Origin of the sequence: Chitinophaga ginsengisegetis (assembly GCF_900168065.1) — a bacterium.
GTDB classification, from domain to species: domain Bacteria; phylum Bacteroidota; class Bacteroidia; order Chitinophagales; family Chitinophagaceae; genus Chitinophaga; species Chitinophaga ginsengisegetis.
This window is the reverse complement of the sequence record NZ_FUZZ01000003.1, coordinates 346,030-807,402: the sequence shown is the minus strand read 5'-3', so window position 1 is coordinate 807,402 and position 461,373 is coordinate 346,030. Positions and strand designations below refer to the sequence as shown.

397 protein-coding genes, 2 tRNA genes and 1 riboswitch (2 of these 400 cut by a window edge) are annotated in these 461,373 nt (G+C 45.8%); of the genes, 220 read left to right on the top strand and 179 right to left on the bottom strand.

Annotated features, from left to right (window positions below; translation table 11 throughout):
* Window positions 1–352, bottom strand: the 5' portion of a protein-coding gene (hflX, locus tag B5Z18_RS22030; protein ID WP_079471651.1) for a GTPase HflX. The gene continues 839 nt to the left of window position 1, outside the view; the window shows 352 of its 1,191 coding nt (coding positions 1–352); the start codon lies at window positions 350–352; its stop codon lies off the left edge, out of view.
* Window positions 353–487: 135 nt separating this feature from the next.
* On the opposite strand from hflX, the gene B5Z18_RS22025 reads away from it, so the two are divergent.
* Both B5Z18_RS22025 and B5Z18_RS22020 read left to right on the top strand, forming a co-directional pair.
* The gene (locus tag B5Z18_RS22025) at window positions 488–2,473 is read left to right on the top strand and encodes a S9 family peptidase (protein ID WP_235015979.1); all 1,986 of its coding nucleotides are present in this window, start codon (window positions 488–490) and stop codon (window positions 2,471–2,473) included.
* 11 nt (window positions 2,474–2,484) lie between these two features.
* Window positions 2,485–3,261, top strand: a complete 777-nt coding sequence (locus B5Z18_RS22020) for an enoyl-CoA hydratase-related protein (RefSeq protein WP_079471649.1) — start codon at window positions 2,485–2,487, stop codon at window positions 3,259–3,261.
* Window positions 3,262–3,360: 99 nt separating this feature from the next.
* Here the strand turns inward: B5Z18_RS22020 and B5Z18_RS22015 are convergent, their stop codons facing one another.
* Window positions 3,361–4,065 (bottom strand): porin family protein, encoded by a 705-nt coding sequence (locus B5Z18_RS22015; protein WP_079471648.1) that lies wholly within the window; start codon window positions 4,063–4,065, stop codon window positions 3,361–3,363.
* 284 nt (window positions 4,066–4,349) lie between these two features.
* Here B5Z18_RS22015 and B5Z18_RS22010 point away from each other — a divergent pair, with 284 nt between their 5' ends.
* Window positions 4,350–7,298, top strand: a complete 2,949-nt coding sequence (locus B5Z18_RS22010; protein ID WP_079471647.1) for a hybrid sensor histidine kinase/response regulator — start codon at window positions 4,350–4,352, stop codon at window positions 7,296–7,298.
* A gap of 5 nt (window positions 7,299–7,303) precedes the next feature.
* Here B5Z18_RS22010 and B5Z18_RS22005 read toward each other — a convergent pair whose 3' ends face one another.
* The 12 genes from B5Z18_RS22005 to gcvT form a co-directional block, all read right to left on the bottom strand.
* Window positions 7,304–8,998 (bottom strand): sensor histidine kinase, encoded by a 1,695-nt coding sequence (locus tag B5Z18_RS22005; protein WP_079471646.1) that lies wholly within the window; start codon window positions 8,996–8,998, stop codon window positions 7,304–7,306.
* A complete protein-coding gene (locus B5Z18_RS22000) occupies window positions 8,995–10,119 on the bottom strand; it encodes a histidine kinase (RefSeq protein WP_079471645.1) in 1,125 nt (374 codons plus the stop codon). The genes B5Z18_RS22005 and B5Z18_RS22000 overlap by 4 nt, the downstream gene beginning before the upstream one ends.
* Before the next feature lie 10 nt (window positions 10,120–10,129).
* Window positions 10,130–11,212 carry a porin gene (locus B5Z18_RS21995; protein ID WP_079471644.1) on the bottom strand — a complete coding sequence of 361 codons (1,083 nt, stop codon included), beginning with the start codon at window positions 11,210–11,212 and terminating at the stop codon, window positions 10,130–10,132.
* 114 nt (window positions 11,213–11,326) lie between these two features.
* Window positions 11,327–11,890, bottom strand: a complete 564-nt coding sequence (kdpC, locus tag B5Z18_RS21990) for a potassium-transporting ATPase subunit KdpC (RefSeq protein WP_079471643.1) — start codon at window positions 11,888–11,890, stop codon at window positions 11,327–11,329.
* 25 nt (window positions 11,891–11,915) lie between these two features.
* Window positions 11,916–13,961, bottom strand: a complete 2,046-nt coding sequence (gene kdpB, locus B5Z18_RS21985) for a potassium-transporting ATPase subunit KdpB (RefSeq protein ID WP_079471642.1) — start codon at window positions 13,959–13,961, stop codon at window positions 11,916–11,918.
* A 20-nt stretch (window positions 13,962–13,981) separates the two neighbouring features.
* Window positions 13,982–15,694, bottom strand: coding sequence for a potassium-transporting ATPase subunit KdpA (gene kdpA, locus B5Z18_RS21980; RefSeq protein WP_079471641.1), 1,713 nt, complete (start codon window positions 15,692–15,694; stop codon window positions 13,982–13,984).
* Between the two features lie 246 nt (window positions 15,695–15,940).
* Window positions 15,941–16,285, bottom strand: a complete 345-nt coding sequence (locus B5Z18_RS21970; protein WP_133256127.1) for a DUF7674 family protein — start codon at window positions 16,283–16,285, stop codon at window positions 15,941–15,943.
* Window positions 16,286–16,561: 276 nt separating this feature from the next.
* Window positions 16,562–20,302: a DEAD/DEAH box helicase gene (locus tag B5Z18_RS21965; RefSeq protein ID WP_079471639.1), complete on the bottom strand. Its 3,741-nt coding sequence runs from the start codon at window positions 20,300–20,302 to the stop codon at window positions 16,562–16,564.
* Between the two features lie 227 nt (window positions 20,303–20,529).
* A complete protein-coding gene (locus tag B5Z18_RS21960) occupies window positions 20,530–21,324 on the bottom strand; it encodes an MBL fold metallo-hydrolase (protein ID WP_079471638.1) in 795 nt (264 codons plus the stop codon).
* A 672-nt stretch (window positions 21,325–21,996) separates the two neighbouring features.
* Window positions 21,997–22,719, bottom strand: coding sequence for a 2-phosphosulfolactate phosphatase (locus B5Z18_RS21955; protein WP_079471637.1), 723 nt, complete (start codon window positions 22,717–22,719; stop codon window positions 21,997–21,999).
* Between the two features lie 16 nt (window positions 22,720–22,735).
* Window positions 22,736–23,209 (bottom strand): SRPBCC family protein, encoded by a 474-nt coding sequence (locus B5Z18_RS21950; protein WP_079471636.1) that lies wholly within the window; start codon window positions 23,207–23,209, stop codon window positions 22,736–22,738.
* Window positions 23,210–23,300: 91 nt separating this feature from the next.
* On the bottom strand, window positions 23,301–24,389 hold the full coding sequence (gene gcvT, locus B5Z18_RS21945) for a glycine cleavage system aminomethyltransferase GcvT (RefSeq protein ID WP_079471635.1): 1,089 nt from the start codon (window positions 24,387–24,389) through the stop codon (window positions 23,301–23,303).
* A gap of 202 nt (window positions 24,390–24,591) precedes the next feature.
* On the opposite strand from gcvT, the gene B5Z18_RS21940 reads away from it, so the two are divergent.
* From B5Z18_RS21940 to B5Z18_RS21905, 8 genes are all read left to right on the top strand, one after another.
* Window positions 24,592–25,875 carry a M28 family peptidase gene (locus tag B5Z18_RS21940; RefSeq protein WP_079471634.1) on the top strand — a complete coding sequence of 428 codons (1,284 nt, stop codon included), beginning with the start codon at window positions 24,592–24,594 and terminating at the stop codon, window positions 25,873–25,875.
* Between the two features lie 105 nt (window positions 25,876–25,980).
* The gene (locus B5Z18_RS21935; protein WP_079471633.1) at window positions 25,981–26,376 is read left to right on the top strand and encodes a nuclear transport factor 2 family protein; all 396 of its coding nucleotides are present in this window, start codon (window positions 25,981–25,983) and stop codon (window positions 26,374–26,376) included.
* A gap of 12 nt (window positions 26,377–26,388) precedes the next feature.
* A complete protein-coding gene (locus B5Z18_RS21930) occupies window positions 26,389–26,799 on the top strand; it encodes a hypothetical protein (protein ID WP_079471632.1) in 411 nt (136 codons plus the stop codon).
* A gap of 12 nt (window positions 26,800–26,811) precedes the next feature.
* A complete protein-coding gene (locus B5Z18_RS21925) occupies window positions 26,812–27,498 on the top strand; it encodes an NUDIX hydrolase (RefSeq protein ID WP_111577140.1) in 687 nt (228 codons plus the stop codon).
* 207 nt (window positions 27,499–27,705) lie between these two features.
* A complete protein-coding gene (locus B5Z18_RS21920) occupies window positions 27,706–28,611 on the top strand; it encodes an NUDIX domain-containing protein (RefSeq protein ID WP_079471631.1) in 906 nt (301 codons plus the stop codon).
* 18 nt (window positions 28,612–28,629) lie between these two features.
* Window positions 28,630–30,045 carry a nicotinate phosphoribosyltransferase gene (locus B5Z18_RS21915; protein WP_079471630.1) on the top strand — a complete coding sequence of 472 codons (1,416 nt, stop codon included), beginning with the start codon at window positions 28,630–28,632 and terminating at the stop codon, window positions 30,043–30,045.
* Window positions 30,046–30,068: 23 nt separating this feature from the next.
* Window positions 30,069–30,401, top strand: a complete 333-nt coding sequence (locus tag B5Z18_RS21910; RefSeq protein WP_079471629.1) for a hypothetical protein — start codon at window positions 30,069–30,071, stop codon at window positions 30,399–30,401.
* 138 nt (window positions 30,402–30,539) lie between these two features.
* The gene (locus tag B5Z18_RS21905) at window positions 30,540–32,126 is read left to right on the top strand and encodes a class I SAM-dependent methyltransferase (RefSeq protein WP_079471628.1); all 1,587 of its coding nucleotides are present in this window, start codon (window positions 30,540–30,542) and stop codon (window positions 32,124–32,126) included.
* A 312-nt stretch (window positions 32,127–32,438) separates the two neighbouring features.
* On the opposite strand, the gene B5Z18_RS21900 is transcribed toward B5Z18_RS21905, so the two are convergent.
* The 6 genes from B5Z18_RS21900 to B5Z18_RS21875 form a co-directional block, all read right to left on the bottom strand.
* Window positions 32,439–35,621, bottom strand: a complete 3,183-nt coding sequence (locus B5Z18_RS21900) for an efflux RND transporter permease subunit (RefSeq protein WP_079471627.1) — start codon at window positions 35,619–35,621, stop codon at window positions 32,439–32,441.
* A 41-nt stretch (window positions 35,622–35,662) separates the two neighbouring features.
* Complete coding sequence (locus tag B5Z18_RS21895) at window positions 35,663–36,733, bottom strand: efflux RND transporter periplasmic adaptor subunit (RefSeq protein ID WP_079471626.1); 1,071 nt, start codon at window positions 36,731–36,733, stop codon at window positions 35,663–35,665.
* Between the two features lie 45 nt (window positions 36,734–36,778).
* Window positions 36,779–38,134, bottom strand: coding sequence for a TolC family protein (locus tag B5Z18_RS21890; RefSeq protein WP_079471625.1), 1,356 nt, complete (start codon window positions 38,132–38,134; stop codon window positions 36,779–36,781).
* Window positions 38,135–38,158: 24 nt separating this feature from the next.
* Window positions 38,159–38,773 carry a TetR/AcrR family transcriptional regulator gene (locus tag B5Z18_RS21885; protein WP_079471624.1) on the bottom strand — a complete coding sequence of 205 codons (615 nt, stop codon included), beginning with the start codon at window positions 38,771–38,773 and terminating at the stop codon, window positions 38,159–38,161.
* Window positions 38,774–38,782: 9 nt separating this feature from the next.
* Complete coding sequence (locus B5Z18_RS21880; protein ID WP_159454387.1) at window positions 38,783–39,388, bottom strand: TetR/AcrR family transcriptional regulator; 606 nt, start codon at window positions 39,386–39,388, stop codon at window positions 38,783–38,785.
* A 365-nt stretch (window positions 39,389–39,753) separates the two neighbouring features.
* Window positions 39,754–41,013, bottom strand: coding sequence for a pyridoxal phosphate-dependent aminotransferase (locus B5Z18_RS21875; RefSeq protein WP_079471793.1), 1,260 nt, complete (start codon window positions 41,011–41,013; stop codon window positions 39,754–39,756).
* 386 nt (window positions 41,014–41,399) lie between these two features.
* Between B5Z18_RS21875 and dnaN the strand changes: the two genes are divergently transcribed.
* The 3 genes from dnaN to B5Z18_RS21860 all read left to right on the top strand — a co-directional run bounded on the left by dnaN (window position 41,400) and on the right by B5Z18_RS21860 (window position 44,003).
* Window positions 41,400–42,518: a DNA polymerase III subunit beta gene (gene dnaN, locus B5Z18_RS21870; protein ID WP_079471622.1), complete on the top strand. Its 1,119-nt coding sequence runs from the start codon at window positions 41,400–41,402 to the stop codon at window positions 42,516–42,518.
* Window positions 42,519–42,864: 346 nt separating this feature from the next.
* A complete protein-coding gene (locus B5Z18_RS21865) occupies window positions 42,865–43,698 on the top strand; it encodes a sterol desaturase family protein (RefSeq protein ID WP_079471621.1) in 834 nt (277 codons plus the stop codon).
* Between the two features lie 53 nt (window positions 43,699–43,751).
* Complete coding sequence (locus tag B5Z18_RS21860) at window positions 43,752–44,003, top strand: hypothetical protein (RefSeq protein ID WP_079471620.1); 252 nt, start codon at window positions 43,752–43,754, stop codon at window positions 44,001–44,003.
* Here B5Z18_RS21860 and B5Z18_RS21855 read toward each other — a convergent pair.
* Window positions 44,000–44,476 (bottom strand): lipocalin-like domain-containing protein, encoded by a 477-nt coding sequence (locus B5Z18_RS21855; protein WP_079471619.1) that lies wholly within the window; start codon window positions 44,474–44,476, stop codon window positions 44,000–44,002. The genes B5Z18_RS21860 and B5Z18_RS21855 overlap by 4 nt on opposite strands.
* Window positions 44,477–44,539: 63 nt before the next feature.
* A riboswitch (TPP riboswitch) is annotated at window positions 44,540–44,648 on the top strand.
* Between the two features lie 52 nt (window positions 44,649–44,700).
* Between B5Z18_RS21855 and thiS the strand changes: the two genes are divergently transcribed.
* The 7 genes from thiS (at window position 44,701) to thiH (ending at window position 50,796) form a co-directional block, all read left to right on the top strand.
* On the top strand, window positions 44,701–44,904 hold the full coding sequence (gene thiS, locus B5Z18_RS21850; protein ID WP_079471618.1) for a sulfur carrier protein ThiS: 204 nt from the start codon (window positions 44,701–44,703) through the stop codon (window positions 44,902–44,904).
* 84 nt (window positions 44,905–44,988) lie between these two features.
* Window positions 44,989–46,848 (top strand): phosphomethylpyrimidine synthase ThiC, encoded by a 1,860-nt coding sequence (gene thiC, locus B5Z18_RS21845; protein ID WP_079471617.1) that lies wholly within the window; start codon window positions 44,989–44,991, stop codon window positions 46,846–46,848.
* Between the two features lie 34 nt (window positions 46,849–46,882).
* Window positions 46,883–47,518 (top strand): thiamine phosphate synthase, encoded by a 636-nt coding sequence (locus B5Z18_RS21840; protein WP_079471616.1) that lies wholly within the window; start codon window positions 46,883–46,885, stop codon window positions 47,516–47,518.
* Window positions 47,494–48,246 (top strand): hydroxymethylpyrimidine/phosphomethylpyrimidine kinase, encoded by a 753-nt coding sequence (locus tag B5Z18_RS21835; protein ID WP_079471615.1) that lies wholly within the window; start codon window positions 47,494–47,496, stop codon window positions 48,244–48,246. The genes B5Z18_RS21840 and B5Z18_RS21835 overlap by 25 nt, the downstream gene beginning before the upstream one ends.
* Entirely contained in the window at window positions 48,243–48,875 is a 633-nt protein-coding gene (locus B5Z18_RS21830) for a thiamine phosphate synthase (RefSeq protein WP_079471614.1), read from the top strand. Before B5Z18_RS21835 ends, B5Z18_RS21830 begins: the two co-directional genes overlap by 4 nt.
* A complete protein-coding gene (locus B5Z18_RS21825; RefSeq protein WP_079471613.1) occupies window positions 48,863–49,636 on the top strand; it encodes a thiazole synthase in 774 nt (257 codons plus the stop codon). Before B5Z18_RS21830 ends, B5Z18_RS21825 begins: the two co-directional genes overlap by 13 nt.
* A 29-nt stretch (window positions 49,637–49,665) precedes the next feature.
* Entirely contained in the window at window positions 49,666–50,796 is a 1,131-nt protein-coding gene (thiH, locus tag B5Z18_RS21820; RefSeq protein ID WP_079471612.1) for a 2-iminoacetate synthase ThiH, read from the top strand.
* Window positions 50,797–51,198: 402 nt separating this feature from the next.
* On the opposite strand, the gene B5Z18_RS21815 is transcribed toward thiH, so the two are convergent.
* A complete protein-coding gene (locus B5Z18_RS21815; RefSeq protein WP_079471611.1) occupies window positions 51,199–51,654 on the bottom strand; it encodes a ferritin-like domain-containing protein in 456 nt (151 codons plus the stop codon).
* A 256-nt stretch (window positions 51,655–51,910) separates the two neighbouring features.
* Between B5Z18_RS21815 and B5Z18_RS32345 the strand changes: the two genes are divergently transcribed.
* From B5Z18_RS32345 to B5Z18_RS21775, 9 genes are all read left to right on the top strand, one after another.
* A complete protein-coding gene (locus tag B5Z18_RS32345) occupies window positions 51,911–52,063 on the top strand; it encodes a lmo0937 family membrane protein (RefSeq protein ID WP_111577153.1) in 153 nt (50 codons plus the stop codon).
* Window positions 52,064–52,262: 199 nt separating this feature from the next.
* Window positions 52,263–53,408, top strand: coding sequence for an esterase-like activity of phytase family protein (locus tag B5Z18_RS21810; RefSeq protein ID WP_079471610.1), 1,146 nt, complete (start codon window positions 52,263–52,265; stop codon window positions 53,406–53,408).
* A 45-nt stretch (window positions 53,409–53,453) separates the two neighbouring features.
* The gene (locus B5Z18_RS21805; protein ID WP_159454386.1) at window positions 53,454–53,897 is read left to right on the top strand and encodes a copper resistance protein NlpE; all 444 of its coding nucleotides are present in this window, start codon (window positions 53,454–53,456) and stop codon (window positions 53,895–53,897) included.
* Window positions 53,898–54,019: 122 nt separating this feature from the next.
* Window positions 54,020–55,621, top strand: coding sequence for a DUF6377 domain-containing protein (locus tag B5Z18_RS21800; RefSeq protein ID WP_079471608.1), 1,602 nt, complete (start codon window positions 54,020–54,022; stop codon window positions 55,619–55,621).
* 390 nt (window positions 55,622–56,011) lie between these two features.
* Window positions 56,012–58,963: a SusC/RagA family TonB-linked outer membrane protein gene (locus tag B5Z18_RS21795; protein ID WP_079471607.1), complete on the top strand. Its 2,952-nt coding sequence runs from the start codon at window positions 56,012–56,014 to the stop codon at window positions 58,961–58,963.
* A gap of 23 nt (window positions 58,964–58,986) precedes the next feature.
* Entirely contained in the window at window positions 58,987–60,525 is a 1,539-nt protein-coding gene (locus B5Z18_RS21790; RefSeq protein WP_079471606.1) for a RagB/SusD family nutrient uptake outer membrane protein, read from the top strand.
* Between the two features lie 141 nt (window positions 60,526–60,666).
* Entirely contained in the window at window positions 60,667–63,126 is a 2,460-nt protein-coding gene (locus B5Z18_RS21785; protein ID WP_079471605.1) for a glycoside hydrolase family 31 protein, read from the top strand.
* 51 nt (window positions 63,127–63,177) lie between these two features.
* Window positions 63,178–63,843, top strand: a complete 666-nt coding sequence (locus tag B5Z18_RS21780) for a hypothetical protein (RefSeq protein WP_079471604.1) — start codon at window positions 63,178–63,180, stop codon at window positions 63,841–63,843.
* Between the two features lie 80 nt (window positions 63,844–63,923).
* Complete coding sequence (locus B5Z18_RS21775) at window positions 63,924–65,402, top strand: FAD-binding oxidoreductase (RefSeq protein WP_079471603.1); 1,479 nt, start codon at window positions 63,924–63,926, stop codon at window positions 65,400–65,402.
* Between the two features lie 45 nt (window positions 65,403–65,447).
* Here the strand turns inward: B5Z18_RS21775 and B5Z18_RS21770 are convergent, their stop codons facing one another.
* From B5Z18_RS21770 to B5Z18_RS21760, 3 genes are read right to left on the bottom strand one after another with little or no spacing between them, the layout of a single operon-like run.
* Window positions 65,448–68,624, bottom strand: coding sequence for an error-prone DNA polymerase (locus B5Z18_RS21770; protein WP_079471602.1), 3,177 nt, complete (start codon window positions 68,622–68,624; stop codon window positions 65,448–65,450).
* Between the two features lie 15 nt (window positions 68,625–68,639).
* Window positions 68,640–70,142 (bottom strand): Y-family DNA polymerase, encoded by a 1,503-nt coding sequence (locus B5Z18_RS21765; protein WP_079471601.1) that lies wholly within the window; start codon window positions 70,140–70,142, stop codon window positions 68,640–68,642.
* 1 nt (window position 70,143) lies between these two features.
* Window positions 70,144–70,875, bottom strand: coding sequence for an ImuA family protein (locus B5Z18_RS21760; protein ID WP_079471600.1), 732 nt, complete (start codon window positions 70,873–70,875; stop codon window positions 70,144–70,146).
* A gap of 169 nt (window positions 70,876–71,044) precedes the next feature.
* Here B5Z18_RS21760 and B5Z18_RS21755 point away from each other — a divergent pair, with 169 nt between their 5' ends.
* The 3 genes from B5Z18_RS21755 to B5Z18_RS21745 all read left to right on the top strand — a co-directional run bounded on the left by B5Z18_RS21755 (window position 71,045) and on the right by B5Z18_RS21745 (window position 72,953).
* Window positions 71,045–71,656, top strand: coding sequence for a hypothetical protein (locus B5Z18_RS21755; protein WP_079471599.1), 612 nt, complete (start codon window positions 71,045–71,047; stop codon window positions 71,654–71,656).
* Between the two features lie 76 nt (window positions 71,657–71,732).
* Window positions 71,733–72,230, top strand: a complete 498-nt coding sequence (locus B5Z18_RS21750; protein WP_079471598.1) for a methylated-DNA--[protein]-cysteine S-methyltransferase — start codon at window positions 71,733–71,735, stop codon at window positions 72,228–72,230.
* Between the two features lie 156 nt (window positions 72,231–72,386).
* The gene (locus B5Z18_RS21745) at window positions 72,387–72,953 is read left to right on the top strand and encodes a DNA-3-methyladenine glycosylase family protein (RefSeq protein ID WP_079471597.1); all 567 of its coding nucleotides are present in this window, start codon (window positions 72,387–72,389) and stop codon (window positions 72,951–72,953) included.
* A gap of 209 nt (window positions 72,954–73,162) precedes the next feature.
* Here the strand turns inward: B5Z18_RS21745 and B5Z18_RS21740 are convergent, their stop codons facing one another.
* From B5Z18_RS21740 to B5Z18_RS21700, 7 genes are all read right to left on the bottom strand, one after another.
* Window positions 73,163–73,912, bottom strand: coding sequence for a LytR/AlgR family response regulator transcription factor (locus B5Z18_RS21740; RefSeq protein ID WP_079471596.1), 750 nt, complete (start codon window positions 73,910–73,912; stop codon window positions 73,163–73,165).
* Window positions 73,909–76,626 carry a sensor histidine kinase gene (locus B5Z18_RS21735; RefSeq protein ID WP_079471595.1) on the bottom strand — a complete coding sequence of 906 codons (2,718 nt, stop codon included), beginning with the start codon at window positions 76,624–76,626 and terminating at the stop codon, window positions 73,909–73,911. Before B5Z18_RS21735 ends, B5Z18_RS21740 begins: the two co-directional genes overlap by 4 nt.
* Window positions 76,627–77,212: 586 nt before the next feature.
* Entirely contained in the window at window positions 77,213–77,449 is a 237-nt protein-coding gene (locus tag B5Z18_RS21730; protein ID WP_079471594.1) for a hypothetical protein, read from the bottom strand.
* Window positions 77,450–79,805: 2,356 nt separating this feature from the next.
* The gene (locus B5Z18_RS21725; RefSeq protein WP_079471593.1) at window positions 79,806–80,252 is read right to left on the bottom strand and encodes a hypothetical protein; all 447 of its coding nucleotides are present in this window, start codon (window positions 80,250–80,252) and stop codon (window positions 79,806–79,808) included.
* Between the two features lie 702 nt (window positions 80,253–80,954).
* The gene (locus B5Z18_RS21715; protein ID WP_079471591.1) at window positions 80,955–82,823 is read right to left on the bottom strand and encodes an SIR2 family protein; all 1,869 of its coding nucleotides are present in this window, start codon (window positions 82,821–82,823) and stop codon (window positions 80,955–80,957) included.
* Between the two features lie 96 nt (window positions 82,824–82,919).
* A complete protein-coding gene (locus tag B5Z18_RS21710) occupies window positions 82,920–83,864 on the bottom strand; it encodes a hypothetical protein (protein WP_079471590.1) in 945 nt (314 codons plus the stop codon).
* A gap of 636 nt (window positions 83,865–84,500) precedes the next feature.
* Window positions 84,501–84,758, bottom strand: coding sequence for a helix-turn-helix domain-containing protein (locus B5Z18_RS21700; protein ID WP_079471588.1), 258 nt, complete (start codon window positions 84,756–84,758; stop codon window positions 84,501–84,503).
* A 472-nt stretch (window positions 84,759–85,230) separates the two neighbouring features.
* Here B5Z18_RS21700 and B5Z18_RS21695 point away from each other — a divergent pair, with 472 nt between their 5' ends.
* Both B5Z18_RS21695 and B5Z18_RS21690 read left to right on the top strand, forming a co-directional pair.
* Complete coding sequence (locus B5Z18_RS21695) at window positions 85,231–85,497, top strand: hypothetical protein (RefSeq protein WP_079471587.1); 267 nt, start codon at window positions 85,231–85,233, stop codon at window positions 85,495–85,497.
* Between the two features lie 60 nt (window positions 85,498–85,557).
* Entirely contained in the window at window positions 85,558–85,815 is a 258-nt protein-coding gene (locus B5Z18_RS21690; RefSeq protein WP_143313655.1) for a P-loop NTPase family protein, read from the top strand.
* Between the two features lie 126 nt (window positions 85,816–85,941).
* Here B5Z18_RS21690 and B5Z18_RS21685 read toward each other — a convergent pair whose 3' ends face one another.
* A complete protein-coding gene (locus B5Z18_RS21685; RefSeq protein ID WP_079471585.1) occupies window positions 85,942–86,274 on the bottom strand; it encodes a DUF2185 domain-containing protein in 333 nt (110 codons plus the stop codon).
* A gap of 98 nt (window positions 86,275–86,372) precedes the next feature.
* Window positions 86,373–87,392 carry a relaxase/mobilization nuclease domain-containing protein gene (locus tag B5Z18_RS21680; RefSeq protein WP_079471584.1) on the bottom strand — a complete coding sequence of 340 codons (1,020 nt, stop codon included), beginning with the start codon at window positions 87,390–87,392 and terminating at the stop codon, window positions 86,373–86,375.
* A gap of 87 nt (window positions 87,393–87,479) precedes the next feature.
* On the opposite strand from B5Z18_RS21680, the gene B5Z18_RS21675 reads away from it, so the two are divergent.
* Window positions 87,480–88,148, top strand: a complete 669-nt coding sequence (locus B5Z18_RS21675) for a hypothetical protein (RefSeq protein ID WP_079471583.1) — start codon at window positions 87,480–87,482, stop codon at window positions 88,146–88,148.
* A 321-nt stretch (window positions 88,149–88,469) separates the two neighbouring features.
* Here the strand turns inward: B5Z18_RS21675 and B5Z18_RS21670 are convergent, their stop codons facing one another.
* Together B5Z18_RS21670 and B5Z18_RS21665 are read right to left on the bottom strand one after the other, a co-directional pair.
* Entirely contained in the window at window positions 88,470–89,666 is a 1,197-nt protein-coding gene (locus B5Z18_RS21670) for an FtsK/SpoIIIE domain-containing protein (protein WP_079471582.1), read from the bottom strand.
* A 149-nt stretch (window positions 89,667–89,815) separates the two neighbouring features.
* Complete coding sequence (locus B5Z18_RS21665; protein ID WP_200817311.1) at window positions 89,816–90,052, bottom strand: helix-turn-helix domain-containing protein; 237 nt, start codon at window positions 90,050–90,052, stop codon at window positions 89,816–89,818.
* Window positions 90,053–90,204: 152 nt separating this feature from the next.
* On the opposite strand from B5Z18_RS21665, the gene B5Z18_RS21660 reads away from it, so the two are divergent.
* The gene (locus B5Z18_RS21660) at window positions 90,205–90,597 is read left to right on the top strand and encodes a TolB-like translocation protein (protein WP_079471581.1); all 393 of its coding nucleotides are present in this window, start codon (window positions 90,205–90,207) and stop codon (window positions 90,595–90,597) included.
* Between the two features lie 81 nt (window positions 90,598–90,678).
* Complete coding sequence (locus B5Z18_RS21655) at window positions 90,679–91,194, top strand: hypothetical protein (protein ID WP_079471580.1); 516 nt, start codon at window positions 90,679–90,681, stop codon at window positions 91,192–91,194.
* 26 nt (window positions 91,195–91,220) lie between these two features.
* Here the strand turns inward: B5Z18_RS21655 and B5Z18_RS21650 are convergent, their stop codons facing one another.
* A complete protein-coding gene (locus B5Z18_RS21650; protein WP_079471579.1) occupies window positions 91,221–92,285 on the bottom strand; it encodes a S1 family peptidase in 1,065 nt (354 codons plus the stop codon).
* A 48-nt stretch (window positions 92,286–92,333) separates the two neighbouring features.
* Window positions 92,334–92,780: a hypothetical protein gene (locus B5Z18_RS21645; RefSeq protein WP_079471578.1), complete on the bottom strand. Its 447-nt coding sequence runs from the start codon at window positions 92,778–92,780 to the stop codon at window positions 92,334–92,336.
* A gap of 208 nt (window positions 92,781–92,988) precedes the next feature.
* On the opposite strand from B5Z18_RS21645, the gene B5Z18_RS21640 reads away from it, so the two are divergent.
* Window positions 92,989–93,978, top strand: a complete 990-nt coding sequence (locus B5Z18_RS21640) for an agmatine deiminase family protein (RefSeq protein ID WP_079471577.1) — start codon at window positions 92,989–92,991, stop codon at window positions 93,976–93,978.
* A gap of 197 nt (window positions 93,979–94,175) precedes the next feature.
* Here the strand turns inward: B5Z18_RS21640 and B5Z18_RS21635 are convergent.
* Window positions 94,176–94,249, bottom strand: a tRNA-Ile gene (locus B5Z18_RS21635).
* Window positions 94,250–94,364: 115 nt separating this feature from the next.
* On the opposite strand from B5Z18_RS21635, the gene B5Z18_RS21630 reads away from it, so the two are divergent.
* A complete protein-coding gene (locus B5Z18_RS21630; RefSeq protein WP_079471576.1) occupies window positions 94,365–94,994 on the top strand; it encodes an HAD family hydrolase in 630 nt (209 codons plus the stop codon).
* A gap of 28 nt (window positions 94,995–95,022) precedes the next feature.
* On the opposite strand, the gene B5Z18_RS21625 is transcribed toward B5Z18_RS21630, so the two are convergent.
* From B5Z18_RS21625 to B5Z18_RS21615, 3 genes are read right to left on the bottom strand one after another with little or no spacing between them, the layout of a single operon-like run.
* Window positions 95,023–95,313, bottom strand: a complete 291-nt coding sequence (locus B5Z18_RS21625) for a DUF4834 family protein (protein WP_111577169.1) — start codon at window positions 95,311–95,313, stop codon at window positions 95,023–95,025.
* A 35-nt stretch (window positions 95,314–95,348) separates the two neighbouring features.
* Window positions 95,349–95,699, bottom strand: a complete 351-nt coding sequence (locus B5Z18_RS21620; protein ID WP_079471574.1) for a TM2 domain-containing protein — start codon at window positions 95,697–95,699, stop codon at window positions 95,349–95,351.
* Window positions 95,700–95,709: 10 nt separating this feature from the next.
* Window positions 95,710–96,006: a DUF2752 domain-containing protein gene (locus tag B5Z18_RS21615; protein WP_079471573.1), complete on the bottom strand. Its 297-nt coding sequence runs from the start codon at window positions 96,004–96,006 to the stop codon at window positions 95,710–95,712.
* Window positions 96,007–96,172: 166 nt separating this feature from the next.
* On the opposite strand from B5Z18_RS21615, the gene B5Z18_RS21610 reads away from it, so the two are divergent.
* The 6 genes from B5Z18_RS21610 to B5Z18_RS21585 all read left to right on the top strand — a co-directional run bounded on the left by B5Z18_RS21610 (window position 96,173) and on the right by B5Z18_RS21585 (window position 106,013).
* Window positions 96,173–96,637: a ribosome maturation factor RimP gene (locus B5Z18_RS21610; RefSeq protein WP_227024441.1), complete on the top strand. Its 465-nt coding sequence runs from the start codon at window positions 96,173–96,175 to the stop codon at window positions 96,635–96,637.
* 16 nt (window positions 96,638–96,653) lie between these two features.
* Window positions 96,654–97,901: a transcription termination factor NusA gene (nusA, locus tag B5Z18_RS21605; RefSeq protein WP_079471571.1), complete on the top strand. Its 1,248-nt coding sequence runs from the start codon at window positions 96,654–96,656 to the stop codon at window positions 97,899–97,901.
* 130 nt (window positions 97,902–98,031) lie between these two features.
* Entirely contained in the window at window positions 98,032–101,703 is a 3,672-nt protein-coding gene (infB, locus tag B5Z18_RS21600; protein WP_079471791.1) for a translation initiation factor IF-2, read from the top strand.
* 219 nt (window positions 101,704–101,922) lie between these two features.
* Window positions 101,923–103,305 carry a peptidylprolyl isomerase gene (locus B5Z18_RS21595; protein WP_159454384.1) on the top strand — a complete coding sequence of 461 codons (1,383 nt, stop codon included), beginning with the start codon at window positions 101,923–101,925 and terminating at the stop codon, window positions 103,303–103,305.
* Window positions 103,306–103,579: 274 nt separating this feature from the next.
* Window positions 103,580–105,307 (top strand): amidophosphoribosyltransferase, encoded by a 1,728-nt coding sequence (locus B5Z18_RS21590; RefSeq protein ID WP_227024442.1) that lies wholly within the window; start codon window positions 103,580–103,582, stop codon window positions 105,305–105,307.
* 211 nt (window positions 105,308–105,518) lie between these two features.
* Window positions 105,519–106,013: a SixA phosphatase family protein gene (locus tag B5Z18_RS21585; RefSeq protein WP_079471568.1), complete on the top strand. Its 495-nt coding sequence runs from the start codon at window positions 105,519–105,521 to the stop codon at window positions 106,011–106,013.
* Here the strand turns inward: B5Z18_RS21585 and proC are convergent.
* Window positions 106,010–106,807 (bottom strand): pyrroline-5-carboxylate reductase, encoded by a 798-nt coding sequence (gene proC, locus B5Z18_RS21580; RefSeq protein WP_079471567.1) that lies wholly within the window; start codon window positions 106,805–106,807, stop codon window positions 106,010–106,012. The genes B5Z18_RS21585 and proC overlap by 4 nt on opposite strands.
* An 88-nt stretch (window positions 106,808–106,895) precedes the next feature.
* Here proC and B5Z18_RS21575 point away from each other — a divergent pair, with 88 nt between their 5' ends.
* Window positions 106,896–110,186: an AAA domain-containing protein gene (locus B5Z18_RS21575; RefSeq protein WP_079471566.1), complete on the top strand. Its 3,291-nt coding sequence runs from the start codon at window positions 106,896–106,898 to the stop codon at window positions 110,184–110,186.
* 104 nt (window positions 110,187–110,290) lie between these two features.
* Here B5Z18_RS21575 and B5Z18_RS21570 read toward each other — a convergent pair whose 3' ends face one another.
* On the bottom strand, window positions 110,291–110,860 hold the full coding sequence (locus B5Z18_RS21570) for an NUMOD4 domain-containing protein (protein WP_079471790.1): 570 nt from the start codon (window positions 110,858–110,860) through the stop codon (window positions 110,291–110,293).
* A 43-nt stretch (window positions 110,861–110,903) separates the two neighbouring features.
* Window positions 110,904–111,971: a tRNA dihydrouridine synthase DusB gene (dusB, locus tag B5Z18_RS21565; RefSeq protein ID WP_079471565.1), complete on the bottom strand. Its 1,068-nt coding sequence runs from the start codon at window positions 111,969–111,971 to the stop codon at window positions 110,904–110,906.
* A gap of 184 nt (window positions 111,972–112,155) precedes the next feature.
* Here dusB and B5Z18_RS21560 point away from each other — a divergent pair, with 184 nt between their 5' ends.
* From B5Z18_RS21560 to B5Z18_RS21540, 5 genes are all read left to right on the top strand, one after another.
* Complete coding sequence (locus tag B5Z18_RS21560) at window positions 112,156–113,100, top strand: type II CAAX endopeptidase family protein (RefSeq protein WP_079471564.1); 945 nt, start codon at window positions 112,156–112,158, stop codon at window positions 113,098–113,100.
* 29 nt (window positions 113,101–113,129) lie between these two features.
* Complete coding sequence (locus B5Z18_RS21555) at window positions 113,130–113,381, top strand: putative signal transducing protein (protein WP_079471563.1); 252 nt, start codon at window positions 113,130–113,132, stop codon at window positions 113,379–113,381.
* A gap of 112 nt (window positions 113,382–113,493) precedes the next feature.
* Window positions 113,494–114,378: a phosphatidate cytidylyltransferase gene (locus B5Z18_RS21550; RefSeq protein WP_079471562.1), complete on the top strand. Its 885-nt coding sequence runs from the start codon at window positions 113,494–113,496 to the stop codon at window positions 114,376–114,378.
* Window positions 114,379–114,465: 87 nt separating this feature from the next.
* Window positions 114,466–115,119: a phosphatidylserine decarboxylase family protein gene (locus B5Z18_RS21545; RefSeq protein ID WP_079471561.1), complete on the top strand. Its 654-nt coding sequence runs from the start codon at window positions 114,466–114,468 to the stop codon at window positions 115,117–115,119.
* A gap of 27 nt (window positions 115,120–115,146) precedes the next feature.
* Entirely contained in the window at window positions 115,147–115,365 is a 219-nt protein-coding gene (locus tag B5Z18_RS21540) for a hypothetical protein (protein ID WP_079471560.1), read from the top strand.
* A 39-nt stretch (window positions 115,366–115,404) separates the two neighbouring features.
* Here B5Z18_RS21540 and B5Z18_RS21535 read toward each other — a convergent pair whose 3' ends face one another.
* On the bottom strand, window positions 115,405–116,100 hold the full coding sequence (locus B5Z18_RS21535) for a YjjG family noncanonical pyrimidine nucleotidase (protein ID WP_079471559.1): 696 nt from the start codon (window positions 116,098–116,100) through the stop codon (window positions 115,405–115,407).
* 95 nt (window positions 116,101–116,195) lie between these two features.
* Here B5Z18_RS21535 and B5Z18_RS21530 point away from each other — a divergent pair, with 95 nt between their 5' ends.
* The 3 genes from B5Z18_RS21530 (at window position 116,196) to B5Z18_RS21520 (ending at window position 119,790) form a co-directional block, all read left to right on the top strand.
* Window positions 116,196–116,897, top strand: coding sequence for an SDR family oxidoreductase (locus tag B5Z18_RS21530; RefSeq protein WP_079471789.1), 702 nt, complete (start codon window positions 116,196–116,198; stop codon window positions 116,895–116,897).
* Between the two features lie 147 nt (window positions 116,898–117,044).
* A complete protein-coding gene (locus B5Z18_RS21525) occupies window positions 117,045–118,988 on the top strand; it encodes a BatD family protein (RefSeq protein WP_079471558.1) in 1,944 nt (647 codons plus the stop codon).
* Window positions 118,989–119,007: 19 nt separating this feature from the next.
* A complete protein-coding gene (locus B5Z18_RS21520; protein WP_079471557.1) occupies window positions 119,008–119,790 on the top strand; it encodes a tetratricopeptide repeat protein in 783 nt (260 codons plus the stop codon).
* On the opposite strand, the gene B5Z18_RS21515 is transcribed toward B5Z18_RS21520, so the two are convergent.
* From B5Z18_RS21515 to B5Z18_RS21485, 7 genes are all read right to left on the bottom strand, one after another.
* Complete coding sequence (locus tag B5Z18_RS21515; RefSeq protein WP_079471556.1) at window positions 119,785–120,531, bottom strand: LytR/AlgR family response regulator transcription factor; 747 nt, start codon at window positions 120,529–120,531, stop codon at window positions 119,785–119,787. The two genes, B5Z18_RS21520 and B5Z18_RS21515, sit on opposite strands and share 6 nt — an antisense overlap.
* A gap of 118 nt (window positions 120,532–120,649) precedes the next feature.
* Complete coding sequence (locus tag B5Z18_RS21510) at window positions 120,650–121,456, bottom strand: sensor histidine kinase (RefSeq protein WP_079471555.1); 807 nt, start codon at window positions 121,454–121,456, stop codon at window positions 120,650–120,652.
* A gap of 226 nt (window positions 121,457–121,682) precedes the next feature.
* The gene (locus B5Z18_RS21505; RefSeq protein WP_079471554.1) at window positions 121,683–122,393 is read right to left on the bottom strand and encodes a response regulator transcription factor; all 711 of its coding nucleotides are present in this window, start codon (window positions 122,391–122,393) and stop codon (window positions 121,683–121,685) included.
* 62 nt (window positions 122,394–122,455) lie between these two features.
* Window positions 122,456–123,475 (bottom strand): sensor histidine kinase, encoded by a 1,020-nt coding sequence (locus B5Z18_RS21500; protein ID WP_079471553.1) that lies wholly within the window; start codon window positions 123,473–123,475, stop codon window positions 122,456–122,458.
* On the bottom strand, window positions 123,472–123,960 hold the full coding sequence (locus B5Z18_RS21495; protein WP_079471552.1) for a gliding motility lipoprotein GldH: 489 nt from the start codon (window positions 123,958–123,960) through the stop codon (window positions 123,472–123,474). The genes B5Z18_RS21500 and B5Z18_RS21495 overlap by 4 nt, the downstream gene beginning before the upstream one ends.
* 15 nt (window positions 123,961–123,975) lie before the next feature.
* Complete coding sequence (locus B5Z18_RS21490) at window positions 123,976–124,851, bottom strand: YicC/YloC family endoribonuclease (RefSeq protein ID WP_079471551.1); 876 nt, start codon at window positions 124,849–124,851, stop codon at window positions 123,976–123,978.
* Window positions 124,852–124,983: 132 nt separating this feature from the next.
* Window positions 124,984–125,580: a pseudouridine synthase gene (locus tag B5Z18_RS21485; RefSeq protein WP_079471550.1), complete on the bottom strand. Its 597-nt coding sequence runs from the start codon at window positions 125,578–125,580 to the stop codon at window positions 124,984–124,986.
* 54 nt (window positions 125,581–125,634) lie between these two features.
* Between B5Z18_RS21485 and B5Z18_RS21480 the strand changes: the two genes are divergently transcribed.
* From B5Z18_RS21480 to B5Z18_RS21415, 14 genes are all read left to right on the top strand, one after another.
* The gene (locus B5Z18_RS21480) at window positions 125,635–126,345 is read left to right on the top strand and encodes a Crp/Fnr family transcriptional regulator (RefSeq protein WP_079471549.1); all 711 of its coding nucleotides are present in this window, start codon (window positions 125,635–125,637) and stop codon (window positions 126,343–126,345) included.
* 97 nt (window positions 126,346–126,442) lie between these two features.
* Entirely contained in the window at window positions 126,443–126,994 is a 552-nt protein-coding gene (locus B5Z18_RS21475) for a hypothetical protein (protein WP_079471548.1), read from the top strand.
* On the top strand, window positions 126,994–129,432 hold the full coding sequence (locus B5Z18_RS21470; RefSeq protein ID WP_079471547.1) for a heavy metal translocating P-type ATPase: 2,439 nt from the start codon (window positions 126,994–126,996) through the stop codon (window positions 129,430–129,432). Before B5Z18_RS21475 ends, B5Z18_RS21470 begins: the two co-directional genes overlap by 1 nt.
* Before the next feature lie 151 nt (window positions 129,433–129,583).
* The gene (locus tag B5Z18_RS21465) at window positions 129,584–129,916 is read left to right on the top strand and encodes a cupin domain-containing protein (RefSeq protein WP_079471546.1); all 333 of its coding nucleotides are present in this window, start codon (window positions 129,584–129,586) and stop codon (window positions 129,914–129,916) included.
* Window positions 129,917–129,922: 6 nt separating this feature from the next.
* Window positions 129,923–130,081 (top strand): cbb3-type cytochrome oxidase assembly protein CcoS, encoded by a 159-nt coding sequence (gene ccoS, locus B5Z18_RS21460; protein ID WP_079471545.1) that lies wholly within the window; start codon window positions 129,923–129,925, stop codon window positions 130,079–130,081.
* A gap of 30 nt (window positions 130,082–130,111) precedes the next feature.
* Window positions 130,112–132,256, top strand: coding sequence for a cytochrome-c oxidase, cbb3-type subunit I (gene ccoN, locus B5Z18_RS21455; protein ID WP_079471544.1), 2,145 nt, complete (start codon window positions 130,112–130,114; stop codon window positions 132,254–132,256).
* An 11-nt stretch (window positions 132,257–132,267) separates the two neighbouring features.
* A complete protein-coding gene (locus B5Z18_RS21450) occupies window positions 132,268–132,447 on the top strand; it encodes a CcoQ/FixQ family Cbb3-type cytochrome c oxidase assembly chaperone (protein WP_079471543.1) in 180 nt (59 codons plus the stop codon).
* A gap of 10 nt (window positions 132,448–132,457) precedes the next feature.
* Entirely contained in the window at window positions 132,458–133,525 is a 1,068-nt protein-coding gene (locus B5Z18_RS21445; RefSeq protein WP_159454383.1) for a cbb3-type cytochrome c oxidase N-terminal domain-containing protein, read from the top strand.
* Window positions 133,494–134,921: a cytochrome c oxidase accessory protein CcoG gene (gene ccoG, locus B5Z18_RS21440; protein ID WP_235015978.1), complete on the top strand. Its 1,428-nt coding sequence runs from the start codon at window positions 133,494–133,496 to the stop codon at window positions 134,919–134,921. Before B5Z18_RS21445 ends, ccoG begins: the two co-directional genes overlap by 32 nt.
* 37 nt (window positions 134,922–134,958) lie before the next feature.
* Complete coding sequence (locus tag B5Z18_RS21435) at window positions 134,959–135,396, top strand: FixH family protein (protein WP_079471541.1); 438 nt, start codon at window positions 134,959–134,961, stop codon at window positions 135,394–135,396.
* A 38-nt stretch (window positions 135,397–135,434) separates the two neighbouring features.
* Window positions 135,435–136,163, top strand: a complete 729-nt coding sequence (locus B5Z18_RS21430; protein ID WP_200817310.1) for a sulfite exporter TauE/SafE family protein — start codon at window positions 135,435–135,437, stop codon at window positions 136,161–136,163.
* Complete coding sequence (hemN, locus tag B5Z18_RS21425) at window positions 136,147–137,505, top strand: oxygen-independent coproporphyrinogen III oxidase (RefSeq protein WP_079471539.1); 1,359 nt, start codon at window positions 136,147–136,149, stop codon at window positions 137,503–137,505. The genes B5Z18_RS21430 and hemN overlap by 17 nt, the downstream gene beginning before the upstream one ends.
* 594 nt (window positions 137,506–138,099) lie before the next feature.
* The gene (locus B5Z18_RS21420; protein WP_079471538.1) at window positions 138,100–139,047 is read left to right on the top strand and encodes a UDP-3-O-(3-hydroxymyristoyl)glucosamine N-acyltransferase; all 948 of its coding nucleotides are present in this window, start codon (window positions 138,100–138,102) and stop codon (window positions 139,045–139,047) included.
* A gap of 67 nt (window positions 139,048–139,114) precedes the next feature.
* The gene (locus B5Z18_RS21415) at window positions 139,115–139,786 is read left to right on the top strand and encodes a hypothetical protein (RefSeq protein ID WP_079471537.1); all 672 of its coding nucleotides are present in this window, start codon (window positions 139,115–139,117) and stop codon (window positions 139,784–139,786) included.
* Window positions 139,787–139,959: 173 nt separating this feature from the next.
* Here B5Z18_RS21415 and B5Z18_RS21410 read toward each other — a convergent pair whose 3' ends face one another.
* The 3 genes from B5Z18_RS21410 to pheS all read right to left on the bottom strand — a co-directional run bounded on the left by B5Z18_RS21410 (window position 139,960) and on the right by pheS (window position 142,977).
* Complete coding sequence (locus B5Z18_RS21410; RefSeq protein ID WP_079471536.1) at window positions 139,960–140,955, bottom strand: NAD-dependent epimerase/dehydratase family protein; 996 nt, start codon at window positions 140,953–140,955, stop codon at window positions 139,960–139,962.
* A 51-nt stretch (window positions 140,956–141,006) separates the two neighbouring features.
* The gene (locus B5Z18_RS21405; RefSeq protein ID WP_235015977.1) at window positions 141,007–141,858 is read right to left on the bottom strand and encodes a 3-hydroxyacyl-CoA dehydrogenase NAD-binding domain-containing protein; all 852 of its coding nucleotides are present in this window, start codon (window positions 141,856–141,858) and stop codon (window positions 141,007–141,009) included.
* A 90-nt stretch (window positions 141,859–141,948) separates the two neighbouring features.
* Window positions 141,949–142,977 (bottom strand): phenylalanine--tRNA ligase subunit alpha, encoded by a 1,029-nt coding sequence (gene pheS, locus B5Z18_RS21400; protein WP_079471535.1) that lies wholly within the window; start codon window positions 142,975–142,977, stop codon window positions 141,949–141,951.
* A gap of 102 nt (window positions 142,978–143,079) precedes the next feature.
* On the opposite strand from pheS, the gene B5Z18_RS21395 reads away from it, so the two are divergent.
* Window positions 143,080–143,916 (top strand): sensor histidine kinase, encoded by an 837-nt coding sequence (locus B5Z18_RS21395; protein WP_079471534.1) that lies wholly within the window; start codon window positions 143,080–143,082, stop codon window positions 143,914–143,916.
* Here B5Z18_RS21395 and B5Z18_RS21390 read toward each other — a convergent pair.
* Window positions 143,913–144,599 carry a response regulator transcription factor gene (locus tag B5Z18_RS21390; RefSeq protein WP_079471533.1) on the bottom strand — a complete coding sequence of 229 codons (687 nt, stop codon included), beginning with the start codon at window positions 144,597–144,599 and terminating at the stop codon, window positions 143,913–143,915. The genes B5Z18_RS21395 and B5Z18_RS21390 overlap by 4 nt on opposite strands.
* Before the next feature lie 17 nt (window positions 144,600–144,616).
* The gene (locus B5Z18_RS21385; RefSeq protein ID WP_159454382.1) at window positions 144,617–146,056 is read right to left on the bottom strand and encodes a sensor histidine kinase; all 1,440 of its coding nucleotides are present in this window, start codon (window positions 146,054–146,056) and stop codon (window positions 144,617–144,619) included.
* A gap of 191 nt (window positions 146,057–146,247) precedes the next feature.
* Here B5Z18_RS21385 and B5Z18_RS21380 point away from each other — a divergent pair, with 191 nt between their 5' ends.
* Together B5Z18_RS21380 and B5Z18_RS21375 are read left to right on the top strand one after the other, a co-directional pair.
* Window positions 146,248–147,039: a GLPGLI family protein gene (locus B5Z18_RS21380; RefSeq protein ID WP_079471531.1), complete on the top strand. Its 792-nt coding sequence runs from the start codon at window positions 146,248–146,250 to the stop codon at window positions 147,037–147,039.
* A 43-nt stretch (window positions 147,040–147,082) separates the two neighbouring features.
* A complete protein-coding gene (locus tag B5Z18_RS21375; RefSeq protein ID WP_079471530.1) occupies window positions 147,083–149,950 on the top strand; it encodes a TonB-dependent receptor domain-containing protein in 2,868 nt (955 codons plus the stop codon).
* Between the two features lie 72 nt (window positions 149,951–150,022).
* Here B5Z18_RS21375 and B5Z18_RS21370 read toward each other — a convergent pair whose 3' ends face one another.
* The gene (locus tag B5Z18_RS21370) at window positions 150,023–150,304 is read right to left on the bottom strand and encodes a hypothetical protein (RefSeq protein WP_079471529.1); all 282 of its coding nucleotides are present in this window, start codon (window positions 150,302–150,304) and stop codon (window positions 150,023–150,025) included.
* A 240-nt stretch (window positions 150,305–150,544) separates the two neighbouring features.
* On the opposite strand from B5Z18_RS21370, the gene B5Z18_RS21365 reads away from it, so the two are divergent.
* A complete protein-coding gene (locus B5Z18_RS21365; RefSeq protein WP_235015976.1) occupies window positions 150,545–151,411 on the top strand; it encodes a hydroxypyruvate isomerase family protein in 867 nt (288 codons plus the stop codon).
* A gap of 58 nt (window positions 151,412–151,469) precedes the next feature.
* A complete protein-coding gene (locus tag B5Z18_RS21360; protein WP_079471527.1) occupies window positions 151,470–152,924 on the top strand; it encodes an amino acid permease in 1,455 nt (484 codons plus the stop codon).
* On the opposite strand, the gene B5Z18_RS21355 is transcribed toward B5Z18_RS21360, so the two are convergent.
* From B5Z18_RS21355 to mqnC, 3 genes are all read right to left on the bottom strand, one after another.
* Window positions 152,921–153,463 carry a GNAT family N-acetyltransferase gene (locus tag B5Z18_RS21355; RefSeq protein ID WP_079471526.1) on the bottom strand — a complete coding sequence of 181 codons (543 nt, stop codon included), beginning with the start codon at window positions 153,461–153,463 and terminating at the stop codon, window positions 152,921–152,923. The two genes, B5Z18_RS21360 and B5Z18_RS21355, sit on opposite strands and share 4 nt — an antisense overlap.
* Before the next feature lie 138 nt (window positions 153,464–153,601).
* Window positions 153,602–154,225 (bottom strand): hypothetical protein, encoded by a 624-nt coding sequence (locus B5Z18_RS21350; protein ID WP_079471525.1) that lies wholly within the window; start codon window positions 154,223–154,225, stop codon window positions 153,602–153,604.
* 857 nt (window positions 154,226–155,082) lie between these two features.
* Window positions 155,083–156,207: a cyclic dehypoxanthinyl futalosine synthase gene (gene mqnC / locus B5Z18_RS21345; RefSeq protein WP_079471524.1), complete on the bottom strand. Its 1,125-nt coding sequence runs from the start codon at window positions 156,205–156,207 to the stop codon at window positions 155,083–155,085.
* Window positions 156,208–156,370: 163 nt separating this feature from the next.
* Here mqnC and B5Z18_RS21340 point away from each other — a divergent pair, with 163 nt between their 5' ends.
* The 7 genes from B5Z18_RS21340 to B5Z18_RS21310 all read left to right on the top strand — a co-directional run bounded on the left by B5Z18_RS21340 (window position 156,371) and on the right by B5Z18_RS21310 (window position 162,931).
* A complete protein-coding gene (locus B5Z18_RS21340) occupies window positions 156,371–157,573 on the top strand; it encodes an aspartyl protease family protein (protein WP_079471523.1) in 1,203 nt (400 codons plus the stop codon).
* A gap of 13 nt (window positions 157,574–157,586) precedes the next feature.
* Window positions 157,587–158,504, top strand: coding sequence for a retropepsin-like aspartic protease (locus tag B5Z18_RS21335; protein WP_079471522.1), 918 nt, complete (start codon window positions 157,587–157,589; stop codon window positions 158,502–158,504).
* A gap of 69 nt (window positions 158,505–158,573) precedes the next feature.
* A complete protein-coding gene (locus tag B5Z18_RS21330) occupies window positions 158,574–159,812 on the top strand; it encodes a M16 family metallopeptidase (RefSeq protein ID WP_079471521.1) in 1,239 nt (412 codons plus the stop codon).
* Window positions 159,813–159,855: 43 nt separating this feature from the next.
* Window positions 159,856–161,136, top strand: coding sequence for a M16 family metallopeptidase (locus B5Z18_RS21325; protein WP_079471520.1), 1,281 nt, complete (start codon window positions 159,856–159,858; stop codon window positions 161,134–161,136).
* A 115-nt stretch (window positions 161,137–161,251) separates the two neighbouring features.
* Window positions 161,252–162,058, top strand: a complete 807-nt coding sequence (locus B5Z18_RS21320; protein WP_079471519.1) for a class I SAM-dependent methyltransferase — start codon at window positions 161,252–161,254, stop codon at window positions 162,056–162,058.
* A gap of 1 nt (window position 162,059) precedes the next feature.
* Window positions 162,060–162,464, top strand: a complete 405-nt coding sequence (locus B5Z18_RS21315; protein ID WP_111577195.1) for a lysozyme inhibitor LprI family protein — start codon at window positions 162,060–162,062, stop codon at window positions 162,462–162,464.
* 65 nt (window positions 162,465–162,529) lie between these two features.
* On the top strand, window positions 162,530–162,931 hold the full coding sequence (locus B5Z18_RS21310) for a lysozyme inhibitor LprI family protein (protein WP_079471517.1): 402 nt from the start codon (window positions 162,530–162,532) through the stop codon (window positions 162,929–162,931).
* Between the two features lie 45 nt (window positions 162,932–162,976).
* Here B5Z18_RS21310 and B5Z18_RS21305 read toward each other — a convergent pair whose 3' ends face one another.
* Window positions 162,977–164,116: a formimidoylglutamase gene (locus B5Z18_RS21305; protein ID WP_079471516.1), complete on the bottom strand. Its 1,140-nt coding sequence runs from the start codon at window positions 164,114–164,116 to the stop codon at window positions 162,977–162,979.
* A gap of 119 nt (window positions 164,117–164,235) precedes the next feature.
* A complete protein-coding gene (locus tag B5Z18_RS21300; RefSeq protein ID WP_079471515.1) occupies window positions 164,236–164,484 on the bottom strand; it encodes a hypothetical protein in 249 nt (82 codons plus the stop codon).
* 371 nt (window positions 164,485–164,855) lie between these two features.
* On the opposite strand from B5Z18_RS21300, the gene B5Z18_RS21295 reads away from it, so the two are divergent.
* Window positions 164,856–165,950 carry a glycosyltransferase gene (locus tag B5Z18_RS21295; protein ID WP_079471514.1) on the top strand — a complete coding sequence of 365 codons (1,095 nt, stop codon included), beginning with the start codon at window positions 164,856–164,858 and terminating at the stop codon, window positions 165,948–165,950.
* A gap of 72 nt (window positions 165,951–166,022) precedes the next feature.
* On the opposite strand, the gene B5Z18_RS21290 is transcribed toward B5Z18_RS21295, so the two are convergent.
* Window positions 166,023–166,352: an arsenate reductase family protein gene (locus B5Z18_RS21290; protein ID WP_079471513.1), complete on the bottom strand. Its 330-nt coding sequence runs from the start codon at window positions 166,350–166,352 to the stop codon at window positions 166,023–166,025.
* A gap of 99 nt (window positions 166,353–166,451) precedes the next feature.
* Here B5Z18_RS21290 and polA point away from each other — a divergent pair, with 99 nt between their 5' ends.
* The 3 genes from polA (at window position 166,452) to B5Z18_RS21275 (ending at window position 171,212) form a co-directional block, all read left to right on the top strand.
* The gene (polA, locus tag B5Z18_RS21285) at window positions 166,452–169,265 is read left to right on the top strand and encodes a DNA polymerase I (RefSeq protein ID WP_079471512.1); all 2,814 of its coding nucleotides are present in this window, start codon (window positions 166,452–166,454) and stop codon (window positions 169,263–169,265) included.
* A 149-nt stretch (window positions 169,266–169,414) separates the two neighbouring features.
* Entirely contained in the window at window positions 169,415–169,939 is a 525-nt protein-coding gene (locus B5Z18_RS21280) for a GNAT family N-acetyltransferase (protein WP_079471511.1), read from the top strand.
* A gap of 127 nt (window positions 169,940–170,066) precedes the next feature.
* Window positions 170,067–171,212 carry a C1 family peptidase gene (locus B5Z18_RS21275; RefSeq protein WP_079471510.1) on the top strand — a complete coding sequence of 382 codons (1,146 nt, stop codon included), beginning with the start codon at window positions 170,067–170,069 and terminating at the stop codon, window positions 171,210–171,212.
* Window positions 171,213–171,417: 205 nt separating this feature from the next.
* Here the strand turns inward: B5Z18_RS21275 and B5Z18_RS21270 are convergent, their stop codons facing one another.
* Entirely contained in the window at window positions 171,418–171,786 is a 369-nt protein-coding gene (locus B5Z18_RS21270; RefSeq protein ID WP_079471509.1) for a hypothetical protein, read from the bottom strand.
* Between the two features lie 4 nt (window positions 171,787–171,790).
* Window positions 171,791–172,408: an L-threonylcarbamoyladenylate synthase gene (locus tag B5Z18_RS21265; RefSeq protein WP_079471508.1), complete on the bottom strand. Its 618-nt coding sequence runs from the start codon at window positions 172,406–172,408 to the stop codon at window positions 171,791–171,793.
* A 75-nt stretch (window positions 172,409–172,483) separates the two neighbouring features.
* On the opposite strand from B5Z18_RS21265, the gene mtgA reads away from it, so the two are divergent.
* A complete protein-coding gene (gene mtgA, locus B5Z18_RS21260) occupies window positions 172,484–173,200 on the top strand; it encodes a monofunctional biosynthetic peptidoglycan transglycosylase (RefSeq protein ID WP_079471507.1) in 717 nt (238 codons plus the stop codon).
* On the opposite strand, the gene B5Z18_RS21255 is transcribed toward mtgA, so the two are convergent.
* The 4 genes from B5Z18_RS21255 to B5Z18_RS21240 all read right to left on the bottom strand — a co-directional run bounded on the left by B5Z18_RS21255 (window position 173,201) and on the right by B5Z18_RS21240 (window position 176,823).
* On the bottom strand, window positions 173,201–173,725 hold the full coding sequence (locus B5Z18_RS21255) for an AAA family ATPase (protein WP_079471506.1): 525 nt from the start codon (window positions 173,723–173,725) through the stop codon (window positions 173,201–173,203).
* Entirely contained in the window at window positions 173,722–174,345 is a 624-nt protein-coding gene (gene pnuC, locus B5Z18_RS21250) for a nicotinamide riboside transporter PnuC (protein ID WP_079471786.1), read from the bottom strand. Before pnuC ends, B5Z18_RS21255 begins: the two co-directional genes overlap by 4 nt.
* A 70-nt stretch (window positions 174,346–174,415) precedes the next feature.
* Window positions 174,416–176,113 (bottom strand): PNGase F N-terminal domain-containing protein, encoded by a 1,698-nt coding sequence (locus B5Z18_RS21245; RefSeq protein WP_079471505.1) that lies wholly within the window; start codon window positions 176,111–176,113, stop codon window positions 174,416–174,418.
* Window positions 176,114–176,226: 113 nt separating this feature from the next.
* Window positions 176,227–176,823, bottom strand: coding sequence for a NifU family protein (locus tag B5Z18_RS21240; RefSeq protein WP_079471504.1), 597 nt, complete (start codon window positions 176,821–176,823; stop codon window positions 176,227–176,229).
* 154 nt (window positions 176,824–176,977) lie between these two features.
* Here B5Z18_RS21240 and B5Z18_RS21235 point away from each other — a divergent pair, with 154 nt between their 5' ends.
* From B5Z18_RS21235 to B5Z18_RS21220, 4 genes are all read left to right on the top strand, one after another.
* The gene (locus B5Z18_RS21235) at window positions 176,978–177,493 is read left to right on the top strand and encodes a ferritin (RefSeq protein WP_079471503.1); all 516 of its coding nucleotides are present in this window, start codon (window positions 176,978–176,980) and stop codon (window positions 177,491–177,493) included.
* A 48-nt stretch (window positions 177,494–177,541) separates the two neighbouring features.
* On the top strand, window positions 177,542–177,994 hold the full coding sequence (locus tag B5Z18_RS21230; RefSeq protein ID WP_079471502.1) for a methylglyoxal synthase: 453 nt from the start codon (window positions 177,542–177,544) through the stop codon (window positions 177,992–177,994).
* A 49-nt stretch (window positions 177,995–178,043) separates the two neighbouring features.
* Window positions 178,044–179,912 (top strand): mechanosensitive ion channel family protein, encoded by a 1,869-nt coding sequence (locus B5Z18_RS21225; protein ID WP_079471501.1) that lies wholly within the window; start codon window positions 178,044–178,046, stop codon window positions 179,910–179,912.
* Window positions 179,913–180,002: 90 nt separating this feature from the next.
* Window positions 180,003–181,544, top strand: a complete 1,542-nt coding sequence (locus tag B5Z18_RS21220) for a glycoside hydrolase family 10-like protein (protein ID WP_079471500.1) — start codon at window positions 180,003–180,005, stop codon at window positions 181,542–181,544.
* 18 nt (window positions 181,545–181,562) lie between these two features.
* Here B5Z18_RS21220 and B5Z18_RS21215 read toward each other — a convergent pair whose 3' ends face one another.
* Entirely contained in the window at window positions 181,563–182,642 is a 1,080-nt protein-coding gene (locus B5Z18_RS21215) for a hypothetical protein (RefSeq protein WP_143313654.1), read from the bottom strand.
* 353 nt (window positions 182,643–182,995) lie between these two features.
* Between B5Z18_RS21215 and gltB the strand changes: the two genes are divergently transcribed.
* The 6 genes from gltB to tamL all read left to right on the top strand — a co-directional run bounded on the left by gltB (window position 182,996) and on the right by tamL (window position 198,692).
* The gene (gene gltB / locus B5Z18_RS21210; RefSeq protein ID WP_079471498.1) at window positions 182,996–187,525 is read left to right on the top strand and encodes a glutamate synthase large subunit; all 4,530 of its coding nucleotides are present in this window, start codon (window positions 182,996–182,998) and stop codon (window positions 187,523–187,525) included.
* A gap of 63 nt (window positions 187,526–187,588) precedes the next feature.
* Entirely contained in the window at window positions 187,589–189,064 is a 1,476-nt protein-coding gene (locus B5Z18_RS21205) for a glutamate synthase subunit beta (protein WP_079471497.1), read from the top strand.
* 253 nt (window positions 189,065–189,317) lie between these two features.
* On the top strand, window positions 189,318–189,929 hold the full coding sequence (locus B5Z18_RS21200; protein ID WP_079471496.1) for a hypothetical protein: 612 nt from the start codon (window positions 189,318–189,320) through the stop codon (window positions 189,927–189,929).
* Between the two features lie 90 nt (window positions 189,930–190,019).
* Window positions 190,020–190,868: a DNA damage-inducible protein D gene (dinD, locus tag B5Z18_RS21195; RefSeq protein WP_235015975.1), complete on the top strand. Its 849-nt coding sequence runs from the start codon at window positions 190,020–190,022 to the stop codon at window positions 190,866–190,868.
* 269 nt (window positions 190,869–191,137) lie between these two features.
* Window positions 191,138–196,222, top strand: coding sequence for a translocation/assembly module TamB domain-containing protein (locus B5Z18_RS21190; RefSeq protein ID WP_079471495.1), 5,085 nt, complete (start codon window positions 191,138–191,140; stop codon window positions 196,220–196,222).
* Window positions 196,206–198,692 carry a translocation and assembly module lipoprotein TamL gene (gene tamL, locus B5Z18_RS21185; protein ID WP_159454381.1) on the top strand — a complete coding sequence of 829 codons (2,487 nt, stop codon included), beginning with the start codon at window positions 196,206–196,208 and terminating at the stop codon, window positions 198,690–198,692. The genes B5Z18_RS21190 and tamL overlap by 17 nt, the downstream gene beginning before the upstream one ends.
* 46 nt (window positions 198,693–198,738) lie before the next feature.
* On the opposite strand, the gene B5Z18_RS21180 is transcribed toward tamL, so the two are convergent.
* Window positions 198,739–200,475 (bottom strand): thiamine pyrophosphate-dependent enzyme, encoded by a 1,737-nt coding sequence (locus tag B5Z18_RS21180; RefSeq protein WP_079471784.1) that lies wholly within the window; start codon window positions 200,473–200,475, stop codon window positions 198,739–198,741.
* A gap of 150 nt (window positions 200,476–200,625) precedes the next feature.
* Here B5Z18_RS21180 and B5Z18_RS21175 point away from each other — a divergent pair, with 150 nt between their 5' ends.
* Entirely contained in the window at window positions 200,626–201,015 is a 390-nt protein-coding gene (locus B5Z18_RS21175; protein ID WP_227024447.1) for a septal ring lytic transglycosylase RlpA family protein, read from the top strand.
* Between the two features lie 37 nt (window positions 201,016–201,052).
* Here the strand turns inward: B5Z18_RS21175 and B5Z18_RS21170 are convergent, their stop codons facing one another.
* Window positions 201,053–201,649: a type 1 glutamine amidotransferase domain-containing protein gene (locus B5Z18_RS21170; RefSeq protein WP_079471782.1), complete on the bottom strand. Its 597-nt coding sequence runs from the start codon at window positions 201,647–201,649 to the stop codon at window positions 201,053–201,055.
* A gap of 266 nt (window positions 201,650–201,915) precedes the next feature.
* Between B5Z18_RS21170 and B5Z18_RS21165 the strand changes: the two genes are divergently transcribed.
* Window positions 201,916–203,175, top strand: coding sequence for a DUF3472 domain-containing protein (locus B5Z18_RS21165; protein ID WP_159454380.1), 1,260 nt, complete (start codon window positions 201,916–201,918; stop codon window positions 203,173–203,175).
* A gap of 290 nt (window positions 203,176–203,465) precedes the next feature.
* Window positions 203,466–204,572 carry a magnesium/cobalt transporter CorA gene (corA, locus tag B5Z18_RS21160; RefSeq protein ID WP_079471492.1) on the top strand — a complete coding sequence of 369 codons (1,107 nt, stop codon included), beginning with the start codon at window positions 203,466–203,468 and terminating at the stop codon, window positions 204,570–204,572.
* Here corA and B5Z18_RS21155 read toward each other — a convergent pair.
* Both B5Z18_RS21155 and B5Z18_RS21150 read right to left on the bottom strand, forming a co-directional pair.
* Window positions 204,569–205,075 carry a DUF2480 family protein gene (locus B5Z18_RS21155; protein WP_079471491.1) on the bottom strand — a complete coding sequence of 169 codons (507 nt, stop codon included), beginning with the start codon at window positions 205,073–205,075 and terminating at the stop codon, window positions 204,569–204,571. The two genes, corA and B5Z18_RS21155, sit on opposite strands and share 4 nt — an antisense overlap.
* A 140-nt stretch (window positions 205,076–205,215) precedes the next feature.
* Entirely contained in the window at window positions 205,216–207,306 is a 2,091-nt protein-coding gene (locus B5Z18_RS21150) for a peptidylprolyl isomerase (protein WP_079471490.1), read from the bottom strand.
* A gap of 816 nt (window positions 207,307–208,122) precedes the next feature.
* On the opposite strand from B5Z18_RS21150, the gene nadA reads away from it, so the two are divergent.
* Entirely contained in the window at window positions 208,123–209,079 is a 957-nt protein-coding gene (gene nadA / locus B5Z18_RS21140) for a quinolinate synthase NadA (RefSeq protein WP_235015974.1), read from the top strand.
* A gap of 1,599 nt (window positions 209,080–210,678) precedes the next feature.
* On the opposite strand, the gene B5Z18_RS21130 is transcribed toward nadA, so the two are convergent.
* Complete coding sequence (locus B5Z18_RS21130; RefSeq protein ID WP_079471780.1) at window positions 210,679–210,915, bottom strand: FeoA family protein; 237 nt, start codon at window positions 210,913–210,915, stop codon at window positions 210,679–210,681.
* Between the two features lie 163 nt (window positions 210,916–211,078).
* Between B5Z18_RS21130 and ybeY the strand changes: the two genes are divergently transcribed.
* The 5 genes from ybeY (at window position 211,079) to B5Z18_RS21105 (ending at window position 218,061) form a co-directional block, all read left to right on the top strand.
* Complete coding sequence (gene ybeY, locus B5Z18_RS21125) at window positions 211,079–211,513, top strand: rRNA maturation RNase YbeY (protein WP_079471487.1); 435 nt, start codon at window positions 211,079–211,081, stop codon at window positions 211,511–211,513.
* A 1,875-nt stretch (window positions 211,514–213,388) separates the two neighbouring features.
* On the top strand, window positions 213,389–215,257 hold the full coding sequence (mnmG, locus tag B5Z18_RS21120) for a tRNA uridine-5-carboxymethylaminomethyl(34) synthesis enzyme MnmG (RefSeq protein WP_079471486.1): 1,869 nt from the start codon (window positions 213,389–213,391) through the stop codon (window positions 215,255–215,257).
* A 357-nt stretch (window positions 215,258–215,614) separates the two neighbouring features.
* Entirely contained in the window at window positions 215,615–216,202 is a 588-nt protein-coding gene (locus B5Z18_RS21115; protein WP_079471485.1) for an RNA polymerase sigma factor, read from the top strand.
* Window positions 216,195–217,538 carry an outer membrane beta-barrel protein gene (locus B5Z18_RS21110; protein WP_079471484.1) on the top strand — a complete coding sequence of 448 codons (1,344 nt, stop codon included), beginning with the start codon at window positions 216,195–216,197 and terminating at the stop codon, window positions 217,536–217,538. The genes B5Z18_RS21115 and B5Z18_RS21110 overlap by 8 nt, the downstream gene beginning before the upstream one ends.
* A 109-nt stretch (window positions 217,539–217,647) precedes the next feature.
* Window positions 217,648–218,061: a hypothetical protein gene (locus tag B5Z18_RS21105; protein WP_079471483.1), complete on the top strand. Its 414-nt coding sequence runs from the start codon at window positions 217,648–217,650 to the stop codon at window positions 218,059–218,061.
* 3 nt (window positions 218,062–218,064) lie between these two features.
* On the opposite strand, the gene cls is transcribed toward B5Z18_RS21105, so the two are convergent.
* The 3 genes from cls to B5Z18_RS21090 form a co-directional block, all read right to left on the bottom strand.
* Window positions 218,065–219,543 (bottom strand): cardiolipin synthase, encoded by a 1,479-nt coding sequence (cls, locus tag B5Z18_RS21100; RefSeq protein WP_159454379.1) that lies wholly within the window; start codon window positions 219,541–219,543, stop codon window positions 218,065–218,067.
* Between the two features lie 39 nt (window positions 219,544–219,582).
* Window positions 219,583–220,536, bottom strand: a complete 954-nt coding sequence (locus B5Z18_RS21095; RefSeq protein ID WP_079471481.1) for a carotenoid biosynthesis protein — start codon at window positions 220,534–220,536, stop codon at window positions 219,583–219,585.
* A 113-nt stretch (window positions 220,537–220,649) separates the two neighbouring features.
* Complete coding sequence (locus B5Z18_RS21090) at window positions 220,650–222,797, bottom strand: alpha-galactosidase (protein WP_079471480.1); 2,148 nt, start codon at window positions 222,795–222,797, stop codon at window positions 220,650–220,652.
* 229 nt (window positions 222,798–223,026) lie between these two features.
* Here B5Z18_RS21090 and B5Z18_RS21080 point away from each other — a divergent pair, with 229 nt between their 5' ends.
* The 7 genes from B5Z18_RS21080 (at window position 223,027) to B5Z18_RS21050 (ending at window position 230,178) form a co-directional block, all read left to right on the top strand.
* Window positions 223,027–225,432: an ABC transporter permease gene (locus B5Z18_RS21080; protein ID WP_079471478.1), complete on the top strand. Its 2,406-nt coding sequence runs from the start codon at window positions 223,027–223,029 to the stop codon at window positions 225,430–225,432.
* A 35-nt stretch (window positions 225,433–225,467) separates the two neighbouring features.
* Window positions 225,468–226,268 carry a lipid II flippase Amj family protein gene (locus tag B5Z18_RS21075; protein WP_079471477.1) on the top strand — a complete coding sequence of 267 codons (801 nt, stop codon included), beginning with the start codon at window positions 225,468–225,470 and terminating at the stop codon, window positions 226,266–226,268.
* A 181-nt stretch (window positions 226,269–226,449) separates the two neighbouring features.
* Entirely contained in the window at window positions 226,450–226,866 is a 417-nt protein-coding gene (locus tag B5Z18_RS21070) for a hypothetical protein (RefSeq protein WP_133256128.1), read from the top strand.
* A gap of 127 nt (window positions 226,867–226,993) precedes the next feature.
* On the top strand, window positions 226,994–227,803 hold the full coding sequence (locus tag B5Z18_RS21065; RefSeq protein ID WP_079471475.1) for a helix-turn-helix domain-containing protein: 810 nt from the start codon (window positions 226,994–226,996) through the stop codon (window positions 227,801–227,803).
* Window positions 227,804–228,068: 265 nt separating this feature from the next.
* Window positions 228,069–228,770 carry a hypothetical protein gene (locus tag B5Z18_RS21060; RefSeq protein WP_079471474.1) on the top strand — a complete coding sequence of 234 codons (702 nt, stop codon included), beginning with the start codon at window positions 228,069–228,071 and terminating at the stop codon, window positions 228,768–228,770.
* Window positions 228,767–229,741 carry a c-type cytochrome gene (locus B5Z18_RS21055; RefSeq protein WP_079471473.1) on the top strand — a complete coding sequence of 325 codons (975 nt, stop codon included), beginning with the start codon at window positions 228,767–228,769 and terminating at the stop codon, window positions 229,739–229,741. The genes B5Z18_RS21060 and B5Z18_RS21055 overlap by 4 nt, the downstream gene beginning before the upstream one ends.
* Before the next feature lie 26 nt (window positions 229,742–229,767).
* Complete coding sequence (locus B5Z18_RS21050) at window positions 229,768–230,178, top strand: DsrE family protein (RefSeq protein WP_227024449.1); 411 nt, start codon at window positions 229,768–229,770, stop codon at window positions 230,176–230,178.
* Window positions 230,179–230,850: 672 nt separating this feature from the next.
* Here B5Z18_RS21050 and B5Z18_RS21045 read toward each other — a convergent pair.
* From B5Z18_RS21045 to recQ, 4 genes are all read right to left on the bottom strand, one after another.
* Window positions 230,851–231,825, bottom strand: a complete 975-nt coding sequence (locus B5Z18_RS21045) for a FimB/Mfa2 family fimbrial subunit (RefSeq protein ID WP_079471471.1) — start codon at window positions 231,823–231,825, stop codon at window positions 230,851–230,853.
* Window positions 231,826–232,080: 255 nt separating this feature from the next.
* Window positions 232,081–232,153 (bottom strand) — tRNA-Phe (locus B5Z18_RS21040).
* Between the two features lie 83 nt (window positions 232,154–232,236).
* The gene (locus B5Z18_RS21035; protein WP_079471470.1) at window positions 232,237–233,004 is read right to left on the bottom strand and encodes a DUF3050 domain-containing protein; all 768 of its coding nucleotides are present in this window, start codon (window positions 233,002–233,004) and stop codon (window positions 232,237–232,239) included.
* A 30-nt stretch (window positions 233,005–233,034) separates the two neighbouring features.
* The gene (recQ, locus tag B5Z18_RS21030; RefSeq protein WP_079471469.1) at window positions 233,035–235,236 is read right to left on the bottom strand and encodes a DNA helicase RecQ; all 2,202 of its coding nucleotides are present in this window, start codon (window positions 235,234–235,236) and stop codon (window positions 233,035–233,037) included.
* 156 nt (window positions 235,237–235,392) lie between these two features.
* Between recQ and B5Z18_RS21025 the strand changes: the two genes are divergently transcribed.
* The 3 genes from B5Z18_RS21025 to B5Z18_RS21015 all read left to right on the top strand — a co-directional run bounded on the left by B5Z18_RS21025 (window position 235,393) and on the right by B5Z18_RS21015 (window position 238,697).
* A complete protein-coding gene (locus B5Z18_RS21025; protein WP_079471468.1) occupies window positions 235,393–236,367 on the top strand; it encodes a KpsF/GutQ family sugar-phosphate isomerase in 975 nt (324 codons plus the stop codon).
* A 2-nt stretch (window positions 236,368–236,369) separates the two neighbouring features.
* Window positions 236,370–237,461, top strand: a complete 1,092-nt coding sequence (locus tag B5Z18_RS21020) for a mannose-1-phosphate guanylyltransferase (RefSeq protein WP_079471467.1) — start codon at window positions 236,370–236,372, stop codon at window positions 237,459–237,461.
* Between the two features lie 99 nt (window positions 237,462–237,560).
* Window positions 237,561–238,697, top strand: a complete 1,137-nt coding sequence (locus B5Z18_RS21015) for a methionine aminotransferase (protein ID WP_079471466.1) — start codon at window positions 237,561–237,563, stop codon at window positions 238,695–238,697.
* A 124-nt stretch (window positions 238,698–238,821) separates the two neighbouring features.
* Here the strand turns inward: B5Z18_RS21015 and B5Z18_RS21010 are convergent, their stop codons facing one another.
* The 3 genes from B5Z18_RS21010 to B5Z18_RS21000 all read right to left on the bottom strand — a co-directional run bounded on the left by B5Z18_RS21010 (window position 238,822) and on the right by B5Z18_RS21000 (window position 241,735).
* Window positions 238,822–239,499, bottom strand: a complete 678-nt coding sequence (locus tag B5Z18_RS21010) for a carbonic anhydrase family protein (RefSeq protein WP_079471465.1) — start codon at window positions 239,497–239,499, stop codon at window positions 238,822–238,824.
* Window positions 239,500–239,583: 84 nt separating this feature from the next.
* Window positions 239,584–241,233 (bottom strand): SulP family inorganic anion transporter, encoded by a 1,650-nt coding sequence (locus tag B5Z18_RS21005; RefSeq protein ID WP_079471464.1) that lies wholly within the window; start codon window positions 241,231–241,233, stop codon window positions 239,584–239,586.
* 208 nt (window positions 241,234–241,441) lie between these two features.
* Complete coding sequence (locus B5Z18_RS21000) at window positions 241,442–241,735, bottom strand: hypothetical protein (RefSeq protein WP_133256129.1); 294 nt, start codon at window positions 241,733–241,735, stop codon at window positions 241,442–241,444.
* Window positions 241,736–242,116: 381 nt separating this feature from the next.
* Between B5Z18_RS21000 and B5Z18_RS20995 the strand changes: the two genes are divergently transcribed.
* From B5Z18_RS20995 to B5Z18_RS20980, 4 genes are all read left to right on the top strand, one after another.
* Window positions 242,117–242,455: a PadR family transcriptional regulator gene (locus B5Z18_RS20995; protein WP_079471462.1), complete on the top strand. Its 339-nt coding sequence runs from the start codon at window positions 242,117–242,119 to the stop codon at window positions 242,453–242,455.
* Between the two features lie 35 nt (window positions 242,456–242,490).
* Complete coding sequence (locus B5Z18_RS20990) at window positions 242,491–244,248, top strand: PspC domain-containing protein (RefSeq protein ID WP_079471461.1); 1,758 nt, start codon at window positions 242,491–242,493, stop codon at window positions 244,246–244,248.
* 177 nt (window positions 244,249–244,425) lie between these two features.
* Window positions 244,426–246,558 (top strand): ferrous iron transport protein B, encoded by a 2,133-nt coding sequence (gene feoB / locus B5Z18_RS20985; protein WP_079471460.1) that lies wholly within the window; start codon window positions 244,426–244,428, stop codon window positions 246,556–246,558.
* A 44-nt stretch (window positions 246,559–246,602) separates the two neighbouring features.
* Window positions 246,603–247,535, top strand: coding sequence for a M28 family peptidase (locus tag B5Z18_RS20980; RefSeq protein ID WP_079471779.1), 933 nt, complete (start codon window positions 246,603–246,605; stop codon window positions 247,533–247,535).
* A 43-nt stretch (window positions 247,536–247,578) separates the two neighbouring features.
* Here B5Z18_RS20980 and B5Z18_RS20975 read toward each other — a convergent pair whose 3' ends face one another.
* Window positions 247,579–249,021 (bottom strand): S41 family peptidase, encoded by a 1,443-nt coding sequence (locus B5Z18_RS20975; RefSeq protein ID WP_159454378.1) that lies wholly within the window; start codon window positions 249,019–249,021, stop codon window positions 247,579–247,581.
* Window positions 249,022–249,073: 52 nt separating this feature from the next.
* A complete protein-coding gene (locus B5Z18_RS20970; protein WP_079471458.1) occupies window positions 249,074–249,727 on the bottom strand; it encodes a hypothetical protein in 654 nt (217 codons plus the stop codon).
* Between the two features lie 162 nt (window positions 249,728–249,889).
* Here B5Z18_RS20970 and paaA point away from each other — a divergent pair, with 162 nt between their 5' ends.
* The 5 genes from paaA (at window position 249,890) to nadD (ending at window position 253,234) form a co-directional block, all read left to right on the top strand.
* Window positions 249,890–250,888, top strand: coding sequence for a 1,2-phenylacetyl-CoA epoxidase subunit PaaA (gene paaA, locus B5Z18_RS20965; protein ID WP_079471457.1), 999 nt, complete (start codon window positions 249,890–249,892; stop codon window positions 250,886–250,888).
* 66 nt (window positions 250,889–250,954) lie between these two features.
* Window positions 250,955–251,323 carry a 1,2-phenylacetyl-CoA epoxidase subunit B gene (locus B5Z18_RS20960; RefSeq protein WP_079471456.1) on the top strand — a complete coding sequence of 123 codons (369 nt, stop codon included), beginning with the start codon at window positions 250,955–250,957 and terminating at the stop codon, window positions 251,321–251,323.
* The gene (gene paaC / locus B5Z18_RS20955; protein WP_200817309.1) at window positions 251,320–252,084 is read left to right on the top strand and encodes a 1,2-phenylacetyl-CoA epoxidase subunit PaaC; all 765 of its coding nucleotides are present in this window, start codon (window positions 251,320–251,322) and stop codon (window positions 252,082–252,084) included. The genes B5Z18_RS20960 and paaC overlap by 4 nt, the downstream gene beginning before the upstream one ends.
* A 3-nt stretch (window positions 252,085–252,087) precedes the next feature.
* Window positions 252,088–252,582, top strand: coding sequence for a 1,2-phenylacetyl-CoA epoxidase subunit PaaD (paaD, locus tag B5Z18_RS20950; protein WP_159454377.1), 495 nt, complete (start codon window positions 252,088–252,090; stop codon window positions 252,580–252,582).
* Entirely contained in the window at window positions 252,557–253,234 is a 678-nt protein-coding gene (gene nadD, locus B5Z18_RS20945) for a nicotinate (nicotinamide) nucleotide adenylyltransferase (protein ID WP_227024452.1), read from the top strand. The genes paaD and nadD overlap by 26 nt, the downstream gene beginning before the upstream one ends.
* On the opposite strand, the gene B5Z18_RS20940 is transcribed toward nadD, so the two are convergent.
* Window positions 253,235–254,311 (bottom strand): AI-2E family transporter, encoded by a 1,077-nt coding sequence (locus B5Z18_RS20940; protein WP_079471453.1) that lies wholly within the window; start codon window positions 254,309–254,311, stop codon window positions 253,235–253,237. It lies immediately after the preceding gene.
* 217 nt (window positions 254,312–254,528) lie between these two features.
* Between B5Z18_RS20940 and B5Z18_RS20935 the strand changes: the two genes are divergently transcribed.
* The 3 genes from B5Z18_RS20935 to B5Z18_RS20925 are packed head-to-tail and all read left to right on the top strand — an operon-like array spanning window position 254,529 to window position 255,586.
* Window positions 254,529–254,723, top strand: coding sequence for a YtxH domain-containing protein (locus B5Z18_RS20935; protein ID WP_079471452.1), 195 nt, complete (start codon window positions 254,529–254,531; stop codon window positions 254,721–254,723).
* A 24-nt stretch (window positions 254,724–254,747) separates the two neighbouring features.
* A complete protein-coding gene (locus tag B5Z18_RS20930; protein ID WP_079471451.1) occupies window positions 254,748–255,218 on the top strand; it encodes a hypothetical protein in 471 nt (156 codons plus the stop codon).
* A gap of 20 nt (window positions 255,219–255,238) precedes the next feature.
* Window positions 255,239–255,586 (top strand): hypothetical protein, encoded by a 348-nt coding sequence (locus B5Z18_RS20925; protein ID WP_079471450.1) that lies wholly within the window; start codon window positions 255,239–255,241, stop codon window positions 255,584–255,586.
* Here the strand turns inward: B5Z18_RS20925 and B5Z18_RS20920 are convergent.
* From B5Z18_RS20920 to B5Z18_RS20910, 3 genes are all read right to left on the bottom strand, one after another.
* Window positions 255,534–257,234 carry a M56 family metallopeptidase gene (locus tag B5Z18_RS20920; protein WP_079471449.1) on the bottom strand — a complete coding sequence of 567 codons (1,701 nt, stop codon included), beginning with the start codon at window positions 257,232–257,234 and terminating at the stop codon, window positions 255,534–255,536. The genes B5Z18_RS20925 and B5Z18_RS20920 overlap by 53 nt on opposite strands.
* A 3-nt stretch (window positions 257,235–257,237) precedes the next feature.
* Window positions 257,238–257,600 carry a BlaI/MecI/CopY family transcriptional regulator gene (locus B5Z18_RS20915; RefSeq protein ID WP_079471448.1) on the bottom strand — a complete coding sequence of 121 codons (363 nt, stop codon included), beginning with the start codon at window positions 257,598–257,600 and terminating at the stop codon, window positions 257,238–257,240.
* 110 nt (window positions 257,601–257,710) lie between these two features.
* Window positions 257,711–258,736: an SPASM domain-containing protein gene (locus B5Z18_RS20910; protein ID WP_079471447.1), complete on the bottom strand. Its 1,026-nt coding sequence runs from the start codon at window positions 258,734–258,736 to the stop codon at window positions 257,711–257,713.
* Between the two features lie 131 nt (window positions 258,737–258,867).
* Here B5Z18_RS20910 and B5Z18_RS20905 point away from each other — a divergent pair, with 131 nt between their 5' ends.
* Together B5Z18_RS20905 and B5Z18_RS20900 are read left to right on the top strand one after the other, a co-directional pair.
* Window positions 258,868–259,617, top strand: coding sequence for a glycoside hydrolase family 25 protein (locus tag B5Z18_RS20905; RefSeq protein ID WP_235015973.1), 750 nt, complete (start codon window positions 258,868–258,870; stop codon window positions 259,615–259,617).
* A 20-nt stretch (window positions 259,618–259,637) separates the two neighbouring features.
* Window positions 259,638–259,907: a hypothetical protein gene (locus B5Z18_RS20900; protein WP_079471445.1), complete on the top strand. Its 270-nt coding sequence runs from the start codon at window positions 259,638–259,640 to the stop codon at window positions 259,905–259,907.
* On the opposite strand, the gene B5Z18_RS20895 is transcribed toward B5Z18_RS20900, so the two are convergent.
* Window positions 259,908–260,453, bottom strand: coding sequence for a CAP domain-containing protein (locus B5Z18_RS20895; RefSeq protein ID WP_079471444.1), 546 nt, complete (start codon window positions 260,451–260,453; stop codon window positions 259,908–259,910). It lies immediately after the preceding gene.
* 368 nt (window positions 260,454–260,821) lie between these two features.
* Here B5Z18_RS20895 and B5Z18_RS20890 point away from each other — a divergent pair, with 368 nt between their 5' ends.
* Window positions 260,822–261,007 carry a hypothetical protein gene (locus B5Z18_RS20890; protein ID WP_079471443.1) on the top strand — a complete coding sequence of 62 codons (186 nt, stop codon included), beginning with the start codon at window positions 260,822–260,824 and terminating at the stop codon, window positions 261,005–261,007.
* Between the two features lie 115 nt (window positions 261,008–261,122).
* Here B5Z18_RS20890 and B5Z18_RS20885 read toward each other — a convergent pair whose 3' ends face one another.
* Window positions 261,123–261,560 (bottom strand): YybH family protein, encoded by a 438-nt coding sequence (locus B5Z18_RS20885; RefSeq protein WP_079471442.1) that lies wholly within the window; start codon window positions 261,558–261,560, stop codon window positions 261,123–261,125.
* A 118-nt stretch (window positions 261,561–261,678) separates the two neighbouring features.
* Here B5Z18_RS20885 and B5Z18_RS20880 point away from each other — a divergent pair, with 118 nt between their 5' ends.
* The 4 genes from B5Z18_RS20880 (at window position 261,679) to rmuC (ending at window position 266,354) form a co-directional block, all read left to right on the top strand.
* Window positions 261,679–262,869, top strand: a complete 1,191-nt coding sequence (locus tag B5Z18_RS20880) for a DegT/DnrJ/EryC1/StrS family aminotransferase (RefSeq protein WP_079471441.1) — start codon at window positions 261,679–261,681, stop codon at window positions 262,867–262,869.
* Between the two features lie 71 nt (window positions 262,870–262,940).
* Window positions 262,941–263,666, top strand: coding sequence for a 3-deoxy-manno-octulosonate cytidylyltransferase (kdsB, locus tag B5Z18_RS20875; protein WP_079471440.1), 726 nt, complete (start codon window positions 262,941–262,943; stop codon window positions 263,664–263,666).
* A gap of 20 nt (window positions 263,667–263,686) precedes the next feature.
* Window positions 263,687–264,763, top strand: coding sequence for an iron-containing alcohol dehydrogenase family protein (locus B5Z18_RS20870; protein ID WP_079471439.1), 1,077 nt, complete (start codon window positions 263,687–263,689; stop codon window positions 264,761–264,763).
* A gap of 148 nt (window positions 264,764–264,911) precedes the next feature.
* Entirely contained in the window at window positions 264,912–266,354 is a 1,443-nt protein-coding gene (gene rmuC, locus B5Z18_RS20865; RefSeq protein ID WP_079471438.1) for a DNA recombination protein RmuC, read from the top strand.
* Between the two features lie 106 nt (window positions 266,355–266,460).
* Here rmuC and B5Z18_RS20860 read toward each other — a convergent pair whose 3' ends face one another.
* Entirely contained in the window at window positions 266,461–267,654 is a 1,194-nt protein-coding gene (locus B5Z18_RS20860; protein WP_079471437.1) for an MFS transporter, read from the bottom strand.
* A gap of 178 nt (window positions 267,655–267,832) precedes the next feature.
* Between B5Z18_RS20860 and B5Z18_RS20855 the strand changes: the two genes are divergently transcribed.
* From B5Z18_RS20855 to B5Z18_RS20845, 3 genes are all read left to right on the top strand, one after another.
* Entirely contained in the window at window positions 267,833–268,303 is a 471-nt protein-coding gene (locus B5Z18_RS20855; RefSeq protein ID WP_079471436.1) for a Dps family protein, read from the top strand.
* 119 nt (window positions 268,304–268,422) lie between these two features.
* Window positions 268,423–269,175 (top strand): NYN domain-containing protein, encoded by a 753-nt coding sequence (locus B5Z18_RS20850; protein ID WP_079471435.1) that lies wholly within the window; start codon window positions 268,423–268,425, stop codon window positions 269,173–269,175.
* Between the two features lie 4 nt (window positions 269,176–269,179).
* Window positions 269,180–269,722 (top strand): O-acetyl-ADP-ribose deacetylase, encoded by a 543-nt coding sequence (locus tag B5Z18_RS20845; RefSeq protein ID WP_079471434.1) that lies wholly within the window; start codon window positions 269,180–269,182, stop codon window positions 269,720–269,722.
* A 131-nt stretch (window positions 269,723–269,853) separates the two neighbouring features.
* Here B5Z18_RS20845 and B5Z18_RS32555 read toward each other — a convergent pair whose 3' ends face one another.
* The 4 genes from B5Z18_RS32555 to B5Z18_RS20830 all read right to left on the bottom strand — a co-directional run bounded on the left by B5Z18_RS32555 (window position 269,854) and on the right by B5Z18_RS20830 (window position 273,466).
* Window positions 269,854–269,997 (bottom strand): hypothetical protein, encoded by a 144-nt coding sequence (locus tag B5Z18_RS32555; RefSeq protein ID WP_159454376.1) that lies wholly within the window; start codon window positions 269,995–269,997, stop codon window positions 269,854–269,856.
* A 71-nt stretch (window positions 269,998–270,068) separates the two neighbouring features.
* On the bottom strand, window positions 270,069–272,042 hold the full coding sequence (locus B5Z18_RS20840; RefSeq protein ID WP_079471433.1) for an alpha-ketoacid dehydrogenase subunit alpha/beta: 1,974 nt from the start codon (window positions 272,040–272,042) through the stop codon (window positions 270,069–270,071).
* A 34-nt stretch (window positions 272,043–272,076) separates the two neighbouring features.
* On the bottom strand, window positions 272,077–272,427 hold the full coding sequence (locus B5Z18_RS20835; RefSeq protein ID WP_079471432.1) for a phage holin family protein: 351 nt from the start codon (window positions 272,425–272,427) through the stop codon (window positions 272,077–272,079).
* Between the two features lie 106 nt (window positions 272,428–272,533).
* On the bottom strand, window positions 272,534–273,466 hold the full coding sequence (locus tag B5Z18_RS20830) for a hydroxypyruvate isomerase family protein (RefSeq protein WP_079471431.1): 933 nt from the start codon (window positions 273,464–273,466) through the stop codon (window positions 272,534–272,536).
* 178 nt (window positions 273,467–273,644) lie between these two features.
* Here B5Z18_RS20830 and B5Z18_RS20825 point away from each other — a divergent pair, with 178 nt between their 5' ends.
* From B5Z18_RS20825 to B5Z18_RS20815, 3 genes are all read left to right on the top strand, one after another.
* Window positions 273,645–274,613, top strand: coding sequence for a formylglycine-generating enzyme family protein (locus B5Z18_RS20825; RefSeq protein WP_079471430.1), 969 nt, complete (start codon window positions 273,645–273,647; stop codon window positions 274,611–274,613).
* Window positions 274,614–274,653: 40 nt separating this feature from the next.
* Window positions 274,654–275,985, top strand: a complete 1,332-nt coding sequence (locus B5Z18_RS20820) for a Gfo/Idh/MocA family protein (protein ID WP_079471429.1) — start codon at window positions 274,654–274,656, stop codon at window positions 275,983–275,985.
* A 106-nt stretch (window positions 275,986–276,091) separates the two neighbouring features.
* Complete coding sequence (locus B5Z18_RS20815; protein ID WP_079471428.1) at window positions 276,092–277,384, top strand: D-alanyl-D-alanine carboxypeptidase/D-alanyl-D-alanine-endopeptidase; 1,293 nt, start codon at window positions 276,092–276,094, stop codon at window positions 277,382–277,384.
* On the opposite strand, the gene B5Z18_RS20810 is transcribed toward B5Z18_RS20815, so the two are convergent.
* Complete coding sequence (locus tag B5Z18_RS20810; protein ID WP_133256130.1) at window positions 277,381–278,037, bottom strand: hypothetical protein; 657 nt, start codon at window positions 278,035–278,037, stop codon at window positions 277,381–277,383. The two genes, B5Z18_RS20815 and B5Z18_RS20810, sit on opposite strands and share 4 nt — an antisense overlap.
* Before the next feature lie 496 nt (window positions 278,038–278,533).
* On the opposite strand from B5Z18_RS20810, the gene B5Z18_RS20800 reads away from it, so the two are divergent.
* Together B5Z18_RS20800 and B5Z18_RS20795 are read left to right on the top strand one after the other, a co-directional pair.
* The gene (locus tag B5Z18_RS20800; RefSeq protein ID WP_159454375.1) at window positions 278,534–281,602 is read left to right on the top strand and encodes a SusC/RagA family TonB-linked outer membrane protein; all 3,069 of its coding nucleotides are present in this window, start codon (window positions 278,534–278,536) and stop codon (window positions 281,600–281,602) included.
* Between the two features lie 10 nt (window positions 281,603–281,612).
* Complete coding sequence (locus B5Z18_RS20795) at window positions 281,613–283,367, top strand: RagB/SusD family nutrient uptake outer membrane protein (protein ID WP_079471424.1); 1,755 nt, start codon at window positions 281,613–281,615, stop codon at window positions 283,365–283,367.
* A gap of 82 nt (window positions 283,368–283,449) precedes the next feature.
* Here B5Z18_RS20795 and B5Z18_RS20790 read toward each other — a convergent pair whose 3' ends face one another.
* Genes B5Z18_RS20790 through B5Z18_RS20780 form a run of 3 tightly spaced genes read right to left on the bottom strand, consistent with a single transcriptional unit; the run spans window position 283,450 to window position 287,406 of the window.
* Entirely contained in the window at window positions 283,450–284,904 is a 1,455-nt protein-coding gene (locus B5Z18_RS20790; RefSeq protein ID WP_079471423.1) for a Gfo/Idh/MocA family protein, read from the bottom strand.
* A 48-nt stretch (window positions 284,905–284,952) separates the two neighbouring features.
* Window positions 284,953–285,648, bottom strand: coding sequence for a gluconate 2-dehydrogenase subunit 3 family protein (locus B5Z18_RS20785; protein WP_079471422.1), 696 nt, complete (start codon window positions 285,646–285,648; stop codon window positions 284,953–284,955).
* 18 nt (window positions 285,649–285,666) lie between these two features.
* Window positions 285,667–287,406, bottom strand: a complete 1,740-nt coding sequence (locus tag B5Z18_RS20780; protein WP_079471421.1) for a GMC family oxidoreductase — start codon at window positions 287,404–287,406, stop codon at window positions 285,667–285,669.
* An 81-nt stretch (window positions 287,407–287,487) separates the two neighbouring features.
* On the opposite strand from B5Z18_RS20780, the gene B5Z18_RS20775 reads away from it, so the two are divergent.
* On the top strand, window positions 287,488–288,954 hold the full coding sequence (locus tag B5Z18_RS20775; protein WP_079471420.1) for a gluconokinase: 1,467 nt from the start codon (window positions 287,488–287,490) through the stop codon (window positions 288,952–288,954).
* Between the two features lie 237 nt (window positions 288,955–289,191).
* On the opposite strand, the gene mutL is transcribed toward B5Z18_RS20775, so the two are convergent.
* On the bottom strand, window positions 289,192–291,081 hold the full coding sequence (gene mutL, locus B5Z18_RS20770) for a DNA mismatch repair endonuclease MutL (protein WP_079471419.1): 1,890 nt from the start codon (window positions 291,079–291,081) through the stop codon (window positions 289,192–289,194).
* A gap of 317 nt (window positions 291,082–291,398) precedes the next feature.
* Here mutL and msrB point away from each other — a divergent pair, with 317 nt between their 5' ends.
* Window positions 291,399–291,902 carry a peptide-methionine (R)-S-oxide reductase MsrB gene (gene msrB / locus B5Z18_RS20765; RefSeq protein WP_317044695.1) on the top strand — a complete coding sequence of 168 codons (504 nt, stop codon included), beginning with the start codon at window positions 291,399–291,401 and terminating at the stop codon, window positions 291,900–291,902.
* An 87-nt stretch (window positions 291,903–291,989) separates the two neighbouring features.
* Window positions 291,990–293,006 carry an SRPBCC family protein gene (locus B5Z18_RS20760; RefSeq protein ID WP_159454374.1) on the top strand — a complete coding sequence of 339 codons (1,017 nt, stop codon included), beginning with the start codon at window positions 291,990–291,992 and terminating at the stop codon, window positions 293,004–293,006.
* 55 nt (window positions 293,007–293,061) lie between these two features.
* Here the strand turns inward: B5Z18_RS20760 and B5Z18_RS20755 are convergent, their stop codons facing one another.
* Entirely contained in the window at window positions 293,062–293,328 is a 267-nt protein-coding gene (locus B5Z18_RS20755) for a YciI family protein (protein WP_235015972.1), read from the bottom strand.
* Window positions 293,329–293,555: 227 nt separating this feature from the next.
* Here B5Z18_RS20755 and B5Z18_RS20750 point away from each other — a divergent pair, with 227 nt between their 5' ends.
* The 3 genes from B5Z18_RS20750 (at window position 293,556) to B5Z18_RS20740 (ending at window position 297,318) form a co-directional block, all read left to right on the top strand.
* Window positions 293,556–295,358 carry a DUF4836 family protein gene (locus B5Z18_RS20750; RefSeq protein WP_079471416.1) on the top strand — a complete coding sequence of 601 codons (1,803 nt, stop codon included), beginning with the start codon at window positions 293,556–293,558 and terminating at the stop codon, window positions 295,356–295,358.
* Between the two features lie 106 nt (window positions 295,359–295,464).
* The gene (locus B5Z18_RS20745; RefSeq protein ID WP_079471415.1) at window positions 295,465–296,115 is read left to right on the top strand and encodes an ATP-binding cassette domain-containing protein; all 651 of its coding nucleotides are present in this window, start codon (window positions 295,465–295,467) and stop codon (window positions 296,113–296,115) included.
* A gap of 9 nt (window positions 296,116–296,124) precedes the next feature.
* Window positions 296,125–297,318 (top strand): FtsX-like permease family protein, encoded by a 1,194-nt coding sequence (locus B5Z18_RS20740; RefSeq protein ID WP_079471414.1) that lies wholly within the window; start codon window positions 296,125–296,127, stop codon window positions 297,316–297,318.
* Here the strand turns inward: B5Z18_RS20740 and B5Z18_RS20735 are convergent.
* The 3 genes from B5Z18_RS20735 to B5Z18_RS20725 all read right to left on the bottom strand — a co-directional run bounded on the left by B5Z18_RS20735 (window position 297,315) and on the right by B5Z18_RS20725 (window position 302,292).
* Window positions 297,315–299,843, bottom strand: a complete 2,529-nt coding sequence (locus B5Z18_RS20735; protein ID WP_159454373.1) for a DUF3857 domain-containing protein — start codon at window positions 299,841–299,843, stop codon at window positions 297,315–297,317. The two genes, B5Z18_RS20740 and B5Z18_RS20735, sit on opposite strands and share 4 nt — an antisense overlap.
* A gap of 100 nt (window positions 299,844–299,943) precedes the next feature.
* Window positions 299,944–300,993 carry a DUF2891 domain-containing protein gene (locus tag B5Z18_RS20730; RefSeq protein ID WP_079471412.1) on the bottom strand — a complete coding sequence of 350 codons (1,050 nt, stop codon included), beginning with the start codon at window positions 300,991–300,993 and terminating at the stop codon, window positions 299,944–299,946.
* 63 nt (window positions 300,994–301,056) lie between these two features.
* Window positions 301,057–302,292: an NAD(P)/FAD-dependent oxidoreductase gene (locus tag B5Z18_RS20725; protein WP_227024454.1), complete on the bottom strand. Its 1,236-nt coding sequence runs from the start codon at window positions 302,290–302,292 to the stop codon at window positions 301,057–301,059.
* A 112-nt stretch (window positions 302,293–302,404) separates the two neighbouring features.
* On the opposite strand from B5Z18_RS20725, the gene B5Z18_RS20720 reads away from it, so the two are divergent.
* The 4 genes from B5Z18_RS20720 to B5Z18_RS20705 all read left to right on the top strand — a co-directional run bounded on the left by B5Z18_RS20720 (window position 302,405) and on the right by B5Z18_RS20705 (window position 305,186).
* Window positions 302,405–302,707: a YbaB/EbfC family nucleoid-associated protein gene (locus B5Z18_RS20720; protein WP_079471409.1), complete on the top strand. Its 303-nt coding sequence runs from the start codon at window positions 302,405–302,407 to the stop codon at window positions 302,705–302,707.
* 163 nt (window positions 302,708–302,870) lie between these two features.
* The gene (locus B5Z18_RS20715; protein WP_079471408.1) at window positions 302,871–304,103 is read left to right on the top strand and encodes a PepSY-associated TM helix domain-containing protein; all 1,233 of its coding nucleotides are present in this window, start codon (window positions 302,871–302,873) and stop codon (window positions 304,101–304,103) included.
* 185 nt (window positions 304,104–304,288) lie between these two features.
* A complete protein-coding gene (locus tag B5Z18_RS20710) occupies window positions 304,289–304,654 on the top strand; it encodes a DUF7674 family protein (RefSeq protein WP_079471407.1) in 366 nt (121 codons plus the stop codon).
* On the top strand, window positions 304,641–305,186 hold the full coding sequence (locus B5Z18_RS20705; protein WP_079471405.1) for a GNAT family N-acetyltransferase: 546 nt from the start codon (window positions 304,641–304,643) through the stop codon (window positions 305,184–305,186). The genes B5Z18_RS20710 and B5Z18_RS20705 overlap by 14 nt, the downstream gene beginning before the upstream one ends.
* Before the next feature lie 87 nt (window positions 305,187–305,273).
* Here B5Z18_RS20705 and B5Z18_RS20700 read toward each other — a convergent pair whose 3' ends face one another.
* The 3 genes from B5Z18_RS20700 to B5Z18_RS20690 form a co-directional block, all read right to left on the bottom strand.
* The gene (locus tag B5Z18_RS20700) at window positions 305,274–305,981 is read right to left on the bottom strand and encodes a hypothetical protein (protein WP_143313653.1); all 708 of its coding nucleotides are present in this window, start codon (window positions 305,979–305,981) and stop codon (window positions 305,274–305,276) included.
* Between the two features lie 64 nt (window positions 305,982–306,045).
* Window positions 306,046–307,071, bottom strand: a complete 1,026-nt coding sequence (gene obgE / locus B5Z18_RS20695) for a GTPase ObgE (RefSeq protein ID WP_079471403.1) — start codon at window positions 307,069–307,071, stop codon at window positions 306,046–306,048.
* A 166-nt stretch (window positions 307,072–307,237) separates the two neighbouring features.
* Window positions 307,238–307,828 carry an adenylate kinase gene (locus B5Z18_RS20690; RefSeq protein WP_079471402.1) on the bottom strand — a complete coding sequence of 197 codons (591 nt, stop codon included), beginning with the start codon at window positions 307,826–307,828 and terminating at the stop codon, window positions 307,238–307,240.
* A 281-nt stretch (window positions 307,829–308,109) separates the two neighbouring features.
* Here B5Z18_RS20690 and B5Z18_RS20685 point away from each other — a divergent pair, with 281 nt between their 5' ends.
* A complete protein-coding gene (locus B5Z18_RS20685; RefSeq protein ID WP_079471401.1) occupies window positions 308,110–311,094 on the top strand; it encodes a serine hydrolase domain-containing protein in 2,985 nt (994 codons plus the stop codon).
* Between the two features lie 81 nt (window positions 311,095–311,175).
* Here B5Z18_RS20685 and B5Z18_RS20680 read toward each other — a convergent pair whose 3' ends face one another.
* Window positions 311,176–311,631 (bottom strand): hypothetical protein, encoded by a 456-nt coding sequence (locus B5Z18_RS20680; RefSeq protein WP_079471400.1) that lies wholly within the window; start codon window positions 311,629–311,631, stop codon window positions 311,176–311,178.
* Window positions 311,632–311,817: 186 nt separating this feature from the next.
* Here B5Z18_RS20680 and B5Z18_RS20675 point away from each other — a divergent pair, with 186 nt between their 5' ends.
* Both B5Z18_RS20675 and B5Z18_RS20670 read left to right on the top strand, forming a co-directional pair.
* Window positions 311,818–312,870, top strand: a complete 1,053-nt coding sequence (locus B5Z18_RS20675) for a COX15/CtaA family protein (protein WP_079471399.1) — start codon at window positions 311,818–311,820, stop codon at window positions 312,868–312,870.
* Window positions 312,871–312,944: 74 nt separating this feature from the next.
* Window positions 312,945–315,176 carry a patatin-like phospholipase family protein gene (locus B5Z18_RS20670; protein ID WP_079471398.1) on the top strand — a complete coding sequence of 744 codons (2,232 nt, stop codon included), beginning with the start codon at window positions 312,945–312,947 and terminating at the stop codon, window positions 315,174–315,176.
* A 36-nt stretch (window positions 315,177–315,212) separates the two neighbouring features.
* Here B5Z18_RS20670 and B5Z18_RS20665 read toward each other — a convergent pair whose 3' ends face one another.
* Window positions 315,213–316,211, bottom strand: coding sequence for an alpha/beta fold hydrolase (locus B5Z18_RS20665; RefSeq protein ID WP_079471397.1), 999 nt, complete (start codon window positions 316,209–316,211; stop codon window positions 315,213–315,215).
* Between the two features lie 264 nt (window positions 316,212–316,475).
* Between B5Z18_RS20665 and typA the strand changes: the two genes are divergently transcribed.
* Entirely contained in the window at window positions 316,476–318,284 is a 1,809-nt protein-coding gene (gene typA / locus B5Z18_RS20660) for a translational GTPase TypA (RefSeq protein ID WP_079471395.1), read from the top strand.
* Window positions 318,285–318,519: 235 nt separating this feature from the next.
* On the opposite strand, the gene recA is transcribed toward typA, so the two are convergent.
* The 5 genes from recA to B5Z18_RS20635 all read right to left on the bottom strand — a co-directional run bounded on the left by recA (window position 318,520) and on the right by B5Z18_RS20635 (window position 323,534).
* A complete protein-coding gene (gene recA / locus B5Z18_RS20655; protein ID WP_079471393.1) occupies window positions 318,520–319,530 on the bottom strand; it encodes a recombinase RecA in 1,011 nt (336 codons plus the stop codon).
* 597 nt (window positions 319,531–320,127) lie between these two features.
* Window positions 320,128–320,823, bottom strand: a complete 696-nt coding sequence (locus B5Z18_RS20650) for a hypothetical protein (protein ID WP_079471392.1) — start codon at window positions 320,821–320,823, stop codon at window positions 320,128–320,130.
* A gap of 10 nt (window positions 320,824–320,833) precedes the next feature.
* Window positions 320,834–322,321, bottom strand: a complete 1,488-nt coding sequence (gene rpoN, locus B5Z18_RS20645) for an RNA polymerase factor sigma-54 (protein ID WP_079471391.1) — start codon at window positions 322,319–322,321, stop codon at window positions 320,834–320,836.
* An 86-nt stretch (window positions 322,322–322,407) separates the two neighbouring features.
* A complete protein-coding gene (locus B5Z18_RS20640) occupies window positions 322,408–323,007 on the bottom strand; it encodes a ribonuclease HII (protein WP_079471776.1) in 600 nt (199 codons plus the stop codon).
* 86 nt (window positions 323,008–323,093) lie between these two features.
* Window positions 323,094–323,534: a hypothetical protein gene (locus B5Z18_RS20635; RefSeq protein WP_079471390.1), complete on the bottom strand. Its 441-nt coding sequence runs from the start codon at window positions 323,532–323,534 to the stop codon at window positions 323,094–323,096.
* Window positions 323,535–323,739: 205 nt separating this feature from the next.
* Between B5Z18_RS20635 and B5Z18_RS20630 the strand changes: the two genes are divergently transcribed.
* The 5 genes from B5Z18_RS20630 to B5Z18_RS20610 all read left to right on the top strand — a co-directional run bounded on the left by B5Z18_RS20630 (window position 323,740) and on the right by B5Z18_RS20610 (window position 330,150).
* Window positions 323,740–325,902, top strand: a complete 2,163-nt coding sequence (locus B5Z18_RS20630) for a S46 family peptidase (RefSeq protein WP_079471389.1) — start codon at window positions 323,740–323,742, stop codon at window positions 325,900–325,902.
* A gap of 151 nt (window positions 325,903–326,053) precedes the next feature.
* Window positions 326,054–327,220: a porin gene (locus B5Z18_RS20625; RefSeq protein WP_079471388.1), complete on the top strand. Its 1,167-nt coding sequence runs from the start codon at window positions 326,054–326,056 to the stop codon at window positions 327,218–327,220.
* Between the two features lie 15 nt (window positions 327,221–327,235).
* Window positions 327,236–328,666 carry an anion permease gene (locus tag B5Z18_RS20620; protein WP_079471387.1) on the top strand — a complete coding sequence of 477 codons (1,431 nt, stop codon included), beginning with the start codon at window positions 327,236–327,238 and terminating at the stop codon, window positions 328,664–328,666.
* A 249-nt stretch (window positions 328,667–328,915) separates the two neighbouring features.
* Window positions 328,916–329,260, top strand: coding sequence for an IPT/TIG domain-containing protein (locus B5Z18_RS20615; protein WP_079471386.1), 345 nt, complete (start codon window positions 328,916–328,918; stop codon window positions 329,258–329,260).
* A gap of 122 nt (window positions 329,261–329,382) precedes the next feature.
* Window positions 329,383–330,150, top strand: coding sequence for an AraC family transcriptional regulator (locus B5Z18_RS20610; RefSeq protein ID WP_079471385.1), 768 nt, complete (start codon window positions 329,383–329,385; stop codon window positions 330,148–330,150).
* Window positions 330,151–330,263: 113 nt separating this feature from the next.
* On the opposite strand, the gene B5Z18_RS20605 is transcribed toward B5Z18_RS20610, so the two are convergent.
* The 11 genes from B5Z18_RS20605 to rlmD all read right to left on the bottom strand — a co-directional run bounded on the left by B5Z18_RS20605 (window position 330,264) and on the right by rlmD (window position 342,410).
* The gene (locus B5Z18_RS20605) at window positions 330,264–331,694 is read right to left on the bottom strand and encodes an META domain-containing protein (RefSeq protein ID WP_079471384.1); all 1,431 of its coding nucleotides are present in this window, start codon (window positions 331,692–331,694) and stop codon (window positions 330,264–330,266) included.
* Between the two features lie 111 nt (window positions 331,695–331,805).
* On the bottom strand, window positions 331,806–332,708 hold the full coding sequence (locus B5Z18_RS20600; RefSeq protein ID WP_079471383.1) for an SIR2 family protein: 903 nt from the start codon (window positions 332,706–332,708) through the stop codon (window positions 331,806–331,808).
* A 15-nt stretch (window positions 332,709–332,723) separates the two neighbouring features.
* The gene (locus B5Z18_RS20595) at window positions 332,724–333,341 is read right to left on the bottom strand and encodes an alpha-ketoglutarate-dependent dioxygenase AlkB family protein (RefSeq protein WP_079471382.1); all 618 of its coding nucleotides are present in this window, start codon (window positions 333,339–333,341) and stop codon (window positions 332,724–332,726) included.
* A gap of 41 nt (window positions 333,342–333,382) precedes the next feature.
* Window positions 333,383–334,024 carry a DNA-3-methyladenine glycosylase family protein gene (locus tag B5Z18_RS20590; protein WP_079471381.1) on the bottom strand — a complete coding sequence of 214 codons (642 nt, stop codon included), beginning with the start codon at window positions 334,022–334,024 and terminating at the stop codon, window positions 333,383–333,385.
* 61 nt (window positions 334,025–334,085) lie between these two features.
* A complete protein-coding gene (locus B5Z18_RS20585) occupies window positions 334,086–335,078 on the bottom strand; it encodes a M28 family peptidase (protein WP_079471380.1) in 993 nt (330 codons plus the stop codon).
* Window positions 335,079–335,098: 20 nt separating this feature from the next.
* Window positions 335,099–336,598, bottom strand: coding sequence for a cysteine--tRNA ligase (gene cysS / locus B5Z18_RS20580; RefSeq protein ID WP_079471775.1), 1,500 nt, complete (start codon window positions 336,596–336,598; stop codon window positions 335,099–335,101).
* A gap of 143 nt (window positions 336,599–336,741) precedes the next feature.
* On the bottom strand, window positions 336,742–337,803 hold the full coding sequence (locus B5Z18_RS20575) for an endonuclease/exonuclease/phosphatase family protein (protein WP_143313652.1): 1,062 nt from the start codon (window positions 337,801–337,803) through the stop codon (window positions 336,742–336,744).
* A 109-nt stretch (window positions 337,804–337,912) separates the two neighbouring features.
* Window positions 337,913–339,010: an endonuclease/exonuclease/phosphatase family protein gene (locus B5Z18_RS20570; RefSeq protein ID WP_079471378.1), complete on the bottom strand. Its 1,098-nt coding sequence runs from the start codon at window positions 339,008–339,010 to the stop codon at window positions 337,913–337,915.
* Window positions 339,011–339,133: 123 nt separating this feature from the next.
* Window positions 339,134–340,069, bottom strand: coding sequence for a rhomboid family intramembrane serine protease (locus B5Z18_RS20565; RefSeq protein ID WP_079471377.1), 936 nt, complete (start codon window positions 340,067–340,069; stop codon window positions 339,134–339,136).
* 47 nt (window positions 340,070–340,116) lie between these two features.
* On the bottom strand, window positions 340,117–340,944 hold the full coding sequence (locus tag B5Z18_RS20560; RefSeq protein ID WP_079471376.1) for a rhomboid family intramembrane serine protease: 828 nt from the start codon (window positions 340,942–340,944) through the stop codon (window positions 340,117–340,119).
* A 5-nt stretch (window positions 340,945–340,949) separates the two neighbouring features.
* On the bottom strand, window positions 340,950–342,410 hold the full coding sequence (gene rlmD / locus B5Z18_RS20555; RefSeq protein ID WP_079471375.1) for a 23S rRNA (uracil(1939)-C(5))-methyltransferase RlmD: 1,461 nt from the start codon (window positions 342,408–342,410) through the stop codon (window positions 340,950–340,952).
* Window positions 342,411–342,485: 75 nt separating this feature from the next.
* On the opposite strand from rlmD, the gene B5Z18_RS20550 reads away from it, so the two are divergent.
* The 5 genes from B5Z18_RS20550 (at window position 342,486) to B5Z18_RS20530 (ending at window position 347,070) form a co-directional block, all read left to right on the top strand.
* On the top strand, window positions 342,486–343,892 hold the full coding sequence (locus B5Z18_RS20550) for a TlpA family protein disulfide reductase (protein ID WP_079471374.1): 1,407 nt from the start codon (window positions 342,486–342,488) through the stop codon (window positions 343,890–343,892).
* A 125-nt stretch (window positions 343,893–344,017) separates the two neighbouring features.
* Window positions 344,018–344,719, top strand: a complete 702-nt coding sequence (locus tag B5Z18_RS20545) for a porin family protein (protein ID WP_079471373.1) — start codon at window positions 344,018–344,020, stop codon at window positions 344,717–344,719.
* A gap of 148 nt (window positions 344,720–344,867) precedes the next feature.
* Window positions 344,868–345,488 carry a porin family protein gene (locus tag B5Z18_RS20540; protein WP_079471372.1) on the top strand — a complete coding sequence of 207 codons (621 nt, stop codon included), beginning with the start codon at window positions 344,868–344,870 and terminating at the stop codon, window positions 345,486–345,488.
* Between the two features lie 169 nt (window positions 345,489–345,657).
* Window positions 345,658–346,344: an outer membrane beta-barrel protein gene (locus B5Z18_RS20535; protein ID WP_079471371.1), complete on the top strand. Its 687-nt coding sequence runs from the start codon at window positions 345,658–345,660 to the stop codon at window positions 346,342–346,344.
* Window positions 346,345–346,401: 57 nt separating this feature from the next.
* On the top strand, window positions 346,402–347,070 hold the full coding sequence (locus tag B5Z18_RS20530) for a porin family protein (protein WP_079471370.1): 669 nt from the start codon (window positions 346,402–346,404) through the stop codon (window positions 347,068–347,070).
* A 282-nt stretch (window positions 347,071–347,352) separates the two neighbouring features.
* Here the strand turns inward: B5Z18_RS20530 and metF are convergent, their stop codons facing one another.
* Complete coding sequence (metF, locus tag B5Z18_RS20525) at window positions 347,353–348,306, bottom strand: methylenetetrahydrofolate reductase [NAD(P)H] (RefSeq protein ID WP_079471369.1); 954 nt, start codon at window positions 348,304–348,306, stop codon at window positions 347,353–347,355.
* A gap of 168 nt (window positions 348,307–348,474) precedes the next feature.
* On the opposite strand from metF, the gene lptB reads away from it, so the two are divergent.
* From lptB to B5Z18_RS20485, 8 genes are all read left to right on the top strand, one after another.
* A complete protein-coding gene (lptB, locus tag B5Z18_RS20520; RefSeq protein ID WP_079471368.1) occupies window positions 348,475–349,236 on the top strand; it encodes an LPS export ABC transporter ATP-binding protein in 762 nt (253 codons plus the stop codon).
* 22 nt (window positions 349,237–349,258) lie between these two features.
* On the top strand, window positions 349,259–350,791 hold the full coding sequence (locus tag B5Z18_RS20515; protein WP_079471367.1) for a GH3 auxin-responsive promoter family protein: 1,533 nt from the start codon (window positions 349,259–349,261) through the stop codon (window positions 350,789–350,791).
* A 17-nt stretch (window positions 350,792–350,808) separates the two neighbouring features.
* Window positions 350,809–351,558: a 3-oxoacyl-[acyl-carrier-protein] reductase gene (gene fabG / locus B5Z18_RS20510; protein ID WP_079471366.1), complete on the top strand. Its 750-nt coding sequence runs from the start codon at window positions 350,809–350,811 to the stop codon at window positions 351,556–351,558.
* Window positions 351,559–351,669: 111 nt separating this feature from the next.
* Window positions 351,670–352,233 carry an RNA polymerase sigma-70 factor gene (locus B5Z18_RS20505; protein WP_200817308.1) on the top strand — a complete coding sequence of 188 codons (564 nt, stop codon included), beginning with the start codon at window positions 351,670–351,672 and terminating at the stop codon, window positions 352,231–352,233.
* A gap of 70 nt (window positions 352,234–352,303) precedes the next feature.
* A complete protein-coding gene (locus B5Z18_RS20500) occupies window positions 352,304–353,416 on the top strand; it encodes a FecR family protein (protein ID WP_079471364.1) in 1,113 nt (370 codons plus the stop codon).
* A gap of 242 nt (window positions 353,417–353,658) precedes the next feature.
* A complete protein-coding gene (locus B5Z18_RS20495; protein WP_159454372.1) occupies window positions 353,659–356,829 on the top strand; it encodes a TonB-dependent receptor in 3,171 nt (1,056 codons plus the stop codon).
* A gap of 22 nt (window positions 356,830–356,851) precedes the next feature.
* Window positions 356,852–358,333, top strand: coding sequence for a RagB/SusD family nutrient uptake outer membrane protein (locus B5Z18_RS20490; protein WP_079471362.1), 1,482 nt, complete (start codon window positions 356,852–356,854; stop codon window positions 358,331–358,333).
* 118 nt (window positions 358,334–358,451) lie between these two features.
* On the top strand, window positions 358,452–361,472 hold the full coding sequence (locus B5Z18_RS20485) for a glycoside hydrolase domain-containing protein (RefSeq protein WP_079471361.1): 3,021 nt from the start codon (window positions 358,452–358,454) through the stop codon (window positions 361,470–361,472).
* Window positions 361,473–361,531: 59 nt separating this feature from the next.
* Here the strand turns inward: B5Z18_RS20485 and B5Z18_RS20480 are convergent, their stop codons facing one another.
* Window positions 361,532–362,434, bottom strand: coding sequence for an SMP-30/gluconolactonase/LRE family protein (locus tag B5Z18_RS20480; RefSeq protein WP_079471360.1), 903 nt, complete (start codon window positions 362,432–362,434; stop codon window positions 361,532–361,534).
* A gap of 153 nt (window positions 362,435–362,587) precedes the next feature.
* On the opposite strand from B5Z18_RS20480, the gene B5Z18_RS20475 reads away from it, so the two are divergent.
* Window positions 362,588–363,640: a nucleoid-associated protein gene (locus B5Z18_RS20475; protein WP_079471359.1), complete on the top strand. Its 1,053-nt coding sequence runs from the start codon at window positions 362,588–362,590 to the stop codon at window positions 363,638–363,640.
* Between the two features lie 422 nt (window positions 363,641–364,062).
* On the opposite strand, the gene B5Z18_RS20470 is transcribed toward B5Z18_RS20475, so the two are convergent.
* The 6 genes from B5Z18_RS20470 to radA form a co-directional block, all read right to left on the bottom strand.
* Window positions 364,063–365,601 (bottom strand): PSP1 domain-containing protein, encoded by a 1,539-nt coding sequence (locus tag B5Z18_RS20470; RefSeq protein ID WP_079471774.1) that lies wholly within the window; start codon window positions 365,599–365,601, stop codon window positions 364,063–364,065.
* Between the two features lie 147 nt (window positions 365,602–365,748).
* The gene (locus tag B5Z18_RS20465) at window positions 365,749–366,888 is read right to left on the bottom strand and encodes a DNA polymerase III subunit (RefSeq protein ID WP_079471358.1); all 1,140 of its coding nucleotides are present in this window, start codon (window positions 366,886–366,888) and stop codon (window positions 365,749–365,751) included.
* A 24-nt stretch (window positions 366,889–366,912) separates the two neighbouring features.
* Window positions 366,913–367,464 (bottom strand): hypothetical protein, encoded by a 552-nt coding sequence (locus tag B5Z18_RS20460; protein ID WP_143313651.1) that lies wholly within the window; start codon window positions 367,462–367,464, stop codon window positions 366,913–366,915.
* 118 nt (window positions 367,465–367,582) lie between these two features.
* Entirely contained in the window at window positions 367,583–368,104 is a 522-nt protein-coding gene (locus B5Z18_RS20455; RefSeq protein WP_079471356.1) for a glutathione peroxidase, read from the bottom strand.
* A gap of 95 nt (window positions 368,105–368,199) precedes the next feature.
* Complete coding sequence (locus B5Z18_RS20450) at window positions 368,200–368,889, bottom strand: ComF family protein (protein ID WP_079471355.1); 690 nt, start codon at window positions 368,887–368,889, stop codon at window positions 368,200–368,202.
* A 27-nt stretch (window positions 368,890–368,916) separates the two neighbouring features.
* A complete protein-coding gene (gene radA, locus B5Z18_RS20445; protein WP_079471773.1) occupies window positions 368,917–370,293 on the bottom strand; it encodes a DNA repair protein RadA in 1,377 nt (458 codons plus the stop codon).
* Window positions 370,294–370,853: 560 nt separating this feature from the next.
* On the opposite strand from radA, the gene B5Z18_RS20440 reads away from it, so the two are divergent.
* The 8 genes from B5Z18_RS20440 to pyrH all read left to right on the top strand — a co-directional run bounded on the left by B5Z18_RS20440 (window position 370,854) and on the right by pyrH (window position 380,409).
* A complete protein-coding gene (locus B5Z18_RS20440; protein WP_079471354.1) occupies window positions 370,854–371,546 on the top strand; it encodes a zinc metallopeptidase in 693 nt (230 codons plus the stop codon).
* Between the two features lie 288 nt (window positions 371,547–371,834).
* Window positions 371,835–374,900, top strand: a complete 3,066-nt coding sequence (locus B5Z18_RS20435; protein WP_079471353.1) for a SusC/RagA family TonB-linked outer membrane protein — start codon at window positions 371,835–371,837, stop codon at window positions 374,898–374,900.
* 53 nt (window positions 374,901–374,953) lie between these two features.
* Complete coding sequence (locus B5Z18_RS20430) at window positions 374,954–376,330, top strand: RagB/SusD family nutrient uptake outer membrane protein (protein WP_079471352.1); 1,377 nt, start codon at window positions 374,954–374,956, stop codon at window positions 376,328–376,330.
* Window positions 376,331–376,601: 271 nt separating this feature from the next.
* The gene (gene rplM / locus B5Z18_RS20425) at window positions 376,602–377,045 is read left to right on the top strand and encodes a 50S ribosomal protein L13 (protein WP_079471351.1); all 444 of its coding nucleotides are present in this window, start codon (window positions 376,602–376,604) and stop codon (window positions 377,043–377,045) included.
* 14 nt (window positions 377,046–377,059) lie between these two features.
* Window positions 377,060–377,449, top strand: a complete 390-nt coding sequence (rpsI, locus tag B5Z18_RS20420) for a 30S ribosomal protein S9 (protein ID WP_079471350.1) — start codon at window positions 377,060–377,062, stop codon at window positions 377,447–377,449.
* Between the two features lie 92 nt (window positions 377,450–377,541).
* Window positions 377,542–378,537, top strand: a complete 996-nt coding sequence (gene rpsB / locus B5Z18_RS20415; protein WP_079471349.1) for a 30S ribosomal protein S2 — start codon at window positions 377,542–377,544, stop codon at window positions 378,535–378,537.
* 132 nt (window positions 378,538–378,669) lie between these two features.
* A complete protein-coding gene (tsf, locus tag B5Z18_RS20410) occupies window positions 378,670–379,494 on the top strand; it encodes a translation elongation factor Ts (protein ID WP_079471348.1) in 825 nt (274 codons plus the stop codon).
* 201 nt (window positions 379,495–379,695) lie between these two features.
* The gene (pyrH, locus tag B5Z18_RS20405) at window positions 379,696–380,409 is read left to right on the top strand and encodes a UMP kinase (RefSeq protein WP_079471347.1); all 714 of its coding nucleotides are present in this window, start codon (window positions 379,696–379,698) and stop codon (window positions 380,407–380,409) included.
* Window positions 380,410–380,477: 68 nt separating this feature from the next.
* On the opposite strand, the gene B5Z18_RS20400 is transcribed toward pyrH, so the two are convergent.
* Window positions 380,478–381,596 (bottom strand): DUF3298 and DUF4163 domain-containing protein, encoded by a 1,119-nt coding sequence (locus B5Z18_RS20400; RefSeq protein ID WP_159454371.1) that lies wholly within the window; start codon window positions 381,594–381,596, stop codon window positions 380,478–380,480.
* A gap of 85 nt (window positions 381,597–381,681) precedes the next feature.
* Between B5Z18_RS20400 and pdxH the strand changes: the two genes are divergently transcribed.
* Window positions 381,682–382,329, top strand: coding sequence for a pyridoxamine 5'-phosphate oxidase (gene pdxH, locus B5Z18_RS20395; RefSeq protein ID WP_200817307.1), 648 nt, complete (start codon window positions 381,682–381,684; stop codon window positions 382,327–382,329).
* 76 nt (window positions 382,330–382,405) lie between these two features.
* Here the strand turns inward: pdxH and B5Z18_RS20390 are convergent, their stop codons facing one another.
* The 6 genes from B5Z18_RS20390 to B5Z18_RS20365 all read right to left on the bottom strand — a co-directional run bounded on the left by B5Z18_RS20390 (window position 382,406) and on the right by B5Z18_RS20365 (window position 388,297).
* Complete coding sequence (locus B5Z18_RS20390; RefSeq protein ID WP_079471345.1) at window positions 382,406–382,525, bottom strand: 30S ribosomal protein THX; 120 nt, start codon at window positions 382,523–382,525, stop codon at window positions 382,406–382,408.
* Window positions 382,526–382,677: 152 nt separating this feature from the next.
* Window positions 382,678–382,947 (bottom strand): HU family DNA-binding protein, encoded by a 270-nt coding sequence (locus B5Z18_RS20385; RefSeq protein ID WP_029465307.1) that lies wholly within the window; start codon window positions 382,945–382,947, stop codon window positions 382,678–382,680.
* Between the two features lie 316 nt (window positions 382,948–383,263).
* Window positions 383,264–383,566, bottom strand: coding sequence for a DUF4286 family protein (locus B5Z18_RS20380; RefSeq protein ID WP_079471344.1), 303 nt, complete (start codon window positions 383,564–383,566; stop codon window positions 383,264–383,266).
* A gap of 12 nt (window positions 383,567–383,578) precedes the next feature.
* Complete coding sequence (locus B5Z18_RS20375; protein ID WP_079471343.1) at window positions 383,579–384,343, bottom strand: exodeoxyribonuclease III; 765 nt, start codon at window positions 384,341–384,343, stop codon at window positions 383,579–383,581.
* Between the two features lie 126 nt (window positions 384,344–384,469).
* Window positions 384,470–387,235: a methionine synthase gene (metH, locus tag B5Z18_RS20370; protein ID WP_079471342.1), complete on the bottom strand. Its 2,766-nt coding sequence runs from the start codon at window positions 387,233–387,235 to the stop codon at window positions 384,470–384,472.
* Window positions 387,236–387,280: 45 nt separating this feature from the next.
* Entirely contained in the window at window positions 387,281–388,297 is a 1,017-nt protein-coding gene (locus B5Z18_RS20365; RefSeq protein WP_079471341.1) for a homocysteine S-methyltransferase family protein, read from the bottom strand.
* A 423-nt stretch (window positions 388,298–388,720) separates the two neighbouring features.
* On the opposite strand from B5Z18_RS20365, the gene B5Z18_RS20360 reads away from it, so the two are divergent.
* Window positions 388,721–388,939 (top strand): hypothetical protein, encoded by a 219-nt coding sequence (locus B5Z18_RS20360; protein ID WP_079471340.1) that lies wholly within the window; start codon window positions 388,721–388,723, stop codon window positions 388,937–388,939.
* 87 nt (window positions 388,940–389,026) lie between these two features.
* On the opposite strand, the gene recR is transcribed toward B5Z18_RS20360, so the two are convergent.
* Window positions 389,027–389,647, bottom strand: a complete 621-nt coding sequence (gene recR / locus B5Z18_RS20355; RefSeq protein WP_079471339.1) for a recombination mediator RecR — start codon at window positions 389,645–389,647, stop codon at window positions 389,027–389,029.
* Between the two features lie 60 nt (window positions 389,648–389,707).
* Window positions 389,708–391,165 carry an Ig-like domain-containing protein gene (locus B5Z18_RS20350; protein ID WP_079471338.1) on the bottom strand — a complete coding sequence of 486 codons (1,458 nt, stop codon included), beginning with the start codon at window positions 391,163–391,165 and terminating at the stop codon, window positions 389,708–389,710.
* Window positions 391,166–391,271: 106 nt separating this feature from the next.
* Here B5Z18_RS20350 and B5Z18_RS20345 point away from each other — a divergent pair, with 106 nt between their 5' ends.
* Complete coding sequence (locus B5Z18_RS20345) at window positions 391,272–391,748, top strand: SRPBCC family protein (RefSeq protein ID WP_079471771.1); 477 nt, start codon at window positions 391,272–391,274, stop codon at window positions 391,746–391,748.
* Here the strand turns inward: B5Z18_RS20345 and B5Z18_RS20340 are convergent.
* The 3 genes from B5Z18_RS20340 to B5Z18_RS20330 are packed head-to-tail and all read right to left on the bottom strand — an operon-like array spanning window position 391,735 to window position 394,598.
* Window positions 391,735–392,277 (bottom strand): hypothetical protein, encoded by a 543-nt coding sequence (locus tag B5Z18_RS20340; RefSeq protein WP_079471337.1) that lies wholly within the window; start codon window positions 392,275–392,277, stop codon window positions 391,735–391,737. The genes B5Z18_RS20345 and B5Z18_RS20340 overlap by 14 nt on opposite strands.
* A gap of 25 nt (window positions 392,278–392,302) precedes the next feature.
* A complete protein-coding gene (locus tag B5Z18_RS20335; protein ID WP_143313650.1) occupies window positions 392,303–393,310 on the bottom strand; it encodes a lipid A deacylase LpxR family protein in 1,008 nt (335 codons plus the stop codon).
* 16 nt (window positions 393,311–393,326) lie between these two features.
* Window positions 393,327–394,598 carry an acetyl-CoA hydrolase/transferase family protein gene (locus tag B5Z18_RS20330; RefSeq protein ID WP_079471335.1) on the bottom strand — a complete coding sequence of 424 codons (1,272 nt, stop codon included), beginning with the start codon at window positions 394,596–394,598 and terminating at the stop codon, window positions 393,327–393,329.
* Window positions 394,599–394,913: 315 nt separating this feature from the next.
* On the opposite strand from B5Z18_RS20330, the gene B5Z18_RS20325 reads away from it, so the two are divergent.
* The 6 genes from B5Z18_RS20325 to B5Z18_RS20300 all read left to right on the top strand — a co-directional run bounded on the left by B5Z18_RS20325 (window position 394,914) and on the right by B5Z18_RS20300 (window position 398,517).
* Window positions 394,914–395,414 (top strand): RNA polymerase sigma factor, encoded by a 501-nt coding sequence (locus B5Z18_RS20325; RefSeq protein ID WP_079471334.1) that lies wholly within the window; start codon window positions 394,914–394,916, stop codon window positions 395,412–395,414.
* Window positions 395,405–395,878, top strand: coding sequence for a hypothetical protein (locus B5Z18_RS20320; protein WP_079471333.1), 474 nt, complete (start codon window positions 395,405–395,407; stop codon window positions 395,876–395,878). Before B5Z18_RS20325 ends, B5Z18_RS20320 begins: the two co-directional genes overlap by 10 nt.
* Before the next feature lie 131 nt (window positions 395,879–396,009).
* A complete protein-coding gene (locus B5Z18_RS20315) occupies window positions 396,010–396,501 on the top strand; it encodes a hypothetical protein (protein WP_079471332.1) in 492 nt (163 codons plus the stop codon).
* A gap of 129 nt (window positions 396,502–396,630) precedes the next feature.
* Window positions 396,631–397,122: a lipocalin family protein gene (locus B5Z18_RS20310; protein WP_079471331.1), complete on the top strand. Its 492-nt coding sequence runs from the start codon at window positions 396,631–396,633 to the stop codon at window positions 397,120–397,122.
* 110 nt (window positions 397,123–397,232) lie between these two features.
* Complete coding sequence (locus B5Z18_RS20305) at window positions 397,233–397,982, top strand: metal-dependent hydrolase (protein ID WP_159454370.1); 750 nt, start codon at window positions 397,233–397,235, stop codon at window positions 397,980–397,982.
* A gap of 28 nt (window positions 397,983–398,010) precedes the next feature.
* Window positions 398,011–398,517, top strand: a complete 507-nt coding sequence (locus B5Z18_RS20300; RefSeq protein WP_079471329.1) for a GNAT family N-acetyltransferase — start codon at window positions 398,011–398,013, stop codon at window positions 398,515–398,517.
* 16 nt (window positions 398,518–398,533) lie between these two features.
* Here B5Z18_RS20300 and B5Z18_RS20295 read toward each other — a convergent pair whose 3' ends face one another.
* The 6 genes from B5Z18_RS20295 to ispG all read right to left on the bottom strand — a co-directional run bounded on the left by B5Z18_RS20295 (window position 398,534) and on the right by ispG (window position 404,381).
* Window positions 398,534–399,427: a LysR substrate-binding domain-containing protein gene (locus B5Z18_RS20295; RefSeq protein ID WP_079471328.1), complete on the bottom strand. Its 894-nt coding sequence runs from the start codon at window positions 399,425–399,427 to the stop codon at window positions 398,534–398,536.
* A gap of 22 nt (window positions 399,428–399,449) precedes the next feature.
* A complete protein-coding gene (locus tag B5Z18_RS20290; protein WP_079471327.1) occupies window positions 399,450–400,367 on the bottom strand; it encodes a molybdate ABC transporter substrate-binding protein in 918 nt (305 codons plus the stop codon).
* A 10-nt stretch (window positions 400,368–400,377) separates the two neighbouring features.
* Entirely contained in the window at window positions 400,378–400,797 is a 420-nt protein-coding gene (locus tag B5Z18_RS20285; protein ID WP_079471326.1) for a DsrE family protein, read from the bottom strand.
* 21 nt (window positions 400,798–400,818) lie between these two features.
* A complete protein-coding gene (locus B5Z18_RS20280) occupies window positions 400,819–401,817 on the bottom strand; it encodes a c-type cytochrome (protein WP_235015970.1) in 999 nt (332 codons plus the stop codon).
* 218 nt (window positions 401,818–402,035) lie between these two features.
* On the bottom strand, window positions 402,036–402,338 hold the full coding sequence (locus B5Z18_RS20275; protein WP_079471325.1) for a hypothetical protein: 303 nt from the start codon (window positions 402,336–402,338) through the stop codon (window positions 402,036–402,038).
* A gap of 81 nt (window positions 402,339–402,419) precedes the next feature.
* Window positions 402,420–404,381: a (E)-4-hydroxy-3-methylbut-2-enyl-diphosphate synthase gene (gene ispG / locus B5Z18_RS20270; RefSeq protein ID WP_079471324.1), complete on the bottom strand. Its 1,962-nt coding sequence runs from the start codon at window positions 404,379–404,381 to the stop codon at window positions 402,420–402,422.
* Between the two features lie 143 nt (window positions 404,382–404,524).
* On the opposite strand from ispG, the gene B5Z18_RS20265 reads away from it, so the two are divergent.
* From B5Z18_RS20265 to B5Z18_RS20250, 4 genes are all read left to right on the top strand, one after another.
* Window positions 404,525–405,388 carry a helix-turn-helix domain-containing protein gene (locus B5Z18_RS20265; protein ID WP_079471323.1) on the top strand — a complete coding sequence of 288 codons (864 nt, stop codon included), beginning with the start codon at window positions 404,525–404,527 and terminating at the stop codon, window positions 405,386–405,388.
* 102 nt (window positions 405,389–405,490) lie between these two features.
* Entirely contained in the window at window positions 405,491–406,906 is a 1,416-nt protein-coding gene (locus B5Z18_RS20260) for a TolC family protein (protein WP_079471322.1), read from the top strand.
* A gap of 36 nt (window positions 406,907–406,942) precedes the next feature.
* A complete protein-coding gene (locus B5Z18_RS20255) occupies window positions 406,943–410,185 on the top strand; it encodes an efflux RND transporter permease subunit (protein ID WP_079471321.1) in 3,243 nt (1,080 codons plus the stop codon).
* A gap of 16 nt (window positions 410,186–410,201) precedes the next feature.
* Complete coding sequence (locus B5Z18_RS20250) at window positions 410,202–411,350, top strand: efflux RND transporter periplasmic adaptor subunit (RefSeq protein WP_159454369.1); 1,149 nt, start codon at window positions 410,202–410,204, stop codon at window positions 411,348–411,350.
* A gap of 542 nt (window positions 411,351–411,892) precedes the next feature.
* On the opposite strand, the gene B5Z18_RS20245 is transcribed toward B5Z18_RS20250, so the two are convergent.
* The 4 genes from B5Z18_RS20245 to kbl all read right to left on the bottom strand — a co-directional run bounded on the left by B5Z18_RS20245 (window position 411,893) and on the right by kbl (window position 416,032).
* Window positions 411,893–412,687, bottom strand: coding sequence for a tetratricopeptide repeat protein (locus tag B5Z18_RS20245; protein ID WP_143313649.1), 795 nt, complete (start codon window positions 412,685–412,687; stop codon window positions 411,893–411,895).
* Between the two features lie 10 nt (window positions 412,688–412,697).
* Entirely contained in the window at window positions 412,698–413,717 is a 1,020-nt protein-coding gene (locus B5Z18_RS20240; RefSeq protein WP_079471319.1) for a VWA domain-containing protein, read from the bottom strand.
* 148 nt (window positions 413,718–413,865) lie between these two features.
* Window positions 413,866–414,675, bottom strand: a complete 810-nt coding sequence (gene blaOXA, locus B5Z18_RS20235) for a class D beta-lactamase (RefSeq protein ID WP_235015969.1) — start codon at window positions 414,673–414,675, stop codon at window positions 413,866–413,868.
* Window positions 414,676–414,844: 169 nt separating this feature from the next.
* Window positions 414,845–416,032, bottom strand: a complete 1,188-nt coding sequence (gene kbl / locus B5Z18_RS20230; protein WP_079471318.1) for a glycine C-acetyltransferase — start codon at window positions 416,030–416,032, stop codon at window positions 414,845–414,847.
* 382 nt (window positions 416,033–416,414) lie between these two features.
* On the opposite strand from kbl, the gene B5Z18_RS20225 reads away from it, so the two are divergent.
* The 6 genes from B5Z18_RS20225 to B5Z18_RS20200 all read left to right on the top strand — a co-directional run bounded on the left by B5Z18_RS20225 (window position 416,415) and on the right by B5Z18_RS20200 (window position 423,111).
* The gene (locus tag B5Z18_RS20225) at window positions 416,415–416,900 is read left to right on the top strand and encodes an RNA polymerase sigma factor (protein ID WP_079471317.1); all 486 of its coding nucleotides are present in this window, start codon (window positions 416,415–416,417) and stop codon (window positions 416,898–416,900) included.
* 23 nt (window positions 416,901–416,923) lie between these two features.
* Window positions 416,924–417,991 carry an anti-sigma factor gene (locus tag B5Z18_RS20220; protein ID WP_079471316.1) on the top strand — a complete coding sequence of 356 codons (1,068 nt, stop codon included), beginning with the start codon at window positions 416,924–416,926 and terminating at the stop codon, window positions 417,989–417,991.
* 19 nt (window positions 417,992–418,010) lie between these two features.
* Complete coding sequence (locus tag B5Z18_RS20215) at window positions 418,011–418,949, top strand: outer membrane beta-barrel protein (RefSeq protein ID WP_079471315.1); 939 nt, start codon at window positions 418,011–418,013, stop codon at window positions 418,947–418,949.
* A 29-nt stretch (window positions 418,950–418,978) separates the two neighbouring features.
* Window positions 418,979–419,320 carry a hypothetical protein gene (locus tag B5Z18_RS32340; RefSeq protein WP_133256135.1) on the top strand — a complete coding sequence of 114 codons (342 nt, stop codon included), beginning with the start codon at window positions 418,979–418,981 and terminating at the stop codon, window positions 419,318–419,320.
* A 155-nt stretch (window positions 419,321–419,475) separates the two neighbouring features.
* Entirely contained in the window at window positions 419,476–422,415 is a 2,940-nt protein-coding gene (locus B5Z18_RS20205) for a M16 family metallopeptidase (RefSeq protein WP_079471313.1), read from the top strand.
* 129 nt (window positions 422,416–422,544) lie between these two features.
* Window positions 422,545–423,111: a L,D-transpeptidase family protein gene (locus B5Z18_RS20200; protein ID WP_079471312.1), complete on the top strand. Its 567-nt coding sequence runs from the start codon at window positions 422,545–422,547 to the stop codon at window positions 423,109–423,111.
* A 175-nt stretch (window positions 423,112–423,286) separates the two neighbouring features.
* Here B5Z18_RS20200 and B5Z18_RS20195 read toward each other — a convergent pair whose 3' ends face one another.
* The 4 genes from B5Z18_RS20195 to B5Z18_RS20180 all read right to left on the bottom strand — a co-directional run bounded on the left by B5Z18_RS20195 (window position 423,287) and on the right by B5Z18_RS20180 (window position 428,006).
* Complete coding sequence (locus B5Z18_RS20195) at window positions 423,287–424,231, bottom strand: alpha/beta hydrolase (protein ID WP_079471311.1); 945 nt, start codon at window positions 424,229–424,231, stop codon at window positions 423,287–423,289.
* A 73-nt stretch (window positions 424,232–424,304) separates the two neighbouring features.
* A complete protein-coding gene (gene acs, locus B5Z18_RS20190) occupies window positions 424,305–426,218 on the bottom strand; it encodes an acetate--CoA ligase (RefSeq protein WP_079471310.1) in 1,914 nt (637 codons plus the stop codon).
* A 112-nt stretch (window positions 426,219–426,330) separates the two neighbouring features.
* Window positions 426,331–427,476 carry a tetratricopeptide repeat protein gene (locus B5Z18_RS20185; protein ID WP_079471309.1) on the bottom strand — a complete coding sequence of 382 codons (1,146 nt, stop codon included), beginning with the start codon at window positions 427,474–427,476 and terminating at the stop codon, window positions 426,331–426,333.
* A 254-nt stretch (window positions 427,477–427,730) separates the two neighbouring features.
* Complete coding sequence (locus B5Z18_RS20180; RefSeq protein WP_079471308.1) at window positions 427,731–428,006, bottom strand: hypothetical protein; 276 nt, start codon at window positions 428,004–428,006, stop codon at window positions 427,731–427,733.
* 490 nt (window positions 428,007–428,496) lie between these two features.
* On the opposite strand from B5Z18_RS20180, the gene B5Z18_RS20175 reads away from it, so the two are divergent.
* Both B5Z18_RS20175 and B5Z18_RS20170 read left to right on the top strand, forming a co-directional pair.
* On the top strand, window positions 428,497–429,096 hold the full coding sequence (locus B5Z18_RS20175) for a helix-turn-helix domain-containing protein (RefSeq protein WP_079471307.1): 600 nt from the start codon (window positions 428,497–428,499) through the stop codon (window positions 429,094–429,096).
* A 146-nt stretch (window positions 429,097–429,242) separates the two neighbouring features.
* Window positions 429,243–429,782 (top strand): hypothetical protein, encoded by a 540-nt coding sequence (locus B5Z18_RS20170; RefSeq protein ID WP_079471306.1) that lies wholly within the window; start codon window positions 429,243–429,245, stop codon window positions 429,780–429,782.
* A 19-nt stretch (window positions 429,783–429,801) separates the two neighbouring features.
* Here the strand turns inward: B5Z18_RS20170 and B5Z18_RS20165 are convergent, their stop codons facing one another.
* Window positions 429,802–430,359 carry a 5' nucleotidase, NT5C type gene (locus tag B5Z18_RS20165; protein WP_079471305.1) on the bottom strand — a complete coding sequence of 186 codons (558 nt, stop codon included), beginning with the start codon at window positions 430,357–430,359 and terminating at the stop codon, window positions 429,802–429,804.
* Between the two features lie 83 nt (window positions 430,360–430,442).
* On the opposite strand from B5Z18_RS20165, the gene B5Z18_RS20160 reads away from it, so the two are divergent.
* Both B5Z18_RS20160 and B5Z18_RS20155 read left to right on the top strand, forming a co-directional pair.
* A complete protein-coding gene (locus tag B5Z18_RS20160; protein WP_079471304.1) occupies window positions 430,443–431,189 on the top strand; it encodes a DeoR/GlpR family DNA-binding transcription regulator in 747 nt (248 codons plus the stop codon).
* Between the two features lie 27 nt (window positions 431,190–431,216).
* The gene (locus B5Z18_RS20155) at window positions 431,217–432,371 is read left to right on the top strand and encodes an MFS transporter (protein WP_079471303.1); all 1,155 of its coding nucleotides are present in this window, start codon (window positions 431,217–431,219) and stop codon (window positions 432,369–432,371) included.
* On the opposite strand, the gene B5Z18_RS20150 is transcribed toward B5Z18_RS20155, so the two are convergent.
* From B5Z18_RS20150 to B5Z18_RS20135, 4 genes are all read right to left on the bottom strand, one after another.
* Complete coding sequence (locus B5Z18_RS20150; RefSeq protein WP_079471302.1) at window positions 432,366–433,028, bottom strand: hypothetical protein; 663 nt, start codon at window positions 433,026–433,028, stop codon at window positions 432,366–432,368. The two genes, B5Z18_RS20155 and B5Z18_RS20150, sit on opposite strands and share 6 nt — an antisense overlap.
* 4 nt (window positions 433,029–433,032) lie before the next feature.
* Window positions 433,033–433,959, bottom strand: coding sequence for an MbnB/TglH/ChrH family RiPP precursor modification enzyme (locus tag B5Z18_RS20145; RefSeq protein ID WP_159454368.1), 927 nt, complete (start codon window positions 433,957–433,959; stop codon window positions 433,033–433,035).
* A gap of 50 nt (window positions 433,960–434,009) precedes the next feature.
* On the bottom strand, window positions 434,010–434,252 hold the full coding sequence (locus B5Z18_RS20140; protein WP_079471300.1) for a hypothetical protein: 243 nt from the start codon (window positions 434,250–434,252) through the stop codon (window positions 434,010–434,012).
* 209 nt (window positions 434,253–434,461) lie between these two features.
* Window positions 434,462–435,076, bottom strand: a complete 615-nt coding sequence (locus B5Z18_RS20135) for a hypothetical protein (RefSeq protein ID WP_079471299.1) — start codon at window positions 435,074–435,076, stop codon at window positions 434,462–434,464.
* Window positions 435,077–435,277: 201 nt separating this feature from the next.
* On the opposite strand from B5Z18_RS20135, the gene carB reads away from it, so the two are divergent.
* From carB to B5Z18_RS20110, 5 genes are all read left to right on the top strand, one after another.
* Complete coding sequence (gene carB, locus B5Z18_RS20130; RefSeq protein WP_079471298.1) at window positions 435,278–438,094, top strand: carbamoyl-phosphate synthase large subunit; 2,817 nt, start codon at window positions 435,278–435,280, stop codon at window positions 438,092–438,094.
* A 459-nt stretch (window positions 438,095–438,553) separates the two neighbouring features.
* Window positions 438,554–440,650: a ComEC/Rec2 family competence protein gene (locus B5Z18_RS20125; protein ID WP_079471297.1), complete on the top strand. Its 2,097-nt coding sequence runs from the start codon at window positions 438,554–438,556 to the stop codon at window positions 440,648–440,650.
* Window positions 440,651–440,662: 12 nt separating this feature from the next.
* Window positions 440,663–442,177 (top strand): bifunctional phosphoribosylaminoimidazolecarboxamide formyltransferase/IMP cyclohydrolase, encoded by a 1,515-nt coding sequence (gene purH / locus B5Z18_RS20120; protein WP_079471296.1) that lies wholly within the window; start codon window positions 440,663–440,665, stop codon window positions 442,175–442,177.
* A gap of 153 nt (window positions 442,178–442,330) precedes the next feature.
* Window positions 442,331–442,909, top strand: a complete 579-nt coding sequence (locus B5Z18_RS20115; protein ID WP_079471295.1) for an RNA polymerase sigma factor — start codon at window positions 442,331–442,333, stop codon at window positions 442,907–442,909.
* Window positions 442,902–444,107: an energy transducer TonB gene (locus B5Z18_RS20110; protein WP_079471294.1), complete on the top strand. Its 1,206-nt coding sequence runs from the start codon at window positions 442,902–442,904 to the stop codon at window positions 444,105–444,107. Before B5Z18_RS20115 ends, B5Z18_RS20110 begins: the two co-directional genes overlap by 8 nt.
* Here B5Z18_RS20110 and B5Z18_RS20105 read toward each other — a convergent pair whose 3' ends face one another.
* The 6 genes from B5Z18_RS20105 to mutY form a co-directional block, all read right to left on the bottom strand.
* Window positions 444,108–445,481 carry a LutB/LldF family L-lactate oxidation iron-sulfur protein gene (locus tag B5Z18_RS20105; protein WP_079471293.1) on the bottom strand — a complete coding sequence of 458 codons (1,374 nt, stop codon included), beginning with the start codon at window positions 445,479–445,481 and terminating at the stop codon, window positions 444,108–444,110. It lies immediately after the preceding gene.
* A 46-nt stretch (window positions 445,482–445,527) separates the two neighbouring features.
* Window positions 445,528–446,097: a DUF3109 family protein gene (locus B5Z18_RS20100; RefSeq protein ID WP_079471292.1), complete on the bottom strand. Its 570-nt coding sequence runs from the start codon at window positions 446,095–446,097 to the stop codon at window positions 445,528–445,530.
* A 72-nt stretch (window positions 446,098–446,169) separates the two neighbouring features.
* Entirely contained in the window at window positions 446,170–446,772 is a 603-nt protein-coding gene (gene gldD, locus B5Z18_RS20095) for a gliding motility lipoprotein GldD (protein WP_079471290.1), read from the bottom strand.
* 22 nt (window positions 446,773–446,794) lie between these two features.
* Window positions 446,795–448,147: a gliding motility-associated protein GldE gene (gene gldE, locus B5Z18_RS20090; RefSeq protein WP_227024458.1), complete on the bottom strand. Its 1,353-nt coding sequence runs from the start codon at window positions 448,145–448,147 to the stop codon at window positions 446,795–446,797.
* Window positions 448,148–448,270: 123 nt separating this feature from the next.
* Window positions 448,271–448,729, bottom strand: a complete 459-nt coding sequence (locus B5Z18_RS20085; RefSeq protein WP_079471287.1) for a single-stranded DNA-binding protein — start codon at window positions 448,727–448,729, stop codon at window positions 448,271–448,273.
* A gap of 197 nt (window positions 448,730–448,926) precedes the next feature.
* Window positions 448,927–450,000, bottom strand: coding sequence for an A/G-specific adenine glycosylase (mutY, locus tag B5Z18_RS20080; protein WP_079471286.1), 1,074 nt, complete (start codon window positions 449,998–450,000; stop codon window positions 448,927–448,929).
* Between the two features lie 220 nt (window positions 450,001–450,220).
* Between mutY and B5Z18_RS20075 the strand changes: the two genes are divergently transcribed.
* The 3 genes from B5Z18_RS20075 to B5Z18_RS20065 all read left to right on the top strand — a co-directional run bounded on the left by B5Z18_RS20075 (window position 450,221) and on the right by B5Z18_RS20065 (window position 453,382).
* Complete coding sequence (locus B5Z18_RS20075; protein ID WP_073084475.1) at window positions 450,221–450,508, top strand: HU family DNA-binding protein; 288 nt, start codon at window positions 450,221–450,223, stop codon at window positions 450,506–450,508.
* Between the two features lie 24 nt (window positions 450,509–450,532).
* Window positions 450,533–451,375 carry a tetratricopeptide repeat protein gene (locus tag B5Z18_RS20070; RefSeq protein WP_079471284.1) on the top strand — a complete coding sequence of 281 codons (843 nt, stop codon included), beginning with the start codon at window positions 450,533–450,535 and terminating at the stop codon, window positions 451,373–451,375.
* A 456-nt stretch (window positions 451,376–451,831) separates the two neighbouring features.
* Window positions 451,832–453,382: an Rne/Rng family ribonuclease gene (locus B5Z18_RS20065; protein ID WP_079471283.1), complete on the top strand. Its 1,551-nt coding sequence runs from the start codon at window positions 451,832–451,834 to the stop codon at window positions 453,380–453,382.
* A 36-nt stretch (window positions 453,383–453,418) separates the two neighbouring features.
* Here the strand turns inward: B5Z18_RS20065 and B5Z18_RS20060 are convergent, their stop codons facing one another.
* Window positions 453,419–453,745: a cupin domain-containing protein gene (locus tag B5Z18_RS20060; protein ID WP_079471282.1), complete on the bottom strand. Its 327-nt coding sequence runs from the start codon at window positions 453,743–453,745 to the stop codon at window positions 453,419–453,421.
* A gap of 166 nt (window positions 453,746–453,911) precedes the next feature.
* Between B5Z18_RS20060 and B5Z18_RS20055 the strand changes: the two genes are divergently transcribed.
* Window positions 453,912–455,582, top strand: coding sequence for a L,D-transpeptidase family protein (locus B5Z18_RS20055; RefSeq protein WP_079471280.1), 1,671 nt, complete (start codon window positions 453,912–453,914; stop codon window positions 455,580–455,582).
* 58 nt (window positions 455,583–455,640) lie between these two features.
* On the opposite strand, the gene B5Z18_RS20050 is transcribed toward B5Z18_RS20055, so the two are convergent.
* On the bottom strand, window positions 455,641–456,024 hold the full coding sequence (locus B5Z18_RS20050) for a RidA family protein (RefSeq protein WP_079471279.1): 384 nt from the start codon (window positions 456,022–456,024) through the stop codon (window positions 455,641–455,643).
* A gap of 98 nt (window positions 456,025–456,122) precedes the next feature.
* Here B5Z18_RS20050 and B5Z18_RS20045 point away from each other — a divergent pair, with 98 nt between their 5' ends.
* From B5Z18_RS20045 to B5Z18_RS20025, 5 genes are all read left to right on the top strand, one after another.
* Complete coding sequence (locus B5Z18_RS20045; RefSeq protein WP_079471278.1) at window positions 456,123–456,788, top strand: 3-hydroxyacyl-CoA dehydrogenase family protein; 666 nt, start codon at window positions 456,123–456,125, stop codon at window positions 456,786–456,788.
* 8 nt (window positions 456,789–456,796) lie between these two features.
* Window positions 456,797–457,474, top strand: a complete 678-nt coding sequence (gene tsaB / locus B5Z18_RS20040; protein WP_079471276.1) for a tRNA (adenosine(37)-N6)-threonylcarbamoyltransferase complex dimerization subunit type 1 TsaB — start codon at window positions 456,797–456,799, stop codon at window positions 457,472–457,474.
* 213 nt (window positions 457,475–457,687) lie between these two features.
* Window positions 457,688–458,047, top strand: a complete 360-nt coding sequence (locus B5Z18_RS20035; RefSeq protein WP_012788619.1) for an ArsR/SmtB family transcription factor — start codon at window positions 457,688–457,690, stop codon at window positions 458,045–458,047.
* A gap of 134 nt (window positions 458,048–458,181) precedes the next feature.
* Window positions 458,182–459,585, top strand: coding sequence for an MBL fold metallo-hydrolase (locus B5Z18_RS20030; RefSeq protein WP_079471275.1), 1,404 nt, complete (start codon window positions 458,182–458,184; stop codon window positions 459,583–459,585).
* A gap of 121 nt (window positions 459,586–459,706) precedes the next feature.
* A complete protein-coding gene (locus tag B5Z18_RS20025) occupies window positions 459,707–460,213 on the top strand; it encodes a BON domain-containing protein (RefSeq protein ID WP_079471274.1) in 507 nt (168 codons plus the stop codon).
* 72 nt (window positions 460,214–460,285) lie between these two features.
* Here B5Z18_RS20025 and B5Z18_RS20020 read toward each other — a convergent pair whose 3' ends face one another.
* Together B5Z18_RS20020 and nadB are read right to left on the bottom strand one after the other, a co-directional pair.
* Entirely contained in the window at window positions 460,286–461,146 is an 861-nt protein-coding gene (locus tag B5Z18_RS20020) for a lysophospholipid acyltransferase family protein (RefSeq protein WP_079471272.1), read from the bottom strand.
* Between the two features lie 53 nt (window positions 461,147–461,199).
* On the bottom strand, window positions 461,200–461,373 hold the end of the coding sequence (gene nadB, locus B5Z18_RS20015; protein WP_079471271.1) for an L-aspartate oxidase. It continues 1,425 nt past the right edge of the window; 174 of the gene's 1,599 nt are visible here — the last part of the coding sequence; its start codon lies off the right edge, out of view — the gene reads right to left on this strand; the stop codon is at window positions 461,200–461,202.

Sequence of the window (461,373 nt, the reverse complement as noted above, 5' to 3'; positions counted from 1 at the left end):
CGAAGATATCCAGGATCAGGTCACTACGGTCGATCACTTTTACTTTCAGCACCTTTTCAATATTGGCGATCTGTGAGCCGGTAAGCTCATCATCAAATATAACCAGTGATATATCCCTGCCTGCAATAAACTGCTGGATTTCTTCCAGCTTACCTTTACCAACAAAGGTAGCCCTGTCGGGGTGTGCCAGCCGCTGGGTAAAGCGCTTAACAGCCGTAGCCCCCGCTGTTTCCGCCAGGAACATCAGCTCATCCAGGAACTCATTCACCTGGCGCTCTGTCTGGTCTTTGGTGATAACACCAACTATAACGGCTCTCTCCTCTTTTTGTACTACTTGTTTTTTGTCAATCAAGTTATTTCAGAATTTGGAGCAAATTTACAGAGAATTTAATCGCTACGTCATTTCTTCCTACATTTACCCGATCCAAAACAACCTTTCGATATCATGTTTAAACCTTTTTTACTGACAGGACTATTAATATCAACTATGGCAGTAGCCCAGGATAAGATGACACCCGAATTGCTATGGCAACTTGGACGGGTGAGTGGAGAGGCGTTGAGCGCTGACGGCAAAACCGTTATCTATGGCGTTTCTCAGATCAATATGACCGAGAACAAAAGCGAAAAAAATCTCTATGCTATCCCGCTGGCAGGCGGCGCTGTAAAGCAGCTCACTCAAACACCCGGCGCAGAAGGAGATGTAGCCGTATTACCCGGCAATAAAATTGGTTTCTCCCTGAAAGGACAGTGGTATGAAATGAATGCCGATGGCTCCGATCCGGTGCAGAAAACCAACGTGGACGGCGGGATGCAAAACATCCGCATTTCTCCCGACGGGAAACATATTTTGTTTTCGAAAGAAGTAAAAGTAAAGAAGATATCCGGCAGCGATCATTACACGGATCTTCCGAAATCCAATGTACAGATCTACGATAACCTGAACTACCGTCACTGGGATACCTGGGAAGATGGCAACTTCTCCCACGTTTTTTATGCCACTTACAATAATGGCGAAGTAGGTACTCCGGTAGATATTATGGCGGAAGAACCATACGATTGCCCGCAAATGCCCTCCGGTGGCCCTGAAGATATGATCTGGAGCCACGATGGGAAAAGTGTGATCTATGTTTGTAAGAAGAAATTCGGGAAAGATTACGCCATCAGCACCAATACAGATATCTACGAATATAATCTGGATACCAAAACTACCCGCAACCTTTCCGAAGGAATGATGGGCTACGATGTGGCGCCCAACTTCAGCCAGGATGGCAAATACCTCACCTGGTTAAGTATGGCCCGCGATGGTTATGAAGCAGATAAAAATGACGTGATCATCATGGACCGCGCCACCGGCGTTATCACCAACCTTACCAAAGGCTGGGATGGCACCGCCGCTTCTTCCCGCTTCAGCAACGACGGCAAAAAAATATACTTCCTCGCCGTCATAAAAGGCACTGAGCAACTGCTGGAAATTTCTCTGCAGAAAAATATCGCCCAAACAACGGAGAAGCATATACGCCAGGTAACTACCGGCGACTTCGATATTAACGACATGCTGGCACAATCCGGCAACACCCTGGTAGTGTCCCGTACTGATATGAACCATGCGGCGGAACTGTTTACCGTAGACCTGCAAAAGGGCGCCGTTACCCCGCTTACCACCGTAAACAAAGCGGCCTACGATAAAATAGGCATGTGCAAAATTGAAAAGCGCTGGGTGAAAACCACCGATGGTAAGGACATGCTTACCTGGGTGATTTTCCCGCCGGATTTTGACCCCGCTAAAAAATATCCAACCCTGCTGTATTGCCAGGGTGGCCCACAGTCGGCCGTATCGCAGTTTTACTCTTACCGCTGGAATTTCCAGCTGATGGCATCCCAGGGTTACATCGTGGTGGCCCCCAACAGAAGAGGCATGCCGGGTCATGGTGTAGAGTGGAATGCTTCTATCAGCAAGGACTGGGGCGGACAACCAATCCGCGATTACCTGAGCGCTATTGATGATGTGAGCAAGGAAAGCTATGTAGACAAAGCCCGCTTAGGCGCTGTAGGCGCCAGTTACGGCGGCTATTCCGTATACATGCTGGCAGGCGTTCACGAAAACCGTTTCAAAAGCTTTATTGCGCACGACGGTTTATTTGACCTGAAAAGCTGGTACGGTACTACCGAAGAGCTGTGGTTTGCCAACTGGGATATCGGCGCTTATTGGGATGCTGCCAACGCCAACGGCTACAAACATTTCAACCCAAGTGAATACGCCAATAAATGGAATACACCCATTCTTATTATCCAGGGTGGTATCGACTTCCGCGTTCCTATTGAACAGGGCCTGCAAGCCTTCCAGCTGGCACAGCTGAAAGGAATAAAAAGCAAGCTGCTGTATTTCCCGGAAGAAAATCACTGGGTACTGAAACCGCAGAACGCCATTGTATGGCAGCGCGAATTCTTTAACTGGCTGAAAGAAACCCTGTAAATCATATTATCATGGCTGCTTTATTACTGGATATTCAGGATGGTATTGCTACCATCACCTTAAACAGACCTGAAGTATACAATGCGTTCAACGATCCGCTCAGCTATGAGTTGCAGGATGCATTAAAGAAAGCAGAAAAAGATCCGGCAGTGAGAGTGGTCGTGTTAACAGGCGCCGGCAAAGCTTTCAGCAGTGGTCAGGACCTCAAGGCTTCTATGGAGGCCGGAAAGCGCGACCTGAGCGAATCACTGCACAAACGCTATAACCCGATCATTCGCGCCATCCGCAATATGCCCAAGCCGGTTATCTGCCGGCTCAATGGCGTGGCCGCCGGCGCAGGATGCTCCCTTGCACTGGCCTGCGACCTGATCATTGCCAGCGAGGAAGCCACCATGATAGAAATTTTTGTGAACATCGCGCTGGTGCTGGATTCCGGCTCTTCGTACTTCCTTCCCCGTACCGTGGGCTACCACCGGGCCTTTGAACTGGCTACCAAAGCCAGTAAAGTAAGCGCGGCGGAAGCGCTGAAACTGGGATTGGTAAATAAAGTGGTGCCGGCTGCGGAACTGGATGCCGCCGTACAGGCGGAAGCCGCTTACTACGCTGCCGCACCTACGAAAGCCATTGCACTCATGAAAAAAATGCTCACCAAAGGCATGACGGATAACCTGGATGAAGTACTCGAGTACGAAGCCTATTGCCAGGAAATTGCCGGTAACTCCGCCGATAACGCAGAAGGGATCCAGGCTTTCCTCGAAAAAAGAAAGCCTGTATTCAAAGGAGAGTAACCGGTAAAAGATAAGCGATCGCGCTGATCATCTCACCATAAAAAAACGGCCCAGGTGTTAAACCCGGGCCGTTTTCTCTATATAAAAGCCCGGAGGCTGTTACAATCCGCTTAAACAAATACCAATCTGGTAAGGTCTGATATCCAGGTTATTGCTGGCATTGTCTTTCAGCAATGGATTCAGGGAATAGGAGCCAAATAAGGCAAAGTTACCGTAACCTACGCGGGCAGTAGCCGCAAAGCGCCACGGGTTAAAGAATCCCCTGTTGGCATCTTTATCAATATCCTTGCTGCCATTGGCGCCGGTATATTTTATTTTGGTATGAGCATCTACCAGGGCGCCTACTTTCACACCTACTGCGGCTTTGAAGCCTTTGTTGGCGTTATCCGGCACACTGCGGTATCTTAATTCAATAGGAATTTCCAGGTAAGTGGTAGCCACTTTATTCTTTTTAGCCGTAGAAGTAGGGAAAGACACCTGGTTACGATTCAGCTTTCCCTGGATATCCATCGTATGATCTTTCAGGTAAACACCGCTGGTACTGATACCTAAACCCGCTGCCATACTCAGTTTGGATTTCTTGAACGGGAAGTCGTACATCAGGGCAATATTAAAACCCCTGTTAAGGCCGCTCTTAATACTGTCAGGCGCACCCGCCCAGCCATCGTATGACAACTGTACCATTAAAAAGTCGTTAGAATGGGTAACTTTATTAACCGCTTTATTCATCGGTGAACCGCCATCCTGTGCAAAAACTCCAATAGAAACAGCTATCAGACCCAGGGTAAAAATTATTTTCTTCATATAATATACATACTTAGGAAAAAGAATATTAGGCAAATATAATGGAATGATTGTAAAGACAATCCGTTAAAGTATTGCTAAAACATTCACCCGGTAATACATTCGCACGCCGAAAGTAACAGAAAAAGAAATACTGACCGCCATAATCTTTTCCTGGTCCATACGTTGGATTGAACAAGATGAACAGCAATATTGCCCCAAAATATCCTAATTTGAATAAATAATCCGTCACTGAGCTCATAACCCCTGCCAACGCTATTAAAGAGCCGTTGAAAAGCCTACGCATGAAAAAAATTGTAAATACCGTTCTGGTACTTATCCTGGTAGTATTTATGGCGCTCATGGGTTTTGTATATTATGCCTGGGTGGTTAAAAAAAGAAGCAGGAGCGCGGCGGAAAGCATGATACAAACCAACCTGCTGATAGATAAGGTAAGAACCGTAGCCGTACTGGATAATAACTATACCAACAGCATCCGCGACATGCTGCTCATGGGGCAGTCCCGTATCCCTGCCGCCAATTATGCCCTGCCAGACAGCGTGCTACGCCTCCTCCAATCTGTTTCAGCCAGCATGCCTGGTGATACCATCTCTCAAAAAATACTGGATAATTTCAGTATCCTTCTCCGGAAAAAAATCAGCTATCATCAACGGATACTTGCACTGGCAGCTACCCAACCTGCCCTGGCCAAACAACTGATCACTGCCCCCGAAAACGCCCTGTTCCGCGACAGCGTAAGAATAGCAGTGAATAATTTCATGCAGGCAAACCGGCGTAAACTGATTGAACGGGTCGACAAAGACAATCGCTATACCCTGTACTCTTTCTGGACCACCATTATCATCAGCCTTTTCACACTGGTACTGTTACTGGGCGAATCGCGGTATTTATACCGGATGTTCAAAAAGCTGAAGCTGAGAACCAACCAGCTGCACAAAAGAGAACAGTCCTTTCTCCGGCTGGCAGAAGAAACAGAACTGATCCTCTATAAATCGCAGGTAGATGGCACCTTTACCTACGTGAGCAAAGGCGCCGCCGAAATGACCGGCTACCCCAATACAGAACTGGTAGGCAAACATTACTCCATGTTCCTGGAAGAAGATACCTGGAAACGACTCGAAGCCTTTTACATTAACCAGGTGAAAACAGGCGACGATTATACCTCCCAGGAATTTGAAATCATTACCAGGTCGGGCGCCAAAAAATGGGTGGAACAAATGGCCGCACTGGTGTACGGAGAAGACGGCCGGGTAAAAGAATTTCAATGCGTAGTAAGGGATATTGATAAGAAAAAAAGAAACGAAGACCAGGTGATGTATCTCCAGCAACGCCTGGATGCCATCCTCGACTTTATGCCGTCTATGATGTTCATAAAAGATATGCCCGGCAAATACCTGCTGGTGAATAACCGCTTTACCGAAATACACGGCGTAGATAAAAAAGATATCATTGGCAAAACAGATGAAGAACTACCATACGATTGGGTACAACGCTATGCCAAACTGGATCTTGAAGTAAGGACAACAGGCGCCAGGGTAAAATCAGAACAGAGCATTACCGTGAACGATAAGATCTATCACTTTCTTATTACCAAATTCCCGCTCCGGAATTCAGACGGTGAAATGATCGGCATCTGCGGTATAGGACAGGATTTCACCGAAAAAAACAACTATATCACCGCCATTGAAAACGCCAATAACCTGGCGCAGGAAGCCATCAGTGCCCAGGAAATGTTCCTCGCCAATATGAGCCACGAAATTCGTACACCCATGAACGGTATCATCGGCATGACCAACCTCCTGATGCAGCAAAGCCAGCTATCTCCCACACAACTGGAGTACACCGGCGCCATCAAAACGTCCGCCAACCGCCTGCTGGTGATCATCAACGAAATCCTCGACTTTTCAAAAATAAAAGCAGGTAAGCTGCTGCTCCTCCACGAACCATTTGATATTTACGAGGTAATAGACAATGCCCTCTTCCCCCTGAAACTACAGGCGCAACAAAAGGAACTGTCGTTTTTTGATGAGATAGATACCGCCATCCCAGCTTATCTTTTGGGAGATGAAATACGTCTCAACCAGATCCTGACCAACCTTGTGGAAAATGCTATTAAATTTACCCATAGTGGAAAAATAACCGTGAAAGTATCGCTGGTAAAGGAAGATAAGGAACAATCCACTGTTCAGCTGGGCTTTGAAATAAAGGATACCGGCATAGGCATCGACCCGGACCAACATGAGATGATTTTTAAAAGCTTCTCCCAAACACATGCAGGCAATACCCGCAAATTTGGCGGCACCGGCCTGGGATTAGCCATCACCAAAGAACTCATCACCCTTCAACATGGCTTTATCCGGGTAAACAGCCGCCTGAACGAAGGCGCTACTTTTTACTTTGAGCTTCCGTTTGCCCGCAACAACGAAGAAGTTACCGGTAAAGATGACAAGGGGCATCTTCACCATGCAGAAAAACCACTGCAAGGGAAAACCATACTGGTAGTGGAAGACGACGACATCAATCAACAGGTGGTGTTTCATACGCTCCGCAATGCCGGCGCCAGAACAGACGTGGTTAACAGCGGAAAATTGGCCCTTGAAATGCTGGACTACAAATCTTACGATTGCATCATTATGGATATCCAGATGCCGGGAATGGACGGATACCAGACTACGCAGGCCATACGCGGGAAAGGCATCCGGACCTACATGATTGCCATGACCGCCTCCGCATTAAAAGGAGAAAAAGACCGCTGCCTGGCCGCCGGAATGAACGACTACGTTTCCAAACCATTCGACCGAACCGACCTGTTTCATAAAATCCTGAAAGGACTGGGAGAACAAACACCGGAAGCAATCACTGAAAAAAAAGAAGCCTCTGAAATACCTTTCAGTGAACTGGATTTCTCCGCTGTATACAGCATGATGTCCGGTGAAAAAGAACATGTGAAAATAATGCTGGAAGAACTGCTGGACAGCATTCCGCAAAAACTTTCAGAGATGAACCAGCTGCTGGCAGCGAAAGACTGGCAACCGCTCTATATGCTGGCGCACCAGATGAAATTTAACCTGCATATGATTGGCATGCAATACGCATCGGATGTAGCTTTATCTGTTGAAAGAGATGCCCGGCTGGAAGAAAATCTCGACAGCATCCCTGACCGGTTGCAGGAAATTAGTGCTATCTATTATCAACATGTACATCTCGTAAAAGCGCACATTGAACAACCCTGACAACACTATGCCTCCGGCAAGGTGAAATAAAACTGGCTGCCTTTTCCTTCTTCGCTATTTACGCCAATGATGCCACCCTGGGCTTCGATAAATTCCTTTGAAATGGCCAGTCCGAGCCCGTTCCCCTGGCCCTTCATACCGGGAACCTGGAAAAACCTTTCAAATATTTTACCACGGAAGGCTTCCGGAATACCTTTTCCATAATCCTGTACCACAAACGATACCATCTCTGTTCCGGTAGGCGTTACCGTTAGTTCTATGGCGGCGCCGTGAGCAGAATAACGGATGGCATTCGTTAAGAGGTTCACCAGTACCCAGGCGGTTTTTTCCACGTCTGCCAATACTTTCGGTAAAGTATCCGGCACCTGTGTGCGGATGGTGATTTCGCGTTGTGCGGCTTGTTTCTGTACCGTGTCCATCGCGTATTGCACAATGTTCATCGCAGTCACCGGCTGCGGCTGCAATTGTATATTGCCACTTTCTACCTGCGACAGGTCCAGCAGCTCACTCACAATTTTTATCATGCGCCGGTTGTCCTGTTTCAGGCTGTCCAACAGCTCTTTCTGTTCAGTACTCAATACCCCCGTCCTTTCATCTTCCAGCAGCTTAATACTGAAATCAGACGCTGCCAGCGGCGTTTTCAACTCATGGGAAATGGTGGCAATGAAATGCGTTTTGGCAATATCCTGTTCTTTAAAAGTGGTAATATTCCGGAGAATAACTACATAGCCTATACGTTTTTCTTCATGCCTGATGTCGGTTGTTTCGCGGGTGAAGAAACATTCTTTTCCGTCCACCACTATTTTAAGCGGGGCATTTTCCTTCGTATTCACGAGGAAGCGTAGCAGGTCGTTGCGTTTGGCTATTTCTTCCGCCGGCTGTCCGATGAGATCCTTTTCAGGTATGTTCAGCAGTTGCAGGGCAGGGGTGTTGGCAAACAGGATCACATTATTTACATCAAATCCGATGGTAGCATCTTTCAGGCTGCTGATCACTGCTTCTGCGCGTTGCTTTTCAAATACAATGCGCGCCAGGTTGCTGTGTTCGTATTCATCCAGCCGCTGGGCCATTGTATTGAAAGCGGTGGCCAGATCGCCGAATTCGTCGCCGGATTTAAAGTAGAGCCTTTTGCCGTATTGTTTGTTGGCGATATCTTTAATCCCCTGCGTAAGCGCATCAATAGGGTTGGCGATGTACCCGGGGAAGTTATAAACAAAAGTGAATCCCAGTACAAAGCAAAGTCCGCTGATAATGGCAATATAAAGCAGCGCATTATCTGCTGTTTTCTTTACCCTTTCATTTTTACCTACAATGGCGGCCATATTGAGGTCCATGATGGTGTAGATATTTTTCTTTATAGCGCCTATTTCTATGGTAGAATCTTTTTTAAGCAATTCAAAAATGCGGGCAACTGCTTCCGTTGCATCTTTCTCACCTCTTTCTGTTACGTTGGCCTGCTGCTTCCTGAGATTAACGGAAAAAGTTTGCATAGCAGCGGCACGATGAGCCGGCAGATCTTCCAAAGCTACCAGCATATTTTTCGAATACTCCAGCGATTCATAGTTATCCTTGAGGATGAACTTCGCCTTTTCGTTCAGGCGGTTCAGATAGTAATAACCCAGTATGCTCACCACCAGCAGCATGATGTACAGGAACAGTACACCAAGCGTAATCTTTGTTTTTAATCTGAACGTACTCATGATAATATGATAATGTCGATATCGTTGGAAGAAAGCGTTTTCAACAACTGGTTAAACAGGTTAGTGCGCAAAATGATACGGAAAAGACTGATATGCGGTTTTCCCATACAAATGGTAGTAACATGTTTTTCCAATGCAATGTTAATGATAGCTTCCGATACTTTGGCGTTATGTTCCTGTATAACTTCCGCACCGAGTTCTGTAGCAAGTTTCAGGTTATTAATAAGATGACGTTGGGCAGCAAGCGCAATCTTATCGGCGCTTTCGCCCGGGGTTTGTACATACAATACAAACCAGTCGGCGTGATAATAAGCCGCCAGCCGGGCTGTTTTGCGGATTACCTTCCGGGCCACTTCATCATTGGTAGAAATACATGCCAGGAAACTCTCATGGCGCATCTGCAGGTTACGGGGAATCTGGATCTCCACTTTCCGTTCCACCTGTGTGGTTACTTCCTTCAGTGCCAGCTCACGTAATTGCAGGATTTTATCTGCCTGAAAAAAATTACTCAGGGCGCTCTCTACTTTGGATCGGTCATAAATCTTACCTTCTTTCAAACGGGTGATCAGCTCATCGGCGGTAAGGTCGATGTTCACCACTTCATCGGCCATTTGCAGTATCAGGTCGGGAACGCGCTCCTGCACTTCCACGCCGGTAATGGATTTCACCTCCTGGTTAATACTTTCGATGTGCTGAATGTTCACGGCAGAAATAACATTGATCCCCGCATTGAGCAGGTCCACAACATCCTGCCAGCGCTTCTCATTTTTGGAGCCGGGGATATTACTGTGCGCCAGTTCATCTACCACTACCCAGTCGGGCGCCAGCAGCAGGATGGTGGAAAGATCCATTTCTTCCAGCATTTTCCCTTTGTAAAATACCTGCCGGCGGGGTATCTGGGGCAGTCCATCCAGCAGGGCATGCGTTTCCGCACGCCCATGTGTTTCGATATAACCGATCTGGATATTCACCCCATTTCTTAACATGGCATGCGCTTCCTGCAGCATGCGGTATGTTTTACCTACACCGGCGCTCATGCCGATATAAATTTTAAACTTCCCTCTGCCGGCGCGGTTAGCCAGGTCAAGAAATTGCTGTACGGAGTGTTCTTTATCTGTCATTATTATTTAGTTAGAACCATACGGCCAGTGATGCAGTGATCGCAGTATTGGTGTTTTTCAGTTCTGTTCCTTTCATAAATGTTTTGTCTTTTCCGTTAAATGATCTGCCTTCCAGCCGGAACATCACGTTATTCACCGGGGTAAAATCCAGGTTAAGAGAGTAGCCGGTGGTTTGAAAACCATCCGGTGTACCGGTGCTGATGATAACGCCATGTTGATCATTGTAATGCTCCACGCGTCCTGCCATCGCAAATTTATCGGTAAATGCGTACCGGGCAATTACAACAGGGCTGTACCAGCTGTTGAAGTCGGATGATCCTTTGGCCTTTTGCTGTAATCCATAGTCGAATCCTGCAATGACACTGAATTTATCCGTTATACTAAAGGTACCATAAACATTATTAAAGTAGCGCATCTGGCGTACACTATCCGGGAGATCATTACCGATATAAGTGCTCCAGTTGAGCAATATTTTTGTTGTTGGCTTAAAGGTGATCTGTGTACCAAAAGCAGGGGTTTGGTTACCATCCACTTTTTTGATTCTTTGCCATCCGTTCAGGTACATGGCGGCAAACGACCATTTGTCGTTGGGCGTCCAGGTTACTTTGGCGCCGGTTTCATAATAAGGAGAATTCTCTGCAAGGATGCTCCGGGTAAGGGTAGGGCAATCTTTTCCGATGGCGCTTTCAAAACCGATGTGCGCCGGCATTACACCTGCATCAATCCAAACGTTTTTGCCTACACGGATACCCACGTTAGCTTCGTATACATACTGCATCAGGGTAGGTTCTGATGCCAGGTTGTATTGCGGATAGGTACCCGCCATGAGCCCTACGTTGGCCCGGATACGGTCTGATGTATACGTGGCCTTTACCATCGCCAGGTTGAGGTTTAATTCATTATGACGATTGTAGTTATACAGGAATCCGGGCTTAGTATGATTAGCCGGGTTGTTCAGATCATAACTGTAATACGCTTCGGCATAGCCGGAAAAGGTTACTTTTCCTTTCTCTTTCTCTTGTGGCGGTGCGTCCTGGGCAAACATAGTAATAGCAGCTGCCAGTGCGCCGGCCAGTAATAAAATTTTCTTCATCTTAAATATATAGGTTCGTGTTGGTAGAATCACTGGTAATCTGCTGCGACAGACTACCAGGTAAAAGGTTCTTCATAAGACATTCACAGGCTAAAGGAATAAAAGGACTGCGCCCTATTTCATATCATCGAGCGCTATGTTTAATTTTAACACATTAACAGTAGATAAACCAAACAGTCCCATTAAAGGACCCTGGGTATTGGCATCGATCAGTTGTTTCAGCTTATCCGCAGGAATGCCTCTCAGCTTCGCTACACGCGGCACCTGTACATAGGCGGCAGCAGGAGTGAGGTGCGGGTCTAAACCACTGGCAGAAGCAGTGACCAGTTCTGCCGGGATGTTTTCTTTTTTCACATCCGGGTTGTGTACCATGAAGGAATCAATTCTTTCCTGTACGGTTTTCAGGTAATCGGGGTTACCTGCCGCTTTATTGGAACCACCGGAACCGGCGGCGTTATAATCCACCGTAGAAGGACGGGGCTGGAAATATTTATCATCACTGAATTTCTGTGCAATGTTTTCATAACCCACTACTCTTCCGTTATGCGTTACTTTGATACCATCGCCTTTACCGGGAGCCATTTTAGCCACACCAGCAATAAACAGCGGATATAATCCTCCCAGTAATACCACCAGTAACAGTGTGAGTTTTACAGAAGGCCAAAGATATTTTTTCATCTCTTTAAAATTTATCAGTTTAGAATTACATGAAAAGCGCTATCAGCATATCAATCAGCTTGATACCGATGAAAGGCGCTATGATACCACCTACGCCATAGATCAGCAGGTTGCGGCGAAGCAACGCACTGGCGCCGATAGGCTTATAAGCCACGCCACGAAGGGCCAGCGGTATCAGCATCGGGATAATGATGGCGTTGAAAATAACGGCACTCAGGATCGCTGTTTCAGGGCTATGCAGTTTCATGATGTTGATACCCTGCAATGCTGGTATGGAGGCCACAAACAACGCAGGCACAATAGCGAAATATTTTGCCACGTCGTTGGCAATGGAGAAGGTGGTAAGGGTACCGCGTGTCATTAACAGCTGCTTACCAATTTCCACGATTTCAATCAGCTTGGTAGGGTCGTTGTCGAGATCCACCATGTTACCGGCTTCTTTCGCGGCCTGGGTACCACTGTTCATGGCCACGCCTACATCGGCCTGGGCCAGGGCGGGCGCATCGTTTGTACCGTCGCCCATCATGGCTACCAGCCGGCCTTCATTTTGTTCCTTACGGATATAGCTCATTTTATCTTCCGGCTTGGCTTCAGCGATGAAGTCGTCCACACCGGCTTTGTTGGCAATATATTTAGCGGTAAGCGGGTTATCACCGGTCACCATCACCGTTTTTACACCCATTTTACGCAGGCGGTCGAAACGCTCGCTGATACCCGGCTTAATAATATCCTGCAATTCAATAACGCCCTGCACTTTGCTGTTGAGCGCTACTACCAGTGGCGTACCGCCATCGTTGGAAATAGATTCTACTTTAGCCAGTGTTTCCGCCGGGAAAGAGAATCCTTCTTTTTCCGCGAGTCGCCTGATGGCATCATAAGCGCCCTTGCGGATACGGCTGCCATCGGGCAGATCGATACCGCTGCTGCGGGTTTCGGCGGTGAACTTCACCAGGCTGGAGCCACTCACTGATAATTTACTTACCACGTCTTTACCTGCCAGCTCCACGATGGATTTACCTTCCGGTGTTTCATCGGATAAAGAGCTGAGTGCGCAGAGGCGGATAAATTCTGCGGTGGAAATGCCATTGGTGGCGTAGAAGTTAGTTGCCTTACGGTTACCGATGGTGATGGTACCGGTTTTATCCAGCAACAACACATCAATATCACCAGCGGTTTCCACGGCTTTACCTGATTTGGTGATCACGTTGGCACGCAATGCACGGTCCATTCCCGCAATACCGATGGCCGATAATAAACCGCCGATGGTAGTAGGGATGAGGCATACAAACAGGGAGATGAAGGCCGCAATGGTGATCGGTGTTTGTGCGTAGTCTGCAAATGGTTTCAGCGTTACGCATACAATGATAAACACCAGGGTGAAGCTGGCCAGCAGGATGGTGAGCGCAATTTCATTAGGCGTTTTCTGCCTGCTGGCGCCTTCTACGAGGGCAATCATTTTATCCAGGAAAGATTCGCCCGGTTCAGTGCTTACCCGTACTTTAATATGGTCAGACAAAACTTTGGTACCACCTACCACACTGGATTTATCGCCGCCGGCTTCCCGGATCACCGGCGCGCTTTCGCCGGTAATGGCAGATTCGTCGATGCTGGCGAGGCCCTGTACAATTTCACCATCGGCGGGGATAATATCGCCCGGTTCACATACAAAGATGTCGCCTTTACGCAGGGAAGAAGAGGATACAATTTTGATTTCGTTGGTAAAGATTTCACCTACAAGTTCTACTTTCTTTGCCGGTGTTTCTTCCCTTGTTTTACGCAAACTTTCTGCCTGTGCTTTACCACGCGCTTCTGCAATGGCTTCGGCGAAGTTGGCAAACAACACAGTAAGGAAGAGTACTACAAAGATGGCAACATTATACGCCGCACTGCCTTGTTCCTTGTTGCCGGTAAAGAGCGCATACAGCGCTACTATCAGCATTACGGCAGTACCTATTTCCACGGTGAACATCACCGGGTTTTTGATCATTAATTTCGGATTCAGTTTTACGAAAGACTGCTTCAGGCTCTCCATCACCAATTCTTTCGGAAACAATTTATTATCATGCTTCATGGTAGTCAGTCATTAAAAAATTACAGGGAAAAATACTCTGCGATCGGGCCTAGTGCCAGTGCCGGGAAATAAGACAAGGCAGTGAGGATAACGATCACCGCGAAGGTCATGGCGCCAAAAGTGAGTGAATCTGTTTTCAGCGTACCGGCGGATTCAGGTATATATTTTTTGGAAGCCATCAAACCCGCAATGGCAACCGGTCCTATGATAGGCAGGAACCTGCCGAGGATCAGTATAAAGCCGGTAGATACATTCCAGAAAACGTTTCCATCTCCCAAACCTTCAAAACCGGAACCGTTGTTGGCATTGGCAGAAGTATACTCATACAGCATTTCAGAGAAGCCGTGATAGCCGGGGTTATTTAGCCAGGCCGATGGCTTCACCGCCCAGTTGGCATCCGGGTGGTGCGACAATACCCACGATGATAAAGCGGTACCGGCCAGTATCAGGAACGGCGACAACAACGTAATAATAGCAGCGATCTTTACTTCCCGCGCTTCCAGCTTATGCCCCATGAATTCTGGCGTACGGCCTACCATGAGCCCGGATATAAACACCGCGATAATAATAAAGATGTAATAGTTGAGGATCCCTACACCACAACCGCCATAGAAGCAGTTGAGCATCATACCCAGCAGCTGCATCATGCCGGTCATAGGCATGGTGCTATCGTGCCAGCCACATACAGAACCGGTAGAAATAATAGTGGTTACGGTACTCCAGTATCCCGTGGCAGCGGCTCCAAACCGCACTTCCTTACCTTCCATAGCCCCGGTAGCCTGTTGGATACCCATGTGGGCAATGGCAGGATTACCGGCCATTTCCTGCTGCATGGAAGGGATCAGCAGGCATATCATACCAATGGTCATAATCCCGAAGATGACCATCGCAAATTTCTTTCGTTGTATAAACATCCCCAGTGCAAATACCATTGCAATAGGAATGAGCACCTGCGCTACCATTTCCGTCATCCAGGTAACGTAGTTAGGGTTTTCCAGCGGATGAGCGGAGTTAGCGCCAAACCATCCGCCACCGTTGGTACCGAGGTGTTTGATCGCCACAAAGCCCGCCACAGGACCGTGAGAAACGTTCACGGTATCACCCTGCATAGTAACAATGGCTTCCTTGCCGGCGTAGCTGGCAGGCATACCATTGAAAACAAAGATCAGCGCAATCACAATACTTATTGGTAACAGTATACGGGTGATTGTTTTCAGGAAAATATCCCAGAAGTTCCCCAGCTTAGTGGTTGTTTTTTCTTTCATGGCTTTGAACACCACAATCAGCGCAGCAATACCGGTAGCGGCACTCACAAACTGCAGGAAGGCCAGTACAAATAACTGGGTGAAATAAGTAACGCCTGTTTCACCAGAATAGTGCTGCAGGTTACAGTTCACCACGAAGCTGATGGCGGTATTAAACGCCAGGTCGGCCGACTGCCCGGGGTTTCCATCCGGGTTCAGCGGCAACTTGTCCTGGAAAAACAGTGCAAAAAAGGCATATACAAACCATACAAGGTTGATGGTAAGTAATGCCTTCAGATGCTCTTTCCAGTTCATTTCCTCCTTAGGATTGATACCGGAAATTTTAAAGAAGAGGCGTTCCAGCGGCGCCATAAAATCGGACCAGGTCCGTTCACCCCTGAATACCTTTACAATGTACCTCGACAGTGGCCAGGCCAGTAAAAGCGTAATGCCGTAGGTGGCTATTACGCCTAAGATTTCTGTTGTCATTTCTATAGTCAGTTAAATAAGCTTTGCGTATAGGCGTGGGAGTAAAATCTCCAATCAGAATTTTTCAGGTTTCAACAGTACATAGATCATGTAGCCGAAAACGAAAAGTGATAAAACAAATAATGCATTCATGATAACAAGCGTTTTAGTTAGATCTTTTCGAAATAGTCGACCGATTTGAAGAATACGGCGAAGCAGGCCAATCCTGCCAGCACCAGGAGAATAGTCATCATCATAAAAAGTGTTTTAAATAGCTATAGTTTGTAAATGTTGAATCCGTACGTTCTTCAGTGATACAGGAAGTAGTTCCTTATGCTTTCCGCAGAGCAGGGGAGAGAGGGTATACATAAACGCGCTTTCGATGGCGTTACGCAGGGCACTGCTCCCATTATGATACAATACAGCGGCCACGTTAAAACAACGTTTCACCTCATGAAGTTGTTCACTCCGGATCATCCGGCCGGTATAATCAGCAAACGTGTGGATCACTTTACTGACAGAACCCTTTACAGGCTGTTGCTGTTCTGCGGGAAATGTTAACCCCGGAATCTGTAAACCTATCAATTGAGAGATTTTTGAGTCTGGTAGCATATGGATCAATTGTTTTGATACAAATAGGGTAATGCCAGCGGAGTGCCAGCATTGGAAAAGAGGCTTTCAAACGAACACAAACGGTTATTAATCAGTATATTAAATAATATTTGAGGAAGATAGAGAGATGCTGTTCATTGGCCAAACCATGCAGAAATGGTAGGGTGTATGCAAAAATGAAAGAGTTTCCAGGGGGTTCCTGTTGGGGATGGAACAAAAAAAAAGAGCGGTTTTACTTTCGTAAAACCGCTCCTGTGAATAGTTTATTTCGCCGTTCTAACTGAACAGGTACAATACATCTTCTTTCGTCAGCTTCTTCACAAAACCACTGTCGTCAGAAATAATTTCCTTCACCAGTGATTTCTTACGCTCCTGCAACTGTAAGATCTTTTCTTCCACGGTATCCTTACAGATCATGCGGTAAGCAAAGATATTCTTCGTTTGCCCGATACGGTGGGTACGGTCAATAGCCTGTTGCTCTACAGCCGGGTTCCACCACGGATCTACAATATACACATAGTCGGCTGCAGTGAGGTTCAACCCTACACCACCGGCTTTCAGTGAAATGAGGAACACGCGGCATTCGTCGTTGTTCTGGAAGTTCTGAATAGCCTTTTCACGATCAACTGTAGATGTGCTGCCATCAAAATACTCGTATGGTATTTTGAGGTGCTGCATGCGGTCGCGGATCAATCCGAGCATTCCCAGGAACTGGGAGAAGATCAGCACTTTGTGGTTGCCGATGTTTTCAGAGATTTCACGGGTGAGTTCATGCAGCTTCACGGAATGGTTCGGATACTGTTCCGTATCATTCAGGATAGCCGGTGAATCACAGATCTGCCGCAGCTTCATCAAACCTTGCAGGATGGTGAGCTGGGAACGTTCCATACCCTGATCTTCAATAACACCGAGAATCTTGGAGCGATAGGTATTCCGGTAGGCATCGTAAATATGCCGTTGTTCCGCATCCATTTCGCAGAAGATCACGGTTTCTATTTTTTCCGGCAGGTCTTTCGCCACCTGTTCTTTGGTGCGGCGAAGGATAAACGGATAGATCAGTTTACGCAGATGTTCTTTTCTTTCTTCATCCTGGAATTTATCGATCGGCGTAGCAAATTCGTTACGGAAAAAGTCTACGCTGCCGAGCATGCCTGGGTTCAGGAAGTTCATCTGGGCGTAAATATCGAAGGTATTATTCTGCATCGGGGTACCACTCAGCGCCAGCCTGTTCTTTGTTTGAAGCAGCTGTGCAGCTTTGGTTACCTTCGACTGCGGATTTTTGATTGCCTGCGATTCATCAAGGATAACATAATCAAACTCCAGTTTCATCAGCAGTTGGATATCGCTGCGGAGGGTACCGTAAGTAGTTATGATGGCATCAAATTTACCCAGTTCTTCAGACGATTTTAATCGCGCAGGACCGTGGTGGATATGATGCCTGATATCAGGCGTAAATTTCCTGATTTCATTTTCCCAGTTATAAATCAGCGTAGTAGGACAAACGATCAGCGCCATTGTTTTACCACCATGCTTATTCTTGTAATACTGCAGGAAGGTAAGCGCCTGGATGGTTTTACCCAACCCCATGTCATCTGCGAGGATACCGCCCCATTTGATATCATCGAGGTAGTTGAGCCACTGGAAGCCGCTTTCCTGGTAAGGGCGCAGGGTTGCCTGCAGGTTTTCCGGCAGGGCAATGTTGCGGATTTCATCGAACTGCAGCAGCTTGCGGCGCTTTTGTTCGAGCTCCAGCACTACGGCTTCATCATCAATAAACTCATAGAGTTCATCGATTACGCTGAAGTTGTATTTGCTGAGTTTGAGTCCTTTATCTTTTTCTTCCCCAACTTTAAAGAGCAGGGAATATTTGCGCAGCCATTCTTCCGGCAACAGGCCCAGGGACCCATCTGCCAGCTGAACATAGTTCTGTTTGTTGGCCAGCGCATTTTTAATATCCTTGATACTTACTTTCTGATCACCGTACAATACTTCGATCTGTGCATCAAACCAGTCGATGCCGGAGCTGATCTGTAAATTGGTAACCGGCTTATGCGAGCTGAATTTAAAGTTGCGCAGGTTATCGAATCCGAACACGCGCACATTCATCTCTTTCAGTGCATCGAAGAACAGGAAGAACCAGTTATTTTTCAGCGCTTCTTTGGCGCGCAGGTAAAAATAATTGTGGTTATCGTGTTGCGCGAAGTTGGTATGTAGGGTGCGGAGTTTATTTACAAAAGTTTCTTCTGCTTCTTTATTCCGGTGGATGATGAGCACTTTATTTCCTTCCTGCACGGTGATCTTGCTCTCATCGTTCCATTCCACTTCCTGGCCGCGGTAAGCAAATCCGGGTTGTATGATAAAGGTTTCGCCCAGTTCTTTGAGGAACACCCGTGGTTCAGGCATTACATCTTTCAGTTCTGCGAGCAATCCTTTATCAAACTGGATATCGTACTGACGGCTCAGTGGCAGCAGGTAATCTTTCAGATAAGCTGGCCAGTCTTTGTTAGCAATACGCAGCTGACCATTTTGGCGGAAGAGTTCCACGTGCAGGGCATCCTGCGGACTTTCAAACAAATAGATCACCTGTTTGTGCAGGAACAGCAACGGGCTTTCCCATTCGCTTTCAGACACATTTACCAGTTCACCTTCGATGGTCACATAGCAGTTAATGTCTACATGGGTGTCGCCGGTGTTGGTTTTAATAACCAGTTTGAGCCTGTCGGCGCCTATCTGCAGTTGTTGCAGGTTCTTTGTTTTAAATGCCTGCCGGTTGGGCAGTTCAAATACCAGTCCGTGTTCCGCCAGCTGTGGGAACAGTTTGGCGAGTTTAGGATGCAGGTATTCCAGCATCAGTTCTTTTGTTTCGGTAGGAAGTTCTTCTGCATTTTCATGCGTAATATTTTCCCAGATACCGGCAAACGGAGAATTTTTGCTGAGGAATTTGCTGACTTCACTGCCTTGTAATTTTCGTATGGGCGCTATCAGTTCCCGGTCTTTTTCCTTGAACTGGTAGAAGTCAACATATTTGGTAAGATCCAGTTTGCTGGCCAGTGATACGAAGGCGGTTTGCTCTTCGTTTATTTCGCCGCTTACCAGGTCTATTTTAAAATACGGGTATAATGTTTCGTTGGCATTAAAAACTGCTGCCAGCCGTTGTGTAATGGTGATGGTTTCTTCCGGGGGCGGGGGAGCCGTAACCGGCTGCCTGCTACCTGCAGCGGCGCCATCTACCCGTTTGATGCTGGGGTCCAGTACACGTAAAAACGGTTTGCCATCCATGTAGGAGAAGGCAAACTTTCCGTCCAGGTCGTCGGTAAGGGAATAGCCGTATAAGGATAGCAGCTTATTCTTTTCCTTGTCCCAGTTGCGGAGGGTATCGAAATAGAACGGACCGTTTTTCTGCAGGAGTTGCAGGAACAGGGCTGTTTTATGCACGCATAGTGCGTGTTCTGTTTCATCGCAGGTGCAATGTGTATCAAAAAACCGTTCTTCGTTCCGTTGAATGATCAGCGGGAACTCTTCTCCATTAACTTTCAGCAGGGCTTCTACCTTCTCATCTTTGGCCAGGCTTATTTTGGCAGGATGTTTCTTGGCAATTTCCTCTGCTTCGGCCAGTATAGTACCGGAGGTAAGCAGTTTAATGGATTTTATATCGATAGACTTCATTTTAATCAGCGTATGCTGCTGATCAAACTGTGTGTCGAAGCTCTCGAAATGATTTTTGTCCAGCATTTCCTGGAGCTGGAACAGTGCTGCGGCCTCGTGCCGGCAGATGTCGCCCAGGTTGTAAGGGCATTGGCACCGGATGGACATACCGGTAGTTTCTCCATACTTGTTGATGGAAACACGGTAATAATTGGCATGTGTGTCGCTCTTAACGCGGAAGGTAGCTGTTTTCAGCACCGGGTCTGCCTCGATGAGTTCAACGCCCCCGGCCGAAAAAATACGCTTCCCCCTGCGGATCACTTCATCAGTGCCGTTGTTGTAAACATATTTTAGCAAATGGGGTAGCGACATACTATACGTTGTTGCCCGCTTTTTATTATCAGCAAAAGGGTTACTAGATATATCAAAAAAACTTAACAGCTGATAAAAAGGCAATCCACAAAAGTAAGCAGAAAATTTCTAATAACCCGCGGCTCACTCATTAACAACCCGTTAACCGCTCTCCGTTTGCTATGGCGGTGTAACGCGTATTTTTCCACATAATTTTTTTTAAATATAGAAGCCTGTTTATCAACCATTTACCGGATACGTTTCCGGTATCTTTCCAGGGAAAAATCTACCGCCTCCCTGGCGCCTGTTTTAATATATTTTCCAAAAGCACCATACATCGCATCATAGTTCAGCGGTTTTATAGCATCATGCAGGGTATTAATTTCGGTGGCGGATAACGGAATATTATTCGGATAACTGTACATCACCGATACTGTTTTCCTGTCGGAAGATACCTGTATAACGTCACCCACCAGTAAACAGCCCTTTCCTTCCGGGGAATACAACACATTTCCACCGTCGAAATGCCCGCCGCATAATACCAGCCGGATATCGTCCCACAGCGGCAGTTCATGGCCCGCCCATAATTTAATCACGTCGTCGTGGCGCTGCAGCCATTGGGCATCCAGCTGATGTACATAAACGGGGATATTGCCAAATGCATGACTCCATTCCACAATGGTGGAAAAATAATGCGGATGGGAGAGGGCAATAGCTTTGATGCCGCCCAGTTTCTCAATAATATTTATCGTAGAGGCGTCGAGGTTAGTAATGCAATCCCAGAGGATATTCCCGGACGGAGTGATCAGTAAATGCGCCCGCTGCCCGATGGCAAAATCCGGTGTTGTGTAAATGGCGTAAAGATTAGGCGCCACCATTTCTATAATGTTCCGGTGGGCTTTCTGCACCTGTTCCAGGGTGGTCCAGCTTTGTCCGCCTGGATTTACATACTGCCGCTCATCTTCACAGATGGGGCATTGCGCCGGCGGGTTGTCTGTTGCATCATATTGCACGCCGCAGGTGCTACAGATATAGTGTGTCATGTTATCATCTTTAGAAAACAGAATATAGGATTTTTTGGGGAAAGGGGGGAAGTTCAGCATAACATGGTGAGCGGAGAAATCGCCTTCGGCGATGTAAATTGTCCTGGAGCAGGATTACGCTGATTTTACAGATTAGCTTTTTGTAATTTTGGAAGGATTTTGGGAGATGAATGCACTGGCCAGATCTTAATTGAGTATTCAGTATTTTCTCTGGAAAATTGATTTATTTTTAGCTTTTTATAAGCTCTTCGGAAAATTCAGTAGAGATTAAAGAGTTTTCACCATCGCTATTCCTTAAATAATTTAAAAAGGTGAGTGGTATTAACAGCAATGATTTATTGAATACCGCTCACTCACTTTTACCGGTTTGTCAGCATGCTGTTTCACTAATATGGCAGTACCCCTATAAACACCCTGCCCCTTTTCGTCTGTAACGCCCCGTGGTAAAGGGTTACATGATCAAGTCCACGTCCCCTCCACGTCCCCTCCACGTCCCCTCCGGTACATCTCCATGTATTAAGCATGTGCAAAGCATATGCTAAGTATAAATGAAGCATTTCCCAGGCAATCTTTAAGTAATCTTTATTCAACCCCTGTTATCCCCACCAATCTCCCCAAATCACAAAAAGCTAATCCGTAAAATCAGCGTAATCCCGGGTAAGACAACCTCGCTCACCCGGCAATGAGTTCTCCATCTCTGAACAGGGGCAGTACATTGGCGCCATCCGGAGTAAGACAGTAATGAATATCTTTTTCCAGGCCATACTGCGCGAGGCGCTTGTAGTGGGAGGCCTGTTTCATAAAGGTATAGATGTCGTGTTTAGCAGAATGGTAAAGCGTTTCCGCAGCAATGGCGGAGTCGCAGTTTACATCAAAGTGTTCTTTGATGCGGCTTACCACGGCGCCGGCAAACAAGGTATCTTCCATGTTTACACGATCTTTCCACGCAGCGCAACCCAGGATTACATTCTGGTTTTGTGCAACCAGGTAATCGCAAACAGCGCTGATGTTGGGGAAGGAGCCGGTGATAATTTGTATGGCGTCTTTAGCCATGTGGAGTAATTTGGTGCCGTTGGTAGTGGTGAGCACCAGCGTTTTATTTTCCACGAACTCGCGCGGGTATTCAAAGGGAGAATTGCCATATGCCAGCCCTTCTGCTATCCGGCCATCTCTTTCGCCGGCGGTGATACCACTAATGGCGCGGCCGATGTTCACACATTCTTCTACACTGGCTACCGGTATTACACGGGAAGCGCCGTTGTACAGGGCGGTGCAGATGGTAGAGGTAGCGCGTAGTACATCTATGATAACTACGATACTGTTTTTTACATCAAACAAATGTAATAATGCCGGAGATAAACACACTTCCAGGCTGGGTTTGTTGCTATCTGTCATTCAGTTGCGTTTTGCTTTAATCAAGGATTACCCTCCACTTTTCACTCTCTGCATAATCCTTAATGGTATTATTTCTTTCCTGCAGGAGCCTGGTCATGTATTTTTGCAGGTAAAGCCGCTCAAATACTTTTCCGAACCAGCCATAAGGGGTGCCAAAGTCCATGATATCAATCATCACGGTGGCATTCTCTATTGCTTTAAAATAATGTTCATGATTCATATGGGTAAAATCCCCGTCGGTCATCTCATCGGTAAAAGACTCGTTTTGACGCATGGCGGTGATTTTAGTGGTCAGTTCCCTCATTTTTCCCAGGTGCTTTGCTCTCCAGGTCACTGTTTCATTATAGGATATCAGGCCGTTGGTGCGACCTTTTATCGCATCTTCCTGCCGGTGCGACATACTTCGCTTGTGCAGTGTAATGCTCCTGCTCAGGTCGTAGACCCGCTCCAGGGGGGCATAGATAACGGTAGTTAAATGAATAGTAGGCATAGATATGGTAATAAAATATAAAAATTCCGGTGCACCGAAAACTTTCCAGGCACCGAAATTAACAACTTTAACCGGCTATTCATACATATTCCTAGCTGAGGAAAGGCACTTTTACCACTTTTGCTTTCAGGGCCTTATCTCTTACCGCAATAAAAATTTCTGTATCCTGCGCTGCAAAAGCCGTTTTCACATAGCCAAGCCCGATAGCCTTCTGCATAGAGGGCGACTGTGTACCGGAAGTTACGCGGCCAATTACATTGCCTGCAGCATCCTTGATTTCGTAGTCGTGACGGGGAATGCCTTTATCTACCATTTCAAAGCCTACCAGTTTTTTGGTAACGCCTTCTGCTTTTTGTTTTGCGAATAACTCGCTGGAGGTAAATGGCTTGGTGAATTTGGTAATCCATCCCAGGCCGGCTTCCATCGGAGAAGTGGTATCGTCGATATCATTTCCATAAAGACAGAATCCCATTTCCAGGCGAAGGGTATCGCGTGCGCCTAAACCAATAGGTTTCAGGCCCTTTGGAGTGCCTTCAGCAAAGATGGCATCCCATATTTTATCGGCTGCTCCATCGGTATCTTCAAAATAAATTTCAATACCGCCTGCGCCGGTGTAGCCGGTGGCGCTGATCACTACATTCGGTACGCCTGCAAAGGTTCCTTTGGCGAAGGTGTAGTACTTCATGTTTACCAGGTCTACTTCTGTGAGCGGCTGGAGAATGCTGGTAGCATTGGGGCCCTGGATGGCGAGCAAACAGGTTTTATCGGAAATGTTGTGCATTTCCACTCCTTTGGTGTTGAACTGGGAGATCCAGTTCCAGTCTTTTTCAATATTGCTGGCGTTTACCACCAGCATGTATACTTTATTTTCTTCAATGCAATAAACGAGCAGATCATCTACAATACCGCCTTCGTTGTTTGGCAGGCAGCTGTACTGCGCTTTTCCGGCAGTGAGCTTGGAGGCGTCATTGCTGGTAACACGCTGAATCAGGTCCAGCGCATTTTCACCCTTTAAAATAAATTCGCCCATGTGGCTTACATCAAACACGCCGGCGTTGGTGCGTACTGCCTGATGCTCATCGTTAATACCAGTGTAGGAAATAGGCATGTTGTAACCCGCAAAGGCAGCCATCTTGGCGCCCAGCGCAATGTGTTTCTCTGTAAAAGGCGTGTTTTTCATACTTTGTTTTTAAAACGGGGCAAAAATAGCGATTTGGAAATTATGAACGGCCAACATAAAACGGCGTATGACTGTTTTAAGACGAAAGGCATACATTATAAATACTTAAAATACAATGATATAGTCAAAAGAATTAGGGGCCAATGCGCTTTGGGCCGTCCGTAATTCGTAATTTTGCTGCAACACCCAAAACAGATTCGCTGTGAAAAAGAAAACCTGGCTGTTACCATTGGTAGTTGTAACCATACACGTTCACGCCCAGAAAAAGGAAGACCGCAAAACAATTGGTAACCTGCAAACGCACATCAGTTACCTGAGCAGCGATAAGCTGGAAGGCCGCAGCACCGGAGCTCCCGGCGAACAGCTGGCTGCCACCTACCTCTCTGCACAAATGCAGAAAATGGGGCTGACTCCTATGGGCGAAGATGGTTTTTTACAGGCATTTACCGTAAAAGAAACCCGTGAGCCATCGGCAGACTGCCAGATGACCATTGGCGGAAGCAAACTGGAAGCGGGCAAACAATTTGTGCCACTGCCCTTCAGCGCCGGCAAATCGGCCAAAGGAGAAGCCATTCCCGGGGTGAACGAACCGGATAACATCTGGCTGATCAACGTAGCCGAACTGGATACCGACAGCCGCAAAAGCATGACAGAACAGTATTTACAGCAAACACAGACCGCCGAAAAATCCGGCGCCACCGGTGTGGTATTTTATAACGGCAGGGAAACAGCCGCCGAAGTCATGAAATGGCTGGCCGAACGCCCAAAAGCCGTAGGCATCCCCGCTGTATGGCTCAATGCCGATGTCAGCAAAAAACTGAGTGCCGATGATGCGGATGGATTCCCCATCCACATGCAGGTAGCCTTCAAAGCCATTAAACGTAATGGCACCAACGTAATCGGCTATATCAACAACAAAGCCCCCAGAACCATTGTAATTGGCGCGCATTACGACTACCGCGGCTGGGAAACCACCGACAAAACGGAAGACAATGCCAGCGGCACCGCCGCCATGCTGGAAATAGCCCGCTTACTGAAAGGCTCCCGTCTTCATAACAACAATTATATTATCATCGCCTTTTCCGGAAAAGAACAGGGATTATCCGGTTCTTCTTACTTTGCTTCCCACAGCACCGTAGATCTTTCACAGGTGAACTACATGATTAATATGGATGGTATCGGCACCCTGAACCCGGGTACTGCATTACAGATCGGCGGTACAGGCACTTCCCCCGGCTGGTCGGCCATCGTCCAGGAAGCCGCTTCCAAAGAGCTGCCACTGGTATACGATTCCAGCGGTATCAGCAACTCTGATCATGCATCTTTCTACAAAAAAAATATACCGGTACTCTACTTCTGCAAAAACACTTCCGCCTCCGCAGACAAAGTGAACTATGACGGCACCCTGCATGTACTGAAGCTGGTGTATAACATCATCGACAAAACAAATAACAGGGATAAACTCGCCTTCAGCAGCATCCAGTGAGGTGCCCGAATTAAGATCGCTTCAAAATTTGCGGGTTACATATAAGTGCGAAATGTATATTTTCGCGTAAATACGTCATTCGTAAAATTCAATTTATCCCTTTAAATGGACGAGAAACTGGCGCTTATATACCGGTATTTCCAGCTGCTGGAGAGCTTTTCAGCAGATCCCGTTGAATTTGCCAGGATTTTTCATCCAAATATTATTCAGACTGAATATCCAAACCAGCTCTCGAATGAAATTAAACAACGGAACTTTGAGATCATGCTGGAAAGCATGGCTACCAATAAAATAATTTTGAAATCGCAGCACTTCAGCGTGCTGAAAGTAGTGGAATCGGGAAATACCCTGGTGGTAGAAGCCAAATGGACAGGGGAAATAGGTGTGGATGCCGGCCATTTCCGCCGGGGACAAATAATGAAAGCATTCATTTGCACTATCATAGAATTCCGCGACGGGAAAATTTACCGGCAACGCAACTATGATTGTTACGAACATTAAAGCTATGAGATCATGAAAAAAATATTATCACTCCTGGGCATTTCCCTGTTGCTGTTTGCGTGTAACCCTACCCGTAACGATGAACGCACCACCGACCGGTCGGCCTACGACGTTATCACCGAAAAATGCTACGTGTACCGCGAATTCAAGCCAGCCTCCAACCCGCTGACAGATTCCGTGCTGCAACTGAGAAAGGAACTGACCGACTACCTGGATCAGCACCAGTACAAAAGACACATGGCAGGAAACGACAGTTTGCTTTTCCGCCGCGAAAACGGCCAGGAAGTGATTATTGAACTGCCCACCCCACAGGATATCTGGGAACAAAGCACGATCATCGTTTTTGATCCGCAGAAAAATCCTTTGTTCGTAAATTTACACAAAGACACTACCCAACTGGAACATTACATTCAAGCAAAATAATCAGATAAGAGTTTGCCGATCATACAAAACATCAGACTAACGGTAGATGCAGTAGTATTTGGATATATTCCCAAAGAAGGCATCGTGGTGCTGCTGATTAAGCGTACCATAGAGCCCTACCTGCACAGCTGGGCCCTGCCCGGCGGCTTTGTGCTGGACGATGAAGCCCTGGAAACAGCCGTTACCCGCGAACTACTCACGGAAGCCGGCGTAAATATCAACTACCTCGAACAACTGTATACTTTTGGTTTGCCCGGCCGCGATCCGCGCGGAAGGGTAGTGTCCATTGCTTACTTCGGACTGGTAAACCCCACCAATTTTAAACTGGCCGCCAGCTCCGACGCCGAAGACGCCAAATGGTTTAATATCAAAGACCTGCCCACGCTGGCCTTTGATCATGCCGCCATTATCAACATCGCCGTACAACGCCTCCGCAGCAAGATCCGCTACGAGCCTATCGGCTTTGAACTGCTGGATAATAAATTCCCGATCGCCGACCTGGAAAAACTCTACGAAACATTGCTGGACCGGCCTATCGACCGCCGCAATTTCCAGAAGAAGATCAATCATCTTGGAATACTGATTGCCCACAACGAAAAGCAGAAACAGGTATCCCAGGGAAGACCCGCGAAGCTGTTCAGCTTTGATGAGGCCCGGTATTTTAAGCTGAAGAAAGAAGGAATGACGTTTGAAATATAAATGATAAGGCCGGCCGGGTGCGTTCCTGCCGGTCAAAACTCCCGCTACCGGCGATTCCCCCACATGCCATTTTCCCTTTAATAATCCCTATATTAATATCCTGTAGCAAACCACCTTTCCTATTTTGTGTATTTTTTACAAGAAATATTTTGGAAATACAAAAACGGTTTCTATATTTGTGTAACAATTACACAAAATAGCTCGGATATGCAAAACACAAAGCCCACAGGAGTTATTATCGCCCGGTTCCAAACGCCTTCTCTTCATGAAGGGCACCTGGAACTCATCCGCCAGGTGAAACAGAAGCACAATCGTGTACTCATCATACTTGGCGTGAGCCCGGTGAGAGGCAGCCGCAAAAATCCACTGGATTACTATACCCGCGAACGGATGATCAAACAATCCTTTCCGGAAATCATTGTACTGCCCCTGAGCGATCAGAAAAGCGATGAAGTATGGTCACAGAAACTGGATGAACTGCTCAGCAACAACTTCCCCCACGAAAGCTTTCTACTGTACGGTAGCCGTAACAGCTTTATGGATACCTACTCAGGTAAATATAAAACAGAAGCCCTGCCACCGGTGCAGGATTATAACGCCACCGCCATGCGGGAAGCGATATCTGATAAAGTGTTTGATACGGAAGAATTCCGCGCCGGCATCATCTACAATACTTACAATCTCTTTCCTTCTGTATACGCCACAGTAGATATTGCCCTGTTCAGGAATGATAAGAAAGAACTGCTGCTGGGCCGCAAGCCAAACGAAAATGTATGGCGCCTCCCCGGCGGTTTCTCCGACCCAACAGACGACAACTTTGAAATGGCCGCCGCCAGGGAATTACAGGAAGAATGCGGCGCCGTGGAAACCGGTCCCATGCAATACGTGGCTTCCCTCAGAGTAAACGACTGGCGCTATCGCAGCGAAGTAAACAAGATCATCACCACGTTATTCAGCACCGACCTGGTATACGGCGAACCTGCCGCTGGCGACGATTTGCAGGAAATCCGCTGGATAACGGTAACGGATATACCCGATTTAATTGCCAAAGGAGAGATCAATGATACACATATTCCCTTACTGGCGAAACTGACCGAAAAATATATTGACTAAGACTAAAACTATTGAGATATGACAAAGGAAAACCTCATCCTCCTGGCCGATGCTTACAAATACTCCCACCATAAACTGTACATTCCCGGTACACAATTCATCTACTCTTACCTGGAAAGCCGGGGCGGCAAATTTGAAGAAACTGTTTTCTATGGCTTACAATATTTTCTGAAAGAATATCTAAGCGGCGTAGTATTCACCAAAGAAAAACTGGACGAGGCCGAAACCATCCTCACAGAAGTATTTGGCCGGAAAGATGTATTTGACCGCAGTCGCTTTGAATATATCATAGATAAATACGGCGGTAAACTGCCTGTTCGCATCAAAGCCGTAGCAGAAGGCACGGTGGTGCCTGTACGAAATGTGCTGATGACCATAGAAAATACCGACCCTGAATGTTTCTGGCTCACTAACTTCCTCGAAACATTACTGATGCAGGTGTGGTACCCTTGCACTGTGGCTTCTGTATCCCGGGAAATAAAAAAAGTAGTAAAGAAATATTATGAAGAAACGGCCAGCTCAGCGGCCTTTGGAGGCATCGACTTTGTGCTGAACGACTTTGGATTCCGTGGCGCCAGCTCAGTTGAAAGCGCCGGCATCGGCGGAAGCGCCCACCTGGTAAACTTTGCAGGCAGCGATACCATCCCCGGTTCCGTATTTGCAAAGAAATATTACGATGCACCTGTTGCTCCCGGCTTATCTATCCCGGCTACCGAACACTCTGTGGTAACGCTTCTTGGAGAAGAAGGGGAGCTGGAAATATTCAAACACATACTGGATAGTTATCCTACCGGCACCATTGCCTGCGTATCCGACTCCTACAATATTTTCAGAGCCTGTGAAGAATACTGGGGCACTGCGTTAAAAGAACAGATCCTGAAAAGAGATGGCACACTGGTAATCCGCCCTGATAGCGGAGATCCGGTACAAACCCTGCTCCGCATATTCACCATTCTCATGGATAAATTTGGCTACACCACCAACGAAAAAGGATTTAAAGTACTGCCTCCGCAGGTACGGGTAATCCAGGGTGACGGCATCAGCTATTCTTCTATCCCCGGCATACTGGAAGCATTAAAGCAAGCCGGTATCAGTGCGGAAAACCTGGTACTCGGTATGGGCGGCGCCTTATTGCAACGCGTAAACCGCGACACGCAGGAATTTGCCCTCAAATGCGCTTACGCAGTTGTAAACGGGGAAGCCATCAACGTTCAAAAAATGCCTGTAGAACTGGATGCCACCGGCCAGTTACGCACTTCTTTCAAAAAATCAAAAGCCGGAAAACTCAGGCTCATTAAAGATAACAATACCTTCAAAACCGTATCTGAAGAGGACGCACCAGCATCTGCCGACCTGTTACAGACCGTGTTTGAAAATGGTGAAGTAACGCTTAGTTACACCTTTGATGAAGTACGTAAATCAGCGATGCTATAGAATATTAAATAACATAAAACAATATGACAGCTATAGAGTTAAAAAACAAGATTGAAGCAGTTTCCAAATTTACGCTGCAACCACCATTTGAACCCATAGTGTTCGAATTCAAAGACGGCCATCTGTATAAAGACGGAAAGCCTCTTACTAAGTACAGCATAACTGAAGACTCACGTACAGGCCATTTCAGGCTAAATTTAAATGATGTTCTAAAAGATGGGACGAGGATTTTCATGTATGAATATGAGGATATTATAATAAATATTGATGGTGATGACAGCTTCCCTGTGATCGTGAATTACTCTAATAAGGACCGGAGACGACAATATGTCATCCTTCAAGCACATGCTGAATAGTCTCTACTAACTACTAAATTATTCTTATTTCTTCCAACCGTGTTTACCTCAGGAGGGTGTATCAGATCTACGATACACCCTCTGTTATTTTTGCATCATGCGCATACAAAAAATCATCGCATTCCTTAACTTCATGGCATGTATTTACTCATACCCGGCCGGCATCACCTGCTAACAGATTTTCAGTTCAAATACCTGAACCGCCTGATCAAATGTAAACTGGAAGGCGAAAAAGACGTGTATGGCCAACCGTTAGCCACACAGGAAATAGAAGGCGTGATCTTCGCGGTTACCTCCGCCAATCATTTGGGCACTAAACGAAACCCGGTACCCTTCTATCTCCGCGCCATGATCATCCAGGAATTTTCCAACTCCCTGGATGTGCCGGTATATGTATACGGTATCGACGATGTAGGTGTAATCAATGATTTCACAGAATATACGGTAAAGACTATACGTCATTCCAGTGAAGGGATCCATTCCCTCACCCCGGCCAATACCCTCGTTATTTGCTCCACAGCGGTTAAGGATATGTACATTAAACATGGCTTTACCATATTGCCGGCAGAGTGGGACCCGGTAAGCAGTCAGTTCACACAACCCATGCCCTGGGACATTGTAAAACTGGTAGCGCAAACCGGCGACTGGCGAAAAAATAAAACCATTCTCGACCAGATGCACCCGGCATCTTTCAAAATATGGTCGCTCTACAACGTAGGGGACAAGGTGCAGCATATCCTGAAAGACCCTATCATTGGCGCAGACGGCGATCTTACTGCCACCCGCGACTACAACGTATACGTGAAACAAATGGACGACATCGCCGCCCAGAAATACCGTGAAACGGCGCCCTACATCCAACCCGGCAACATCGGCGATATCGGCTGTGCCGTTGGTTCGTGGATAAAAATGGCCTGCGAAGACGATCGCCTGCATGAGTGCGACTTCTACGGTATTGAGGTATCCCGTCATTTGTATGATATCTGTCTTCAACGAAAACATAACGGGGAATTCGCCAACCCCTCCGTCTTCTTCTCACAAAAAAATGCAGTAACCAGCCTCGTATTTGAAGCCGGCAGCATGAATACTATTCATACTTCCTCGCTCACCCATGAAATAGAATCGTACGGCAGCCGGGAAGATCTGATCGCGTTTATACGTAACCGTTATAATGAACTGGTTCCCGGCGGTGTATGGATCAACCGGGATGTAGTAGGCCCTGAAAATAAAGAAGAAATCATTTTGCTCTGGCTCAATGACACAGACGGGGAAAATGATACCGCATTACCGGAAAATGCCAGTACACAGGAACTGGCAACCTGGCTGGGAAAGCTGTCTACCAAAGCGCTGTTCAGTCGGTTTGCCAAAGACTTCCGGCATCATGAAGGGTTTCAGTTACCCTACGAATGGGTAACTATAGAAGGGCAAATCTATGCACAGCTATCGATGCAAAATGCGTGTGAATTCCTGTTCAAAAAAGATTATCACGATAACTGGCTCAGTGAAATGCATGAAACGTTTTGCTTCTGGAATTACGAAGACTGGAAAGCAGCCCTTGAAGAAGCGGGACTGCGGCTGGATAACTTATCTACCACCTGGCGCAACGAGTGGATTGTGAATAACAGGTTGGAAGGTAAGGTACAGTTGATGCGCCCGTGCAAAAATGGTGTACCTCTACCTATCCCTTTCCCTGTTTCGCATATGCTGCTTTTAGCAAGAAAATAATCTGTCACCGGGAAGTGGCTGTAAATCACTTTCCGGTACATCTCATAATCCATAGTCTTTCAGTGGAATTATTTATCCAGCAATGTTTGTTGCCTTTGCCAGGGCATGAATAAAAAAAGTGTCAATAATAATGTTAAGATGGGGACATACCTTCATTAAGAGTATTTGCTGCAAAAATAACCCATGGAGAGATAAACGGGGTTGTGAAAAGGAAAGAATTTATTGTTAATATCAAAGAAATAAGAAAGCCGGAGTATGAGTACTCCGGCTATTACCTAAACCTACAACTGTTACACTGTTAGTAACATATCTTTAATTCGAATGAATTTCATTTAAAGGCACTTCTTCATAAGAGGCCACCATACGCTGCCTGATGTAACGTTTGGTAGACAATCTTCCCATTCCCAGCTTCGCCATACCCATATCTACAATCATATACACCACCGGCACCACGATCAGGGTGAGGAACATGGAGCTCATCAAACCTCCGATGATAGCCCACGCCAAACCATTTTTAATGGAGCCCACACCGCCTGTTGCCAATGCAATAGGCAGCATACCGATTACCATCGCAATGGTGGTCATCAGGATAGGACGCAAACGTGCGTGGTTGGCATGGATCAGCGCCTGGTAAGTGCTTTGGCCCTGCTCTTTCATCTGGTTGGTAAAATCCACCAGGATGATCGCATTCTTCGCCACCAGACCGATCAACATAATGATACCCATGATGGTAAAGATGTTCAGCGTATTATTGGTGAGTGCCAGTGCCAGTAACGCTCCGATGATCGCCAGCGGAATAGAGAACAATACCACAAAAGGATAGATGTAGTTGTCGTACAACGCCACCATGATGAGGTATACCAGCACAATGGAAATCAGCAATGCCGCGCCCATCGTACCAAAGGAGTCGCCCTGGTTTTCCGCATCACCGCCAAAAATATAACTGATGCCGGTTGGCTTGTCCATTTTTGCCAGCTTGTCGGAAAACTCCTGCGTAACGGTACCGGAAGGACGACCCATTACCTGCGCCTGCACAGATACAGAAGTGTTTTTATCTCTTCTTTCCAGGTGGCTTGGTCCGGAGCCTTCTGTTATCACTGCAAACTGCGACAGCTTGATCAGCTGACCTTTATCGTTAATGAACTGTATATTGGATACGTCTTCCAGGTTCTTACGGTTGAAATCATCAAAACGGATGTTGATATCGTACTCATAATCACCCTGACGGAACTTTACTTTAGAGTCATCAGCTGTACCACTGAAAGCGGTTTGCATGGTACCACCCACGGCGTCAAGCGTGAGGCCCAGTGCGGCCATCTTATCCCTGTCTACCTGCACATTAATTTCCGGATTACCATCTTCTACCGACAGCTTCACTTCTGTAGCACCGCTGATAGTTTTGAGTGTATCCATCGCTCTTTTGGCGTAATTCATTACGCTGTCAAGCTCTGTACCCATTACCACCAGCTCTACCGGCGCCCGCTCTGCGGTGCCCAGGATACTTACGTCCGTGGTTTTTACTTTCACACCAGGTAAGATACCTTTCAGTTCTTTTTTGATCTTGGCGGCGTAGATATCGGAAGCATCCACGCGGTGTTCCGGATCTACCAGCATTACGGTGATCTCTGCTTTATAAGCGGTCGACTGCGCGTTACCAAAACCATCTTCACTGGTTTGACCAACCGTAGTGATCAAACGGGTAACTTCCTGTTTTTTATTGAGATATTTTTCTGCGGTGCGGGTAGCCAGGTTGGTTTGTTCTACAGACGCATCCTTTGGCATTTCCAGCATTACGATGAACTGTCCGCGGTCGCCTTTAGGAATAAACTCTCCACCGATGTAGCCTTTACCTACCAGCATGAAAGAGGCAATCAATAAACCAACAGCCACAGCTATGGTAATCCTTTTATGACCCAGTGCCCATTTCAGGATGCTGGTCATCCAGTCGGTGAACTTCTGCAGCTGCGCTTCAAACCAGAGAATGAATTTCTCAAAAATATTCTTACCGGTAATATGTTCCAGCTTACCAAAGCGGGAGGATAACAGCGGCACAATCATAAAGGACGACAACAAACTAAGCATCGTGGAAATCATTACCACCACGCAAAACTCACGCAGGATCTTTGATACCAGCTCATTCGTTAAAGAGATGGGCAGGAACACCACCACAATTACCAACGTAATGGAGGTAACGGTGAAGCCTATCTCTTTTACACCGTCGAACGCAGCACGGACGCGGTTCTTACCCATTTCCATATGCCGGTAAATATTTTCCAGCACCACAATCGCATCATCCACGAGGATACCTACCACCAGCGACAAGCCCAACAGCGACATGAGGTTGAGCGAGAAGCCCATCAATTTCATACCGATGAATGTAGCGATGAGGGAAGCCGGGATGGAGATCATTACAAACAACGCACTGCGGATACTGTGCAGGAACAACAGCATTACAACCGCCACCAGCACTACTGCCAGGATAAGGTCATGTATTACTGAGTCGGCAGATTCCAGCGTAAAGTCGGAGGAATCATTTGCTACCAGCATCTTCAGATCGTTCGCAGCATAGTCTTTTTCAATTTTGCTGATCGCCTTCTTCATTTCTTCACTCACAGTTACCGCGTTGGCATCCGTTTGTTTCTGCACCTGCAGGGCAATCGCGCTAACGCCGTCTACACGGGCAATACGATCCACATCTTTCTGCGCATCCTGCACATCGGCAACATCTATCAACCGCACCTGTGTACCATCTTCGGTTGTTTTCAGCACCAGGTTACGCAGCTGGTCAACGTTTTTATATTTACCTGCCAAACGGATCAGGATCTGTTCATTGGCCGTTTTTACCTTACCGGTTGGGAAGTCCAGGTTGGCGTTGGTGATCAGCTGGCGCAGCTGCAGAATAGATAAGTTGAAAGCCTGTAATTTCTTTGGATCTACGTTTACCTGTATTTCACGCTCCTGGCCACCAATCAGTGATACCTGGGCCACGCCCGGTAACCGGGATAATAAAGGCTGCAGTTTTTTATCTACCAGGTCATAAAACTGTTTGTCGTCCATTTTAGCGGTGGCAGACAATGTCATGATCGGAAGATCATCCAGGGAGAATTTGTTGAGAGATGGCGGCTTGGCATCTCCCGGCAGATCTGCCAGGATAGCGTTTACTTTGCGCTGTGCATCCTGCAGGGCAATATCCACATCGGCATCATTGTTCAGCTCAACGGTAATAACAGAAAGACTTTCAGAAGATTTGGAAATAATCTTTTTGATCTTTTCCATAGATGCTACCGCATCTTCTATCTTCTTGGTGATGGTACTTTCCACCTCGTTAGGGGAGGCGCCGGGATACACCGTAGAAATAGTCACAATCGGGGAGCTGAACTTTGGCAGCAGCTCGTAGTTCAGCGATTTATAACTCATCACGCCCAGGAGGGTGAGGATGGTAAACACCACCACTACTATCGTAGGTCGCTTAATTGATACTTCAGTAATCTTCATGTTGCAAAAATTTGGTCAAACACCAGATACATTTTCCTCGCTTACTTTTTGCCGTTCTGAGCCACTACAACAGCGCCTTCAGTCAGGTTGATCTGGCCGCTGGTAATCACGGTGTCGCCTTCGTTTAGCCCTTCCCGTATTTCCACCTGGTCGCCAACGATGCGGCCGGCAACTACTTTGCGTTTCCTTGCCACATTACCATCCATTATATAAACAGTGTTGCTGTTTACGCCGCCTACAAATGCGGTGCGTGCAATGAAAATTGTTTTAGCCGCATTGGGGTCCACGAAATGCGCAGTACCATACATTCCTGCTTTCAGGTCCTTTCCGTCGATATTGCGCACTTCCATTTCTACCGGGTAGTTGAGGGAGTTATCGCCTTTTGCAGCTATAAAGGTGATGGTGCCTTCATACTGGGTTTCAGGGAACACGTTGGAAGTAACCTGTACTTTCTGACCGGTTTTAAGTGTTACCACTTGTCCTTCCGGCACAGATACCGCCAGTTTCAGCCTGGATACATCCACGATGTCGAACATCTTATTACCTACGGAGAGGTAAGCGCCCTGTTCTATATATTTTTTATTGATAATTCCGGAGATAGGTGCTTTCACATACGTATCGCTTACACGGCGGCTGGCCGCTTCATAGCGCGTTTTTGCGATGTCGTACTGCAGGCGGGCATCATCCATTTGTTTCTGGGTAACGCCACCTGTCTGGAACGCGCTTTCGTATCTTTCTTTATCTACTTTCAGCTGGTTGAGGTTAGCTTTTGCAGATTCGAGGTCGGTGTTTAAAAGCTGACCATCAATGTAAGCAATGGGTTGTCCCTGTCTTACTACGCTGCCTTCATCTACCAGCAGTTTGGTGACACGGCCGGCAGTTTCAGCGAGGTACGACAGTTCGCGTACCGGCTCAAAGTTACCATTGGCCAGGAAGCCCTGGGAGAAATCATTGCGGGATACTTTCTGTACCAGCACCGGGATGTCGCCGATATTGCTTTGTTTTACGAATTCTGTTTTAGCCTCGTTCGCTTTTTTGTTAGCGCCAAGTTTCCACATGATCAGTACTACTGCACCTATTGTCACCAAGCCCCAGATTATAAACTTTTTCATCTGCAAAATAGTTTGTGTGTTCTATCGTTATTTTCGTTTATACGTTTAGTTTAGGAGGTCTTTTAAACTTCCTTTACTTTTTATGATCTCCAGCTCTGCCAGCTTGTATTGCAGCAGGGCTTCGTTATAACTGTTTTGTGCGTCTGCCAGGGAGGTTTCCGCGTTCAGCAGATCCGTTAAGCCAGCCAGGCCGAGTTTGTAGTTATTCTGTGTGGAATAATACACTTCGTTGGCGAGGTCCATGTTTTCCTTTTGCGTGGTGATGGTAGATAAGTTGCTACGCACCATCAGCTTGGCATTTTCGTAATCTGTGTTGAGGGTGAGTTCTGTATCTTCCAGTTGTTTGCCCAGCTGACGCAGGGTTACGTTAGCCTGACTAACTTTGGAGCGGCGGCCGAAACCATCGAAGATGGGCACTTTCAGCGTTAAGCCGATAGCTGCTGCACCAAACCAGCTGGTAGAATTGGAAGGATCTTTTGAGAAAGCGAATTGCTGGCTCATCCCGTTATAAGAATATCTTCCGAACAACGACAGTGACGGATAATTCTCTGCCTGGTAAGCTTTCTTCTGGAACAACTGTAGTTCTTCCTGTTTCTTCAGTAATTTATATTCCGTTCTGTTGGCAAGATTGATATCATCATATTGTAACACGCCTGCAGCTTTGTTTTCAATGTCTTTCAGCGAAGCCGGCGGCAACAGGAAAGTAGATTGCAGCGGCATACCCATTACCCGTTTCAGGTTGTTGGTTTGCGTTGCATATTGATTCAGCAGCTGGGTGCGTTGCGTCATGTTGTTAATGAGATTCACTTTGATACGGTCCAGGTCAATTTTCTTTGCCAGGCCGTTATCGAATTGTGATTTAGTGGCGCTTACCAGCTGTGTGAGCTTTTCAATATTACTGTTGATGGTAATAATTTTCTCCTGTGTTACCAGCAACTGGTAATAGAGTTGTGATACATTATAGATCACATTCTCCTCGGATTGTTGGGTTTGCAGCACGTAATACTGTTCGCCGGCCTTGGAGGCTTTCAACCCGGTAAACACTGCCTGATTAAAGATCTGCTGGCTCAGTTCTGCGCCTACAGTAGCATTGTACTTCACCCCAAAAGCCACCAGTATGGAGCTATCCGGTTTACCAAATACAGCACCGGGGATGAGCGATTTCTGCAACATCAGGTTGTCTGTATAAGAGGCGTTACCATTCAGTTGTGGTAAAGCCTGGGAGCGGACTTCCTGGGTTTTGTATTTACCCATTTCTTCGTCCATTTTGGTTTTGGCCAATTGTTTATTATTGTTCAATGCAAACTTCAGCGCTTCCTGTAAGGTCAGCTGCGTTTGGGCATAGCCGTTATATACCCCTATCCCCATGAGGAGGACAAGCGTTAACTTTAATCGCTTCATAAAATAAATCTTAGCGTAGTAGTTTTATTCTTCTTCTTTTATTTGCAGGTACTGGTTTACCAGTTTATGTCCCCGGATGGTGGCGATTCCCAATATAAAGTGGGCGGTTACCTGTTCCATTACCTCATGCATTTCAAACTGATCTGCGGGGTATTGCTCCGGGTCAAAAGCTGCCTCCAGCTGCAGCTGGCGCATGCGTGCTACAATATCTATATGAAGGTTCTGGCGGTATAGGCCCTCCGCCATTCCTCTTTTTAAATTCTTCTTGATGTTACAGAGCATGCTGTCCGACTTAAAACTCTCGATGCTGCGCCAGGTATCCGGATGGTATTTCTGGATTTCATGCAGCATCACCGGGTTCAGGGTTTTAGCCATATTGGTGATGTACTTCATGTTGCGCACCAGTTCTTCGATGGCGTTGTCTGTGGTTTGCAGACATTCATGGAAGTAGTTAATATGGTTCGTCAGCAGTTGCTGCATCCCTTCGTCTATCAGCGCCTGTTTGTCTACGAAATGCTCGTATACTGTTTTTTTGGAGATCCCGCAGTCGCGGGCAATATCAAACATAGTAACCCCTTTCACACCGTACGTTCTGAACATCTTCAGTGCTGTTTCCAGTATCCTTTCTCTCACCACCATGATTTCCGTTTAAGCTTTTATTCCGTTTATGAAAATTTCGAGTAGTTGTTTTTGTTTCTCTATCACCTCGTCCATCATTTCTTCATTCAGATCCATATCTTCCCGGATATGATCCGGTACGGAAAAGCGCAGTCCCATAGTGGCCAGTACCAGCAGTTCTGCGGTTTGTGCAGGATCTTTTACTTTAAATTCTCCTGAAGCAATACCTGCTTTAATGATGGCTGTATGGATATTGAATTCCCGTTGTTTTGCCTTCTTCTTTTCTTCGAGAAAGAGTGCAGAGTTATCTTGTAGTATCTTAAATATTTCCAGCCGGCAAAATTTGCTGATAAAATCTTTCCGGAGATCTATGATATTATATAATGCTTTGGCTGCCGATTTTACGTGTACCGCTTCCTTTTCCATCTGCTGGAAATAGGCTTCCGCAATTCTTTCCAGCACAGCAACGTGCATAGCTTTTTTGTCGGGGTAATAATAATACAGCGATGCTTTAGAGCAGTGAAGATCATCTGCTATTTCGTTCATCGTTGTTTTAGAAGCGCCATAGTGAGTAAAACGCTTCAGAGCCGCCTCCAGGATCTTATCCCTCATTTCATCTTTAGCTTCTGTGTGCATTAACTTTTTGACTTTTTTAGTTTCAAGGTCAAAATTAGGAAGTTTTTCTGAAATAGTAACCGAAGTTGTCCTTTTAACATCCATTTAACTTTTCGAAGAGAAAAGTCAGAAAGTCAGGATAGGGAGATTTGAGCAGGCAGGGGATCGCCTTCGGCGCTGAAATTGTCTTGAGCAGGATTAAACTGATTAGGCTGATTTCACTGATTTGATTACGTTTTGATTTTATAAAAGATTATTTTATAAAAGATTAGGGGAGATAGAAGCGGGTATTTTCGCTTCTATCTCCCCTAAATATTAAAATCAAAACGTAATCAAATCAGCCTAATCAGTTTAATCCTGCTCAAGACAATTTCAGCGCCACATCGCTATTTCAGTTTTTCGAGCGCAGCCTGCAGCTTCTCAAACATAGCAGGGATCTCTTCTTTCACGCAAGTACCTACGCTGAGGCGGTACCATGGAGAGTTTTTAGCAGATCCGAAAGCATAGAACGGCACCAGGGCTATTTTAGCTTCATTAAGAATGTAGGAGGTTACAGCGGCCTGATCTGCGAGCGCAGTGCCATCTGCCGTTTGTTTGCCTACCAGGTCAAATTTAACGGTAAGATAGATCGCCGCCTGCGGAGCAATGGCTTCCACTTTATGACCGGCAGTTTTCAGTTTATCGAAGCCTTCGTAGATTTTCACCAGTCTTTCTTCGATTTCACCTTTAAAGTGCTGCAGGTATTTATCCACATTTTCTTTCTGTACCAGGTAGCGGGCAGCAGCTTTTTGTTCTGCCATCGGGCTCCAGGCGCCAACATGGGAAAGGATGGATTTCATTTTACCGATAACATGTGCGGGTCCTAACGCCCAGCCAACTCTAACGCCGGTAGCAGCAAAGGCTTTACTCATACCGTCGATGAAGATGGTATAATCCTTCATTTCCGGACGGAGGGTAACCGGGTTGTGGTGGTGTGTTTCACCAAAGGTGAGTACCCAGTACATCTGGTCAAACATCACATAGAGTGGCTTTTCATCAGCGCCTCTGCTTTTGTTTTCGGCCAGTACCAGGTCGCAGATTTCTTCCAGCTGTTGTTTACCGAAAGCAGTACCGGTTGGGTTCTGCGGGGAGCAGAGGGCCAGGAGGGTAGCGCCTTTCAGGAGCGGCTTCAGTTCTGCAGCCGTAGGCATGAAAAAGTTCTCTGGTTTGGTTTCCAGCACTACGTGTTCCGCTTCCAGGAAGTGGGTATAGTGGTTGTTATTCCATGATGGAGTGGCGTAAACTATTTTTTCGCCACGGTCAACAATGGTTCTGAAAGTAGCATAAATGATAGGACGACCGCCACAGGAAATAACGATTTCCTTTGCAGGATCGTAGGAGAGCCCCTCACGCTCAGCTATAAAACCACCTACTGCCTGTCTTAACTCCGCGATACCATCGGCAGGAGGATAATTGGTCAGGTGCTCCTTATAGGCTGTTATGATTTCCTGTTCAAATTCAACCGGGATAGGAAATACCTTCGGGTCAAAATCGCCAATCGTGAAGTTGTATATCTTCTCACCCTTGGCCTGTTTCTCCTTTATTTCAGCTGCTAACTTAATGATTTCGGATCCAATCAACGTTTCGGCTAAATGAGACAGTTTCATAACCTGCTTTTTTTTGTTGGTTTGTAATAATTTTTCAGCGCGGCAAAAGTAACCGATTTGAAGATAATTTAAAAGAATAGGGAAATTCTTTTCACTTCCGTTAATAAATAGCACTTGTTATTGCATCTCATCTAACCAAGAGGGGCTTTTTTATTCTTTCCGTTTAGTATTATACTAAAAAGAAATATATGAATGACTGCAAATCGTTGTGTAAAACCACGTTATCTTAGTGTATAAGATGTGATGAAATTAGGGAGAACGACAAAACTTTCTATCTTTGTTTACAGTACATTTGACCTTTTATGTGAGGTGCCGGGAGAAAATCAGGGCAGCATGCCCCTAAGGTTACCCTTCAACAAAAAATGATAAGCAAACTTATATAAACCATGAAATTTATTGTTTCTTCCTCTACTTTATTAAAACAATTACAACAGATCAGCGGGGTTATCAATTCAAACACAGTATTGCCGATACTGGAGGATTTTATGTTCCTGATTGACAAAAACGAACTGACTGTAGTTGCAACTGACCTGGAAACTGTTATGCGGGTGAAGCTGGAGGTGGAAGCCAAGGAAAGCGGTCGGATCTGTATCCCGGCGAAGATCCTGATGGATTCCCTCAAAAATCTGCCCGACCAGCCGCTGACTTTCCACATTGACCTGAACTCCTACGCAGTGGAAATCACTTCAGACAATGGTAAATATAAAGTGATGGGGGAAAACCCGGAAAACTTCCCGAAAGAACCGGCTGCAGATGATACCACCTCCTTCACAATGGCTGCTACCGGCCTGGTTACCGCCATCAATAAAACCCTGTTCGCCGTGAGCAACGATGACCTGCGCCCTGCCATGACAGGCGTGTTCTTCGAACTGGCTCCGGACAGCCTTACCTTTGTTGCCACCGACGCACATCGACTGGTGAAATATGTAAGAACAGACGTAAAATGCCCGCAGGCAGACAGCTTCATCGTACCTAAAAAACCGCTGAACCTGTTGAAATCAGCCCTGCCTGATAACGAAACTGAAATTAAAGTAGCTTATAGCCAGAACCACTTCTTCGTGCAGCACGAAGGCGCACAAATGATCTGCCGCCTTATTGATGCCCGTTTCCCTGACTATAAGGTAGTAATACCAAAAGATAATCCTTACCGCCTCACCGTGGTAAAAAGCGATTTCCAGAACGCCTTAAAACGCGTAGGTGTATTCGCCAATAAAAGCACCAACCAGGTAGCTTTAAGCATCACCGGCAGCGAACTCCAGTTATCTGCACAGGATGTGGATTTCTCTTTTGAAGGTAACGAACGCATGAACTGCCAGTATACCGGCGATGATATGCAGATTGCTTTTAATGCGAAATTCCTCATTGAAATGCTGAATGCTGCTGAAGGAGATGAAATTTCCATCGACCTCGCTACTGCCACCAAAGCAGGTATTCTCAGACCTTCTGAAAAAGAAGAAAATGAAGACCTCCTCATGCTGGTAATGCCGCTCATGCTGAACAACTAACCGCAGTTGTTAGCTAAATGCTAAAAAGATAAATACTTATAGCTAAAAACTTATACATAAAGCAATCTCTGACAAAGAGGTTGCTTTTTTCTTTGCCTGTGGCCCAAAAGACACCTTTTTATATTCCCCAAATAGTTGTAATTTTTATCCGGAATCAGTGGTTGGAACACACCCGAAGGTTCAGGACAGTAACGCAAGGGTAATAACAGTAACGCATATATGTTTACTGTGTATTACAGTTAAGATCACATCCCCATATCATATCCACTGCAGAGATTTTGTTGGCCTGGTTAAGGAGAACCACACAGCACAGCATAAGAGACCGTTATATATATTTTACCATCATATGGTAAGTTTTTTTGAAAATATTCCGTCAGTATACCGTACTGCTATCCTGGTCAGCGGACTATTGCTGTTATGGATCATTGAGGGCATGGCGCCCCGGTTCCGTTTTGGCAGCAACCGTTACCGGCATGCCGGTACCAATCTCTTTTTTACATTAACCACGGTGATTGTAAATACAGGGCTGGCATTCCTCATTGTAAAGGCTTCCCGGTGGACCAGCACCCAGCAGTTCGGCATCCTGTACCTGAAGCAGTTGCCGCTGTGGCTCCATACTATACTGGCACTATTACTGCTGGATTTTATAGGGGCCTGGCTCATACATTGGGTACAGCACAAAACCGCCTGGATGTGGCAATTCCATAAAATTCATCACATAGATACACAGATAGACGCCACCACTGCCCTGAGACATCACCCGGTCGAAAGCCTGCTGAGAGTAATAGCCCTCTTTACTGCTATTATGATTCTCGGAGTGCCCTTCTGGATGATCATGTTATACCAGAGCTTATCGGCTTTTATGTCGCAGTTCAATCACGCCAACATCCATCTGCCCAAATGGTTGGATAATGCGCTTAGCTGGGTCATTGTATCGCCGGATATGCATAAGGTGCATCATAGTCATTACCAGCCTGAAACAGACGCTAATTATGCCAATATATTTTCTATATGGGATCGCCTCTTCGGCACTTTTGTAAAAGTACCGGATACACTGGCGATCAGATACGGACTGGATGAATACCAGGACGCCCGCTACCAGGAAATAGGATCCCTGTTAAAAGTGCCCTGGGAACACGATAGGGTGATGAAGGAAAAAATCAGTAGTCAACATAAATAAATACCTATTTGCAAATAATTATTCCTTCACCTGTTTTTTAAATTCGAATATATATGCAACACTCAACAGCATTAACAAAAACAGCCTGTATATCAGCGCTCATCATTGGTGTACTGTCGGCAGCTTTCGCTTTCAGTACCCACACACCTTCCTATGCAGTTACCGCCGGCTCAGTAGCCATAGTAATAGGTCTTGTTTCCCTGTATATAGGAAGAAAAAATATTGACGATATGCAGCTCGCTGCTGCCGGCGTATTTATGGCGGTAGTAGCCTGCCTGGTAGGACTCTGGCAGCTATATAATTAATTGCTTCTATGGTATTTTTCCACGTAGCCTTCGGCAGCTTTTACCGGAAACAATACAAGAGAAGTATCTGACAGCTCTTTTATAATTGTTGTATCCACAATAGTGGAGGTATCTTTTACGCCTTCGGAGTGATTCCACAACAGCAAGGTGTCATGTGTCAGCAACCATTTTTCGTATACCAGTGTGTACATGTTAATGGATCTGGCAGTTCCGTTCTTTCTTAGCTGGAAACCCTGTGTTTCCTTGTCCAGGCCCGCTACGGGCTGTATCCACTTTCCTATGAGCTTAGCTGCATCAATATGCAGCGTATCCGCAACAGCAGCAATGCTGTCAGTAATGCCGGCATTACTGCTGTCTGCGATAATACTAACCAGGCTGCTATCATCCTGTAATTCTTCCTTCTCCACCTCCTTCTTACTCTCCTTACAGGCAACCGCCAGTATCAATAAACACATTAAACTGAATCGTACCATAATTTAAAAATACACAATTCATCATTTGTAATGTAATTTTTAAATATTTCCATTACTTTTACATCTACACTTTAGGGGTGTTTATCCAATTAACTAAAAAGGATAAACTGAGATGATACCCTCAGTACCTGAAGCAGTTCATACTGCCGTAGGGAAAAGTAACTGAACCTTTCTCATCTTTCCACATCCTTAAAGTTTATTGTTTCACTTAAATTCCAATTAACATGGAAGTGCATGTAAACAATAAACTTTATGCGGTGCAGCCGGGAACTACCATCGCTGCACTCTTACAGTTTATTCAGATCTCTGCTCAAAAAGGCATTGCAGTGGCCGTCAACAACCAGGTGATACCAAAAACCTCCTGGGAAAACCAACCACTATCTGCAGCCGATAATATTACTATTATCCGGGCTACCCAGGGCGGCTAAACCCTGTATTTCATTTTTCGTATAGTCTTTTCCGTGATCATTATCACGGAACCGGCATTTCTATCTCTAAAAAAACCAGATATCATGCATAATCAGCCCGTGGCACTCAGCCGCACACCCTTTCCTGCCTCAGAGAAAATATATGTGGACGGAATCATCCACCCCGTGAAAGTAGCCATGCGCAAAATAACGCTCACGGATACACGTATTCATGGAAAAAACGGCGATGCCGTTCCCAATGCACCGGTAGTAGTATACGATACCAGCGGCGCCTTTTCAGATCCGAACATTCATATTGATGTAGCTACCGGCATTCCGCGCATCCGTGAAACATGGATCAACGACCGGAAAGACGTGGAACAACTCCCGGAATACACCAGCCCGTTTGTAAGAGAACTGCTGATGAAAGAAGGCGGGAAGATGCCGCTCATGAGCCACACACATAAACCCCTGCGTGCGAAACCCGGGCAAAATGTAACCCAGTTGTATTACGCACAACAGGGCATCATTACACCCGAAATGGAATACATCGCCATCCGGGAAAATCAATGTGCTGATCAGCTGTTTGAACAAAACAACGCCCTCTGGCACCAACATAAAGGTCAGAGCTTTGGCGCCAATACACCCGTGAAATTCATTACACCTGAATTTGTGCGCCAGGAAATTGCCGCCGGCAGAGCCATCATCCCCGCAAACATTAATCACCCGGAAAGCGAACCCATGATCATTGGCCGCAACTTCCTCGTGAAAATAAATGCCAACATCGGCAACTCTGCAGTTACCTCCAGTATAGAAGAAGAAGTGGAAAAAGCAGTGTGGTCCTGCCGTTGGGGCGCAGATACCATTATGGACCTGAGCACCGGTAAAAATATCCACGAAACCAGGGAATGGATTATCCGCAATTCGCCGGTGCCCATCGGTACCGTACCCATTTACCAGGCACTGGAAAAAGTAAATGGAAAAGCAGAAGCCCTTACGTGGGAAATTTTCCGCGACACGCTCATAGAACAGGCAGAGCAAGGTGTTGACTACTTCACTATCCACGCAGGCGTACTGCTGAGATATATACCGTTAACGGCTAAACGTGTAACCGGTATCGTTTCCCGCGGAGGCTCCATCATGGCTAAATGGTGCCTGGCGCATCACAAAGAAAATTTCCTGTACACGCATTTCGAAGAAATCTGTGAAATCATGAAAGCCTATGATGTTTCCTTTTCCCTGGGAGATGGATTACGCCCAGGCAGTATTGCCGATGCCAACGATGCCGCACAGTTTGCTGAACTCGAAACCCTCGGCGAACTCACCAAAATAGCATGGAAACATTCCGTACAGGTGATGATTGAAGGGCCGGGCCACGTACCGATGCACCTCATTAAAACCAATATGGATAAGCAATTGGAACACTGTCATGAAGCGCCTTTCTATACGCTGGGACCTTTAACTACCGACATTGCACCAGGCTATGATCATATCACTTCCGGGATAGGCGCCGCTATGATAGGCTGGTTTGGCTGTGCTATGCTGTGTTATGTAACACCTAAAGAACATCTTGGATTACCAAATAAAGAAGATGTACGGCAGGGTGTGATCACCTACAAGATCGCCGCTCATGCCGCCGACCTGGCAAAAGGCCACCCGGGCGCACAGCACAGAGACAATGCACTTAGCAAGGCTCGCTTTGAGTTCCGCTGGGAAGACCAGTTCAATCTTGCGCTTGATCCGGAAACCGCCCGTTCTTATCACGACGAAACATTGCCTGCAGACGGCGCCAAAGTAGCACACTTCTGCTCCATGTGCGGACCCAATTTCTGCTCCATGAAAATTACACAGGAAGTACGTGATTTTGCCGCACAAAAGGGTTTGGAAGAAGAGGACGCCATGACCGCCGGCATGAGGGAGAAAGCCGCTGCCTTTGCTGAACAGGGAGGAGAAATCTACCTGTAAGTATGGCCGCATTAAAAACTAAATGCTAAAATAGTTGATCTGGATTATCACATCACCTGAACGGATACACGAAGAAGTGGATATCATTGCGGCCTTATTGGCAGCAGGGGTGGAGCGTGTGCTGTTAAGAAAGCCCGGATGGTCAACAGCGCAGTACACTGCGTTGCTGGATAAGCTTCCGCCGGAATGCTACAGCCGTATTCTTATCCGCGATCAGCGCGCGCTGGCGGCCCGGTATGGCCTTGCAGGCGTGCACTGGAGCGGTGAAGGGATGCACCGGTTATTATCGGATGCTGTTGCCGGTAACGGAAAAACGGAACTGCCAACCCGTTATCTATCTCCGGAAAATTTCAAAGAAAACAGCACAGGTATTCATTCAACAGATGGTATAACGCTAACGGACAAACGCTTTCAGGCATTGTTATTAAGCCCGGTCTTTAACAGTATCTCCAAACCTGGCTATCATGGCCGGCTGGAAGGAAGTCTTCCTGATAAAAACAACCGGCAGGTACTCGCTTTGGGTGGTGTAGATCATACCAATATACATTTACTAAGAAACTGGCATTTTGATGGCGCAGCTTTGCTGGGAGCCATCTGGAAAACACCGGCGCAGGCCGTGGAAAATTACTACCGTATACAGCAGCTATGGAACAAGAGCGACCTTACGTGATGAGCTTTGCCGGTCTGGATCCCAGCGGGGGCGCAGGTTTACTGGCAGATATCAAAACATTTGAACAACACAGGGTAAACGGCATGGGCGTTTGCACGGCGATTACCGTGCAAACACCGGAACAGTTTGTATCAGTGGAGTGGATACCGGTAACGCATATACTGGCGCAAGCGAAGCCATTGCTATGCAATACGCGTTTGCAATATTGTAAAATCGGTATCATGCCGGATATACAATCCTTGCTTGAACTGGTAAGACAGGTAAAACAATTATCGCCCGGTATACGCATTATCGTGGACCCGGTATTGAAAGCATCGGCAGGCTTTTCTTTTCACGGCAGCATTCACCAGCAGGCGTGGAAGGAGCTGCTGTCGGAGATTTACCTGTTAACGCCCAACTACGATGAGGCATTGTTGTTAACGGGGCTTACCGACGGCGAAGCTGCGGCCCGGCAATTATCTGCGGGTTGTACAGTACTGTTGAAGGGAGGTCATCATAAAAATAAGCCGGGATATGATATGCTGTATACCGGCGATGTAATCCATACTTTCCCCTCGGTACTGAAAGAAGTATTTCCCAAACACGGTTCGGGCTGTGTGCTGTCCGCCGCCATCACTGCGGGTTTGGCACGGGGTTTTTCACTACAGGAAGCATGCGCTAACGGTAAAGTATATACGGAAAAATTATTAGCCAGTCATTCATCATTAACAGGATACCATCACATATGATCAGCAACTTACATTACATATCACAATCATCACATACCGATAATATACTCGCCGCCTGCGATGCCGGCTGCACATGGATCCAGCTTCGTATCAAAAATGAATCACCGGCCACGGTGTTGCCGGTGGCGGAAGCAGTGAAAAAGATCTGCGATCGCTACCAGGCATCTCTTATCATCAACGACTATCCACAGATTGCGGTAGCAGTAGCAGCAGCGGGCGTACACGTAGGCAAACTGGATATGACCGTTGCCGCCGCCCGCGCTATTACCGGCGATAAGATGATTGTTGGCGGCACCGCGAATACGCTTGCAGATATCCTGCAACACGTACAGGATGGCGCCAGTTACGTAGGTGTAGGCCCATACCGGTTTACTACCACCAAGCAAAATCTCAGCCCCATACTGGGGTTGAGCGGCTATCAATCTATCCTGCAATCTTTAAAAGAAAAAAATATAGGCATTCCCGTTATTGCCATTGGCGGTATCCTGCCGGAAGATATCCCGGCATTGATGGAAACCGGTATTCACGGTATTGCAGTGAGCGGACTGATTACCCATGCAACAGATAAACAGGCCGTTGTGAGCCAGATTCATCACCAGTTAAAACAATTATCTACATGGAGCCATTAATTATTGCCGGCAGGGAGTTTTACTCCCGCCTGTTTACCGGTACCGGGAAATTTTCTTCTCCCGAGGTGATGGAAAGTGCGCTGCTGGCCTCTGGCAGTGAACTGGTTACCGTAGCGCTGAAACGGGTGGAGATGGATAATAAAGCAGATGATATGCTGCGGCACCTGTCGCATTCAAGAATGCACCTGCTTCCCAATACTTCCGGCGTACGTACCGCCAAAGAAGCCGTATATGCGGCACAGTTAGCCCGCGAAGCACTGGAAACAAACTGGATAAAATTAGAAATCCACCCTGATCCCCGCTACCTGATGCCCGACCCCGTGGAAACATTGCTGGCGGCGGAAGAGCTGGTGAAACTGGGATTCGTGGTACTCCCGTATGTACATGCGGATCCGGTATTATGTAAGCGATTGGAAGACGTGGGCACTGCTGCAGTAATGCCTCTTGGCGCTCCTATTGGCAGCAATAAGGGATTGAAAACCTTCGATTTCCTGGAGATCATCATTGCGCAAAGCAACATACCGGTGATTGTGGATGCAGGTATTGGCAGTCCTTCCCATGCTGCGCAGGCGATGGAAATGGGCGCCAGTGCGGTGCTGGTGAACACGGCGATTGCCGTGGCCCGCAACCCGGTGCAAATGGCCGCCGCCTTCAAAGCAGGCGTGGAGGCCGGGCGCATGGCCTATGAAGCTGGCTTACCTGTCAGCAGTCAGCACGCAGTGGCCTCCAGCCCGTTGATCGCATTTCTCGATGAAGCATAATTATTTTATCATCTTATTAATCCTTCCGTATGTTTAAAAGCATATTTGATCAGTATGAATGGAATGAGGTAAAAGCCGGTATCTATGCTAAAACAGCCAGGGATGTGGAACAGGCCCTGCATAACCAGCGCCGTTCACTGGAAGATTTTGCTGCGCTTATTTCTCCGGCAGCAGCGCCCTACCTTGCCGAAATGGCGGCAATGAGCCAGGCGCTTACCCGGCAACGGTTTGGTAACACCATGCAGTTGTATATCCCGATGTATTTATCGAACGAATGCCAGAATATCTGCACCTATTGCGGCTTCAGCCTCGACAATAAGATCAGGCGGAAAACACTGAGCCCGGCGGAAATGCTGCTGGAAACAGCTGCCATTAAGGAAATGGGGTTTGAGCACGTTTTGCTGGTAACGGGAGAAGCAAACCAGCTGGTAAGCACAGACTATTTTAAGAAGACATTACAACTGCTCCGGCCGCACTTCGCCAATATTTCGATGGAAGTACAACCGATGGATGAACAGGATTACCGGGAACTGGCGGAGCTGGGACTACATGCCGTATTGGTATACCAGGAAACTTACCACCAGGACGACTATAAAAAACATCATCCTAAAGGGCGGAAATCCAACTTCGACTACCGGCTGGAAACACCCGACCGGCTGGGACGTGCCGGCATTCATAAAATGGGACTGGGCGTATTAATAGGGCTGGAGGACTGGCGTACCGACAGTTTCTTTACCGCGCTGCACCTCGCCTACCTGGAGAAAAAATACTGGCAAACAAAATACAGTATTTCTTTCCCCCGGCTGCGGCCATTCTCCGGCGGACTAACCCCCAAAGTAGTGATGAACGACCGGGAGCTGGTACAGCTGATCTGCGCCTACCGGTTATTTAACCAGGAAGTGGAACTTAGTATTTCTACCCGGGAAGAGGAGAAATTCAGGAATAACATTGTGAATCTGGGTATTACGGCCATGAGTGCCGCCTCGAAAACCAATCCGGGTGGTTATGTAGTAGATCAGCAGTCGCTGGAACAGTTTGAAATATCTGACGACAGGAGCGCTGCCGCTATTGCAGACATGCTGAAAAAACAAGGATTTGAGCCGGTTTGGAAAGATTGGGATCCTGCTTTCTCCGGGGAAATAAAAAAGGTGGTTGGTTAGGCCACCTGATAGTTATTGTTGTTTTTCATGGGGAGGTTAAAAGTAATACAAGAGATACTTCTCTCAGTCCTGCCAAAGATAATGCAGGTCCTTTAATTCTTAAAGCACCCTGTCAAACTGAACAAAATGAACAAGAATGAGCTTGTTGAACAGAAGCGCTGTTTATTCGTTGTTTTCGGGGTCTGATTTCAGAAAAACCCCTCATATCCACCGTATAAAAAAGGGCTGCTTCAAACGATGAGGAAGCAGCCCTGTACCGAAAATCCCGTAGTTGCCATATTACTTATCAATATAAGTATGATTGGAATTTCATGAATTCAAATGTAATATGGCAATCCTGAACAACCGCTTAATGTGTTGATTTGAACAAAAAGAACAGACAGTATACGTCTGCACAGAATGCTATTGGCTCACTACATTGCGGTAGCTCTTGATCGTATCGTGTGCTTCCTTAAGGTTCGCCTGCTGATTACCAATGATTTCCCTCATGCTGTAGGGCATGGCTACATCCATGCTCAGGGCATCGGCGTAGGCGCGCTGTACAGCATCTTCCCCGTACTCACAGGAGGAGAAAAGAGCATACCGGTCAGTACCCGTAAATGTGGTTTTTATGGCCATCCAGGTCCGGTATAGTTTTCCACTGACAGTGGTATCTGTTTCTGCATCTGCGCCCTGCGCTCTCAATAACAGGTTCAGTTCTCCTACATATTTTAAACTGTCGTTGATCATATGTTGAAACAGCGCTTTCACATCTGCGTCATCACTGGCATCCTGCGCTTGCTTGTATCCTTCTATCCGGTCATTATTGATTTTTACGAGATCGCTTAAAAGTGTGACCAACTTTTCCTCTTGTAACATGATCAAAAATTTATGGTTAAAAAAATAGTCTTATGATATAACTATTTTATTTCCAAAAATGCGTCCATACTGTAAAACCCTTTATCATGAAGTATTTGCGGATGGAGAGGCTGCTATTTTCCGTCCTTTTTTTTCTCGGATGGTGGAGAAGGTTCCACAATAGAGCGATGTCAGCAATGCAAAACAGCTGTATACAAAGCAATTATCTTATTGGCATAAATTTTCTAGTATAATAAGCGAATCAAATCCTTAAGACATGAACAGCCTTCTTTATGTAATTGCCGTAATTCTCATTATAGGATGGATACTTGGATTCTTTGTTTATTCAGCCGGTGGTTTAATACATGCCTTACTTGTGCTGGCTATTATTGCCATCCTTGTGAATATAATCAGGGGCAGGGCCTTATAGGATTACGCTGCACTTTATCCTTCCCTGTTTAATTGGTGATAACCATCAATTAAACAGGGAATTTTTATGTTTTCCAATCCCTACATTAAAATATACTTTACGTTTTTTAAACCCGCTTTTCGCCGTACCATGCGTGTGCATAACAAATCCTTCATGCAGTGTAGCGATCTGAATGCAGGAGATTTCCTAACTTGCCGCCATGAAAAAATACCTGCTTTTTCTGATCCTCCCTATACTGGCGGGCATCTTCAGTTGCAGCTCCACCCGTAAAACCGGTGCTGCTGCCAGGGGCATAGGCCAGCTAAAATTTATCGGTGAATATATTGTTCCGTATAACCTTCCTTTCAATGGTACGGTAACCGGTGGTTTATCCGGTATTGACTATGACGCGGCTACCGGGCAGTATTATCTTATTTGTGACGACCGTTCCGCGCTGAACCCGGCGCGCTTTTATACCGCGCGGCTTTACTTCTCCGACAAATCATTTGACAGTGTAAAGTTTACCGCCGTTACCACTTTACTACAACCCAACGGGCAGCCCTATCCCGATACCAAAACCAATCCTTCCCTTACGCCCGACCCGGAGGCTATGCGGTACAACGCCAAAAAGCAACGGCTGGTATGGAGCAGCGAAGGAGAACGTATTGTAAACGAAAAAGATACTATTCTTACAAATCCGGGTATTTATGAAATCAGTATGAACGGGCAATACCTGGATTCATTTGCACTACCGCCGCAATTCAGGATGCATGCCACAGAGAACGGGCCTCGACGCAACGGCGTATTTGAGGGTCTGGGATTTACCCCCAATTATAAATACCTGTATGTGAGCCTGGAAGAACCCCGTTATGAAGATGGGCCGAGAGCCGAAGTGGGGCAGGGCGCTTATACCCGTATCCTGAAATTTGACAACAACACCCGTCAGCCGGTGGCCCAATATGCGTATAAACTGGAGCCGGTGGCGCATCCCGCCATTCCTGAAAATGCGTTTAAGGTAAATGGCATTTCCGATATCATGGTGCTGGACAATGATAAAATTTTAACTATTGAAAGATCGTTTTCCAGTGGCGTAAAGGATTGTACCATCAAGGTGTTTATCACCGACCTTAGTCGTGCTACTGGTATCAGTGGTATTAATTCCCTCCGGGAGGATACCCGTTTCAAGCCGGCTGCCAAAACATTGCTGCTGGATTTTGCAAGCCTGGGAAAATATATAGATAACATTGAAGGCGTTACTTTTGGTCCTGTTTTGCCTAACGGGCATCGAAGCCTGGTGTTTGTAGCAGATAATAATTTTTCTGATAAAGAAGAAAACCAGTTTTTCCTTTTCGAAGTTATCCCATAAAAACAATAATGACCATCTGTTGTTATGATCAGAAAAACCTGCAATATGAAACACTTGCCATTATTGTTACTGTTAGTAATCTTTGCTGCGTGTCAGGGTTCCGGTACAAAAACCGGCCAGTCGGATAGTGCAGCGGTAAACTCTCCTTCTGACACTGCGTCAGGGGTTACTTATTCAGGAACGTTGCCTTGTGCTGATTGTGAGGGTATTGTTACAGAGCTGACCTTGCAAAAACAACCGGATGATCGTTTCACGCTGAAAGAAACCTACCAGGGGAAGAACCAGACCTTTAACAGTGAAGGCGTTTATACAATTGTGCATGGTACCCCGGCTGATCCGGCAGCTACTGTAATCCACCTGAATCCTAATAAAGACAAAAACCTCCAGCGCTATTACCAGCAGGTAAATGAAAATGAGCTGTTATTATTAGACTCCGATCAGAAAACGATACAAAGCGGGCGTAATTACACCCTGAAAAAGGTGCTTTAATATTCAAGGAATATAAAAGGAACGTGAGGAGCCGGTTTAAAATAAACCGGCTCCTCACGTTATATCAAAAAAGTCGCTTAAATTTAGCGGTGACCTGTGACCTTTTATCATTCTAACTTATTATGAATCGAATTCCGGGCTATCTGATTTTATGTTTATTCTTCTCTATACATGCCTATGGCAAAACACCGGCAGACAGTCTTCTGAAGGAGCTGAACAAGGTGATGGCGAAATCGGCTGTTTATGATTCCCTTAAAATCCGTGGGATTGACAGCATAAAACGCACCCGGCAGGCCGCCGGTAATGATCCAGCGCGCCAGTACCTTATTTGCAGACAGCTATATAATGCTTATAAGGTGTTCAACTTTGATTCCGCATTTACGTATGCCCAGCAGCTGCAGGTATTGGCCGGCCAGTTGCATGACCCGGTATTATTAACGGACGCCCGGGTGAAGCTGGGATATGTTTTATTGTCGTCGGGCATGTTTACCGAAACCGCAGCTTTTATTAATACAATTGATCCCACCGGAGCCCCGGACAGTATCCGGGTGGAGTTTTTCCTGATGAAGAGCCGGTTGTATTTCGACCTGGCAGATTATAACCAGGATAAATATTATACCCCTACCTATATTAAAATAGCCAGTACATATGTAGATTCTGCCCTTCACCTGATGACACCCAACTCTGTTGCATATAAATACAACAAGGGCTTGCAGCTATTCAAGCTGGGGAACATTCCGGCAGCGCTGGCCATTTTCCCGGATCTGGACCAGCCAGACATTTCAGGGCGGCAATTGGCTATATTAGCCTGCACACTTGGGTCTATTTATGATGCTGCCGGCAATAAGGATACCGCTATTTGTTTGATGATCAGGTCGGCCATTGCGGATCTGCAGACTTCCACGAAAGAAACGATGGCCGCCTACAGCCTGGCCACCCTGCTTTTTGAAAAGGGCGATGTAAAGAATGCATCCCATTGTATTGAGCGGGCTATTTCGGAAGCCGTTTTTTATGGCGCCCGGCAAAGAAAGGTAATGGTAAGTAGTATTTTACCAATTATTGAGCACGAACGGATCAATACCGCAGAAGAAAGAACCAGATCGCTGCTGATTTATGCCGCTATTGTAACCTTATTACTGGTGGCGCTGGTGATACTGGCCATCACTGTATTCCGGCAGGTACAAAAATTAAAAGCCGCGCAGCGCATTATTACCGCAGCCAATCTTAAACAACAGGAAATCAACAACCAGTTACTGGAAGCCAATAAAATTAAAGAGGAGTATGTGGGGTATTGCTTTAATATCAATGCTTCCTATATCGGTAAAATAGAAAAGCTAAAACAGAACCTGGAGCAGAAATTAACTGCCAATAAGCCTGCAGAGCTAAAATTTCTTGTAAATAATATCAATATCAGGCAGGAGAGGGAAGAACTTTTTACCAGCTTCGACCGGGTATTCCTTAAAATATTTCCACACTTTGTGGCTGAGTTCAATGCACTTTTTGATAAAGAGAACCAGGTGATCCTGAAAGAAAATGAACTGCTGAATACAGACATCCGGATTTTCGCCCTGATCCGTATCGGTATCAACGACAACGAAAAAATTGCCCGTATCCTGGAGTACTCCGTGAATACTATCTACGCCTATAAAACCAGGATCAAAAAGCGCGCGCTGATCCCAAGCGAAGAGTTCGAAGCCCATATTATGAACATTAAAGCCCTGTAAAAAGCGGGAAAAACTGTCTCACAACATTAATATATAAAATATTTATATACAATAATAACTAGCTGGTTATCAATATCATCCAAGATATAATTTTGGATTATTCGGCTTTATTTTCTATATTTTAACTGTAAAACTTGTTACCCTGCTGATTGATTTTTTACTTTGAATCAGTAGAATGATAAATACCAAATTCTAAATTCTAACTAGAGAACTAAAAACCACTAAAGAAGACGGAACGACCAGGGTCGATTCAAAAAGACAAACATTATCCACGTTGACAAATTGCGGGACATCCCCGCAGACAACGCCTTATTTCCATTATTAAAATTTCACTGAAAAACATTTAATCCACGGAAGCAGTATTACGTGACTGCTTAAAAAATCCACTTTATGTTTAAAACAAGATCCATCAAGAATCTTTTTTTGTGCACATTGCTTTTGGCAATACAAGGTATTGTAGCCGCACAAAACAAGACCATTACCGGCAAGATCACTGACAGGAACGGCGTTGCTATCCCAGGCGCTACTGTTCAGGTAAAGGGTACTAAAAGCGGAACTTCCGCTGATGCCGATGGGGTTTTTAAAGTAACAGTACCTCCTGAAGCTTCTGCACTGATCATCACTTTTATAGGATATACTTCCCAGGAAGTGAGCATTGCGGGCAAAACAGCCGTAAACGTACAGCTGGCACAGGAAAATACGACCCTCACGGATGTGGTGGTAGTAGGTTATGGTACCACCCGTAAAAAGGACATTACCGGCGCTATTGCCCAGGTGAAAGCCGCCGATTTTAATAAGGGTATCACTTCCGCCCCTGATCAGCTGATCCAGGGTAAAGTATCCGGATTGATGATACTGAATAACAACGGTGCTCCCGGCGCCTCCGCCACGGTAAGGATCAGGGGTGTGTCTTCTGTCCGTACCGGCAACCAACCCCTTTATGTGGTAGATGGAGTTCCCCTGGATGGCCGTGTGGCGCGTCCTTCCCTGAGCCTCACGGGATTGGGACAAACACCGGACGCCAACCCACTCAACTTTATCAACAGCAATGATATTGCCACTATGGAAGTACTGAAAGATGCTTCTGCCACCGCTATCTATGGTTCCCGTGGTTCAAACGGTGTAATCATCATCAATACCAAAAAAGGAGTAGCCGGTCCTACCGTAGTAGATGTAAACTATTCCGTGGGTATGAGTAACATCATGAGAAAGCTTGATGTACTCAATGCCGATGAATACCGTGCTGCTTTAAAGGAATACAATCTTTCCGGTGACGGCGGCGGCAGCGCCGACGGACTTGGCTCTATCCTCAGAACCGGTGTTACCCAAAATGTACAGGTGGCGATGAGTGGTGGAAGTGAAACCGGCCGCTACAGGGCATCCTTTGGTTTACAGGACCAGCAGGGTATTGTGAAGAAAACAGGCATGAAGAAATACACCGCCACCCTTAGTGGCCAGAACAAATTCCTGGAAAGCAAACAACTGGGAATCGATTATGGCATCATGGCGGCACAAACCAGCGAACAGTTAGCGCCTATTTCCAACAATGCCGGTTTCACCGGAAGTTTGATCGGCCAGGCACTGCAGTGGAATCCAACCTTACCGCTGACCAAACCGGACGGATCACTGAACATCCTCGCTAAAAACCAGGCGATCAACCCCATGAACATGTCGCAGGGTTATAACGATAAAGCTAACATCAGCTATATACTGGCAAGCATTTCCCCGTACTTCAAATTCAATGACAACTGGGAATACCGCATGATGTACAGCGTAAATCACCAGGTAGGACAAAGAAGGGCTTCTCTCGATTCTTCCATTAACATCGACCAGATATTGGGTCAAGGTATTGCCGCATATAATACGGCAGAACTGACTACTCAATTATTCAATAATACCCTGAGCTATACCAAAGAGTTCTCCACTGGCTGGAACCTGGGCGCAATGGTAGGGTATGAATACCAGAAATTTGCCTACTCCGGTGTGGGCCTCGGCGCCAGAGGGTTTCCTACCAATGCGGTAGATTACACAGACATCCTCCAGACACCTGACCAGGTGAATACCAATATGAACTCTTTCCGTAATCCAAGCTCTGAGCTGCAATCTTTCTTTGGCAGGGTAACTATAAATGCAAAAGAAAAATATATCCTCACCGCTACAATGAGGGCTGATGGTTCCAGTAAATTCGGCGCCAACAACCGTTATGGTTACTTCCCTTCCTTTGCCGCCAAATGGAATATTTCCAACGAAGGATTCATGAAGGATAACACCTTCTTCAGCAACCTCGGATTAAGGGCCGGTTATGGTATTACCGGTAACCAGGAATTTCCTGCCGGTGCAGCACAAGCCCAGTACGGTTTAACTACCGGCGGGAAAGCCAGCCTGATCAACGTACCAAATCCGGACCTGAAATGGGAAGAATCCAAACAACTGAACGTTGGTGTGGATTTCGGATTCCTCAAAGGAAGGATCAGCGGTACCGTGGATTACTTCCTGAAAAACACCACCAACCTGTTGTTCAGCTTCCCGGCTATTCAACCGGCGCCGGCCTCCAGCTACTGGATCAATTTACCGGGTAAAGTAATGAATACCGGTGTGGAACTGTCGCTTAAAGGAAATATCATTCAGTCTAAAAGCTGGTTATGGAACCTGGGCGTAAATGCTACCTGGCTGAAAAACGAAATGTCGGGTTATTCCGGTCCAACTGTTAATACCGGTTCTATCGACGGACAGGGCGTGTCCGGCGTAACCTCACAGCGCCTGGCTAATGGTTATCCGTTAAATACTTTCTATCTCCGCAGATTTGAAGGCTTCGATGATAAAGGCGTGAGCATTTACTCCGATAACGGTAACACCCTTTATTACATGACTAACCCGAATCCAAAAGTATTACTGGGTATCAATACAGAAGTAGCCTATAAAAAATGGAGCCTGTCTGCCAGCTCACACGGCGCCTTTGGTTTCCAGGTGTATAACAACACCGCCAACACCGTATTACCAATCGGTAACCTGGGCTCCAGGAACATTGCGAAAGCACTGGTAGGTAACGGAGAAGCACAAACTAACTCTCCGGCCGCTTCTTCCCGCTACCTGGAAAACGGCAACTTCCTGAAACTGGATAACCTCACCATCTCCTACAACTTAGGCCCGGTAGGTAAAGTATTCAGAGCTGCTGCCGTATCCGTAACCGGTCAGAACCTGTTCGTAATTACAAAGTATACTGGATTTGATCCGGAAGTAAATACTGATAAAAACATAAACGGTGTAAGCTCCTTTGGTATCGAGTATTCTCCATACCCAACTGCAAGAACCTTTATGCTTGGTGTACAGTTTACCTTATAATCTACTTCTAAAAAAAGACCACAATGACGACTCAACATATAATTAAAACAGCATTGGTAATTGCCTGCAGCGTTGGCTTTACAGCCTGCAGTCTGAATGAAGACCTGGGAAGTAACCTGAATCAGCAACAGGCCGATTCACTGATCAAAGCCTCCCAGTTGCTGGGATCCGCTTATGATAACCTGCAGAATGCCTACCAGGATTTTTCGCAGACCTGGGGCATGTGTGAAATCAGTACCGACGAAGCGCTCGGACCCACACGTGGCGGCGACTGGGATGATAATGGTGTATGGCGCGCCCTTCACCAACACCAGTGGACACCAGACCATTCACATATTCAGAATACCTTCAGCGCCCTCTTGCTCGAACAGTTCAGCGCTACCAACGTATTAAATTTCCGCCCTACGCCAAGACAAGAGGCGGAAGCACGTTTTCTGCGTGCCTTCTCTATGTTTGCGGTGATTGACCTATACGGCCAGGTTCCCTTCCGTAGCCCGGGCGAAAACCTGCTGGAAGCACCAAAGGTGTATAAGGCAGCAGAAGGTCTGGACTTCATTATTTCTGAACTGAATGCCATACTGCCTAACCTGCCGGATAGAGTTACCGCCAAGGATGCTTATGTAGCCAACCAGGATGCGGCCCGCTTCCTGCTGATGAAAATATATCTGAATAAAGGCGCTTTCCTGAACAGAAAAGCACCCACTTTCGATGCCGCTGACATGCAGAAAGTGATTGCCCTGGCAGATCAGATAACAGCCAGTGGCTATAGCCTTCAGCCGAAATATTTCGACACTTTCGCAAGGGATAACGATGCGAAGTCCACCGAAAATATCTTTACCCAACTGAACGGCCCCGGTGTCAGTAACAACCGTAACGGCAACAACGTATACTGCCGTTGGATGTGTACCCTGCACTATAGCCAGAACCCCAGCGGATGGAATGGCTTCACCACTTTGTCTGATTTCTATGATTCATTTGAAGCAACAGATACCCGCAGAGGCGGCGACTATCCAGGTGTTACCAATGTTTCCGGTTTGAAAGTAGGTTTCCTTTTGGGCCAGCAATACGACCAGAACGGTAATAAGATCCTGGACAGAAGCAACCGCCCGCTTATCTTCACCCGCGAAGTAGAACTGAGAGCCACCGGTACGCAAGTGGAAATGTCTGGTATCAGGGTAGTGAAATATCCTCCTGATATGGGTTCCAGCGGCAGCAATGCTACCAACGACTTCGTATTTTTCCGTTATGCAGATGCAGTGCTGATGAAAGCAGAAGCGCTGCTCAGAACAGGCAATGCGGCAGCGGCACTCGTGATTGTAAACGACCTGCGTTTGAAACGCGGCGCTACTCCATTCACCAGCCTTGACCTCACCAAAATGCTTGCTGAAAGAGGCCGTGAATTATATTGGGAAGGCTGGAGAAGAATGGATCTGATCCGCTTTGGTAAATACCTGGACGCATGGCAGCTGAAAACTGCAAGCGATCCAAAATACCTGCTGTTCCCGATTCCAACCAGTGATCTCGCTGTAAATAAAAACCTTGTACAAAACCCGGGTTACTAATAATTATTCTTTTGTTGCGGGCAGGACCGGATAAGTCCTGCCCCGCAGCAAAACCTTCTCCCAAACTATATTTCATATCTGTTACGCATTACACAGCTAATGCGACAGGGGAGTTTTTTGCGTAGCAATTCAATCATTCTTATGTATACAAAAGCTCTGCTAAGGCGCTCAGGATGGATTTTACTGGTTTCCTGCCTGTCGGCCCAGGCACAAAACCAGGTAAAAAAGATCGGTAAAATAAATACGGTCAGCATCTCAGGGCAACAGATAAAAATCAGTGCAGAAAATGCATTCGCGGAAATCACCGTGTACAGCCCATCCGTGATCCGTGTAAGAATGGATCAGCATCCGCTTGCCGCAGATTTTTCTTATGCCGTGTTTGCCAAACCCGCCACCACCCGGTTACAGACTACCCAAAATAACAATGAAATCAATATAACTACAGATTCCCTGCAACTGCGCATTTCCAAAAATCCGTTTGCCATCCGTTTTCTTACCCCTTCGGGAGAAGTGATCAATGAGGATGAGGATGGATTAACCACTTCCTGGATCGGCGATGAAGTAACAACCTACAAGAAAATGCAGGAAGGAGAGCGGTTTATTGGCCTGGGTGAAAAAACAGGTAATCTCGACCGTAAAGGTGAAGGCTATACGAACTGGAACTCCGATAAGTTTGGCTACGCGGCCAACCAGGACCCCATATATGCCACCATACCGTTTTACGTAGGCATACATCATCATATTAACTACGGTATCTTCTTCGATAATACCTTCCAGAGCGATTTTAACTTCGGCGCCAGCAATAACCGTTTTTCTTCTTTTGGCGCAAGAGGAGGAGAGATGAATTATTATTTCATCTATCACCCTCAGATGGCAGATATCATTACCTCCTACACCAACCTCACCGGCCGCATGCCTATGCCGCCGCTGTGGAGCCTCGGATACCAGCAAAACCGCTACAGCTATTACCCCGACACAGAAGTATTACGCATAGCGCAAACCCTGCGGGAGAAAAAGATTCCTGCAGACGGTATTACACTCGACATCCATTACATGGACGCCTATAAACTGTTTACCTGGAACAAAGACCGTTTTCCCAATCCCCAACAACTCAGCAAACAACTGAATGATATAGGATTCAAAATTACAGTGATCGTAGACCCCGGCATAAAAGTAGAAGAGGGCTATGCCGCTTACGAAAGTGGAAAAAAAGAAAACATCTTCATCAAATATAGCGACGGACAAAACTATACCGGCCAGGTATGGCCCGGCTGGTGCCACTTCCCGGACTTTACCAGTGTAAAAGGCCGCAACTGGTGGAAAGGACAGGTAAAATCGTATATGCGCGACGGTGTGCGCGGTATATGGAACGATATGAATGAAATTGCCACCTGGGGGCAAAAGATGCCTAACAACGTGATCTTTGATTACGAAGGTAGCCCGGTAACCCATCAGCAGGCGCACAATGTATACGGCCTTGAAATGGTGCGGGCCAGCTATGAAGGCTCCAGGGAGGAATTAAAGAAACGTCCGTTCCTGCTAACCAGGGCCGCTTATGCCGGCTCGCAACGCTACAGTGCCATCTGGACCGGCGACAACCGGGCGGAGGAAGATCATATGCTGCTGGGCGTTCGCCTGATGAACAGTTTGGGTGTTAGCGGTATGCCTTTCTCCGGTATGGACATCGGCGGTTTTACCGGGAATCCTACCGTGAGTTTGTATGCCCGCTGGATGCAGATCGGCGCATTCATTCCTTATTATCGCAATCACACAGGCGTAAATACCAAGTCGTCTGAGCCGTGGGCATATGGAGAAGAGGTGCTGGAAATTTCCCGCAACTATGTAAACCTCCGTTACCGTTTGCTTCCTTATCTCTACAGCTCCATGTACGAAGCTACACGTACAGGCATGCCCGTTATGCGTACCCTGGCGCTCACCAATACCTTTGACGCCAATGTGTACGATACCCGCTTCCAGAACCAGTATGGTTATGGCAATGCTTTTATGATAGCTCCTTTCGAGAGCACTAAGGAATTCGGTTCCATCTATTTCCCTGAAGGAAAATGGTATAATCTTTATAATGATACCATCACTGCCGGTAAGCAGGAAGTAATTACACCACTGAATATAAAAACGCTGCCGGTATATGTAAAAGAAAGCAGTATCATCCCTATGCAATCGTTGATACAAAACACTACCGAAAAGCCATCAGATACGCTTTTCCTGCACATCTACAAAGGTGATAAACAAAATACATTTGTTTATTATGAAGATGACGGAGAAACTTTTGATAACGAGAAAGGAGTGTATTATCAACGGACTATCGCTTATCATCCTGCTGATAAAAAAATTACACTGGAAAAAGCAAGTGGTAGTTATGCATCCAAATTTCATCACATTAAATTATTACTCCACGGATTTGGGGACCAAAAAAGTGTAACCGTTAATGGTAGTCCGCTATCATTAGTGTCAACTGGTTATTCTTTCCTTTCACCTATATCACGCTTTGATCCGCAAGGATCCTCGATTCCCGCAGAGCGTTGCACTGTACAGCAGGCAACCTTTGATAATGGTAATCAGCTAATTAACGTGGATTTGTAATAATAAGAACGGCCTCCTGGATTTTCCGGGGGGTCTTCTTTATATTTGGGCATGAAATATCTGCCTTTTCTGCTGTTGCTTTTCCTTTCTGCCTGCATAGGTATTACCCGCCAACAAAATATAACGGTTACTGCCGTACGTGATACTATCTCCCCTGATATAAGTTCCCTGATTAATCTTTACCAAACATTCGAACAGGACACCCTGGAAATTTTACCCGGCGCTTACGGAGATCCCGGCAGCTGGCATTTTAGAGGTACCGCCATCGACAGCCAGCTACAGTCATTATTGAGCGACCGCATGTATAATAAAGATTATCTTTTTTATGCCTGCTATAAATTCAACCTGGATCCCAATACAATTGGTCTGGTTACCAGAGCGCCTTCTGAATACGAATCTTCTTCCGTTAAATTATTCGCTTACCATAAGCAAACAAATACTATCACATTTGAAACTGAGCTGGCAGAAGAATTTGGTGACGCCGGTGATGTGCTGATTAAAAACTCCTGGCTGTATCATTCTCCCGACAGCAGCTGGCGGGTGATCCTGGAAAATTTCAGTTCCAGTCAGTATGGAACTCCGGAAGATACCGTTGCCACCGAGTCTTATGACTACTACCACTTAAGCTGGAATGGCAACAAAATAGATACGGTGAGTACCGATAGTTCCGCTTTGGTGCGGGTATATAAAACGATGACCCCGGTGAGGAAAAAGTAGTGTTTGTTTGCTACAACTTTTAACCATTATCTTTGGGATGTCCTGATCCCTGTCTTCACTATCAACTTAAAGCCGTTGTTATGAACTTTAGTATCATCACTCCCGCAGATGCAGCATATGATGAGTGGAACAACCGTGGCGTTAACCAGAGATGGAAGGGACATCCCTCCGGGATTATTCCCATAACTACTGCCGATGAATTGAAAGATGCGCTGCAATATGCAGTAGATAACAACAAACGTGTAGCGGTGCGCGGTGGAGGCCACTGCCTTGAGAACTTTGTAGGTGATCCGGCAGTAGAAATCGTAATCGATATTTCCCGGATGAAGGGTATCCGTTATGATGAGGAAATGAACGCGATTGAAGTGGCGGCAGGCGCAACTTTGGGAGAAGTAATTGAAACGCTGGATCACCGGTGGGGCGTTTTACTCCCGGCAGGACAGCACCCGGCCATTGGTACAGGCGGACATATATCCGGGGGCGCCTTTGGCTTTCTTCATCGCCATCATGGACTGGCGGTTGATTATTTATATGCGGTAGAAGTACTCTGCGTAAATAATGAGCGGCAGGTGGAAAAGGTAATAGCCACAAGGGAAGAGACAGATAGCAACCGGGAACTCTGGTGGGCGCATACCGGAGGCGGTACCGGAAATTTTGGAATCGTCACCCGTTATTGGTTTCGTGCGGCCGGCGTGAATGAGCGCGATCCCTCCCTGTTATTACCCAAATCGCCGGAAGTATTGGAAACAATGGAGATGGAGTGGGATTGGGAACAGGTAGACGAACATGTATTTAAACAACTGACAGAGAATTTCGGGGAATGGGCGAAGATGCACAGCAGTGCAGACACGGAGGCCGGAAGCTTGTTTGCCACTCTTTTCCTGTCGAATAAAGTAACCGGAAAAATTATGTTGAAAGCGGTGTTATCAGATTGTCCGGAAGAAATAGCAGAAGAATTTGCCGCCGCAATTTCTGCCGGGCTCGGTATAACGGGAAGAGCTATACGAAAACCGATGCGCTGGGTGGAATTTGCATTGCAGCCGTTTCCGGATATTTTCGTAGAACAGCGGGTTGCCTTCAAAGTAAAGGATGCCCTGTTACGCGCACCCTATACACCTGCACAGATAGGGGTAATATACCGGTATCTGACGGAGCATAATGATGTGCCTGGAGGTTCTGTTGGGTTAGCATTTTTTGGTGGCAAAATGAATGCTGTTGCTGCAGATGCTACCGCATTCCCTCAGCGGGACTCAATTTTAGCGACTGCCTGTACATCCGGGTGGTTAGATGCGGCAGACGAAGCGAAATCTGTTGCATGGACACGTAATATTTACCAGGAACTGTTTGCGCAAACAGGCGGAGTACCTGTGCCTGGTGAACAGGCAGGCGGATGTTTGATTGCGCACCCGGATGCAGATATGGCAGATGAACAATTTAATAAATCGGGCGTGCCGTGGCATGTGTTTTACTACCAGGATAATTATGAGCGGCTGCAACGTGTAAAAGGAAAGTGGGATCCGTGTGGGATATTCCGGCACCGGTTGGGAGTAGAAGCGTAGACGGGGAGGGGTTAGCACATTCCTGCCCGGAGGATGTATAAACATCTATTTAAAATTCCTTGCTTCAGCAAACAACGTCGCTGATATCTCCTCTTTTTTTGATTGCGCCTGCATTAGCTGATTTTCTGTTTTTGAAGGAAGTAATTGCCGTAAGAATTTAGACAGGTCGTAGCAACGTTTCACAATAATGTGTACCACTTCACCTTCGCGTTGCAGGGTTCCTTCCACCATCAGCAGCCTGGCCTGCAGAATTTCCTTGCGGTACTTGTCAAACTGTTGTTGAAAAACCACCAGGTTACTGCATCCTGTTTCATCTTCGATAGTGATAAAGCAAACGCCTTTGGCGGTACCTGGTCTTTGACGCACCAGTACAAGACCTGCTACTTTCACTGCTGCACCATTCATGGCCCCATCCAGTTCTTTTGCAGAGAGAATATGCAGCAGCTGTAATTTTTCCCGTACAAAGCTTACCGGATGTGCTTTTAAAGACAGTGTAGTGGCACTGTAATCGTGTACCACATGTTCCGAGATAGTCATTTCCGGTAGCTGTACCTGGGATTCAACAGCGCTTTCAGATGGCTGTCCCGTGAAGATACCAATGGGGCGGTCGTGAAGCGCGGATACCTCCCAAAGCGCCTGACGGCGATCGAGCCCCATCGACCGGAAGGCATCTGCATCGGCCAGTTTTTCCAGCGTGATCAGGGTAACGCCTGCATCCCGGAGAGCATGAATCGTTGTATAGCCTGTAGTCCGGCATGCAACTAGCGCCTGTACATCATCCTGGCTGATACCTTTTATTTGGCGAAATCCAAGTCGTAGTGCACACAACCTCTCTGTTTTTTCTTCCAGTATATTATCCCAGAGAGAAAGATTTACATCTGCCGGCCGTACTTCCACACCATGTTTACGCGCATCAATAACAATTTGTGCCGGCTGGTAAAAGCCCATTGGCAAACTGTTTAACAAGGCGCATGCAAAAACATCCGGATAATGATATTTGAGCCAGCTGGAAACATATACCAGCAGGGCAAAACTGGCGGCATGACTTTCAGGAAAACCATAACTACCAAACCCTTCCAGCTGCTTAAAAACCCGCAGGGCAAATTCTTCTTCGTATCCTTTTGCGACCATGCCTTTTACCAGCTTTTCCCTGAACCGGGTTACCTGTCCGGGTGCTTTGAAAGTGGCCATGCTCCTGCGGAGTTCATCTGCTTCTGCCGGGGTGAAGCCGGCGGCTACAATAGCAATTTTCATTGCCTGTTCCTGGAACAGCGGAACACCTAACGTTTTGCCGAGGATTTCTTTCAGTTCAGGAGAAGGATAAGTAACCTTTTCTTCGTCATTACGGCGGCGCAGATAGGGATGCACCATGTCGCCCTGGATAGGTCCGGGTCTTACAATAGCTACTTCAATCACCAGGTCATAGAAGCAGGTGGGCTTTAACCGTGGCAGCATGGATTGTTGTGCACGGCTTTCAATCTGGAATACGCCGATAGTATCTGCATGGCCTATCATTTCATACACATCCGGATCATCCTGCGGAACACTCGCCAGGGTAAGAGGGCGATCGTGATGTACTTTTGCCAGATCGAAGGCTTTGCGGATACAGGTAAGCATACCGAGGGCCAGCACATCTATCTTAAGAAATCCAAGTACATCAATATCATCTTTATTCCATTCAATACAGGTTCTGTTTTCCATGCGTGCATTCAAAATAGGACACAGATCAGAAAGGGCGCCCTGCGTGATAACAAAGCCACCGGTATGTTGCCCGAGCTGACGCGGAAAACCGATGAACTGCCGCGTAAGCTCCAGCATTTTCCGCAGATGCGGATCACGCGGATCAAATCCCTGTTCTGCAAGTCCTTCCCCTTCCAGCCATTCGGAAGTAAATTCCCAGACGGAAGCAGAGAGGCGATTGATGGTATCAACAGATAAGCCCATTGCCTTTCCCACATCGCGGATAGCGCCTTTTTGCCGTTGTTGTGTAACGGTAGCTACAATGGCAGCACGGTTCCGGCCATACTTTTCATAAATGTATTGAATCACTTCTTCCCTTCGTTCATGTTCAAAATCCACATCAATATCAGGAGGCTCATTACGGGCGGAGGAAATAAACCGTTCAAACAGCAGGTCGATTTTTGTAGGATCAACAGCAGTGATTCCCATGCAATAACAAACCGTGGAATTTGCTGCTGAACCGCGGCCCTGGCAAAGGATTCCCTGCTGCCTCGCAAAACGGACAATGTCATATACAGTCAGGAAGTAAGATGCATAATTCATCTCTTTTATGAAAGAGAGTTCATAGTGAATCGCAGTAGTAATTTTTTCCGGAATATCATCCCCGAAATGCTCCCTGGCGCCCTGCCATGCTAAATGTGTAAGTTCTTCCTGGGGCGTGCGGCCGTTGCTGGTAATTTCTTCCGGGTAGATGTATTTAAGTGAGTCGAGAGAAAACCGGCAGCTCTCTGCAATCTCTTTTGTACGAAGGATGGCATCGGGATATTGCCGGAAGAGGCGTAACATTTCCTGTTGAGGCTTTAAGTATCTTTCTGCATTTTCGTGCAAACGGTAACCCGCCGTGTAAATGGTACATTTTTCCCTGATACAGGTTACAATATCCTGTAGCTGCCGGCGCTCGGGGATATGATAATGTACGTCGCCGGTAGCTACCAAAGGGATATTATATGCAGACGATAACTGTGAAAGACGATGTAATTTTTTAAAATCATCTCCCTGATAAGAACGGGTGGCAGAAAGATACAGGTTTGTTCCAAGTGCCTCCCGGTACTCATTCATGGCCACGCTGAAGGTGGGATCAAATTCAAATTTTTCATTCAAAGATGCGGGCGGTAATGCAATAAATTTCATTCCTGCTGCATGTTCAAATACATCATTTTTGTATAAATGACATTGCCCCTTCTCGGCTCTCAGATTGCCTTTGGTGAGCAACGCTGAAAGGCGCCCATATGCCTTTGTATCGGTAGGATAAGCAAGTAATGATGGGCCATCCAGCAGATCGATCCGGCAGGCGGGTATAATGCGTATGCCACTGGTTTTTGCAGCGGCATGGCCGCGAACAATGCCTGCAAGACTATTCCGGTCCGTAATCGCTATTTCTTTGTAACCCAGTGCAGCAGCCTGTTCTACCAGTTCATCCGGATGTGATGCTCCCCTTAAAAAGCTAAAGTTGGTAGTTACCTGCAATTCTGTGTAGCTCATATCTCCTCCATTTTCTCATGCAAAAAAACCATGAATAAACCAGGCGTGAGGTTTATCACCGGTGTAGTGCCCCAGCCTGAACAGCCAGTAGCGGCTACCGGTATCATCTTCCACTACATAATAATCCCGGTGTTGTCCTTGTTGCAGCCACCATTCACTTTCAATCCGCTCAGGGCCATCGGCTTTCTTCACTTTATGCACTTTTCCTTTATACCGGAAATGCATCGGAGGATAATCGGGTATAGGCGCCGCTACTTCTATCGGTTCTGGCCTGGAGAGCAGTTGAATGGGACGGCGTCTGTCTGTTCGCCATGAAGTATCTGTTTTTTCATGGAGGCTGACAACCGGTTTAACAGACCACTCCGGCCAGTGATGTTCAGCGGGCAGGTAACGGTGAACGGTTCCTTTGCCGGTCTTGCCTTCCAGCCGGTCGATCAGTTCGGCGATACTCACATCTTCCAGTCCACCTGCTGCATTCCAGAATGTTTCCTGCAACGGGCGCACGTCTTCCACTTTAGGAGCCTCCAGTACAAATAGTTCGATACCCAGGTCTGGTTTGATCGTTGGTATTTTCGATTCAAACAGTTTGAACAGGTGGTTGGTGTTATGTGATGGATGTCCTGTGCCTATCTCCAGTTGTTCAATTGCACCATCTACCTTATAACATTTCAGAACAGCGCTCCGCAATCCTTTCTCTTCCTGGGAAAGGCGCTGGCAAAGGGTTTCCAGTAAGCGCCTGAGCGCAATTTCGATACCTGTACCTGTTACAATAGGCTCCAGGCATGGCAGCCGTTCCTGGTAAGGTTCAACCGGCAGCAGGGGTTGAATTACCTCATCTTCCAGTCCTGTGAACTGGTCAAGCCGTAGCAGCATTTCCCGGCCAAAGCGCCGGCGGAGCACTGTGCGGGGCATTCCAATAAAGCTTCCTGCCTGGCGCAGGCCTAATTTCATTAACCGTTCACAGATAGCAGATTCCAGTCGCAGTGCGGCCGGAGGCATATCCATTAATGCAGCCATCTGTTCACCGGCAGGAATCACTGCCGGTGTTTGTCCAAACCTGGGGATGGCCCATGCAGCACCGATCGTATCAGCCATTCCTGCACGCACCTGGTATCCAATGTGCGTAAGCCTGGTCACTATCTCTTCCAGGTATACTTCTTCACCGCCCCAAAGGTGGGCGCAGCCGGTAACTTCCAGCAGCAGGCCATCGGGAGGATCTGTTGCCGTTACAGGTGTAAAGCGGATGGCCCATTCCCCGAGTGCGTTTAGTATGCGGTTCGATTGCCCGGGCTTATCATCAATCACCTGCAGTGTGCCGATGAGCGCCCGTGCATCTGCTACGGCCATTCCCTTTGTGATGCCCTGCAATTGCGCCGTTCTACTGGCGGCTGTTACAATCATCCGTCCGTGATCCGGGATGGCCAGTACAAAAGCTTCCTGTCGTAAAGCAGGGCGGCAACGGATTAGCCAGTCGGTCATCAGATGAGGAAACCATATAGAAACGAAACGCCTGGCCATACTACCCGATTTTGCGAATCAGCTCCGGCGGTGCGGAAGATGATGGCTCATCCATCAACCTGAACCTGCCGGTGGACCATTCTATTTGCCAAATGCCGGGCTTCCCATTCCGGATCTTCAGTAGTTCAACATTCCAGCGGGGATAACCAACACCAGGCAATCCATCTTCCGGTTCGCTGGCTAATGATGTAATGCGCCAGCGGGAAACGCAGGCAGTGGTATTAAAAACAGTGGATTCCCGGCGAATAATAAACCCTGTTACCCTGCTTTGTTCTACCGCCAGCTGCAGGCGCCGGGAGGCCGTAAAACTGACATCCTTTACTTCCCCGATCACTGCGGCGAGCCCTTCACATTTTAATGCTTCTTCCATTGCCCAGAGTACATCCTTCTCCCGTTTCAGATCTACAAAAATGAGCCGTTCCGGCTCGATACCAAAGGTTTTCAATGCAGGCGGAAAAAGCGTTCTGCAGGTGCTGATCCATATACAGGCGCCACCACCTTGCATCAACGCGTTCAATAAACCACCGATAAATCCGGCGGTGGCGGCAGTGTGTTCTGCTGCTGCACTCACAAACTCATGTATTGCCCCGGTTGGAAATGTTGCATTCGGAAAAGCAGCTGTAACCCGCCCAAGTCCCATATCCACGCTCGTATTACCGGCTTGTTTAAAGCCCTGCAAAAGGAGGATTTCCCTTTGCAAACCGGCAATGATAGCTGCTTTTTCTGCGGGCATAGTTGACAGCTGATTTAAATATTTCTAACTAATTTATTTAGCAATAATACTAAATTAATTAGTAATTTAGCAATATTATTTACGGATATATGTAACTTGATCTGCTGATTATTGCGCGGCTCTCCGTTAAGCTGTAATTTTAAATACCATTCAAATAAAACGCATCGTCATGCTACAGAACAGGGTTAATCCATTTGGTAATATTATCCGGACAGAAGCGAGAGGACTTTTTATGGGGAACCGGGGAGTGATACACAACCACGATCAGGAAATTATCCGCCCATATAAGATCAAGACCTGGATTACCTGTGTACTGGCGTTTAAAAACAGGAGAAGACCGGTAATGGCTCCCGACCGGTATACAGAACTCTTCTTTATGGACGAAGCCACCTCCTTTGCTGCCGGCCACCGGCCCTGTTTTGAATGCCGTAAAGCAGAAGCTCATCAATTTAAATCGCTTTGGCTGAAAGGTAATCCGGATAAAAAGTTTAACGAAAAAACGCTTATTAAAGAGATCGATAACATTCTTCATGCAGAACGGATAGATAAGCATCATTTAAAAGTTACATTCGAAGAAAGCCCGGATGCCTTGCCTGACGGCACTTTTGTGAGTATCGGGGAGGAGCCCTATCTTCTTAACAAGGGATTGTTGTATTTATGGTCGCCCGGCGGTTATTCTAAAAGCATCCCTTTACCGGGGAGGGGCAAATTACCTGTTTTAACGCCAGCCTCTGTTGTGAATACCTTCAGGGCGGGCTATATTCCTCAAATGGCTGTTTAATATCGTTAAGGGCAAGAAACGGGTTCTTTTACATGTATGACGATGGTAAATTTGTATCATCATAAAAAATAAAAAGATGACCTACTATCATAAAACAATGGACTCTCCCGTAGGGCAACTGACGCTGATAGCGAGCGATAAAGGTTTGGCGGCAGTGCTGTGGGAAAATGAACTTCCTGACCGCGTAAACATAAACGCCGGCACAATTGATATACATCATCCTATCCTCTGTCAGGCAGAAGAGCAACTCAATGAATACTTCGCCAAAAAGCGAACTTCTTTTTCTGTGGAACTGGATTTTGTGGGAACAGCATTTCAAAAGAAGATATGGAAAGCACTGCTGACGATTCCTTTCGGAGAAACGAGGACCTACGGTCAGATCGCCAAACAAATTGGTGATCCGAAAGCAGTACGTGCTGTTGGCGGTGCCGCCAATAAAAACCCTATTTCTATCATTGCTCCTTGTCACCGGGTAATAGGCGCTTCCGGAAAATTAGTTGGCTTTGCAGGTGGTATAGCCAACAAGAACCGCTTACTTCAGTTAGAAAATAAAGTTAGTCCAACGTTATTTTAGATACTTGTAGAGGTGGGTAGTTTATACTATCTTTCCGCAAACTCGAAGTAAGTGTTGCATACCTTTTCAACGGAAAACTTTCACTCCATTTGTGATCAACTATGTACCCATGATCCGGAGTTAGCCTTCATTGTAAAAACATATGGTTATCCACCGATGTGGACACGACCCAATACATTTGAAAGCCTGATACATATTATACTGGAGCAGCAGGTATCACTGGCATCCGCCTTAGCGGCGCTCAATAAATTACGGGAAAGGCTCACAAAAATAACTCCTGCCAAACTACTGGAATTAACGGACGAAGAATTAAAAGCCTGTTATTTCAGCCGGCAAAAGACATCGTATGCCCGGTTTTTGGCACAGGCGATTCAAAGCAAAGCATTCAATCCTAAAGCAATGGAAATGCTACCGGATGAAGATGTCCGGAAAGCACTGGTAGCGCTGAAAGGAATCGGCAACTGGACCGCAGACGTCTACCTGATGTTTGTGCTGCAACGGGCGGATATTTTCCCTATCGGCGACCTTGCTGCGGTGAATGCACTCAAGCAGGTGAAAAAACTGCCCAAAGACACTGCTCCAGAGAAACTGCTGAAAATATCAGCAGCATGGCAGCCCTACCGGACCGTTGCCACTATGATATTGTGGCATTATTACCTCTCGCTGCGGGTGAAAGATACTTCTGCAGAAACGGAGAAAATAAAGAAGGCGGTGACGCTTTAGGGGTGAGTCGTACAAGGACTTGAATTGTTTGTGCAAAATACCCGGCGACTGTGTGAAGAATTGTTCCACACCATTATGCCTGTTTGCAGGGCCATTGAGGGTTAACGTTTGTTTGAAATCACAAAAAAAGACCGGGAGAAGAATGGAAATATATCTCCTGTATTCAGCAACCGGAAAGTAAGTGTGATACCCGCGGAAACGCGCCCTAGTCATTTCATCAGTATTTTTAATACTTCTTCTTTGCGTTGGCGGGAAACAGGTACCTGGCTGCCATCTTCCATAGAAATGGCACCACCTTCTGTTTTTATCCAGGCTGTAATTTTGTGGCTGTTGACCAGGTGGGACTGATGCGTGCGTATGAAATGCTTGTCCGCCAGCAGATCGTTGTATTCTTTAAGGGTTTTACAAACAATCAGTTTTTTTTGACCGGAGATATATACATGCGTGTAGTTACCTGCTGCTTCGAGGCGAATAATATCTCCCGGCAGGGCAAAAATAATTTTATCCGCCAGTGGGAATGCGATACGGTTTTCTGCCATAGGCTTGCCCATATTGGCTACCAGTTCCCGCAAACGGCTGTTTTCCTGCTGGGGTACAATCTGCGCAATCGCTTTTTCTACAGCGCCGGAAAGTTCCAGTACATCTATGGGCTTCAGCACATAGTCGATGGCGCAGGCTTTTACTGCCGCAATACCATAGTGGTCGTAAGCTGTTACAAAAATAACCTCAAAGCGCCTGTTGGCAGGAAGTGATTGCAATAGCTGGAACCCTGATCCACCGGGCATTTCAATATCCAGGAAAAGAAGGTCCGGTTCCAGTTGTTTGATGAGTCTGAGCGCAGTGGCTGCAGAATCGGCTTCTCCAACTATGTCAACCGCCTGGCAGTATTCACCCAGGAGTACACGCAGATTATCCCTGCTTTTTGCCTCATCGTCTACAAGAATACTTTTTATCTTCATACGCTTTCAATTGGAATAGTGAGTAATGCCGTTGTGCCGTTCCCGTTACTAATATGCAAACTGGCTGTTTGCCCGGCGATACTAAAGAGCTGCAGTCTTTCCCGTACCAGTTTTAGCCCTACACTTTTGTGCGAATCGTTACCAGCTTCCGGATGATATCCCGGGCCATTGTCGTACACTGCAATCAGTAACGCTGCATGTTGTTTCCCGATGGTAATGCGGAGCAGGCCTGCTTTTCCTTTGGAAGAAATGCCATGCAGGATAGCATTTTCTACCAGTGGCTGTAAAATCATACCGGGTATATCTACCAGATCTGTAGCCAGTTCTTCCGGTGTATCCATTTCAAAGGAGAAATTAAAACGCAATTGTTCAAGCTCACAGTAAAGGCGTATGGTAGCCAGTTCATCTGCCAGTGTAATCATATTTTTTTCGGCATTGTGCAATACACTTCTCAACAACAACGAAAATTTTACAAGATAGGTATTGGCGGCTTTATATTGACTGGTGTTGATCAGCGATTGAATGGAGTTGAGTGCATTAAAAATAAAATGGGGATTCATCTGTGAACGGATGGCTTTAATTTCCAGTTCCCGGATCGCGGTTTTCATGGCTTCCGCCCGTTTAATACGCTGAATGCGTACCCGGTAAATCCAGATACCCACCAGCACGGTAAAGAGGATGGAGCCAAGGCTCCATCCAATAATATTCATCACGCCGGCTTTTTGCAGGGCCGAAAAGCGGGGCGCTTTTGCTGCATCATCTATGGCTGTATTCAGATCATCCCATATGTTATCGTCAGAATAGATGTGATCTGATATTATTTTTCCCCATTGATCCAGTACTACAACATTTTTCTTGCCCATTTCGGCTATCCCATATACTTCATAGTTTTTATCTCCCTGGTTTTTTATTTCAATACTGCTAAAGTTGGGCAACGTACCGAGTTCCGGATCGTGTTGGCGGTTAAAGCCGGGCTCATTTATCCATGCGAACACAAAGGTTACTTCCGGATGCTTTTTAACCATTTTAACCAACGCACTGTCCTGAAAGTAGCTGGCATGGTCAAATATGAGGCAGGTGGTTTTACCACGCTGTGTTTTTAAATCGTACGTTTTACCATTGGCGAGCGATAGAATTGGGAAGGGCATTGTATTACCCGGCGCCCAGTGTTCCATGAGCTTCCAGTCCTTGATGATAGGCTTAATGATACTGCTGTCGTCGCAGTTACGAATAAAATCTTCGAAATAAGGTTTCAGCCGCTGATTTTTTACAAAGCTATTTGCTTTCATGCTTTCACTGATCCCTTTTGATAATTTATAGTACAGCGGGTATCCTTTCAGCATAGAAAGCAGGACAAAGTAATTGCTGTAAAAGGAAGATTCTTCTGAACTGCCGCCAGCAGAGAGACTGATGCGTGACTGTTGATAAATCAGGAGCCAATCCAGGTATTGATGATAGAAAGAGAAGTTGGTGTCATGATAAGAATTCATTGCCACCGGCATGGTATCAATACCAGTGGTGATCATTTCCGGTATGCCCTGGAATGGCCGTTTTTCCGGAGCTACCTGATAGCCATGAGTATACAGAAAAACCAGCCAGTCATCCGCAATGCGGTATTGCCAATTGGTTTTAAAGTAGTCGATACTTTTGGGAGACGCCTTTCCCTCATAGGTTTGCAACACTGCCTGGAATCTGGCATTTGCGCTTTCCTGTGCGTTAAGCACTTCCTGTAGGGTTTTATTTCTGTACATGGTATTCATGCCCTCATCACCGTAAAAGATGTTATTCACCTCCTCTGCCAGCATAGAACTCCATTTAGCACCGCCCGATAGCTTTCTGGGTTGCCATCCACGGGAAGTATCGGCATCCGCTTCAATGATCAGCGTATCACCCGGAGCTAAGAAAACATACCCTCCGTTATTTTCCATGGTAATATACCGGCGTTCCGGTTTTGTTAACAGTAACGGACAATAAAATTCACCCCGGCTATTAATGGGAAAACTGAACGTGCTGCCTCCCAATTCAATCTCCACCTGCTTTTTGTGGGCATGTGCCAATGTGCCTTTTATTAATGTATTGCCTGCAACCGGAAAAGATGCGCCGGTAAGCAACTGGGCGTATTCATACTCAGTTTTGGCGGGAATGAGACCAGGTATGCCGTTATTGATGCTACGTAATTTCAGCATCGCTTCTATCGCGGGGTGCAACTCCTCCGGCGGTATAGGCGAGTAAGTTGAACGGATGGATATGCCGACCTGCTTTTGAGGACTATAACTCGTCATCATCACCGGCAAAGGAGGTTGATCTTTGTCGGCGGTTAGTGATACGATTTCTCCGTTGGCTGTAATTTCCAACCGGAACATCCCTTTAGGTGGCTTTTTATCTAACCCTTGCTTATAGGGAGGATAATAACTGTCGTACCCCATCCAGCCAAATTTCTGACTATACGGAGTATACGCTACAACTCTTTCAAGAGTGATACTGTATTGCTGGTTGCCATTCGGCAACTGGTTCCGTAACTGATACCTCAGCACATACTGGCGTTGAAACTGTAATAACGGCTCCATCACGGGATAGTAATCATTATCCTTGTGCTTCGTAATCTGCATATCAAACCAGTCGCCCGGTTTCAGGGCAAAGTAGCCGGGCTTGCCCTGTGCCGGTAGCAGGTAAGGCAAACAAAGCAGCAACCATAGATAAACTGTTCTTTTCATGATACAATAATTTTATTGTACCAAAGCTATCTTTATCAGACGCCCGGTTTACATCCACTTAGCAAACGGTAAAGCTGACTGAATATCCGGTGAATATATAACCGAAACGGGTATTTTTTGCAACTCTTTTAAAGCGGTAATTCCGGTGAAGTATATATTTCAGGGGCGTGAGCCAGCAACTAGTCCATTCTGTGAAATGGCTGGTCTGCCTCTTGGAGGGAGGGATTGCTTTTGCCGGGACGAATCTGTGTTGGCAATGCCAGAGCGTCGATCAACAATATGTTGGCGCTCCATTGTTTGCTGATCCCCTGGATATAACGACCATTGTTAAGTGTTCCCATTTGCCTCCTGTTTAAAGGGGAAAGCAGCAAGGGGTGTGAAAGTCCGACAATAGTCAGAACTTTTCCCTATAAATGAAAAGCACCTGGTTTAGCGCTTCCTGATACGAAGGACTGATAATAGTAGATACCCTTTTCAATACTTTTTTATGGCTATAATAATTTGCGAGTACTGTTCTGCAATGTCCCCACGGATAGTCAGGCTAAGGTTGTTGGATAACCTTAGCCTGAGAGTAGTCCTATTCTAATTAGATCATATTTACAACTTTAGTTGTTACCCAAAAACCGGTAGAGATATTCCTGGCAAGCTGGATATTCCCATCAGATGTTACACTATAGGTATTCACGACACTTGCATAGCTATTATTATCGCTGAGTAATGATTTTATTTTCACGATTCCGCTGGTCCGTGACCGGGATATTACCAGGTAGTCGATAAAGTAAGAGCTGCCATCTATCTGGGAGAATCCTCTTACAGCAATCATACAGGAAGCGCGTGTAGTTGGTATGGTTAAAATTGTAACCGGAGCGGTACCTGTAACAGGCTCAGGTGCAGTATGCTAAGGCCTTAATTGACTTCTAAGTAGCGAACTACCAATCCATGCAATTCTGGTATTTTCTATTTTATGATCAGAATATATAGTCAATGCTTTTCATTTTAATGGACCAGTAACGAGTGTCAGGACAGCTATAAATTAAACAATCAATTAAAGAATAAAATGGAGTTCAGCAACAATATGTGGTGGTAGATACAGTTGCTTTGCTTATAGCTCCTTTTTTGCCGTTTGCCTAGGATATTAAAATTTTTCATGGATGCTGACGGATTAATTCCAATTAAAGAAATAGTCATAACTATATTAGGAAAAACATTTTGCATTGATTTGATGAATTATGATTCTGATTTAAGTCAGGCGTTTAGTAGTTGAAATGTTGAAAAGCATATTATGGCCCCTCAGACACGAATGCAATAACAGTAATGCACCTAAGCAATCAATTCCGGTTCGGGAAACTGGATCGACTCCTTTATATAAACATAATAAAACATGCGACTTCAACATCACATTAATTGTTAAGAACATTTGATTAACAATTGCTTAACAAAACAGTCACAACATTAATTCAATTATTGAATTAATTTTACGCTGTAACTGGTGGCATAAACAAATATCAACCATCCTTAATGCTATCAGTTAGATAACCGCATTTTTTCTCACTCTGAAGCGGTTCGATAAGTCAATAAGAAACTGTTGATGGAATGAATAAGTGGAACTTATCTAGTGCTTGTCGTTTTATATTCCCTGAAGTTTAGTTTTCATTTATTTTGTATTCATACAGTTATGTGCATTGCATATGCTTTATGGATATATCTGGCATGAATAAGCTGTACGTTATAACAATAGCGCACAGGTAAAGTAATGTTATCACAATTAGTGATTATAAGCTGTATGCAGCTCATAACAGGAAAAATTTCAACACAAAAGCTGTACAGTATATTAGGGATTAAATGGGGAGAAAATTAGTTAGGAAGTTCAAAATTTTCTACTCAGATTTGTATAATGATGGTGTTATAGCCATCCAGCTGATTTGTAAAATATATAGGCAGGATAAGATAAAAAAAATCCGGACTGAGAGAGACCGGATCTTAAAGTAGCTGTAGCAACAAAGGCTACAAATACGATGAAAAAAAGAAGAAAGTCCTACAGCAAAATTCGTAGGCAAAAACCTACTCGTAGAAGCGAGAAGGAACCTGTAACACCAAACCGCTGTAACGAGAGGGTGTCATTTTTTAATTCAAACAGTGTAAAACAAATTTTGTTGAATTTGCCGCTGTTAGTCAAAATGATCGTTTGGATTGTTGAATTGTTCAAGAATCACAATCTCTGATCTAAAATAAAGACCTGGTGTTCCAAGCGCCGGGTCTTTTTTTGCAGCTATAACTCCTATTTTTGAATTAAAATGAATTTCGAATTCAATTATATGATGTAAAGTAACAACAAAATCTTCGAATTCTAGAAAAAAGCATCACAAATTTCAAAATTCACGCTGAATCAATAACCTTAATATAGGTTAAAGTCAAACAAGGATAACGTTAAAATGAATTAATGATACTATTTTAACAATTTGACATGAATTTTATAGTCCAATATTAAGCTTTCAAGCAATTAAAGACCTCAAAAGCATATTTTCAAGCAAGATTATGCTCAAAATTAATCAATTGAGCATCTTTAACTTAGACTTCAAAGCACCTTTAATGACAAACTTTCAATTTTTCTGGCATATCTATTAGAATTATTTGCCTTAACCTGTCGCAGAGCTGTAACATTGCTTATGCTCTACACGTGAATTAAAACCATTAGTTAAAAAACAATCATTCAAGGGCATTTAGAAATTGTAATCTTTCTGTCTAATCTTTCAACTCCTGAAAGTTGCCAGTTCTCTATTAATATTTAGAGCGCCCTTTAAAATAATTGCTGAAAGATTCGATGTTATAGATTTCAGTGATGCGTTCGATTTCGAATAATTATTAGATCATCTACAATATACTTGAAATTGGTGTATTCAAAATTCATCTCGTTATTTCAACAATTGTCAAAGTTGCTTTATCATTTAAAATTACATTCATTGGATTAATACCATCCACAGGAGAGTGAGTAAAACGTAATTTGATTTTAAGATTAGGCTTATTGCATTTATTCAATTTTTAAAGATAAAAACCAATTACGGCTAATAAGAATTATTAAGTATTGGGTAATTAACAATTTGCTAATTTTTACTTTTACCGACATAAGCCTACTGCTAAATTAGTAACCCTCATAGGCGCATTTTATGGTGTTTCAATGCTCAAGGAGCATTTGATATTATCCTTTCAACATCGTCCATTGTATAAAGAATGGCAATTGGTGTTTGTTCCCAGGGCTTTATATAATGAAGCCAGTGATTTTCAGTAAACGCAATTGCTATGGTATAAGTCGGGGTATCAAAGCGATAATATTTTTTCGGATTCTCTTGAAGAATAAACCCTCTTTCAATGAGGGCTTCAGGTGTGATCCGATTATTATAATTATCTTCAATGATATCATGTAACTCAAGATCAATTTCATGGACCCATAAGGGCAATACCTGGGCGCCAATCCTCCACATTCCTTCCTCATCCTTTGCCATTCTAAACTGGTCTACATGTTCAATTTTTATGGAATAATGTAATTCATTTCCATAAAAGGTAGGAGTAAAATCAATAAGCTTTTCTCCATCAGCTGTTTTTACTGTCTTTCTAAAATGGGGATACATATACATTATTTTGAAAACTAAATGTTCTCTATTTTACGACTAGTCACAAATCTGGATCAGAATAGTCATATACATACGTATTTTAAATTCAGGCATTCTAAGATAACCCAATCTTAAATTACAGATGTAAATCAAATGTAAACGATTCTATATTTTCAAATTATATATAAATTATTACGCTCTCCCTTTAACTTTATCATTCAGAAATAACCTACCGAAAGTGTTTCTCATGCATTACTGCCCAGAATGAAATATATAAATAACCGACAATGACAATAATTAAAACAAGAATTTCGCCAAATGAGAGTTTCGTATTTGAACTTTGTTTTATCACTGCTTTGATGGGTTGATATACATGAAGGTTAGAATTCCCTATTCCTTCTGATAGACTTGAATAAATTGCATAACCGATAATTGTTATCACGGTCATGAGTATATACATTGCTCCAGTAAAAAAAACAGCCCCTAAATTCGAATATTTCATCTCACTACGCGAGTTCATGAAAATAGCCAAAGGACCCGCTAGGAATATTAACCATCTAATAATTTGTCTAATAGGACGTAGGTATAGCCATTTTGTCCACCTTACAACATAAAGAAAAAAAATAAGATGCAAAGGAATTAATAAAATCACAAGCTGAGATTGATTACACACTGAAATAATAGATTATAGCACTTAGTGCCCTCGATTCCTTACCTTACTTATTCTATCCCTACAGGAGCAGTGGGAGGAGTTTTTGTATAATATTGTATGGCACTATCAGTTCTGCTTCTCAAAATAGCTAACGGCCCATCAACCTTTAGTGCTTCCGTAATATTAGGGACATAAGCGTCATTAATAATAATCTTTCGGTAGCCTATTGCCAAGTCATTTCCCATAAAATTTACTACGGTTTCATAACCAGAATGCGCTATCGCATCTCCTATGGTATTTGTGGATGCTTTTTCAATAATAATAGGGGAATTTCTTTTGATGTCAAAGGTCATCTCTGCCGCTCCAACATTTAGAGGTGTTTGGTCAATAAATGATATAATATCCCCAACTAAATCCAGATGATCATTGAGTACTTTTATATCAAAATCAATTAGCCTAAACTGAAAATGACTTTCAATTCTTTTTAAATCTTTGCACTTATTTAAATACAGCTTTATTCCTTCGTCAATTACTGCCGGTAATAATATACTTGATAACAATAAACCATTACTTCGAATAGTCATCTTATTTCCACCAATAATTGCATTTAACAATTCATGAAATTTAATAAGTGTATTGAGGTTTTTAATTTTATCCGGATGTTGGGTATTGATTTTAAAATTCACCTCCCCATTTAACATAGGAGTAGCCTCAATCTGGAGACCATAATTTTCGTAGTTCAAAATTGTAACCAGATTTCCTTCAACGCCATAGATTTTAGCACGGAGATCAAAAATTTCAAAACCATTACTGAAGTACAAATCAATGTTTCGCTCCAGATCTGGTATTGCCTGTAGCATTAACCCTTCGATAGGTAGCGAAAATCCTTCGATAGTCATAGAGACCTCCTTCATTAATTCCGTCGGAAAAACTATCGGCTTTAAGTTTTTTCTATTTAAAACATCAGTTAAGATATTTTTAAAAGGATGTTTTTTATCAAATGAAAAAGCCATACTTCCTTTTGCATCCCCATTTGCACCAGATAGTCCACTGAGGACATATCCCTTTTCTGTTCCTACTAATCTTGGTTGCAGATTATTGTCCTTGCATATTTCCCTGAAATCCTCCGGTGCTATTATATTCTTTTCAAAATCAGCAATTAAATTTTTTTTTACACTTTGTTCAAGCGCTTCAATAAAGTCTTCTCCTGAAGAAGGGATAAATTGAATATTTCTTTTCGACAATTCAAGAATTTTATGTGACGGCAGGCTTGGAATTATAAAATAGCTTGGCGGCATGTTCTTTCCTAGAGGTTCAAAAATTTCGTCAAACTTCAACTTGATATTTAGATCTTCCAATGTATAACCAATAAAGAGAATGCTTTTCGTAGCCATTCTTTCATTAAGTACTTTCCAAATAAGGTTATCACGTCGATTTTTAAGAAATTCCAGATATTGGTCTTTTGTCAATACAATACTATCTGGATTTGAAAGATCACCGTGAATCTTAAAAATCTGCGTTTTACTTTTATCTATATATGGGACTTGCTTGTCATTTAAAATCAATTGTCCTTTTTCCCCATAAGCATTTTCAAATAACTCATCATAATTTGTTGTAATAATGGTTTTAATAAATGGCAGCTTCGCTAAAATATCATGGTTTTTTGTAGAAATGGGCTTCCTTTTGTAAGCTTCTGTTGCCAAATGGATTAATGGGTTTATTGAGCCCAAATGAAGACTTTGATATTCTTGTGATAAAACGTCAAGGGTGTAGGACTCAATTGAATTTAATTGAAGTTTTTGTTCGTCGGATAAATCATTATAAATTATTTTCTTAAAATTCTCTCCAGATGGGTATCCAGCATACATGGAAAACCCAGCCCCGGCCCAAAGGATAACCTCACCTTTTCGAATAAGCTCAAACAATTTTTCTTTCATATATAAAATAATTTCACCTTATTACAGAAATATAGTGTTTTACAGAGAAAAGCGTTTACAACCTAAGGTTTATTAGTAATAAGCTAAACAGATTTATTATTTATCAAAGACATCTGTTCTTTCATAGTCAATCCGAATATCCTCATTTTCAAATCCAGTTAACTCATTTATTGAATCTGAGTAAGAAAGACGATGTGTTGAAGTTATTTCCCCTGCAACTGACTTATTAATGAAGAAAACCTCTTTCGTCATATCATTAAAGAAATAATTTTTAATTGTTGATTCTCTTTTTTTCTGTTGTAACAATTTATCATATTCAAAAAAGTCTCCATTATTAATGTAAATCCGCTGTACGTCAATAATAATAGCCCCATTTTGCTTTGATTTTATATGTCTTTTGATATTCCAATCGCCATTCAGCCAATCAGTATTAGCCATATTCAGTATAACATTCAATTTGTTTTGAAGCAGTACTTTTTCATCCTGAGCTTTAGAAACATTGGACTTTTCTTCTTCTAATTGAGCTTTAGTTGTTGCGTTATCACGTAGTATTACATCCTCTTTCAATATAAGGTCTGATAAATATTTTTGCTTTTCCTCATTATCCCTTAAAACTTTAAAATATTTAGCTGCAGGCACCTTGCCAGCACTTCTTATTTTTAGGTTCCAGGTAATACTAATTGTCTTGATCCATGTCAAAAAAGCCATTATTACCAATCTTATAGGAGGAAATACAAAAGTATAAAGTAGTGAACATTTTAATGGGACCCATAATGACCTTCCCATTTCAAGATTCTTACTAATAAGTTCTATATAGGATTTATATCCGTCAGTTGCTAATTCTGATCCTTTATAAAAGATTAGTCCAATCGGTATTTGCCAATTATACACCAACCATGCGATAATAAATGAAACAAAAAGGGGATTTGTAACCCGATCACGGAGATCATAGAAAAAGTCTGAAATTTTATCCATCAGTATTGGGGCTGTTAAAATTGTAAGATCTAAAAAAACGTGAAACATAGTCAGTAGAACAGCCATAAAGATACTTTGAGATATCCTTTGGATATCGACTTACCACCAACAAAACTCTTAATGAAAATAGGAAATAAAATTTAATAGTTATCGGCTGAAATGCCAATTTGATAAATTCGGCAAAAACAAATTAATTAATAATGCTTAAGTATATTAGGCCTTGCTTCTTTTCCTTAAATAGCTATAAGTATCCACAAATTCGATATCAAAGCTAGTTGGGATATCAAAATATGCGTTAATGGTATCTTTTAATCTATCAATAAAATCGAAGGCCATAGGAACTACGCCCTCACTGCTAACGGAGCTAGAGCCTTTAAAATCATCTGGAGCAATTATTTCAAATTTCCCTCGGCATAAGTTTATATTAACTAATATCATTATTAGCAATCATAATTGCAGATTGGCATTTATTCTTATTCTATACAACAATCTATTTTTTATTACCATAGTGCCGGCGTTTCTTTCATAATAGAATGGTACTTAATGCAATTTCATAAACATTCTTGTTATTCTCAAGAAATTGGTTGAGCTTATTTGTGTCAGCCTTTTTTCATAGCTATTTAATATGTTAGGAGTTAAATCGCACTTAATTAATACTCATTTATAATACATTCTAACCATTATTGTATCTCCCTCTTTCACTTAAAATCCTTCGCTAAAAAACTCATTCAAAGTCATTCCGAAAGCATTTACTACCTTCACTAAACTACTAAATCTCAAATCTTTCCCCTGCTCATACCTTCCAAACTGCGCACGTGGAATATTATGCTCATAAGCAAAATACTCATAACTGGTATACCCGGCCTTAATACGCAAATCCTTAATCCTCGCACCCAATTTCGCGAGCTGGTCATCTGGATCAAGTTGCACTTTTTCAGTGTTTTTCTTTTTGCTATCCATATACTAAAATAAATGAATAGTTTACACATAAGTAACCATTAATATAAGACTACTTAAATAATCCTACTAATAAAATACCACTAATAAGTAGCTAATTTCATTTATTTTTATTAATTTGCTTCAAAACCTAACAATATGATCAAGCCATCAGGTTAAAAAAAAATCAAAGTACTATTTTAGCGATCTAAAGATATTTTTAAGCTTCTTGCTTTAGATCTCGTCCTGGTAAAACTGGTAATTTGAAAGGCGACGAGGAGGAAAGTGGGTAGCCCATGCTATGACGCATGGGCTCACTTAATCGTCGCCAGGTATACCAGTACCTCCAGGGCGTTAAGTTGGGTCCTGCGTCTTTTTCTTTTAGGCCCACCTTATTCCCACAAAACATCTGTTTGGCATTGCACGACCTCCCTGGTCGTGATAGAATGGCTTTGTCGCTAAAGACAGCTTAGTTAAATCACTAAATCTATCTCTTATGCAAAAAAGACAGCACCAAATTTCACGAAAGAAGGCGTGGCTGGAAAAGCCATTTAAGTTAACAGTTGGTGAAATGAAAGCCCCAACTTCTGTTATAAAAGGTTTCTTTATGACCTATGACCTTCCTGCTATTCATGATCATTTTAGTCTTCTACTAAATAACGTCCCAAATAATATCTCTGCATTTCTGGATGCCCTTGAGTTTATTGATAACGTTGAAAAGCTAGTTGAGGCTAACCACTTTCTTCTCAGGAAAAATTCATAGCAGATAAAATAGACCAGCAAACCACACCTAAAACTATTCTTAACAGTATAAAATATGATCATGAACACATCAGTAAATACATTATTGCAGATACATACTATGTTCTCAAAACTGCCGATTACTTTCAGAGAAAGGGTCTGTGAAGAATGTAATTGGAGCTTCCCAACTTTCTATAGAAAAATGAGGATACGGGATGAAGAACGTGACGGAAAAGTCGTTCTGGCATTAAGTAACGCGGAAAAGACAACTATACTGCAACTAATGAATGAAGTTGTCGCGCAAGCAGACAATGATATAAAAGAATTCATGCACCAATAGCGCCCATAAAGATGCAGCCACCATTATATAGTGGCTGCATCTTTAGTCTTCTAAGATTCAAATCATTGCTACCAAAGGCGGGGTCGTTTTTCTGTATTTTGGAGTGAGGTGTCATAAATATCTATCTTAGTCATATACCTCTCTAAACCTATTAGTGCCGGGAATGCGTTCCAATTTTGTACCCTCGGGCATATCCAAATAAGGTATAATTGTAGGGTCATAGTTGGCAATGGTGTTTACGTGATAAACACCACTATTGCCGCTATTAGCCAAATAATCTGAGGTTTCGCTTCCCTCAAAAAACCGCCAGCCGCTATCCATCTCGTTAATAGGATCTTCCCTATACATATAGCCGATATCCATACCATCTACTACAATCCTATCCGTGGCGATTGCCCCACCCATCGGTGGAATTAATTCAACCAATTCTTCAGCCAAGAGTTTGAATTTCTTCTCCATCCAACATTTTTCATTAAATCTATGCCTTTTTTATTATTACGAGGAGAAGGTTAGTTAAGCGTAAATGGGGGCTTTCGTTAAGGGGCCGATAAAATATTTTATAGCCTGGGATAGCGTTTTTTCTTCTTTTTCTTCTTCCTAAACTGGTTCAGTAGAGCCAAATCTTGACTGTAATCAACGTAAACAGGGCTGAGCAAATCCCTAATAATATCGCCAACCAAAGTTCCCGTCTCCGTTGTTGTCTGCGGCTGACCACTGTTTGATTGTGTAAACCCTTTATTAAAAGTTCCAGATTTCCCAGCAGAAATTGAATATCCTTCGAATACTGATATATGACTTGATGCTCGCTGTTTAGCCTGCTGATGTGTCTTTGTTGCTCTATCTGATACTGCGTTTGAGTTGCCTTGTACCAGGCTTGAATTTCTTTCATGACTGTGATAATCGTTTCCGGGTCCATTGCTTGTGTTGCGGGATTTAGTTCTAATGTTTGCTTCGCATATTGCTGTATGATCTCTTTCTTGTTCATAGCTAATTATACTTTTTACGCTGCTCCATTTATAGGTATTACCTAAAGCAGCTCCTTTAAAAATCATTCCTTCATAACCATAACTAATACCGCTCACAAAGCCAGTTTTCGCCTGGTTAAATAAGATATTTACACCTCTGGCCTCCAACGATTTTATGAACTCAACGGTTGACAGATATTGATTCATCGCACTTTTAACTAGCGTTTGGAGTTTCATTTTAGTTGAAATTTCATCTTTTCGCTTCATCATTTCAAGCTCATTCTTCGTCATTGCCCGCTCTTGTGACTGGCAACTTGATTGAACTTTTATCAAATTATATTGAATCTCAAGTTGCCTGATGATCTTCTCGCTACGGGCAAAATCCTGGCTGTCAGATAATACTTTTCCATCAAATCCTATTCGATTAACAAGAATATGTAGGTGAGGATGATCCGCATCGCGGTGACGAAAAATTATAAACTGGTGTTGCATGAACCCATTTCTATCCAAATAATCCTTTGCAAGCCCATGGAGCTGTTTACGTTCGCGCAAAATTTGCAGAATGGAAACAATTAAAACTCCTTTTATACCACCGTAGCTATATACTAACATCCCAATTGATTTTAATTATCGATGAATATCTCTTTGGTAATATTTCTATTGCTTTAGTATATATCTAATAGCCTCAAATTATTTGCTATGAATAGCTTTAATAAAAAAACAACTTTCAATGGTGGTAATAAAAATGAAAGAGAAATGAATAAAAAATTATCTTCTCTTCCTAACAAGCCTGGTAACTGGAAGTCCCTAGGCGTCAGAGAACTAAATAGATCTGATGTCCAAATGATCCGACCAGATGAAAAACATATCGACAAAACAAGTATCAAAACAACGCTATCAGAATCACCGCAGATTCGCGATGAGAAAAAAACAACTAGTTCAAGCACATCTAAAGTTACCTCAAAACGTAACTCATTAGATAGAAAGAACCAACTTTCAGGGCAGTCAACCGTAGCATCTCCAGGATTGACAGTTTCAGACTTCTTAATGACCTCCCCCCAAACGACAGTAGAAAACCTAAAAGAGTGGATGAAAACACCGAAAGCCGCTTTTTATTCAGAAGAAAACATACTGTTTCAGTTCGATGATGTAGCATTATCACTACCAGCTATTGTTAGAAATGAAATCTGTAAAGAATTAGGTTGGTCCATCCCAACATACTACAGACATAAGAAAGGAAAGCAAAAAAAGGAGCTTAGCCCATCTCAAACAAAAACAATAACGGATATTATCTGTAAATATTCATCAGGGTTGATGCATTTTATTAACACACTACTACGCAATACTTACATTGATTTACAGGGATGATATTAGATACTGGCTATTTAATACTTTATCTATCAATTGAACGCTTTTAAGTTCCATTATATATAGATCTTTAGGAGCATGTTTCTACATATTCCTTTCCTCAAAATAATAGGATACATCCCTGTTAAAAATATATAATTTACTTATTCGAAAACGCTAAACTCACTTAAAGCGAGATGGGATATAAGGTCACTATGGCCCCTATAATGACTTTATAAGCTATGCGGCGAAGGTATCAACTGATTGTTATCAGACCGATATAGCGGCCATAGTAGCTGTATGGTGGATTATAGTTGATAGGTCGGCCCTTAGTTAACTGCTTTAAAGCAGGTTATTTAGCAATGATTCTAATTCGCTCTGGGTCTTAATCAAAACTACTCTTGCACTACTTCCCATATTAGGTCCAACAATACCTGCTGCTTCCAATTGATCCATTAGCCGTCCGGTGCGATTATATCCTAATTTCATTCTACGTTGCAATAAAGAGGTACTTCCTTGTTGGGATTGGACTAATATCATTGCAGCTTCTTCAAATAATGGATCACGATTATCAAGAGTTAGCGCCACTTCTTCAGTTGTATCTACATATTCAGGTAAGAGATAAGCACCCGGATATCCTTCTTGTTTGTTAATATCTGCAATTATGGCTTCAATGACTGGTAGTTCTAAACTAAAAGTTCTGCCCTTTTTTACTTTCCCTGAATCCAAAAAGAGAAACTCACCTTCTTCAATTAGTTTTGGAACACTTTCCGTATCAAGGAATTTGCGGTTATCTCTCTTGTCATTCAGTCTAAAAACTATTCTGTGTTGAATGAGCGACTTAATACCTGGAGATATTGTATCACCCATAATCTGATTTGTACTTATTGTTACCAGTATTCCAACTTTATACCCTGAACTTAGCACATTCTCAAGTGCCTTGTTTACCTCGCTTTTGTTAATAATTAATATATCAGCAAATTCATCGATAATCAAAAATAAATGCGGTAAGTACCGATGTCCCTTTTGAGGATTTAATAGGCGACTGCAAAACTTATCATTGTACTCAGTAATATTTCGACATGCAGCTTCTTTCAATAAATCATACCTCAATTCCAATTCTATAGTAAGTGCATTTAATGTGGCTAAGGTCTTGTCTGGTTTGCTTACTATGGGCTGATCATCTCCATTAGGTAATTTTGCCAGAAAATGTTTTTCCAACAAATTGTATAATGAAAATTCAAGCTTCTTGAAATCAAAAAGTATAAACTTTATTTCTGCAGGATGTTTTGTTAGTAACAATGAAATTATTAATTGATGAAGGAAGGTTGATTTCCCACATGACGGAGGTCCCACTACTAATATATTCTTTAACTCCGCAAAATCCCTTATAATTAATTCATTGGTTTTGGACCAAATTATTGGAAATGCATGATTACTTTTTTCGGTCCATAAGGCTTTAAAGGATTCGTTAGCCCAATAATAGGGGAAGGAATAATTTGGCAAGTCCAATAAAGGTGAATATTTCGCAGTCTCCATTATCAGGATATTTATTATCTAATAAATATCCGCTTTTATAAACAAAATTTAATTATAAAAATATAATTAAATGACAACGAAATCTTTTGAAAGAATTTGGGCATTAAAAGACTCTTAGATACCTTCAATTCGAAAATGAAAGAGGGAGCCTATTTTTTCAGTTTCAGGTCAACCAATTGCTTTAAATCTACATTTAAGGCGATTGCAATAACATAAAGAGAGGATATAGTAGGGTTATTTTCTCCCCGCTCAATGCGGCCTATTTGGGATAGGGGTATGTCAGCCTCGTTCGCCAGATCCTCCTGCGACATATCACGCTGTAAGCGCAGTTCTCTTATTCTGGCTCCCAAGGCTTTTACCAAGGCAATGTTCTTGACATTTATCACCTTGCCAATTTGGGGCTTGTTTATGATTTTTATTGACGCATATATGCGTTATTTTAAATAATATGTATATATTAGATATTGAGTATAAAAATTACACCCCAATTCACTTACAAGATGGATAACTGGGATTATTCAATAAAAATCAAACTCAAATGAAGAAAATTTTCTTGGGATCTATTGTACTCCTCGGCTTCAACATGGCCATTATCCTTACTCAGATGAGCTGCAAGAAGGAAGCAAGTGCTCAAGCTAGTGGTGGTTCTACTGCTGCTAATTTGATTCTGTTTTACAAAACAAATGCACGGGAACTCTGGCTTTCGAATGTAGACGGAAGTAATCAGCGGAAAATTCCTATTGTTTTGGCTAGTGGATTAAAGCCAGGAGAGGGCGGGCTAACTGTAGATGGAAAGTCAGTAGTATTTGAAGTGTTTACTGAATCTACAGGGGTAAATGCTGGTATTTATTCTTGCACATTGGATGGCGGAAATTTGAAGAAAGTCATATCCGCTGGTACTGATGAATTGTTGTTACAGGATGTAAAATAATAGTTTCTAAATGACAGAAAAAATTTTCTTACACAATAGCGCATATATGCGCTATTGTGTTTATGGTTAAATCCTACTACTATGAATTATATAGTTACAAAACCATTAAAGAATACAGGTCTGGCGGTATTCTTAGCAATCCTATTTGGCGGTATTGGGTTATTCTACTCTTCTATTTTAGGGGGAATCATAATGACTTTGGTATTCCCAATAATTCTAATCCTGCTTTTCTTTTTAGGCAAGCTTTTAACATTAATTCTCTTATGCTGTAGCTATTATTTAATTTGCCTTATATGGGCTGTAGCTGCCGTAAATTCTTATAATAAGAGAATCATGCTGGAAGCAAATCCTAAAGATTATCACAGTGGAAGTAGTGGAATAGCTTCAGCAAATTTTGAAAATGATAATTACTATGATAACTATAGGAAATCGCAGAAAGCAGATAATACCTTCTTATGGCTTCTGATAACAGTAATTATTTCCGCATTGCTTTTTTATGGTGTCTATCGCTTTCTGAATGACACACGATTAATACCCAATTCACGGGAACAACTAAAGGAAATTCATAGAAGGAGACCTGCTTCTGAACAAGACTAACTGATTGCGTATGAAAAAATACAACTCTAATTCACAGTAAAAGCCTTATCATCAAATTTAGTTACCTTCATTTTAACGACTGATTGATCATTTGCTTTTATTCCATCCAACATTTCTTTCATATACATAGAAGGTAAGGCAAGCCCATATCCTAACTTGTCAATTTCCAAGTGATTTTTAAAATCTGTCGGTATTTCCACTACCATTCCGATGATCCTGCCCAGCTTGTCAAAGATAGGTCCACCACTGTTACCACCTTTCACTTTTGCATTAATCAATATATACTCTATCCCATCCATATATTTCCGTTCCTCAGCAAGAATTTCTCCTTTAGAGGTTCTAAACAAAGTTGAGTTTATTGCCGTTTTATCAGCAATTTGTATTGCCTCAAAACCAGTAATAGGAGGGTATCCCATTGTTAAAATTTCATCAAGTACCTGTCCTGGAGCGAAAAGTACAATAGATGGCTCATTCAAAAAATTCAGGGCATCCATCTCACGTGGACCAATTCCCTCAGGTTTAGGTGTTGTGCAATGCATTTCAATTTCAGAAAAAGGCCTATCATCAATAAGCAAAACTGCAATATCCAAATTCTCATTAGCAGAGAAATATACCTCATTTACTTCTATGATTGATCCATCATTGGCTAATAAGGAAACTTTATCTAGCTTTTCAATACAATGCCTTGCTGTAATGACTACTCCTGGTTTATAGACAAAACAAGAGCCAACAGATAGATCTCCATCTGGTTTTACAAGTGAGAGAGGTAGTACCACAGGCGAAAATCGTTCTCTTACAGCCAAGAATCCTTCTACCAAAAGATCATAACCACCATATTTGCTAATATCCGTTTGATAATGCCCTTTGTTTGTGTAATAGTGACTTTTATAGTAAGGGTGTGTACCTGAATTTCCCATATGATCGAGTAACCCTTCCTGTTCAAGTCGTTTACAATATTTTACATTTTTGTATACATGTGGGCCTAGATGGCGATTATCTTCAATGAAATCCATCATTGAATAAGGCCTTAATGAACGACCATCCTCATATCCGTCATTAAAGTAGTGTAAAAGCTCATGAGCTAAATACATGCTTAGTAAATTTTAATCTATTAAAATGTGAGATATTTCATAGTAGTATCATAGATACACACGTTTAAATCTATTTACTATCTCGGTTGTTTGTATGATGGCTCTATCCGTATCTAGCCTCTTTTTTATTGAATCTTCCAATCTATTGAATGGGCGAATTTCCAAGGAGAAAACAAACTCAATATTTAATTGCGAGTTTGGAACATAGATTTTTTTTGAATAAACCATTGAGGGATAGAATCCATGCTCCTTATCAAACTCACTAATTATATATATTAGCATTCTTTCAATTATATCTAGAGATATATTAGGGGCTGGATCAAATCTTACTTCTGCTCTGCCTCTATCCATTATCTCCTTTTCATCAAACTCTATGTCCAAATTATGAATATCATCATCATAATGCCCTTCACAACTTGAGAATGTCTCAACAATCTTAGTTTCATTTAGTGCATTTACTAACGGCAATATTTTAGGTTCAATGGGAGGTGTCATTGTTTTAATTCTTATTTTTTACCCAATACCTTCATAGTTACGTAACGTCTATGGAGTTAAATATTTTCTAATATAACGAATATATTTTTCTAATACAATTGTATGTATGTATGTATACATAATATAAAATCGAAACCTTTCAAAATCTTTGGCCTCCCTTAAACCCCTTTCTACCTTCGCAGCGAAAATTTAAAACCCCTTCAAAAAGATGGTAAAAGCTGATTTTGACAAAGTAAATCACCTCTTTTTATCTTATCCTGATGGCTTCAGCAATGAATACAATGAATTGGTGCCATTCTTTGATAAGCTAATCACTAAGATCCCTAATGATATACACTTACACGTTATCGTTAGTAACATCCGTGCAAAACAAAAATTGGAATTTAAATTTCCAAGAAGGACAATGGATATTATTGTGGAAGAAGGTTGGAATGAAATCTGGCTAAGAGATGTAATGGGAATTTCTAATGGTGAGCATATATATAAGCCCATCTATGAACCTAACTACTGTAATTATCTGACTAAGACAATGAATTACCGAAACCTTAATAATGTTGCGATCAATATAATTAAAGACCATCTACAAAAGGGAATCGTGCAGGTACCCTTAAAATTAGACGGTGGTAATTTCATCGCTAATCATCGCTTTGCCTTTATTACAGAAAAGCTGTTACAGGATAATGATCTACCAGAAAAGGAGATAACGGCCATTATTAAGAATAAGATGGGAGTAACACCGATACTTGTCCCAATGAACAAGGGGGACGTAGTGGGACATACTGACGGTTATATGGGATTTATTGAGGATGATATTATCTGCATCAGTGAATATCCAAAGTTGGATAGCCTGAAGGACGATAATAAATATCTGGATACCCTAAAGGGGATTTGTGGAGATCTCAATCTAAGGATTCAACCCATCCAGGATAGGCCATTGGGCTATTCCATTCCCTGCGAATGCGAAGCTAAAAAGAAATGTTGCACCTATACAGCTACTGGCTGTTATGTGAACTTCCTGCGATTAAATAACACGATTATCTTACCTGAATACACATTAACCAATCTAAAAGAAACGATGTACTATAACAATGTAAATGAAGAAGCATTATCCAAATATGGCTATCAGGTAATAAAAATCAATTGTGATATGCTCGCGCAGCATGGCGGCTCGCTAAGATGTTTAAGTTTCACTTGCTAATAAACCACGGAAAAAAGCTCCGCATTTCCGATTAAGAAGCCAGTGCTTACAAACCCACTCGTAATCCAACAATTGAAAAATATGAAAATTAAATCGTTTGAAAGTGGCCATAGGAGGGTAGGGACCACCACACGGACAACCAAACCGGCACAAAAAGAAAAAGCGCCGATTTTACCGGCGCTTTCGCAAAATTTAAGTGGTCCCACCAGGGCATGATCCTGGGACCCCCTGATTATGAGTCAGGTGCTCTAACCAACTGAGCTATAGGACCCGTTCCGAAGAACTAATTCCCCTTTTCAGGGGACGGCAAAATTAATTATTTTATTGAATTAACCTAAATTTTTTTTAATACCAACGCTTACGCATATACTTAATAAATTTGCGGCATGCAAGGCATAAAGAACATTATTTTCGACCTGGGTGGCGTTATTCTGAACATCAACTACCAGCTTACCAACGACGCATTTGTTGCTCTTGGCGTGAAGAACTTTAATGAGTTGTATTCACAGTTTCATGGTTCCAGCCTATTTAACGGCCTGGAAACAGGGCATGTTTCCGTGGAGGAGTTTTTGGCGGAAATGCAGCGGCACGTGCCGGAGGGGGTTACGGACGGGCAGATAACGGCAGCATGGAATGCGATGTTGCTGGATTTCCCGTTACAGCGGCTGCAGTTATTGCAGCAGTTGCGGCAGCATTATAATCTGTATTTGCTGAGTAATACCAATGCGATACACCTGGAGGCTTTCAACCGGTTGTTGCAGGAAAGCAGGGGAATTCCTTCGCTGGGCAGCTTTTTCGACAGGGCTTATTACTCGCACCTGATGGGTTACCGCAAGCCGGATAAGGAGTCGTACCTGATGGTGATGGAGGAGAATGGGTTATTGCCGGAAGAAACATTGTTTATAGATGATACGCTGCCAAATATAGAAGGAGCGAAGGCTGTGGGGTTGCAAACCATTCATTTGCAGTCCCCCCGAACGATTATGGATATTTTTCAGCCCAAAAAGGCGTTATAAAAAAGGCCGGTGATGCACCGGCCTTTTTTTATTTAATTTCTTCAAAATCGATGTAATCTCCCTTATCCACATTTTTGGGTTGTGGGGTGGGAGGAGGTGGTGAACCTTTTTGTCCGCCGTTTTGCTGTTCATACTGCTGACGCATATGATCCTGCATATCGCTCATTTGTCTGCGCACTTGCTTGGTAACTCTGTAGCCTGGTATGATCAGGTCGAATACCAGTTTGTACAGCAGCCAGGCCAGAAATATAGAAATTATAAATCTTAACATAATGACACGAAGGTAGCGGAATATACATTCCGACTTCCTGAAAATCACCTCATTTTAAGGTTTTTTTAACTTTCCGGGAGAGATTAAAGTCCGAGTAAAGCTGCGGATGCCAGGGCTTCTTTTTTATTGAACTGCCAGGTCATTTTGCGGGCGTTGATGGCGTCTATAATGGTGCCGATGCCGCAGAAGCCGAGAGTAATGAAGTATACAATTCCCATAGCGATCTGGTCTACCAGGAAGCGTTGCACGCCGGCTACACCCAGGAAACCTATGAGGCTGCAGATAAGAATTGTTTGGGGATCTTTACGTCTGCCCTGGTATACGGCCAGAAATCTTTGCTTGTTTTCGGCGGAATAGCCCTTGGTAAGTTCCTGTAGCCACATCATTTCCTCGGCTTCGATTCCGGGGAGCATCGCAAATGAAAAGTCGTTCATAGTGTTGGGTTTATGATTGTTTGAAATCAGCGTATTGATACCGGGCCAGTTGAAGGATGCGATACAGCAGCACTACTACTACCAGGGGAGCAAGCCAGTGGTGTTGGATGGAGGCGGTCCATTGTCCGTGTAAAAAATAATGAATACCGTGACCTAATCCGCAGCCGGGGCAAATGGGGATACCTATATTTTTGAACAAACACAGGCTGCCTGCATTTTCGTCGGGCTTCATCACATACAGGAGGGTAAGGCCCAGGGGCCATGCCAGCAGTTCGATATTTATTTTTCGCCAGAAAGCGGTGGTCACGTCAGATATTTTAAAAATACATATGAATGATGGCAGAGCATCTTACACAAATATTTAGATACAAGTTAAAGAAATAGTTTTTCAATCAAAATAAAATCCTAATTTTGTAGAAGGAAAAATGATTCAAACGAAGGGGACGAGATATTGTCCCCTTCGCGCTTTTTGTATGGCAAACGAACACGTGATAAAAACTATCCGGGAGATGGCAGAAGGACTGCTGGCGAATGATCCCGACAATTTTTTGGTAGACATCAGAATTAAGCCCACTAACAATATCAAGCTCTTTCTGGACGGGGATAAAGGGGTGCCGGTGGCTACGCTGGTGTCATTCAACCGTCAGTTATATCCTTTGCTGGAAGCGGCTGAACTGTTCCCAAATAACGATTTCTCCCTGGAAGTTTCGTCCGCAGGCCTGGATGAACCGCTCAAACTGCACAGACAATACCTTAAAAATATTGGACGCAAAGTGGAAGTTACCCTGCTGGATGGCTCTGTAAAAGAGGGCACCCTCCAAACGGTAACCGAAGATGCTATTAATATCGAGGAACTGATTGGCAAGAAGAAAGAAAAGAAATCAACTGATTTAAAACTTAATGAAATAAAGCACACAAAGGTGTGCATCGTGTTTTAAAATATAACAACTAAACATGGCTAGTATTAACTTGATTGAGTCATTTACCGAGTTCAAGGAGGCGGAAAACATTGACCGTCCTACATTGATGAAGGTCCTGGAGGATGTGTTCAAAACGCTTCTGCGGAAAAAGTATGGCTCAGATGAGAATTTTGACGTGATTGTAAATACCGAAAAAGGTGACCTTGAAATATTACGCCGTCGAACCATTGTAACGGATGGGGAAGTAGAAGATGATAATGCCCAGATTGCCTATTCCGAAGCTATTAAGGTAGAACCGGATTACCAGGTAGGCGAGGATTTATATGAAGAGGTAGAGATCATGGATTTCGGCCGCAGGGCTATCCTGGCGGCGAAACAAACTTTATCTGCCCGTATCGGCGATCTGAAAAAGAACATCCTGGTAAAGAAATATGCCGACAAAGCAGGTGAAATTGTAAATGGTGAAGTATACCAGGTTTGGAAAAAAGAAGTTTTATTGCTTGATGATGAAGGGAATGAGTTAATTTTGCCTAAATCTGAACAAATCCCCACAGATTATTTCAAAAAAGGGGAGAACGTAAGAGCGGTGGTGAAGAAGGTGGAAATGAAAAACAACGCACCACTCATCATTCTCTCCCGCACACATCCATCCTTCCTGGCTAAATTGCTGGAAATTGAGGTGCCTGAGATCTTTGACGGGCTTATAGTGATCAAGAAAATTGTTCGTGAACCAGGAGAAAGAGCCAAAGTGGCTGTTGAATCCTACGATGACCGTATAGATCCGGTAGGAGCCTGTGTGGGTATGAAAGGAAGCCGTATACATGGCATAGTGCGCGAACTGAGAAATGAAAATATAGATATCATTAACTTTACCACCAACATTCAATTGTTGATTCAGCGTTCATTAACACCCGCCAGGATCAGCCGCATGGAAGTGGATAACGAAAACAAATACGCTTCCGTTTACCTTAACCCCGACCAGGTATCACTGGCTATCGGTAAAAAAGGAGTAAACATTAAGCTGGCTTGTGAACTGACTGGTTTTGAGATTGATGTATTCCGTGATGAAGCGCAGGAACAGTCTGAATTTGATATCGATCTGGAAGAATTCTCGGATGAAATCGAAGAATGGATAATAGATGAGCTTAAACGAATAGGTTGTGACACTGCCCGCAGCGTATTGGAGCTGACCGTTGAAGAACTGGTTCGCCGTTCCGATCTGGAAGAAGAGACAGTGCAGGATGTAAGAAGAATATTACAGGAAGAGTTTGACAAAGAATAAAGCCGAGCCACAACCCTTCCCAGGTAAAGGCCTTATTAGAAAGGGAATTGATTTTTTCGAGTTATTGTTTAAACGTAAAAAAACATCCCGTTTTGAAGAAACGGGAAACAGGGGAGGCCCGAAATACGATATGCCTGAAACAACAAACAACACACCACGATTGCTGGCTGCAGCCAAAGAGTTTAATATTGGTAAGGAAACCCTCATCGATTTCCTTGGCAATAAAGGCTTTGATATGGACGGCTTTGGTTCTCCCAATGCCCGTCTTACGGCTGTTATGTACACAGCACTGCAGTCGGAGTTCCAGCAGGACAAGGCTAACAAGCGCAAAAGCGACCAGATAGCCCTGCCTAAAGGAAGCGTGTTAGAAACGATGAAGAAGAAAGAGAAGGAGGAAGCGGAAGCGGCGGCTAAAAAGAATACCACTAAAGAAAAAGAAGAGGCAGCTCCTGCTCCTAAACAGGAAGCAAAACCTGAACCTAAACCGGAACCAGTTAAGGAAACTCCTAAACCGGAACCGCAACCACAGGCGAATGTTGCCCAGGCAACCCCGCCTCCCGCAAAGGAAAAAGCTGAACCGAAGCCTGAACCACCCGTTGTTACAGCTCCCCCTGTTGCGGAAGTTCCCAAAGCACCGGCAACGCCTCCTCCGGCAGAACCAGACGCAGTGAAGAAAACGGATTCGCCGAAAATCAACGGCCCTAAAGTAATCACCACTATCGATCTGGACGCCTTAAACCGCAATAAAAAACCAGTTGCTAAAAAAGCAGACCAGGAAGAAACCCCGGCTCCGCAACCAGAAGCAGTGAAACCACCGGTAAAAGAAGAAAAACCGGCTCCCGTTACACCCGCTCCTCCCGTTGCTGAAAAACCGGAACCTAAACCCGTTCCTGCCCCTCCCGTACAGGAAGCAACTACAGCACCAACTGAGAAACCAGTTGAGAAAGCTGATAAAGCTGAAAAAGTGGAACAGGCCCCTAAAGCCGAAACCACTCCACCGGCAGAGAAAGTAGCGAAAACAGATAAGACCGATACGACAGAAAAAACGGAAAAAGCCGCACCGGTTGAAGATAAACCTGTAGTTAATAAAGTGGAAGAAGTATTACAAGAGGCAAAACCGGCTGCAGTCAAAGAACCGGCGCACATTCCTGTTAAACATGTCGTAAAGACGGAAAATCGCAAACCCTCTACTGCCGAAAACACCCCACCAACACCTCCTCCCGCAGCCCCACAGGCACAGGACGAGGCATCTGGTGCTGCTGTGATTGAAAATATCCAGGCCGAAAAATTAACCGGCCCTAAAGTAATCGGCAAAATTGAGCTGCCAGTTCAGTCTGACAGACGCGATAATAATAAGAACAGCAACTTTAGCAGGGACGAGAAACGCAAACGCAAGCGTATCATCGTGGAAAAGAAACCTGAACCCGTTCAGCCTAAAGACTTTAAAGAAGGTGACCGCAAAGAAGGCGGCGCCCCAGGCGAACATCGCCCGCATCAACATGGTGGACAAGGCGGCAACCGCCCTCACCACAATGATAACCGCGGAGGTGGACATCAGGGCCAGGGCGGCGGAAATCGTCCGCAAGGCGATAACCGTAACCATAACCGTCCGGGCGGCGCCAACACAGGCACCGGCGGCGGTAACTACAACAGACCTGCCGGACAAGGCCAGGGTCAGGGCGGAGGCTATAACAGGCCAGCCGGACAAGGCGGTCCAGGCGGCGGAGGTAACAGACCAGCCGGACAGGGTGGCGGTTACAACCGTCCAGGCGGCGGACCAGGTGGTGGTGGCAACAGACCCGGACAAGGCGGAGGCTATAACAGGCCAGGCCAGGGTCAGGGCGGCTACAACAGACCAGGTCAGCACCGCGGTGAGGATAAACGTACTACCGAAGAAAAAGAAATCGATAAGAACGAGATCCAGAATAAGATCAAGGAAACAATGGCCAAGCTCGGTGGCGGCGGTCGCGGTAAAAACGTGAAAGCTAAACACCGCAGAGAAAAACGTGAAGAAAGAGCCAACCAGAAAATTAACCAGGGCGATGGAGACAACAAACTCCAGGTAACAGAATTCGTTTCTGTATCCGAACTGGCTAACCTGATGGATGTAAGCTTCGCGGAAGTTATCTCTAAATGTATGGGCCTCGGTATCATGGTATCTATCAACCAACGCCTCGATGCGGAAGTAATAGAACTGGTGGCCGGCGAATTCGGATACGAAGTTGAATTCATTGGTCTGGAAGATGCAGAAGAAACCGATGATGAAGATGAAGTAGACGATCCTGCAGATCTGGAACCACGTGCACCGATCGTAACCATCATGGGTCACGTCGATCACGGTAAAACCTCCCTGCTCGATTACATCCGGAGTGCAAACGTGGTAGCCGGTGAAGCCGGTGGTATCACCCAGCACATCGGTGCGTACCAGGTAACAACTGCCAGCGGCAAAAAGATCACCTTCCTGGATACTCCGGGTCACGAAGCGTTTACCGCAATGCGTGCCCGTGGTGCCAAAGCAGCAGATATCGCTGTAATCGTGATCGCTGCTGATGATGCTATCATGCCGCAAACAAAAGAAGCAATCTCCCACTCACAGGCGGCCGGGCTGCCAATGGTATTCGCTATCAACAAAGTGGATAAAGAAGGCTCCAACCCTGAGAGAATCAAAGAACAACTGGCCGGCATGAACCTCCTGGTGGAAGACTGGGGCGGTAAATACCAGAGCCAGGAAATATCTGCCAAAAGCGGGTTAAATATCGATGTGCTCCTCGAAAAAATATTACTGGAAGCGGAACTGCTGGAATTGAAAGCCAATCCCGACCGCGAAGCCTCCGGAAGTATCGTGGAAGCTACCCTGGATAAAGGTCGCGGTTACGTTGCCTCCCTCCTGGTACAAAATGGTACCCTCCGTCAGGGCGATACCATCGTATCCGGCTCCTTCTTCGGAAAAATCAAAGCCATGTTCAACGAACGCGGCCAGAAAATGGAAGAAGCAGGACCATCCATGCCAGTACAGGTACTCGGCCTGAATGGTGCGCCACAGGCAGGTGAGAAGTTCAAGATGTACTCCGAAGAATCTGAAGCCAAAGAAGTGGCTAACCGCAGAGCACAAATCGTTCGTGAACAAGGTATCCGTACCAAGAAACATATCACCCTGGATGAAATCGGCCGTCGTTTGGCTCTGGGTAACTTTAAACAGCTCAACCTCATCATCAAAGCCGACTTTGATGGTTCCGTAGAAGCATTGAGTGACTCCCTGCAGAAACTGTCTACCGAAGAAATCGTGATCAGTATCGTTCATAAAGCAGTAGGTCAGATTACAGAATCCGACGTATTGCTGGCAACCGCTTCTGACGCCATCATCCTCGGATTCCAGGTACGACCTTCCTCCCAGGCTGCCAAGCTCGCGGAGAAAGAGAATATCGAAATCCGTAACTACTCCATCATCTATGACGCGATTGATGAAATCAAGAGCGCGATGGAAGGGATGCTGGAACCAAAAATCGAGAAGAAAGTGGTGTGCAACGTTCAGGTGCGCGAAACTTACAAATTCGAGAAGGTTACCGTGGCAGGTTGCTTCGTTATCGATGGCAAGCTGACAAGAAACACCCGTATCAACGTGGTGCGCGACGGTATCGTGGTTCACACCGGCGAACTCGGCTCACTGAAACGTTATAAAGATGATGTGAAAGAAGTGGCCGCCAACATGGAGTGTGGTTTGAGCGTTCGCGGATACAGTGACCTGAGACCTAACGATAACATCGAAGGGTTTGAAGAAGTAGAAGTGAAGAGAACTTTATAAGAAGCCTGTAGCCCAAAACTACCCGCTTTAAAATAACATACAGCGAAGAAAAGAACGATCCGTAGTGTAAAACCTATCATCGTTATTTTCTTCGCTGTTTTTTTGGCTAAGATGCTTATGGCTAAAAGGCGGCAGCTTATCTAAACTTTTGTTAAATCCATCGACATTCCCTATGCTACTGACTTTTAAATGGTTATTTTTGGTTTTTACCGCTTTTGTATGAAGAAACTTTTAGCATTATCCGCAGGCGCTTTGCTGCTATGGCAGGCTTCTACGGCCCAGAAACTGGTGGCAGACAAGATTATCGGGGTTGTAGGGGATAAAATTATCCTCAAATCCGATATGGACGGAGCACTCAGCGATCAGCAACACAACTCGCCCGATGGCAATCTGGCGCCCGATGCTGCGTGCAAAACACTGGAAATGCTGATTTCCCAGAAAGTAATGGTGTTACAGGCGGAAAGAGACAGTTTACCGGTAAGTGACGGCGACGTGGAAGCCCAGATGGAAAACCGTATCCGCTACTTTGAATCCATGTACGGCAGTAAGGAGAAAATGAAAGAAGTTACCGGCTACTCCATTTACCAGCTCCGCGAACGCTTCCGTCAGCCTATCAAAGAAGGTTTGCTGGCCCAGGCAATGCGCAACAAGATCATTGAACCGGTAAAAGTAACGCCATCAGAAGTAAAACGCTTCTTTGACGCCATCCCGAAAGATAGTCTTCATTTTTACGAGTCAGAACTGGAAATAGGTACCCTCGTGCTGCAGCCCAAAGCTACCCGCGAAATGGACCAATACGCCATCGACCGCCTCCTCGATTTCAAAAAACGTGTTCAGAATAAAGAATCCGATTTCGGCTCCCTCGCTATCCTCTACTCCGAAGATCCGGGCGTAAAAGATAACAAAGGCGTATACACCCTGAACCGTAACGATAAAAATACCTGGGATCCCGACTTCCTGGCATCCGCTTTCCGTTTGAAAGAAGGAGAAATTTCCTCCCCGGTGAAGTCGCAACACGGATACCACCTGATCATGATGCTGAAACGCTCCGGCGATAACGTTACTGTACAACACATCCTCGTAAGAGCCGCAGTAACCAAATCCGACCTGGCAGGCAATACCGCCAAACTGGATTCTATCCGTAAAAGCATCGTGGCTGGCAAAATCACTTTCTCGGAAGCAGTAGCCAAATACAGCGACGCGCCAAGCGCCAAATTTGATGGCGGTATGATGCAGTCCAAAACAGGCGACGGAAGCACCCTGATCACCATCGACCAGCTGGATGACCCTACCGAAAGGGATATCGTAATGATGCTCGATACCCTGAAACCAGGTCAGATTTCCGCCCCGGTACAGTTTACAGATGAAAACGGCCGCACAGCAGTACGGATCGTGTACCTGAAAACACGTACCCAGCCGCACCGCGAAAACCTTACAGATGACTATTCCCGCATCCAGCAAAGAACACTGGATATCAAACGCGCGGAAGCCATCAATAAATGGCTCATCGAAAAGATCCCGACCTTCTACGTACACGTAGACGATCAATACAAAGAATGTAATCATATCAGCCAGTGGATGGCTGCACTTGCCAAGCAATAATCAAACTATTTATATAAAGCGGAGATAGGAGCGGGAGCTTTTATCTCCGCTTTTTTTATGCCCTGATACTGAATAGGCAAAGGCTGATAGCTTTACCAATCGCTTTCTGGTTTTCTCCTTTTTTGGCGTACCTTTGCGACTTCAATTTTCTGCCATGAGTGATGCGATCAAACATGAATGCGGTCTGGCATTTATAAGATTAAGAAAACCGTTTTCCTACTACCAACAAAAATATGGGAGTGTTTTCTATGGGCTGAACAAACTATACCTGCTCATGGAAAAACAACATAACAGGGGCCAGGATGGCGCTGGTTTGGCTACCGTGAAACTGAACACCGAACCAGGCGTTCCCTTTATGCACCGCATCCGCAGTGCTGCTCCGCAGGCCATCGGAGATATTTTTGCGAAAGTACGTGACGAAATACAGGAGATAGAAAAATATCAGCCGGAAATCACCAAATACCCCGGCCTGATGAAAGGCCATGTGCGTTTCCTTGGTGAACTCATGATGGGACATATCCGTTATGCCACCCAGGGTAAAAACAACGTGGAACTCTGCCATCCTTTTGTACGCTACAACACCATTCCTGCCCGCAACCTCGCTATGGCAGGAAACTTTAACCTGATAAACACCGATGAACTGTTTGAGTTTTCCAAGGCACAACCTGGTGAAGTTCACAAAAACAGTGATCTGGCCGCCATGCTGGAAGTGGTACACCATTTCCTCGCCAAAGAAGACAATGAAGGCAGCAACGACCTGGATATCAAAAAGATTCTCCAACAGGCATTTTCCATGTTTGACGGAGGGTACCACACCTGCGGCCTGATCGGCTCCGGTGATGCTTTCGTGATCCGCGATGCACACGGTATCCGTCCTTCTTACTATTATATTAATGACGATGTAATTGTAGCTGCCTCAGAAAGGGCCGCGATCCGCACTACCTTCAACGTAGGCGAAAATGAAGTACTGGAACTGATGCCGGGTAATGCGCTGATCGTTAAAAACAACGGCGACTACTCCATTGAACAAATTCTCGAACCCAAAGAACGTAAAGCCTGCAGCTTTGAAAGGATTTACTTCTCCCGTGGTAACGATGAAAAAATATACAAGGAACGTACTGATCTGGGCCGTCACTTATCCGGTACCGTATTGAAGGCCATCGACAATGACCTCCGCAATACTATCTTCTCCTTTATTCCAAATACTGCTGAAGTAGCCTTCTATGGCCTGTTAAAAGGACTGGAAGAATATCTCAACAAAATAAAAGTAGAACGCATCCTCTCCTGGGGTAACGATTTTGATGAGGAAAAGCTTACCGAAATGGTGAACCGCCGGATCCGCATCGATAAAATAGCTACCAAGGACGTGAAAATGCGTACGTTCATCACCGAAGACTCCAGCCGTAATGAAATGGTACAACACGTGTACGATATCACCTACGGTAAGGTAAGACCCGGTATTGACTCACTGGTGGTAATTGATGATTCTATTGTACGTGGTACCACCCTGAAGGAAAGTATCGTGAAGATGCTGGACCGCTTAGGACCCAAAAAGATCATCATCGTATCTTCTGCCCCGCAAATCCGCTACCCGGACTGCTATGGTATTGATATGAGCAAGATGGGCGATTTCGTAGCCTTCCAGGCGGCCATTGCCCTCCTGAAAGACCACGGCAAGGAACACATCCTGAATGAAGCCTATGGCCTCTGTAAGGAACTGCAGCGTACCAACACCCTTCACGCACAAAACGTAGTGAAGAACATCTATAAGCCGTTTACCCCGGAACAGATCTCTGCCAAGATTGCGGAAATCCTTAACCCTGGCGGTATTAAGGCCGAAATAGAAGTAATCTACCAATCTATCGAAAGCCTCCACCTGGCTTGTCCGAACAACCTGGGCGACTGGTACTTTACCGGTAATTACCCTACTCCGGGCGGCAACCGTGTAGTGAATAAAGCATTCATGAACTATATGGAAGGCAAAAACGAAAGAGGATATTAATCGTATAAATAATCAGAGATCTGGTCATTTAGCTATCAGAAGAGTCCTTCTTTTGAGCTGAATAATCAGATCTCTTATTATTTAAATGACTAATTGTTTTCATGTTAATTTTATCTTAAATAACCTCTCGTATTCTGACTGTATAAGTCTAACAAGTTAACTTCCTGTAAAATCTGTATTTTCGTTATAGTTAATTATAGGTTTTCAGCCCATGAAAACATTACTACTTATACGTCATGCTAAATCCAGCTGGACCGATCCGGACATGGATGATTTCGACCGGCCCCTCAATAAACGGGGAAAAGCGAACGCGCCCGAAATGGCGCAACGCCTTATTACCCGCGGCATGGTGCCGGAATTAATTATTTCCAGCCCCGCCAAAAGAGCCAGATCCACCGCTAAAATAATGGCAAATGAGTGGAGCTATCCCAAACAGGCTATCCTGCTGGAAGAAGAACTGTATCTCTGCTACGCTGCCACCTTTCTGAAGGTGATTACCAAAATTGATGACGACTTCGGCGCCGTGGCCATCTTTGCCCATAACCCAGGCATCACCGATTTTGCCAACTACCTCACCGAAGAAATCAGGATAGATAATGTACCCACTACCGGTATCTTTGGTATCCAGGCAGACACCGATAGCTGGAAAGATTTTGACCTGGCAAAGAAAAAGTTCCTCTTCTTCGAGTATCCCCGTAAAGATTAGTCTTTCACAATTTTATTGTAGGAAGCAGTAATTCCCTTGATCAGGGAAGAACTGAAGCCCTGGTGTTCCATTTCGTTGAGACCTGCAATAGTACAGCCTTTGGGCGTGGTTACCTTATCTATTTCCTCTTCCGGATGACGGCTTTCTCGGATCAGCAGCTCTGCGGCGCCTTTTACCGTTTGTGCGGCAATTAAACTGGCAGTACGCACATCAAATCCAATTTCAATTCCTCCCTGGATATTTGCGCGGATGTAGCGCAGCGCAAAGGCAATACCACAGGCGCCCAGCACCGTAGCAGCATCCATCAGTTTTTCATCAATGGCTACTGTAGCGCCCAACTGGTCGAACATCGTTTTCACATACCGGATCTGCTCTTCGGTGGCATGTTTGTGGGCAATACAGGTGATAGATTCCTGGATGGCAATGGCCGTATTAGGCATAGCCCGCACTACCGGCATGCCGGGTACCACATGTTCCAGGTCGTCGATGCTAACACCGGTAACCACGCTGATCAGTATATGTTTTGCCGGGTTAAAGGAACCCTTGAACTCCTGCAATACCTCCCGCACATTGTACGGTTTTAAAGCCACCACAATTATTTCCGCTTCGCGGATGGCAATATCATTATCCGTTTCTATCCGCACACCTGCGTCACGCAGGTCGGTAAGGGTACTGGTGTTACGCTTGGTAACGATGATATCGCCTGCCTTTGAAAACCCGCTCTTCAGCAATCCCTGGGCGATGGCCGATCCCAGATTTCCTCCACCTATAATGGCTATTTTTTTGGCTGACATAAAAAATGAAGATTACATTATAAATCGTAAGAAAGGTATAACAAATGCTGCATCCATGCAAACGGCAACGATTCATTAACTTGCGGACATGCAGGCATTACAGACAGCAACTGCGTTTTACGCCAGGATAAAAGAAGCCCACAGCATTTCGGATACGGAAGATAAAACCCGTCACTATAAACAGATCCTGGAGATCCTTTTCCGGGAACTGACCCGCAAGGAAACCCGCTCTTTCGGGAACCTGTTTGCACGCATGCAGTTTTATTTTGACCGGCAATCCGTTCCGCCGGACATCCATCAGCAGCTGACAGCACTACGCATACTAACCAACAAGGCTACACGGGGTATGTTTCCCCTGCAGGACGCAGAACACCTCCTGTGCATCAAAGCCCTTACAGAATCTGTTGCCTGGTGCTATCAGTCAACGCCGCCGGCAGAACTTACCGCGCTGTACGCCCCCACGGGATCACATAAATTATCGCTCGCATGGCAACACCGCCCCGGCAGCCTGGCACTGCTGAAATGCATGGTTACCGCCGTAGGCACACTTACCACCAGCGCGCTGGGAAAATACACCCTGCTGCTGGATGTGAAAAATGATGAGCAGGGCGATTTTCAGCTGCTGCTGGAACATATGGATCCTGTAGCAGTAGTATCCCTGCATGGCTTGCTGCGGCCTTACGACACTATTCATGTACTCCACTGCCGCCAGGGCGCCAGCGGACACGAATACACCACCACCAGCGAAAGCCAGGTGGTGCTGGAGCCGGATCTGCTGATAGATATCAGCGACCTGGCGGAATGCTTTACCCATAAAGGACCTAACCGGTTATTATATCTTGTTAAAAAACTCACTCCCCAGCAATCCAGCCCGGCGGCATTTAAAGGAAACCTGGTAAATGCCCTGCTGGATGAAATGCTCCGCAACAGGGAAATAGATTTCAAAAGCTCATTTGTGGAAGCAGTGGCCGAAAACGTGCTACAGGCAGCCGCTTACGGCCGGGAAAAGATCAACGAAATGTTCCGCGATATCCGGCAACAACACTGGGGCAACCTGCATAATACTGTAAAGGAACTACAGGATAAACCGGTGAGGATAGAACCCACCTTTTTCTCCGCCCAGTACGGCTTGCAGGGGCGACTGGATCTTATGGCGGAAGATGATACCGATGAATACCGGAAGGAAATTTTTGAACTGAAAAGCGGGAAATGCCCCGACTTCAACACCTGGAAGAACCATGAAATGCAGGTAGTGGGCTATAATCTCCTGCTGCGCTCTGCTTTTGGCCGGCAACGCAAGGGGAGTTCTGCCATCCTGTATTCAGCCGCTACCACCAATCCGCTGCGGAACGTGAGCAGTACCCATCACACCGAAAATGATTTACTGTTGTTACGCAACGAAGTGGTGGGGATGCTGCTGCGGCTTGCAGGAGGGGAGTTTGAAATACTGTCCGCCATCACCACCGCAGCGGCGATTGGCCTGCCTTCCTTCAGCACGGCGCATTTCACCACTTTTGAACAAGCCTGGCAAACGGCGCCACCCGTAGCAAAAGCCTACTACCACGAATTCCTGGCCTTTATGCTGCGGGAATATCTCCAGGCAAAATGCGGGATGTTTTCAGAAATTAACCGGGAGGAAGATGCCGACGGCTTTGCAGCGCTATGGCTGCAACAGGAAAAAGATAAACTTTCCCGCTTCAATATTATACCGGGGCTACGCTTCCGGGAATTTGACACCGTTAACAGTTCCGTGTTATTTGATATAGTCGTTCCCGTTAGCCATAACTTCCGCAGGGGAGATACCGCTATCATTTATCCGCGTACCAGCACGGAATTACAGCCTTTACAACAACAGCTGCTGAAGGGCAGGATAGAAGATCTCGGAAAAAACCAGCTGAGCTTCTCCCTGAATAACCGGCAGATGACGCTCGACTTTTTCCGCCAATTTGATGAGTGGATCATAGAACATGATATTTACGAATCCAACTACTGGATAGCGGCGGCTTCGCTTTTCCATGTGATTTCCCCGCTTTACCGGGAGCGTACCAATATGCTGCTGGGCCTCGCCACGCCCCGCTGGTACCCTTTGCAGCACACCACACCGGCCATGTTTAACCCTAACCAGGAACAGCTGGTGAAGCATGCCCTGGAGGCGCAGGATTATTACCTGTTACAGGGGCCGCCGGGCACCGGTAAAACATCTTCCATGCTTACAGCTATAGTGGGGGAGATGGTAAAACAGGATCACTATGTGATCATTGTTGCCTTTACCAACAAGGCAGTAGAAGAAATATGCCATAAGCTGACGGCTAAAAATATTACGCACCTGCGTATGGGCGGGCGTAACTCAGACGCCTCGCTTACCCTCCGGCAATATTGCCTGGAAGGCTCGCTGGATGAAGCGCGCAATTATATTACCAGTCACCGCGTATTTGTTGCCACGGTAGCCACTATGGCTACCCGGCTGGAGCAGCTCACGATGATGGGGATTCCTACCGATACCTTAATTGTGGATGAAGCTTCGCAGTTAACAGAGCCACAGCTCCTGGGGCTGCTGATGCCCTTCCGTAAATTTATCCTGATAGGGGATCAGAACCAGTTGCCGCCGGTGGTGGCGCAGGAAGAATATTTCTGCCAGGTGAAAGCGCCCTGTTTACAGGAGCTGGGTATCCGGGATTTGCGGACCTCTATTTTTGAGCGACTGATACAACGCTGTAAAACCAGCCACTGGCGCCATGCCTGGGGTATGTTGAATACGCACTTCCGGATGCACGACAACATCGCAGCATTGGTAAATCATTACTATGCGGGGCAGTTATCTTCCGGAAGGGAAGAGCAAAAAGCCGGTTTCGATTTGTATGCCGGTCATGAAAATTTGGGATGGGAGCGGGTTTTGTCTTTAGGAAGAAAAATATTTATTGGCAGTCCCTATGAGCCGAGTTCCAAGATGAACAGAACGGAGGCGAAGTGGGTGGTATCGCTGCTGCGTCACCTGAAGGAGCGTTACGGTGCGGGTTTCAGCAAAGATACCGTGGGGGTGGTTACGCCGTGGCGAACACAGATCAGTCTTATCCGGGAATTGATTGCGGATGATGAAGCACTGCAGGACATCAATATTGATACGGTAGAGCGGTTCCAGGGTTCTGAAAACGATATTATCATTGTGTCGCTGGCGGTATATCATGCCGCGCAGGTGCAAACGTTGCAATGCCTGGGGCAGTTTAACTGGGAAGAAGAGGTGATAGAGGTAGACCGGAAGTTGCTGGTAACGTTGTCGCGTGCACGAAAACAGGTGATATTGCTGGGATATGAGCCGGTGTTGCAGGATAGCGCCCATTACCGGAGGGTATTGGGGGAAATGAGCAGAGGCGTGCTCTAACGGTGGATACTATACGTAATACGCTGCCAAGTAACAATGGCCATACGGTTGGTATGGCCATTGTCAGACAACATCATATATGATCAGTCCTGGTAAACCAGGCTTTAATCCAGTGTAACGTGCCCCCAGTTTTCACCGCTTTTAATGCGGTAGAGCTGCATTTCACTGATATCGAACTGTTCAGCGATTTGCTTCATTGTTTTTTTGCCGGGTTTATTCAGCAGGCGTTTGATGCTCTTTACTTTGGTAACATTCAGTTTGAGTCCTTTCACGCGGTTGCGTTGCTTTTCCTTATAGGCAAGCTTGGCGGGGCTTTTTTGCTGATGTTCTTCCATTTCCTCTTTGGTGGCCCATTGGAGGTTGGAGGCTTTATTATTCTTTTTATCGTAGTCCAGGTGTATCACATATTTATGTGCCCGTCCTCCTTTTTTGCTGAAAAGTTTCGCCACTTCCCGGTGAAGGTAGAGTGACTGGTAGCTATCTGCAGGCTTTACGTTTAATACCGTATAGCCTTCTACGGTAGACCCCGTGAGCAGCTTACCATCTTCGGTACTTTCATGATAACTGATCACTCTCCCCATGTTTGAAACAGCGTATTTTTTACGCAGGGCAGATTTGTTTTTAATCTGTAAGTCTTTCCAGACTTCATTTTTCAGATTTTTAATTGTGGTCATGTGAAAGTAATTTTTATTTTTTTTATATCCTGGGGTAATCCGTTTATCCGTAAACGTTACAACCGGCCATTTCATTATCAGCCGGCAGAAAATCGTGTGCAGCTAATTGGGGAGCGGCCCTCTCGAATATATGGTCCTTGTATTGTAACACAACCGCGTCTAGTACTTCCTCAATCTCAGCTAATGTATTGTAAGTTACTAATTGTTGTCTGAATTCCTTTATATGCGGCAAACCTTTGAGGTAATTTGTATAATGCCGGCGCATTTCCAGTATGCCTACTACTTCACCTTTCCAGGCAACTGACTGGTGAAGGTGTTTTTTGCAAACTTCTACTCTTTCCAAAACAGTTGGCAGGGGTAAATGTTCGCCCGTCTTCATAAAATGCTTGATCTCCCTGAAAATCCATGGATAGCCGATGGCGGCTCTTCCGATCATAACACCATCCACGCCATATTTCTGCCTGGCAGCAATTACCTGTTCCGGCGTACATATGTCACCGTTACCAAAGATAGGAATTTGTATGCGCGGATTGTTTTTTACTTTTCCGATGAGGGTCCAGTCGGCGCTGCCTTTATACATCTGAGTACGTGTACGGCCATGAATGGTAAGGGCTTTGATTCCTACATCCTGGAGCCTTTCCGCTACGTCTTCAATATTTTTGGTGTCGTCGTCCCAGCCGAGGCGGGTTTTAATGGTTACCGGCAACCTGGTTGCCTTTACTACGGCGGCCGTAAGTTTTACCATTTTAGGAATATCCTTCAGGATGCCGGCGCCGGCGCCTTTACAGGCTACCTTTTTAACCGGGCAGCCGAAGTTGATATCCAGCAGATCAGGATTAGTGGCTTCCACAATTTGCGCGGCCAGCGACAGGGACTCTTCATCTCCGCCGAAAATCTGGATTCCTACCGGACGTTCGTAGTCGAAAATATCCAGTTTCTTGCGGCTTTTGATGGCGTCACGTATCAGTCCTTCCGAAGATATGAACTCTGTATACATGAGATCGGCCCCATTATCCTTGCACACCGCACGAAAAGGCGGATCGCTCACATCTTCCATGGGCGCCAGTAATAAAGGGAATTCTCCCAATTCAATATTTCCTATCTTCACCATAATTTATATAACCACAGCAGCTTTTGCCGGAGTTATTATTTTAATATTTTATATACTATTTCTTTTACAAGCAGGATTTCTTTGCAGTAACGGCTATCGTTCAGCAGTTGCGGTAAGCGGTAAGCATCTGCAAAAACTTAATTTCGCGCTGTAAATTTACGCAAAAAAAATACAGTATCTTCTTATGTCCGGTTATCTGAAGCAGTCGCCCGTTTCATTGCAGTTTGTCTCTTTCCTGGGCTTTTCCTTTGGGTTCTTTGCCCTGTACCTTTATGCGCTTCAGGCGATTACGCCGGGTGTTACCGGTCAAACGCTGGAAGCGCTCCAAACCGGTACGCTTACAGACCCTAACTCGATCGGCTATCTGAAAATAACACAATTCCTTTATACCGTAGTCGCCTTCTTTGTACCAGCGGCGCTTTTTGCCTACCTGTGGCAGCCTTATCCGCTGAAATACCTGGGGCTTAAAACGCCTGGCGGGTTGCAGGTTATACTGGCGCTGCTGGCCATGTACGGTAGTTTGCCCTTAGCCAGCCTCCTGGGTGAATGGAACGAAACCTGGCCGATTTCCCAATCAGCCCGTGACCTCCAGGATATGGCGGAAAAACTGCTGGGCGTTATGCTGAAGATGCCTACCCTGAAGGATCTTTTCATCAACCTGGTACTGGTAGCCATTGTACCGGCTATTGCGGAAGAACTGTTTTTCCGCGGCGTTTTACAACGGCTCATTATTAAAGCTACCGGGAAGGTATGGCTGAGTGTATTTATCACTGCTATCTTATTCAGCGCCATCCATGGCGAAATGCTGGGTTTTCTGCCCCGCGTGCTAATGGGTTTTGCACTGGGCGCTATCTATGTTATCAGTGGCAACCTGTGGTTAAGCATCTTCGCACATATCCTGAACAACGGGCTGCAGGTAACCCTGCTGTACCTTTTCCAGCACGGCATGATAAAGGATGACCCCATGAAAAACACACCCGTGGCATGGTATTATATTGTCTTAAGCGTTCCTGTAACCATTGGGCTGTTTTGGGCGTTAAGTAAAAAATCAACCCCCTTGATGACAGACCCGGTGAGTAAAAAAGATGGGGAAGAAGTAGACGAAATTGGAACAGACGAAAATTTGTAATCTTAATAAAAGACACTAAAACAATCATTATGGAAAAAGGCTGGGTTAAAATTTTTTCGAGCGACAGGCCCTTTGAAGCCGAAATAGTAAAAGGTATGTTACTGGATAATGACATTGAGGCAGTGCTGCTCAACCGTCAGTCGTCTTCTTACAATATCACCCTGCCGGGACAGGTGGAACTGTATGTGCATGAATCGATGGAAAAATTGGCCAAAGACCTGGTGCACAATCATAACAATCTGCCTACCGGCGATCCTAACCAGATAGAAGGGGAAGAATAAGTGACAGCACCCGCGGGTGGCGCCCTCCCGGCAGTTCCCTGAACGGGATTTGCTCCGTAGGGTATTTTTATCCACTTTTGCGGGTAGAACTTAATCAACAGATATAACCATAATGAAGACATTTTTCACCCGCACTGCCTCTGCGCTTGTGTTTGTGGCAGTAATGCTGGGAGGGATCCTATGGGCCGACTATACTTTTTTCCTGCTTTTCTTCCTGATAGGCTGTTTTGCCCTCCAGGAGTATTTCAGGTTGCTGCGTGGAATAGATGCCGATTATGCCGGTGTTTCATCCTGGCATAAATGGGGCGCTACCATTGCAGGAGCCGCCATCCTGCTTACTTTTACCGGAGATAATTTTCAGATAGGGGGCATCCCCACCGGGCTTATCGGCTGGTGGACAGCCGTTATTTTCCTGTTGGTGATGCCTTTGGGAGAAGTGCTTATGAGTAAAGATTTCTCTTTAAAGAATATCGGCTACTCGGCTATCGGGTTACTGTATGTGATCATCCCGTTTGGGTTGCTGATCCATATCCGGATGAATGCTATCAACATTCACTATACCCCGGAAAACGTAGGTACCGCTCCCGGCTGGCTTATTCCTTTACTGCTCATCATATTCATCTGGATTAACGATACAATGGCTTATATAGTAGGGTCGCTGATAGGGCGCACGCCTTTTGCCCCTGCTATTTCCCCTAAAAAAACCATCGAAGGCACAGTAGGGGGAATGATCCTCGCGGTAGCCACTGCCGGCATTTATGGCCACTTCTGGGGCTATCAGTACCTCGCGTTGCAACACTGGATAGCGCTGGCCCTCATTGCCGCCATATTCGGTACCATCGGCGACCTGATAGAATCCAAACTGAAAAGGATGGCCGGCGTGAAGGATTCCGGCCGGATTATGCCCGGCCATGGCGGTTTCATGGACCGGTTCGATTCACTGCTGCTGGCGGCTCCCTTCGCCTGGATCTACGTTCAGTTCTTTATGATGCACTAACGTAACATTCGTATGCGAAAAAAAACTGAATTGAAGTAACTTCGCATCAAGATTAAACACATAAATCAATCATCTAATAAAAAAACAATGAAGATCCATCGTGAAGGATTTGCTACCATTTCCCTTGTATTCCTGGTACTGGCGTTAATAAACGGAGCAGTATTTTATTGGTTCGGTAACGCGCCGGCACTGTGCTGGACGGTATCCATTATCTCCATTGCGTTCTTCCTGTTCATCGTTTCATTCTTCCGTATTCCCTCCCGCCAATATACAACAGGTGATTCGCTGGTGGTTTCTCCCTGCGATGGTAAAGTAGTGGTAATTGAAGAAGTATATGAGCCGGAGTATTTCAAGGATAAGCGTTTACAGGTGTCTATTTTTATGAGCCCTGCCAACGTGCATGTAAACCGGAACCCTATCAGGGGTACCGTGAAGCTGTCGCAATACCACGCCGGTAAATACCTGGTGGCCTGGCATCCAAAGTCTTCCACTGAAAACGAAAGGCATTCCGTGGTAATCGGCAACGGTAAAACGGATATCCTGGTAAGACAAATCGCCGGCGCACTAGCCCGCAGAATTGTGAACTACCTGAAACCAGGCATGGAAGTAGGTCAGAATGAAGAAATGGGCTTTATCAAGTTCGGTTCCCGTGTGGATCTTTACCTGCCTATCGGTACGGAAGTAGCGGTACAGCTGGAACAGGTGGTACAGGGCGGTATTACAGTTATTGCCAAAATCTAGTATCTTTAATAGCTAAACGGCATCATTATGATAAAGAAAGCTTTTACCGGTATAGCCGCATTACTGCTGATAGCAGGCGTAGCGCTGGCACAGGAAAAAACCAAAGCAGCTGCCAAAACGAAAAAGGATTGTTCCGCTGCCTCGTGTAAAACTACTGCCAAAGGTAAAAGCTGTTGTCAGCAGCCGTCTAAAACCGCCAGCCTGAGAATGGCTGCCGCTACCAAAACAAAAGCGAAAGCACAATAAAGAAAGAAGGAGATGCGGTTATCCACATCTCCTTCTTTTTTACAGAATATTTCTCAGCTCCCGAAGGTGCCCGATCACATAAGTAGGTTGAAAATCCACCGGTGGTTTAGCCGGGTTAAAATATACCTGGTCCATTCCCACACCGTGGGCGCCCTTGATATCCAGCTCCATTGCATCTCCGATCATAATACTCTCTGTAGCGCTGGTATTGGCTTTGCCGATGGCGTAATCAAAAATTTCCCGGTAAGGCTTTAAGCTTCCCGCCACTTCTGATGTAACGATATGTGTGAAATAATGATCAATCCCCGCATTTTTCATTTTCAGCAACTGTGTTTCCTCGAAACCGTTGGTGATCATGTGCATGGGGTATTCCTTTGCTGCCAGGTATTCCAGCGTTTCCTTTGTTTCGGGGAATAATGCTTTTTTATACGGCAGTATTTCCAGGAATTCATCGCTGATTTTCTGGGTCAGTTTTTCATCTCCTATTTTAAAATCAATCAGCGTAAGACGGAAGCGTTTATCGCGCAGTTCACGGCGGGTGATAAATCCTTTGCGGAAGCGATCCCACAGGCGTTCATTATGCTCCACATAAGAAACGGAAAACGCCTCAAAAGATGGTATTCCCCTGCTCTCTAAAGCATGGCTGTTGTACAGCTCCAGCAAAGTTTCCTGTTCATTTGTTTCAAAGTCCCAGAGGGTATGGTCCAGGTCAAAGAAAAGATGTTTGTATTTCATGACTGCGCAAAGGTACAAAATACCTCAGAGATGGTTGAAAGGCGCCGGTGTATTCAAAGTAAATTCCTTATTTTACTGCATTAATGAAAGAAACTATGAATGCAGTAATTACGGGCGCCAGCAAGGGGATCGGAAAGGCTATAGCGGAAAAACTGGCGCTGGAAGGATTTAATGTGGCCATTTGTGCGAGACATGCAGATACACTGGCTTTGGCCAAAGCGGATATTCAGCGGAAAAACCCGGCGGTAAGCGTGCTGGCAGAGGTGGTGGATATGGGAGATAAAGCACAGGTACTGGCTTTTGCAGATAAAGTTAACGCAGCATTTCCGCAGGTGGATATACTGGTGAACAATGCCGGTATTTTTGTGCCGGGCGCCCTTCACCAGGAAAAAGAGGGGCTACTGGAAAAGATGATGGCGGTGAATGTATACAGCGCTTATCATCTTACCAGGGCATTATTACCCGCTATGATCGCCCGGCGTAAAGGATATATTTTTAACATGTGTTCCACTGCCAGCTACCGTGCATACCCCAACGGCGGTGCTTACAGTATTACCAAATACGCCCTGCTCGGTTTTACAAAAAACCTGCGGGAAGAGCTTAAGTCGCACTACATCGGGGTTTCGGCGGTAAGTCCGGGCCCTACTTTAACCGCTTCCTGGGAAGGCTTTGACGCGCCGCCCGACAGAATGATGCCCCCCGAAGATATTGCCAGCGTAATATGGGCCGCCTGGACAATGGCCAAACAAACAGTTGTTGAGGAAATTGTACTGAGACCCATGTTGGGAGATATTTAAACATCTTATTATATTGGCTTTTTAGCGGGTAGAAATTGTTCTTTCTCCAGATAACTAAATAAGAACATATTAAAATGTTTTAACTAACTTTTAACGGGGCCTTACAGCGCTTCCGGCGCGGCTTTGGTTAAATTTGTTGACATAATTATGATGTACAGATTTTGCATAAGGAAGTGTATTTACGCCATTTTGATTTGTATAGGACTGGTAGCTTGTGCCCACGCACAGGAATTCCGCTTTACTACCACTGTGAGCAATAATGCCGTGACGCAGGATGAACCATTCCAGATCCAGTTTATGCTGGAAAACGGCGTAAACGTCTCCAGCTTTACTCCCCCCAGTTTCAAGGATTTTGAAGTACTACAGGGCCCTTCTCAAATGCAGGGTCAATCTATTTTCAATGGAAAACGGTCTGAATACATTGCACTAAGTTACCTGCTGCAACCCAAACATGTGGGCAGCTTTACCATCGCTGGCGCCCAGGCCCGCGTAAATGGAAACATCGTTAAATCAAACCCGGTTTTAATTGAAGTCAGAAAAGGCAATGCACAGCAACAGCAGCAGGCGGCGCCTCCCTCTGCCGGCTATCCGCCACACCGCGGACCATCCGGTGGTAATGAAGATATCCAGGAAGGTATCCTGAAGAAAGGAGAAGACATCAATGAAAAACTAAAGAAGAATATTTTCCTGAAGGTTGAAGTAGATAAAACCAATTTATACGAAGGCGAGCAACTAACGGCCACGTATAAACTTTTCACCCGTCTCCCTACCAATTCCAGCGTTACCAAAGTACCCGCATTCAAAGGATTTTCCGCTAAAGATATTGAGCTGCCAAACCCGCCACAGGCTACTGAAGAAAGGGTAAACGGCATTCCGTATAAAGTATTTACCATCCGCAAAACATTGCTTTTCCCACTGCAATCAGGCGCCCTGGAACTGGATCCTGTAGAAGTGGATAACCAGGTACGTCTTGTGAAAATGGTGAGCAAAAAAGGCGGCAGCAGAGGCAGGGATCCTTTTGAAGATTTCTTCAATGACCCGGCATTCAGAGATCCTTTCTTTGATGATTTCTTTAACCGTCCGGAAGTGGAATACCAGGATGTTCCCTACAAAATTCAGAGCAACCCGATAAAGATCAATGTTAAACCCGTTCCGGTTGACGGGCGCCCCCTCAGCTACAATGGCGCAGTGGGTAAATTTAACATGACTGCCGTAGTGGACAAAAAGAAACTGACCACGGATGACGCCCTCACCCTGAAGGTTACCATCAGCGGACAGGGTAACGTAAACCTGCTGAATTCCCCTAAGGTTGAAACACCTACAGGCTTTGAAAAATATGATCCGAAAGTAACCGACGACATAGAAAAAAACAGCAACCCGCTTTCCGGCAGCCGTACTTTTGAATATGTGCTGATGCCACAGGAAGCCGGCGATCATACCATCCCGGCAGTAGAATTCTCTTACTTCGATCCCGTCGCCAACACCTATAAAACACTCCGTTCCCAACCTTTCGATATCCATATCGAACAGGGCAAACATATTAAGCAGGATAAACAGGATTATGGCACCGGTAAAAATGAACTGGTGAAAAATGAAACCGGTATCCTCGACTGGACACGTAATCACAGCTGGTTTATTCTCAGCCCGTGGTTCTACATCCTGCTGTTATTACCGCTGCTGATAGCCGCAGGGATTATTTTCTACAAACGCCGCAGGGACTATAACACGACCAATGCAGCTGTGCTGAAACACCGCTATGCCAATAAGGTAGCGCTGAAAAGACTGGAACTGGCCGCGCGCTATCTGAAAGAAGGGAAGGACAAAGCATTTTATGAGGAAACTTCCCGCGCCGTTTGGGGGTATCTCAGTTCCAAACTGAAAATCCCAATGGCCGATCTCAGTAAACAACTGATACAGGATAAGCTGAGCGCCCGTCATATCAACGGCAGCAATACGCACGACCTGTTTGCCCTGATCGATAATTGTGAAGTGGCCTTATATGCACCCGGACAGGATAACCGTAAAATGCAGGGTACATACGAACAGGCGGTGAGCATCATCACCAACCTGGAAGATGCGTTGAAGAACTAACTACTTAACGAAAGGCGAAATGCTGAACTACAGAAAAATTAAACCGGTATTATTGGCTGCTATATGCCTGCTCTCTTTTACCCTGAGCCGTGCACAAACGCCGTTACAGAATCAGCAACAACGGTTTGAAGATGCGAACAAGCTCTTTAACCAGAGTAAGTTTACAGAAGCCGCCAGGGTTTATCAGCAGTTGCTGGATGAAGGTCATACACAGAAAGCACTTTACTTCAACGCCGGTAATGCCTGGTATAAAGCAGGTAAAACCGGACAGGCTGTTTATAACTATGAGAAAGCACTGCAGCTGTCGCCAAACGACGCTGCGGTGAAACATAACCTCGCTATCGCTAATCAGAAAGTGAATGGTTTTGTGGAAGAGTTGCCGATGGTATTTTTTCAGCAGTGGTGGTTACAGCTCCAACATCTTCATAAAGCCAATGGCTGGGCAGTAGGCACCATCCTCTTTTTCTGGCTGTTTATTGCCGCTGTTATGCTCAATGTATATATCCCCGGATGGAGAAACAAATTTTTACGCTGGGGCACTTATGTGTTGGGAGTATTGTGTGCGTTATACCTGGTCATGTCTGTAGATACTTACCTGTGGTCCAATAACCATGAAGCAGGAGTTGTAATGAATGGTAACATCCGGGCGAAAACATCGCCAGACGAAAACAGCAAGGATGCTTTTGAGGTGGGAGAGGGCATGAAAGTGCGTATCACCGATGCCACGCGCGACTTCTGTAAAATTGAACTGGCCGATGGAAAAAACGGCTGGATCAGTTGTAATTATATCAAACGGTTATAGTCTTTCGATGCGTTGCAGAAAATCCTGTTTCTTATCCCGTGCCAGTGGCACACTGTAGCCATCAGACATGATGATCTCCCCGCCATCTCCTTTAATATATTTCTCCATAAAAGACAGGTTGATAAGGAAGCTGCTGTGCACGCGGAAAAATCCTTTATCGGCCAGCCATTGCTCCATTTCCACAAGTGTGCGGCATACCATCACGGGCTTCTCCGGCTCCTGTAAATGCAACCGGGTTTGCGTGCCGGCGCCTCTGCAATAAATAATATTCTTCGCAACTACCATGCGCAGGCCATCTGAGGTAGGCAGTGCCAGTCGTTCGTCCTGGTTGAGGTGCTGTTGCAAAAAGTGGAGGAGGTCATCTACTTTTCCCGCGGTAACGAGGGTAGATTGGGAGCCGGCTTTTTCCACCGCATCTTTCAGTTCCTGGCTGTCGATAGGTTTCAGGAGATAGTCTAACGCGCTGTGATGAATTGCCTGCAGGGCGTATTGATCATAAGCAGTAATGAAGATAACGGCAAAGGAATGATATTCACAGGCTTCCAGCACCTGGAAACCATCCATTCCCGGCATTTCAATATCCAGGAATACCAGTTCGGGATGTAGTTCATGAATGGCAGTCAGGGCTTCAGGACCACTGCTGCAAACGGCTTGTACAGAAACGTGCGGGCAATACCTCTCTAACATCATGTGCAGTGCATCCCGACTATGCTTCTCGTCGTCCACGATAATGGTACGCATTTGAGATCAGATTATGAAAGGTAGTTTCAGATTTACTGTTGTAGGAAAGTATATGGTCATTGATTCTATTAAATCCATGTAGAAATTAAGCAATTTAGCGGACATTTCCAATTTAAGCCTACCCGGCCAGGGATTGGCGGGCGGCTACATGTTGCATGCTGATAATAAGGCGGTTGCCAGAGGGTTCGCGCTCTTCATCATACATCTGCAGGGCTTTTATACTGGCCTGCATCTGATATTTCTCGCTCATCATATAAAGCCGTTCCGAAGCGATATCGATACCGGAAGCCTGTCGTTCGCCGGTGCCGTCCAGCATTTCGGTGATCAGTATGCCATTATCTTCCAGCTGGATCTGGAGCCGGTCATTTTCTTTGGAGATGGTGATCCGGAGTAGTCCGCCCGATTTCTCGGGGCGTAGCAGGATCCTGTGCCAGATGGCATATTGCACATAGGGCTGGATGATCAGGGGTGGGATGAGGGTAAACTGCCGGTTTACTTCCGGCGTTACGATGAGCTGGTACTCGAATTGTTCATCAAATCGCAGCTGTTCCAGCTGTATATATAATTCCAGGGCATCCAGTTCATCCTGGAGGGAGATCCATTCTTTATTGAAATTACCGATCATGAGGCGCATGAGGCGGGAAAAGCGGGTAAGATAAAGGGAAGCCATGTCCGTACTGGTGGTAAGGATATAGTGGTGAATAGCGTTAAGGCTATTAAAAATAAAATGCGGGTCCATCTGCGCCTGGAAAGCATGGAGTTCCAGGTTAATCAACGCATGGTTCTTGGTGATTTCTTTCGCTGAGGCTCTCCTGATTCTTCTTTCCCGCAGGGTAAAAAATACTATTAGGGTAACGAGACTTAACAAAAAAAACAGCCAGAAGGGCCACTCCGCAGCAAAGACGATATCGGTATAATGTGCCACTAACTAGGTTTATAGGAAGTATACTTCTTCTCTACTCTTATAAGCGCAATAAATATCGGCTAATTAATCTCCAATATAAAGTGGGATTTACTACGAGGTCGGATTTTACAGGAAAGTGGGGAGAATAAGGTGAAAAGTGGCTGTTTGCTATTAGCATTTAGCGTTTAGCAAATACAGCAAAGATGCTTATACTTATCTACTGCTGCATTTGCCAAATGCCTGGTATCTAGGCTTCCGTAAACTTATAGCCTACCCCTCTTACGGAGTGGAAGTAGCGGGAGTTCCGGCTATCTTCTTCAAAATATTTACGGAAATTGAGGATAAAATTATCGATGGTCCTCGTGGTAGGATATACGTTATAACCCCAAACCACCTGGAGGATCTTTTCGCGGGTAACTACTTCGCCCTTGTTTTCGATGAGCAGTTTTAGCAGCATGGCTTCTTTCTTACTCAGTTCATAGTGTTTACCATCTTTACCAACGCATTCCTGTGCGGCGAAGTCGATTACATTATCGCCGAAGCGGTATACGTTGGGTACGCTGTCTTTGTCCTGGATCTTCTTATTTTTTACGATGAGTTTTTCCACCCTTAACAGGAGTTCTTCCAGGTTAAAGGGTTTGGTCATATAATCATCGCCGCCTTTTTTGAGGCCCAGTACGCGGTCGGCGCTGCTGTTTTTGGCGCTCAGGAAAAGGATAGGAATTTCATTATTCTGAATACGGATGTTTTCGCATACTGCGATGCCATCCATTTCAGGCAACATGATGTCCAGTATAATGAGATCGAAATATTCGTTTTTTACTGCTTTGAGAGCAGCAGTGCCGTTGTCCACTGCGGTGACCTCGTAACCTTCCAGCTCCAGGTTCAGCTTCAGGGCTTCCTGGAGATTTTCTTCATCTTCCACCAGCAGTATTGATGCCTTTGTCGCTTCCTTCATGTGTTATTGTTTGATTTTTACATCGAATCCGGATTCTGGTATTCATCAATCCGTCATCTAATTTACGCCGTTTGCACGGAATATTCAGGCCAGGATATTTCAAAGCAGCTACCGGCAGGTACATTGTCTTTCACTTCAATGCGTCCGTTGTGCTGTTCCACGATTTTGGCGGTCAGGAACAGGCCCAGGCCGGAGCCTTTTGCTTTGCGGGTATTTTCGTTGCCCACGCGGTAAAATTTCAGGAAGATCCTGCTTTTTTCTTCTTCCGGTATTCCCGGGCCTTCGTCGATCACCTGTAATTTCAGTTGCTGATTGCTTTCAAACAGTTTTACAGAGATGGTGGTGTTTTTCGGGGCATATTTCGCGGCATTCTCCACCAGGTTGCTCAGTACAATTTGTAAAGTCAGCTTATCACCATCCATCCACACGTGCGGTAAAATATCCGCGATGATCTGATGGGTACCAATGCGGCCATCAAGGTCTTTGATACTGTTTTCTATCAGGGCTGAAAAATCCAGGTATTCTTTAAACACCTGGTATTTGTGTGTTTCCAGTTGCGCTGCCAGCAGGATGTTGTTGCACAGCTGGTCGAGGCGGTTGGTTTCACGGATGGTATTATTGATCAGCTTCAGTTGTTTTTCTTCGTCGAGTTTATGTTTGCGGATCGTTTCAAGGTTCAGCTTAGCGGCAGCGATAGGTGATTTTAATTCATGCGTTACGGCCATCATAAAATTCTGTTGCTGCCTGCTGAGCTTCATATACTTCCACACGGCCCTGTAAACAAAAAGTGCGCCGAGCAAAATGATTCCTAAAAAGATAAGACCTTCGCCCAGGTATTTAAAAGAGCGCATGTGCTCTTCTTTGTTGATCCGTTCCAGTTGCAGCTGATGTTCTACCGGTTGTGCGAGGCTGTCTACCCGCAAAGAAAGGTTTTGTTGTTCAAAGCGGCGGATCTGTTCACTTTGTCTGAACAGCAAAATGCCCCACCAAACCAGTGCGGCAATTGTGTACGCCATTACTAAAAAATAAACGAAGGAAACGGATTTCCCTTCCTGCATTTTATTGAAAATTCTTTTCATCATGGCCTTGTGCCGGCTTTCTCAATCCGCAAGCCAACATTCATTACATGGGGGAGCGGATTTTGCCGCATATTTTGTTCAAAGGTAAACCTGTAGGTACCTGGTTTATTAAAAATAGCACGTTGCTGAATGAAGATACGGTGTTCATAAATATCATCCAGGCCGGTACCGGACCATTTGCCGGTTACATCTGCGAGTGGCAGTTCTACCCGCTGTTCCTTTAATATGCTGTCGCCAGGGTACTGTGTACCTACCAATAACCAGATATTACTGTAAGGATAAGCATCGGTATGCCTGATGTTTACGCAGATATTGTAAAGGTACGCAGTATCTTCCGGTTGTATTTTTACTTCAAAAGATGGTTTATAGTCATATGTCCACTCATGCCCGGGAATCTCCAGGTTCTTTTCGTAAGTGTCCATTTTAGGTGGCATGCAGGCTGCAGCCAAAAGTAATAAGCCCGCTGTGGCCAGGAAAAGTTTGTTCATACGGTATTCGCCTTACTATAAAACGTTTAATACTTGTTCTTTGGCTTTTTCCAGTTCATCTTTCATCAGCACCACCCATTGCTGTATACCGGCGTCGTTGGCTTTGGAACCGGTAGTATTGATTTCACGGCCTATTTCCTGCAACACAAAACCCAGCTTCTTGCCTTTGGCAGAATCATTGTCTTTCAGGATTTCCCTGAAATAACGCAGGTGATTTTCCAGGCGGGAGAGTTCTTCTGAGATATCCAGTTTTTCCAGATAGAAGATCAGTTCCTGTTCCAGGCGGTTGCCATCTACATTTTCTTTTCCTACATGCTCGGCCAGCAGTCCTTCGAGGCGTTGACGGATACGGTCTTTACGGAGCGGATCCAGTTCACGTACCTTCTGCATATAGGTATCGATATTATCAATGCGTTGCTGCAGATCGGCTTCCAGCATCAGTCCTTCATCCTGGCGGTGTGTATCCAGGTCTATCAGGGCTTCGCGCAGCGTGTCTTCCACATCTTTCCATTCTTCTTCGGTCATTTGCTCTGATGCCGGACTTACCACTTCCGGTAATTTCATCAGCACGTTGAGCATATCTCCCTGCGGGAGTTCCAGCTGGTTGGCCAGCATAGTGATGGACTGGTAATAATATTTCGCAAGGTCTGTATTGATCACAACCGGGCGGGTGGCGCCGTTCTGGCGGATATTGATTGTTGCATCAAGGGTGCCGCGCTGCAACGTTTGCTGCATTAGGGTACGGATGTCAAATTCATAGGGTCTTAACAAAGGAGAAAACTTCAGATTCACCTCAAACTGCTTTCCATTCAGCGATTTGATCTCCACTACGATACTAGTTTCGCCTCTTGCGCTTTCTGCCCTTCCGAAGCCGGTCATTGATTTCAGCATAATAGAAATTTGTAGGTGACAAACCTAGTTAAAAAAGCTGAAAGCATAAAGCTTAAAGCAAAAAGCGGGGGAGGGCGGCGGGCAGCTGCGGCCCAACCCGGAGGATACTGTCATGCCAATGGGCCACAATGGCTACTTTGTCCTTAGCTTTAACTTCCGGTAGATCTCTTCCCGGCTCAGTTCCACCATCTCTCCTGATTGCATGCCCGCAATGGTGATATCTTCCATACGATAACGGACAAGCCTCAACGTAGGAAAGCCTACGGCGGCAGTCATCCGGCGCACCTGCCTGTTTTTGCCTTCCTGGAGCACCATCCTGATCCAGGGCGCGGGAATACTTTTACGGAAACGGATGGGCGGGTTGCGTGGCGGCAACAACGGCTCTTCCTCAAATATTTCCGCCCGGCACTGTTTGGTGCGGTATAACTTACCATCTACATTGATCTGTACCCCTGCTTCCAGGCGCTGCACCGCTTCTGCGGTTATGGCGCCATCCACCTGCACCCAGTACTCCCGTTCATGCGCGTGTTGCGGCAACAATAACTGCTGGTTCAATGTCTTATCATTTGTAAGGATCAGCAAACCCTCGCTATCATAATCCAGTCGCCCTACAGGATACACATCTGAAGGCACTTTAAAATAGTCGGCCAGGCACGCCTTGTTACCTTCAGGTGTGAACCGGGTTAATACCTCATATGGTTTATAAATAATATAATAATAAAGAGCCACGAATGCTTTTGCTTTGGTTAAGGAGCCGTAAATTAGTACTTTTGCAAATTGATTATGGCTACATCGTTCCACAATCCTTCATGTCATCATTGCAAGGATCGCTTCTCATCAATATTCTGCAAGGCGGAACAATGCAATCTCGATCAGATTGCAGAAGCCAAAGTATGCTCAGTATACAGAAAAGGACAGGTTATTTTCCATGAAGGAGCTTATCCCTTTGGCGTGTACTGTGTAAACGACGGCAAAATAAAGCTGTCGCACAGCGGCGATGATGGCCGGGAACAGATCATACGCCTGGTGAAAGCCGGCGATATCATGGGCTACAAAGCCCTCCTGAGCAACGAAAGGTACACCGCTACCGCTACTGCCCTCGAAGATTCTTCCATCTGTTTTATACCTAAAGATCTGTTTCTCAATATTCTACAGAAAGATGCATCCCTTTCTTTTGAAATGATGCGTATCTTATCAAGCGAACTGCGCAAAGCAGAACTGAAAATAACCCACCTGGCGCAAAAGCCGGTAAGGGAACGCCTCGCAGAAACATTGCTCTTTATCAAAGAAACTTACGGCCTCGAAGAAGATGGTCATACCCTCAGTGTGCGCCTCTCCCGCGAAGAAATTGCCAACCTCGTAGGCACAGCCACCGAATCCGCTATCAGGCTACTTTCTGAATTCAAGAAAGACGGCATGATAGAACTGGAAGGCAAAAAGATCCGCCTGCTCGACCTCCCCGAAATTGTCAGAACTGCAAACCTGCAGGAGTAGCTCCAATCCTGATAAATATCATATCCTCCCTTGACGCATATCATTGCGCCCCTCTGCTGCGACCGGTACTTTTGTAATAGTTCAAAAGACCATGTTCATGCTCGCTTATTCTATTATCAACTTTCATGAATTAACACCCGGCAATTTATGCAATGTGATTGCCAGCAAATTCCATCTCCCCATCAGCCATCAAACAGAACAGGTGATGACCTACTTTAACCTGGACCGGCAGGAAGACCACACCGCCCCGCCGGCCGCAGATCTGCAACAACTCCTGTTCGGGAAATTACAAGCCGAAACAGCCCAGCTGATACGAAAAGAATCAACAGTGCTGTTCCCGGTAATCCGCAATTCATCTGCGCTTAATAATAACAAAAAAAATATACCACAAACTGTTTATAACAGCATCCAGCAATCGTTTCAACAAGTGTTGCTCCTGCTTCAGAAAATCCGCCAGGTTTCCGGCAATTACCAATTGCAGGCACAATGGAGTCCGGCATACAAATTATGTATAGGCGATCTGTTCATCACAGAGCAGCTCATACAGCAATGGATATACGTAGAACAAAATATCCTTTACCCCGCCGCTATTCCCGGCCATACCGTTGTAGTAACCGAACATGAAATTAATAACGTAATTATTGACTGATGGCCGTTTCTTCGCAAACCAATACCAACACTACCTGCTATCACTGCGGGGAAAACTGTACTGACAACGATATCACACTATCCGATAAAGTATTCTGCTGTACGGGATGTAAAACCGTATATGAAATACTGAACCAGTACGACCTCTGTGAATATTACGACCTTAACAGCAAACCCGGTATCAGTCAGCGGGTAGCGGTGCGAAGCGATAAATTTGCCTTCCTGGACGACGAAAAAATTGCGCAGCAACTCTATCTTTTCAGGGATGATACCCAAACACATGTTTCCTTCTATATCCCGCAAATTCACTGCAGCTCCTGTTTGTGGCTGCTGGAAAACCTGCACCGGCTGGAGAAAGGGGTACAGCGGGTAACTGTTAATTTTAGCAAGAAAGAGGTACTGATCATCTATTCACATACCGGGACTTCTTTAAGAAGGGTTGCAGAAATATTAACCGCCATCGGTTATGAGCCATACATCAGCCTGCAGGACCTGCAGCGCAAAAAGCCCGCTGTTAACAGGCAGCTGGTGTACCAACTCGGTGTAGCCGGATTTTGTTTCGGTAATATCATGCTGTTGAGTTTCCCCGATTACTTTGCCAGTGCGGGCGGTCTTGATGAAACATTTAACCGCCTGTTCCGGTATATGAACCTGGTACTCGCCCTGCCGGTATTACTTTACAGCGCACAGGCGTTTTATAAGTCGGCCTGGAGCGGGTTAAAACATGGGTTCCTCAATATAGACGTGCCTATTGTGCTCGCCATCTTCGTTACTTTTATACGCAGCTTTGCAGAAGTGATCAATGGTCAGCCGGGATATTTTGATTCCATGACAGGCATCGTATTTTTTATGCTGATAGGAAGGGTATTACAGGACAAAACTTACCAGGGGCTTTCGTTTGACCGCGACTATACCGCTTACTTTCCCATAGCCGTGAGCGTTATAAAAGAAGATAAGGAAATTCCGACCACGCTTCCTGAGCTGAAAACCGGCGATACCATCCGTATTCATAACAATGAACTGGTACCGGCAGATGGTATTATTGTGAGAGGAAAAGCACTGATAGATTACAGCTTCGTAACCGGGGAGTCGGCGCCCGTCAGCAAATCGATCGGAGAAATTATTTATGCCGGCGGCAGGCAGCTCGACGGCAACCTGGAAATATTGACCATTAAAGAAGTAGCACAGAGTTACCTCACCAGTTTATGGAACCGTGATGAACTAAGGAATAAAGAAGAAAAGCAGGTGTCTTTTGTTCACCTGCTGAGCCGTTATTTTACGTGGGCAGTGCTGTTTATTGCAGCGGTTACTGCAACTTACTGGTGGGTACATGAACCGGCGCGTATATGGCCTGCCGTTACGGCCATCCTGATCATTGCCTGCCCCTGTGCATTGCTGCTGGCCTCTTCCTTTACCAATGGACATATTTTAAGGATCCTCAGCCGGCACCGGTTTTACCTGCGTAATGCACAGGCCATTGAAAACATGGCTAACGCCACACATATTGTATTCGATAAAACCGGTACCCTTACCGGTAAAACAGGCAGCTCCGTTATTTATTACGGCGATGTACTTACTCCGGGGCAGGAAGTAATGATAGCCACGCTGGCCGCACAATCCACTCATCCTTTAAGCAGGGCAATTGTTCAGTATTGCGGCGATCCGGTGTCGCGGCATATACACGACTTCCAACATTTTACGGGTAAAGGCGTATGCGGATGGGTAGATGGATTCTTTATCCGCCTGGGCAATGCAGCGTTTACCGGCGCGCATCGTAAAAATGAGCAGGAGGGCAGCATCGTGTATGTATCCATCAACGAAAAGCTCTGCGGGTTATTCACAATCCGCAACAGCTACCGGAGCGGCTTACGGCAGTTGATGCAACAATTGCAATCTGTTTATCCCTTATCTGTACTTTCAGGAGATAATAATCATACTATCACGCAATTAGGTCAGCTGATGGGCAACAATGCCACGCTTCTTTTTGAGCAACAACCGGCAGATAAACTCGCTTATATCATCTCCCTGCAAAAAAAAGGAAAAAAGGTAATGATGATAGGTGATGGGTTAAATGACGCCGGTGCACTGAAACAAAGTGATATCGGGATTTCACTGACAGAAGACAGTAACAATTTTACGCCTGCCAGCGATGGCATACTGCATGCGGATCAGCTGCCATTGCTGTTCTCTTTTATCCGGTTGTGTAAAGCTAACAAACGTATTATCCTCATCAGTTTTATATTATCGCTGCTGTATAATATTACCGGCTTATACTTTGCAGTGCAGGGAATTTTATCGCCGCTGGTAGCGGCCATACTGATGCCGGCCAGCTCTATCAGCATTATCCTCATCACTTTCAGTTGCAGTGAATGGCAGGGCAAAAGGCTTTACAGCAAAGCATTGCAGCAAATGACTGATAAAAGTCATATTCCTGATTGAGTAAAGTCATAGTAGTAAAGGTAAGCTACTGTTACCTTTGCTATCACACGAAACATACACAGTAAATCTAAGCAAAACCTCAAATGAGCCCGAATGAAATGGGCGTGTAAACAGCCACTGAAAAAGGCTGTTTACACGCAACGGGTGAGGCATGCCGGAAAGGAAGTATGTATTACATCACAATACACCATCCATGAAAGGAATGAACGTAATGCAGGTAGCGGGAAATGAAAAAGTGAAGAGTTGTGCTATACTGAAAACCAAACGCTTTGACGCCACCCTGCTCATTATGCAGCAGGGACACCAGATTCCGCCGCATACATCGCCGGCCCAGGCCATGATCCTGATACTGGAAGGGAGAATTGCATTTATGCTGAACGACGAAGTTACCATCCTTGAATCCGGTGACGTTTTTTCCTTTGGCGCCAACGAAATACATGCGTTGCAGGCATTGGAAACAGCCCGGTTTATTCTCATAAAATAAATAGCCATGAGCGTTATCATCATTTTACTCGGTGTTAGTTTGCTAGTAGCCATAGGCTTCCTCGCCGCCTTTATCTGGTCTGTAAAAAACGGGCAGTTTGAAGATGATTTTTCACCGGCACACCGCATCCTCTTTGAAGATAAACGGGATAACGTTAACGAATAAACGCATTTATCAACACCTTTAAATACCACTATGTCACTCGAAAAATTTTATTACGACAACCGCACGGTGAAATGGTTTGCCTACGCTTGTGTGTTCTGGGGGCTGATAGGCATGCTGGCCGGGTTATGGGCAGCGCTGGAACTGGTGATCCCCGGCCTTAACGCTGGATTTGCCCCTATTACCTTTGGCCGGTTAAGACCCGTACATACTAACGCCGTTATTTTTGCATTTGTGGGCAATGGTATTTTCATGGGGGTATATTATTCCCTGCAACGGCTTTGTAAAGCCCGTATGTTCAGCGATCTGCTGAGTAAAATACATTTCTGGGGCTGGCAGGCTATCATCGCCGGAGGCGCTCTCACCCTCTTCCTGGGCTACTCCACCGGTAAAGAATATGCAGAGCTGGAATGGCCGTTTGATATTGCCATTACCCTCATCTGGGTAGTGTTTGGCGCCAATATGCTGGGCACTATCCTCCGCAGGCGCGAATCACATTTATACGTAGCCATCTGGTTCTACATTGGCACCTGGGTAGCCATTGCCATGTTACATATTATTAACTCTTTTGAATTCCCTTTATCCCTGTTCAAAAGTTACAGTTGGTATGCGGGCGTACAGGATGCGCTGGTACAGTGGTGGTATGGACATAATGCGGTAGCGTTTTTTCTCACTACGCCTTACCTGGGACTGATGTACTATTTTGTACCTAAAGCCGCCAACAGACCGGTGTATTCCTATCGCTGGTCCATTATCCATTTCTGGTCGCTGATATTTATTTATATCTGGGCCGGCCCGCATCACCTGCTGTACACCGCTTTGCCTGAATGGGCGCAATCGCTGGGAACAGCATTCAGTATTATGCTTATTGCTCCTTCCTGGGGAGGTATGCTCAACGGCCTGCTTACCCTGCGCGGCGCCTGGGACCGGGTAAGGGAAGATGCGATCCTTAAATTTTTTGTGGTAGCGCTGACCTGTTATGGCATGGCCACTTTTGAAGGACCGATGCTGTCACTGAAAAATGTAAATGCCATCAGCCACTATACCGACTGGACCATTGCGCACGTTCACGTAGGAGCGCTGGGCTGGAACGGCTTCCTTACTTTCGGCATCCTTTACTGGATGATCCCACGCATTTTTGGCACCCAACTTTTTTCCCGCAAATGGGCGAATACCCACTTCTGGATCGGCACACTGGGCATTATCTTTTATGTAATTCCTCTTTACTGGGCGGCCTTTACGCAGAGCATGATGTGGAAACAGTTTACGGAAGAAGGACAACTGAAGTACCAGTTCATGGAAACAGTTACCACTATCGTTCCTATGTATGCGCTGCGTGCAGTGGGCGGTATGTTATACATCAGCGGCCTGGTACTGATGATTGTTAACCTTACCAAAACAATCCGCAAGGGGGTGTTTATTCCCAACGAAGCAGCGGAAGCGCCTGCGTTACCAAAAGAAATTGTTACACACGGTAAAGCACACTGGCATAATTGGATAGAACGCCGTCCTATACAACTGGTGGTATTCAGCCTGGTTGTGGTAGCCATTGGCGGCCTGCTGGAAATGATGCCTACCTTCCTGATCCGCAGTAATATTCCTACTATCAGCAGTGTAAAGCCATATACTCCGCTGGAACTGCACGGACGTGATATTTACCTGAGAGAAGGTTGCTATAACTGTCACTCACAAATGATCCGTCCTTTCCGGGATGAAGTCGCCCGCTATGGCGAATACTCTAAAGCCGGGGAATTTGTATACGATCATCCGTTTCAGTGGGGATCCAAACGTACCGGTCCGGATCTGGCCCGCATCGGTGGCAAGTATCCGGACTCCTGGCACTTTAATCACATGCTGGATCCTACCTCCATGACGCCGGGTTCTATTATGCCTGCCTATCCATGGCTGTTCGAAGAAAGAGTGGATAAAGGTAAAACGCCGGCCATGATCAATGTAATGCGGAAGCTGGGTGTACCCTATGCGGCAGGTTACGAACAACAGGCCATTGCCGACATGGAGAAACAGGCACAGGGCATTGCAGCATCCCTGCAAAAGGATAAGCTGCCCATCAAAGCAGACCGTGAAATTATTGCATTAATAGCCTACCTGCAAAGGATGGGAAAAGATATTAAATCCGCTCCCAAATCTGCACCGGTAGCCGATAACGCTGAATTTTAAAACGCAATCTCATGAAGTTCATTAATTACCTGGGATCTATAGCCGGCATCAGTATTTACCCGATGGCATCGCTGCTGTTGTTTACCACTTTTTTTGTGGTGGCCTCACTATGGGCTTTTAAAGCCGATAAGAAAATGGTGGATCATATCAGCCGTATTCCTTTAGATAATGACGACACAAATGCCCAATAAAAGAAAAACAATGAATAAGCAGTTTATACAACTACTTGCCGGCAGTTTATTATGCAGTATCCCCGCCTTTGCGGATGGTGGAGCAAAGGCGCCTTCGGAATTATCTGACCCGGTAGCCCTGGTATTACTGGTAGTAGCAGGAGGATTATTACTGGCCATCGGCATCCTGGCCAATGCAGTACTGGGCGCTATGGATATTTTCAGGGAGAAGATGAAGAAAGATGCCGGTAAAGCTTTACTGGTTGGTGGTATTGTTATGCTGACACTCATGAGCAACAGCGCTTTTGCACAAGAGGCTACCACTACTGCCAGCACTTATTTTACAAGGCTGTCGCAAACCTCTTTCTACCTGTTAATATCCGTTATTATACTGGAGCTGGCGGTAATCATCAGTCTTTTATTCCTGCTGCGCTACCTGGTAGGCATCAAAAGAAAACGTAAACCGGCGAAAGCAGTGGCGCCTGGTAAACCCAGGGTGTCGTGGCTGGAAAAAATCAATAAAACCCGGACGATAGATGCAGTGGCAGAAGCAGAAGAAGACATGGGCCATGATTTTGATGGCATCCATGAACTCAATAATCCTACACCTCCCTGGTGGAAATGGGGATATGTATTTACCGTTTGCTTTGCCATCGTATATTTCTGGCGTACAGAAGTTTCCCACTCTGCGCCCAGCCAGCTGGAAGAACTGGCGGTGGCAGAAGAAAAAGCAGCCATTGCCAAACAGGAATACCTGAAAAAAGCAGCCAACAACATCGATGAAAACAATGTAACCATGCTTACCGATCCGGCTGATATAGCTGCAGGGCAAAAGATATTTGTTTCCAGCTGTGCGCCTTGTCATGGCCCTCAGGGACAAGGTGTGGTAGGCCCCAACCTTACCGACGACTACTGGTTGCATGGCGGCAAACTCAATGATGTGTTTAAAACAATTAAATACGGCGTGGCAGATAAAGGAATGAAATCCTGGCAGGAAGATTTTTCGCCCAAACAACTGGCGCAGATAGCCTGCTATATCAAAACCTTACACGGCACTAATCCGCCGAATGCCAAAGAACCACAGGGACAGAAAGAATAAAGCAGCCATTATGACCAACAGCACATTCAGAGATACAATAGCTACCGTTGACGGGCAAGGCAAACGCAACTGGATTTATGCAAAGCAACCAAAAGGCCGCTGGTATAATATCCGGAGTTGGGTGAGCCTCCTGTATTTTAGCGTTTTTTTCAGCCTGCCGTTTATTTCAATAAATGGCAGGCCCTTGTTTATGCTGAATGTGGTGGAGGGGAAGTTTATACTTTTTGGCGCCATCTTCTGGCCGCAGGACTTCTTCATTTTCGGACTGGCGATGCTGGCGTTCATTCTTTTTATAGTAGTGTTTACAATGGCCTTCGGAAGGCTTTTCTGCGGATGGATGTGTCCACAAACCATTTTTATGGAGCTGCTGTTCCGCCGGCTGGAATACTGGATAGAAGGAGATGCGGCGGCGCAAAAAATGTTGCAGCAGTCGCCCTGGAACACCAATAAAATTGTCCGGAAAACAGGCAAGCACCTTGCCTTCTATGCACTGTCTTTTCTCATTGCCAATATATTCCTGGCCTATATCATCGGGGCCAAAGCGCTGGGCAGGATTATCACCGAACCCCTGTCGGCACATACCGGCGGCTTTATTGCCATCATCGTGTTTTCAGGGGTGTTTTATGGCGTATTTGCCTTTATGAGGGAGCAGATCTGCACGATTGTATGCCCGTATGGCCGTTTACAGGGGGTATTGCTGGACAGGAACTCCATTTTGGTGGCTTATGATTATGAAAGGGGAGAACCCCGTGGAAAGTTCCGTAAAGACGATTCCCGGGCACATGGCGACTGTATCGACTGCATGCAGTGCGTAAAGGTATGTCCTACGGGGATAGATATACGGAACGGCACCCAGCTGGAGTGTGTAAACTGCACGGCCTGTATTGATGCCTGCGATTTTATGATGGAACAAACCGGCCGGCCGAAAGGACTGATCCGGTATGCTTCCGAAAACGGCATCGCCAGCAAACAAAAGCTGCGCTTTACGCCGCGGCTCAAAGTATACTCCTCAGTACTGGTGGTACTACTCACTGCCATCGGCTTTATGCTGGGCAGCCGGAAACCGGTAAGCGGCACTATTATGCGCACAGCAGGTATGTTGTACCAGGAAAGAGGTACCGATAGTTTGTCGAACCTGTACCGTATTAAACTCCTCAATAAAACCGGCAGGGATATTCCACTCGGGTTGAAACTGGAAGATGAAAGCGGCGTGGTATCCATGATTGGCAATGCCGTGATCCATGTAAAGGCCGAAGGACAGGGAGAAGGTACTTTCTTTATTGTATTGCCAAAAACAGCTGTACACCAGCGTAAGTCAACTTTATATATCGGGCTGTATGAGCACAACGAAAGAATTACCCGTTTACGCACCACGTTTTTAGGACCGGTGCAATAAACAGGACAGGGCGTTCACATCTTAAAAAATTATTACCATGAACTGGGGACATAAGATCATCATAGTGTTTGTAATATTCGCCGCCGGCATTTTAACGCTGGTTACCAAAAGCATGCGTACCAGGGTTGATATGGTAACGCCTGATTACTACGGCGAGGAATTAAAATACCAGCAGGTAATTGATGGAAAAGAAAATGCCGGGAAATTATCTGCTCCTGTTGCTGTATCCCAGGAAGATACCGCTGTACTGATCTCTGTTCCAGTTGAGCTGCGGAACAAACAAATCACCGGTAAAGTAACCTTTTACCGGCCTTCCGATTCAGGCAAAGATATATTCATGCCGCTTCAACCCGACCAATCAGGGCGGCAATTGGTTAGCCGGCAGCTATTCATCAGGGGACAGTATAAAGTGAAGATAGCATGGACCATGAACGACCAGCCATATTACCAGGAACAACTGGTAAATATTAATTGAGGATAGTTATTTAAAAAATTACAAAAGATATACGCATTATGATCGCTTCATTTATACTGGGGTTTGTGGGCAGCTTTCACTGCATAGGAATGTGTGGTCCTATTGCATTAACGCTGCCCGTACAACATCTTAACGGTAGCCGGAAGTTAGCGGGCATCCTGTTATACAACGCCGGCCGCATCAGTGCCTATGCCATTCTCGGATTAGTTTTTGGCTGGCTGGGCAGACAGTTATACCTCGGCGGTTTACAGCAATGGTTATCGATTATCATCGGCAGCTTATTGCTTGTGTTGGTAATATTGAAATACACCGGCATAAGATTAACAAAAGACAGGCATCTCCCGGATATTTTCACTTCAAAAATAAAATCCCGGCTGGGTAACCTGTTACGGCAACAGCGCTTCCATACTTTATATGCCATTGGCTTTCTGAACGGACTCCTTCCATGCGGGCTCGTATACCTCGGTATTGCCGGTGCAGTTGCCTCCGGCGATGTGCTGAAAGGCATGTTGTTCATGGCTGCCTTTGGTGCAGGTACTTTACCTGCTATGGCCGGTGTTAGCTATTTCAGTCACCTCATCAGCATACCGGTTCGTAACCGGATGCGCAGCATGATACCGGTTGCAATCAGTATCATGGGTGTGTTGCTGATCCTCCGTGGGCTGAACCTGGGCATTCCTTACATCAGCCCGGTGATGACGCCCCATAGTGAACATGTTGTTGAAAATTGTTGTCATAAACCATCAAATCATGAGCCTCATCAGTAAATATAACGTGGCCGCACCGCGGTACACCAGTTACCCTACTGTTCCTTATTGGGAAGAGCAAACTTTTCATCCGGAGAAGTGGAAGGCGCTGTTGAAGAAATCATTCCTGGAGTCGAATGGTAAAGACGGGATCAGTATATACATTCACCTGCCTTTCTGTGAAAGTATGTGTACGTATTGTGGCTGTAATAAACACATCACGGTTAATCATGGAGTAGAGGGCCCTTATATTGAAACCCTGCTGAAGGAGTGGCAGCTGTATGTGGATACCTTCGGCGGGCGCCCCCGTATCCGGGAAATACATCTCGGCGGAGGCACACCTACCTTTTTCAGTGCAGCGCACCTGGCCATGTTGCTGAATGGTATTTACCGCACTGCCGAGCTGCTGCCTGATGCCAGCCTAAGTTTCGAAGGTCATCCCGGCAATACCACACCGGAACATCTTCAGTCGTTGTACAACCTCGGCTTCCGCAGGATCAGTTTAGGCATACAGGACTTTGATATGCGGGTGCAGGAAATCATCAACCGCTTACAACCTTTTGGAATGGTGGCATCCGTAGTAGAGAACGCCAGGAAGATTGGATTTACCTCCATCAACTTTGACCTGATCTATGGCTTACCGTTGCAAACGCTTACAAGTATGCAGCATACAATTGATAAGGTTGTCCGGTTACGCCCCGACAGGATCTCTTTTTACAGTTATGCACATGTGCCCTGGATAAAAGGAACCGGTCAGCGTCGTTATACAGAAGCAGATCTGCCAAAGGATGAAGAGAAACGGCAGTTGTATGAACTGGGTAAGTTATTGTTCGACAGTAATGGTTATACAGAGATTGGTATGGATCATTTTGCACTGCCGGAAGAGGCGTTGCACAAAGCTTTCCAACAAGGGCGGTTGCACCGGAACTTCATGGGTTATACAGATTCTCCCACATCGCTGCTGGTTGGCTTGGGAGCATCTTCCATTGGCGACAGCTGGTATGCTTATGCACAAAATGAGAAGAAGGTGGATGCTTACCAGGAACTGGTGAACAAAGGTGAGTTTCCGGTGGTGCGAGGTCATATACTGAACGAAGAAGACGGACTACTGCGGAAGCACATTCATGAGCTGATGTGTCATTTTGAAACTACCTGGCACAAGGCAGATACACAGTGTGATGCGATCATTGATGGCCTGCAGCGATTGCAGGAGCTGGAGAGGGATGGGTTGGTGCAGGTACTGCCTCAGAAGGTGGTGGTTACGCCTGAAGGAAGACCATTTATCCGCAACATCTGCATGGCTTTTGATGCAAGGCTGTGGCGACAAGTACCACATTCACAATTGTTTAGCAGCGCTATATAAAGTCTTTTGTTTTTTGTGTTCCACACAATTAAACTGATTAAGCTGATTACATGGATTTACTTTTTTGATTTTACGGATACGCGCAGAAGGCAGGCAAAAATAAAATTCATGTAATCAGCGTAATCAGTTTATCCCGGACAGGAGATTTTTTTTGCTTTTTGGGGCAGAAAAACCCAAAAATTGAAAAAACGGGGGTGTTGCCCGGGTTATGCATTTACCGGGAAATGGGGATGAAAAAAAGGAAGGTGTAGTGATGAATTTTAGTGAGATAAAAATGCGATCTGCTGTAACGCTTTATTCATGCGGGTTTCAGAGGCAATAAAAAAAGTCTGACCGTTGGAACAATCAGACTTTCTTGTTATGTGAATGGGTTAGTAAGTACAGGGAAACAAAATTCCCTACACAATATTAAAAAGAATTTCATCACAAAAGAAAAAATTTACAAAAAATTTTATTCACACTACTAAAATAATTGTGGATAACAGCAGATTGAAACTTTCTGATCGTCGTTATCATGCCTTCATATTTTGATTGTTGCAATCGCCGATTTACTACCTTTGTTGCTCTTAAACATTATTCAATAATTCAGAGTATATGAAGTTCGAAGCACCTGTTGCAGTAACGGAAATAGCAGCATATATAGGCGCAGAGCTGGTTGGCAACAGCCAACTGATGGCCACTGGCATCAATGAAATACATAAGGTTACACCGGGAGATATTTCCTTTGTTGACTTTGAGAAATACTATAACGCCAGTCTGCAATCGGCAGCAACAATCATTATCATTAACAAAAAGGTAGATTGTCCGGAAGGCAAGGCAATTCTGGTGCTGGACGACCCCTTCAGTGCATATGTAAAACTGGTTAAAAGATTCAGGCCATTTGAGCCGGCAACCAAAGCCATCAGCGATAGTGCCGTGATAGGAGAAGGCACTGTTATTCAACCCAACGTATTCATTGGCAATCATGTGCGCATTGGCCGCAACTGTCTCATTCATCCCAACGTAACGATTTATGACTACTGTGAAATCGGAGACAACGTAATTATCCACGCAGGAACAGTACTCGGATCGGATGCTTTTTACTTTAAGAAAAGAGCAGAGCGCGAAGTGATGTATGATAAACTGGAGAGTTGCGGAAGAGTGATCATTGAGAGTGATGTGGAACTGGGCGCCGGCTGTACCATCGACAAAGGCGTAAGTGGCGACACCATCATAGGCCGCGGCACCAAACTGGACAACATGATCCATATTGGTCATGGTACCGTTATCGGTAGAAATTGCCTCATTGCTGCACAGGCAGGCATCGCCGGCAAAGCCAAAATCGAAGACAATGTGATCCTCTGGGGACAGGTAGGCGTGAATAAAGATCTCACCATCGGAAAAGGCGCCGTTGTACTCGCACAAAGCGGGGTGCCTGCTTCCCTCGAAGGTGGTAAAACATACTTTGGTTCCCCGGTAGAAGAAGCCAGGACAAAAAAGAAAGAACTTGCCTGGATCAAACGCATCCCCGAAATGTGGGAGAAACTGAAAGAAACCAGGTAATCATCCAACGGCGGGAAGCAGCATCACTACTTCCCGCCGTTTCAGCATATTCAAAACCACCCGCTTCATGAAGTATTTGTTTGCCGCCTTACTCCCCCTGCTGCTCTGGAGTTGCAGCACTACCAAGCCCGCTGCCGTTAAATCATCGCTATACACCAACGACCAGGAATGGCCGGTGAAGGTGAAAGACGGCTGGCTTACCGCTAAAACCATTTCTTTTGGCCTTTATTCCACTACTTCCCGTAAAAACGGGGTAGCGGAAGCTACCTTCATCAAAGACCCGAAAAACGCCTTTAATTTTTATCTGAACGGCAATGAGGAACACCTGTTGATACAAACCATGAACACTACGGCAATTGTGTTTTCCAACCGCGATTTACCGTCTTATTTAAGTAGTTTGCCGGCAGCTACGGACCTTCGCTATGCCTTGATCAACGGCACGAAGAATGAGCCGTTAAAACGCTGGGAAATGATCATTAAAAGCCCTCATTACCTGGAGCTGAATGAAAACAAACCGGCTGGCGTATTAAGGTCTACGGATACAGATATACGCATTACCGCCAATAACCGGTTCGGCAAGGTGAATTCCTACGAAAATGTGTGCTACGAATTTCAATACCGCGGGCAACCTGTGGCGGCAGTAATACCGGGCGAAAAACCACGGGTATGGATGAGCAGGGAAGTGTCTCCTGAAATCTCCAAAACACTGGCAGCAGCTATAGCGGCGTTCCTGTTTTGAGTGGAAAGCGGATGTAGTCTTACTCAGGATTGAACTGATTTTACTGATTTAGGGATTTTACTTTTGGGGATTTTATAAATGATTTGGGGAGATCTAAGCGAATATACCCGCTAAGATCTCCCCAAATCATTTATAATCAAAAGTGATCAAATTCCTAAATCAGTAAAATCAGTTCAATCCTGAGAAAGACCAACTCCCCGTTCCCGGAGGTAGGCGGCAGAAATATTCCGGATGGTTTCTTCCAATGGCCGGAACTGAAACCCCGGTAAAGCCTTTAAGATCTTGTTGTTTTCGTAATATACTTTGAGCTGGGCAGTACGGGCCGTTTCTTTGGTGATGAGCGGATGTTTGCCGGTAAACATCGCCTTTACCTTTTCAAGGCGCCACACCGCTTCGGCCATCCAGGGCTTTGCCGCAATATGCGGCGGCTTCTTACCAAGCGCCTGCGCCATAGTGGTAAATAACTGCTGATAACTCCAGTTATCTGCTGCCAGGATAAACCGCTCCTCGTTGATATCGCTGTCCATTAACCGTATCATGACAGCTACCACATCCTCCACATCTACAAACCCATTTACACCCTGTGTGTAATAGGGAAATTCTTTCCAGGCATTTTTGATCAGGGAGCCGGAGCCTTCATCCCAAAAACCCGCACCCAGGATAATGGCAGGGTTCACAATCACAGCATCCAGTCCTTCCGCAATACCTCTCCATACTTCCATCTCTCCCTGGAACTTACTGATGCTGTAACGGGAATTATTTTTACTGTCTTCCCATTCACATTCCTCATTTACGGCAGCACCAGGCTTTGCCCTACCGATAGCAGCTACAGAGCTTACATACAGGAGCTTTTTAACACCTGCATCCAATGCCATATTCACCACGTTAGCAGTGCCTTCGGCATTAATTTTCAGCAGGCGGTCTTTGTCCGCTGCCTGGAAAGAAACGACTGCAGCACAGTGATATACCTGTGTTACATCCGTCATGGCATCTTCCAGTGCGCACACGTCCAGGATGTCGCCTGGTACCCATTCTATTTTATCGGAAATATCCTGCAACCGGGGAGAAGGTTGTTTACGGTACAATGCCCTCACAGGTTTCCCTGCGGCAACCAATGCCCGGATTAAATGACTACCCAAAAAACCTGTACCGCCGGTGACTAAAATCATGAAGACAAAAATTCTTTTTTCTGAAAGAGGTTCAAAAATAACTAAAACCTGTTATTGTTCGTACCTGTAAAAACCCAATCCTGTTTTACGTCCCAGCTTACCTTCCTTCACCCGCTGTTCCTGCAGTACATTAGGTTTAAAGCGGGGCGCCTGCTCAAAAGCATCATACAGCGATTGCGTTACCGCCAGGTTGATATCGTTACCTATCAGGTCCATTAATGCAAAAGGACCCATTTTAAACCCGGCTGCTTCCAGCAGCTGGTCGATGGTACTGAAGTCTGCCTGACCCCGTTCTGCAATATGCATGGCTTCCAGGTAATAATGCCTGGCCACCCTGTTCACAATAAAACCGGGAGAATCTTTTACCCTTACCGGCACTTTACCCATCTTCTCTGCCAGTTCATAGATGGTATCTGCTACTTCCGGAGCGGTTTCCTTTCCGCTTACCACTTCCACCAGTTTCATCAGGTGTGCAGGATTAAAGAAGTGCATGCCCACCACCCTCGATGGATGAACGCTGACAGCCGAAGCTATTTCAGAAACAGAAAGGGAAGAAGTGTTGGAAGCAAAAATGGTTTCCGCGGTATTGATAGCGGCCAGCTGGTTAAAGAGTGCTGTTTTGGCGGTTATTCTTTCTACAATAGCCTCTATGATCACATCGGCTACACAATCTTCGATAGCTGCGGTAAAACGGATCCGCTGCAGGATGCTGTCTTTATCTGCAGGGGTAAGTTTCCCTTTTTCCACGGCTACCGTCAGGCTCTTCTCAATCTGTGCTTTCGCCCTGTCCAGGCCGTCCTGCTGAATATCAAACAACAAAGTAGTAAATCCGCTGTAGGCTGCTATTTGTGCTATTCCGGCACCCATAGTGCCTGCGCCGCATACGGCAATAGTTTGAATCACTTTTTGAGGTTTTTCATCCGGTTATTACATAAATGCAGCGGAATATTCCGCTGCATTTATGTAATAACCAAATAGCCTGGTAATAAATATTTACACTGCTCCTTCAAATTGTTCCAGGAAACGGGTGTCGTTTTCAGAGAACAGGCGCAGATCTTTAATCTGGTATTTCAGCATGGTAATACGTTCTATTCCCATCCCGAAGGCAAAGCCGGAATATTTTTCCGGGTCGATGCCGCAGTTGGCCAGTACTTTTGGATGTACCATTCCGCAACCGAGTATTTCCACCCAGCCGGTTTGCTTACATACATTACAGCCGGTACCTCCGCAAATGAAGCATACGATGTCCATTTCCGCGCTGGGTTCTGTAAACGGGAAATAGGAGGGACGGAAACGGATGCCTATGTTTTCGCCAAACATTTCCTGGACAAAGTGATACAGCGTTTGTTTGAGGTCTGCGAAAGAAACGTTTTCGTCGATGTACAATCCTTCTACCTGGTGGAAGAAGCAATGTGCACGGGCGGAAATGGTTTCATTACGGTATACTCTTCCCGGGCTGATGATGCGGATAGGCAGTTTGCCTTCTTCCATCACCCTTACCTGGGCGGAGGAAGTTTGGGTACGCAGCAGCCAATCCGGATTTTTGCTGATAAAGAAAGTATCCTGCATATCACGGGCCGGATGATTTTCCGGTAAGTTCAATGCTGTAAAGTTGTGCCAGTCGTCTTCAATTTCCGGTCCTTCGGCAATGGTAAAGCCCAGGCGCTCAAAAATGCGGATGATCTTATTCCTTACCAGGCTGATAGGGTGCCTGGTACCTAACCGGTGAGGGGCGGCAGGCAACGTATAATCTATATCGCCGGCATCTGCGCCACCAGCATCTTTCAGGTCACTGAATTGCTCGTAGCGGGATTCCGCGAGTTGTTTAAATTCGTTTAATATCTGCCCGAATTCTTTCTTACGGTCATTCGGTACCTGTTTCATCTCCCCGAAAAGAGCTTTCACGATACCTTTTGTACCCAGGAATTTTATGCGGTACTGTTCCAGATCCGCTGCGCCGGCAGGCGTAAAAGCCGCTATTTCTTCTTTGTAGGCTGCTATTTGCTGTACTAACTGTTCCATAAACAACAAAGATAAGCGTTTAGGCGTAAACTGAAGAGGTTTACCCCTTGCTCCTTTTTTGCCGGAAATGACGTATATTTTCATGAGCAAATCGAGGGGGTTATGCCTGTCACTATACACACTGTTATGCTGATACTGGCTGCAGCCGGCACCGCCATTCTTTTTCTCCTTTGTCTGCATTACCGTTCCCGTTACCTTCTTTTCAAAGGCAGTAGCGAAGCTATGATCCGGAACAGCCACCAACAGGAGGCTTCCCTGCTTCTTCTCCACAAGCAGCTCACCGAACTAAAACTGGTGAACCTGAAGTCACAGGTGAACCCACATTTCCAGTTTAATTGCCTCAACGGCATTTATACCGCCCTCATGACCGGGGAAACGGCGCTGGCACAGGAATACATTTCCCGCTTCGCCGGCCTGCTCCGGAAGGTGTTAATGCTGGCCGATAAGAATTTCATCCCTTTACAGGAAGAAACCGACCTGCTGGAGCTTTACCTGAAACTGGAACAATTACGCACCAATAACGGGTTTGAGTATACGCTCTATACCGATCCCCAGATCTCTCCATCGGCCTTATATGTGCCCTGTATGCTGGTACAACCTTTTGTGGAAAACGCCATCTGGCATGGCCTCATGCATAAGAGCACAAACCGGCTGCTGCAGATCCAGTGGATACAGCTGGCGCCGAACCTGTATGCCTGCGAAGTAACAGACAACGGCATTGGAAGGGTACAGGCCCTGCAATATCATCACGACGGGCTGAAAAGCAACAACCATCACTCCCGCGGCATGGAAATATGCATGGAAAGGGCCACCCTTTACCGAACCATGTACCATAAACAATTTAATATTGAAATCTCCGACCTGCCCGGAGCGGAGAATACGGTGGAGGGCACCCGTGTGTATATTACTTTTGAATCCGACCCGGCCATGAGCCGTTAAAAAATCAGTTTGTAACCCACTCCCCGGATGTTCACAATCTGTACGCGGGAATCATCTTTCAGGTACCGGCGGAGTTTCGTGATAAATACGTCCATACTGCGGGCATTAAAAAAATTATCATCTCCCCAAAGGTCGAGCAGTACAGCCTTACGCTCCATTACCTCATTTTTGTTATCGTATAGCCGGCGTAAAATGGCCGCCTCGCGGTGCGACAGGAACTCGATGGAATTATTACGGGCAAGGGTTTGTTTGGTATAGTTAAAAATATACTGGCCAATGGTTACAGCGCCTTCTTCCATTTCACGGGTGCCGGGGTTATCGCCGAAACGTTTCAGCAGGGCCGTAATACGCACTATCAGCTCGTCCATACTGAACGGCTTTTTCAGGTAGTCGTTTCCGCCCAGTTCAAAGCCTTTCACCACATCGGCCGTCTGGGATTTGGCGGTCAGGAAAATGATAGGAGTGAATTTATCCTGCTTGCGGATCTCTGCGGTCACCGAAAAGCCATCCATGTTGGGCATCATGATGTCCAGCACCACTACATCGGGATGTTCCTGCTGGTAAATACGCAGCCCTTCTTTGCCATCGGCGGCATACAACATTTCAAATCCCCGCATTTCAAGGCTGTCTTTCACAATTTGTCCGAGCTGCACTTCATCTTCTATCAATAATACTTTGGGCATAGATCTCTTTTATATGGTTAAGCAGAAGGGATGATAATGGTAAATTCGCTGCCTTTATCCGGTTCACTTTGCACCTGTATGGCGCCGCCATGCATCTCCACTATTTTCCGCACGTAACTTAATCCCAGGCCAAATCCTTTTACATTATGCAGGTTGCCGGTAGGCACCCTGAAAAACTTATCAAAGATGCTGCCCTGGTATACCTTCGGAATGCCGATGCCATTATCTTTTACCCGGATCTTTAAGATACCGTTTTCAAGGCTGGTTTGCAGATATAATTGCACGTGTTCGCCGGAATACTTAATAGCGTTATCCACCAGGTTGTTGATAGCGCTGGCCAGGTGTGTTTTATCAACAAACACGGTTTTGCCGGCCAGGTTATTATCATAACGTAGCTGTAGCTGTTTTCCTGCTTTAAGCTGGTGGTTGGAAAGGATGTTATCAATCACTTCATTCAGGTCTGTTTCCTCCCGGAATAATTCAATATCTTCTTTTTCTTCGGCAGCAATATGCAGTACCTTTTCCACGAGGTCTGATAAGCGCTGCAATTCATTTTTTGATATATCGAGATACGTTTGTGTTTTACGCTGGTCGTTCAACGCATTGAAATTCTGTAATGCCTCTACCGCTGCAGACACTGTTGCAATGGGCGTTTTCAGCTCATGCGTCATGTTATTGATAAAATCATTCTTTACTTCCGACAGCTTCTTTTGCTTAAGAATTGTTCTGAGCATATACATAAAGCTGAGGGTAGTAAGCACCAGTAATACCAGTGAGCTGAGCAGGGTCCAGATCATCTTCTGTAAAATAAACTGCAGGGGAGAATCGAAGCTGGCCTGTACGAATAAGTTGCTGGCAGGGTTAAAAGGAATTTTAGCCGTTTGCCTGGGTTCTCTCCGGCGGATGCTGTCCCTGAACGTTTCCCTTTCAAAGCCGCTGTAGTTCAGATGGAAGGTATCCAGTTCATAAGGCGTGGCTATCTGGCGGTTGGCCAGCTCCACTTTGAATACCGAGTCCAGTTTTTTAAGATTGGTGCTATCGTCGTGTAAGTTGCTGGTAATGAGGAACTCAGAAATCTGCCTGGCCAGTGTATCCACATATATCCTGTTGGGTGAGTCGCCCGGGAAGGCTGTTGTCCTGGGCTGCCCCGGGTAGCGGTCGTAATGCTGCCCCTTGAAGCGCCTGCCTTTAGGCATACCTATTTCTTCCAGCTGATCTGCCAGTCCGCGCATAGGTAACTTCAGCGAGTCTTTATCTTTCCCGAAATAACGGATATAGCGGCGTACATCAGAAAACTGCTTATTGAACACGGCCATCCGCAGCGATTCGTTGATCTCTTTATTGAACTGTTCCTCTCTTAATTTGTATGAATTGTACAGCCAGTACCCCTGGAACAGAAATATGCCCAGGATACAGACAGACATGAGGATGAGAATATTTCTGATTCTTTGTCGCATGAAAGATTTTAAGATCCTTACAAAACTATCCATTCCACAGGGAAAACAAGACAATCCCTTAACAGTAATTAACAGTAAATAAGGAAGATTAACGCTTACAGACAGCCCTTAACAGTAAATAACAGTAAATAAAGCTTTTTAACCCAAAAAATGAAAGCGAAGATTCACATTTGCTGTAAAATCAATCAGGTATGAACCGAACTATCCGTTTATTCATCGCAGCAGCTACGCTGCTATCTGCTACCAGCCCTGTATTTGCACAGCAATCAGGAGTAATAGAATATGAAGTAACCGCCAAAACAGACCCCGAACGCATGCGCGGATTCCAGCGTGGTGGCGACGATGCTCCCGAAATTCCGGATGTCATCACCTTCAAACAGGTATTTACTTTCAGCAACAACCTCGGCAAACTCACTACAGAACGCCCTGAAGGCGGTGGCTTCGGCGGCAGAAGACAACGCCCCGAAGGAGATACCAGCACCCGTAATCCACGCAGACAAGGCCCCGGCGGCATGGGTATGGGCATGATGGGACGGGGAGGTAACGCACAGTATGTAGACCTGGCCAATAAGAAGTATGTACAGGTATTCAGCACCTTCGGCGATGATAAGAAAACTTATTATACAGAAGAAGATTTCATCTTTACCGCTAATAACAAGTCGTCCGACAAAACCAAAAAGATTGCAGGATACAACTGTAAAAAGGCCACCATACAGCTGAAGGACGATACCTACACCGTTTGGTATACCACCGATTTACCTTTCAGTTTCTCGCCGGTGAACGGATTATTGCCCGACAGCAACGCCGTAGTGCTTTCTGCTGAAGGCAGCAAACGCGCATTCACCGCAAAAAGCGTTAGCCTGAAAGCCGTAACAGATACGGATCTTAGCATTCCTGCCGGTGCAGAAAAAGTAACGCAGGAACAGATGAGAGAAATCAGGAAACAGGAAATGGAGAAATTACGTAAGCGGCAACAACAATAAATAAATTTCATCCTAACTTTCCCCTTTCCTGTTAAATTCATTTATGAAGAAACTTATACAACTCTTGCTGATACTGGGTTTGGGCATTATACATGCCCAGGCTCAGGCTCAACAAGGAAAGATTAAAGGCCAACTGACTGACTCTACCTCCAGGGATGCCATGCCCGCTGCCACGGTAGTGCTACTGAACGCAAAAGACTCCAGCGTTGCCACCACCACCATGACAGACAACAAAGGCAACTTTGAACTAACCAACATCGCCGATGGCGCATACCGCCTGTACGTAAGCTTCCTGGGCTATAAACCCATCAATAAATCAATACAGATTAACCAGGACCATAAAGAATTATCTCTCGGCAACATCCCAATGGTGCTCAAAGGAGTAAATCTGAATGCCGTGGAAATACTGGACGAGAAGCCACCCATTGTTGTTAAAAAAGATACCCTTGAATTTAATGCCGATGCATTTAAAACCCGTGAAAATGCAGTGGTAGAAGACCTTTTGAAGAAGCTACCCGGTGTTACTGTAGATAAAGACGGCGCTATTACCGCACAGGGAGAAACTGTTACCCGTGTACTGGTAGATGGTAAACCGTTTTTCGGTAACGATCCCAAACTCGCCACCAAAAACCTTCCGGCCAATATTATTGATAAAGTACAGCTGATAGACAGAAAATCAGACCAGGCACAGTTCACACAAATCGACGACGGGCAAACAGAAAAAACAATCAACATCACCATTAAGAAAGATAAAAAGAAAGGATTGTTTGGCCGCGCTACCGCAGGCTATGGCACCAACGACCGCTATGGCGTATCCCTCAGCTTAAACCGCTTCAGGGAAAACCAGCAGATGTCGTTGCTCGGCGGCGGTAATAACGTAAACAATATGGGCTATACCCAACAGGATGCGATGAGCTTCAGTTCTGCCGGTGGTGGAAGAGGCGGTGGTGGCCGCGGCGGCGGACGTGGTATGCAACAGCTCATGGGCGGCGGTAACAACAGCGGTATCACCCGCAACTGGAACACAGGCCTCAACTTCAACCAGGACTTCAGTAAAAACCTGATCGTTAACGGCAGCTACTTTTTTAATGATACCAAAAATAATATAGAACAAAAAACGGCAAAGCAAACATTCAGTACAGATAAACAAGGTAACGCCACCACCAACTACGATAACACCAATTCCACCTCCCAAACAGATAACAGCAACAACCGCTTTTCTGCAAGGGTGGAATATACAATCGACTCCTTTCATTCACTGATTTTTTCACCAACGTATTCCCTTACAAACGGCAACAGCTATAGTGTTACAGACAACCTGTCGCTGAACACCAACAAGGATACATTGAACAGGGGACTTACCTACAACGATGGCCAGGGCCACAATGAAAATTATGGTGGTACCCTGTTATTCCGCAAACGGTTCAAAAAAGCAGGCCGTACACTGAGCCTTAACTTTAGCTACAACAACAGTGATAATGATCAGGAGAACTACGTAAAGTCAAGTATCAACTACGTTTCTGCCGACAGTGTTGTTAACTTCAATCAGCGCAATCAAATAAATACCAATAGCCGTAATGAAGGTGTAAACCTTACCTACACAGAACCGTTGGGAAGGGACCGTTTCCTGGAAGCAAATTATGGCATCACGAAATACAACAGCAACAGTACCAAATACACCTACGATTATGATGATGCGAAAGGAGAGTACAATATCATGAACGACTCGCTGAGCAATTCTTTTACCAACAGTACATTGAACCAGCAGGCCGGCTTTGCTATACGCACCAACAAGCTGAAATATGATTACTCCATAGGATTAAATGTGCTGTTTAATAACCTGGAGAATAACACGTATTCATTCCTTACCGGGAAAGATAGTCTGATCACACAAAACACAGTCAACTTCTCTCCGCAGGCATCTTTTAACTATACCTTTTCCAAAAACAAACGGTTACACATAAACTACAACGGGAATACACAGCAGCCATCCGTACAACAGCTGGCGCCTGTGCCGGACAACAGTAACCCGCTGTATATCCAGCTGGGTAATCCGGACCTGAAACCATCTTTCACCAATAACCTCAGCGTTAATTACAACTCGTTTAACAACATCACCTTCCGGGGTATGTTTGCACGGTTGAACGGCGGTTATACCGTGAATAAAATTATCAATGCTACTACCCTTGATCCTGAAACAGGCAAGCAAACTGTAAGGCCGGTAAACGTAAATGGCAATTACAATATTTCCGGTATGGTGCACAACTCCATTCCTTTATCTAAAACGCCCGGACAAAACCTGAACACAGGAACTTCCGTGAGTTATAATAAAGATGTAATTGTGAGCAATGGCATTAACAGCAGTACCAATTCATTGCAGTTGTCGCAATCCGCCAACGTAAGTTATATGTACAAGGAGCTGTTTGACGTTTCACTGGGCGGCAGCGTTAATTTCAATGCCACCAACTATTCACAGGCCAGCGCAGGCGCCAATGATACCCGCTACCTGGATTACAACATCAATACCGACTTCAACATCAATCTGCCGTTGGGATTCATGATAGGCAGCGATATTACCTGTACCATGAACCGTGGCCGTCAGGCGGGGTATAACCTTACCTCTACCATGTGGAACGCCAACGTTTCAAAGTATGTATTCCCGAAAAAACAGGGGATGATCAAGATCCAGGGATTTGATCTGCTGAGGCAATATATCAGTGTATCCCGCACCGTGGCAGATAACTACATCCAGGATGTGCAGAGCAATGTGTTACAGCAGTACTTTATGGTGAGCTTCACCTACTTCCTGAATAAGTTTGGAGGTAATACCGGTAAGGGAGAAAGAGGCAACCGTATGATGGGTTTCCCTCCGGGAGGCGGCCGTGGTGGAATGAGACCAAGAGGCTTCTGAGTTAACCATTTATAGAAAAGGGCATTATTAATCTCTGTTGATTAATAATGCCCTTGTTATTTTAAGAATAATTCAGATCGACACCGTTCTTCTGGGGGCCCTTACCCGCTTCAATACCCAGGCGAGGGTAAAGGTGGGAATAAAATCGGTGCCTGGAAATAACTCTTCCATAAAGTTAAAAACACTACCGAAAGTACCAATAGTGCCGCCAAACATACGGTAGAAAATGATGGCAGAAATCGGGGCCCAGATAAAGTCGCTGACATCCCCTAATACCGGAACTGCGTAACTGGCGCATCCTAACAGGTCCATCAGGATGCAGATCCATAAACTGGGAGTATATTTTTTTTCCATATCAACCTCCGCTTTTCAATACTTAAACAAATTACTTACCAAAATCTAAACTAACTGCAAGTTACTATATAAACGCGGGATGAGCGCGGTTGGATCTACGGGAAAAATAAAATCCGTATTTCCACGCTCTTTTCCTTCCAAAAAAGGCGGCGGGAGCTTGTAAGTAAACATAATTTCGCCTACATTGATGGCAGTTTTAAAGCAAACCTTTTTATGCATCAGGAAAACTCTCGCCGCGATATGATTAAGAAAGTAGCCACAATGGCCTTCGCATCCACCGCGTTATCATCCCTCTCTACCAGGGTAGCTGCACACGATCTGGCAGTAGGTGAAGAATTAAAAGGCAAAATTAACCACTCGGTATGCGCATGGTGTTATAACATGCCGCTGGATGAACTGTGTAAGGCGGCCAAACAAATAGGCATTCATTCCATTGACCTCGTTGATCCGAAAGACTTCGACATTCTCAAGAAGAATGACATGATCACCGCTATGGTAGCCAGTAACGGCCCGGATTGGAATATTGGCAAAGGATTTAACACCGTTGCCCACCACGATAAACTGGAAGAGTATTTTAAGCATTATATAGATGAAACCGCAAAAGCCGGTTTTACCAACCTGATCTGCTTTTCAGGCAACCGTAACGGCATGAGCGACCAGCAGGGCATTGAAAACTGTACCAAAGGCTTACAACGCATTATCGGCTATGCAGAAAAGAAAAAGGTAACGCTGGTAATGGAGCTGCTGAACAGCAAGGTAAATCACCCCGACTACCAGTGCGATCATACCGCCTGGGGCGTAGAACTGTGTAAATCAGTGGGCTCTCCCAATTTTAAGCTGTTATACGACATTTACCACATGCAGATCATGGAAGGGGATGTAATCAGTAATATCCGCAGCTACCACGAATATTTTGCGCATTACCATACCGGCGGAGTACCTGGCCGTCATGAAATTGATGAAACCCAGGAGCTGTACTACCCGGCTATTATGAAAGCAATCTACGAAACCGGCTTTAAAGGCCATGTGGCCCAGGAGTTTATTCCTGCCCATAAAGACCAGATCGCATCGCTCCGCCAGGCGATAGGAATCTGTGATCTGGCTTAAATTCATAAATATATCCTACTTTCGCGGACCAGTCTACTAAAACAGTAGGGTATACAACATGAATCAATCTTACAAAAAGCCTTTATCATGGCTGCTCAACGAGTCGGCCAGTGAAAGTAAAGATACCCTCAAACGCACGCTGAATGGCTTTCAGCTGCTGATGCTGGGCCTGGGTGTTATTATCGGTGCTGGGTTATTTTCCCTTACGGGACCCGCAGCCGGCAATAACGCCGGGCCGGCAGTTACACTTTCCTTTATAGTGGCAGGTATTGGCTGTGCTTTTGCCGGTCTTTGCTATGCTGAATTTGCCTCCATGATCCCTGTGGCGGGGAGTGCATACACCTACGCCTATACGACGATGGGGGAGCGGCTTGCCTGGATCATCGGGTGGGACCTGGTGCTTGAATTTTCGGTAGGAGCTGCCACAGTGGCCATTAGCTGGTCTAACTACCTGGTAGCCTTCCTTGCAGGATACAAAATTTACATTCCGGCGCAGTTTTCACATTCCCCGTTTGAAACCATAACCCTGGCAAACGGTGTCACCACCCACGGCTATTTCAATCTTCCTGCAGCATTGGTCATCATCCTCATGTCGGCTATCCTGATGCGCGGCACCAAAGGCTCGGCCATCTGGAACGCAGTAGTGGTATCGCTCAAAGTGGGCGTAGTGCTTGTTTTTATTGCCCTGGGCTGGAAGTATATACAACCGGCTAATCTCACCCCATATATTCCTAAAAACACAGGCACCTTTGGAGAATACGGCATATCCGGTATTCTACGGGGAGCAGGGGTTATTTTCTTTGTATACCTCGGTTTTGATATTGTGAGCACCGCGGCGCAGGAAACCAAAAATCCGCGGCGCAATATGCCTATAGGCATCCTCGGATCGCTGGCTGTTTGCACGGTTCTTTTCATTCTTTTTTCCCATGTGCTCACCGGACTGGCGCCCTATAAAGAGTTTAAAAACAGTGCGGCGCCGGTGGCTATTGCCATTGCACACACGCCTTACAAATGGCTGGGGCAAATGATTATCCTGGCCATCATAGTAGGTTATACCTCCGTGATCCTCGTAGATCTCTGGGGACAATCGAGGGTATTTTACAGTATGGCTAAAGATGGGCTACTGCCAAAGATCTTTTCGGATGTTCATCCCCGTTACCGTACCCCGTGGAAATCGAATATCCTTTTCTGTGTGTTTGTAAGTTTGTTTGCGGCACTGGTACCGGTAAGGGTAGTAGGGGAGATGACCAGCATTGGTACCCTGCTGGCGTTTGTGATCGTATGCGCGGGGGTTTGGATCATGCGGTATTCTATGCCGGACGCACCGAGGGCATTTAAAACACCGTGGGTTCCCTTTGTACCGCTGATGGGCATTATCACCTGCGCGGTGATGATGGCGTTCCTGCCCTGGGATACCTGGCTGCGTCTCATCGTATGGATGGCGATAGGGATGGCGATCTATGAATTTTACGGTAAGAAACACAGTAAAGTACGCAACCAGCTGAAAAGCTAATATTTCCAGTCCTGCCGCAACACGCCCATTACCACCATATCCACATACTGCCCGTGCAGTTTGGCGCTGTGGCGAAGGGTTCCTTCTTTGGCAAATCCCAGTCTGATCGGGATTTGCCCGCTACGTTCGTTTTGCAGCACAAAGCGGATCTCTATTTTATTCAGGTGGAGTTTTTTGAAGGCAAAGGAAATGAGTCCTTTGCACGCAGCGGTGGCAATGCCTTTCCGCTGAAAATCTTCTCCTATCCAATACCCAATTTCTGCTTTCTGCAACTGGTGATCCCATCCATGAAGATCAATAACACCGCAAAACTCTTCTTTGTACCATACGCCCAGTGCGATGGCTTCCTGTTCTTCGGCTTTGCGTAACATCAGCTGTATAAAACGGAGGGAATGTTCTTCGTTGGTATTATAATCTACCCAGGGTAAAAATCTGCGCAGGCTTTTACGCGATACATCCAGTTGTTTATATACCAAAGGGGCATCCTGCACCTGTAGCTGCCGGAGGTATATGTCTTCATTAACGGTTACTTCGAACATAACTGGATTTAAAAGGGCGTTAAACTTACACCGATTTCCCGTAAAATCCAACCAGCTCGCAGTAAATAGCCGCTGACCTTTAGTTTTAGTGTACAAAAACTAAAAGCCCGCGGCTGTTTATTCCCTATTTATTACCGTTTACTGTTTTGCTAACAACTGTTGTTTAGCCATATCTTTTACTACCTGCTGGGCGTATAATACGGCCATTCTTTCCGTTGTTGGCGGGTCGAAAGACTGTGACTGTACGGAGTACAGCATTTGTCCGCTTTTCATATCATACAGGTTAGCTTCCCACTGATACTTGGTGTTGTAGGTATAGTATCCCGGTGCATACATCCTGGACGACCACATAGAGTAATAAGGCCAGAAGCCATAGTAGCCGTAAGGTGAATAACTGGGAACAAAGTTTCTTTCCCTGCCTTTATCCAGCATTACAATGGTCATGATCTGGTTTACATCACTACCCTGTAATTGCTTCAACACCTGCTTTTCATTCATTTTAGCCATGTCGTTGGGGCCGTAGGTCTGGAGTGCAGATACGGCATTATATCCCTTTCTTCTCAGTTCCGATACGGTATAATTTTCCATCTGGCTGCGCAGGGTACGGTCTCTCTGAGGTACCAGCGCCATTACCATTATTTTGTTATCCTTTTGCAGTTGCTGTGCATCATTGGAACGCCAGGAAGACGTTACTTTGGTGCTTGAACAGGCTGCCATGACGATCATTGCAAATCCCGCCATGATAAGACCCAGCTTTTTCATATTCCCTCCTTTAGTTTAATTAGTTAGTTTGTAACTGTTAGACGTAGAACAAGACGATTTGTAACATGTACACGATAGTTTTAACAAATCTTTGAGACTTGTTAATGATTTGCTAATGAATGGTTTATGCACAATAAAAAAGTGCTTGCCCTGGGATGCTTAGCGGAAGTTGTCCTGGGACACTGATTACGCTGATTTTACTGATTGGCTATTGTGATTTTGAGGGATTTGGGGAGATGAGTACACTCGTCAGATTTTAATTTCTGCATTGATATTTCTCTGGAAAATTGGCTTTATTTTCGCTTTTTGTATGATTTTCGGAAAATTCAGTGAATTTGAACGGCTTTTCTCCATCACCATTCTTTAAATAGTTTAAAAAGATGAGCCCGTTTAAGGGCAAGGGTTTATTGAATGCCGTTCACTCACTTTCGCCGGTATATCAGGGTACTGTTTCACTTATAGGGCAGAATTGCGCACAACGGCCCGAATTTTTTCGTCTGTAATGCCCTGTGGTAAACGATCCTGGGATCAAGTCCACGTCCCCTCCACGTCACCTCCACGTCACCTCCATGTAATAAGCATGTGCTAAGTATCTGCTAAGTATCTGCTAAGCGTATGCTACGTAGGAACGAAGCATCCTAAAAGCAATCTTTAAAGGCAATTTTTATTCAATCCCTATCATCCCCCTCACCAATCTCCCAAAAGCCAAAATCACAAAAGCCAATCAACAAAATCAGTGTAATCAGTGTCCCAGGACAACCTCGGCTAACCTTCGCTAAAATCACAAAACCCTGATCAGCCAATCAGCATGATCAGGGTTCCGGGACAACCTCTTGTTTAAGTTAGTATTTTTCTTATCAGTAGTTGATTACCTGTTCTTCAATAGCGGCAGGCAGCTCTCTGAATTTGTACAATTGTGTGCGTAACTGCGGTTCAAAACCGGCTTCACGGATCGCCTCCTGCATAGACAGGTAGGTGAAACGATGCGGCGCTCCGGCGGCGCTTACCACATTTTCCTCGATCATGATAGAACCAAAGTCGTTGGCGCCGGCGTGCAGGCAAAGCTGCGCCACCTGTTTACCCACGGTTAACCACGATGCCTGGATATTTTTAATATTCGGCAGCATGATGCGGCTCATGGCGATCATACGGATATATTCTTCTGCGGTAGTCATGTTGTGTACGCCACGGATCCTTGCCAGCAGGGTATCCACATCCTGGAATGTCCAGGGGATAAAGGCAGTAAAGCCATAATTCCCTTCCGGCTTTTCGCTTTGTACCTGCCGGATATCCACCAGGTGTTCAAAACGTTCCAGCACCGTTTCCACGTGACCAAACATCATGGTAGCGGAAGAGGCAATGTTCAGTTTGTGCGCTGCACGCATTACATCCAGCCACTCCTGCGCACCGCATTTTCCTTTGGAAATGAGGCGGCGTACGCGGTCGTTCAGGATCTCAGCACCGGCGCCTGGAAGACTGTCCATGCCCGCTTCCTGCAGGGCGCGAAGCACTTCTATATGCGTGCTTTTTTCCAGTTTGGTAATATGTGCTACTTCGGGGGGCCCGAGGGTATGTAATCTTAATGCAGGATATAACTGTTTCAGTTCTCTGAAGAGATCTACGTAAAAGCTGAGGCCCAGTTCCGGGTGGTGTCCTCCCTGTAACAACAGCTGGTCGCCGCCATACTTAAGGGTTTCCTCGATCTTCTTTTTGTACTCTTCAATTGGCGTAATATAAGCCTCTTTGTGGCCGGGAATGCGATAAAAGTTACAAAACTTGCAGTTGGCCGTGCATACATTGGTGGTATTTACGTTCCTGTCTATCTGCCAGGTTACCTTTCCATGTGGAACCTGTTGCTTGCGTAACTCGTTGGCTATTTCCATCAATTCTGCCAGTGGAGCATTTTCAAACAGGTAAACGCCCTCTGCTGCTGTCAGAAACTCAAAGTTCTGCGCCTTTTTGTATAAATCCTGAAGTTCCATATGCTGTGTTTCTAACCCTGAATAACTTCAGCAAAGGTAGTATTTAGGCAATTAACCGCCTGTAATAAAAATATTTTATACGAACACTATTTAATGTTAAATTTATAGCAATACACATCCCCTGCATCAACCAAGTATGCTTAGACCAATTCTGTTACACGTTATGCTGCTTCTGGCAGCCGCCGGTATATCGATGAGCACCCAAGCCGGAAATGCCACGTTCGATAACGATAGTACACGCGAAGCTATGCTGCTTACGCGCTTCCACTTCAAGCAATACTATGGGGGAGTTGTAGTGATCCAGGCATTGGTCAGCAATTATCCTGATACCCTTCAGTTCATCCTCGATACAGGCAGTGCAGGCATTTCACTGGATACTTCTACCTGCGTGCGACTGGGAATAAGCATGGAACCATCAGACCGGATCATTAAAGGTCTTGGCAGCTCCAAGCCGGTGTCTTTTGCGCGGCATCACTCCCTGAAGCTGCCCGGGTTAAAGGTCGACAGCCTCGACTTCCACATCAACGACTATGAGCTGATCAGCCAGGTGTATGGCATACAGGTAGATGGCATCATTGGCTATAGCTTGCTGAGCCGGTATATTGTGACGATAGATTATGATACCGAAGAAATTATTATTTATTCCAAAGGAAAATATACTTATCCCAAAGGTGGTCAACTATTGCGACCATCCCTTACACAGATCCCGCTGATATCCGCCCCCCTGAAGAACTCCGTGCGCACCATCACCAACCGTTATTATTTCGATACCGGTGCCGGTATGTGCCTGTTGCTGTCGTCCCAGTTTGTAAACGACAGCAGCGTATTACAGGGCAAAAGACGCCGCACCAAAAAAATCATACAAACCGAAGCCCAGGGCCTCGGTGGGAAGATGACCATGTCGCTCACCACCGTCAATGAATTCCGCATCGGCAACTACAGTTTCCGGAATGTGCCCACTTATGTGTTCGATGATAAAAGCAACGTTACCGCTTATCCTTTTCTTGGCGGAATGATAGGGAACGATTTGCTCCGCCGTTTCAACATCACACTCAACTACGGCAAAAAGGAAATATACATGCTGCCCAACACGCATTTCCGTGATATGTTCGACTATTCCTACACAGGTCTGATCATCTACCTGATCGATGGAAGGGTTGAAGTAACTGATATTATCAAAGGATCGCCGGCAGAAAAAGCAGGCTTCAAAACAGGCGATATTATCATGGGCATCAACAATAACCTGGGCCCAAACCTCCAGCTGTTCCGCGAATTATTGAAAAACATAGGCACCAGGGCCACCTGCCTGGTAAGCCGGGATAAAGAACTCCTCATTAAAAAATTGCCAATAAAAAGTATTCTTTGACGTTATTTGTGTCATGTGGCGCTTTTTATTGACAGTAACCATCGTATTCAGCTATGCCCTAATGCCTGCCCATGCCCAGCGCAGAGGCTCATCAGCAGCAGCAACGGATAACAGCAAACCAGTAGCCGTCATTCCCTTCCAACTGGTAAACCGGCAGGTGATTATCCCTGTTGCGGTTTCCGGCAGTTCAGATACCCTTCATTTTATTTTTGACAGCGGGGCAGAAGTAACCGTGATGAACATCGCCACAGCCGCCAAACTACAGCTCAGAAATGCAGGGAATGCCTTCTTAACCGGCACCAACAATGCAATGGCTAAAACGGAACTGGCTACCCTGAATGCCCTCTATCTCAAAGAACTCCGGTTGCCTTATGTGAAAGTATACCTGGAAAACCTCAGCAACCTGGGGCCGGTAGACGGGATCATAGGAATCGCTTTGCTAAAGCTTTACATCGTAAAAATTGACTACCGTTCCAAACAGCTCGTACTGTATAAGTCCGGGAAAACGCCCGTTGGCAATACCGGCCGGCTGCTGCATTTTCAGCTGAATTTCAGCACACCGGTGATTGATGCCTCCATCCAGCTGCCCGATGGCCGCCGCTTACCCGGCCATTATCACATCACCACCGGCGGCGACTATGGCATCCTTTTTAACTGGCCCTATGTAGATAAATACAAACTCAATACCCTGCTTCCCACCATCAATACAGACCGCGTACAGGATATGCTGAAGGTATTGTACTACATCAATAGTTCGGTGCCCTCACTGGAAATGGGCGGCCGCAGCATCCCTAATGTGCCGGTGAGCTACAGCAAGGATATCGACGACCTCGGCGTATTCACAGAAGTAGCCGGCTCCATTGGTTATGATATCTGGAAAGACTACACGCTTACCATTAATTACGATAAGAAGGAACTGTACCTCGAGTAGCTTTTTGTTGCTTTGAGCTGAAAGCTTACCGTAATTCCCTATTTTTACCATATTGACCAATAAAAAGATATGATCCATTATAATAAGTTTACGCTGGCAAACGGACTGAGGGTAATTGTTCACGAAGACCATACTACGCCAATGGCGGTAATAAATGTACTGTATGATGTAGGAGCGAGAGATGAGAATCCGGCTCAAACCGGCTTTGCCCACCTGTTTGAACACCTGATGTTTGGCGGATCCATCAATATTCCCTCTTACGATGAACCATTACAAATGGCTGGTGGCGAAAATAACGCGTACACCACCAGTGATCTGACCAACTACTACATTCAGCTTCCGGCAGAAAATATTGAAACCGGTTTCTGGCTGGAAAGTGACCGCATGCTCTCCCTGGCCTTTGATGAGAAAAGCCTGGATGTGCAACGCAAAGTAGTATCAGAAGAATTTAAAGAACATTACATCAATAAACCTTATGGAGATGTATGGCATAAAATGCGCGAGCTGTCGTACACTACCCATCCCTATCGCTGGATGACCATCGGTAAAGAATTATCACATATTGAAAATGCTAAACTGGAAGATGTAAAAGCATTTTTCTTTAAGTATTACCGGCCCATAAATGCCATTCTTTCCGTAGGCGGTAACGTTACGGTAGACCAGGTGAAAGCGCTCGCAGAAAAATGGTTCGGCGACATTCCTTCCGGCGAAAAATACTATCGCAACCTGCCGGTTGAACCCGCCCAAACGGCCGCGCATAAACTGGAAGTAAAAGCCAATGTACCCCTGGATGCATTGTATAAATGCTATCACATGTACGCCCGTACGGACAAGCGTTATTATGCAGCCGACCTGATCTCCGACATCCTCGGCGGAGGCAGCTCCTCCCGCCTGAACCAGGTACTGGTAAAAGAAAAAAAACTATTCAGCAATATTGAGTGTTATCATTTTGGCAGCCTCGATGCCGGCCTGCTAACCATAGAAGGCAAACTGGTAAAAGGCGTAAAGATGAAAGATGCAGAAAAAGCCATTCAACAGGAACTGGAAAAACTGCAACAGGAAGTCATTTCAGAAAGAGAACTGCAAAAAGTAAAAAACCGCGTGGAAAGTTTGCTGGCTTTTGAAGACATGAGCCTGCTCAACCGCGCCAATAACCTGGCTTTTTATGAACTGCTGGGCGACGCTGCTCTGATGAACCGCGAATTTGAAAATTACGAAGTAGTAACCGCAGCAGAAATACATGAGGAAGCGAAACTCCTTTTTGATGAGAAGAATTCAAATACCATTTACTATTACGCTGCCAACTAAAGCAGTGACTTGTTTTCGGCCCTCACCCTTTAAATAAGACACGATGAACAGAACTATTGCCCCTCCCATTAAAGATGCGGTGGATTTCGATATAAAACTGAAGCCATATGAACAGTTCACCCTGGACAATGGCATCCCGGTATATGTAATGAAATCTGACGAACAGGAAACATTACAGCTGGAGCTGGTATTTCCTGCAGGCAGCTGGTATGAAAGCGAAAGCCTGGAAGCCACAGCCACCAACTTTCTCATGAAAAATGGTACCAGCAAACATACGTCGCAGCAAATCAACGAAAACGTAGATTATCACGGCGCTTACCTGAACCGTAATGCGTACCATGAAAACGCCACCTATACGCTTCACTGCCTCACCAAGCATACGGAAGTACTCCTCCCGGTGCTGCAGGAAGTGATCCTGGACCCAATATTCCCGGAAGAGGAACTGAACCTGTACAAGCAGAACCAGAAACAAAAACTGGCAGTAAACCTCCTCAAATGCGATTTTGTAGGGAACCGCTTTATTGATAAATACCTGTTCGGGGAATTCCATCCATATGGCCGCGTAAGCTCCATGATGGCATATGACGCCCTACAACCCGAAGGATTGCAGGCGTTTTATAAGAAGCACTATACTTACAACAACTGTAAGATCTTTGTAGCCGGCAACCTGCCTGCCAACATGATCCCGTTGCTGAATCAATATTTTGGTACCACCAAATGGAACGGAGATACACACCTGGTTAAACTCGATCTGCCCATACAACCGGCGGAAGAAAAAAAATTCAGGATCTTCAATGATGAAAATGGCGTACAGGGCGCAGTACGCGTGGCCCGTCATTTTCCAAACCGTTACCATCCCGATTTTCCGAAGATGCTGGTGTTAAACACTATTTTTGGCGGCTACTTTGGCTCCCGCCTGATGAGTAACATCCGGGAAGAAAAAGGTTATACCTACGGCATCTATTCACAGTTGTATAACTTCCGTCAAACCAGTGCGCTGAACATCCAAACGGAGGCCGGCCGCGATGTTTGCGAAGCTACCATCGATGAAATTTACAAGGAGCTGCTACGCCTGCAGAATGAACCTGTTCCGAAAGAAGAACTGGACCTGGTTCGTAACTACATGATAGGTTCCATCCTGGGCGACCTGGACGGCGCTTTCCAGCTGATCCAGCGCTGGAAAAACCTCATCCTGAACGACCTGGATGAAAACTACTTCTACAATAACATCAAAACTATCAAAACCATTACCGCTGAAGAATTGCAGCAGCTGGCGAAACAGTACTTTACGCCGGGCGATTTTTATGAACTGGTAGTGATTTAAAAAGATATATGCCGACAAAAAAATAAAAGGTTTCCATTAACGGAAACCTTTTATTTTTGGATAACCTGTATTATCCCCATCCACTGGAAATCAAAGTACCTTAAACACTGTGCTCATGGAACCATTACCTGATTATCTTTCAACAAATAAAGAGCTATGGAATAAGCGTACAGGCGTTCACGTACGGTCTGATTTTTACGACCTTCCCGGCTTTCTTGATGGAAAAAATTCCCTGAAAGAAATAGAATTACAGTTACTTGAAACGGTACAGGATAAGCAGATCCTTCACCTGCAATGCCATTTCGGGCAGGACACCCTGTCTCTTGCCAGGATGGGCGCCACCGTAACAGGAGTGGACCTTTCCGATGCTGCCATTACGCTGGCAAATGAGCTGGCGATTCAATCCGGGCTTGAGAAAAAAGCCCGCTTCGTTTGCTGCGACGTTTATAGCGCGCCCAATCACCTGGACGGTGTTTTTGATACGGTATTCACCTCTTACGGAACTATTGGCTGGCTACCGGACCTTGATAAATGGGCAGCCGTAGTGAATCATTTTCTGAAACCGGGCGGATCATTCGTGATGGCAGACTTTCATCCCGTTATCTGGATGTTTGATGACAACATTAAAGAAATCATCTACAGCTATTTTAACACCCAAACCATTGTGGAAGAAACTACCGGAACCTACACCGATGGAGGCAGCGATATCCGGCATACTTCCTATTCCTGGAATCATCCGCTGAGTGAGATCGTTTCTTCATTAACCGCGCAGGGATTGCAGCTCCGGGTATTCCAGGAGTTTGATTATTCTCCCTATAACTGTTTTAGTAACACCATCGAAAAAGATGGCCGTTTTTATATCCGGGGAATGGAAGGAAAACTGCCAATGGTATATGCTTTTAAATTCTTCAAACCTTTATAACATGAAATCTCTTGTTCTATTTCTTTTACTGGTTACAGGCAGCATGGCCGCCTTTTCACAGTCGCAGTCAGAATTAAATAAACAGGCCGGCCAGGAATATAAAGAGGCCGACAAAAAGCTGAATGATATCTACCAGCTGATCCTGAAAGATTATGCCGCCAACAAAGCATTCATTAAAAACCTGAAAGATGCGCAGCGGATCTGGATACAATTCCGTGATGCACAGGTACAGGCGATGTATCCTGCTGCCGCCAAAAGCTATGGCAGTGCATTTCCCATGTGCCGGGCCGGTTACCTCACCGAACTTACAAATCAGCGTACCGAAGCCCTGCGGGTTTGGCTGAACGGACTACCACAGGGAGATGTTTGCACCGGCTCTATCGGCGATAAACTGGGCAACCAATAAGAAGGACTACTGATATTAGTATTTTATTAAATATATTTTGTATATTTGATGATCACACAGTCCCTATGCGAAACCTGATCATCCTTCTTGCGTTATTCCTGTGTTCGAAAGCGTATTCACAATCACAACAAACAGCGCTGGACACACTTGAAATCCGCTACCAGCAGTGCCTTGGCAATAGCCACAATATGTATAGCTGCGCAGTTACCTATTATAAACAGCTGGACAGTTTACTGAATACCACTCTCCGCTATCTCTATTCCAGCCTGAATACCGGGCGGCAGCAAAAGCTGCAGGAAGAACAGCTGGCATGGGAAACAAAGAAAGAAGAATATTTTAAGAAGATAGATGAGCGGGTGGAGAAGATGCATAAACGCACGATGGAAGGATTGGATGATGAAATGATTTCCACTGATAATAAGGCTGCTTTCATCAAAGAGCGGTTAACTACTCTTCTCAATATTTGATATTGTCTCCGTACAATGATGTTCATTGTACGGAGACAATAACGCTTAAAGTCTTTCCTGGTGGCGCAGCCAGCGCTCCGGCATTTCATTGTTGCTGGCCATCAGGTAATCGTTATACGCACATGGTACAAATTCGCGGTCGGGGAGCTGCATCCACCAGCGGCCTGTTTTCTTGCTCTTCAGGAAAACGGTTTCTATATCGGAGAAGGCTATATGAAATTCCCAGAAAGCATCGCGGTCGTCCAGCAGGGCTTCTTTATTTTTCACAGCGCGTCCATCCATAAAGTACCACATCATCTGGGAAATTTGCCGGGCGGTCAGGTGTTCTTTGTCTTTTTCAGGGCGGTAGCCGTAGATACCAAAAGAGGAGAGGCGGCTGCTCATACCAGCGTACCTGGCCAGGGAGCAGGCTTCTTCACCGCTGAAGCCATTGGGCGAAAGCTGGTTGGCCGGCGCATCTGTGTGCCGGATAATATTGATATCAAGACTGAATAAATCTGAGTGGCGTAATACCGGTTCTGCTTCCTCCATATTTTCACGGATGCGGCCAAGACGGTAGCAGTCGAAGCGAAGCTTATCCAATGTTTCTAACATCCGCGGATGTACGAAATAACTCTGGAAACCGATATGATTGTAATGACGCAGGTAGTTGGGTTGCTCAGTGAGGATGTCCATTAAAAAGCGTTCGCTGCGTATACTGGAGTCTTCTTTCAGGTCGATCAGCGCATCGGCAACAGTGGCTTCAATAATTAATTGTTGCGACGCATAGGCTTTATATTGCGGGTAGGTAAGATCGTGCGAACCGCCCAGGATGATCACGGTTTTATTGGCGGCTAATAATTCTGCAACAACTGTTTTCATAGCAGCATATGCATCTGCGAGAAATGCACCTGGCAGCAGGTTGCCAACATCCGCGAGTTTGATATCGCGGTGCCAGTTGTACAAGCGGAAAAATTCGCGGCGAATAGCATCAGGACCGTGTGTATCCGTTTTGCCGGATTCACTGCCTCTTTCTTCTCCTACACCCAGCAAAATAATATCTGCTGCGTCTATATCCGGATGGTGATCATCTTCGTATGCGTCAATTACACCGCCCACCTGGAATGGATCGTATTCCTGGTCATCGTTTAAAAATGCCTTTGAAACAGGATGTAGGAAATCCTGCAGATGCGAAAAATCTGCCATCAGTAAATTGCGTTTATTTGATGGCAAACGTACAACAAGAATTTAAAAAAAAGCAAAACCAGGCAGATAAGGGCAGCGGGTCAAAGCTACTATAACGGGAATTTGTAGAGGTAAGGCTACTAGTTCTTGTGAATAATAAATTCGAAAGGCTTATGCGACTTACGTGAAATTGCTTTTTCCAGCACGGTTCGTTTGCTGGTAATCCGACTCTTGTTACAATCCATAACTTCCATAACTGCACAGAGATAATCCATCGTCTCAATCAACGAAAGCATTTCGCTGATTTGTCTCACCGCAGATTGGATCTGCTGTTCCGTGTACCTATCTTCATGTAGCAGGATTAATAAATCTCTATCTACAGGTTTCATGAATAAAAAATTTGACTGTTCCCCGAAATATTGTTTGGCCAGGTATCAAAGGATAGTTCAAAAAGATAAGGCAAAAATTGTTTAGTTGTCAGTCGTTGTCAAAGTCGTCGTTGCTATCAAACAGATCGTCTTATTTAGTGCATTCTTTTTTTATTCATGGTAGGACAACCGCAATCGTTTTTCTTAAAAACTTTACACCCTTCCATCATCAGGCATCCACAAAGAAAAATGACTACGATCCATTTTATACTTTTCATACTACTATACTAATTATATACTGGCTATTTTTGAATACCTTCCTTAAGTGTTTACCTTTTCTTAACAATGCCCTTTTGTAATTTAAGCTAAATTCGTAAAAAATATTAAAATATTTGTCCACAATTATTGCGTCCCGAAAAATTTTAATCGTTCCCCTGGATTGGGGCCTTGGACACGCCACCCGGGATATTCCGCTCATCCGTGAAATGCTAAACGCAGGTTGTCAGGTTTTTATTGCAGCGGAGGGCAAACACGCAGCCCTGCTACAGCAGGAATTCCCGCAACTGACCATACTTCCACTGCCTGGCTACCGCATTCAATATGCACAAAAAGGACAGTTTTTCGGACTGAAAATCATCCAGCAGATACCCAAGATTTTCCGTGCCATAAACTATGAGCAGAGATGGTTGAAGAAGATAGTCGCTGAGTATCAAATCAATGCAGTTATTTCAGACAACCGCTTTGGCTTATATCATAAAAATATTCCTACTGTTTTCATTACCCACCAGCTCCTCATTAAAACGCCTTTTGGTGGTTGGATAGAGCGGACCCTGCAAAAAATAAATTATCGTTTTATTAACAAATACAGCGCCTGCTGGATTCCCGATTTCCCCGGCAGCAACAATCTCTCCGGCGAACTGGCGCATCCCGGCCAATTACCTGCCCATACCACCTATATCGGTTGCCTGAGCAGGTTTGAGCCCAAACCCGGCGTGGAAAAAAAGTACGATCTGCTGGTGCTGATCTCCGGACCGGAGCCACAGCGCTCCAACCTGGAAAAGCTGATCCTGGACCAGGTTAAATCCTTGTCCATCACCGCACTGATCGTCAGCGGAAAGCCCGGCACGCCACAACACGAACAGGTAGCCCCGGGCGTTACACAAATTAATCACCTCAACGCCAGCGAATTAAACGAAGCCATGCTGGCGTCAGATATGGTATTGAGCCGCTCCGGGTATACTACCCTGATGGATCTGGCCAAACTGAATAAAAAAGCAATCCTTATCCCTACACCCGGACAATCAGAGCAGGTATACCTGGGCGAATACCTGATGGAGAAAGGGTACTTCTATTCCCTTCCACAGGAACGCTTTCATCTGAAAACAGCGCTGGACGAAGCATCCCGCTTCCCGTTCCGGTCTTTTCACCATGAACAGGATATGAACCAGTACAAACAGGTAGTACAACAGTTTGTACAGTCACTCTGAGCTTATTTAAAAAAAGGGGATGTCTGAAAAACTCAGACATCCCCTTTTAGTTCCATATCGTTAAAAAGACTGCTAAATATTTTTCACGTCTGCACCGGCATAAATCTTTCCACCTGTAATAGCCACCGGGCGCTTCAGAAATGAATACTCCTGTAATATCAGGCTACGGTAATCATCTTCCGTTAACGTTTTTTCATGTAATCCCATTGGCCGGTACTGTTGCGATCTGCGGCTGAATAAAGATTCATAGCTGCCGGAAAGCGCCTTCATTTCATCCAGCTGCTCCGGCGTGATTTTGTCTTTCTTAATATCCTGCAAAATAAATCCACGCTCCTTTGCCTTCGTTTCTTCCAGAATTTTCTTACAGGTTCCGCAGGTCGACAAATGATAAATTTTATTCATTCTTTTTTGTTTTTTTTTATTTGTAAAGTTACATCCTCACCGTATATGGTAGTACTATCTTAATTTTGCAGATTCAAATTAAATCTTGTAGGTTTAGCAATGGAAAAGAAATTATTTTTACTGGACGCCATGGCACTGATTTACAGGGCTTATTACGCCCTGATCAGGAATCCCCGCATCACCAGTGCGGGTCGAAATACCAATGCGCAGTTTGGTTTCACCACTACTTTACTGGACCTCATCAATAAAGAAAAGCCTACTCATATAGCCGTTGCGTTTGACACGCACGCGCCTACCGAGCGTCATACCACTTATACTGATTATAAAGCCAATCGTGAAGATGCACCGGAGGATCTGCTGGATGCATTACCGGATATCAAACGGATCATTGAAGGTTTCAATATCCCTGTAGTAGAACTGGATGGCTATGAAGCGGATGATGTAATCGGTACGCTGGCATGGCAGGCCGCTGATGCAGGCTACACCGTTTATATGGTAACCCCGGATAAAGACTACGGACAGCTGGTACGTGATAATATATTTATCTACAAGCCGCCATACATGGGCAACAAGGAAGAGATCATGGGGCCAAAGGAAGTGTGTGAAAAGTGGCAGATCAAAGATGTACACCAGGTAATTGATATCCTCGGCCTCATGGGTGATGCAGTGGATAATATCCCCGGTATTGCCGGCATCGGTGAAAAAACGGCGATGAAACTACTGGCACAATATCATACCCTCGAAAATGTGCTGGATAACGCCGATACCATTGGTGGTAAAATGGGAGAGAAGATCAAAGCAGGTCGTGAAAATGCCCTGCTGTCCAAAGAACTGGCTACTATCATCACAGATGTACCGGTTACCTTCCATGAAGAAGATTTTTGTATCAAAGATTGTGATAAAGGAAAGCTCACCGACATTTTCATGGAGCTGGAATTTAAAACTCTTGGTAAAAGAATACTGGGAGATGGTTTTGCCGGTAGCGCCAGTGTGGAAGCTAAAGCGCGGGTGGTACAAACAGATCTCTTTGGCACCGTTGTTACAGAAGAAGTAACCGTAACCACCGAAACAGTGGAAACCGGCAACATCCTGCTGGCAGACAAAAATATTCACAATACCCCTCATGAATACGAGGTAATTGATACGCTGGAAAAAAGAACCGCCCTGTTGCAGCAGTTGCTGCAGCAGTCTGAGGTATCTTTTGACACAGAAACAACCGGCACCGATGCCAACGATGCGGAGATTGTAGGCATGAGTTTTTCCTTCAAAAAAGGCGTCGCGTACTACATTCCCATGCCGGCAGATAACACTGCCGCACGCGCCATCATTCATGAATTTACACCGCTGTTCCAGCACCCGTCCATTATACTCATCGGTCAGAATATCAAGTATGATATGCTGATCCTGAAATGGTACGGTATGGAAATTACCACCGCCCTGTTTGATACCATGCTGGCGCATTACCTGATTGAGCCGGAAGGCCGCAGGAGCATGGATGTGCTGAGCGCGCAATACCTCCAGTATGAACCTGTTTCCATAGAATCCCTGATCGGTAAAAAAGGAAAGGGACAAGGCAGCATGCGGGATGTGGAGATAGAAAAGATCAAGGAATATGCTGCGGAAGATGCCGACATCACATTGCAGCTAAAAGAAAAATTTGCGCCGATGCTGCCTGAAAAGGCCGTAGACAAAGTATTCTACGATATTGAAAACCCGCTGGTGAAAGTACTGGCCGACATGGAGTACGAAGGCATTGCCCTCGATACAATGGCGCTGGCCGACTATTCAAAAGAGCTGGAAATAGAAATTAAACGGGCGGAAGAAAGCGTATACGAACAGGCCGGCGTACGTTTCAAACTGGCCTCGCCAAAGCAACTGGGAGAAGTGCTGTTTGAAAAATTACAGCTGGACCCCAAAGCAAAGAAAACACGTACCGGCCAGTATGCTACCGGTGAAGATGTGCTGCAAAAGCTTTCCAACAAGCATAAAATAGTAGAGGACATCCTCATTTTCAGGGAGCTGAGCAAACTGAAATCTACCTACGTAGATTCGTTGCCGTTATTGCTGAATAAACGCACCAACCGCATACACACATCCTATAACCAGGCAGTGGCAGTAACCGGTCGTTTAAGTTCCAATAACCCCAACCTGCAGAACATTCCTATCCGTACAGACAGGGGCCGCGAAATAAGGAAAGCCTTTATTCCGCGCAATGAGGAGTTTGTGTTATTATCGGCCGATTATTCTCAGATTGAGTTGCGCATTATCGCCGCCATCAGTGAAGACAAAGAAATGATGGCCGCCTTTCAGCAGGGAATAGATATCCACGCAGCTACTGCAGCAAAGGTATATAACGTACCCCTGGAAGAAGTTACCTCCGATATGCGCCGCAATTCAAAAAGCGTAAACTTTGGAATCATCTACGGTGTGAGCGCCTTTGGCTTGTCGGAGAATCTGGGTATTCCCCGCAGTGAAGCCAAAATGCTGATTGATAACTATTTCGCCCAGTATCCATCTATCAAAAAATATATGGATGACCAGATAAAATTTGCGTCAGAAAAGGGTTATGTTCAAACCCTGCTGGGACGTAAACGCTGGTTAAAAGACATTAACTCATCTAACGCGGTAGTACGTGGCTTTGCCGAAAGGAACGCCATTAACATGCCTATCCAGGGTACTGCGGCAGATATGATCAAACTGGCAATGATTGCTATACATAAAGCGTTCAAAGAACGAAACCTCAAGTCCCGCATGCTGTTGCAGGTACATGATGAATTGGTTTTTGATGCGCATCGTTCTGAACTGGAAATTATTAAACCCCTTATATTAGATCTTATGCGTAATGCCTTGCCGTTGTCTGTTCCCGTTGAAGCGGAAATGGGTACCGGTAATAACTGGCTGGAGGCGCATTAAAATTTTGGCTGTGGCAATTGGCTTTTAGCAGGTAACATCTGATCCGCGGGAATATTTTCCCCGGCAGGATTGTTAAATGCTAAAAGCTAATGAATTAAATGCTAAAAGCTGCTATTGTATTTCCCAAAACAGTTTACTAGTTTTCAAACATGATCCAAACACCTCGACTACAATTGTTGCCGTGCTCACTGGAGCATTTCGAATTGCTATTACAGGGCAACGATCACCTGGCCGACCTGCTTGGCATTTCTATCCCGGAAGGTTGGACAGAGTATCCCGAAATGGTACTGGTGGCATATGATAAGTTACGCAACGACCCCGCCATGCTTGGCTGGTTCTTTTACCTGGTAATTCACCGCGCCGATAAGCGCCTGATTGGCGCCGGTGGCTTCAAAGGCAAGCCCAATGAAGACGGGCTCGTGGAAATGGGCTATGAAATAACAGCCGCCTACCGAGAAAAAGGGCTGGGCACCGAAATGGCCGAAGGGCTTATCCGCTTTGCCTTCGGACATTCTTACGTTCACCGGGTGATTGCCCACACCGAAGAAGAGTATAACGCCTCCGTTAAAATATTACAAAAAGCGGGGATGCGATTTGTAGGTACATTTAAAAATAAAGAAGGAGAAGATCTCTGGGAATGGGAAATTACCCGTAATCATTACCAGGAGAAATAACTGTAATTCGCGTGAACAATCATTAAAAGAAGCTGTAGCAAACCCCGTTCATCCATCTTTTCGTCCGTCAAATACCCGCTTTCCCTTATTTTTGGTCCTTGTTTTTAAACCAATCATTGATATACTCATGAAGAAATGGATAATGTGTGCAGCCATGCTTTACAGCATAGGCGCGTATGCACAAAACAGTACCAACGTAGAGGGAAGCCGCTATCAGTTTACCGTTTTAAAGAACCTGGATGCAGGAGATGTACAGAACCAGGGACGTACCGGCACCTGCTGGTCTTTTTCCGGCCTGTCTTTCTTTGAATCAGAAATACTCCGCACCGGTAAAAATAAAGGACTGAACCTCAGTGAAATGTACGTGGTACGCAAAATGTATCCGTTGAAAGCCGCTAACTATGTACGTATGCATGGAAAAGCCAACTTCGGCGAAGGTGGCGGGTTCCCGGATGACCTGCTCTGCCTCCGTGAATACGGCCTGGTTCCACAGGGTGCATATGATGGCAATAAAGGTAAAATGTACAACCATGCTGAAATGGAAAGCCTCCTGGAAGGTATGGTGAATAAAATAGGTAATGCACAGGGCACTATCAACCCCGACTGGGCAAAAGCTTTTGATGGCGTGCTCAATGCCTATATGGGCGACGCTCCGGAAAAGTTCCAGTATAACGGTAAAACATATACGCCACAGACCTTCGCAAAAGAACTGGGCCTGAACGCCGATGATTACGTACTGATTTCTTCCTTCACCCACCACCCGTACAACTCACAGTTTGTACTGGAAGTTCCGGATAACTGGAACTGGGAAAAAGTATATAACGTAAACCTGAATGACTTTACCAACATCGCTGAAAATGCTATCCTGAATGGTTACTCCATTGCATGGGCTGCTGATGTAAGCGAAAAAGGATTCAATTTCAAAGACGGACTGGCCATTGTTCCTGAAAAAGACTGGGCCGATATGTCTGCTGAAGAAAGAAGAAATGCTTTCCTGGAACCAGGCAAAGAAAAAACAATCACACCTGAGGTACGCCAGCAGGCTTTCGATAACTTCGAAACGCAGGATGATCACGGTATGCACATCGTAGGATTGGTGAAAGATCAGAACGGTAACAAATACTTCCGCGTGAAAAACTCCTGGGGCACCGACAATCCGGGTCAGGGATATTTCTACGCTTCTGAGCCTTACTTCGCATATAAAACCACCTGCTACATGGTAAACAAAAAAGCGTTACCGGCAGATATCGCAAAGAAACTGGGTATTAAATAGTTTTTTTAAAGAGATAGAAAAGAGGATTTACCTGCGGGTAAATCCTCTTTTTTTATAGGGTTCTTTTAACCATCAGATTGGGTGTTTAATGCACTTTCCCTTTCAGTTAACCATATTTATCTTTTTAAAATATATTTGCTTTGATCAACTAATTATCATTGACTTTGGCAAATATTATCTTCCAGAATAAATACAGTAAAAGAGATCAACGTTTTCCTTCCTGTTGCTGGGCATAAGAATAGCTTCCTAAACGGAACTTGAGAGGCACTCCTGTTTGTTTCTGCCAAACCCATTCTTTCTTACAAAAAAAACCAAAGTGCTGTTGGTAATAAGCATCGGCCGCAAGGCGGTAAACCGGTGCAGCTACAGGAACCGGAGCGGGGAATTTCCGGGCGGAAGAGGAAAGCAACGTGGCTGGCTTTAATGTGAAGCCAGCAGTATCAGACAGCATAAAAGGCAACGGCTTCACCGTTACCAACGACACCGGCGCTACCGGTTTCAATATAACCGTTTGCGCCCCGGCCATCATGCCGGGGAATAAACAAACCACACTTATCCACCACCGCTTTTGCATATGATCAGGATATTTCTTCAAAACTTCCAATACCCTCACGGATCAACACCGGCTCTGCACCAGTACAATCCACCACAGTAGAAAAACCCATACCGCCGGGACCACCGTCTATTACAATATCTACCTGGTTGCCAAACTTCTCATAAATGATCTCCGGGTCTGTGTATTCTTCCACGTAATCTTCTATCGGCAGCGTGGTACTCATAATAGGATTGCCAAGTTCTTTTACAATGGTGCGGCAAATATTATTGTCGGGCACCCTGATACCCACGGTATCTTTTTTCGTTTTCAATAACTTGGGCACCATCCTGCTGGCCGGCAAAATAAAGGTATACGGGCCTGGCAATGCCTTTTTCAACATACGGAAAACGGGCGTATCCACACTCTTCGCGTAGTCGGACAAATGACTCAGGTCGTAACAGATAAATGAGAAATTTGCTTTTTTCGGATCTATCTGTTTAATCCTCGCAATACGCTCTATGGCCTTATGTTGTGTAATATCGCAGCCCAAACCATAAACCGTATCGGTTGGATAAATAATAATTCCTCCGTCTTTTAAACATTCAATGATCGTTTTTAAATGACGGGGATTCGGGTTATCCGGGTGTACGTTTAATAGCATATATAAAGTTAACGATTGTGTTTCACTTTCAGGTTTTTAGCCTACCTTTCGTCCCGATTTTTCTAAACCTACGCGATGAATTTAAAAGGCATTGTTCCCAGAACGTGGAGGAGATTGAAGAGAGTAGTACTGGTTTTAATTGTTGCACAATTTTTATACATCCTCTTATTGAAATGGGTGAACCCGCCTATTACCATTACAGAAATCGGCAGCTGGTTCAGCCTTTGGGGAACAGATAAAAAACTACAGAAAACGTGGGTAAGCTACGATGAAATATCCCAACACGCCAAACTGGCTGTAATAGCCAGCGAGGACCAGCTTTTTACGGATCATAATGGCTTCGACTTTAAGTCCATCGAGAAAGCGATGAAGCATAACCAGCAAAGCAAAAAAATAAAGGGTGCGAGTACGATCAGTCAGCAGGTCGCTAAAAATGTTTTCCTCTGGCAGGGCCGCAGCTGGCTGCGCAAGGGGTTGGAAGTATACTTCACTTTCATGATTGAAAAAATATGGGGCAAGCAGCGTATCCTGGAAGTATACCTGAACGTGGCAGAAATGGGAGAGGGCGTGTTTGGAGTGGAAGCCGCGTCACAGGCAAACTATCAAAAAAGCGCCGCCAGCCTGAACAGGGAGGAAGCCGCCATGATTGCCGCCTGTTTACCCAACCCGCTTAAATATACCATCAATCCGCCTGCGCGGATCACGGCTTACCGTCAGCGTAAAATACTGGTACAAATGCGTAACCTGGCGCCGGACCCCGATATCATGGAGCTGGTTACCGGCAGAAAGTAATCAGGTTCTGTTCAGCAACTCTTGCACTGCCGCTATCGCCAGGGCTTCGCGCTCTTCATAACTGCCCCTGATATCTTTCCATGCAGCACCGGAATTAGCTACTATCTCCCGGTAAATATTATAAAAATAATGGCGCATTTCCGGATCGGGATATTCCCGCTGCGGATCTTCTTCCCACGGCAGATCAATATAAGTGAGCAGGTACAGATCGCACTGCTGGCGGGCAATCTGCTGTAAGATACGCGGATCGCAGCGGCCGTATTTATGTTCGCTCCACACTTTAATCACATACAGATCAGTATCGCAGATCAGCACGTTGTTAGCCTGCCGCGCCATATGTTGCTCCAGCGCTATCTGGCCGGCGGCAATTTCCAGCAAATCGGATTCTTCGTATGGCCGTTGGAGTTGGTCAATATACTCACGGGCATACTCCGGCGTCCATACCGTATTAAAATGCGCCGCCAGCTTTTCGCTGAGGGTGCTCTTCCCGGTAGATTCAGGCCCTATAACAACTACTTTCTTCATTTATGAGACATTTCTCTTTGCAGCACTTCTTTTCTCCAGCTAAGATATCCGAATATGGCAATGGTAAATAAAAAGACGGTTAACCCGGCAGTAAGATACAGATGCTTATATAACAACAGCGGGATGGCTACAAGGTTGGAAATATTGAGCAGTATCCAGTTTTCCAGTTTGCGCTTGGCCAGTAACCACATACCCGCGCAGGCTGTGGCAGATACAAAGGCATCCATCACCGGAACATTGGAATCGGAAAAACGGCTTAACAGGAAATAGAAAATTCCCCAGCCGGCCAATGCAATGAAAACGGCGGTAGTCAGCTCTTTACTGTTGCTGCGCATCACCGGCGTTGCCGGCTGCTCCGGGCCCTTCTTTGCCCAATAGATCCAGCCGTATACGCTCATCACGAGGTAATACGCATTCAGCGCGGCATCGGCATACAGCTTGAAATGTTCCCTCGACAGGAGATAGGTATAAATACCCGTGCTCACAATGCCGGTAGGATATACCAGTATGTTATTATTTTTTTGAAAGATGACCGATAAGACAGCAAAGAAAACGGCTACTGCTTCCAGCCAGGTCATCTGGTGAAGACCTTCTAATATGCCCTGGTATAAATCGTTCATAGTGCGAAAGTGGATAATTAATTCCGGATTATCACATCCGGGATGCAGCATCTGCTGCATCCCGGAAAAATTATTTCTTTTCTCCGATCAGTGTACCGGATACATTCCAGAAACTCTGGCTGCTGCCTTCCGGCTTTCCCTGCGGAATAGCCACCTGTATGGTATGTTGCCCGGGGGTGATATCGGGTAAAGAAATGAATACCGGCGAGGTAAGCGTACCCGGGCACCAGTTGGAACGGCTCAGGTCAGAAGAAGAAAGCCCGTTGCCAAAGTTACCGGAAGCAGGGTTGGATAAACGATAGGTAGCGCAATCTGTGCGCCACGGAATAAAATGATACACCCGTTTTCCATCTACAAAAATTTCATTCTGCTTAGGATTAAACTCATCGCCTCCGCCCCAGCCACCATGGCCGGTAGTCAGAAACCTTAACTGAATATTTTTAACTCCTTCAGGAATGGTAACGGTTACCTTCAGGGAGTCTTTGTCAAAGAGGGTAGCATACTCCTGCCCGGCCATTTCCATCAGGTTGGTGGTATTGAAAACAGGGTATATCCAGTTGGCAGCCGGGCGGTTTTCATCTTCCGGATCACCCGGATAATATTTAAGGCTAAGGCTTACCTTATGGCCACCTTTATCGTAGTTGCCGATATATACGCCCAGCCACACATCGCCCTGAAGGCGGCCATGCAGCTCTGTGATGTCTTGCTTATAGATAACGGAATCCGCCCAGTTGTAACCGGCAATCTTAACCTGGTTGTTAAACTGCCGTACACCAAAAGGCGTAAAGAAGCGCAGCACTTCCAGTGCAGGCAAATAATTATCGGTGGCTACCATGCCCTGGTATTGCCTGCCGTTTTTAGCGGTGAATAACGGTAATGCCCCAACGCCCTTTTGCAAACCATCCAGGAAAGAGGTGGCTTTATCTGCCGGGATCATAAATACGGAGCCGGTTCTGTCGTACGCATCGCCGTTGGAGTATTGTGTGAGTTCCGCAAACAAAGTCTCGCCCTTCTTTACAGCCGGCAGGCTTACCTTTTTCAGGATCACGGTGCCTCCTGCAAAATGATAGGTTTGGTTCAGTTGCCCGCCGGAAGGGTTAGGCGTGTTGTTACCCCAGCTGATCTGTTCCTGGTTAAATACCGGCAGGGTAGTATAGCGGCTGTCTATTACCTGCCGTGTATATGCGGCATCGTTTACCAGCGCGCCGGTGTTGGACGGCCAGGCCAATTCGGCATCTGTAATTTTGCGCCAGGTAATTTTCTTTGCCACTGTTTCACTGTTGCCGTTGCGCACCGTTTTAAGCACCAGGCCCAGGCCTGGCGCGAGAGTAAGATTGGGCGTGCCTTTCAGCGGGAGATCGTTGGTATACCATACTTCAATGGTATTGGAACGGATAAAGAGCTTTGCTTTTTTACACACATATCCGAGGATGGTGGCAGTATCCGGCAATAACTCCGGGGTGGTATATTCAGAGAAGTTTTTTTTCAGCGTATATACTTCCCCGTTGGGAAGACTTAACACCTGCAGGGTAGCTTGCTCCTGCAAATCCAGGAACTGCTGTTCTTTTTGTTTGTTGCCGCCGGGAACGATGTGTGCCCGGTGATGGTCAATCATCAATTGCAGTTCGTTGCCGGGGATGGCTTTCCCGTTGCTGCTGAAGCCATAGGTAATAACGGCCGATGCGCTGTCCACATTCTTTTTCCTTTGCGCCAGTACCGGCTGCAGGGCGAGCGCCATGCCGGTAACGATCAGTAGTAATCTTCTCATTGTAGCTGTTTGCTTTGTGTTGTATAGGTGGAGCGGCTGGCATTTACGCTAAAAAAAAGCACAGCCATAAAGACTGTGCTTTCGTTTAACACTATCATTCACTCAACTATGGCTTATTCTGCTTCTGCCACAACTTCCTTCACTTCTGGGATCATACGCTTCATCATGCCTTCAATACCGGCTTTCAGCGTGATCATGGAGGAGGGGCAGCCTGAGCAGGAACCTTGCAACATCAGTGTAACCGTACCATTTTCATAGTCTTTGAACTGAATGGCGCCGCCATCCATTTCAACCGCAGGTTTCACATAGTTTTCAAGTAATTCCTTAATTCGTTTTACCACATCTGTATCGTCTGCACTCACTTCATTGCTCGCAGTAGATTTGGTAATAACTACCTCATCTTCGTTGATAACAGGACGGGAGTCTTCCAGGTATTCTTTCAGGAAGGCCTTAACAGTAGGAATTATATCGTTCCAGTCAGTTTCGCTGGTTTTTGTAAGCGTAATAAAGTTAGCCATAATAAATACGCCCCTGATGAAAGGGAAGCTAAACAGCTCTATGGCTAGAGGAGACGGTTTGGCACTGGCTTCATCCGGGAAATCAATGCTCTTGCCTGGGTACAGAAGCTTGTTTGCCACAAACTTCATCGTTTCCGGGTTTGGCGTCATCTCCGTATATATGCTGATGATTGGATTTCCTGTTTTAATCATTTTATCCTAATTTACTTATGCAAAGGTAGCATTTTTCAGGCAGATTTCCGGGACGCATCTGAATGTAGTCTATCGAAATTTACGATCCCGGTATAGTTCCCGGTGATATCCCCGTCACACCTCGATCTTCTTCATATTATACAAATTTTTCATTATGTTATTGAAAGAACTCTCTCCAAAAATTTATGACGCACTGAACCAACAGGTGGAAATGGAAGCGGCCTCCTCCCAATATTATCTTGCAATGGCCTCCTGGGCCGAGGTGCAGGGGTATAATGGCGTAGCCCAGTTCCTGTACCGGCATTCCGATGAGGAAAGGGCCCACATGCTGAAGCTGCTGAAATTTATCAACGAAAGAGGCGGTCATGGCCTGGTTCCGGCACTGAAGCAGCCAACCGTGAAGTTCAAAAGCATACATGCCATTTTTGAGCATGTGTTCAGCCATGAGCTGCTGGTTTCCAAAGAAATCAACAACCTTGTGGATATGTGCCTGAGCGAAAAGGACTATGCCACCCACAATTTCCTGCAATGGTATGTAACCGAACAAATTGAAGAAGAACGCCTGGCCCGGCATATCCTCGATAAATTAAAACTGATAGGAGAGGACAAGGGCGGTCTTTACATTTTTGACCGGGACCTGGCCGTGCTGGACAGCAACGACAAACACTAAACATTAGATTTAATTATTGCGCGTCACTTATTACTTTTGTGATCATATATGCAAACATCAAAAGTTTTAAAAGCCCGCAAAAGAATTGCCCTTATTGCTCACGACCATAAAAAGGCGGAGTTAATTGAATGGGCCATCTATAATAAAACAGTACTGAGCCGGCATGAACTATATGCAACCGGAACAACCGGCCTGCTGATAGAACAGGCGCTGGATGTATCTGTAAGAAAACTCCTGAGTGGCCCCCTGGGCGGCGATCAGCAAATTGGCGCCCTGGTGGCCACCGGAGAACTTGACGTGATCATTTTCTTCTGGGACCCGATGGAAGCGTTGCCTCATGACCCGGATATCAAAGCCCTGCTGCGTTTAGGCGTGGTATGGAATATTCCGATGGCCAGCAACCGCGCGTCTGCCGACTTCCTCCTTACATCACCCCTGATGCACCAGGAGTACGAAGCCAGTCTGCCGGATTACAGCCAGTATACAAAAAGGAAGATATAGCCGCCTGCTGCTACCCGAATTTTCCGTACTTTAAACAAAAGCTTCGGGAATGAAAATTGTTTTTACCCTCTACTTTACTACCATTCTGACTGGTTGGGCTTTGCTATGCAATGCGCAAAACGATAGCAGCAAAGCTACCCGCGACTCCCTCACCGACTCACAACTGATCCTGACCACCCGCCTGCTCCGGGAAAGCGATTCCCTCCAGAAAGCAGATAATGAACAGAAAAAACAACTGCAGCAACAACTGCTGCTGATCACCAACGACAACGATAACCGCAAAAAAGAACTGCAACAGAAGCTCTCTGCTTTTGAACAGGCCGACTCACTGAAAAAGGCAGCCGCCCGGCAGCGCATCATCCAGCTGAAAGCCACTAACAAAGGCATTCCGGTTGTTCCCTTCCACCGCGACACCCTCTTCTATATTTATAATAAACTGGGACCACTGCATCCCAGCGACCGGGCTGCGAACATTGACCACAAACTGGCGCAGCTGGCCGACGATCCTTTCTTTGTCCCCGATTCCATTAAGGTTATACCAAACGAAAACAATATAGACGTTACCTATAATGAACTGGTGCTGTTAAGCGTAACAGATGACGACGCCCTGTGGCTGGACCACGACAAAGCAGAGGTAGCGCAACAATATGCTGCCGCTGTACGCAAAGCAATACTACAGGAAAAGGAAGACAGCAGCCTGCAGAATGTTCTCATCAGGATAGGCTGGCTACTGCTTATCATCGTTGTTTTTTCCGCTATTGTGTACGGCATCAACCGCTTGTTCAAACGCCTGCGCAAAAGGATTGTCCGGGAAAAAGACCGCTACTTTAAAGGCGTGAAAGTAAAAGACTATGCGCTGCTGAACCAGCAAAAGCAGATAGGTATTGTTTTTAACATATTGCGCGTAGTACGGATCGTAGCTATCCTTCTCGTCTTTTATATCACACTTCCCTTTGTATTCAGCATCTTTCCCTGGACAAAAGGGATTGCCGATAAGCTGATCAACTGGACATTATCTCCCATAAAATCCATCCTGCTAAGCTTCTTACACTATCTTCCCAAATTACTCACGATCATCGTGATCTATTTTGTAACGCGGTACCTCGTAAAACTCGTAAATTACCTCGCCGAAGAAGTGGCTGCCGGCAACCTCTCCATCAAAGGCTTTTATGCCGATTGGGCAAGGCCCACCGGAAGCGGTATCAAGTTCCTGCTGTATGCTTTTATGTTCGTGGTAATATTTCCTTACTTACCCGGATCGGATTCAAAAATATTCCAGGGCGTTTCAGTTTTCCTCGGCATCCTGTTTTCATTAGGCTCTTCTTCCGCCATTTCCAATGTGATAGCGGGTTTTGTAATTACGTATATGCGTCCGTTTAAGATCGGTGACCGGGTGAAAATCGGGGAAATTACGGGAGATGTAATAGAAAAGAACCTGCTGGTAACCAGGCTGCGCACGATTAAGAACGAAGAAATTACGGTGCCCAACGCCAGTATATTAAGTGGCCATACCATTAACTTCACCACATCCAGTAAAGACCTCGGCCTCATCTTACATACTACTGTTACTATCGGCTATGAAGTGCCCTGGAAAAAAGTACATGAAATGCTGATCAAAGCAGCTATAGATACGGATGGCGTTATGAAAGACAAACCTCCCTTTGTTTTACAAACCAGCCTGGATGATTTTGCCATCGCTTACGAAATCAATGTGTACACCGATCATTCCCATAAAATGGCGGTCATCTACTCGGATCTCCACCGGCATATTATCGACGAGTTTAATGCTGCAGGTATTGAAATTATGTCGCCGCATTTCATTGCCCACCGTGATGGAAATATGACCACAGTTCCAGCGGAATATTTACCCGAAAATTACCAGGCGCCTGCCACAAAGTTGAAAATGGAGAAGGATTAGTTTCCGCTATCTTCATAAGAATCACATATTTGTATCGGATCAGCCTTGCTTTTTGCTATTTTCGCATCTTACGGTTAAAAAGTCAGGCTGATGTTGAAGCAATTTATAGCAGGCGCAATACTATTGATTATTGGAATGCAGCAGGCATGGGCGCAATTGCCCCCCAAACGCGAACTGAGAGCGGTATGGATCGCCACTGTGGAAAATATTGACTGGCCATCGCGGCGCGGGTTAAGTACAGAACAGCAAAAACAGGAGTTCATTGCTCTACTCGACCAGCAACAGCGAAATGGTATGAATGCAGTAGTGGTGCAGGTGCGCCCGGCTACCGATGCCTTTTATCCTTCCCCTTATGAACCCTGGTCCGAATACCTCACCGGCGTACAGGGGCAGGCGCCAAATCCTTACTATGATCCGTTACAATTCATGGTGGAAGAAACACATAAACGCGGCATGGAATTTCACGCCTGGTTTAACCCGTACAGAGCCGTGTTTAATACAAGCCGCAGCAGCGTGGCCGCCAATCACATCACCCGCCTGAAACCACAATGGTTCGTTACCTACGACAATAAAAAATATTTTGATCCGGGCATCCCGGAAGTGCGGGAATATGTAACGATGGTTATCCGCGATGTGGTGAAACGCTACGATATTGACGCCGTACATTTCGATGATTATTTTTATCCTTACCGCGTTCCCGGAAAGGAATTCCCGGATAACAGTTCCTACCGCCTGTATGGCAATAATATGATGAAAGATGACTGGCGCCGCTCCAATACAGATGCCATCATAAAAATGCTGAGCGTTGCCATCAAAGCAGAAAAGCCCTGGGTTAAATTTGGTGTCAGTCCTTTTGGCGTTTGGCGTAATAAGGACAAAGATCAGGAAGGGTCTTATACCAAAGGCGGTCAAACCAACTACGACGACCTGTTTGCCGATATCCTGAAATGGCTGAAAAACGGCTGGATCGACTACGTAGCGCCGCAAATCTATTGGGAGCGCGGACACCGGCTGGCCGACTACGAAATATTACTGAACTGGTGGAGCCAGCATGGCTATGGCCGCCAGGTGTATATTGGTCACGGCGTATACCGGATTGGCAGCAATGCTGCGTGGAAAAACCCGAATGAGTTACCGGCACAAATAGAAGAGGCCAGAACACTGAACACTATCCAGGGCAGTATTTTTTACAGTGCCGCCTCTTTCCGCGGCAACCCGCTGGGTATTGAAGATGCGTTGCGTACCCGCGTTTATAAATATCCCGCACTACGGCCAATCATGTCGTGGCTGCCAAAGGAAACACCGGAAGCGCCTTACTTTATTGATGCATTTGAACGGCCGGGAGGATTGGAAATACACTGGGCGGATGATGATACCAGCGGTCATACCAAACAATATGTACTGTACCGGTTTGAGCAAAATGAGGCAATTAACGTCAGCGACCCTACGAAAATTATCAGCATTCTGTCGCAGTCTTCCGATCCCGAATTTAAGGACCTCACTTATGTGAAAGGAAAGCTGTATACCTATATAGTAACGGCACTCGACAGGTTGCAGAATGAAAGTCATATCAGCGAACCGCTGCGTATGCGGCAGGTAAATGGTAAAGTACAATTCCTCTTTGAGCCATAGCTGCGGGGAACAGGCGCATTAAAAAATCAGTGCGCCTGTTTCCATATCTATCGCGGTAGCTTCTGCGGGCAGTTTTAATTCCGGGAAGGCATCTGTATGCTGCAGGGCAGTAGTGGATCCAAGCAAACCACCGGCAACCCCTCCAATTAAAGCCCCGCCAATGATGGCTGTTTGTCTTCTTTCATATGCCGACAGGTAAGACGTGATCACATAACCATGACCGCTCCTGGACAATCCTATCAGCGATTTGTTGGTGTACTTGAATACCGCTCCGTTTTTTACCACGCCCCATAACGCAGGAATAATTGTTTTCTGACCGTCGCCGGGAATCGCATACACCTTCACTTTGCCGGCTTTTCCCTTTGTTTCAAATTGCAGGATATCCGGCTTATTTTCCAGGAAACTGGCAAAAGACAGGTACACCCCGTCGTTCATCACCGGAGCTTTCAGCGCCGGCAGCTCCCGTTTTTTTGCATAAACATCTGTGATACCGGCGTAGGAGAGCCCTGGCTGCGTGTCGGCCAACACGGCATCTATAGTGTCTATACCTGCTGTATAAAATTCCTTAAAGGCATTTGAGATATTGTTCCGGTGTTGATGGGTTACATCAAAGCCGTTGTTCAAATGCACTATATCCATGACTTTCAGCAGTTTGTAAGTATCCTCCCCGGTTTGTACATAGGCGGTTGCCTTTACGCGGACGTAGGCTTTTTCACCCATCATCTGGGTACGTTCTCCAATGCGCAGGTCCTCCACCACCCATATCAGCCGGGGTTTACCAGGAGTAAATACGCCGCCGAAGGTGTTATTCACATATTCCTGCAGGTATTGGCCCATTTCCTTATCGGGAATGGCTTCCGCCTTATTATTGAAAAGCCCGGTTTGCAGAAACCCTATGCGGCTGGTATCCCATACTGCATTGACGATGGCGATCCCGGATACTTTAGCCTGCAGGCTATCTGTAAAGGGGGAGGCTTTACCCAGGCTTACTTTTTTTTGTGAGATGGTAGCCGGTGCTTCGGCGGCGTCCTGTGCGCGGGCCGGCAGCAGAAACCCGGCAGACACTAAAAACGCACTTATGAATAGCTTCTGGAGCATAAAATTGGTATAGGCGTTCATGTTAGTAAAGGGTATCATTCAAATATAATACAAGGTGGCTGAAAAAAGTACCCCGCATAAAAGTGTTATAATCAGGGGCGCCCTTAAACCTGTCAGCCTGAGCCTTAAAACGGGGCCAATTTGTCGTGAGGGAGCAGTCATTTTTTCAAAAATTCTAACAATTAACCTCCTCTTTTTATATTTTTCTAAATTTTAACCGTCTGACAAAAGTTTATACAAAAAATACCGCGTTCCTTTAGTATCTTTAAACCGTTCCCGAATTATATCGTACACCATCACCCGCGGCGCAAGTCAGAAGGGAAGGGTGTGCCAAAGCAAAAAATCTAAACCAAATGGATGAAGTGAAGCAAACGCAAGGTTTATACCGTCCGGAATTTGAACATGATGCCTGCGGAACAGGTTTTACTGCCCACATCAAGGGTCGTAAATCCCACCATATTATACGTGATGCCTTAACCATGCTGGAAAACATGGAACACCGCGGAGCCTGCGGTTGTGAGCAGAACACGGGAGATGGTGCAGGGATACTGTTTCAAACGCCCCACGAGTTCCTGTATGACGAATGTCTGAAACTGGGCATCGCCTTACCGGAATTTGGAAAATACGGTGTAGGCATGGTCTTCTTTCCGAAAGAACCACGCTGGCGTGAAGAATGCCGCGAGATATTTCAACGCAGCGCAGAGAAACTGGGCCTGGAAATTCTTGGCTACCGTAAAGTACCGGTACGTCCGGATGGCATTGGTGAATCTGCCCTTTCTGTAGAACCGGAAATTGAACAGGTATTTATCGCCTGTCCTTATCATATCAGCGATCCGGAAATTTTTGAGCGCAAACTGTTTGTGCTCCGTAACTACGTTTCCAAAACTGTTCGCAATACCGTTCCAAAAGAGAAATCGCTGTTTTACATTGCGTCCCTCTCTTATAAAACAATTGTATACAAAGGTCAGCTGACCACCTACCAGGTGCGTCATTACTATACAGACCTGAGCGATGAGAAAATGGTGTCTGCCTTTGCCCTCATCCACTCCAGGTTTGCTACCAATACTTTCCCCAGCTGGAGATTGGCTCACCCTTACAGGTACATTGCCCACAACGGTGAAATCAATACCCTGAAAGGTAACCTCAACTGGCTCCGCGCCGGCGAAAGGGACTTTATTTCCAAATACTTCAGCAAAGAAGAGATGGAAATGCTGCTTCCCATTGTGGAAGAAGGCCAGTCCGACTCCGCCAGCCTGGATAACGTAATTGAACTGCTCACCATGACAGGCCGCTCCCTGCCGCATGTAATGATGATGCTGGTACCGGAAGCATGGGATGGCAACGAAGACATGGGCGAAGAAAAGAAAGCATTCTATGAATATCATGCCTCCCTCATGGAGCCATGGGATGGTCCTGCTTCCATTTCTTTCACCGATGGTAAAATCATTGGCGCTACCCTGGATCGTAATGGTTTACGTCCAAGCCGCTTTGTGGTAACAAAAGACGATCGCGTAATCATGGCTTCTGAAGCCGGTGTATTACCCATCGATCCAAAGAATATTAAAGAGAAAGGCCGCCTGCAACCCGGTAAAATGTTTATCGTAGACATGGACCAGGGCCGTATCATAGGTGATGAAGAGCTGAAACAACAGATCTGCTCCCAGCAACCTTATGGCGAATGGCTGAATAAATATAAGATCCGCCTGGAAGAACTGCCGGAACCAAGAGTAACCTTTACTCACCTGGAACACGACCAGATCTTTAAATACCAGCGCGCATTCGGTTACAGCACAGAAGACCTGGATCACATCATTGCCCCAATGGCAATTGATGGCAAGGAACCTGTTGGCTCTATGGGTACAGATACCCCGCTGGCAGTACTGAGCAATCAGCCACAACATCTCTGTAACTATTTCAAACAATTGTTTGCACAGGTAACCAACCCACCGATTGATCCTATCAGGGAAAGACTGGTGATGTCGCTGGCTACTTTTGTAGGCAACAACGGCAACCTGCTGGATGAAGATCCGCTGCACTGCCACGGACTGGCATTGCGTCACCCGATTCTCAACAACCACGAACTGGAAAAGATCCGTAGTATCGATACTGGTTTGTTCCAGGCCAAAACATTACACACTTATTTCAAGGCAGACGGTAAGCCCGGCTCCCTGGAAAAAGGATTGGCCCGCTTATGCCGCTACGCGGTAGATGCAGTGGAAGATGGTTTTGAAGTGATCATTCTTTCTGATCGTGCTATCGACTCAGAACACGCCGCTATTCCATCTATCCTGGCTGCATCTGCAGTTCACCACCACCTGATCCGTAAGGGTTACCGTGGCCAGGTAGGACTGATCGTGGAAGCCGGTGATGTTTGGGAAGTACACCACTTTGCCTGCCTGCTGGGCTTTGGCGTAACCGCCATCAACCCGTACCTGGCACTCAGCACCATCCGCGATATGAAGCTGAATGGCAAACTGGACACCGCTCTCGATGTAGATAAACTGAAGAAAAATTATATTAAAGCAATCTGTGATGGCCTTCTGAAAGTATTTTCCAAGATGGGCATCTCCACCCTGCAATCTTACCAGGGGGCACAGATCTTTGAAATATTGGGTATCAACCAGGCAACTGTTGATAAATATTTCACCGGCGCCGTTTCCCGTATACAGGGATTAGGCCTCGATGAAATTGCCCGTGAAACACTGGCTAAACACTGGATGGGCTACGGTCGTAAAGAAACTCCGGTTCAGCGTTTAACAGAAGGTGGTGTATATCAGTGGAAACGTAAAGGAGAATTCCATCTCTTTAATCCCACTACTATTCACTATCTGCAACTGGCTACCCGCATGGGCGACTATGCTGCTTTCAAAAAGTATTCAAAGGCAGTAAACGATCAAAGCGAAAAAGCAGCCACTTTACGGAGCCTGTTTACGTTTAAAAAGAATCGTCCATCTATTTCCATTGATGAAGTAGAACCAGCTTCCAGCATCTTCAAGCGTTTCGCTACCGGTGCCATGAGCTTCGGATCTATTTCCCACGAGGCACACTCCACACTGGCCATTGCTATGAACCGCATCGGCGCAAAAAGTAATACCGGTGAGGGTGGGGAAGATGAGCTGCGTTATGAGCTGCTGGAAAACGGCGACTCTATGCGTTCTGCCATCAAACAGGTTGCCAGCGCCCGTTTCGGGGTTACCAGCTACTACCTGACCAATGCCGACGAACTACAGATTAAAATGGCACAGGGTGCAAAACCCGGCGAAGGCGGGCAGTTGCCCGGCCATAAAGTGGATGAGTGGATCGCAAAAGTAAGGCACTCCACACCAGGTGTGGGCCTCATTTCTCCGCCTCCTCACCATGATATTTACTCTATTGAGGATCTGGCGCAGCTGATCTATGACCTGAAAAATGCTAACCGTGCCGCCCGTATCAGCGTGAAGCTGGTATCCAAGGCTGGTGTTGGCACTATCGCAGCCGGTGTTGCAAAAGCACACGCCGATGTGGTACTGGTTTCTGGTTTCGATGGTGGTACCGGTGCTTCTCCGGAAAGCTCTATCAAACACGCAGGTTTGCCGTGGGAGCTGGGCTTAGCAGAATCACACCAGACCCTCGTAAAAAATAAGCTCCGCAGCAGGGTAGTACTGCAAACAGATGGTCAGCTGAAAACCGGCCGCGACATTGCGATTGCTACCTTATTGGGCGCTGAAGAATGGGGTGTTGCCACCGCTGCCCTCGTGGTAGAAGGTTGTATCATGATGCGTAAATGCCATGTAAACACCTGTCCTGTTGGTGTGGCTACCCAGGACCCTGAACTGCGCAAACGCTTCACCGGCGATCCGCAACACGTGGTAAACCTGTTCACCTATCTCGTGGAAGAACTCCGCGAAATCATGGCTGATCTGGGCTTCCGCACCATCAATGAAATGGTGGGTCAGGTAGAATGCCTCCAGATGCGTGATAACATCACCAACTGGAAAACACAAAAACTGGATCTGTCACCGATCTTATATAAAGAAGAAGCTTCTGCCGAAACCGGCCTGTACAAACAGGAAGAACAGGATCACGGCATCAGCGAGGTAATCGACTGGCAATTGCTGAAGGCCGCACAGCCTGCACTGGAAAAGAAAGCCAGGGTATATCAGCAGTTCCCTGTAAAAAATACAGACCGTACCATCGGTACTATCCTGTCTAACGAAATATCCAAACGCTACAAGAGCGAAGGATTACCGGAAGACACCCTGCACTTCAAGTTTATCGGATCTGCAGGCCAAAGCTTCGGCGCCTTTACCACTAAAGGTTTAACGCTGGAACTGGAAGGAGAAGCCAATGACTACTTCGGTAAAGGTTTGTCTGGTTCCAAACTGATCCTCTATCCACACGGAGAAGCAGGATTCAAGGCGGAAGAAAATATTATCGCAGGTAACGTTTGTTTCTATGGAGCTACTTCCGGTGAAGCTTTCATCCGCGGTAAGGCAGGCGAACGCTTTTGTGTACGTAACTCCGGCGCTACAGTAGTAGTAGAAGGAGTAGGTGATCACGGATGTGAATACATGACCGGGGGTAAAGCGGTGATACTGGGTGAAACCGGCCGTAACTTCGGAGCAGGTATGAGCGGTGGTATCGCTTATGTATACGATGTGAAAGGAACTTTCGCCAACTACTGCAACAGGGATATGATCGACCTGGATCCGCTGGATCCGGCAGATGTAGCACTGTTACAGGATCTGATCACTAAACATCATGCCTACACGAACAGCACTGTGGCGAAGTTTATCCTGAAAGACTGGGAAAACCAACTGCGTCATTTTGTGAAAGTATTCCCGAAAGAATACAAGGCAGCATTGAAATCAGACAAAGTACAGGGTCAGAAAGTAGGTCACTAATTGAACAATTAACATTCATCATCAAAATATCCCTTGCAGGTAAGGGACTTGTGGAGGAAAATTATGGGTAAACCTACAGGATTCCTGGAATTTACACGCGAGCTGCCCGGGAAAGCGGATCCCCGGGAAAGGGTTGGTCACTATAATGAATTTGTAGAACGCTTCCCCGATAATAAATTAAATCAGCAAGCGGCCCGCTGTATGAACTGCGGGGTGCCTTTTTGCCACAGCGGATGCCCGCTGGGCAATGTGATACCGGAATTTAACGATGCCGTATACCGTCAGGATTGGAAAGAAGCGTATGATATACTGTCCTCTACCAATAACTTCCCGGAATTTACCGGACGTATTTGTCCTGCTCCCTGCGAAAGCGCCTGTGTGCTCGGTATTAACCAGCCCCCGGTAGCGATCGAGGAAATAGAGAAACATATCATTGAAGTAGCATTCGATAAAGGTCTGGTACAGGCGAAAGCGCCCCGTATGCGTACCGGCAAAAAAATCGCTGTTATTGGTTCCGGCCCCGCCGGTTTAGCCGCAGCAGCACAATTGAACTATGCAGGCCATACCGTAACCGTGTTTGAACGCGATGATGCACCAGGTGGACTTTTACGCTATGGTATCCCGGACTTCAAACTGGAAAAATGGGTAGTAGACCGCCGCGTGAAACTGATGGAAGAAGAAGGAGTGGTGTTTCAATGCAATGCCAACGTAGGCGTTAACGTTAGTACCAATGACCTGCTGAGAGAATACAACGCAATTGTACTGGCTGGTGGTTCCACCATTCCACGCGACCTCCCGATTCAGGGCCGTGAGCTGAAAGGCGTACACTATGCGATGGACTTCCTGAAGCAGCAGAATAAAAGAGTCAGCAATATTGCAGTAGAAGGCAGCGATATATTGGCAACCGGCAAAAATGTAATTGTAATTGGTGGTGGTGATACCGGCTCCGATTGTGTGGGAACCAGTAACCGTCATGGCGCCAACAGCGTTACGCAGCTGGAATTATTACCAAAACCTCCGGGTGAACGTACGCCGTATATGCCGTGGCCAACCTACCCAATGGTCTTAAAAACATCCTCTTCCCACGAAGAGGGAGCAGACCGTAAATGGGCCATTGCTACCAAATCCTTTATCGGAGATGACAACGGCCACCTGAAAGCCCTGCGCCTGGTAGACCTGCAATGGACCGCCAGCGCCGACGGCAGACCAGCAAAATTCACGGAAGTTCCCGGTTCCGAAAGAGATGTACCCTGCGAGCTGGCCTTACTGGCTATGGGCTTCGTACATCCCCAGCACACCGGTTTACTGGATCAGCTGGAAGTGGAAAGAGATGAACGCGGTAATGTAAAAGCTACCGAAAAAGATTACCTGACATCCATCCCTAAAGTGTTCACTGCCGGCGATATGCGCCGCGGACAATCACTGGTGGTATGGGCTATAAGCGAAGGTCGTGAGTGCGCAAGAAAAGTGGACGAATTCCTGATGGGTAGCTCCCAGCTGGAAAGCAAAGACCATTCATTGCAGGCAATGGCTTTATAATTCAATTATGTAAATCAAATTTTTTCTCATAAGCAGGTTTAGATTTTGTTGTAACCTTCAGCCGGGCCGGGTTTTTACCCGGCCTATATTTTTTTAAAAAGACAGGATCCTCTCCCAGAAATAGCCTGTTCCTGTTCAATACCTCCTTTCCTCCGGGTTTTAAAGACATAATTCAAACATCAGCAGAAACAATGCAGGTGTTCAGCTATTTCCAGGTATCGCCACTCCCTAAACCCAATACATTTGTTAAATTATGAAACAACTGTTGTGTTTTTGGAGCCTGCTGTTGCTGGGCATCTCCGTAACGGGGCAAAATGTGCTGATTACCGATGCGCCTCAACTAAAGAAAGGGCTGTACAAGACCTTTGAGGAATTTCAATCAAATAATCCTTCGGAAGAAGGCGACCTCGTAATCAAAAACCGCAGCTCGGCCGCGCAGATATACCTGCTCGCCAACAGAAATGAACTGGTGCTCCGGGATGGCGCCGGCCAGGAACACAAACTGAAAAATTACTGGGGCTTCTGCGACGGAAAGAATATCTACATCAAAGACAACGGTCTCAATAAATTACAGGAAATCGGCTACTACTGCATATATGCTCTACATGGTATTCAACCTTCGCGGGGCTATATTAATCAGGCCGATATGACTACCAACAGCATCAACACACCCGTCGTGCTCAAAAAAGTGCTGAATGTGGTGACTGGGCAGATCCTGGAACTATCTGCCTACAATCTCAAAAAATATATCCTTCCACAGGACAGCGTGTTGCTCGATGAATTCAGGGCCGACAAGGAGAAGAAGGATCAGCTGGAGTATTACATTTTCCGGTTCAACCAACGGAACAAGCCAGAAATAAAGTAATTAAATTTCTTTCAAAGTGAGAATGTTTAAGTTTCGTTAACCTGCTGCTGTTGTGGCTTCGGTATATTGTGCGTATCACAATGTTGTGAGATGAATAAACACTTTTTCATAAAAAAAGAATTGATTGAAGCACTGTTTAAACAATTTGAGCAGGCTTGTTATGAACACAAAGGTATTGAATGCTGGAGCGCCAGGGAATTGCAACAAATTCTTGGATACCTGAGATGGGAAAACTTTTTCAAAGTCATTGAAAAGGCCAAAAATTCCTGCGAAAACAGTGGAATTGTCGTCTCCGATCATTTTCGTGACATCACGAAATCGATACCTGTTCCTAAAGGTGGCCAAAGACAGCTTCAGGATATCGCCCTTACCCGTTACGCCTGCTACCTGATTGCTCAAAGTGGCGATACCCAAAAAGATCCGATTGCGTTTGCACAAACCTACTTCGCCGTACAAACCCGCAAACAGGAAATCGTTGAAAAAAGATTACTGGATATTGACCGCCTCAATGCCCGGGAAAAACTATCGAAGTCAGAAAAGGTCCTATCTGGTATTATTTACGAAAGAGGAGTGGACGATAAAGGATTTGCCAGGATCCGGTCCAAAGGCGATGAAGCCCTTTTCGGCGGATTTACCACCCGCGATATGAAGAGAAAACTGATTGTTCCGGAAAACAGAGCCCTGGCAGATTTCCTTCCCACCATTACTATTAAAGCAAAAGACCTCGCAGCGGAAATTACCAGCCATAATGTAGTAGAAAAAGATCTGAAAGGAGAAGTTGATATTACAGAAGAACATGTCGATAACAATACTGCCGTCAGAAATGTACTTCTCGAAAGAGGTGTAAAACCGGAAAGTCTCCCTCCGGCAGAAGATGTGGATAAAGTTAAAAAACGACTTGAAAAAGAAGATAAAAATGCCCTGAATCAGGATAACTAAGTAATAAAAACCAACCCGTCCGATCCATTTTCTTTTCGCCAATCTGTGCATATTACTACTCACCCCATTCTGTTTCTGCACCAAAAAAAGTATGTCCGTTACCGTATTTAATGTATTCTTGCAATTACTATTTATTCCCGGTACTCCTGAGGTATGGATTTTGTTGTACCCCGCAGGCAAGCGCCCGGTTGCACTATCCTGCCGGTAAAGTAAACCATAAGCACGCTTTTGCGTTTATATTCAGTAATTTACTTTTGTAATATATCATAGTGACAGAACCAGCAGAAACCGGAGAAAAACACGGCCGCCCCTGGTGGCGATGGCTTATATGGATTATTGTTGCGGTGCTCCTATTGCCCGTAATGGCTGTTTTATTATTACAACTGAACGGCGTCCAGAATTATTTAAGAGAACAGGGAGAACTATACCTGCGGAAGAAACTGCACACAAAAGTGCAGATCGGCTACCTGCGCGCACGTGGCTGGCAGTACCTGGAACTGCGTAATGTATATGTAGCCGATACCTCCAACCAGGCCCTTTTCTACACCGGTTCCCTCAGGGTACATTACAACCTGCTGTCACTGATCAGTAATGAACTGAAAATAGATAAACTGGAATGGGACACCTTACTGGTAAATGTATACCGGCATCCCGGCGATTCCGCTTTTAATTACCAGTTTGCGGTAGATGCGTTTGTGACACCCTCCGGTAAAAAAGATACCCTGGCGCCGGAAACCGGTACCACCTTACAATACCGGCTGAAAGACATCTCATTCCGTAAAGTGAAAGTAAGCTATGCCGATGCCCAGGGTGGCATGTCTGCCATACTCACCTGGGATAGCTTGCATGTTGATCCGGACGACCTGCTCATAGATGATGGCATTTACGCATTCAGGGGTATTACCCTCGATGGACTGAAAGGCTTTTTCCGGCAACAATATATACCTCCGGCTATTACATCAGCCGCTCCGCCGCCGCCACCTGCTGATACCAGCAGCGCATCCCTGCACCTGCTCCTGAAAAAACTACAGATCAATAACAGTAATTTCCTGTATACAGATGAAGGCTCCGGTATTACTACCGCCTGGAAAATAGGCGCCCTCCAATTACGGAACAGCAACCTGGACCAGGACTCCACCCGGATACAGGTAGGAGATCTCTCCATCAGCAATACCACCGGTTTGGTGATGATGGTGCCCGGAAAAGATTCCGTTCCTGCCACACCAAACGACACCACACCAAATACATGGCAGGTATTTGCCACCCAGGTAAATCTTGATAAGCTGGCTTTACGCTACGATAACGGCGGCCCGGCTCCAAAGGCCGCCGGACCAGATCCTGACTATAATCACCTGTTCCTGACCCGCTTCTCCAGTAAAATCAATAATATCCGCTATAAGCCCGATAGCATTATGGTGGGTATAAAGTCATTAACTGCCCGGGATAAGTCCGGCTTTACGATCCGCAAAGCCAATATGGACGTATTGTTTACGCCGTATACACTGGCGCTGCGCAATTTCCTGCTGCAAACCAATAAAAGCATCTTCCGCAAACAGATCATTGTAACAGTCCCTTCCTGGTCAGGCATTTCCGACCACCTCGATCAACTCGGACTGGATGCCAATCTCGATTCCGTGCATATAGCACTGGGAGAGTGGCTGCCTTTTGTTCCTGATGCCCGCAAAAATAAATCATTCGACCAGCTCTGGAATAAACAACTAACGCTGGCGGCTATACTAAAAGGAAACCTGGGAGAACTGAATATTAAACAGCTTTATGTCAACGATCACGAAGGCAACCTGATTAAAACAGACAATGGCCAGGTGTTCCATGCTACAGATCCGGACCGCCTCAGTGCCAATCTTCCTACACTTCATATACAAACAGGAAACAAACCATTGCGCGCCTGGCTGCCGGCCGGTACACTGCCAGATACACCACGCCTGCCGGAAAACATGCTGATTACCGGTATGTTCAAAGGCGGCATGAAAGACCTGGTTACCCAACTGCAGCTGAAAAGCGAAACCGCCAATGCGAATATCAATGCGCATCTCGTTAATATCACCGACAGCATCCGCAGCAGCTATACCATCAGTATTCCCTACTTCCGCGTAAACCCCGGCGCCATGCTATACGATACCACCTACGGCTGGATGTCCGGAAAACTGAGCGCTACCGGTGAGGGCTATACGTTAAAACAAATGGTGGCCAAAGCCACCGCACAACTGGATGAAGCTACCTATAACGCCTATACGTATCATGATGTAAGTGTAGTTGCCGGTATCAACAAAGGCGACTTTGAAGCACAGGGCGAAAGTGCGGATAGCAGCATCACCGCCACTTTCGATATCAGCGGGCAACTGGTGGATACTACCATCCAGGGGCTGAAAGTAAATATGGAAGTGGCTAAAGCCGATCTTTATGCTACCCACTGGTATACAGAACCATTAACTATACGGGGAAATCTCCTGGCAGATTTTAACAGTATAGAACCACAGCGCATTGAAGGCAATGCCTTTTTAACAAAATGGCAGATCGCCACACAGGGACAGGTATTTCCGCTGGACAGTATCTCCCTGATAGCCGAATATAAAGATCAGCAATACCTTACTTTAAAAAGTCCGTTTGGCCTGATCAGCGCCAACGGCCATATCGATTATACAAAGGTGGGCTCTGCATTCGCCAACATTATCAGCAAGCCATTGCTGCCGGCCGATTCGGGCGTTATTGTGCAGGTTCCCGGCGGACAATCACTGCAATGGAATGCTTCTTTGCAATGGCCAAAGAGTTTTCAGCAGATGATCCCAACACTGCGCATGGAAGTGCCATTGGTGATGAATGGCCGCCTTAACAGCGACAGCAGCCTGTTCATCGCAAATGCATATCTTCCGAAAGTTAATTATGATTCCCTGCAGGTCGACAGTCTGCGTATGGGCGTTTCTATCCTGGATACTTCTATGCGGCTTGGGGTTTCACTGGCTCGTATGGCGCATCCTTCCTTCCCGCTGCAACACACTTATCTCACAGCGTATGCCAATACCGGCGTGGTTGATTTTGACGTTGTGCTGGATGATATTAAAAGGCAGCCCAAATATAAACTGGGCGGCATTTTCACCTTCCTGAAAGAGAATGCTATGCAGCTGTCCCTTAAACCCGGACTGCTGCTGAATAAACAGGAATGGACGGTAGCAGAAAACAATATTCTCAGGATGAAGAACGGCGCGCCGGATACCGCAAATATCAAACTGTCGCAGGGCGATCAGTCCATCCAGATCGTGACCCGGCCGGATACCAGCACGGTTCCCGCCCTCCAGGCCAACATTGCCAATTTCAAATTATCTACTATTACCGCACTGCTGGCAACAGACACGCTGCTGGCCAACGGTACCCTCAATGCGGAAGCCACGGTCAGGAACTGGAACCAGTCGCCACTGATCCACGCCACACTGAAAGTAGACAGTCTAACGGTGAAGAATACACGCATGGGAACACTGGATGCCAATGTAGAAAACAGTGGCCCCGGTCAATATAAACTTACAGCCGGATTAACCGGTAACGATAATGATATAAAAGTAGATGGTACCTACGACACAACCATCAACGCCCAGCTTGATATCAACAAACTAAGCATTGCCTCACTGGAGCCTTTCACTATGGGCAGCGTGACTAAAATGTCCGGCAACGCTACCGGGCAGTTCAATATTACTGGTACTCCTTCTGCCCCCAAAGTATTGGGAAGCCTGCACTTTGATAATGCCGCCGGCATGGTAACCATGATTGGCAGCACTTTCCACCTGCCGGATGAAGATATTGTGATAGACGAAAGAGGTATACTGTTGAATAACCTGGTAATAGCCGACAGCGCCAATAACGAGCTGGTAGTAGATGGCCGCATCAATACCAGGAACTTTACACGGTATAGCTTTAACCTCGATGTTACCGCCGATAACTTCATGGCACTTGGCCGGCAACAAAGCCCGGATCAATGGATTTATGGCCCTGCTTATATAGATAGTAAAGTGAAGATCCGCGGTACGCTTGATCTGCCAAGAATTGATGCCATTGTAAAGCTGCGCGACAAATCCAGCGTTACCATGACGCTCCCACAGGAAGAGCCAGGACTCGCCAACAGGGAAGGCGTGATAGAATTTGTGGATAAATCCAACCCTGTCGATTCCGCACTGCTGGCCCGTGAAGACAGCCTCCGGTTTAAAACCACGCGGTTAAAAGGCATGTTCCTGTCCGGTAACCTCGATATTACGCCGGAATCTGTTCTTAAAATTATTATCGACTCACAAAATGGTGATTATGTACAGGCGAAAGGTACCGCCAGCATCAACGCCACGCTGGATCCCAGCAGTAAACTAAGTCTTACCGGCCGCTATGAAATAACGGAAGGTAAATATGAGATGTCGCTGAACCAGCTCATTAAACGCTCCTTCGATATAGAAAAAGGCAGCTTCGTATCCTTCAATGGAGACGCTACCAGCGCAGATCTGGATATCACCGCCAAATACACGGTGAACGCTCCTGCGTACGATCTGGTGGCAGACCAGCTCCAGAGCATGTCTGCCGAGCAACGCAATACCTATAAACAACGGATGCCATTCCAGGTGTACCTGATGATCAAAGGCAACCTGATGAAGCCGGATATCAGCTTCCGCCTGGACCTGGCAGAGAAAGACCGGAATACGCTGAATGGAACACCGTATAACCGCCTGAAACAAATTAACCAGGTGCCCTCTGAGCTGAATAAACAGGTGATGGGACTGCTGGTGCTGAACTCCTTTATTCCGGATGATCCTATGAATACACTCGATGGCGGCACCGGCGGGGGAGTAGGACAGGCGGCGAAAAACAGTGTAAGTAAAATACTTTCACAACAGCTCAATAACATGGCGGGCAACCTGATCAAAGGGGTGGATCTTAACTTCGATTTGCAGAACCAGGAAGATTATTCCACCGGCACTGCACAGGAGTCTACCAATCTGAAAGTGGGCGCCTCCAAACAGTTATTCAACGATCGTTTAACCGTTTCTGTTGGTTCCAATATCATGTTGCAGGGAAACCAGCAAAACGCCAGCTCCCTGATCGGCGATATCTCTGTGGAATATAAACTTACCCGCGACGGACGTTACCGGATAAGAGTATATCAGCGCAACGATAGCCAAACTGTGCTGGAAGGACAGGTAGTGGAAACAGGAGTAGCTTTTGCACTGATCATGGACTACGATGAATTCCGTGAAATTTTGCAGCGGTCAAAATCTGAATCTAAAAAACAGAAACTCCGCGACAACAAAAAAAATAAGAAAGACGATAAAAATACGACAACGCCTGATGCGAAAAGTAAATAGCCATATCATCATTTGCTGTAGCCTGTTTTGCCTGGTATACCTGGTAATCAGCTCCTGCAGTACCACGCGTACCGTACCCGAAGGAGACCGGCTATATACTGGGAGCGAAGTAAAATGGATCACTGATAGTATTGCTAAAAAAAGACCGAAGGATTATAGTTCCCTGATGGAAGGAATGGATAAAAGAATCCGTCCCAACAGGAACCGTAAATTCCTCGGTATGCCCATAAAACTGTGGCTCTATAATTTAGGCAATGAACCTAAGGGAAAAGGATTGAATTACCTGCTGCGCAAAAAGTGGGGGGAACCGCCCGTTTTACTAAGCCAGGCCAAACCCGACTACACTTCACAGGTGCTGGAAGAATACCTCGTGGATAACGGCTATTTCCAGGCCGGGGTTACTTCTGCCGTTAAATTATCCGGTAAGAAAAAAGCTTCCATGAAGTACACCGCTACGCCCAATCACCGGTACACTATTAAAAGCGTCACCTATTTAACAGATAGTAGCGCCATCGGTAAAACGGTTACTTATACCAAACCGGAAAGTTCATTGATCATCGGCGCCAATTATTCGCTCGATTCAATCAAGGCCGAACGGGAACGCATACACGCTGCATTAAAAGAACAAGGCTATTATTATTTTACTCCCGATTATTTACTGGTACAGGTAGATAGTACCAATAGCGGTACCGTAGATCTGTTTGTGAAGATAAAGGACAACACACCCCTGGCAGCGCTTCGCCCTTACAGGATGCACGACATAGTGCTATTCCCTGACTACTCGCTGGACAACGACTCCGCTTCTACACAGGGAACTCCTATAAGATACAAAGGCATTTATATTGTGGATTCCGCCCACCGGTTCAAATCATCCGCATTTGACCGGTCCGTGTTTTTACGGCCGGATAGTTTGTATCGTCTGAGCTCACATAATATTACGTTGCAAAGGCTGATTAACCTGGGCGTATTCAAATTTGTAAAAGGACAGTTTTCGCCGGTACGCGATACCTCTGTTCACAACCTGGTAGGAGGCAGCCCAAATGTCACCAGCACCAGGGACAGCTCCCGTCGACGGGATGCTTCCGGCAGAAATTTGAACCGGCGCGATAGTACCTATTCCCGTGATACTTCCCAGGCCAGCAACTACAGGGCGATGGTGAATAACCGGGTGGCGCTCGACAGCGGCTGGCTCGATGCAAAGCTTTTCCTCACCCCCTATAAGCGTCGTTCTCTTCAAACAGAATTACGCGGTACGTCTAAATCTAACGGGTTCATTGGATCACAGATACAGATAACCGCTAAAAACCGCAACTGGCTGCATTCTGCGGCATTGCTGGAAATCGGGTTACGTGGCGGGTTGGAGTGGCAAACCGGCAATAAAAACGCAGGCGGATCTAATTCATATGGCCTCGGCGCAGAAGTAGCCGTTACTTTCCCGCGGTTCATTACGCCCTTCCGCGGACTGAATATCCGTACCCCCTATGTGCCTAAAACAAGAATAAGCGCCAGCTATGAACTGTACAGCCGTGCAGACCTGTATAACCTTAACGCGTACACGCTGCAGCTGCAATACCTCTGGCAACGGACACAATACCTGAGTCATATCTTTGCGCCGGTGGCGCTTACATATGTGCTGCCTACCAAAACAACACCGGCATACGACAGTATCCTGGCAAACGATCCGAGTCAGCGCAACGCTATTGAAAAACAATTTATCCTGGGCGGCAACTACACCATCACCTACAATAACCAGCAGGCCAACCGGGTGCACAGCTTCTACCTGAGTGGGAATATAGATATCTCAGGCAACATAGCCGGGTTAATCATTCCAAAAAATGATACCGGGCAAAAAACATTACTTGGAAATTCATTTGCGCAATATGAACGATTCACTGCGGAGGCGCGCCACTACTGGCAGTTGGGCAAAGGTAAACAATGGGTAAACCGCCTGTTACTCGGCTATGGTTTGCCATACGGTAACTCATCCACCCTGCCTTTTGTAAAACAGTTTTTCACAGGTGGTAGCAGCAGCATCAGGGCGTTCCGGGCACGTACTCTCGGCCCTGGATCATATCACAATCCTGCCGTGGATACTTCAGCCCTGCTGGCCAATGAAGCCGGCGATATCAAACTGGAATTCAACTCCGAGCTGCGTGTACACGTAGCCAGTGTGTTCAATGTGGCCGCCTTTGTAGACGCGGGTAACATCTGGTTGCAGAAAGAGGTACCGGACAAACCAGGCAGCAAATTCGCCTTCAATACTTTTTATAAAGACATTGCCGTTGGCGGTGGTGTGGGCCTACGCATTGATGCTTCTATTGTGGTAGTACGCCTCGATCTGGCTATTCCCTTCCGCATTCCTTACCTGCCGGAAAATGAACGCTGGGTGTTTGATAAAATAAATTTTGGCGATCCTGACTGGCGCAAAAAGAATCTTATTCTCAACATTGCCATCGGGTATCCGTTTTAATATTACGGGGAGATGTTCTTGAAATCATCTCCCCGTAAATTCATACTCAGAGCACATCTTTCAGGTGTTTGTAGTTAGATTTCACTGCATCAAATACATCTTCATATCTTCCGCTGAGAATTAGTTTTCCCATCCACAGGGCAAATCCCTTCATCTGGGCAAACTCTACTTTCGGCGGCATTGCCAGTGACTCCGGATTGGTAAATACATTTACCAACACCGGCCCCGCTGTTTCCACTGCCTGGGATAAAATGCTTTCCACCTCTTCCGGCTTACGGATGGTAAATGCCGTGAAGCCCATTGCCACAGCCACCGCTCCAAAATCTGGATTCACCATATCCGTTTGCCAATCGGGAAGTCCGGCTACTTCCATTTCAAGCTTCACCATGCCCAGCGCCCGGTTATTAAACACAATTACTTTTACCGGCAGTTGATATTGTTTAATGGTCATCAGGTCGCCCAATAACATCGTTAATCCTCCATCGCCGCACAGCGCAAACACTTCCCGGCCCGGTTGCGCCAATGCTGCGCCAATAGCCTGCGGCATGGCGTTGGCCATAGAACCATGATTAAAAGATCCCAGCAACGTGCGTTTGCCGGTGCCTTCAAGGTAGCGTGCCGTCCAAACATTCGTCATGCCGGTATCTACAGTAAAAATGGCGTCATCAGCTGCAATTTTATTGAGGGTAGAAGCCACAAACTCCGGGCTGATGGCGTTTTCCTTGCCGGTATCTTCCACATAGGTTTGCATTTTCTTTTGCACTTCCTGGTAAAACGCTACCATCTCATCCAGGAATTGCCGGTCGGTATTTTCTTTCAGCATTGGCAAAAGCGCTTTCAGTGTATCCGCGATATCCCCACACAGCCCCAACTCCAGTGCCGCCCTGCGGCCGAGCCTTTCCGGCTGGATGTCTACCTGGATAATCTTTGCCTTCTCAGGAATAAATGGTGTGTAAGGGAAATCTGTTCCCAACAGGAGCAATACATCTGCTTCATGCATACTCTTATAAGCCGATGCAAGCCCCAGCAGGCCGGTCATGCCTACTTCATTGGGGTTGTTGTACTGAATCCCCATTTTTGCCCGGAACGAGTATGCAATAGGCGCTTTTAACAACTGGGAAAGGGCTACTACTTCGTCGTGCGCTTCTACGGCGCCCAGGCCGCAATAGATCGCAATTTTCTTTGCATCTCCGAGCAAGCCGGCCAGCTGCTTTAATTCCGGAACAGAAGGACAAATAACGGGTTTAGGATGATACAGCTTCGTGGCAGTAGGAATTTCCTTTGCATCAGCGGCAGCTACATCTCCCGGTAATCCTAAAACCGCTACACCATGCTTATGCACGGCATGTTGCAAGGCGGCCTGCAACATGCGGGGAGCCTGTTCTGCAGTTGCAGCTACCTGGTTATAATGACTGCAATCATCAAACAACTTAATGGTATTGGTTTCCTGGAAATAGTCGCTTCCAAATTCATTGGTAGCACAGGTAGATGCAATGGCCACCAACGAAGCGCCCGACCGGTGTGCATCATATAAACCGTTGATCAGGTGAACGTGTCCTGGCCCGCTGCTGCCGGCACAACAGGCCAATCCATTCAATTGTGCTTCCGCACCTGCGGCATACGCGCCTACTTCTTCATGCCGTACGTGAATCCATTGGATCCGGCCATCGCGGCGCACGGCATCGTTGATATGATTTAAACTATCGCCGGTTACGGCATAAATACGCTTGATGCCGGCGGTTGCCAGCATATCTACTAATTGATCCGCTACAAGTTTTGCCATAAATAATTTGTTAGAATGAATGCCTGATAAAAACAGCTGATCTCTCACATTGTTCAGCTGTCTGCCATTCATCAAATTCCCCGCCACCGGTCACCGAAAGCCTCGGAAAATTGACTTATTTTTAGGTCATTGTCTAAATCGCTATCCGCCATGTGTATCCCTGCACCCTTACAACGCAATTGGGTATTGCTGTTCATTATCCTGATAATGACAGGCGCCTCTTCCTGTAGCCGGAAAATTACCGAAACCGGAAAAGCTTCCTATTACGCCAACTCTTTCGATGGAAAACGTACCGCAAGCGGCGAAACCTTCCACCAGCGGTCGCTTACGGCCGCACATAAAACGCTCCCTTTCGGTACACGCGTTACCGTTACTAATGTTGCCAACGGAAAAAGTGTAAAGGTCCGTATCAACGACCGGGGGCCGTTTGTACCGGGGCGGATTATTGATCTTTCACATAAAGCAGCCTCCAAAATAGGCATGCTGAATACGGGTGTTGCCAATGTGGAAGTGAAATACAAAAAGAAGAAAAAGAAATAAAAGCAGGAGTGAGGCGCCTCACTCCTGTATGTGGTAATTATCCTAATTGATGTACTCCTCCTTTACGTGCTTCATTGCCTCGCTGATCGTGCGGGCCTTCGGCAATTTCTTCAATCATTTTCTTGCAAAATGCCGGCAAATCCTTTGGTGTCCGGCTGGTAACCAACCCTTTATCGGTCACCACTTCTTCATCCACCCATAAAGCGCCTGCATTTTCAAGATCCGTTTTTAACGATGGATAAGATGTTACCTTCCGGCCATCAAGTTCATCGGTTTCAATCAATGTCCACGGACCATGACAAATGGCCGCAATAGGTTTGCTTTCGTCGAAGAAACCGGTAACAAAAGCAACTACGCGGTCGTTGGTGCGCAAACGATCCGGATTTATTACGCCTCCCGGCAATACCAGCGCATCATAGGAAGATGCCACCACATCTTTTATATCCTTGTCTACCGGGTAGTCTTTCCCCCAGTTTTTTTCCGCCCAGGCGCGAACGGTTTTCCCTTCCGGGGAAACAATATCTACTGTAGCGCCTGCATTCTTCAACGCTTCCAGGGGCTTTGTCAGTTCTACTTCTTCAAATCCATTTGCTACTAAAATAGCTACCTTCTTATCTTTTAATTGGTTTTCCATAAAATAATGTTTTATATAGTTTTTGGAAATATCCTGCCTCCGGCAGATAAATACCGCGGCAGCATACTTATCTGCCACAAAAACAATTCCCTTTGTCTTCCCTTACGCGCACAGTACTTCCCACAAGATCAGTACGTTTCTGCCCTGTATAAATTAATGCACATACCGTTGATTGTATGGGAATCTCATTCGATTGTAATTTTTTTTCCGCAAAATTGCATTTGGAAACAGATGCTGCTTTATTTGTTGACATACAATTAAGAACAATGAACAAGAAAACACTCCTCGCAGCATCGCTGGCTATTGGCTTTGCTGTTAACAACGCCTTTGCACAGGCGCGGGTGGCTGAGCTGCCTGGCTTTGCCGCCTATGCCGATCCGGTAGAAGAACATGTAGAGATCAGTGAACGCGACGGCGTTATACACTGGACGGATAACAGCAACACCGTTAATTTCTATTTTCATGTAGCCACTCCCGGCTCGCTCAAAGTATCACTATCAGCGAAAGCCGATGCTGAAAGCAAAGTATCTGTTTCGGTAAATGGTACAGAAAAAATAGTTAGCATTCCTTCCAATACTGATTTCGTAAATATTCCTGCCTTACAAACAACTATTAAAAAAGCAGGCTTCTATTGTGTATCATTAAAAGGAGTGGAGAGGAAAGGAAACGTATATGCAGATGTTAAAAATGTAACCCTTTCCGGCACGGCCGTCAAAGATATTCAGTACAACGCCAAACCCTGGCGCCGTGCGGCTTCTGTACATTTAAACTATCCTGTTCCGGAAGGTAAAAATGTAGAGTGGTTTTATGGAGAAATTAAAGTGCCGGAAGGAGAAGATAAACTGGGCACTTATTTCATGTCCTGCGGATTTCACAGGGGTTACTTTGGCATGCAGGTAAATTCTCCTACCGAAAGAAGGATTATTTTTTCCGTATGGGATGCTGGCGGGGAACCGCAGGAGCGCAGCAAAGTAAAGTATGAAGACCAGGTGGTGATGCTGGCAAAAGGAGATAGTGTGGACGCCAGCGGGTTTGGCGGCGAAGGCACCGGTGGGCATAGCCATTGGGTATACAACTGGAAAGCCGGAGATACTTATCGTTTCCTGATGCACAGTGTACCAACAGGCAATACCACTACTTACACTGCCTATTTTTATGTTCCTGAACACAAAGAGTGGAAACTGATTGCCAGCTTCAGAGCCCCTAAAGACGGGAAGTATATGGGACATCTTTATTCTTTCCTGGAAAATTTCTCTTTTGAAAATGGTCACCTCGGCCGCAAGGGATACTTCGGTAACCATTGGATCAAAACCAATACCGGCGAATGGATAGAGCTTACCAAAGCAAAATTCTCCAATGATGCCACCGCTAAAGCAAAAGACAGGCTCGACTATGGCGGGGGCTCAGAAAACGGATGGTTCTACTTATGGAACAGCGGCTTCAAACCTGCCAATGCGCAGTATGGCGATTTGTTTGAACGTCCTGCCACCGGTACTCCTCCGGTTATTGAGCTGCCCAGGTTCTAAGCTATTACACAATTCATCATATTTAATCCATGTCGCCCGGCTCTAACAATGCCGGGCGATTTCTTTTTTTTATCTCTCAAAAAACAATCTGTTACCAGGCCCAGACAATTAGTCCACATACCCCATAGGATTTAAGTTACGCATTTATTTTCAGCCTTATGCGATTCGTTTCCGGCAAAAGCCGGGGCTAAACAACTTTCGGCCAACAGGTGTAATTATTAATGTATAGCAGGTATTCTGACCGATTTTTACTTTAAATTCGGTAATCAATCCTGGTAACATCAGCAAATATGGCCTTCAAAAATAAATTGCCTATTCCCGGCGTAGTACAAGTACTAAACCCATTCAAGGTGAAGAAGCAACGCATCATGAACTTTAACCCGGCGGAAGGAGTAACCACCCGCAAGCCGGCGGCAGAGACCAAGATCACCGTTTTTGATTATAATATCAGTCTTTGTTCAGAACTGGTGCTGAATAAAATAGAAGAAACTTTCAAGTATGCAAACGCTCCGCAATTAAGCTGGATCAACATTGATGGTATCAGGAAAGAAGAGGTGCATGCCGTATGTGAACAGTTTATAATCCACCCATTACTGGAAGAAGATATTCTGAGTGTAGGGCAACGGGCAAAGATGGATGAAATCAATGACCGGATGTTTTGTTTGCTTCCAATGATTTATTTCAATAGCGAAACTTCTTCTATAGACCTGGAGCAGGTAAGTATTGTATTAGGCAGAAATTTCGTGATCTCTTTCCAGGAAGATCCCGCACGGGATGTATTTGACCCGGTGAGAGCAAAACTTTTAATAACAGGATCCAGGATCCGCAACGGTGGCGCAGATTATCTTTGTTACTCACTACTGGATGTAATTATCGATAATTATTTCATCGTGATGGATAAACTGGGGGAAAGGATTGAAATGATGGAAGACCTGGTTCAACATCAGCCCAATACCCGTACGCTGGCGCGGATTAATTATTTACGCCGCCAGGTTTTCCTGTTCAAACGGGCTATTGCGCCGGTAAGGGAACTGGTGAACGGTTTTCTGAAAAGTGAAAGCGATCTGCTGGATGATAAAGTGACCAAATACTACAAGGATGTATACGATCACATCATTCAATGTAATGATCTGGCAGATAACTACCGGGATATGGTGCTGAATTTACAGGAAATGTATCATACCCAGTTGAATCTGAAGATGAATGAAATCATGAAAGTGTTGGCGGTGGTTACTACGTTAATGGCACCGCCAACACTGCTCGCTGGTATATATGGAATGAATTTTCACAACATGCCCGAACTGGCATCTACCAACGGTTATTATTATACCCTGGGAGGCATGGGCATATTATTGGTGCTGATGATAATGATATTCCGGAAAAGAGGCTGGTTTTAGCTCTTCTTCTTATAAACGGGTACAGTAGAGCAGGGCTCTCCATACATAATACTCTTTACTACCGGGCGTAACAGGCGGGTAATTTCCGCATAGGCAATTTCTCCTACCCGTTTGTCACCACATCCTTTAATAACAATTCTTTTGTCAGCAAAAGCGGAGAGGTCAATTTCTCCCAGGTTCCTGAGGTACAACGTGTTGTGTATAAATTCAGCATCGCCGAAAGCCGCATAGGCCGCTACCGGTTCCAGGTTGGTCATTACCAGCATATAAGCCCATAAAGGAATAACGGCATCTGCAGAACATACTAACCCCACATTTTTTCCGCGGTACTGCTCCCAGTCGTGCGATTGCATAGCTGCCCGGAAATCCTTTTCTTTCAGGATGAGTCCCATAAACAGGTAATCCTTCATATCAAAAACAACAATTTCCCCCTTTGGGTAAAATTGTTCCAGATCAATGGTTTCCAATCCACTCTGCGCTACTTTATTTATGATTTCTTCCATTTTATCCCTATTTAAGAATACAAATTTACGAATATCGGCGCAGGAATAGGAATAAGGGGTGAAAGGCAGGAGGAAGGGAAATAAAAAAAGGGAAGCAGTAGTGCTTCCCTTTTTCTTATGTCAGTAAAAAATGTAGTGGTTTAGAAGAATTTACCACGGGTATCCTTCACGTCACTTTTCTTTTTCAACACTTCAAACAGTTGCTGATCCAGCATGGATTTAACACCCTGTTCGTAAGCAGCCTGTTGGGAAGCGATATCCTGAGCCGGTTGAGCAGACGGCTGGAAGCTATCTACCTTAATCACATATACACCTGCATTTCCTTCAATTGGAGCAGATACGGTTGCAGTACCCCATTTCTTATTGAAAGATGCGCCAGCAACACGTGGCTCAAAGCCCAGGGAAGCGATGAACGGAGTAGCGAAAGAAACGCCTTCCGCGTTCAGCACCGGTTGGTTGGTTGCTTTTGCTGCAGCGTCCAGCGAAGCCGGAGTTTGCAGTTTAGCCATAATCTGTTCTGCTTTCTTATGTTTCTTAACTTCAGCTTCTACCTGAGGTCTAACATCTGCAAGCGGAGCAGTACCTTCTTTACGTACATTGGTTAAAACGGCCACTACGTATTTATCATCGAAGGTAAATACTTTGCTTACATCACCTTGTTTGGATTCGTAAGCCCAGCGTACCAGTTCGCGTGATTGTCCGATGCCGGGGATCACGAAATCCATTGGACGCACATTATCAGCGATTCTTTTATTCAGCTTTTCCTGTTGTACTGTTTTTTCAAAAGCTGCAGCATTACCGCTTTTACCGGCAAAACCGCTCGCAGCACTAAATGCGTTGTTATTAGTTTCTTTGCTGGCTTCTACAGACTTACCGAGATAAGCTACCTTAATAGCCGGACCAATATTTTTCTGATCCAGTATTTCCATAACGTGGTAACCAAACTGCGTCTTCACCACTTTTACCTGTCCTTTTGAACCATCGAAAGCGAAGTCTTTGAATTCAGGAACAAATTGGGAAGATGGAGTCAGCTCATATTCACCACCGGTTTGTTTGCTACCCGGATCATCAGAAAACTGATTAACCAGTGCTTTGAAATCGGCGCCGCCTTTTACAGCCAGCTCGAGGCTATCTGCACGTTTTTTGGCAATAGAGTCCGGTAAACCACCCTGAGCGCCGGAAGCGATGAGGATGTGACGAACTTTTACGCTATCTGGCATATTCTTACGATCTACCATTTTCGCAAAAACGATCAGGTTATTATCGTAGTATGGTCCGAAAACGGTTCCTACAGGCAGATTCACGATAGAATCTTTCATAGGAACTTTCGCTTCGTTCCTGGAAATATATCCGTCGTAATATTTAATATCTGAATTACGGTTAATAAAACCGGCGATGTTATCTTTTGTAGTATCCAGTTCCAGCTTCATTGCCATGATCTGCTGGATAGCAGCAGCTGAATCGGCGGCAGAAGGGATCGCATCAAAGGATACATATTCAATTTTACGGGATTCTTCTACTTTAAACAGTTGTTTGTGATCCTGGATAAAGCGATCAAGTTCCGCGTCTGTTACTTTAATAGTGGAATCGGCAATGGTAGCATAAGGAACGCTTACATAAGATACCGTTGCTGTTTGGCTGTTATCTTTCTGTTGTTGTTCTGCCAGCCATTTTGGATAGTAGATACCTTGTTTAACAAGGGTTACATATTTCAAACGCTCCTGGTATTTGGCAATATAGCTTTCCAGCTGGTGTAAACCTTCGCGGATCTGCGGGTTACTGCCTGCCTGTGAAATAGCCTGTTGCAAAGCATTGCGGTCAAACTGGCCATCGCGGGTAAATTGTTGCACAACTACCGGGTTGGGGTTTTTACCTTTGATTTGGTCTACAACTTCTGCCTCAGTTACGTCGATACCCAATGCTTTGTATTGAGCCTGCATAATTTGTTCATTCAGAAACTCGTTCCAAACCTGTTCGCGGATATACTGACGTGTTTGTTCGTCAATATTGGGCATTTGCTGACGCGCGTTGTTTTCTGCGTCCTGAATACGACGTTGATACTCTGCTAAATCGAGATCTTCACCATTTACTTTACCCACGCTGGTATCGCGACGGGATAGAGAACTTTTGCCAAAAAAGGCATCCTGCAACAGGAAACTAACAATAGCCAGGCAAATCACTACAACGATCATGACGGCGTACTTGTCCCTGATTTTCTGAATTACTGACATATATTATATAGTCTACATTTTTAAGGATAGCAAAAATAGAATAAATAAACTGTAACTGCAAAAGAGTATTTTTTGCTCTAAAACTCAATACAGTAAAGGGTTTCAGGTGCTTATAACACTTTTGTGGACTATGTAACATTCACAGGTTTTCCACATGACGGGCTTATTAACAACCTCTTCTTTTTCAAGGGCTAAATATTTTTAAACGTTGATTACAGCAGGTATTTCGCCCAAATTAAGTGTCAAAATCTAAAAAAAGGTTATTCACAAATGTTAAAAAAGCGGATTCTCTAATCCACATAAAATTGTGAATAAAACAGGGCTAATTTAAGCCTGTATGCATTTTGACCATTTTTCATCTCCAAGAGTTTCTTTTCCACAATTGATGTGTAAAAACCCCTGTAAAACGCAAAATAAGGTGGGAAAAGGTGCCTCTGCTCACAGGTAAAACTAATTTTGTTATTGTGGTTAAATTTACCCTTAAAAATCAAAGCGTGGAAATGTGGATAGCAAATGCCTTCTTTTAACATTTTCCTAATACACAGTTGACGAAAAAGATTTTCACCAGGGAGGATATCCACGTATGTGGATGAAAGTAGGAAAAGCCAGTATTGGCGCGGAAATGGCATGTTAATTTCGTGTGGAAAGCGTAATAAAAAGGAATAACAACTACATTTGTACGTGAGCCGGAAATTAAATTTCCACATATTCACAGCCCTAATAGTAGTGGGCTTTTCTTTTAAATATTTAAAGAAGTATATAGCTATGATTATGGAAATCGCTGACGCGAAAAAAAATTTGCAACGCAACGGATTTTTGGATATATCAGTCGATCCCTCCCTGGATTTGTTTGAAGCGATAGAAAATTTGAAAAAGAAGAAAAACGCTATCGTCCTGGCGCACTATTACCAGGAACCGGATATCCAGGATATCGCAGATTACATCGGAGACAGTTTGGGACTCAGTCAGCAGGCTGCCAAAACTGATGCGGACATGATTGTTTTTGCCGGCGTACATTTTATGGCTGAAACCGCAAAAATTCTCAGTCCCCAGAAGAAAGTGCTGTTACCCGACCTGAAGGCAGGTTGTTCTTTGGCCGACAGTGCCCCTCCGGAGCTGTTTAAGAAGTTCCGGGACCGTTACCCTGACCATATCGTGATTTCGTATATCAACTGCTCTGCGGGTATCAAGGCGCTCAGTGATATCATCTGCACGAGCTCCAATGCCGAGAAAATCATCGAAAGCGTTCCCCGCAACCAGCCGATCATATTTGCCCCCGACCGGAATTTAGGGGCCTATCTGATCAAAAAAACGGGTAGAGACATGGTTTTATGGAATGGCGCCTGCATGGTACACGAGATTTTCTCCCTGGAAAAGATTACAAAGCTGAAGATTCGTCATCCCAAAGCCAAAGTGATTGCCCACCCGGAATGCGAACCGGCGGTTCTGGCCATTGCGGATTATATCGGATCCACCACAGGTTTACTGAAGTTTAGTCAAAAGGATGATGCGCAGGAATATATCGTTGTTACTGAAACCGGCATACTGCACCAGATGCAGAAAGAGAATCCCGGTAAAACATTTATTCCCGCTCCACCCAATAATGCGTGTGCTTGTAACGACTGTCCGCACATGAAATTGAATACGCTTGAAAAATTGTATTTGTGTATGGAATATGAACAGCCGGAAATTACAATGGAAGAAAGCCTGAGAATAGCCGCTAAAAAGCCAATTGAACGCATGCTGGAAATTAGTGCACAGGCTGGACTTTAATATAATTAGTTGATTTACATAGTTATTTAGATTTTACTTTTTATATATAGGAAGTTAATAGTTTACGGAAGGCCGTGAGAATTTAATATTCTCACGGCCTTCGTATTTAGGTACGAATCAATTAATTCTCAGCGCGTTATGAAGGCCGTGAGAAACTTATATCCATGACGTAACTGTACCATTCTTCGTAAAAGCCAATGCAACGCAATATTTTTTGATGTTAGAAACCCTTTGAAATTGTTTTTTAGTGCCCTGAGAATTAAAAAAAAGTAATCGGCATTGGGTAAGTGAAGGATTTAGAAGAATATTTAATTCTCAGCGCACTGATATTGGCCTGAGGATGTGATATTTCTTTTTTATCACGCAATAGCGTGCGGAATTTTCTTTCAGGGAACTCTCGGTTGTTATTTTTTAAACGCGTTGACAATTCAATATTTTCTATAATGATGTGGAAACCCCATGCTTTCCATTTTCGTTACATTCTCAAGCCTTTTATTTTTTCACAAATAATTTAACGAAAGCTTTTCTCTCCTCTTTTAGAGGCTTCTTTTCGGAGTTGTTTGGAGATCTTTATCCATCTTTTTTGGGGCAAATGGGAGCTTTCCAACTGAGCAACCATTTGATTTTTAAAGAAGGCTATGAGGATTGAATATTTCTCTTTTTACTGGGGTTACCCCGGGATTTTAAGTTTCATCCAATTCTCAGCTGACTTGTAGTTTGCTGAGAATGAAGTGTTGATTGGGTTACCCCGGATGGGCTTGATTTTATTCAATTCTCAGCGCGTTGTCAATGCGCTGAGAATTGAATATTTAACTTCGCTTTGCAGCTGTTCCTGCTTTCCTGAATTATATCGCAACTAGGCCGCACAGTAAGTGCGCTGAGAATTGAGTATTTAACTTTCCACTTTTAGAAATACGGAGAAATATTTTTCAGACGATTGTCAGCGTATAAGCAAGGCCCTGAGAATTGAATATTCAGAAAGGTTTGCGGACTTATCCTGGGATCAGATTTTTGAGCATATCTCAGCGGCTGACGAAGGCGCTGACAATTGAATTTTTTTATTTTTCCCGGAGACAATCCTGTTTTTCTTGAGCGGCTGGATGCTCAGGTCACTGGGTATGCGCTGAGAATCGGACATTTTTTGCTATGCCGGATAAATGTATGCTTGTGTTTAATTGTAAGCGCTTTGCCAGGGCGCTGAGATTTACATTTTCTTAGATTCTGTGGGGGAGTGCTGGAAAAATTCAGAGGAATCCATTCTTAATGCATTCAAATTTCTAGGTTTTAAGATGGAATTTATTGGAAAAGTGAATGCCGGAAGAGGGCCTTTATTAAAAATTTGGTGAAAAAATTGAGAAAAAAAGAAAAATTTGTTAACAAATCGGGGTAAAAAGCACCAAATGATGCTCCTGGAAATATGAAGAAAGATGGTTTGGAAGATTTGTTGATAAGTGAGGTGATCCGGTCAAAATTTCTTTTGAAAAGACTAAAAATCCCGGAAGTATGTGGAAAAATGAGGTTAAAAGTGTGTTTTTTCCGAAAAAACGCTCTTTTTTATAAAATTTTCTTGGTTTTTGGGGATAAAAAAATAGAGGAAAACTAAATTTCCTCTACCCAAATATGATCTGCTTCTGTTTTTCTAAGTGACAAGTTATAGCCGGCCACCATAATTGAAATTGGATCTCCTAAGGGAGCAATTTTTTCAATTTTTACTGTTTCACCTGGTACGCAGCCCATTTCCATCAGTTTAATATGAAGATCGTCTTTCGCAAATTCTATAATTACCGCACTTTTTCCTGTTGAGAGGGACGATAGTTTTATAATGCCTTTTTTCATTTCCTGCTTGTTAATCTGTTTAAACTTTGTACCAGCACAATGGGGATGCATACTTATGAATGATAAGCAAAGTTACCTCTGTATAGCCAATATGCAAAAAGAAAGGTCATCCAATCCAAAATTTCACTTTACTTTTACATCCACATAAATTTTTTGATTATAGATGGCTATTCAGTTTACATCGCATGAGGTGAAGGATTATTTAAAGGAAAAGAGGAAGTTGAAATCGTTTCTAAGTGATCTTTTCTCCGCAGAAGGGCAGGGTTTACGGAGTTTACATTATGTTTTCTGTTCGGATGCTTACCTCCTGGAGATTAACAAGCAGTTTTTGCAACACGACACGTATACGGATATCGTAACTTTTGAGATGGGAGAGGATCCGGCCATTACGGAGGGTGAAATATATATTAGCGTGGATAGGGTGTTGGAGAATGCAGACAAGTTTGAGGTGCCTGTAGCACAGGAACTGCACAGGGTTATTTTTCACGGCGCGTTGCATTTATGCGGTTTCAAAGACAAAAGTAAAAAGGATGCCGCCCTGATGAGAAGTAAGGAAGATGAATACCTGGTAAAGTATTTTGGTAATAAAATAGTCTGAGGATGTTCCACGTGGAACATTTCTTATTTAGGAATAGTTGATCTAAAAGACCAGGTGATTACAGGTTGAATTTATATCCTGGATACACTATTGTTACTTCTCGGATACTTCTCACATACTTGTCCGATACTTAGGACTCGTATATGCGTTGTACTCCCTATACTGTCCCTATATAGTTCCTATACAGTCCCCATACTCTCACAATACACTTACCATACAGTCCCTATACACTCCCCATACACTCACAATACACTCACAATACACTTGGCATACACTCCCCATACACTATGCCCCTCATGAAAACGGGTAATTTGGGTGTAAGGTGGTGGGAAGCCCAAAATTATGTAACCATTGTTTGGGTATTCGAAAGAATTTAATCATCTCTCGACAGAGACCTGTTTTATAGTACATATCAGGTTTTAGGACCTTATTATCCCGAGGAATATATTGGGAGCATCTCTAATGAAAGAGATTTAAAAGGTAAGAACTTATTTTTGGGTATAGATGTTCCACGTGGAACATTTATACCATTTTTTGGATGGTATTTTTCCTGGACTGCCTTTGAATATTTTTCCTGTTTAACGAGGATTGGCTGTTTTTAATCTTGTAGCAGTTTATTGCGCACGCCGATACGCGTGTTGATCCTGTATGATTAGATAATCTTTAATTGATGGTAACAAAGCTCAATCTTTATTTTCTATCAGGTGGTTAACAAAGGGGATTTGTTTGTGCAATTAAGGGGAATAACCTTTTTAGAGGATATCCCTTGAAAGAGATACGACAAGATTGATTTCCTCTACAGCATGGTTACAAAAACACTTCTGTTTCGAAGTAGGTGTAACTGCATTTTCTTTCACCCCGTCTCTATATCTAACCTTGAGGCATCTGATAATCTGTTTTCCATATAGATTTAGTTTGGAGAAGATACACATGGCTCTTTAGAAGGTAGAGAATGCTTATGCAGTGTCCTCCTGGTTTGTCCTTCCTGATGCGCTAAATATTTATACCCGCGAAATAGCTGTGTTTGGGATTTGATTGGTATTTACCTGCTTTTATGTTAGGGTACTACAAATGAGAAGGGGAGCTGCCATATGTGTATTTAGGGACGACTTAATTAAACGGGTTCCTGGATTAAGGAAACCAGCATTAAAGAAATAGAAATTAACTGGTATTAATAGAGTTTTATAAGAAGTTGTTTTCCGCGTGGAAGAGAATCGATGAATAGTGTGTTATACTCGGAAGAATAAAAAGAGTTGAATGGTATTTATGGCTTTTAGATAGCGTCTCTTTATGAAGACAAGGAATTAAGCTTAGGGGGCAGTTTCCGGAGCGCCACCAAACAATATCGAGTACTTGTAATGAAGAAACGTAGATGTATATAAAAAGGGAAGATGACGATCTTCAAAAGAACCGCCTTCTTGTGTGACCTGAATTATTTTTATTTGGAGAGTCTTGGTCAGAAATGAAAGGCATCAGCATGGCGATTTATTTACTTCTGTGAATGGAAGTGCTTGAGGAAAATTGCTTGAAGGAAGAGATTAAGAAGGGAACGGATGAGCAATGAATGAATCAGATTTACCAACTTGTTTTCCGGTGTTTAATGTGAGTTTTGAGAAGGCTTGGCTCATATGCTGCTGGCTTTTTGATTTCAAGAAAGCCTTTATGTCAGGGGAGGCATCAGGGGATTAGACTTTTGTCCGGATAGTTTATAATAAATGTTCCACGTGGAACACCCTTTCTCCAGTGAACAGTATATACGATCATTGTAAAGGCGAGCCTCTTAATTCTTCCTTATCAATGTTCCACGTGGAACATTCCACATTGGCAACCACATTCTCCTTACTTCTACGTAATTTTGCACTTTCTAAAGTTATTATGTTTCCATCATACGATATAATTGTTGTAGGCGCAGGACATGCAGGTTGCGAGGCCGCTGCCGCTGCTGCCAATATGGGGTCCAAAGTTTTATTGGTAACCATGAATATGCAAACCATAGCTCAAATGAGCTGTAACCCTGCTATGGGTGGTATTGCCAAAGGACAAATTGTAAGAGAGATAGATGCCCTCGGAGGATATTCCGGAATAGTAACGGATCAATCTATGATCCAGTTCCGTATGCTCAACCGTTCAAAAGGTCCTGCAATGTGGAGCCCCCGCACACAGAATGACCGCATGCTTTTCGCTGCAAAATGGAGGGAAGCACTGGAAAAAACACCGAATGTTGACTTTTACCAGGATATGGTAAAGGGCCTTTTAGTGAAGGATGGAAGATGCCACGGTGTTATCACCGGATTAGGGCATGAAATTCAGGCGAAGGCGGTGGTACTCACGAACGGAACATTCCTCAACGGGGTAATTCATATCGGGGACAAACAATTTGGCGGTGGCAGGGTAGCAGAGAAAGCGGCTACCGGTATTACAGAACAACTCGTTTCCCTGGGTTTTGAAAGCGATCGTTTAAAGACAGGTACCCCTCCACGTATTGATGGAAGGAGTCTCGATTATTCCAAAATGGAAGAACAGAAGGGGGATGAAGAAATTGTAGGATTCTCTTACCTGGATGTCGAAAAAATTAAACCGGCGCAACAAAGAAGTTGCTGGATCACTTACACCAGCGATGCCGTACACGAAATGCTGCGTACAGGTTTCGACAGATCACCTATGTTCCAGGGACGTATTCAGGGAACAGGACCCCGGTACTGTCCAAGCATTGAAGATAAAATAAACCGCTTCGCGGAAAGGGAACGCCACCAGTTATTTGTAGAACCGGAAGGTTGGGATACCGTGGAAATATATGTAAACGGGTTCTCTACCTCTTTACCGGAAGATGTGCAAATGAAAGCACTTCGCCTGGTACCAGGGTTTGAAAACTGCCGGATGTTCCGTCCGGGATATGCCATTGAATACGATTTCTTTCCGCCAACACAGCTCCAGTTTTCCCTGGAAACAAAGCATGTTCAAAACCTCTTCTTTGCAGGCCAGATTAACGGCACTACCGGATATGAGGAAGCTGCATGCCAGGGTATTATGGCGGGCATAAATGCACACCTGAAGGCCGGGGAAGAGGCGCCTTTTGTATTGAAAAGGAGTGAAGCATATATTGGAGTGCTGATCGATGACCTGATCAATAAGGGTACCGAAGAGCCGTACCGTATGTTTACCTCCAGGGCAGAATTCAGAACCCTGTTACGCCAGGACAATGCCGACCTCCGCTTAACGGAAAGGAGCTATAAAATGGGACTGGCGTCTGAAGAAAGGATGCAGAAAGTGCAGGAAAAAAGACAAGGAGTTGAACAGATAAAACGTATCCTGAAAGAATTATCAGTAGAGCCGGATGAAATCAGCGGACTACTGGCTGAGAAATCTTCTGCTCCGTTAACGCAGAAACAAAAAGCACATCAGATTTTGTTGCGCCCCGGACTCGACATTTTTGCTATGAAAGACCAGGTGGAAAAAATCGGACAGGCACTCTCCGGATTTAGTAAGGATATTCTGGAACAGGCAGAAATCCAGATTAAGTATGATGTATACATTGAAAAAGAAAATGAACTGGTTCAGAAAATGAGCCAATTGGAAGATCTCGTAATACCTTCCAATTTCGATTATGCTAAACTGGTTTCCTTGTCAAATGAAGCAAGACAGAAATTTAATAAAATCCGTCCGCATACTTTAGGACAGGCAAGTCGTATAAGTGGAGTTAATCCAAGTGATGTACAAATCCTGATGGTTTATATGGGACGATAAAAATAAAAAGTTTTATAAAAGCGGGTAACGTTGTTTTTTACAATCTACCCGCTTTTTTATTTTTAACGGGCACAAACAGAAAAAAATGGCAAAAATGCCGCAAAATCGACCTACAGAAATGGGGTAAATTTTAATTATCTCTAATGAGGTGGATCTAAGTGTTGAAAAAGGGTAAGAGGGGATAAAAGGGGCTAAAAACGCATATTTTTTAAGGAAAAGTTTATTTTTGTAGCGAAAGCAACCTTTTTTGATTGCCAAGCGTATCTATCTTCAGTTTGGAGTTTTATTTAAACAATCATTTCCTGATAAGAAAATTATAACGCACCTAATACCAAAAAAGCAGGCAAGAATATTTTTGTGCATGAGCTGAATAATATTAATGAACTGATTGCTGGTTGCTGCAGAAAAGAACGCAGCAGTCAGGAAGCGTTATACCGGAACTTTTTCGGATATGGACTCAGCATTTGTTTGCGATATGCACAAAACAGGGATGAGGCAGTTGAAATCATGAATGACGGATTCCTTAAAATATTCCAACACATTGAAACATTTGATACCTCCCGGCCATTTAAAACATGGCTGGCAAAAATTATGGTAAATACTGCCATCGATTTTTTAAGAGGTAAAAAGAAACTGGTTTTTACGGATGATATCAACCAGGTACCAGAACCCGGAACAGATGAAAAAATAATTGATAAACTATCCTATGATGAATTGCTGAAGCATGTTCAGGCTTTGCCTCCGGCTTACAGAACTGTTTTCAATCTGTATGTGATGGAGGGCTTCCAACACCAGGAAATAGCAGGTATGTTGCGAATCTCAGAAGGAACTTCCAAATCAAATTTATTCAAAGCAAAGAAAATACTGAAAGACAGAATTATTAAAGCATCCATGAGTACTACTGATGGAATAGACATAAATATGCCCTTATACAAAAATGAATGACGCGTTTGAAAATAGTATCCGTAACAAGCTAAATGAAGCTGATATTCCTTTTGACCAGGATGCCTGGAAAAAAATGGAATCAAAGCTGGATGCAGGCGATAATAATAAACGCCCGGCCGGCTGGTGGTGGCTGTTATTATTGCCCGTTCTGGGCGGCTTAGGCTGGTGGATCATGCAACCATCAGCTACGGATAAAGCTGTTTCACGTGCAACAGTAGCTTCCCCACAACAACAGGACTCCGTTATAACAAACGGACAGCGCATGGCCACTCCGGATAGTAATGCGGCTCATTTAAGGGAAATAACTGCGCCAACTAAAACACATCAGGGAAGTAATTCATCGTTAGAAAAACAACAGCCTGATGCGAATACCGCAACAGGAAATTCCTCCCAACAGCAAACGGTATCCCCATCAGGAATCCATCTGCCAAAAACAAATGCGGCAACCGTAAACACCGGCCGCCAGCAAACCTCTTCGCCTGCAGATACCTATCTGCCGAAGGCAAATAAAACAACAGATCAATATATACCGGAAAAAAGAACGATACCAGATATTCCTGTTGAATCAGGAAAAACAACGGGCAATGATAATGGTGATGAGTCTACTATAAAATACTCCGTTTTCGATTTGCTGAAAACAAAAAACGCTAATAACTATAACGTATATACGAAAATAGGAATACCCCGCGAAATACCTATAAACAATGAGATACAGCCGGATCAGGAAAAAAAAGTTGCACGACGAAAGATTAACTCAAAAGGACTTTATGTCGGTGTAACATTCGGACCAGATCTGAATATTGCGCCTTCGTTTAATTATGGAAAGATCGGTTTTAATGCCGGCGTACTGGCGCACTATTATTTTAACAAGCACTGGTTTGTTACAAGTGGAGTAGTATACAGTAAAAAATTATACGGCGCTACGAGCAGCGATTATAGAAATCCCAACTACACCAATCCGTATGATCTTGTGAAAGTAAATGCGAATTGTGACGTGCTCGATATACCCGTGAATATAAATTATACCTTCTTACAGGTAAAAAATAATACGGTGAGCGCCACACTCGGTATTTCCAACTATATTATGCTGAAAGAAAAATATCAGTATATCTACAAATACACTCCTGAAAAGGAAAGAACAGTAGAAAATGAAAATCAGCATTATCTCGCCATCCTGAATGTAGGCGCCCTTTACCAGCATCCCGCCGGAAGAAGATTAATTGTTGGAGTACAGCCATATGCAAAAATTCCCCTGCATGGGGTAGGATTGGGACAGGTGAAACTGTACTCTGCCGGTTTATCGCTGCAGTTAAACCTGGTAGGAAAAAAACGCTGATCAATCCTGTAAACAAACATTCTTCTGCTTTGTTATCTTCCTGATACAATGCCTGCTGCTTTATGTGGCACGGCATTTTCTGCTTTCGTATTTAATAAAAGGTTTGATTATGAGCAACAAGAAAAATAAAACCAACAAGGAAGACCAACAACTGCCAAAAAAAGAGGAAGATCAATTTCCGGGATACCCGGAATACCCTGCCAGCGAAGATATCATGAATAAAAAGAACCGGGATAAAGAAGTAGACCTGGATATCAACGAGGTAACCGGCTCTTTCCGCAGAAACAGTGAATTGCCACCGGATAAAAAGAGGTCCAGGGAAAACGATGAACAGGAAGAAACCTGGCGCCAGGATAAAGTAGGAGATGACCTCGATATTCCCGGTGCAGAACTGGACGATGAAGCAGAAGCCATTGGGGAGGAAGATGAGGAAAACAATATTTACAGCATAGGAGGCGACAGACACGAAGATCTGGAAGAAGACAACGGAGAGTTCCTCGACCTGGAAGAAGACAAGGATTAGGGCTTATAACAATGGTGTAAGAAGACGACACACTGCGTCCATAAACCGTTTTATAACATTGCGCCTGTTCCAGCGGGTTTCCTGTACAGGAACGGAATATAAAAGGTCTTCTTCAAACACTTTATTAAGCCGGGTAGCCACCTCATTATCATAGATCAGAGCGCCTATTTCACAATTCAGGTAAAAGCTGCGGTTGTCGAAATTAACGGAGCTTACCCATGCAAGATTATCGTCTATTACCATCGTTTTAGCATGAATAAAACCACGGGTATAGAAGAATATTCTTACACCCGCAGCCAGCAATGGTTTCAGGTAGGAGAGGGCAGCATGTTGTACAATATAGGAATCACCTTTGAGCGGTAATATCAGCTGTACGTCTTTCCCGGCGAGGGAAGCCATTTGCAGCGCCGTGAGCAGTTCTTCTGTGGGAATAAAATAAGGGTTAGTGATCCGGATCCTTCTCTTGGCAATGTTAATAGCCATGAGAATACTTTGCATGGCAACAGGCCATTCTGAATCGGGACCACTGGCAACAATATCCACAAAACAGGTACCCGTGAGATCAGACCGGTGAAAGAACGGCTCTGCAAAAGGGAATACTTCTTTACTGCAATAACGGTAACTCATCAGAAACTGCAACTGCAGGATGTTCACGGCATCGCCTTCAATTTTCAGATGGGTATCCCGCCAAAAAACAGGATGCTTGCCGTTGTTGATGTATCGTTCATCGAGATTGATGCCACCGACAAAACCAATCCTGCCGTCTATCACAATAATTTTGCGGTGATTTCTATAATTGGCGTTCAGATAAAAATCTACCAGTACGGGGGAAAAAGGGTATACGCTGGCGCCATGTGCTTTTAAGCGATCAGGAATATCCCCGATCCGGTCGCTGCCCATATCATCATACAGAAAGCGCACCTGTACACCCTGGTTTAGTTTTTCTATCAGGATGTCTGTCACTTCATTACCCACATCATCCGCTGAAATCATGTAGTATTCGATATGAATATGGTGTTTCGCGGCACGCAGCGCACTGAAAACGGCCGGGAATTTTTCTTCTCCGTTAATCAGTAGTTGTACGCGGTTATTTTTACTCAGGATCGACTGCCTGGTATTGAGCAGCATGGCAGAAATCTCCTGTTTATTTCCTGCCAGTCGGCGTAACTCCACCTGCATTTGTTCTATCAGCGGTTTCTGGGACTCCCAGTACCTGGAAAATAACACCTCATCTTTACTGCCTTTCAGGGTAAACCGTCTTCTTTTGCGCAGATCACGTCCCAGGTAGTAGTAAACAATCAAACCAACCACCGGAATAAACACCAGCACCAGGATGTAACCGATAGCCTTTACGGGGTTGCGGTTTTCCAGCAGAATAGTGGCAATCAAACCAATGAAAATAAGGATCAGTAAGACAATACTGCCTATTTTGATATAAATATGCCATTCAGCACCTGTTAGATAACCGATCAGTGTTGTCACCAGTAAAAGTTATTTAAGCTGTAAAACAAGGTATTAATATTAACATGTTTCCGTTAAAATAGTTACGGGCCGCTTTTTTATCAGCATTGGTAAATGAATCAGTATACCGACTGTTGCATTTAACAAAGAGAAAGCCGTCATCCAGCTATTTTCCCGGGAGAACCCACCGAGGAATAACCAAACCAGGAAATACACGTGGAACCATAATGGAACAATCCACGCTGCCAGCGGAAAATAATGATCGCTGATTTTATTTCTCCTGGCAAAGCCTGTTACTACCATTAACGCCAGTAATATTATTAATGCAATAAGCCGGTGCATGCTGCTGATGCCAAATGTCTGCTTCAATAAATCGGCCAATGGGAACAAGGATACCCACAGGGCGGCCTGTGAAAGGATAATGGAAAGTAAAGGCAACACGGCTTTCCATAGCCGGGTAACCGCCACTTTTTCCAGCAACCGGCCAAAAAGCGAATAAAAAAATACTACCAGCAGCCAGCCATAGAAATTAGCGTATGGCACGCCAAACCACTGCCCCGTAAGTGTTTCGGAAGGGTACCCCCTGCCCACCCAATCCCAATGCCACATATGCAGGCGATACGCCACTACATCCATACTTCCGTCGATGTTCAAAGCCAGCAGGCTATCTAATGCAGCAGCGGCCCATAGCGGCAGCCCGAAATTATCTGTAAATAAACGCGACGAATAAATGATGACTGCCCAGCCACAGCCAATACAAAACGGAATATTATGAGGCGCCTTACCCAGCATAAGCCAGAACTGCCCGTATACATAACCACTGCTGGTGGCTACGTTCACATATTCCAGGAGCAATCCGAAACATAATGCCCCCAGCAACCATGCAATGTTCGCTGTACCTTTTTTAAGGGCATGCCAGCCACAAATAAGCAGCAGGGCGTACATACAGATCTCTGTTAGCGGAAAGCAGTATCCGGGTGCGGCACCGTAAGGCATATTAGCAAAAGGAAGCATATCCCTGTAGTTTGAAGTACTGAAGATAATAAATCAGCTGCGATTCACTTTTCTTAAAAGAAAATGCGCTGTTTCCAACAATACTGGAAACAGCGCATTTAAATATAACGTACTTATTCGGCTGTTATTTCAAGGATATTACTGCTCAGCGACCTGCCATTCCCGGCCACCAGCTGAATACCTTCTTTCATCAGGAAATCGCCACTGTAGAGCTTATCAAAGTGGTATGAAGAATGTGTTCCGGGAAAGAGATTTATTTCGTTGATGCGATAACGTTTTTGAGGATCCAGTCCCTGTAGTTTCACCATTGTGAATACGTCGTTTTTTGCGATGTTCATCAGGTAGCTGAAAACGATGCTTTTCTGCTGATCGTCGCTGGTATACTGGAATACCGCCCTGTTTTCTTTATAGGGAGAAATAAGCCGGTAAAGATTACCATACCACACTATATCACTGATACGCTTATACGTAGTTACGGCATCACGACTGAACTGTAATTCTTTCTCTGTAAAATCATCCACCTTGATATCGTATCCCAGTTTGCCCATCATGGCCACATCGGTCCGGAATTTCAGTGATTGGTTTCCCCAGTTGGTAACATGTGCTGCCATTGTATTGGCCGGGAAGAAGTGGGAGTATCCGTACTGGATATAAATTCTTTCCAATCCATCGGTATTGTCGCTGGGCCAGAATTCGGTGAAATATTTCATGGCGCCATAATCTGTACGTCCGCCACCGCCGGAGCAAAGCATGATCGGCAGGTGAGGATATTTTGCTCTTACCCTGTCGAGTACTTTATATAAGCTGCGGGTATAATCAATAAAAAGATTCGATTGTTTTTCTTTCAGATAAGGAGAATAAGTGTTGGTCAGCATCCGGTTACAGTCCCATTTGATATAAGCGATGCCCGGGTTTTCAGACATGGTTTTGTCTACCACACTATATACGAAATCCTGTACAGCAGGGTTGGTAAGGTCCAGCACCATCTGGTTGCGGTAATAGTTTTCCGCGCGGTTTGGCAGGCGAAGTATCCAATCCGGATGCTTCGTATATAATTCACTTTGTGGATTTACCATTTCCGGTTCCAGCCAGATGCCGAATTTAATGTTTTGTTTTTCTGCTTCCTGTACGAGGTAACCTAATCCATGCGGAAGTTTGGTGGTATTGTGTTCCCAGTCGCCCAGACCCGCATTGTCTGCATTGCGGGGAAATTTATTGGCAAACCAGCCGTCGTCGAGCAGGAACATATCTACGCCCAGTTTTTTAGCACCGCCGAAAAGACTGGTCAGCCGTTGTTCGTTGAAGTCCATCCCGGTTGCTTCCCAGTTATTGAGCAGGGTTAAACGTGGGGTATGTCCATCGAGGATACCGTAGTTGAGCGCCCAGTGATGAAAGTTTCTGCTGGCCTGTCCGGCTCCTTTGGCCGACAGGGTGAAGATGAATGCCGGCGTGGTAAAAACGTCATTGGGTTTTAGCGTATAGTCGCTCGCGTAAGGATTGATCCCGGAATTAACGTGCAGGGTATTATGTTCATCTACTTCAAAACCAAATTTGAAATTTCCGGTCCAGGCCAGTGTTCCGGCCAGTACTTCCCCGTTTTCTTCTTCTGCGGGATGATTCAATGACAGCAGGAACAGCGGGGATTGCAGCATGTTGGCTCTTACTCCCAGTTTACTGTCGAGGATCTTCATCCCGGTAGTAAGATATTGTTCCTGCATACCGGCTTCCTTTGCCCAATCGCCGTGGAATTGTGTTAACCAATATTTATCTGCTTTCAGGTGAAGCATAGAAGAGGCGTATGCGGTTAGTTGTACCGGTTTTTTCTCGTTATGTTTTACCTCTGTCCATGCTTTGATAATATCTTCTTTATAATATGCTTCAAAATGGAGGATAACGGTTACCGGGTATACGGGATCTTTGAGTGTAATGGTAGTAGTAGTGATATCGTCATTTGTTTTTACTGAAGTATGGCTACTGTACTTTAGCTCCAGCGAAGGGTTTCCGTCGTTGTGTACAATACGGATAGCCGGATCCAGCAGGCTTTCCATTCCTGCGGTTACATAGGCTTCCTGTTTTCCCTGTGCAAGGGTGTCGGCTGTGGCTGGCTGTAATTGTTGCCCGAAGTATTGTTGTGTTAACCGGCCTTCGTGGTTAATGCCATACAGGAGGCTGATGTTGCGGGTGGCAATGCGAATATTTTTCTCTTGTGCAGATACCCAGTGGGTTAACAGTATAAAGCTTATGCAAAGCAGTTTTTTCATGCTAAAATATTTACTACGAGGAATAAGCGTACAAAATACAAATAAAAAGGAAGGATTACATGATAATTTACGGGAGAAAAGGTCCCTTTTCCCGCAAAGGCGTTCCCGTGCAAAAGTGAACAAAAGTTGTCCGGTAGCGGACAAAAATTCTCCGTAATGCTGTTGATCATCAATATGTTGAGGTGCGGCATTTTTTTCGCGGGAAGAAGAAACCACTATTCATTCGTTTATGATAAAGAACTACTTTCTGATTGCTTGGAGAAATATGGCGAAGAACCGTTTTTTTGCTGTGGTGAATATCTGGGGATTAGCTATCGGGATCACCTTTGTATTGCTGATTGGTGCGTATACCTGGGGAGAGTACCAGGTGAACCATTTTGTGAAGAACAGCGATCGTATTTTTCTGCTGAGAAGCAAATGGGCAAACCCGGAAACAGGGGTAGAACTTGCAACGTTAGGACCACTAACAAAAGCATTGCAGGACAATTATCCTTCATTGGTAGAAAAGGCTTATGCCCATGATGGGATTAACGTTGTTATTTCAGTAGGAGATAAACACTTCAGGGAAGGGGTACAACCAGGGGATTCTACTTTTTTTGAGATGTTTAATTTCCCGGTTGCCTATGGCGATCCGCGTACAGCAATGGATAAGCCTAATGCAGTGGTGCTCACGGAGAAAAAAGCAAAGCAGTATTTCGGTCAAACGGATGTAGTAGGGAAGTTACTAAGAATACAATCCTTCGATGGCAGGAATGATAATTTTGAAGTGACAGCAGTAATAAAAGATCTGCCTTTTAACACCATCACTAATTTTTTTAAACCTGGTAATGAAATATTTCTTTCACCTGCCAGTATCCGCTATTTCGGAAGGGAGTTTGGATTTACCAGCTGGTTGTCGCCCAATATTGTGGGTTATGTATTGCTGAAGCCAGGCGTTACTGCCGAACAGTTGCGGGGTCCGATAAAAACGCTTTTAGCCACCAATACCACCGCAGAAATTCAACGTACGCTGGAGGTAACACCGGTGGCTTTAAAAGACTGGTACCTCATGATGAATAAAGGGCTGGCAGGAAAAATGATCGCCGTTTTTTCTTTAGTGGCATTGTTTATTCTGCTGATGGCGATTATAAATTTTGTAAACATTTCTATCGGTAATTCTTTAACAAGATTAAAGGAAATAGGTGTACGAAAAGCGATGGGAGGAAAGCGGCTGCAGCTGGTGCTTCAGTTTATCACTGAGTCAGTGCTGATCGTTACGTTTTCTTTTATTGTATCGCTGGGTTTATATTTTATACTAAGACCATTATTTGGTGAGATGATCGGAAAAGATATTCCAGCATTATCTTCTTTTCCTGCCTGGTTTGCCGTGTTGCCGTTGGTCGTTATCCTGTTTACCGGCTTACTCGCAGGGATTTATCCTGCGTTTGTATTGTCTGCGCAACCTTCTGTAACGGCGTTGAAAGGAAAGCTGAAGGATGTAAAGGAGAAATTATTTTTCAGGCAGTCGCTGGTAACGGTACAATTTGTAACGGCTATCGTGGTGTTTATTGCCGCGATTGTAATAGACCGGCAGGTGGCTTTCTTTTTCAATTCAGATCTTGGGTATAACAAAGAGAAGGTAGTAACTGTTGCGGTGCCACGCGACTGGACCACAGCTGGTGTGTCGCATATGGAACGTATGAGGGATGAATTTCGCGCCATGCCGGAAATAAAAGACGCCACCTTTGCCTATGTAATCCCGGATGGAGCAGCCAGCGGAGCCAGCAAGATTTACAGACCGGAAAATGATTCCAGCACTGCTATTTCAGCAGTATCGCTTATTACAGACGAACGTTACCTGGCCACCTACGATATCAAACTGGATGCGGGGAATTTTTATAACGGCACTCCAGGGGATTCTGCAAAAATTGTTATCAATGAAGCAGCCGTAAAGGCATTGGGCTGGAAGAGTGCGGAAGAAGCCATCAATAAGCCGCTGCGGTTGCATAATTTTAGCCCGGTGGTGCATGTGAGTGGCGTTACCCGCGATTTTCATTTTGGCACCCTGCATGACGCTATTACCCCGGTTTATTTTCAACCTGTGCGGGGTGCGAATATATACCGGTATTTATCGTTCCGCTTTAATGCGGGAAATACAACTGCGCAAATAGCAGCATTGCAGCGCAAATGGCGCCAGGTTTTCCCGGATGCTCCTTTTGATTTCAAATTCCTGGATGATAGTATAGCACAGCTATATGATACCGAAACACAGATGCAGAAGGCTGCCAAGGCGGCTACAGTAGTATCGCTGATGATTGTATTGCTGGGAGTACTGGGAATTGTTACTATGAGTATTGCAAAAAGGAATAAGGAGATGGGAATAAGAAAAGTACTCGGTGCATCGGGCTTAAACATACTGCTGCTTTTTATAAAAGAATTTTCAGGAATCATTGTTGTTTCCAACATCATTGCCTGGCCGTTATCATGGTATCTCTTACATGGCTGGCTGATGGATTATGCTTACCGGATCAATATCGGCGTATTACCTTTCCTGGTGGTGGGTGTTACCCTTGCAATACTGGTAGGGGTGATCACAGTAGGGATGACCAGCCGGTTAGTGGCTGTTAACCCGGTAAAGAGCCTGAGAACAGAATAATGTTTATTTTAGTAATTGTTTAAAGAATTACTAAAATGGCCACTCAGATTATCATTGTACTTGTGCTTACGATGTTTATTAACGGGATGACAACCTTATCCTATGCCGTGAGATTGGTGGGCGTAAAAACCGGTAGAATTGCCATTACTTTTTCTTTATTTAATATCCTCGTTCTTTTATCCCGCACCGCCAATACTTTGCAGGCGCCGTTACTGGCCAAAACAGTAGAGCAGGATCTGAAACACGGGGTTTCATCCAATACAGGGATATTCAGGTATATTATCCTGTCGTGTACGATTGGTGCCATACTTGGCGCACTGCTGATCCCTACTTTTCAGCGGTTGCTATCTAAAGCCGTGTCGCATTTTAGTGTGCACAAATCTATTCCCAGGTTGTTTTATGTTGGCTTGTCCGGCGCCGGTATGCAGTTTGTGAAAGAAAGTATGCGGATGCCAACAAAAGAGCAATTTCTGGAATTGCCGGCTCACAGGGATATTCCCTGGCGCATTTTTATTTACAATGTGTTGGCCAGTGCTATCATAACTATTTCAGTTTTATCGTGCGTTTATGCTGCGTATCTGAACCCGGAGTACAGAACAACCGCCAGTAATTTATCCGGTGTTATAAACGGTTTGGCCACGGTATTGATGGTGTTGTTTATTGATCCGCATTTATCTATTCTTACGGATGATGTGGTATTGGGCAAGCTTTCAGAGGGTACTTTCAGGAGATTTGTTTCCTATATGGTAATTGCCCGTATCACCGGAACTTTGCTTGCACAGCTGTTGCTGTTGCCGTGTGCGCAACTAATTGCATGGCTGGCAGAAAAAGTATAGTCTGTTTACAATTGATTAACAAATTTTTGAAATTTTCCGTGTTTTTTTGAAGATGAATTTTAACCCACGGAAATTATTTGTCATTGTTGGTGAACCACATTCAGGCAAAACAAGAACCATTCAATACTTGTTTCAGAGAAAGCAATTTTATCTCTTTAAACAGCCCATAAAACTGGATGCGTTGTGGAACAAAAAATTTATTGTTGTAAATACGCCGGACCCTTACTGCCGGGCAGATGACCAGCTTAACCGTATTAAATCTGTTATACAGTACCATACTGCATCAGATACCTCTTTTCTTTTTAGCCTCAACCTGGTATTGGATAACAGTGCATTTGATATCAGGAAGATCCTGTTATATTTTAATCAGTCTGCTTTTGAGGTTTATTATTTTGTTTTATACTCGAGCTGGTTTGATAAGAAAGTGATAAGAGAGGAGCATATATTTCAGCTGCAACAGCTGGCAGAAAATGGCAGTATTCACCTGTTTGATAGGTTGGTTACCCAATCAGGACTGCGGTTTAACGAGAGGGTGGAAGAGGTGAAAGAGGCTATAGGAAAGATACTGGGAATAGCGATCAATGTAGATCCGCAATGAAAGGGCCGATGGGCGCGACGGTCATGCGGAAAAGCATTGTTATATAGTCAGGATTGGCCCCGGCTATTGTTAATTGTTTAAAAGCAGTCGGATATTTCAGATATTTGTACCAGTAAAGCATTTGAATATGTTCAAGGTGCAATCTTTCCGGCCACACAGGTTGTTACAGGATTTTGTACTTACTTACCTGATCCTGGAAAGTGATTTCCAGGAAGAAGGCTGCCGGAAGATGACCATACTGCCGCATCTTATTCAAAGCATTGTATTTAATATAGGCCCGCCGGATAAGGTTTATGATGTTACCAATAAGGAATATGTGGCATCAGACAGTATTACAGGCCCTAATGATATTGCTTGTGAACGCTGCATATATGCCGGAATGAAAAGCCTGGTGGTAAATCTTAAACCTGGCGCCTGGTTTAAACTCTTTCATATTCCGGCAACAAACTTCACAAATAAAAGCATTGATCTGTCGGTTGCCGGTTCTCAAATACATGAACTGGGAGAGTTGCTAAGGGAATGCAATAATGGCCAGGAACAGGTTGCTATGCTGGAAGCATTTCTTCTCCGGCAGTTATTAAGCGAAAAAAAATATTCCAGAAGTTTAAATGAAGCGATACAGCTGATATATGCAGCAGACGGTAATATTACCATCCGCCAACTGGAGTTGGGAACCTATTTTACCAAACGTACGTTAGAAAGAAACTTCCTGGAACAAACGGGGCTTCGCCTGAAAACATTTTGTCGTATTGTGCGTTTCCGGCGAACGATTGAATACATAGAAAAGGAAAGAAAAACTCAATGGTGTTTATTGGCCAGCAGGTTCGGGTACAGCGACCAAACTCATTTTATCAAAGAGTTCAGGCATTTCGCGGGATGTTTACCACATGAATATCCTGGTTTCCGCAGCAGCCTGGAGCAGGCGTTGGGGATTTAAATTTTGTCACTTTTATCCGATAGTTCCCTTTCTTATTTTCCTAAATTAGCATCACTTGTAATTCCCCGTGTTAGTACGGTTAATCAATGATAATATTGGTTGACGAAGTTGGCCGTATTAATTATGTCGAAAATACATCTTCTGATATTTTTGACCGTCTCCTCGAAATTCCCCGCATTCCTTTAAAGCTGGTTTTATTGACTGCCTGGTATTAGCAATGGCTGATGTTACAGGTAAATATTGCATTCATCAAAACAGCAATCATATGAGTTATACTGAAAATGAAGCAACCAACCGCCGTGATTTTCTCGGGAAAATCATCGCAGGGGCAACGGTGCTTACTATGCCGTCCTTTGTTCCTTTGGACCTGCAGGCGGCGTTCGCCCCCGAAAAAATGAATATCGTTCCCGAAGACGCCGAAGCATGGGTGAACAGAATCAAGGGCAAACACAAAATGGTGCTGGATGTGGTTCGTCCGCACGACATACTGCCTTTTGCGTGGCCCAAAGTGTTTTTACTGACCAATGCCGCTACGGGTACGCCTGAAAAAGAATGCTGTGTGGTAGTGGTATTGCGTCACGACGCGATTCCATATGCCATGAAGAGTGAGCTATGGGAGAAATATAAATTTGGAGAAGTATTTAAAGCAGATGATCCTGCCACAAAGGCGCCGGCAGTAAGAAACCCGTTCTGGCAGCCGAAGCCGGGAGATTTTAAAGTTCCGGGCGTTGGCGACGTAGCTATCGGGATCAATGAACTGCAGGCCAGCGGCGTATTATTCTGTGTATGTAACATGGCGATAACAGTGTACAGCGCAGTGGTGGCGCAAAACATGTCGCTCGACGCTGCAGAGGTCAAGAAAGAATGGATCGAAGGAATCTTACCGGGAATACAATTGGTGCCTTCCGGTGTATGGGCTGTAGGTCGCGCCCAGGAACGGAATTGCGGCTACTGTTTTGCGGGATGAAACAGATTTCTTTCCGGGTGTTGTGGAGCATGGTGTTGCTGGGATTGATACTGGTTGTTATTAAAGTGTTTTTCAGCAACCAGGTTAAACACGAAAAGAAGTCAACAGAAGCGCTATGGCTGGCTCCTGATACGGGTATGATTCCGCATATGCCAAATGGGGCAATGATCCGGTATGGCCGGGATCTTATTGCGCATACTTCTGTATATCTGGGGCCAAAGGGAAAAATTGCGGTCATCAGCAATGGCATGAACTGCCAGAATTGCCACCTGGACGCCGGTACTAGGCGCTGGGGAAACAATTATGGAGGCACGGCATCTACATACCCGAAATTCAGGGAAAGGAGCGGCATGGTTGAATCGATTGCCAAAAGGGTGAATGATTGTCTGATCCGCAGTCTTAATGGGAACGCGCTCGACAGTAACAGCCAGGAGCTCAGGGCTATTATCGCTTACATACAATGGCTTGGGAAAGATGTGCCTAAAGGATACAAACCTCCCGGAAGCGGAATAAAAGAGCTGCCGTACCTCGAAAGAGAGGCCGACACGATAAAGGGCAAGCTGGTATATGTGCAGAAATGCAGTAAATGTCATGGAGAGAATGGCATGGGTAAGCTATCAGCAAGTGCTGTTGAGTATGAATATCCGCCTTTGTGGGGAGAGCACTCTTATAATACGGGCGCCGGCATTTACCGGATATCAAGATTTGCCGGGTATGTAAAAAACAATATGCCGTTTGGCACCGACTATAGTAAAACACAATTAACGGACGAGGAAGCTTGGGATGTGGCTGCCTTTGTAAATTCACAACCACGTCCTGTTAAAAGATTCCCGGAAGACTGGCCAGTAATAAGCACCAAGCCGGCAGATCATCCTTTCGGGCCGTTCAGCGATACCTTTTCCGAGCAACAGCATAAATACGGTCCATTTGGTCCTATTCTGCATCAGAGAGACAAGCAGCACATTAAATAATTCCTCATTCAAATAAAAATATGATCATGAAAAAGTTGTTTGTACTTGTTGGATGTTTGCTGGGATATATTGCATCTTATGCCCAGGCTGATTACAAGGTAATATTTGACATTACCAGTAAATCGGTAGAGGATCATAACACGGTGATGCGACAGGTAAACGGTATCCTGAAAGGTAGTCCGGATGCACAACTGGAGGTGGCCGTTTACGGCGATGCATTGGATATGGTGTTAAAAGATAAATCAAAAATAACACCAGCCCTCACAGAGTTGCTGAACAATAAAAAAGTGAGCGTAAAAGTATGTGGCGCTACCATGAAGCGGAATAATAAAAATGCCAGTGAATTGATCCCGGGAGTTGAAGTAGTACCGGATGCTATTTATGAAATAATCACTAAACAGAGAGAAGGGTGGGGGTATATCAAAGTGGCGCATTAATAAAACAGGATACGCCTGTGGAGGTCAGAGCTCCTGGGCATAGTAAATGCTATGACCCGGTTGGATCGGCACTTCCGGGCATAAAAAAGGTCATCGTGAGATGACCTTTTTTTATTGTGGAAAGGAGCGGGGAGATGGTGAAGTATTTCATCGATGATTTCATCAAATTGTATAAATATCTGAGTCGGAATGCTAGTTGGGCTCTTCAGACGTAATCTTTAATTTATCATAGATTACAGTTGCAGATTTTTTCATTGCGAGCGAGCCATTTCATTAAGAAAATTAGTGAAACATACCTGGCCATCTAAATAATTAGTTTTCATATAAACATGTGTTTTTAACCATATTTCATGAAGGGTAATCAATTTTCATAAATTGGGGATAGCTATATTTAATGAAATAAGATGGTAATCAACAGTTTTTCACAGACAATAACGGTTTTTCAGGAGAGGACTTCGCTGAAAAAAAGTTATTTAGTTGGATATGGAGTTATATTGAAGGCCTGTAATTTAAAGGTTCCACTTCTCGGTATCCTGGCGCTTATCGGCTGGAATTGTTCAAAACATTAGGGGAAAGAGGAAGTATCATTAGAGCGTTTCTAGACAAGGAGAATAAGAAAAGGACGATAAATAAAATTTTATTTATCGTCCTTTTCTTAATGCTATTATGGTTCTAAAAGGTCTGTACTGTACTGTCTGCATTCCATCTCCCGTCAATGCCGACAGAGAGACCAGAAGTATCTGTTGTTATTCCATCGAAAAGATTTCCAGTAAGAATAGTTCTCTTGTTAGCGGTTATTGATATATCGTAAATGTCCTTTTGTGCGAGTACAGTGCCATCCGTTTTGTTACTGGTAAGTTGCATGGTCATTTTTGTCGTATTAGGTAATACTAATACATAAAATTCTGAAGTGAAATTGGTACTTCCTCTGAGAGAATCCGGGATATTGTATACCAGGGGATAATAGATAAATTGTCCCCGTACAGCATAATAGTAACCTCCTGAAGATAAACTTATTCCAGAGAACACATCATTCATGTCCGGTACAGAACTCGACGGAAAGGCGGAGAGCTTTATTGAAATACTCTTGGTGTCAAAAGGAATACGATCTTTAATAATCAGCTTTACTTTAGCGACCACCCGACTGAGAACAACTACCTGATCGATGGACCCATTTACACCTATTTGCATGAATTTGTAGAACGCATCGGTTCCTGGAAGTGTCAGATTAATGAGAGATGGACCAGCCTCAGGAGGATTACTGTAACTCAGCGGAACAGAATCTTTGGTACCCACTACAGATATTCTGTAATCCCCTGCTGGAAGAGAGTCTTTAAATACACCAAAATCCGGATTAGAGGAGTTCTGGGAGACTTGCTTTACAAATGTGCTATTGGAGGTATATATGACCATTACAAGGTGATCAATATATTTCTTCAGTGAATCTCCTGGTTGTTTCTGATTTTGGCCTGAAGAAGAGTTTCTGGCATCAATGTCTCCTATAGATTGAATAAAGTCATTTACTTTAAATGTAACTGCAAACTTTTCGTGTGGATTTGGAGTGGAGGGCTTATCTTCTGATTTTTTACTACAGAAGGTAACCAATACAGAAAACGCAATGAATATCAATGGATTAATTCTTTTCATAAAATATGTTTGATTTTAGGAAAAATGGTAGTATCGTTCGTAGTGCTTAATGCTGAAAAGGTAAGTAAAAACGATTATCAGTCTATTGATGAATTCAAACAAGAGAATTTGAATATTGTTGTTTAAATAAGCGTCAGCATCTCTATTTTTGATTAGGAGGATAGATAGAATGAGAAGAGAGTTTTATCCAGGATAGGGTATTCGTAGGCAAAAAAAACGGAATAATCAGCTTTGATACTGACTATTCCGTTTCTGTGGTGTGAGCCGGGATCGAACCGGCGACACAAGGATTTTCAGTCCTTTGCTCTACCAACTGAGCTACCGCACCATCCGTTTTTTGTTGCCCTCTCTCGTGAGGGGATTGCAAAAGTAATACATTCTTTTGAATTGCAAAATTTTTTTGAGAAAATTTTACGAAATCACTTTTTCACTGAGAATACTGCTCCAAAGTTCATGCCGCCAATGCAGCGACTGACGGGCATATTCAGCAGCTTCGTCCCATTTATTTTTGTCCGTGCCACATAATTCATTGACCATTTGCATGGCCAGTTGACTATGGTGATCACCGTCTACTTCTATGTGTCTTTCCAGGTAATAAATGAAGGTATCCAGCTTGCCCGGAAACTTCTGACCGAGGTCTTTCACCAGTGCGAGGAACATGTCAGGAATCAGGTCTTCCCTGCCGAAGGTAAATACGGCCGCCATAATATGTGCCTTACCGGTAGCAATCACCTCAAATGTGAAGCTAAGAAAGCCTTTTACGGCCTCAGGAAGGGCAGCTGTAGCCAGAATGCTTTGAATGGACTTTCCGGCTTTTATATCGGTTATAATCGCTTCTATGGGGCTGGTGTCGGCACCGGCCTGTTGCATGGCGCGTTCATACAGTTCAAAGTGGCTGCAACGGTTTCCTTCTTTATCCACGTCGCTTTCTTCACCAGTAACAATTTCATTGATCAGATAACGGGTCGCAGCATTGCCCACGGGCACCCAGGGTACATTTACACAGGTGAGTTGTTGCTGCAGTCCTTTCAGTAAAGACATAAAATCCCATACAGCATATACATGGTACTGCATAAAGGTGCGAACATCATCTAATGTTTGCAATTCAGCGTATAACGGGTGTGTTACTACTTTCTCCCTGGTGGAGGCGATGGTTTCCTGTATTTGTTTGATACTCATTCGTTGTAAATATTGTACTGGCAGCCGGCATTAATTGCCGTATACTACCAGGAATTTTATACGCATCAGCTTCAGTTGCTCCAGCGAATAATCATTTTCAATCAGTTCTTCCCTGGCAAGGGCAAGACTGGATGTTTCGCAGCCTTTGAAATACTCCATGATTTCATCCTGTGCATAGTCATCCAGTTCTTCATCCAGGCAGTAATCGATATTCAGTTTGGTGCCACTGGCTACAATGGTTTCCATTTCATCGAGTAACTGGGAGAGGGAAAGCTCTTTATTTTTTGCGATGGTTTCGAGCGGTATTTTCTTATCGATATTCTGGATAATAAATACTTTCATCCCGCTTTTATTCACCACGCTTTTCATAACGAAATCGTCCGGCTTGGTGATGTTATTTTCCTCTACGTATTTAGTGATTACATCCACAAACTGTTTGCCGTAGCGAATTGCTTTGCCTTTGCTCACGCCCTGGATTTTTTCCAGTTCCTGAACGGTGGTAGGGTATTGCGTCGCCATGTCTTCCAAAGAAGTTTCCAGGAAGATAACAAACGGCGGAAGGTTCTTTTCTTTGGATACTTTCTTGCGCAGTTCTTTCAGCATTTCAAACAATGCAGGATCTGCAGATGCCTGTGCTTCTGCTGCAGCCTCTTCTTCTTCATCCAGGGTATCTTCATCAAACTGGTGATTCAGCGCTACCATGATGGAGTATGGCTTTTTGAGGAATTTGGCGCCCTTGTCGGTTACTTTGAGCAGGCCGTATTCTTCAATATCTTTTTCTATGAGCCCTTCCAGCATCATCTGGCGCATCAGGGAGTTCCAGAAGTGCGCATCAAATTCTTTTCCTTCTCCAAACACATCCAGTTTATCGTGGCGGTAGGTGCTGATCTGGGGGCTGGTTTTCCCGGTGATGATATTGATCACATACTCACTGCCAAAGCGCTCTTCGAGAGCACGAATGGCCTTCAGCATGATCACTACCCGGTTCTTGACCTCTATTTTTTCTTTCGGGTTGCGGCAGTTGTCGCACTGTCCGCAGTTTTCCGTTTCGTAATGTTCTCCGAAATAGTGCAGGATAACCCTGCGGCGGCATACGGCGCTTTCAGCATATGCCACGGTTTCGTTAATGAGCTGTGCGCCCATTTCACGTTCGCTGAGCGATTTGTCGCGCATAAGGTGTTCCAGTTTCTGCACATCCTTATGGGAATAGTAGCAGATACAATGCCCTTCCAGTCCGTCCCTTCCGGCACGACCGGTTTCCTGGTAGTAGTTTTCGAGACTCTTCGGGATGTTGTAGTGGATCACAAATCGTACATCGGGTTTGTCGATCCCCATTCCAAATGCAATGGTGGCCACAATTACCTCTGTATCTTCATGAAGGAACATATCCTGGCGCTGTGCCCTGGTAGTGGGATCCAGGCCGGCGTGGTAGGCTACTGCCTTAACGCCGTTGGCTACCAGCATATCTGCCAGTTCCTCGGTGGTTTTACGGTTCAGCGTGTAAATAATACCGCTTTTGCCTTTATGCTGATGAATGAACTTAACAATATCCTTGATGGTTTGTTCCTTTTTGCGTTTTGGCCTGATTTCATAATACAGGTTTGGACGGTTAAAAGAAGAAATAAAGATATTGGCCTTATTCAGACACAGGTTTTTTACGATATCGCTCTGTACTTTGGGGGTAGCAGTAGCGGTCAGGGCAATAATGGGCAGGTTATCACTGATCTGGTCGATCATTTCCTTCAGGCGACGGTATTCCGGCCTGAAGTCATGTCCCCATTCAGAAATACAGTGTGCCTCATCTACTGCAATAAAGGAGATCTCCAGTTCCTTGAAGAAATCCAGGTTTTCCTGTTTGGTGAGCGTTTCCGGAGCTACGTAGAGCAGCTTGGTTTTTCCCGCCGTCAGGTCGGCCCGCACTTTCTTGATCTGCGCCTTAGACAAGGTGGAGTTTAGAAAGTGTGCCACATTATCCTTACTGCTGTAGCCTCGTACCAGGTCTACCTGGTTTTTCATCAGCGCAATAAGGGGTGAAACGATCAGCGCACAACCCGGTCTCATCAGCGCCGGTAGTTGATAGCATAATGATTTACCTCCGCCGGTTGGCATTATCACAAAAGTATCTTTGCCTGAGAGGATGCTATTTATAATTTTTTCCTGATTTCCCTTAAAGGAATCGAACCCGAAGTGTTCGCGTAATGCATCCATCAAACGTTCCTTAACAACAGCCATTGCATTCAAATTTTAACTCTAAAGAACCATCAAATGACGAAATATATTTATATGTTTTTTAGGGGACACGAAGTTACTTAAAAAAGCGCGGAGTATCAATATAAATTACTTAACCGCTCCAGTGCTGGTTAAAAAATGATAAATTTGTAAATCGTCATGAAAAGGAATCAAACTATCAATATAGGACAGGTAGCCAGGCGCACAATTGCGATGGAGGCATCAGCTATTAATGATTTGCAGCATTTTATAGATGCAGATTTTGAAAAAGTTGTTGAAAGGATCGCTCAATGCCAGGGGAGACTCGTGGTAACCGGCATTGGTAAAAGCGCCATTATTGCCCAGAAAATAGTGGCGACATTTAATTCTACCGGTACGCCTGCCCTTTTCATGCATGCGGCAGATGCCATCCACGGAGATCTGGGGATGATCAGAGAGGAAGATGTAGTGATGTGCATCTCTAAAAGCGGCACTTCCGCCGAAATAAAGGTACTTGTTCCCCTGGTGAAGAATTTTGGCAACACTTTAATTGCGATGGTGGGGAATACCAGCTCGTTTTTAGCCCAGGAAGCTGATTTTGTACTCAATACCACCGTTAGTAAGGAAGCCTGCCCTAATAACCTCGCACCCACTACCAGCACCACCGCCCAGCTGGTGATGGGAGACGCGCTGGCCGTTTGCCTCATAGAATGGCACGGATTTACTGCAGCAGACTTTGCAAAGTTCCATCCCGGAGGCGCTTTAGGAAAGAAATTGTACCTTAAGGTCGGGGATCTCAGCAAACAGCATAAAGCCCCGCAGGTATTATCAAACAGCTCATTAAGAGAGGTGATTGTGGAAATTTCATCTAAAATGCTGGGCGTTACTGCCGTAGTGGATGAAAATGGATTACTTCAGGGTATCATTACAGATGGTGACCTGCGCAGAATGCTGGAGAAAGATGTTCCTACAGCAGCTGTAACGGCAAAAGATATAATGTCGCTTCACCCGAAATTGATCCAGCAGGATCAACTGGCCATCAACGCTTTAGAGATGATGCGCCAGCATGATATTACCCAACTGCTGGTAATGGACGGTGAACGGTATCAAGGTATTATTCACTTACATGATTTAATCAGAGAAGGAATTATTTAGAAATGACACAGCTGAACAGCCATTTTTATGTGGCAATAATGGCAGGGGGGATAGGCAGCCGGTTCTGGCCCCACAGCCGCACAGACAATCCCAAGCAGTTCCTGGATATCCTGAACACGGGAAAAACCCTGCTCCAATGGACTTATGAACGCTTCGCGCAGTTCATCCCAAAGGAAAATATATTCGTGGTAACCCACCACCAATATACCAGCAAGGTGAGTGATCAGTTACCTGAACTGCCCACAGCCAATATTGTGAGCGAACCATCCCGTAAAAATACAGCTCCCTGTGTTGCCTATATTTCCCACAAAATCCATAAACAGGACCCGCTGGCCAACATTATCTGTGCGCCGGCAGATCACCTTATCATGGATGGACCGGCGTTTACCAATGCCTGTTTAAATGCGTTGCTGTTTGTACAGAAAAACAGCGCCCTGGTTACCCTGGGGATCAAACCTACCCGGCCCGACACCGGTTACGGCTATATCCAGTTTGAACCACAGCACGTGGCAGATAATGTATACCAGGTAAAAACGTTTACAGAAAAGCCTAACCTGGAACTGGCTAAAACGTTCCTGCAAAGCGGCGATTTCCTCTGGAACGCCGGCATCTTTGTATGGAATGTAAAAACTATCCTGGCAGCTTTTAAACAATATCTTCCGGAGATAGATGAACTCTTTGAACAGGCTACTCCCGCACTCAATACCCCACAGGAAAAAGAGGTAATGGAGAAAGTGTACCCGCAGTGCACCAACATCTCTATTGATTACGGTATTATGGAAAAGGCCAGCAACGTGTATGTGATCCCGTCCAATTTTGGATGGAGTGACCTGGGCACCTGGGCTTCCGCTTATGAGAACCTGGAAAAAGATTACCTCGGCAATGCAGTACAGGGCAAAAACGTAGTAGTGATCGATGCTACCAAATGCATGGTGAAAGTGCCCAACGAAAAGCTGGTACTCCTGCAGGGGCTGGATGAGTTTATCGTAATAGATACAAACGATGTGCTGCTCATCTGCAAAAAAGAAAATGAACAACAGATCAAGGAATATGTAGGAGAAATCAAGCGCAACAAAGGCGAGAAGTTCCTGTAAATATTTTTGTGATTTTTGATATTGAAATTCAGATATTTAGTGGCTGAAAAGATTTTCTTACCAGCAGATGTCTGAATTTCAATATTTAAAAATCCGGTGATGATCTCAAAACTGCCCAATGTAGGCACTACTATATTTACCGTCATGTCTGCCCTGGCAGCCTCCCACCAGGCGATTAACCTCTCCCAGGGATTTCCCGATTACGACTGCAGCGACGAACTGAAAGCAATGGTAAATGAAGCCATGCAGCAGGGGCATAACCAGTATGCTCCCATGCCGGGACTCCCGCAGCTACGCAATGCCATTGCCGCAAAAATCAGTAGTCTTTACCACCAGCAGGTACATCCTGATACAGAGATTACCATTACACCCGGAGGTACTTACGCTATTTTTACCGCTATTGCTACGTGTATACATCCCGGTGATGAAGTGATTATTTTTGAACCGGCATACGACAGCTATATTCCAAATGTATTGGTAAACGGGGGAATACCCGTGTTGATTTCCCTATCGTTTCCTGGCTACCGGATTAACTGGGACGAAGTGAGAAGTAAAATCACATCCCGCACAAGAATGATTATGCTGAATACCCCGCATAATCCCACGGGAAGCATCTTACAGGAAAATGATATGCAGGAACTGGAAAAACTGGTGGACGAATTTAACCTGATTGTACTGTCGGACGAAGTATATGAGCACCTGATTTTCGATGGCGCGCAGCACCACAGCGTATTGCGGTATCCTGCTATTTTCAGGAACAGCTTTGTTACCTTTTCTTTTGGAAAAGTATTTCATAATACCGGTTGGAAAATGGGTTATTGTGTAGCGCCCGAACACCTGATGAAGGAGTACCGGAAGGTGCATCAATACCTTTGCTTTTCGGTAAATACGCCTATGCAGTATGGACTGGCCAAATTCCTGGAAACACCGTCCCATTACCTGGAGCTGCCCGCATTTTACCAGCAGAAAAGAGATTATTTCCTTGAGTTAATGAAGGACACCCGGTTTACCCCGTTGGCCAGCCAGGGAAGTTATTTCCAGCTGATGAAATACGACCGGATATCGGATGAAGGAGACAAGGATTTTGCACTCCGTATGACCAAAGAGTTTGGTGTGGCGGTTATCCCGGTATCAGCTTTTTACCAGGATGGAAAAGATGATCATGTGATCCGTTTTTGCTTTGCCAAAAAGCAGGCTACATTAGAACAGGCTGCGGCGCGATTGCAACAGATATAAAAAAAGGAGGCTGCTGATAACAGTTTGATCAATGCCTTTAAATAATTGATCAAACGTGTCGTCAGAGCCTCCCTCTTTTTTATGAAAAAGCAAATTTATTCTCTTTTATAAAAAGCAGGACGGATTAAACAGCTACGGCTGTTGCTCCTTCCGGTCTGTTATTTTCCAGGATCAGGGTATGCTCCATAAAGCTTACGATCCCTGTTTCTACGTCGTAAATAGCACCGATAATACCCACTTCTCCTTTCTGGATCATTTCACGAAGAATATTGCTTTGTTCCATAATGGCCTGAACAGAGCGTTGTACATGGATAGCATTTACAGCTTCCACAAATTCTCCGTTATGAGAATTACGATCCTGTTTAACAGTTTTCTCTGCAAATACAGCCGGGGCTATTTTATTTAACAGCCCGGTAAGATTCCCCATTTCAACTGAGTCGCAGGCGCCCTTGATAGCGCCGCATTTGGTGTGACCCAATACCACGATGAATTTGGAACCCGCTATTTTGCAGGCATATTCGAGGCTGCCCAGTACGTTATCAGAAATAACGGCGCCGGCTAAACGGATACTGAAAATGTCGCCCAATCCCTGATCAAAGATCAGCTCTGCAGAGGTGCGGGAGTCCATGCAGCTAACGATGGCAGCCATCGGCCACTGTCCGTCGGATGTATCGTTCACCATTTGCAGCAGGTTACGGTTCAGGCGGAGGTTGTCCACAAACCGGGTGTTACCGGCCTGTAGCAGTTCCAGCGCTTTTTTAGGAGATATATTGGCTTGAGATATTTTATTCAGTGTCTTCATTATTGTCATTTTTTGAGATTGAAAAATGAACGGATATTAAGCATGGTATTCCGTTCCGTTTTTTTATTAAAGGCATAGATGCCTTTAATTTAACTGCAGTTCTTTCAGCAACTCTTTATGGTTACCGGAAGAAATAGTGTGTACCTGCGGAGAGTTCAGTCTTGACTGTTCTTCAACAGAAAGGTCTGGCGTGTTTTGAATGTTGTACACGGTTTTAAACCCCGTTAGGATTACTTTGATATTTTTTTGTGGCGCTTTGATGTCTTTGAATTCGCGGATAGTCTGCAATACATCAAAATCGATGTAGGCAGTTTTGTGCGCATCAATCACCAGTGTGATATTTTCCGGCATGTGATCCAGCGTAAGCAGGATGCTGGCTTTGTTCAGGAAAGAAACTTCCTGTGCCAGTTCCAGGCGGATGCTGTCGCCGGTATGGTATTTTTCTTTGCGGAAATAGTAAGAGCTCTTCATATTACCACGTAAAATGGCGAGCACGCTTACCACCATACCCAGCGCGATACCAATCAGCAGATCGGTAAACACGATGGCTACTACGGTTACAACGAAAGGCACCCATTGGTACTTACCGTTTTTGAACATTTCCTTAAAAATGGAAATTTTGCACAATTTGTAACCGGTTACCAGCAATACTGCCGCCAGGGTAGCCAGCGGAATTTTATTTAACAAAACCGGGATCAGTGCTGTACAAACCAGTAATAACGCACCATGCGTCATAGTTGCCAGCTTGGTTTTACCACCGGCATTGATGTTAGCGCTGGAACGCACGATTACAGACGTGATTGGCAAACCGCCAATTAAGCCACTGACCATGTTACCAATACCCTGTGCTTTCAATTCCCGGTTAGGAGAGGTGTAGCGTTTCAGGGGATCGAGTTTATCGGTGGCTTCCACATTCAGCAGGGTTTCCACAGAAGCTACTATAGCAATAGTAATACCGGTGATCCATACATCCTTGTTAGTGATGGCGCTGAAATTCGGGAGCGTGAACTGGTTTACGAAATCACCAAAGCTACCAGCTACAGGTAACGATACCAGGTGATTAGATCCCAGTGCCAGCAACTCACTGCCGGAAAATGCTGTGTTCAGCAATATGCCGGTAATTACTGCTACCAGTGGCGCTGGCACTACATTGAGCTTCGGGATCTTGCTCCAGTACAGAATAATGAAAATGGAGATAATGGTGATCAGTGTTGCGCCAAGACTAATGTGATTAATCGTGGAAAGCAAAGCACTGAAAGTATTTTCGCCATCTACCTGAATAAAGTTGAAATCACCTTCCGAATCGGCATCATAGCCAAATGCGTGTGGTAATTGTTTCAGGATAATGATGATACCAATAGCGGTAAGCATTCCTGTGATTACGTTGGAAGGGAAGTAGTTGGCTACTGTTCCTGCTTTAATTAATCCCAGGATCAGCTGAATGGCGCCGCCTATTACCACACTCAGGAGGAATACATCGAACGCACCCAGTTTGGTAATAGCCACCAGTACAACAGCGGTAAGACCCGCTGCGGGGCCGCTTACACTCAATTGCGAGCCGCTTAAAAAGCCAATCACCAGGCCACCGATGATACCGGAAATCATACCGGCAAACAAAGGAGCCCCGGAGGCCAGGGCTATACCCAGGCACAACGGCACCGCAATGAGGAAAACAACAAGGCCGGCTGAAAAATCGCCTTTTATATTAGAGAATAATGATGTCTGCTTGTTCATAAAATTTGCTTTTCCGTTGAGGGATCGCACTTCCGGATAGCAGCCAATGCTGCAACCGTGGAAGCTACAATGATAGAATAGTACTCCCGTTAACGGCTTAAATACGGATATCGCCTTAATGGATACACGTAGCCCGGGCAGTGTTTGAAAAAATCAGTAATAAATAAATAGAAAAAACAGCTGTTGTAATTACAACTGCAAAACGAAATTATGCGATGTGCATATTGGGAGGAGGGGCATGTATTTCCTGAGCAGGGTTGCTGGGAATATCTTCCATTAAATGATATTGTAAAATACCAAGAATGAGCAATGGATTAAACTGAATTTCATCAAACTGTTTACAGAATTTCAGCTCTTTTGCAATCTTTATATGATCGCCACCACAATCAACCGGGTGTTCTTCCACAATCTGATTATTAAACAGCAGCTTCCCTACTTCCTTGATTGGAAGCAATTGTGACACCATCAGTGCCAGGAGGAATATGCCGATTAATTTCTTCATGTGTATAATACGCTTAATGCAAATGTAATAGAGGATAACCATAAATGGTAAATATTCCCAATTAAAAAAATGTTAAAGGACTTTAACATAAAAAGGCCATGCCGGCTGTAGTTTTCCGTTTATCATGGCTCAAAACCGGTCATCATTATCCTGTCACATCCGTTATAACTGTTTTTTTCCGGAAGAAGCGCATCTGTATTGGATTTTATAGGCTTTACCGGGTAACGTTCTAAACAAGTTATTTTGCTTTCTATGGTATTGTGTATTGCATAGTAGTAAAAGTTTCCTATTTTTGTATCGTAAAGTTGAAAGAATAGCTATCAAATACTTTAATAACTGATCAGAAACCACCATTAGAAAAAAAATTAAAGCTCACTTGCCATGAACATTGATAACACACAATCGCAGATGAGGAAGGGAGTGCTGGAGTTTTGCATATTGTCCGTCATTAAGCAAGGAGAAGCTTACCCTTCAGACATCATCGAAAAGATGAAGGAAGCAAAGCTGGATATCCTGGAGGGCACTCTTTATCCTTTATTAACAAGGTTGAAAAATGCGGAATTGCTCACTTACCGTTGGGTTGAAAGCAGCTCAGGTCCCCCACGGAAATATTTTTCCATGACAGATAAAGGGGAAACCTTTTATAAAGAACTGGAAAGCACCTGGAACGAACTGGCTAATGCCGTGCATCAATTAACACAAAACAGTACACCCCTGTAAAGGAAGACTAACCTAAAACCTAAAATCAACTGGTAATGAAAAAGATAATCAACATAAACCTTTCGGGCCGCCTTATCCCCATCGAGGATAGCGCGTATGAGATACTGAACCAGTATCTCGGGAGCCTGAAGAAGTATTTCTCGAAAGAGGAAGGCGGGGATGAAATCGTGTCTGATATTGAAAGCCGCATTGCTGAAATATTCCAGGATAAATTGAAAAAGGGCGCTCATTGTATTACTGATGAAGATGTGATTGCGGTGAAAGCCTCTATGGGTACGCCTGAGCAGTTCGACGATGCTGCCGGTGAAAGCACCCAACAGCAAAAAGAAGACGATCCCTTTGCAGGATATATTCCCCGCCCACGCAAACGCCTGTACCGCGATCCGGAAAATAAAGTGCTGAGTGGCGTATGTAGCGGTTTAGGCGCTTACTTCAACATCGATCCGGTGATCTTCCGTATCATATTCGCCCTGTTGGCGATTGGGGGCTTCGGTACCGGTATCCTTGTATACTTCATCCTCTGGATAGCTACTCCGTCTGCCGACACGGCAGCGGAGAAGCTGGAAATGAGAGGAGAGAAGGTGGATCTGAACACCATCAAATCTACCATCCAGGAGGAATTAAATCATATGAAAGGCCAGGTGAAAAATGTAGGAGATGATATCCGAAATTTTTCTCAGGGCCGCGGCAAGCAGGTAGGTAGCGATATCGAACGCTTTTTTGTGAGCCTGGCAAGTGGATTAGGTAAAGTGTTGGTAGCTGTTACCAAAGGGTTCTTTTACTTCTTCGCTGTAGTGATGCTGATCTGCCTGATAGTGGCAGGAATAGCCATTGCAGCCACTTCCGCGGCCCTTTTTCCCATCAAGGATCTGTTACTCGGCGCCCCGGTGCAAAGCGCATTGTTGTGGCCTGCAGTTGGATTGCTCATAGGCATCCCGATTGTTGCGCTGGTTATATTCATCATCCGTAAACTCACCGGCGTAAAAGAAGGCAACCGCTATGCAGGTTATACCTTAACCTTCCTCTGGCTACTCGGACTGACTTTCGCCGCCATCATTGCTATATCTTTTGTAAAAGATTTCAGAAGACCGGCAACTGAAACGGAAGCAATAGCTATTCAACAGCCATCGAAAGGTAAGCTGATACTGAAAAGAACACCCGGTATCCTGTCTGAAATCAATGGCGATGACATCAGCTTCTTTGACGATCACTTACTGATCGCAGATGATACCGTGTTGATTAACTACATCCGGATACGGGTTGAAAAAAGCCTGACCGACAGTTTTTCTGTAGATGTATCCCGCTTTTCCAGGGGCCGTACTGTTCAACAGGCAAAAATGCTGGCTCATGATATAGCGTTCCACCTGAACCAACAGGACTCTGTACTGTACCTGCCGGAAGGGTTTTCCCTGCCGCCGCACTCCAAATACCGCGGCCAGCGTGTTACTGTAACCATTAAAGTACCGGTAGGAAAGAATATTGAAATAGACAGGGAAGTATACCGTAACTATGACTTCAGCCGGTACGACCGGAGTGACGATGGCGACTGGGATAACGATTTCGACAATGACCAGCCCGGACCATTGAACCTGAAAATGACCCCCGATGGTACCGACGACATCAACGAAAAGAAACCAGCTCCGGAAAAGGCGAATACCGACTCTTCCAATGAAGGCTACCGTTACAAGGGACCAGCCGCTGAAAACGCAGTGAAAGCGGTAAAAAAGAACCAGCCCATTGAAGGGGATGTATCTTTCCTGGCTTACTCCCTCATTAACATGTTTCACAGTTAATCTATATAAATAATTAATTTTTAAAAAGATAAAGCGAAAACAAGCCCTTGTTTTCGCTTTATCTTTTCCAGCAGATTACCTTTCTGAGATTTTCCCGATCGGATCATTCCACCGACCGATTAATGTTTAACTTTGCATCTTCAGCAATTAATATTAATAAATAGGATAAGATAAGGAATGCAGGCACCCATAAACATCGCGCTGGTAGGTAATCCGAATAGTGGTAAAAGTTCCCTTTTTAATGCGCTCACCGGCTTAAACCAGAAGGTGGGTAATTTTCCGGGTGTAACGGTAGATAAAAAAACCGGGATAGCTCAGATAGTATCCGGCGTAACCGCCAATATTATCGACCTGCCGGGAACTTACAGCCTGTACCCGAAAAGCGCCGATGAATATGTTACCTATGACGTGCTGATCAACCAGCAAAATGAAGACTCTCCCCGTCTCGTGATCATTGTAGCGGATGCCTCCAACCTAAAACGCAACTTATTATTCTGTTCCCAGATCATAGATCTCAAAATCCCGGTCATCATTGCCCTCACCATGATGGACATTGCCCGCAGGAAAGGAGTGGAGATAGACCTCGATGGATTAGAAAGAGAACTGGGCGTGCCCGTAGTATCCATCAATCCAAGAAAGAACAAAGGCGTTACGGAAATCAAGAAAGTAATAGATCTGGCGATGCGCTCCCATTACAGCACGCCACCGAGGGATTTTATTAACAACAATGCACTGGCCAAAGACGTGATTGATGAGGTACGTAAAACAGTACCGGTGAAAAGTGACTATGGCGCCTTACATATAGCCGTTAACGTAGACGACCTTCCTTTTGTAGACAAAGCACAGAAAAAGGTCATCCACAGCTCGCTGGAAAAACACCAGTTTAATAAAACAAAGATTCAGGCCGAGGAGATCATGCAGCGGTATAGCCGGATCAAACATATCATGAAAGCCACCGTAGTGGAAAACGATCCACTGCAGAAGCAATTGCGGTCTGAAAAAATAGACGACCTCCTGCTGCACCGCTTCTGGGGATACGTGATTTTACTGGTGGTGATGTTCCTCCTGTTCCAAAGCATTTTCTGGCTGGCCTCTTACCCGATGGATTGGATCGAAGGCGGCTTTGGGGCGCTGAGCGGATGGCTGAGCAGTACCCTGCCCGATAATAAAGTCACCGACTTCTTCATCAACGGAATCGTTGCCGGTATCAGCGGCTTTGCCGTGTTTATCCCCCAGATCATGATCCTGTTTGGGTTGATCACGATACTGGAAGATACCGGCTATATGGCCCGTATCAGTTTTCTGACCGACCGCCTGATGCGGCAGGTTGGATTAAACGGAAAATCTGTGATGCCCTTGATCAGCGGAGTAGCCTGCGCCGTACCTGCTATCATGGCTACCCGTACCATCGAGAATAAAAAAGAACGGCTTATCACGATCATGGTCACGCCTTTAATGAGTTGTTCTGCAAGGTTGCCTATTTATACTATGATGATTGCGCTGATCATCCCCGACAAACGGATCTTTGGCATACTCGGTTTGCAGGGACTGATCATGATGGGGCTTTACCTGTTGGGCTTCTTCATGGCTATCTTTATTGCGGCCATCATGAAACTGTTTGTGCGCATTAAGGAAAAGAGCTACTTCATCATGGAATTGCCGGTTTACCGCTCCCCGCGTTGGGCCAACGTGGGAACTACGATGGTGGAGAAAGCGAAAATATTTGTGAAAGATGCAGGTAAAGTGATTGTGGTAATATCTGTGATCCTTTGGTTCCTGGCCTCTTATGGCCCCGCCAGCAGAATGGAGCCGGTACATGCAAAATATGAACAACTCCTGGCGAAAGTGCCGGCAGAATCGCCCGAAGCTGCAGTGCTCAATAAAGAATTTCAATCTGCCAAATTATCCAACTCCTATGCGGGAGTGCTTGGTCACGCAATTGAGCCGGCCATTCGTCCGCTGGGCTTTGACTGGAAAATAGGTATTGCACTGATCACCTCTTTTGCCGCCCGTGAAGTATTTGTGGGTACTATGGCTACCCTTTATAGTGTGGGAGAAGATCCTGATAATAATAACGCCACCCTCCGGGAAAAACTGTCGTCGGCTACCTGGCCTGATGGGGCACCGGTATACACGCTGGCTTCCGGGTTGTCCTTAATGATTTTTTATGCATTCGCTATGCAGTGTATGAGTACGATGGCCATTGTAAAACGTGAAACAAAATCATGGAAATACCCGCTGATACAGCTTGTTTATATGACCGCGCTGGCCTATGTATGCAGTTTGATCATCTTTAATATCTTCAAATAATATCATGTACATTGCAGGTATAGTTAACCATAAATGCAATGTTTATGAAATGGCTTTGTTACAGCTTTTGCCTGCTTTTTGCGCTGCCTGTGATGGCGCAAACTTCTGTTGATTCAACGCAATTGATGAAGGATGTTAAAACGTTATCAGCGGATAAAATGGAAGGCCGGAAAACCGGCTCCCGCGGCAGCCGTATGGCCCAGTTCTATCTCCTCGACCGCTTCAAAAAAATAGGTTTATCCGCTTATCACGATACCTACGAATATCCTTTCTATTTCCAGGAAGGAGATAAAAAAATTATGGGTACTAACCTGTACGGCTATATCCCCGGTAAGCTGAGCACAGTGATTGTTATTTCTGCCCATTATGATCATCTTGGTATTACCGCTAAAGCCAATGGTGCAGACACTGTATATAACGGTGCAGATGACAATGCTTCCGGCATCGGTGGATTACTGGCTATGGCCACTTATTTTAAGCAGCACCCGCCCCGTTATACCCTCATTTTTGCCGCTTTTGATGGAGAAGAAGAAGGGCTGCAGGGTGCTAAAGCCTTTGTAGCACAGCCACCGGTACCGCTTACACAGATCCGGCAGAATATTAACATGGATATGATTGCCCATAACAACAAAAACGAACTGTATGTATGTGGCACATTCCAGTTTCCTGATCTGAAGAAGTATATAGATGATGTGGCTGCCCGCAGCAGCGTGAAGCTGATCGCCGGCCATGATAAACCGGAAAGCGGTACAGACGACTGGACGAAGCAGAGCGATCAGTATGAATTTTTTAAACAGAAGATCCCGTTCCTGTACTTTGGCGTGGAAGATCACCCCGATTACCATCGTCTTTCCGATGAATATTCCCGCATTAATCATTCTTTCTATTACAGGGCGGTACAGGCAGTGCTGGAAGTAGTAAAGAAGCTGGACAGCGATATGCCGGAGAACAAATACAGCGGTGCGAAAACAATGTAGAGAAGAAGGCCGGTAGCTTTTTCCGAACTACCGGCCGTAAATATTATTGCCGGATGGTTTGTATCATCCCTTTGAATTTAGTGGATTCCAGCCTGTTGGCGGGTGTTACAGCCAGCCTGTTTCCGTTTAATTTTGCAGTGCGGCCCAGTGAACCGGCATCAACACCCATATCAGTAAGTGCAGCGCGTAACAACGGATCACTAAGGGAGCCCCAGTCGAGAGAAAAGTTATCAGTTACCTTTATATCCGCCGGAAGGCCGCTGAAATAATCGCCTTCGTTAGCCGAATTTTTTGTCTGGAAGTTTACCGCATACATATCGTATTTACCAAAAGAGATGTTGATAAAACCAACCGGTTTGCCATAAGTGTTACTTCCTACCAGCTTGGTAGTCATCACCGGTTTCAGCACATTGTACAGCAGTTCGCTGGCAGATACGGTGTTACGTGTTCCGAGGAATGTGACCTTGTTTAAAGCAAGGGCGCCGCTTTTCTGGAACTTCGCTGTTTTATAAGTGGTGGCTTCGCTGTAGAAGATATCCGACCAGTTTACGCTGGGGTAATAAGGTACGGCCTTCATGTATTTGAAATAGGGGCCGTAATTATTGGTATTCACGTTATTATTGAAATACTGGGAATACATGGTGGTATTGGTTTTGGCCGCAGGTACCAGTATGTTGGCAAGATATTCTGCCGTTTCAATGAGCCCACCGCCGTTATACCGCAGATCGATGATCACCTGCTTTACGCCAGCCTTTGTATAAGCATCGAAAGTTGAGTCGATCTGCGCTTTAACATCAGATAATGCTACAAAGTTATTAAAGACAAAGTAGCCGATTTTATTGCCGTTGAAGTCATATAAATGAGAATAAAGAATAGGGTTTAACTTATAATCTACACGGCTTAAATTATACTGTTGGGTAGTGTTGTCTGGTTTGCGGAAACTCCAGGAGGTGCTGGCGCTGCCGAAGGCAGCATTCAGCATATCATTTGTTGCATCATCATTTCTGAAGCGGGTAACCTCATTTACGGCAATTAATTCCCAACCTCTTTTGATGCCGGCTTTGTCGGCCGGAGAGCCGGGATATGCGTATACCACAAATAAGGTTGAATCTGTTTGATAACCGACTTCAAATCCCATATCGCCCGCAATTCCTTGCTGCAGGGCCCTGGACGTGCCGCCATTATCTACAAAGCTGTACCTGTCGAGGTTATTGCCGGAAGCATCTTTTTTATAAGTTCTCAGTGCATTAAACAACACGATCGGGTTTGCATATTGATTGGGCTTGAACGTTGCAGAGTCGGGCAGCACATCGTTCCAGAGGTAAATATCTTTTGCGATAAAAAAGACGCTGTCGTTGACGGAGCCGGTTACGCCGTTATCTCCCCGGTTTCGTGGAGTGTTACTATCTTTTTTATTACAGGCAGACATCAAAAAAATGAGCGCTAAGCCAGTGAGCAGTGAATGGTAGAAATTATTTGGTTGCATAGATCCTTTTTTATGCTGCATAACCGCTATGAATAAACGTTAAAACGGGTTGTTATTGTATGGGGGTAAAGTTAATGCCTTCAATACCCAGTTCTTCCGGAAGCACCCCGTTATTTTTCAGTCCTACATTTACTCTATCCCGCCAGCGGATCTGTTCCACGGCGTTTAGTCCGTGGTGGGTTTCCTGGTCGAAACGGTATTGGAGGCGGTTCATTTCCCGGAAAGACTGAAGGTACTGATATTGTATGATACTATCGTAGTCATCGCGGTTTAACGCGGTTTGCCGGAGCTTCTGCTTAAACCGTTCCACTACCAGGCGGGTAATATCGAAATGAAGCTGTTCATGTGCCAGGGCATAGCTGTTTCTTGCTTCCGGTCTTACCCAGGATGCACTTTTTATAAAGAACACCTGCAGCCGTAATGTGATCCGGAGGGTATCGTTTACCAGGTTACTATTGCCTTCATAGGCGAAGCTGGTGTAGGAAACTGCAGCGCTGGGACCATTGGGCGATGGTTTTGCCAGAAAATCCTCCCATTGCAGTTTTCTTTCGAAGTCATAGTAAATAGTATCGGATCCGGGTGGCGCCGGGGCTTGTTTTTCTTCAAAATTCAGCTGAATGACGGTAAAATGCCGGGTCTCCGGGCACGGTTTTTTATGCCCGTGGGACAATAACAGAAAGCTCAGTATGGTAGCAGCAGACAGCATTATCGGTTAGAAGTTAATAAAATTAAGGGAATGCCCGGCTATCTGTTTCATGCCGGGAAAATTTGGCGATTCTATAACATTTGAATACCGGTGTTTTAACAATCTATTCCTGCTGAAACGGTGTTTTTTCCGTAATTTACTACCGACCAAAACAATCGCACTATGTACGGCGGTGGATATATTTTCGATGAACCCAACAGAAATCAGTTGCGGGAAGAACAACAGCATGATGAGCCGGAAAAGCTCGCTGCTTTTGAGGAACGTATTGCCAAAGGGGAAAAGATAGAACCCGGCGACTGGATGCCGGTAGAATACCGGCGGCAGTTAATACGCCTTATTGAACAACATGCTCACTCAGAAATTATCGGCGCATTACCGGAAGGCACCTGGATTACGAGGGCGCCGGGCTTTAAGCGCAAGCTGGCCCTGATCGCCAAAGTACAGGATGAAATAGGCCACGGGCAATTACTCTACAATGCGGCCGAAACACTTGGCAAATCGAGGGAGGCCATGATCAACGACCTGCTCAGCGGCAAATCCAAATACTCCAACGTATTTAATTATCCCGCTGAAACCTGGGCAGATGTGGCTGTAATCGGATTCCTGATTGATGCCGCAGCAATTGTAAACCAGGTTGCCAATGCCAAAGGATCCTACGGTCCTTACTGCAGGGCGCTGGAACGTATTTGTTACGAAGAAAGTTTCCATCTCAAACAGGGCCATGATGCTTTTATTGAACTGGCAACGGGTACACCGGCGCAGAAGGAAATGCTACAGGATGCTCTTAACCGTTGGTGGCAGCCGATCATGCATTTCTTTGGTCCCCCGGATAAAAGTTCCAGTCACAGCGAAAAACTGATGCAGTGGAAAGTGAAAATGGCGAGTAATGATGATATGCGGAATCAATTCCTGGAATCCTATGTGCCCAAGATCTGGGAACTGGGGCTTACCCTGCCGGATCCGGCGCTGCGCAAGAATGCGGAAACCGGCCGTTGGGAATATACAGATCCCGACTGGGATGAGTTTTTCAGGGTGATCAACGGCGGTGGTCCCTGTAATATGGAACGTTTGCAGGTGCGCAAGTGGGCGGAAGAAAAAGGGCGCTGGGTACGTAAAGCGCTCATGAAACCAACAGAAAAACGGGTATTGCCCGTGGCATAGGATGCGCCGGTTTACCGGCGGTATTGTGTGCGTCAAAACTTTATCATTAAAACTATTCAAATATTCATGTCTAACGATTCTTTAGATCCCCGTGTAAACAGGCTGAAACTGGGCCCGGCCGGGGAAGTAGTGAAAGTAGAGGAGGGCGAGAACTGGAATATATATGAGGTGTTTCACCAGGAGAAAAGAGGCGCTCACCATGAGCATGTGGGTTGCGTGCATGCTCCGGACCCTCAGCTGGCGCTGGTATTTGCGAAGGAGCAATTTGCCCGGCGGAAAAAATGCGTAAACCTGTGGGTAGTGAAAAGCGCAGACATCCTGGCTTTTGATGTGGAAGATGAAGATATGTTTGCCAACAACATGGAGAAAACTTACCGGGATGCCAGTGGCTTTAAAGTGATGGAGAAGATCAATAAATTCAAACAATCCAAATGATGAACAACGCAGCACTAACAGATCTGATTATAAAAATGGCAGACGATGAGCTGATTCAGGGGCATCGTAATTCTGAGTGGACCGGGTTGGGGCCTGTGATGGAAGAAGACATCGCTTTTTCTTCTATGGCACAGGACAAAATAGGCCATGCGTGGGCGTTGTATCGCATCCTTCATGAAGATCTCGGAGGAAAACATCCGGATACATTTGCCTTTCTGCGGCCGGAGAAAGAATTCAAATCATCACACCTGGTAGAAATGCCTAATGGCGAATATGATTTCAGCCTGATGCGGCATTTTTTATTCGATCTGGCGGAGGCCATCAGGTATGAAAGTTTACAGGACAGCAGCTATGAGCCTTTCCGGCTGCTGAGTAAAAAAGTAAAGGGGGAGTTGAAATATCATACGCTGCATGCGAATGCCTGGATCATGCAACTGAGCAGGGCCGGAGAAGAGAGCTACGACCGGATGCAGCAGGCGCTGAACCAGACCATTGCACTGGCAGCAGGAATTTTTGAACCATCACAGCACTATGAAGAAGCGTTGATTGATGATAAAGTGTATCCTGGTGAAAAGGAGTTGTATCATCGCTGGCTGGATCGTATTTACCCGGTGTTGGTGAAGGCTTCCCTGAACCTGCCGGAGATGAGTGCTATTGTGCCGGTGTATGGTGGTCGTCATGGACTTCATACTCCGCACCTGCAGCCGTTGCTGAAAGAAATGAGTGAAGTGTTTAACCTGGATGCGGAGGCCAGCTGGTAAATGATGTCTTCCCAAACAATTACGATAGCCGCAGTATATGCATCACTGGAACATGTGATGGACCCGGAAATCCCGGTATTGAGCGTGGTGGACCTGGGCATGATCACGGGGGTGGAACTGGGTGAAGCGGCGGTGCATATTAAAATGATCCCCACCTTTGCGGCATGCCCGGCAGTGAGTTATATCCGGCATAATATTAAAACGGTGCTGGAAAGTGAACTTGGTATAGCCGTTAGCGTTGAAGTAGACAAACAGGAACACTGGCATAGTAACCGGATGACGCCGGCGGCCAAGGAAAAGCTGAAAGCCTTTGGGATAGCCCCTCCTAAGGTATTGTCCGGCGAGGTAAGTACAGAAATTATGATGGAGGTTCCCTGCCCGCATTGTGGCAGCGAACAAACTTATTTACGTTCTCCTTTTGGCTCTACGTTGTGCCGTGCTATTCATTTTTGCAAGGCCTGCGGTCAGGTGTTTGAGCAATTCAAACCACTGGAATAAGCCTTATTTCCATGTTCCCGCTATAAATACCTATTTTTACACGCATTATGAAGTAGCCATTGGCAATTTATACGATGAAAACATGAGAATAGGCTTGTATTTTGGGTCTTTTAATCCTATACACACGGGGCATTTGATCATTGCCAATTACGTAGCGTACAATACTGATCTTGATAAAGTATGGCTGGTGGTTTCGCCGCATAACCCGCTGAAACCACAGTCGGCCTTACTGAATGAGCACGACCGATTTCACCTGGTGGAGCTGGCCATCAAGGACGAGGTGCGGCTGCGCGCCAGTAACATTGAGTTTTCGTTACCCCGGCCTTCCTATACAGTGGACACGCTCACTTATTTACAGGAGAAATTTCCTACGCAGGAATTTGCCATTATTATGGGAAGCGACAGCTTTCAGAATTTACCGCGCTGGAAAAACTATGAGCAGATTGTGAAAAACTATCCGATCTATGTTTACCGCCGGCCGGGACACGAAATAACAGACACCTTTGGCGCCCAGATTGAAATACTGGATGCGCCTATGCTGGACATCTCTGCTACTGATATCCGCAAATGGCTGAAAGAAGGCAAATCTGTACGTTTTATGGTACCTGATAATGTGATTAATTATATCTCTGAAAATAATTATTACCGCTGATCACCTTGTTCCGGGCGTGTCACGGATATCTGTATCAGGGGAGGATTTTTTCTGGGCGATATCCCTTCTTTTTATCACAAATTCATTCCCATAGATATCCAGCAAAAGGATAAACATGGAGATGAGTAACGGGCCGAAAATAAGACCGATGAAGCCAAAGAGACTAACGCCAATGATTACACCGAATATAGTGATGAGAGGATGTACGTCTGCAATTCGTTTAGCCAGCAGCATCCGCGCGATGTTATCGGAGGTGCCTACAACACCGAATCCATACGCCAGTACAGCAATGCCCTGCCAGGTACTGCCGGAAGCCAGTAAATAAACACCCAGGGGCACATATACCGCGGCGGCGCCTATTACCGGCAGCATTGCTGTGAAACAGGTAATTACAAACCAGAAGAATGGCTGGGGGATTCCAAAAATTAAATAGCCGATCAAAGAAATAATACCCTGTACCACCGCAATGAGGGGGATACCTACGGCGTTGGCAATTACCAAAGTGTTGAACTCTTTACCCAGTCTTTCCACATTTTTATCTTTCAGGGGAATATATTCATACAGGGTTTCTTCCATTTTCCGGCCGCTTACCAGCATAAAATACAGCATAAAGTACATGAGGGCAATAGTGGTAAGCGTATTAAAGGTGGCGCCCAGGAATCCAGGCAGAAAACCAGTGATACCTTCCTGTATTTTTTGCAGCCTTTCTGCAGTGAGCAGGCCAAATCCCAGGCTGTTTTCCAGCCGGGCATTGGTTTGTTTCAGGCTGTTGATGAGCTCTGTAGAGTGGTTTGCGGCATATGCAGCTTTAGCCCCTAGCATGTTTATCAGCATGCCTATTGGCAGCAGGATTACGAGAAAGGACAGCACCATCAGCAAGGCAGCAGCGAGGCTCTTCCTCCACTTGCGTTGTTCTACAAGTTTGAACATCCATTTCCGGCAGATCACATACAGGGTAACGGCCCCGAGAAAGCCGGGAAAAAAGGTAAACATCTCCATAAACAGGAGCACAGCAAGAAAAAGGATCAGGAGTAAAAAGCCAATTTGTTTAAGGCGGTCGTTGTCAAGATAGCTCATAGTACATAATATCGTGTAATTATCTGGAATGTCAAAAAGCAGACCGACAGCCTGTGATACTTTTATAAAGCCTAAACAAAATTGCCGAGAGCTTGTTCTTATTTGGCGGAGGTTTAACACAGCTTTTTATTCAATTGTTATTTATGGAATAATGTTTGTTGCACCTCTGTTACCAAAAAAGAAAACCTAATTTATAACATCTTAAAAACCTTTAGTTATGAGTACAAGTTCCAAAGCCGTGGTTTCATTTATTGTAGGTGCAGCCGTGGGCGTTGCAGTAGGGTATTTCCTCAATTCAGATAAAAAAGATGAACTGGTAGAAAAATTAAGAGATCAGTCTGAAAAGCTGAAAGAAAAATGGAGAAAGAAAAAAGATCAATTCCAGGATGAGTTAGAAAATGAGTTGGCATAACCCCATTTGAATAAATTGATTTGCATGGAAGATAATTTCAGCAACTATTTTACCCAAACGGGTAAAGTAGCCAGGGAATACCTGGAAACCAGACTGGACCTGATTAAGCTCCAGGCAGCAGGAAAGCTGTCAAAAGCGTTGGGATTGTTTTTCTCGCTTTTGATGGCTTTCCTGCTGTTCTTTTTTGTGATTGTGTTCCTGGGCATGGTAGTAGGCTTCTGGATCGGTGAAATGACCAATAGTTTTACAATTGGTTTCAGCTGTGCCGCGGGATTATTTATTTTGTTATTTCTTGTTATTTTGTTGTTCCGTAAACAGCTGATACAGCGGCCGCTGGCTAAATTGCTGATTACTGAGCTGGTAGATGAAATCACTGAGCAGGATGAGCATTCCAATCATATTCATAATCAGCGGGCGAAGGAATATCCTGAGCAACCTGTGGATCCCGGGTATGTTCCGGATGAAGAAGCCACTGAAAACACCATGAAAGGATAAACAATGATAAATGTTTACACATGAGTAAGAAAATAAACAGCTTCGAATCACTGGAGCTGGAAATTGAACGGTTAAAAATGAAGTCCAGGCGGCTGGAAAATGAGATGGGTAACAGGGTAGATTATTTCAGGGACAACTATAAAAAGATGGCCCTGAATGCTGTTATCCCCGGTAGCGCAAAACATAGCGGTGCCCTGAACGTAGCCATGAACGTGGCTAAGATTGCCTGGGGAAGTGGTAAATTTAAGAATTTTGCTACCGGGGCATTAATGACAGCACTTGAGTTTATAGGAGTTCAGTTAGGCATCAACCTGTTTAACAAGGTGACGAAGGGTCGTCGAAAAAAGAAAGAGCCAGTGGCTGAATAAAGGAAATAGATTTTGGTAAAAATCCCATCACTATTACATCTGCATTGTCTGCATCGGGTCCTTTGATATATCCTCCTGCGCCGTTATCCAGCATAAATGATATGCGCAGGGAAACGGTAACAGTTTTACCGGAAGGATCCGCGGCAAAAGTGGGAAGCAATCCTGTAACGCGTTTTACCTCATCACCCAATGCTTTATCCGGTGTTTGCAGCACCTCTATATCATTGATAGTTCCGTTGGGTTGAATTTTATATTGTAGCATAACTACACCAGCCGCTTTGTTTTGCTGGCTTGCCCTTGGATAGCGGACGTTTTTTGCAAACGTTTTGCGGTATGCACTTTCCCCGCCGGGAAAACGATTCAAAAAGGTAGAGTCGGTAGTAATCCCCTTAACTGCACCATTGCTTTCAGCCAATGCCAGGTCCAGCAGCTGTTGCGGGCAGCTTTTCACAGGAAAAGCTCCTATACCGCCTTCCTTTGGAAAACAATAGAAGAAATAAGTATCAAACGGATTTCCCGATGTTTCCTTCATTGACCACCTTTCAGCTGTCAGTTTGAACTCAATATCTGTGATTTCCCCGTTCTCATTACGTTTGAGGGTTGGGATGTGCAGCGTTATTCCTTTTTTCAGCAGCACTTTCTTCATCACTGCAAAATCTTCATCGGTAGTTAGGCGCGTAACAACTCCATAAAGTTGATCTTTTTCTGTGGCCAGGTATTTACTACCTGCATCATTTTTCGCGGACGAAGGGGCGGTAGCCGCCAGAAGGCCGGCTGCCAGCGCCAATACCGGCAGCAACAGCAGGTACCGCCAGGTGCGTAACCGGGGTGATTGTGTTTTGTTCATCATGAGTATTCTGTTTTTAATGAATGACTTACTAAAATGATTCACGATTGTTACCCGGCTTCCGGCCAGGCCAATCTTCAGTAAACTGTACTGGTAGGCATCCGGCGCATCTGTAGTTTGGATAACGGCTTCATCTGCCAGGAATTCCAGGTTCAGCTGCAGGGCCCTTTTGCAACGCCATGCAAAGGGATTGATCCAGCAAATGCAGCAGTAAAAGGCAGACAGCAGCATATCGGCAGAGTGGTATTGCTGTACATGCGCTTCTTCATGTTTGAGAACATGTTGCAGTTCCGTGTGTGCGTGGGCGTTAGGATCGAAGAAGATGGTTCTCAGGAAAGAGAAGGGCGCCGTTATTCCGGGGAGTTGCACATAGCGTATGTTGTTGCGAGTATACACATTGCCTGCCCGCACCAGTTGCCTGATTTTTAAGAGCTGCAGCATATGCAGCAACAGTAGCAGGACGACTACCGCTGTGTATACGGTAACCAGTATGGTGGCGGCATGTTGTGTCAATGGATCCCACCAGTGGCTTACTATTGCCGTGGTGGTTGTTTGCGTAGATGCGTGCGCGTTATCGCTGAAGTAAACGTTTACCGGGGAGGCGCTTTCTGTTGGCTTTTGCGTCCAGCGTAGTGCCGGAAGCGGAAGCAGTGGTAATGCTGCAGAGAAGATGAAAGCACTCAGCAGAACTATCCTGTTATACCTGTAAAATGTTTCTTTTTTAAAACAGCTGATATACAGGAGATAAAAAAGCGTCATCGCGCAGGATGCTTGCAGAATGTATATAAACAGGGTAGGCATACGTTATTTTTTATCTTTTTCAATCATCTTCACCAGTGTCTTCATTTCTTCCGCACTTATTTTTTCTTCCTTGGCGAAATAGGCCAGCATGTTGAGATAGGAGTTATCAAAGAAAGTATTGAGTACTTTTTTCATAAAAGTATCTTTATAACTTTCCTTTGCAATGGTGGGATAATACTCGAAGGAGCCACCATATTCATGATGGGCGAGATATCCTTTTTCTTCTAGTCGCTTCATGAGCGTGGCGATGGTGTTGTAATGAGGTTTCGGGTCGGGGAGTTGCTCGATAGCATCCTTTACGAATGCTTTTTCGAGATCCCACATTACCTGCATTAACTCTTCTTCTTTACGGGATAGCTTTTTCATAACACGAATCTATAACTATTTTAGTAGTTTAAAAACTATTTTTGTAGTATTAAACTATAAATGTAGTTAATAGATTGAATGTCAATAAGAAAAAAATCAGCGGGAGGGAATTATCCCCAGACTTTAGTGCCTTCGCTGCAATTGGCGCAGATATCTATGTTTTTGCGGGTTTCGAGGATTTCACTACGGAAACGGATATACTCTTTATTATGCCATAGTGCCTTAAAGGATTCTTTCTTCAGATCGCCCAGCCGGTGCTGTGCGTCTTTGTCGAAGCAGCAGGGCACCACAAGGCCATCCCAGGTAACCACCGGGGAGTGCCACAGGCGCCAGCAATGGTTGCTCAGCTTGTTTTTTATGGCGTAGGTACCGTCTTCATTGCGGTGGTAGCGCGAGTATTTATCAATGGTAGGGATTAAGCGGTTGCCTTCTTCATAATCATATACCTGGGCTGTTTTAAACCGCACCTGGTCTACGCCTATTTCCTTAGCCAGCCGTTTAATATCTTCTATCTGGTGTTCATTGGGTTTTACTACGAGGAACTGAAAGAAAACAAAGGGTTTAGATGAATTCAGCTCTTTTTTCCATTTTACGATGTTTTTTGCACCTTGTATCACTTTATCAAGATGACCACCTACACGATACTGCGTATATACGTCCTGGGTAGTACCGTCGATAGAGATAATGAGCCTGTCCAACCCACTTTCCACCGTTTTCTTTGCATTGGCGTCTGTAAGGTAGTGAGCGTTGGTAGAGGTAGCGGTATATATTCCTTTGTCTGCTGCGTATTTCACCATGTCCAGGAAACCGGTATTGAGATAAGGTTCTCCCTGGAAGTAAAAGATCAGGTATAGCAGTTCTTTGGAAATTTCATCGATCGTTTTCCTGAAAAAATCCTGTTCCAGCATGCCGGTAGGGCGGGTAAACGCCCGGAGTCCACTGGGACATTCGGGGCAACGGAGATTGCAGGAGGTGGTGGGTTCAAAAGATATAGAAATAGGATAACCCCACTGAACCGGCTTACCGGTCCACTTGCTCATAAAATAGCTTCCAAGTACTTTGCCGGCATTCAAACCGCGGCGCAACGTGAACTTGGAAAACAAATTAAGGGTATCCTTCAGGTTAAAATCGGGCATAAAAAATCACTTGACCATTGTAAAAGTAGCTCCTTTAAACAAATTATAACCTATACTTGCTGTAAAAAATAGGACTGCCGGCAATTTTACAGCATCCTTACCCAATTACCCTGCAACTAACAGAAGCAAAAGTGAAAAGCATCCGGATCCGATTATTATTAATATTACTGGTAGTATTAGCCGCAGTGGCTTATTTATGGTGGCGCGAGCGGGAAAAGCAAGTGAAATTTGTGCGGTACGAAGAATTTGGAATTGACATGCCGGTGAATTATAAGATACACGGTATAGATGTTTCTAAATTCCAGAAAGACATCAACTGGGCAGCAGTAAAGCAAATGCAGGTGGATAAAATTCGTATATCCTTTGCGTTTATAAAAGCAACAGAGGGTATTACACGGCAGGACGCCGCCTTCAAACAAAACTGGGACAGGGCCGGAAAGGCTGGCTTAATCCGGGGCGCTTACCATTTCTTCTATGCCACCCGGGATCCGCTGAAACAGGCCATTAACTTTCACAATGTGGCCGACCTGCAAACCGGCGACCTTCCGCCGGTGCTGGATATAGAAACCAGTAATAACCAGCCTGCGGCGGTAATCCGCAGCACCGCAAAGATCTGGCTGGAAGAAATGGAGAAAGTATACAAAGTAAAACCCATCATCTACACCAATATTCATTTTTACGAAACGTATCTTGGCAGCGAATTTGACCGTTATCCTTTATGGATTGCACATTACTATCAGAAAGAGCGGCCGCGTTCCGACAGGGCCTGGTTGTTCTGGCAGCACAGCGATATCGGCCGGGTAAATGGTATCCGGACCACCGTGGATTTTAATGTATTTAAGGGCGACAGTACAGACCTTGCCAAACTGTGCATACCTTAGTATTGCTGATATAAAAGATTATGGAAGAAGAACAGGAAAAACCGGCGCCGGATCCCAATAAGATGGATTATGAATTGTTTCATTTCCTCATAAAAATTATGCGGACCATCTTTATTGGCTTTTTCTGGTTAATGATCAATGTATTCCTGGGGTTGTACCTGGGATTTGCCGTGCCGGAGGAGTCTACCCCCGGCAGGATGATCTTTTTCTATAGCTGGTTTGGGATTTCTATGGCAGCGTATCTTTATTTTGTATGGCGCATGTGGCGCAAAAAGATGAGCGCTCCCTGATTAGTTAGCAATGGATCTTCTGCCCAATTCCATTGTCCAGTCGTTGTTATAGCGGCCGATGCCAATCTCTGTAAATTTAGCATCCATCATATTATGACAATGTTTCGGGCTGTTTAGCCAGCCGAGTATCACGGCCTGTTCATCGAGGCTGCCGGTGGCAATATTTTCCCCGTAGTAGTTCCATTTGTACCCGGCGGCATCCAGACGGGCGCCAGGCGTAGAGCCATTGAGCCCGGTATGATCGAAATATTTATTCAGTACCATGTCTTTGCTGTGATCATAGGCTGCTCTTTCCAGCAGGCCGTTCCAGGTAACAGGGCTCACGGCGGGCATCTGTTCTGTACCGCAGTTACAGCCGCGGCTGCGTAATCCGTTTACCAGCAGTAATAAGGCGTTGCGGTCCACTTTATTTTCGGGCACCACCGACGTATCTGCAGGAGGTGTTTTTCCCGGCTCATCCAGGGCCAGATCTGTCTTTTTAGTACAACTGCAATAAATAATAACAGCCATCAGTGCGGTGGCAATACGCATAATTTTCCCGGGCATAACCAGTAATAAGTTATAGTAAATAGATACCGGGTTCTAAACAGGACTTGGATTAAAACTAAAAATCGGCTTTAGGAGGAACTTGATTAAAACTACTCGTGGTTGATCAGAGGTTACGGGTTAAAACTCGTTTGAGGCATCGAAGATATGAGATAATGATCATAGTTTTTGTAAATCTAATGTTAATCATAACTGCAATATTTCCGCACCCGTTATGTTGTTATTCTTTCTCACTGTGCATCAGGGTTTTGTGGAACTGATGCCCCGGACACAGTTCGCTAAGTGCCCAAAACGGCCTGTTTTGCAGGTGGAATAGTGTTTGTGATCCTTCTGTGTATCTCCATATTTTCATCTTCAAAAAAGAACGTATGAAAAAGAAGGAAACAGATCATACCGGTGAATATCATGACAGGAAGAAAAAACCGGTAGATATACTGGATCAGGATAAAGGCACTACTACCCGTAATCCCTTACATGGCGATTTGTCTGATAAACCTGAGAAGGAGAACAAAGCCGTAAGGGATAGTGAAGCCGGTAAAAAATCAAAGCATTGAGCTTTTTACCATATCATATGAAAACTTTCAAACTTTATTTCTAAAGATAAAGAAGTCCAGAACTTCTTTAATGTTGTGGTGTATAGCGGCCATCCTATTCCTGGGATGGTTTTTTTTAGCTGCTATGGTCAGCAATAATTTTCCATTGTCCTTTTATTTTTTGTAAGATGAGGCTGAAGTGGCCCTGTAGGTCTCCTATAGTCCTTTCCAGGTGCCATTTCCCGATTAAGAGGTAGGTATCTGAAGCCAGGGGTTTGAATTCCAGCAGTTTAAAATCCAGTTTACCCATTGCGGCGGCATCCGGATATGTTTTCTTATAGCGGTCCAGCGTGGCCTGCCAGCCATAGGTTACCCCGTTTTTGCCAATAAACAGCAGGGAATCGGAATGCCAGTAGGTAGTCATGAAGCCCTCGATATCCCCCTTATTCCAGGCAGATGTTTGTGTGGCCATGAGTGCAGCAATCTGCTGCTGATCGGCGGGCCGGGCTTTCTGTGCGTGGGTGGGCATTCCGGCTAAAACACCCAACAGGGTAAGGAACAGTATAAAACGCATGGTGAATTTTTAGCAAAAGATAAACAGTTTTTCCGATGTAACGCAATGCCTATTATAGTAACTTTGCAGCACTATTTAAAAAGCACTCATTCAAATTATATTTTAAAATCAACAGTTTATGCCCGGATATGAACTATTTGGAGCCGAGGAAAGGAAAGAAGTAAACGACGTACTGGAAACAGGAATAATGATGCGTTACGGATTCGACGGTCCGCGTAAAGGCATCTGGAAAGCAAAGGAGCTGGAACAGGCTATTTGCGATAAACTGAATGTACAGTACACCCAGCTGGCCTCCAGTGGTACAGCCGCGTTAACCACCGCTATGGCAGCCCTGGGATTGGGCGCCGGCGATGAAATCATTATGCCCACCTTTACTTTTGTGGCCAGCTTTGAATCGGTATTTTCCGTAGGCGCTACACCGGTACTGGTAGATGTGGATGATACCCTTACCCTGGACCCCAAAGCAGTGGAAGCTGCCATCACTCCCCGTACAAAGGCAGTAATGCCGGTGCATATGTGTGGCGCAATGGCGGATCTGGATGCGTTACAGGCCATTTGCAAAAAGCATAACCTGTTCCTGCTGGAAGATGCCTGCCAGAGCTTCGGTGCTTCCTATAAAGGGAAAGCGCTGGGTTCTATCGGTGATGCCGGTACGTTTTCTTTTGATTTCGTAAAAACAATCACCTGCGCAGAAGGCGGCGCCATCATTACCAATAATAAAGACATTTATACTAAATGTGACGGCTATACGGATCATGGTCATGACCATCTCGGGGTAGACCGCGGTGCTGATCTTCATCCGTTTATCGGTTACAATTACCGTATTTCTGAACTGCATGCTGCAGTAGGACTGGCGCAGATCCGCAAACTGGATACCTTCCTGGAAATACAGCGTAAAACCAAGAAAATATTCAAAGACGCACTGGCTGCTGTGCCGGGTGTAACCTTCCGCCGTTTGCCTGATGAAGCCGGCGACAGCGCTACCTTCCTGTCGTTTTTCCTGCCGGAAACAGCCCAGGCAGCCAAAGCGGCTGCTGCGATGAAAGCTGCAGGACTGGCCGCCTTCCATTACTATGATAACAACTGGCACTACATCCGCCAGTGGCAGCATTTTAAAGAAGGAAGTGTATTAACTCCTTTTGCAAAAGAACTGAAACAGGCCATGGAAGTTTACAAAACCAAAGAATTCCCTGCTTCAGATGCTATTATCGGCAGAAACATTTCCACCCCGATCAACCTGGGCTGGAGCGATGAGGAAATCCGCGAAAGAGCAGATAAACTCGTGAAGGCGGTTAAAAGCGCATTATAATTGATCTGGTAAAGGCGTGCGGCAGCAATGTATATTTGTTGTCTGCGCCTTTGCAGTTAAACCAATACTACATGAGAAAAATAGCGTTGATACCTGCCCGTTATGGAGCATCCCGCTTTCCAGGTAAGATGATGGCTAAGCTGGGTGATAAAACGGTGATACTCAGAACCTATGAATCTGCTGTAAACACCGGGGTTTTTGACGATGTAATGGTAGTGACAGACAGTGATCTTATCTATAATGAAATTGTAAATAACGGAGGCAAGGCCGTTATGAGCAAAAAGGAACATGAGTGCGGTACCGATCGTATAGCCGAAGCCGTTGTAGATATGGATGTGGATATTGTGGTGAATGTGCAGGGAGATGAGCCTTTTACACAGAAAGCGCCGCTGGAAAAGCTGTTGAAAGTATTTGAAGGAGAAGAAGGAAAGAAAGTACAGGTGGCTTCGCTGATGCAGGAACTGAAAGACCCGGCATCCATTGAAGATCCTAATTACGTGAAAGTGGCGGTAGATAAGAACTTCAACGCATTATTCTTCTCCCGTTCCGTTATTCCCTATCCACGGAATAAAGATATCAAAAGCATCTACTACGAACATATCGGTATTTACGCTTTCCGCAAACAAACCCTGCTGGATTTCACACAGCTGGCGGTGACTCCGCTGGAGGCCGCCGAAAAGATTGAATGTTTGCGTTACCTGGAGAATGGCATTCCCATGAAAATGGTGGTGACTTCTTATATGGGTGTGGAAATAGATACTCCGGAAGACCTGGAGAAGGCAGCAAAACTTTTATAATACCTAACTAACACGGATATATGAAATTCAGGAATTTTAAAATGGTGGACTACGTAGTTTACGGCAGCGGATGTTTTGATCAGCTGGGTGAAATACTGGCCCCCAGGCGCATAGGTGATGCTCCCATGATATTCTTCGTGGATGAGTACTTCCAGGATAAGAATGAATTTTTGGCCCGTCTTCCGTTGGAAGGGAAGGACAAAATTGTGGTGATTGATGTGACCGATGAGCCTAAAACCAAAACAGTAGATAAGATCCGTGATGAGCTAAAAGCGGAATTCGGCACAGTATCCGGTATCATTGGTATTGGCGGCGGTTCTGTGATGGACATGGCTAAAGCGGTATCCCTGATGATGACCAATCCGGGTTCTTCTGCTGATTACCAGGGATGGGATCTTGTGAAAGTAGCCGGTGTATATAAAGTGGGTATTCCTACTATTTCCGGTACAGGAGCGGAAGTAAGCCGTACCTGTGTGTTAACAGGGCCTACCCGTAAGCTGGGTATGAACTCAGACTTTACGCCGTTTGATCAGATCGTGCTGGACCCCTCGCTGACCAGGACCGTGGAAGCAAACCAGCGCTTTTATACAGCGATGGACTGCTTTATTCACTGTGTGGAATCGCTGGAAGGGACTTACCTGAACGCATTCAGTAAATCATATGGTGAAAAGGCGCAGGAGCTGTGTGAAGAAATTTTCCTGCAAAAGGATCAGTGGGATGATGATGCCGACGAAAAGCTGATGATGGCTTCTTATGCAGGCGGGATGAGCATTGCGTATTCCCAGGTGGGAGTGGCGCATGCCGTGAGTTATGGCCTGGCGTACCTGCTCGGTACCAAGCATGGTATTGGTAACTGTATAGTGTTTGATAAGCTGGAAGAATTTTATCCGGAAGGAGTGATCAAATTCAAGCAGATGGTGAAAAAGCACAAGATTGATATTCCGCAGGGTATTACCAAAGGCTTAACAGATGAGCAGTTTGAAACGATGATCAATGTGTCGCTGGGTATGGCGCCGTTGTGGGAAAATGCGTTGGGCAAGGACTGGCAGCAGATTATGACCCGCGAAAGACTGCGTAAGCTATACGAGCGTTTATAACTGGGTTAACTATATTGAAAGCAGGAACGGGCGGAACAATTTCCGGTTGTTCCTGCTTTTTTAATGATTTTTGAAGAAGTTTATCTATTCACCGCAACGCAGATTCAGTGCGTAGTAATAAGTTATTTTGCTTTCAGAGGAAATTATCATGATTACACTAATCGTCATTTCGGGAATTGTGATACTGGTGCTCGGCTACCTTTTGTTCGCTGCTAAACAACAACAGCGTGCCCAGGAGGCGGTGCTGACGCAGCAGCAGGGTATTTGGCAGGCCAGCCAGGCGGCCCTGCAGGAAAAGTATAACCTGCTGGAAGCCCGGCAGCAATACCTGCAGAATATGCTGGATGATAAAGGGGCATTGGTGAAAGAGAAGCAGGAGCAACTGGAACGGATAAACGAAGAGTTTTCGGTGCTGATGTCTGAGCAGGGCCGCATCATGGAGCAGAATAAATATCTCCAGTTGCAGTTGAGCGGGGAGAAGGAGCGGTTGCAACAGGTGCAGCAGGATTTTAAAATCCAGTTTGAAAATATTGCCCAGCAACTGTTACAGCGTATTTCCGGTACGTTCATGGAGCAGAACAAGGTGAAAATGGATGATGTACTGAAGCCGCTGGCCGAGAAGATCGACAACTTCCGCAGTAGCGTGCAGCAGTCGCTGGTAGCGGAAACGGCGCAGCGTACCGAGTTAAAGAATGAGTTGCAGCGGTTGTTACTGCTCAATCAAACGCTGTCCAAAGAAGCGAATAACCTGACGAATGCGCTGAAGGCAGATACGAAGAAGCAGGGAAACTGGGGGGAAATGATCCTGGAAAGGGTATTGGAAGCTTCCGGGCTGGAAAAGGGGGTGCATTATTTTACACAGGATGCGCAACGTGATGAAACCGGGCAACTGAGAAAACCCGACCTGGTATTGCAGCTGCCGGAAAACCGGCAACTGGTGATTGACTCCAAGGTATCGCTGAAAGCCTATGAGCAGTATTGCAGCGCCACCAATGAAGATGAAAAGAAACAGGCACTCAGGATGCATCTGCAGTCGGTGAAAAACCATGTAACCGAACTAAGTGCCAAAGCTTATCATACGCTGTATAAAAACACTACCGACTTTGTGATGTTGTTTATCCCCATTGAGCCGGCTTATGCGCTGGCCATTATGCAGGTGGACGAAGACTTGTATGATTTCGCTTTCCGTAAAAGGATCATACTGGTGAGTGTACCATCTTTACTGGCTACACTTCGTGTGATTGATAATATGTGGCGATTGGATAAACAAAATAAGAACGCGGAAGAAATTGTAAGACAGGGAAGCGCCTTGTATGATAAGTTTGTGGGCTTTGCAGAAGATATGGGCCTGATCGGGGAACACCTGAAACGCAGCCAGAATGTTTACGAAAGCGCCATGAATAAGTTATCCACCGGTAACGGCAATCTTGTGGGCCGTGCGGAAAGAATGCGCAAATTGGGTCTTGACAATAAGAAGGTGCTGCCAAAAGATCTGAAAGCAGATCCGGCTGCAGACCTGTCACTGCCTGATGAAGAGCAGATTACTGTAATTCCTGCAAAAGGGATTGCAGACACGGATGTTGTGGAATAGTGCGGAGGAAAAAGCAGGGGCATCAATGATGCCGGAGGGAAGGCGCAACTATGGGACCACCTTTACTATCCGCTGCTTTACCGCGAACATCTTCCGGGACTGCAAATTACAACTGCTGCGGAGCAGCATCAGTTGCCTTCCTGGGTTTATAGATGAAACTGAGATATAAAGTAGCCATTATCGTGATAGCGGCAAATACATAGAACGTAACCGGGAAATTGGTGGCGTGATTATTATAAATGAAAGCCGAAAAGTAAGCTCCCAGGCCGATACCGGCTTCCATGGCAATATACATACTGGCCAGTGCGCGCCCACGATGTTCTGGCCGCCCCAGATCAACCGTCCAGGCAGTAACGGCAGGGGAGTTGAGACCCACAGAAATTCCGTATACCACTGCGGAGGAAAGGAGTAATATGCTATTATGGGCCAGCGCCATCATCAGCATGGAGCCAGCCATCATCAGCGCGGAGATCTTTAAAACAGGTACGCGGCCAAACTGATCTGATACCCTGCCCGCTAATAACCGGATACCGATGGAGCTGACTGTGAAGAAAGTGAAGAAGAGCCCTTTATTGCTTATTCCCAGGTAGGCGCTGAAATCCGGTATGATAGTGAGAATGGCGCCATAACTGAAATAGGTGAGGAAAGTAATGATCACCGGTGACCATACCAATGGTTCAAAGATCTCATTACCGGAAATCTTTAGCAGGGAAAACCGGAAGGGCTGCTTATTGGTAAGGGTTTCTTTCATCCCTATAAGAATAACCACAGACAACAGCGCAAATACAGCAGACAACTGGAACATGATGTTAATATTCCATCGTACCGCCACATATCCGCCAATGGCCGGCCCCATAGCCATACCAATGGTACTGAATAATCCCACCATCCCCATCGCTTCGCCACGCCGCGTAACCGGCACCATATCAGACACGTAGGCAGAAGTGCCCGTAGGCTTAAACCCCGTAGAAAATCCGTGAAAGAACCGCAGTAACAGAAACGCACCCACAGAACTGATCAACGGATAGATCAGGCTGCACACCACACATACCAGCGACCCGAAAATCATAACAGGCACACGTCCTATGGTGTCTGTCAATTTTCCGCTGAATGGCCTCGACAGCCCCGCCATTAAGGTAAACAGACCAATAATATATCCTTTGTAATCGGCGCCGCCCATCCGGGTAAGATAAGCCGGCAGCTCAGGGATCATCATATTGAAGCTGGCAGAAAAGAGCGCATTACTAAGACAAAGAAGTATAAAATGCAGGGTGTAAATTCTTTCCTTCGACTGATACATGCACACAAAATTAGGAACTATGGTACAATTTTAGCAAAGTAATTGCCACCCCGGCGATCTCATGAACAAAAATCAGTAGTGGTCTGTTTATATTAACCGGTTGTTAAATTATGACAATCATCATAGTCCGCTAATCAGGGAAATATTAAATTTATAGTAACCAAAAAAACTCGATGATATGAAAGCAAACATTGGTGTTTCAGCAGAAAACACAAAGAAAATAGCACTAGAACTCAATAAAGTATTGGCTGATGAATTATTGATTTATGCTAAAACACGCAATTCCCATTGGAATATCGAAGGAAGTAATTTCATGGAAATGCATAAGTTCTATGAAGCACAATATGAAGAGCTGCAGGACTTTGGTGATGAGGTAGCAGAATACATCCGTTCACTGGGACACTACGCAGAAGGCCGTTACGCCGATGTATTGAAACTGACCAACCTGCTCGAATCTGAGTATTCCAACGACCAGAAAAAACAACTCAAGGAATTACTGGATGATCATGAAACAATTATCCGCAACCTGCGCAGGCTCATCGACGAATTTGATGAGAAATACAAAGATAAAGGGGCCGCAGATTTTGCCACCCAAATGCTGCAAAAGCACATGAAGCTGGCCTGGATGATCCGCGCATACCTGAGCTAAACAAAGCACTTAAAATAACTAACGTGCTGGTGGCAGTAAATAACTGTAGCCGGCACGTTTTAGTTTTCATCAATTGGCTACCTTTGCTGATGTTCCCCTTCAACCCAAAAATTAAAACAATGGATAACACCACGAAAGATCTCCGCCTGGCAGTGCTGATAGACGCTGATAACATCCCGTATCACAATATTAAAGGTATGCTGGAAGAGATAGCCAAGTATGGTAATCCTACCTTTAAAAGAATTTACGGCGACTGGACGAAGCCCACGGTAGTAGGATGGAAGGGGGTACTCCTCGATTATGCGATCACTCCCATCCAGCAATACAGTTATACCTCCGGTAAAAACGCCACCGATTCGGCCATGATCATTGATGCAATGGATATACTGTATACCGGGAGGGTGGATGGCTTTTGCCTCGTATCCAGCGACAGCGATTTTACCCGATTGGCTACCCGCCTGCGCGAGGCCGGGATGATTGTATATGGTATGGGAGAACAAAAAACGCCTAGTGCGTTCAGGGCCGCGTGCGACAAATTTATTTACCTGGAAATTTTACAGGTCAGAGAAAAGAAAACAGATACTGAAAAAACAACAAAGACTACCAAAGACAAACGGAACAGCATCAGTAAAGCGGATAAGCAACTGGTATCTTTAATATCCACCAGCATCAATGATATTGCAGATGAAGACGGATGGGCATACCTGGGAGAACTTGGTAACCTGCTTTTGAAGAAACAGCCCGATTTTGACTCCCGTAACTTTGGATTCAATAAGCTGGTGCAATTGCTGAAAAGTTTTCCGGACTTTGAAATAGATATCAGGGAAAGTGGAAAGAAAACCGGGAAGCTGGTGTACGTAAGAACTGTATAATCCTATGGCATATAGAAAGATCAGCATAATTCAGGGCGACATCACAAAAGTAAAGGCAGATGCCATTGTTAACGCGGCCAACTCTTCGCTTTTGGGTGGAGGTGGTGTGGATGGAGCCATTCATCGCGCCGGCGGGCCGGATATACTCAATGATTGCAGGGCCATTGTTGCCCGGCAGGGAGGCTGCAAAACCGGCGAAGCGGTTATTACCACTGCCGGTCGTTTACCGGCAAAACATGTTATTCATACGGTAGGACCGGTTTGGAACAACGGCACCCGTGAAGAAGATATCCTGTTGGCCAATTGCTACCGGCACTCACTGGAGTTGGCCGACCGGCACCACTTGAAAAGTATTGCCTTCCCTAATATCAGTACAGGCATCTACCATTTTCCTAAAGACCTTGCTGCAAAAATAGCGATGGACACCATCGTGAAATACCTGGAGAAAAATACAGAAATAGAAGAAGTGATCCTGGTATGTTTTGACGAAGAGAATTTGCGTTACACCGAACACTATTATAACCAGTATATACGTCCGGAAGAGTGATCCGGTATACTTCCGTGCTATCGCAGCTTACCATGAAAAGCTGGAAGTTTGAAGAAACTTTATAAATAGAAGGGGCCATCTCATTGAGATGGCCCCTTCTATTTATAATGCGATGTGAAAAACTATTGCAATTAGATTTTTGCGTATTTAACCCATGCGTAGATAAACATGGCAGCAAAAATGATAATGGCCACAGGAGCCAGGAAACCTCCGATACTATCGCCAACTTTATAAAAATTGGTGGTGTGTACTACTGTTAAAAGATTCATCAACATTGTATAATGATTTTATATTATTCCGGATGCAAATTAAAACTTTCAATGCATATTCCCAATCAAACGGCCGGTTACCAGTTGGTTAATTGCTGTATGTACTTGTCCAGCCTTGCTTTGGCGAGAAAATTTTTTTCCAGGGAGCCGGCAAAAGGCACGGGGGTATCCAGGCTGGCACACCGCATCACCGGGGCATCCAGGAGAGGGAAGCAGTGTTCAGCGATCCAGGCGCTGATTTCCGCGCCAAAGCCGCCTGTCAGCGTGTCTTCATGCAGGATCAGCACTTTACCGGTTGCCGCTACTATTTCGCGGATGGCCGCGTAATCGAGAGGCAGCAGGGTACGCAGGTCCAGGATAGCGATAGAAAGCGCCGGGTGTTGTTGGGCGTAGTCCAGCGCCCAGTGTACGCCGCTGCCCCAGGTAATGATGCTGATATCTTCTCCGGGCTGTACCAGCGCAGCTTTCCCTATTTCCAGGGTGTAATAATTATCGGGTACCGGTCCGCTGATGCTGCGGTACAGCGCTTTATGTTCGAAATACATGACGGGGTTGGGGTCGGCGAAAGCCGCAGTGAGCAAGCCTTTGGCGTCTGCAGGGTTGGAAGGGTATACCACTTTCAGGCCGGGTACATGGGTAAACCAGGCTTCGTTGGTTTGTGAGTGGAAGGGACCGGCACCAACGCCGCCACCGGCGGGCATCCTGATCACCACATCTGCCGGTTGGCCCCAGCGGTAATGTATTTTTGCCAGGTTGTTCACAATCTGGTTGAAGCCACAGGTCACAAAATCAGCGAACTGCATTTCCACCATGCTCTTGAATCCCCCGATGGAGAGGCCCAGTGCAGCGCCGATCACCGCGCTTTCGCACAGTGGGGTATTGCGCACCCTGTTTGCGCCAAACTGTTCCAGGAAGCCTTCCGTGATTTTAAAAGCCCCACCATAGGCTGCAATGTCCTGCCCCATCAGGATCAGCTCCGGGTGTTGCTCCATCGCCTGTTTAAGACCGTCGGACAAGGCATTGATAAAACGCTTTTCTGAAGATGGTCCCGAAGCGGCTATGGGAGCGGGAGCCGGGGCATAGAGGTCATTTAGTTCTGTTTGTGTATTGGCAATAAACGGGGTATCGGTAAGGCCCGCGGCCACTTGTACTTCTATTTCATGTTTCAGTTCTTCCCGGATAGCGGACATATTTTCTGCAGAAAGTATGTTTGCGTGTACCAGGAAGGATTCATATTGTGTGATAGGATCTTTTTTACCCCATTCCTCAAACAGGGCCGGAGGCACATATTTTACGCCGCTGGCTTCCTCATGGCCGCGCATGCGGAAGGTCATGGCTTCTATCAGTACTGGTTTCTGTTCCCTGATGGCATAGGTTCTTGCGGTTCGTATGGTTTGATATACTTCCAGCAGGTTGTTGCCATCTATCTGTACACCTTCCATGCCGTAGCCAATGGCTTTATCTACCAGGCTGGCACAGCGATATTGTTCACTGACGGGAGTACTTAGTCCGTAACCATTATTTTCTATCAGGAAGATGACCGGCAGTCCCCATACGGCGGCCACATTGAGCGCTTCATGAAATTCTCCTTCGCTGGTACCGCCTTCGCCGGTAAAAGTGAGGGATACCTTTTCTTCTTTTTTCAGTTGGTGTGCCAGTGCAATGCCGTCGGCAATGGAGAGCTGGGGCCCGAGATGGGAGATCATACCACATATGTGATGTGGCCTGCTGCCAAAGTGAAAGGAGCGTTCGCGGCCTTTACTGTAGCCGTCTTCGCTTCCCTGCCATTGCTGCAATAGTTTGTGGAGCGGCATTTCGCGGGTGGTAAACACGCCGAGGTTGCGGTGCAGTGGAAGTATCCACTCGTCTGCTTCCAGCGCCAGGGTGGCGCCTACGGCAATAGCCTCCTGGCCGATGCCTGAAAACCATTTACTTATTTTACCCTGTCGAAGTAACAACAGCATTTTTTCTTCTATAAGCCGTGGATATACCAATGCTTTATAGAAAGACACTAATTGCGCATCGCTCAGGTCTGACCGGTCAAAGTGCATGAATTGGCTTTTTAACAGGCAGTAAAGGTAAGGGCTAATCGTTGTTACCGCCGGCAAGGCTGATCATGACGCTGTTGATTACGGTCATGACTATACTGAAAAGCAGGGCCCACCAGAAACCGTCCACTTTAAAACCGGGTACCAGTTTAGCGGCCAGTAGAATGATCAGTGCATTGATAACAAAAAGAAAAAGCCCGAGGGTAACGATGGTTACCGGGAATGTCAGTAAAATGAGCAGGGGTTTAACCAGGGCATTTAACAGCGCTAACACCAGCGCCAGTATCAGCGCGGTAATGAAGCTATCAACTTTTACTGCCGGTTTCAGCAGGTAGGCGGTTAACATGGCAGCTAAAGCACTAACTAGTATACGAAGCAGGAAACCCATTGTACGTCATTTTACTAGTTAAGGTAACGAAAAAAAAAGTGAATGGCAAAGTTTAGCTGTTGGTAACAGGTAAATGTTTTGTTACCAACAGCTACTTATCAGTTGTTTATATAAAACTGTCTGCTTCGCGGTATGCCTTTATCAGTGCGTCTTCGCCTTCTTTTCCTTTTCCGGCGATCCCGTGTTCCATGCCCAGTACACCTTTATATCCTTTGTTGTGGAGATGTTTAAAGATGTTTTTATAATTGATTTCGCCGGTGCCAGGTTCCTTACGACCGGGGTTGTCGCCGATCTGGATATAGGCAATTTCATCCCAGCACCAGTCCATTACAGGAATGAGGTTACCGGTATTACGCTGCATATGGTAGATGTCGTATAAAATTTTGCAGGAAGGACTTTTCACGGCTTTGCATATTTCAAAGCTTTGTTCGGCGGTACGGAGAAACAGGTCGGGGTTATCGCTCAGGGGTTCCAGCACCATGATGAGGCCATGCGGTTCAAAGATTTCCGCGCCGCTGCGCAGTGCATCGATTACGTGTGCGGTTTGAACGCCGATCGGGAGCGTCCGTTCAAAGTAGCCGGGTACAACGGTGGCCCATTTGGCGTTACAACGTTTGGCTGTTTCCAGGCTGGCTTTGCAGGTTTTAATAAAGGCCTCTTTAAATTCCTGTTTGCCTGTGGCCAGGGAGGGTTTCCAGTTGTTGCCGGTATCTACTACAAACACGCCCATGGTCATGCCCAGTTTATTCAGGAGTTCGCCTATTTTGGATTGTTCCTCAGGAGAGCGCCCCAGCATGCCATTGTCTTCGATAGACCGGAATCCCTGGTCGTACATATATTTTATCTGGTCCAGGAAGTTGCCGCCATTGGCACTGTTTTTAAACATGCCATCATGAGGGCCATAGTTCATGTTAAACGGCTTTCCGGCCACGCTGGCGTTATTGGCGCTGGCCGCTTGCGCAGCGTTGCTGATGCCTCCCAGTGCCAGTGCTGAAATACCGGCCAGGGTGCCGTTTTGCAGGAATTTTCTTCTTTCCATAACGTTTGATTGATTGTATAATTGACAGGGAGCTAAATTTAATCGCTTTTCTAAGGAAATACTAATATTGATGAAAAATTTTCAATTCATCAGCCCATTTTCGCATTCATAAAAAAATATTGCTTTCCAGATTAGTTTTTTTTAGATTCACCCACTTATATATTTTCAAACACGTTAGATGATAAAACAGTATGTGACCTTAGCGCTGGGCGGATTGTTCAGCCAGGTTGTTGTTGTAGCACAATCAAAACAGGCATTCGAAGCTTATAGCCAGCAAATCCCCGGAACCGATGTCAGTTTTAAAATGGTACCAGTAAAAGGAGGCAGCTTTCAACTGGGAAGCCCCGACAGTGAAAAAGGAAGGAATAAAGATGAAGGCCCGGCAAAGAAGGTAGCAATTTCGGATTTCTGGATGGGCGCCACAGAAGTTACTTTTGACGAATACGATATATATGCCGATGCGGAAAAGGATAAAACCCCCACACCGGATGGAATGACCCGTCCGAGTCCGCCATATATTGACCTTACCCTGGGAATGGGCAAATCCGGTGGATTTCCCGCCAACAGTATGAGCCAGTATGCAGCCCTGATGTATTGCCAGTGGCTGTACATAAAAACCGGTGTTTTTTATCGCCTGCCAACAGCGGCAGAATGGGAATATGCCTGCAGGGCAGGTTCCACTACAGCGTATCCTTTTGGCGCCGATGCCGGTGAGCTGAAAGAGTACGCCTGGTTCCAGGGCAACAGCGATAATAAATACCATAAGGTAGGACAGCTGAAACCCAATGCCTGGGGACTATACGATATGCTGGGCAATGTGGAGGAATGGACACTGGACCAATATGATGAAAACGGCGTAGCCAATGCAGCTGCTACTGATCCCTGGACACAGCCTACCGCTAAAACCCCGCGGCTGCTGAAAGGCGGCAGCTTCCAGGATGAAGCCCCGCTGCTCCGCAGCGCCGCCCGCCTGAAGTCGGACCCCATCTGGAACCGCCGGGATCCACAGATCCCAAAAAGCTCCTGGTGGAATGCAGACGCCCCCTTTGTTGGCTTCCGGATAGTAAGACCAGTGAAACAACCAACAGCAGCAGAAGCCACAACATTTTTTGAAGAGATGATCGCGAAATATAAAGGAGCACGCTAGAAAGATTCAACATCCAAAAATCTAAAAATCTTATTCATTTATGGACAACGAAAAGAAATTCCACGGTGAAGGCCGCCGCGAATTCGTAAAGCAAACTACCTTGCTTGCGGGCGGTTTGTTGGCTATGCCTATTTTATCCAAAGCAAATTATTTCTCAGGATCTACCGGTGTTATCAAAATAGCCCTGATTGGCTGCGGTGGCCGAGGTACAGGTGCTGCCACACAGGCGCTCAGCACAAAAGAAAATGTGGAGCTGGTAGCGATGGCGGATGCCTTCCCCGACAGGCTGAGCAACAGCTTTAATGATATTAAAGAAGCACTGGGCGATAAAGCCAACCGGGTAAACGTACCTGAAAGCAATAAATTTATTGGCTTCGACGCTTACAAACAAGCCATTGCACTGGCGGATGTAGTGATCCTTGCCACCCCTCCGGGTTTCAGACCCATTCATTTTGAAGAAGCGGTTAAACAAGGGAAACATGTCTTCATGGAAAAACCGGTAGCAACAGATCCCGCCGGTATTAAAAAAGTACTGGAAGCTGCTGCTGTGGCTAAAACCAAGAAGCTGAACGTAGTAGTAGGTTTACAACGCCGCTACCAGAATTCTTACCGCGAACTGTACAAACGCTTCCAGGATGGTATGATCGGTGATATGCTGTCGGCACAGGTGTGGTGGAACCAGGGCGCGCTGTGGGTAAAACCCCGCAAGCCCGAGTATACTGAAATGGAATACCAGATGCGCAACTGGTATTATTTCAACTGGCTCTGCGGCGATCATATCGTAGAACAGCATATCCACAATATTGACGTGGGCAACTGGTTCATGGGCGCTACCCCTGTTACCGCAGGTGGTATGGGCGGCCGTGCTGTGCGTACCGGCAAAGAGTTCGGTGAAATATTTGACCACCACTTTGTGGAGTACCGCTATGCCAACGGTGTAGTGATGAACAGCCAGTGCCGCCACTGGAAAGACGCTCCCAGTAAAGTAGACGAGGAAATTGTAGGAACAAAGGGCCGTATCTACTGTGATAAAGCACAGATAGTGGATCATAAAGGCAAAGTGTTATACCAGTTTGATAAGAAGAAAGAAAACAATCCTTACCAAACGGAACACGATGAACTGTTTGCCGCTATTGCCAAAGGCGAATACAAATTTGCAGATGCGGAAAGAGGCGCGCAGGCTACCCTTTCTGCGATCATAGGCCGTTTGGCTACTTATTCCGGCCAGGTGATCGATTGGAATGTAGCGCTGAACTCCGGTCTGGATCTGCATCCTAAATCATATTCATTTGATGCACAGCCGCCGGTTATGCCGGATGCTTCCGGTAATTATGCTTACGCAAAACCAGGCATTACCAAATATTTTACCTGATAAAATTACCAGGCCAAAAAAACGGATCAGGGATTTATGGGAAGATCAATAAAATGGTCTTCTCATAAATCCCTGTTTCGTAATGCACAATTCGTAATTTCCATCTATGAAAAAATTACTGGTAGTAATTATATCCATATTAACCGGAGGAAGTGTAACCGCCCAGGTGGCGGCGATAAAGAAATGGGCAGAAGCAGAGCTGCTTCATAAAATACCAATGGAGCAGGCACATGTGGGCATCTGCATTTATGAACCGGCCACCGGGAAATATTGGTACCAGTACCAGGACAATAAGTTTTTCACGCCCGCATCCAATACCAAGATCTTCTCGTTGTACGCAGGATTGAAACTGCTGGGGGATTCTCTTCCGGCGGCGCGGTATTATGAAAACGATACGGCTCTCTTTGTAAAAGGAATGGGTGACCCGTCTTTTCTTCACCCGGACTATAACTACCAACCCCTGCTGCAGCTGTTGCAGCAAACCGCTAAAAAGATATACCTGGTGCAGGGCGTAAATGCCAATCAACGTTTCGGCCCGGGCTGGAGTTGGGGTGATTATGCGGACGATTATCAGCCGGAACTAAACGAATGGCCTATGTACGGCAATGTGGTACGTATCCTTCACCAGGGAAATAACAATAGCATCACACCTGCTTTTTATGACCTGGATATTATGGAAGATGATACCCTGAGCGAAACTATCACGTCGAGGGATGAACGGAATAATTTATTCTACCTGAAATACAATCCGAAAGATAAAGCATTGGAAAAAGCCGAAGTGCCTTTCATCACCGGATCGGTACAGGAGCTGCGGCAAAGGTTGGAAGACACGTTGCATAAACGTATAGGGCTGGCCGTTATACCGCCGGCGGGAAACTACACGGTACTGAAAAGCATCCCGGCAGATTCGTTGTTTATCCCGATGATGGAGCGCAGCGATAATTTCTTTGCAGAACAAACACTGATGATGGCCTCTTCCGCTTTATGGGATACCATCAGCAGCGCCCGGACCATTAAGTACCTGCTTGCCGGCGACCTCAAAAGCCTGCCGCATCCGCCGCAATGGGAGGATGGTTCCGGTCTTTCCCGGTATAACCTGTTTACGCCCCGCGACTTTGTAACCGTGCTCACCCTGATGCGGGAACAGTTTCCGCAGGAACGCCTCTGGCAAATTTTCCCCACTGGCGGCAGGGGAACAATGAAGAACTATTATCAGCAACAGAAAGTACACGCCAAAACGGGTACGCTGAACGGTGTGGTAGCATTAAGCGGCTACCTGGAAACAAAGAAAAAGAGAACGCTGGTATTCAGTGTGCTGGTGAATAATCATCATGAATCCGCTACCAGTGTAAGAAGGGCGGTAGAGCGGTTGCTCTCGATGGTGAGTGCGGCCTATTAAGGCTTTATGGTATAAGAAACGATGGTGGTAGTATCATGCAGCTGATCAGCTTCTATCAGTCCTACTCCTTTGCCGTAATAGCTGGTAGAGATAGTGCCCACAGAAACCGGGTTGCCAAAAACAATGGCATAGGCGTCCATTTTCACGGCGATCACGGAGGCGTAATTTTTGCCATTCACCGTTTTGGTGATATCCTTTTCTGTGATGGTGAATTCCAGGATACCGGAGGTGGTTACGCCACCGTTGTTCACAGTAATAGTGTCTTTCCAGCTGGTGCCGGCGGGTACATTATCTTTCAGGTAGGTAAGCTCCAGGCTGTCTGCGCTGTAACCCTGAAAAGTAAGGATGCTGGCCACTTGTGTATAAATGCCGTCTTTACAGTTGGAGCAGGTAAATACGCTGTCGTTCCCCACTTTTTTATACACAATGCCGTTGATGGTTGTATCTTCTGAAACCGTGAGGGTATAGGTAATCGTGTCTTTAGCGCTATTTACGTTAATGTAGGAAAAGGAGGAGCCGTTCGTGTAAGGAGCATATTCGCAATTACTGTTGGAGGGTTGTGTACCTTCTCCTTCATTGCTCATTTCCTTACTGCAGGAAAACAGCAATGTTACCATTGAAAGGATAGCTATGAGAAAGTAACGTTTTTTCATAAAACCATATGGTTGATGTTACTATAACGTTCAAATAACGCTTAAGGGTATAAAATTATGCAAAAAAAATCACCAGTATCTCCACTGGTGGGTTTTTAATAATATAATAATCAGGAACTGCCGGCCGATCCTGAACCGGAAACGGCCACTGAGTGGAGCTGATAACGGGATTGGCAAAAAGATCTGCGGCAGATAAAAATTGCAGCGGGCTGACCAGATACCTACTTTTTGAACCTGCAACGGCAAAACGCCCCAGGAACCGGGCACGGAACTTTTCACACAAGAAAAGTTAGTCTCTCAGATACTTATACTAGTAGAAATTACATTTCCTCTTTTTTTAAGGAAGAATTTTTAAAATAATTGTATTTGCGACATTTATTTTTAGAAAATAATTAAACCTTTCATGTTTATCTTACATAGACATGAATACCCGTTTCGTCGTTATGAAAAGCTAGTTAACAGACAAATTTCATCATCTTCCAAAATCACTTGTAGCATGAACCCACGTTATGCAAAGGCTACGCTATTGCTATGCCTTTTTGCAACCACCAGCAGCGCCATTACCGCGCGTGCGCCATTACCCAGCGTATGGCAACAAGGAAATCTCACAGTTAAGGGAAAGGTAAAAGACATCAACGGTAACCCGCTGCCCGGGGTTACGGTGTTGGTGAAAGACTCTAAGAAAGGAGCCACTTCCGATGAAAAAGGTAACTATGTACTAACCGATGTAAAAAAAGATGCGGTACTCGTATTCCAATACATCGGCTTTGATGCACAGGAGCTGAAAGTAGACGGAAAGACGGCCCTGAATGTTGTATTAAAAGAAAACCAGAAAACACTGGACGAGTACGTAGTAGTTGGCTACGGTACACAGAAAAAAGTTACTAAAACCGGCGCAGTATCTTCTGTAAAAGGCGCCGAGTTACAGCAGTCACCAAACGTTAATATCTCTAATTCGCTTGTTGGACGTATTCCCGGCATTATCGCCGTTAACAACAGTGGAGAGCCCGGTTACGATGGCTCCCGTATTTTTATCCGTGGCCGCAGTACTTTAGGCAACAGTAACCCGCTCGTTGTAATTGATGGTTTCCCGCGCGATGGCTTTGAGCGCATGAACCCCAACGACATCGAAAGTGTTTCCATTCTGAAAGACGCTGCTGCGGCCATTTATGGTTCCCGCGCAGCCAATGGCGTTATCCTCGTTACCACCAAACGTGGTAAGGGAGGTAAACCTACACTGAGTTACGGCTTTAACCAATCTTTTGTAACACCCACCAGGCTGCCGGAAATGGCTGATGCGCCTACGTATGCTAAAGTGGTGAACGAAATTTTAAAGTATGGAGGAGACGCTCCGAAGTATACAGATGAACAGATCAAGAAATTTGGAGATGGATCCGATCCATGGCTGTACCCTAACACCAACTGGTACGATGCCGCGATTAAAAAATACTCTTTGCAAAACAGGCACGACCTGTCGCTCAGCGGAGGTACAGAAAAAATGTCGTACTACGTTTCCCTGGGGTCGTTATTCCAGGATGGTATTTATAAAAGCAGTGCTACCAATTACAAACAACAGAACGTAAGAGCCAACCTGGATGCAGTAGTAAGTGATTACATCCGCCTGCGTTTCGACCTGGCAGGGCGTCTCGAAAACAGGAACTTTCCTCCACGCAGTGCCGGTTCTATTTTCAGATCACTCATGCGCGGCCGCCCTACAGAAAACGCTATCTGGCCCAACGGACTACCCGGGCCTGATATTGAATACGGCGATAACCCCGTTGTTACGGGAACAAATGCAATCGGTTACACAAACGATAAGAACTATGTGATCAACACCAACATGTCTGCCGTTGTGAATATTCCGGGGGTAGAAGGATTGTTTGTAGATGGTAGTTTTGCATACGATCAGAATTTCGACTTCTACAAATCCTACATCAAACCCTGGACGTTATACACGCTGGCAGATGCCAATGATCCTACGCATAAGCTGAATGCGGGTTCCAGGGGAGTAAGCGCACCGGAGTTAACGGAACAGTTCAGTACAACACGGCAAATCACCGTCAACTTTAAAGTGAACTATGTACGTTCTTTCGGAAAGCATAACCTCAGCAGCTTCATCGCCTTTGAACAGGCTACGTTGAAAAATGACGGCTTCTCTGCTAACCGCAGGTACTTTATCAGCGATAAGCTGGACCAGTTGAATTTAGGCGGTGATAAAGAAAAGAACAATGCCGGCAGTGGTTTTGAATATGCCCGCCGTAATTACTTCGGACGTATTTCCTATAATTACAAAGAAACCTACCTGTTTGATTATAACATGCGTTACGACGGCTCCCAGAATTTCCCGGAAGGCCGCCGTATGGGACTGTTCCCCGGCGCTTCAGCAGGTTGGGTATTATCTAACGAAGCCTTCTGGAAAAAAAGCATTCGTACGCTCGACTACTTTAAACTGCGCGCATCCTGGGGCCAGATGGGTAACGACCAGATAGATCCGTTCCAATACCTGAGCACCTATGGCTTCAGCGCCGGTGGTGTAATGCTGGGCGGCGACTTGAATAAAGGGCTTTACCAGCTGCGGTCACCCAATGAGTCCATCACCTGGGAAGTAGCCAATAACTATGATTTCGGTATCGAAGCAAAAATACTGGGAGATAAGCTGGCCTTTGAAGGAGATTACTTCCTGACAAAAAGATCCAACATCCTCGCCAGCCGCAGCCAGTCGATGCCCGGTTATACCGGTATGACCCTGCCACAGGAAAATATCGCCAAAGTGGAAAACAAAGGGTTTGAACTGGTATTAAGCCACAAAAACGACATCAAAAAATTCCATTATGAAATTATAGGAACGGTTACTCACGCAGAAAACAAAGTATTGTTCTTCGACGAAACGCCAAATCTTCCGGCATATCAGCAGGCTACCGGCAAACAGATAGGTGCGCCGCTGTATTACCAGGCCATTGGCATTTACAAAACACAGGATGAAGTAGACAAGAGCGCACACGTAGGCGGCGCAAGAGCCGGCGATGTTATCTTCCTGGATAAAAACGGCGACGGCGCTATTGATGATCTCGACCGCGTTCGTATGGACCGTACCGAAAATCCTACCTGGATCTTCGGGTTAACCATGACCGCCAAGTTCAAAAACTTCGACTTCACCATGCTGTGGCAGGGCGCTACCGGCGCAAGCCAGTACCTGCGTACAGAATCCGGGTTGATCGGTAACTTCCCGATGGCATATGTAAAAGACCGCTGGACAGAAGACAACATCAACGGATCATGGCCAAGAGCGTACGACCGTGACCGTGAGTACTGGGTAAACCGTCAGAATACTTTCTGGTATTGGAATACCAACTATGTCCGTTTAAAAACCCTGGATCTTGGTTACAATATACCTACCACTCTTTGCAAGCGGATTGGACTGCAAAACCTCCGGGTATATGTAAGTGGTCAGAACCTGGTCACCATCGACAAAGTGAAGATTTTTGACCCTGAAGCGCCAAGTGGAAGCGGACAGTTCTATCCGCAAACCAAGATTTACAATGTGGGATTAAACGTAACCTTTTAATTAATGTGCCATGAAGAAAACAACAATCATCAGATATATAGCGGGAGCGTTTTTACTATGCGCGGTTTCCGCCGGTTGTAATAAAGACTTCCTCGAAAAGAAGCCGTTAACCGAATATGAAGAAAACGACGTGTGGAAAGATGTGGGCCTGGTACAGGCGTTTGTAAACGACCTGTATGTACAGATGCGCTCCGGCTACCTGGAAGTAATGCTTTCCTCAATGACAGATGAAAGCCGGTTTATTCACGACTACAACACCTCCAGGGTAGTGCAGGGGAACGCCTCCGCTGATGATGTAGGCGCCATCAATGATTTTGCCAGGTGGGATTTACACTACAAGGCTATCCGTAACTGTAATATGTTCCTGGAAAAGGTGGCGCAAGTGCCTTTCACCGATGAAGCAGTGCGTACACGCATGACCGGCGAGGTGCATTTTATGCGGGCCTGGTACTATCACCTGTTGGTGAAATACTATGGCGGTGTTCCGTTGATCACCAAAACCTTTAGTATTAAGGGAGATGAACAGGAGATCCTGAGTGTGAAGAGAGCCACTTTCGACGAATGCGTTAAGTTCATTGCAGCAGAATGTGACCTGGCCACCCAACAACTCCCGGCTTCCTATGATGCCGTGGCGAGCAAAGGAAGAGTGACCAAAGGCGCCGCTATGGCCCTGAAATCCAGGATCCTGCTTTTCGCCGCCAGCGACTTGTTCAATGATGCGAAAGTACCGAACGATTTAATGGGGTATAAATCCGGTCTGCAGAAAGACCGTTACAAACTGGCAATGGATGCGGCTAAAGCGGTGATGGATCTTAACACTTATAGTCTTTACCAGCCCACTGCCAACCCGGTAGAAAATTATACCCGTGTGTTTCTCGATAAAGATAACCCGGAACTGATCTTTATCAAGCAATATGATAAAGCATTACTGGGTACTTCGCACGACCTGTATAACGGTCCTAACGGGTATCATAACTGGGGCGGAAATGTGCCGATCGAAAACTTTGTGACCGGCTATCAAATGAAAGACGGGACTGCTTTTTCCTGGAGTAATGTTGCCCAGGCAAAGGCGCCGTATGAAAACCGTGATCCCCGCTTTTACGCCACCATCCTGTATGATGGCGCTAAATGGAAACCACGCCCTTCCGATGCAGCCAAAACCGACCCGGTGGGGGTGATACAAACCGGAAAATATGAAGCTGCCAATGGCAGGGATAGCGTTTGGGGACTTGATACCCGTAATAGTACCATCGAAAACTGGAATGGTACTTACTCCGGTTACTACCTGCGTAAGTTTATGGACAAGAACCTGGATGCCCAATTCTTCCGTGGCGACCAGTCCTGGGTCTTCATCCGTTATGCGGAAATTTTGCTGAACTATGCAGAAGCAGCCATCGGGTATGGCGATGAGGCAAATGGCCGTATTATATTGAACAGGGTGCGTGAACGTGCCGGGATGCCTGCTACTACTGCATCCGGAGCTGCTTTATGGGCCGTGTTGAAATATGAAAGACGGTACGAACTGGCTTATGAAGAACAACGTTTCTTTGATGCCCGCAGGTGGAGAGATGCTGAAACGGCTTTCAACGAAAATGCCAAAGGTATTGAAGTGTTAGGGTCCATGATTGCCGGGCATCCGTTTGTATATCATGTATACAGTATCCAGGACCGTAAATTTAATAAGGCGAAGAATTACCTGCTGCCCATTCCTGCCAATGAAATCAGGAAGAACAGTAACCTGAAACAGCAGGAGGATTATAAGTAACAGTATTCATGTACTAGCTTTTCATAAAAAGAAAATGCCGCGAGATCGTCGCGGCATTTCTTTTTATAACAGGTATAATCATTTATACACCCAGTGACCAGCCATCGCGGTAAGTGCGTTTCACAAACTGGTTGGCTTCGTCGAAGTTGGTAATCTTCATATTGTTACCATCCCACAGCAGCTTGATATAACGGCCCGGATAATCAAAGCCTTTACCATTTGCTTTCTCCTTACGGATATCAAAGCTACGGATAGCCAGGTTAGCCATCAGGATGGTTTCAGTAAGCGGACCGGCAATATCGAACGGAGAGCTGAGCGCTTTCTGTTGTTTGCTGCCGTAACCGGCGATAGCCGCGTTCACCCACTGTACGTAGTGACCTTCCGGTACACGTGCAATAGTTTGCGGCACATTCGCTTCCGTAGTGCGGGAAGTAGGCAGCAACTTAGGATACATACCGTAAGTACCGCACATCATTTTGCCTTTATCACCGATAAACAGGGCGCCGTTACCACCGTCACCCATTGTTTCGTTAGGACCCAGTTCTTCCGGACGTTCCGGTTGAATACCACCGTCCATCCAGTGAAGGGTTACTTCTTTACCATTCTTTCCAGGGAATTTCATAATTACATGGGAAGAAGGAGGGCAGCTTTCCGGGAAATATCCGCGGGTGAATTCTCCTACGTATACGCTACCAACGCTGCACTCTACAGAAGTAGGGTAGCCCAGGCCCAGTACACGGAAAGGAGGTTCAATAATATGACAGCCCATATCGCCGATGGCGCCGGTACCGTAATCCCACCAGCCGCGCCAGTTGAATGGTACCAGGTTGCCTACGTAATCTTTTTTAGGAGCGGTACCTAACCACAGGTCCCAGTTCAGTTCTGCGGGTACTTCCTCGCGGTTGGTTGGCCAGGGAACGCCCTGTGGCCATACCGGACGATCTGTCCAGCAGTAGATGGTGTGTACATCTCCAACAAGACCGGCATTGTACCATTCCATCAGCTGACGAACGCCATCACCGGAAGAGCCCTGGTTACCCATCTGGCTTACTACCTTGTATTTGTTGGCGCCCTGCGTAAGCATACGTGCTTCGTAGATGTCGTGGGTTAATGGTTTCTGCACATATACATCCTTCTTCAGCTGCATAGCGCCCATTGTTGCTACGGCGTGTGTGTGATCCGGAGTGGATACGGAAACGGCGTCGAAGTTTTTGTGTTCCTTGTCAAACATTTCCCGGAAATCAGTATAGAACTTCGCCTTAGGGAATTTCTTCACGGCTTCGGCTGCACGACGTTTGTCCACATCACACAGGAAAGTAATATCAGCCGGGCCTTTAGCAAATTCAGATATATCGCTGAAGCCTTTACCGCCTACACCGATACCTGCTACGCGCAGGCGATCGCTTGGCGCTACATAGCCTCTGCCTAATACATGACGTGGAACTATCATGAAACCGGCGGCGGCGAGCGCACCGTTTCTCAGGAATGATCTGCGGGAAACACCGTTTTCTCCCTCATTCTTTTTTTCTGGAATCATTGATGTGAAGTTTTCTGGATTTAAATTATGAAATAGCAAGTTAAGTCGTTATTCCCAGGTCATCAGCTTGCCCCTGTCTTCGATTTTCAAACAGGTAGCCAATGTTTTTTCATCATAGGCATAGCCGTACTGCTTCAATACATCTGCAGGTACGCCATCCCATTCGTTGGGCGTATTACCGATGTAGTTGAGGTCCTTGATGCCCATTTTACTGGTGAAAAATCCTGTGGCAGTGAGATTACGCATCCGGTTAAAGAAGGCCACACCCTGGCTGTTTTCCGGAGATGCTTTTCCCGGATAAGCTACCAGGTCTACCACTGCGATACGTTGTTCTGCAGTGCTTTCTGCAAAAGATTTATTATACCGTTTGGCACATTGCATATCCAGCCAGCGTAATCCGCCCCGCATAGGCAACTGGTGTTCCGGTATATCTTTTACAATGAATTCTATAAACTCCGGCACCTTTGCATCGGAGGCGCTGCCGGAATGTTCATCTGCCGGGATAATGATATCCGCCAGTATGGTGATGGTTTTCATTTCAGCGTCTGTGAAAAACTTTTCCTCCATCAGCTTTTTATCCCGCGACACTTCATCCGGAGTACGGCCATAGCCGGCTGTTTTCACATTAGGATGATCATTTTTATCGGCCGTTGTTTTTTTATCTTCACAACCAGTGGCAGATAAAATGGTACCAACTGATAACGTTCCCAGTGCAAGCGCTTTGAGTGATTCTCTTCTATCCATGAAAAAAACTTAAAAAGATTAGAGATTCTGTTTCTTCAATTGATCCACGATATATTCGGATGCCCGCATAGACAGTGCCAGTATGGTCCAGGTAGGATTTTTATCTGCCTGCGACACAAACGCGCCACCATCTACCACGAAGAGATTTTTTACTTCGTGTGCCTGGTTAAATTTATTCAGCACGGATTTATTAGGATCGTCGCCCATGCGGGTGGTACCTACTTCATGAATAATGCGGCCCGGATTTTCCAGTCCGTATTTGGTATCGGCTCCCGGTTTGGTGCCAAAGGCAATGCCGCCCATTTCATGAATGATTTGTTCAAACGTGTCCTGCATGTGTTTGGCCTGTTTGATTTCATGATCGCTCCAGGTGTAGTTGAAGCGCAGAACAGGAATTCCGAACTTATCTACTACGTTCGGATCTATTTCACAGTAATTATCTTCCCGCGCAATACATTCGCCCCTGCCGGCAAAGCCGATCTGGGAGCCGTAAAAGCGGCGGTAGTCATCTTTCAGTGAAGCGCCGTAGCCGCCGGCAGCTTTGGTTTGGCCATCACGACCAGGAACCCGGCCGTTCATATTTTCCATACCAAAGCCGAAACCATAACCGGGCATGTGCATGCCACCGCCAAATTCAATGTGGTAGCCGCGTGCAAAGTCCAGTTTCTTGTTATCGCCCCACCAGGGAACATACATGTGCATGCCGCCTACGCCATCTTCATTATATCTTTTGCGGTCCATCAGCTGGGGGAGGAAACCTCCGCGGGAGGAGCCGGTAGAATCGTGCAGGTATTTACCCACTACACCGCTGGAGTTGGCGAGTCCGTTCGGATGTTTGGCTGATTTTGAGTTCAGCAGCAAACGGGCCGATTCGCATGCGCTGGCGGCCAGCACTACTACCCGTGCGTTCACGGAATATTCCTGCAGGTCTGTTTTATCTACGTAAGCTACGCCGGTGGCTTTGCCGTTGCCGTCTGTTAATACTTCCCGCACCATTGCGTTGGTGTAGAGGTCCACATGTCCGCTTTTCATGGCTGGTTTCACCAGCACAGAAGAGGCGGAGAAGTCGCCATACACGGTACAGCCGCGGTTACACTGGCTGCAATAGAAGCATGGGCTGCGGTCTTTATTTACTGAGCGGGTTAATATGGAGAGGCGCGCCGGGATAACGGGGATGCCTAAACGATCGCCTGCTTTCTTCACCATCAGCTCATGTAGCCTGGGTTTGGGCGGCGGGAGGAAGAAGCCATCCGGTTCGTTGGGCAGGTTTTCTTTGGTGCCGAATACGCCGACCATCTTATCTACCCGGTCGTAGAAGGGTGCTACCTCATCGTAGGTGATGGGCCAGTCGTCGCCGAGGCCATCATAACTTTTGTGTTTGAAGTCGCGTGGGCCAAAGCGCAGTGAAATGCGGCCCCAGTGGTTAGTTCTGCCCCCTAACATGCGGGAGCGGAACCAGTCGAATTCAGTTCCGTTTTTTTTCGTGTAAGGTTCACCGTTGATTTCCCATCCGCCGTAGGATGCGTCGAAGTCACCGAAAGGGCGGGTGGTGCTGGCGCCTCTTCTGGGCGATTCATATGACCATTTCAGCTGTGTTGCCTGCTCGGGGTCGGCGGGGTCGTATTTAGGACCTGCTTCCAGGAGGGCTACTTTGAGGCCGGCATCCGATAGGATTTTTGCAGCCATGCCCCCTCCGGCGCCGGAACCAACAATACAAACGTCATAAACCTTCCCCTGTTTTTTGATTTCGAAAGCCATTTGCGTGGATATTTTAGACTTTTTAGAAGAACACCGGTTTTAAATCTATAAATTAAATGCGGAAAAAGAACGGTTTTTTTTATGAGTGATCATACAGCGTATATTATTGGTGTAGATATAGGCACCAGCAGTACAAAATCGATTGTGCAAGGAATGGACGGAAAAATTCTGGCGGTGTTTCAGCAGGCATATGCTACCAGTCACCCGCAACCGGGATACAGCGAGCAAAAGCCGGAGGTGATCCTGGAAGCGGTGATAGCCGGTATCCGGGAGGTGGTGGCCCAGGCTGGGGGCGCCCCGGCGGCCATTTCCTTTAGCAGCGCCATGCACAGTATGATGGCTGTGGGTCCCGATGGGACGGCGCTTACGCCGCTGATCATCTGGGCCGATAACCGGAGTGAACCCAATGCGCTGGCGTTACGCGATACCCCGGAGGGCAGGCAAATTTACCGGCAAACCGGGACCCCGGTGCACGCCATGTCGCCCCTGTGCAAAATCATGTGGCTGCGGGAGCGGCAACCGGCTGTATTTGCCGCTGCAGCGATATTCCCGGGCATCAAGGAATACATCTTTCATCATTTCTTCGGACGCTGGATAACAGATCACTCTATTGCCTCGGCCACGGGCCTGTTTGATATCCATACGCTTCAATGGAACGAAACGGCTTTAAGTGTGGCGGGTATTACCGCTGCGCAGCTGCCTCAGCCCGTGCCGGCCAATTATGTGGTTAGCGGGCTATCCCCTGATATGGCGGCCACACTGGGCATCCCGGCCGATACGCCGTTTGTGATAGGGGGCAGCGATGGCTGCCTGGCCCAACTGGGCAGCGGCGCGCTGGACGCAGGGCATGCCACGCTTACCATTGGCACCAGCGGCGCGGTAAGAATGGCGGGCGCCCAACCACTCACTGATGCCCGTGGCCGGTTGTTCACGTATCTCTTAACGGATGATATCTATATTACCGGTGGCGCCTCCAATAATGGAGGCGTGGTGCTGCAATGGCTGGTGAGGGATTTCCTGCGGCAGCCTCTGAGTAGCCTTAACGACCTGGTGGGAGAAGCATTGGTCACGGACCCGGGCAAGCTCCTTTGTTTGCCTTACCTGCTGGGGGAAAGGGCGCCGGTGTGGAACAGTCATGCCACTGCCGCCTTTATAGGCATTCAGCCCCAGCATACGCCGGCGCATTTCACCCGGGCCGTGCTGGAAGGGATCTGTTTTGCATTGCTGAGTATCAAAGAGGCCCTGGAGGAAACGGCCGGGCCGGTGCGGAAAATCTCTGTGAGTGGAGGGTTTACCAATGCGCCGGGGTGGATTCAGTTGCTGGCAGACATCTTTGGCCAGGAAATGCACCTGCAGCAGGAAAGCGACGCTTCCGCACTCGGTGCGATCCTGTTGGCCGCTGAAGTGCTTGGATGGCCGCAGAGAGCCCCGGAACCCACGCAAACGGTATTTACGCCGGATGCCGCCAAATTTGAAGCGTATCGTAAAAAGTATAAGATGTTCCTGCAATTGTACGGGCAGATTGAAGCCATTCTTGTAGCGGAATAATGGTATAGGACAGCCTTAGCAGTGGCCTTGCACATAGATAGGACCTGCATTACACATGGACTAAACGCGGAGTGATGGTGGAGGTGATGTGGACTTGATCTGGAAAGCCTTTACTGTAAAGGGTTTGGAGGCTATTGAAAGGGCGGCGTTATGGAGGTTGAGCCGTTGTTTAAAGGTCCGGGGAGAAGAAGGAGGCGTGCCTGCTTTATCTCCCCGGACGTCTTAACATCCTGAAAATCAATTCCCCCGTTCAAACATACGGGCGAGGTCTGTGAGTTTGAATGATATAAACGTGAACTTACCGCCGGGTGCTACATTGGGCATGCTGCAGGCGAAGAGTTCATCGATAATATTCTGCATTTCGCGGGCAGCCAGTATTTTGCCGGCCGGTATGGCGTTATTACGTGCCATTGAGCGGATTAGTTGCTCGCGGTTATTTACTTTCAGTTCGTGGCTGAAGTTTTTGAATTGCTCCAGCAGGTTCTGGATGGTGGCATGGTCGTTACCATTCTGAATGTCGGCGGGGGTACCGCGAACGATGAAGGTATTGTTGCCAAACGGTTCCAGGTCGTAGCCCAGTGTTTGCAGGTCGCCGAGCATTTCGCTGACCAGGGCTGCATCTGCCGGGGGCAGCTGCAGGGTTTGCGGGAACAGGCTTTGCTGGGTGGCCATGGGGGCTTCCTGTAAGGCACGCTGGTAGCGTTCATAGAGGATCCTTTCATGGGCAGCCTGCTGGTCAATCAATATAAATCCTGACTTAATCTGCGACAGGATATATTGCTGGTGTACCTGTACCGGTACTTTCTGGTCGGTGGCGGTATCCTGCCAGCGTTCATCGATCACGGAGGCGGTGGCGTGCGGCTGACTTTCGTAAGTCACGGCCGGGCGTGTTTCCGGCTCCGGGGCGATGGTATAAGTGCTTTCGTTGTTGCTGTTGGTTTCGTACAGATCTTTCCAGTGCTTCAGGTTGCTGCTGTTGCTGCTTTTATCGATCATGTGCGCCTGGTTGGCCTGTGTAAATGATTTATACAGGGGACTCTGGGTTGATTCATTCTGCTGCTGGGCGGTGAAGGGTTTGCTTACCGCATCCAGTGCCTGAATGCTTGGGTCCAGGTCGAAATCCAGTGTAGCAGTGATGCTGAACTGGGCCAGGGAGTGTTTTACGGCCGACTGCACGAAGGCATACATGAGTTTTTCATCATCGAACTTGATCTCCTGTTTGGTAGGGTGTACGTTGATGTCTACATGTTCGGGGTTTACGTCAATAAACAGTACATAGAGCGGGAAGCTGTCTGCCGGGATGATGTCTGCAAAGGCGTTCATCACGGCATGGTTCAGGTACGAGCTCTTGATAAACCGGTTATTGACGAAGAAGAACTGGTCGCCCCTGGTTTTTTTAGCGGTTTCGGGTTTTCCTACAAATCCGTACACATTCATGTAGTCGGTAGTTTCCTTTACGCTTACGAGCCGGGCGTTATAATGTTGTCCCAGGATGGCCACGATGCGCTGTTTAAGCGATCCTTTGTCCAGGTGGAACAGCTGTTGATTATTATTTGTCAGGGAGAACTGCAGTTGGGGGAACGACATGGCCACGCGGATGAACTCGTCTACGATGTGTCTCATTTCCGCGGCGTTACTTTTCAGGAAGTTTCTGCGTGCGGGCACATTGAAGAACAGGTTTTTCATGGCAATGCTGGTTCCTTCAGCGGTTTGACAGGGTTCCTGTTTATTTACGAAGCTGTTGTCAATTTCCACATAGGTGCCTACTTCTGCGCCTTTTTTGCGGGTTTTGAGTTCTACCTGGGAAACTGCGGCAATGGAAGCCAGCGCTTCACCTCTGAATCCCATTGTAGTGATCTGGAAGAGATCTTCTATGGATTGTATTTTAGAGGTAGCATGGCGTTCAAAGCACATCCGGGCATCTGTTTCGCTCATACCGCCGCCGTTATCAATTACCTGCACTAACTCTTTTCCTGCATCTTTAATGATCAGTTGAATATCGGTAGCACCTGCATCCACTGCATTTTCCAGTAATTCTTTTACCGCTGATGCCGGTCTTTGTATCACTTCCCCTGCAGCTATCTGGTTCGCTATATTGTCTGGTAATAAATTGATGATATCCGCCACTTACTAGCCTTTTGCTGTAAAGTTAACAATTTATATGCAGTTGCTGGCCGGTGATTATCAGACAGTTTTAAACAAAAAACTAACTGTTTTGTTAATTACCCCCTTGATTTGCAGGAAATAACAATCCATTATGCTTGTTCATACGTAATTTAGGTAGAGATAAAAAAAGGAACCGGCCAACGACCCAACAATCACAATGCTAGTGTTAATGAGAAGTTAACGAATCAAAACTTTACATATGTACCTATGGAATCCGATATTTTTGACTATCTCTATCAGGGTCACCAACTATACTTATCCCTAAAAATGGGGAAAAAATGAAATCAATGGAAGATGGAAAAAAGAAGGGAGAGATTTACTCCCACACAGATGCCGCTAAAGTAAATCTGACAGACGAAGAATGGAGAAAAGTACTGCCAACGGACGTATATCATATTGCCAGGGAAAAAGGAACAGAGTGGGCTTTTACGGGAAAATACTGGAATAGCAGCGAGAGCGGAACCTACTACTGTGCAGCCTGCGGAAATCCGCTATTTGTTTCCGATGCCAAATTTGAAAGCAGCTGCGGCTGGCCCAGTTTTTTTCAGCCACTTACCAAAACCAGTGTTATCTATTCTCCGGACAACAGTCATGGGATGCATAGGACAGAAGTATTGTGTGGCCGCTGTAAATCCCACCTGGGGCATGTATTCGACGATGGTCCACCACCAACCGGACTCCGTTACTGTATTAATTCCGTGATCCTCGACTTTGAAAAAGCGAAAGAAGCGGATAAACATTACCAGCAAGACAATAAATCAAGTGACCCAGAACTAGAGTAGTCAACATTCTTCTGCCTGATTGCCAGCATCATCTGTCGGTTGAACAATAAAAAGATGTATTTTTATTATCATCAACCCCCGACAGTCATGAAAGTACTTAAAACGCTCGCCTGGATCATAGGAATCATCCTGTTCATTGCAATTGTGCTGATCTTTTTTGCGCCCACTACTATGCATGTGGAGCGTTCGGTGGAAATTAATGCCCCCGCGACGATTGTATGGAATGATATTGTGAAATTCGAGAAATTTAACGAGTGGAGTACCTGGAAACAGATGGACTCTACCGCCAGGTATACTATTACCGGTGAAGATGGCTCTATTGGCGCGGTTGACTCCTGGAAAGGCAGCAAGATCGGGGAGGGAAAGCTGCAACACCTGTCTATGGACCCTTATAAGTCGGTTACCCAGAAGCTTACTTTTATCACTCCGTTTGCCTCCGAGTCGGATGTGTTTTTCCGTTTGTCGGAAGCAGCGGGTAAAACAAAGGTGACCTGGGGATTTGATACGCATTACGACCGGCCCATGAATGTAATGACCCTTTTTATGAAAGGTGCGCTGGAAAAGGACTTTGAACAGGGGCTCAACAACCTGAAAAGCATGGCAGAGGCAGAAGTAAGAGGACCAAATGCCCCCAATGGCATTGACGTGACTGTAAAAGAGATGAATTTCCCGGCAACAACGTATGCGGCTGTACGAAAAACCATCCCCATCAGCAAGATCAGCGACTATTACCGTTCCAACCTCCGGACTATTTATAATGCGGCCTCCGCTGCCCGGTTACAGCCAGGCGTGCCCTGCGGCATCTTCTTCAGCTGGGACAGGAAGCAGGGGCAAACAGACATGGCAGCGGCCATACCGGTACCGGAAGGAAGCAAACCCGCACCAGGATATGAAATCATTACCCTCCCTGCGGCACAGGCGGCGTATGCCGACTATGTAGGGCCTCATAGCAAGGTAGTCAACGCACACGTGGCGATCAGAAACTTTATAACCGATAAAGGGAGGACCATTATTCCACCCACTATAGAGATGTATGTGATTGGTCCGGGCAAAGAAATGGACAGTAGCAAATGGCTTACGAAAGTCATTTACTTTATGAAGTAGTTATCCGGAAGTAAAGAAGCAAAAACGATTGGCACGGCATTACAGGAGGGAAGTACTATTTTCCCAGTGTGTTGGCATACTTGGTTGGTTCAAACTCTATGATCTCATAAAGCGCCAGCTGGAACCTTTCCAACGGATCTTCACTCATAATCTCTTCTACCTCCCTGCGGCTGGCGGCATTACAGAGAATAACAGACCCGGACTTCGGCTTTCGCCTGCCTGATAAGATGAACCGGCCACTGTCGAAGTGCTTTTGCAGGAAGGCGGTATGCGCTTCCATGTAGTGTTCTACAGCCGCAACGGGCCGTATGTATTGTAGCATAATCAGGAACATAATGGTTTTTCTATGGTATTTAGTAATAGTTTCATAGTTAGTAGCAAAGGTATAAACTTAATCAGTATTGAAATATTGTATGTACCAGGGAAAAATGAGACATATGCGCTACAAAAATATACGTACTTTTGCACGAATGAAATACCACGATAGTGGGAATGTACTGTTTGATATAGTGTTGCTCCGAATAATTTTTCTTAATTTTTAATGCTTTTATGAAAAAATCAATTTCCAAAGTTTTGTTAGCCGCTGTGACGTCAGCGGTTATGCTGTCTTCCTGCTCTAAGACCCCTGATGAGAGCCGGTACATTCCGAAAACAGCCGGTGTGGTAGTAGACCTGAATGCCAAACAACTGACCACCAAACTGGTGACAAACGGTATCACAATGGATAAACTGTTTGAAGCCACACAAAGTAAAGACACTTCCAATGAAGTGATGAAGGCGTGGAAAGATGCCGAAAACTCCGGTATCGACATGCAAAGCCACTTCTTTGCCTCTTTCGTATTCCAGGGCCAGCCGGCAGAACACAAATCTTATATCAGTCTTACCGCGAGCCTGAAAGATGCCGACAAATTTGAGGCCTATCTCAAAAAGAACATCGCCAACTTCTCCCTGAAAACACAAAATGACTTCAAATATATCTGGGAAGAAAAGCAACATGCCGTAATCGGATGGAATAAATCTGCCGTTATCTATATCAGCGCAGTAGATCCAAGTAACCTGGAAAAGTATAACCCGGGCGGTTCTTCATCTCCCGATTATGGAGATCCTTCAGAACCCATGATAGATTCTGCAACTGCAGTAACAGATTCCGCAATGGCCATTCCTGCCGCCCTGACGACTGCAGAAGACGATGCGCAGATCAAAACCTGGGTAGCTGAAGTGGATCATCTCTTTCACCTGAAAAAGGATGAAACAGCTGGTTCCATCGAGCCTTTCGCCAAATTACTGAAAGAAGATGCCGACGCCGGTATCTTTGTAAACCCGGAAGCTATTTACAACAGCGGTCAGTTCACCATGATCCCTGCCAACGTAAAGAAACTGATGGAAGGCTCTTTCTATACCGGTACAGTTAACTTCGAAAACGGTAAAATCGTTTTCAATGGTCACTCTTACATGGGTAAAGAATTGGCGGCTATCTATAAAAAATATGGTAAGAAAGAGATCGATATGGATATGCTGAACAAATATCCTTCCCAGAATATCACCGGTTTCATTTCTTATGCCTTTGATTTCCGCATGATCGGCGATATCGTGAAAGCGACCGGTATGGATGGTATGGTGAACCTGATGATGGGTAAATCCGGCCTGTCTATGGATGATGTGCTGAACGCATTTGAAGGCCAGTTAACTTATGTGGCTTCCGATTTCGCTATCACCAAAAAGGAATCTCCTTATTTCCCCGGCGAATTCACAGAGAAACCAGATGCCAAATGGATCTTCAGCCTGAAAGTAGGTAACAAAGATGCATTCAATAAAATCATGACTTCCCCGATGCTGAAAGAAGTATTTACACGGGAAGGTGACCACTATACCGTAGTAAATCCAATGGCAGCGGCTACCATGCCGGCTATGTCCATCAACGAGAAGTTTGTAACACTGGGCTCCGACAGTGCTTTACTGCAGGAATACCTGGGTGGTAAAGGCCACATCAAATTACCTGATGGTATTGAAGGGAAAATAAAAGGCAGCATGCTGGGCGGTTATGTAGACCTGGAAAAAGTGACTGCTGTGATCCCTGAAGATAAAATGGACGAAGACGAAAAACCAGTGGCGAAGAAAGCAAAGGAACTGCTGAAAGATGTAACCTTTGTAAGCAAAGCCGACGGTGGTGATGTACAACATGGAGAAGCAGTACTGACCTTTAAAAATAAAGATCAGAACAGCCTTGTACAGCTGATCAACCTGGGCACCGAAGCTGCAAAAGTAATGCAGGCAAGGAAAGCAAAGGAAAAAGCATATGAAGACAGCCTCTTTGCTGCACCGGTAGATACTACCGTTGTTGCACCACAGTAATTTATAACCTTACCAGGAAAAGGGCGCCGGAACATCTCCGTTGCGCCCTTTTCTTTTGCGAAAAATATATCATTTATATTCGCTACTGTTAACAGTAAATGCCACTATGCAGATTCAGCTCAATCAGCTCATGCCCATACCATTGCAGGATAAACTCCGGCAACGGTCGTCGGACATCTGGAACCAGGACGTAACTTTTCAGCCAGGCAGTTTGGTGAAAATCAAGGCGCCTTCCGGTACCGGCAAAACTACCCTGATTCATTACCTGTATCATATCCGTTACGACTATACGGGGAAAGTACAGGTGAATGGCCAGCCGTGGCAGTCATATAATAAGAATGAAATAGCCGCCATGCGGCAGCGGGATATCAGTATTGTATTCCAGGACCTTCGGCTTTTTGAACAGCTCAGCGCCAGGGAAAACATATCGCTGAAGCGGGTAATGGAGCCAAAGCCTTATTACCCTGCGGAGAAGATTGATGAAATGGCCGCCCGGCTCAATGTATCGCATATCCTGGAGCAAAGCGGCAAAACCCTTTCGTATGGCGAAAGACAGCGTATTGCTATTATCCGGGCGCTGGTACAACCTTTTCAGTGGCTCCTGATGGATGAACCCTTCAGCCACCTGGATGAAGAAAACACGCAGCGCGCCGCTGCACTGATTGCCGATGAATGTAAAGCCCGCAATGCCGGGTTCATTTTAACCGACCTGGATAATGACCAGCACTTCCCTTATGATGTGCATTATCATCTTTAATGTTATTTCATGCGTCCATTTTTTGAATTACTGAAGAAAATTATTCAAACCGGTGTGGGAAAAACCCGGTTCCTGATGGCGGCAGTTGGTTTGGGCATTGCTATGTTGCTGATCCTCATTGCCATCCAGGCGCATTCCAACTTCAGCCAGCTGCTGTACAGCAGCAGAAACCAGAATGAAACGGCCGATTTCCTCGTGATCAATAAAACCATCACCAACGCCATGATGGGACAGTCGGCCAAGAGTATTTTTACCCCGGAAGAAATTGCCACTATAAAAAAGCAGCCATTCGTACAGTCGTTTGGGTTAGTAACCTCCAGCCAGTATAAAGTAGTGGTTCAGGCGCCCGGCGACCTGCACTTTGCTACTGATATGTTTTTTGAAGCAGTACCGGACAGCTTCCTGGATGTGAAAGGACAGGACTGGAAATGGAGTGAGGGCGACCGCACCATTCCTATTATTTTGCCTAACGACTTCCTGAACCTGTACAACTTCGGCTTTTCCCTGAGCCAGGACCTGCCGCAGATTTCACAGGAAACCGTGAAAGCATTGCCACTGCAGGTAAATATTTCCAACAACCAGGTATCGGATCAGTATATGGGGCATATTGTTGGTTTCTCCGACCGGATTTCCTCCTTCCTGGTACCGGCGTCTTTTATGGCCTGGGCCAATGAGAAATACGGCATGACCACTGCCGCGGGTACTTCCCGCGTAATCATTAAAACGCCGGACCCTTCTAACCCCGACCTGGTAAAGTTCCTGGAAGACAACGGCTATACTACCAACCAGGATAAGCTGAAGTTCAGCAAAACAAGACTGATTGTACAAACAATTGTATCGGTGGTGGGATTTTTTGGATTGATCTTACTGTTTTTTGCGTTGCTGGTTTTCAGCATGTTTATACAACTGGTGATTGCTTCCTGCAAGCGGGAAATTCAATTGCTGGTGATACTGGGCACTGCTCCCAAGCAGCTGCAACGGTACCTGCTGCGGCAGTTTGTACCCCTGTATATTGTTATCGGGATATTGTCGCTGTTGCTGGTAGCCGGACTGCAATACTGGGCGGCACGGGAGCTGGCGCAGCATGAAATGCTGGTAAGCACCTGGCCGGGCGTGCCTGTGTTTGCAGGTATTGCGCTGGTGTTAGGACTGGTGTATATCGTAAACCTCCTCACCGTGAGGAAGTATGTAAATAATATTTAGCCCTGTGGTGGCCGGTATGGCATGGTAAAAGTGTTTTTGCCTCTTTGTGAAATGAGCAGATAAGGCACCCAGATAGCCATGCGCAGCAATGGCCACAGGATAGAATTAATGTTGAAGATATCTTTTGGTTTTTCTGTTTTGAAGAGATAGTGATTCAGGGAATTATCTGCATAAATAAAAACAGTAGCAATAAAATAAAAGGTAGCCAGCGCAAAAGGGAAGGTATCTCTGCGTTGGAAAAACAGTACTGCCAGCAGGATACTGTATGCCAGCATAAATATATTGACCATCATTTCCATGATGAGGAAAAGCTGTACCACGGTGATATTTCCCAGATCCTGCCGGTCGGAAATACTGATCCAGTACGAGTAATCAAATACGGCCATTTTACAGATGCCAGTGATTTCTCCCATTGGCGTAAACACTAACCCGATGGCGAGAAGTACCAGTCCGCCGCCAATTGGCAGGGACTCCGGTGTTTCCCCGGCCGGGGTTACGGAATGTTTATAAAAAATAAATGCAAGGCCGGCAAACACGCCGGCAAATAACAACGCCAGTACAATGGCCAGCCAGTTTCCTTTTCCATCAGGATGGCGCGCAGCAGCGGTTCCCGGATTCCAGGTAAGATCCATAGAAGTTACTTCATTCATCTTCTTCAGATCCTTCACATATTGTGGTATAAACTTTACCGGGATATGATCGCTGAAGGTTTTGAAATGATAGGATAATATAACCTGCTGTTCCTTGATGGTAGCGGTATAGTCGAACGTGTAATATTCATTTTGTAAGTGCAGTGGCGTTTGATCCAGCGACCACTTAACGGGTGTATGCAGGATGATCTGGTAATCGAGGTCGTATGGATAGCGGATGCTGACAGGGATCTTACGTTTATCATCGGAGATAAAGGAAAGCGCATCATAAAAAGATTGCGCATTGGTAGTAAACAACAGTTTATTGCTGCTGCTGTCATTTTTCCAGATATCGTGTACCAGGTAGCTTTCGTTCACATATATGGTGTTGCCGGCAACGCTGTCGCGGGTGGTGATAGAGTCCCGGATCACCACATCTCCATAAAGCTTTTTATAAAAGGCGAGATAGGACTTCTCTTTGTCCTTCATGCTGGTACCTGCCAGTTCTGCGCGTTGTGCATCTGCATCATCGCGGTGGTAGGTAGTTACCACTTCCAGTTTCCCATCTTTATTTGCATCGTCCGGGAGTGTGAAGATTTCGCGGACGGCAATTTTGCCACGGGTAGTGGGGATGACAGGCGTGAGCTGTGTGGTGGTATCGGTTACCACTAATGCCCGCCCGTAATCGGGTTCGCATAAATCGGCGAGGCTTCCCCGTTGGTACGACATGGTACCATCCAGCCAGTATACTTTGTTATTCAGTACTGCGTGTACAATGGCATGGTTAAAGGCGTTGGGAGAAGGGAGTATTTCGCTGACGGCTTCCCGCAGGTCGGTATTCACATAAGCCATATCGGCCACGATGTTGTTAGCGCGCAGGATGGTGCAGAGTAGCAGGGCTTTGTCTTTACAATCCCCGAAACGCTGTGCCAGCACCCTGTCGGGGTTATTGGGGCGATGGGAGTATTCTCCCATTTCGATACCCATGTACCGGATATCGTCCTGAACAAACCGTAACGCCTGCAGCAGGTAGGTGGCAGGATTACCGTTGGCCGCCTTTTTAAACGCGGCGATTTTGCCGGCCAGCAGCGGGCCGGGAGCCGGTGTTTGGTTCACCTTCATGCCCCATTGCGCTACCTCTTTCCAGGAAGGATATTCGCTTACCTGTACGTAGGTAAAGGGATTGTACCAGGAAGGAACAAAGTTGGTGTTATCGGTTTCCCTTACGTCTACTTTATTCCATTCGTATACAGTGAGGCCGTTCCATGATTTCTGGAGAGGGGCTGCTGCATTATTATACCGTTTAAACCGGATTTGCCTTTGCGGGCTAACGATCAGGTTTTTATAGTAGTTAACAATAGGTTCGTAGGCAACGAAATAGATGCGGCTATCCAGTTTCCCGTTGAAGATGGGGTTGTCGCCGTTAATGGAATAGGCGTATTCTATCTGGTCGCCTTTCCGCACATCTTCGAGGATCAGGTAAGCCGTGTAGGTGCCGCTGTAGATGAAGCGCGACAGGTCCTGTTCTTTCTGAAGGAGCTTGAATGCTGCACCGGGCAGGCGGTTGATTTCCTTTCCGTCGCGGTGGATCACTATTTTATGGAACGTAAGTTTTTCGTATTGGGGGTCATAGTCCACTGAAATTTCTGAACCGTTCTGGATGCCTGCTTCCGAGATAATTTGCCGGATGAAGTGTTGGTAGTTGCTTTTCAGTTCTGCATGTCTTTGTTCTTCCAGCAGCAGGAGGTAATAGCCATCGCTGATATTTTTGGCGTTGGGTTTTTTGGAGAGATCGGGCGTGAAGGGAACGAGCCATGCCGGGGCCGGGCTGGTGTTTACTTTTTGGGCGGGTGCAATGGCGGGGGTTAGTATCAGCAGCAGGGATAATACTAACATCCAGGCACGGGAATTTATGACGTGCATAGTACAGTTATGTTGATTGATCCCCCTTTTTGGGCGGCCGGGTATAGGGGAATAAAAATTTTTGTTGATGAATTTACGGTTGTTTTCCGACAGTTAACATATAAACTGCAAAAGATGCGAGCCAGTGTTCGCCGGCATAGCTACCGCTGAAAACCTGTTTTAGTCCTGCTTCCATGTGTGCGTGGGCCAGTTGCTGAATGGCCTGCTGGTTTTTGCCGCCGTGTTCGGCGATGGCTTCCAGGCACCAGGTGCGGCTGAGGTTTAATCCATCGAGGTGAACGAGTTTTCCGTCGGTTCTGTCTTTTACCTGTGCCACCTGCAGGATACTTATCTTGTTTTCAAAGAGGCCGGGTAAAAACGCGTATAGCCATTTGCGGTAGTCGGCTTCCGGCATCACCCTGCGCATCAGGTCTGCTTCTTCGAGGGAGGGGGAGAGGAAGTCGTAGCCACCGGGTTCCCATTGTATAGGCGCATTTTTATCGGCGGCGTAGAAGCGCATGGCGGCGTTGTGTATGGCTTTTTGCAGGGCTTCATCTTTCGCGGTAACGGCATAGTCCCAGGCGAGGCATAATCCGAAGGCGAGGTTGGTATGTTCTCCCACGCGGATCGGGTACATGATTTTATCGAGGAACTGGATATAGGCGGTGGAAAACTGGGTGGCCAGTGGCTGCAGGTTTTGGCTCATGGTTTTACCCAGGGGATCGTTCCAGGTGAGCAGTTCATTTTGCAGTTGCAGGAGCCAGCTCCAGCCATAGATGCGTTCAAAGCTTTTGTTTTCAGCGCTGCTGAACAGTTGTTGTTCAATTTTTATATTTTCTGAAGATAGGTGTGCTGCCAGTTTGCTTCTGATGACGGAGGCTTTGGCCAGGTCGGGGTAAGACTTCAGCAGGCGCACCAGCATCCAGTGTCCGTGTACGCTGCTATGCCAGTCGAAACAGCCATAGAAAGCGGGGTGATAATTTTTCGGCGCCGTCAGCAATGAGCTGTCGGTGAATACGATCCCTGTTTTATAGGGGAATTCCAGGTCCAGGCATTTCAGGGGCAGTTCTGCCAGTTTATTGGCGATGTCCCGTGTTAAGCGGGTAGCTGGTGCCGGATTGGAAGAGGGTACCTGTGCGCTCATGTTGAATGAGAAAAGGAGGATGACGGATAATTGGCCTAAAAATTTCACGACGGAAGGATGCTTTTATCTGTTAAATAACAATTTTACGTAGAACATGGGTTGGCCCAGTTTCTTGCGGAGGTCTACCTCATGGAACATGCATGACATCAGGTCTTTCAGCTGTTTATTGCGGGAGCCCATTTTCATCAGCATGTTAAACAGCCACGGGTATTTGATGAGTTTCTGCAATTTGGTGCTTACCTGTAATTCCGGTCCGAGGATGCGGTATACGTGTTCATCGTATGCGTTGAAGAAGGTATCGGAATAGTCGTTAGCGGCAATGGCTGCAGCGGCTTGTTGGGCGGCTATTCTGCCGGAGTACAGGGCGTTGCCGATGCCTTCCCCGGTGAAGGGATCAATGAGAAATCCGGCGTCGCCAACCAGCATGTAGCGTTCCCCGTGCAGTTTTCTTTTTTTGCTGCCGAGGGGGAGGCCGTATCCGTCGATGCTACCGGTGAGTTCCGCGTTTTTGAAGCGTTCCTTCATTACGGGATCGGTGGCGATGGTATCCAGCATCAGCTGTTTCAGGTTTACCTTTTTGTTGCGGGCGGAGTTGCTGAGCATTCCTACGCCTACATTGGCTTCGCCATTGGGAAGGGGGAATATCCAGATATAGCCCGGGAGCATATTTTTCAGGAAGTGCAGTTCAATGAAGTTGTCTTTATGCAGGCCGGTGATGCCTTTGTAATAGGCGCGGATGCCGGCTACATAATGTTTGGGTTCCATTTTGATACCGGCCACATCGCGGGTGAAGCCGGAGTGGGCGCCGTTGGCTACTATTACCACGTCGGCTTTTACTTTGAAGGAGCCGTCTTTACTGGAGAGGTGGTATCCGTCTGGTTTCAGTTCATATTTATCGATGCTTGTGCCTTCGAACAAACGGATTTCGGAGCGGCGTTTCATTTCATCTACGAGGAAGTTATCAAAGTCGATACGTTTGCAAACGAAGCCCCGTGGGTTGCTCTTATCTTCCTGGTAACCCAGGCGGTAGGGGATGTCCATTCCGATACGGTTGGGTGCTACGAAGGTAACGCCCCAGCTGTCTGCTTTAAACATGGCTTCCTGGAGGCGTTGTCCGATGCCCTTGTCGATACGTTCCAGGAGGGTGAGTACTTTTCCGCTTAGTCCGTCTCCACATACTTTATCCCGTGGGAAAACGGCTTTATCTACCACGATACATTCAATGCCAAGCTGGGCGAGTTGCAGTGCTGCGGTGGCTCCGCCGGGTCCTGCGCCTATGATACAAACTTTTGTTTCCATTATTAATGATGCTGTTACGTGCTGGTAAGATACGGAATAGTGTGGATTTAGCAGAGGGGATTGCCTCCGTTAAAAATCCGCTATATTTGCCGTTCTTAAAAACACACGAAACATGTTTGGTGATTTATTTGGAAAGCTGACGCAGATCAAGCAGAAAATGCAGGAAGGCAAAGAGCGTCTGGCTACAGTAACTTTATCCGGTGAGGCCGGTGATGGCGCCGTAAAAGTAACCGTGGATGGTAACCGTCAGGTGAAAAGTATTGATATTGCGGAGCGTCTTTTTGCACCGGAGCATAAGGAAGAAATGGAAGACCTGTTGCTTACTGCTCTGAACCGTGCACTGAAAGATGCAGAGAATTCCTGGGAAGCAGAAATGAAAAACGCTGCCGGCGGAATGCTGGGTGGGCTGATGTAATATATTTTCAATACAGGGGATTGCCATATGTACCTTTAGTATATATGGCAATTTTATTTTATGGAAATACTGAATAAATTCTGCATTGCGTAAATAATATTCCGTTTCCGATACCATAATACCCCGCGCGTGGATTTTCTTTGCAGGTACGATCGACTCTGATATGAAAGTTTTCTTCCGGCGCATTCACTTATACCTGGGCCTTACTGCCGGCCTGGTCATTACTATCAGCTGCTTAACAGGTGCCTTACTGGTATTTGAGAAGGAGCTGACAGAGGCGTTTAACCACGACCGTTATTTTGTGGAGCCGGGAGGAGCGCGTTTACCGCTGGATAAGGTAGCCACATTGGTAAAGGAGGCCGTTCCCGGCGCAGGTATTTCGAGGATCCAGGTGTTTGCCGACCCCACCCGGACGCTACAGGTGCAACTGGAAGAAGGTAAAAAGGGCGGGCAGAAAGAAGCCGGAGCTGGTAAGGAGGGAAGAAAAAAAGGAACCGCAAAAGCCGGTGAAAAAGAAGCTGCCGGACCCAAAAAAGAAAAAGGACGTACGGCGTTTGTAAATCCCTACACCGGTAAAATAATTGAACTCTACAGCTATCAGCAAACATTCTACTACCAGGTATTTTCCCTGCACCGCTGGCTGCTGGCTGGCGCTGTTGGCAAGCTTATTACCGGTATCAGCACACTCATCTTTTTCTTTATCCTGGTTACGGGCATCATTCTCTGGTGGCCCAAAACGCGTAATATTTTCAGGCAGCGGATCAAAATTAAGTGGGATGGCAACTGGAAACGGGTGAATAATGATTTGCACATTGTGCTGGGTTTTTATACTTCCATCTTTCTTTTTGTAACTGTTTTCACTGGTTTAACCTGGTCGTTTGAATGGTTTAACAAAGCGTTGTACGCTTCATTGGGCACTTCCCCGAAGCCCCTGGCAGCACCGCTATCGGCTCCGGCAGTGGAGGCCAGTGGCAAAAGTATTTCTTATGAAACCGCAATGGCAGTAGTAAAACATGCTGTTCCTGATGCGCTGTTTTATTCCTTTACTGCGCCGAAAGACAGCTCCGCGGCTTTTATGGTAAGCCTGCTTCCGGCGGATGCCTTACATGAAGCGGCCACCACTACTTATTACCTGGATCAGTTCAATGGGAGCGTACTGACATCGCAAACTTTTGCGCAAAGGAACCTGGGGCAAAAGATCCGGGGAACCATAAAGCCACTGCACACCGGCGCTATCTTTGGTACGCCTTCCAAAATATTTGCTTTGATCCTTGCGTTGCTGGGCGCTATTTTCCCTGTTACAGGCACCCTGATGTGGCTGAACAGAACCCGGAAGAAAAAAAAGAAAGTGGCCTCTCCGGTTGTATCCAAAGAAACGACTGCACAGGTAGCATAAAACAGGCGCCTCTCTCCGTTTTCCGTTTCTGAAAACACCCTTCAGAAACGGTAGGTTTTTACCGCATTTCTCTCCATCCGCTTTTAACATTTTCTTTGCAAACCCTTACCCCTGCTAAGTTTTAACATTTCCACACAGAATATGGAATAGCATTTGGCATATACCTGCTAAATGATATTACCTATATGATTAATCAGTATGAAGTGCCAGCTTGTATTGAAGACACGATACCGGCACTAAGAAAAGCGTTACACCAGTTTCCGGCGGTATATCATATCTACGAAACCATCGGTTGTTTTACGGAGTATACCGACAAGCAGCTGAGGGAGCAGAATTTTACGGTAGCAGGCAAGTGTTTGCAACTGGCCGGCCGGTTATACGAACGGGGTAATACGGTTGTGAAAGAAGCGATTACCCGTATTTTTTTACCGGTACTTTGCCGGGTTCCCCTGGCAGATGCCGTGAGCAGGATCCGGATGTATTCACTGATACCGGATTCAATATATCCACTTTACATACAACATCAACTTACTGGTAATGGAAACAGATGAGGAGATTGTCGTCCGGTTGGCTACGGCTATGGACGTTGATTTTGCCCTGCTTATAGTGGCAGAAATGGAAGCCTCTGCAAAGGCAAGGGGCACCGGGATTGCGAAAAGAAATCCTCTTACTATTAAAGAAAAGATCCTGGAAGGGAAGGCCGTTATTGCCTTTACGGCGAAAGGAATATGGGCGGGATTTTCCTATATACAATCCTGGGAAGAAAACAGGTTTGTATCTAACAGCGGTTTAATTGTGGCGCCGGCATTCCGTGGATTGAAAGTGGCGCAGGCCATCAAGCAGAAAATATTTGAGTTAAGCCGGCTGCTTTATCCACAGGCAAAAATATTCAGTATCACCACCGGGTTACCTGTGATGAAACTAAATACCCGGTTGGGTTTTGAACCGGTTACTTATAATGAAATTACACATGACCCTCTTTTTTGGGAGGGATGTAAAAGTTGCGTGAACTATCCTATCCTGGCAGGCAAAAATTACAGGAATTGTTTGTGCACTGCCATGTTGTTTCAGCCGTTTCAATAATTGAAACAAGAGAACCCTCTTACGGTGAAATTACAGCCAATGAATCAACCGGCGATGCTTTTGCATTGCCGGTTTTTCGCGTGTTTATTATCCATTAAAGTTCACATCAATAATGAGTAGCTTATTGATTTTGTTTGTTGTTTTTTTGTAGCATCCATCCAGCCGGATGTAGTACCGGCTGATTTCGATTTGTACGGGCGGTTCGGGGAAGTTGTTCAGCTGTGCCACCCGGGCATAAGTGCCGGGGGTGCCATGATGCTTTACGTGTTGCTGTAAAGACTGTAAGCTGGCAGGAGGAAAGCGGCTTCTTTCTGCCGCCGTATATTTTTTGCAGATGAAGAAGTTGCTGGCTTCGGGGAGCAGTGTTTCCCAGGGAGAGCGGTAATGTTTCCATCCGGGCAATGGTTCCGTGTCAATAACAGCGCTGGTTTCGTAGCACTGGGATACTTTTATCCTGTCTGTTTCGCCGGTGGTAACGGCGAGCATCTGTCCTTCGATGGTATGGAGGTGTGCCAGCCGGAAGTAGAGGGTATCCGGGCGCAGTTCAAAGTCGTTGAGTTGTGCATCCGGTATGATCCAGTCCAGCGAAAAGTAGCAGTCACCGAAACGGATATACGTAGTAGAGTCGCGGCACACTACATATACTTCGTTGGAGGCTACCTTCATTGTTGGTGCAGGCATGGCTATCAGCTGCATGGTATCGATCTGCACGGGTTTATCCTTCACGGACTTTACGGTTCGATGGCAGGCAGGGAGCAACAGCAACGCGATTGCGGGGAATAAAAATATCTTCATGGTATACGGGATACTGTAACGAACATTGACGTCAGGAATAGTCCCCTCTTGCGTCCGGAAACAGTTACTCTGCGTCTACAGCGTCGGTTGTATCTACTTTCCTGTTAAGCGCCTCCCATAAAATATCTTTTAGTTCACTGAGGCCCTGGTTTGTAACAGAGGAAATAAATACATGTGGAACATCTTCCGGCAGCTCCGCGGATATAGCGGCTTTCAGCTCATCATCCAGCATATCGCTTTTACTGATGGCCAGCAGAAACTGTTTATCCAGTAATTCGGGATTATATTGTTCCAGTTCATTTACCAATACTTCAAAATCTTTGCGGTGGTCTGCACTATCAGCTGGAATAAGGAATAATAATACGGCGTTTCTTTCAATATGTCGTAAAAAACGGTGGCCTAAACCTTTTCCTTCGTGGGCGCCTTCGATGATACCGGGGAGATCGGCGATGCAAAACGATTTACTGTCGCGGTATTCCACCATTCCGAGTTGTGGGGTTAGCGTAGTAAAGGCGTAGTCGGCTACTTTAGGTTTAGCTGCGGTGATGGTAGACAACAGGGTGGATTTGCCGGCATTGGGGAAACCAACAAGTCCCACATCTGCCAAAACTTTTAACTCCACTACTTTCCAGCCTTCCCTGCCGGGCATGCCGGGTTGTGCATATTCGGGTGTTTGGTTGGTCGCAGATTTAAAGTAGGCGTTACCTTTACCGCCTTGTCCGCCGGGGATCCAGATAACTTCCTGGCCATCGTGGAGAATTTCGGCTTCTACCTGGCCGGTTTCTTCGTCTTTGGCCTGTGTGCCCAATGGAACTTCAATGATAATATCCTTACCAAAACGGCCGGTACAGTTGTCGCCACTGCCGTTTTCCCCATCTTCTGCAAGCAGGTTTTTATGCCAGCGGAGGTGCAGGAGGGTCCACAGCTGTGAATTACCTCTTAAAATAACATGCCCGCCTCTGCCGCCATCGCCGCCATCAGGGCCGGCCTGCGCATTAAACTTGGTACGCATAAAGTGCATACTGCCTGCGCCACCTTTCCCGGATTTACAAAATACACGGATATAATCTACAAAGTTTGCTTTTTCCACTAGTTCTCAATTTTTAATACTCTGGGGTCCCTTACCACAGAAAAACAAAACGCAAAGATCGTGAAGTTTGAGCTAATTAGCACCATCATGTGCCAGGAGCTCTTTACTTACAATCTTTGCGTTGTATAATAAGATGCTAAAAGTCTTTATCACAGCGGGATTCCGCTTACTGCACTTTTTCTCCTACCAGTTCATCCAGTTCTTTGGAGAGCAGTTCGAATACTTCTTCTTCGGTGCCGTCGCCTTTCACTTTTTTGAATTTGCCGAATTTGGCATAGTGATCAGCCACAGGAGCCGTTTTGCTATGGTATTCCACGATACGTGCTTTCACTACATCTTCAGAGGCATCATCGCTGCGGCCGGAGGTTAAGCCACGGTTCAGCAGGCGTTTAATCAGCGCATCTTCCGGTACTTCCAGTGAAAGAACGGTAGAAATAGAAGTTTTTTTCAGTGCGAGCAGCTTGTCCAGCGCCTCTGCCTGCGCAGTGGTACGGGGAAATCCGTCGAAAATGAAACCACGTGTATCAGGATTAGCGTCCAGTTTGGAACTGATCATGCCAATCACCACTTCATCCGGTACCAGCTGGCCCTGATCCATAAACTTCTTGGCTTCCAGACCCAGTGGCGTTTTATCACCGATCTCGCTGCGAAGCAAATCGCCCGTGGAAAGATGAATAAGTCCGTACTTCTGGATAATGTTAGCACTTTGTGTACCCTTGCCGCTACCGGGAGGGCCAAATAAAATGAGATTGACCATGTTTTATTAAAATCTACTTTACTCGCAAGGTTGCAAATATAAGAAACAGATGAATGTATTGGTAATTAAAATTACGATTGATTAAACTAAATGTAAATATTCTGACAAAATAGTAAACACATTTTAATTTTTTACCAGAATTCGTAAAATATCTTCAACAGGGTATTCTAATTTAATGAAATACTTTGGATCTGACAAAATCATATGATTATTATTAGTAATTCTTTGATATTCAGGGCTGTCACTCTGGATTTACGCATGAATATTTGTAAGTTTATGACATGAGGAAACAATTATTGGTTGCAGGACTTACAGGCCTAATGATGACAGGCAGCGCCATCTCAGCGCCCCTGGTGTTTAAGGAAAAGAAGAAGCATAAAAAAGTGACCGCACAAAAGGTGACGCCACAGCAGGACAAAGCCTCACAGTGGGCAGATAGTGTGTTTCAGTCGCTTACCCCCGAAGAACGCATTGCCCAGCTTATTATGATCCGGGCGCATTCCAATCTCGGGCAGGACCATATTAATGCCGTCATTAAAGATATACAGGATAATAAAGTAGGAGGAATTATCTTTTTCCAGGGTGGCCCGGTACGGCAGGCCAATCTTACCAACTACTATCAATCTATTTCCAAAGTACCCTTACTGGTGGCCATCGATGGCGAATGGGGCCTCGGCATGCGCCTCGACAGCGTTATTTCGCTGCCGCGGAACATGATGATAGGCGCCATGCAGGATACCGCACTGGCCTATGATGCCGGAAAGCTCATGGGAGAACAATGCCGCCGTCTCGGGATTCATATCGACTTTGCGCCGGACATGGATGTGAATAACAACCCATCCAACCCCGTAATCAACGACCGCTCCTTTGGAGAAAATAAATACCAGGTAGCCCGCATGGGGGTAGCTACCATAAGAGGCATGCAGGACGCCGGTATTATGGCCTGCGCCAAACACTTCCCCGGTCATGGCGATACCAACGTGGATTCGCACCTGGATCTGCCGACTATCAATAAAACGCGCGCCCAGCTGGATTCGCTGGAGCTGTATCCTTTCCGCGAAGCCATTGCCGCCGGTGTGCAATCTGTGATGATCGGCCATCTTTATATTCCATCTATCGATAAAAAACCAAATACGCCTACTTCCATTTCTTATAATGCCGTTACCAAACTACTGAAAGATGAAATGGGTTTTAAAGGACTGATTGTAACCGATGCACTTGAAATGAAAGGCATCGCAAAATTTTATACCAACGGACAGGAATCCTTACAGTCGCTGCTTGCGGGCAACGACCTGATGATCCTTCCTTCTACCGCTGAAGGCAGTGTAACGGCCATCAAAAAAGCGATCAAAGCGGGTAAGATCAGCCAGGAAGAAGTAGACGGACGTGTGAAAAAAGTGCTGCGCGCCAAATACAACCTCGGACTGTGGCAGCCGCAACATATCAATACCGATCATCTGGCGGAAGATATCAACGCCAAAACAGATCTTTTACGTAAACGTATTGCGGAAAATGCGATCACCCTGGTACGCAACGATAAAAAACTGGTGCCTTTTTCACCGGCCATGACCCAGCAAAAGCTGGCGGTGATTGCTGTTGGAGCGGATGCCAGCAACACTTTCCTGGAAACCGTGAAGAATTATAAACCCGGTACGGACGCATTTATTTTCACTTCTCGGCAAACGGTACAACAGATTGCACCTATTGTATCCCGCATCCAGCGCGACTACAAGGCGGTTATTATCAGTTTGCACGACTACAGCCGCCGGCCCGCAGGAAACTTTGGATTGTCTATGGCGGAACGGTTGATTATCCGTCAGCTGCAATCGGAAATGCCTTCAGTAACTGTTGTTTTTGGTAACCCGTATGCGATCCAGTATTTCTGTGATGCGCCTCACCTGGTGGCTGCTTATGAAGATGACAGCACTACCCAGAGAGCGGCTGCAGATCTGCTTTTCGGGCAGCTGGGCCCCTCCGGAAAATTACCGGTAACCGTTTGCCCGGATTTACCTTCCGGCACCGGCATCACTTATGAAGTGAACAAGTTTCATTTATTGCCCACAGCCACTGCAAAGGAAGCAGGCATTAATGAACAGGCGTTGCTGCAGATCGATGGTTTAGCTAACGATATGATTGCCCGCGGCGCAGCGCCGGGAGCGCAGGTGCTTGCCCTGAAGGATGGAAAAATTATTTATAACCGTTGCTTCGGTCATTACGAATACAACAAACAGGAACCCGTGTCGCCAACGGCTATTTATGACCTGGCCTCGGTAACCAAAGTATGTGCTACCACGTTATCGGTGATGCGGTTATATGACGAAGGGAAACTGAACCTGGACGCCACATTGGGCGTATACCTGCCGCAGGTGCTGGGCACTGATAAAGCAGGGTTACGGATCCGCGATATTCTTTTGCACCAGGCAGGACTGGTAGCTTTTATACCCTTTTATAAAGAAACCCTTTACAACAATGCGCAGCCCGACACGGTGTTATATCACAGCAGTCCCGATGCTACGCACGGCATCCGCGTGGCAGAACAGATGTACATGGAAAACAGCTATGTTGATACCATGTGGCAAAGGATATTAGACAGTAAGTTGTCGCCCCGGCAGGGTTATGTTTACAGCGACTGTGATTTTATTTTCCTGGGAAAAATTGTAGAGCAATTAACGGGTAAGAAGCTGAATGAGTATGTGCGTGAAACGTTTTACGTACCGCTGGGATTGGCTACCACCGGCTTTTTACCGAGAACGCGTTTTCCTTTGTCGGAGATTGTTCCTACAGAGCGCGAGTATTCTTTCCGTATGCAGTTATTACGGGGAGATGTGCATGACCCCGGCGCCGCTATGTTTGGCGGGGTGGCGGGGCATGCCGGATTATTTTCCGATGCGCATGATGTGGCAGTAATTATGCAGATGTTGCTGAATAAAGGATCTTTCAATGGCGTACAATATATTAAGCCGGAAACGGTGAAGTTGTTTACGGCCTATAACAGCAATATCAGCCGTCGTGGCCTGGGATTTGACAAGCCGGAAAAAGACAATGCCACCCGGCGGGAGCCATACCCGGCCAGGAGCGCTTCTGCGGCTACTTTCGGGCATACCGGTTATACCGGTACCTGTGTATGGGCTGACCCAACATCGGGATTGGTATTTATTTTCCTGAGCAACCGGGTGTATCCTAACGGTGGCGTTAATACGAAAATAGCGGCGTTACATACCCGGGAGAAAATGTTTGAAGCGGTGTATGAGTCTGCCCGCAAATAAGAAATAACGGATAATAAAAGAAGAGGTGGTATCGTTTAACGGATACCACCTCTTTTCATTTTTCAATTATGCGATGCGGGACTACTCTGATACGGAAACGCTCCTGTTGATCATGGTTTGCGTTTTTATGGCAATAGCTTTCTCTGCCAGTTTGTTTTTGCCGCTTCTGATTTCGAAGGTGTAATCTCCATCCTCGAGAGAACCGAGGTTGTAACGTGCTTCAAAGCGCAGGGTGGCGGGCAGTGTTTCGCGGTGCAGCGTGTTATTGAAATTGTCTTTTATGTAGAGCGTCAGCTTTTCGTTGGAAGGATTATCCACAGAAAGCTGGAATAACAGCTGATCCTTTTGCAATTGTGTGATGTGTACGTTGAAAGCCTCGATGGGAGCTTCGGGTACAGGTTTTTCTTTTGCCAGTCGTGCTGCATTATAAGCAAAGGTTTTTGACTGTGCTGCAGCATGTAAAATTGGAAAGAGGATAGTAACAAATACCAACAAAGCTACTTTGGGTGCTAAAACAACAAAACGTAAGTGTTTCATGACATTATTTTTTTAATGTGTTCGTCTTTTTTTTAATTAGGGCGGTATTAGCTAATACAATGGTGCCGTTTAAATTTTCAATGCAAAGCTCCGACTTGCGGATTAACGGAACATTACGCCTTTGTTAAAATAATGTGAGTATTTAGCCCGCTTGTTCGGCATTCATTCCCTATTTTTGCAGCGTTTATGGAAGCAGTTACAATAAAAAATAACCGCCCCGTGGCTATCTGGTTATATATAGGCGTGGGCATGTTGATAGTTCAGGTATTGCTGGGAGGGATCACCCGTTTAACCGGCTCGGGCCTGTCCATTACTGAATGGCAGCCGCTGCTGGGCGCTTTCCCACCAATGAATGAAGCCGCCTGGCAGAAAGCATTTGATGGCTATAAACAGATAGCGCAGTACAAGTATGTTAATAATCACTTTACCTTATCGGATTTTAAGTTCATTTTTTTCTGGGAGTGGCTGCATCGTGACTGGGCGAGGCTGATGGGATTTGTGTTTATCATTCCGTTTATCTACTTTATTATTAAGAAGAAGATTAACAAGAGTATGATTAACCCGATGATCATCCTGTTTGTATTGGGGGGCTTGCAGGGCTTGATAGGATGGATCATGGTGAAGAGTGGCCTGAATGAAGAAAATTTGTATGTTAACCATATCCGCCTGGCTATTCATTTTATATCTGCGCTGGTATTGCTGGCATATGTATTCTGGTTTGCGCTGAAACTGAGCGTACATCCGATAGAAATATTAAAAGTTCCCGCTTTATACAAACTGAACATCTGGTTGCTGGTATTGCTGGTAGTGCAACTGGTATACGGCGCCTTCATGGCCGGATTACATACCGCACTGGTGGCGAACACCTGGCCGGATATCAATGGTTCCTGGGTGCCCGCCGGCATGTTTTCCCAGGGTGGATTTGCTACAGATATTGCGCATAACCCGATAACCATTCAATTTATACATCGCGGACTGGCTTACCTGATCACTATCCTCATCGCTGTTTGGTGGTGGAAAGCAGCGCAAACGCCGGCAAACAGCCTGTTACACGCCATCCGTTACCTGCCTTTGCTGTTGGTATTGCTGCAGGTGCTGCTGGGCGTGCTGACCCTGTTAAACAGCCAGGTGAAGATTCCTGTGAGTTATGGAATTTTGCACCAGGGCGTGGGAATGTTGCTGATGCTGTCGCTGATCTGGACCCTGTTCCTTAGCAGGGGCGTTAGAAACGGGAATTGATTTTCCGCCCGGACCAAATTCCCGCAGCCATAAATCCGTAAATTTTCCGTAGGTTTATTCGTAATAATCGTCTGATGAAGGTGAAGTTATTACTGATAAAAACTTACTATTCTTTCCCTATACAGTTGCTGCTCCTGCATTTCAGGAAGTACCAGGTATTACTTATTTTTTGGGTGATCCTGTTCAGCACCATCAACGGCGGTTTTGCCAAGGTGTTTGGCGGAGATGCACTTTACCTGGCGCCGGAATACCTGGGCAAAGTAAATTTCTACAGTACTACTATCCTGGGACTGGCCACCGGCATGTTTATCATGAGCTGGCAAATTACCACCTTCATTTTGCATACCGGACGGTTTAAGTTCCTGGCCACCACTTCCCAGCCATTTTTCAGGTATTGTCTTAATAATGCTATCATCCCGCTGATATTCATTTTCAGCATGCTTTACCGCGGATGGGAATACCAGCGTTACGAACAGCTCAACACCGTTCCGGATATTATGCTGCTGGGCGAAGGGTTTATCTGTGGGGTATTGTTTATCTTCTTCTTCTGTTTTTTTTATTTTTTTAATGCAGATAAAAATATCGGCCGCCGCCTGGAAAAGCGTTTCGGTAATCCGCGTAATTTCCTGCGGATGATCCTGAAACCCAACCAGGACCCCGACGAAAATGCACTGCCCGTTCATAATTATTTCTCCACGCCCTGGCGCATCAGAAGGGCGAGGAATGTAGATCACTACAATAAGCACTACCTCGACAGCATCCTTAAACAACATCACTTTGCGGCCATGATCACCGTGGGCTGCTCGCTGGTTTTCCTGGTGATACTGGCTTACATGATGGATTACGATATGTTCAGAATTCCGGCCGGTGCCAGTGTGTTGATTTTTTTCGCATTTCTCATTGGAGTGGCCGGTGCCTTTTCCTATATGCTACAAACCTGGTCTATTCCCATATTGCTGGTGATGTTGTTTGGTTTGAACTGGATGGTGGAACATAACTGGGTAGATAACCGCAATAAGGCTTACGGCCTGAATTACCGGGACAAAAAAGCGCGTCCCGAATATAGTGTGGCGGCTTTGCAACAATTTTTTACCCGGGAGAAATATGAAGCGGATAAGAAACAAACCTTACTGATATTAGAGAACTGGAGAAAGAAATTTCCGGCGGGGAAAAAGCCCCCGCTCATTGTGATGAACTTCAGCGGCGGCGGCAGCCGTTCGGCCACCTGGAGCGTAAATGTATTACAACGGCTGGACAGCATGCTGCAAGGCCGGTTGATGAAGCATACCGTGCTCATGACCGGCGCTTCCGGTGGTATGCTGGGCGCCAGTTATTTCCGGGAGCTATATTATGAACAGCAGCAGGGCAAGCCTATCCGCCTGTCTGATAATATCTATGCCGAGAAGGTGTCGCAGGATTTACTCAATTCTGTATTTTCGGCTATGGCAGTGAATGATTTTATTACGCCCTGGAGAAGTTTCAGCATCGGGAAAAATCGTTACGCAAAAGACAGGGGCTATGCGTTTGAAATGCAGCTGAATGAGCATACAGACAGTGCTTTGGATAAAACGCTGAAAGATTACCATGCGCCGGAAGCCAATGCAGAAATTCCTATGCTGATATGGAATGCTACCATCAATGCAGACGGGCGCCGGTTAATGATTTCCCCGCAGCCGATCAGTTATTTGTGCAGCCCGCAGTATCAGTATCCCACACGGCAGGTAAGGGATATCGACGGCGTGGATTTCGGGCAATACTTTGCGGCGCAGGATGCGATGGATCTGCGTGTAACCAGCGCAATCCGTATGTGTGCAACTTTTCCTTATGTGCTGCCGAATGCGTTTCTGCCCAGTAATCCTATTGTGGATGTGATGGATGCCGGTATCCGCGATAATTTTGGCCAGCAAACCACGTTGCGTTATTTGTATACATTTAATAAATGGATCAATGAAAATACCAGCGGGGTGATATATATCCAGATCCGCGACACCCGCAAAAATGATATTTCCCCTATCAAGAAAACAAAGGATCTGAGCGACCTGTTGTTTGAGCCGTTGTTTACCATGCAACAGCACTGGAGCGCCATGCAGGATTTTGACCAAGATGATTTACTGAACTACATGGAAGGATATTTCCCGGAGAAGTTTCACCGGGTGATTTTCCAGTATGTGCCGCAAAAGCAGGACAAGGCGGCGGCTTTGTCGTGGCATCTTACCTCCCGGGAGAAACTGGATATTGCGCATGCACTGGATAATCCTGCCAATCAGAGTGCATTGGAGTATGTGGTGAAGCTGCTGGAAGAATAGCATTATTCACGGTGTTTAATTAAAATAAATTTCCTGTTATTCCTGCAAAAACTTCAGCAGGGGAGCAATGAACTTCGTATAGGCTTCAATGTGGGGAAGATGTCCTACACCTTCAATGGGAACGAGTGTGGCGTGTGGAATTTTTTTCGCAGCATTGTTTCCCAGTTCAGGGTAATTCCCCATTGTTTTGCGCACTTCTTCCGGGACATTGGCTTTGCCTAAAGCGGTGCGGTCGCGTTGTCCTATAATGAGGAGGGTGGGGGCAGTAACATTTTGAAACTCATATAGCACCGGTTGGGTAAAAATCATATCGTAGGTGAGGGCGGAGTTCCAGGCCACCAGCGAGTAGTCGGGGCTGCTGGTCCAGCTGGCCTGCAGCTGTGCCCATTTATCGTAGGTGGGCGACCACTTGCCGGCGTAGTAGCTGTCCATCATATATTGTTTGATCTTCTCATAGTTCTGTTGCAATTCTGCTTTGTACCATTTATCTACTGACTGGTAAGGTACTTTCACTTTCCAGTCTTCCAGCCCGATGGGGTTTTCCAGGATTAGTTTCTCGGTTACTTCCGGGTACATCAGGGCGAACCTGGTGGCCAGCATACCGCCCATTGAATGGCCGAGCACTGCTGTTTTGGTGATGTGCAGGGAGTCGAGCAATGTTTTGGTGTTTTGCGCCAGTAGCTGAAAGCTGTATTGCAGGTGTTCGGGTTTTGAGGATTTACCAAAGCCAATCTGATCCGGGATGACAACGCGGTATCCGTTATTGCTGAGGTCTGCTGCGGTGCTGTCCCAATAGGCGCCGCAGAAATTTTTGCCGTGGAGGAGTACAACTGTTTTGCCATTGGGGCGGGAGGGTTGAACATCCATGTAGGCCATTTGAAGGGCCTGTCCCTGTATTTGTAATTTCAGGAAATGCACCGGGAACGGGTATTTATATCCGGAGAGGGTGATATCCTGGGCTGGTATTTGTGCATATATCCGGGAGGAGATGAGGGAGAGGCAGACGATGGCGAGGATATATAATTTCTTTTTCATGAAGGCGGTATTAAGCAGTTAAAACGCAATGGGGTGGGACAAAATTGACGCCATAAAACTATTTGTTTGCAATATTTGGATATAATTAATTGTAAATCAATGATAACCAACCTATTGCAAGAGCGATTTCCGGGCTGACCAAATGATTACATTTATTTAAAACGTGACACCCTCATTCTCGCTATGTTTTCGTACCTTTGCGCCTTCTTTTTGTAGCTATTAGCGTAAATTTAGTTAATGGCTGATAGCTAAAGATTTAAGTATATGAACATTCGTAATATCGCAATTATTGCACACGTAGACCACGGTAAAACTACTTTGGTTGACAAAATCCTTCATCAGGCTAATGTATTCCGGGCTAACCAGGAATCAGGCGAACTGATCATGGATAGTAACGATCTTGAAAGAGAGCGTGGTATCACCATATTCAGCAAGAACGCATCTGTTGAGTACAAGGGAACCAAAATCAATGTGATTGATACTCCGGGCCACGCCGACTTTGGTGGTGAGGTAGAAAGGGTATTGAAAATGGCTGATGGTGTTATCCTGCTGGTAGATGCTTTTGAAGGTCCTATGCCACAAACCCGTTTTGTGTTGCAGAAGGCTTTGCAGCTGAATCTGAAACCTATTGTTGTTATCAACAAGGTAGATAAAGCTAACTGTCGTCCTGATGAAGTACACGATGCAGTTTTTGAATTGTTCTTTAATCTGGATGCTACAGAGGAACAACTGAACTTCCCGACATTTTATGGCTCTGGTAAAAATGGCTGGTTCAACAGTACATTAGAGCAGAGTGAAGATATTTCTCCGTTGATGGATGGCATCCTGGAATATGTTCCGCAGCCAAAAACTCCGGAAGGTAACCTGCAGATGCAGATCACTTCACTGGATTACTCTTCTTTCCTGGGTCGTATTGCTGTAGGAAAAGTGGCCCGTGCTTCTATTGAAGAAGGACAGTGGGTTACTTTGATGCAGACAGATGGTACCAGCAAGAAGCAGAAAGTGCGTGAGCTGTATATCTTTGAAGCGTTAGGTAAGAGAAAAGTGACTAAAGTATTTGCCGGCGATATTTGCGCGGTAGTTGGTATTGAAGGTTTCAACATTGGTGATACTATCGCTGATGCAGAAGAGCCGGAAGCATTGCCAATCATCAGTGTGGATGAGCCTACCATGAACATGTTGTTTGGTATTAACAACTCTCCGTTCTTTGGTAAAGATGGTAAGTTTGTTACTTCCCGTCACCTGCGTGACCGTTTGATGAAGGAAACTGAAAAGAACCTGGCACTGCGTGTAATGGATTCTGACAGTGCTGATAGCTTCATGGTGTATGGTCGTGGTATCCTGCACTTAGGGGTATTAATTGAAACCATGCGTCGTGAAGGTTATGAGTTGACTGTTGGTCAGCCTCAGGTAATTGTGAAGCATGTGGATGGTAAAAAATGCGAACCGTACGAAACCCTGGTGGTAGACGTTCCGCAGGATTTTGCCAGCAAGGTAATTGACCTGGTAACCCGTCGTAAAGGTGAGATGCTGATCATGGAAACCAAGGGTGAAATGCAACATCTGGAGTTTGAAATTCCTTCCCGTGGTTTGATTGGTTTGCGTACACAGATGCTTACTGCTACTGCAGGTGAAGCAGTAATGGCGCACCGTTTCAATGATTACAAACCATGGAAAGGTGCTATCCCAGGCCGTAATAACGGTGTGCTGATTGCCAAGGAAGCTGGTACTACTACCGGTTACTCTCTGGATAAGCTGCAGGATAGAGGATCTTTCTTTGTTGATCCGGGAGAAGAAGTATACAAGGGTATGATCATTGGTGAAACCAACAAACCGGGCGACCTGGTGGTGAATCCGAATGAAGGTAAGAAACTGACCAACATGCGTGCGAGCGGAACCGATGGTGCTGCTAACATTGCACCTAAAATACTGATGACACTGGAAGAATGTATGGAGTACATCCAGCATGACGAGTGTATTGAAGTTACTCCTAACTTTATCCGTATGCGTAAGGTTATACTGGATGAGGAAGAACGTAAGAGATCAGCTAAGAGCATGAAAGCAGAAGCTTAATTGCCTTTGTTTGTAAGATAATAGTGAAAAACAAAGCCGCTCCGTTTTACGGGGCGGCTTTGTTTTTTGGAGGAAGTAGAGGGGGGACTTCACTCCCGGGCAAAAAAATCCCCGCCCAGGATAAGGCAGGGATGTGCATACTAACCCAATGCTTACTAAAACTAAAACTAACTTCTATGTATGTTTAAATACTAAGTTTCAATTCAATGCTTATTCAAATCAATAGCAGCCAATATTAAGCGGCATCCTGTTTTTCCTGAATCTTCACTTTAATCTTTGCTTCGATTTCTGCTGCCAGTTCAGGGTTATCATTCAGCAGTTGTTTCACTGCATCACGGCCCTGGCCTAATTTATTGGTGTCATAGCTGAACCAGCTACCACTTTTCTGAACAACGCCATATTCAACACCCATGTCTATGATTTCTCCCGTTTTGGAGATACCCTGACCGTAAACGATATCGAATTCTGCCTGGCGGAATGGCGGTGCTACTTTATTCTTTACTACTTTCACTTTCACACGGTTACCGATTGCTTCGTCGCCATCTTTAATCTGGCTCATGCGGCGGATATCCAGCCTTACAGATGCGTAGAATTTCAACGCATTACCACCGGTGGTAGTTTCAGGGTTACCAAACATAACACCTATCTTTTCACGCAGCTGGTTAATAAAGATGCAGCAGCAGTTTGTTTTGGAGATGGTGGCCGTTAATTTACGCAGTGCCTGTGACATCAAACGGGCCTGTAATCCCATTTTACTTTCACCCATTTCACCTTCCAGTTCACTTTTTGGTACCAGGGCGGCAACAGAGTCAATTACGACTACATCTACTGCTCCGGAAAGGATCAGGCGATCTGCTATTTCCAGTGCCTGCTCACCATGATCCGGCTGTGAAATCAACAGGGAATCCACGTCAACTCCCAGTCTTCTTGCGTAGCTGCTGTCAAAAGCATGCTCCGCATCTATAATGGCGCAAATACCGCCTTTTTTCTGTGCTTCAGCGATTGTATGGATGGCGATGGTTGTTTTACCGGAAGACTCTGGTCCATATATTTCAATGATCCTTCCCTTTGGTAAACCGCCAATTCCAAGTGCGATATCAAGGCCCAGGGAACCCGTGGAAATAATCTCCATCGGCGCTTCTGCTTTTTCCCCCATCATCATCACAGATCCCTTACCGAAATCTTTCTCAATCTTGTCCATTGTGAGGCGCAGGGCCTTCAGTTTTTCTGCATTGGCTGTAGACATATAAGTAATGTTTTTACAAATTTAATAGATAGCTGATCACAATTAGAAAGCAAATTAATTGGATTGCTAAGTTATGATCTAAATTTTTATTTTCCTAAATATTTTAGCATTTTCTTTTAATTGCTAAATAAAATAGTAATCTTTTTCCGTGCTGTTCAAGAACTTCCTGTCAAAAAAAATTTATTCTTAAGATCTTAAAAGGGTTAACCCGCAATGGCATAACAAAGATGCGAACCCATTACGCATTGAATATGCGTAACAACAAAACCTCAAAAAAATAATTATCCGCAGGAAGTGAGAATTCTACTGCATTTTTAAAAAGCGTAGTTATACGCTTGAGTATCAGCGCAGAAAGTTTCACTTTTGTACTGTCAAGTTTAGTTGTTGAAGTTAATCCCCTACTGTTTGTTAAAATTGTTTGTTAGCCTGCCTTGCGGCCTTGCATCCATGTGAGGAAGAAACGGTGAAGCGGTCAAGGTTAAACCCCAAAATTTTTTTTATCGCCATTCTAATATGTTGTTCTCCCTGATCCCTGGCTGGTGGCTGACTTATTTCAGCATTTACCGGCAGGGGAGCAGGGATAGAATGGTGAAATGCCTATTTTACAAGTATCCAGCAAGCGGCCAGCTGCGAAACGATCCCAATCAGGAAACCAATATAGATTTCACGCGGTTCATGCGCTTCCAGTACCAGGCGGGACGTAGCCACAATACCGGCTACAAAGAAAGTAATAACCAGTGGTATGGAGACGTTCATATGCATTCCCCACATCAGCGACAGTAAAAGACCTATCACGCCGCCCCAGCCTACGGTATGCATACTGGTTTTTATAAAATTATTGCTAACAAAAGCGATGGAAACACTCAGGAACACGCCCAGGAAAAACGCCGTGTAGAATTTTGGCGCCCTGCCTTCCTGCTGAAAAGTATAAAACGCCCAGAAGTAATAGGTGATCATGGCCACATAAGGAATGATCCTGTCGCGCTGGGTTTTCATATGAACGGAAGAAACAAATTTCAGCGCCTTGGCCAGTAAAAGCGTGAGCACCGGAAACCCGATACTGATAATAGCTACCCTGAAATACAGCATGTCGAAGGCAAACCTTTTGCTCAGCGGCTTAAAGGCTACCATGTATTCCGGAATAGATTCCAGCACCAGGAATGTTACCAGCAGGGGAATGAACAGCGGATGTGAGAGATAGGAAATGATCAGTGCCAGGGATTTCATTGCCTTTGGAAACTCCGGCTCCAAACGTATATTTCCGTTCCGGTCTAAAACAGCTTGTTCTTGCATGGTGTGGTTCTTATAATTCTTTACGTAAACGGGCTACCGGAATATTCAGCTGCTCCCTGTACTTTGCCACCGTACGGCGGGCAATGTTATATCCTTTATCCTGCAGCATTTTTGTGAGGTTTTCATCACTGAGCGGCTTACGTTTGTTTTCTGCTTCAATGAGGTCTGACAGGATCTTTTTTACTTCCCGGGTGGATACTTCCTCGCCGCTGTCGGTAGACAGGGATTCGGAGAAGAAGAATTTCAGTTTGAAGGTACCGAATTCGGTTTGTACATATTTACTGTTGGCCACGCGGCTTACGGTAGAAATATCCAGTTGTGTACGATCCGCGATATCTTTCAGGATCATAGGCTTCATGGTGGTTTCATCTCCCGTAAGGAAAAATTCGCGCTGGTAATCCATGATAGATTCCATAGTGGATAACAGCGTATGTTGCCGCTGCTTGATGGCGTCTATAAACCATTTGGCAGCATCAATTTTCTGTTTGATAAACAGTACGGCTTCTTTCTGGCGTTTATCTTTCTTGTCGCCCCGGTCGTACTCCTTCAGCATTTCGCGGTAACCGCCGGATATGCGCAGATCGGGAGCATTACGGGAATTCAGTGTAAGTTCCAGTTTACCGGCATTGTTTAAAATAAAGAAGTCGGGTAGTACGTAGCTCTCCGCTTTATTCAGCGTAGCAAAATTGCCGCCTGGCTTAGGCGTGAGTTTGATGATCTGGGTAATGGCTTCTTTCAGCCCTTCGTCAGAAAGGCCTAATGCCTTCTGGATCTTCTCATAGTGCTTCTTGGTAAATTCGTCGAAGTAGTTTTCGAGGATGAGGTAGGCGTTGTGTACGCCGGGATCGTCCTGTGCTTTACGTTTCAGCTGGAGTAAGAGGCATTCTTTCAGATCGGTGGCGCATACGCCTGCCGGATCAAAGTCCTGGATCTTTTTGATCAGGGAGTTGATTTCTTCTTCGGTGGTGTCAATATTCTGCGAAAAGGAGAGATCGTCTACCATAGAGCTGATTTCCCTGCGCAGGTAACCGTCGTCGTCTATGCTGCCGATGATATGTTCAGCAATGGCGTTCTGATGGTCGTCCAGCTCGAGCATGCCCAGCTGGCTCAATAAGTGTTCATGGAAAGATGTTTCCACCCTGATCGGGATGGTTTTATTGCTTTCGTCCGGATCAGGATAGTTATCATCACGCAGCTTGTAATCTGCCACATCATCATCTCCTTCACTTACATATTCAGAAATATCGATATTGTCGTACTCATTTTCACTGCCGTCGGGTTCAAATTCATCTTCTTCCGCCGGTGCTTCGTACTCTTCCTGTTCTTTGAACTCGTCTTCACCAGCCTCCTCGCCATATTCCAATGCCGGATTTTCTTCCAGTTCCTCTTTGATCCTTTCTTCCAGGTTCACAGTAGGTACCTGCAGCAATTTCATGAGCTGAATTTGCTGGGGTGAAAGTTTCTGTAATAATTTCTGCTGTTGTGTCTGCTTTAACATAATTATTCCCTGTCAGGGCAAAATTAATAAGTATAAGGTTAACAGAGCGACTCGCTGTCAGCATTTAGCTTTTAGATAACGAAAAGCTATAAATCCAGTTCCAGCTGCTCCGGCAACAAACGGAATGTTTTGCGGTGAAATGGCGTATCGCCAAATTCCCGGATGGCATCCCGGTGTTGCCTGGTAGGGTATCCTTTGTTCTCATTCCAGCCAAAGTGTGGATATGTGGCGTGTAACTGCTGCATATATTCATCACGATAGGTTTTGGCCAGGATGGAAGCTGCTGCAATAGAGGCATATATGCCATCGCCTTGTATAATGCAGGCGTGTGGTGTATTGCCGTATGCATAAAAACGGTTACCATCTACCAGTATAAATTCAGGTTGCTGCTGTAACTTCTCCAACGCCAGGTGCATAGCTTTGAAAGAAGCTTTCAGTATATTTATCTTGTCTATTTCCACATTATCTACACTTGCCACGGCATAACATACTGCTTTTTTTTCAATCACCTTTCTCAGCTTTTCCCGGTCTGCCGGTTTCATCTGCTTGGAATCGTTCAGCAACGGATGTCTGAAATTCTTTGGCAGAATGACGGCCGCAGCAAACACAGGACCCGCCAGGCATCCCCTTCCGGCTTCATCGCAGCCGGCTTCTGTTAATAATTCCTGATAGTAAGAAAGTAGCAAATCCAAATCTATTAAGCCGGGTAAAATTACAAGATTAATGTTCAAGGAACAAGGATTGTGGAATTTTGAAGCAATACCGCAGCCTTCTATTCATCTTTCTTAAAGAGATCTTTAAAATCCTGTTTGAAATCTGTCCACTCCTTATCAGATTTTTTCATCAGCTGGTCGGCGGCTGCCCGGGTGCTGTCCCATTTATCGGCGCTGCTGTTTTTTACGTCTTCCAGCTTTTTGTTCATCTGTGTTTTCAGCGTTTCCAGTTTTTTCCGGGCAGCCACACTTTTCTCGTCTCCTTCTTTCTTTAACTCCTCCGTGGTTTTGTCTATTTCCCGGATACGCTCCTGAATAGCTTCTTCCGCCTGTTTCTTTTGCTCGGATAAATAATCGCCCGTGCTGCTGGCGGCAGATTTTATATCCTGCCCGGCTTCTTTAATGTCTTCCTTTATTTCTTCTTTCTTTTCCTGTTGAGTGCTACTCTCGTTACAGGCAAATAAAGCGGCAATGCCCGCCAGTAAGAATATCTTTTTCATGTTCCGACGATTTTTTTGTGTGTTTAAATACTGGCACAGCCTTCCGGCCGTACCCCTTTATCAAAACATATTCCAGTTTTTTTGTTCACGCCCGGATCATATTTTAATATTTATCAGATGTTTGCGGCCATTGGTCCTTATACCTGCGCCCGGTAACAAAAAATTAGCTAGGTTTGAGGTCCTTAAAAACAAAACCTGACTTAATATGAGAAAAAAATTACTGGTTTTGCTCTTATTGCTTAGCGTAAGTATCAAATGGGCTAAAGCAGATGAGGGCATGTGGTTGCCTTATTTACTGGGGCAGCAAACGTACAACGACATGGTGAAGAAAGGATTGAAGCTGACGAAAGAACAGTTGTACAGCATTAATAAAGCATCCCTGAAAGACGCCATCGTTATTTTTGGTGGCGGCTGTACCGGTGAAATTGTAAGTAATGAGGGCCTCATTTTTACTAACCACCACTGCGGCTACGGCGCTATTGCCGCCGCCAGTTCTGTAGAACACAACTACCTGAAAAACGGTTTCTACGCAAAAAATAAACAGGAAGAAATTGCTTCTTCCCAGCTGTCTGTACAATTCCTGGTAAAAGTGGAAGATGTGAGCAAGGAAGTGGAAGACGCCCTGAAAGGACTTGATGGCGCTGCAAGAGCCCAGAAAGAACAACAGGTTTATGGCGAAATTATCGCTAAAACTATTGCCAACACCGGCTATGAAGCGAAGGTGGTGCCTATGTTCAAAGGCAATCAATACCTGCTGTTTGTATACGAGCGCTATAAAGATATCCGCCTGGTAGGTACGCCTCCTGAAAGCGTGGGTAAATTTGGCGGTGATACCGACAACTGGGAATGGCCCCGCCACACCGGCGACTTCTCCGTGTTCCGTGTGTATACCGGTAAAGATGGCAAGCCTGCTGCCTATGCCGCTGATAATGTGCCTTTAAAGCCAAAACATTTCCTCCCGGTATCTATCAAGGGTGTAAAGGAAAATGATTATGCCATGATTTTCGGTTACCCCGGTGGTACCAACCGTTATGAAACTTCTTACGGCATACAGCTGAAAACTGCTATCGAAAACCCTTCCGTGGTAAATCTCCGCGATGTAAGACTGAAGGCTATGTTTGAGCAGATGAAGAAAGATCCTGCGGTAAAACTGCAGCTGGCATCTTCCTATGCCGGAATAGCCAACTACTGGAAGTTTTTTGACGGTGAAACAAAGCAACTGCAGAAACACGGTGTGCTGGCCGATAAACAAAAACAGGAAGCTGCTTTTGCCAAATGGGCACAGGGCAAACCTGAATTTGCCAATATCCTTTCCGACTACGAGGCAGCCTATAAAGCATGGACTCCCTACGCCAAACAACGCACTTACCTGAATGAAGGTATCATGGGTTCCCCGGTAGCGGCTTTTGCGGCTTCTCTAACGGCCGTGGAAAGAGCACTGGTAACACCTGGTGCTCCTAAAGATGCCGTTAAACAGGCAGTAGATGCAGCTGATAAAGCGCGTAAAGTATTCCTGGAAGGAGAAAACAAACCATCCGACCAGAAAATCCTTGCAGCTACCTGTCATATGTTCTACACAGACATCTCCAAAGATCAACATCCGATTGGTTTTTATGATGCACTGAAAGCAAAATACGGTCCTCTTGATGAAGACAAAACATACAATACCTGGGCTGCTTCCTTAATGGCCAACACGTTTATTTTTGATGATGCCAAATGGAATGCATTTGTAGCAAACCCGGATGCAGTAACCCTGCAGAATGATCCGGTATTCGCCTATGCCAACGCATTCATCAAAAATTATGTAGGTAAATACCTGCCGTTATATAACCAGTTCAATACAAAGAATAACGATCTTGGCCGCGCTTACCTGAAAGGTGTTATGCAGATGAATCCTAACGCCAACAGGTATCCCGATGCCAACTTTACCATGCGCTTATCTTATGGCCAGGTAAAACCATATTCTCCGCGTGATGCCGTGCACTACGACTATGTAACCACCATGAAAGGGGTAATAGAGAAGTATGTACCGGGTGATTATGAATTTGACCTGCCTGAAAATTATGTTGACCTGTACAATAAAAAAGATTTCGGTCAGTACAAAGATGCCAAACGCAATGATATTGTAGTAGGCTTTATCACAACCAACGATATCACCGGCGGTAACTCCGGCTCTCCTGTTATCAACGCCAACGGCGAACTGATTGGGCTTGCTTTTGATGGTAACTACGAAGCGCTGAGTCATAAAATTCAGTTTGATTCCGAGTACAATCGTACCATCTGTGTAGATGTACGTTACGTACTGTGGTGCATTGACAGACTGGGCGGTGCAAAAAATATTATTAATGAGCTGAAACTGGTGAAATAACCGGCTGGTAAGCATTTGATCAGAAAGTCCCGCACTGGTAGCCCCGGTGCGGGACTTTTTATTGCGGATTAATGCTGTTTTACTGAAAACATTTTTTTGCTGCATGGTGTTATCCCCATAGGCTGTTTCCAACATCTAATAACAACCGTGCATGCATAAACGAACCTTATTCCTTGCTATCCTGTTTTTTGTCTGTGTCTTTTCTGCCAGCGCATCTGCATGGCCACCGGGAGATACTACCGCCAGGGATTCTTCTATCGAAAAAATAGCCGGATTTATCAAGAAGATATCTTTCGGGGGCGTTTTCCAGGCCAGGTATACCGGGTCGCTGGTACGTGATGTGGATGTAAACGGGATGCATCAACCAAATGCAGAAGAAGTAGTGCGAAACAGTTTCAGTATCAAGCGTGCGCGTTTACAGGCCAAGGCACAGGTAAGCGACCGTTTTACGGCAGCAGTGCTGATTAACCTGGCTGAATTTTCCGGAGATACCAAAGGGAAGGTCCTTGAAAATGCGTATATCTCTTACCGTTGGAACGATGCAGTTAACTTCACCGTGGGGCAATTCCGGCCATCTTTTGGTTTGGAAGATCTGTACCCCGTAGATATAATCCAGTCGATGGATTTCTCCAATCAATACGCTGCGTTCGGCAGCAACGGCTGGCAAAGCTTCCAGATCGGCGTGTCGATGTTCGGGTCATTTAACCAGGACAGTAAGATCCCTATGAAGTATGCTGTTTCCGTGGTGAACGGGAACAACCGCAACCAGCCATCAGATAACGACAACGGCAAACTGGGAACGGCCCGGCTGGAATTCGGAGAGATGAATAAACTTTCGCTGGGGCTAAATGGTGGCTTTGGCGCGGTGAAACGACAGCGCGTGTATGCTTTGGGGGTAGATGTGAGCGGAGTAATTCCACTGGCGCCCAAATGGGATCTGCAGTTGCAGTCGGAATACAAACAAGGCAACAATCACCAGCTCTACTACGCCCTGCCAGACAGTATCCGCGGTGGGGAAGGAGTAGGCCGGTATATTATGGATGGAATATACGTGCTTCCCAATTTGCGCTATAAGATCAGCTATCATAAGCTGACCTCTATCGAGTTTTCCATGCGCTATGAATATTTTGATGAAAACAAAAAACATAATGGCGCTATCCGGCAATCCTATATCCCCATGATCAGCCTGGCTTTTCTGAAAGATTATGGTGGCCGTATTCAGTTAGGAATGCAGATAGACCAGTATAACAAAGATATTCCCGGAACAAAAACGCATAACAGCAACCTGCTGATTGTGCAGGTACAATGCAGGTTTTAATAAATGTGAGTCTATATGAAAGAAATCAAGTATCCACAACTGTTAATTACACTCGCGGTAGGTTTGCTGATCTGGTTTATTCCGGCGCCGGAAGGAGTGAAGCCGGAAGCCTGGCATCTGCTGGCTATTTTCCTGGCAACCATTGTCGGTATTATTATGAAGGCGGCAAGCATGGGCACTATGTCGGTGGTGGCTATTACGCTGGTGGCCATCACGGGTGTGCTGGCGCCGGGTGATCCGGCGAAATCAATTACGCTGGCGCTCAGTAGTTTTGGTGATAAAGTGATCTGGCTGATAGGTATTTCTTTTTTTATTGCGCGGGGATTTATTAAAACCGGTTTAGGAAAACGTATTGCTTACCTGTTTATCCGTGTGTTTGGCCGCAGCTCGCTGGGACTGGCTTACGGACTGGGTTTGGCTGACCTGGTACTGGCGCCGGCGGTGCCCAGTAATACCGCGCGGGGAGGAGGTATTATTTATCCCATCATGAAATCTATGGCCATCAACTTTGGTTCCATGCCGGAAGACCCGGCCACCCACCGAAAGCTGGGCGGCTATCTTACATTGAACAGTTATAACATGAATCTTATTACGTCTTCCCTGTTTTTAACAGGTACGGCGAGTAATCCCATGTGTCAGAAGTTTGCGAAAAACCTGGGCATTGATATCTCCTGGATGTCGTGGTTCACAGCGGCAGTGGTGCCGGCGATTATTTCCATTATTGCAGTGCCGTGGATACTGTATAAGATATATCCGCCGGAGTTGAAGTCGACAGGAGATGCGCCTGCTATGGCATCTGAAAAGCTGAAGGAAATGGGACCGGTGCACCGGAACGAGTGGTTGATGCTGCTGGCATTTGTGATCCTGTTGTTCCTGTGGATAACAGGAGATCTGTTTGGAATAGATGCTACCACTACCGCCCTGATAGGACTGGTATTCCTGCTTATTTCACAGGTGCTCACCTGGGATGATGTGAAGTCGGAGAAAGGCGCATGGGACACCATTGTATGGTTTTCTGCGCTGGTAATGATGGCAAGTTTCCTGAACAGCCTGGGTTTCATTCCGTGGTTCAGTGATCTGATCAAACAGAAAGTAGGCGGTATGAAGTGGACGATAGCTTTCCCGATTATAGTGCTGGTATATTTTTACAGTCATTACATTTTCGCCAGCGCTACGGCCCATGTGGCGGCGATGTATTCCGCGTTTTTAGGCGTGGGTATTTCTGTAGGCATACCGGGTATGTTGCTCGCATTGGCGCTGGGATACTGCGGTGGCATCTTCGGAACGCTTACCCATTATGGTCATGGACCTGCGCCGGTATTTTTCGGAAGTACTTATGTAGATCTGAAAGACTGGTGGAGATGCGGGTTTATTCTGAGCATAGTGCTTATCCTTATCTGGATAGGCATTGGCGGCGGTTGGTGGAAAGTATTGGGTATCTGGTAAACGAATCGCAGAAAAGATTTTTATGGGTCAATGGAATTGGTGTTGAAGCAATAAAATCATATAACCGTATCCGTAATTCTACGTATTTTTTTGATCGATTGTTTTTTTATTGAAGGAATGATTGTACCTTTGCGTCCGTTTGAATACCGAATATATACTGTTGCCGATAAGAGTTGCAATTGCAATAGTGTTAACCCCGGTGAATTATTTGTAACAGGGTTGTGACCCCCCAAAAAGAAGAAAAAAAAGATGACACAGTTTAAATTGTTTGTGACAGCCCTTATGCTGTTAATTATGGCCATGACGGCCTGTTCCCCGAATTCAACAGAAAACACCGCTGAAGTAGTAACTGTAGAAGGACATGCAGGAAATTTCCTCCTGATTAAAGGACACGGTTTTAGTGAAGATTTGCACGAAAATAAAGTGAACTTTGGGAACGTACCTGCGCAAATTCTGCGTGCAGATGGTAACTCCCTTTTGGTGCAGGTACCTGTGCAGAAAGCCACCACAGTGCCTGTAGTGGTTGCGGTAGGAGATAATGTATCCAACGCGATGTTGTTTGCATATCATCCCAAGCTCGTAGCAGCGAAGTAAGCGTGATGAATTAAAAATTGCGGATTGCGGTTTTATACACAGATAGTAATGCGAAGATTTTCTTGCATTGGCGGAGCTGTGTATAAAACCGCCATTCGTAATAATGTTTTAATTTAGCAGCTATGTATAAAGAGTTCCGGCCACATCCGCTATTGACTACATATGTAGACGCCTACTGGGTAGCTGGTGGACCGCATTTTATGCAGCAGCGTATATTACCGGATACGTGTGCGGATATTATTTTTAATATTAGTGAAGACATCACCGCAGCAGCTGATGGAGCGCTGAAAATAATGCCAGGTAACGCTTTTGTAGTAGGCACCATGACTACCTTCCATGATACTGCCTTCCATGCAAATACCTATTTGTTAGGAATCCGTTTCAAACCGGGCGGGCTGAGTGGTTTTACAGGTTTGCCTTTACAACTGATTACGGATGATCATGTTCCCCTGCGCGATATTTCTTCCGGATGGCATGTGGCGCTGGAGCCATTGCTACTGAAGGCATCGGGGATAACTGCAAAAGTAGTGTGCCTGGAAAAGTTCCTCTTACAGCGGTTGCCGGCCGGTAATATCATCTCCGGAAAAATGCAACATAGTATTGCGCAGATCAGGCAATCGAAGGGAGCCATAGCAGTAAATTTTTTGGCCGCACAGGCATATATGAGTCCCCGTAATTTTGAACGCCACTTTTTGCATACAACCGGCGTATCTCCGAAAACTTTCACACGTATTGTAAGATTTCTAAGTTTAAAGCAGCAGCTGAAAAGCCTGTCCAATCCCCACTTATTGTCGCTGGCGCTGGACCACGGATTTTATGATCATGCACATCTCACCCGCGAGTTCAGGGCGTTTGCCGGGGAAAGTCCTACCGGCTATATGCAGCGGTGATACAAATAACTTTGCTGATGTTGCGTTCTTTTTAATGGACGATATTAAATATAAAAAAGCAGCAAAGGCCGGACCCTGCTGCTTTTTCTATGATGGATTATCTGAAAATAATGTTACAGTGTTTTATCCTGCATGCCAAACATCACCACAATTTTCCCGTCTTTATAGAGATTTAATGTTTGATCAGCCACATCATACCGGAAAGTATTATCACTGATGAGTTTCAGGAATTCAGCTTCACGGCGCATTACATCTGCATCCGGGCAGGCCATGCGGGTGCTGATGCCCTGTGTGAATTTTATTTCATCGCCGGCGGCGTTGTATCCACCTGAAATGCTGTTACAGCCGCCTTTTCCGTGGAAACGTTTTTGATTGGTATCAAATTCCAGCCAGATACCGGAGTTACTTAGCGTAGCGTCATTCAGTTTGATCACGTTCCATTTTTTGCTGCCAATGAAAGCCCACTGGTTATTGTTTGAAGCGTTGCCCTGATGATCGTTGCCATTACTTTCCAGTGTAAACTGCATCACCAATTTGCCGCTTTCGTAGAGATCAACGGTTTCTCCGTTTACGGTGTAGGTAAAGGTACGTCCGCCGAGTTGTTTCAGGAAGTCGGATTCACGGCGCATTACATCTGCATCGCCGCACATCATGCGGGTGCTCATGGCCTGTGTGAAAGTGATCTTATTTTTAAGGGCGGTATAGCCCCCGGAAATATTGTTACAGCCGCCTTTGCCGCTGAAACGTTTTTTGCCTTCATCAAACTGCAGCCAGATACCGGAATTGCTGATTACTCCGTCATTGATCATTTTCAAGGTCCATTTTTTATTGCCAACAGCTGCCCAGTTATTATTGGAAGCGCTGCCATCTTTTTCTTCCAGGCGGAACTGCAGTACGGTATTGCCATTTTGGACGAGGTTCAGCGTTTGCCCGGATACAGCATATTGAAATGTTTGATCGCCTAATTGTTTCATGAAGGCGGTTTCGCGGCGCATCATGTCTCTGTCGGGGCAGGCCATCAGGGTGCCGGCGGTTTTGGAAAAGGTGATATTGCTGCCGGAGGTGGTATATGCGCCCATCATATTGTTGCAACCACTTTTACCATGAATACGTTTCTTACCGGCGTCGAACTCCATCCAGATGGCGCCATCCGAAATATCTTCATTATCCATTTTCACCAATACCCATTTTTTTCCGGCGATAGCAGATGAAGCTGCGCTGCTGATCTTCTTTTTTTCCAACACTTTGGTGAGGGTATATTTCAGGGAAGAGCCATCTGCCGGCGGGTTCTTTACCTGGGTAATTTTTACCCTGAGCTTATAGCGGTAGCCGGGGGTATATTTAAAGCCGTTGATATTGGTATATAAGTTGGACCAGTCTGTATCATTTACTCCTTTTATCTGCAAACACTCCATAGGAGCCACACCAGTGCACGGTTCCTTTGATTCTTTTACATAAATAACCTGTGTTTTGGCGGGTGGTTGTTTGCTTTGTACCGGGGCCATAAAGGTGGTGGCGAGGGTGATTGCTAATTCAAGTAACATAAAATATAGATTTTAATAATTAACAACAAAAGGAGTCATGAGGTTGTCTCTTTTGAAGGATTGCTCCATATTTTGCAAAAACGCTGCCAGTCTCACTTTTAGGCGCTGGTATTACCTGGTACTGCTATGGTGGACAGTTTGACGGGCCTTCCCGATTTGTTTGATAATAGATTCGTAGTAGCCCAGTTTATCTTTGCCGGGAAGGCTTACAATAGTTACATCATTCGCGGTGAGCAGGTCCAGTTTAAATTTAGATGCTGCCACATATTCTTCCGGAATATAGTAGAAGATGTGATTGGGGACCGGCACATTTTTATGATGAAACTTTTGCCTTGCCCTGTACGTGAGCAGCCACCAGAGATCCGTTTCCACAAAATCGAGCGACAGGCCAAAGATGTGGATATCATCTGTAAAGAAGAGATCTATCCAGGAGTGAAAATACACTTCCCTGGCATGAATACGCCGTAGCAGCGAAGGCTTGGGTACTTCTTTGGAAGAATACACGGTACCGCTCACCACGTAGTTGCGCATCAGTTGTAACTGGCCGCCATAGTGTTCAAATCCCAGGTTGATACTCATGGGGTTGAGACAATCGCCATGAATATGCCAGTATTGGATATCATCTACTTCATATCTCCTGAAAATGCTGTAAAACTTTTCCTTGATGATACTGGTGTTCTCCAATGGTATCTGTCCTTCCAGCGTAAATTCATAGTTGGTAGTGAGGATGTGTGCCGGCTTCAGCTCCCGGATGGCGCTGTGCAGCGGGTTAGCTTTTATTTCTGCTGCTTTGATAGCGATGAATGATTTGAGATCTTTTTCTCTTATCCGGTGATTTTTGCTGGCGGTTAAAAAGATTTCTTCATACAGGAGCGGGAATGGTTTTTTATCGTCCAGTTCCACGCAATCTCCGGCGTGGCAAAAGGTGATAATGTCCTGCAGCAGGTCTTTCCAGCTTTGACCGCGGGAGATGTTGTTGATGTCATTTCCGATTAATAATACAAGGTTTTTCATAGTATATGCCGTCTTTTAAGGGTGGATAAACCGGAAGGTGAGGTTAATTCTTCCGTGTGATATTTTAGTGGTTTTGGGAACCTGGTGTTCCCAGTATTCCTGTAGTGGCCCTTTCATAACGAGCAGGGAGCCGTGTTGCAGTGATAGTTCGTATTTCCGTTGATGATCACTTTTATAGCGTAGCTGGAAACGACGTGTAGCGCCAAAATTTACTGAGGCAATTACCGGGTTACGCCCAAGTTCCGGCTCATCATCTGCATGCCAGCCCATGGAGTCGTTACCATTGCGGTAAAGGTTCAGTAACACACTGTTGAACGCCTGGCCACTCACCGGTGTAATGCGGTCACGTATCTGTTGTAATTCGGCTGTCCATGCTTCCGGGGAAAAGATATTTCCGGAGAATCTATAGGAGCTGGCAGCATCGCCATACCAGGCCATTAAACGTGGAAATAATACCTCTTTGCCGTATATTTTCATGGATTCCTGTTTCCAGGTAATAGTGTCCTGCAGGACCTGCATGAAATGGTTGCTTTCCGACAGGTTAAAAAACTGCGGATAGTAAGCCAGCTCTCCATTCAGTAATGAAATCTTCCCGGCATCCTCTTCATTGAAAAAACTTCCCTGCACACTCATAACACAAATTTACAACCGTGCTACGCACTGTATATGTCAAGTTATTTGTCCGGGGTATTATCTTTCCACGACCAAAGGTAGCGGCAGGCATGTGTACGGTAAGGCGCCCATTTTTCAGAGATTTTAACCAGTTTATTCCGGAATGCTCTTTTATCTTCCGGGTCCAGTTTGTAAAGCTTGATCATGGCCTGTTGTAAGCCCCAGTCGTCCATTGCAAATACATCTTCGCGGCACAGGTGAAACATCAGCAGCATTTCCACTGTCCAGCGGCCCACACCCTTGATTTGTGTGAGGTAGGCAATCACTTCGTCGTTGCTCATTTTTTTCAGCTTGCTGTCGGTCAGTTTTTCGGCGATAACGAATGCCGCCACATTTTGCACGTAGGTAACCTTAGCATTGGATAAACCAATACCACGAAGCGTTAACGGCGGGGTATCCAGTATTTGCTGCGCTGTTGGCTCCCGGCGGCCATAGAGGTCAAGAAACCGGGAATAGATCACATCTGCCACTTTGGTGGATAGCTGCTGACTCATAATAGAGCCAATCAGTTTCAGGCAGATATTTTTTCGTATAGTCAGCTCCGTTAACGGGCCGGTGATAATTTGCTGTAGCTTTTTATCCTTGCTGAGATGGGCCACATAATGTACCGGAACAGCGTCCGGGGTGCTTTTAGACCTGGGCATAAACTGTTTTTTAAAGTTAATACGTCACATCATCCTTCACCCCGGAGCTCCAGTGAATTTATTAATAACTAAACGGCTGTGTATAGATTACCTGCAACAGTGTTTGTCCTACTGTCTGCAACGTTTTCCGGTCAATCACATCCATATTGTCGTTTTGTGTATGCCAGTGAGGGGCAAAGTCGTTGTTCGACTGTAACGCAATGATATCGAATGTCGGGATATTCGCGATGGTATTTACCGCGATATGATCATCCGTGATAAATGCGCCGTTATTTTCATAACGGAATATATCAGAATAGCCGAGTTTGTTGGCTACATCCCAGAACATTTTCATCTGTGCGCCTGCGTATTGTTTGGAGGAGCCTTCCATGTAGAACTGGGTGCCGCGTCCACCCACCATGTCCAGGAGGATCCCGTAGTTTGCTTTGTAGCCGGGAATATGCGGGTTTTTAGCCCAGTACTGGGTACCAAGACAAAATGAGTTTTCATCATTTTTAGCGCCGTAGTCTTCCACGTCTACGAGCAGAATGTCTATGCCGGTTTCCGGTTTTTGTTTGTGGAACTGCCGGGCGGCTTCCATCAATACGGCTACGCCGCTGGCGCCATCGTCTGCACCGTCCAGCTTCTTTGTTTTATCAAAGGCATCTTCATCCGCCCAGGGACGGGTATCCCAGTGTGCCAGCAGCAAAACGCGCTGTTTGGCCGCGGGGTTGAAACTGGCGATGATATTGATACAGGGCAGTTTTTCGTTTTTCGGCCCGGTAACAGTAGTGCGCTGTACATACACGGTATCCGCCCAATTGCGGAAGTTGCTGATCAGCCAGCCGGCACATTTCTCCTGTGCGGGCGTATTAGGTATCCTCGGGCCGAAACTTACCTGGCGTGCGGTGTACGCATATGCAGAATCTGCCTGGAAAACAGGTACGGGTACATCCACTTTCGCCACTTTGCTGTCGCCGGTACTGTCGGTGGTGTTATCGGTTGTCTGACTATTCTGCTGGCAGGCGCCGGCCAGTAAGGCCAGCGCTGTCAGTGTAATAAGAGCTTTACGCATTATCTTCCGGAATATTTATTTTATTGAAGACTGTAGGAAACGGTACCGTCTTTTTCATCTTTCAGCTGAATGCCTACAGACAATAATTCGTTACGGATTTTATCGGAGGTTGCATAGTCCTTGCGGCTTTTGGCTTCCTTCCGCATTTCAATCAGCATTTGTAATACGCCATCCAGTTTATTATCTTCCCCGGCGATGGATTCCTGTTGTATGCCGAGAATATCCACCAGATAGGTTTTCCAGGTTTGTTGTAACAGTTGGAAAGTATCTTCACTGATTTCGTGCATTTTTATCTGTCCGCCTTTCAGTGAGTTGATCACCGGTGTAAGTTCAAACAGGTTGGCCAGTACTTTCGCTGTATTGAAATCGTCGTTCATGAATTCCGGGCATTCCAGGCACCACTGACGTACCTGTTTATCCAGTTCTTCATTGATGCCCTGGCCGTTGGCTGCGGTATACGTCAGCTTCTGCAGTGTTTCATAAGCTGCCCATAAGCGCTGGAGTCCTTTTTCCGTGGCCTGCAGGGCCTCATTGGAGAAATCCAGGGTACCGCGATAGTGTGTTTGCAACACAAAAAAGCGGATGGTCATGGGGCTGTATGCCTTTTCCAGCTGCGGGTTTTCACCGGTGAACATTTCGGTAAGCTTGATGGTGTTGCCATAAGACTTACCCATTTTACGGCCGTTGATGGTGATCATGTTATTGTGCATCCAGTAACGGGCCATCATATCGCCATGTGCAATTTCGCTTTGTGCAATTTCGCATTCGTGGTGTGGAAACTGGAGGTCCATGCCGCCACCGTGAATATCGAACTGGGCGCCCAGGTATTTAGCGCTCATGGCAGAGCACTCAATATGCCATCCCGGGAAACCTTCGCCCCACGGGCTGGGCCAGCGCATAATATGTTCTGGTGGTGCTTTTTTCCAGAGGGCAAAATCTGCTTTGTTATGTTTATCATCCTGGCCTTCCAGTTCCCTGGTGGTTTCCAGCATATCTTCCAGTACGCGGCCGCTGAGGATACCGTAGTCGTAGTTGGCGGCATATTTCTTAACATCGAAATACACGCTGCCGTCTACTTCATATGCGTAGCCTTTTTCCATGATCGTTTTGATCATTTCAATCTGCTCAATGATATGCCCGGTGGCAGTAGGTTCTATGCTTGGTTCAAGGTTGCCGAACTGCAGCATGGCCCAGTGGTACAGATTGGTGTATTTCTGTACCAGTTCCATTGGCTCCAGCTTTTCGAGTACGGCAAATTTGGAAATTTTATCTTCCGCCGCGCGGCCTTCTTCTTCAAAGTGGCCGGCGTCGGTAATATTGCGAACATAACGTACTTTATATCCCAGGTATTTTAAATAGCGGAATACTACATCAAATGTAATATAGGGGCGGGCGTGGCCGAGGTGTGATTCGCCGGATACGGTGGGTCCGCACACATACATACCAACGTGGCCCGGGTGTAAAGGTGTAAATACTTCTTTCTGACGGTGTAATGAATTATATATCCTTAGTTCTGACATATGCTGTAAATGACAGATGCCATATAGCTGACATCTTATTTTTTGTTGATGGATGGCAAAGATAAAAATTGTTTTCCTGGTACAAGCAGGCAACAACATCGGTCAGCCCTAAAAATATTATACATTTTCATAATTGGTTACAGTTATTTATTTACTTCTACTACTGTTTTTCCGCTACCGATCAGGCTAAGATTGGTAATTACAGGATAATGGTCAGACAGGTCTGAGTTAATTTTCCGGAAGCTGTTTACCTTAAAATGGTTACTGACAAAAACATAGTCAATACGCAAGGTAGGTGCAAGCCCTGTAAAAGTACGGCCAATTCCGAAACCTTTTTGCAGAAAAGCGTCCTGGAGATCGCCTTTAATGGTAAAGTAGGTGTAGGACGCCGGGGTATCGTTAAAGTCGCCACAAACGATCACAGGATATGGACTTTGCCGGATAAAATTGCCTACAATATCGGCTTGTTGACTGCGGCGGATATACGCCTCCCGCATTTTCTGGATAATGCTTTTGGTAGCCTTCAGCCCGGTGTCTTCCTGGTTTTTGATCTTCCGGATGGCGGAATAATCTTTTTCGTTGAAGCGATAGGATTCCAGGTGCATATTAATGATCCGCAGGGTATCCCGGTTTTTTACGATATCAGCATAAATAAGGCTTTCGCTTCTGGGGCCCACGCTCATTTTCACTTTATCGGATGCTATAATGGGAAAACGGGAATAGATGATAGATCCCCAGTGCTGCATGCCGTCGCGGTTAAAATCGCTGGAAAAGTAGCGGTAAGGCAATTCCATTTCGCGGGAAATATCCTCGCGGTTATTAAAGTCGTTTTTCTTTTCGGAGGTATAAAAATCCTGGAAGCAGGCGATATCCAGCTCCTGTTTTTTGATCATGGCAAACATGGCCTGCCGGTTGTATTTACTGTCTCTTTCGCGGTATAGTCCAAACTGGCTTACATTGTAGCTCATTACGGTAAGGGTATTGCCAGTGGTGGCCACTTTATTCCCGGCGGGCATTTTAAAGGCCACAAACGCGCTGATAGATTTCCAGCCAAGCAGCAGCGCGATCAGGGATAGCAGGGTATAGCGATAATTAAAGAACAGCCACCCGATCAGGAATACCACTAATAGCGCCAACAGGAACGGGAACGCCAGCGTAATAAAACTGATAGGCCAGAACCAGGCCGGTGAAATATATGGTGCCATACAGGCTGCCAGGAAAAGTAATACCACGGCGAAATTGATGATCAGAAAAAATCCTTTCGTAAATAGTCTTAAAAAGCGCACCGCGTCATACTTTGTTGAAGTACTAAAGTTAGTTTTTTTTCAACGAAAGACAGGCCATAACCGGGAAATGCTCTGATGGCCGGGGATGAAAAACCTTACTTGCGTGGACGGTCAGCGGGGGCTGTGCCAGGATGTAGTCGATCCGCAGTGAAGGCGACAAATAGGAGAGTGTGCGACCCCAGCCCACACCGGTTTTGAGGAATGCATCCTGCATATTGCGGCTGATGGTTTTATAGGTGAACGAAACAGGCGTGTCATTGAAATCGCCGCAAACAATGGCAGGATAAGGGCTTTCGGCAACCAGCGCTGCCAGTTGAAGCGCCTGTGCGGATCTTGTCCGGAAAGTGCTCCTCATTTTATAAACCAGGCCGGTTCCTTTCGGTGCTTTCATGTTTTCATAATCCTCACCTTTAAACATATACGAAATGAGGTGAACAGCAAACACCCGGATAGTATCTCCTTTTATGGCAATATCTGCCCGGAGGAAAGTGCTGCCGCTGCCCGTTTCGCTTTCCCCGCAGGGGATTGCCGAGGCAGCGATCACAGGATAACGGGAAAACAGCACAATGCCGTAATGCCAGCTTTCCCAGTGGATTTTGTCGCCGGTGAAGTAATGATACGGGTAGTTCCCGGCGGATTTGATGCGTTGCATATGCTGATCCTTACCGGGTGTATCGTTGGTGTAAAACTCCTGCATACAAAGAATGTCCGGGCTGCCGGACGCAATGGCGTTGTAGATCGCCGCTTCCTTGTCCTTATCCGTTACATATCTCTCTAAACCCATACTGCTGGTATTATAGGTCATGAGCGTAAACTGCCTGCTGTTGGTTTCCTTGCTGATTATATTTTTCCGGAAGATGTGAACGCCCCAGGTAGTTAATGCTGCGGGCACTGCACAGAGTATAGCCATTATATTCATCAGCACATATTTCCGTTTTTTATACCATGCCCATACGCAGGTATATAAAAAACAAAGCGGGAAGAGAACGGGAAAGAAGAATCCGGAAAAGCCGGCGGGCCAGCATTTACCCGGGTTGATACCGGGAAGAAAGGTACTGAGGAGAAGGGCCGCCACCAAACAAATGTTACTCCAGAGCAAGGTACGGCGTACAATGATTTTCAGCATAGGGGGACAAGCAATTACGAATTAATATTTTCAAAGTACAAAAAAAAGGGAAGATGCGCGCGGTCTTATAGTGCCTGCATCTTCCCTGTTATTAGTGAAAGTATTTTCTAATCCGTAATACTTTTATTCTGTTTTACTTGCTCTTAACAGCGTGTCTCTTTCTTCTGCAGAAAGGGACGCCAAACCGTTTTCGTTGATCTTATCAAGGATTTCGTTCAGTTTCTGCTCCGGCACTTTGCCAATGCGTCTGTACGGTTGTTGTTCTGCATCCGGCTGGGAAGTATTCTTTCTTTTAAAATCATCCGGGTTAATGCGTTGTGATGCCGGGTGAAATACATGGGTGAGTTTAAAGGCCAGTTTGTTGAAGCCTGCGCCCATATCCCTGCCTTTTTTCCACTGGTACATATAAAGCCAGCCTGCCAGTGCACCGCCTGCCAGTACCGGGATGTAGGTGTATCCGTAGCTGGAGGACGCCATTAATGCTCCAACAGAAAGCGCTACAAAAACCAGGGTGATGATCCAGAGGGAAATACCTCCTGCCAGTAAAGGGAATATGCGGTAGCGCGGAGCGATAGTGGTAACGCCAACAGCTATTGCCATAATACTGCCGGCAGCGCCCAGTGTATATTCATTGGCAGCGAGTGCATGAAAAGACGGGATCAGCTGCATAGCCGCCACATACATAAGATTACCACAGAGACCTCCGAAGAGATATAACGGTAAAATCCGCTGGTAGCCTGCCAGGTGTTGCATGAAGGTGCCAAAGCACCACAGCCACACCATATTGGAGAAGATCTGCCAGAAGCTGATGTGTGTAAATAAGGAGGTGACCAGCGTCCAGGGACGGGTCAGTAATTTGGATGGATCTGCCGGAAGCCTCAGCCAGGTCATAATATCCTGGTGAAACCGGGGTTCACCCACCTGTTCCATCTGGTATATTACAAGCGTAAAAAACAGGAAAACGAAAATCGTAAGATTAACGACCATCAGGTGTGTCACCATATTTCTTCCTTCTCCTAAAGAGAGGCGGGGCAATTTCTCTTTTTCCAACGCATGCATGGTACAAATATTTTTCAATACAAAAATACGTCAATAATACAGTTGTCTTAATAAAAATCTGTTCTCTTCTTACTCCATCCTCTCAGCAGCAGGTAAGCAAAGAGTGCGCCGCCGAGATGGGCAAAGTGGGCCACATTATCGCCCGCAGAATTCTGGATACCGGAATACAGTTCCCCCAGGATCATGAAGCCTACCACAAATTTGGCCCTGATGGGGATCATCGCAAAGAAGTACAGGTACCGGTTGGGGAACAGGTACCCAAATGCGAACAGGATGCCATATACTGCACCGGATGCGCCCAGTGTGGCGCCATTCCGGTAATAGTTAACGTAGTTTTTAACATAAAGGCTTGCCATTTCCATAGCCGCAGGATCGCGGGCCGCCAATGCACTTTTCAGGCTTTCCATGTTAAAGTTGGCCAGGTTGCCGATGTCGAACTTATTATCCAGCGCCACAAAATTGGAGAAACTGGGATCATTCAGGAATTGCGCGGCATACCGGTTAAGGCTCACATTTTCATAAGTGAGTACGCCCATGTGACACAGGGCTGCGCCCAAACCGCATATTATATAAAAAATGAGGAAACGCTTGGGGCCCCAAAGGTTTTCCAGGGTAGCGCCAAACATCCACAGGGTAAACATATTGAAGAGCACATGCAATATGTTCTTCGGATCGTGCAGGAACAGATGCGTAATGAACTGATGTGGTTTGAATAGTTCGGAGCCCCAGTAGTGGAGGGCAAACAAACGACTCAGATCATAATCAAATTTGCTCAGCAGCGTAACCTGCACTAACCAAACCAAACCATTAATGATCATCAGATTTTTGATCACCATCGGCAGGTACTGAAATTTTCCGGGCCTGTACTCGTTCATTGTTGCTAGTTATTATCTCTTTTTTTCAACAACACCACATTTTCGATGTGATGGGTGTGCGGGAACATATCTACCGGCTGTACCTTTTCCACTGTATAGAGCGAATCCAGCAAAGCCAGATCCCTGGCCTGTGTAGCGGGGTTACAACTAACATATACAATCCTGGGGGCGCCGATCTCCAGCAGTTTATTCACCAGTTTTTCGTGCATGCCTGCCCGTGGGGGATCAGTAATGATCACATCCGGCTGACCATGTTGTGCAAAAAACTCATTATTACAAATATCCACTACATCGCCTGCAAAAAAGGTGGCATTATCCACATTATTACGGGCGGCATTTTCCTTTGCATCATCTATGGCTTCCTTTATCAGCTCAATACCCACCACTTTGCGGGCATTGCGCGAAACAAAGATGCCGATGCTGCCGGTACCGCAATATAGGTCATATACGATCTCGGATCCGGTTAATCCTGCAAAATCCCTTGTTACCTTGTACAATACTTCTCCCTGGTAAGTATTCGTCTGGAAAAATGACTTGGGACCTATCTTAAAAACAAAATCCTCCAGTTTTTCTTCTGCATATCCTTTACCAAAATAAATCTTCGGTTCCAGGTCGAAGATGGTATCGTTTCCTTTCGGATTAATGGTATACAGCACTGTGGTAATGGCCGGCACCGTTTTCAGCAAATGATCCAGCAGGGCAATCCTGTTGGGCTTGTCTTCATGATGGATCACCAGGTTTACCATAATTTCCCCGGTAGTACAAAGGCGGATCACCAGGTTACGCAGCCATCCCTGTTGTGCACGGATATCATAAAATGTGAGATCGTGGGAAACTGCATATTCACGGATGGTGTTGCGGATCAGGTTTACGGGCTCCTGCATCAGGTAGCAGGTATCTATATTCAGTACTTTATCGAACAGCTTTGGTACATGGAAGCCCAGCGCGGGTCTTACAGGTATTTCGCCATCATTGGCCCTGATCTCTTCATTAGTAAGATATGCCTTGTTGCTGAAGGTAAACTCCAGTTTATTGCGGTAATGTTCAGTATGAGCGCTGCCCAGGATCGGTTCCATTGGCGGCAGCGCCAACTTTCCAATGCGTTGCAGGTGGTCGGCCACCTGTTGTTGTTTGTACTCCAGCTGCAGGGCATAAGGCAGCATTTGCCATTTGCATCCCCCGCAGGTGCCAAAGTGCTGGCAAAAAGGAGTTACTCTTTTATCCGAATAGCTGTGAAAGTGAACCACTTTCCCTTCTGCCCAGTCTTTTTTGTTTTTACCAAGACGAACATCCACCACATCGCCAGGCACTACTCCGCCTTCAATAAATATCACTTTCCCGTCATGACGGGCCAGGGCTTTACCTTCTGCCGCATAAGCAGTAACCGGTACATTTTCTAAAACAACGTTTTTTTTCCTCACGGCTGCAAAGGTAATTGAAATGCTGAATCCTGCATCGTAATTCATACGAATTACCACTCAGCACACCTCTTTCCTTTTTCACTTTTTTCCGCTTACATTTACATATTGCTTTCAAATATTATGCGTAAACTTTTTTCATTACTGATAGCGGCCCTCCTGGTGCAATTCAGCCTGCAGGCGCAGGGTTACCAGATTTCTGTAAAGCTGAAAAACTTTACCGGCGGGAAGTTTTTCCTGGCTCATTACATGGGCAGATCCACCTACCTGGCCGACTCTGCAGAAGTAAGTCCTGCGGGAGAAGTGGTACTGAAAGGCAAAGAAAAACTGCTGCCAGGCATTTACCTGCTGGTACTGCCCGGTAAACAGCAGTATATTGAAACCCTGATAGATAAGCAACAGGTTTTCAGCGTAGCCATCGACACCAGCGATCTTGTTAATAAAACGGTATACAAAGGCAGCCCCGATAACGATGGGTTCCTGGCCTACAATAAATTTCTTTTCCAGCAGGAAACATTGAGCCGCAGTATCCAGCAACAGCTGCAAACGGCCCGCACAGCCGCAGATTCTGCCAAGGTACAGCCCTTGCAACAGGAACTTGGAAAGAAAATCCAGGAATTCAGGACAGGCTTTATTGCCCAACATCCCGGCAATATTCTCAGCACCATCTTCCTGGCCATGAAAGAACCGGTAGTACCGCCACCACCGGCAGGAGCAGATTCTTTATTTGCCTATCATTATTTTAAAGATCATTACTGGGATGAGGTTGATCTTGCAAGCGATCGCCTGGTAAGAACGCCTGTCCTGGAAGGGAAACTGAAGAAATATTTTACCCAACTTGTACCGGTACATCCCGATTCTATTATTGTGGACTGCGATGCTATGATTGCCCGTACCCGCAAAAGCAAAGAGGTTTTCAAGTTTGTGTTGTGGTGGCTTACCTATAATTACGAGAGCTCGCCTTATATGGGTATGGATGCAGTTTTTGTACACCTTGTGGAAAAATATTACGTTCCCGGGGAAGCGTTCTGGCTGAATGACGAACAACTCAATAAAATTGTAGACAGGGCATATACGATGGCGCCTAACCTGATTGGCCGCCAGGCCGCTCCGCTGCAGTATAAAGATACCGCCGCCAGGTCGCTTTCCCTGTATAAAACTCCCGCGAAATTCACAGTGCTTGTTTTTTGGGACCCCACCTGCGGACACTGTAAAACAGAGATCCCCCGTTTGGATTCTGCCTGGAATGCAAGCTGGAAGAGGAAAGGAGTGGCTATGATCGGCATTAAAACGGAAGGTACCCGTGAGGAATGGCTGCAATTCATTCACGAACATCATCTGAATGGATGGATACACGGCTCAGATCCACAAGGTGAAACGAATTACCGCAGGTTGTACGATGTTTACAGCACCCCCATGGTTTATTTACTGGATGAAAAGAAAAAAATTGTGGCAAAAAGACTGGGAGTGGAGCAATTACAGGAGTTTCTGGACCGGGTTACCCCAAAAGACGCTGCGGCTAAGTTGTAGAAACAGGGGTGTAGAACGTAGAATATGCGCCTCGATATATATTGAAAATCAAATAGTTGATAGATTTTAACATTCCTTTGGCATAGTCTTTGGCTTTGTGGTACCGGACCATAAAACCAAAGATCATGAAGAAGATGTTATTATCATTCGCCGCATTAACGATTTCAGTTGCAGCGATGTCTCAGGCGAGAGTTGGGATTAAGGCTGGCTGGAACCTCTCCAACATTACTTACGATAACTCCGGAAATACAAAAGACAGTCGTTCATTATCCGGTTTTAATGTGGGAGCCATTGCAGATTTACCGTTAGTTCCGAAGATTTTGTCGTTTCAGCCCGGTGTATTTTATACAACCAAGGGTACCAAGCTTGAAACCGGGGACAAGAACAATTCCACCACTAATCCATATGCAAAGTACACCGTAAATCCATCCTACATTGAGATTCCTCTGAACTTCGTGGCTAAGTTGCCAATCGGTGAAAGTTCAAGTCTCTTTGCTGGTGTTGGTCCTTACTTTGCATTTGGTGTTGCCGGTAAGCAAAAGTATGAAACCACTATTGCCGGAGTACATGGCAGTGGTTCAGAAAGTATTAAATGGGATGATGATACCCCGTTTAATAACGATCCAAACACAGCATACAATAAAATGAAACGTTTCGACTGGGGTGGTAACGTACAGATTGGTGCGGAACTTAGCAATTTTCTGGTCTCTGCCCAGTATGGTATTGGTTTTGCCAAAGTGAATTCCGGTCAGGACAACAGCACAGATGACAAGGGTAAAAACCGTGTATTCAGTGTTTCTGTAGGTTATTTGTTTGGTGGAAAATAACCGGTTAACAAACAATTACGGAATTAAATTGTAATAACAGCAAGCAAGCAAAAAACAGGTTCATTCATTAGTTGGCAATCAAAAAATTAGGGAAGCGATACCTGACCTGTGGGTATCGCTTTTTTTAATCATTCAAATTACATCACACATGAAAAAGGTATTATTATCTGCAGCCGCATTATTGGTAGCCAGCCTTTCTTTTGGCCAGGCTAAATGGGGTATTGTTGCAGGGCCTCAGTTTTCCAGCATGACTGCAAAAAATGCTGTTCTAAACAGTGGAAAGAAAACCAGTTCTATTCTTACCGGTATAAGGGCCGGGGTTACAGTAGACATTCCGCTGGCAGATGAATTCTATATCGGAACAGGATTACTTTATTCCGGTAAAGGGGGTAAAGACAAGGATACTGATGTGAAAACGACTTTGTCTTATCTGGAGTTGCCCGTTCACTTTATGTTTAAACCAGAAGTAGGTACCGGCAGGCTGGTATTATCTGCAGGACCTTATTTAGCTTATGGTTTGGGCGGAAAGATCAAGGATACCGGATTTGGCGACTTAGATGTGTATGATGATGAAGCCACCGTGCTGAAACAAAAAAGATTTGATGCCGGTTTGGGTATCAATGTAGGTTATGAATTGCCTGTAGGACTGTATTTCGGTCTGAATACCGACCTGGGTCTGATAAATACGGCAGATAACACAGATAATGACCGTAGCTTTAAAAATACGTCCTTCGGCGTATCTGTTGGCTATAAGTTTGGAGGCAGATAACTATGCTCCGCATGAACTTTTTATTAACCACCCGCTAATTTCGGGTGGTTTTTTATTTTTATGAAAACCTTTGTTTAATTTCGCGTACAATAACCGACTGAGCATTAAGACTTTTCCCCCAAAATGATGTCACTGTGATATTCTTAATCCTTTTATTACCGAACCACTGATGAAAATTTTTACTCCTCTTTTTGTAACACTTTTTTTTGTTACAGTTACCTCACATGCACAGGTAAGTTTGGGTATTCGTGGCGGCTATATCAATACCGGGCTGGAGTCGTCCGGGAATGGATATGCGCCGGGCACCCAAAAAATAGATAGCTGGCAGGCGGGCATCTATACGAACATACCCCTGTTTAAAAATGGTTACCTGCAGCCAGGCGTCAGTTACGTAGAAAAAGGTGCAGGGCTGGATTACGCAGTATCCCACCCTGTTAATTTGTTTACATCGGGAGTAACAAAGCTGAAACTGCAATACCTGGAACTGCCGGTTCACCTGGTATACAAAGTGCCGGTAGGCTTTGGCAAACTGCTGGTAGGTGCTGGTCCCTATGCAGCTTATTGTATGCGCGGGGATTACAGCGTATCTGCTTACAGCGACAATAAACTGGTTCAATCGGGATCCAAGCGGGTGGATTTTAAAGCATCTCCCAATATTTTTGGTACCAACATGACCCTGCAACGCTGGGATGCAGGTCTTAATTTTATAGCCGGGTTGGAGCTGAACTGCTGTCTTTCCTTAAGTGCCCAATATGGCTACGGAATGGTAGATATTGATCAATCACAGGAGAACAATTATAAAAACAGGTATTGGGGCGTAAGCCTCGGTTTCTTCTTTGACCGGGAAGACTGGTAATTGTTTTTATGAGGAATGGTTTTTGTTAACAGGGGACGGATTTATACTTAAACGTACATGAAAAAAAATATTCTGATTGTTGTAGCCCTGCTGGTTGTTCAGATGGCAACCGCACAAGTTAGATTTGGACTAAAGGCCGGCTTTACCGGCGCCAGTATGAAGTTAACCGACCCTGCTGATGTTCCGGACCGTAATGAGTTCATGTTGCCTGCTTTTCATGCAGGCATTTTAGCAGATATCCCCCTGGCGAAATGGTTTTCGATACAGCCGGCGCTGTATTACAGCGTTGCTGGTTACAGAACGCGCCCGGAGCAGTCAACCGGCAACTATTACTATATCGCCAAGTTCAGATATAACTACCTGGAATTACCGGTTAACTTTCTGTTTAAGCAAAGATTGGGGCAGGGTAAAGTAGTAGCCGGCTTTGGTCCCGGCCTGTCCTGTGGCATTGGCGGGAAAGCCACTTATATCAGGGAAGGTACTAAAGAAGAAACAAAGAAGGTAAAGTTTGATGGTGATGAAACTGTTCCCGGAAACGCTAATGAAATACACGCCAACCCGGTAGACGTTTCAGCAAATTTCCTGTTGGGCTATGAGTTTAACGAAGGATTTATACTCACTGCAGGGTATTCTTCTGGCTTCATAAATGTAAGCACCAGGGAAAATTCGGAAGAGCTGAATCGTAGCTTCCGTATTTCTTTCGGGTATTTGTTTCCCCGGAAATAATAATGTTGTTGGATAATGACTTTTAGAAAGACTGCCCCCCACGGCAGTCTTTTTTATTTTTTTTAAAAGGAGATAGGGGTCATTCCTTTTTACCGCGTCTTATTAGCGAAAGATACCATCGGAAGATGGTTTCAATCATTGGACAGTTATAATTAAAAGTGTGACAGTTATAGGGATATGCCACTACGTATCTACGTGATGGCATTTTTTTTATATGAAAGACAGCAAAAAAGGGAAAGACTTTTGTCCTTCCCTTCTGCTTTTATAAGGAGTTAGGATAAGCTACATAATGGCTTCCACCGCCTGACGCACCACCTTAGGTTTACCCAACGTGTAGTAGTGCAGTACCGGCACACCAAAGGCTTTCAGTTCTTTCGACTGTGCAATGAGCCACTCGGTACCTACCAGTTCCACATCCTTGTCTGTTTTACATTTCAGGATTTCTGTAGAGAGGTCTGTAGGGAGATCCACATGGAAAATACGTGGCAGCATTGTCATCTGCTTCCGGGAAGTTAATGGCTTCAGTCCCGGGATGATAGGCACGGTAATACCCATTTCACGGCATTTGTTTACGAAGTCGAAGAACTTCTGGTTGTCGAAGAACATTTGTGTAACAATATAATCAGCCCCGTTTTCCACCTTACGTTTCAGGTGCGACAGGTCTGTTTGCATATTGGGCGCTTCAAAGTGTTTTTCGGGGTAACCGGCTACGCCGATACAGAAATTGGTTTTTACGCCGCTTTGCAGATCGTCTTCCAGGTAAACGCCGTTGTTCATATGTGCCACCTGGTCCAGCAATTCAATAGCATAGCTGTGTCCATGTGGGTCGGGTTCAAAGAAAGTTTCATTTTTGGGCGCATCTCCGCGTAAAACCAGTACATTGTCGATACCCAGGAAGTTGAGGTCTATCAGGGCATTTTCTGTTTCTTCCCGGCTAAAACCGCCGCAAATGAGGTGTGGTACCGCATCTACGTTGTAATGGTTCATAATGGCCGCACAAATACCTACAGTACCGGGGCGTTTACGGATTTCCACCTTTTCAAAGGATCCGTCCGCCTTTTTCTTGAACATATGCTCGCTGCGGTGATAGGTCACATTGATAAATGCGGGCTTGAATTCCATCAGCGGATCCAGGTGGTCATAGATAGACTCAATACTCTTTCCTTTAAGCGGAGGGAGGATTTCAAAAGAAATCAGGGTGTCTTTGGCCTTGGCAATATGTTCAGTTACTTTCATAAAGTTATAAGCTTTGAGGAAGGCGGCTGGATATAAAGCCAGCTTCCTGCTAAAATTACGCGGGCAAAAATAAGATATCCCCTTATTATTATCAGATCATTTTTAATCTTAGGATAACTATAACTAGGCTAACTGAATGAATTGTTTATTTTTGCTAAGTTTGATCATATGACATTAAGAATACATACAGACCAGCTGGTAAAGCGTTACGGCAACAGAACGGTGGTAAACCATGTATCTGTGGAAGTGTCCCAGGGGGAGATTGTAGGGCTGCTGGGGCCTAACGGAGCCGGTAAAACCACCTCCTTTTACATGGTAGTGGGGCTTATTAAGCCCGACGAAGGGAATGTGTACCTGGATGGCCAGAACATTACCAAGCTGCCCATGTACAAGCGGGCGCAGATGGGTATTGGTTATTTGCCACAGGAGGCTTCCGTGTTCCGGAAACTGAGCGTGGAGGATAATATTGCCGCCGTGTTGGAAATGACCACCCTGAAAAGGGCGGAGCAGAAAGAGAAGCTGGAAAGCCTTTTGTCTGAATTCCGGCTTACGCACGTAAGAAAAAGCCCGGGTGATGTATTGAGCGGGGGAGAACGCCGTCGTACCGAAATTGCCCGCGCACTGGCGGTGGACCCGAAGTTTATCCTGCTGGATGAGCCTTTTGCCGGTATCGACCCCATTGCCGTGGAGGATATCCAAGGAATCGTAGCCAAACTGAAATACAAAAATATAGGTATCCTGATCACCGACCACAACGTTCAGGAAACATTGTCCATTACTGACCGGGCTTATTTATTGTTTGAAGGTAAAATCCTGAAATCAGGATCCGCCGAAGAGCTGGCAGCCGATGAACAGGTAAGAAAAGTGTATCTTGGCCAGAATTTTATTCTTCGCCGTAAAGATTACCTGGACGAAGCAGCTAAACAATAAAAATAATTCTACAGCATCCTATATGAGAATTTTAAGTCCTGCAATATCACAACTGGCAAGATTGCGAATGGGGCGTATTGCGTATTTCATGCAGTATCCCGTTCAGGTGCAGCAGCAGGTATTCCAAAACCTTATCAGTGCCGCTCAGTATACCGAATTCGGTAAGCAGTACGGCTTTTCAAAGATTTATAAGATAGACGAATATAAACAGCGTGTTCCTATTCATACCTATGATACCATCAAGCCTTATATACAGCGCACGATGGAGGGACAGCAGAATGTACTCTGGAATACACCCATCAAATGGTTTGCAAAATCCAGTGGAACCACTGCGGATAAGAGCAAATTTATCCCCGTAACAGTGGAAAGCCTGGATGAATGTCACTACCGCTCCGGCAGGGATGTGATCTCCCTTTATTACAATAATTTCCCGGACTCCGATGTATTTACCGGTAAATCACTGGTAATAGGCGGCAGCCACCAGGTGAACAAACTCTCTGAAAACAGCGACTCCTATTTCGGTGACCTCAGTGCCGTAATGCTCCAGAATATGCCGTTTTACGGCAATATGATCCGTACACCGGACCTGGAAATAGCGCTCATGGACGAATGGGAAGAAAAGATAGAACGTATGGCCAACGCCGTGATCCATGAAAATGTAACCTCTATTGCAGGGGTGCCTACCTGGACCATTGTGCTGATCAAACGTATTTTTGAACTCACCGGTACCGACAACCTGGCCGATGTATGGCCTAACCTGGAACTTTATATGCATGGCGGCGTAAGCTTTACTCCTTACCGCGAACAGTTTAAAAAACTGATCCGCAAGCCCTTAATGCATTACCAGGAAACTTACAATGCTTCCGAAGGCTTCTTTGCAGCCCAGGATGTGATAGGAGAAGAAGGTTTGTTGTTGTTCCTCAATCATGGCATCTTCTATGAGTTTATGCCTATGGAGGAATTAGACAAGGAAAATCCGCAAACCCTGCAACTGCAGGAAGTGGAACTGGGTAAAAACTATGCCCTGGTTATCAGCACCAATGGCGGCTTATGGCGCTATATGGTAGGAGACACCATCCAGTTTACCTCCCTGATCCCTTACCGTATTAAAATCAGTGGCAGAACAAAGTCGTTTATTAATGCCTTTGGAGAAGAAGTGATTGTGGAGAATTCAGATACCGCAGTCGCCAAAGCCTGTGAAGCTACCGGCGCAGTGGTAAATGACTACACCGCGGCTCCCGTTTATTTCAGCGATCATGGCAACGGCGGACACGAATGGCTGGTGGAATTTGAAGCAGCCCCGGATGACCTGAACCGCTTTACCACTGTATTGGACAGTACTTTAAAAGCTATCAACTCAGATTACGAGGCCAAAAGATATAAAGATATTGCCTTGCACATGCCGGTAGTGCATGTGCTGCCGGAAGGAACTTTTTGCGAGTTCCTGAAGAGCAAAGGCAAGCTGGGCGGACAACATAAAGTTCCCCGGTTGAACAACGACCGCAAGTACCTGGAAGAAATCCTGCAATTTGCGGCAGATCATATGAATGCTTAAAACCTATCAACTATAACATGAAATTACTGGAGAACAAAGTAGCCATAGTAACAGGCGCCAGCCGTGGTATCGGGGAAGCAATTGCTTTGAAATTTGCAGCACAGGGAGCAAACGTAGCATTTACATACGTTAGCTCCGATGAAAAAGCCCAGGCACTGGAAGCAAAACTGACCGCTTTGGGTGTAAAAGCAAAAGCTTATAAATCCAATGCAGGCGTTTATGAGGAAACTGAAACGCTGGTGGCGGATGTATTGAAAGAATTCGGTAAAATTGATATTTGTGTGAACAATGCCGGTATCTCCAAAGATAACCTGCTGTTGCGCATGAGTCCTGATCAATGGGATGATGTGATGAACGTCAACCTGAAGAGCGTGTATAACATGACCAAGCATGTAATACGCCCAATGATGAAAGCAAAAAGCGGTAGCATCATTAATATGAGCTCCGTAATCGGTATCATGGGCAACGCCGGCCAAAGCAGCTATGCCGCTTCCAAAGCAGGTATCATCGGCTTTACCAAGTCCATTGCACAGGAACTGGGCAGCCGTAACATCCGTTGCAACGCCGTGGCTCCGGGTTTTGTAGAAACAGACATGACCAGCTACCTCAAAGAAGGAGAGGGTGCTGCCAATTATATTGCCCAGATTCCGCTGGCCCGCTTCGGTACACCGGAAGATATTGCCAACGTTTGCCTGTTCCTGGCGTCTGATATGAGCGGTTATGTAACCGGTCAGACAATCAGCACCTGTGGCGGTTTATGTATGTAATTCAACGAGTTAAAGATGGTAAAACGCGGGCCTATAACCCGCGTTTTTTTATTGAACCTACTTTACGTATCTTTTCGCCACAGTGAACAATCTTGTGGACGAAGGAATACTTTGGAGGAAGTAAGTAAAAATATTAACCGGAAACAACGTCAACTACCCGCTTTTGAGTCATTATTCAAAGAGTATTATCCCGCGCTCTGTACATTCGCTTTTGATTTTGTAAACAGACATGAACTGGCAGAAGAAATTGTGCAGGATACTTTTTTGAAGATATGGGAAAAGTATAAGGAGCTGGACATTCAGGTATCTGAAAAAGCATACCTGTACCGCGCTGTTCAGAATAATTGCCTCAACTACATCAAGCAAAACAAAGTGAAGGCGCAATATGGCAGCGAACAACTTCAGCAGCTGGAGTCCCGTATTGCTCTCTTCAGCATCGCCTCCGGGCATTCGCCGGCCGAAAAACTGGAGCAATCCGAACTGGAGCTGATAGCCGAAAAGGCAATCCGCAAATTACCACCCCAATGCCAGGATGTATTCCGGCTTAGCCGTTTTGAAGAACTGAGTTACCCCGAAATTTCCCGCCACCTCGGCATTTCCATCAATACCGTGAAAACGCAGATGACCCGCGCCCTGCAAAGGTTACGCGATGAATTACTTCCTCTTCTGAAGTAAATAAAAAGTTTTTTTTCTTCTCTTGTCACCCTACCCGGCATTAAATGTTGTCTTACTACTTGTTTTCTATATGATGGGGCCTAACTATACACAGGAGCAGGCAGATGACCTGATCGCACGTTTTTTATCCGGCAATATTTCCCCGGATGAACAAGCAGCGCTAACGCACTGGATCAATGCTACGGCGGAGAACCAGTCTTATTTCCTGCAGCTCAGGGATGCGTGGCAGGCAACGGCACGGGAAGGAAATTATGATGCCGGCGCCGCCTGGGATAGTTTGCAGTATAGAACGGCCATAGAAGCGCCATTGGCGGTAAATAAATGGAAATATTATTTCCGTGTGGCCGCCTCTTACACCTTGCCTTTTTTAATCGGCGGCGGCCTGGTATATGCCTGGGCTTCCGGTAAAAAAGACAACAACAGTAACGCGCTGGTAACGGTAACCAGCCCAAAAGGGGCCACCACCAAAATTGAATTGTCTGATGGTACGGAAGTATGGCTGAACGCAGGTAGTAAACTACAGTATGCACAGTCTTACAACCTCCGCGGCCGCGAAGTAAAACTGGAAGGAGAGGCTTTCTTTAAAGTGCATACCAACGCACAAAAGCCTTTTACAGTAAGGGCCTCCGACCTGAGCATACTCGCGCTGGGTACATCTTTCAATGTAAAAGCATACCCGGAAGATAAAACTGTAGTGACCACCCTGGTAGACGGAGAAGTGAAGATAGATGGCAGCAAAACCACTACGCCTTTCGGACTCATGATGAAACCACATCAACATGTTGTGTATAAAAAACCGTTGTCGACAAACGATAGTGAACAACCGAAAACGCCTGTATCCGGCGGCGACAGCTCTACAGCTGCCCCAATAGAAAGCAGGGAAGTGAACAATACAGAAATATATACCGCCTGGAAAGACGGCAACTGGATAGTGGCCGCTCAAACAATGGACGAACTGGCGGTTACAATGGAACGCAGGTTTAATGTAAAGGTGATCTTTAAAGAACAGGAACTGAAAGAATACCGCTTCAGTGGCACTTTCCGTCAGGAAACGCTGGAACAGGTACTGAACATTCTAAAGCTCACGGCACCGCTGAAATACACCATAGACAAAGGTGTAGTTACCCTGGCGCTGGATGAGGAGCTGAGAGAAAAATATAATAAAGCATTTAAGACCCGGTAATGGCCGGAGAGAAGAGAGAACCATCATTCTATCACCTGTAAAACCAACTTACATGCCCGACATGAAGGACTAAAAAAATTGGGGTAATGCGACTTACCCCAATCAACGAAAATCACTGAATGGTGAATTGCCTTTGCGACGGGCAACCACCGTAATTATCGTTTAACTAAAATCTATACAAGTTTATGAAATCCACTGCAAACCTGGCGGCATTATTTTGCCCCGGGCGAAAATTATTGCTCATGATGAAATTGACGGGTCTGCTGATTTTCGGAGGTTTTTTACAGGTATCCGCTAATGCTTACGCGCAGGATAAAATAAAAGAACTGCATGCTGAAAATAAAAGCGTGAAAGATGTATTTAAACTCATCGAAAACAGCAGCAATTATCGCTTCTTCTACAACGAGAACTTTACTGATCTGAATAAGGCAGTGACCATTGATGTGAAAGATAAAAAGATCAGTGATGTGCTGAAGGAACTCTTCAACAACTCCAATGTTACTTTCCGCGTACTGGAAAACAACCTGGTAGTGATCACTCCCACGGGTACCGCACAGGTAAAGGTAACAGGATATGTAACAGACGCCACTACCAAAGATCCGTTGCCCGGTGTAACCATCACCGTAGAAGGCGCCAGCACCGGCGCAGTAACAGATGCCACCGGTAAATTCACTATCCAGGCTCCTTCAGAAAACAGCGTACTGATATTTTCCTACATCGGCTACCTGCAACAGAAAGTAACATTAGGCGGACGCTCCGAACTCAATGTTAAACTGGAACCTGATACGAAGAAACTGGAAGAAGTAGTAGTAATGGGTTACACCACTACTACCACCAAAAACCTCACCGGCGCAGCGCAGGCGGTAAGCGGCGCTAAACTGAAAGACGTAACCGCCAGCAGCATGGACAAAATGTTGCAGGGTAAAGTAAGCGGCGTATTTGTAGGGAATACTTCCGGTGACCCCGCTTCCGCACCCGTTATCCGCATCCGTGGTAACGGAACCCTTACTGCGGGCAACTCTCCGCTGGTAGTGGTAGATGGTATCATTGGCGGTTTACCCAACCCCAGCGATATTGAAAGCGTTACCATCCTGAAAGATGCCGCCGCGACTACATTGTACGGCGCCCGCGCCGCCAACGGCGTAATGGTAATTACCACCAAAAGAGGTAAAGCGGGCAAAACACAGGTAAACTTCCGCACCAACGTGGGAACCGCCCAGCTCAATACCGGCCATTTCCACCTGATGAACGGAACAGAACTGTACGACCTGCAGAAAGCCGCAGGAGCCACGCTGGACCCATCTCAACGTAATATCAACACCAACTGGCAGAAGCTGGCCTTCCAGAATGCCACCAACCAGAACTACGAATTATCTACCAGCGGTGGTAACGAAAAAACAAAATTCTACCTGGGCGGTAACTATTATAAAGAAGATGGTATCCTGAAAGGTACCGGTGTAGAGCGTTTCAGCGCCCGCCTCAACCTGGATCATAACATCACCGATAAGTTCCGCATCAGCGCCAACTTTGCTGGAACCCAAACTTCCGACCACGATAATTCAAACGGTTCGCTGTATCAGTACTACACCAACCTCCCGTGGGATAAGGCATACGACGAACAAGGCAAGCCGGTAAACCCGCTCACCGCCGCCACCTGGTATGGCAGGGATATGACCAACTTCCTCTACGACCAGCAGTATAATTATATTAAAAATAAAAGACAGTCGCTCGAAGCCCTGGTGAAACTGGAATACGATATCACCAAATGGTTGTCTTTCAGCTCCACCAACCGCGCGCAATATTACCACTTCAACCAGGAAAGCAACGGGGATGTGCGTACCTCCTCCGGCACCGACGACCGTGGTAACCTGTATAACTACTACCAGGATTCTGCGAGTTATATCAGCTCCAACCTGTTGAAAGCAAGATATACCATTAATAAGGTGCATAACATCGACGGACTGGTAGGTGCTGAGTTCCAGCAAGCCAATCTCAATGATATCAATGCAAAAGGTAAAGGTATCCTGCAGGGAGTAGAGGTATTGGATGGTACTTCTTCGCCGATGTCTATTGGCGGTACAAAAATAGCCCGCGCTTTTAATTCCTATTTTGTACAGGCCAACTATAACTACAATTATAAATACTACTTCACGTCTTCCTTCAGAAGAGACGGATCTTCCAAGTTTGGCGCCAATCAGCAGTATGGTAACTTCTATGCCTTTGGGGCATCATGGGCAGCATCTGAAGAAAATTTTATCAAGCAGATAAAAGCAATCACCAACCTGAAGTTAAGAGCCAGCTACGGAACTACCGGTAATGCGGAAATCGGCGACTACAGCGCTATCGGGGCATATTCTATCAATACACAGTACAATGGTTTCCCCGGCGCTTACCAGAGCGTGTACAATGTGCCTAACCTTTCGTGGGAGAAAGCATATAATACCAATATTGGTATCGACCTGGGATTATTTAACCGGATTAACCTGACGATAGAATTATACCAGAAAGATAACAAAGACCTCCTGTTCAACGTGCCGCTGCCTGCTACTGCCGGCTACAGCTACATTTCACAGAACGTTGGATCTGTGCGTAACAAAGGACTTGAAATCAACCTGAGTACAGATAACCTGGTAGGTACATTTAAATGGAGCACCGACTTCAACATTGGCTTCAATAAAAACAGGGTAACCGAACTGTATACCGGAAAGAACCAGATTGTAGATCCGATCAGTGGTTACTTCATCCTGCAACAGGGCCAGGATATGCGTAGTTTCTATATGCGCAAATGGGTGGGTGTAGATCCTGCCAATGGTGATCCGCTGTGGGAAAAACTCGTTACGGATGCTAATGGCAATGTAACCGGCAAAACCACTACCAACAATTACAACGATGCGTCTTTGCAGATTGTGGGTTCTGCCACGCCAAAATTCTTTGGTGGTATGCGTAATACCTTCTCCTATAAAAACTTCCAGCTCAGCGCCTTCCTGGCCTTTGTTTCCGGCAATGATGTATATAACAGCACCCGTGAACTGATGGATAATGATGGCGCGTATTATACCTATAATATGATGCAGCTGGATAAAGACTGGAACCGCTGGGAAAAACCGGGCGATGTGGCTACCCATCCGAAGTATACTATCAAAGGAAATAAAAACTCACATAAACCATCTTCCCGTTTCCTGGAAGACGGAAGCTACCTGCGTCTGAGAAACGTAAACCTGAGTTATGCGTTGCCCAAAGCCTGGCTGGACCGCGCGCATATTGGAAACGCCAGAATTTCTATTGGCGGTGATAACCTGTGGACATTAACCAAATTCTCCGGTCTGGATCCGGAAGTAGATGACAGGGGTATCAACTACATCAAGTATCCGTCCAGCACCAAATGGTTTGCAGGTCTTGAAATTAATTTTTAACAGGAGCTAAAAAGAGATGATCATGAAACACATGTCGAAATATTTTGCAGGACTGTTGCTGTTGTCAGTGGCTACTTCCTGTTCATTGAAGAAAGACCCGTATAGTGCTGTTCCGGATGATAATATCCTGAAAGATGAAACTAAATGGCCGGCGGCTACTGTGGGTAATTATGCGTTACTGAAAGAAGAAAGTTTTACGCGCAACTATTTCCAGATGGGAGAGTTCCCAAGTGATGATGTGGCGTTGAGCGGTGCCACTACCGATGCGCTCTTCTATTCTTATACTTACGGACACCTCACCAACCAGGCCAATGCATTGCAGATCTGGCGGGCAGGATACAAGGCTATCAACGGCTGTAATAAGCTGCTGGAAGTAATGACGGAAGGTAAGTCGGATGCCGTGAATAAAATGATCGGGGAAAACCTGTTCATCCGCGCCTTTGTACATTTCAGCCTGGTAAGGTCTTTCGGCCGTCCTTATACACAGAACCCTGCAACTAACCTGGGCGTACCGGTGGTAACTAAGTTCGATATAACTGCGATGCCTAAACGTAGCACCGTAAAAGATGTATACGCGCAGGTAGTAGCAGATCTGAAGAAAGGAAAAGACCTGATGGATAACTCCAACACCAACAGCTATGCCACCAAATACGGCGCTATGGCTTTACTGGCAAGGGTATATCTCTACATGGGAAAAAATGATTCTGCCCGTATTTATGCAGATTCTGTGATCACTTCAGGTCAGTATTCCCTGGTGAATACATCTGATCTTCCCGGATACTATACCAAAACCAATGAAAACAATAAGGAAACCATCTTTGCTATTCATCATACCCTGCAGGACGACCGTACCTGGGGCTCTATCGGCTCTATGTATTATATGTCGCCCGGTGGTATGGGTTATGGCGAAATGTATGCTTCGCAATCGTACCTCGATCTGCTGCACAAATATCCGGCAGATGCCCGTAACTCCTTTGTGCAGGCGGTTTACCTGAAAGGCGCTGATGGCCGGGATTCCGTGAATGCCGGCGGCCAGAAAGTAATGGCTTCCCGCAACGGCGTACCCAAATGGTATGTGCTGAAATATTCCAACCAGGATAACGTGCCTACCCTCAGTTCACCGGTGGTATTGCGCCTGGCTGAAATGTACCTTATCCGTGCAGAAGCCAATGCGAAGCTGAACAATAACGCTGCCGCCATCGATGATGTAAACACCATCCGTAAAAGAGCCGGATTAAGCGGCGCGGCACTGTTCACCGTATCAGACCTGCATGGCTATGCTTCTGTGCTGGATGTAGTACTGGACGAACGCCGCCTGGAACTGGCCTTTGAAACACATCGTGTATTTGACCTGTTCCGCAACAACCGGAATGTATACCGGAATTATCCCGGCGTGCAAACCAATCCGCAAACAGTTTCCTATACAGATGCAAGGGTGGTACACTTTATTCCCGAGCAGGAAATATTGCTTGATCCTAACCTGGTGCAAAACCCGATCCAATAGAAATACCGGTAAAAGCCCCGTTCACCGGGGCTTTTGCTTTTATAAAATAATCAGGAAAAGAAACCGCAACAGTAGTAAATTTATAACCGGTGAACATTTAAAAAATTGATTATCCTTCATGTATCAGACAAACCACCCTTCCCGCAATTTCAGGAAAGGATTGCTGCTGGCAGGACTTACTTTCAGCTTCCTTACCACAGCGCTCGCCCAGGAGTTGAAGTATACCAATAGCAACAACAACTGGAATGCAGACTCGCTCGGTAACCACCGTGCGGTAGTTACCTTCAACGGCGCCACCGGCGTAGCCCGCGTAGTAATCCCCTGGCGCCGCCGCGATGAACATCCGGAGCTGAAACGGATCATTATTGAAGATGCCAGAACAAAACAAAAGGTTACCAACGTAAAAGCGCTGGCGCTTACCCGTGAACAAGGCGATATCTGCTTTGAACCCACCTCCGGTAAAGGCGACTACTATATTTATTACCTGCCCTCCAGGAATGAAGGCCGCGATAACTATCCGAAAGGTGTGTACCTGGCGCCGGAACAAACCGCTGATAACAACTGGCTGCAATCCATACCGGCAGGCATAAAGCCCAATACCACCGTGAAGCAGCTGGAAGCCATCGACAGCTTCAATACTTTTTACCCGATGGAAGTAATTGCCACGGAAGCAGAAAGAAAGCAACTGCTGCTGAAACATCCGGGTGGCGGCTATATGCTGTTCCCTGAAGACAGGCAGTTTCCCATTAAAATGACGGACGACCTGCCACAGCGCTGGATAAAGAAAGGACCTTCGCAGTCCTTCTCCGGCGAAGCCGGTAAAGGAGAATACTACGCATTTCAGCTGGGCATTTACGCCCGTCATGAAATGAAGGATGTACAGATTTCTTTTGCCGATCTGAAAACGGCTACTGGTCAAACGATTCCGGCAACACAACTCAACTGTATCAATACCACCGGTACCACTTATGATGCAAAACCTTTTTCAGCCACGGTGAATATCCCGGAGGGAAAAGTACAGGCCATGTGGTGCGGCATAGATGTTCCGGAAAACGCTGCAGCAGGTATCTATAAAGGGATTGCCACTGTAAAGGCGGAAGGTATGCCTGCCATGCCGGTAAGGATCACCCTAACGGTAACGGATAAACTGGCAGTGAACAGCGGCTTTAACGAGCCCTGGAAACAAACCCGCCTGAAATGGCTGAACTCCACGCTGGCACAGGACGACGCCGTGATCGCCCCTTATACGCCACTGGAAATGAAAGACAGCGTGATCAGCTTACTGGGCCGTAAAGTAAGTATCAACAAAGATGGCTTCCCTGCCCAGATCCAGACTTTTTTTACGCCTGAAATGACTTCGCTGTCCACACAGCCCAAAAATATTTTCACCGAACCGGTACATTTCCATTTCATCAATGCCGCTACCGGCAAGGATCTTCACTGGCAAAGCAATGGCTGGCAGGTTACCAAACAAACGCCCGGCAAAATCAGCTGGAAAGCAGTGAACACCACTACCGGCCTGGAAATGGAAGTAAACGCCTCCCTCGAATTTGACGGCTTCCTCGACTATACCGTAAAAGTAACTGCCCTGGAAGACGTATCCCTGAAGGATATCACGATGCACCTGCCATTTGATAAAGGCGCCTCAAAGTATATGATGGGGCTGAACCAGAAGGGCGGGGTACGTCCGGAAAAGATCGACTGGAAGTGGGATGTGAAAAGTAAAAACCAGGACGGCGCCTGGATCGGCGATGTGAATGCCGGTATCCAGTTTAACCTGCGGGATGAAAATTACGTACGCCCGCTGAATACAAACTTCTACCTGCAGAAACCTTTACTGTTGCCCACTTCCTGGGGTAATGGCAATAAAGGCGGTATCACCATCGGTGAAAAAGGGAAAGCCATACTGGTAAACAACTACAGTGGTGAAAGAACCCTGCATAAAGGAGAGGTGCTGTATTATAACTTCCACCTGATCATTACGCCGTTTCACCCGGTTAACACCGATTTCCAGTGGTCTACCCGTTTCTATCACCGGTATAATAACCTCGACAGCATTAAAGCTACCGGGGCTACGGTGGTAAACATTCACCACGGCAACGACATCAACCCCTGGATTAACTATCCGTTCATTGAATGGAGCGCAATGAAGGATTACATTACATCTGCGCACCAGAAAGGATTGAAAGTGAAGATCTATAATACCGTAAGGGAGTTGTCGAACCATGCCTGGGAAACCTTCCCGCTGCGCAGTTTGGGGCATGAAGTATATACTTCCGGTAACGGCGGTGGCTTCTCCTGGCTGCAGGAGCACGTAGGTAAAGATTACATCGCGGCGTGGTTTGTACCGGAGTTTAAGGATGCCGCCCTCATCAACAGCGGCATGAACCGCTGGCATAACTATTATGTGGAAGGGATGAACTGGCTGGTGCAAAACGTAGGCATTGATGGTATTTACCTGGACGATGTGGCTTTTGACCGGGTAACCATGAAGCGCGTGAAACGTGTGCTCACAAAGGATAACCATCCGGGTATTATTGATCTGCATTCTGCCAACCAGTATAATAAATCCGATGGATTTATTAACAGTGCGGTACTTTATATGGAGCATTTCCCTTACCTGAACAGGCTTTGGTTTGGTGAATATTTTGATTATGAGAAGAATGATCCGGATTTTTTCCTCACGGAAGTAAGCGGTATTCCCTTTGGCCTGATGGGTGAAATGCTCCAGGATGGCGGTAACCAGTGGCGTGGTATGGTGTATGGGATGACTAACCGCATGCCGTGGACGGCTACATCTGATCCCCGTCCTATCTGGAAAGTGTGGGATGATTTTGGTATGCAGGGAACAAAAATGATTGGCTACTGGGTAGAGAACAACCCGGTTAAAACCAATAACCCGCTGGTGCCGGCTACTATTTACCGGAAAGATGGCGCGGTACTGGTTTCCCTGGCCAGCTGGGCGCCGGAAAACACCACGGTTAAACTCACCATCGACTGGAAAGCGCTGGGCATAGACCCTGCAAAGGCAGTGATAACGGCGCCGGATATACGCAGCTTCCAGCAGGGGCAGGTGTTTGGTAAAGATGCCAGCATCCCTGTAGAAAAGAATAAGGGCTGGCTGCTGATTATAAAGTAAGTTATAACTAAAAAGAAGGGGGACATCAGCTGATGTCCCCCTTCTTTTTTATAGCGTAGTTAAAAGCGTTTACCCGGTATCGTTACCCGGAATGTTTCCACGCATTTCCGGTCCTGCAGGGTTACATACACGGTTTTGCCGTCTTTATCCCCAAACACGAGGTTGCTGCATTGTTTTCCTTTCAGGGGTACTTCCTGGATCAGCTTTCCTTTCGGCGACAGCACGGCGATCACGCCTTTTCCCCACCTGGCCACGTAGAGATTTCCCACTTTATCGCATTTCATACCATCAAAACCAAAGTCGGGGAAGGTAGCGAATAAGGTTTTCCGGGAGATGTTACCGGCTTTATCCACCTTGTATTTCCAGATCTTCCGTTGCACGCTTTCGTTTACATACAGTGTTTTTTCGTCGGGGCTGAGTTCAATACCGTTGGTGGTGCCCATATTGCCTTCGAGCAGGATGGGGGTATGGTTGCCGGGGTCTATTCGCCAGATCTGGCCGGTGTTGCTGGCCCATTTGGGATCGCTGACAAAGATCTGGTCTTTGCTGTTGATACAGAGATCATTAGGTTGATTGAACTGATCAGAGTGAACGTATACGCCTACTTTTTTGGTTTTCATGTCAATAGTGAGCACATTATGCCGGATGAAATCCGGGAGGAACATGGTTCCTTTGCTGTTGAAATGAATGCCATTGGCGATGCTGCTATCGGGCAGTGTTACAAATATTTCGCCGGCGCCGGTTTTGGTATTTATCTTACCAATGGTACCATCCTGTTGAAAATTTACTACGTAAAAATTGCCTGCTTTGTCAAAGTTGGGTCCTTCAATATTTACGGAAAACATATTTTCTGCTGTCAGGTCGCGGGTTTCGTATACAGGTCTGTGTGTGTTTTTTTGCTGCGCCATCAGCGGGAGGCCGTATCCGGCCATCATTGCCAGCAGGCAGATATATTTTCTCATGTTCGTTTTATTTTGAAACTTTAAATTAAGGAACTATTCCAGATTTTTCAGCGTATATGGATGGGAGGGAGGGTATGTAATGAAATTATCAAGAAATAATTACCGGGGAAAACGGATCTGTTGCCTGTCAACTAATTTATTAATTTTGCGCCCATGATCCATGTTTCGGAGTTTAAAGATTTGGCGCAATTAACGATACACAAGGTAGGGAATCCCACTAACGACGAGGCCCTGCTCTGTTCCAAAGCGCCTTTGCAGCTGGAGGATGAAACGATCAGCCAGTTATTGGTAACATATTTTATTCAGCCGTTTGCCAATGCAGCAGAGTATTTCAGATTCCGTCATGACGCAGATCTGCAATTGAATGAAATATTTCAATATTGTCGACGTATATTTACTGACCAAAATGAATTCCAGGAGCAGTCGGTCAATATTGCCAAACATCTATATAAACATTCCACCCATCCTAAAATCAAAGGGGGAGAGCTTTATATAGCCTACTTTAGCAAGTGTCAGGTGGATGGTGAAGAGGTAGAAGCCATAGGCATTTTTAAGTCGGAGAACCGCGATACTTATTTGAAAGTATTTCTGGCAGACGAGAATTACCAGGTAAATTACGAGGACGGTATAAATATTAATAAGCTGGATAAAGGTTGTCTGGTATTTAATACGGAAGAAACCGAGGGCTTTAAGGTAAGTATCGTAGATAGCAACAGCAAACAAACCGAGGCGGTGTATTGGAAGGATGCCTTTTTACAGGTACAGCGCCGGGAGGATAGTTACCATCAGACAGAAACCGCGGTGGACATGTGTAAACAGTTTATACACAACAAATTGCCAACGGAGTATGAGATGGACAGAGTGGATCAGGTAGATCTGTTAAATAAATCAGCCGCTTATTTCAAGGAAAAAGAACAATTCCAACTGGACGATTTTGCGAAAGAAGTACTGGGTCATCCCGACGCCATAGCTTCTTTTAAGGAGTACCGAAACGAATATGCGAATCATTTTCAACAAGATATCCCTGACGAATTTGAAATATCTGCACCTGCTGTAAAGAAACAGCAGAAAGTATTTAAGAGCATTCTGAAATTGGATCGTAACTTTCATGTATATATTCATGGCAACCGCGAGATGATTGAGCGCGGTTTCGACGAAGCCACTAACATGAACTATTATAAGCTACTGTTTGAAAATGAAGCGTAAAACCGTGTGACAGACAGTAGAGGCGCCTGTGTGATTGATTTTGTGAAGAGATATAAATTAGCATTTTTTAAGTTTTCTCATAAGCAAAAACCAATTGTTAACAAAGGCTGCCTCGTCTGGGCGGCCTTTTATTTGGTTTTCTCTGATTACATTTCCATCATCTGGTATTTCAAAAATCTGCTGTCCCCGAAGGGGGGCTGAGGGGACATAGTGCATGGATAGTGCATCAATAGTGCATGAGGAGTGCATGAGGAGTGCATGGGAACAGTATAGATAGTGCATGGATAGTCCATCAGATACGCAGGTCCGAAGTATCGCAGAGGCATCCGGGAAGTAATGTTAACAGGAGATATAAGGCCCCATGTGCCCGTTAAAATATACAGGCAATAAAAAAGACAACCGGCTGGTTGTCTTTTTCATTTTTATTGTCCCTTTTCAGGATTGTTGTTTTTATTAGGATTAGGCGGCCGGTGTTTATGCCGTGGCGGACGCCTGTCTTGCCGGGGAGCGCCTCCCTGACCGGGTTGCGCCGGTTGTTGTCCGGGTTGTTTCGGAGCAGCTGGTTGTCTTTGTCCCTGCTGTTGGTCCGGGCGTGGTGGCTGTTGCTCGTTACGGGGTTGTTGTTCACGACCCTGTTTGGGCTGGCCTCCACCTTGTTGCCGCTGGCGGTTGTCCGGCTTCGGTTTACGATCACCTTGCTGGCGGTTATCGGGTCTTTGACCAGCTTTGGGGGAATCAGTTCTTGGCTGACCCTGGCCCTGGGCTTGTTTGGGTTCCCCGCGTTCCGGGCGTTCTCCACGCTCGCCACGTTCTCCGCCTCTTTGTTGTTTTTGTTTGTCTTTATCTTTCTGTTTACGCTTTTGTGCTGTTTTTTCGAGAGATTTCAGACTGATTAACCCAACCACATCTGCGTATCCGAGATCCGTTTCTTTTGGTTTGGCGGTTACTACTTCTACCGGTTTCAGGTCATCTGGCTTAATACCCTGCTTATTCAGGAGGCGTATTTCCTTAGCCCTGGAAATGGTGAGTGGATACTGTTTGTTACTGCCTTCATAAGAATACCACATGAGGCTTTTGAAGATATCCCGTTTCTGCAGGTGGGCAACGCCGCCGGCAGTTTCAATGTTATCCGCATCGTCGGGGAAGTCTTTCAGGGCATCGAGGTAGGTATCGAGCTCGTAGTTGAGGCAGCATTTCAAACGGCCGCATTGTCCGGATAGCTTGGCCTGGTTGATAGACAGGTTCTGGTACCGGGCAGCGGTAGTATTCACGCTTTTGAAATCAGACAGCCACGTGGAGCAGCATAACTCCCTGCCGCAACTGCCGATGCCACCTACTTTTCCGGCTTCCTGGCGGGCGCCTATCTGGCGCATTTCCACCTTGGCCCTGAATTCAGAGGCATATACTTTGATCAATTCTCTAAAATCAACACGATCGTCTGCGGTGTAGAAGAAAGTGGCTTTACGGCCATCGGCCTGTATTTCCACTTCTGCCAGTTTCATTTCAAGTCCGAGGTTGCGGGCAAGGGCTCTGGATTTTATGAGCGCCTCTTTCTCGCGGGACTTGTTGTCATTCATTCGCTGCAGGTCGTCGTTAGTTGAACGGCGTAGAACTTTTTTTACTTCGGGTGTGTCTTCAGCGCGTCGCTTCTTCATTTGTAGTTTTACCAGTTCGCCCGTCAGGCTTACTGTACCAACGTCAAATCCGCTAACTCCTTCTACAGTAACCATTTCTCCTTTATCAAAGAATTGTTTGGTTACGTTACGGAAAAAGTCCTTGCGGCTGCCATTGTTAAAACTCACTTCTATAATGTCAAATGGTGCTAAGCTATCACCAAGGGGAATATTGGACAGCCAGTCAAACACATTCAGTCTGTTACAACCTCCCGTGCTGCATCCTCCATTACTCTTGCATCCTGACGGCTTCCCTTCCACACCCGTACCACATCCGGCACAAGCCATATTATTAATTAGTTTAAATTTTATAAATAAGCATTTCAGGTTATTCCAGTTCTTCAAAATACGTTTTTCCTTTCAGAAAAACAAAAGGCCGGAAGCAACAAAGATAGGGAAAAGCAGCTGATAAGCCCCGCAGGATGCCGGTGGTTATTACATAACCGGTAAAGGTTTCTTTTTAAATATATATTGCAGCTTGATGGACAGGGCATGAAATAGCATCTTTCCGTTGGCGTTGCGTTCTATATAGTAGCTGGCGTTGTTCAGGGCTTCTGTAATTTCCTGCATCTGGTCCAGGTTGGCCAGTTTGGCCAGCTTGGCCGCAAAGTCCATTTCTTCTGTGGAAAAAGCCAGCTGGCTTTTATCCAGGTATTGCAGGCGGAGCGTGTGTTCCAGCAGGTTGATGAAATAGCGGAGGAACTGCTTTTGATTTTCCCTGCCGGTTTTTGCACTGGAGATGCCTTCGATCCATTCCTGGAGGGCCACCCGGTTACCGGTAAACAGGTGATTCAGCCAGCTGCGGAGCAATTCATGATAGTCGTCATCTGAATGCTGCAACAGGTACAGGGCCTCGCGGTAATTGCCTGCGGTAATGGTAGCCATCTGTTGGGCCTTTGCAGCAGGAACATTGCTTTTCTGGATCAGCGCTGTTACCAGGTCTTCTTTTGCCAGCGGATTTATTTTGATAAGATGTGTTCTTGATAAGATGGTGGCCAGTATCTGTTCCTGGTTTTCAGCGATCAGGATAAACAAAGTATTCTGAGGCGGTTCTTCAATCAGTTTCAACAGGCGGTTACCTTCATTGCCCAGGTATTCCGGCATCCACATCACCAGTATCTTATAACCACTCTCAAAACTTTTCAGGTTCAGTTTATGGATAATGTCCTGACACTCAGTAGCAGTAATGTTACCCTGTTTGTTTTCGGCGCCTATAAACTGCAGCCAGTCGTACGCATTGCCATAAGCATGTGTAGTTACAAATTCCCGCCATTCGGTGATATAGTCGGTACTCACAGGTTTGTCGCCTGTTTTACGCGGAATAACCGGGTAAGAGTAATGAATGTCCGGGTGTACAAATTGAGAGGCTTTGGTACATGCGGCGCATTGGCCGCAGGCATCGTGTGCTTGTTTGTTTTCGCAAACCAGGTATTGTGTAAAAGCCAGTCCGAGCGGAAGGCCGCCTGCACCTTCGGGAGCAAGCAGTATCATGGCATGACTTAGCCGGTTATGTTGTACGGATTGAACGAGCTGTTGCTTTACATCCCCTTGTCCTATGATATCAGAAAAAAGCATGGGCGCAAGATAACGAAAAGGGGTTTATTGAAGAGATACATAGCAGGCATTTTCAAACGTGCCGGTACCACTGATCTTCTTCTCATTATCTGTAAAATAAAAGGTGCCGGAAATTGTTTGTGCCCGGAGATTCATTTTACGGACTGTTACGCTGGAAGAATCTGTGGTCAGATAAGTGAATTCGCCATTGCTGTTTTTAATGGCTACAGCCACCAGTCCGCCGGTTTGTACTCCCTGCCGGGTATAGGTATAAGTTTTAAGGTGCAAACTATCATTCTTCAATCCGGCTTCGTCATACATACCATCTGTGAGGTTAAATACCACCCTGCAGGAATCGGATACGGTTTCCACGCTGAGGAATTTTAGTCCGCCGGTGTCTGTCCGTTCACGGAACAGGAGGCTGCGGCTAAAGGTCATGGTGTTGTTGCTGGTTCCAATGGTGGTAACCATTTGCATTTCCGGACATGAAAGCGAAGGGGGATCTACTTCGTGCTGGCACGCAGAAAGCATCACTAAAAAGCAAAGCAATGCCATTAGCGGCAAGGCGTTATTTGTAGGAACAAGGTAGTGTTTCATGAATATGGTGCGCGTTGTATAATGAATAACAGGATACTCACGTAAACGGATATACGTTTACGCAAGTATCTGCAAAATTTCTTTTATACACAAAAGTTAGATGTAGGTAATAAAAGAGCTACTTCTCAATTGCAGCAATCACTTCTGCCGACTCCGGCTGTGTTTTGGGAGAAAATACAGCTACCAGGTTACCTTTTTCATCCAGCAGATATTTCTGGAAGTTCCAGGTAACTTCAGCAGGCTCCATGTGTTTGGCTTTACTTTCATCCAGTAACCATTTGTACAGGGGATGAATGTCTGCGCCTTTTACGGAAATTTTGGCTGCCATCGGGAAGGTTACTGCATACTGCTTGGTGCAGAACTGTTGTATTTCCTTGTTGCTGCCGGGTTCCTGTGAACCGAAGTTATTGGCAGGGAAACCAACGATAACCAGTTTGTCGTGGTACTTCTTATAGAGTTTTTCCAGGCCTTCGTATTGAGGGGTGTTACCACACAGGGAGGCGGTATTCACGATCAATACTTTCTTTCCCTTGTATTTGGAGAAATCGATTTTTCCTCCGTCAACGGCATCTACTTTGAAATCATAAAGATGGGAGGAGGCAAAAAACATAACAACTGATAGTATAGCTAATCTGAACATATAGATTTTTTTTAAAGACAGATTAAAATACAGCGCGGGGCTGTATTTGTAAAGTTAGCATTCCCGTGATAAAAAAAGAGAAGAATTTAGCCTTCTCATTTCCAGGCATAGGCAAGACAACAAACGCTTACCCGGGCGCCGGCCTGTTGAAGGGCTCTGCAGCAGGCTTCAGTAGTGGCGCCTGTGGTAATTACATCGTCGACCAGTAGTACGTGTGAACCATCTGAAAGGTTGCCATTGGCCTGGAAAGCGGCGGCTACGTTCTGCCACCGGTCTGTTCGACCCTTTTTTGTTTGGGTGGCGGTGAATTGTTCCCTGCGAAGGGTGGCCGGGTATACCGGCAGCTGTACTACCTGGCCAATGCCATTGGCCAGGAGGGTGGCCTGGTTGTAGCCGCGCTTCTTTTCCTTACGGGGATTCAAAGGCACCGGCGCCAAGAAATCGATACTGCTGATCCAGGCACTTTCCTGCAGCTGGTAACCGGTTTGTTTACCAAGCCAGGTAGCAATATCCGGACGTTGCCCGTATTTAAACCGGTGAATCAGGTGTTGCAGGCCGGACGACTGGTTATAATAATACGTGGCAGTGGCCTGTTGTACGGGAACCCTTCCGCTGAATACCTGCGCTACCGGGTTGTTGGGATAACGCTGGAAATGGGTGAGGGGTAACGCCTGCATACAACGCAGGCATAGCAGTTCATCTGTTTGATGCAGATCAGTACCGCATAGCTCACAGCAATGCGGATAAAACAGATGAACCAGTGGGGAAAACAAACTGGTAAGCATCGATTGGTTTTTTTAAAGATATGGTAATCAGAATAACCGCTGGTACACTTCTTCCACTCTTCCTACAGCAATTACTTCGATATGGAATTTACTGAAATCAATTCCTTTTTTGTTGTAACGGGAGATAAATATTTTCTCGAAGCCAAGTTTTTCTGCTTCTGCAATGCGTTGTTCAATGCGGTTCACGGCTCTTATTTCACCGCTAAGACCCACTTCTCCCGAAAAACAAATTTTGGGTGAAATGGCATTGTCTTCATAAGATGAAAGCAGGGCGCATAATACCGCCAGGTCAATGGCCGGGTCTTCCACGCGGATGCCGCCGGCAATATTTAGGAATACATCTTTTACACCGAAGTGGAAGCCGCCGCGTTTTTCGAGTACGGCCAGCAGCAGTTGCAACCTGCGCAGGTCGAAGCCGGTGGCAGTACGTTGCGGGGTACCATAAACGGATTGCGTAACGAGCGCCTGTACTTCTACGAGGAGGGGGCGCATTCCTTCCATTGTGGCAGAAATGGCTACGCCGCTGAGGAGATCTTCCCGTTGTGAAATGAGGATCTCTGAAGGGTTGGTTACCTGTCTGAGTCCTGTGCCGGTCATTTCATAAATGCCCAGTTCTGCGGTAGAACCGAACCTGTTTTTGATAGTTCGGAGAATGCGATAGGCATAATGTTGGTCGCCTTCAAACTGTAAAACCGTATCCACCATGTGTTCCAGCACTTTGGGGCCGGCAATGGAGCCATCTTTGGTAATGTGTCCGATAAGGAATACGGGCGTATTACTTTCTTTGGCGAAGCGTTGTAATTCGGCGGTTGTTTCCCTGATTTGCGATACGCTTCCCGGTGCAGATTCTATAAATGGTGAATGCAATGTTTGAATAGAATCCACAATGACCAGTTGCGGCTGTAATTTTTTAATTTCCTGGAAGATTGTCTGCGTAGAAGTTTCGGTGAGCAGATAGAATTGTTCATTGGAATTCTGGATGCGGTCGGCCCGCATTTTTATCTGTTGTTCACTTTCTTCACCGCTGATGTAAAGTGTTTTGATATGCTTCAGCTGTAGTGCGTTCTGGAGGAAGAGTGTTGATTTCCCGATGCCGGGTTCTCCGCCCACCAATACCAGCGAACCCGCTACTATGCCGCCTCCCAGCACACGGTTCAATTCATTGTCGGGTGTTAATATTCTTTCTTCATCTTTCGTAACTACTTCGGCGAGGTTAATTATTTTGTGTGTCCGGGGAGCAGAGGTATCGTTGTTTTTCCACTCGGCTTGTTTGAGTGGAATATCTTTTTGCACTCTTTCTTCCACAAACGTATTCCATTCTCCGCAACTCGGACATTTTCCATTCCATTTCGCTGATTCATATCCACAATTCTGACAGAAAAAAGCGGTTCTAATTTTACTCATAATTTTCATAAAAAGGATGCGTTACAAAGTAACGTTTTTACATTTATTGAACCGAAATGATAAGAAGAGAAGTGTTAAAAAAGGAGATGAAGAGGTATAAAAAGAGAAAAGAGCCAAACGGAAGATTCCGCTGACTCTTTCTACTTACTAACCCATTAAATTCAGGTCTAAATTACAAAATGGCTTCAGAATAAAAAAGTTTATTTAATTGATGTGAATAACTTTTGAGGTATTGGCAGGATCTGAGAAAGTGGCTGCCATCGCTTGTTTCAGGGGTTGTTTTTATCTAATATTACTTTCATTGGAGGCTCGTAAAATGTTGATAAATAGGGTTGATGTTGATGATTTTTGTATATGAATAAATGTTAATAAAACACATTTTTCTAAATGACAAACAGGCGCTTTTTTGCGGTAAAAAATAATTTTAACGCCATAATGACAGTGTTAAATTTATAATTTCCAGACAAAAAGCAGGGATGGCAGTTAAGTGCTAAATAAAACTTAAAAGGGTGGATCTGGTGAGATATTTGTGCCATAAGATCATCTAACTTTATATCATTATGACACCTGGAATCATGTTTTTATCGCTGATTTTTGTGGGGATCAGCCTGCTGGTAAGCTTCGTGCTCAAAAGTAAGTTCCGGGCTTACAGCGAAATACCCACCTCTTCCGGTTTAACCGGTAAGCAGATTGCAGAGAAGATGTTGAAAGACAATCAGATATACGGTGTTCAGGTACGTGAATCAGAAGGATTTCTGTCCGATCACTACAACCCGGCCGATAAAACGGTAAACCTGAGTCCCGACGTATACAACGGCGCCAACGTGGCCGCTGCAGCCGTGGCCGCCCACGAGTGCGGACACGCAGTGCAGCACGCGGCTGCCTATCCCTGGCTGGGCCTCCGGTCCAGGCTGGTACCCATTGTGCAGTTCAGCTCCAATATCGTTTCATGGGTGCTGCTGGCCGGTATCCTCCTCATAAACACCTTCCCGCAGCTGTTACTGGCCGGTATTATCCTTTTTGGGCTTACCACCGTTTTTTCCGTGGTAACGCTGCCCGTGGAGTTCGACGCTTCCCGCAGGGCCCTGGCCTGGCTGGATAACACCACCATTATGCGCAGAGACGAACACGACAAGGCGAAAAATGCCCTCTGGTGGGCTGCCATGACTTATGTAGTAGCGGCACTCGCTTCTATCGCCACGCTGGTATATTATGTATTAATATATACGGGTGCAAGGAGCAGGAATAACTAATTAAATAAGATTATTATATTATTAAAGGCGGCCTGATGGCTGCCTTTTTTTTTGTTTAAAAATCCCCTTAGATTTAGTTCTTTTAACATTTAATTAAGAAAAGTAGAAATTTTTTTTTAGTTTTACTCCACGGAAAAGGTCAACCAATTTTCCGGTGTTTTGCTTATATGAGAATTAAGCCCAATGTATCACTTGTTCAACCAAATCATTCAACCAAATCATTCAACCAAATAGTTCAACCAAATAGTTCAGCCTGCTGACATTAAATCTAAATCTAAACTCAGAGCCATGATGCGATTCTTCTCATTTATGGGCATCCTATTGCTATTTTGTATGCTTTCGTTTGCCCAGTCCAAACAAGTTACCGGTAAAGTTACCGACCAGAGAGATGGTAGTCCCTTGCCAGGCGTAACCATTAAGGTGAAAGGTCTTAAAGAAGGGACCGTTACCAACGCCGACGGTGTATTTAAATTGAATGTGGAACCCGGGGCTTCTACCCTCATATTCTCATTTGTTGGTTATGCCGACCAGGAAGTGCCTGTTTCTGGCAGAAGTACTATTAATGTTGCATTGGGTGGCAGTACCAAAGACATTTCTGAAGTAGTGGTAGTAGGTTACGGAACCCAGCTTAAACGCGATGTAACCGGATCCATAGCCAAGATCAACGCCAAAGAAATAGAAGATATACCTGTTCCAAGCTTTGAACAGGCTATTCAGGGTAAGGCTGCCGGTGTGGTAATCGAATCCGGTAGTGGTAAAGTAGGACAGGGTATCAAAGTAAGAATTCGTGGTACCTCTTCTATCTCCGCCAGCAGTCAGCCATTATATATTGTGGATGGTATGCCCGTTGAAAGCAGTCTCCAGTCAGATGCCAATAATGAAGTTACCAACCCCCTCGTTGATATTAACCCAAATGATATTGAATCCGTAGAAGTACTGAAAGATGCGTCTGCATCGGCTATTTACGGAGCCCGCGCCTCTAATGGCGTGGTACTGGTAACTACCAAAAAAGGGAAGCTTAACCAGAAAACAATTTTTAACCTGGATGTAAACACAAGCTGGGCTAAGCCAACCAAAAAGCGCGGATTCCTGAATGCAAAAGAATATATAGATCTGATCCATGAGGCAGCAGTAAATGATGGTAAAACAGATTTCGCCAATGGCGATACCGGTTATGGTACCGAGCAGGAAGCTATAGATGACTATACTAAAATGTATGACTCAGATATCCTGGATTATTATTCGTTAGGCACCGACTGGCGGAATCTGGCTGTAAATACCAACTGGGAAGACCAGGTATATCGTGATGTGGCAAGATCCAACCAGGTAAACCTTTCCGCTACTGGTGGTAATGAAAAGACAAGATTTTTTGTTTCCGGTTTCTACAGCGGTCAGGATGCGATAGTAATCAATAACAGGTTCACCCGTTATGGTGCGCGTTTGAGCCTTGATCACCAGGCTACTGAAAAACTGAACATCGGTATCAACATGAGCGTTAACCGTTCACAGCTCGACAGGGTTACGGATGATAACTCTTTCTCTACTCCAGGTCAGCTGGTGGCACAGGTACCTATTTCTCCATTAATCGATCCTGAAACAGGAAAGCCCAATGCAAGAACTTTGTATGACAACGGCTTGCTGGATGCATTATACGATACCGATAAACAGATCACTTTCCGTACTCTCGGGAATGTTTATGCCAGCTACCAATTCCTGCCATGGCTGAACTTCCGCTCTGAAGTGGGAACGGATATCGTTAACATGAACGAAGATTACTTCAAAAGTAAACTATCGCAGGATGGAGCTGGCATTGGTAAAGGACAATCTATTAATGCACAAAGTATATCCCTGAACACTAACAACTTCTTCACCATTAATCCTGAACTGGGTGGCAAGCACAAATTGTCTATGGTGTTAGGTATGAGTTATCTGCAGAATGATAACCGTTCTGCGAGTATCCAGGCAGAAGGTTATCCGTCTGATGCGGTGAAGAATCTGTCAGGAGCTACCACAGTAACTTTCGGTAGTTCTGAAAACTATAAGTATACTTTCCTTTCTTATTTCTTCAGAGCTAACTATAGCTATAACGAAAAATATCTGGCAGGATTTAGTATAAGGGCAGACGGTTCTTCCCGTTTTGGCCCGGATAACAGATACGGTGTGTTTCCTGCCGGTTCATTGGGCTGGGTAATTTCGCAGGAAGATTTCCTGAAAGAATCAAAAGCGCTCAGTTTCCTGAAGTTGAGAGCCAGTGCGGGTTTAACAGGTAACGCCGAAATAGGTGAAAGCCGCTTCCTGTCCCTGTACAACATTACCAACTATCCCAATCTACCGGGTTTCCAGCCAAAAACCATTGGTAACCCTGATCTGAAATGGGAAAAAACAGTTCAGGTAGACGCGGGGCTTGAATTCGGATTTATAAATAACAGAATTTCCGGAGAAATAGATGTCTATAAAAAGAATACAACAGACCTGTTACTAAGTGTAAATATTCCGCTTACCACTGGTTATGCCAGCATTTACCGTAACCTCGGAAAAATGGAAAACAAAGGGATAGAATTTTCCCTGACCACCCGTAACCTGGAAGGTGAATTTAAATGGAATACTACTTTCAATATCGCATACAATAAAAATAAAATCACTGATCTCCAGGGACAGATCATCAATACCGGATCACAACGTGCAGTTGAAGGAGAAGCGATCGGATCTTTTTATTTACCGAAGTTTGCTGGTGCAGATCCTCAAACAGGTGTAGCATTGTATCTCGATTCAAGTGGCAAAACCACAACAGAGTTCAGTAAAGCGCCTAAAATGGTGGTGGGTAATTCTAACCCTGATTTTACCGGTGGTTTCACGAACAATTTCTCCTACAAAGGATTTGACCTGAGTGTTTTCTTCACATTTGTAAATGGTAATTCCATCTACAACGGTGCAGGTATTTATCAGACTACAGGATTTGCAAACGGGCTGGATAACCAGACAAGAGACATCCTTAACAGATGGCAGAAACCTGGCGATATTACCAATGTTCCTAAGGTGGGCTACTATTATGGTACCGGTGCAGAAGCAACTTCCCGCTATATTTATAATGGTTCTTATATCCGTTTGAAGAATGTAACACTGAGCTATAACCTGCCTAAAAGAGCTATGTCTGCTTTGAAGATTCAGGGTATTAAAGTATATGTGGCAGGTTACAATCTTTGGACTAAAACCGATTATCTGAGCGATCCTGAAGTGAATACAGCTCCTTTGGCATCAGAATCAAATACTTCTACCAATACTTCCGGTGGAGTTGACTTTTATACCATTCCTCAGGCAAGAACATTTACAGCAGGAGTGAATATCCGTTTTTAATGGACCATCTGCAATTAAAGGTTCTGTTATCGTAAATTAAAAACACTCAAAACATGAAAATCACAAAATATATAATCCATGCATCGTTAGGGCTTATGCTGATAGCGGGTAATGGTTGCAATAAAAAACTGGATGTGCTTCCTCAACAGCAGATAACGCCCGAACAAATCACTACCGGAGAGGATGTAAAAGCGGTTCTCTTTGGAAGTTACAGTGCGTTGCAGCATTTTAACTCTTACGGAGAACGTAACCTGTTTGTGGCTGATTTGCTGGCAGGCGATGAGCAACTGAAATGGGTAGGTACCTTTGTTAACTACAGACAGGTATTCCAGAAAAGACAGGATAAAACGCTCAGCATTGCAGAAGGCATGTGGGGCCGCGCCTATATTGCCATTGCAGGCGTAAATACCGTGCTGGAAAAAATCAGTGTGGTAGATACAAGTGAGCAAAAGAGTATTGCAGCAGAAGCGAAATTCATCAGGGGCATCGTTTATTTCGACCTGGTAAATTTCTTTGGACAGCCTTATTCTGCCGGTAATACTACCACCAATGAAGCGGTGCCGCTGATACTGGAATCTGTAGGAACGTATGTACCCGATAGAGATAACAAACCAAGAGCCTCTGTTGAAAACGTATACAAACAGGTGATACAAGACCTCACAGATGCGGCTGCAGGATTACCGGAATCTAATGATGACGGCCGCGCCAACAAGTATTCCGCGCTGGCTTTCCTGGCCCGTGTGTATATGAACCAGGGAAAATATGCAGAAGCGGCTACTGCCGCCAATGAGGTGATCACTAATGGCGGTTTCAACCTGGAAAGCACCATTGAGAAGGCATTTAATAATATAGCTGCTTCCTCTGAAGACATTTTCATTATCCAGCAAACTACGCAGAGTAATGCCGGTACATCTAACAATGGTATGACCACTTTCTATGCAGCAAAGCCTGTTGGAAGGGGAGATGCACAGATCCTGCCTGCGTTCCTGGATCGTTATGAAGACAACGATACACGTAAGGCTTTTGTATATAGCGGGGTGAGCATTACCGGTGCTCCCGGTACTTACACCGGCAAATTCAAGGATTTGTATAAGGCGATTCCAATTGTTCGTCTTTCTGAAGTAATCCTGACAAGGGCTGAGGCCAACTTCCGCAAGGGCGGGGCTCCTGTTGGAGGTGTAACACCGCTGGAAGATATAAACGAGGTGAGGAGCAGGGCAAAAGCCACGCCGTTGCTTGTGGTTACTTCCAATGACTTTGCGGATGAGAGATTCAGGGAGCTTGCCTTTGAAGGCGACCGTTTGTGGACAGTTAAGCGTTTGAAGCTGAAGGTGGGTAACCTGAACTACAATGATCCTAAACTGGTTTTACCGGTACCGCAATCTGAAAGAGATGTAAATCCCAACCTGAGTCAGAATCAGGGATATTAAAAGATATACGGCTATTTAAGAAAAGGCACCTGGTTGTTTGACCAGGTGCCTTTTTTTATGCACTTATATGATAAAAAAAGTAGTTATCAACCGTGTGGATAGCTGCTGTTAATAACTTTTATACAAATTCTTTATTGAAAATCAATTAATTGCAAGGGTGGTCCGTAAAAAAGTGCCCAAAATGTATGGTTATTAAGAATGAGCAATGTACCTTTGCACTCCCCATAATCGGGGAATTGTTTACAAGACGTAATTTTTATCGTATACAACAATGAATACATTAAGTTTCAGAACTAAATCGGCTAACGACGCTTACGTAAAGCGTGACTGGCATATAGTAGATGCTACTAACCTGACACTCGGAAGAGTAGCTGCTAAGATGGCTGCTATCCTGAGGGGTAAAAACAAGCCTTACTATACACCTCATACTGATTGTGGTGATTATATCATCGTGATCAATGCAGAGAAGATTGCCCTGACCGGCAATAAAATGCAGGAAAAAGAATACATGCACTACACTGGTTTCCCAGGTGGTCAGAGAATCGAATTAGCAAAGGACCTGATCCGTCGCCGTCCTGAAGTGTTGATCGAAAAGGCTGTTAAAGGTATGTTGCCTAAAAACCGTCTGGGCCGTGCGATGTACAAAAAATTATTTGTATATGCTGGTGCTGAACATCCTCATGCTGCGCAGAAACCACAACCATTAACTTTCTAATTTTTCTCTGATACATGGAAAAGCAAAAAAATACAATAGGTCGTCGTAAGGAAGCTGTTGCCCGTGTTTACATCAACAAGGGTACCGGTAACATTACAGTTAACGACAAAGATTATAAAAACTACTTTTCTTTGATCTACCTGCAGAACCAGGTGGAACTGCCTTTCAAAACTATCGAGGCGCTCGATAAATTTGATGTGAAAGTGAATGCACAGGGTGGTGGTATCAAAGGTCAGGCAGAAGCTATTAAGCTGGGTATTGCCCGTGCTTTATGCGAAGTGAACATTGAGTTCCGTCCTGCATTGAAAGCTGCAGGTTTGCTGAAACGCGATCCACGTGGAGTTGAACGTAAGAAACCAGGTAAAGCGAAAGCAAGAAGAAGCTTCCAGTTCTCTAAACGCTAATATTTTTGAGCTATTGGCCGTTAGCTCCGGGCTAATTCGCCGGATGCTAAAAGCTAAACATTATTTGATCCTTTTAATTGAGCAATATAAACATGGAAAATAATACCTCATTGCAGCAGCAGTTACTGGAGGCAGGTGTTCACTTCGGTCACCTGAAGAAAAAGTGGAATCCCAAGATGCTGCCTTATATTTTCGCAGAAAAGAAAGGTATTCATATCATTGATCTGAACAAAACCGTAGAAGGATTACAGGAAGCAGCAGCTGCCCTGAAATCTATCGCAAAGAGCGGTAAGAAGATCATGTTCGTTGCTACTAAAAAGCAGGCGAAAGAAATCGTGGCAGATGCTGCGCGTAACATCAACATGCCTTTCGTAACTGAAAGATGGTTAGGTGGTATGCTCACTAACTTCTCTACGATCCGTAAGAGTGTAAAGAAAATGCAGAGCATTGAAAAAATGCTGCAGGACGGTACATTCGATAACATTACCAAGAAAGAACGTCTTACTTTAAGCCGCGATAAAGAGAAAATGGAGAAAGTGCTGGGTGGTATTGCCCAACTGGCACGTGTACCGGCAGCGCTGTTTATGGTTGATATCAGCCACGAACACATTGCACTGGCAGAAGCTAAGCGTTTGGGTATTTCTACTTTCGGTATGGTGGATACCAACTCCGATCCTACCAAAGTAGATTTCGCTATCCCTGCGAATGACGATGCTACTAAATCTATCGCTATCATCACCAGCTACATCTGCGCAGCTATCGCTGAAGGTCTTTCTGAAAGAGCTACAGAGAAATCTGAAGAAGTAGAGGAAGAAGAAGAAGCAGACGATAAAGCACGCAAATTTGAAGTTGAAGGTGGTGAAGACCGTGAAAGAGGTCGCAAACCAGGAGCACCAGGTGGTGGTCGTGGTCCAGGCGGTCCGGGCGGTGCTAACCGTGGTGGCGGCGGCCGTGGTCCTGGTGGCCAGGGCGGTGGCGCTAACCGTGGCGGTGGCGGTGCTAACCGTGGTGGTGGTGCAGCAGGCGGACAACGTCGTCCATCTGGTGCCGGCAGCAGCGGTCCAAGAAAACCAGGCGGCGGAAGATAATATTTTAAGCTTTTAGCTATTAGCCTTTAGCAGTTAGTTCAACCAATATGGTCCCTAACAGCTAAAGGCTAATAGCTGAAAGCAGATTAAGTACTTGCAATAATTTTTACAACATAAAACTAATTATAGCTCATGGCAACAATTACAGCAGCTGATGTAAATAAACTGCGTCAGCAAACTGGTGCTGGTATGATGGATTGCAGAAAGGCACTGGTAGAAAGTGATGGCGATTTTGAAAAAGCAGTAGACTACCTGCGTAAGAAAGGTCAGAAAGTGGCCGCTTTACGTTCCGATCGTGAAACCAAAGAAGGCGTTATCATCGCTAAAACAGCAGCAGATGGTAAATCCGGCGTTATCGTGGGTCTGGGTTGTGAAACTGATTTCGTTGCTAAGAACGAAGACTTCGTAAAATTTGCACAGTCAATCGTTGATCTGGCACTGGCCAGCGGTATCAAAACCGTTGAAGACCTGAATGCTGCTCAACTGGATGGCGCAAGCGTTGCTGATAAAGTAAACGACCAGGTTGCAAAAATCGGTGAAAAAATCACCCTCAATAAATTCGAATTCGTTGAAGCTGGTGGCGTAACCTCTTACATTCACGGTAACTACCGCATGGGTGTACTGGTTGCTTTCTCTAAGCCTGTTTCTGAAGAAGTAGGTAAAGATATCGCTATGCAGATCGCAGCAATGAGCCCTATCGCAGTTGATGCAGATAGCGTTCCTGCTGAACTGATCGCCCGCGAAAAAGAAATCGCTGTTGAACAGGTGAAAGCAGAAGGCAAACCTGCTGAAATGGCGGAAAAGATCGCTGCCGGTAAAGTAAATAAATTCTTCAAAGAAAGCACCCTGCTGCAACAGGCTTTCGTTAAGGACAATAATAAGTCCGTAGCGGATTACCTGAAGTCCGTAGATGCTGACCTGAAAGTAACCAGCTTTAAGCGAGTTGCTTTAGGTTAAGAAAAACATATCAAAAAAAAGGAGAGAATTCGTTTCTCTCCTTTTTTTTGCGCATAACTAATCATACACATAAAAGGACAGTAAACAGGTATTAGAAAAGGCATTTTTTTCTTCCTTTCCTCCTTTCTGCATTTAAGTTGTATATTAGAATACCGTAATCAGTATTAGGAAAATCACAATCTTACAATATTTTATAGCGTCATGTTGCCAAAGTATAAGCGTATTTTGCTCAAATTGAGCGGGGAGGCCCTCATGGGGGATGCAAATTATGGTATTGATCCGAAGGTGATATCTCAGTATGCCTACGATATTAAGGCAGTTACCGATCTGGGAGTTCAGGTAGCCATCGTTATTGGCGGAGGTAATATCTACCGCGGAATGAACGAAGCCGATACCGGTATTGAAAGAGCCCAGGGAGATTACATGGGAATGCTCGCCACCGTAATCAATGGTATGGCTCTCCAAAGTGGTCTGGAAAGAGTTGGACTTTATACCCGCCTCCAGTCTGCCATCAAAATGGAACAGATCGCAGAACCTTATATCCGCCGCCGCGCTATCCGCCACGTGGAAAAAGGCCGCGTAGTAATATTCGGAGGAGGTACCGGTAACCCGTACTTCACTACTGATACTGCCGCCTCCTTACGCGCTATAGAAATTCAGGCCGATGTAATTCTCAAAGGAACCCGTGTAGATGGAATCTATACTGCTGATCCTGAAAAAGATAAAACAGCCACCCGCTACGAAACCATTACTTTCTCAGAAGTATACCAGAAATCCCTCAACGTGATGGATATGACAGCCTTTACCCTTTGCCAGGAAAATAAGCTGCCTATTATCGTGTTTGATATGAACCGTCAGGGTAACCTCCTGAACGTGATCATGGGTAAAAATGTGGGTACTTTAGTAAAGGGATAAGTAAACGCATAAAAAAAGCAGCGAAGACTATTTGTTCTTCGCTGCTTTTTTATGCCTTCAACCGGCGGTTATTTTAATATACTCTTCATCTCCGAAAGCGGGATGTACAGGGTTACCTGGCCCAGTGCATATGGCCCGATCTCGTAAGGCACATAACTAAAGGCTACTCCCTTGCCGGTAACAATCATATTGTTATTTGGCGGGATGTTCTTTACCAGCAGGTTCTGGTCCAATGCATCTTCTTCACTCATATTGAACCGTTTCCTGAAAGCTTTGTCCAGCAACCCGCTCAGCGCTTCTTTATAACCCGGTTTAAAAATATCATCGGGGGTAAGCACTTTACGTTTAGACAGATCCAGCGTGTAATAGGTGGCGCCCCAGTTGCCATGGGCCCCGCCGGTAAAGTCGTATGCATACTTTTCTATCACCAGTAAAGGCCAGGTGTTATACACTACTTTCATATCGTTATCTGTAGTCCAGTTCCATGATACGGCAGTAGTATTATCGTTAAACTCTGTGCTGTCGGCATCTTTAGCAGAATACCGGTAGCTCAGGATAAAGGAGTCGATTCCTTTTCGCAGGAATTTCTGCGGGTCAGTAGCGCGGCTATTCCCTGTTACCTGGCCTATAATAAACCGGGCGATGGTGCTATCCACCAGGGAGTCGGGCCAGATGATACTGTTGGACACGGTGCCTACCGGCGATTTGGATATGGATGGCGCCAGCCGTGCGGAATCGATCTGGTAGAATACTTTCAGCGGTACAGCGTTTTTCAGATCGGTATGCAGTTCAAAATGATAAGAGGTGCCATCACCATGCCACACGCCTTTAAATTTTCCATCATCAGAAAAATAACCGCTGAAGAGACGGTCTTCCGAGCTGTTATTGGTTTCTTCATAAATGTTCACCAGGGTAGAATCCAGGGTGCCCCATAAAGAAATGGGTTGCCCGGTACTATCGTCGCAATAGTAGCCGCGGAACAGGTGGGGCGCGGTTTTCAGCAATTGCATGGTAATTTCCTTATTGCCCAGTTTTCCTTTGAGCTGGGTATAGAAAAGGGGGGTAGAAGCCAGTGGTACAATGATGTTGGCGGTGTTAGCCGGTGCCTTGCCATTGTTGTTATTTCTTGTGTGACAGGAGAGTAGTGCAACAGCTATCAGCAGTACCAGTAGAGAAACTCTTTTCATAGTATGATTTATATCAGGTACATCAAAATTACTATTATCCTTCCATACCTTTGAGGACCCGTTTGAATCATAAAAATAACAGACCATGTTGAACCAGAAAATAGCTGATTTACGAAAAGATTATAAGCTGGCTTCCCTGGATGAAAGTGAGGTAGCGCCTTATCCCTTGTCCCAGTTTGGGAAATGGTGGCAGGATGCTATCAGCAGTGAAATTGATGAAGCCAATGCCATGACGCTGGCCACCAGTACACCGGATGGCCGTCCGTCTGCAAGGATTGTATTATTAAAGAGTTTTGATGACGATGGCTTTTTGTTTTTTACCAACTACGAAAGCCGCAAGGGGCAGGAGCTGGCGCTGAATCCGCATGTTAGTCTGTTGTTCTTCTGGCGGGAGCTGGAGCGGCAGGTTCGTATAGAGGGCACCGTTAGTAAGGCGCCGGTATCGGTAAGTAATGAGTATTACAACAGCCGGCCGGAGGGCAGCCGGATCGGTGCCATTGCCTCGCCACAGAGCAAGGTCATTCCGGGCCGATCTTTCCTGGAAGAACAGGTAGACCAGGTAGCGGCAAAATATCAGCAGGAGGCCCCCCAGAGACCTGATTACTGGGGAGGTTATATCGTGAAGCCACAGGTGATGGAATTCTGGCAGGGGAGAAGCAGCCGGTTGCACGACAGGATCCTGTATACATTAACACCTGAAGGAGGCTGGAAAATTGAGCGCCTGGCACCTTGACAAATCCGTCTTCCAAATAAAAATGCCGCTAAGATTATGTGAATAATCTTAGCGGCATTTTACTAAAAGCGTAAAATTAAGCTTTTGGTGCAGCAGCTTTTGCGGCAGTATTTTTTCTGGTCTTTGCAGATCTAACCTTACCGAAAGATTTACTGAAGATCTTACCTTTTTTGGTTTTAATATCTCCTCTACCCATAACGAATAATTTGAAGTTTGTTGTTGTTAAATATGATGTTATCAGGCTGCAAAATACTGTAATTCGATGAAATAGCGTAGTACTGGCCGTTTGATATAAAAAAAAAGCAAGAAACATAACTGTTCCTTGCTTGAATAAGTTGTGTTAACTGATTAGAGCTTGTCGGATAAAGCTTTACCAGCCTTGAACTTAGCAACTTTCTTAGCTTTGATCTTGATGATCTGACCGGTTTGTGGGTTTCTACCGTTACGTGCAGCACGTTTAGAAACGGAGAAAGTACCGAAACCAACCAAAGTTACTTTACCACCTTTTTTCAGGGTATCAGCAACAGCTTTGGTGAAAGAGTCCAGAGCTTCGTTAGCCTGGGTTTTGGTAATAGCTGCATCTTTAGCAAGCTTGTCGATTAATTCGGCTTTGTTCATAGTTAGTAAGATTTAACTAGTGAAAAAATGTTTGATGTGAGCAAATATAGCGCGTTTTATCAGATTACCAAATTTTTTACAGCTTTTTTATAGAAAATTTTATAGGCTGAAAAACGCTACTGGTAACGGTTACAGCTGATTGGTCTTTTACGTGCTAAAGGACAACCTTTTAGCAGGATCGCATAGAACCCTGTACCGTGGCATGTTTGCCTGCTTTTTTACTATTAACGCGGGATTGAGCCAACTATTGTACCAAAGTCCGGATGCCCCGAAAATAGTGGATTTCCTGTGGATAAGTTTAGTAAAGATCCCTTACTTAAAGCACCTCCATTACGGTTGTAAACGCAATAAAACGATCACCGAAAAGCTCATATCCTCTTTGCCGCAGGGCCTGTTGGTGCTGGTCTGCGAAGGATTGATAGTCGTCCAGGCTGTCTGCAAAATATTGCACAACATAGGTGGGTCCCTCTTCATCATCCTGCTCCAGCAGGCGGCTGATGCGGTAATCACGGAATAATCCCGTAGCCAGCATCGCCGGAATATGTTCTTCCCGCAACCATTGCAGCCACCGTAAAGATGTATCTGTGGCCACTTTGGTGGTTACATTATATATAATCATACGCCTCTTTATTTATACTGCCAGCTCCACGAACACCGGACAATGATCTGAGTGTTTTACCTGTTGATAAATAGTGGCATGTTTCAGCAGCCCTTTCAGTGGTGCAGATACGTTGATATAGTCGATACGCCAGCCCTTGTTATTGTTTCTCGCATTGGCCCGGAAGCTCCACCAGCTGTACTGATGAGGATCTGTATTAAAATGACGGAAGCTGTCTACAAAGCCGCTTTCAAAGAAACGGTCCATCCATGCGCGTTCTTCAGGCAGGAAACCGGTGGAGTTTTTATTGCCCACCGGGTCATGGATATCTATTGGCTTGTGGCAAATATTGTAATCGCCACATACAACCAGGTTTGGGCGGGTTTTCTTCAGTTCTTCGAGGTATTGAAAGAACTCTTCCAGCCACTGGTATTTATAGGTCTGCCGCAGCTCGCCGCTGGTACCGGAGGGGAAGTAAGTATTGATCAGGGTAATATCGCCGAAATCAAGCCTTATAAAGCGGCCTTCGAGGTCGCTCTGGCCGTGGCCACTACCATATTGTACAAAGTCGGGTTTAATACGGGTGAGTACTGCTACACCGCTGTACCCTTTCTTTTGCGCAGGGTACCAGTAATGTGCATAGCCGAGATTGTCGAATTGCTGAAAGTCGATATTTTCCTGGTGGGCCTTTATTTCCTGCAGGCAGATAATATCAGCGGGATCTGTTTGTAACCATTCTGTAAAACCTTTAGTCATGGCTGACCTCAGGCCATTCACATTGTAAGATATGATTCTCATGTTGGGTGTTGTTTAGGGAATTACATCCTTAAATTTACGAATTACGGACCTGTGGTCAGATAATAAAGGCGAAAAATTCCGCTGTTATCCCTCCACAGATCCGTAATAATTCAGGCTGTAATGCTTTTAGATATCGTATTCGAGGTTCGGACGGAGCCACTGTTCGGCTTCTTCCACTGTCCAGTTCTTACGGGCAGCATAGTCTGTTACCTGGTCTTTTTCAATTTTTCCGAGACCGAAATATTTACCTTCCGGGTTGGCGAAATACCAGCCGCTCACGCTGGAAGCGGGATACATGGCCAGTGATTCGGTAAGGGTAATACCAGTATTCTCGGTGGCGTTCAGCAGATCAAACAATTTCCACTTTTCGGTATGGTCAGGGCAGGCGGGATATCCCGGCGCCGGACGGATACCTGCATAGGCTTCTTTGATAAGGTCTTCGTTGCTCAGGTGTTCTTCTGTAGCATATCCCCAGAACTCTTTACGTACCCGTTCGTGCATCAGTTCTGCAAAGGCTTCGGCGAGCCTGTCGGCCAGTGCTTTCAGCATGATGCTGTTATAGTCGTCGTGTTCTGCTTTGAATTTATCGAGCCACTTTTCAATGCCTACGCCGGTGGTTACCGCAAAGCCGCCGATATAGTCGGTTTTGCCGGATTCGGCAGGAGCAATGAAATCGGCGAGGGAAAGGTTCGGCTGCCCCGGTGCTTTCTTTACCTGCTGACGCAGGAATTCCAGTTGTACCGGTTTAATGTCCGGTTGTTCGGGTGTTACCATCACGGAATCTGCGGCCACTCTGCTGGCGGGATAGAGCCCAATAACAGCATTGGCGCCCAGCCATTTTTCTTCAATTACTTTGTTTAATAATTCCTTTGCATCATTAAACAGGCGGGTGGCTTCTACGCCTACTACTTCATCGGTAAGGATCTGCGGGAATTTACCATGCAGTTCCCAGGCAATGAAGAATGGCTGCCAGTCGATATACTTCGCAATTTCCCCGAGGTCGTAGTTCTCAAACTTCATCACACCGGTCATTTTAGGCTTTACCGGGGTAAAGGTATCCCAGTTAATGACGGTTTTGTTGGCCTGTGCTGCTGCGATCGGGAGGAATTGTTTGGTTTGTTTTTTATTCTTGAAAGCTTCGTTCAGCTTTTGATATTCTGTTTGTATACCGGCCAGGAAGTCGGGTTTCAACGCTTTATTAAGCAGGCTGCCGGTAACGGTTACGCTGCGGGACGCATCCAGTACGTGTACTACGCCATGTGCATATTCCTGGGCTATTTTAACCGCTGTGTGTGTACGGCTGGTAGTGGCGCCTCCGATGATCAGCGGAATATTGAAATCCTGCCGTTTCAGTTCGCGGGCCACGTGTACCATTTCATCGAGACTAGGCGTGATGAGGCCACTCAAACCAATTATATCCACCTTTTCCTGGCGGGCGGTCTGGAGGATCTTTTCAGCCGGTACCATTACACCGAGGTCAATGATCTCATAGCCGTTGCAGGCCAGTACTACGCCTACAATGTTTTTACCGATATCGTGTACATCGCCTTTTACGGTGGCCAGCAAAATTTTACCGGCGGCTTTTATTTCTCCGCCATGTTCGGCCTGTATACGTAATTTCTCTTCTTCAATATATGGAGTGAGGATGGCCACGGATTTTTTCATCACGCGGGCGCTTTTTACCACCTGCGGGAGGAACATTTTACCGCTGCCAAAGAGGTCGCCCACGATGTTCATACCAGCCATCAGCGGGCCTTCGATTACATCCAGCGGACGCGGGTATTTCTGGCGCGCTTCTTCTGTATCTCCATCTATATAGTCTGTAATACCATTTACGAGGGCGTGGCTCAAACGATCTTCCACAGAGCCCAGTCGCCAGGTTTCATCTTTCTCTACTACTTTTCCTTTGGCCTTTACGGTTTCTGCGAACTGTATGAGCCTTTCGGTTGCGTCGTCTCTTCTGTTTAGTATGGCATCCTCACAAAGTTCGCGGAGGGTTGGTTCAATGTCGTCATAAATCTGCAGCATCCCGGCATTCACAATACCCATATCCATGCCTGCTTTGATGGCATGGAACAGGAATACGGAGTGCATGGCCTCCCTCACGGTTTCGTTACCACGGAAAGAGAAGGATACGTTACTTACGCCGCCGCTGATTTTTGCCAGGGGCATCAGTTGTTTGATGCGACGGGTAGCGTTAATGAACTCTACGGCGTAGTTATTATGTTCTTCGATACCGGTGGCGATGGCGAAGATATTGGGATCGAAGATGATATCCTGGGGATCGTATCCCACTACTTCGGTGAGTATTTTATAGGCGCGGTGACTGAAGCTCACTCTTTTTTCTTCGGTGTCGGCCTGGCCGTGTTCATCGAAGGCCATTACAACTACGGCAGCGCCGTAGCTTTTGCAGATGTGCGCCTGTTCAATGAATTTGGCTTCTCCTTCCTTTAAGCTGATGGAGTTCACAATACATTTACCCTGTACGCATTTCAGGCCGGCTTCAATGACGGAAAACTTACTGGAGTCGATCATCACCGGGATACGGGAAATATCCGGTTCTCCTGCCAGGAGGTTCAGGAAGGTAGACATGGCGGTTTCCCCGTCGAGCAGGGCATCGTCCATGTTTACGTCGAGGATCTGCGCACCGCTTTCTACCTGCTGACGGGCAACAGACAGGGCTTCTTCGAACAGTCCTTCTCTTACGAGACGGGCAAATTTCTTGGAGCCGGTTACGTTGGTACGTTCCCCTACGTTAATGAAGTTGGTTTCAGGTCTTACCACCAAAGGTTCCAGTCCGCTCAGGCGCATAAAGGGTTTGATTACCCTGCGTTCTTCGCTGACAATAGGTTCGTTGGCGGTATCTGTATTATTTATAGTTGTTTCGCTCATTTCTGCTGTAAGTGATGTTTGAATAGAAAACCTGCCACGGTTTGATCAGGCGAGTGTTTCGGCTAATACGGGTTTGAGGCGTGGTTTGATATGTTTCACATGTTCTGCAATGTGGCGTATATGATCAGGAGTGGTACCGCAGCAGCCACCTACTATGTTAACAAAGCCGGAGGCGGCAAAGTCTTCAATAATGCAGGCGGTATCTTCCGGTTCCTCATCATATTCCCCGAAGGCATTTGGTAAGCCGGCGTTGGGGTAGCAGCTAACATAGCAGCTGGCTATGTTGGAAAGCTCCTCTACATAGGGGCGCATCTGCTGACCGCCTAAGGCGCAGTTTAAACCGATGGAGAACGGATTGGCGTGCATCACAGAGATATAGAATGCTTCCAGGGTTTGCCCGCTGAGGGTTCTGCCGGAGGCGTCTGTGATGGTACCGGAAATCATTACCGGGATCTGGGGTTTCCCCGATTCGCGGTAGTACTTCTTGATGGCATAGATCGCTGCTTTGCAGTTCAGCGTATCAAAAATGGTTTCTATCAGGAGGATATCCACACCGCCTTCAGAGAGGCCACGCACCTGTTCTTCGTAGGCTGCGGCCACTTCGTCGAAGTATACGGAGCGGAACCCGGGATTATTTACATCCGGCGACAGCGACAAGGTTTTATTCATGGGCCCTATGGCGCCAGCCACAAAACGGGGCTTGTCGGGGTTTTTAGCGGTATACTCTGCAGTAGCTCTTTTGGCTATCTGTGCAGCGGCTACATTCAGCTCATAGGCCAGTGCCTGCATATCGTAGTCGGCCATAGCAATAGAGGTGCTGCTGAAAGTATTGGTTTCAATAATGTCAGCCCCGGCTTCCAGGTACTCCTTGTGAATGGCTTCAATAATATGAGGCTGTGTAAGATTAAGGAGGTCGTTATTGCCTTTAAGATCACTGGGATAGTTAGCAAAGCGGGTGCCCCTGTAGTCGGATTCCTGGAGTTGATATCGTTGGATCATGGTGCCCATTGCACCATCGATAATAAGTATGCGCTCATTGGCGCAGTCTTGTAAAGATTTCATATTTATCAAGGCGTTTATTAGTTACAGTTAAGAAAAGAACAGGGTCGAACAATAAACAAATCCACCCTGAACGAGTCCACAAATATAACCTTTTCCCAGCTAATTTATTGTTTTGTGATTTGCGTGGATTCCGGGATCTGCCCGGCTTTGATCTGCTCTTTTTCAGGCTATATATCTCTATAAATAAATATAGATTTTGTTTATACCTATAAATTTAATTTGGAAGTAGTCTACAAAGTCTACTATATTTGTAGGGTAATAGAAAGATACAATGCAACAAAATGATAGAAATATAGTGATTTACCCGGTTATGGCCTCCCACCAGCCCTTTGCCTGCACTCCTTGTAGTTGCCGTTGCTGCAATTAACAGATTCATCATTAGTTCTTCTCAAATATTTTATTACAACAAAACTAACGTCAGTCATGACTATATCAGAACATATTCATACCCTGCATCAGCACCTGGCAAGCCTGGGATTACAACCAGTGCCCCAATCCGGCAACGGAAACCAGTCTGAAGTGTTTAAGGTATGCTTCTTGAATAAATATGAAATGCAGCGGTGGAAAGAGCTGCAACAACAACAGGAATCAGAAACCAATCATACAATATTTCCGGACCATCCTTCAAAGGATGCTGTCTGACAACTTTTCATAACGTGGAATTACAGGTTAAACGAAGACGGGTGCTATTGAGCACCCGTATTTTTTTATATCACCTCAAGGCGTTATTTATTTGTTCTGTACATAGCTTTCCAGTGGTAACCGGTTGCTGATAGACCTCGCCAGCGTCATCTCATCTGCATATTCCAGCTCTCCCCCAAAGGCAATACCACGGGCAATAGTGGTAATTTTTACCGGGAATTCTTTTAATTTTTTAGAGAGATAGTAAATAGTAGTATCCCCTTCAATAGTAGGACTTACCGCCATAATCACTTCTTCTACTCCCTGATACTGAACTCTTTCTACCAGCGAATGAATATTCAGCTGATCAGGACCAATACCATCAATAGGAGAAATGATCCCACCCAGTACATGGTATAAGCCATTGAACTGCTGCGTGTTTTCAATGGCCATCACATCGCGGATGCTTTCCACCACACATACCACCTGCTTTTGCCGGGAATGACTGCTGCAGATGCTGCATACTTCCGCATCCGACACATTGTGACAAACCTTGCAGAACTGTATCTGTTGCCGCATCCGTGCTATCACATCCCCAAACTGTTCCACCTGGGCTGTTTCCTGTTTCAGCAGGTGCAACACCAGTCGCAGGGCGGTTTTTTTACCGATGCCCGGCAGTTTGGCAAATTCATTTACCGCGTTTTCTATCAGCGCAGAGGAAAATATCATAGTGCAAAGTTAGGAATATTGGAGCGGAGGGAGCAGCACTGTTCCCTCCGCAACGATTATTTAGATGCTTATCTTTTTGGGTACCGTCCAGTACGCCTTCAGGTTTACTTTTTCAATATTGATTACCCGCTCCGGCTGCCTTTTAGGCTTGGTATAGTAGCTACCACGGTCCCATTTGCCATTACCATTGGTATCGAGCAACACGCGGATGTCGTATTCGCCGGGTGTAATAAACCGCTGGCTCCACTTGCCGTTTACAACAGTGCCGGAATATTTAATGGTTTTATCCTGTACCAGCTGCACTACATAGTGCATGGCGGAATCGTTGATGGCACTTTTTGTGCTATCGCTGATATTGAGTTCTGTAACCGTGAAAATGGCGTAATCCGCTACCTTTTTGGTCCGGAAATTAAGAGTATCCGGCCTGGCCAGTTGCTGCCCCGCAGTATCGGTAGGCGCATCTTTAGGAATAATGAACCGGTATGGAGTGCCTTCTTTCCAGGTATAGCCGATTGTTAACTGGGTACGGGTAGAATCCATTGTGCTGGTAAAGGTAACCGGTGTGTAGGCGCTGTCTTCCCCAAGAATGGTTCTGGCGCTGTCCAGGTTCCTCAGTGGCAGCGAAAATGTAATCTTCAGCGGCGCCGGCAATTCCTGCATTCCTCCATCAAGCGTAGGAGTAGCGGTTAGTTTCGGCAGCTTCTTCTTTTTCTTTTCTTCCTCTTCCTGTTCAAGCATAGAAGAATCAACAGGTTCAGGTGGTGGCTTGATGGTACTATCTGCTTCCATAAACAACAGCAGGTTTACATCGGCCAGGTTGCTTTCTGTTAATACAATCGGCGCCTCCACGAAGGCGATCATTTCCGTAGGCTGACTATACTGCAGGTCACGGTCTTCTTCTTTCAGAGCGAAAATTTTATATGAGCCGGGTGCAATGTTCTTAAAGCGGAACGAGCCATCCCCTTTGGTTTTAGCGTAATACACCGGTTTTTCCTTCGACACAATGGAGTCGGTCAGATCGCGGTACAGCATAACAGCCACGTTACTGTCTACCCGGCCGTTTTCCGCATCTATCAGGTGACCAGACACCTGGAGGCTGTCGAGATAGTCGCCGGTGGACACCACATACTGGAAATCAGCCGAAATATTACGTTCGTTGATATCCCGGATAGCGTCCGCGAAATTGAAAGTATAGGTGGTATTTGGTTTCAGCGTATCCTTTATTTCAAGGGTTACCGTGTGCAGCTTGGCCGTGACAATCGGCGTGCGTTTCAGCGTTGGCGATACAATCAGCTTATCGTTCACATTATCCAGTTCCACATATTCATCAAAGATGAACGTCACTTTTTTGCTGTTGAAGTGAAGGGTGGAATCCCTGGGGTTAGCCTGCAGCAATACGGGAGGCACACTGTCCCTCGGTCCGCCGCTGGGTGGCACAATGTTGGCGCATCGCGTAAATGAAATGGAAACGAGTATAAACATCAGCCAGAAAACCCAGCCCCTGATATATTGATTCATGTACCTGATCGGATTAATCAGGCACAAACTTACGAACTCATTTCAAAGAAATACGAATTTGGCAGCTGCTAATGACCAGAACCATATTTTTTCCTTAATCTTATATATGGCAAGTATTTATTTCATGCAACATACCCAGGTGATCCCTGCCCCACCGGAGGAGGTTTGGAACTATTTTTCCAACCCCAATAACCTGGCGCATATTACGCCTCCCACTATGCGGTTCACTGTTACTTCCCCGCCCTACACAGGACAGGTGTACCCCGGACAGATCATCACCTATTTTGTATCACCGGTAGCGGGCATTCCGCTGGAATGGATGACAGAAATCACCCATGTAGCATACCTGGATTATTTTGTAGATGAGCAACGGGTAGGCCCCTACAGCATCTGGCACCATGAACATCATTTCCAGGCAGTACCCGGCGGCGTAAAAATGGCGGACCTGGTTCATTACCGGCTGCCTTTTGGCTGGCTCGGTAAACTGGCTCACCGGCTGTTTGTAAAGAAACAGCTGGAGGCCCTGTTTGCATACCGGTTTCAGGCCGTTGAAAAAATATTTGGCCGGCCTACTGCTGAGTAGTGATGGTTTTTGTTAAATGATCGCCGGTGTAAAGCTGGAAGGTGCTTTTGCCGGTTTTGGGAACGGCGCCCAGCCATAGCGGAACGGTGCTGGCGCTGCCTCTGCTGGGATTGGAAGTAGCCACAAAATGCAGCGTGGCGTTGTTGTTTGCATTATCTGACGTAGCGGATTCCAGTTGAATCTGCGTACCATAGAAAGTAGGCGGCATGGTGGCGGCCACTACGATCTGCGTGCCAAAGTCGGGCTTATCGATGGTATTGTTCATGGTTTTAGCCATTCCAAACAGGCTGTCGAACGATGCCTGGTTATCAATGAGCCAGAAGGTAAGACTGTCATTCACCGTAATCGTGTTTTTCAGGAAATAGCCGGAAATGGGTTTTACTTCAAGCTGGCTGTTGGGGTTGGGCGCTACGTTCAGCGTGGTATCACTGCCGGCGGCAGTGCTGTCGCTCTCCGTTTTTGTACCGCTGTTGGCGCAGGAAACAGTGGCCATTATACAAACAGCAAGTACTATCAGTTTAACATGCATGGGAAATATGTTTTGATAGATAACATTAATTGCCGGGAATAGTTTTACGGGAGATCGGGATGAGGAGGGTAATATTGCCCACGGAATGTTTCCCGGTACCGCTCATCCATTCGGTGCGGGTTTTCTGTGTATAGCTGATGGTGGCGCGGTTAATAACAATCCCGATGCCGTAATCCATGCCAATGCTGAAGTGCCGCATCCGCGTTTGCTGGTAGTTGGATAATTCTTCAAAATTGGTATCCCTCGACTTAAAAATACCGCCCTGCAACAGCGCATTATATCCTGTAAAAGTAAATTGTGGCCTGGCCATAGCATACAGCTGAAATCTTTTTTTGACGGCCACCGGTAAACAGCGGTTGCCAAAGTAAGGATTGAAAAGTCCTGCCCGGATATAGGTGAGGGCGCTTACGGCGGTAGTCATGGTACCCAGTTTAGCATTGGCACTGCCAATAATTTCGAGGTAATCAACGGGGCTCCACAACATTTTTTCATAGGTGAAACTATAGTTGATCAGCGGTGCATTGGGCACCTGGTATTCCCAGCCCCTGGGTGGCTGGTAACCGATAAATTTATGGAAGAAGGTTTGGGTTTCTTTGGCAAACGCCCACGGGCCCAGCACGCCGAATACAAATTCCGAATGGAAGCTGTACTTTTTTTCGGGGTTGTAAGAGGTGAGCCCATGGGTGGCATACAATGCGCCGGCATAATAAAAGTCCTTTGGGTTAAAGCTGGTATCTGCAATCTGGTTAGGGGTGATCATGACCTGCATGGCACTCCACTCAAATACATTAACAGCGTTTCTGCCTGCTGCGGGAAGTATCCATTTATCGAGGAATACTGATTTCTTTTTTTTCATGTAGAGATAACCTATGCTGCTGCCGTTGCTGTAGCCACGGTCTGTTCCCCGTCCCCATACATTAAAGTAGTCGTCGTCTTCGTATATCCTTAATTGTTTGGTAGCGTCCTGCGTGATTTGCGCGGACGCGGTTACTGCCATGATACAAAGCAATATGACCGGAAGAAATCCCTTCATAAAATTGGCATTAATATCAGAATACCCTGAATATCTCAAATGCTTTTTTTTCCAGTGCTTCCCGGTGATCCGGATGAGCAATATCAATGAGGGCCTGTGCTCGTTGCCGCAGGTTTTTCCCGCGCAGATGTGCGATGCCGTATTCCGTGACCACATAGTGCACGTGCGCCCGGGTGGTAACTACGCTGGCGCCGGGTTGCAGCTGTGATACGATGCGCGAAACACCTTTAGAGGTAGTAGAGGGAATGGCAATAATGGGTTTGCCTCCTTCGGAAAGGGCCGCGCCACGCATGAAATCCATTTGTCCGCCTACGCCGCTGTATTGTCTGAACCCGATTGAGTCGGCACATACCTGTCCGAAGATATCAATTTCTATGGCACTGTTGATGGCAGTTACCCTGGGGTTTTTGCGGATAGTGGTGGGATTATTCACGTATTCCACATCCATGAGCCGCATAATGAGATTGGTATCCATAAAGTCGTACAGCCGCTGGCTCCCGATGGCGAAGCTGGAGATGAGCAGGCCGGGGTGTACGGCTTTGTATTTGCCGGTGATTACGCCTCTTTCCACGAGGTCGATGATGCCATCGGAAAACATTTCGGTGTGGATGCCGAGATCTTTGTGATTGGAGAGGCATTGCAAAACGGCGTTTGGAATACCGCCGATGCCCATCTGCAAGGTGGCGCGGTCATCAATAAGGGAGGCCACGTTGCGGCCTATTGCCAGTTCTACGTGGGTGGATGGCCGGATGGTTTGGGCATAAATAGGGTAGTCTACTTCCACGGCAGCGTTTATCCTGGAAATATGAATAACGCCATCGCCCAGTACACGCGGCATGCGTGGATTTACTTCTGCGATGATAATTTTAGCGGTATCCACGGCGGCTTTGGAAACATCGCAGGATACGCCGAGGGTGCAGTAGCCGTTTTTATCCGGCGGGGAAACAGAGATAAGCGCCACGTCTATCGGTTGTTCGCAGGTGCGGAAATACCTGGGTATTTCGCTGAGAAACATAGGAACGTAGTTGGCCCGGCCTTCATTTACCGCCTGCCGGATATTTTTGCCTACAAAGAAGGCGTCTATTTCAAATGCGTGCGCGTGTTCAGGGGAGGCATAGGGCGCTTCCCATTCGGTATGGATACTTACCAGCCGTACCTTTTTCAATTCATGGCTGCGGGCGGTCATAGCGTTGACAAGCTCCCGCGGAGTGGCTGCCGCGGTATGGATAAATACGGTGTGGCCGGACTGGATCAGCTGTACGGCTGCTGTAATGGATGTGTAAGACATGCGGTGATATTTTCTCCAAAATTATCGTGCGGCAAAAAGAATAACAATGAGCGTTATCATGTTGTATTTTTAATACTTCTCAGTGCTGGTAACTTTCAACAACCCGGATGGGAAATTGTTGGAGCCAGGGGGGAAATAACGGTGAAGGATATACTGAATTACAGGAATACCGGCTATACCAGCCGGGTTCATGCCGTAGTTATCCATTTTAGCTAGGCATGTTGATAAATTCATATAGATGTTATGACCTACACCCTGTTTTATTTCTATATATTAGCGTTCTAAACCTGGTACACAACTTCTTTGCGGCGAGATTTGGCAAATATAAGTGAGCAGAGGCTCATTGAGCAGTTAATAATTGGAGATCCTGCGGCAAAAGAGTTGTTATACGACCGTTACGCCGGGGCTCTTTATAACATTGTATTGCAGCTTGTGCCGGTAAAAGAGCGTGCAAATGAAGTGATAGTAAAGGTATTTCTCTGGTCATTCCAAAACATTGGAACATTCCGGACCTCAGGTCATCGTATTTTATTTACCTGGTTACTACGTAAAGCGAGAGAATTCGCCATCAAGGAGGCCCTGCCGGAGACCGCGTTAACCGGTACGGAGCTGATGAAGCAGGAAGATGGCTTATTGCAGCAATTCTACCTGATGCTGCCAGCCGATCAACAACAGGTGTTCCGGCTTAGTTATTTTAAAGGATTATCAATCACAACGATAGCCCGCTTACTGGCTTTGCCGGAGGGGCAGATAAATGACATCCTGAAAGAAGCGATGAAGTCTTTCAGACAATTCTTAAAAAAGACTTGGAACTAAAATTTTACATAGAAAGCGGTATTATCGAGTCCTTCGTGCTGGGCCTGGCTTCTGAAGAAGAAGTAGAAGAGCTGCAGCACATGAGAAGGCTGTATCCGGAACTGGATACGGAAGTCGAATACGTTGAACGCCGCCTGGAAAGCGCCGCGTTTGATGAGCCCGCCATGCCGCCCGCGGAAATACGCGACCGGGTGCTGCAGAAAATCAGGTGGGAAGATGGACATGCCTATTCAGATCCTTCTTCCAATTATACGTTTATCAACATCCAGCCGAAAGATGGTGATCATATCACTGTTCACCGCTGGTGGAAGATCTTTTTTATTATCTTCTTCATTATGTCCAAGGTTTTTCTTTTCCTGGCCATTTTTTACTACCTCAAGTACCGTATGTCGCAGGAACAACAACGCAGCGACAACCTGCACCAGATGATCCGGCAGGAACAAACACAAAACCCCTTGTTATAATTTTCTATCCGGATTGTCGTTATTTTAAAGATTTTACCATTTTGAGAATCCACCAGAAGTGGGTTAACGTATCTATAGATATAGTATTTATTATTTATATTTTATATCCTTGGTTAATTTAAACGGGTAGTTTGAACATCAGTAACTATATAGAAAGCGGCATTATTGAGCGTTATCTGTTGGGGCTCGCCTCTCCTGAACAGGAGGATGAGCTGCTGCACCTGCGCCGGATCTACCCATTGCTGGACCTGGAATTTACCGCCGCAGAACTGCGGATAGAAGACAAACTGATGGAAGAAGGTTCCCTGCCACCGGTAAAAATAAAAAATGCCGTTTTGCAGCGGATTAAACCGGATAAGGATTGGGAAGACCGGCCACGGGGCGGTTATAACCCCTATGAGCATACGAATTTTCATCATACATATATCCCCCTCGACTCTTTCTGGAACCGCCGGATCACTGTAAGCGTATGGTGGCGTTGCGCTTTTATTGCCCTCGCCGTACTGGCCATGTCGCTGGCGGCCAGTACCTGGTATTTCTACCACCGCGCCCAGATGCTGGAAGATATCCTGTTTAAGCTCAAAGTGCCGCCTGCAACCTATCCGGCCCCTGTAACCCGTTAAACGGGCATCTTTCATTTGGTACGTTTATTGCAAATGCTGAAATTGCCCCTGTATTCCGGCTGTTATAAAACCTTATTTGATAGCTGCGTGTTGAATACATTGGCATTTAAACACACAAACTAATTTCCCATGAGAAAATTTTCATTTGCAGCGTTACTAATGGCGATAGTTGCCGTTTTTGCATCTTCCTGCTCCCCAAAACAAGGTGTCACCCAAGACATTAATAAAGGCGCCGTAAAAGGTAACTGGGTTTTAACTGATATTAAATACGAAGGAATTCCTGAAAACGCCAAAGTAACTGTATTTGATGAAGCCAACGCCAAGTGCTTTATCGGCAGCCAGTGGATCCTGCCGGATAACTATGCAATGGGTTCCTACACGCTCACCTCTACAGAAAATGGTTGCAGCGCTGTTACCCAGAACATTGCCTGGTCGCTGACCAAAAGTGGCGGCGTAAGCATGTTCGGCTTCAAAAAGCTGTACAGTGGCGATAAAGCAAAGAATGTAACCGAAGGTTACCGCATGGAAATTACCGGCGCCGGTAGTGTTATGACCTGGAGAGCAAACATCAGCTTCGAGAATAAAAGTGCAGCCATTATATACACCCTGCAACGTAAATAACCGCTATCGCTCATAGTGTTAGCTTATTAAATGCAGCGGAGATCATGTTCTTTGGTCTCCGCTGTCTTTTTTCCAAAAGATGTATATTTAGATCACCAAGCACCATTACTATGAGCACGCAACAGTCACAGATTCAGTTCCTGGCGCATGCAAGCTTCAGGATTACCACCCCCGAAGGTCACGTGATATTAATAGATCCCTGGTATACCAATAATCCTGCACTGCCTTCCGGTTTAACGATTCCGGATAAGATAGACCTCATCCTTATTACACACGGACACCGTGATCACCTCGACAGTAAAATGGTGGACATTATCCGCACCAGGTCGCCCAAAGTGATTGCCAATCCGATAGTGAGGTTTTATTTGCAGGAACAGGGCGTGCCGGATCATGCGTTTGAACCGCTCAATGCCGGTGGCACCCTGTCAGTAATGGATGTAAAAGTAACCATGACCAATGCCTTTCATTTTGCGCATATCCCCCTGCCGGACGGTAAAATCGGCTACCCGCACGCCACCAATGGTTTCATTGTTTGGATGAGCGACGACATCTCTGTATATTATTCCGGAGATACGTCTGTATTTGGTGATATGGAACTGATTGGTGAGATATATGAGCCGGATATCGCCATTTTGCCTATCGGCGACCGTTTTACAATGGGACCACTGGAAGCCGCATTTGCTGCACGTTTGCTGAAAGTAAAACACCTGATCCCCTGTCATTACGGAACAATGCCTACGCTCACGGGTACGCCTGAGCGGCTGCGCGCGCTGACGGAAGACCTGGACCGCTTACAGATTCATGTACTGAAGCCTGGCGAAATACTGGATACCGCTATTGTGAAGGTCAGCCATCATTAGTGAACGAATATGCCATAAATCCCGACATATGTTACCCCTGAATACCAACCGACTGTTCATATATCCCTGCCGTTTGCCATTGCTTACGCAGATATTCCTGGAACATCCGCATGCCCGCGAAACGCTGCAGGCAAACATTCCGGAAAACTGGCCGCAACCAGACCTGAAAGAACAATTGCCTCATTTTATTGAATTGCTCCAGCATGATCCCCGGTCGTTTCCCTGGATGCTCTGGATCATTGTAAATAAAGAAGAAGGAACCGTGATCGGCGATATCGGTTTTAAAGGACGCCCCGATAAAAACGGTGTGATAGAAATAGGCTATACCCTGCTGCCTTCCTGGCGTAAAAAAGGGTATATGCGCGAAGCCGCCACCGCACTGGTGGAATGGGCTTTCCGGCAACCACATGTGAAAAAGCTGATCGCCGAGTGCGATGTTACCAACACCGCTTCCATGAAGGTGCTGCAGCACCTGGGTATGGAGGAAGTGAAATCGCCCGGGGAGATGCTGCACTGGCAGCTCATGAATAAATAGCGTAGATACGTTATCGTTATTCCACCATGTTCTGTTTTGCAAAACGGATGAAAAGCTGGCAAAGCTTATCCTGTAAGCCCTGCAGGTAAGTGAAGTGAAGTTTTCTTACCAGTTTGAAATTCTTTACCGGTAATATCCTGAACTCTCCCAGCTCCAGTTCGCGCTGCACAGCCTGTGAAGAAATAAAGGCTGCACAGGGCGAATGGTGCAGGTATGATTTAATGCTTTCTGTACTGCCCATATACATGGCGACGTTCAGATCGGTGATTTTTAATTTCAGACGTTTCAGCTCCTCGGTAATCACTTCCAGTGTGCCGGAACCGTGTTCCCTCATCAGCAGGGGAATGGTTTTAAGATCGGCGGCGCTAAGCGGTTCGCCATTGCCATACTGATGCTTCATATTGCCCACCAGCACAATTTCATCTTTTGCAAACTCCACATATTTCAGCAAAGGATTTTTGGAACTGCCTTCAATGATACCCAGCTGAATGCTTTTTTCAAATAATGCCTGTTCTATCTGCTCGGTATTTCCGCTGGTGAGCGATGTTTTTACATCGGGGTACCGCTGGTTGAATTTCGCCAGCAGCGGTGGGATCAGGTATTGCGCAATAGTGGTGCTGGCGCCTATGGGCAACAATCCGCCCTGCATGTGTTTCAGCTGATTTACATCATACTCCAGGTTGCGGTAATCGGTAAAAATAATTTCTGCATGATGCATTACCAGCACTCCGGTGCGGGTAAGTTTTATTTTATTCCCGATCCTTTCAAACAACGCCATGCCCAGCTGTTGCTCCAGTTCATGTATATGTTTGGTAACAGCCGGTTGTGAAATATATAATTCCTCTGCAGCTTTGGTGAAGCTGAGACGCTTGGCGACAGTGTGAAATACTTTGAGTCTGAAATCGAACATGCACTAAAAATACAAAAATACCTTACAACTCAGGCGGCGTAAAGCCGAAGTGTTTATAAATACCTTGTCCGGCAGGCCCCATGAGGAAGTCCATGAAATCCCTGGCCGCCTGCGGATGTGGTGCGCTTTTCAATATACCGGCCCAGTAAGAAGCCTTGATGTTTTCCTTTTCAGGAATATTCACCACACTCACCGGGTGCTGGATCATTTGCTGGTAGTATGCTTCTGTAAACCATACAGGGCCTGCATCCGACTGTTGCCGGAGAATGCGCAGGGGTGTTTCCCGGTGATGTATTTTAGTAAGATAAGTGCTGCCTTTTGCTGCTTTTTCTTTCATGATGGCTTGTTGTAAAGCGATGCCGCCGGCCTTCACATAAGCTTCTTCTATGCGTTTGCCAATGCCTTCCCAGGCAGGGTTGGGCATACTTACCTGCACATCTTTGCGCCCGAGATCTGCCAGGCCGCGGATGTTTTTGGGATTATCCCGTTGCACCATGATAGCGAGGGTATTTCCTGCATAATTTTTTACCAGGGAGAAGCTATCCCGCAACTGATCTATACGGCCTTTCCCGGCGGTATAGATATCGGGCGTTACGGCTATACGAAGATTACCCAATACCAGCGACCCGGTGATGATTTGCTGCGCCAGGATACCTGGTGGTAATGTTTCCGCAAATACGCGTTGATATTGCGGATATGTCTTTTTAAAATCAGTGATCAGGGAATCGATCACCATAAACTGGTTACCTGCAAAGAAGATGACCAGCTGCGGATCTATAATGTCGCCATAAAGGTCGGGTACATTGTCGATGCCAGGTACCGTAAAGGCTACACCGCCGGATGGTGGCGTATTCCAGGGAGGGTCGAAGCGGTGGTCCTGGGCATGAAGGGCCTGTACTGATAGTAGTGTTACTATCAGCATAGTGATAAATTGTTTCATGATGGTTGGTTTATGGGTGTATGTAACTCCAGCCTTCTGACTGTTTTATAATCAGTTCACCATTACCGCTGGGGGTATATTGAATGAAGGGGAATAATTCTTCTTTGGAAATTTTCCTTTCCCGCAGGGTGTTTTCGCATTCTACCAGCAGCACGCCTTTTGATTGCAGTTCCTGTAGCAGGGATTCATAGGGATGATCCTTTCTGTAAGCCGTTATACCACCGCCGTGGGCCACCAGTTCAATGATTACCTGGTTTTGCAGCCGCGGATCTTCCAGCGCATTTTTGATATTGCGGAGGGTATTGCGGATCACTTTATCATCGTCGCTGTTTAGCTGGTAAACAGCCCGGTATTTGGGTTTACGCTGGCTCATGGCATATTGGGCGCTTAGCAGGGTGAAAAGACAGAGCAGGAGTGTTATTTTTTTCATGGTGTACGTTTTTGATGACGGTTATTGTTGCATGGGTTTAAAAGGTCCGTATTTATGTTGTTCTGCGGAAAAGGCATCTGCATAGGGACCAAAAGGAAAGTCAATGGGTTTCTTTTTAAGATCCTGCCAGTCGGCCGACTGATCTTTATGCGGCCTGGGTTGTGAGTTGATGAATGCGGCTACATCCCAGGCTTCCTCATCAGAAAGAACGGGTGTGTTATAATCCACGCCGAAAGGCATGTTATTTTTCACATAGCCGGCAAAGTTAGAGAGGCGGTAAAGCCCGGCTGCATCGTTGTAGCTTTGCGGGCCCCATAGCGGAGGGTAAATAAAAGCTATGCTGTCGGCATCCTTTACGCCTTCGCCATTGGCGCCGTGGCAGCTTTTGCATTGTTGTGTATATATGTGCGCGCCTTTCTGTGGATCGGCAGCGCGTGATAAAAAGGCCGGCTTCCGGAGGCCGCTGCCATCGGGCCTTTCATGCGGCGGTACTTCACTGCCCAGCCATTCTATATAAGATTTTATGGCCGTCATTTCTTTGCTGTTGCTATCCGGCGCCACACCGTTTAAACTGCGTTCAAAGCAATCACTGATGCGTTTGTTCAGCGTTTCTGAACTGTTGGATCTGGCCCTGAATTTAGGGTACGATGCGGCGGTAAAACTATAGTTATTGCCAAAGGGTTTGGTGCCTGCCTGCAGGTGACAGTTCTGGCAGTTCATACCATTGGTGATTTGCAGCACGCTGCCTTTTGGACCGAGGTATCGCGCCGTTTCGCGGATCAGTGTTTGTCCGTAAACAATGGCGGCGGCTTTTTCACCGGAAGGCAATGTGGTTACGGCCGGAGGTTGCCAGCCTTTTACAGGGGCCGCCTGCAATGCAGGCATAGGCGCCGCAGCCGGGAACAGGTAGCGTGTCCAGAGATAAAATGTTTCAAAGCCTGCCAGCAGTATTAACATCAACAGGCACGCAAATAACCCGGAAAGGATCCGCTTATAACGTTGGATTTTATTGGTTTCCATTAAAATTACAGGTTGGTGGATTACGCTACAAAAGTAACAGGCCACCGGAGCGAAGTCAAATAACTAATAACTATCAGTGATAACCAATCGTTATTGACATCTATATAAAAAAAGTAAAACGATAAATGTAGAAAAATATAACGGAAAAAGAAAACCCCGTACAGTATTGACTTGTACGGGGTTGCTTAAAATTATTATTCAGTAACAACAGGTAGCGGTTATGCTTTTTTCTTACCTGCGCTTTTGTTGTTTGATTTGTAGCGCATGTCAGGCGTTCCGTCTTTTTTAGTTGGTCCTGCAGGAGCTGCGGCTGTTTTATTTTCTTTATAGCGTTTATCCGGTGTGCCGTCTTTCTTTGTTTTAGTAGTGGCAGCGGGAGTAGCAGGAGTAGCGGGTGTTGCTTTTTCTGCTTTCTTTTCTGTTTTTGGTTTTGCTTCTTTTTTAGCGGTGGCGGGTGTTTGAGCCATTGCTACGGTTAAACCCATAAACATGGCCAACAATCCGGTGAGGAACTTTTTCATATCAAATATGTTTTACGAAAAATTAAGCTTTTTCCGGCATTGCTGTATCCGCTGTCGCTGTTTTTAAGCCAGATTTAATAATCAGTTTTTTTCCACCCACATACCATTTTCACGGATCAGGTTTATCAGTTCGTTTACGGCAACATCGCTGTTGAGGCCACGTTTCACAATTTCCTTACCGCGGTAGAGCGTAATTTTGCCTACGCCGCTGCCCACATAGCCAAAGTCGGCGTCGGCCATTTCGCCGGGACCGTTTACAATACAACCCATGATGGCAATTTTCACGCCTTTCAGGTGATGGGTAACGGCGCGGATGCGGGCGGTGGTTTCCTGGAGGTCGAACAGGGTGCGGCCGCACGACGGGCAGGAGATATATTCTGTTTTGGAGATGCGGGTACGTGTTGCCTGCAGGATGCCAAAGGAAATGTTGTTCAGCGTGGTATGCTGACCGGGTTGTGTGGGCTGGTTACTTAACCATAATCCATCGCCGAAGCCATCGAGCAACAGTGCGCCGGCTTCCGTGGCATGGTGGATCAGGTGTTCATCTGCCGAAGGCTGATTACTGATACTATGGATAATGACAGGTACTGTAATATTTTTGTTGAGCAGTAAGATGAACAGGCGCCTGATAGCCGCCATCGCATTGCTGCCGGAAGCCGTGGCCACCAGTACAGTGCTGGCTGCTGTAGCCGGGTTAGCCAGTTGCAGCAGCAGTTGTTCATGGTGTTCTGTATCCAGGTGATTGCAGTCGAATTGTACAAAGTTGATCCGGCCGGTTTCATTTTGTTCGCAGGCCGTTACATAATGGCGGGCATCAAAGTAAGGTACCAGTTCCTGTTTGTCGGCTATGCTCTGCCAGTATTCTGCATCTATTACAACGCGCAGTGTGCCGGGAAGACCAAAGGCAGGTAACTGTTTGCCGGTGTAGATATAATCTGCTGCGGCATCCCCGATATTCCATTTATCGCTGGGCTCATCGTAAGTATAACCGATGGCATTCAGATCGGCAGGCTGCAAGCTGTTGTTGTCGCTGAAATCTGCCACTACCACTGGTACCTGCTTTTCGCCGATGTTCTCCACAGGCGCGCTTTCGCGGCGTTTGTATTCAAAAGGAGAGTAGGGAATAGTGGTTACCGGCGGAATAGCCGTATAGTCGTTACGGTTAGTATATCTTTTCACAATATCCTTACAAACCGGGAGTTCAAATTCAGGATCTTCTGTGAGGGAAACGCGGATGGTATCACCTACGCCATCTTCCAGGAGGGTGCCGATGCCGATGGCAGATTTAATACGGCCATCTTCTCCGTCGCCGGCTTCTGTAACGCCCAGGTGCAGCGGGTAGCAGTGGCCCAGTTCCTGTTCCATGGTTTGTACCAGCAGGCGGTATGCCTGTACCATTACCTGTGGGTTACTGGCTTTCATGCTCAGCACAATATTGCGGTATTGCAGGTCTTCCGCAATACGTAAAAACTCCATTGCACTTTCCACCATACCCATCGGCGTATCGCCATAGCGGCTCATGATACGGTCGCTGAGGGAGCCATGGTTGGTTCCTATGCGCATGGCGGTACCATACTCTTTACAGATTTTTACCAGCGGGGAAAAGCGTTCGCGGATGCGGTCTATTTCTTCCAGGTATTCGCTGTCGGTATAGTCGATTTGTTCAAATTTCTTTTTATCTACATAATTCCCCGGGTTCACCCGTACTTTTTCCACGATGCGGGCCGCTATTTCGGCCGCATTGGGCGTAAAATGGATATCTGCAACGAGGGGAGTGGTATAACCCTGTTTACGTAATTCGTTTTTAATGACCAGCAGGTTATCGGCCTCCTTTTTACTGGGGGCGGTGATGCGTACCAGTTCAGCACCGGCTTCAATACAACGGATGGTTTGCGCCACGGTAGCAGCGGTATCCAGGGTATCGGTGGTGGTCATGGTTTGAATGCGGACCGGGTTAAAATTTCCGATGATAAGATCTCCCACCTTTACTTCCAGAGTGGCCAGTCGTTTGTATTCTGTCAGAGAGTTGCAATAAAGCTGCATACGTAGTTTTTGTTTTCCTGCGGAAGCAAAGTTAGTAAACCTGTGGTATTATTGAACCGCAACTTAAAGCTACATTAAATTCCACGAACGGCGGGCGCAGGGCTATCTAAATAGGGGATAAAGCTTTATTTTTGACCTACTTTATGTTACTGAATAAAAGCATAGATATACCTTACCAGCAATTGCCCTTTTCCGGGCAGTTTAATGTAGCTTCCCTGGGCGTGTTCCGCAATGAACTAACCGATCAGCCGCACCGTCATGATCATTTTCAGATTATATGGATTACCAAAGGGAAAGGCAGGCACATGGTGGATTTCGTGTGGTATGATGTGGAAGATGACATGATTTTCCTGCTTCGTCCCGGACAGGTACATCAGCTGGATTGTGAGCGGGAAGGGTATTTTCTGTATTTCACAGAGCAATTTTACTTTACTAATAAACACGATAAGGAAACCCTCTACGATTTTACTTCGCTTTTCGATAACTGGCACGGATACGGGCCCATCAGTACCAGCGGCCATACCTCGGAGTCTCTCCTGGGATTGATACAACTGATGAGCAGGGAGAAATCCTGCGCGCCTGCCTGCAGCCGGGGCATTGTGAAACATTATCTGAATGCCTTCCTGTTGCTGATAGAACGGGAAAAGAAACGCAATGCCGCGGAAACCATGATGCCGCTGGCTCACGATGGCCGTGTAGTACAGCTGCGACGACTGCTGGAACAGCACTACCGCACAGAACACCAGGTAGCCTTTTATGCTGGCGCCTTTGCCCTCACCCCTAAAAGACTGAACGAAATCACCAAAGAAACCACCGGCCGTACCGTTACCGAATTATTACACGACCGGATTATACTCGAATCAAAACGAAATCTGGCCTTCAGTCACAAAAGTGTCAAGGAGATCTGCTATGAGCTTGGATTCGAGGACCCTGCTTACTTTAGCCGTTTTTTTAAGAATAATACCGGCATCTCTCCCCAGGATTTCCGGGACATGATGTTCAAATAGTACAAGTCAATAGCTGATTTGTCCTAACACCCGCCGCTTACCCCTGTCTATATTTGCATAGCCCGCATCAGCCGGCTTTTATCAGACGCTATAGATTAATATATGAACATCTGGAAACCGCTTTGCCTGCTGGTTATTGCAGCAGGCTGCTGTTCGGCGGCCGTGATGGGTCAAACCCGCCCGCTCACCTTACAGGAAGCACTACAAACAGGATTGAAAAATTACCAGTCCATCAAGGCAAAAGAAAACTATGCTAAAGCAGCTACCGCAAATATCAGCGCAGTAAAAAGAGAATACTTACCTGATCTGAACCTTGCCGCTCAAAATAGTTATGGTACCGTGAATGGTGAAAATGGACCTATGTGGGGATACAAAGGCTGGACTACCGGCGCTTCCGGACCCGTTCTGCCATCACAGAACTGGAATGCCGCCTTCGGCGGATTGTACCTGGCTAATATCAGCTGGGACGTAGTAACCTTTGGCCGCCAGCACGCAAAAGTACAGGCCGCGAAAGAACAATTGTACACCAACCAGGCCGACCTGGAACAGGAAAAGTTTGAACAACAGGTACGCATCGCCGGTGCTTATCTGAACCTCCTGGCTGCACAGCGCCTGCGGGGTTCTATGGAGTCCAACCTGAAACGCGCGCAGGACCTGCAGCATATCATCGTTTCCCGCGCATTGAACGGACTCAGTGCCGGGGTAGACAGCTCCATCGCCAACGCAGAAGTATCCAAAGCAAAACTGACACTAGTAGATGCTGTGAACTACGAAAACGCACAGAGCAATAAACTGGCGGAAATGATGGACGTACCACCGCAGGACTTTACACTGGACACCACCTTTGTTACTAAAATACCCAACCAGCTGCTGGAAACCGTATCTGCACAGGATTCTGTATCACTGAAAAATCAGCCGCTGCTAAAATTGTTCAGCTCCCGCGTAACATTAAGCGATGCCAATCAAAAGCTGATCAGCAAAAACGCGATGCCCCGCCTGTCTTTTATGGGCGTGATGCAAACGCGCGGTTCCGGTTTTGACTACGACTACAGCGCCGCTAATCTCAGCCACTACAGCCAGGCATACTGGTCGGGCGTGAAACCGCAGGTGTCCAATTATCTCGTGGGCCTCAATCTTTCCTGGACGGTTACTGACCTGTGGCGTACGCACTCACAGGTAGCGCGTCAGCACTATACTACTGAAGGATTGAAGAATGAATACAATCAAACCTACAGCCGCTTGCAACATCAGCTGCAGCTGTCGGAACAACAGATAGACAATGCAGTGAAGAAATACCGGGAAGCGCCTACCGGCCTGAAAGCCGCCAGCGACGCCTTTCTGCAGAAAAGTACCTTGTATGAAAACGGGTTGTCTAATATCGCCGACCTGGCCCAGGCGCTGTATAACATTAACCGCGCGGAAACAGACCGGGATATTGCGTACAATGGCGTGTGGCAGGCGATACTGTATAAATCCGCTACCGTAGGGGATCTGCAACTGTTTTTGAATCAACTGTAATTAACCGGAAGGTATTCACTTCCTGAATATAATTGTATGAACCTGATCAGAACCGCATTACAAAAACCGATAGCCATCATTGTAGTAGTGATGGGACTATTGTTTTTTGGTATTCAAGCAACGCGGGATATTAAAATAGATATCTTCCCGGATCTTAACCTGCCGGCTATATACGTATCACAACCTTACGGTGGTATGTCGCCGCAGCAGATGGAAGGCTTTATTGCCACCAACTACCAGAACCTCTTCCTGTATGTGACAGGTGTAAAAGATATTGAGGCTAAAAATATCCAGGGTCTTACCATGATCAAGATCTCTTTTTACGAAGGGACAAACATGGCGCAGGCCGCGGCGGAAGTAACAGCGATGGCCAACCGTGCATTTTCCTCGATGCCGGCAGGTACGCAGCCTCCTTTTATTATCCGCTTCGACGCATCTACTTTACCGATCGGCCAGCTGGCACTGAGCAGTCCTACGCGCACCAACAACGAATTGCAGGATCTGGCTATGACCATTGTACGGCCATCGTTCAGCCGGATTGCCGGTCTTACTTCACCGGCGCCTTTTGGCGGGAACTCCCGCACCATTGTGATCCATGTAGATCCTGAACTGATGCGCAGTCACCATCTTTCGGCCGACCAGGTTGTAGCCGCCATCAAAGATAATAACCAGATATCACCGGCCGGTAACGTGCGTATCGGCGATATCACCTATCTCACACCCGCCAACACCGTGATACGCACTGTGAAGGAATTTGAAAACATTCCGCTGGTAATGGGAGATGGCCCTACCGTATTTGTGAGAGATGTGGCGAAGGTAGAAGATGCGGCAGACGTAACCAGTAGCTATGCAGTGATCAATGGAAAACGCTCTGTATATCTCCCTATTATAAAAACAGCAGATGCTTCCACCTGGACGGTAGTAAATAACCTGAAAGCAGCATTACCCAATATCCAGAAATTATTACCGGAAGATGTAAAGATTTCTTTTGTGTTTGACCAGAGCGTATATGTGATCAATGCCGTGAAAAGCCTTATCAGTGAAGGCGTGATAGGCGCTGTACTCACCGCGCTGATGGTGTTGCTGTTCCTCGGCGACCGGCGCAGCGCGTATATTGTAATCATCACCATCCCGGTATCTATTATCATTGGAGTGATGTTGCTGAAACTGTTCGGGCAAACCATCAACATCATGACGCTGAGCGGCCTGGCGCTGGCCATTGGTATCCTGGTAGATGAATCCACCGTGACCATTGAAAACATCCACCAGCACCTGGAAATGGGTAAGCCAAAAGCACAGGCGATCTGGCATGCGTGCCAGGAAATTGCTTTCCCGAAACTCCTGATCCTGTTGTGTATCCTCGCGGTATTTGCGCCTTCCTTTACCATGAAAGGCGTGCCCCGTGCGATGTTTATGCCGCTGTCGCTGGCTATTGGTTTTTCCATGATTGCGTCTTACCTGCTGTCGCAAACGCTGGTGCCTATCCTCGCCAACTGGATGCTGGACGCCAACAAATTCAAGCATCATGGCCACCCGCATGTGCATAGCAACGATGCACATAAAACAGCCGGGTATATTGAAACAGAAATTGCAGATGAAAAACAACACGCCAAAACTATTTCCGGCTTCGATCGCTTTAAGCTGCGCTTTATCGGCTGGCTGGAAACGCTGCTGAAAAGACGGAAACTGGTGATTGGCGCTTACTTTATTGGGGTAATTGGTATAGTAGCACTGTGTATGAGCATTATTGGCCGTGATATTTTGCCTAAACTGAATAACGGCCAGTTCCAGCTAAGGCTGAAAGAGCCCACAGGAACACGCCTCGAACGGACGGAAACCATGCTTATTAAATCGACGGAAATTCTGAAGGAAGTAGTCGGCGCCAAAAACATCGACATCACTTCTTCCTTCATCGGTACTCATCCATCGTCCTATTCTACCAACCCCATTTACCTGTTTATGGCTACGCCTAATGAAGCCGTATTGCAGGTGAACATGAAAGAAGATTTTAAAATCAATATGGACGAGTTCAAAGAGAAGCTGCGTAAGCGGATCCACGAACAAATGCCGGAAGTAAAGATGAGCTTTGAGCCGATAGATCTTACGGATAAGGTAATGAGCCAGGGCGCTTCCACGCCGATTGAAATTGCCATCATGGGTAAAAACCTGAAAGAAAGTGTGCCCTATGCGAAAAAGGTATTGGCAGAAATGAAGAAGATCCCTTACCTGCGCGATGTGCAGATCAATCAGCCGATGGATTACCCGGCTATCCGTGTAAACATCGACCGGGAAAGGGCCGGGCAGCTGGGCGTAAGCATTACAGATATTGCTAAATCTCTTACGGCTTCCACTTCCTCCAGCCGTTTTACAGAAAAGAACAACTGGCTGGACGAGAAGAATGCCACGTCTTATTTTGTACAGATCTCCGTACCGGAAAATGAAATGTCGAGCATCAACGATATGGCCGCAATTCCCATCAGTAAAAACAATACGCGGCCTTCACTGGGGGATGTGGCTACGTTACAGCCGGATACCGTGGTAGGAGAGTATGACCGTATCGGTGCAGTGAGGATTGTATCCATTGGCGCCAATATCCATAAGAAAGATCTTGGTAACGCTTCCGCCGCGGTGGCAGCAGCTATTAAACGCGCCGGCGAACCGCCGCGTGGTATTACTGTAGAGAAACGTGGTTTGATGAACCTGCTGAATGAAACGCTGGATAGTTTACAGTCGGGATTGCTGGTAGCCATTATCGTGATCCTGTTGTTGCTGGCGGCTAATTTCCAGTCGTTCAAAGTAGCGCTGGTAGTTGTGTCTACTATTCCTGCGGTGCTGGCAGGATCGCTGATTATGTTGCTCATTACCGGATCTACGCTCAACCTGCAGTCGTATATGGGGATCATTATGTCGGTGGGCGTATCGGTAGCCAATGCGATCCTGCTGATCACCAATGCAGAGAAGCTGCGGCTGGAAAATCATGATTCCCGCAGATCCGCACTGGAAGGCACTTCTATCCGTTTGCGTCCTATCCTGATGACGAGCATCGCCATGGTGGCAGGTATGATCCCGATGGCATCGGGGCTGGGTGAAGCGGGTGATCAAACAGCGCCACTGGGCCGCGCTGTAATTGGCGGGTTGATAGCCAGCACTTTTGCCTCCCTGTTTATTTTACCGCTGATCTTCGCCTGGGTACAGCAAAAGTCGACCGTGAAATCCGTATCACTGGACCCTGAAGATGAAAACAGCCAGTATTATGTTCCGGGGGCGGCGCGTGTTTAATTCAAGTATAACTATAATGACTAAACGACATATCAATATCATGAATATAAATAAATACAGCCTGTCGTATCGGGTCATGGCGGCTGCTGCATTATTGCCCATCGGTTTGTTTTTCACCGCCTGCCACAGTTCCCGGGCAGACGATGAAAATGAAAAAGAAGACGGGCGCGTTCAGGTGAAAATTATTCACCTGCAGAAAAGCCAGTTGGATGCTTCCCTGAAATTACCCGGAGAAATAAAGCCGTTTCAGTTTGCCGATCTCTATGCAAAGGTGAACAGCTATGTGAAAAATGTGAATGTAGACCTGGGCAGCCAGGTAACTGCCGGCCAGGTGCTGGCTACACTGGATGCGCCGGAAATGAATACACAGTTGCTGGAAGCGCAGTCCAGGCTTCATACAAAAGAAGCCATGTTCCGCGCCAGCCGCGCTACTTACGAACGTTTGCTTAAAACCAGTAAAGTACCCGGTACCATTTCTCCCAACGACCTGGATATGGCGTTTGAGAAAATGAGCGCCGATAGCGCCGAGTTGTTATCCTCCCGTTCTTCTTACCATGAAGTACAGCAAATGCTGGGCTACCTGGTGATCCGCGCGCCGTTCAGCGGCGTGATCAGCCAGCGTAATGTGCATCCGGGCACATATGTAGGCCCTGCGGGTAAAGGCTCCGATAAGCCATTGTTCCGTTTGGAAGAACAGCAGAAACTGCGTTTATCCGTGGCCGTACCTGAAATTTATACTGATGATGCGCATCATGCCAGCCATGTGCGCTTTACCGTGAAATCCCTGCCTGGAGATACTTTTACCGCGAAGGTGAACCGTATTGCCGGTAGCCTGGATGTGAAGCTGCGTTCTGAAATACTGGAAATGGATGTGGCCAACAAAACAGCCCGCCTGCTTCCGGGTATGTATGCAGAAGTACAGATGCCGATGCCAGGTAAAAAAGATGTGTACATCGTGCCTAAATCCGCCATCATCAGCAATTCAGAGAAAGTATTTGTGATCAAGGCCGTGAACAATAAAGCGGTGTGGATCCCGGTGAAATGCGGGAATGAATCCAACGGGCAGGTGGAAGTATTCGGTGATTTATCCGACAACGACCAGCTGGTGCAGAACGGCAGTGATGAAATAAAAGAAGGAACGCCGTTAACAGCGGTTGCAAAATAATGTGTGTTTAAAGGTGGGAAGGTGTTTGCAGGAAAAGGAATCAACTGGATCAGGAATCATCAGAAAAGCAGAAGAATCAACGAACAGAAGAATCATTTAACGAACTGTATTCGGCAAGGTAAAGAGTGACGGGTAGCAGGCAAACATACTTCCCTGATGAATCAGGCAATACAGCGCTTCCGTACAGGGGGCGCTGTTGCTTTAAAACACGAAAGAGAATTGTTACGCCGCGTAGCAATTGTAGGTTTAGGTAAAACGGCCGGAATATTCCTATTCCGGTTTTTTATTTTTTAGGGAGATGATTAAGATATATTCCCGGTAATGCCGGTATTACTTCCCGGATGCTTCTCCAATACTTCGGACCTGCGTATATCATGGATCATCCATGCACTATCCATACAGTTAGCATGCACTCCTCATGCACTATTAATGCACTCCTCATGCACTCCCCATGCACTATGTCTCCTCAGGCCCCCTAAATAAAACATCCCAAAGCAGGATGAGCCTGCTTTGGGATGTGTGATATGTGGAGGATGAAAATACTACCAGTCTTTTTCTTTCGGTACTATCTGGCCTTTTACTTTCTTTGCTTTGTCCTGTAGCTTCTTTTCTTCCTGTGATAAAGCCTGTAACAGGCGTTCGGCTTCCTGCTTGCTCATCTTGCTGGGTTGAGGTTCAGGCTTCTGCTGATCCTGCTTGTCTTTGTCGCCTTTGTCCTGGTCTTTATTCTGTTGATCCTTTTTCTGGTCTTTGTTTTGATCCTTGTCTTTATCCTGCTGGTCTTTGTTCTGATCTTTATTTTTGTCTTTATTCTGGTCGTTTTTGTTCTTGTCTTTATTCTTGTCCTTGTCTTTGTTATCTTTTTTGTCATTACCACCGCCGCCTTGCTGTTGTTTTTTCAGCATGGCCTGGGCGTAGGCGAGGTTATACCGGGCATCTTCATCGGAGGGATTGATTTTCAATGCCTGTTTGTAGGATTTGATACTTTCTTCCCATTTTTTGCCTTCCATGAAGGTGTTGCCGATATTATAGTCTGCGTCTGATTTGATGGCTGGTTTGCCACCCAGTTTCAGGCTGTTGGCATATTGCGCGCGTGCGTCGTCGTAACGTTTTTGCTGATAGAGGGAATTGCCGAGGTTATAACTGCCTTCGGCAGATTGGGCATTTTGTTCCAGTGCTTTTTTGTAATTGGCTTCCGCATCGGTGTATTGTTGTTTTTTGTACAGTTCGTTGCCTTTGCGGATATACTTATTGGAGCCGTTCTGCGCGAATCCGGTATGGCTCACGAGCATCACTGCCGCAACAAGGAAACAGTATTTTATAAAAATGATTTTCATGAGTAATGAATTAAACTGCCGGTGATTCAGGAGTGCGCTTGTGGCGGACTTCAGGAATAAAAAATTCAATCAGCAGCAGTGCCAGGCATACGCCCAGGAAATACTGAAAATAGCTGTTATAATCTGTGAATACGTTCTCTCCAAATTCTTTCTGCTCCATGCCATCTATTTTACTTACGAGGGTATTCACTACATCGTCTGTGTTGTTATCCAGGTGCTGATAAATGCCTTTACCCGCGGCGGCAATGCTTCTCAACTCTGCTTCATTCAGTTTGGAAATAACGGTATTGCCTTCCCTGTCTTTTTTATAGCTACCGGTTTCGGGGTCGGGCAGGGGAGAACCTGCTACTGAACCGATACCGATGGTGTTGGTAACGGCGCCGTTTTCAAAAGCGGCTTTGGTGCGCTGGATAGCGGTTTCATCGTGATCTTCCCCATCGGAAATAATGATGAGGGCTTTATGTTTACGTTCTTTTTTGTTGAAAGCATCGTCAGATACCTGTATTGCCTGTCCAATGGCGGTACCCTGTGTTGGGATCATATCCGGGGATACGGTGCTGAGATACATTTTGGCGGCAGAATAATCAACGGTGAGGGGCATTTGCAGGTAAGCGTTACCGGCAAATACTACAAGACCCACGCGGTCATTATCCAGCTTGTCCATCAGTTTACTGATCAGCTGCCGGGCGCGGGTAAGACGGTCCGGCTGCACATCGGTAGCCAGCATACTTTTACTTACATCCAGCGCTATCATCACATCCACGCCTTTACGGGTGATCTTTTCCATGCGGCTGCCTTTCTGCAGGTTGGCTAATCCCACTACGCCAAAGAAGAAGGCCAGGAAAATAAGCAGGAACTTTAATATAAACAGTTTGCGGGAGTAGCCGGTAAAGAGCTTTTCTACCAGTGCCTTGTCCCCGATGCGGCGTATAGAGCGGCGTTTCCACCAGGACACGCCCAGGAAGGCCACCTGTAAAACCAACAGGAGCACCAGTGCCCATAAATATTCACTATGCTGAAATCGTAACATATTCGATTTTAAGATATCCGTTACCGGTAGTAAACCAGGTAAGATATCAAAAATAATTTTTTTGTCACGTATTGCAAGCCGTAGGGGTGGGGTTTTATCGTTTTTTTAACGATCCCGGAGAGTTGGCGGAGCCGGAAAAGGCGAATTACTACATTTCGCCTTTAAAGTAACCGGCATCTGTAAGGATGCTTCTCAGGATGGCCATGCGTACTTTAGGAATATCTACTTTAGGATCTTCTGTTTCAATATTCAGCACAAAAAAAGTAGGGTGCCTGTTTTCTTCGATCCATCCCACTACCCATCCTAATTTTTTTACATCGTTATAGTCCCATCCTGTTTTGTAAGACAGCTCATACTTCGGTGTTTTTTCCATGAGCATTACATCCCGTACGGTTTTCATGGTTGTTTTGGCAAAAGGCAGCTGGTCGAAGTAAAGTTTCTTTACAAAGCCCAGTTCCTCATCCGGGGAAATGAGCAGGGAATTATCCAGCCAGAAGGTATCCAGGCGGCTGATTTTCATATTACCATACTTAATGGAATCGAGCCACAGCTGCATGGTTGGCTGACCGATACGCCGCGCCACTTCCTGGAAGTAAGGCACTGCCGACTCTTTAAATGCCTGGGCCATGCTGAGGTCCTGGTTCCATGCAGGGAACTGGCGGGTTACGCTGTCCCAGCGGATTACCATGCTGGTATCTTTAATGACGCCGGTATGCAGGCCCACGAGGGAGTTGAATATTTTGAAGGTAGATGCAGGCTGAAAGCGTTTCTTGGCCCTGTCGAGGTTATATACTTTAAAGACGCCCTGGCTGTTGTTGAATAACATGAAAGTGCCTTCTACTTTGTATTCGGCAAAATACTTTTCCCAGTCTTGTTCTTCTTTTACATTATTTGGTGCGCAGGCAGCGAGGAACAGGCCAACCGCCAGCAATATCCAGCCAAATCGTTTCATCTGCATAATGATTGAGTAGTTATGAGGTGCAAAAGTAAGAATTACGGCGTAAGAAAAACGATTACGGGTTAGCAGGGAGATAGCAACCGTGATTATTCCGGCGTCTATCTCCCCACTAACCCGCAGTCTTATTTAATCATACTCAGTCTTTATGCACCGGGTACGGTAGCAAATCTTATTTTATCACGCCCAGTTCCTTACCTACTTTGGTAAAGGCGGCAATGGCCCTGTCGAGGTGTTCCTGTTCGTGGCCGGCGCTCAGCTGTACGCGGATGCGGGCCTGGCCTTTCGGTACCACGGGGAAGAAGAATCCGATAACGTAGATGCCTTCCTGGAGCAGTTTATCGGCAAATTGGGCGCTCAATACCGCATCATAAAGCATTACCGGAACAATCGGGTGGTCGCCCGGTTTGATGTCAAATCCGGCTTCCGTCATTTTGCTGCGGAAGTATTTGGTATTGTATTCCAGCTTGTCGCGCAGGGTGGTGGTTTCGCTCAGCATATCCAGTACGGCGATGGAAGCGCCTACGATGCTGGGTGCCACGGAGTTGGAAAACAGGTAAGGACGGCTGCGCTGGCGCAGGATGTCGATCACTTCTTTTGGTCCGCTGGTGAATCCGCCGGAGGCGCCGCCCAGTGCTTTACCGAGGGTGCCGGTGATGATATCTACGCGGCCCATTACGCCACGGTATTCATGGGTACCGCGACCGGTTTTGCCCAGGAATCCGGAGGAATGGCTTTCGTCGGACATTACGATGGCGTTGTATTTATCGGCCAGGTCGCAGATCTTATCCAGCTGGGCAATGGTGCCATCCATGCTGAATGAGCCGTCTGTAACAATGATCCGGCTGCGGCAGTCTTTGGCTTCCTGCAGTTTTGCCTCCAGGTCGGCCATATTGTTATGTTCGTAGCGGAAGCGCTGTGCCTTGCAGAGACGAACGCCATCGATAATGGAGGCGTGGTTCAGGGCATCAGAAATGATGGCGTCCTGTTCATTGAACAAGGGCTCAAATACGCCACCATTGGCGTCAAAGGCCGCTACGTATAAAATAGTATCTTCTGTACCCAGGAATTTGGAGATCTTTTCTTCCAGTTCCCGGTGAATATCCTGTGTGCCGCAGATAAAGCGAACACTGCTCATGCCATAGCCGTGGGTATCAATTGCATCTTTGGCAGCTTTCACCACTGCAGGATGAGACGACAGGCCCAGGTAGTTATTAGCACAAAAATTAAGTACTGTTTCGCCACCCACCTGTATTTCAGCTCCCTGCTCAGATGTAATAATGCGCTCTCTCTTGTACAGGCCGGCTTTATTGATATCGCCGAGTTCCTCCCGTAAACGGGTTATAAACTTCTCATTCATAAAAATTGCAATATTTAAAGTGGATCTACCAAAGTTATGGGCAATAAATGTATTACGATTATTTATCGCGTAAATCAGTATCGGCCGGATATGCAAAAAGTTTGACCCAGGTGTAACATTTGCCCGCCGCCCTCCGTCATAGTACTATCATGATTATTAATACCATGAAGTGGAAAACTGATAATTCATCCCTTTGTTAAAAGATGCTGAAAGAGCATACTTGATAAGAGGTTGATGCTCAGTTTGAAAGGAACTGTTACTACAACTGTGCGGGATAAATGAACCAGCTTTAGAGTAGGTGTGGGTAACAAATATGGATTTGGTCAATGATGGGTATTAAAGTATTTGTCGGAACTTAGCACTAAAATCCCGCACCACCGGAATGACGGAAAAGGAGTACAATAAATGCGTGGATCTGTATTCGGACAATTTATTCCGCTTTATAGTAAAGAATCTGGAGCATGCGGAAGACGCCAGGGACGTAGTACAGAATTCATTCGAGATATTGTGGAAACACTGCCAGGATGTGCCTTTTGAAAAGGCTAAGTCATACCTGTTTACAGTTGGTTACCACAATATGATCGATCATGTACGTAAGGTAAAGCGGATCACACTTGTAGACCAGTTTAAAGACGAGGATAAAGTTTCGGATCATAAGATACATAACGCGAAGGAAGTGATAGAAAAGGCATTATCCAAACTCAGTGAAGTACAGCGCTCCTTAATTATGCTCAAAGACTATGAAGGATATTCCTACGAGGAAATAGGAGAAATGATGGAGCTGAATCCTTCCCAGGTAAAGGTTTACCTGCACAGGGCCAGGATACATCTGAAGAATTACCTGGTAAAAATGGAGAATGTTATATAATATTTTTGTAATAAATTAGATTTTTGTCGATAGAAATTAACATATCAAACTACGAGTCCTATCTCCTCAGCTACATTGACGGTGAGCTGAATGAGACAGAACAGGCCGCGCTGGAACTTTTCCTGCAGAAGCATCCCCAGTTCCGCCAGGAGCTGGAATTGCTGGAAGGAACAAAACTGACGCCGGATACACACGTTGTTTTTGATAATAAAGCTGCTTTATATAAAACAGCGGCTGTTGATTACGAAGTATTAATGCTGGGTTATATCGACGGCGAGCTGACGGCCGCTGAAGAAGCCACTTTGCAGGAATACCTGCAGCAACACCCGGCTGCGCAGCGCGAACTGGCCTTATTGCAGGCCACCAAGCTCACGCCCGATACTACTTTGGTATTTACTGATAAAGCATCCCTGTACAGAAGCAGCAAACGCCGGGTTGCCCCGGTGTACCGCCGTATGATATGGGGAGCTGCCGCCGCCGCGGTAGTAGCGGGCCTGTTTATCTGGTTATTACCGGCAGGTGATCAACCGGCACAAAAACCAGCTATTGCAGTAAACACGCCACCGGCTGCCACCGTACCGGCACCGGCCGTTGCTCCTGCTATAACTACCCCTGCTACGGCAGATCAATCTGCAACCGCAACAGTGGAAGTACCTGCCGTTACACCGCGTACCAATCAGCCGTTACTGGCTAAGAGCCGTAAGGCGGTGACGCCGCGCAACAGCAAACCCGCTGCCACCCCGGTAAATGAACCCGTACTGGCAGCCGCAGATGCCCCCAAAACAGAGGCGCCGGTTATTTCCCAGTTGCCTCCACAGCGCAACTCTATGAGCGAAGTAGTGGAAGAGCACCTGCAACAGGCGGGTAATGCCCATATTGCGGCCGTTCGCCCGGAAGTGAATAAGGAAACGGTACTGGCAGCAGCAAATACGCCCAAAACAAACGATCATTTAAATAATAAGATAGTCCCTGTAACCGAACAGCCCGGCGCTCCCGGTGAGCTGATCATGTCCGTTAGTGGCAGCGACAGCCGGATTTTAGATAAGGTAACCAATGTTGCGAAGTTTTTTTCCCGTAAAAGGAATAAATAATAAATCATGGTCATAGCATATGAAGCATAAATTTTTACTCATTTTGTTACTGGTATTATGTGGCGGATGGGCTCATGCGCAAAAGGCAGATAAAAACACACCGGCACCACCGGACACCATACAGATCAAAGGATTGATCATTATCAAAGGCAAGAATGATAAGGGTCGTACCAGTTATAAGTTCTATAACGATACCGCCTATGCACGCCAGAAGCTCAAAAAGAACCTGCAGACCAAATGGTTCGTTTTTGACCTGGGATTCAACAACTATATTGATCACAGCGACTATAACGGCGCCAGCTTTATAAATTATTACCCCAATAACAGCGCTTATTATAACGGAGCGCCTGCCCCGGTGTCTAAATCATATGATTACTCTGCCGTAGGGCTTGCCACCTTTGCTCCCAGGGATGCCAGTGAGCCTTTAACGCCTTCAGAGTTTAAGCTAATTACCGGAAAATCAATTAATTTTAATATTTGGCTGTTTCAACAGCGACTTAATATAACAAAACACAAACTTAACTTGTTATATGCTTTAGGATTAGAGATGAATAACTATAGGTATGCCCGGAGCATCACGTATTTGCCGGGTTATCCTACACAAATAATCAGAGATTCCGTAGAATTTTCAAAGAATAAGCTGTTTGCCGAATATATATCAATCCCGGTAATGCTTAATTTTAATTCTAACCCTGCCCGCCCGAGCCGTGCGTTCCAGGCGAGCTTTGGTGTCTCCGGTGGTTATCTCCTCAAATCCAGAACCAAGCAGGTTAGTGAAGAAAGAGGCAAGGTTAGAAAAACGGACGACTTCAATCTCAACAAGTGGCGTTTTGGCCTTACCAGTGAACTGGGCTATGGACCTGTAAAGTTGTATGCAAACTTTGCCCTTACGGCATTACATGACTATGGGTTACAACAATATCCATTTTCAATAGGTATCCGGTTAAACGGATTCTAAGATTTATTAGCCAGTCCTAAATTGTGTTTATGCGTTCTTTTGTTGCTTTGATGACATGTATTGGTTGCATTGCATGGATTCACTCCTGTGAGAAACGTTTGTTAGGCGTTAGACTCGAAAAAAACAATTTACTTATTGATCAGCCAGAGCAGTTGCCGTTAGCGGTTGCACCAGCCGGCATCCCTGCTGCCAGGTACATTTCCCAGGTAGTTCCTGCCTCCAATACCATAGCCGTTCCGGTTAGCCGTAACAGGAGCCGGCCGAAGGCGAAAAAACAAACCGTTAATAACAGCAAGGCCATAGATTCCCTGCTTTTTAACCAGGTTTTTGTAAGAGGAAAGTATACCATTTATAATAATCAGAACCCCTGAGATCACCCCTTATCTTGTTAAGTTGATCACCGGGCCGGCAACCGGTTGCAACTCCTATGCATCTACCGCTCATACAATTCTCCCCTTTTTTCCCGCTTTATAATTTGGACTTCCGGTATATTTGACAGACTAATTTCAAAAAACCAACTATTTGTATGAGTCTTAAAAGAGTCGTATTACTATTCCTGTTTGCCTGCTCGCTGAAAGTAGCGGGAGCCCAGGGAAAATATCAATGGAAGGAGGCTACTGCTGGCGGTTACACCTATAAGTACGTTTCCGATGATCCCATGAAGGCACGTTTCTACACACTGAAAAACGGCCTCACAGTTATCCTGAGTGTCAATAAAAAAGATCCCCGCATCCAGACACTGATCGGCACCCGCGCCGGTAGCGATAACGATCCGAAAGACCACACCGGCCTGGCGCATTACCTGGAACACCTCCTGTTTAAAGGCACCGAAAAGTATGGTTCGCTCAACTGGGCAAAGGAAAAACCACTGATCGACGAGATCTCCAATTTGTATGATAAATACAATAAAACAGTGGACCCGGCTGCCCGTAAAGCAGTTTATCATCAAATAGACAGCGTTTCCGGAGTGGCCGCCAAATATGCGATCGCCAATGAATACGACAAAATGATGTCGGGCATGGGCGCGCAGGGTACCAACGCGCATACCTGGGTGGAAGAAACCATCTATGAGGAAGATATTCCTTCCAATGCCATAGACAAATACCTGACCGTACAGGCCGAGCGCTTTCGCGATCCCGTTTTCCGCCTGTTCCACACCGAACTGGAAGCGGTATACGAGGAAAAGAACCGCGGACTGGATAACGACGGCCGCAAAGTGTACGAAACGATGCTCGCAGCCCTGTTTCCCACACATAATTATGGTCAGCAATCTACCATCGGTACCGTTGAGCATCTCAAAAATCCAAACCTGAAAGTAATCCGCGAATTCTACAACGAATACTATGTGCCAAACAACATGGCCATCGTAATGGCGGGTGATTTTGATCCGGATTACGTGATCAAATCTATCGATCAGAAATTCAGTTACATGAAAGCCAAACCGGTAAAGGAATACAAGCCTGCTCCGGAAGCCCCAATCAAATCACCGGTAGTAAAAGAAGTACTGGGCCCCGATGCTGAAAGCGTAGATATCGCCTTCAGAATGCCCGGTGCGCTCGATACCAAATCCAACCTGGTACTGGGCGTAATGTCGTCTATACTGGAAAATGGTAAAGCAGGTTTAATGGACCTGAATATCAACAGACAACAGAAAGTACTGAACGCCAGTGCCGGTGTAATGGGCCTGAAAGACTATTCCATCTTCTCGCTGAGTGGTAAAGCCAAACAGGGCCAAACCCTGGAAGAAGTAAAAGCACTTTTACTGGGTCAACTGGAGATCCTGAAGAAAGGAGATTTTGATGAAACCCTGGTGAAAGCCATCGTTAATAACGCCAAACTGAGCGAACTGCAGGGACTGGAAAGCAATAACAACCGCGCTACCGCCCTCATGGATGGTTTCATCAAGAGCAGGGGTAAAAACTGGGTGTACGATGTGGCCTATGTGGATGATATGGGTACGGTTAACAAAAAACAGATTGTTGACTACGCCAATAAATTCCTCAACGACAACTATGTAATTATTTACAAACGCAAGGGCGAAGACAAGAACATCGAAAAAGTGGAGAAGCCTGCCATTACCCCGGTAGAAGTAAACAGGGAAGCACAATCATCTTTCCTGCAGGAGGTGGCCGCTATACCAGCCACACCGGTAAAACCACAATGGCTGGATTATGAGAAAGATATCCAGAAAACAGCGGTGGGCAACACCGATATGATGTATGTGCAGAACAAAGACAACGGTCTTTTCCACCTGTACTACCGTTTCGATATGGGTACCTGGAGCAATAAGAAACTGGCCCTGGCAGCGCAATACCTGCAATACCTGAGCACGGATAAATATACCTCTGAGCAGATCAGCAAGGAGTTTTATAACATTGCCTGTAACTTCAGCGTATCCGCATCCACTGAAAACACCACAATCGTGATCAGTGGTTTGCAGGAAAATTTTGATAAGGCCGTTACCTTATTTGAACATGTGATTGCTAACTGCAAGCCTAACGAAGAGGCCCTGGCAGCACTGAAAGGCCGTATCCAGAAAGGCCGCTCCGACAGCAAACTGAATAAGGGCGCTATTATGAAAGGGGTGGTAAATTACGCGATGTATGGCGCTAAAAATCCGTTTAACAACCAGTTAAGCCAGGCTGAGCTGGACGGTATTTCCGCATCAGAACTCGTTACCATTTTACATGAACTGCCTACTTACAAGCATACCATCATTTACTGGGGACCACAGCCACTGGCCACTGCCGCAGCTGATGTGAAAAAACTGCATCCGTTGCCAACCACCTTTAAAGCTACACCGGAAGCCGTGAAATTCGCGAAAGACAACCAGGATAAAAACCAGGTGCTGTTTGCAGATTATGATATGGTACAGACAGAAGTAAACTGGCTGAGAAATTCAACGGTATACAATCCGGCTAACACAGGTGTGGTTACCCTGTTCAACAGTTACTTTGGTGGCGGTATGGGATCTGTAGTATTCCAAACCATCCGTGAATCCAAAGCGCTGGCTTATTCTACCTATGCTTATTACGCATCTCCTGATAAAAAAGATGAGCGCTATTCTGTAGTGGCTTACGTAGGTAGCCAGGCAGATAAAATGAATGACGCTATTGTAGGTATGAACGAACTGCTGAACGATATGCCCCGTGCCGATAAACTGCTGCAAACCGCCAAGGAAAGCATGAAACAGGATATTGAAACAGAACGTATCACCAACGATGGTATCATTTTCAGTTACCTGGCGGCTCAGAAGCTGGGATTAAATACGGATATCCGCAAACAGGTGTACGAGTCTATCGACAAAATGAATTTTGACGAAGTGAAGAAGTTCCACGAAGAGAACCTCGCGCATAAACCATATACTTATTGCATTGTTGCTTCTGAAAAGAAGATCAGCATGGACGATCTGAAAAAATATGGCGATGTGAAGAAACTCACGCTGGAAGAGATTTTCGGCTACTGATTACGGTAAGAAAAAATCAGGTAAGATAGAAAGGCACAAAGCGTAAAGCTTTGTGCCTTTCTATTTTCTACCCATCTCCCAAACAATAAATTATTCTTCTGCTACGTTATCAGCATATTTATTACTCCTATGAAGAAGTGCTGTCATTACTGGTTGGTAGCTGTTCTGTTGCTGCTGCCGCTAAGTGGATTTATCAACGAATCTGATTTGTATAGTGTAAGGTTAAATGCTGCCAACATTGATCCTGATAAAATTTTCCTGCTGATAGATAAAAGCGATTACCGGTTGTATGTATATGAAGACGTAACGTTGAGAAAAATCTACAAGGTGGTATTTGGTAACCGCGACCAAACCGATAAACAAGTTGAAGGTGATCGCAGAACACCGGAAGGGACCTTCCATATTTTAACCAAAAGAGTGGATAAAAGCTGGAGCCGGTTCATGCTGCTGGACTATCCCAACGAGGTGTCCTGGCAGAAATTCCGTGACCGTCAGTCACAGGGTATGGTATCGTCGAGCGCCAGTATTGGCGGGGCTATCGGTATCCACGGGGTAGAATATAATTCCGGGATCCGGGATAGCTATGTGGAAGCACGTATTAACTGGACATTGGGTTGTGTCAGTATGAAAAACTCGGATGTCAATGAATTATATGAGGTAATCAAAGTAGGTACTCCGGTGGTTATTCGCCGGTAAGGTTTTTGCTGATTAATTTGCAGTGACTTCCGGCGGCAGTTGCATGTTGTAATTTAGCCTCCGCCATAAACAGGTACGGCATCTAGTGGTGCAGTGATACTGCATCATGACTCAAATATAAACGGCGGGTCAGATCCTGTGAAGAGCGCGCTCCACTCGTATGGTGCGCGCTTTTTTATTGTTGCAGAAAAGCGGAGACTTCCTTCATCCAGGCTACGGAATCTTTGCCGCAAAACGACTGGTGGCCTGCATTGGGGAAAATATACAGTTTTTTTTGCCGGGTGCCCAAATGGGAAAATACCTCCTGCGTTTCTTGTGGCATTACCCGGATATCCTGTTTTCCGTAGAAATATAGCACCGGCATATGTATTTGACGGGCGTATCTTTCCGGCTTAAAACCGGCGCCCCAGAAACCCTGTTCCACTCCTCCCCAGAAGGTAAGTATCTGTGAAAACGGAAATGCCGGCAGGTGAACGGAGCGCATCCTGCTTTTTACGGCGTCTGTAAGCGTGGCAAACGGACACTGAAGGATCAGCTGCTTTGGTGTGAGCCCATATTCAGGAACCGCCTTTAAAATAGCGGCAGCACCCATACTTACCCCCCAGAGGATGATGGGCTGGTTGCTTTTTTCTTTTACGTAGTCCCAGGCCAGTTTTACATCTTCTGCTTCTTTGTAGCCCACGCTGCAGGTATATCCTTCGCTGTTACCGTGGGCGCGGAAATCGAGTAAAAAAGTATTGTAGCCAAGTGAGCGGAAACGGTCCGCTTCCGGAAACAGCGAGCCTTTATTACCGTTGTAACCATGAAACAGGATAACGGTGCCTTTAGCTGCTTTGGCCGGGATCCACCAGCCTTCGAGCCGGAGCCCGCCGGCGGTATGCAACAATACGGTTTCATAAGGTACCAATGGAAAACTGGTAGTAGCGGATTTGGCGATGCGCACGCCAAACAGGATGGTTTTTATTTTTTCCCCGGTGCTCATTTGTTCCGGGAGTTTATTCCTGCGGCCACCGTCTTCATAGAAGTGGGTGAACTTCCAGGCATGAAAGGCCCCGATGATATTGAGTAATATGAAAAGGACTACGCAGGTCCATGCCAGCCTTTTGAAGAAACGCTTCATTGTATAATCAGGTATAACAAAGGGATGCGGAGTTATCCTGCATCCCTTCGTTTTTAAATAGCTCCGGAATATGTTACAGTTTTCCTTTCTTGATTTCGTCTACCACACCAGGATCCAGCAGGGTAGAGATATCGCCTAAGTTGTCCATATCGTTTTCAGCAATTTTGCGCAGGATGCGGCGCATAATTTTGCCGGAACGGGTTTTAGGCAAACCGCTTACAATCTGTATCTTATCTGGTTTTGCAATGGGGCCGATGATGCGGGCCACTGTTTGCGCGATATCTTTTTTAGTCAGTTCGGGATCATGTGTGAGCCGTTCGGTGATCACGTAAGCATAAATGCCCTGGCCTTTAATATCGTGAGGATACCCAACCACGGCGCTTTCCACTACGCCGGCGTGCATATTGATGGCGTTTTCCACTTCCGCGGTACCGATTCGGTGGCCGCTTACATTGAGTACGTCGTCCACGCGGCCGGTAATTTTGTAGTAGCCGTCTTCATCTCTCATACAGCCGTCGCCGGTGAAGTAGAGATTTTCGTAGGTAGAGAAATATGTTTTGCGGAAACGTTCGTGGTCGCCGTAGGTGCTGCGCAGCATACCTGGCCATGGGAACTTGATACAGAGGTTACCGCTTACGCCGTTGCCTTTGAGTTCTTTTCCATTTTCATCTACCAGGATAGGTTGTACACCTGGCAGCGGCAGGGTGGCGTATCCTGGTTTTTCTTTGGTGATGCCGGCAATAGGAGTGATCATGATACCACCGGTTTCTGTTTGCCACCAGGTATCCACGATGGGGCATTTGCCCTTGCCGATATTATCTTTAAACCAATGCCATGCTTCTTCGTTGATCGGTTCTCCCACGCTGCCCAGTTTTTTGAGGGAGCTGAGATCTTTATGATTAACCGGGCCGAGGCCATAGCTCATTAAGCTGCGGATAGCTGTTGGTGCGGTATATAAGGTGTTTACACGGAATTTATCTACAATTTCCCACAGCCGGCCTGCATCCGGATAAGTAGGCACCCCTTCAAACATGAGGGTGGTGGCGCCTGCGCTGAGCGGACCGTAGGCAATGTAACTGTGACCGGTGATCCAGCCGATATCTGCAGTACAGAAATATACTTCACCGGGCTGGTACTGGAAGGTATTTACAAAGGTGTAGTTGGCGTAAACCATGTAGCCGGCGCAGGTGTGTACCACGCCTTTAGGTTTGCCGGTGGAGCCGGAAGTATAGAGGATGAACAGGAGATCTTCTGCATCCATTTCTTCGGCGGGACAGGGCGGATTGCCCATTGTTTCCACCTGTTTTATTTCATCTTCCCACCACAGGTCCCTGCCTTTCAGCATACTTACCGGGGTGCGGGTGCGGGTACATACAATTACTTTTTTTACAGATGGACATGCCATCAACGCATCGTCCATAACGGATTTCAGCGGGATATCCTTCGCGCCGCGATAGGCGCCGTCGCAGGTGATCACCAGGCTGCACTGTGCATCCTGTATCCTGTCGGCAATAGATTGGGCGCTGAATCCTCCGAATACTACGGAGTGAACCGCGCCAATACGGGCGCAGGCCAGGATGGCGATAGCCAGTTCCGGGATCATGCCCATGTAAATGCAAACACGGTCGCCTTTTTTAACACCGTTGTTCTTCAGCACATTCGCAAACTGGCAAACTTTGTTGTATAAGTCGCGGTAAGTGATAATGCGGTGGTGTTCTTCGGGATCGTTGGGCTCCCAGATGATGGCAGGAGTATTACCCAATGTGCCCAGATGACGATCCAGGCAGTTTTCTGTAATGTTTAGTTTAGCACCGGTAAACCATTTGATTTCCGGGTCTTTAAAATTCCAGTCCAATACCTTGTCCCATTTGCGACGCCAGTAAAAATGGTCTGCTACATTAGCCCAGAAGCCTTCCGGGTCAATAACACTCTGTTGATAAGCCTGCTGATAATCTTCGATACTCTTGATCTGGTATGGGTACGACATAGCACCGTAATTGTTTATTGGTTAAGTACAAGCATTTTCCTAACGGGCTTTAAATTTAAGAAAAACCAGATGGTTTGGTAGAAATAATCTAAAAAATCATATTAAAAGCAGATTATTTTTCAACATATGAGCGGAGGTATTTGTAAACATCTGCTTCCTGGGGGTTGGTGGGATTGCCTAGCTGTAAGTAGCGTTTATAGTAACGGGTAGCAAGCGGTTTGTTATGGAGATGTACCTCGTAAATGCGGCCAATACTGTATTGGCGCAGGGGTTGATGAAAAAGGTAGTAGGCCGTATCCAGGTTGGCGACGGCTGATTTGTATTGGCGGAGCCCTTCGTAGTTGGCCGACTTTCCGCTATAGTAACTATCCAGGCTTTTAGAGGTGGCCATGTCGATGCAGGTTTGCAGCAGTTCATTGCTGGCGGTATAGTTTTTTAATTCGGTGTACGCGAGGGCTGCGTAATACATAATGCTTTCAGACTGACCCTTATTGGCAAGGAGGTATTCGTATACACCGATGCATTGCTGGTATTGTTTGAGCGTATACCAGGCGGCAGCAACAATGCTGAAGGTATTGGGCGACAGGATATTCATGCGCATCAGTTGTGTACCGAGGTCTGTGCAGCGGGTATAGTTTTTCAGGAACCAGGCCGATCTGATGGCGGTCATGATAACAGTGGGCTGAAGGGAATCTGTTTTCAGAAAGGTGCGCAGGATGCTGTCTGCCTGCGGATATTGTTGCTTTTCGATCAGTTCTTCCCCGAGGCGTGCGGTTACTTTTGGATCTGCCGGGTTGAGCGTATATGCTTTTTGCAGGTAAATAAAGGCGGTATCCGGCTGTTGTGCTGCGAAGCAGGCGAAGCTGAGTTGTTTGTATGCCGTGGCATTGGCGGGTTGCAGCCGTACAATTTGCCGGTAGTGAAAAATGGCCGGCAGCGGGCTTTCCAGCTGCATGCTGATGCTGGCAAGGTACTGATGTGCCGGTATATTGTTACTGTCCAATGCCAATACCTTTTCATAGTGGGTCATGGCGTCTTTTGTTTTTCCTGACAGGTAATAGGTATATGCCAGGAGGGAAAGCTGCGCGATGTTATTTTCCTGTACACGTGGCTGCAGATAGCTGATGGCGGCATCATACTGTTGGTTCTGGAGGTATTCCATCAGTTGGGTGCGGTCGATAGATTCCTGCGCCTGTGCGGCTGTTGTGATATTGATGAGTAGAAACAGGCTGATAAACCACTGGGTTGTCCGATGCATAAGAAGTAGTATTTATCTTTAAAACTAAGAATTTAGTTTTAAAAAGAAAAACTTAGTTGATGCTGACGGGAAGGATAATAGATGTATTTAAGAGGATGCTTACCGGGGGATACGGTATGCAGAAGGGGATCCTGGTTAACTGAAAGGTTAAAAGTAAAGCCTTGTTAGCCCGGGGTGGCGAACAAGGCTTTACGGCGCTTGATTACTTTTACGGAAGATGTTTCTACAAACGGCGGGATGAAAGGCAACAGTGATCATTTGGAAGGTTTCCGGTATTTTTCCAGGTCATCTTCGCCGGATGCAAATACTTCTTCCATAATTTCAATGATTCGTTGCTTTTCCGCATTGCTGAGTGCCGGAATGATTTTTCCTTTCTCATTTGGATTGGGTTTATCTCTTCCGCGCATCTTGCGATAAAATGTGGGTGTGCTCCAGTTGCATTCTTCACATACTTTCTCCCTGAACAGCACAGGAAGACTGGAAAGTTTGGTATGAATGTCAAGTAGCACATTTATTGGTTCTTTGCTCATAATGGGTATTGTTTTCAGAATGATTGGATATGGTTAACAAATGAATTGTCGGAATAGTAGAACATGTTTTAAAGTTACTTTAAGGTGTAAGCAAATGTATTTATAATCATGCAATTTATAATTATAAAATATTACTTTCTTCAAAAAAAATATGGAATGATGTAACTGTTTGCAGTAGCGGGTTTGAGAGAATTATTACCCTTTTGTTTATGATTCGTTATTCTGTAAATGATGTGTATTGCTTACACAATAATCCTGCTTATTATCATTCTGATTTCAGCGCTATTAAATCGATAAATATTTCTTGTTATCTTTTTGCGTATACCCTTTATAGTTAGTACAGGTATTTGTTGGCCAGGGCTACTTACGGACTTATATTTTTTTCGTTAAATTGATATTTTTATTTACAGAATGAAATATTAATTGTTAAATTATACGATAATACGACAGGTCATCCTGTATGTAGCATCATAATTTAAAATGAAAAGGGATGCAGTCGAGCCTGATACACATGGGACACCGGTTGAAACAGATCTTGAAGCAGAAGAAAATAAAGATTGTTGATTTCGCCACTATGGCCGGTTTTACAAATCAAATCGCTCATTATCACTTGCGGAAGAGTGACATGAAACGCGCCACTATGGAGCGTTTTTGTGCCCTTATTGGTATAACCCCCGAGGAGTTTATGAGATGGAACGGCGCCATGCAATTAACGAATGGTAAAAGTATACATCACGGGGAACGTTTGCAGCATATCATTGCGGAGAAAGGATTGAATAAAAGTAAGCTGGCAGGCCGTTTGGACATGAGCCGCCGCACGATGTATAATTTATTTGAGAAAGAAAACTTTTCACCTGATGAGCTGGACAGGGTAGCGAAAGGACTGGATATGACTGTGGATAGCTTTCTTAATCCAGGTGTTGTACAGGAAGCCCGCAACACAGATAGCGAAGAAATGATGCTGTTGAGAGAAAAATATTATAAGCAGCTGGAAGAATATACACAGTTATTGAAAAGTCATGCTGCACTGAAAGACGAGTTGTTGCAGATAAAGAAAGAACTGGCGGCTTTCCGCAAACAAAACAATTAAAACTGCCACTTGTTTGTTATAATGATATTTGTTGATAGTTTTTAACCGGTGCGCTTTAAAAATCAAGAGGACAACCACTGTTTTGAGAATATAAAAGTATTATATTTGTATACACCCCATTCTTCACCAAAACAGGAGTTGTATAAATGTCAGTTCCATATTATGTTCATGCAGGCGCCAGGTTGCGGCGTATATTAAGGCATAAGGAAATTGTGATCCTGCATTATGCCAGGAAAGTTAAACTAACCCCGCAGGGTCTGTATCGTTATTTTTCACAGGCGTCTATCAAAAGAGAAAAGCTGGATTTGTTGCTGGCTGCCGTTCCTGTTACACTGGAAGATTTTTACCACTGGAATTCACTGGAAGGAAATACCTGGCATCAGGGTGAGCTGCTGCAGTTATATCTTGCGAAGCAGAAAATAAAAGATAAGCAACTGGCAGCGCTGCTGCATTTATCGTTGGATGAAATACATGAATGGCTGGACTCCGCACAATTCAGCCGCGTGCAGCTGGAACTGCTGCAGGAGCACCTGCAATTATCTCCCGGCTACTTTACAGACCCACAAGCCCTGAAGCAGGGCGTTAACTGGGTGGAGGCCTACCTGGACAAGTGTATGGAGGTACAACAATACGCCCGTAAAGTAAATACCCTTGAAAAAAGGATCAATACCCTGGAAGCCAGGTAAGGCGGGTAATTGCCGGCTTTTAGTTGACAGCCAGCAATTGTTTTTCGTTTTGTACAGGACTGAGCGCAAAATATTCAGCTACCTCTTCCCAGTTATTTACCCGTTTGTAATCTGTAAGGGGTAAGTTGTGCGGTGCTGTAAACAGCAGTGGCGTTCCTTTAAAGGTACTCAGGTTTTTATCGTGATCGTCAATCATGTAGTCCGCTTCCACAATGGTTTTGGAGCCGCAGAATACGATGTTTTTCCAACTGATAAAAGGGAAGTGTTCATTCAGCCACGCATGTTTCTCCGCCAGCGACAGGGGGAATTCCATAGCTGCAGATACCACGAAAACCTCGTGTTGTTCTGCCAGCGCCTTTACTACTTCCTGGCTGCCGGCCATTACCGGTATCCCCCTGAAAAATCCCGGGGCACTTAATATTTTCATTGCTACTCCTTCCGGGAAAGCGCTGCCTTCCGGGATGTTGTTCAAACGCTCCGGATCTATTACTTCGCCATATTCCTTTGCGTATACGTCCAGCAGATGTTGGGTAAGGTCTGCCATTACATTGTCCATGTCGATTGCTATTCTTGCCATATTTTGCTATTTTATGCAAAGTTATGCGATATTCTGCAAATTATTGCATAATCTTTCATAATATTGCATAAAATAGCATGAGCATGTTGAGAGAGGAAAGGTTGGATTATATCCTCAAAAAGCTGCAAACAGATCATAAAGTGCTGCAAACAGAGCTTAGCAGCGATTTGCAGGTATCGGAAGATACGGTGCGCAGGGACCTCGAATCCCTGGCGCAAAACGGGCAGCTGATTAAAGTAAGGGGAGGCGCCATCCCGCATTCGCCGAATCCTTACTCTTTTAAAGAGCGTATCGTATATCATGAAGATGATAAGAAGCATATTGCCACCAAAGCCCTGGCGTACCTGCACAACGGGCAAACAATTATTCTCGATGGAGGTACTTCTACTTTAATGCTGGCCAAACTCTTTCCTTCTAATCTTCATATTACCGTTATTACGAACAGCGTACCCATCGTAGCACAGCTGATAGAGCATCCTGTGATCGAAGTAATTTTTACCGGCGGGCTGATTGGTAAGGATTCCCAAACAGCCGGTGGAATGGATACCATCCGTATGCTGGAAAAAATGCGGGCGGATATTTGCTTCCTGGGTATCTGCAGCTTGCATCCGGATGCGGGCGTAACGGGGCTGGATCTTGGCGAAGCAGATGTGAAAAGCGTGATGGTGGAATCTGCCAATAAAACCATTGCACTGGCTACCAGTGATAAAATGGGTACGGCAGAACCTTTTAAAGTATGCGATATCACAGGTTTGGATACTATTATTACAGACAATCCGGATCTGCCATCTCTGAAACCGTATATTAACCTGGGAATACAGGTAATCTGATCAATTTTAACTTTTATCTGACCGAAGATGTTACACGATCTATCGATGGTAATGATTAATAAAAGAGCCACACGCATTGCGGTGAGCGCCTTGTTTTTTTTAACCGGACTATGTTTTTCCAGTTGGGCCTCCCGCATTCCGGATATTCAGCTGGCATTAAACCTGAACGATGCCGGGCTGGGAAGCGTGCTGCTGGCGCTTCCGGTGGGCTCTATTATTTCCCTTCCGGTTGCCGGCATACTGGTATCGAAATATGGCAGCCGCCAGATACTGCTCATTGCAGCGGTAGCGTATGCGGCGGTGTTACCAGTGCTTGGTCTTGCGCATACTTCCTGGGAGTTGAGCGTATTCCTGGTGTTCTTTGGCTTTTTTGGTAACCTCGCCAACATTGCAGTGAACACACAGGCAGTAGGCGTGGAGGCTATGTACGGCCGTTCCATTATGGCTTCATTTCACGGATTGTGGAGTGTAGCGGGTTTTACCGGGGCGGCTTTTGGTACCTGGATGACAGGTTTGCACCTGGCGCCGGTGTATCACTTTTTAATTATTACCGCAGTTTCCTGGATCCTCATTGTCATTACCATGAACCGGCTGGTAGTACGCGTAACCAATGAAAACAATGCTCCTTCTTTATTTGGCAAACCGGATGCCTTCCTGTTTACACTTGGAATTATTGCGATGTGCTCTATGATTTGCGAGGGTACTATGTTTGACTGGAGCGGGGTATATTTCCGCAGGGTGATACAGGTAAGGGAAGGATGGTCCGGCGCCGGCTATGCTGCCTTCATGAGTACAATGGCATCCGGACGTTTTGTGGCCGATTACCTGACTACACGGCTTGGCGTTAAAAAGATGTTGCTGATAAGCGGTGGCCTCACTGCCAGCGGCTTGCTGGTAGCTGTTATCTTCCCTTACTTCGTTCCGGCTATGCTGGGCTTTATGCTGGTGGGCGCGGGCGTATCTGCAGTAGTACCGCTGGTATACAGTGCTGCGGGCAAATCTACCAAACTGCCACCGGGAATGGCGTTGGCCACCGTATCTACTATTGGCTATTTCGGATTTCTTTTTGGTCCTCCGCTGATCGGGTTTGTAGCGCAGGCTACCAATCTTGGCGTGGCTTTTACTATGATTGCCGTAATGGGCGCTGCTATAGCGGTCATGTCGTCCAGGATCAAATTATAATCCTGCTACCGCCGCTGCTCCATTTTTATGGGGCAGCGCGCGGAAAGAAAGTTCTTCTTCCCGGTGATCGAGCATCAGCCAGTATTCGCCGGTATCTTTTTCCCGCTCGGGTAACTTCATGCCGGCAAGCGCGGTGAGCAAGGGTTCCGGCGGATGATCAAATGGCACCAGCCTTACCAGCGGATGTATGCTTGTTTCATCATCGCCTGTTTCCATTAATAACTCCCGCGGTAAAAACTTCAATTCATTCATGGCCAGTTCCATCACTACAATTTCCCGCAGGTAAGGATTTACAATTTCCCCACTCAGTAATTTCTGTAACAGGAATTCACCAAAGATGTTGATCTCCCTTTTGAATTGCAGATCTGAACGGTTGTCGATGGCCCAAAATTCTTCTATTACCGGCATCAGTTGTTCTCCCAATAAAAAACAGGTATACGGAAGCATCGTGTAAATGGGTGTGATCCTGTTTACCCGGTACAGGGTACAGCTTACCGACATGCCCTGTTGGTATACCACCGTTTGCAACCGCCGTTGTTCGCGACTGGTAAGATCGTACCGTGATAATACCGCTGCCGGATTATTCCGCAGCTGCAGGCATAATTGCGGGGAGGCAATCAGATCTGTGAGCGCTTTCTGAAAAGATAGGAGTGACATAGTTTCAGGTATGATAAAGGTTCCAGGCTGCTTTTGCCCTGTTCAGCTCACGGGTAACGCCTTCAAATTGCAGCAGGTGAAAATAGGATTCATGAAACTCGAAAGTGATGCCGCATAAGTTGGGCACTAACGGTAACGTATACCCGAGTAACTCCCATACTTCCGGCGGGCAGGGCCCTGCGTGGGAATCGGTGTACATGCCGGCCATTTCGTTTCCTCCGGCAATGTGGATTTCGATGACCTTATCCAATTCCAGCTGTGCAATAAATGCCTTTGCATCGAAGTGGTGATTCACCGCATTCGTATATACGTTATGGATATCCAGCAGCAAGCCGCAGGAGGTATCGCGCGACAGCTCATTGAGAAAGGCTGTTTCGCTGAGTTCCTGTTCGGGCAGGTCGATGAAGTACACATTGTTTTCTACCAGGAAAGGTGTGCTGATGGAACGTTTGATAGCATTGATGCGACCGCCGATCATATCCAGCACTTCGTAATCATAGGGCACCGGCACGGCGAGCCCGGCATTGTGTTCTTCCTGTTGTTCGTTATGCACTTTTACGAAAGAGAGGTGATCACTATGCCATTTGAAGCGATAGCGTTCGTGCCATTCTTTCATTTTATAGAGATAGTTTTTATCGAAGATGCCTGCACTGCCGAGAGAGTAGGAGATATTGTGAGAAGTTAAAGGATATGTGGCGGCTATTTTATCCAGCACTTTCATCCACGATTCAATTTCTTCAAACCGTTGCGGCGTATTGTTCCCGCGATCTGTCCAGAACATATCCGGGATGATTTCCACGTAATCGCAGATACCGGGGCATGCGTCCAGGTATAGTTCCAGCGAAGGGTTGTAGAGAAGCCCTACGCCCAGCTGCGGAATAGTTTGCTGATAAAGATGGCCCACCCTGGCTGTTGATAATACTTGTGACATGGTGAGGAGATTTAAAGAGCCGTCCCGGTGGCGCCGGGACGGCATCCGCATTAATGTTGTTTGATAGCAATGTCTTTGATGACAGCCATTTTATCCAGATCCACTTTGATCACCTGTTCCAGTTTTTCCCGGATGTTAAAATGAACGCCGGATAAGCATGCCTGGCATCCACGGGGATTGATTTGTTTGATCACCATAGATTGCAGTTTGGTGATGTCTTCCATTTTGGTGCCTTTGGGAACGGCAACATCTACGTGACCATTGTCGCCGTAATGAATTTCAGCTGTACGCATGACGTTTGAATTTTGGGGTGTTTAAATATAAAATAAAGAAGAATTCCCTGCGGGGCAGGGCTGTTGTAGAATTTAGTGCCAGTCTTTTTGGGGTTGCAGCGCAGTATTTTAACTGCGGATGATAAAGTTAGGAGAATAAGATGAGATCATGATAAGTATTTATACGGGAAAATGGAGAGCGGGGAATACCCGGGTGATATCTAGTTATATTAGTTATATTGGTTTAATTGGTCGGTTAGTTTATGGGTATTGGCCAGTATGAATCCGAGGTCCTGCTCGTCTGTTATCAATTGATTGATCTGTAGTTTCAGGTAGAACAGCGAAGTTTGTGCATCCTGCCAGCTGGTATTAAGCGTCAGCGAGGGAGCTAGTGAGGGGTGTAATAAAAAGTGCAGATAAGACATCAGATTGGGCACTATGAGGGCTGGTTTAGCAATGGTAATGAAGGTTTTGTCAAAGTCTGCATGGCCTGTGCTGATTTTGCCTGAGTATAGCCGGCTTAACAGAGTAGTGACCGGACCGGCATTATAAATTTTCAGCTTGTTTTTTTGCGCCGGTAGCTCCATCAATAGTACTGTTTGTGTATCATAAATGTTTCCAATTTCCCGCCTCGGATCATCGGCTGCGTGCCATTTGAATTTTTGCTGTTGTTCATAGGTGTTTTTGGTGTGTCTCCAGGAAAAGGATAAATGCCCTTCTGTAAGATGATAATTAAAAGCAAAATTAAAGCAGTAATTCGGCTGAATATAATCACCCTCAATAAATGTTGCCTGGCCTCCATATTTATTTAAAACAGTTTTCCACGCTTCAGGAATTTCTTGCATACCTGGAATGATATTTCTCCCAAATAACGTATTTCTTCTATATAAATCCATCTATATTCAATCCGTTTTCAAAAAATCTTCTCCCAAAACAAAATTTATTTCCGTTTATAAACTTCAAATCCCGTAACTTTGCACGATTTTTTTGTTCCCTCACACGGCAGAAAGATCAATTTGGTTTTTCATTTTCAATAGATTACACAAATGCCAAAAGACTCATCTATCAAATCTGTACTCATTATCGGTTCTGGACCCATTATTATTGGTCAGGCTTGCGAATTTGATTATTCCGGTTCCCAGGCAGCACGTTCGCTGCGGGAAGAAGGAATTAAAGTGATTTTGATTAATTCCAACCCGGCTACCATCATGACGGATCCTATGATGGCCGATAAGGTTTATTTGCTGCCACTGACCGTGGAAAGCATTGAGCAGATTCTGGAAGAAAACCAGATAGATGCCGTATTACCTACTATGGGCGGCCAAACTGCGCTGAACCTTTGTAAGGAGGTAGACGAACTGGGAATATGGGAAAAAAATAACGTTCGCCTGATTGGAGTAGACATCAAAGCCATTGATAAGGCAGAAGACCGCGAACAGTTCCGTCAGTGGATGATCCGGCTGGGAATACCTGTAGCGCCTGCCAGAACAGCCAACTCCTTCCTGGAAGGAAAAGAGTTCGCCCAGGAAATCGGATTTCCGCTGGTAATCCGTCCTTCTTTCACACTGGGTGGTACCGGTGGTGGTTTTGTACATAGTAAAGAAGACCTGGATGAAGCGCTGGACCGTGGTTTGAAAGCGTCTCCGATCCACGAGGTACTGGTGGAAAAAGCCGTACTCGGATGGAAAGAATATGAACTGGAATTGTTGCGTGATAAGAATGATAACGTTGTTATCATTTGTACCGTGGAAAACCTCGACCCGATGGGTATCCACACCGGTGATTCCATTACGGTGGCTCCTGCGATGACCCTGAGCGACACTGCTTTCCAGGACATGCGTAACAAAGCGATGTTGATGATGCGCGACCTCGGCAACTTTGCCGGTGGCTGTAACGTGCAGTTCTCCCTCAATCCTGAAAATGAAGAGCTGATTGCCATCGAGATCAATCCACGTGTAAGCCGTTCTTCTGCACTGGCTTCCAAAGCAACCGGTTACCCGATTGCAAAAATTGCCGCGAAACTGGCTATTGGTTATTCTCTGGATGAACTGGAAAACCAGATCACGAAAACAACTTCTGCCTTCTTTGAACCGGCACTGGATTATGTGATTGTTAAGATGCCGCGCTGGAACTTTGATAAATTCAAAGGAGCTGATGATACTTTAGGACTGCAGATGAAGTCAGTAGGAGAGGTAATGTCTATCGGACGTACTTTCCCTGAAGCCCTCCAGAAAGCCTGTCAGAGCCTCGAAAACGATGCACTGGGACTGGGTTACTACGGTAAATCACTCATGAAGAGCGAGCAACTGATCGAGAAATTAAAACGTCCAACCTGGGATCGTATCTTCCGTATCAAAGATGCTTTGATGGCGGGTGTATCGGTAAAACATATTCACCAGCTCACCTTTATTGACCGCTGGTTCCTGCACCAGATCCAGGATATCGTTAACCTGGAAAAACAATTGCTGGAACTTGATCTGCAGACTGTTTCCGTTGATATGCTGAGAGACGCCAAGAAAATGGGCTTCTCCGATGCGCAGCTGGCTATCCTGTTTGGCGATTGTGATGAAGATGAAGTATACGCTAAACGTAAAGAGCTGGGTATCCGCCGTACCTTTAAAATGGTAGATACCTGCAGCGCGGAGTTTGAAGCAAAAACGCCTTACTTCTATTCTACTTTCGATACAGAAAACGAAAGTATTCCTTCCGATAAGAAAAAGATCATTGTACTTGGTTCCGGTCCAAACAGAATTGGCCAGGGTATTGAGTTTGACTACTGCTGTACGCATGGTTTGCAGGCGATCCAGGATTGCGGATATGAAGCGATTATGGTGAACTGTAACCCGGAAACCGTATCAACCGATTTCGATATGGCGGATAAGTTGTACTTCGAGCCGGTGTTCTGGGAAAATCTCTGGGAAATTGTGGAGCTGGAAAAACCGGAAGGAGTGATTGTTCAGCTGGGTGGGCAAACTGCACTGAAACTGGCGAAGCGCCTGGAAGCAAACGGTGTGAAGATCATCGGTACATCCTTTGACAATATGGATATTGCGGAAGACCGCGGCCGTTTCTCCGACATGCTGAAAGAACTGGGCATTCCTTATCCTAAATATGGTACCGCTTACAACACAGACGACGCTATAGATGTGGCGAAAGAAGTGGGTTACCCGGTGCTGGTACGTCCTTCCTATGTGTTAGGTGGGCAGCGTATGAGGATTGTTATTAATGAAGAAGAACTGGAAGAATCTGTACTGAGCCTGCTCAGACATCTGCCAGGTAACAAGATATTGATTGATCACTTCCTGGATCGTTGCCAGGAGGCGGAAATAGACGGTATTTTTGATGGTACCGACTTCCATGTAATGGGTGTGATGGAACATATTGAGCCAGCGGGTATCCACAGTGGCGATAGCCACGCGTTGCTGCCGGCTTTCAACCTGTCGCCCATCGAAGTAACTACTATGGAGTACTATGCGGAAAAGATTGCACGTGCGCTTGATATCCGTGGTTTGATCAACATTCAGTTTGCCATTAAAGATGGTAATGTGTTTGTGATTGAAGCCAATCCGCGTGCATCCCGTACTACACCGTTTATTGCCAAAGCTTACCAGGTACCTTACCTGAACATTGCCACTAAGGTGATGATAGGCGCTAATAAGCTGAAGGACTTTACCATTGTAAAGAACCTCACAGGTTTTGCCATCAAGGAGCCGGTGTTTTCTTTCAATAAGTTCCCGGGTGTAAATAAGGAGCTGGGCCCTGAAATGAAATCTACGGGAGAAGCGATCCGCTTTATCAAGGATCTGCGTGATCCATATTTCAGACAGCTGTTTAAAGAAAAGAGCATGTATCTGAGCAAATAGTTTCCTGTGAAGGAACCAAATATTAAAAGCCCTTCCGGTGTATACCGGAAGGGCTTTTTTATGTATAAATCGATTTATCTGAAATGAACAGAGCCTGATAAAAATCAGGCTCCTTCTTTTCCCTCAAAATAACCATTAAAGACACGACTATTGAATCTTGATACAATTCATATAGCGTGACCGGTAATGCAGTTTACAAATAATATTATATTTAAAAGAGATGTTAACTAATCAATAACAGATGAGATAATGTATAATATAATATATATTGATTATTAATATCTTAAAAAGAAGTTAATCTCGCGTGATTTGCCGGAATTTATTTGTGTAAAGTGAAAGTTCTCATGTTATCATATATAAATATTAGCGGCTAAAATATCTTCCTTTTTAACATTTCCAAAACGCTTTTGCTGCGTATAAGTACGAGGTTTGTTTACCCGATAAAAAGTTAACCCTTACATGGAATTTGAATCTACATTGTTTGTTGTGATGTGCTGGAAGCGTGCGCCTTTTCTGCGTATTGTTGTACCGTTACTGGCTGGGATCACTCTTCAGCTGTATATCCCGGTGTATCCTGCTTTATACATTGTATTGATCTGCTGTTGTATGGCAGGGATATCAGTGTTTCGTTTTCTACCGCTGCAATGGCGGTTTGCCGCTGCCTGGCTGCCGGGAATACTCCTCTTTATGTTGATCAGCTGTTGCGGCGGCCTTTTGTTATATAATACTGATCTCCGGCACAGTAAAGGGTTTTATGATAAATACACTACAGACACACCGTTTTATCTGTTGCGTATAAATGAACCGCCACAGGAAAAGCCCCGTTCTTTTAAAACAACAGCACAAGTGGTAGCCATCTGCAGGAAGGGTGAATGGATGCCCGTAAAGGGCTGTTTATTGCTTTATACGGGCAAGGATAGTCTTACGCCTGCCCTTCATTACGGAGATGAATTAATCGCCCGGAAACGGCCTGAATTGATCAAATTTAACGGCAACCCCGGTGCGTTTAACTATCAGCAATACATGGTAACGCAACAGGTTTATCAGCAGCTGTATCTCCGTAATGAAGATTTTTACCGGTTACCGCGCAATCGCGGGCACCCGGTGCGCAGGTTATTGCTGCGGGCAAGGGATTATTGCCTGTATAACCTGAAGAAATATATTGGAAACGGACCGGAAGCCGGTATGGCGGAAGCGCTGCTTATTGGTTACCGCCGGGACCTCGACCGGGATGTAGTGCAGAGCTATAGTAATACCGGCATTGTACATGTTATTGCCATTTCGGGGATGCATCTTGCGCTGTTGTATGGTACCTTATTATGGTTGCTGCAATGGCTGCCGGCACATCGCTGGCTGCATATTACCAAAGCATTGATCATCTTGCTTGTGCTGTGGGGATTTGCATTACTCACCGGTGCATCCGCCTCTGTACTTCGTTCTGCAGTGATGTTTACAGGCATTACCATCGGGCGTTTTGTATTGCACCGGCATAGCAGCATTTACAACACATTGGCCGCTTCGGCTACCTTATTACTATGCTTTAATCCCTACCTGGCTGTGGATGCAGGGTTTCAGCTGTCGTATCTCGCGGTACTCAGTATCCTGCTTTTTTACCAGCCCATTTACCGCCTGTTCCAATGGAAATACAGGTGGACAGATTGGCTCTGGCAAATGGTGGCGGTATCGCTGGCGGCGCAACTGATTACTACACCAGTGAGTTTATTTTACTTTCACCAGTTTCCCAATTACTTTTTGCCGGCTAATCTGATTGCGGTGCCCTTATCTACCGTAATTATTTATGGAGAAGTGATGCTGCTGTTGCTGGCTCCCTTCGGGACTCCGGCCGTTTGGCTGGGAAGCGCATTGAAATACATGATTCTCGGAATGAACAACTGCATCCGGTGGATAGGAGAGCTGCCAGGTGCGCTGATCAGGGATATTCACTGTTCACTGGCGCAAACGGTATTGCTTTATGTGCTCATTGCAGTACTGGCACTGTGGCTACTGGTCAGGTTCCGGCCTGGCTTGTGGATGGGTCTTCTTTGTATCTGGGGATTGCTGATGGCCCGCGTCAGCTGGGTGGTAGCTTGCCGCTCGCAATGCAGTATCATTGTTTATAACGTGCCCGCCTATACGGCAGTTGACTGTATTAAAGGTAACCTTGTACAATTTACCGGTAATGATAGCGTATGGCAATTACCTGTAGCGCAGCAACTCCTGAATACACGCACAAACCTGCGCGTTCATCCAGGCAAACCTGCTTCTTTTCAGCAATATGGCCGCTTTCTGAGCTTTGAGGGAAAACGGCTACTGATCATAGACAGCGCATTGCCGGATCGGGCGCCACCTGAAAAATTCCGGACCAATTATATTTTATTGACACGTAATCCATCGTTGGATATCAGGCGATTGGGTGATTTTTATACGTTTGATACGCTTATTTTTGCGGCTTCAAATAGTTCGCGGAGGATTGAGAAATGGAAAAGTGATTGTTACGTGTTAACTTTGCGCTTCTTTTCGGTTCCGGACCAGGGAGCCTATGTTATTAATTTCTAATGTTTTCCATTCATGCAAAAGCAAATTAAATCAGCGTTGATCTCCGTTTTCTATAAAGATAACCTGGAGAACATTGTTAAAAAATTAGGTGAACAAGGTGTTACCATCTATTCCACCGGCGGTACCCAAAAATTTATTGAGGACCTGGGTGTGAAATGTGTAGCTGTTGAAGACCTGACTGCTTACCCTTCTATTTTGGGTGGACGTGTTAAAACCCTGCATCCTAAAGTATTCGGTGGTATTCTGGCCCGCCGCGATAATCCACAGGATCTGGAACAACTGAAGGAATACCAGATTCCGGAAATAGACCTGGTAATTGTTGACCTGTATCCATTTGAGGAAACAGTGAAGAGCACCACGGTAGAACAAACCATCATCGAAAAAATTGATATAGGCGGAGTATCACTGATCCGTGCAGCCGGCAAAAACTACAAAGACGTGGTGATTGTTGCTTCTAAAGATCAATACGCCGACCTCGAAAAAGTACTGACCGATAACAACGGCGCTACTACCATTGAAGACCGCAGAAACTTTGCTGCTAAAGCATTTGAAGTTTGCGCTCACTATGATGTGGCGATCTCCCAGTATTTCCTGAATAATGAGCCGGGCGTAAACTTCCAGCTCTCTATTCCGGAAGGACAAGTGAACCGTTATGGTGAAAACCCGCATCAGCGTGGTGTTTTCTATGGTAACCTCAACGAAATCTTCAACAAATTACATGGCAAGGAATTATCCTTCAACAACCTGGTGGATGTAGACGCTGCATGCCAGCTGATCCAGGAATTTGAAGCCACCACCTTTGCTGTGATCAAGCATACCAACGTTTGCGGTATTGCTTCCCGTGATACGCTGAAAGAAGCCTGGGACGCAGCACTGGCAGGCGATAAGGAAAGCGCTTTTGGCGGCGTACTGGTAACCAACAAGGTAATCGACAAAACCACTGCGGAATCCATCAGCGAAATTTTCTTCGAAATCCTGATCGCTCCGGGCTTTGATGCCGATGCACTTACTGTACTGCAGGCCAAAAAGAACCGCATCCTCCTGGAACAGAAACAACCGGTAAAGAGCAAATACATGTTCAAAAATGTATTGAATGGCGTTTTGCTGCAGGACAGCGATAATGGTAACTACAAAGAATGGAATGAAGTAGGGGCCCGTCCAGCTACACCGGCTGAAAAATCTGACCTGGAATTTGCCAATATCGTTTGCAAACACCTGAAATCAAATGCTATCGCATTAGTAAAGGATCAGCAGCTGATTGGTAAAGGTTGTGGTCAGACTTCCCGTATCGACGCACTGCGCCACGCTATTGAAAAGGCAGGCCAGTTTAGCTTCGATCTGAAAGGCGCAGCAATGGCTTCCGATGCATTCTTCCCCTTCAACGACTGTGTAAGCATTGCGCACGAACATGGCATTACTGCGGTTATCCAGCCCGGTGGCTCCATGAGGGATAATGACTCCATCGAATTCTGTAAAGAACATAATATGGTGATGGTAATGACCGGTATGCGTCACTTCAGACACTAGCGGTAATTATGAGAATTTATAAGAGAAAGCACCGGAATTTCCCGGTGCTTTCTTATTTTCATCTTATAATATTCAAAAAATAATAATAGTATTGTTGACTTGTAAATCAATATCATCCTAAAAGCGAGGACCATAAGCGAATAGCAGCTACAAATGTCTTTTATCCAACAAAATATCATGCAGGATGCAGATGATGCCTGGTTGATCGGGGAGTTTAAAACCACCGGTAAACTGGATTTTCTTGCAGCCCTTTACCAGCGTTATATGAACCTGGTATACGGTGTATGCCTGAGATATTTTGATGAAGAAGCCAGCAAAGATGCAGTAATGCAGATCTTTGAAGAGTTAATTATAAAACTGAAGCAACATGAAGTCCAGAATTTTAAAAGCTGGCTGCATGTACTTGCCCGCAATCATTGTTTAATGAAGCTGCGGGCAATGAAAAATAAGGAATCCCGCCAGGTGTCTATTGATGATCACCCCATTGTGGAAAACGGGGAAAACGGGCATCATGAAAACGGAGTATCACTGGAAGATAACCTGCAGAGCATGGAAAAATGCCTGGAAACCTTGCCGGAAGAACAAAAACGCAGTGTAGACTTGTTTTACCTGAAGGAAAAGAGCTACCGGGAAGTGAGCGTTATCACCGGATATGAAATGAATAAGGTGAAAAGCTACATCCAGAACGGAAAGCGGAACCTGAAAATATGTATGGAACAACAAAATGACTGACAAGCGGCCACATATAAAACCGGAAGAACTCGCCGGACTTATCCGCCAATACCTGGCAGGTGAGCTCGACGATAAAGCCATGCATGCCTTGGAACGTCAGGCCCTGGACGACCCGTTCCTGGCTGATGCGCTGGAAGGCTATGCCTTGCACACGCCGGAACAAACCGCCCACCAGGAAGACCTTGCGGCCAGATTGTCTGAAAGAATTGCCTCCAGAGGCCGCATCCGCCCGATGTTTTATCGAATAGCCGCGGCCGCGGCCATTTTGCTGCTGATGTTTTCTGCAGGCTGGTTCCTGTGGGAACAGCAACGGAGAACGCCCATTGCCGGCGTAAATACATCTAATTCTGCAAAGGAACCGGCGTCTGTATTCTCCGAACATGGAGACACCGCACCATCGCCGGCAAATGCTGATCATCCTGCCCAAAAAATTACTCCTCCCACACCCGCTAAACCGGTAACTGCCGAAAAGCAAGCCGCAAAACAGGAGCCGGCAACTGAAGCCGCGGATAAGACTATACCCTACGCCAAAAACGAGGCGGCAGATAAAACAGTTCCTTCTGTCAGCAGAAGAGTACCTGATGTCGATAGTAGTGTTCCCGCTGCGGCCACGGCCATTCAGGCGGAGCGCGCTGAACAACAGCGGAATTTTGCAGTCCCTCCTGCACCAAATAAAGAGAAACAGATAATGATAAGGGGGCAAAATAATTATTCACTGGGTAAACTGGATAGTCAGAAGAATGCATTAAACGAAGTAGTAGTGATTGGTTATGGTATACAAAAGAAACAAAATGTTACGGGTGCAGTAACTGTTGTCAAAGAAAGCGCCATTTCTGATTCCGGTACTCAGGCATTCTTGCAAGGGAAGGTGGCAGGAGTAGACGTGTCATCTGACGATACTGATATCAATGCCTACCGGGCGCCTGCTCCTATAACCGGGGAAACCGCTTTTCAAAATTATCTTAAAACCAAAACTGTTAACCCGGATAACCTATATAACGGTACTGTACGTGTATCCTTTACCGTTATGCCGGATGGTAGCCTGCAGGACTTTAAAATTATCCGTCACCTGAATGATGCGTGTGATGCAGAAGCCATCCGGGTGATCAAAGAAGGCCCGGCATGGATACCTGCTTCAGACGGAAAGCCCGCTAAAGTAAAAGTCAGGGTAAAATTTAATGTGCAGAAAGATAAGTAGCTATTTTCGCTCTTTCCATTGCTGGTTAAAGGATTTGGAGGCGAATACAGGTAGTTCGCGGTTATCTCCCCAGCTTTTGGCAAAGAATCTTCGCAGCAGGAAATTTTTCATTTTTCCACTGGCTAAGTTCATCATTTTGCGGCTGCTACAGCCTTGCTTCCACATAAACCAGGCAAATTTCTCTCCCCCGGAAGTATAGTTTTCCTCTACTGCTTTCTGACGGTTATGCAGCAACAGTTCATGCAGGTTAATGCGCACCGGGCATACTTCAGTACAGTTACCACACAACGAAGAGGCAAAGCTCAGGTGCATGTAAGAGTCCATCCCTTTCAGGTGAGGGGTAATCACAGCGCCGATAGGACCACTGTAGGTGGCGGCATATGAGTGACCGCCAATATTTTTATAAACAGGGCAGGCATTGAGGCAGGAGCCACAACGGATGCAGTATAAGCTTTCACGTGCAGTAGTATCCTGCAGGATGTTGGTACGGCCATTGTCCATCAGGATCACATACATTTCCTCCGGACCGTCTATTTCTCCTTCCTGCCGGGGGCCGCTGAAAATACTGTTGTAAGCGGTGATCTGCTGCCCCGTACCATAGGTAGCCAGTAAAGGCCAGAACAGGCTGAGGTCTGTAATAGAAGGGAGTACTTTTTCAATACCCACCAGTACAATATGAGTTTTGGGAAATGCCGTGGTTAAACGCGCATTGCCTTCATTTTCTGTAACGGCTATGGAGCCGGTATCTGCTATGATGAAGTTGGCGCCGGTGATACCTATTTCCGCCTGAAGATATTTGTGACGGAGCTTTTCGCGGGCAACCAGGGTTAGTTGCTCTGGTGTAAGCCCGGGATCAGTACCAAGTTTATCTGCAAACAAGTGGGCCACATCCTCCTTGCTTTTGTGCATGGCCGGGGTAACGATGTGGTATGGCGGTTCTCCGTCGAGTTGTTGTATATATTCCCCGAGATCAGTTTCCACACACTCGATGCCATTACTTTCCATAAAGGCGTTCAGGTGTACTTCCTCGGTAGCCATCGACTTACTTTTTACGATGCTTTTGCATTGCTTGGCCTGGCAAATGGCCAGTATTTCCTGTTGTACCTGTTCGGCAGTTTCGGCCCAGATGACCTTGCCGCCGCGACGGGTAAAGTTTTGCTCGAATTCTTCCAGGTGATTATCCAGGTGCTCAATAGCTCTCCACTTGATGTTCTTGGCTCTTTCCCTTGCGCCGGGTAAATCCGTAAACTGTTGTTTACCGGCTTTTACAGCTGTATTGTATTTGCCTATATTGAAGTTGATCGTCTGCCGGTGGCCGAGATCAGACGCTTTCTTTTCACTTTCTTCCAGAAAAGTAGATGCTGTTTGATGCATAAGCAAGCAATATTCCTAATTAAAGATAGTTAAATCCGAAAATGATTTACCCGTGTTCTTTTCTTGCGATGTTGTCCAACACTTCATAAAATTCCGTGCCGTATTTTCTGATCAAAGCATCTTTAAGGAAACGATACACTGGCACCTGAAGGGTTTTACCGTTCTTGCAGGCGGGTTTGCAAACCTCCCAACGGTCATAATTTACTGCTTCAAATGTTTCGTATTTTTTAATACGGATAGGGTAGAGATGACAGGAAATAGGTTTTTTGAAATCAACCACTCCATCATTGTATGCTTTCTCGATGCCACAACCTACTATGCCGTGATCGTCTATAGTGGCGTATGCACAAATGCCTTTGTTTACAATAGGGGTAACATATCCATACTCATCGTCGGTAGTATTGGTACCAGTGTGCTCAATTTCTTTGATACCATCTTCCCGGAGGTAAGATTTAATCTTCGGATAAATTTTCTTCAGGATTTTAACTTCTGTTTTATCCAGTGGAGCGCCACAATCGCCCGCTACACAACAGGCGCCTTTGCAGGCAGACAGATTGCACACAAATTGCTCCTCAATTACTTCGTCACTTATGTATTTATCGTCAATGATAATCATCGGGAATGGTCTTTTGCCTGAAATTGCAGACAGACAATCTTATTAAGACCACAAAGTTACAGCATTCAGGGCTTATCTCCAGCGCAGGGTTTCTACCATATGCCACATATCCTGTTCCAGGAACCGGTAAACGGGTGCGAGGGAGTCCGCGTTGGGTGTAACATCAAAATAAAGGGCGCCGCGGAGGAAGTGTTTTACCGAATCGGTGGCAAAGAATTGTTTCGAGGAGGCGGCGTTGCCACCCACTTCATAGAAGGTACCGCTTACGTTGTTTGCTGTATGGATCTTGTTTTCATCGATATATTCTGCCTTGTAGGTATGCTTGTAGGTCATTTTAAAGGCATCGTCCACCAGTTTGCGGAAGCTGTTGTTACCGGGGCCGATGATCTTATAGCTCATATAAATTTTCCCGTTCAGGGAGGGGAAGTCTATATTGATCCAGTAAGGGTTTTCGGGGGCTGCGCCAAAAAAGGAAGTGTCTTTGACGATATTGGCATATGCCGGGTATTCAAATGTGTAAGGATATCCGGGCATATCGAAAGTGCGGTATTTTCTCTCCGGAAATTTTACCTGGAAATAGCCTCTGGGCTTCGGTGTGGGTACGTTTTCACAGGCGGCAAATATACACATCAGCCCGATGATCAGTGCGAGGGCCTTTCCTTTAATCGCTGGCATTTTATGCTTATTTAACAGGCAGTTACACTTTTTCAGCGGCGTCCGGCCTGATGGTTACCTGTACTTTCTGGATCCTCATTTTATTGACTTCCAGTACAGTGAAATCGAAGTTATTGTAGTTAATAACGCTGTTTTCTTCAGGAAATTTTCCGGCCAGTTCCAGTATAAGACCACCGAGGGAGTCGCTTTCGCCTTTTACGGGTTCAAATGTTTCAGGAGAGATGTTCATGATGCGGCAAACGTCGTTCAGCATGGTTTTGCCTTCAAATACGTAGGTGAAGTTATCTACTTTGTTGTAGTTAAATTCTTCTTCATCAAATTCGTCTTTGATATCGCCGATCACTTCTTCCATGATATCTTCCAGGGTTACAATGCCGGAGGTACCGCCAAATTCGTCCACTACTACGGCAAAGTGCATCCGTCTGCTCTGGAATTCAGAGAGCAGGTCTTCGATCAGTTTATGGCCATGTACAAAGAAAGGCTGGCGCATTACTTCGTGCCAGTCGAAGGTATTGCCTTTGTCGAGATGGGGGAGCAGGTCTTTGGTGTGGATAACGCCCACGATATTGTCCAGGTTGTCCTTATAAACAGGTAAACGGGAATAATGCAGGTCGGCTACACTTTTCACGATATCGCCGAAAGTGCTGTCGTATTCCACGCCGTTTACGTCCAAACGGCCGCGCATGATCTGTTTTACGGTGATATTGCCAAATTTAAGGATGCCTTTCAGGATATTTTTTTCTTCCTGGGAGGCGGTGGCGTCCACACTCATTTCGATGGCTTCATCGATTTCCTGGTAATTTACCGGGCCGCTGCCGCGGTGAAAGAAGCGGTCTTCGATGCTGGTGCTGAGGCCAACAAAAAAATCGCTGATGGGTTCCATAGTGGCATGGATACCGCTTACGAACCAGGCGAAATAGGTGGCAAAACGGATATTGTTTTGAGCGGCCCATACCCGGGGGAGTATCTGGCCGAAAAAGAGTAAGATGAGGCAGATCGCGGAAATCCTTACCAGGAGGGATACTACCGGCAGTGTTTGCAGGTCTTCCATCTGGGTAACGAGGTAATTGGTGATCATGATAAATGCGATCATGAGCAATACACCTGCAATTTGTAAGGAAGCGAGCAGTGATTTTGGCTTTTCCAGCAGTCTGGTGATCAGTTTGCCCGAGGCATTCTGGCGTGTTTTAAGCACATTCAGATCCTTGTGGTTAAGGGAAAAGAAGGCTACTTCCGCACCGGAAACAATAAAGGTTAGCAGGAGCAGAATAAAAATAACAAGCAGAAATACCACCACGTTAGGGGCGCCAATTGGTGCGCTGGCTTGTAAAAAATAGGATACGTAGCTTGCCGGAAGGATGCCCAAGATGTTCAACTTTGATGTAATTAATCAAAAAATAGGGGAAAGTAATTCATGGAATTGCTTTCCCTGCACGCAAATATAAGTAATGTCCCTATATGGGATTACGTACATTTAAAACTTAATATTTTTTTGCAACTAAAAAGGCAGATCGTCTGCTGGTTCGTTCAGTGAAGGGGGGATTTCCAGTCCCGGAAAACTTTCTCCACTGCCTGAACCCGTACTGCTATGGTGAGGTATGGGGTGATCTTGGTTGTTGAGGTCCATGCGTTTATCCAGCATAACCAGGTTATCTCCTACAACTTCGGTGGCAAATTTCTTATTGCCTTCTTTGTCTTCCCAGCTGCGGGTGCGCAAGCGGCCTTCAATGTAAACAAGACTACCTTTGTGCAGGTATTTCTGCGCCAGTTCGGCCAGTCCCCGCCATAGCACCACCGTATGCCATTCTGTTTGTGAAATGAGCTTGCCGGCTCTGTCTTTGAACGTTTCAGTGGTAGCCAGTGAAAATTTGGCTACTGCGATATTTCCTTCCAGAAACTGTACATCCGGATCTCTGCCCAAATTGCCTATCAGGATTACTTTATTAACACCTCTCATAGTTGTAGGTTTTTTTAGTCTATTGTTAAAAAGTTCTTCTTTTAATAAATAAACAACCTTCTTAAAGTTAATATTTTTTTCCAATCGATAGGGAAAAATTTCTTACTGGCAGCAGGTTAAGCCGGATTTCGTTACCGGGCACTATTCCTGAAGTGGCTTAACACTTAATGTATATTTTTATTCTCTATGCGTGCTCATTAGAATAATTGCAGGTGATTACTTTCCAGAAAGGTTGTGATGGTCTTTGGAAAAGCGTAGTTATTCAGGCTGCTGCGGGGCACCAGGGTATACCCCGGGATAGCCGGCGCCTTCTTCACCGTGATGCTGATAAACTGGCTGTGTATGGTTTGATGGGTGAGTTGTTGTTTAAACGGAGCCGACACCCGGTCTATTTCAAAAGGCGTTTTCCCCAGGATGGGGTCAATGGCTCCCGACGATTGCAGTGCCGTGATGTCTGAAGGGCCTGCTGTTTCGATGAGCACAAACTCATGCAGGTTCTGCCAGATATCGCTGTCTGTTCTCTTACGGATATATATATCTTCCTTATAGTGAACAAGGAGATAATTGAAATATCTTTTTTTGATCAGGAGTTTTTTTGTTTTTACCGGGAGATGTGGAACGAGTTGTTCATGCAGGGCCACGCACTTTTTGCGGAGCACACATTCCCCGCAAAGAGGTTGCTGAGGCTTGCATACCACTGCGCCAAAGTCCATGATACTCTGGTTGTATTCGGCAGAGAGGCTCTGTGGCAGCAGTTCCTGGGCGAGGGTGCCGAATTGCTTTTTTCCGGCGGTGCTGTCGATAGGCGTTTCGATTCCAAAATAGCGGGAGAGGACCCTGAAAACGTTGCCATCAAGCACGGCGTAGGGAAGATTGAAGGCAAAGGAGGCGATGGCGGCGGCTGTATAAGAGCCTATTCCTTTGAGCGCTTTGATCTGTTCATACTGGTCGGGGAACTTACCTTGATAGGTAGCCGTAATTTCCCGCGCGGCTGCCAACATATTTTTACAGCGGGCATAATACCCTAATCCCTGCCATAAACGGAACACTTCTTCATCTGGTGCGGCAGCCAGTTTTTTAACAGTGGGATAGTGCTGAATGAATCTTTCATAGTACGGCCAGCCTTGCTCCACGCGGGTTTGCTGGAGAATGATTTCAGACAGCCAGATCCGGTAGGGATTTTTTTCACCCTTCCAGGGCATGTTGCGGGTATTCGTTTCCCGGTTCCATTCCAGTAATTTTTCGGTAAAAAATTGTCGGGGTGATATCATTTATATATTATTTTAATAAAATTATTTAGTATATTGATATGGCAAATGCTGTACAAAAACCCTATAAGGTACAACGGATACCCATTTCCGGGCCTGCAAATAAATATAATTTATCGCCAATACCAGTTATAAGAAAAAATGATAAAATTTATTTGCTTAAAATTCAGCAATTAGAATTTTTAAATTAACTTTGAGAGTAAAGTAATCCTCTCGCTTTCATATGAGAAAAGCTGATTTAATTAACAACATTGCTGAAAAAACCGGCATCCCCAAAGTTGATGTGTTAGTCACACTTGAGGCCATGTTTAAAGAGGTGAAAGAAGCTCTTGCTAACGGAGAACACATTTATATCCGTGGGTTTGGAAGTTTTATCACAAAAAAACGGGCCGCCAAGATTGGGCGTAACATCAAGAAGAACGTAGCTGTGGAGATCCCCGAGCACTTTATTCCGGCATTTAAACCTTCGAAAGAATTTGTTGCTGAAGTAAAGAAGCTCAAAAGTTCTTAATTTTGCAGCCTAATAATTTAGGCGATGCAAAAATCACAAGTTCTTCTGGTGGGTGCTGCGGTAGCACTATTGGTGATATTATTCGCCTTTGGCCGTACTGTGCCCCGGTCGGAAAAGAAACCTATGTCATCTGCCGCCCCTATGCAGGGTGGACAGGATGTAGCACCTATTGCCTTCTCTGAACTGCTGGAAACCGCAAAAGGGAAAATTCCTGCTGAAAAACTTTTACAGGTAAATACCATTGAAACAAATGTTGTCCGCGGGGATGTGAAAACCCAACAGATAGCCGCGTACCATCAATTGTACAACACCTGGGACAGCCTCAACCAGCTGCCCGTAGCCGCATATTATCTTGGCGAAGCCGCTAAGTTGGAAAATTCCGAAAAAAGCCTCACCTTTGCAGCCAATTTATTTTTGGCCCACTTGCAACATGCAGAAGATCCGCGTGTAGCAAAATGGGAAGCCCAGCAGGCAATTACTTTGTTTGATCAGGCAATACAATTGAACCCGGCAAATGATACGCTGAAAATATCACAGGCTATGGTGTACATGAACACCGGTGAACCTATGACCGGCGTAGCCAAGCTGAGAGAAGTCGTTGCAGCACACCCTGATAATATCGACGCACAGGTTACTTTAGCTAACCTTGCTATTACATCAGGTCAGTACGATAAAGCTATCGAAAGACTGGAAGGCGTTGCGAAGAACCACCCGGATAATGCAAAAGTGTTATTTGTGCTGGCAGAATCGTACCGGAGCAAGGGAGACAAGAAGAAAGCGATTGAACTGTTTGAAAAAAGCAAACAACTCATGACCGATCCGGAACTGAAGAAAGAAGTAGATAGTTACATTAAAAGTATTCAATAATATTATTTTTCAATCATTTAAAAAAGTATCAGCGTATGCCTTGCGGTAAGAAAAGAAAAAGACATAAAATTGCCACTCACAAGCGTAAAAAAAGACTGAGAAAGAACCGGCATAAAAGTAAGAAGAAATAATTACTCCAGTTTCCCGCCATTTATACTAACAAGGTATGCTCCCGGCGCGGTGGTCGGATAAAAATTTTCATATATCCTGCATGATTCTAGCATTTACTTCTTAAATTGCTATAGTCATGCAGGTTGTTTCCATAGATCCCGCAATTGAATTCTCCGGACATTACCTGCAGTGATCGCTGAACCCTTAAGCAATCCATTCATCACGAACGTGAAGAAATACGCTAACTTTATAGGTGAGCTATTGTTTTGGTATGCAGTAAGCTGTTCTTAAATAGCCGTGTGCATAGCATAAAGGTGAAGTTTTAAAGGTTAAAATTTTGGACGCTTGAATAAGGAACTTATTATAAATGCGGCTCCCACAGGGGTGGAAATTGCGTTACTGGAAGATAAGAAGCTAGTGGAGTTACATCACGAAAGTGGCAATCCTAACTTCTCAGTAGGCGATTTGTACCTGGGTAAGGTGAAAAAGCTGATACCCGGCTTAAATGCTGCATTTGTCGACGTAGGCTTTGAAAAAGATGCCTTTTTACATTACACGGATCTCAGCCCCTATATCCGCTCCATTCTTAAATTTACTTCAATGGCCATCAGCGATAAAACGCCCGATGGATTTGATTTTACCAAATTTAAAAATGAACCGGAGATAGTCAAGACCGGTAAAATTACGGATGTACTGGGCGGCAAACCCAATATCCTCGTACAAATTCTGAAAGAACCCATTTCTTCTAAAGGCCCACGCCTTAGCTGCGAAATTTCTTTACCCGGAAGATTTATAGTGTTAACACCCTTTAATGATATTGTTGCGGTTTCTAAAAAAATCCACTCCTCCGAAGAAAGAAAAAGATTGCAGAAAATCGTGGAAGCCATCAAAACGCCCAACTTTGGCGTTATTGTACGCACCGCCGCTGAAGGAAAGAAAACTGCAGAATTACACGAAGATCTGACCACCCTCGTTCAAACCTGGAAAAATATCCAGGCAAATCTCAGTGGAGGCGTAGCCCCGCAAAAGATCCTGAGCGAGCAAACCAAAACTGCCAGCATCCTCCGTGACCTGCTCAATGAGAGCTTTAACCGCATCGTTGTAAACGATAAAAATATCTACACTGACACCAAAACGTACATCCAGAAGATTGCGCCGGAAAAGTCTGATATCGTTAACTATTACAACAACGGTTCCCCCATATTCGACAACTTCGGGATTACCCGGCAGGTGAAAGCCTCCTTCGGTAAAACCGTGAATCTCGACAGCGGGGTATACCTCATCATTGAAGCCACAGAAGCCCTGCACGTTGTAGACGTGAACAGCGGATACAAAAGCTCCAGCAACAACCAGGAACAAAATGCCCTCGCATCCAACCTGGAAGCCGCTGCTGAAATTGCCCGGCAATTAAGACTGCGTGATCTGGGCGGTATCATTATCATTGACTTCATTGATATGAAACTGCCGGAAAACAAGAAAGCCATCTTTGAAGCTATGGAGAAATTCATGGCCCAGGACAGAGCTAAACACACCATCCTGCCCATCTCGAAGTTTGGACTCATGCAAATTACCCGCCAACGGGTAAAACCTGAGATCACCATCTCCGTGGCAGAAGATTGTCCTACCTGCAGAGGAACCGGCAAAATCGGTGCATCCATGCTGATCCTCGAAGACATCGAAAAGAACCTGCAATACCTGCTCAATCACCAACACAAAGGTCTTACCATCCGCGTTCACCCTATATTGCATGCCTTCCTTACCAAAGGATTCCTGGCATCCAAACAATGGAAATGGTACTTCCAATATAAGAAATGGATAAAACTCAAAGCTGACTCCAATTACCATCTTACTGAATATCGCTTCTTTGACGCTAACGACGAAGAAATTAAATTATAAAAGAAAAGGTCCTGGTTTAACCAGGACCTTTTCTTTTTAATATCTGTAATCATCACGGGCAGGACTAAAACTGTCGATGATCTTACAATCCTCCAGCGCACGCCCGCCATGCGGCGTATCCGGCGGAATCACCAGTGTATCATGCTGCTTCAGCGTATACTTCCGGCCATCAAGGCTCATCTCAAACACACCTTCGGCTATATAAGTGATCTGCTCATGCGGATGCTGATGTACCGGCGATTCAAATCCCGCCTTTATCTCCCAGAAAGCCAACGTACTCTTACTGCCATGCACAAACCGGCCATAATGCCCGGCAATCGTATTTTTTACAGGAATAGTATCCAAAGGAGCAGGTTTGTTCATTTTTATATCTTTTAGATATTAAATATAGCTGATACACCAGATTTTAACAACGGTCTGAAGCGATAAGTATATATATTTCATACATTTACCGCATAATACCCTTCCAATCCCAACAGTTTGATTGTCATGTTTGTTTTAAGTAAATAATTCAACATCCATTACGCTTATGACTATACGTTTTTACTCCTCACTGGCCTTACTGACACTGATTATTTTTGCTGCCTGTCAGCAGCAGGGCGGCTCCCGGAAAAAAACAAAAGCTAGAGATACCACTCACTATACCAAACAGGAGTATATTGAACAAACGATCGACAGCAACTATGTAAATAATTTCCTGCAGTCACATACCTCGTATGACGCCTATGACGAATATATCCGCAACTTTTACCGTAAGCGCGATTACCATTTTGCCTGGATCAATAAAGATGGTCTTACCGAACAGGCAGGTAACTTCATCAACATGATGAAGAATGACGCGGCCTATGGTATTAAAGACAGCAGCCTGATGAACCCCGATCTGCAGCGGCTTACAGATACCCTGCTGGTGAGTGATGTGGGCCTGAAACCCGGCGATACCGCTATTCCCCGCATTGAAATGCTGCTTACCGCGCAATTCTTTGCCTATGGAAATAAAGTATGGGGCGGACTTACCGCTGATTCCGCCAAAGACCTGGAATGGTTTATCCCCCGCAAGAAAATTGATATGGAGAGCCTGCTGGATTCTATGGTGAGTAAAAAGACGAATGCTTTTGAAGATGATGAACCGGTAAACAGGCACTATATCATGCTGCGTCAGCAATTGAAGAAGCTGGCCCAGATTGAATCTTCCACCAAATGGGATTCCATCCGCACCACCCAGAAGAGTTTCAAAAAAGGAGATTCTTCTGAAGTAATTGCGGCAGTGAAAACCAGGCTGGAAGCCTATGGCGACCTGAAAGGAACAGATACCAGCCGTCAGTTCACAGTAGCGCTGGATTCTGCGCTGCGTAATTTCCAGCTGAGGATGGGACTGAAAGAAGATGGCCTCATTACCAAAGGCGTACTGGATGCATTGAATACGCCCGTACAGGATCGTATTCAAAAGATCCTGCTCAATATGGAACGTTTACGCTGGGTACCCATAGAGCCTACCACGGATTATATCCTGGTAAATATCCCGCAGTTTAAAATGCATGTGTATGATAAAGGGAAATTATCGTGGAGCTGTAATGTAGTAGTGGGTAAGCCGGGCGCCAGCACGGTTATTTTCACAAAAGACCTGCGTTATGTAGTGTTCAGTCCTTACTGGAATGTACCTCCGGGTATCCTGGGCGGTGAAGTGCTGCCCGGCCTTAAACGTAGCGGCAGCGGGTATCTTGCCCGTCAGAATATGGAAATAGTGGGCGCCAGCGGTAAAGTTATTGCCCCTGGCTCTATCAATTTTGCGAGATATTCGGGAGCGAATTTTCCTTACATCGTAAGGCAGAAACCTGGTGGTAAAAACTCACTCGGCAAAGTGAAGTTCCTGTTCCCTAACGAGTATAACATTTACCTCCACGATACGCCTGCACGTTACCTGTTTGGAGAAAACAAGCGTTCCTTCAGCCACGGCTGTATCAGGATTGCAGAGCCCAAGCACCTCGCAGAATGGTTGCTGCGTGGCGATTCATCCTGGACAGAAAAGAAAATTGACGACGCTATGAATGGTGGTAAAGAAAAGTTTGTAACGATAAAAGAAAAAGTACCCGTTTTCATTGTGTACTTCACCGCCTTTGTAGATAGCGAGGGACGGCTGAATTTCAGGGATGACGTGTATGGTCACGATAAAAAACTGGCAGCCTCTTTATTTGGTAAATAAAATAATATGAAATACAGCGGAGGGAAGAGCTTCCCCCCTCCGCTGTATTGCTGTAAAGTTAAGCCCCTACAGCGATTACAGAAATTTCTACGTTTACCCCTTTAGGTAACCCTGAAACCTCTACGGTTTCCCTGGCCGGGAAGTCGCTGGTGAAATAACTGCCATATACGTCGTTCACCTGCGGGAAAGTTTTCATATCTGTTATAAAGATGGTGGTTTTTACGATATGCTCAAACCCCAGTCCGGCAGCAGTAAGAACGGCCTGTAAATTCTTCATTACCTGGTGGGTTTCATCCACAATACCGGATTTGATCAACTCGCCGGAAACGGGATCCAGGGCTATCTGGCCGGATACATACAGGGTATTACCTGCTTTCACAGATTGGTTATAAGGCCCTATAGGAGCGGGCGCATTGTTGGTGTTAATGATTTGCTTTTCCATGAAAACGAAAGTAAATAATAATTGAGAACGCACCAATGTATGCGGAGCAGATGCATTATAATTAGTGATTCTTTATTAGGTTTGCCGAAATTTAACGCATGAATATCCTGGTAATAGCAGATGCACAGCGCTTTGATGAATTGCAGGAGAAGGGAATGGCGAAGCATCATGATGTACAATGGAAAACAAGCCTGGAAGAGGTCTTATCTCTCAAAGCGTTTGACCTGGTACTGGATCTTATTTTCGACGACCGGCCGGATCATGCGATGGTGTATGCAAAAAATCCGGGAATCCCGGTGCTGGCAGGGATAGTGAAAACGTCTTTGACCGAAATTATCGGCCAGTACGCGTTTGAGCAGGGATTCAATATCATGGGCTGCAACTTTCTGACCGGGCTGGTGAATATGCCGGTACTGGAAGTAACAGTGCTGGATGAAGGACAAAAGGAAACGCTGGATACCCTCATGTATAAGCTGGGCTGGGAATACCTGCTGGTAGCGGATGCTGTGGGACTGGTAACGCCGCGGGTGATATGCATGATCATTAACGAAGCTTTTCTTACGGCGCAGGAAGGCACTGCAACACCGGAGGATATTGATACTTCCATGCGTTTAGGCACCAACTATCCTTACGGGCCTTTCGAATGGAGCGAACGGATAGGCATAAAGCAGGTGTATGAAGTATTAAAGGCGGTACATGATGCAACCGGCGACGACCGGTACCAGGTAGCAGCCTCATTACAAACAGCCTACGAAGCGATTTAATTTTTTACATGGCACTTATACTGAATATAGATACCGCAACAACAACAGGCTCTGTAAGCCTTTCCCGCGATGGACAGGTGATTCAAACGCTGGTGAACGAAAAGCAGCAGGACCATGCAGCCACTATGATCGTGTTTGTTCAGCAGATACTAAAGGAGCAGGGCATTGTTCCTGCGCAGCTGGATGCGGTAGCAGTAAGTGCCGGACCGGGTTCCTATACCGGGCTACGTGTAGGCGTGGCTACTGCCAAAGGATTATGTTATGCCTGGAGTAAGCCGCTGCTGGCCATTTCCACGCTTCAGATGATGGCGCAGGGTTTAATCTCCGAAGTAAAAAATGAACAGGCGTTATATTGTCCTATGCTGGATGCCCGCAGGCAGGAAGTGTTTATGGGCTTGTATGATGCCCGCTTACAGGAGATCATGCCGCCACAGGCAATGATCCTGGAGCCAAATTCTCTTGATGAACAGTTGGCGGCGCACCAGATCTACTTCTTCGGGGATGGCAGCCCCAAATGGCAACTAATGATATCTTCACACAAAAACGCTATTTTTGCAGAATATGTGATAAGTGCTGCACATATGGCGCATTTGTCGGCGCAGGCTTATGAAAAAAAGCTATTCGTTGACCTGGCTTATTTCAGCCCTTTCTACCTCAAGCCCTTTTATTCTCCTCAAAAGCCCTGACATATATCTTAGTTTTGTCATAGAATAGTCAAATTACATCTAATTTGCAAGTATCCGGGGCATATATATGATAAATTAAGGTATGGAAATTTTTTTTATTGTGATAGATATTATATTTTTGTATAAATCGATTACCGCAATTGTTGTCTAACTGTTTGCGAGTACTGTCCGTTGATCCCTTTCATTTCATCATTTTTTTAAAACTATTATGCGATGGAAAAAACATTATTAACTACCTCTTCTAATACTCTTATTATTTCTAGAGGTACCAATGAAAAAGACCAGATCAAATTGGATTACATTGCCGTAAAGAAAGCTGCTATGGTTTTACGTGCTATCAACCATAAGCTGCGCCAGCAGATGATTAAGCTGCTGGAAGATCACAAGAAAATGACCGTGACGGAGATTTACGTGAAATTGCGTCTGGAACAATCGGTAGCATCGCAACATCTCGCCATATTAAGGCGTGCTGGCATTGTAATTACAGAAAGAGATGGTAAGTTTATTCACTACACCATCAACAAGCAACGTATTGCTGAAGTGGCGAAGTTTGTGGAAGAACTTGTTGGTTAAAAGCATTGATCCGTGTATCACTACGGAAAGTATTATATAAAAAAGTAGCCATACGGCTACTTTTTTATTTTGGTATAGATTTTATCCATAAGTGTACAGCCTCAGAAGTTGTAAATTTGTAAAAATCAAAAACCATGTACGTAAAACAATTGTACACCAGCTGTTTGTCGGAAGCGGCATACTTCATAGAATCCAACGGGGTCGCGGTAGTGATTGACCCGTTGCGTGATATTGAAGTATACCTGGATCTGGCAAGAGAACGCAACGCTACCATTAAATACATCTTTGAAACTCACTTTCACGCTGACTTTGTTTCGGGACACCTGGAACTGGCAGAAGCTACCGGCGCAAAAATCGTATATGGCCCGGACGCTGAAACCAGCTTTGATTCCTACATAGCAAAAGATGATGAAGTATTTGAGATCGGCGCAGTAACCCTTAAAGTGCTGCACACACCCGGGCATACCCTGGAATCTTCCTGTTACCTGTTATCAGACGAACAGCAACAGCCGTACGCCGTATTTACCGGAGATACCTTATTCGTTGGAGATGTAGGCCGCCCCGATCTTTTCAGCGGCAACCTCACCAAAGAAGAACTGGCCGGATACCTGTTCGATTCGCTCAACAACCGGATTAAAACATTACCGGACGCTGTAATCGTATACCCCGCACACGGCCCCGGCTCTGCCTGCGGCAAAAACCTGGGACCAAATACCTACAGCACCATCGGTGAGGAAAAAGCCACCAACTACGCATTACTGGCTACAGATAAAGATAAATTTATAGAAGAAGTGACCAGCGGTTTAGCTACACCGCCATCTTATTTCCCTATCAACGCAAAAATAAACAAGGAAGGATACGATGCGTTGAAAGCGGTAATGGAAAAGGCTATGCAGCCACTTTCCCCTGCTGAATTCAAAGCAAAAGGTAAAGTAGGAGCACTGATCCTCGATACACGTCCGGCTACTGAATTTGGCGATGGATATGTACCCGGCGCTATCAGCATCGGTTTGGAAGGACGCTTTGCGGAATGGGCCGGCAGCCTCCTGCCGTTTGACCAGGACATTATCCTGGTTACCCCTATCGGTAAAGAAGAAGAAACCGTGGTAAGAATGGCACGTGTAGGTTTTGATAACGTTGTCGGCTATCTGAATGGTGGCTACCCTGCATGGGAAGCAGCCGGCGAAGCAAAAGATATGATCATCACCGTAGAAGCAGACGAATTGGCAATGGACATTCCGCATGATCCCAACCTGGTGATCATCGACGTTCGTAAGCCTATCGAATTTGCTGATGGCCACATCAAAAATGCGCTTAACATTACCCTCGGTGATATGATGGACCCGGGAAAATTAGCAGACCTGGAAGATAACCACAACCTGTACGTACATTGCCAGGGTGGTTACCGCAGCATCATTGCCTGCTCTATCATGAAAAGAGAAGGGATCCACAATTTGCGTAACATAGAAGGCGGTTTCGCTAAAATGAAGGACCAGAAAGCATTACAGGTAGTTCAGGAAAAAACAGTACTGAACTAATTTCCGCTATATTTTTAAACGGGAGCGATAAAAAGAAGCATGATCTTCTTCTTATCGCTCCCGTTTTCTTTTGGCTATTCCCCGCGTATTTGTTAACTTCTTGCTACAAAATTGTTTAGGCATGACAATCAAAACCCTGGCAATAGCGTTGCTGATGTTTATGAACATGCTGATGTTCGCCTGTAAACCTTCGGATGCAGAGTTAAAAGAAGAGGTGAATGAAAAGCTGAGTAACATTCCCGGTATCACTGCAGATGTGAAGAACGGGGTAGTGATGCTTAGTGGTGAGGTGAGCGACGAAGTGGCCAAATCGGCCGCTGAAGACGCGTTAAAAGGATTGAAAGGAGTGAAGTCGGTACAGGATAATATTACCGTAAAAACAGCCGTAGTAGCCCCGACTGCCCAGCCGGCATCGCCTGCCCCGGCAGCACCCAATACTGACGATCTCCTGAAACACTCACTCGATTCTGTGTACGCTGCACGGAAGTTTAACAACGTTAGGGTTACTGTTTCAAACGGGGAAATCACCCTCGACGGAATGGTGAAAAAGAAAAACGTTCGTAGTATGCTGCAGATTGCACAACAGTTCTCCGCAAAAAAAATAACGAATAACGTACAGGTTAAATAAAATAGTGTGGTAAAAGCATGAAGCAACACAGGAGATAATGAGGTATCCATCTCCTGTAAAAAAAACTATTTTTTACTTCCCTTTATATTCATGTTTCCAGCGCCGGTGGCTCCACACCCATACTTCAGGCTGTTCATGAATATTTTTTTCGAGATATTTTACAAAAGCTTCTGTGATAGCGCCATCGGGCTCCTGTTGCGGATTTTCAAAGGCCAGCTTCAGTGAAGCATGATAATAACCCCTTTTTACCTTACGGATGTCCACAAACACTACGGGGATATTGCTTCTTTTAGCGCCCATTTCCGGACCTTTATAAAACGGCGTCATTTTATTGAGGAAGGGGTACCAGTAGCAGCTGCGTGGGTTTCCGGGATTCTGATCTGCCACCAGCGCAATTAAATATTGTTTGTTGGTCCATGCCCGCATACTGTTGCCCATATCGTTTGCTGGAATGAGGATGGTGCCGAATTTTTCCCTGAAATGACGGAACATCCGGTCGGCCGGCCTGCTCGTAAGCGGCATATATACTACCAGGAATGGAAATGCCACGCCCTGCATACAAAACAGGTTTGCCCACTCCCAGTTAAAGTTATGCCCGAGGTGTAACTGGCAGCTTTTACCCTGTGCATATAATTCATGCAATACCGTAAGGTCGCACTGGAACCGCTTTTGCAGCTGTGCTTTGCTCATGGTAAGCAGTTTGATGGTTTCCACCATCATATCGGTAAGGTTGTGATAATATTTTTTAGCGAGAAGGGTGAGTTCTTCCTTTGACTTATCCGGAAAGGCCTGGGTCAGATTCTCCATCACTACTTTCCTGCGATACCCGATCACATAGTACACCAGCACGTATAGTACGTCGCTGATGAAGTAAAGTACCGGGAATGGCAATATGGAAAGGCTATAGCAAAAAGCAAGCAGCAGATAATACATATTCCTGATTGTTGTAAATCCAACGCAAAGGTAATGAAAGACAGCCGTTTAGCTTACAGTACAATGTTTTGTACCAGTTCGCTCTTAAACGGATAATCGGTGTTGAAATGAAGTCCCCTGCTTTCTTTGCGGAAGGCGGCTCCTTTTACGATCAGGTATCCTGCCGTAATGAGGTTACGCAGTTCGCATAATTGCGGCGATACCATTGTTTTTTCGTAGAGGTCTTC

Excerpts from the sequence above, each read along its gene's own strand:
- B5Z18_RS20345 (WP_079471771.1), top strand. The coding sequence starts at position 391,272 with ATGGCAAGTATTTATTTCATGCAACATACCCAGGTGATCCCTGCCCCA.
- B5Z18_RS21005 (WP_079471464.1), bottom strand. The coding sequence starts at position 241,233 with ATGAACAAGCAGACATCATTATTCTCTAATATAAAAGGCGATTTTTCA.
- B5Z18_RS20335 (WP_143313650.1), bottom strand. The coding sequence starts at position 393,310 with ATGAAGGGATTTCTTCCGGTCATATTGCTTTGTATCATGGCAGTAACC.
- B5Z18_RS20515 (WP_079471367.1), top strand. The coding sequence starts at position 349,259 with ATGAGAATTTTAAGTCCTGCAATATCACAACTGGCAAGATTGCGAATG.
- B5Z18_RS32340 (WP_133256135.1), top strand. The coding sequence starts at position 418,979 with ATGCGTTCTTTTGTTGCTTTGATGACATGTATTGGTTGCATTGCATGG.
- B5Z18_RS21795 (WP_079471607.1), top strand. The coding sequence starts at position 56,012 with ATGTTTAAAACAAGATCCATCAAGAATCTTTTTTTGTGCACATTGCTT.
- B5Z18_RS20565 (WP_079471377.1), bottom strand. The coding sequence starts at position 340,069 with ATGCATGCGTTGGAAAAAGAGAAATTGCCCCGCCTCTCTTTAGGAGAA.
- B5Z18_RS21340 (WP_079471523.1), top strand. The coding sequence starts at position 156,371 with ATGCTGCTTCTGGCAGCCGCCGGTATATCGATGAGCACCCAAGCCGGA.
- B5Z18_RS20750 (WP_079471416.1), top strand. The coding sequence starts at position 293,556 with ATGAAAAAATCAATTTCCAAAGTTTTGTTAGCCGCTGTGACGTCAGCG.
- B5Z18_RS21015 (WP_079471466.1), top strand. The coding sequence starts at position 237,561 with ATGATCTCAAAACTGCCCAATGTAGGCACTACTATATTTACCGTCATG.
- B5Z18_RS20055 (WP_079471280.1), top strand. The coding sequence starts at position 453,912 with ATGACTATACGTTTTTACTCCTCACTGGCCTTACTGACACTGATTATT.
- B5Z18_RS20180 (WP_079471308.1), bottom strand. The coding sequence starts at position 428,006 with ATGAGCAAAGAACCAATAAATGTGCTACTTGACATTCATACCAAACTT.
- B5Z18_RS21550 (WP_079471562.1), top strand. The coding sequence starts at position 113,494 with ATGAAGACATTTTTCACCCGCACTGCCTCTGCGCTTGTGTTTGTGGCA.
- B5Z18_RS20530 (WP_079471370.1), top strand. The coding sequence starts at position 346,402 with ATGAAAAAAAATATTCTGATTGTTGTAGCCCTGCTGGTTGTTCAGATG.
- kdpC (WP_079471643.1), bottom strand. The coding sequence starts at position 11,890 with ATGAAAAAATATCTTTGGCCTTCTGTAAAACTCACACTGTTACTGGTG.
- B5Z18_RS21530 (WP_079471789.1), top strand. The coding sequence starts at position 116,196 with ATGAATGCAGTAATTACGGGCGCCAGCAAGGGGATCGGAAAGGCTATA.
- B5Z18_RS21325 (WP_079471520.1), top strand. The coding sequence starts at position 159,856 with ATGAACAGAACTATTGCCCCTCCCATTAAAGATGCGGTGGATTTCGAT.
- B5Z18_RS20155 (WP_079471303.1), top strand. The coding sequence starts at position 431,217 with ATGTTACACGATCTATCGATGGTAATGATTAATAAAAGAGCCACACGC.
- paaC (WP_200817309.1), top strand. The coding sequence starts at position 251,320 with ATGATGAACAACGCAGCACTAACAGATCTGATTATAAAAATGGCAGAC.
- B5Z18_RS22020 (WP_079471649.1), top strand. The coding sequence starts at position 2,485 with ATGGCTGCTTTATTACTGGATATTCAGGATGGTATTGCTACCATCACC.
- recA (WP_079471393.1), bottom strand. The coding sequence starts at position 319,530 with ATGTCTACAGCCAATGCAGAAAAACTGAAGGCCCTGCGCCTCACAATG.
- tamL (WP_159454381.1), top strand. The coding sequence starts at position 196,206 with ATGCGAAAAGTAAATAGCCATATCATCATTTGCTGTAGCCTGTTTTGC.
- recQ (WP_079471469.1), bottom strand. The coding sequence starts at position 235,236 with ATGGCTGTTGTTAAGGAACGTTTGATGGATGCATTACGCGAACACTTC.
- B5Z18_RS20310 (WP_079471331.1), top strand. The coding sequence starts at position 396,631 with ATGAGAAAATTTTCATTTGCAGCGTTACTAATGGCGATAGTTGCCGTT.
- kbl (WP_079471318.1), bottom strand. The coding sequence starts at position 416,032 with ATGAATGAGAAGTTTATAACCCGTTTACGGGAGGAACTCGGCGATATC.
- B5Z18_RS20485 (WP_079471361.1), top strand. The coding sequence starts at position 358,452 with ATGTATCAGACAAACCACCCTTCCCGCAATTTCAGGAAAGGATTGCTG.
- B5Z18_RS20465 (WP_079471358.1), bottom strand. The coding sequence starts at position 366,888 with ATGCTTTTTTCTGATATCATAGGACAAGGGGATGTAAAGCAACAGCTC.
- B5Z18_RS21960 (WP_079471638.1), bottom strand. The coding sequence starts at position 21,324 with ATGACACACTATATCTGTAGCACCTGCGGCGTGCAATATGATGCAACA.
- B5Z18_RS20490 (WP_079471362.1), top strand. The coding sequence starts at position 356,852 with ATGAAACACATGTCGAAATATTTTGCAGGACTGTTGCTGTTGTCAGTG.
- B5Z18_RS21880 (WP_159454387.1), bottom strand. The coding sequence starts at position 39,388 with ATGCACACAGAAGCTAAAGATGAAATGAGGGATAAGATCCTGGAGGCG.
- B5Z18_RS21910 (WP_079471629.1), top strand. The coding sequence starts at position 30,069 with ATGACAGCTATAGAGTTAAAAAACAAGATTGAAGCAGTTTCCAAATTT.
- rmuC (WP_079471438.1), top strand. The coding sequence starts at position 264,912 with ATGATTACACTAATCGTCATTTCGGGAATTGTGATACTGGTGCTCGGC.
- B5Z18_RS21050 (WP_227024449.1), top strand. The coding sequence starts at position 229,768 with ATGAAAAAGTTGTTTGTACTTGTTGGATGTTTGCTGGGATATATTGCA.
- B5Z18_RS20835 (WP_079471432.1), bottom strand. The coding sequence starts at position 272,427 with ATGGGTTTCCTGCTTCGTATACTAGTTAGTGCTTTAGCTGCCATGTTA.
- B5Z18_RS21855 (WP_079471619.1), bottom strand. The coding sequence starts at position 44,476 with ATGGTACGATTCAGTTTAATGTGTTTATTGATACTGGCGGTTGCCTGT.
- cysS (WP_079471775.1), bottom strand. The coding sequence starts at position 336,598 with ATGTCAGAACTAAGGATATATAATTCATTACACCGTCAGAAAGAAGTA.
- B5Z18_RS21275 (WP_079471510.1), top strand. The coding sequence starts at position 170,067 with ATGAAGAAATGGATAATGTGTGCAGCCATGCTTTACAGCATAGGCGCG.
- B5Z18_RS21235 (WP_079471503.1), top strand. The coding sequence starts at position 176,978 with ATGTTATTGAAAGAACTCTCTCCAAAAATTTATGACGCACTGAACCAA.
- B5Z18_RS21090 (WP_079471480.1), bottom strand. The coding sequence starts at position 222,797 with ATGAAAAAACTGCTTTGCATAAGCTTTATACTGTTAACCCACTGGGTA.
- B5Z18_RS21505 (WP_079471554.1), bottom strand. The coding sequence starts at position 122,393 with ATGAAGGAAGCGACAAAGGCATCAATACTGCTGGTGGAAGATGAAGAA.
- B5Z18_RS21000 (WP_133256129.1), bottom strand. The coding sequence starts at position 241,735 with ATGAAGAAATTAATCGGCATATTCCTCCTGGCACTGATGGTGTCACAA.
- B5Z18_RS21810 (WP_079471610.1), top strand. The coding sequence starts at position 52,263 with ATGAAAAAATACCTGCTTTTTCTGATCCTCCCTATACTGGCGGGCATC.
- B5Z18_RS21730 (WP_079471594.1), bottom strand. The coding sequence starts at position 77,449 with ATGATTGCTGTAAGAGGATTCTCCCAGATAGATGGCAGCTCTTACTTT.
- B5Z18_RS21740 (WP_079471596.1), bottom strand. The coding sequence starts at position 73,912 with ATGAAGATAAAAAGTATTCTTGTAGACGATGAGGCAAAAAGCAGGGAT.
- B5Z18_RS21750 (WP_079471598.1), top strand. The coding sequence starts at position 71,733 with ATGACCTACTATCATAAAACAATGGACTCTCCCGTAGGGCAACTGACG.
- mtgA (WP_079471507.1), top strand. The coding sequence starts at position 172,484 with ATGAATTTAAAAGGCATTGTTCCCAGAACGTGGAGGAGATTGAAGAGA.
- B5Z18_RS20575 (WP_143313652.1), bottom strand. The coding sequence starts at position 337,803 with ATGGCACCATATATTTCACCGGCCTGGTTCTGGCCTATCAGTTTTATT.
- B5Z18_RS20800 (WP_159454375.1), top strand. The coding sequence starts at position 278,534 with ATGAACCCACGTTATGCAAAGGCTACGCTATTGCTATGCCTTTTTGCA.
- B5Z18_RS21075 (WP_079471477.1), top strand. The coding sequence starts at position 225,468 with ATGGCCACTCAGATTATCATTGTACTTGTGCTTACGATGTTTATTAAC.
- gcvT (WP_079471635.1), bottom strand. The coding sequence starts at position 24,389 with ATGAAAAACACGCCTTTTACAGAGAAACACATTGCGCTGGGCGCCAAG.
- B5Z18_RS21045 (WP_079471471.1), bottom strand. The coding sequence starts at position 231,825 with ATGAAAAGAATTAATCCATTGATATTCATTGCGTTTTCTGTATTGGTT.
- B5Z18_RS21685 (WP_079471585.1), bottom strand. The coding sequence starts at position 86,274 with ATGGAGAAGAAATTCAAACTCTTGGCTGAAGAATTGGTTGAATTAATT.
- B5Z18_RS20870 (WP_079471439.1), top strand. The coding sequence starts at position 263,687 with ATGAAATTCAGGAATTTTAAAATGGTGGACTACGTAGTTTACGGCAGC.
- B5Z18_RS20775 (WP_079471420.1), top strand. The coding sequence starts at position 287,488 with ATGAGTGATCATACAGCGTATATTATTGGTGTAGATATAGGCACCAGC.
- B5Z18_RS21350 (WP_079471525.1), bottom strand. The coding sequence starts at position 154,225 with ATGAAAAAGCTGGGTCTTATCATGGCGGGATTTGCAATGATCGTCATG.
- B5Z18_RS21065 (WP_079471475.1), top strand. The coding sequence starts at position 226,994 with ATGTTCAAGGTGCAATCTTTCCGGCCACACAGGTTGTTACAGGATTTT.
- B5Z18_RS20245 (WP_143313649.1), bottom strand. The coding sequence starts at position 412,687 with ATGAAAATCATTTTTATAAAATACTGTTTCCTTGTTGCGGCAGTGATG.
- B5Z18_RS20810 (WP_133256130.1), bottom strand. The coding sequence starts at position 278,037 with ATGAAAAAACGTTACTTTCTCATAGCTATCCTTTCAATGGTAACATTG.
- mqnC (WP_079471524.1), bottom strand. The coding sequence starts at position 156,207 with ATGGAACTTCAGGATTTATACAAAAAGGCGCAGAACTTTGAGTTTCTG.
- B5Z18_RS20165 (WP_079471305.1), bottom strand. The coding sequence starts at position 430,359 with ATGGCAAGAATAGCAATCGACATGGACAATGTAATGGCAGACCTTACC.
- B5Z18_RS21310 (WP_079471517.1), top strand. The coding sequence starts at position 162,530 with ATGCGAAACCTGATCATCCTTCTTGCGTTATTCCTGTGTTCGAAAGCG.
- B5Z18_RS21370 (WP_079471529.1), bottom strand. The coding sequence starts at position 150,304 with ATGGAAAAAAAATATACTCCCAGTTTATGGATCTGCATCCTGATGGAC.
- B5Z18_RS21935 (WP_079471633.1), top strand. The coding sequence starts at position 25,981 with ATGGACGAGAAACTGGCGCTTATATACCGGTATTTCCAGCTGCTGGAG.
- B5Z18_RS21490 (WP_079471551.1), bottom strand. The coding sequence starts at position 124,851 with ATGCTGAAATCAATGACCGGCTTCGGAAGGGCAGAAAGCGCAAGAGGC.
- B5Z18_RS21270 (WP_079471509.1), bottom strand. The coding sequence starts at position 171,786 with ATGCAAAAGCGGTGGTGGATAAGTGTGGTTTGTTTATTCCCCGGCATG.
- B5Z18_RS21240 (WP_079471504.1), bottom strand. The coding sequence starts at position 176,823 with ATGATTAAAACAGGAAATCCAATCATCAGCATATATACGGAGATGACG.
- kdpB (WP_079471642.1), bottom strand. The coding sequence starts at position 13,961 with ATGAAGCATGATAATAAATTGTTTCCGAAAGAATTGGTGATGGAGAGC.
- B5Z18_RS21670 (WP_079471582.1), bottom strand. The coding sequence starts at position 89,666 with ATGGAGACTGCGAAATATTCACCTTTATTGGACTTGCCAAATTATTCC.
- B5Z18_RS20940 (WP_079471453.1), bottom strand. The coding sequence starts at position 254,311 with ATGAGCTATCTTGACAACGACCGCCTTAAACAAATTGGCTTTTTACTC.
- B5Z18_RS20740 (WP_079471414.1), top strand. The coding sequence starts at position 296,125 with ATGCGTCCATTTTTTGAATTACTGAAGAAAATTATTCAAACCGGTGTG.
- B5Z18_RS21905 (WP_079471628.1), top strand. The coding sequence starts at position 30,540 with ATGTATTTACTCATACCCGGCCGGCATCACCTGCTAACAGATTTTCAG.
- B5Z18_RS20705 (WP_079471405.1), top strand. The coding sequence starts at position 304,641 with ATGGAAACAGATGAGGAGATTGTCGTCCGGTTGGCTACGGCTATGGAC.
- B5Z18_RS20075 (WP_073084475.1), top strand. The coding sequence starts at position 450,221 with ATGAGAAAAGCTGATTTAATTAACAACATTGCTGAAAAAACCGGCATC.
- B5Z18_RS21335 (WP_079471522.1), top strand. The coding sequence starts at position 157,587 with ATGTGGCGCTTTTTATTGACAGTAACCATCGTATTCAGCTATGCCCTA.
- B5Z18_RS21645 (WP_079471578.1), bottom strand. The coding sequence starts at position 92,780 with ATGACACCTCCCATTGAACCTAAAATATTGCCGTTAGTAAATGCACTA.
- B5Z18_RS21570 (WP_079471790.1), bottom strand. The coding sequence starts at position 110,860 with ATGACCACAATTAAAAATCTGAAAAATGAAGTCTGGAAAGACTTACAG.
- B5Z18_RS22025 (WP_235015979.1), top strand. The coding sequence starts at position 488 with ATGGCAGTAGCCCAGGATAAGATGACACCCGAATTGCTATGGCAACTT.
- B5Z18_RS21450 (WP_079471543.1), top strand. The coding sequence starts at position 132,268 with ATGAAGTTCATTAATTACCTGGGATCTATAGCCGGCATCAGTATTTAC.
- B5Z18_RS21800 (WP_079471608.1), top strand. The coding sequence starts at position 54,020 with ATGAATCGAATTCCGGGCTATCTGATTTTATGTTTATTCTTCTCTATA.
- B5Z18_RS21080 (WP_079471478.1), top strand. The coding sequence starts at position 223,027 with ATGATAAAGAACTACTTTCTGATTGCTTGGAGAAATATGGCGAAGAAC.
- B5Z18_RS21900 (WP_079471627.1), bottom strand. The coding sequence starts at position 35,621 with ATGAAGATTACTGAAGTATCAATTAAGCGACCTACGATAGTAGTGGTG.
- B5Z18_RS21445 (WP_159454383.1), top strand. The coding sequence starts at position 132,458 with ATGAATAAGCAGTTTATACAACTACTTGCCGGCAGTTTATTATGCAGT.
- B5Z18_RS20060 (WP_079471282.1), bottom strand. The coding sequence starts at position 453,745 with ATGAACAAACCTGCTCCTTTGGATACTATTCCTGTAAAAAATACGATT.
- B5Z18_RS20380 (WP_079471344.1), bottom strand. The coding sequence starts at position 383,566 with ATGATTATATATAATGTAACCACCAAAGTGGCCACAGATACATCTTTA.
- B5Z18_RS20885 (WP_079471442.1), bottom strand. The coding sequence starts at position 261,560 with ATGCGTTTTATACTGTTCCTTACCCTGTTGGGTGTTTTAGCCGGAATG.
- B5Z18_RS20860 (WP_079471437.1), bottom strand. The coding sequence starts at position 267,654 with ATGTATCAGTCGAAGGAAAGAATTTACACCCTGCATTTTATACTTCTT.
- B5Z18_RS21590 (WP_227024442.1), top strand. The coding sequence starts at position 103,580 with ATGGAAAAACAACATAACAGGGGCCAGGATGGCGCTGGTTTGGCTACC.
- B5Z18_RS21995 (WP_079471644.1), bottom strand. The coding sequence starts at position 11,212 with ATGAAGAAAATTTTATTACTGGCCGGCGCACTGGCAGCTGCTATTACT.
- ispG (WP_079471324.1), bottom strand. The coding sequence starts at position 404,381 with ATGCAGCTTTATTGCAACTCTCTGACAGAATACAAACGACTGGCCACT.
- carB (WP_079471298.1), top strand. The coding sequence starts at position 435,278 with ATGCCAAAAGACTCATCTATCAAATCTGTACTCATTATCGGTTCTGGA.
- paaA (WP_079471457.1), top strand. The coding sequence starts at position 249,890 with ATGTACGGCGGTGGATATATTTTCGATGAACCCAACAGAAATCAGTTG.
- mnmG (WP_079471486.1), top strand. The coding sequence starts at position 213,389 with ATGTTTCCATCATACGATATAATTGTTGTAGGCGCAGGACATGCAGGT.
- B5Z18_RS20755 (WP_235015972.1), bottom strand. The coding sequence starts at position 293,328 with ATGCTACAATACATACGGCCCGTTGCGGCTGTAGAACACTACATGGAA.
- B5Z18_RS20900 (WP_079471445.1), top strand. The coding sequence starts at position 259,638 with ATGGAAGAAGAACAGGAAAAACCGGCGCCGGATCCCAATAAGATGGAT.
- B5Z18_RS21220 (WP_079471500.1), top strand. The coding sequence starts at position 180,003 with ATGTTGAAGCAATTTATAGCAGGCGCAATACTATTGATTATTGGAATG.
- B5Z18_RS20300 (WP_079471329.1), top strand. The coding sequence starts at position 398,011 with ATGTTACCCCTGAATACCAACCGACTGTTCATATATCCCTGCCGTTTG.
- B5Z18_RS20560 (WP_079471376.1), bottom strand. The coding sequence starts at position 340,944 with ATGAACGAGTACAGGCCCGGAAAATTTCAGTACCTGCCGATGGTGATC.
- B5Z18_RS22005 (WP_079471646.1), bottom strand. The coding sequence starts at position 8,998 with ATGAGTACGTTCAGATTAAAAACAAAGATTACGCTTGGTGTACTGTTC.
- B5Z18_RS20690 (WP_079471402.1), bottom strand. The coding sequence starts at position 307,828 with ATGGTCAATCTCATTTTATTTGGCCCTCCCGGTAGCGGCAAGGGTACA.
- B5Z18_RS21110 (WP_079471484.1), top strand. The coding sequence starts at position 216,195 with ATGAATGACGCGTTTGAAAATAGTATCCGTAACAAGCTAAATGAAGCT.
- rplM (WP_079471351.1), top strand. The coding sequence starts at position 376,602 with ATGAATACATTAAGTTTCAGAACTAAATCGGCTAACGACGCTTACGTA.
- thiH (WP_079471612.1), top strand. The coding sequence starts at position 49,666 with ATGTTTAAAAGCATATTTGATCAGTATGAATGGAATGAGGTAAAAGCC.
- B5Z18_RS21655 (WP_079471580.1), top strand. The coding sequence starts at position 90,679 with ATGAATTATATAGTTACAAAACCATTAAAGAATACAGGTCTGGCGGTA.
- B5Z18_RS21620 (WP_079471574.1), bottom strand. The coding sequence starts at position 95,699 with ATGAACGACTTTTCATTTGCGATGCTCCCCGGAATCGAAGCCGAGGAA.
- ccoS (WP_079471545.1), top strand. The coding sequence starts at position 129,923 with ATGAGCGTTATCATCATTTTACTCGGTGTTAGTTTGCTAGTAGCCATA.
- B5Z18_RS20340 (WP_079471337.1), bottom strand. The coding sequence starts at position 392,277 with ATGCATGTTAAACTGATAGTACTTGCTGTTTGTATAATGGCCACTGTT.
- B5Z18_RS21630 (WP_079471576.1), top strand. The coding sequence starts at position 94,365 with ATGCAAGGCATAAAGAACATTATTTTCGACCTGGGTGGCGTTATTCTG.
- B5Z18_RS20615 (WP_079471386.1), top strand. The coding sequence starts at position 328,916 with ATGACACAGTTTAAATTGTTTGTGACAGCCCTTATGCTGTTAATTATG.
- fabG (WP_079471366.1), top strand. The coding sequence starts at position 350,809 with ATGAAATTACTGGAGAACAAAGTAGCCATAGTAACAGGCGCCAGCCGT.
- B5Z18_RS21835 (WP_079471615.1), top strand. The coding sequence starts at position 47,494 with ATGGAACAAGAGCGACCTTACGTGATGAGCTTTGCCGGTCTGGATCCC.
- B5Z18_RS20110 (WP_079471294.1), top strand. The coding sequence starts at position 442,902 with ATGACTGACAAGCGGCCACATATAAAACCGGAAGAACTCGCCGGACTT.
- B5Z18_RS20910 (WP_079471447.1), bottom strand. The coding sequence starts at position 258,736 with ATGCCCGATTTTAACCTGAAGGATACCCTTAATTTGTTTTCCAAGTTC.
- B5Z18_RS20400 (WP_159454371.1), bottom strand. The coding sequence starts at position 381,596 with ATGAAAAGAGTTTCTCTACTGGTACTGCTGATAGCTGTTGCACTACTC.
- B5Z18_RS21865 (WP_079471621.1), top strand. The coding sequence starts at position 42,865 with ATGGTAAGTTTTTTTGAAAATATTCCGTCAGTATACCGTACTGCTATC.
- B5Z18_RS20265 (WP_079471323.1), top strand. The coding sequence starts at position 404,525 with ATGTTACTGAATAAAAGCATAGATATACCTTACCAGCAATTGCCCTTT.
- B5Z18_RS20280 (WP_235015970.1), bottom strand. The coding sequence starts at position 401,817 with ATGGAAACCAATAAAATCCAACGTTATAAGCGGATCCTTTCCGGGTTA.
- B5Z18_RS20450 (WP_079471355.1), bottom strand. The coding sequence starts at position 368,889 with ATGCTTACCAGTTTGTTTTCCCCACTGGTTCATCTGTTTTATCCGCAT.
- ybeY (WP_079471487.1), top strand. The coding sequence starts at position 211,079 with ATGGCTATTCAGTTTACATCGCATGAGGTGAAGGATTATTTAAAGGAA.
- B5Z18_RS21860 (WP_079471620.1), top strand. The coding sequence starts at position 43,752 with ATGCAACACTCAACAGCATTAACAAAAACAGCCTGTATATCAGCGCTC.
- B5Z18_RS21435 (WP_079471541.1), top strand. The coding sequence starts at position 134,959 with ATGAACTGGGGACATAAGATCATCATAGTGTTTGTAATATTCGCCGCC.
- B5Z18_RS21130 (WP_079471780.1), bottom strand. The coding sequence starts at position 210,915 with ATGAAAAAAGGCATTATAAAACTATCGTCCCTCTCAACAGGAAAAAGT.
- kdpA (WP_079471641.1), bottom strand. The coding sequence starts at position 15,694 with ATGACAACAGAAATCTTAGGCGTAATAGCCACCTACGGCATTACGCTT.
- B5Z18_RS20535 (WP_079471371.1), top strand. The coding sequence starts at position 345,658 with ATGAAAATTTTTACTCCTCTTTTTGTAACACTTTTTTTTGTTACAGTT.
- B5Z18_RS21540 (WP_079471560.1), top strand. The coding sequence starts at position 115,147 with ATGATAAAGAAAGCTTTTACCGGTATAGCCGCATTACTGCTGATAGCA.
- purH (WP_079471296.1), top strand. The coding sequence starts at position 440,663 with ATGCAAAAGCAAATTAAATCAGCGTTGATCTCCGTTTTCTATAAAGAT.
- B5Z18_RS21825 (WP_079471613.1), top strand. The coding sequence starts at position 48,863 with ATGGAGCCATTAATTATTGCCGGCAGGGAGTTTTACTCCCGCCTGTTT.
- tsaB (WP_079471276.1), top strand. The coding sequence starts at position 456,797 with ATGGCACTTATACTGAATATAGATACCGCAACAACAACAGGCTCTGTA.
- metF (WP_079471369.1), bottom strand. The coding sequence starts at position 348,306 with ATGAAAGTAACTGAACATATTGCCAAGGCCAAAGACACCCTGATTTCT.
- B5Z18_RS21410 (WP_079471536.1), bottom strand. The coding sequence starts at position 140,955 with ATGATTTTAGTCACCGGCGGTACAGGTTTTTTGGGTAGTCATTTAATC.
- B5Z18_RS20570 (WP_079471378.1), bottom strand. The coding sequence starts at position 339,010 with ATGCTGAAAATCATTGTACGCCGTACCTTGCTCTGGAGTAACATTTGT.
- B5Z18_RS20725 (WP_227024454.1), bottom strand. The coding sequence starts at position 302,292 with ATGGAAACAAAAGTTTGTATCATAGGCGCAGGACCCGGCGGAGCCACC.
- B5Z18_RS21265 (WP_079471508.1), bottom strand. The coding sequence starts at position 172,408 with ATGCTATTAAACGTACACCCGGATAACCCGAATCCCCGTCATTTAAAA.
- B5Z18_RS20710 (WP_079471407.1), top strand. The coding sequence starts at position 304,289 with ATGATTAATCAGTATGAAGTGCCAGCTTGTATTGAAGACACGATACCG.
- B5Z18_RS21095 (WP_079471481.1), bottom strand. The coding sequence starts at position 220,536 with ATGCTTCCTTTTGCTAATATGCCTTACGGTGCCGCACCCGGATACTGC.
- B5Z18_RS21595 (WP_159454384.1), top strand. The coding sequence starts at position 101,923 with ATGAAGAAACTTTTAGCATTATCCGCAGGCGCTTTGCTGCTATGGCAG.
- ccoN (WP_079471544.1), top strand. The coding sequence starts at position 130,112 with ATGTCACTCGAAAAATTTTATTACGACAACCGCACGGTGAAATGGTTT.
- B5Z18_RS20930 (WP_079471451.1), top strand. The coding sequence starts at position 254,748 with ATGGAAGATAATTTCAGCAACTATTTTACCCAAACGGGTAAAGTAGCC.
- B5Z18_RS20100 (WP_079471292.1), bottom strand. The coding sequence starts at position 446,097 with ATGATTATCATTGACGATAAATACATAAGTGACGAAGTAATTGAGGAG.
- B5Z18_RS20145 (WP_159454368.1), bottom strand. The coding sequence starts at position 433,959 with ATGTCACAAGTATTATCAACAGCCAGGGTGGGCCATCTTTATCAGCAA.
- B5Z18_RS20845 (WP_079471434.1), top strand. The coding sequence starts at position 269,180 with ATGGCATATAGAAAGATCAGCATAATTCAGGGCGACATCACAAAAGTA.
- B5Z18_RS21545 (WP_079471561.1), top strand. The coding sequence starts at position 114,466 with ATGAAGATCCATCGTGAAGGATTTGCTACCATTTCCCTTGTATTCCTG.
- B5Z18_RS20760 (WP_159454374.1), top strand. The coding sequence starts at position 291,990 with ATGAAAGTACTTAAAACGCTCGCCTGGATCATAGGAATCATCCTGTTC.
- B5Z18_RS20045 (WP_079471278.1), top strand. The coding sequence starts at position 456,123 with ATGAATATCCTGGTAATAGCAGATGCACAGCGCTTTGATGAATTGCAG.
- B5Z18_RS20815 (WP_079471428.1), top strand. The coding sequence starts at position 276,092 with ATGAAAAAATTACTGGTAGTAATTATATCCATATTAACCGGAGGAAGT.
- B5Z18_RS20390 (WP_079471345.1), bottom strand. The coding sequence starts at position 382,525 with ATGGGTAGAGGAGATATTAAAACCAAAAAAGGTAAGATCTTCAGTAAA.
- pdxH (WP_200817307.1), top strand. The coding sequence starts at position 381,682 with ATGTTGAACCAGAAAATAGCTGATTTACGAAAAGATTATAAGCTGGCT.
- B5Z18_RS20890 (WP_079471443.1), top strand. The coding sequence starts at position 260,822 with ATGAAAAAGAAGGAAACAGATCATACCGGTGAATATCATGACAGGAAG.
- B5Z18_RS20880 (WP_079471441.1), top strand. The coding sequence starts at position 261,679 with ATGCCCGGATATGAACTATTTGGAGCCGAGGAAAGGAAAGAAGTAAAC.
- B5Z18_RS20350 (WP_079471338.1), bottom strand. The coding sequence starts at position 391,165 with ATGAATCAATATATCAGGGGCTGGGTTTTCTGGCTGATGTTTATACTC.
- B5Z18_RS20215 (WP_079471315.1), top strand. The coding sequence starts at position 418,011 with ATGAAGCATAAATTTTTACTCATTTTGTTACTGGTATTATGTGGCGGA.
- recR (WP_079471339.1), bottom strand. The coding sequence starts at position 389,647 with ATGATATTTTCCTCTGCGCTGATAGAAAACGCGGTAAATGAATTTGCC.
- B5Z18_RS21695 (WP_079471587.1), top strand. The coding sequence starts at position 85,231 with ATGCAAAAAAGACAGCACCAAATTTCACGAAAGAAGGCGTGGCTGGAA.
- B5Z18_RS22015 (WP_079471648.1), bottom strand. The coding sequence starts at position 4,065 with ATGAAGAAAATAATTTTTACCCTGGGTCTGATAGCTGTTTCTATTGGA.
- feoB (WP_079471460.1), top strand. The coding sequence starts at position 244,426 with ATGCAGGCACCCATAAACATCGCGCTGGTAGGTAATCCGAATAGTGGT.
- B5Z18_RS21930 (WP_079471632.1), top strand. The coding sequence starts at position 26,389 with ATGAAAAAAATATTATCACTCCTGGGCATTTCCCTGTTGCTGTTTGCG.
- B5Z18_RS20225 (WP_079471317.1), top strand. The coding sequence starts at position 416,415 with ATGACGGAAAAGGAGTACAATAAATGCGTGGATCTGTATTCGGACAAT.
- B5Z18_RS21215 (WP_143313654.1), bottom strand. The coding sequence starts at position 182,642 with ATGCTCCAGAAGCTATTCATAAGTGCGTTTTTAGTGTCTGCCGGGTTT.
- B5Z18_RS21420 (WP_079471538.1), top strand. The coding sequence starts at position 138,100 with ATGAAGTTCGAAGCACCTGTTGCAGTAACGGAAATAGCAGCATATATA.
- B5Z18_RS21360 (WP_079471527.1), top strand. The coding sequence starts at position 151,470 with ATGAATCAATCTTACAAAAAGCCTTTATCATGGCTGCTCAACGAGTCG.
- B5Z18_RS22000 (WP_079471645.1), bottom strand. The coding sequence starts at position 10,119 with ATGACAGATAAAGAACACTCCGTACAGCAATTTCTTGACCTGGCTAAC.
- B5Z18_RS21970 (WP_133256127.1), bottom strand. The coding sequence starts at position 16,285 with ATGCTACCAGACTCAAAAATCTCTCAATTGATAGGTTTACAGATTCCG.
- B5Z18_RS20115 (WP_079471295.1), top strand. The coding sequence starts at position 442,331 with ATGTCTTTTATCCAACAAAATATCATGCAGGATGCAGATGATGCCTGG.
- B5Z18_RS20375 (WP_079471343.1), bottom strand. The coding sequence starts at position 384,343 with ATGAGAATCATATCTTACAATGTGAATGGCCTGAGGTCAGCCATGACT.
- B5Z18_RS21680 (WP_079471584.1), bottom strand. The coding sequence starts at position 87,392 with ATGTTAGTATATAGCTACGGTGGTATAAAAGGAGTTTTAATTGTTTCC.
- B5Z18_RS20790 (WP_079471423.1), bottom strand. The coding sequence starts at position 284,904 with ATGATTCCAGAAAAAAAGAATGAGGGAGAAAACGGTGTTTCCCGCAGA.
- B5Z18_RS21785 (WP_079471605.1), top strand. The coding sequence starts at position 60,667 with ATGTATACAAAAGCTCTGCTAAGGCGCTCAGGATGGATTTTACTGGTT.
- hemN (WP_079471539.1), top strand. The coding sequence starts at position 136,147 with ATGAGCCTCATCAGTAAATATAACGTGGCCGCACCGCGGTACACCAGT.
- B5Z18_RS20020 (WP_079471272.1), bottom strand. The coding sequence starts at position 461,146 with ATGTATTATCTGCTGCTTGCTTTTTGCTATAGCCTTTCCATATTGCCA.
- B5Z18_RS21465 (WP_079471546.1), top strand. The coding sequence starts at position 129,584 with ATGCCGGAAAGGAAGTATGTATTACATCACAATACACCATCCATGAAA.
- pheS (WP_079471535.1), bottom strand. The coding sequence starts at position 142,977 with ATGGAACAGTTAGTACAGCAAATAGCAGCCTACAAAGAAGAAATAGCG.
- B5Z18_RS20140 (WP_079471300.1), bottom strand. The coding sequence starts at position 434,252 with ATGCGTACAGCTGAAATTCATTACGGCGACAATGGTCACGTAGATGTT.
- B5Z18_RS20460 (WP_143313651.1), bottom strand. The coding sequence starts at position 367,464 with ATGAAACACTACCTTGTTCCTACAAATAACGCCTTGCCGCTAATGGCA.
- B5Z18_RS20150 (WP_079471302.1), bottom strand. The coding sequence starts at position 433,028 with ATGTCACTCCTATCTTTTCAGAAAGCGCTCACAGATCTGATTGCCTCC.
- B5Z18_RS21805 (WP_159454386.1), top strand. The coding sequence starts at position 53,454 with ATGAAACACTTGCCATTATTGTTACTGTTAGTAATCTTTGCTGCGTGT.
- B5Z18_RS20540 (WP_079471372.1), top strand. The coding sequence starts at position 344,868 with ATGAAAAAGGTATTATTATCTGCAGCCGCATTATTGGTAGCCAGCCTT.
- B5Z18_RS21875 (WP_079471793.1), bottom strand. The coding sequence starts at position 41,013 with ATGAAACTGTCTCATTTAGCCGAAACGTTGATTGGATCCGAAATCATT.
- B5Z18_RS20035 (WP_012788619.1), top strand. The coding sequence starts at position 457,688 with ATGGAAAAAACATTATTAACTACCTCTTCTAATACTCTTATTATTTCT.
- B5Z18_RS20545 (WP_079471373.1), top strand. The coding sequence starts at position 344,018 with ATGAAGAAGATGTTATTATCATTCGCCGCATTAACGATTTCAGTTGCA.
- B5Z18_RS20975 (WP_159454378.1), bottom strand. The coding sequence starts at position 249,021 with ATGCAACCAAATAATTTCTACCATTCACTGCTCACTGGCTTAGCGCTC.
- B5Z18_RS20030 (WP_079471275.1), top strand. The coding sequence starts at position 458,182 with ATGTACGTAAAACAATTGTACACCAGCTGTTTGTCGGAAGCGGCATAC.
- thiS (WP_079471618.1), top strand. The coding sequence starts at position 44,701 with ATGGAAGTGCATGTAAACAATAAACTTTATGCGGTGCAGCCGGGAACT.
- B5Z18_RS21475 (WP_079471548.1), top strand. The coding sequence starts at position 126,443 with ATGCTCGCTTATTCTATTATCAACTTTCATGAATTAACACCCGGCAAT.
- B5Z18_RS20840 (WP_079471433.1), bottom strand. The coding sequence starts at position 272,042 with ATGCACTTTGACCGGTCAGACCTGAGCGATGCGCAATTAGTGTCTTTC.
- B5Z18_RS20980 (WP_079471779.1), top strand. The coding sequence starts at position 246,603 with ATGAAATGGCTTTGTTACAGCTTTTGCCTGCTTTTTGCGCTGCCTGTG.
- B5Z18_RS20250 (WP_159454369.1), top strand. The coding sequence starts at position 410,202 with ATGACTAAACGACATATCAATATCATGAATATAAATAAATACAGCCTG.
- B5Z18_RS20745 (WP_079471415.1), top strand. The coding sequence starts at position 295,465 with ATGCAGATTCAGCTCAATCAGCTCATGCCCATACCATTGCAGGATAAA.
- B5Z18_RS21915 (WP_079471630.1), top strand. The coding sequence starts at position 28,630 with ATGACAAAGGAAAACCTCATCCTCCTGGCCGATGCTTACAAATACTCC.
- B5Z18_RS21755 (WP_079471599.1), top strand. The coding sequence starts at position 71,045 with ATGCTACAGAACAGGGTTAATCCATTTGGTAATATTATCCGGACAGAA.
- B5Z18_RS20470 (WP_079471774.1), bottom strand. The coding sequence starts at position 365,601 with ATGGCTTGTGCCGGATGTGGTACGGGTGTGGAAGGGAAGCCGTCAGGA.
- B5Z18_RS20440 (WP_079471354.1), top strand. The coding sequence starts at position 370,854 with ATGACACCTGGAATCATGTTTTTATCGCTGATTTTTGTGGGGATCAGC.
- dnaN (WP_079471622.1), top strand. The coding sequence starts at position 41,400 with ATGAAATTTATTGTTTCTTCCTCTACTTTATTAAAACAATTACAACAG.
- gldD (WP_079471290.1), bottom strand. The coding sequence starts at position 446,772 with ATGCCAGCGATTAAAGGAAAGGCCCTCGCACTGATCATCGGGCTGATG.
- B5Z18_RS20330 (WP_079471335.1), bottom strand. The coding sequence starts at position 394,598 with ATGTCTTACACATCCATTACAGCAGCCGTACAGCTGATCCAGTCCGGC.
- B5Z18_RS21515 (WP_079471556.1), bottom strand. The coding sequence starts at position 120,531 with ATGCGTACCATTATCGTGGACGACGAGAAGCATAGTCGGGATGCACTG.
- B5Z18_RS20665 (WP_079471397.1), bottom strand. The coding sequence starts at position 316,211 with ATGAAAAAGAAATTATATATCCTCGCCATCGTCTGCCTCTCCCTCATC.
- B5Z18_RS20820 (WP_079471429.1), top strand. The coding sequence starts at position 274,654 with ATGGACAACGAAAAGAAATTCCACGGTGAAGGCCGCCGCGAATTCGTA.
- B5Z18_RS21055 (WP_079471473.1), top strand. The coding sequence starts at position 228,767 with ATGAAACAGATTTCTTTCCGGGTGTTGTGGAGCATGGTGTTGCTGGGA.
- B5Z18_RS20295 (WP_079471328.1), bottom strand. The coding sequence starts at position 399,427 with ATGTTCGATTTCAGACTCAAAGTATTTCACACTGTCGCCAAGCGTCTC.
- B5Z18_RS20995 (WP_079471462.1), top strand. The coding sequence starts at position 242,117 with ATGAACATTGATAACACACAATCGCAGATGAGGAAGGGAGTGCTGGAG.
- B5Z18_RS20125 (WP_079471297.1), top strand. The coding sequence starts at position 438,554 with ATGGAATTTGAATCTACATTGTTTGTTGTGATGTGCTGGAAGCGTGCG.
- B5Z18_RS21170 (WP_079471782.1), bottom strand. The coding sequence starts at position 201,649 with ATGGAAAACCAATTAAAAGATAAGAAGGTAGCTATTTTAGTAGCAAAT.
- B5Z18_RS21305 (WP_079471516.1), bottom strand. The coding sequence starts at position 164,116 with ATGGCAGATTTTTCGCATCTGCAGGATTTCCTACATCCTGTTTCAAAG.
- B5Z18_RS21885 (WP_079471624.1), bottom strand. The coding sequence starts at position 38,773 with ATGGTGGTGAGAGAAAGGATACTGGAAACAGCACTGAAGATGTTCAGA.
- B5Z18_RS20730 (WP_079471412.1), bottom strand. The coding sequence starts at position 300,993 with ATGAGCGCACAGGTACCCTCTTCCAATCCGGCACCAGCTACCCGCTTA.
- B5Z18_RS20170 (WP_079471306.1), top strand. The coding sequence starts at position 429,243 with ATGTCAGTTCCATATTATGTTCATGCAGGCGCCAGGTTGCGGCGTATA.
- B5Z18_RS20605 (WP_079471384.1), bottom strand. The coding sequence starts at position 331,694 with ATGTTACTTGAATTAGCAATCACCCTCGCCACCACCTTTATGGCCCCG.
- B5Z18_RS20275 (WP_079471325.1), bottom strand. The coding sequence starts at position 402,338 with ATGAAAAAGTTCCTCACCGGATTGTTGGCCATGTTTATGGGTTTAACC.
- B5Z18_RS20365 (WP_079471341.1), bottom strand. The coding sequence starts at position 388,297 with ATGAAATCTTTACAAGACTGCGCCAATGAGCGCATACTTATTATCGAT.
- B5Z18_RS20670 (WP_079471398.1), top strand. The coding sequence starts at position 312,945 with ATGAAGGTGAAGTTATTACTGATAAAAACTTACTATTCTTTCCCTATA.
- B5Z18_RS21660 (WP_079471581.1), top strand. The coding sequence starts at position 90,205 with ATGAAGAAAATTTTCTTGGGATCTATTGTACTCCTCGGCTTCAACATG.
- B5Z18_RS21175 (WP_227024447.1), top strand. The coding sequence starts at position 200,626 with ATGTGTATCCCTGCACCCTTACAACGCAATTGGGTATTGCTGTTCATT.
- tsf (WP_079471348.1), top strand. The coding sequence starts at position 378,670 with ATGGCAACAATTACAGCAGCTGATGTAAATAAACTGCGTCAGCAAACT.
- msrB (WP_317044695.1), top strand. The coding sequence starts at position 291,399 with ATGAAATCAATGGAAGATGGAAAAAAGAAGGGAGAGATTTACTCCCAC.
- infB (WP_079471791.1), top strand. The coding sequence starts at position 98,032 with ATGCCTGAAACAACAAACAACACACCACGATTGCTGGCTGCAGCCAAA.
- B5Z18_RS21675 (WP_079471583.1), top strand. The coding sequence starts at position 87,480 with ATGAATAGCTTTAATAAAAAAACAACTTTCAATGGTGGTAATAAAAAT.
- B5Z18_RS20735 (WP_159454373.1), bottom strand. The coding sequence starts at position 299,843 with ATGTTAGTATTATCCCTGCTGCTGATACTAACCCCCGCCATTGCACCC.
- B5Z18_RS21955 (WP_079471637.1), bottom strand. The coding sequence starts at position 22,719 with ATGACAGATAGCAACAAACCCAGCCTGGAAGTGTGTTTATCTCCGGCA.
- B5Z18_RS20435 (WP_079471353.1), top strand. The coding sequence starts at position 371,835 with ATGATGCGATTCTTCTCATTTATGGGCATCCTATTGCTATTTTGTATG.
- B5Z18_RS20025 (WP_079471274.1), top strand. The coding sequence starts at position 459,707 with ATGACAATCAAAACCCTGGCAATAGCGTTGCTGATGTTTATGAACATG.
- rlmD (WP_079471375.1), bottom strand. The coding sequence starts at position 342,410 with ATGAATTACGATGCAGGATTCAGCATTTCAATTACCTTTGCAGCCGTG.
- B5Z18_RS20175 (WP_079471307.1), top strand. The coding sequence starts at position 428,497 with ATGCAGTCGAGCCTGATACACATGGGACACCGGTTGAAACAGATCTTG.
- B5Z18_RS21365 (WP_235015976.1), top strand. The coding sequence starts at position 150,545 with ATGATTAAGAAAGTAGCCACAATGGCCTTCGCATCCACCGCGTTATCA.
- B5Z18_RS21200 (WP_079471496.1), top strand. The coding sequence starts at position 189,318 with ATGAAACAACTGTTGTGTTTTTGGAGCCTGCTGTTGCTGGGCATCTCC.
- B5Z18_RS20795 (WP_079471424.1), top strand. The coding sequence starts at position 281,613 with ATGAAGAAAACAACAATCATCAGATATATAGCGGGAGCGTTTTTACTA.
- B5Z18_RS21180 (WP_079471784.1), bottom strand. The coding sequence starts at position 200,475 with ATGGCAAAACTTGTAGCGGATCAATTAGTAGATATGCTGGCAACCGCC.
- B5Z18_RS20925 (WP_079471450.1), top strand. The coding sequence starts at position 255,239 with ATGAGTAAGAAAATAAACAGCTTCGAATCACTGGAGCTGGAAATTGAA.
- B5Z18_RS21380 (WP_079471531.1), top strand. The coding sequence starts at position 146,248 with ATGAACCGAACTATCCGTTTATTCATCGCAGCAGCTACGCTGCTATCT.
- B5Z18_RS20720 (WP_079471409.1), top strand. The coding sequence starts at position 302,405 with ATGTTTGGTGATTTATTTGGAAAGCTGACGCAGATCAAGCAGAAAATG.
- B5Z18_RS21430 (WP_200817310.1), top strand. The coding sequence starts at position 135,435 with ATGATCGCTTCATTTATACTGGGGTTTGTGGGCAGCTTTCACTGCATA.
- B5Z18_RS21230 (WP_079471502.1), top strand. The coding sequence starts at position 177,542 with ATGCAAACATCAAAAGTTTTAAAAGCCCGCAAAAGAATTGCCCTTATT.
- typA (WP_079471395.1), top strand. The coding sequence starts at position 316,476 with ATGAACATTCGTAATATCGCAATTATTGCACACGTAGACCACGGTAAA.
- B5Z18_RS21965 (WP_079471639.1), bottom strand. The coding sequence starts at position 20,302 with ATGTCGCTACCCCATTTGCTAAAATATGTTTACAACAACGGCACTGAT.
- B5Z18_RS21890 (WP_079471625.1), bottom strand. The coding sequence starts at position 38,134 with ATGAAGCGATTAAAGTTAACGCTTGTCCTCCTCATGGGGATAGGGGTA.
- B5Z18_RS20850 (WP_079471435.1), top strand. The coding sequence starts at position 268,423 with ATGGATAACACCACGAAAGATCTCCGCCTGGCAGTGCTGATAGACGCT.
- B5Z18_RS21715 (WP_079471591.1), bottom strand. The coding sequence starts at position 82,823 with ATGAAAGAAAAATTGTTTGAGCTTATTCGAAAAGGTGAGGTTATCCTT.
- acs (WP_079471310.1), bottom strand. The coding sequence starts at position 426,218 with ATGTCGTACCCATACCAGATCAAGAGTATCGAAGATTATCAGCAGGCT.
- B5Z18_RS20990 (WP_079471461.1), top strand. The coding sequence starts at position 242,491 with ATGAAAAAGATAATCAACATAAACCTTTCGGGCCGCCTTATCCCCATC.
- B5Z18_RS21020 (WP_079471467.1), top strand. The coding sequence starts at position 236,370 with ATGACACAGCTGAACAGCCATTTTTATGTGGCAATAATGGCAGGGGGG.
- B5Z18_RS21280 (WP_079471511.1), top strand. The coding sequence starts at position 169,415 with ATGATCCAAACACCTCGACTACAATTGTTGCCGTGCTCACTGGAGCAT.
- B5Z18_RS32345 (WP_111577153.1), top strand. The coding sequence starts at position 51,911 with ATGAACAGCCTTCTTTATGTAATTGCCGTAATTCTCATTATAGGATGG.
- B5Z18_RS20285 (WP_079471326.1), bottom strand. The coding sequence starts at position 400,797 with ATGAAAAAAATAACACTCCTGCTCTGTCTTTTCACCCTGCTAAGCGCC.
- B5Z18_RS21830 (WP_079471614.1), top strand. The coding sequence starts at position 48,243 with ATGATCAGCAACTTACATTACATATCACAATCATCACATACCGATAAT.
- B5Z18_RS20920 (WP_079471449.1), bottom strand. The coding sequence starts at position 257,234 with ATGCCTACCCTGTTTATATACATTCTGCAAGCATCCTGCGCGATGACG.
- B5Z18_RS21765 (WP_079471601.1), bottom strand. The coding sequence starts at position 70,142 with ATGGCCAGGCGTTTCGTTTCTATATGGTTTCCTCATCTGATGACCGAC.
- B5Z18_RS20785 (WP_079471422.1), bottom strand. The coding sequence starts at position 285,648 with ATGGATAGAAGAGAATCACTCAAAGCGCTTGCACTGGGAACGTTATCA.
- B5Z18_RS20590 (WP_079471381.1), bottom strand. The coding sequence starts at position 334,024 with ATGCCCAGGTCTAAAAGCACCCCGGACGCTGTTCCGGTACATTATGTG.
- B5Z18_RS21610 (WP_227024441.1), top strand. The coding sequence starts at position 96,173 with ATGGCAAACGAACACGTGATAAAAACTATCCGGGAGATGGCAGAAGGA.
- B5Z18_RS20780 (WP_079471421.1), bottom strand. The coding sequence starts at position 287,406 with ATGGCTTTCGAAATCAAAAAACAGGGGAAGGTTTATGACGTTTGTATT.
- B5Z18_RS21745 (WP_079471597.1), top strand. The coding sequence starts at position 72,387 with ATGTGGACACGACCCAATACATTTGAAAGCCTGATACATATTATACTG.
- nusA (WP_079471571.1), top strand. The coding sequence starts at position 96,654 with ATGGCTAGTATTAACTTGATTGAGTCATTTACCGAGTTCAAGGAGGCG.
- B5Z18_RS20895 (WP_079471444.1), bottom strand. The coding sequence starts at position 260,453 with ATGCCCGGGAAAATTATGCGTATTGCCACCGCACTGATGGCTGTTATT.
- B5Z18_RS21735 (WP_079471595.1), bottom strand. The coding sequence starts at position 76,626 with ATGAAAAGAACAGTTTATCTATGGTTGCTGCTTTGTTTGCCTTACCTG.
- B5Z18_RS20290 (WP_079471327.1), bottom strand. The coding sequence starts at position 400,367 with ATGAAACAATTTATCACTATGCTGATAGTAACACTACTATCAGTACAG.
- B5Z18_RS20635 (WP_079471390.1), bottom strand. The coding sequence starts at position 323,534 with ATGAAAAAGATATTCTTACTGGCGGGCATTGCCGCTTTATTTGCCTGT.
- B5Z18_RS21205 (WP_079471497.1), top strand. The coding sequence starts at position 187,589 with ATGGGTAAACCTACAGGATTCCTGGAATTTACACGCGAGCTGCCCGGG.
- B5Z18_RS21650 (WP_079471579.1), bottom strand. The coding sequence starts at position 92,285 with ATGTATTTAGCTCATGAGCTTTTACACTACTTTAATGACGGATATGAG.
- B5Z18_RS20960 (WP_079471456.1), top strand. The coding sequence starts at position 250,955 with ATGTCTAACGATTCTTTAGATCCCCGTGTAAACAGGCTGAAACTGGGC.
- B5Z18_RS20185 (WP_079471309.1), bottom strand. The coding sequence starts at position 427,476 with ATGCATCGGACAACCCAGTGGTTTATCAGCCTGTTTCTACTCATCAAT.
- B5Z18_RS21155 (WP_079471491.1), bottom strand. The coding sequence starts at position 205,075 with ATGGAAGAAATCATAAATAAAGTAGCGCAGAGTGGATTGGAAACCATT.
- polA (WP_079471512.1), top strand. The coding sequence starts at position 166,452 with ATGGAAAAGAAATTATTTTTACTGGACGCCATGGCACTGATTTACAGG.
- B5Z18_RS20430 (WP_079471352.1), top strand. The coding sequence starts at position 374,954 with ATGAAAATCACAAAATATATAATCCATGCATCGTTAGGGCTTATGCTG.
- B5Z18_RS20455 (WP_079471356.1), bottom strand. The coding sequence starts at position 368,104 with ATGTTCAGATTAGCTATACTATCAGTTGTTATGTTTTTTGCCTCCTCC.
- paaD (WP_159454377.1), top strand. The coding sequence starts at position 252,088 with ATGTCTTCCCAAACAATTACGATAGCCGCAGTATATGCATCACTGGAA.
- B5Z18_RS20700 (WP_143313653.1), bottom strand. The coding sequence starts at position 305,981 with ATGAAGATATTTTTATTCCCCGCAATCGCGTTGCTGTTGCTCCCTGCC.
- B5Z18_RS21585 (WP_079471568.1), top strand. The coding sequence starts at position 105,519 with ATGAAAACATTACTACTTATACGTCATGCTAAATCCAGCTGGACCGAT.
- B5Z18_RS20360 (WP_079471340.1), top strand. The coding sequence starts at position 388,721 with ATGACTATATCAGAACATATTCATACCCTGCATCAGCACCTGGCAAGC.
- B5Z18_RS21290 (WP_079471513.1), bottom strand. The coding sequence starts at position 166,352 with ATGAATAAAATTTATCATTTGTCGACCTGCGGAACCTGTAAGAAAATT.
- metH (WP_079471342.1), bottom strand. The coding sequence starts at position 387,235 with ATGAGCGAAACAACTATAAATAATACAGATACCGCCAACGAACCTATT.
- B5Z18_RS21520 (WP_079471557.1), top strand. The coding sequence starts at position 119,008 with ATGCTGAACTACAGAAAAATTAAACCGGTATTATTGGCTGCTATATGC.
- B5Z18_RS20260 (WP_079471322.1), top strand. The coding sequence starts at position 405,491 with ATGAACATCTGGAAACCGCTTTGCCTGCTGGTTATTGCAGCAGGCTGC.
- B5Z18_RS20970 (WP_079471458.1), bottom strand. The coding sequence starts at position 249,727 with ATGCTGTCTGCTGCTACCATACTGAGCTTTCTGTTATTGTCCCACGGG.
- B5Z18_RS21395 (WP_079471534.1), top strand. The coding sequence starts at position 143,080 with ATGCCTGTCACTATACACACTGTTATGCTGATACTGGCTGCAGCCGGC.
- B5Z18_RS20480 (WP_079471360.1), bottom strand. The coding sequence starts at position 362,434 with ATGAGAAAATATATCTGCCTGCTGGCAATGATGGCCGGATACGGCCTC.
- B5Z18_RS21330 (WP_079471521.1), top strand. The coding sequence starts at position 158,574 with ATGATCCATTATAATAAGTTTACGCTGGCAAACGGACTGAGGGTAATT.
- B5Z18_RS21690 (WP_143313655.1), top strand. The coding sequence starts at position 85,558 with ATGAACACATCAGTAAATACATTATTGCAGATACATACTATGTTCTCA.
- B5Z18_RS20105 (WP_079471293.1), bottom strand. The coding sequence starts at position 445,481 with ATGCATCAAACAGCATCTACTTTTCTGGAAGAAAGTGAAAAGAAAGCG.
- B5Z18_RS20585 (WP_079471380.1), bottom strand. The coding sequence starts at position 335,078 with ATGCGTAAAGCTCTTATTACACTGACAGCGCTGGCCTTACTGGCCGGC.
- thiC (WP_079471617.1), top strand. The coding sequence starts at position 44,989 with ATGCATAATCAGCCCGTGGCACTCAGCCGCACACCCTTTCCTGCCTCA.
- B5Z18_RS20160 (WP_079471304.1), top strand. The coding sequence starts at position 430,443 with ATGTTGAGAGAGGAAAGGTTGGATTATATCCTCAAAAAGCTGCAAACA.
- lptB (WP_079471368.1), top strand. The coding sequence starts at position 348,475 with ATGACATTAAGAATACATACAGACCAGCTGGTAAAGCGTTACGGCAAC.
- dusB (WP_079471565.1), bottom strand. The coding sequence starts at position 111,971 with ATGGTGAAGATAGGAAATATTGAATTGGGAGAATTCCCTTTATTACTG.
- B5Z18_RS21770 (WP_079471602.1), bottom strand. The coding sequence starts at position 68,624 with ATGAGCTACACAGAATTGCAGGTAACTACCAACTTTAGCTTTTTAAGG.
- B5Z18_RS20495 (WP_159454372.1), top strand. The coding sequence starts at position 353,659 with ATGATGAAATTGACGGGTCTGCTGATTTTCGGAGGTTTTTTACAGGTA.
- B5Z18_RS21950 (WP_079471636.1), bottom strand. The coding sequence starts at position 23,209 with ATGCCTACTATTCATTTAACTACCGTTATCTATGCCCCCCTGGAGCGG.
- B5Z18_RS20205 (WP_079471313.1), top strand. The coding sequence starts at position 419,476 with ATGAGTCTTAAAAGAGTCGTATTACTATTCCTGTTTGCCTGCTCGCTG.
- B5Z18_RS21640 (WP_079471577.1), top strand. The coding sequence starts at position 92,989 with ATGGTAAAAGCTGATTTTGACAAAGTAAATCACCTCTTTTTATCTTAT.
- B5Z18_RS20085 (WP_079471287.1), bottom strand. The coding sequence starts at position 448,729 with ATGAGAGGTGTTAATAAAGTAATCCTGATAGGCAATTTGGGCAGAGAT.
- B5Z18_RS20620 (WP_079471387.1), top strand. The coding sequence starts at position 327,236 with ATGAAAGAAATCAAGTATCCACAACTGTTAATTACACTCGCGGTAGGT.
- B5Z18_RS20195 (WP_079471311.1), bottom strand. The coding sequence starts at position 424,231 with ATGAAGCGTTTCTTCAAAAGGCTGGCATGGACCTGCGTAGTCCTTTTC.
- B5Z18_RS20305 (WP_159454370.1), top strand. The coding sequence starts at position 397,233 with ATGAGCACGCAACAGTCACAGATTCAGTTCCTGGCGCATGCAAGCTTC.
- B5Z18_RS20500 (WP_079471364.1), top strand. The coding sequence starts at position 352,304 with ATGATGGGGCCTAACTATACACAGGAGCAGGCAGATGACCTGATCGCA.
- rpsB (WP_079471349.1), top strand. The coding sequence starts at position 377,542 with ATGGAAAATAATACCTCATTGCAGCAGCAGTTACTGGAGGCAGGTGTT.
- proC (WP_079471567.1), bottom strand. The coding sequence starts at position 106,807 with ATGTCAGCCAAAAAAATAGCCATTATAGGTGGAGGAAATCTGGGATCG.
- B5Z18_RS22010 (WP_079471647.1), top strand. The coding sequence starts at position 4,350 with ATGAAAAAAATTGTAAATACCGTTCTGGTACTTATCCTGGTAGTATTT.
- B5Z18_RS21815 (WP_079471611.1), bottom strand. The coding sequence starts at position 51,654 with ATGTTACAAGAGGAAAAGTTGGTCACACTTTTAAGCGATCTCGTAAAA.
- B5Z18_RS21060 (WP_079471474.1), top strand. The coding sequence starts at position 228,069 with ATGAGTTATACTGAAAATGAAGCAACCAACCGCCGTGATTTTCTCGGG.
- B5Z18_RS20595 (WP_079471382.1), bottom strand. The coding sequence starts at position 333,341 with ATGAGTGTGCAGGGAAGTTTTTTCAATGAAGAGGATGCCGGGAAGATT.
- B5Z18_RS21790 (WP_079471606.1), top strand. The coding sequence starts at position 58,987 with ATGACGACTCAACATATAATTAAAACAGCATTGGTAATTGCCTGCAGC.
- B5Z18_RS20255 (WP_079471321.1), top strand. The coding sequence starts at position 406,943 with ATGAACCTGATCAGAACCGCATTACAAAAACCGATAGCCATCATTGTA.
- B5Z18_RS21255 (WP_079471506.1), bottom strand. The coding sequence starts at position 173,725 with ATGAAGAAAGTAGTTGTTATAGGGCCTGAATCTACCGGGAAGAGCACC.
- B5Z18_RS21780 (WP_079471604.1), top strand. The coding sequence starts at position 63,178 with ATGAAATATCTGCCTTTTCTGCTGTTGCTTTTCCTTTCTGCCTGCATA.
- rpoN (WP_079471391.1), bottom strand. The coding sequence starts at position 322,321 with ATGTTAAAGCAGACACAACAGCAGAAATTATTACAGAAACTTTCACCC.
- B5Z18_RS20200 (WP_079471312.1), top strand. The coding sequence starts at position 422,545 with ATGAAGAAGTGCTGTCATTACTGGTTGGTAGCTGTTCTGTTGCTGCTG.
- B5Z18_RS20650 (WP_079471392.1), bottom strand. The coding sequence starts at position 320,823 with ATGCAAGAACAAGCTGTTTTAGACCGGAACGGAAATATACGTTTGGAG.
- B5Z18_RS20855 (WP_079471436.1), top strand. The coding sequence starts at position 267,833 with ATGAAAGCAAACATTGGTGTTTCAGCAGAAAACACAAAGAAAATAGCA.
- B5Z18_RS21710 (WP_079471590.1), bottom strand. The coding sequence starts at position 83,864 with ATGGCTGTTCTACTGACTATGTTTCACGTTTTTTTAGATCTTACAATT.
- B5Z18_RS21525 (WP_079471558.1), top strand. The coding sequence starts at position 117,045 with ATGATGTACAGATTTTGCATAAGGAAGTGTATTTACGCCATTTTGATT.
- B5Z18_RS20675 (WP_079471399.1), top strand. The coding sequence starts at position 311,818 with ATGGAAGCAGTTACAATAAAAAATAACCGCCCCGTGGCTATCTGGTTA.
- B5Z18_RS20915 (WP_079471448.1), bottom strand. The coding sequence starts at position 257,600 with ATGAAAAAGCTATCCCGTAAAGAAGAAGAGTTAATGCAGGTAATGTGG.
- B5Z18_RS21415 (WP_079471537.1), top strand. The coding sequence starts at position 139,115 with ATGAAGTATTTGTTTGCCGCCTTACTCCCCCTGCTGCTCTGGAGTTGC.
- B5Z18_RS21010 (WP_079471465.1), bottom strand. The coding sequence starts at position 239,499 with ATGAAGACACTGAATAAAATATCTCAAGCCAATATATCTCCTAAAAAA.
- pnuC (WP_079471786.1), bottom strand. The coding sequence starts at position 174,345 with ATGAACGATTTATACCAGGGCATATTAGAAGGTCTTCACCAGATGACC.
- B5Z18_RS21025 (WP_079471468.1), top strand. The coding sequence starts at position 235,393 with ATGAAAAGGAATCAAACTATCAATATAGGACAGGTAGCCAGGCGCACA.
- B5Z18_RS21575 (WP_079471566.1), top strand. The coding sequence starts at position 106,896 with ATGCAGGCATTACAGACAGCAACTGCGTTTTACGCCAGGATAAAAGAA.
- B5Z18_RS20070 (WP_079471284.1), top strand. The coding sequence starts at position 450,533 with ATGCAAAAATCACAAGTTCTTCTGGTGGGTGCTGCGGTAGCACTATTG.
- B5Z18_RS20600 (WP_079471383.1), bottom strand. The coding sequence starts at position 332,708 with ATGAAAAACCTTGTATTATTAATCGGAAATGACATCAACAACATCTCC.
- B5Z18_RS21300 (WP_079471515.1), bottom strand. The coding sequence starts at position 164,484 with ATGAAACCTGTAGATAGAGATTTATTAATCCTGCTACATGAAGATAGG.
- B5Z18_RS21245 (WP_079471505.1), bottom strand. The coding sequence starts at position 176,113 with ATGAGAAGATTACTACTGATCGTTACCGGCATGGCGCTCGCCCTGCAG.
- B5Z18_RS21920 (WP_079471631.1), top strand. The coding sequence starts at position 27,706 with ATGCAAAACACAAAGCCCACAGGAGTTATTATCGCCCGGTTCCAAACG.
- B5Z18_RS20630 (WP_079471389.1), top strand. The coding sequence starts at position 323,740 with ATGAGAAAAAAATTACTGGTTTTGCTCTTATTGCTTAGCGTAAGTATC.
- B5Z18_RS20475 (WP_079471359.1), top strand. The coding sequence starts at position 362,588 with ATGATCCATGTTTCGGAGTTTAAAGATTTGGCGCAATTAACGATACAC.
- B5Z18_RS20715 (WP_079471408.1), top strand. The coding sequence starts at position 302,871 with ATGAAAGTTTTCTTCCGGCGCATTCACTTATACCTGGGCCTTACTGCC.
- mutY (WP_079471286.1), bottom strand. The coding sequence starts at position 450,000 with ATGATATCACCCCGACAATTTTTTACCGAAAAATTACTGGAATGGAAC.
- B5Z18_RS21480 (WP_079471549.1), top strand. The coding sequence starts at position 125,635 with ATGGCTACATCGTTCCACAATCCTTCATGTCATCATTGCAAGGATCGC.
- B5Z18_RS21555 (WP_079471563.1), top strand. The coding sequence starts at position 113,130 with ATGGAAAAAGGCTGGGTTAAAATTTTTTCGAGCGACAGGCCCTTTGAA.
- dinD (WP_235015975.1), top strand. The coding sequence starts at position 190,020 with ATGAATAAACACTTTTTCATAAAAAAAGAATTGATTGAAGCACTGTTT.
- B5Z18_RS21225 (WP_079471501.1), top strand. The coding sequence starts at position 178,044 with ATGAAAATTGTTTTTACCCTCTACTTTACTACCATTCTGACTGGTTGG.
- pyrH (WP_079471347.1), top strand. The coding sequence starts at position 379,696 with ATGTTGCCAAAGTATAAGCGTATTTTGCTCAAATTGAGCGGGGAGGCC.
- B5Z18_RS21355 (WP_079471526.1), bottom strand. The coding sequence starts at position 153,463 with ATGTTCGAAGTAACCGTTAATGAAGACATATACCTCCGGCAGCTACAG.
- ccoG (WP_235015978.1), top strand. The coding sequence starts at position 133,494 with ATGCCAAAGAACCACAGGGACAGAAAGAATAAAGCAGCCATTATGACC.
- B5Z18_RS21775 (WP_079471603.1), top strand. The coding sequence starts at position 63,924 with ATGAACTTTAGTATCATCACTCCCGCAGATGCAGCATATGATGAGTGG.
- B5Z18_RS21895 (WP_079471626.1), bottom strand. The coding sequence starts at position 36,733 with ATGAAAAAGTTTATAATCTGGGGCTTGGTGACAATAGGTGCAGTAGTA.
- B5Z18_RS21375 (WP_079471530.1), top strand. The coding sequence starts at position 147,083 with ATGAAGAAACTTATACAACTCTTGCTGATACTGGGTTTGGGCATTATA.
- B5Z18_RS21320 (WP_079471519.1), top strand. The coding sequence starts at position 161,252 with ATGGAACCATTACCTGATTATCTTTCAACAAATAAAGAGCTATGGAAT.
- corA (WP_079471492.1), top strand. The coding sequence starts at position 203,466 with ATGGCCTTCAAAAATAAATTGCCTATTCCCGGCGTAGTACAAGTACTA.
- radA (WP_079471773.1), bottom strand. The coding sequence starts at position 370,293 with ATGAGTAAAATTAGAACCGCTTTTTTCTGTCAGAATTGTGGATATGAA.
- B5Z18_RS20830 (WP_079471431.1), bottom strand. The coding sequence starts at position 273,466 with ATGGAAAGAAGAAAATTCCTGCAAAACGGCACCCTGGCCGGTATTTCA.
- B5Z18_RS20050 (WP_079471279.1), bottom strand. The coding sequence starts at position 456,024 with ATGGAAAAGCAAATCATTAACACCAACAATGCGCCCGCTCCTATAGGG.
- B5Z18_RS21560 (WP_079471564.1), top strand. The coding sequence starts at position 112,156 with ATGTCCGGTTATCTGAAGCAGTCGCCCGTTTCATTGCAGTTTGTCTCT.
- B5Z18_RS20685 (WP_079471401.1), top strand. The coding sequence starts at position 308,110 with ATGAGGAAACAATTATTGGTTGCAGGACTTACAGGCCTAATGATGACA.
- B5Z18_RS20680 (WP_079471400.1), bottom strand. The coding sequence starts at position 311,631 with ATGAAACACTTACGTTTTGTTGTTTTAGCACCCAAAGTAGCTTTGTTG.
- B5Z18_RS20610 (WP_079471385.1), top strand. The coding sequence starts at position 329,383 with ATGTATAAAGAGTTCCGGCCACATCCGCTATTGACTACATATGTAGAC.
- B5Z18_RS21495 (WP_079471552.1), bottom strand. The coding sequence starts at position 123,960 with ATGAACAAACTTTTCCTGGCCACAGCGGGCTTATTACTTTTGGCTGCA.
- B5Z18_RS20385 (WP_029465307.1), bottom strand. The coding sequence starts at position 382,947 with ATGAACAAAGCCGAATTAATCGACAAGCTTGCTAAAGATGCAGCTATT.
- B5Z18_RS20240 (WP_079471319.1), bottom strand. The coding sequence starts at position 413,717 with ATGTTACGATTTCAGCATAGTGAATATTTATGGGCACTGGTGCTCCTG.
- B5Z18_RS21150 (WP_079471490.1), bottom strand. The coding sequence starts at position 207,306 with ATGTCAGTAATTCAGAAAATCAGGGACAAGTACGCCGTCATGATCGTT.
- kdsB (WP_079471440.1), top strand. The coding sequence starts at position 262,941 with ATGAGAAAAATAGCGTTGATACCTGCCCGTTATGGAGCATCCCGCTTT.
- B5Z18_RS20625 (WP_079471388.1), top strand. The coding sequence starts at position 326,054 with ATGCATAAACGAACCTTATTCCTTGCTATCCTGTTTTTTGTCTGTGTC.
- B5Z18_RS21035 (WP_079471470.1), bottom strand. The coding sequence starts at position 233,004 with ATGAGTATCAAACAAATACAGGAAACCATCGCCTCCACCAGGGAGAAA.
- B5Z18_RS21390 (WP_079471533.1), bottom strand. The coding sequence starts at position 144,599 with ATGCCCAAAGTATTATTGATAGAAGATGAAGTGCAGCTCGGACAAATT.
- B5Z18_RS21385 (WP_159454382.1), bottom strand. The coding sequence starts at position 146,056 with ATGCGACAAAGAATCAGAAATATTCTCATCCTCATGTCTGTCTGTATC.
- B5Z18_RS21700 (WP_079471588.1), bottom strand. The coding sequence starts at position 84,758 with ATGGATAGCAAAAAGAAAAACACTGAAAAAGTGCAACTTGATCCAGAT.
- B5Z18_RS32555 (WP_159454376.1), bottom strand. The coding sequence starts at position 269,997 with ATGTTGATGAATCTTTTAACAGTAGTACACACCACCAATTTTTATAAA.
- B5Z18_RS21470 (WP_079471547.1), top strand. The coding sequence starts at position 126,994 with ATGGCCGTTTCTTCGCAAACCAATACCAACACTACCTGCTATCACTGC.
- B5Z18_RS21725 (WP_079471593.1), bottom strand. The coding sequence starts at position 80,252 with ATGTATCCCCATTTTAGAAAGACAGTAAAAACAGCTGATGGAGAAAAG.
- rpsI (WP_079471350.1), top strand. The coding sequence starts at position 377,060 with ATGGAAAAGCAAAAAAATACAATAGGTCGTCGTAAGGAAGCTGTTGCC.
- B5Z18_RS20825 (WP_079471430.1), top strand. The coding sequence starts at position 273,645 with ATGATAAAACAGTATGTGACCTTAGCGCTGGGCGGATTGTTCAGCCAG.
- B5Z18_RS21535 (WP_079471559.1), bottom strand. The coding sequence starts at position 116,100 with ATGAAATACAAACATCTTTTCTTTGACCTGGACCATACCCTCTGGGAC.
- B5Z18_RS21760 (WP_079471600.1), bottom strand. The coding sequence starts at position 70,875 with ATGCCCGCAGAAAAAGCAGCTATCATTGCCGGTTTGCAAAGGGAAATC.
- B5Z18_RS21315 (WP_111577195.1), top strand. The coding sequence starts at position 162,060 with ATGAAATCTCTTGTTCTATTTCTTTTACTGGTTACAGGCAGCATGGCC.
- B5Z18_RS20935 (WP_079471452.1), top strand. The coding sequence starts at position 254,529 with ATGAGTACAAGTTCCAAAGCCGTGGTTTCATTTATTGTAGGTGCAGCC.
- B5Z18_RS21165 (WP_159454380.1), top strand. The coding sequence starts at position 201,916 with ATGAACAAGAAAACACTCCTCGCAGCATCGCTGGCTATTGGCTTTGCT.
- B5Z18_RS20550 (WP_079471374.1), top strand. The coding sequence starts at position 342,486 with ATGCGTAAACTTTTTTCATTACTGATAGCGGCCCTCCTGGTGCAATTC.
- B5Z18_RS20135 (WP_079471299.1), bottom strand. The coding sequence starts at position 435,076 with ATGCAAGAAATTCCTGAAGCGTGGAAAACTGTTTTAAATAAATATGGA.
- B5Z18_RS21500 (WP_079471553.1), bottom strand. The coding sequence starts at position 123,475 with ATGATGAAAAGAATTTTCAATAAAATGCAGGAAGGGAAATCCGTTTCC.
- gltB (WP_079471498.1), top strand. The coding sequence starts at position 182,996 with ATGGATGAAGTGAAGCAAACGCAAGGTTTATACCGTCCGGAATTTGAA.
- B5Z18_RS21105 (WP_079471483.1), top strand. The coding sequence starts at position 217,648 with ATGAGCAACAAGAAAAATAAAACCAACAAGGAAGACCAACAACTGCCA.
- blaOXA (WP_235015969.1), bottom strand. The coding sequence starts at position 414,675 with ATGCAGATGAAACGATTTGGCTGGATATTGCTGGCGGTTGGCCTGTTC.